Here is a 461373-nt window from a genome sequence, read left to right as displayed (position 1 = left end):
TTTAGCAGATCCGCGGTGAGTTTTCATTTTTGGCATTGGATGTTTCCTCCCTCTGTTACTTTACTTTTCGACTTTTGGTGCAAGCATGAGGAACATGCTGCGTCCGTCCATCTTAGGTTTTGTTTCTACTGTTGCTACTTCAGCGCAAGCTTCAGAGAAACGGTCTAACACGCGCTGTCCGATTTCTTTATGCGTAATCGCACGGCCTTTAAAACGGATAGAAGCTTTCACTTTATCTCCCTTTTCAAGGAATTTGATTGCATTACGGAGCTTCGTGTTAAAATCATGTTCATCGATTGTCGGGCTCAACCGAACTTCTTTTAAGCTAATGATTTTTTGATTCTTACGTGCCTCTTTTTCCTTCTTCTGCTGTTCGAATCGGAACTTACCATAGTCCATGATTCGGCAAACAGGTGGTTTTGCATTTGCAGCAACTAACACAAGGTCAAGATTAGCTTTAGCAGCAATTTCCAGAGCTTCCTGGCGGGTTTTAATCCCAAGCTGATCGCCATTTTGTCCGATCAAACGAACTTCACGCGCACGAATACCTTCATTAACTAATTGATCTTTGCTAATAGTGAGCCACCTCCATGAGATTTTGAATTGAGTTCACAATTCATTTTGACCATTTCGTTGTATGTTTTACAGGCAAACAAAAAGTGTGGGCATATAAAACACCCACACTGCGAACATTTGCATGAAAAAATAAATGTACGGTCAACCTGTCAACTACAAACATGTGTCAATCAGGTGAGAAGCGGGTGCTTCTGCTTGTGATATCTATTCAATTCGTTAACTATTCTACACAATTTTCATTTGTCCGTCAAGTAACCGAACTCTTGAAACAACTTTTTCAGTTTAACATGATGAGACGAATTGGGCAAGACTTTTTCACACCATGACGGCATCAAAGAATCAACTGCATAAAGATTGGGATGACGATAACGGTCACAACTCCTACGACTACAACGGCGATACTTGCCATCGCTGCTTCTACTTCTCCCATCTCAATTCCAACAGAAACCCCAAGCGCATGTCCTGAAGTACCAAGTGCAAGACCTTTTGCCACTGGGTTTTTAATGCGAAACAATTTTAAGAAGAAAGCACCTAGTGCATAGACAATGACTGCGTTAAATATGACCGCAAAGGCTGTGATATCTGCGATTCCGCCAATATCCTTTGCAATTGGAAGAGCAATCGCTGTTGTCGCTGCTTGTGGAAGCATGCTTTTCATCACAGCCGCATCTAAATGAATTCCTTTTGCTACGAGATATACGATCGTAATAGAACAAAGTGAACCTACAAAAATAGCAGATAAAATTTGCCACCAATATTTTTTAAGCAAGGCTCGCTGCTTATAAAGCGGGATAGCGAAAGCAATCGTGGCAGGCTCTAAGAAAAATTTGATAATCTTGCCGCCCTCATTATAATCTGCGTAGGAAAAACCGCCAACTTTCAAAAATAAAATGCCTAGTACCATCGCCACAAACAGCGGGGTGAACAAGAAAAAGCCTTTTGATTTTTTAAATAAGAATGTCCCTATTCCAAAAGCGACCAATGAGACGACAATGCCAAAATAAGGGCTCATCGTACTTGTACCCATTTTGCATCTCTCCTTTAATGCGTACTTGAAGCTGGTTTATTTGAATGAGAAGGAGCAGATTTACTCTCCTTTGTCTCTTTACGTTTCTGCGGTCTTTCTGATAATTGCATGAGAAGCTGCGAAAACAGCCCTGTCGCTGCAAGTAGCATAATGGTTGCAATGATAATGACACCGACGACTTGCACACCTACTTCTTGCATGACACCTAATGATTGAATAACGGAGATCCCAGAGGGAACAAATAGAAAGCTAATGAGTCCTGTCAATGATGTACCTAATTGCTCCACCTGCTCTAGTTTGACGATTTTCGTTGTTAACAAAACAAATAATAGAACCAAACCAATGACGGATGCGGGCATCGGAATCGGTAAATACATTGAAATGAGATTAGAAACGAACATTACGGTTGCAAAAATAAATGCTTGAGATAGAAATCCATATACTTTCGTGGCACTCATGCCCCTTCACCTCTTTCTTCGACTGCCCTCAGTATAGGGCATGAAATAAATGAATGAAGCGTTTACAATAAAACTCGCTGGATTCAATGACTGAAATGCAAAAAACGAGTATTGAAATACAAACAAAAAAAGCCCTCCTACTCTAGCAGGAGCGACTTCTTTAATTCTTTCGCATATGTACGGCTGACAGGAATGATGGAACCGTCTGTCATATGCAGATTATACGTCGAATTAAACCACGGCTGTACTTCTTTCATATGAGAGGTATTCACGATATAGCTGCGATGAACCCTCATAAAGTATGCCTCAGGAAGTTTCTTTTCAATGACCACAAGCGGTTCTGAGACCTCATACATGTGATTCTTTGTTTTCACGACCTTTTTCCCCTCGCTGAGTCCTACATACATGATCTCTTCAACTTGCAGGATCACAATTGAGTCATCGACTGAGATCGCTAATTTTTGCTGGCGGGGCGCTTTCTCATCTGACAGCTGGTGCTCTTGCGTCTCAACAGATTTCCATTTTTTAAACTTCTGGATGGTCTGGAGCAGCCGCTCTTCATCAAATGGTTTTGTTAAGTAATCAAGCGCACTTACCTCAAACGCCTTCAGCGCATATTGATCAAAGGCTGTCGCAAATACAACCGCTGGCGGATCAGACATCCGGTTGAGCCTTTTGGCAATATCAAATCCGTTCTCACCAGATAAATCAATGTCTAAAAAGAGCAGATCCGGCTTATGGTCGACCATCCGGTCAAAAGCAGATTCTATATTTTCTGCTTCCTCTATTTGAACATCCTCTTTCGTTCTTCGTAATAAGTATTTTAATTCATCTCTTGCTAACACTTCATCATCTACGATTAATACTTTCATCAACGAGAATCATCCTTTTTTACATAGTCCATCGGAATGCGAAATGAGATGTCAGTGCCTTGGTCACTATGAATGGATAAAGCGGCTTGTCTGCCAAAAATTCCTCTTAACCGCTGATCTAAATTAAAAAGGGCCGTCCCTGTTCCTTCTAGTGATTTGACAGGCGCTTTTAATAGCTGAGCCATCTTATCATCTTCAATCCCCTGTCCATTATCTGTCACTTTCATATAAACATGCCCATCTTTCATCAAAGCGGATACGATGACTTCACAATTCGTTTGATGTTTAGGAAAAGCATGTCTCACTGCGTTTTCAACAAGCACCTGAAGCACAAAGGGCGGAATCATCACCTGCTCCAGCTCCTTTTCAATTTGAAAGGTCACATGGTACTTATTTGGAAACCTTGCTTGTTCGAGTGATAAATATGCCTCCACATGCTGAATCTCTTTATGCATTGGAATCAGCAGCTGGCGAGCACCTTGCATATTTGAACGAAAATAAATACTTAGCTGCAGCAGCAGCTTCCTTGCCATCTCCACATTGGTTCTGCATAAAACAGAGATGGTATTAATGGCGTTAAATAAAAAGTGCGGGTTCACTTGTGCTTGAAGTGCTTTAATTTCTGCATCTTTTAGCAGGCGGCTTTGAGTTTCCGCCTCCCCAAGCTCAAGCTGTGTGGAAAACAGCATCGCCAAACCTTCTGCAAGCTCCTCTTCCACCCTGCTTAATCCGACCGGAGAATTGAAATACATTTTTAACGTTCCAATCGTTTGACCGTTAGAAGTGAGCGGCAGCACGATTGCGGCTTCAAGAGGGCAATGGGCGACTGAACAATTGATTTCGTCCTTCGAATGTGCCTTCATAATCTTGCCGCTCATCAATACTTGTTTCGACAGCCCCGTAATCAAGCTTTTAGATGGAATATGATGATCTGCTCCATCTCCGACATGCGCTAAAATCTTTTCTGTGTCTGTTAAGGAGACCGCATCTGTTTCAGTCAACCGATGAATGATCTCCGCCACACTTTTACATGACTGTTCATTTAACCCTTGGCGGAAAAAAGGCAGTGTTTGATCGGCGATCGAAAATACTCGATGTGTCTGCATCGCTTTTGCCTGCTCTTCTTGCCGAATGACTGACTGTAAAATAGATAAAAAGATAAAGCTGCCGATTCCATTTACGAAGATCATCGGCAAAGCGATGATACTGACAAGCCCCCATGCATCCGCAAATGGCCTTGCAAACAGAAGGATAATGATCATCTGTAATGATTCCATCGCTACACCAAAAAGAGCTGCTTGGCGAGGTGTGACCATTCGATTTCTCCGCTTAAATCTGCTGCCGACATAGCCTGCAATGACACCCGCTAAAATGGAAGAAATCGCACAGCTGAGCGCGGTGCTTCCTCCTAGGGTATAGCGATGGATTCCAGCTAAAAGCCCTGCACCAATCCCTACAAACGGCCCCCCGATCAAGCCACCCATTTCGATCCCCATAATTCTCGTATTGGCGATAGAGCTGGACGAGCCAAGATGATAAGAAAACTCATGATTCATGACAATTTGCTGCTGGATTTCAATTCCTGTGTAATTGCTGATCATACTAAAAGAAGCAAAAATGAAGACTAGGATTGCCTTTTTCCTAAATCCTTGATTATGTAGCAATAGATTGCGAAAGCCCTTCACATGGGCAAGCACAAATCCTAAAATAACGATGATCCCCACACGCTCGATCATCATGATAATTAAATGAAGCAAACCGGCCACCTCAAATGATGTATGTCATATCTATTGTCTTTCTATTCTATCATGTGCGGTCAATGATCAAATATCTCTCAAATCTTTTCTTTATTGCCCTCTTCTTCTATTGTAAAATGAACATGAGCCTGTCACTTGCAATTGAAGGTAACACATACATAACAAGGGAGAAGATCATGAAAGCCGTATTTTTCGATTTAGATGATACTTTGCTTTGGGATGAAAAAAGCATTCATACAACTTTTCAAGAAACTTGCCGGGAAGCGGAAAAGAAATATGGACTTGATCCAGAATCGTTTGAACAGATTGTACGTGAAGAAGCAAGAAAGCTGTACTCTTCCTATGAAACATATGATTATACTGTCATGATCGGCATTAATCCTTTCGAAGGACTGTGGTCCAATTTTAGTGAACCGATTAGCGAAGGCTTTCAAAAGCTGAACGCCATTGCACCAGAGTATCGTAAAAACGCTTGGACCAACGGCTTAAAGACAGCGGGAATTGACGATGAGGCATTTGGACAATATTTGGCTGATTTCTTTGCAGCAGAACGCAGAAAACGCCCATATGTCTATGAAGAAACATACCCTGTTTTAAACCGCCTGAAAGGCAGCTACGAATTGCTCCTTTTAACAAACGGAGATCCTAGCCTTCAAAAGGAGAAACTGGCAGGTGTTCCTGAGCTTGCACCTTATTTTAACGAAATCGTGATTTCAGGAGATTACGGGAAAGGCAAACCTGACCCGGGTATCTTTGAGCACTGCCTTCAGCTGTTAAACTTAACAAAAGACGAAGTGATCATGGTTGGAGATAATCCGAAAACAGATATTCTCGGCGCATCTCGCGTTGGCATCCAAACCGTTTGGATCAATCGCCATGGCAAGAAAAATGAAACAGATGTGACGCCTGATTATGAAATCAAAGACTTACATGAATTGTTTGATATATTAAAATAGAACAAAAAAACACCCTTCTCCTGGGGACTGACCCCCGTTTTTGAGACAGGGATCAAAACACCTTTATACAGCCAATTGCCGATAGTTGATCGGTGATTGGTTGTTTAGTTTTGTTTGAATACGAATGTTGTTATAATAATAAATGTATTCTTTGACAGTGCGTTCTACGATGGTGGTCGTAGTTCGATCAATGCTGTTAAGATAGAACGTTTCAGACTTTAGCGAGGAATGAAACGATTCGATGGAGGCATTATCAGCGGGCGTCCCTTTACGGGACATGCTCATGGTAATGCCTTTTATATGAACAGCTTTCTGATACTCGTAAGATGTATACACAGAACCTTGGTCGCTATGTAACACACAGTTTTCAGGCAGTGCTGGGAGCTGATCAAGTGTGTTTAAAATAAAGTCTGTGTCCTGCTTATCACCAATCGTAAACGCAATCACTTCTCCATTATATAAATCCAATATACTGGAAAGGTACAATTGTTTCTGTCCATAAGGCAAATACGTGATGTCCGTTACTAGTTTTTCAAGAGGGCGATCAGACTGAAAGTTCCGATCCAGTATATTACCAGCCACAGCATAGGGCTGCCCATTTTTCTTACGCTTTTTCATTTTAACCCGGCACTGCCACTGGTTTTTCTGCATGATACGTTGAACAGTTTTATGGTTAATAAGCATTCTCACTTTTAGTAAGGCTGTGATTTTTCGGTATCCATACCGATACTTGTGCTCTCGGCACAACGTGCCGATTTGTTTCTCTAGTTGTCTTTTAGAATGATTCTGATTCAGATTCTTTTTCCATCTATAGTACGAAGCGCGTGAGACGCCTAAATGGACACAGATGTCCTGTACTGTCATTGTTTTGCACAATTCTTCTACCAGTTTAATTGACGTTTCCTTATCAACTTCCTTTCCAATTCGTTGTACTTTTTTAAAACTTCATTCTGTTGACTCAGATAGCGATTTTCTGCCTGCAGTCTCTCTAATTCGGAAGAGTACTCGGGACCCTTTCTATGGGTATATTGTTTTCCAACAGGCTGTTCGAACCGGTGTGTATCCCCAGCCTTATGCCACCTCACCCATGTCTGAACCTGCGTTTTATTTTTGATATTCAATTCCCGCAAGATCTCTTTCATTGATACGCCTGCCAATCTCATTTCTACAGCCTTCTGTTTGACTTCAACCGGATAACTCACTCTTGTCCCCATAGAAAAAACACCTCCATGTTTTATTTCGGATCACAACGATCCGTTTTCAAACTTGAAGGTGTTTTTTATTTGTCTCATCTTATGGGGTCAGTCCCCCTGACGAGATTGGGTGTTTTTGTATTTTTAGAGCTATATGATTGCCGCTAGACTTTGCGCTTGCCGGTCTAAGCCGCGTGCTGCTTCTCCTACAACGATGAATTCCTCACTTGCCTGCTTTACAAGATCCCGGTTTGTAAACACGGTTGTCTTTGCCCGGCTTGTGCCGCTGCTGACTTTCTCTACTTCTGCATGGATCGCCTTCACATATTGATCTACCTTGACGATCGCTTCTTTTGAATTTGTCGCAAGCTTTCGAATCTCTGCTGCCACTACACTAAAGCCATTTCCATAGGAACCCGCATGTGCCGCTTCTATTGCTGCATTTAAGGCGAGCAGCTGGGTTTGTGAAGAAATGCTGTTGATGGTTGCCGCAATGGAGCTGATGGACTCTACCTGCTCCGTTAATCCTTTTAACAAGCTCATATTTTGATCGGTTTCGTTTGCTATATGATCAAAGGAGGCATTGACACTTTGACTATGCTGAATGCCAATTTCTGCTCGTTCCATTAATTTCGCAGACATCTCCTTTAGGTCTTCTACGACTTGCTTCATTGTATGTTCTCTCTCCGTAATATCTGTTGCCACTTTCACAATACCCACTACAGTTCCTTCTTCATCTTGAACAGGTGAATATGTCGCTTCAAGCCATAAGCTGCTGCCGTTTTTTGTGATCCGCTGCACTTTTTCCTGAAAGACTTGACCTTCTCTCAAACGCTTCCAAAACATGTGATAGCTCGTGTGTTCTATAATATGTGGAGGACAGAACTGTCTATGTTTAAGACCGATCATCTCTTCTTTAGAATATCCCATGGCTTTTGCAAAAATATCGTTCACCCATAGAACTTCACCTGTCACATTAAATTCAATCATTGCCAGCGAGTGCTCTAATGCACGAAGAACAGCTGATTGCTCCAATACATGTGACGATAAATTGTTTGTTGTTTGCATCATCGCTTTCATTCCCCCAATTTGTCTCGAACCAATAGTACATACTTACCCTTACTTTTGTACTATCTAAACGTCTCTTTTTAGGAATTGGATCACTAGTGGAGGTGTTCTCCAAAAAGAAAAAGCCAGTGATCTAAAGAGAATCACTGGCTGTGCTTATTATTTCTTTGCTTCTGCTACTGCATGTTTCACAAAGGCTTCAAGATCCATTGTTTCTGAATCTTGTTCCCCGTATTTTCTTACATTGACAGCGCCATTTTCTGCTTCTTGATCTCCGACGACAAGCATGTACGGAATCTTTTGCATTTGCGCTTCTCTAATTTTGTAACCAATTTTTTCATCGCGGCTGTCAAGCTCTACACGAAGACCTTCAAGCTGCAAACGTTCTTGTACTTTTTTCGCATAGTCTAAATGAACAGACGGTGAAACTGGGATGACTTGGAATTGTACAGGTGCCAGCCATGTTGGAAGGGCTCCTTTGTATTCTTCAATTAAGAAGGCAACGAAGCGTTCCATTGTAGAAACAACGCCTCTATGAATCACGACTGGACGATGGTGCTTTCCATCTTCTCCGATATATGTGAGATCAAAGCGTTCTGGAAGTAAGAAATCAAGCTGTACAGTGGATAATGTCTCTTCTTTTCCAAGAGCTGTCTTCACTTGTACATCAAGCTTCGGCCCATAAAATGCCGCTTCGCCTTCTGCTTCATAGTAGTCGTGACCAAGCTCGTCCATTGCATCTTTCAGCATCGATTGTGCTTTATTCCACATCGCATCGTCATCGAAATACTTCTCAGTATCTTCTGGATCACGATAAGACAAGCGGAATGTGTAGTCATTCAAGCCAAAGTCTTGATACACTTCTTCAATTAAACGAACTGTACGGATGAACTCGTCTTTGATTTGATCTGGACGAACAAAGATGTGTGCATCGTTTAATGTCATACCGCGGACACGCTGAAGGCCGGATAAGGCACCTGACATTTCATAGCGGTGCATTGTACCAAGCTCTGCAATACGAATTGGCAATTCGCGATAGCTGTGCGGCTCGTTTTTGTAAATCATCATATGGTGCGGACAGTTCATCGGACGAAGAACAAGATCTTCGTTGTCCATTTCCATTACTGGGAACATGTCTTCTTGATAATGCGCCCAGTGTCCTGATGTTTTATACAATTCAACACTTGCAAGAACTGGTGTGTACACATGTTCATAGCCAAGACGCACTTCTTTATCGACAATGTAACGCTCAATGACGCGGCGGATTGTAGCGCCTTTTGGCAGCCAAAGCGGAAGTCCTTGACCAACCTTTTGGGAATTCGCAAACAGTTTCAGCTCTTTTCCAAGCTTACGGTGATCGCGTTCTTTCGCTTCTTCCAGCAGACGTAAGTGTTCATTTAAATCTTCTTTGCTGAAGAAAGCTGTTCCGTAAATACGCTGAAGCATTTGGTTGTTACTGTCACCTCTCCAGTATGCACCAGCAAGGCTTAACAGTTTAAACTCTTTGATTTTCCCTGTAGACGGCAAGTGAATCCCGCGGCAGAGGTCAAAGAATTCACCCTGCTCATAAATCGTCACAGCTTCACCTTCTGGAATCGCCTCTAACAGCTCAAGCTTCAATTCATCACCAATTGCTTCAAAGCGCTTTTTCGCTTCTTCTCTTGATACTTCAATTCGCTCAATTGGCAGATTGCTGTTAATGATTTTCTTCATTTCTTTTTCAATCTTTGGTAAGTCTTCAGGTGTGATGGCAACATCGATGTCCACATCGTAGTAGAAGCCATTTTCGATGACAGGACCTACGCCAAACTGAACGTGATGCTCTTTTCCATACAGGCGTTTGATCGCCTGCGCTAGCAAATGTGCTGTGCTGTGGCGCATAATGTCGAGTGCTTCTTCACTTTTATCTGTGATGATCTCGATTGTTCCACTTTCTAATAGCGGCGTACGCAGATCTATTTCTTTACCGTTCAATTTACCGGCAAGTGCTTTTTTCTTTAGGCCCGGGCTAATTGATGCCGCGATGTCTTCTGTTGTAGCTGTTTTGTCAAACTCCTTGACTGCTCCATCTGGAAATGTAAGTTGAATTTGTTCTGACATCTCTGGTCACTCCTTTTTTTGGCAATATAAAAACCCCGCCCCCCTGGAAAGGGACGAGGTTGAATAAACGGAATCGTGGTTCCACCCTTTTTCCCGTATTTGCAGCTTGCTTTTTCATAAGCAAATACGGCTTGCGGTTCGATAACGGGAATTCCCGTCAGCCATTACTAAAAAGTTCACAGCTGATGTTCAAAGGTGGTAAAGCAAATGGTCCTCTGCTAGGAAGCTTTCAGCCGCGGCTTCCCTCTCTTTAAGCGGGTGTTCATTTGTTCATGTCCTTATCAATACGGTCTCTGTATGAAGTTACACCGTATTATAAAACGTTTTTTCGTGAAAATCAAGAAAGCTTTTCACTTTTCTTGTTGAAATGAGCATGTACAAATTGAACATTCTGCTCTTGGAATGAATGAGACGGGAACACCTCGACCCTTTCTTGAAAAATATTTTGAATGGTTTGCACCATCGAGTGACCTGTATCATTTGTAAATAGGTCAATTTTTTGCGGTGCAATGGAGACAAGCGGTGCAATCAGCTGCGAATCAATATACATTGGATGCTCTCTTACAAACTGTCTGTCTATGTATTGTTTTTGATCACGCTCAGAAGCGTAGCGAAATTCCCAAATCACCAGGCGGTCCTGATGCACAACATGTACTTTTTCGAGCCTAGGCTCTCTTGCCATCACATAGTCACGAAGCGATTGAATGAAGTTTTGATACTCCTGCTCCATTTTGTATTCTTCAATGGACACTTCAACATAGTTCTTCAGCCTTCGGTCATACTCTGACAGCCTAAATGTCATAAATGAACCAATTGAAAAAACGCCTTGCTGTAAAGAAATCGCCTCAAGCTCCTTTTTTAAAAGGGCTTCTCTTGACGGGTCTTGCTGAATGCCGGGAATATCATCTAAATCCCCGTTCATGATACTGTGTGCGATGGAAAGAATTTGGTGCTGCTCTTCAGGATCTTTAAACAAATAGGTGTTTTCAAGGATGCTGCGCATGCGCTCATTTTCTTTGCATTCCAAAAAAAAGTGAACCAATAATGGCCGCACAATGTGCTCAAGTGCTTCTTCGGATTCCTTCGCCTCTATGAGAAGCCGGTCTTTCCCTTGTTGAATTGACATGTGATGCCGACTGTCTAAGTGTTCAGCAAGATGTAAAAAAGCGGCGGTATCATATTCATCTTCAAAGATTATTTCAAGCATGTTTGTCCCCCCTAACGACATCTGTTACATATATATGGGGGGAACATAAAAAATAGACGCCTAAAATAAATCAGGCATCTTTCTTTTTAAAATGAGTGGAACAGAGATAAAGATCAAATAAATCAAACAAACAACCACTAAGGCGGCATAATTGCCGCTGACAAAGCTTGAGCCGAGAACATTTAACGCAATTGTCCCCGGTATTAAGCCTAAAAAGGTGGCTGTCACAAATGCACGATAATTTGCACGTGAAGCAGCTGCCGCATAGCTGACAAAATCAAAGTGAATCGGTGCAATACGCAATAACAAAATATAAAGAAAACCATGCTCCTGAATGCGGGACGTCACCGCTTTGAGCTTTCGGCTGTTTGATTCCGTTTCCTTCTTTTTTGCACGAAAGGTTGAAGCAATCATGAAAGAGCCTGTTGCCCCGGCTGTCGCTCCAATGAGGGCATAAATCGTCCCAAGGACACTGCCGAATGCCAAACCTGCCGCCAAAGAAAAGACGGTAATCGGGACGAGAACAAACGGGCGGAAAAGAGATAAGAAAAGAAAAACAAAGGGAGCCAGCATCCCAAATTGAAGCACCCAATTCTTCACATCTTTCGGCGCCAGCTGAAGATGCTGTTTATTCAGCCACCACAGCGCAGCAGCAAGAATGCCAATCACAAGAAAAAGCAGCCATTTTCTTTTGTTCATTTCATTTGCTCCTCCTTCAGGTGACATACGCTTTTATAAATGACGGCGGTTTTCTCCTTCGAGCAACACTGGCTCTGCTAAATAGAGAATCCGTTCCATTAAACGAGCGGCTTTGACCTCTTCTTTTTCTCCCCGCTGTGAGTACGTAAAGTGATGCTTCAGCTCGTTTGGTGAGAAATTAGAAGAGAAAAATGTCGGCAGCTGCTCTGCCATACGGTATTGTAAGATCGTACCGAGCAGTTCATCCCGCACCCAGCTTGTCATCGATTCTGCCCCAATATCATCAAGCATTAAAATAGGAGTGGACTTGACCATATTCAGCTTTTCTTCTAGCGTATGATCGGCTAATGAATTTTTTAACTCTCTTACAAATTCAGGCACGTAAACAAGGAGAGATGGGTATTCTTTCTCCGCTAGCTGCTGCGCAATAGCTGCCAGTATATACGTTTTTCCTACTCCAAACTTTCCGTGTAAATACAAGCCTTTTCCTTTTCCAGTCTCATCATAGCTTTGGAGGAATTGACCTACTTTTTGAATGACCTCTTGTCTCCCCACAACGTTCAGATCAGCGAACGTCGCTTGAAGGACATTTTGCGGAATATACATGCTTTTCATCAGCTCTTGCTGTTTCTTCTGTCTATCGAGCCGCAGCTTGACTGGGCAAGGAGAATATTCAATATCAATACTCTGACCTTTGATCACAAGCTTCGGGTGATACCCATCTAAAATCGCATTAACGTTTTCGTCATCTAAGCAGTAAGAGCAGCCCTTCGACTGCTGCACATATTCAAAGAGCCGGTTCAAGCTGCGATTGATCATGTCTTCATGTATCTCTTCTTGATGCTTCTGTAAAAAAGCCTTCACATCTTCATCAGATAACACACTTTCTTTAATCTGATTGTATCTCACGCGAAAATCTACTCGTCCTTTTAGCTGTTCAAATGAACGACCGATCGGTTTCATCCCATCTCACCTCACCTTAATGTGCATTGTACTTTTTCATATTTTTAAACTGATCTAACAGTTTTTCTTTTTCTCGTTCGAGGTCTTCTGTAGACAGATTGTCCGTTTGCTCTTTTGCCGGCTGTTCTTTTGTTTCGGTTTCTTTCATCCAGTCAGGCAGTTTCTCTTCCCGGACAACTTTTCCTGTACCATATGGGCTGCGCTGCTTTTTCTGCTGCGCCCACTCTGTCATTTGTCTGTTCTCTTCTTTGGCAATTTTCATGGCCGCTGCTACGGTTTTGATTTTCTTCCTCACCCAATGAGCGGCGATTTTTTGCATATATGTTTTTGACAGCTTCATATCTGTTTTGAGTAATGTATAGTAGATGAGAACATTCATGACACCTGGCTCTAGCTGCTGCTCGAGCATGATATCTTCGACAATTCTTAAGTCGGCATACGTTGGCTCAATACCATCTGCCATGTCTTTTAGCAGCTCTCTAGGCGAAATATGATCCAGTTTTTCAATCAATTTTGCATCTGGAGTATCAGCCGCCGGCGTCTTTGAAGCATCTTGGCGCAAGTGTCTTGGCTGTTTTTGATCAATCAGCTTTGGCTGTTCGCCTCTGTATTCAATTTGGTACCAGTCTCTTGCTGCTTTTCTCAGCTCTTCTGTTGAGATCATTTGATCCGAACCGCATGCACCTGCTACAATATTTTGCATTTGAAGCGGGGTGATGCCGTATACAACAGCTAACTTCTTAATTGTTTCTTTTACCTGCTTTGTCAAAGCCTTTCTTGGAATCATCATGTCAGACATACCTGCTAATAATAGATCGAAATCAAAGGATTCGTCTGAGAGCGGTGCCGGCTGACTCGATCCAACGGTCACATATTCATAGCCTTGATCAAGCGATGACGCCTGATGAATTTCTTCTGTCATCTTGCGCTCGCCTGGCTGCAATACGTGAAAGACTTCTTCAAACGACCGTGAAATGTTCTTTGCTTCTGCAGGAACACCTGGATAGGAGAAATAATCACGCAGCTGCATATATTTTGCTTTCTCAACCCGATGGTACAGCAGGACATTCAGCATACCATCTTGGAAAAACTCATCTGGTCTTAGCGGCGGTACAAGCTCATATGTAAACAGTCTGCCTTCTTCCGTTTCCTGTTCATATGTGCGGAGTAAGCCGATCGCTTCAAGCTTTAAACGTTCCTCAAAAATATCATTTAAATTCGTCTGCAGCATGACCATGAGCTGCCGATGAGGTGCAGGTTTCCCCCACATACGATTTTGTTCCAGCTCACCCCACAGCGTCATGTATAAGCTGAAAGCGGACATGCCAATAAGCGGCTGATATAAAAGAGTGATGAGCTGTCTATCGATGTCACCGAGCAATGAAGCGCTTTTGACGACATACGGATCGACGGCTAGCACTTCCTTCCAATGCTCTGTCATATGCTGATCCTCCCCATGAATTGCGATTGTTTCCATTGTACACTCTTTTTACGTTTTACGCTTTACGCAGGAAAAAGAGCATGAAGAATCTCCAGCTCTTTTTAGCGTTCTTTCTTTAATAGATCTTTTAATTCATCAATAAAAACATTGATGTCTTTAAACTGCCGATAAACCGAGGCAAACCTGACGTAAGACACTTCATCAATTTTCGCCAGCTCGTCCATGACCATTTCACCTACAAGCTCGCTTTTCACCTCTGACATGCCTTGATTGCGCAGTTCTTTTTCGATATTAAAGCAGACATCCTCCAGCTGCTTTAAAGCGACAGGACGCTTTTCACACGCTTTGATGAGTCCTCTCAGCATTTTTTCCCGGCTGAATTCTTCTCGAATCCCTTCTTTTTTCACCACAATCAGCGGTAATTCTTCTAATTTTTCAAACGTCGTAAAGCGATATTGGCAGCTTTCGCACTCTCTTCTACGACGGATGGATTTCCCTTCATCTACTGGTCTTGAATCAAGCACCCTTGTGCCAAGGTGCTGACATGTGGGACATTTCATTTCATCAGCTCCGATCTATTCTTGGAAGTTGTTTGTCTAGTTCATCATAAAGGGACAGAACGGTCTTTTGACTATAGCCGAAATCTGTTGGCAGGGCCGTTTCTGTTGTCACATTAAAATCGACAGCTGTTTCAAAAGGACGAATTGAAATGACAGTCGCCACGAGAAAGGCTTTTTTCGGCAATCGTATGTTTGCGCTGATTTCACCTCGTTCTGCTGAAACAGATGTCACTTGATAAGAATCGCTTCGGGAAAGAATGGTTTCCACCGCTTGAAAAACTTGTGCATTCGTCGATTTGTAGTAATGGCTTTTCAGTTCTGACACTGGATGCTCGTCAGATGTTTCTGTATGGTTTGACATGAATCGCTTAAACTTTTGTCTTAAAGTCATACACGTATCCCCTTTGCCATAATGCCTCTTTCTTTATTTTATAAAAAAAACCTTTGTTTTCCTAGAACAAAAGTATAGACAAGCTGGGGAATGTTGGATTTTTTATCAAAAAAATATAAAAAGGAGCATAACACAAAGGCATTCAATGCTTTTGGCCAGCTCCCATTGCAATCTTTTTTATGTTTACAGTGCTTTGGCTTGTGCCTGTTTTACTTGTACAGGTCCCATGCCTCGAGGAATTTCGATGTTTTCTCTTGTTTCAGCACCTAATTCATCTCCGATATGATCTGCTGCAATATTCGGATCTAGGTCACCGCAAGTATAAACATCTATGCTCGCATAACCATGTTCAGGAAAGCTGTGAATTGTCAGATGAGATTCAGAAATAATGACAACTCCACTTACTCCTTGAGGTGCAAATTTGTGAAAAGCAACCTCTCTTACCTCAGCTCCTGATTTCAAAGCTGCATTTACAAACGTTTTTTCAATAAAATCCATGTCGTTCAGTTTATCACAGTCGCATCCCCATAGCTCGGAGATAACGTGACGTCCGATTGTTTCCATCATGGACCCCCCTTTAAACAAGAATGAAAGAGTGAAGTTCTAAGCAGCCGGACCGGACATATACCACGGGGGAAAGTTAGTCCTAAGAGGTCCTAACCCTTTAAGTATACCCGAATGAGTCTGCGAACAAGAAGTTCACGAAAAATAGTATACTTTGTTTAGACCCATTTTGCAAGCTGTGTTTTTAGTGGGATTTTCTCTCATTTCTTGAAAAGGGACGATCGTCTTCTTCATTTCAAACAGCAGACAGCTCTTTCATCTGTGCGCCGACAAACTTTACAAGGTCAACCACTCGGCATGAATAACCCCATTCATTGTCATACCATGCAAGAACTTTCACTTTTCTCCCTTCCATTACCATCGTTGTCAGTCCATCAACGACTGCTGAATAAGGATTTGTGTTAAAGTCCGTAGAAACAAGCGGCTCATCTGTGTAATCTAAAATACCGGCAAGAGATGTTTTAGATGCATTCGAGAAGGCTGCATTGACTTCTTCGGCTGTCACATCTTTTTTCAAGTCAACGACAAGATCAACCATCGACACATTGGAAACTGGTACGCGAAGTGCAAGTCCATGTAATTTCCCTTTCATGTGCGGAAGCACTAAAGAAAGCGCTTTAGCGGCACCCGTCGTAGTTGGAATAATGGACTGAGCACATGCTCTCGCCCGGCGCAGATCCTTATGCGGGTTATCGATATTTTTTTGATCATTTGTATAAGCATGAACCGTTGTCATTAAACCATTGTCGATGCCAAATTCATCATCTAACAGTTTCACAACTGGTGCTAAACAGTTTGTTGTACAAGATGCGTTTGAAATAATGACGTGCTTTTCAGGATCAAGATCATCCTCATTGACACCCATCACAATCGTAATGTCTTCATTTTTGCCTGGAGCTGTTAGAACGACTTTTTTCGCTCCGGCATCTATATGGCCCATCGCTTGATCTTTTGAATTAAATTTACCTGTTGCTTCAATGACGATATCAATCCCAAGCTCTCCCCATGGAAGCTGCTTTGGATCTCTATTATTAAGCAAAAGAACTCTTTTGCCATTCACAATCAAGGCGTCATCTTCTGCTGTCACATCACATTCGTAACGTCCATGATTTGTATCATATTTAATTAAATGTGCTAGCGTTTCGGCAGGATAGCTTGCGTTCACCGCTACAATTTGAATTTGATCATCAAGCATTGCTTTTCTGAAGACCATGCGTCCAATTCTGCCAAACCCATTGATCGCTGCTTTTACCTTCATGAACAGGTCACTCCTCTATTATGTGTTATACTCAATAAATTTATTTATGAAATTAGTATATCACATTAGAATGTAATTGCCAGTATATAAACGTATATTTTCTAAAAAGGGCTGTTCTTTTCAAAGGAAATCAGAATAAAGCATAAAAAAAGAAGAGTACGTGTATGTACTCTTACTTATCTGTATGTTCCCATTCATTTAATATGTTCTGCAATTGCTTTCTAATAAACGCGAGATCTTGTGTGTTCTCTATCACGCGGTCTGCTTTTTTACATTTCTCCTCAAGAGGCTGCTGAGAGTGTATTCGATTCAGCGCTTCTTCCTCGTCGAGGTCATTTCGATTCATGAGCCGCGACAGCTGCAATTCAGGCGTTGTATACACCACAATGATGCGGTCGACGAGACTTTCCAGCTGACTTTCAAATAAAAGCGGGATATCGAGGACAACGAAGGTTTCCTTCTGACTAACCCCTTCATCTCGCTGTTTGAGCATTTCTTTTCTCACTTCAGGATGAACAATCGCATTCAGCTGCTTTCTTTTCTCTTCATCAGAAAAAATGATGGCTCCAAGCTGCTGCCGGTTCAGCTCCCCATTTGGCAGGAGAACATCCTCGCCAAAGGTTTGAACGATTTGTTGAAGAGCTGGTGTACCTTTGGCAACCGCTTCTTTTGCAATGACATCTGCGTCCACGACCCGGATGCCCTGCTCTTTTATCATTTGCGAGACGGTGCTTTTTCCACTAGCAATCCCGCCTGTTAATCCAATGACAAGCGTCAATTGATTTCCTCCTTTACAGCTTCCACACCCCAATTAAAATGAGCAGAAGCCCTGGTAAGCATGCAAGTTTATCGATCCAGCGCCAATTGGCCAAGTAATGCCCGGCACGGAGCCCGATACACACAAAGAGTGAGCTCATCACGGCCACAGTGATACTCATGACAATTGGAGAAAAGCCTAGAATCGCAGCGCCAATCCCTGCGCCAAATGCATCAATGGATAAAGCAATCCCAAGAAGCACCGCTTCTATTCCATTGATCGTCCCAGAACGGTCAATATCAGCACTTGTCGGCTTTCGCAAAATTTGAATAACAAGACCAAGCGATTGCACTTCCACATTGAGCAATGTCTTTTCATGAAGAAGCAAATCGCGCTCTTTCGCTGGTTTGTAAAATTGATAAAGGACCCAAAGTCCAATGGCGATCAAAATGCCTCCACCAAGTTTATCCGTCACTGAGACAGGGAGGAATGTCGTCAGCAGGCTGCCAATCAGCATGGAAATGAGCAGCACAATCCCTGAACAGCATGCAATAATGACAATCGCTTTAAATGGAATCTTCATTTTACGAAGGCCATACGTAAAGCCTACAGAAAAGCTGTCAATACTGACTGCAATAGCTAAAAACAGGAGCGAAATCGAAATCATACCTGAACTCTTCCTTTCTGTTCATGCAACGATGATCAAGAGTCTCTAGGCGTCCTTAGACTCTTCTTCACTATATGAAGAGCAGGTGGGCTGTGTGTCAGTCTACACCTTGCTGAAAAATGAATGTTTTTTATCGTATGCACAGCAAAAAGGAAGCATGCTGATGGCTGATTTTTATTGAGGACGTTTTTGGCAGGTCACACAAAAATGTGTGCCGCGCCCTCCGACTACTGTTTTCTCAATGATGCTTCCGCATGTTTGACAAGGCTCTCCCCGCCGGTCATACACAAGAAGCTGCAGCTGAAATGTACCAATATCACCTTGTGAATTGATATATGAGCGAATCGTGCTGCCTCCTGCATCTACCGCCACTTGTAGTGTATCGATAATATGCCTGTGAAGCACTTTACACGATTCAAGGCTGAGCTGATTCGCTTTTGTTTCTGGATGAATGCCTGCTTTAAACAAAACCTCATCTACATAAATATTACCTAGTCCCACGACAATCTTTTGATCAAGCAGCGCTGTTTTGACCACACGGGATGTTTTTTTCAATTGCTCCCATAAATATTCCGGAGTGAATTGAACATCAAAAGGCTCATATCCCAGCTGTGAGAGCGGGAGTTCCTTTTCTTCTTCACCCGGCTGAAATAAATGCATCGTGCCAAATTTACGCACATCATGATACCGAAGCTCAGTACCGTCTGTAAACGTAAAGACGACGTGGACATGTTTATCGTATGGTTCATGCGCTTCATGTACACGGTATTTCCCTTCCATCCTTAAATGGGAGACCATCACGTAATGGTCTAAATGAAAGAGCAGGAACTTTCCTCTTCTTTCAATGGTTTGTATCGTTTCTCCTACCATCCTTCTTGCGAACTCTTCCGGCTCCCCAGGACGTTTGATGATATTTGGCCATTTAATATCGACCGTTTCAATCGTTTTTCCTTCGACTAACCGCTTGAGTGTGCGCCGGACGGTTTCAACTTCTGGTAATTCCGGCATGCTCCTCGCTCCTTTTTCTCTCTCTATTATTTTGCGTCGTACCAAGATGGGCCTGAAGCAAAATCAACTTTTAGCGGCACATCTAGCTGAAGTGCATTTTCCATGACTTCAGGGACAATTTTTTCAAGTATGGCAATTTCTTCTTTCGGTGCTTCAAAGATCAATTCATCGTGCACCTGTAATAAAAGATTTGCCTGCAAGTTTTCTTCTTTTAACTTTCGCGCCATATCAATCATGGCTTTTTTAATAATATCAGCTGCACTTCCTTGGATCGGTGTGTTCATGGCTGTTCGTTCGGCAAAGCTTTTGATATTAAAATTACGGCTTGTGATATCCGGGATATACCTTCTGCGTTTGAGAAGCGTCGTGACATATCCTTTTTGTTTCGCTTCCTGCACGATCTCTTCCATATAGGTTTTCACGCCTTTAAAGCTTGTTAAATAGCGTTCGATAAAGGCAGCTGCTTCTTTTCTTGTGATCCCAAGGTTTTGAGATAATCCATAGTCACTGATTCCATATACAATTCCGAAGTTGACAGCCTTGGCTTGTCTTCTCATAGAGGAAGTCACTTCTTCTTCTGAGACATGGAACACGTCCATCGCTGTTTTTGTGTGAATATCCATATCTTGCGTAAACGCTTCGATCAAATTCTCATCCTGAGAAATATGAGCGAGTACACGCAGCTCAATTTGAGAATAGTCAGCAGCAAACATGAGCCAGCCTTCTTTTGAAGGGACGAATGCTTGACGAATCTTTCGTCCTTCCTCTAAACGAATCGGGATATTTTGCAGGTTGGGATCTGTTGAGCTTAGTCTTCCTGTTTGCGTGAGCGCTTGATTAAATCGTGTATGCACTTTATGGGTATCCTTGCGCGTTACTTTCATTAAGCCTTCCACATAGGTCGATTGCAGCTTTCCAATTTGGCGGTAATGCAGAATGGACCGAATGATCTCGTGCTTATCTTCAAGCTTTTCAAGAACATCCGCAGATGTCGAGTAGCCCGTCTTTGTCTTTTTAATAATCGGCAGGCCTAATTTTTCAAAAAGAATCACGCCAAGCTGTTTAGGAGAATTGATGTTAAACGTTTCACCTGCTAAGCGGTGAATGGTTTCTTCATATTCTTTCAGCTTTTTCGTTAACTCTTCACCCATCTTCTCTAGGCGCTCAATATCTACCTTTACGCCAAGTGATTCCATTTCACCTAAGATGAGGGCAAGCGGCAGCTCTAAGTCTTCATATAGTTCATGCTGATCATTTTTTTCTAGCGCTTCAAGTGTTAAATCATGCAGAGCAGAGATCGCCGCTGCTTTTCGCCCAAGATGTTCCTTCAGTTCATCTTCAGGTGGAATCGCCTGCTTTGCTCCTTTTCCGTACACTTTTTCATCAGAAAGAGCGATGTTAAGACCGTATTCCTTCGCCACACTTGCGACGTCCTCATACGATTTCTGAGGGTTGACGACATAGGAAGCGAGCAGAACATCGTTATCGACACCTTTTAGATCGACATCATGCCATCTGAGGGCGACAACGGCTCTTTTTGAATCAAAGACCCATTTCTTCTTCGTTTCATCCTGTACCCATTGTTTAAATGCATCTGATTGAAGCGCATCTTCTTTCGTGATAAAAAACGCACCATTTTCATTATGGATCGCAAAACCAATCAAATCTGCTTCATGATAATTATCTCCAAGCTGTTCTACCACAAGAGCAGCATGATCTGTCAGCATCTCATCCGTTACTTCGGTCATTTTTTTCACTTCTAATGCTTCTACTTCGACCTGTTCACCTGTTTCTGGTGCTTCTCCTAGACGTTCTAGCAGCGTTTGAAAGCCTAGTTCTTTATACAGAGAGATCACTTGATCCATATGAGGACCTTCATATGCGAGATCCTTGCTTGATACATCAATTGGCGCTTCTACAAGAATCGTTGCGAGTTTTTTACTCATCACTGCCTGCTCTTTATATTCTTCAAGCTTTTCTTTGAGTTTTTTCCCGCTGACTTCGTCAATATGTTCAAGCAGGTTTTCAACCGTTTCAAACTGCTTTAACAATTTAATCGCTGTTTTTTCACCTACACCTGGCACCCCTGGGATATTATCTGAGGAATCTCCCATCAAACCTTTCATATCGATGATTTGATCTGGGCGCAGGCCATATTTCTCTTCAATATGAGCCGGTGTGTAATATTCTACTTCTGTAATGCCTTTTTTCGTAATTGCTACCGTCGTACGGTCTGTTGAGAGCTGCGTTAAGTCCTTATCTCCTGAGAAAATTTTGACTTCAAAGCCGTCTTTTTCTGCCTCCACAGCCAATGTCCCGATAATATCGTCTGCCTCGTATTGAGGAAGCTCGTACCTTTTCACCTGATAGGCATCTAATAGTTCACGGATAAACGGCATTTGTTCTGATAGCTCTGGCGGCGTTTTTTGTCTTCCGCCTTTATATTCTTTAAATGTCTCGTGGCGGAACGTTGTTTTCCCCGCATCAAATGCGACAAGCATATGGGTTGGCTTCTCATCCTCGAGCATCTTCATTAAGATCATCGCAAAGCCATAAATGGCATTTGTATGGACGCCTTTATCATTTGATAATAGCGGCAAAGCAAAAAAGGCTCGATATGCGAGACTGTTTCCATCCACTAGTACTAATTTCTTTTTGTCTGTCATGTTTTAATCCTCCATCGGCTGAGCCATTTCAGCCGTCTCTTTCAAACATTGTATCATCATTTTATCAAAGTTTATTTTGAAAAGAAAATAGTCGAACCTGCATAAAAAAAGGGACGAAAACAACAAGTGTTTTCGTCCTTACAAAATTGGCTCCTTGGATGAAGGGGTTCCTATTCATCCTACCAATGATTGTTTAACTAAACATGAATCCATTGTAAAGATCATGTAAATTTTAACGTGACTTTCCTTTTTTCCCTATTTTGATTTCAGGCTCACTGTAAAAGTCGTTCCTTTGCCTTGTTTGCTATGGACCGAAATCGTTCCTTCATGCGCCTCCACAAGGTGTTTGACAATGGCAAGACCAAGTCCTGTACCGCCTGAATTTCTACTTCTATCTTTATCAATTCGATAAAATCTCTCAAATATTCTTGGAATCTCGCTTTTCTTCATGCCGATTCCTGTATCTGCTACATCAAATTCATAGGCGCCTTTCCGCGGTCTTGCCGAAATGGTGACACTCCCTCCCTCTGGTGTATAGGTAAGGGCATTGTTCACGAGATTGAGGAAGATTTGCTTTAACCTCAGCGGATCTGCCATCACATAGACAGGCTCTTTCGGGATTCGCACTTGTAATTGAATGCCTTTTTCTGCGGCCTTTTGTTTTAAAAGGACTTCAATCTCTTGAATGATTTCTGTCGCATTGGCGTCTTGAATATTCAGTTTGAAATGCTGCTGCTCGATTTTGGAAAGATCGAGTAAATCTTGAATGAGAGTTTCGAGACGGACACTCTCTTTTAGAATGATGGAAAGGAATTGTGTCAGCGCTTCTTTGTCATCAATCGCTCCATCAAGAAGAGTTTCAGAGAATCCTTTAATCGACGTAATCGGTGTCTTTAATTCGTGAGACACATTGGCGACAAAATCTTTTCGCATCTGCTCCAGCTGCTTTGTTTCTGTCACGTCATGAAATACAAGGACAATTCCTTTCCATTCATCGTCTGTACTTAAAATGGGAACACCATCCACCTGGAAGTAGCGCCGTTCAATGTCAACGGCCAGGCGTAAAAACTTCCGCACCTTCGTTTCTGTCATGAAAATTTCGTCAATCAGCTCAATAATTTCTTCATGAGTAAATGCTTCATGGTACAGCTTGTGCATGTAAATGTGCTTTTGCACTTTAAACTGCTTGCGGAAGGTTCGATTGACTAGGTTGATATACCCCATCTTATCAATCAAAATAATTCCTGCACCGATGTTTTCAATGACTGTTTGCAGACGGTCCCGCTGCATTTCCCCAGTGCTAGTCATTTCTTGAAGGCTTTCTGCCAGGCGCTTCATTGATGTATTAAGCTCACTTGTTTCGATGATGAGCTCTTCATAATGATTGGTATCATAGTTCCCGCGTTCCAGCTGTTTGGCTACCTTTGTGGCATAATCTATCGGTTTTACATATTTCATCGACATGCGGTATCCAAAGAAAATGATAATAATAATCGCCGAGCCAAGACAAACGGCTAATGCGAGCCAAAGCTGGCCGTCAATTTCATTTAAAGGCTGGAATGACGCATGGAGAAATAAATAGCCCACCGGTTTGTTTTGTTTCAGGATAGGGACTGCGTAATGAAACAGCGCATCCTTCTCATCCTCAATGACGACGCCTTTTGTTTGAAGGCGTTCATTGTTTAGTGTGTTTTGAATGATGCCCCTTTGCTCCGCTTGACCCGTTGTATGTATGATATTCCCCTTCAGGTCCACAATTGACGCATTCATATCGAGATGCTGCTTTGCCTGATTGAGGATCTCCTTGTTTTGCTTCGCCTGCAGATCATCACCATCCATGGAAGAAAGAAGAAAGCTCGATTCATTTTCCATTCGTTCCGTTAATTTTGTTTCATAAAAAACATGGAACATGTGATCCAAAAAAAGGCCAAGTGCAACAAACACAATAAAAAGGAGAAAAATAAGGCCCGAAAACAGGCGGGTTCGAATTTTACTCATTTGGCTTTGGCTCCTCCAATTTGTAGCCTAAGCCGCGAATGGTTTTAATGTATGTTGGTTTTTTCGTATTCTTTTCAATTTTGTCCCGCAAGTGGCTGATATGTACATCCACAATACGAGTGTCACCTGCAAAGTCATAATTCCAAACGGCACTTAGCAGCAGATCACGTGTGAGGACACGTCCTTTATGCTTGGCCAAATAAAGCAGCAGTTCAAATTCCTTCGGCGTAAGCTCTAGGCGTTCTTCTTGGAAGTAGACTTCGTAGTGTTCTGGTAAAATGCGCAGTTCACCAATTTTGATTTGGTCTGCAATGACCTCTTCCTTCTCCTCTTGCGCGGGGACAGGCTGAGATTGCTGCGCTCTTCTCAAGATGGCTTTTACCCGAGCACCCACTTCTCTAGGACTAAATGGCTTTGTCATGTAATCATCGGCTCCAAGCTCAAGACCGAGCACCTTATCAAATTCATCGTCCTTTGCTGTCAGCATTAAAATAGGGAACATCATTTTTTGAATTCTCAGTTGTTTACACACTTCAATGCCGTCCATCTTCGGAAGCATTAAATCTAATACAATGAGATCAGGCTGTTCACTTGCTGCTTTTTCAAGCGCTTCTTCCCCATCTCTTGCTGTGACGACATCATAGCCCGCCCTTTCAAGGTTATAGCTTAGAAGTGTTACAATCGATTCTTCATCATCCACAACTAATATTTTTTTATTCATGTTGTGCCTCCAATTAGTGATTTCCCCTGCATCCGTTTTTTTGTATCTTATGTGAAAAGCGAGAAGTCATGCTTTCTCTTTCATTTTAACGAAAGCTTAACAAGAGGACAATTTAAAATTTCGACAAGATTTGTTTTGTAAACAAAAAGAAGGCCCCTCATAAGAGAAGCCTTCTTTTTTTCATATTAAGACAATACTTTCATGACGTTCTTAACAGATTCAACCGAACGGTCAAGCTGACTTCTTTCTTCTTCTGTCAACTCAAGCTCAATGATCTGCTCAAGGCCGTTTCCACCTACGATTGTTGGTACTCCAAGGTAAATGCCTTCGTAGCCATATTCACCTTCAAGGTATGCAATCGTTGGGATGACGCGGCGCTGATCTTTTAGAATCGCCTCAACCATTTCTACTAGTGAAGCAGCAGGTGCATAATAGGCACTACCGTTACCTAATAGGTTTACGATTTCGCCGCCGCCTTTTCTTGTTCTTTCAACAATCGCATCAATTCGATCTTTTGGAATCAATGTTTCAAGCGGGATACCGCCAGCATAAGAGTAACGAACAAGCGGAACCATGTCATCGCCATGTCCACCAAGGACAAAGCCCGTCACATCTTTGACAGATAGGTTTAATTCTTGAGCAACAAATGTACGGAAACGTGCTGTATCAAGAATGCCCGATTGTCCAATGACTTTTTCTTTTGGTAATCCTGATTCTTTATAAACTGCATATGTCATTGCATCAACAGGGTTTGTTAACACAACAATAATGGCTTCTGGAGAATATTTAACGATTTCGCGTGTCACGCTGCGCATGATTTTTTCATTTGTGGACACGAGATCGTCACGGCTCATTCCCGGCTTTCTTGCAATTCCTGCCGTAATGACCACGACATCAGAACCGGCTGTATCTTCGTAGTTAGAAGTGCCTGTAATGTTCGCATCGAAGCCTTGAACAGGGCTTGCTTCCAGCATATCAAGTGCTTTCCCTTTTGTTGGGTTTTCAAGCTGCGGGATATCAACTAATACGACATCCGCTAATTCTTTTTGAGCTGTTAGAAATGCTGTAGTTGCTCCAGTAAAACCTGCTCCGATGACAGATACTTTTTTACGCTTGTTTGCCATTTCCTTTTTCCCCTTTAACTTTAAAGTTTAAGAATCAAGACAAGTTTTTGATGAGCTCGTCAGCAAACTCAGAACATTTTACTTCTGTTGCGCCATCCATTAATCTAGCAAAATCGTACGTGACAACTTTAGATGCAATTGTTTTTTCAACAGATTGAATCACTAGATCAGCTGCTTCCTGCCAGCCAAGGTGCTCAAGTAAAAGCACACCTGATAGAAGAACAGAAGATGGATTCACTTTATCAAGACCAGCATATTTTGGTGCTGTTCCGTGAGTCGCTTCAAAAATAGCGTGTCCTGTTTCGTAGTTGATGTTCGCACCAGGTGCGATACCAATTCCACCAACTTGTGCTGCAAGTGCATCAGAGATGTAATCTCCATTTAAGTTCATTGTAGCCACAACATCGAACTCAGCTGGACGAGTTAGGATTTGTTGAAGGAAAATATCTGCAATGCTGTCTTTGACAATGATTTTGCCAGCAGCTTCTGCTTCACTTTGCGCTTTGTTTGCCGCATCTTTTCCATCTTGTTCTACAATACGATCATATTGTGCCCATGTAAAGACCTTGTCGCCAAACTCTTTTTCAGCCACTTCGTAGCCCCAGTTTTTGAAGGCACCTTCTGTAAATTTCATGATGTTTCCTTTGTGAACAAGCGTCACAGATTTACGGCCTTGGTCAATTGCATATTGGATAGCCGCTCTGACAAGACGGGATGTACCCTCTTCAGAAACTGGCTTGATTCCGATACCTGACGTTTCTGGGAAACGGATTTTGTTCACACCTAATTCGTTTTTCAAGAAGTCAATTAACTTCTTCACTTCGTCTGAACCTTTTGCATACTCGATACCTGCATAGATATCTTCTGTGTTCTCACGGAAGATCACCATATCTGTGTCTTCTGGACGTTTCACAGGAGAAGGTACGCCTTTGAACCATCGAACTGGACGTAAGCATGTGAATAAATCAAGCTCTTGTCTAAGTGCCACGTTTAATGAACGGATTCCTCCGCCAATTGGTGTTGTTAGTGGTCCTTTAATCGCGATTAAGTATTCACGAATGTCTTCAAGCGTTTGCTCAGGAAGCCACTCTCCAGTTTTATTGTAAGCTTTCTCACCTGCATATACTTCTTTCCAAGTGATTTGCTTTTCACCTTTATATGCTTTTTCTACAGCTGCTTCAAGTACTCTTGATGCTGCTTTCCAAATGTCAGGACCGATTCCGTCCCCTTCGATAAACGGGATAATTGGATTATTTGGTACATTCAATACGCCGCCAGTAACTGTAATTTTTTCGCCTTGTGACAATGATATTACCTCCCAGGTTATGTAGTGAATATTTGAAACTTCTTGGCTTGATGTCTGCAAGCAAAAAAGTTTTTCACGTGATTCGTTTTTTTGTTGATATGGAGGCTGATTGGCCTTTTGAAATCAGCCCCCGCTTATTCTATAAACATTAGTCTCTTTCACTGATCGGAACAAAGGTTTGAAGATCAGGTCCAATGTAGTCAGCTCTTGGACGGATGAGACGGTTGTTGTCATATTGCTCTAGAATGTGAGCAATCCATCCAGAGAATCGGCTGATCACGAAAATTGGTGTAAACAAGTCATGATCAATCCCAAGACTGTGATATACAGATGCAGAATAAAAATCAACATTTGGTGGAAGATTTTTCTCTGATGTCACGATTTCCTCTGCGCGAACAGACATTTCATACCATTTCGGCTCGCCAGTGAGGTTTGTTAAACGCTGGCTCATTTCTTTTAGATGCTTTGCACGCGGGTCACCTTGACGGTATACGCGGTGGCCAAAGCCCATAATTTTTTCTTTCTTCTCTAGCTTACCATGAATATAGGAATCTACGTTTTCAACTTCGCCAATTTCTGAAAGCATTTTCATCACGCCTTCATTAGCGCCGCCATGAAGCGGTCCTTTTAGCGCACCGATAGCCGCTGTTACACCAGAGTAGATATCTGATAGTGTAGCAACACATACACGTGCTGTAAATGTCGATGCGTTTAATTCATGATCCGCATGTAGAATAAGTGCCTTATCAATGGCTTCAATTTCTACTGGTGACGGCTCTTCGCCATTTAGCATATACAAGAAGTTTGCAGCATAGCTGTATTCTTCTTTTGGCTGTACAGGCTCAAGTCCCTTGCGAATACGTGAAAATGCAGCGACTAGTCCAGAAATTTTCGCCTGTAAGCGAATCGCCTTTCTGTAATTCGCTTCTTTGTCCATAATCTCTGATTCGTCATCGAGTAAACCTAGTAAGGATACTGCTGTACGAATCGCAGACATTGGATGAACCCCATCGAGCGAATAAGATTTAAAATGCTCAATGATTTCTTGCGGAATCTGAGCATTTTCATTGAGCTGCTGTTTTAATTCACTCAGCTCCTGCTCATTCGGCAGCTTTAAGTGCCATAACAGGTAGACAATTTCTTCGAATGTAGCTTTTTCAGTTAAATCATCGATATTGTACCCTACATAAGTAAGAGTATCATCAATAATTGAGCTTACGGATGAAGTTGTTGCCACGATACCTTCAAGACCTCTTGTTGCTGTCATGTTCAATCTCCCCTTTTTAAAAAGATTCCCCTTCGTTGCAGAATTCTCACTTTTTGAAAGCGCTATCCAATCCGAATAAGATAACAGGCTCAGAAAAGAAAATGCTTACATTTACCTATACGGTTAGAGCGCTTTAAGCCTCATATCTCTTGTATGATCAATGAGTTCAAAATTAAGCCTATTCCCATTATAAACAATAATCAGACATTTGTTAAATGTTTAACTATAATTTTTTTTGATATTTTTTTTTCCAGTCTCCCATATCAGGCATGGAATAAAGGGATTTTGCTTCTTTTAATATATTTAATTATGTTTTTTTGCAAAAGCTCACGCAAGAAAAAATTTAAAAAAGAAAGTGGCAGGAACCACTCTCTTTTCACCCGCTGAAAAATTTCACAGCCTGCATCGCCAAATAAGCGATTCCTGCCCCGATGAGCGGCCCAACAGCCACACCTTTAAATAAGCTGACTGCCAAAATGGTACCAAACACAAGCGCTGCCGTAATATGCGGATCATTTTCGAGTAGCACAATCCCGTTTTTTGCAATTAATGCTACTAATATACCCGCTCCAAGAGCTATCCAAGCATAGGAAGATTTCATCGCTTCTCCAAGCTGCTTAAATCCAATGTCACCTGTTGCAATCGGGACCAGCACAGCAATGGTAATGACAGTGACTCCCCAATTAATGCCTTTAGATTGGAGAACCGGGAAAATTTTTTGATCCAGGCCAATCAGCTTAATCGCGATCAGCACAGAGACCGCTACAATTAACGAATTGTTTTTTGCAATAAGTGCAATAACGAGTAAAAGTACCAAAAATAAATTTGCTTGAGTAAACATACGCCGCTCCTTTCTTTCTTTTTATTGCGACCTTTTCATATTACTAATCTTTTTGAATAAAATGAAGTATCGGACATGCTTGTTTTTTGGAGGGGATTGTGTGAATCACGCCTATGTGGCCATTTTTCTGCGAAGTTTGATGATGATCAGCATTGCTGTTTTTGCGGTTGTCTTTTTATATCAGTCTTTTCCGTTTTTATATCCTTTTTGGATCGCCCTTATTGTGTCTTGTTTGATTCATCCTGCCGTATGCAAAATCGAAGAGATCACCGGAATGCCGAGAGGATTTGTTGTGGTCATTGTGCTCTTGCTCTTTTTAGTTGCAGCTGCCGGCTTAATGACGCTTTTAGTTGCGGAAATCATTTCAGGAAGTGCTTATTTGGCAAAAGTGCTGCCTGGCCATCTTGATCAAATGATTGGTATTGTAGAGCAATTTTTCACAGACAAGATTCTGCCTTTATATCATGATATGACGGCCCAATTTAATACGCTTCAAGCAGGTCAAAAGGAATCGATTTTGGGACAAATTCAAGCACTCGGTGATGAAGCGGCCGCAAAAATCGGGACTTTTCTTTCGAAAACACTCGAGCTTATTCCAGCGTTTTTAGGTCTTTTGCCTGATGCAGCAGCCACTCTGTTATTTTCTGCTCTCGCAACTTTTTTTATCACGAAGGATTGGTTTACGTTAAAAACATATGGCTCACGTATCTTTCCCGCAAAATGGATGCAGCATACACGCGCCATTTTATCTGAAATCAAAAAAGCCATTACTGGCTTTATGAAAGCCCAGCTCCTGCTTGTGGCCATGACGATTGGTATTGTATTGATTGGACTCATCATTTTAAAAGTTGAGCACGCCCTTGTGATTGCTTTATGTATTGGGCTCGTCGATTTACTTCCATATATCGGGAGCGGTACTGTTTTTCTACCGTGGATCATTTATTCTGCTATGACAGGAAATCTTTCCCTCGCCATTGGACTGGGCATTTTGTATATTGTCGTCCTCATTCAAAGACAAATATCAGAGCCAAAAGTCTTAAGCAAATCCATCGGACTTAATCCTTTAGCAACGCTTGTAGCGCTATTTGTCGGGTTAAAATGGTTTGGTTTCTTAGGACTTGTGATTGGCCCTGCCTCACTTGTCGTGTGGCAGGCGTTCCGTAATGCAGGAGTTTTCAGAGATATTTATGAGTACATTCGGTATGGCATGCAAAAATAAAAGAGACCTTCAGCCTGAAGGTCTCTTTAACGAATGATCGTGTAGCGGTTACGATTAGACATGTTTCTAAGCCAGCGTTCAAAGAGCGGCTTGATTCCCTTTCTCGTCACCGGAATGAGCAGCAAAGCCCCAATGAGATCCGATAAGAAGCCTGGTATGAGCAGCAGCAGACCGCCGATTAGAATGCAAAAACCATCGACAATCGCTCCCCCTGGCATCTTTCCATATTGCAAATCTCGCTGCACTTTTTGGAAGGCTTCTATACCTTGTTTTCTTGCAAAATAAGCACCTAAGGCACTTGTCAGCACGATGAGCAGCATCGTTGGCAAAATGCCAATAATTTTACTTGAGATTAAAAATAAACTAATTTCCACCGCAGGGAACAGAATTAATAATAGTAGAAAATATTTCTTCAACCATATCACCTCATGGGGTATCTTTCATCGAAAGCTGTTTACTTTTTTTAGTGTAACATAAAAAAAGAGAGGAGTCAGACAACTCCCCTCTTGGATGATTTAAAGGACGCTCGCACGGCCTTTGTAGATCGCTCCGCGTGCTGGATCTACTGTAATCTCTTCGCCTTCTTTTAAAAGTGTCGTGGCGCTGTCAAGACCAACAATCACTGGAATGCCGAGGCTTAGTCCAACAACTGCTGCATGGCTTGTTAAACCGCCTTCTTCTGTGATAAGGGCAGATGCTTTTTCTAAAGCTCCCATCATATCACGATCTGTGCAGTTTGCAACTAGGATCGCACCATCGTACATTTTTTCTTCTGCTTCTTTTCCGCTTTGTGCAATGACAACCGGTCCAAATGCAGATTTACGGCCAATCCCTTGACCTTTCGCAATAATGTCACCGACAACATATACTTTCATTAAGTTCGTCGTACCTGTTTCACCAACTGGCACACCGGCTGTAATCACAATTAAATCGCCGTGTCTTACATAGCCTGTTTCAATAGACTTCTCTACTGCATTCTCAAGCATTTCATCAGTAGACGTCGTTTTTGAGCCGCTCTTTGCAAATACACCGAATACAAGAGATAGCTTTCTCGCAACTGATTCGTTTGCAGTAACTGCTACGATTGGTGCTTTTGGTCTATATTTTGAAATCATTCTTGCTGTATGTCCGCTTTCCGTCGGTGTCACAATCGCTGCTACATCAAGCTTCATTGCTGTATGTGCAACAGATTGACCGATCGCGTCTGTAATACTGACTTCTACTTCTTCGCTTCTGCGAGAAAGAATGGCTTTATAATTTAGTGCTTCTTCTGAACGTGATGCAATGTTATGCATTGTTTGTACGGCTTCTACTGGATATGTTCCTGCTGCTGTTTCACCAGAAAGCATAATCGCATCTGTACCGTCAAAAATAGCATTTGCCACGTCACTTGCTTCCGCACGAGTTGGACGAGGGTTACGCTGCATGCTGTCCAGCATTTGAGTCGCTGTGATGACAGGCTTGCCTAAGCGATTGCATTTTTTGATCAGCATTTTTTGAACAAGCGGTACTTCTTCTGCCGGGATCTCTACACCAAGATCTCCACGCGCAACCATTAAACCGTCAGATACCTCAAGGATCTCGTCGATGTTATCAACACCCTCTTGGTTTTCAATCTTAGGAATGATTTGAATATCAGTCGCATTGTTCTTTTCAAGAAGCTCACGAATTTCAAGAACATCAGAAGCTCGTCTCACAAAAGAAGCTGCGATGAAATCGACGCCTTGTTCAATTCCAAACAGAATATCATTGGCATCCTTTTCTGTAATACCAGGCAGGTTTACACTGACACCAGGTATGTTGACACCTTTTTTGTTTTTGAGTGTGCCTGTATTCATGACTTTTGTGACGATTTCTTTGCGGTCCTTGTTAATTTCTTTTACTTCTAAACCAATCAGACCATCATCTAATAGAATCGTTGAACCTACTTCTACATCATGAATTAAATCTTCGTATGTCACACTAATTTTTTCCGTATTTCCAACAATGTCTTCCATACTCACGATAAGATCAGCACCAGCGACTAGCTCAATTGAGCCGTTTTCAACTGTACGTGTACGGATCTCTGGACCTTTTGTATCTAGAAGGATCGCAATGTCCTTGCCTAATGTTTTACCTGCTTTACGTATGTTTTCAATGCGTGCACCATGCTCTTCAAAATCTCCATGGGAGAAGTTTAGTCTGGCTACATTCATTCCTGCTTCAATCAATTCAGTCAGCTTTTCAATGCTTTCACTTGCTGGACCGATTGTACAAACGATTTTTGTCTTTCTCATTACTGTTCCTCCTAAGGTCTTCTCGTTTTATATAGAGAGCTCTTGTGAAAGTCGGTACATATTTTTATCGACTGTATGTTTTTTATCTAAGATTTCTAAAATATCGTGATGAACGAGTTCATTGCTTTGAATGCCTACACAGCGTCCGCCTTGTCCTTCAAGAAGAAGCTCGACTGCATATGCTCCTAAACGGCTTGCCAGTACACGGTCAAACGCACTCGGAGAACCTCCGCGCTGAATATGCCCTAAGACAGATACACGTGTTTCAAGGCTTGTCTCCTCTTCAATCCGCTTACCAAATTCAACACCGCTGCCTACGCCTTCTGCAACGATGATGATACTATGCTTCTTGCCGCGTTCGTGACCTCTTCTTAACCTAGCAATAATTTCGTCCATGTCATAGTCTGCTTCAGGAATCAAAATAGATTCGGCTCCGCCCGCAAGACCTGACCAAAGGGCAATATCACCAGCATGTCTTCCCATTACTTCCACTACGTATGTACGTTCATGAGATGTGGCTGTATCACGAATTTTATCAATGGCATCAATGACAGTATTCAGTGCTGTATCAAAGCCAATAGTAAAATCAGTACCTGGAATATCGTTGTCAATCGTGCCTGGAACACCTACACATGGAAAACCGAGCTCTGTTAATTTCTTTGCTCCCATAAATGACCCGTCTCCACCAATGACTACAAGTCCTTCAATACCGAATTTTTTTAAGTTTTCAATTCCCTTTTCACGACCTTCAACTGTCTTGAATTCAGGACATCTTGCCGTGTAAAGTTTTGTTCCTCCACGATGAATGATATCGCCTACTGAACCTATTTCGAGTTTCTCAATTTTACCGTTAATTAGACCTGAGTATCCATTATAAATACCGTAAACTTCAACATTATGGTAAATTGCTTTCCTTACAACTGCGCGCACAGCTGCATTCATTCCTGGGGAATCCCCACCGCTTGTTAAAACTCCTATACGCTTCATCTTTTTCACCTCAGAGACCATATATGAATTAAACATACCATTTCCACTGCTTGAAAACAATCATGAGCAAATTTGGATGTTTTCAATACGAATTTCTAAAACCGTACTTATTATACAATTAAATAAACCGTTTTTAAACAAAAGTTAAGAACGTAATGAAAGCAAATCTCTCTGAAATCTGTAAAGGCAAGTGCTATAAACCTTGTCATGTCAAGGTTTTCAGACGTTTCAAATTTTATGAAAACAAAAGAAAATTATTTTCAAATAGCGCTTACATGAAGACGGTTTTCATGAAAAAAGATGAAAAAAATAAACGCCAGCCAAAAAGGCTGTACGTTTATTTAGTTTACCCCAATATATTGATTTTCAATCGAGACTTTCCCGATTGCTTTGTATTTTTCATATCTTTGTTCGACTAGTTCTTCAGGCGTTAGTTTGAGCAAAGATGTAAGTGACTGTTTTAATGTTTTTTCCATGTAAGCTGCTTGTTGTTTCACGTCTCGATGTGCTCCACCTTGCACTTCTTTAATAACATCATCTATAATATCTAATTCTTTTAGGTCTGGAGCGGTAATTTTCATTGATTCTGCAGCTTTTTTCGCAAGTGATGAGTCCTTCCAGAGCAGTGCTGCTGCACCTTCAGGTGAAATCACTGAATATGTTGAGTTTTCTAGCATGAATAGGTGGTTTCCTACGCCTAAGCCTAGTGCGCCGCCGCTTCCGCCTTCTCCAATGACAATACAGACAACTGGTACACGAAGTCCTGCCATTTCGAATAGGTTTTTCGCAATTGCTTCACTTTGTCCGCGCTCTTCAGCTGCTTTACCAGGATAAGCTCCTTTTGTATCAATAAAGCAAATGATCGGGCGATTAAATTTATCTGCTTGTTTCATCAAGCGCAGCGCTTTACGGTAGCCTTCTGGATGAGGCATTCCGAAATTACGGCGCAAGTTTTCTTTTGTATCTTTACCGCGCTGATGGCCAATAACCGTGACAGGAAGCCCTTTAAACGTGGCAATTCCTCCAACGATCGCTTCATCATCACCATAAAAACGGTCACCGTGACATTCGAAAAAGTTGTCAAACAGCTCTTGAATGTAATCGAGAGTTGTTGGGCGCATCGCATGCCGAGCAATCTGCACTCTGTCCCACGGCTTTAAATTTGTATAAATGTCTGCTTCAAGCTTACTCAGACGTGTTTCAAGGCGCTCAATTTCTGCACTTAAATCCATTTCTGAGTTTTGTGTGAACTTTTTCAGTTCATCAATTTTCGCTCGAAGTTCAATGACAGGTTTTTCAAATTCTAATTCTCCAGCCACTCTCGTTCACCTCCTGTGCTGTGTAGTGCTAAGATTCGGCCTAGTGTTTCTTTCATTTCTGCACGATGAATCACAGCATCAAGCTGTCCATGCTTCATTAAAAATTCAGCCGTCTGGAAGTCCTCTGGCAGGTCTTCACGAATCGTTTGTTCAATGATTCTGCGGCCTGCAAAACCAATTAAAGCACCAGGTTCTGCAAAATTGTAATCACCGAGAGACGCAAAACTAGCTGATACACCGCCAGTTGTTGGGTTCGTCATCACAGAGATAATCAAACCTTGATCCTCGCTGAACAGTTTTAATGCTGAACTTGTTTTTGCCATCTGCATGAGACTGAGAATTCCCTCTTGCATTCTCGCTCCGCCAGAAGCAGTAAAGATAATAAATGGCACCTTGTCCGCTTTTGCTTTCTCGATCGCCAGCGTGATCTTTTCACCAACAACGGATCCCATGCTGCCCATACGGAACGTGGCATCCATGACAGCAATCACAGCACTTTGGCCTTCAATTTCACCTTTACCTGTGACAATGGCTTCATTCAAAGATGTTTTTTCTCTGTCTTTCTCAAGCTTTTCTTCGTAGCCTGGGAAACCGAGCGGGTTTGATGAAATGAGGTGCCCGTTAAATTCTTCAAATGTGCCTTCATCTACAAGGCTTTCAATACGCTGTTTTGCATTCATTTGCAAATGTCTGCCGCAATTCATACAAACACGTAAATTTTTATCTAGTTCTTTGGTGAGCATTATTTTTTTACATTGCGGACATTTGGTCATGATGCCTTCAGGCACATCTTGACTTGCCTGTTCAGAGGGTACAGATGCATATTTTTTCTTTTTACTGAAAATATTCTTGATTGACAAATGACTACCTCCCTTTTTGAAGGGTTTTTTCTTTACACGCACATCCACTATTATAGGACATGTCATAACTGTACCGAAACTATTGTACTTTTTTTGTCAAACGCTGTCATCCTTCATTCAATTTTTTCAGTGGGGAATTGATGAGAAATGAGTATGTGTTTGGGGCGCTGAGCAGTTGATATGTTTGAATTGTGAACGTCTACAAAAAAATCTCATTCCGGATGAAAAAATTTTCGCGTAAGAGAGGAAATGGTGCACGTTTTTCTCCAGTTTCAGAAAGAACGTGCACACTTTTCCAGTTGATTATTCGCCGATAATCGTTAATTTTCTTGTTTTTTCAGCGACAGCTTCTGGGTCGACCTTGATTCTTGCAACGCCAGTTTCCATTGCTGCTTTTGCCACCGCTTTTGCTACCGCTGGTGCTACGCGTGCATCAAATGGTGCAGGGATGACATATTCAGCTGACAATTCTTCATCTGAAACAAGAGACGCAATCGCTTCAACAGCTGCGATTTTCATTTCTTCGTTAATGTGAGTTGCACGTACATCTAATGCTCCGCGGAAAATTCCTGGGAATGCCAGTACGTTGTTCACTTGGTTCGGGAAGTCAGAACGGCCAGTTCCTACAACACTTGCTCCTGCTGCATGTGCATCTTCTGGCATGATCTCTGGATTTGGATTAGCCATAGCAAAGATGACAGGATCTTTTGCCATTTTTCCAACCATTTCTTTTGTTAAAGCGCCTGCTACAGAAACCCCGATAAAGACATCTGCGCCTTCAATGACCTCTTCTAATGAACCTTCTTTGCGGTCTTGGTTCGTGAATTTAGCTACTTCGTTTTTCACTGCATTCATACCGTTCGGGCGGCCTTCGTAAATAGCACCTTTCGTATCACACATAATGATATCACGTACACCGAAATGATAAAGAAGCTTGATAATCGCAATCCCTGCTGCTCCGGCGCCGTTTGCCACTACTTTAATTGAAGACATGGATTTTCCAGATAGCTTCAGTGCATTCACAAGTCCTGCTACTGTCACAATCGCTGTTCCGTGCTGATCATCGTGGAAAACTGGAATGTTTGTCTCTTTTTTCAAGCGCTCTTCGATGATAAAGCAGTTAGGCGCTGCAATATCTTCAAGGTTCACACCGCCAAAAGTCGGCTCAAGAAGCTTCACTGTTTCAACGATTTTGTCTACATCGTTTGTTGCAAGCGCGATTGGGAAGGCATCTACGCCTGCAAAACTTTTGAATAATACAGCTTTCCCTTCCATTACTGGAAGAGATGCTTCTGCACCGATATTTCCAAGTCCTAAAACAGCGCTTCCGTCTGTGACAACAGCGACCATATTGCCTTTCATTGTATAATCATACACTTTGCTTGTGTCGTCATAAATATCTTTACATGGTTCTGCAACACCAGGTGAATAAGCCAAGCTCAAGTCTTTCGCATTTTTCACTTGTACTTTTGATTTTGATTCGAGTTTGCCTTGATTCTCTTTGTGCATATGTAATGCTTCTTCTCTTAATGACATGTGATGAACACTCCTTCAAGTGGAAAATGATTTAATGATTTGCTAAGTTGATAAGCACATACTGGCAGTTTTAAATAAACAGAATCTTTAAAATGATAACACAATAGGTGAATTTGTAAAACATATTCAGGCGATTTGTCATCATTTAATCACAACGTTTTGTTCACCGAGCAGCTCTTTTAACTGGAAAATGACAGCATGATCTGCATGAACTTTGTATGCATCTGGAAGTCTCATCGTCTTTTTTTGCTTCTCATAATACAAATAGACATCTGCTCCTCCGCTGTGCATCGAAAGGATTCGTTTTACTTGCTCTAGCAGCTCCTGCGTATGATTCTCTTCTTTCACACGAATGTAGACAGACTCTTTTCTTTTTGCATCCATCTCTTCCAGTAAAGCAGCTTCTTGCACGATGATTTGACTGCTGTCATTTCTGACCTCTACTCTGCCTTCAACATAAAGCATGTTGCCCTCCTCAAGTAAGGGGGACAGCTTTCTAAATTGCTCTGGAAAGACGACGCCTTCCATTTCTCCCGTTTCATCCCCAAATGTAACAAATGCCATCGATTGTCCATTTTTTGTCCGAATCGATTTCACTTTTGTCAAAAGACCACCCATTGAGATTTTACGCTTAATATAGGAAGAAAGTCTGATGATTTCCACTGCACCATTCTCTCTTAAGCGGTCTCGGTACGCTTGTACTGGATGATTTGATAAATATAACCCGAGTGCCTCTTTTTCAAATTGCAGGAGATCAACAAGCGGCATTTCTTCTATCTCCGCATATTTTGGCTTAATGGAGAAGGTTGTATCCCCAAGAAAGTCCAGCTGATCCTCTGGATTTAAAAATGACACGTGGTCTAACGCAATATCTATCGATGCTAATAACGAAGCACGATTGGGATAAAATTCATCCATCGCCCCTGAAAAAATGAGCGCTTCAATCGTTTTTCGGTTGACACTCTTTGGTGATACTCTTGCGCAAAAATCAAATAAATCTTCAAACGGCTTTTCCTGTCTTGCTCTGTATATATCCTTTACAGCTGACACTCCGACATTTTTGATCGCTCTTAAGCTGTAGCGGATCTCCCCTTTTTCAACCGTAAATGGAAACTCACTCTTATTAATAGAAGGCTTCAACACAGATATCCCTTTTTCCTTCGCCTCATAGAAATATTGAGCAATTTTGTCTTCATTTCCAATTACACTCGTTAAAAGACCGCACATAAAATATAACGGATAATGCGCTTTTAAATAAGCAAGCTGAAAGCCAATCATGCTATATGCAACAGCATGGCTTCTATTAAAACCATAGTTTGCAAATTTGACGATTAAGTCATAAACGTCATTTGCAATGTTAACAGGATACTCCTTTTTTAGGCATCCTTCAACAAAATGGCTTCGCTCTTCATCCAGGACCTTTTTATCCTTCTTTGAAACAGCTCTTCTTAATAGATCTGCCTCGCCCAGCTGAAATCCAGCCATTTTCGCTGCAATCAGCATGATTTGCTCCTGATAGACGATGACCCCATATGTATCCTTTAATATGTCATACAAATCAGGATGAGGATAAGAGACTTTGACTCTGCCATGCTTTCGGTCGATAAAAAGCGGGATATTTTCCATTGGACCTGGACGATAGAGAGCATTGACCGCCACGATATCTTCTAAACTAGACGGCTTCAGGCGCCTCAGCACCTGACGCATCCCCTGTGATTCAAGCTGGAATATTCCAGTTGTATCTCCTGCGGATAACAATTCAAACGTTTTCTGATCCTCATATGAAATGTCACTAAAGTTAATGTGGACGTTTTCCTGTCTTTCAATCTGGTTTTTAATGGATTCAATTAATGTTAAGTTTCTTAGTCCTAAGAAATCCATCTTTAACAGTCCGAGATCTTCTAAATAATTCATCGCATACTGCGTTAAATACACACCTTCATGGCCGTCTTGAATGGGAACGACCTCTGTCAGCGGTTCCTCGCTCAGCACAACGCCAGCTGCATGTGTCGAGGTGTGTCTTGGCAAGCCTTCTACCTTTAAAGCAGTTTGGAAGACCTTTCGAAGCTCATCGGATTGCTGAAGCATCGTTTTTAATTCAGAAGATGCAGTCACCGCTTCTTTCAGCGTCGTTCCTGGCTTTGATGGAATCAGCTTGGCAAGACGGTCCGCTGCCTTTGAATCAATTCCCATCACACGTCCAACATCCCTTAAAGCAGCTTTTGCTGCCAGTGTTCCAAACGTGACAATTTGCGCCACATGCATATCTCCGTATTTGTCTTTTACATAAGAAATGATTTCATCTCTTCTCGTGTCGGGGAAATCAATATCAATATCTGGCATGCTGATTCGCTCTGGATTTAAGAAGCGCTCAAATAAAAGACCGTGACGGATCGGATCGACATCCGTAATAAACAGAACGTATGCAACAAGTGAACCCGCTGCTGATCCCCGCCCAGGGCCTGTGACAATTCCTTTGTCATGCGCATATTTCATAAAATCCCACACAATGAGAAAATAATCACTGAAATTCATTTTTTGGATAATGCTCAGCTCATATTCAAGCCTTTTGACATACATGTCATTTGAAGCAAGCTTTCTTTGCTTCATCCCTTCTGCGCACACTCTGCGTAAAAACTGATCTGCTGTTGATTGATCAGGAGTCGGGTAAGATGGGAGTTTTGTCTGCCCAAGATTTAAATCAACTTCACAGCGGTTTGCAATCTCCACCGTTCTTGTCAGCAGCTCTTGATCATCTCTATACCATTCCAACATTTCTTCAAAGGATCTGAAATGCTTTTCTCCTCGGTCTTCCTCTATCTCTGAAAGCTGCTTACCTGCTTTGATCGCTTTTAAGCACGTATAAGCCATTTTGTCTTCTCGATTGATATAGTGAACATCACCCGTCGCAACAAGAGGAATGTCTGTACTTTGTGAGACGTCCCGCAGTTTGCCGGCGAGCGATTCGTCCTGCTGAAATGGCTGAAGTGCGATATACACATGTCCCTCGCCGAATATATGCTTCAATTGGTTGGCAGCTTCACGTGCTTCTTCTAACTGATCATGCTGCAAAAGCGTTTCAATATACCCAGATGCGCCTGGTGTGATGGCAATGAGCCCGCGGTGATAGCTTTTGAGCCATTTCTCTTTCAATCCGGCTTTTGATTTTGATTTCAGCACACTGCTGATTTTGATTAGGTTTTGATAGCCTTCATTGTTTTTTGCAAGGAGTACCAAGGGATAAGCCTCTGTCTCTTGTTCATCTATGAAGACAGAAGCTGTTAAACCGATAACCGGCTTGATGCCATGTTTTTTACATTCCTTATAAAATTCAACCGTGCCATACATCACATGGTCATCGGTAAGAGCGAGCGCCTTGCAGCCAAGTTCTTTTGCTTTCAGCACAAGCTCCTTTACTTTAGCTGCACTGCTTAATAAGCTGTATCCACTGTGGACCTGAAGATGAACATAAGACATGCTTAATCCACTCCTTTCGTCTAAAGTCATTCTTTCATTATAAAACGCGATGCGATGAGAAACAAATGTTCTTTCTTTTCTGTCCGTTCATACTTGTCCAGCATACGCCATATATTGAATAGAGTGAGGTGGACAAAATGGATGTGAAGGAAGCTTTTATACCGAATTTTATCAGCTGTTATTTTATCGCCCTAGGGGTCATCTTGGGTGGTGCTATCATAGGCGGTGTTGGTGCGTATTTATCTGGTCAGCCGCCTTTATCCATTATTACTAGTCTTGCCAACCGTTTAAAGATTTGGGCGCTTGTCGCCGCTATCGGCGGAACATTTGATGCTGTTTATAGCTTTGAACGAGGCATTTTCGAAGGAAACACGCGTGATATTTTCAAGCAGATTTTATTAATTATCTCTGCCATGGGCGGTGCACAAACGGGGTATCTCATTATTACGTGGCTCACCCAGGAGCATGTGTCATCATGAGGGTGCCGGAGCTGTATAAACGCCCAGGCTGGCAGCGTTTTTTTGCAGGAATGATGTTTGGTGCGATTGTAAGCTGGCTTATTTTTCTCTTTACATACGGAACCTTTCAGGAAAAGCAAGTGACACTGCTGAGAAGCCAGCAGCATCATATGGACAGTCTGAAAGAACAAATCACACTCTATCGGGAAGATTTGCATAAGTTAAATGAGGATAATAAGAAGCGGCTGCTGATCCAAAGCGTAGATGTTCATCTCGTGAATCGTGAGCAATATAAAATCCCAGAGCCAGATACGCTAAAGTTTGAAGATCAGGTCAAGGAGGATATCTCAGAAGTCATTACAAAAGATATTGAAAGTGTCTATAAAACAAAGGAATTACTAAAACGGACAGTGGAAAATAAAGAATATACCATTCGGGAAAAGGCATATCGCGCGAAAGTGACAGAGCTGACAATTTATACGAAGCTTTCACTTGAAGTACGTATTTCATTTGCTGAATAAAGAGGTTGTGGAATTTTTATGAATTTCTGCCCTCAATGATCGCTTTTCACGCTTCATTTTTATACACTAAAAGTAGAACGAGATCTTAAATAGAAAGAGGTGAGGACAATGGAGGTTTACAGCTATCGTCAAATGGCACGAGACAAAGCAAGCCGGATCAAAGACGGCATGTGTGCTTATGCTGAGACAGAAATGATGGCTCATTTAATTAAAAAAGAATTAAAGCATCAAAATCTCCAAGCCTATGAAGATTCAACAGACATCGGCTGCTGGTTTATCCCTGTATGCAAGTAACCCTTTTCTCCATGACAAAAAAAGAGAGAAGGGACTTCACATCCCTCCTCTCTTATGATGATGATTTACATACTTCCTCTAAATCACGCAAAATCTCATCTGCTACTGCCCAATCATAAATGGACGCACCGGCTGCAAGCGGGTGGCCGCCTCCATGATATTTTTTCGCAATGGTGTTAATGACGACGCCTTTAGAGCGGAATCTCACACGAATCTGATCGTTTTCTTCCACAAAAAAGACCCATGCCTTAATGCCTGCAATATTCCCTAGTGTCCCAACAAGCTGTGAGGCCTGCTGCGCTGTTGTTTGGAACGATTCCAAAATTTCACGCTTAATGAAAACAGATGCAACCCCGTTCTCTGACAAAGAAATATGTTGAAAAATATAGCCATTTAATTTCACGACATTCAAATCTGTCTCATACAATTGATTGAAAAGATCTGAAGATGAAAATGGATATTCGATAAGCTCCCCTGCATATTTGAGTGTCTTTTTCGTTGTGTTTGGGAAAAGGAAGCGGCCTGTGTCTCCTACAATGCCGGCATAGATCAATTCAGCTGCCTTTGTATTCAGCTGATATCCTTCTTCTTTCCCCTCTAAGTACAATTCATAAATCATCTCGCTCACAGAGCTTGCCTCTGTATCCACCCAAAGCAAATCACCATAAGGATCTTCATTCGGGTGATGGTCGATTTTCATCAGCTTATCACCCATTAAATAGCGCTGATCATCGATTCTTGCTTGATTGGCCGTATCACAGACAATGACAAGGGCCCCTTTATACACGTCATCTGGTACCTCATCGAGTTCATATAAAAATGAAAGGGATGGCTCAGGCGTTCCTGTCGCATAAATATTTTTTTCTGGATAGGTGGCACGCAAGATTTCCGTAAGGCCGCACTGCGATCCATACGCATCAGGATCTGGTCTTACATGTCTATGGATGATGATGGTGTCATATAATGATATGGTTCTAATCAGTTCTTTTTTCATAAAAACTCCTTCTCATGCGATACTCTTTTTATTATTAAATCATAATCTATCGTGACGGAAAAGTGAGGGATAGACAATTTATTCTAGTAAGCAAGCCTATTTACGTTTAAAATAGGGTTGTAACCACTTACAATGGAGGCTTGGCACATGCTTGTTTTGATTGTGTTTATTATTTGTTCTGCCATGTTTTATTTATACTACAAAGCAAAAAATGTCCGTACGAACCGGCCAGTCGAGAAAAAATTCTGGTCGGCGAAATCCAGTATGGCCCTTGGCTGCTTTGTCCTGCTCTTCGGTGTGAATCAATTATTTTTAAACCGCTCGTCACTCGCATTTGTCATCGGATTTATTTTTGTTGCTGTTGGTATCGGCAGTACGTGGGCTGGGTATAAAGCCTACAAGCATTACCTTCCGCTCTTTTTAAAGGAAGGCGAAAAAGATCATGCGTAATAAGGAAAGGGGCGACATGAGTTCGCCCTTTTTATCATTATCCTCTTTCCATCAGCTGCACCATCAGCATCGCTTTGCCTACGATATTCGATTGGTGATAAACCTCCACTTCCAGCTTTCCAAACTTGCGTCCTACTTCTAAAATATTCGGCTTAATCTGGATGGTGGATTCCATTTGGACCGGCTTTAAGAAATAGACAGAGAGACTCTCGACGATCAGTTCGCCCTTTTTATGAGATTTTAAGAAGCGGTTGGCAGATTCGATTAAAATTTGTGTGAACACCCCATATGAAATATTTCCAAGCTGGTTCGTCATTTGCGGGGTAACCTCGTATTGATAAACCGCATCCGCTTTTGGTTTCTCTGTATCGGCTTCTTTAAATCCTCTTGAGACAACATCATCCAGCTTTTCTCCGACCTGCGGCTGCTTTTGAATCATTTGGAGCGCCTTGAGCACATCCTGACGGCTGATCATACCGATCAGCTTCGCATGATCATCCACAACTGGCAGCACCTCAATGCCTTCCCACACCATCATTTGTGCAGCAGAGGCGACAGATGTCTTGCCAATGACCGTCAGCGGATTTTTCGTCATTACTTTTTCAATCGGTGTGGAGCGGTCATGCCCCGCAATATCCTTTGAGGTGAGGATTCCGTGAATCTTCATTTGATCATCTGCGACCGGGAAACGGCCGTGGCCAGTTTCATAATTCTTTTCATACCATTTTTCAAGCTTATCCTCTGGTGATAAATACACGGTGCGTTCAATCGGCGTTAAAATATCTTCTACAAGCACAATTTCTTTTTTAATTAATTGGTCATAAATGGCTCTGTTAATGAGAGCCGCTACGGTAAATGTATCGTAGCTTGTCGATAAAATCGGCAGCTCCAGCTCATCTGCGAGCTGAATGATTTCATCATCTGTTGAGAATCCGCCTGTGACCAGCACAGCCGCCCCTGCCTCTAATGCCTGCCTATGGGCATTGATCCGGTTTCCGACGATGAGCAGGTTGCCAGCAGCCGTATAGCGCATCATTGCGTCCAGCTCCATCGCTCCGATAACAAATTTATTTAACGTTTTATGTAAGCCGGCGCGTCCTCCAAGGACCTGACCATCAATAACATTGACCACTTCTGCATATGTGAGTTTTTCAATATTTTCTTTTTTCTTTTGTTCAATTCGAATGGTGCCGACTCGTTCAATGGTACTGACGAATCCTTTATTTTCAGCATCTTTGATGGCCCTGTAAGCGGTACCTTCACTCACTTTCATTTCTTTCGCTATGCGCCGGACAGAAATTTTCTCTCCGACATCTAATGAATCAATATACGATAAAATTTGCTCATGCTTTGTCGCCAATCCCGTTCACCCTTTTTGTTTTCAGCGTTTTCATCTATGTTTCATTATAAGGGCAGGAGGCTTTTAATAGCAATTTGTCTTTTCTTTCGGCAGATGAAGGCAAATAAAAAAAGCCGGCATTTGTGTGCCAGCTTTTTTCATATGAGGATTAAATGTCGATTGATTCCCCGCTGTTTAACACATGACCGACGCCGCCATGCAGGCTGTCTGCAAATGCATGCGGGTCCTGTTCAATTGGCGGGAATGTGCTGTAGTGAATCGGAACGACCTGTTTTGCCCGCAGCCATTCTGCTGCGATTCTTGCATCTTCCGGTCCCATTGTGAAGTTATCACCAATTGGAAGGAATGCGAGCTCAATATGATTCAGTTCACCGATCAGTTTCATATCTGAAAAGAGTGCAGTGTCTCCTGCATGATAAATTGTTTTACCCTCTGCGGTAAATAAAATACCTGATGGCATCCCTGTATACGTAATTGTCTGTGCCTCTTCATCAATGACAGCTGAACCATGAAACGCTTGCGTGAGCTTCACTTTACCAAATTCAAACTCACGTCCGCCGCCGATATGAAGCGGGTGCGTTTTCACCCCTTGCCAGCTTAAATAAACGGCAAGCTCATTTGGCGCAACGACGAGAGCGTCATTATTTTTAGCAATTTCAATGGTGTCACCAAGGTGATCTCCATGTCCATGTGTCAGTAAAATGACATCCGCTTTCACATCTTGCGGTTTGATCTCTGTATGCTTATTTCCATTTAAAAATGGGTCAATCCAAATATGATATCCGTTTGTTTCAATGTGTACAACTGAATGTCCATGATATGTAGCTTTCATGTAGTATATCCACCTTTCAATTTTGATCTCATATCATTTATTCCCTCTATAAAAAGCTGAAAAACTTAATGCCTGTGAATGACGTTAAGACCACCTGTTGCTTCAATGACGGTCCCTGTAATGAGATCTGAACGGTCATCGCATAGAAATGAAATGATACGCCCTATATCCTCTCCAGTGCCAGACCTGCCTATCGGCGTTTCATCGTCTTTGATTTGACGGGCTTTCTCTATTGTCGATTCTTTCATGTCTCCAACGATTTTGCCTGGACAAACCATATTAGCAGTGATGCCATTTTCGGCTTCTTCAATCGCAATCGTTTTCGTCAATGACGCAAGGCCCACTTTTGCCGCTCCAAAGGCTGATCTGTGCATCCAGCCTGGCGCATGGTCTGCACCTTGGAAGCCATAAGTGATAATGCGGCCAAAGCCTTGTTTTCTCATCGTTGGGATGACCATTCGGAACAAATGGAATACTGCTGATAGGTTGCCTTCTATCATTTGATACCATTCATCTTCAGAGTAATCCGCCAATTTTTTTCGTTCAAAAATATAAGGACCGGCATTGTTAATCAAGGCATCAATCCGTCCAAATCGCTCTGCTGCCAGCTCTACCATGTTTTTTAAATCTTCTTTTTTTGTCACATCACCTTCGACAAATTGAAGCTTATCTTCGTACTGGTGTAATTCTTCTTTCATCTGCCGGACAGCTTCATCATCACTTCGATAATTCACTGTCACAGAATACCCCATATTCAGTAAAGACTCGGTAACTTTCCGGCCAAGTCCTTTAGAACCCGCTGTTATTAATGCGTGTCGCACACAATCTCCTCCTAAAGCAAAGGTTGCAAGTTCACGTGTTTCTTTTGTTATCTTTACTTTACTATAAACCGGCATCTGGCGCACTTATGAACCCTTTATCGATATGAGTCAAACAATATAGGGTGATTTATCCACTTTTTCAAATCCCATGAGCCATGGATATCGAGCAGCAGAGAAACAAAACGATAGCACTCTCTCACCTCATGAAGATCACGAGGAAGCGGGCAAATCTCTTCATAGCCCAATTGAACATTGCGGGCAGCTTCTTTCGTCAAAAGGTATTCCAATGCAATAAAATCAAACGCAGCTGGTCCATATACGACATATTCTGTATCAACTAAACTCGTCACTTGATCATCTTTTTCAATATATTGAGACGGATCTAAATCAATTAAAATGAGACTTGCTGAATCAGGGGGCTTTAGCTTTTCCATCTTTTGCAGCACAATTTCTGCATAACAGTGAAATTCATGCTGATCAGCGTAATAGCGGCCTATGAGTTTGAATACAGCCTTTTTTAACACAGCATGGAATTCTCTCAAATGCTTCTTTTCAGCTCCGTAGACTGCACCAAAAAAGTCAGTACGATATGAATGAAGATGTGCTAGTTTCCTCCCATAATCCTTATAAAAGTCTGATGAACGTCCCTCAAAAGATGTACAAGGTGTTCCTTCTACTTTTTCCATTACATAAAAATGTCTCCCTGCCTTCTTCACTTTACGAACAACTTTTGGAATATGAAAGGAATTCGTATGAGACAGCTTTTGATTGATTTGATCGATATGCTCTTCTACAGTACGGTCATCTACTCCATAGATCAATTTGATCCCAGAAACAAATTCACTTTCTTCTCTTGCAGTTTTAGGAGATTTGACTACATATTCCGTTTTATCTTGTAAGGAGATCAGCCACACATCATTAGCCCGTCCGTCATATTGTTCTCCTAACGTTTTCACTGATACGATTGGTTGATGAAACAAAGCCTCAAGCGTTTTCTTCATGATCTGCTGTCACTCCCTCTTCTGCTTGACGCAGGTATGCTTTCATTTCTCCAATGATCATCAATCTCCTTTTTCCATGACAAAAAAACCATCCGTATAAACGAATGGTTATGATAAGTTATGCCAGGCAGGCTTTTGCTTTTTCTAAAGCGAGCTGAATTTGTTTGAATCCAGTTCCGCCTGCACTTGTTCTTTTTTCAACCGCAACATATGGATCAAGAACAGTGTAAATGTCTTGTTCAAAAAGATCGCTTGCTTCTGTGAATGTTTCAAAAGAAAGATCACTTAGATAGATGCCTTTTTGAATACATGTATACACAAGCTTTCCAACGATTTCGTGTGCTTCACGGAATGGCATGCCTTTTTTCGCAAGGTAGTCAGCCACTTCTGTCGCATTTGAGAAATCTTCTTTTGTTGCCTTTTTCATGACATCTTCGTTCACTGTCATCGTTTGAATCATGCCTGTGAAGATTTGCAGGCTGCCAGCGATGGTTTTCACTGTATCAAACATACCTTCTTTATCTTCTTGCAGATCTTTGTTATACGTAAGCGGCAAGCCTTTCATAATCGTGAGAAGCCCCATCAGGTTGCCATACACACGGCCTGTTTTCCCGCGGATTAATTCAGCCATATCCGGGTTTTTCTTCTGCGGCATCATGCTGCTGCCTGTTGCATACGTATCATCAAGTTCAATGAATTTGAATTCTTGCGAGCACCATAAAATGATTTCCTCACAAAAACGTGAGAGGTGCATCATCACAAGACTGCTATTAGACAAAAACTCTAAAATGAAGTCCCGGTCACTCACACCATCGAGGCTGTTTTCGTAAATGTGGTCAAAGCCAAGCTGCTCTGCTGTATATTCACGATCAATCGGGAATGTCGTTCCTGCTAACGCTCCGCATCCAAGTGGAGACACGTTAATTCGCTTTAATGAATCTTGGAAACGCGCTTTGTCACGCTCAAGCATCCAGAAATAGGCGAGCATATGATGGGCAAACGAAATAGGCTGTGCACGCTGCAGGTGCGTATATCCTGGAAAAATCGTTTCAACGTGCTGTTCTGCCTTTTCTACAAGCACCGTTTGAAAGGAAGAGATCAGTTCAATGATATGCTCTACTTGGTTATTCAAATACAAGTGCATATCAGTTGCGACCTGATCATTCCGGCTTCTCGCTGTGTGCAATTTGCCGCCAAGCGGACCAATCTCATCAATGAGCATTTTCTCAAGGTTTAAATGAATGTCCTCATAATCGACTGAGAATTCCAGTTCATCCGCCTCTGCCTTTTTCATGAGCGTATTTAGTCCGTCTTTGATGGCAGCGGCCTCCTCATCACCGAGGATACCGCATTTATTCAGCATACTTGCATGAGCAAGGGAGCCGGTCAGATCTTCTTTGACTAATTGTTTGTCGAAATGAATGGACGCGCCAAACTCATCGACCCATTTTTCTGGTGTTTTTTGAAATCGGCCTCCCCAAAGCTTTTTCATGCTTTAACCTGCTCCTTTTTATTCACGATGCTGTTTACTTTTGTCGGTAAGCCCCAAAGATTAATAAATCCTACAGCTGCATCATGATCGAATTCATCTGCTTTTGTATAAGTGGCTAGATTTTCATCATAAAGTGAATATGGTGATTTACGTCCTTCTACAATGGCATGACCTTTAAATAGTTTCACACGTACAACACCTGTTACGTTCTGCTGTGTTTCTTGTAAGAATGCATCTAGTGCTTCTTTAAGCGGTGAGAACCATAAGCCGTTGTATATTAATTCAGCCATTTTTTGTTCAACGATTGGTTTAAAGTGAGCGACTTCTTTGACTAGCGTTAAGTCTTCAAGCTCTTTATGCGCTTTTAGAAGTGTGACAGCACCTGGGCATTCGTACACTTCACGAGATTTGATGCCGACAAGACGGTTTTCAACGTGATCGATTCTGCCAACACCATGCTGTCCAGCGACTTCATTTAAATGAAGGATGAGATCAGATAATGAATACTGGATACCGTCAATGGCTGTCGGTTTTCCTTTTTCAAACGTGATTTCAATGATTTCAGGTGTGTCAGGCGTTTTTTCAAGTGGATTTGTCAGATCGTATGCACCTTCTGGCGGCGCAGCCCAAGGATCTTCTAAAATGCCACATTCGTTACTTCTGCCCCAAAGGTTTTGGTCGATTGAATATGGGCTGTCTAAATTAATCGGAATTGGAATACCGTGTTTTTGTGCATAATCGATTTCTTCATCACGAGACCATTTCCATTCACGCACTGGTGCAAGAACTTCTAGGTCTGGATTCAATGCTTTAATGGATACTTCAAAACGAACTTGGTCGTTCCCTTTTCCAGTACATCCATGAGCAACTGCTACTGCATTTTCTTTTTCTGCTACTTCCACTAATTTTTTTGCAATAAGCGGACGGGATAGTGCAGATACTAGTGGATATTTTCCTTCATACATTGTGTGTGCTTGTAATGCAGTGAGTGCAAACTCTTCAGCAAATTCTTCTTTTGCGTCAATCATGTATGATTGAACAGCTCCGACTTGAAGTGCTTTTTGTTGAACGAATGCTAAATCTTTTCCTTCACCTACGTCCAGGCAGCAAGCAACGACTTCGTATCCTTGCTCTTGTAACCATTTAACTGCAACAGAGGTATCAAGACCTCCGGAATATGCTAATACGACTTTTTTATTTTGTGACATGATTGAAAAGCTCCTCTCGCTTGTTTTGATTCTGTGAATGTTTTTGCATAAAAATAAGTTTTAATTTATAAACATGCATTTAGTATGTATACACTGTAACAAGGAAAAATTGTTTTTTCAACCCCTTTATGAAAAAAACTCTGCCAAATTTTCTTGGCAGAGTCATTTTGGGCTATTTTTGATCCTTTTCAAGCTCTCGTAAGACATGAGGAAGCTCTGGAATCACGAGTTTGGTCATGGCTAAACGAACGGCTCCGGTAGATCCCGGCGTGGCAAAGACAGCCTTTTGATTGACGACCCCTGCCGTTGCCCTGGATAAAATAGCAGCTGAACCTATGTCTTCTGTATAACTGAGCATGCGGAAGATTTCACCAAAGCCAGGCAGTTCCTTGGAAAAAAGAGGAGTGATCGCTTCAATGGTCACATCCCTTGCGGCAATCCCTGTTCCGCCATTTAACAAGACGGCATCTATTTTCGGTTCGCTTGTTCCTTCCAGCACAGCGTCTTGAATCGATCCTATATCATCTTTTACAATATCGTATGCAAGAACAAGATGTCCCTGTTCTTTGAGCAAATCAATCATCAGACGGCCGCTTTTATCTGTATCTTTCGTTCTTGTATCACTGACCGTAATGACTTTCACATAAAGCCTTTCTTTCGCCTCACGTTTATGTTCTGTCACGCTCATCTTTCGCACCGCTCCCTTTTGCTTCATATTGGACAACATTATAGCATGCTGCTTTCAACAGAAAAAAGCTCTTTTCCTTATTGGAAAAGAGCTTTTCAAACTTGATTACGCTAAACGCATTACGTCTCTTGCAATCATTACTTCTTCGTTTGTAGGGATGACAATCACTTTTACAGGAGAGTGCGGGTAGCTGATGAATGCTTCTTCGCCTCTCATGTTGTTTAAAGAAGGATCCCAGTAAACGCCCATGAATTCTAGACCACGAAGTACACGTGCTCTTACTTCTGAACTGTTTTCACCGATTCCAGCTGTGAAGATGATCGCATCTACGCCATTCATTCTTGCTGCATAAGAACCGATATATTTATGAATACGGCTCGCAAAAATATCAAGAGCAACTTCTGCACGGTCGTTTCCTTCTTCTGTTGCTTCTTCGATATCACGAAGGTCACTTGACAGACCAGACACACCTAAAAGACCACTCTTCTTATTCAAAGTAGAAAGCACTTCTTCAGCAGTATGTCCTGTTTTTTCCATAATAAATGGAATAAGGGCAGGGTCAATGTTACCAGAACGTGTACCCATTGCAACACCAGCAAGTGGTGTAAAGCCCATAGATGTATCGATTGATTTTCCGCCTTCAACTGCTGCAATACTCGCACCATTTCCAAGGTGGCAAGAAATCAGACGAAGCTCTTCAAGCGGACGGCCTAATAGCTCTGCTGCACGCTCTGTAACGAACTTGTGGCTTGTCCCGTGGAATCCATATTTACGAATACCAAAGTTTTTGTAGTAGTCGTACGGAAGGCTGTATAGGTAAGACTGCTCTGGCATAGTTTGGTGGAATGCTGTATCGAACACAGCAACCGCTGGTACGTCAGGCAGAATTTGTTTGAATGCTTTGATTCCTACAACGTTTGCAGGATTGTGAAGTGGTGCAAGCTCTGAAAGCTGATCAATGTCATTGATCACTTCATCAGTTAAAAGAACAGAATCGCTGAATTTCTCTCCGCCGTGAACAACGCGGTGTCCTACGCCATCAATTTCATTAAAGTCTTTGATGATGTGAAATTCAGTTAGTTTTTCAAGCAGCATTTTGACCGCTACTGCGTGATCTGGAATATCTGTCACTTCTGTTTTCTTTTCTCCATCTACAGAAATCGTGAAGATACTGTTGTCCATTCCGATTCTTTCAACAAGCCCTTTTGTTAAAACGGTTTCTTCTGGCATGTCGAACAATTGGAATTTAAGAGATGAGCTTCCTGCGTTGATTGCAATAATTTTGGACATTACTGTCGCTCCTTTTACTCAGTTGTTATATAAGGTTTCACGTTTTTTCCGGTGCTATATTCAACCTGTTTGACGGGTCTTTTATAGTTTAACGATAAGTCCGAAAAATATCTGACTTTTTCATTTAAACATTGAAAACTTTGCATTTCAAGTGCACCTTCAAACTGTTATCGCTTACATCAATAAGTCGTTATTTTCTGAATAGTAAAATATCCAGATTATTGACAAAGAGATAAAATGATTTTTATTTTAGCTCTTTGTTTTCTTTTCAGCGTGATAGAAAACCTTTGCAGCTCTAGGAAGGGCGAGCATCGGAGCAGAGCGAATTTGGGATTCGTGAGCACCGGAGCGCAGACCTGCGGGCGAATGCGAGGGTTTGTCTACACGCTGAAATAGCCAGAAATCACTCTGGCTATTCTTTCGTTTCTTTTTCTTCTATAAACCACTGGTCTAATTTTCTCATCACACCGACCATTGCTTCCTTCTGTGAGAAAGATGGAAGATTGGCAAACAGCATTCGTTTTGGGGCTTCCAGCCCTTCTTTTTTCTTTTGCATCACAAATAAGCTTTTGGCGTGTTTTTTATCCTTAAACATGGACACTGGCAGCTGAATTAACGCATTCATATACGCATGATCTTTGATGAAATCCTTTAATTGTACGCTCTCTTTTCCTTCAAATAAATCATTTGGAATGATGAAGAATAAGAAGCCGCCTTCTTTTGTGTAGCGAAGGCTTTGTTCAATGAATAAATAATGGGCAAAGGCATGTCCTTCTTTTGCCTTTAGTTCAAAGTCTGCTGCACGCTCATCATTTGGATAATAGCCCACTGGGAGACTGCATACAGTGACATCTGCCGGTGAGATCAGAAGCGGCTCAAGACTGTCCTGGTGGAAAAGCTCAACTTCTTTCTCCTCTAAATTCGCCTGGGCCCAAGCAATTTTAATGAGCACATCATCAATTTCAGACGCAAAGCCGCGTTTTGTTTCTGCAGTGAGATTATTTAAAACAGCAAGAAGTAAGTTTCCTGTTCCCGCTGCTGGATCAAAGACTACGAGCTCTTTTTGACCGTCTAAAAATTTATTCACCAAATAGCTGACAAACAGTCCAATCGTATCTGGTGTCATCTGGCGATTTGGGTGAGAAATATCCTTTTGACCTTTCAATACGGCGAGCTGAAACGCTTTACGAATCTGCTCATGATCATAAGAAGCAAAATCTGCTTTTTCTATTAAATCCTTTAATAAACCGTTTCGATCATTTGCTTGGAAAAAGGCTTCTCCTGCTTCTGCCAATGCTTCAATATAGGAAATGCCCTGTTCCTTTTTTAATCGAATAGAAGCTGTATCGAGCAGTTCAAAAATAGTACTTACTTGATCTTTCTGCAATGCTTTTCTCTCCTCGCTTTGTTAAAAGCTATATGTTCTCATTGAAAAGAGCCCCAGGATGAAGCCGGAGCTCTTGTCGATGCTGCTTTTATAACAGTGATTTTGCAGCTTCAATGGCTTTTTCATAATTTGGGTGATTCGTTGCTTCACTTACGTATTCAGTGTAAACCACTTTTCCGTTAGGGTCTAATACAAAGACTGCGCGCGCCAATAAACGCAATTCTTTCATATACACTCCGAATGCTTCACCAAATGACATATCTCTGTGATCAGATAATGTTTCGACATTTTCAATTCCGTTTGCTCCGCACCAGCGTGCTTGTGCAAATGGAAGGTCTGCACTAATCGTATAAATATTGACCGGACCTAAACCCGCTGCCTCTTCATTGAAACGTCTTGTTTGTGCGTCACACACACCTGTATCAATAGAAGGAATCACTGAGATGATCGTCACTTTTCCTGCTAAATCAGAAAGTGAAACTTCTCCAAGTGAGTTCGTTAATACCGTAAAATCAGGAGCCTGCTCGCCTACTTTTACTTCATTTCCTACAAGCGTGACAGGACTTCCTTTAAATGTGATCGATGCCAAAACAATTCCTCCCTTTTCAAATGTATGGTTCTATCATAGTAGAGAAAGCAAAAAACTGCAAAGCCTAATCGTCCCTTTTGCAAAAAAAGTTAACTGCAGCGCAGCTAACTTTTTAAAGGTCTATGTCATCTAGTTTTCGTTCTTTGTGACGGTGCTCCCGCTCATCCTTCTTAAACATGTGCTGAAGACGTTCAATTGCTTGAGGAGCAGAATCCAATATTTTATCGAGCAGATGTGTGTGTTCATCCAAATGAAGCATTCGAACTCCGTTTGTTCCTACAATTAAGAAGGCGATTGGTGTAATCGACACCCCGCCGCCGCTTCCGCCGCCAAATGGGAGTCTTGGCTCTTTTCGTTCCTGTTCATCAGAACGTTTTTCTTTCTTTTGGTTCCCGTTAAATTCACTGCCGCCGGCTGCAAATCCAAAACCAACCTTTGACACAGTGAGAATGACACTGCCGTCAGGGGTTTCGACTGGATCGCCGATGATTGTATTCACATCTATCATTTCTTTTAAGTTTTCCATCGCTGTCTTCATGAGACCTTGGATTGGATGATCTGCCATTTTCGGGTTCCTCCTTAAACAGATGATTCATTCTTCGTTGCTTGAAGAGAGGCACTTTTTCTCGCCTTTCTTCCTTTTAACCAATGGACAAGTAAACGAATGGCTGCAAGCATAGCATGTCCAATACGAAAATATGCTATACATGTAAACTGAGTCTGTGACACATTGTGCTGAAAGGCCGGAATGACTTCATACACCGGTTTATGCTTAAAGGTGAGATGCTCCTGCATAAAGGCAAGCAGTGCTCCTTTCACTGACCACACACCGCCGGCTGCTACACCTGTTAAAGCGGCGTCATGAAAGCCGATCCATGTCGACCAGTGAAATGAGACAACCCTTATGTGAATGAAGAATTTGCGCATGATCCGGTTTAAATCGACAATCTCTTTTGTGATGCGCTCCATTTGATGAAGGATTTGCTTCATATCACGCTTTCCTACTTTTTTATGCATCGATTCTTTTTCGTGATCAGGGTTTTTAGCGCTTTCCATTTTCTTTTCACGAATATCAATCGTTTGGTCTTCTGGATTGACCCTCACCATCGGAATATCTTTTTTGAGTCTGACCAATCCATATAAGGTGATGACCTTCAGTGCAATGTGGTCATTGTCGTTTGTATGCGAATAGTCCAGCAAAATGGTTACTTTCATGAAAATCAACAAGATCACAAGAAGCAAAAACGCTGCGATCCAAACGTAAAGCACTGTGCTCACTTCCTCCATAACAAATGATGCTTCCCCTACGATTATGGCTCTCATTCTGGATTTTATACCCAATCAACAAAAAAGAGTTTGACCGGTACCCGGCCAAACTCCTCTGATTATACGTTTGATTCTGTTTTTTCATATAAATGTTCATGGACGACCACCGTATCGGCAAAGTAATCATGAACCCCTTGCTTTTTCGGTGAGAACCCAACGATAGCATAGAGAATAAAGATCGTATTAATGTAGCGCCCCACAATCTCTCTAAAGAAAATAACATCCCATGCCAGCTTCTTCTCAGGCTGAAGTGAGACCACTTTAATTCCAAACACCATCTTGCCAAGTGTTTGTTGAAAGATTTTCGTCATGATGGCGAAATAAAGGAGGAATACAATCGTCGTTGTGACGGAAAATGGAGAAAACCATCCCCCTCCTTTGGACCAGCCAAACAGACTAAAGATTGGAGAAACCGTCAAATGGTTTACACCCCAGACGACGAGCCAATCAAGAATAAATGCCCAAAATCTAATCCAAAAACCTGCAAACGCCTGTGCTTCAATTGAAGCGCGCTTCACAAAGGCCGGCTTCGATTCTTCCTCTTGGCTGCGGCTTTCGCTTACTTCATCGAATGTAGAATCCATCTATGATCCCTCCTTTATTTTGAATAGAGATACATCGGTTTAGACCCATTTGAGCCAGCCAGTGTTTCTTTTAAATTCAGAAAATCAATTTCGCTTTTAAAGAGCTTGCTTGCACTCATGTTGAAGAGAGAGTTCCAGCCAAAGCTTTGAGAATAGCTGACCACTGTTGCTCCTTTTAAGCCTTTTTCATTTTTCTTCATCGCTTTTAATGCATCTTCATAATACCCAAGCTCATCGACTAATCCGTTCGATTTTGCCTGTGTCCCGTCATATACCCGGCCGTCGGCAATTTTCTTGACTTCCTGTTTTGACATGCCGCGTCCTTCAGAGATCACTTTGACAAATCCTTCATAAGAGTTATCGACCATGCTTTGCATGATGTTGCGCTCATCTTTTGTCATATCACGGTTTGGAGACATGATATCTTTGAATTTCCCGCTCTTAATCGTTTCATATTTAATACCTAGATTATCTGCGAGCTTAGAATAATTCAAGCTTTGCATGATGACCCCTAACGACCCTGTTAATGTTTCAGGTGAAGCAAAGATTTTCTTCGCTGGAGTTGACACGTAGTAGCCGCCAGAAGCTGCCATTGAACCCATAGATACGTAAATCGGCTTCTTCGCTTTTTTCACTTCTTCTAATTTTTTATGTATTTCAGCACTTTCATAGACACCGCCGCCAGGAGAGTTTACGCGCAGAAGTACACCTTTTACAGAAGCATCCTCTTTCGCTTTATCTAGTTCCTTGAGGAATGCACGATGATCATAACCTTCTCCGCCTAATAGGCTCGATGCACCGCCATTATCTTGAATGGTTCCATTAATCTCAAGAACAGCAATCTTGCCTGCACCGCTGCCATTCTCTAGTACCTTCTCTTCTATTTCATCCCCGAATTGATAGCTCATTTTATTGTCATTGAAGCTATCGAACAAGGCCATCGTGACACTAATCACAATTGAAAATCCGAAAACACCAAGTGCAATAATTAGCGCTACCCATCTTTTCGCATTCATCTTTTTCTCCTCCTTTTTTTCTCACTTCATTCATACGAATGCCCACATGAAATGTTTCACAGGAATTGTGGTTTTTTTACATTTCATGTAGGCATATGATAGCACCTCTCTTAAATAACGATCAACTTTACATCGTCTACGTAGATATGCGCATGACGAAAAATTGGCTTTTTTATCCTCTCCCTGCACCTAATAGGCTAGATCATCACCGCAACGAAACACCTAAACCATTCTTTCATGAGAAAACGGCTATTCAATTATGCTCAGGATTCAGCCATTTCAAATCACTCACATCGACTCATTTCTCATAAAGGCAATCCGATCATCAGGTGGTTCTTTCTAAAGTTTTTACTTTCATATGAAAAAAGTGTAAAATGTGAGCAAGGGTTTTCATGTAAGCCCTTTATCATTGAAAATTATTTTTGACAGCAAAGGGGAGAACGTCAATGACAGACAATCGTCGCAATGTATTTTTCTTTTACAAAAAAGATCATGAATTGGATGGACACATTTCTTCTCTCGAGAAGCTCGCTACCGATCAGGGCTTTCACGTCGTCAAGCGTGCAGAGGATGCCCATATTATTGCTTCAATTGGCGGGGATGGCACATTTCTTCAAGCAGTACGTAAAACAAACTTCCGGGATGACTGCTTGTATGTAGGGGTATCAAAATCAGAAAATACGCACTTATACTGCGATTTCTCATTAGAGCATTTTGATAAAATGATTGATGCCATGAACACTGAACAGCTTGAAGTGAGAAAATATCCGATCATCGATGTAAGCGTTGACAGCACAAACCAGTTCCATTGCTTAAATGAACTGTCGATCCGCTCCAGCATTATTAAAACATTTGTGATCGATGTGTATATAGATGATTTCCACTTTGAAACATTTAGAGGCGACGGCATGATTATTTCCACTCCGACTGGTTCAACGGCTTACAATAAATCGGTGAGCGGCGCCGTGGTTGATCCGATGCTTCCTTGTATGCAAGTCACAGAGCTTGCATCGCTGAATAACAACTCGTACCGTACATTAGGCGCTCCTTTCATCTTGAGCAGTGACCGCAAGCTGACGCTGAAGGTAGTGCAGGATGGAAACGATCATCCAATTATCGGGCTTGATAACGAAGCGCTCGGCACAAAACACGTCAAACAAATTGACATTGGCCTTTCAGGAAAAGTCATTAAAACGGTGAAATTAAAAGACAACTCTTACTGGGAAAAAGTAAAACGCAGATTCCTTTGAGAATTTGTCTGCACGCTGAAAGCTCCTTTACGGGGCTTTTTTTATGTCTTTTCATTCACGGCCATGGTTATGGTATGATGTCACAAGTATGAATGTACGAAAAGGAGAACACGATGACATTACAACATTTTGATCAATATCCATTAAGTGATGAATTGAAACAAGCGTTAGAAGCGCTTCACTTCCATACACCTACACCCGTTCAGCACGAGACATTATCCGTTGCTTTTTCAAAGCAGGATTTAATCGTCAAATCTCAGACTGGCAGCGGCAAGACTGCAGCCTATGGTCTGCCGATTTGTGAAATGGTTGATTGGGCTGAAAATAAACCTCAAGCCCTCATCCTCGTTCCGACACGAGAACTCGCCATGCAGGTCAAACAAGACCTCACAAGCCTTGGGCGGTTCAAACGAATCAAAGCCGCAGCCATTTATGGAAAAGCCTCTTTTCAAGCGCAGAAAGTAGAGCTTTCACAGAAAAACCATATTGTGTGCGGGACACCAGGCCGCATTTTGGATCACCTTGAGAAAGGCACCCTTTCTTTAGAAAATCTCAAATTTTTCGTGTTAGATGAAGCGGATGAGATGCTGAACATGGGATTTATCGATCAAGTCTCTTCTATTATTCAGTATCTGCCGCCAAAGCGCATGTCGATGCTGTTTTCAGCGACAATGTCTGATGATATGAAAAAATTGAGCGAACAGTTTTTACAATCACCAAAAGTCATTGAGATTGCACGTGAAGAAACGTCTGTACAGCAAATCACCCACACCGTCATTGAAACGGAAGAAGAATCGAAATTCTCCCTTCTTCAGCGTACGATCGTCATTGAAAATCCAGATAGCTGCATTATTTTCTGTAATACACAAGACAGAGTGAATGAACTCACACTGAAGCTGGACGAATGGGATGTGCCCTGTGACAAAATTCATGGCGGCATGAGACAGGAAGACCGCTTTGATGTGATGGATGAATTTAAAAAAGGTGAATTCCGTTATCTGATCGCAACAGATATAGCAGCCCGGGGAATTGATGTCAGTGATATGACACATGTCATTCATTATGATCTCCCTTATGAAAAAGAGCGCTATATTCACCGGACTGGCAGAACAGGCAGAGCGGGAAAAAGCGGGAAAACGATTGCGTTTATGACAAAGAATGCAAAACCGCTTATTGATGAATTAAAGCAGGATGCTGGCATAGACTTTCAAACTCAGCCTTATCCGACAAAGGAAGAAGCAGAGGAGCATGTAGAAAGCTTCGAAGAGAAAATTGAAACGCCTATTCAAAAGGAAAATAAACAGGCAGGCGTTGAGAAGGATATTATGAAGCTTTATTTTAACGGCGGAAAGAAAAAGAAGCTGCGGGCTGTTGATTTCGTTGGGACCATTGCCAAAATAGAAGGCGTTGCATTCGATGACATTGGGATTATTACGATTCAAGACACAAAAACATATGTAGATATTTTAAACGGCAAAGGCCCTCTTGTGCTGAATGCCATGCGCCACACAACCATTAAAGGCAAGCAGTTAAAAGTACATGAAGCACGTTCATAAAAAAAGTGAAGGCCCAGCGCCTTTACTTTTTTTATTTATATTGAAATAAGCTCAAAACCGTATTCCATCAGCCTTTTTGATGACAAACATGACAAATGTCATATTGAATACATGATGGGTGCTACTATGAGCATGACACCTTTCCTTCTATACTTTGAAGTAGAAAGAAACGGAAAGGACTTGAACGTTCATGACGACTTCAACAAACACACAGCAGCAAGCTACTTTAAGAAAACAAGTGGGTCAATTCTCTGGTGCTGATTCGAAAAAAAGTATCATTCAACTCTTTAATACATTCATTCCATTTTTAGGGCTTTGGTTTCTTGCCTATTATAGCCTGAATATCTCCTACCTTTTAACCCTCTTTTTTGCGGTTATTGCAGCTGGGTTTTTAGTACGTGTCTTTATTATTTTTCACGACTGCTGCCATCAATCCTTTTTTAAACAGAAGCCGCTAAATCACCTGTTCGGTTTTTTAACGGGCGTACTCACCCTTTTCCCTTATCTTCAATGGCAACGAGATCATTCCATTCACCATGCCACAAGCAGTAATTTAGACAAACGAGGTACTGGCGACATTTGGCTCCTAACAGTCAAAGAATATCAAGAAGCATCAGCATGGACGAAATTTCGCTACAGATTTTATCGTAACCCTTTTGTGATGTTTATTTTAGGACCGATCTTTGTCTTTCTCTTAAAAAACCGTTTCAACGTCAAAAATGCTCGTAAAAAAGAGCGTTGGAACACGTATTTCACAAACGTGAGCATCATTGCGTTAGCAGCCGCAACATGTCTTCTTTTTGGCTGGCAGGAATTCCTGCTTGTTCAAGGTCCGATCTTCCTGATCTCAGGATCTATCGGTGTATGGTTGTTTTATGTACAGCATACGTTTGAGGACTCTTATTTTGAAGCAGATGAACATTGGAACTATGTGCAGGCAGCTGTTGAAGGAAGCTCCTTTTACAAATTGCCAAAGCTTCTTCAATGGTTAACTGGTAATATCGGCTACCATCATGTCCATCATTTAAGCCCAAGAGTACCGAATTATCTTTTAGAGCATGCCCATGACCAAAGTGAACCGCTGCAAAATGTCCCGACCATCACGTTGAAAACAAGCCTTGAGTCGATGAAATTTAAGCTGTGGGATGAGGAAACGAAAGCATTTGTGACGTTTAGAGAAGCACGGCAATCTAAGAAGATGAACGTTCCAGTTATCAAAGGAGACATTCTCAAGAAAAATGCATAATCGGCGCAGGCTCTTTCTTACACGAGAAGGGGCTTGTTGTCATTTACAGGATGCACCAATAGGCTGAATTTGATAAAGTAAGGAAAAACAATGAAAAACGAAAAAAGGTGGCACACGGATGAAAAAACAGTTTAAACTTCAAAAATTGCATGGGATTTCCCCCTATATATGGGCCATTTTTTTCATCCTGCCCTTCTATTTTATCCTTAAGACACCTTCGACTTTAGGTATTGTGATCGGCATTATTTTGAACGTCGTCTTTTTCGCTGTGTATCGTTTTGCCTTTGTTGCAAAAGGCTGGTCATTATATGTCTTTGGCCTATTATTGATCGGTATTTCAACTGGTTATGTGATGCTCTACAGCTATATTTATTTCGCTTTTTGCATCGCCTATTTTAACGGACATATTAAACGAAAAGTTCCCTTTTATATCTTGTACTATATCCATCTGGCGAGCGCCGCCGTGGCAGTGAACTTTAGTTTGATCTTAAAAAAGGGCTGGTTTCTCACACAAATTCCTTTTGTCGTCATCACCCTGATTAGTGCCATTCTTCTTCCTCTCAGCATTCGGAGCAGGAAGGAACGTGAACGGCTTGAGGAGAAATTAGAATATGCCAATGAACGGATTGCAGATCTTGTGAAGCTTGAAGAAAGGCAGCGCATTGCACGCGACCTGCATGACACCCTTGGACAAAAGCTTTCTTTGATCGGTTTAAAAAGTGATCTTGCCCGTAAACTCGTGTATAAAGACCCTGAACAGGCTCGTGCCGAACTCAAAAGCGTCCAGCAGACCGCCAGAACGTCTCTCAATGAAGTGCGGAAGATTGTTTCCTCCATGAAAGGCATCCGAATCAAAGATGAAATGTCGAACATCGAGCAAATTCTCGAAGCAGCTGGAATTGAATTGATTTATGATGAAAAGGAAGCACCGAAACACATCTCACTTCTGAACGAAAACATTGTGAGCATGTGCATAAAAGAGGCGGTGACGAATGTCGTCAAACATAGTGATGCAACGGTTTGTAAAATTACCATTCACCAAAAGTCAAAGGAAGCCATCATCACCGTTGAGGACGACGGAACATTTAAAGGCGACTATCCATCCTCTCAAACGAAGGGTCACGGCCTTTTAGGAATAAGAGAAAGATTGGAATTTGCAAATGGCCGCCTGCGGATTGAAACAAAAGACGGGACAAAGCTCATTATGAGCATTCCAAATGATTCAGCAGCAAAAGAAAAGGAGGGTATGAAATGATCAACATCTTTATCGCAGAAGATCAGCAAATGCTGCTTGGTGCACTCGGTTCACTTCTCGATTTAGAAGACGATATGACGGTTGTTGGAAAAGGTACAAATGGCCAAGATGCCATCGATTTTGCCAAAACACATCCTGTTGATATTTGCTTAATGGATATTGAAATGCCGGGAAAATCCGGACTTGATGCAGCGGAAGAGCTCAAAGGATCAGATGTGAAAATCATTATTTTAACGACCTTTGCCCGCTCCGGTTATTTCCAAAGGGCGCTAAAAGCGGGCGTCAGCGGCTACATGCTGAAAGACAGTCCAAGCGAGGAGCTGGCAAGTGCGATTCGCAGTGTGATGAAAGGGAAAAAGGTGTATGCCCCTGAATTGATGGAAGACTTATATAGTGATGAAAATCCTTTAACGGAGCGAGAGAAATCGGTCCTTGAACTCGTCGCAGACGGTAAAAACACAAAAGAAATTGCAAAAGAACTCAGCATCAAAAGCGGCACTGTCCGGAACTACATTTCCATTATTTTAGATAAGCTGGAAGTGAAAAACCGCATCGAGGCCATTACACGCTCAAAAGAAAAAGGCTGGTTTAAATAAGAAAAAAGATCAGGACACATGCTGCCTTGATCTTTTTTTATTGAAAATCCCCTTTTATTTTTTATTACCAGCTATCAAAATGTCATTGACAACAGCCTACAGTCCTATGATATGATATCCAAGTGATAATAATTATCATTATCACTAATACAACCAATATCCGGCTTATGCGCCGATTTCAAAGGAGTCTACATTCATGAAGAAAATATTGTTCCCTCTGATGCTCATCTTTGTACTTGCATTGAGCGCATGTGGCAATAGCAGCAGCTCTTCCTCAAATAAAGGAAATCAATCAGCATCATCAGACAAAATTACATATCAATCTGAAAATGGGCCTGTGAAGCTGCCAGCGCATCCAAAACGTGTTGTTGTGCTCGGTTCTTACACAGGGAATGTCATGTCACTTGGTGTGAACCTTGTCGGCGTTGACTCTTGGTCCAAAAAGAATCCGCGCTTCCAAAAGAAATTAAAAAATGTGGAAGAAGTATCTGATGCAAATGTAGAGAAAATCATGAAGCTAAAGCCTGATGTCATCATTGGCTTAAGCAATACTAAAAATGTAGAAAAACTCAAAAAAATCGCACCAACCGTTTTGTTTACGTATAACAAAGTTGATTACCTTCAGCAGCACATTGAAATTGGAAAAGTTTTAAACAAAGAAAAAGAAGCAAAAGCTTGGGTAAAAGATTTCAAAAAACGCGCAGCTGAAGCTGGAAAAGAAATCAAAGCAAAAATCGGTAAAGATGCAACAGTGTCTGTCTTTGAAAGCGGCACAAAAGATCTTTACGTTTTTGGAGATGCATGGGGCCGCGGAACAGAAATTCTCTATCAAGCAATGAAACTGAAAATGCCTGAGAAAGTGAAAGAAAAAGCATTAAAAGCCGGCTACTACGCGGTTTCACAGGAAGTCATTCCTGAATTTGCTGGAGACTATATGATCATTAGTAAAAACAGCGAAATGGACAATTCCTATCAAAACAGTGAAATTTACAAGTCCATCCCAGCTGTCAAAAAACATCGTGTGTATGAAGCCAATGCAGAGGAATTCTATTTTAATGACCCACTCACACTTGAATTCCAACTATCATTCTTTAAAAAGCACTTTTTAGGTAAATAAGCTGAAGCAAGGGACCTCTTCCCTTGCTTTTTTCTTGTCTGGTTCTAGCGGCAGGGCCTTTTTTCCGCTACAATGACAACAAGCGAATACAAAAAGTGTGGTGCTGATTTTGTTTAAGATTTTACTAATTGAAGATGATACAACCCTCTTCCAGGAAATCAAAGAACGTCTAGTTAACTGGTCCTATGATGTCTATGGGATTCAAGATTTCCATCAGGTGCTGCAGGAATTCACGTCTGTCCAGCCTGATCTCGTCATTATAGATATACAGCTGCCAAAATACGATGGCTTTCACTGGTGCCGGATGATTCGGCATCATTCAAATGTTCCAATCATCTTCCTCTCCTCAAGAGACCATCCAGCTGATATGGTCATGTCAATGCAGCTCGGTGCCGATGATTTTGTGCAAAAGCCCTTCCATTTTGACGTGCTCATTGCCAAAATAAGTGCTGTTCTTCGCCGCGTGCATGATTATAATGCAGAACCGGCCAGCCTAAAGGTATGGTGCGGCGCTGCGATTGATCTGGAAAAAAATACCGTAACAAATGATCATGGTGAGGTTGAATTAACAAAAAATGAGTTATTTATTCTCAAGGAATTGATTCAGCATAAAAATCATATCGTCAGCCGTGAATCACTCATTCAAGCATTGTGGGAGGATGAACGGTTTGTCAGTGACAACACACTGACTGTAAACGTCAACCGCCTCAGAAAAAAACTAGACGAGATCTCCCTTGGCGCCTTCATTGAGACAAAAGTGGGTCAAGGCTATCTTGCAAAGGAAAAGGATGATCAATGATGCTGCAAGCATTTTTAAAAGAACGAAGAAGCTGGATTCTTTTCTTTCTTAGTTTGCAGCTCCTCATTCTGTTTGTTGCTTATTTGGATACGACCATTCCAATCGCTTCTCTTTTTTATATTGTGCTATTGTCTACGTTTCTCATGATTGTCTTTCTCTTTTTCCGATACCGAAAAGAAACGGCTTATTATGAGAAGTTGAAAGAATGGGATGATGACATTGAACATCAAATACGGCTAACCCCCTCTTCCCCATTTGAGCAGCTCATCCATGATGCAACGTCAGAGCAAATCGCACGCTACCGGCAGATGGCAGCAGAGCAGAAAATCGCTCTCGAAGAAGAAAAAGATGAATTGCTCTCTTGGATACATGAGGTCAAAACCCCCCTTACAGCGATGCGCTTAATGATTGACCGCTTAACAGATCAGCAGCTGAAATCCAATATGACATACGAGTGGCTCAGAATACATTTATTACTTGATGCCCAGCTGCACCAAAGCAGAGTACGTCATATCGAAAATGATTTATTCATTGAAAAGCTGGACCTGCAAAGCATCATAGCGAAAGAAATCAAAGCGCTCCAATCCTGGTGTATGCAAAAAGGAATCGGCTTTGAGCTAGCGCTGGAGGAACGCACCGTATTAAGTGATATAAAATGGTTATCCTTTATGATCAGACAGGTACTCACAAATGCAGTCAAATACAGCCATTCTTCCGATATTGTCATTGAAAGCAAGCAAATAAATGACCAAGTCATGCTGACGATCACAGATCAAGGCAGAGGAATTGATCCAAGAGACATCTCTCGTATTTTTGAAAAAGGCTTTACCTCAACTAGACATCACAATGACACCGCCTCAACAGGAATGGGGCTCTATTTAACGAAAAAAGGAGCAGACGCTCTTCATATGACGATCGAGGTCAACTCCACGATAGATCAAGGGACAACCTTCACCTTCACCTTTCCGAAAAAGAATGATTTTGTTCATATTGCGAGCATGTGAAAAGCAATCACAATCTCTTCGTGGCTGTCAAAACATGCGCGAAGAGATTGTGGTGGCTTACTTAGGAAATACTCCCTGCTTCTTGGCGAAAAACATCTCCCATCTGTCTCCGTCTATAAATACTTAAGATCAGCCCAACAGCCATCATTTCTAGAAGAATATGTGAACCTCCATAGCTCATAAAAGGCATAGACACTCCAGGTAAAGGCAGAAAGCCAAAGTTTGTGAAAATGCTTAAGAGACATTTTGCTGCAAAAACAGCGGCTAAACCTGTCATGACCATTTTGCCATAAGCCATTTTCACTCGTTTTGCTGTATGAAATACTCTGTAAATAAAGATGACAAATAACAGGAGTGCAATCAGCCCTGCCAACCAGCCAAATGAATAAATGATATATGTAAACATCCAATCCGTGTGAACTTCAGACATGGCATAAGGTGTGATTTGAAGCCCGTTTGAGCTGAATTCATGAATTCTATAAAAGAAAAGGTGCCCATCTGCTTGAAAAAGAGAAAATAATTCAACCATCAGATATAAAATGCTTGCTGCTGTCAGCATAATGATTTGCCATAAACTTGCGTTAGACACATACATCACGGTTAAGCACATGACCAGACAGATAACGGTCGCAGGAAGAAAACCAATCGTACTGATTAAAATAATCGGTAAAGCCATCATCCCTACTCCAAGCCAAGCTCTGTACGCATTCTCCCAATTCCAATTGTGAAAGATACCTGCTAAAGAAATAGCTAGAAGAAAAGGCATAATCTCAGTCAAATTAATAGATACATCATTTATTCTTAAAAAAAGAACACCGTTCACTCTTGCCCCGAACATCATCGAAAAAATCAGCGTTCCGAGTGTCCCAATGTATAAATGCCAAGAGTATTTCAATAAGCGCCGATAATCGAATGAAAACAAACCAAACATAAGCACTAGACCAACTAGATAAAAGGCAAGACTTTTATAAAAAATGTTCATGTTTTGAAAATTTGAAAAATCTGAATGAAACTGCAAAAAGTAAATCACAAGCAGCCCGCAAGAACAAGTGGCTAACACTAAAAGAATCATTTTAAAATCGATTTGGGTTTTATGTGTTTCATGAAGCTGCGTTCCGAGGATTTCCGCATCACCAATTTGGTCCAACGCTTGATCTACCGCCTCTTCTTCAGACTTCCCAGCATTCATCGCTTCCTCTTTTAGTGTGTATAGATGATCCATCAGTTCAAGCTTTACACTCGAATGAACATCTTTATTTTTAATCCGTTTACATACACTTTTGACATACTTCTCGAACTTTTTATCTAATCCCATGCGATTTTCTCTCCGTTCAAAACGCCATCGACTGCATGTTTGAATATGTTCCATTCTTCTTTCTTTTCCTGTATCAATGCTTTCCCTTGTTCATTGATTTTGTAATACTTTCTTTTCCGGTTGCCACTCCCTTCGCCCCAGTAAGAGATAATGAATTCTTTCGCCTCCAAATTGTGCAAAATAGGATAGATTGTCCCTTCTTTAAAACTGAAAATCCCTTCCGACTTCGTCTCTAATTCTTTAATCATTTCATATCCATACATCGGTCTTTCATTTAATAAGCTTAAAATAAGGGTAGCTGTACTTCCCTTTAGAAGCTCTTTACTTACTTTCATTCTTAGTTACCTCCAATACATAGATTTACTATGCATATATTTAATATGCATATCATACATGAATAAAATAGCCATGTAAAGCTTCAAAACACCATCATGACATAAAAAATCAGAGAAGATTGATCCATAAGAGTGAAAAACAGATAAAATAAATGGGGAAAGAAAACTTACCCTGAAAAGAAACTGGTTTACATACAATTTATTTAAAAAACAAGCATGTGACAACAATGTCACATGCTCGTCTGTTTTGTTCGCCAAATCGAAGGACGTTTGGCAGCCTTCTTTTTATACTAGAGGTATCAATTAAAAGAAAAAGGGGTTCAGCAAATGAACATTTTAGAAGCTCGCAAAATTTATAAAAGCTATGGAAATAAATTCAACAAACAAGAGGTGCTCAGCGGCATTGATTTGACCATTGAAGCCGGGGAATTTGTTAGTATCATGGGGCCATCAGGTTCGGGGAAAACAACCCTTCTGAACGTATTGTCTTCTATCGATCATGTATCCAGCGGATCCATTCGTATTGCAGATGCTGAGATGACACAAATGAAGGATCAGCAGCTTGCGGAATTTAGAAAAAAGCAGCTTGGCTTTGTTTTTCAAGATTATAACTTACTTGATACACTCACGGTCAAAGAAAATATTCTTTTGCCTTTATCCATCTCCAAAACGCCAAAAAAAGAAGCTTTTGAACGTTTTCAGCAGCTCGCAGAAGACATGGGCATTTATGAACTAAGAGATAAATATCCGAATGAACTCTCTGGCGGACAAAAGCAGCGGACATCGGCGGTTCGTGCCTTCATTCATGAACCAAGTCTTATTTTCGCTGATGAACCTACAGGGGCACTTGATTCCAAATCGGCATCTGACCTGCTCAACAAGCTGCAAGATTTCAACCGTAAACGAAAAGCGACCATTGTGATGGTAACTCATGATCCTGTCGCAGCCAGCTATTCAAGCCGCGTCATTTTTATCAAGGATGGACAGATTTATACACAGTTGAATAAAGGCGCTTTAGAAAGAAAAATGTTTTTCGAGGATATTATGAAAACGCAAGGTGTCTTAGGCGGTGTGAAGCATGAACATTAATCAGCTCATCTTCCGTAACTTGAAGAAAAATTTGAAGAATTACTATTTATATGTGTTTGCTCTCGTGTTTAGTGTTGCACTCTATTTTTCCTTTGTCACCTTGCAGTATTCGCCAGCACTTGATGGTGTAAAAGGCTCCATTAAAGGCGGCGCTTCAATTAAAGCCGCTTCGGTTCTGCTCATTGCGATCGTCGGTATTTTCCTGCTATATGCGAATAGCATTTTTATTAAACGTAGAGGAAAAGAAATAGGTCTCCTTCAGCTCATCGGCATGACGAAACAAAAAATTGCCAGACTGCTCAACGCAGAAAACTTTATCCTATACGTGACAGCTATGGTTATCGGCATCATTGCCGGCTTTATCGGTTCAAAGCTGATGCTGATGGTGCTATTTAAAGTAACCGGCGTGAACGCCATCGCCAATCTGCATTTTTCAGGCATGGCCCTTCTGCAAACACTTTTTGTCTTTTTCATTATCTATGGATTGATTATGCTGAGAAATAGGCGTTTTATTAAAAAACAGACGATTTTATCTTTGTTTAGAACAACATCTTCGACAGAACAGCGTGTGAAAAAGATCTCTATCTTTGAAATCATCATTGGTGTTTTCGGTATTGTCTTGATCAGCTCAGGCTATTATATTTCTTCTAAGCTTTTTACCGGCTCATATACGTCGATGTTTGAGTTACTTTTAGCCATGATTTATATTCTAGCCTCTGTCATCATAGGTACCTTTCTTTTTTATAAAGGCTCTGTTTCTTTCATTGCCAATATCGTACGTAAAAGAAAAAATGGCTATCTCGCCATTCATGAAGTGTTATCTTTGTCATCCATTATGTTCAGGCTAAAATCAAATGCACTGCTTTTAACAATTATTACAACCGTATCTGCACTGGCCATCGGTTTGCTGGCTCTTAGCTACATTTCCTATTACTCAGCAGAAAAAACCGCTGAGCAGCAAATTCCAGCTCATTTCGTCATGGGCTCAGAAAAAGAAGCAGCCACCTTCACTCGTGCACTTTCTGACAAACATATTGCTTATGATCAAAAGCAGGTCAAAGTGATTCAAGCGAAATTTGATGCGAAAAAAATCATGGATTCAGAGTTGAAAAATATGAATAATGATCCAGGCGTATTGACACTGCCTGTGATCAGTGAGAAAAACGCACCAAATATTCATGTAGAGAACAACGAAGTTATTTTAAGCGGCTACAGTGATCTATTAAAAAAATTCATGCCGATTCAAAGCTCAGGCGATGTGAAGCTTCTCCTCAAGGAGCCTGTTGATTTGAAAGTCATGGATATGAAGAAAGATTATCTCATTTCTTACAACTTCACTTTTGGCGGTCTGCCTGTTGCCGTCGTGAGTCAACATGTTTTTGAGCAGCTCGACAAACAGAAAGATCCAAAGCTGCAGCTTGAGAATAGCCAATATAACGCAGTCAATATAAAAGATGATCAAAATCTTGAACAAGCAAATCGCGTGTTTACATCTTTAAAACTAAGTGACAACAGCATGTCTCAATTAGCTTCAGCTCAGCAGCAAAAACAAACAATAGGACTAATGATGTTTGTGGTCGGATTTTTAGGTCTCAGCTTCCTTGTCACATCAGGCTGTATTTTATACTTTAAACAAATGAATGAAAGTGAAGAGGAACAAAGCTCCTACACGATCTTGCGTAAGCTTGGTTTTACTGAGAAGGATCTATTAAAAGGCATCCGGCTTAAACAGCTGTTTAACTTTGGGATTCCGCTCATCATCGGATTGCTGCACAGCTACTTTGCTGTACAATCAGGCTGGTTTTTGTTCGGCGGAGAATTGTGGACTCCAATGCTTATCGTCATGGCGATTTACACTGCCCTCTATTCTGTCTTCGGATTCCTGTCTGTCCAATATTATAAAAAGGTCATCAAAGAATCCTTGTAAACAATTCCCCATAGGCATCGCCTATGGGGTTATTTTATTTACGAAGGTGTCGATTCAAACTTGTGTGATAAAATATGGTCTCTTGCTGCATAAGCTTTTCGTTTGACCTCTTCTAGGTTCACATCAACAAGCTTTCCGTTTCGTTTCACTGCTTTTCCAGCCACATAAACAGAATCAACATTTGAAGGGTGTGCCGTTTGGACAACCGCGCCAGCCGGATCTGTCATCGGCAGAAGATTCATGCTTGTCCGGTCGATTAGGATGAAATCAGCTTCTTTCCCAGGTGTAAGCGACCCAATTTTATGATCGAGCTGTAATGCACGAGCCCCATTGATCGTCGCAGCCTCAAGCATTTGATGAGCAGACAGCCCAAGTTCAGGCCCCGGCATGATCCCATCCATTAACAACGATTGATTTTGGATCGCGCGCTCTGCTTGAAGCCCGAATTTCATTTGGGCAAACAAATCTCCTCCTGTCGCTGTCACTACGTCTACACCGAGCGTTGGAAGAACACCTTGTTCAATCGCAAGTCCTGTGACAGGATAACCGTGACCCATCATCATTTCAATTTCAGGGGTAATGGATATAGAGCTTCCGCTGTCTGCCAGCATCTTCATTTGATCCGCATCAATTGCATTAATATGCACCATGTTCAAATCCGGTCCGAGTAACCCTGCTTTATGAAGCCGCTCAATCGATCGATCCTCCGCTCCCCAATTCCCAAAGCCGATGTGCATACTACATAGAGCATCTAGAGACCGGGCTGTTTCAATTTCAAATAGCGACGTCTCCCATGAAGAAAACTCTGGACCACGAATCGCAAGTCCCATTGTTAAAAGCTGATCTGATGATTGAAAATGCGCTTTTTTCACACGTGCTGCGTCCTCCATATTAGTGAGCGTACTCTCTCTATCCCAATACTCAGCATCTCCAGAAGAACCAAAAGCAAAAACAGCTCGTATGCCCGCATCTTTTAATCCTCCAATAAGCTCTTCTGTATGATCCAATGAATTGATCATCGTCCAGTCTAAAAACGTGGTCACACCTGCATCTAAAGCTTCTAATGCCCCTAAATAATTGGCGATTCGATCGTCGGATGGGCGTCTCATCGCTCCATAGTTGCCATAATAGATTTTGCTCAAATATGTCTGCAAAGACCAATCTGTTCCTATCCCCCGGATGACAGACTGCCACACATGCCGATGTGTATCTACAAGACCTGGCATGATAACCATATCAGATGCATCAACGATGTCAGCATCACTTACTTCAATTGAAGGTCCTACTTCTAAAATGTATTTCCCTTCAATTAATAAATCTCCCCTTTCAAGAAAACCTAAAGATGGATCCAGTGTTAAGAGAGCTGCATCTTTAAACAATGTTTTCTTCATCCATATCCCCCTTTTCAAATGACGAGGATAAATGACCCCGCCTCAATGACATTTTAAAACAGAACAGGATCAAATTAGAAGAAAAGTGACTTATCTCAATATATGAAGAGCTGGCGTTTCTGAAATAAATGAAAAAAGCATGAGCGTTACGCTCATACTAAGGATTTTTTATCTTATTAGTGAAGGGATGCTAAAAGATACGTTATGAAACCAACAATCGGAATGATCGGGATCATTAATTTCAATGTTTTATTCGTATTCTTATATAAATTCCATAGCAACACTGGTATTCCAAATGTTAACGTATCTAAAACAGCAAGAACTACTCCTTTACGCTGTTCTTTATGAGCCATTCTAAATCCCCCCTATTCACCAAACTTTTTTCACACAATAACCGGCCAATCCCGCTGATATACCTCCATTAATCACTGCGCATGCAATACAGCTAGCAGGTCCCGTAAAACAAATATAATAACACGCTCCTAGAACCATTGAACGTAATGGAAGAGATTCATTCGGACCGCTTTTCTTTTTTAAGCAGTCCCAAAACTTGTTCCAGTTAAAACTCGTTTGAATTTCCGAATCATCTATTTGGACAATTTTTTTATTTAATTCCATCATATCTTGCTTTACAGCATTTTCACCATAGGTAAAAGATCCTTTTAAAAACTCCCCTTTTTGGTTGATATGGAACTTATTTTTCAATTTTCCATTTTGAAAGAAATATGAGTGCAAATTCCCTTTCTCATCGTATTCCGCAAGTTGAATATAGTGAGCTTTTATTTGGCTCAGTGAAACTGAAATGAAGGAAACATTGTTAAGCAGCTGATTATCTGACTTCTTTTTTTTCAGATAAAAATAAACAACATCCATTTTAGCAGCTTTCAAATGAACAGCTGCACTTTCTCCATTTAATAGATATCCTTTCTTTTGGGCTAATTCTTTTGCCTCTAAAAATTGAGAGCTTTTTTTTGCCTTTTTTATGAGTTTTTCTGCTGCTTTATCATTTTGTATCTTTTTAAAAGGCTCGTCCTCCTTTACGGTAACAGCGTTTCCAACCGGATATTGTCCTAATAAAAGTGATATGAACAATAACACACAAAACATTTTTCTTATCTTCATCAATAGACTCCTTTAGTAAATTTAATAAAGATTATAATCTTTCAAGGGAAATAATGTAATAGACTAAATTACCAATAAAACCCACTAGTGATAATGTAGCATAAAGCCTACTCTTTATCATTTCCTCCAGGCAATTGCATCTGATTTACCTCTTAAGATCGTACTGACACTGGCTGGAAAGCCTGTCCAATACACAAAAAAAGCGCTGGATCATTACGTCCAAACGCTTCTTTGTTTCATTCTCTATGTACCTTTACACAATCAATTGATACGCAATGTATAACGCAACCAGCCAGATCATGACCGCCGAAGCCTTATTAATACGGTTCATCCATTTGCCGTTTGTATCTAACTTTCCTAACATCTTCCCTAAAAGGGCGAGCCCCATAAACCATAACCAGGACACGATGATACAGGCAAGTGTGAACGCCAGCTTTTCTGCCCCACTATATTGCAGCGAATTCGTACCAATGACACCAATCGTATCGAGAATCGCATGGGGATTTAAAAGAGAAACTGAACAGGCAAATACAATTTGTTTTCTTGCAGGCATTAATTTCTGCTTCTCTTGATCACCTGATGATGAGCTTGTGTTCCATACAGACCATCCCATATATACTAAAAAACAAAAACCAATGATATAAAGACCGATTTGCAGCACTGGAATGGTAAACACCACAACAGAAACACCTATGACAGCTAAAGCAATTAAAAGTGTGTCACAAAGAGCAGCCGTGATGACGACAGGCATTGCTCGATATAATCGAGGCTGCAGCGCTCCTTGTTGAAATACAAATACATTTTGTGCACCCAAAGGTAAAATGAGACCAAAGGCAAGCACAATTCCATGAATGATCGCAATGGACATTTACTAACATTCTCCTTTTTCAGAAATTCCTACATATTTTAACATAAAGCACCCTGCCTGCTTTCAATGAATTTCAATTTCCGTACAAAAAAAGCGCCGGATGCTTCCATCCGAACGCTTCTCGCTTCTTTATTATTGACCTTTTCGTGCAAGCTCTCTTTCTCTCAGCTCTACACGGCGAATTTTCGCTGACGGTGTTTTTGGCAGTTCGTCAATGAATTCGATTTCTCTTGGGTATTTGTACGGTGCTGTTGTGTTTTTCACATGTGTTTGCAGCTCTTTGATCAGTTCATCACTTTGATCAGTTCCATCACGAAGGACAACGTAAGCTTTGACGATTGATCCTCTGATTTCATCTGGGCTCGCCACAACTGCACATTCCTTCACTGCTGGATGCTTAATCAGCGCATCTTCTACTTCAAACGGTCCAATTGTATAGCCTGAGCTGACAATGATGTCATCTCTGCGGCTTTCAAACCAGAAGTACCCATCTTCGTCTTTTTTCGCGCGGTCACCCGTAATAAAGTAATTGCCACGGCGCTGCGCTTTTGTACGCTCTTCGTCTTTATAGTATTCCTTAAATAAAGCCGGCGTTTCAAGATGGACCGCAATGTCACCAATTTCTCCAGGTGCGCAGACGTTTCCATCCTCATCAATGATATCTACTTCGTTGCCAGGGGTTGGTTTTCCCATACTGCCTGGTTTGATGTCCATTCCTTTTAACACCCCTACGAGCAGTGTGCTTTCAGTTTGGCCATAGCCGTCTCGTACTTCTATATCGAAATGCTTTTTGAATGTATCAATAACTTCACGGTTCAGCGGCTCTCCCGCAGAAACAGCACTATGCAGCTTCGGCAGCTCGTACTGACTTAAATCATCTACTTTTGCCATAAAGCGGTATTCTGTCGGTGTACAGCATAGGACATTGATTTCATTATTTTGAAGCAGCTCTAAGTATGTATTTGGATTGAATTTCCCTCCATATACAAAGCCTTCTGCTCCACTTCCTAACACAGATAAGAGGGGGCTCCACACCCATTTTTGCCAGCCTGGTCCTGCTGTCGCCCATACTTTATCTCCTTCATTAATGGAGAGCCATGCTTTGGCAGCTGTGCGTAAATGTGCATACGCCCATCCGTGTGTATGAACAACCCCTTTAGGGTTCCCTGTTGTACCTGATGTATAGGATAAAAACGCCATGTCTGTGCGCTTTGTCTCTGCCAATTCAAGCTCGTTTGATTGCTCTTCCTTTTGCGCTAGAATGTTTGTCCAGCCATGATCATTTTCGCCGATTGAGAATGTTTTAAAATCGTTTGGTTTTTTGGTTCCGTCGAACGATTGAATGAATGAAGAGTAGACGATCGCTCCTATTGCTTCTGCGTGTTCAATTCGGTAATCTAAATCTTTCGCACGCAGCATTTCAGAACAAGGAATCACGACCATTCCTGTTTTCAAAATTGCTAAATAAATGCTGTATGCCTCGAGCATGCGCGGCACCATCACAATGATTTTATCGCCTTTTTTGAAGCCTGCTTTTAATAAAACATGTCCGATTTTATTTGCCTCTTCCACTAATGCTGCATACGTCACATGTGCTTCGTGGCCATTGCCATCCTGCCAGTGCAGGGCCATTTTCTCCTTGTCATGACTGAACGCTTCAATCTCACTGACTAAGTTATATTGTTCTGGTGCAATTAAGTCTTCTCTTTTCATGGTACAGCTCCTTTTAGCCTCTTTCTTATGAAACGAAACATGTTTCAATTTACCTATTCTAACACTCATAACTGAAAAATGCTTGAATTAGGACCTACTCCTAGTATTATGCCATAATTTTTTAAATCCGTCTTCTTTTTTAAAAATATTCTAACTATTTATATGTACAAAAAGAAAAGAGCGGGAAGGATCCCGCTCATAAGCCATAGCTTTTAAATTGTGTGTCTTAGAAAGATCCGCCACCCATATGTTGTTGAGCGTAAGATACAAGACGCTTAGTAATTTCTCCACCAACTGATCCGTTAGCGCGAGATGTAGTTTCTGCACCAAGGTTTACACCAAATTCAGAAGCGATTTCGTACTTCATTTGGTCGATAGCTTGTGCAGCGCCTGGTACTAGTAATTGGTTAGAACTGCTTTGTCTGTTTTGTTGAGCCATGTGTTCTCACCTCCTTGTGAATATAGAATGTGTAGAAACACATGACTTCATGCGATTGATTTTATGGTAATTATTATGAAATTTTCGTTTTAGAATAAATCAGCGAATTCGTCTGCTGCTTTCTTTTCATTTGTCACAATAATTGTTTCAATTTGCTCTACTGCCTCGTTCAGCATCGGCTCAAAATCAGCAAAGCTTTCGTAGCGTTCTACCTTCTCAAGCTTTGGTTTTGTTTTAGGAGACGGCGGCGTAAAAATCGTACAGCAATCCTCGAAAGGCTGAATGCTTGTATCGTATGTGCCAATTCGTCTCGCTTCATCAATAATGTCATTTTTATCGACAGCAATGAGCGGGCGAATGATTGGTGTATTGGTCACATGGTTAATAGCATACATGCTTTCAAGTGTCTGGCTTGCCACTTGACCAAGGCTTTCTCCGGTAATAATCGCAAGGGCATCGCGCTTTTCTCTTATTTTGTCAGCTATTTTCAGCATCATTCTTCTTGTTGATGTCATCGTATAGTTTTCAGGTACTTGTTTATGAATCAGCTCTTGAATTTTTGTAAAAGGTACGATGTGAAGCTTCACTTTGCCTCCATATGCTGCCAGGCATTCTGCAAGATCAATGACCTTTTGTTTGGCACGTTCACTTGTATACGGCGGGCTAAAGAAATGCACAGCTTCAATTTCAATTCCGCGTTTCATCGCTTGATAGCCGGCAACTGGGCTGTCGAAGCCGCCTGAAAGCATGAGCATCGCTCTTCCGCTAGAACCGACCGGCAGGCCGCCTGCACCTTTGACATCTTTAAATGTAATGTACGTGGCGTGCTCTCTGATTTCAATGCGTAAATGTACATCCGGCTGTTTCACATTGACTGTTAGGTTTTCCGTATTCTTTAGAACATGTCCGCCAATTTCGCGGTTCATTTCATTTGAATCAAGTTCAAATTGTTTATAAGAGCGTTTCGTTGAGACTTTAAATGTATTTCCTTGTTCATATACTTCCTGTACCGCTGTTAGTGCTGCTTCTTTAATCGCATCTAAATTCGTCTCACATTTAACCGCAAGACTAAAGCTCTGAATACCAAATACACTTTTGAGCTGTTCTGAAATCGGTTCAGGGTCTTCTCCGTTTAGCATAATCGTGATGCGGTCTCTATCAGATGCAAGTTTTAATGCTTCAAAATCCTTTAAGACGAACCGAATGTGCTGTCTTAGTTTTTCAATAAATTTCTTTCTATTCTTCCCTTTTGTTGAGATTTCACCAAAACGGACTAAAATATGATCATATTTCATGCTGTTATCTCATTCCTTTTAATTTTTTCACACTTTGTGCGATTGATGTGATGATTTGCGTTGCAAGCTCTGGTCCTTGTCCATACGTCAAGCTGATTCTCATACTGCTTTTGGCTACTTCCTCTGGTTTTCCCATTGCCAGCAGTACACGGCTTGGCTCTTTTTTCTTGGCTGAGCAGGCAGAGGTTGTAGAAACATATATGCCTTCTTTTTCAAGCATATGGAGGAGGACCTCAATTTGAATACCCGGTACTGAAAAATTCACAATGTGCGGCGCACTTTGCGCCCTCGGTGTATTCATCACAATACCTTCTATCTCTCCAAGCTGTTTTTGCAGCTGCGTTTTTAAGTTCAGCATCTCATTATGATACTTGTCAAGCTGTTCAAATGATTGTTTCATGGCTTTTGCTAAGCTGACAGCTCCAGCAGGGTTTTCAGTACCTGAACGAAGCCCTAATTCCTGCTCTCCTCCAGTAATGAAAGGGGCGAGAGTGACATCTTTCTTTAAAAAGAGTGCTCCTGTACCTTTTAATCCATGAATTTTATGGCCTGACATCGTCAAAAGGTCTACATCCAGCTGTTTATTGAGTGCGACCTTGCACATTCCCTGCACCCCGTCGACATGAAAAAGTGCGTTTTCGGCATGCTCACGAATGATGCCAGCGGCTTCTTCAATCGGCTGGATGGCACCGGTTTCGTTATTGACGTGCATCATGCTGACAAGCACTGTATCACGGCGAAGCACTTCTTTTAAATGAGTCATATCTGCATGGCCATGCTCATTTACTTGAATATAGGAGATGTCAAAGCCAAATAACGCCTTCAGCTGTTCAAACGATTCAATAACAGAAGGATGCTCTATTTCTGTGGTCACAATATGCTTGCCCCGGTTCATTTTGGCAAGTGCTGCTCCTTTAATGGCAATGTTATTCGCTTCTGTTGCACCAGAAGTAAAAATAATCTCATATTGTTTCAAGCCCGTGTAGTGAAGCATTTGTTTCCTCGTTTCATTTAACAGCCGGCTTGCATCTATCCCGAGCTGATGAAGTGAAGATGGATTTCCAAAATAACGCTCACTCACTTGCTGATATACTTGTAAAACATCTGGATAAGGTTTAGTTGTTGCACTATTATCAAGATAGATCATATTGTAACTCCTTACAAAAAGCTTAAAAAATAAATGCATTTATATGTTACCATAATGAAGTCAGACAGAGAATTTTCTGAAAATGGCAGTTGACAACTTTTCATTTTCACTATATCATCCATAGTGCAATTGTCACATAAACATTTAAATTGTCAGAATATTTTAATTTGACACACTACACTGATTGAGATTGAGGAGGGACTATTTTGAAAAATAGTTTAAGCATAAAAGAGACACTAGCCATTGGTCTAATGCTTTTTGCATTATTCTTCGGCGCAGGAAATATGATTTTCCCACCTGTTCTTGGACAATATGCTGGTGAGAATGTATGGCTCGCCATTGGTGGATTTTTACTCACAGGAGTAGGTCTTCCGCTTCTAGGGGTAATTGCAGTCGCACTGACAGGTACCGGTGCAAAAGGACTTGCTGATAAAGCTCATCCTAAATTTGGCACCATTTTCACCGTCATCCTGTATTTGTCCATTGGACCATTTTTCGCTATTCCGAGAACAGGTACGGTTTCGTATGAGATAGGATTAGCTCCTTTCCTGTCAAGTGCCCAATCTACTTCATGGGTACCGCTATTCATCTTTACCGTTGTGTTTTTCGCCATTTCATATCTGCTCGCGTTAAATCCTTCAAAGCTGGTTGATCGAATTGGTAAAATTTTAACACCGATCTTATTAACGGTTATTGCCATTATTGTCATTAAAGCCATTGCTACGCCAATGGGAATGATCGGTGCTCCTGATGCAACATATAAAGCAAACCCGCTCTTCACTGGCTTTTTAGAAGGCTATAAAACAATGGATGCTCTTGCTTCTATCGTTTTTGGGATCGTCGTGGTAACAGCTGTTAAAGACAGAGGCATTACGGAGCGTAAATCTCTTGCAGCAGCTTGTATTAAAGCAGGATTCGTGGCTGCTATTGGACTGGCACTCGTGTACATTTCACTTGCTTATGTCGGTGCTTCAAGCCCTGATGCGACGGGCATGGTTGGAGCCAATGAAGGTGGCAAGCTTCTTTCACTTTCTGCCAACTTTTTATTCGGTTCTGCTGGTAACATTGTTCTTGGCGCAGCCATTTTATTTGCTTGTTTAACGACGAGTGTTGGACTTATTTCATCTTGCGGGGAATATTTTTCAAAGCTTTTCCCTAGCTTTTCGTACCGTACAGTCGTTCTAATTGTTTCTTTATTTAGTACACTGGTTGCAAACCTTGGATTGGCACAAATTATTTCTCTATCTGTTCCAGTTCTTGTGACCATCTATCCATTGGCCATTGTCATTATTTTATTGTCATTCCTTGACCGCTGGATTAACGGTAGAAGACTCATTTATATCGTATCTCTCATCTTTACTGGTTTCTTCGCCATCATTGATGGATTATTAGCAGCCGAAGTCAATCTAGGGGGCTTCCCTAAGATTTTAGGTTCAATCGTTCCGTTTTACGATTTAGGGATTGGCTGGATCGTACCAGCTATTCTCGGAGCTGTGATTGGTTTACTTATTTCGATGTTTACCAATCCGCCGAAACAGCTCGCCTCCTAGTTATCGTGAACCAAAACATCCTCTTCTTCTGTGGAAGGGGATGTTTTTTATTGTTCTTCATATACTAAAATAGAAAAATTCATGACTTTTGTACGAAAACACATGTTGACATCAGGCGTACATCCTTTATAATTAGTGAATGTTAATGATGAACGGTTACTTAGCAAGTAATTAACAGAATATTTCAACATAACAATGGAGGCTTTAAATGCAATGAAGGCAACTTTGTCGACGAAAGATACGATTATCATAGGTTTTATGCTGTTTGCTCTATTCTTCGGCGCCGGTAACATGATTTATCCACCAGAACTTGGACAATATGCTGGGCAAAATGTGTGGAAAGCAATGGGCGGATTTTTATTAACAGGCGTCGGTTTACCTCTTCTAGGGATTATTGCGATCGCTTTAACAGGTCGAGATGCGAAAGGATTAGCTGATAAAGCCCACCCGGCTTTTGGAACAGCGTTTACCGTCATTTTATATTTATCTATCGGGCCGCTTTTCGCTATTCCTCGTACAGGAACGGTTTCATATGAAATTGGTGCATTACCCTTTTTAGCAGGTGTACCAGCTTGGCTCTCACTTCTTGTATTCACACTTGTCTTTTTTGGTATTACTTATTATCTTGCTCTAAATCCAACGAAGATTGTGGATCGTGTAGGGAAAGTGTTAACACCGATTAAATTTACAATTATTTTCATTATTATTGTCAAAGCCATTCTAACGCCGATGGGCGTCATTGGCACACCTGATGTCTCTTACAGCAACGGGTCATTTTTCAAAGGATTTCTAGAGGGCTATAAAACGATGGACGCTCTTGCTTCTATTGTGTTTGGGGTCGTTGTCATCAACGCCATTAAAGGACGCGGTGTGACAAGTAAAAAGGCACTGGCTTCTGCTTGTATCAAAGCAGGTTTGATTGCAGCTGCTGGATTAGCCTTCGTTTACCTGTCACTTGCGTATCTAGGTGCTTCTAGTACACATGCCATTGGATTCGTTGGAGATGGAAGCAAAATTTTAGCACAGTCTTCTCAGTTCCTTTTCGGCAGTCTAGGAAATATTGTGTTAGGTGCTGCCATCACAGTCGCTTGTTTAACAACAAGTATCGGTCTTGTCACATCATGCGGAGAGTATTTCTCAAAGTTACTTCCTAAGCTTTCTTATAAAATGGTCGTGACACTTGTTACATTATTTAGTTTCATCATTTCTAACTTTGGACTTGCTCATATTGTTGCTTTCTCTGTTCCAGTCTTAACAGCGATTTATCCGCTTGCGATTGTGATCATCGTTCTATCACTTGCTGATAAATGGCTTGGACATAGAAGACCTGTATATGTCCTCTCATTAATTTTGACAGGGTGCATCAGCTTATTTGACGGCTTAGCAGCAGCAAAACTTCCAATCGGTCCAGTAAAAGACTTCTTCCAAACAGTGCTCCCTTTTTATGACCATGGCATTGGCTGGCTTGTCCCTGCGATACTTGGAGTCGCCATTGGGTTCGTGATCTCCCTTTTCACTTCTTCTGCTTCAGAAGAACGCCAGAAACAGGCGTCATAATACAAAAAAGCTGAAGTCCTATCAATGGACTTCAGCTTTTTTATTGATGTTGATATTCTTTTTCTTGCTGAGCTAATAGCTTCTGAACGGCTCCAGGTGATGCTTTTTCCACAGCAGCTGCTGCTACATCAAATGAACCGCTATAATCGTACGCATAAAATCTTCGCTCTGCCTCTTTTAATTGTTCTGAAAGAATATGATTTTGGCTTCTAAAACGATTGCCGTATTGAATGATTCGTTCAATTTGATCCACTTTAGTGAGCATTTCTTCCGTCTCATCCACAACATGTCTCACTGTGTCAGAGGCTTCTTTTAATTGCTCATTCACGGCTGGCATGTTGAGCGGCAGGTTCTCCAGCTGCTCGTGCACTTGCTGAATCATCTCCTGCGCCTTTTCAGCCTGCTCTTTCATGTCAGCAGGTACACCTGGAATATTGCTTTTTTGCAGCTGACGCACTGTATCTGTCAGCATCGTTTTGAGCTCAGCCAGTGTTTCTCTCGCTTGCAGCTCTTCTTTTCTTAATGATTGAAGATGATCCTTAAATGTATCATGCAATGCTTTTGCATCATCGATAAAGGTCTCAAGCTGATTGATTTCATTCATTAATAGTGAATATGCGACATGATCACGATCAAGCTTCTCGCGAATTTGTTTCATGAGCTTTTCAATTTCTTCTAAGCGTTTTTCGAACGCCTTCTGTTGATCAAGCTCTCCGGCTGTCAGTTTGTAGCTTTCTTTTACAAGAGCTGTTTCTGCCTTTGTTTGGGTGTGATCCTGCTCGAGCTTTTCAAACGCTTCCGTCAGCTCAGGCATTTTGCTTTTGATTTCCTGACCTGCTTCTACTTCCGCTTCCAGCTGATCATACAGCGTCTGAATGGCATCATCAATCATTTGGAGAATGCTTGATGCCTCATCCAGATTGAGTTCATCAATCAGCAGTTTTTCCGCACGGGTCAGCTGTTTGTTTAAATTCTCAAGCTCTTTAGTGATCTGGATGTGCTCGAGCTTGTAGCCTTTGTCTGTCATTTCTTTATATCCGTCTTTCAGCTTCGTCAGCTGGCCTGGTACGGTTTGTTTGCAGTCTGCAATGAGCTTCGGTACATCATTGATATACAGCTGAAGCTGATCGAGTCTGCGGTCTTGCTCAAGCAAAATCTTTCTTGCTTTCATATAGTTGCCGTTTTCTGTCTCTTCCTCGTACTGCTTGATCCCTTCCCAGGCTTCATCTAAATCCTGCTCCATTTTGTCATAAAGGGTGCCATATAAATGGCTGTACGCAAGCAGATTTTTTCGAACTGTTTGATATTGTTCTTTGACCTTTTCAATGTCCTTGCGATTCTGCTCCTCGCTTGTGACAAGGTCTGCAATCTCTTTTAAAATGTCTTCAATGTTCGAATCAGCAGCACTCAGCAAGTCCTCAATGTGCGTAAGAACCTGCTTGGCTTTGGAGAATCGATATTTATCAGAATACTCTTCTGCATCATATAATAGCTCCTCTACCTTTGGAAGATGGGCTGTGACGATATCGTCCCACTCTGCACGCCATCTTTCAAAAAATTGCTCTGTTTCTCCGGTCATTTTTAAATGTTTGATCTTTGAAATTTCTTCTACAATTGATCTGTTTAAAATTTCAATTTTCCATGCTTCCAATCGGTCAATCTCTTTATATATATTTTTTCGCAGGAAATAACCGACTGAAAACAAAGCAAGCAAAATGACAATTAAACCGATGATTAACTCCATAATGAGCCCCCTTGTTGTGATCTAAGTGATGTCAGGGTAAAAGTGTCCCGAGTAGACCTGAGAACCCTTTCGTGTCCGCTTTGCATTTGTTTTTTTATAAGCAGGATCGTATGTTTTCCAATACCATCCATTCACGGTTTTATGTATGTTTTTTCAAGAAAGTATTTGTGCGCTTTCTATCATTTGATCACACGTATCAATGTGACCTGCTTTTATGTATGCGGAAGCTGTCGTTTTCATTGTTATTATGATACCATGTAACCAGCATTTTTGGTCATGATTTTTCATTATTTTCGCTGATAAACATCACGTTTTTCAAAATATCGACAAGAGGTGACGACATGCTGAAACAAGATGCACATCTACATACACCGTTTTGCCCGCACGGCTCGCTTGATCCTTTTCATTCTTATATTGAAAAAGCCATCAAAAAGGGATTTGATTCCATAACCTTTACCGAGCATGCCCCGCTGCCTCCATCGTTTCAAGATCCAACACCTGAGCAGGATAGTGCCATGAAGCTCCAAGACCTTGAAGCGTATATCACGAAACTGGCTCAGCTGAAACAAGAATACAAAGGACAATTAATAGTAAAAACTGGACTTGAGGTTGACTTTATCAAAGAGTATGAAGAGGAAACAAGAACCTTTTTAGACTGCTACGGTCCAGAACTAGACGACGCCATTTTATCTGTTCACTTTCTTCCTGCTGGCGATGATTATATTTGCCTTGATTTTGACGAGCATGCCTTCCAGCAGCTAATAAGCATCTATGGCAGCATCGAACAGGTCTATCAAAGCTACTATGACCAAATTCATTCTTCTATTCTATCATCTTTAGGCCAATATAAGCCAAAGAGAATCGGTCATATCACCCTTGTCCAGAAATTCAAACAGCTTTTTCCATATGAAATGTCACCTGAACTTTGTCAAAAGGTCACCCTTTGCCTTGAAGAAACGGCAAAAAAAGGCATGTCCTTAGATTTTAATACATCAGGTCTTCGTAAAACATATGCCAGAAGTATCTATTTAGATCAATGGATGATTGACCTTGCAAAAAAGAAAAAAATTCCGCTCATATTCGGCTCTGATGCCCATCAAGCGGAAGATCTCGGATATGCGTATGATCAATTCGAGGACATCATGAGGTTTAGATGAGAATCTAGTGCCGGCTCTTTTGGTTCTAACAGATAATGAAGCGAGCGGCTCAGCTCCTTAAAGTACATTTGATAGAAATACGGCTCACTTGGGTTCAAATAAAGCACCTCTGTTAAATATTGCGGCTGTAAATATGGCATCATGAGAAGTGATTTTAGCTGAATCATAAAGGATGCGAGTGACAGCTGCTCACAAATTACATGGGTGCTTTTTCCTTTTTCAATGATAAGCTGAAACAAATACTTTTCTTTTGTTAAATATGTCGACATGATTTCTCTGATGAGTGTCGAATCAATTGTCACCTCCCGATAAACGAAACGGGTTAATTGACGGTGCTTGTGCTGATAAGATAAAATATCAAAAACCACATGTAGTAAGCATTCTTTTGCATGACGGGTTTCCATGTGATGGAGATGTGATTCAATCATGTGAATGTAGCCTTCATAAAAATCGGATACGAGCTGCTCAAGCAGCCCTCCTTTTCCTTGAAAGTAATAAGAAATGTGGGCAACGTTGACGTTTGCTTCCTTCGCAATCTCACGGACAGAGGTTCCAGAAAATCCTTTTTGGTTAAAAAGTCTGATGGCAGCATCCATAATACGATCTTTTGTCTGCACGGTTGTTGATGTTTTCATCCGCTCACCCCTCTTCATGTGTACATACTTCAAGATGAAGGCGGAAGTTCCTTTTACAATTGCTCGACAAATCCCACATGCGAGACGCAAGTTATGTATTTTTAAGATAGAAAGTAGGAGATTTTCATGTTTCATGTCGAAAAACAGTCTGGCGATCCTTCAAAAGACTATCAATTGCTTGTCAAACAGGTTGAAGCCATTACAGATGGTGAACCTGATCTGATTGCCAACTTGGCAAATGCAGCTGCGCTACTCTATCACTCACTTCCTGAAGTCAATTGGGCAGGCTTTTATTTAGCAAAGGGTGGCGAGCTTGTGCTTGGACCATTTAACGGACTGCCTGCATGTGTGCGCATCCCTTCTGGAAAAGGCGTTTGCGGTACAGCCTTTGCGACAGGTGAAGTGCAGCGTATCGCTGATGTCCATGCATTCCCTGGACATATTGCCTGTGATGCCGCATCGCAATCTGAAATAGTCATTCCGCTCAAGGTCAATGGACAGATCATTGGAGTGCTCGATATTGACAGCCCTGTGAAAGACCGCTTCAGTGAAGTAGATGAGACCTATCTTATTCAATTTACAGACATTCTCCAACAGGCGTTATCTGTCTCTACGGATGCGTAATCATTTTGAAAAAGCAGACACATTGTCTGCTTTTTTATGTTTCTTTATATAATGGAGAACGTCACCTCTGCCTCTAAATAGGTTGACTTCTCCTACCCAGCGTCATATAATAGAGTTTGTGTGAAATATGGCAGCCTTTTTGTTCGGCTTTTTTGTATCATTTTGTTCCTTCTATATTATGAAGGTGCATCTTGTAACTCCCTGCTGCTGGAGCGAGGATGCATGAAAACATAATGACGAAAAAGAGGAAGAACAGACGGTTTTTATTTTTCACAAATAAAAACAATAAGGAGGAGTCACATTATGGCTCGCTATACAGGTCCAAGTTGGAAGATTTCCCGCCGTTTAGGCATTTCATTAAGCGGAACAGGTAAGGAACTTGAAAAACGCCCTTACGCTCCAGGCCCACATGGTCCAGGACAACGCAAAAAACTTTCTGAATACGGTTTACAATTACAAGAGAAGCAAAAGCTTCGTCACATGTACGGTGTCAACGAACGTCAATTCCGTACACTATATGACAAAGCTGCTAAACTTCCTGGTAAACAAGGTGAAAACTTCATGATCCTTCTTGAAACTCGCCTTGACAACCTAGTATACCGTCTTGGCCTTGCTCGTACTCGCCGCCAAGCTCGTCAGCTAGTAAACCATGGTCACATCCTTGTTGATGGAAGCCGTGTAGACATCCCATCTTTCTCTGTGAAACCAGGTCAAACGATTGCTCTTCGTGAGAAATCTCAAAACCTTGCAGTAGTGAAAGAATCAGTTGAAGTAAACAACTTCGTTCCTGAATACCTTTCTTTCGATGCTGAAAAGCTTGAAGGAACTTTCACTCGTCTTCCAGAGCGTTCTGAATTAGCGCCTGAAATCAGCGAACAACTAATCGTTGAGTTCTACTCTCGTTAATTTCATTACTTCTCTAAGAGAGAGCAAACAAACCCTAGATCCCTTGATTGTTCAAGGATTTCTAGGGTTTTTTTGTATGTTCTCAATTATACATGAAATCATTTGAAGTCATCTTCCATTTTCAACACTTATTTTCCCCGGCTGCCTGCTCCATTCTTACTTCGATCAAACCTGTCTTGATTTTTAAATACAAATATAGGAAATAATTCATTGAATTGCCTATTTCCTATTGGTACAATAATGATGAATGACATATCAGTCGTATGGTCTTCTATAGTACTTAGATGGAGGAGTTCCATGTTTAGTATCATAATCATTCTATTCTTACTTTTAATCTTATCAGTGATCGCCTATTCTCTTTTAAGAAAAAAACAGGTTATCGATGAGCCGCCCAATAGATTTGCTGCATGTCTGTTTATCTTCCTGCTCTTTTTTTCTATCTGCTTTGTGATCGCGGTTCCAAGTGTATTGCTATACATCACCGTATTAGGCGTGAATTTTCTTTTTGGAGAAACCATCACGTATGATTCGTTTTTTTCTTTGATCTCTTTCTCTTTGTTCGTGAGTGTTATCGTCGTTTTTTGGTCACCTGTCCTTCTATTCATAGGAAAAGGACTGGCTTATCTCCTTAAACTTCCTGTATGGCTCACTTATGCTTTGGAATGGGTGAGTTCTTGGATCGTTTTACATCTCTCCATCAAGTATGTCCTTTACTTAAACTTTATGAATGTATCGATAGGGGATGACGGCGTATTGATTTTATCATTCTTTGTCAGTTTTTTATTTATTGAGATTGATCTTGTTTACTCACGTAAGAAACAACGAAAACAATCGCTGGACACATATACTTAGCATAAAAAAAGCTCCTAGATTTCTTTCTAGGAGCTTTCAAACTTTTATTCTGGACTTGTCCATTTTGCGATGAGCTGCTCTGTTGTCATGACAGTCGCAAATTCATCATGCAGGGTTGCAAGTGAGAGCCGGTGGATCGTATCTGGGTCAAAATATGTACCAGTTTGATCTGTTAGTCCAAAGGCGGCTGTTGCATCTGAGATCAGATACGTATCAAAGCCAAGATTTCCGCTCATTCTTGTGGTTGTTGATACGCAGTGAGGTGTTGTGAGTCCTGCAATTACGACCGTGTCAATCTGATTTGACCTTAGTTGTTCCTCCAGGCTTGTCCCTATAAAGCTGCTGTTGACTTTCTTTTGTATCACTGTTTCTTCCTCTAGCGGTTTAGCCATATCTTTGAAAAGGTGCCCTTCATTTGCTGGATGAAATACAGAGTCCGGATTGTCGGATGTATGCTGAATATGAATCACTTTCCAGCCCTTCTCTCTCCAAAACGTCAATAGCCGGCTAATATTCTCCTCTGCCTCTAGATTATTGCGTTCTCCCCATTTTTCATGCTCGAACGCTTTTTGTACATCTACAATGATGAAAGCCTTTTGATTCGTTTTCACAAACGCCCACCTCCGAATATTCACATTCACTACATGTAGTGTAAGGAATAGCGGACGTTTTGTACATGTTTTTATTAAATTGAAAAAAGAACCTAGAAGTCATTTGCAGACTTACCAGCTTCTTTTTCAATGAATTTAATTTATTCTATTAGCATCTTTAAATTTGGAACGAAGTAAAAAAACAAAAAATACACTGACAATTATATAATATATTCCAATGATTGATGTACTGTTAGAAAAAACATCAAATAGTTTATCTGATTTGACCATAAACATCCATATGAAATAGATGATGAAAAAAGATAAAGGAAAATAAAGGAAATAACCTAAGAAATATAACTTTAGTTTTTGCATCATTGTCTTCCTCCTATTATATTAAGCCGGTTAATTATGCCCATGGACCTCTTCCCTCCATGCATTTAGCTGAATACCAAGTAAGGAAGGCTACTAAACCGATAACATTTCCCCCAATGCCAATCTTCAATAAAAGCTTAGCAGCTTCTTTATAAGCCTTCTTTTCAAGATAGCTCCAAAGACCACCAGTTAAAGCCACTTCTATCATTGCCACCCCAAAATGATCCTTTAATGAATCAATCATACAATCGCCCCAAGTTCCTTTAGCATCCTGAGTTTTTAAATCTGAAGACTTTTCTAATTGAATTCCACTTTGTTTTATTTCATTTTCTAAGATTGTAAATTCTTTTGTATCTCCAAATCTCTCTCTTAATTTTTCAAAATTAAAGCCAACCAACTGATTATTTTGATCATATATACTAGCTGTCTCCATTAAAAATTTTAAATCTTTAGCCAGTAAATTCACACTTTCTTCATTAGAGTTTGATTTGGCAGCTGCGATTGGTGAAGCAATAACGGAAAAACCCAAAAATAATGCTATCATAATAAAAGTTGTTTTTTTAAAGAATAATTTGTTTCTCATTATATCCCCCTTGAAATGCAATATTTAAAAATCTATATGTAATCTAAAGAGTGAACTTCTTAGATGAAACATTCGCTTCCCCCCTAACATCTACATACTATAACATCCTTTTCCATTCATTTATTGAGATAAAAGTTTTATTCTATAATGTATTATTTTCATATTTATATGCTCATACTAAAATTAAACCAATCAGCAAGTATAGAGCACCTCGTACATATTATTTATTAAACATACTAGTTATTAATCACTAGTCAAAACAACTACTATTATAATGATATTGTTATTACAAAGCGGGACTTTAATCTCCCTCTAGATTCATATTAAATATAAAAAACAATCTTTTTTCACCGTTAACAAAAAAAAGACAGCATATGCCGCTGTCTTTTCGTTTTTTTAATTCGTATTCTGTCCTCCGCCGTTCAGTCCTTCTTTAATGTAGCCTTTCACTTGGCTTGAGGTTAATAGACCGATATGGCCAACGCCATGGATCAGAACGTTTCTTGCGCCAATTAAACGAGAGAGGCTGTTGACGACGATGAGATCAGCTGAGCTGTAGACAGATGTGTAAAGAATTTTTTGATTTGGATCTGTGCCTGGTAATGCTCTGCTTGAAACGAGTCCGTTTGCTCCACCAATTGTGACAACGTTTTCAATTTTATCGCCGCCATCTAGATTCTTAATATAGTATAATGTGTTCGCTCCGCCCATACTATGAGCCACAATATCTACTTTTTTGGCACCCGTTTTGTCTAACACATCTTTGACGAATCTGGATAGACGCGGACCATTGTTGCGGTTATTTCCTGTTTTGTCTATGAAATCGATAGCATATAATTGGTTTCGATCCCAGCCTTGTGTGGCCAAATAACTTTTAATAGAAAAAAAGTTATAAGAGGCACCGCCAATGCCGTGTACCATCACAACCGGATTATGCTCAGCCGCCTTCACCTCTTTCGGCTGGATAAAAGCCATTGAACCAATCACCAATGCAAGCGCAATGAGAATTTGCAAACTCCTTTTCTTAACAAACATCACTTTCATTCCCCCTTATTCATCTTATACGACTCTATTTTATACAAGAAAAATATGTCAGAAAAGTGAACAAGGTAATGTTTATGAGATGATTTTACAAAAATATAAATAATCAAAAAGCACCTTGGACTTTTTTAAATTAAAACAAAAAGACTACGAGACCTTCTTTCTTTCATATATAATATCAATAGACTAAGGAGGTTCTACTAGATGCTATTTACTCAAACACCTGCACCACCCTACTATGCCGCGATTTTCACATCAAAACGAACAAATGTCGAGCAGAAAGAATACGATGCAGCTGCTCAAAAAATGAAAGAATTAGCGAAAGATCTAGATGGGTTTCTTGGAATAGAAAGTGTACGAGATGAACATGGTGTTGGAATCACTGTCTCTTACTGGGATTCATTAGAAGCCATCAAAGAATGGAAAGCACATACAGCACATCAGCGTGTTCAAAAAAAGGGGAAAAAAGATTGGTATGAATCCTATACAACCCGAATTTGTAAGGTAGAACATGCTTATACAAACAAAGATTCACTCCTTGAACAAGAAGCAGACGAATGAGCTACTTCTACATAAAAAAGAAAAGCACCTCAATGTATACGAACATTTGGGGTGCTTTTCCATGATGCTTACTGTTTCATAAAGATTTATTTATACGTCACGAGGAAGTATTTCTTTTTCCCTCTTCTTAAAACGGTAAATTGGTTTTCAATTCGGTCGTCAGCGGAAAGAACATAATCTTTATCTGTTTGTCTTTCTCCGTTGATGGAGACAGCACCATTTGTGATATCTTCACGCGCTTGACGCTTTGATGGAGACAGCTTTGATTCCACAAGGATATCGACTAGTGTTAATTCTTCTGCGCTGCTTTTCTCCATTGATGGAACATCCTTAAAGCCTACTTTCACTTCTTCAGCTGTAAGAGATTTGATCTCACCTTTAAATAGCGCATTTGAGATGTTAACAGCCTGTTCTAGTGATTCACGGCCATGTACAAGTGTTGTCACTTCCTCTGCTAGACGGCGCTGCGCTTCACGCTTTTCAGGTGCTGTTTGCACTTTTTCTTCGTACGATGCGATCTCTTCTTTTGATAAGAACGTAAAGTATTTTAAGTATTTCACGACATCACGGTCATCTGTGTTGATCCAGAATTGGTAGAACTCGTATGGAGACGTTTTTTCTTTATCTAACCAGATGGCGCCGCCTTCTGTTTTACCAAACTTTGTGCCGTCTGCTTTTGTGACAAGCGGCATCGTCAGACCAAATGCTTTTGCCCCTTCTGCTTCAGACTTACGGATCAGCTCAAGTCCAGATGTGATATTTCCCCACTGGTCACTTCCGCCGATTTGCAGCTTACAATTTTCATTTCTGTAAAGGTTTAAGAAGTCTAAAGACTGCAGGATAACGTAGCTGAATTCTGTGTAAGAAATCCCTGTTTCGATACGTGAGCTCACGATATCTTTTGCCAGCATGAAGTTTACACCAAAGTTCTTTCCAACATCACGAAGGAACGTGATGACATTCATTTGGCTGATCCAGTCGTAGTTATTCACGATAACGGCTGGATTCTCCCCTGCTTCAAAATCAAGAAATTGAGACAGCTGTCCTTTGATTTTTTCTGACCACTGTTCGACGATTTCTGCTGGGTTGAGTGAACGTTCTGCTTTTTTGAAGCTAGGGTCGCCGATTAGTCCAGTTGCGCCGCCAACAAGAGCAATCGGATGATGACCTGCTTCTTGGAATCTGCGTAATGTTAAAATTGGCAATAGATGACCAATGTGTAAGCTGTCAGCTGTCGGATCAAAGCCGGAGTATAGTTTGATTTTTTCTTCTGCTAATAATTTTGTTAAACCTTCTTCATCTGTTTGCTGCTGAATTAATCCTCTGAACGATAGCTCTTCCATCAATTGACTCATTTCCAAATCTCCTTTTTTTACAATTCAACAAAAAAACGCCCCTTCGAATGAACGAAGGGACGATATATATCGCGGTACCACCCTGCTTAAAAGACAAAAAATCTCGTCTTTTCACTTACACTGATAACGGACAGATCCGTTCTTTCACTAATCAGGGCATGCTCCTTTTCGTAAAAGCGGTTCGTGAGGGTAATTCGAATATCTCTTTGTACTGACTCGCACCAGCCGTCAGCTCTCTTCAACAGGGAAAGATCATTCTACTGAATCTCAGTCAAAACCTTTTCATATTCAACTAATGTCATTTTTAACACACTTTTGATATCAAGTCAACTGATGAAAAAATTTAATCTTCCATTGTCGAAAGGTCGCCAGCAGGTAAATTCAGCTCCCACGCCTTTAGCACACGTCTCATAATTTTTCCGCTTCTCGTTTTCGGCAGTTTGTCTTTGAACTCAATTTCTCGCGGTGCCGCATGTGCTGCGAGTCCTTTTTTCACAAATGTACGAATCTCTTCTTTCAGCTCATCTGTCGGCTCATATCCGCTTCTAAGCGCTATAAATGCTTTAATAATTTCACCGCGGACCGGATCTGGCTTTCCAATGACACCAGCCTCCGCAATAGCTGGATGTTCGACCAGTTTACTTTCCACCTCAAATGGACCGACCCGCTCTCCTGACGTCATGATGACATCATCGACACGTCCCTGGAACCAAAAGTATCCGTCTTCGTCCATATAAGCTGAATCTCCTGAAACATACCAATCTCCCGGCATAAAGTAAGATTCATATTTTTCAGGATTGTTCCAGATCGTATGCATCATAGAAGGCCAGCCTTTTTTAATCGCAAGGTTGCCCATCCGGTATGGCGGAAGTTCATTTCCTGCATTATCGACAATTGCCGCTTCTACGCCTGGAATCGGTTTTCCCATCGAGCCTGGCTTGATGTCCATGCATGGATAATTACAAATCAGCTGTGCACCCGTTTCTGTCATCCACCAAGTGTCGTGAATTCTCTTGCCAAAAACAGCATCTCCCCAGCGGATGACTTCTGGATTAAGCGGCTCTCCCACACTTAAGACATGGCGGAGCGAGCTGAGGTCATATTTTTGAATGAGATCATCCCCTGCCCCCATGAGCATTCTAAAGGCGGTCGGGGCACTGTACCAAACGGTTACACCGAGTGATTCAATGGTTTCATACCACGTATCAGGATTAAACCGGCCGCCTAAAATCACATTCGTCGCCCCATTTAACCACGGTGAAAAAATACCGTACACTGTGCCTGTAACCCAGCCTGGATCAGCTGTACACCAGTAAACGTCATCCTCTTTCAAGTCAAGCACCCATTTACCAGTCTGGCCTTGCTGGACCATTGCACCATGGACATGAAGCACACCTTTTGGCGTACCAGTAGATCCTGATGTGTAATGAAGCAGGAAGCCGTCTTTTTCATCCATCCATTCAATCTCAAGCTCCTTTGCTGACTCCTCAAACGCCTTTTCATAGTGAATTGTCCGCACACCATCGACGTCTTCGTTTTCACCGCCGACAATGATGACAGATTCAAGCTTCGGAAGCTCTGCAAATGGAATTCGCTCAAGCAGATCAGGTGTTGTCACGATCACCTTTGCCTCGCTATTCTCTAAACGGTCTTTGACAGCACCTTCCATAAATGCCTCAAATAACGGGCCAACGATTGCTCCAATTTTAACCGCACCAAGCAGAAGAAAATAGAGCTCAGGTGATCTTGGCATAAAGATAAACACGCGATCCCCTTTTTCTACATGTGCCTTTTCTCTGAATAGATTTCCCGCTTTATTTGTGTTGATTTTCATATCCCTGAACGTATACTTTTCATCCCGCTGTGAATCTTTGTAGTGAAGCGCCACCTTGTTCTGACGAAACGAGTCCGCATGTCTGTCAATCGCTTCATAGGCTGCATTTATTTTTCCTGTTTCATACCAGGAGAAGTTTTTTCTAGCTTCCTCCCATGAAAAATCTTTGTATGCCTGCTCATAATCATTTAAATGATAATCCCCTTTTACTGATGGTAGCGTTTCCAATTTCATCAAACAGTCCCCCTTTGCATACGTTTACAATGACCATTATAGTATAGATGACTTTTTTTCTCAATTTTTAAAAAACTTCTGATGAAACCGTTTTAATTATTGCAAGATTTAAGATAGAATAGAGACGACTCACTAGAATTAGGGGCGGTGGATACGTGGAGCATCCTAAAACTTATTATTCAAAAACCATTGAGCGAGAAACAGGTTCCATCCTGATTGAAGGACCGGTACCTGCATCAGAGCTTGCGAACTATACGTTTCATGAAGGACTAACGGCATTTCGCACGCCTGAGGAACAGAAACAAGCACTTGTTGAAATAGCAGATCTTCCAGAAGGACGTATTATCATTGCAAGAGCGAATGAGCTCGTCGTAGGCTATGTCACGTATTTGTATCCTGATCCACTTGAGCGCTGGTCAGAGGGCAAAATGGATAATTTAATTGAGCTTGGCGCGATTGAGGTCGCTCCTCCATTTAGAGGATGCTCACTTGGCAAGCATTTGCTTGATGTGAGCATGATGGATGAGCAAATGGAGAATTACATCATCATTACAACTGAATATTACTGGCATTGGGATTTAAAGGGGACAAAGAAAAACGTTTGGGAGTACCGCAAAATGATGGAGAAAATGATGAACGCAGGCGGTCTTGTCTGGTTTGCAACAGACGAGCCAGAGATTAGCTCACATCCAGCCAATTGTTTAATGGCCAGAATTGGGAAACATGTGAGTCCTGATTCGATCGAGCGTTTCGATCGTCTTCGCTTCCATCAGCGCTTTATGTATTAACGTTCAATTCGTTTTTTTGGCAAAGGGGATTGGTAAACAATGATGATTGAACAAATTATGGAGCGTGATGTGATCACGCTGCGAAAAACCGATACGATTGAAGAGGCCATTCAAAAAATGAGTGCACACCACATCCGGCATATTCCGATCGTATCTGATCAAGGATCTGTCATTGGGATGGTGACTGATCGGGATATTAAAAATGCCAGTCCAAGTATTTTTGAAACAGAGAAAAGGAAGCTCTTTATTCAGCGGCCGGTAGAAGAGATCATGGTATTAGAGACGATCACGGCTCACCCGCTTGATTTCGTTGAAGAGATATCAAGTGTCTTTTTTGAGCACGGAATTGGCTGTCTTCCAGTGGTGAGACGCGGCAAGCTTGTAGGCATTATCACAAAAACAGATCTGCTTCGTACGTTTGTAAGACTGACAGGTGCAGATCAGCCTGGGTCGCACTTAGAGGTTGAAGTCGAGCAGATGACAGAAGGCCTCGCAGACATTACGGCCATTTTAAAGGAGCAGCATATTCAATTGCTGAGTGTGCTTGTGTACCCGCATGCCAATGAGGCATCTAAAGTGCTCGTCTTCCGCCTTCAAACCATTCATGCAGATCATGTGACGAAGCTGATTCGCGCAAAAGGCTATAAAGTGCTCTGGCCTATGGAGCAGACGATCAAATGAAGGAAGCGACCTTTGTTTTTTCACCATCTTTTCAAACGTACCAATTTAACCAAGATCATCCCTTCAATCAGCTTCGGGTCTACTTAACTTATGATCTTCTTCAAAAAATGAAGGCGTTAACAGAGGATGAAATCGTTGCACCACGTATGGCTACTCTGGAGGAATTAAAGCTCGTCCATACAGCAGATTATATCCAGGCTGTGCAGCGGGCAAGTGAAGGAAAGCTGTCTACAGCAGAGGGTGAACGCTACGGTCTTGGCACTGAGGATACACCAATGTTCGCAGGCATGCATGAGGCGGCATCTCTTCTTGTTGGCGGAACATTAACAGCGGTTGACCAAGTGATGCTCGGGCATTCGCAGCATGCCCTCAATCTTGGCGGCGGGCTTCACCACGGATTCAAAGGGCGTGCATCTGGCTTTTGTATTTATAATGACAGCTCTGTGGCGATTCAATATATTCAAAAGACATATGGCGCTAGAATTTTATATATTGATACGGATGCTCATCACGGCGATGGTGTCCAGTTCAGCTTCTATGACGACCCAGAGGTATGTACAGTCTCCATTCATGAAACGGGACGCTACTTGTTCCCTGGAACCGGACAAGTACAGGAAAGAGGCCACGATAAAGGCTATGGCTACGCCTATAATATTCCGCTAGATGCATTTACGGAAGATGAATCGTTCCTCGAAGCATACCGAACAGCAGTGACTGAGATTGCTGCTTTTTTTAAACCAGATGTGATTTTGACGCAAAATGGGGCAGATGCACACTACTATGACCCGTTAACTCATTTATCTGCCACCATGAAAATATATGAAGAAATTCCTAGACTTGCTCATGAGCTTGCGCATCAATATTGTGACGGCAAGTGGATCGCTGTTGGCGGAGGGGGATATGATATTTGGCGCGTCGTTCCAAGAGCGTGGAGCCGCATTTGGCTTGAGATGAAAGGCATTACACCGCCAGATGAGCTCCCTCAGGACTGGATTCAGGCATGGAATAAGCAATCGCCTGTTACCCTTCCACCTACATGGAAAGATCCTGACGATTTATATCCACCGATCCCAAGAAAAGCAGAAATCACAGAAAAAAATGCTCAAACAGTAGAAAAAGCACTCATGCCTGTTAGAAGAGAAAAGAAAAAGGCATAAGAAAAGCAGGCTTTCCCTCATAAGGTAAGCCTGCTTTTTTTGTTTTATTTTGTTGATTGTCTTTCTTCAATTCTGTGCGGAAGCTCAACAATTTGATCGTCCACTTGTTCTTTGTTCATCAGTTTTGTGAGCAGTCTCATGGCAACAGCACCAATATCATATGTCGGCTGAACAACTGTTGTCAGCTGAGGACGCACCATGAGTGAAAGTCTTGTATTATCAAAGCCAATCACTTCTAAATCTTCAGGAATGGAGACCCCTCTGTCTTGTGCTCCGTGAATGACACCTAGCGCCATTTCATCTGTAGCTGCGATAACAGCTGTCGGTTTGTCAGACTGCTCAAGCAGATGAGCAAGTGCTTCAATTCCAGAGTCATAAGAGTAATCACCTTCAGCGACAAGTGCATCGTCAAACGCGATACCTGCTTCTTCAAGCGCACGCTTATAACCTGCAAGCTTTCTCACGGAATTAATTGGCTCTGACATTGGACCAGAAACAAACGCAATTCGTTTATGTCCTTTTTCAACTAACAGCTGAACGGAATCATAAATCGCCTGCTCATAGTTGATGTTAACCGATGGTGTTTGAGCCTGTTCTTCAACAGATGCTGCAAGCACAATCGGTACAGGAGAGCGCTTAAATTCTTCCACATGCACATCTGTGATGTTTCCGCCCATAAAGACAATTCCGTCTACTTGTTTGCCCAGCATCGTATTTAACAAATGAAGCTCTTTATCCGTATTTTGATCTGAGTTACTTAAAATGATGTTGTATTTATACATCGTGGCGATATCTTCAATACCGCGTGCTAATTCTGAATAGAAGATACTAGAAATATCAGGGATGATGACCCCAACTGTCGTTGTTTTTTTACTTGCAAGGCCTCGTGCCACTGCATTTGGACGATAGCCAAGGCGATCAATCGCTTCAAGCACCTTTTTTCTTGTTGTTGGTTTTACGTTTGGATTACCATTTACTACGCGTGATACCGTTGCCATACTTACATTTGCTTCTCTTGCTACATCATATATTGTAACATTATTCACATAAATCACTCCTTCAAATACACTTCATATCTATAGCATTCACCAATTGGATAGAGACATGTCAGATACGAGGAAAATAATATCCTATTTGTCATTAAAACGATGAAAAGAGACACATAATTTTTCAATCTACATCAAAATGACATTCTTTTATGAAATTATACACGTTTTTTTGTCATATGAAAACGTTCCCTTTCTTTTTATAACTAAATTAAACAAACTTTAATCAGCTTGTTACCTGTAATTTGAATCATATTTCATAAAAAAGCATCGAGAACGCCAGCTATGACAATGATCTTAGCAGATTCTATCGAATTTTAAAAATGAAAACATTGTGAACAAGCACTTTTTGGGCTTGCAATGTGCTTTCTTCCTTTCATTCCCAAACCTCATGGTATTTTTTCCATAAAAAAACCGCCGGGCAGTCATCCGGCGGCTATTTCTATCTATGATTACGCGTGAATGTTGACAAGTGGTCTTAACGCATCTAACCATTTTTCGAATTGTGGAATGTCCATTTGCTGCGCTGAATCAGATAGAGCAACAGATGGATCTGGATGTACTTCTGCCATGACACCGTCTGCTCCAATCGCAAGAGCTGCTTTTGCTGTTGGAAGGAGAAGATCTCTACGTCCAGTTGAATGCGTCACATCAACGAAGACTGGTAAATGTGTCTCTTGTTTCAAGATTGGCACTGCCGAGATATCTAGTGTATTTCTTGTCGCTGTTTCGTATGTGCGGATACCGCGCTCGCAAAGGATGATTTGATCATTTCCTTGGGCGATGATGTATTCAGCTGCATTGATGAATTCTGAAATGGTCGCTGCAAGACCGCGTTTTAAAAGAACTGGTTTCTTCACGGAACCGGCTTCTTTTAATAGCTCGAAGTTTTGCATGTTACGTGCCCCAATTTGGATGACATCGATATGCTCAATCGCTTCTTCAATATGAGCAGGATTGACAATTTCACTAATGACAGCAAGACCGTATTCATCCGCTACACGCTTTAGAATCTTTAGACCATCTACACCAAGTCCTTGGAAATCATATGGACTTGTGCGAGGTTTAAATGCGCCACCGCGAAGTAGTTTTAATCCCTGCTGTTTTGCTGCTGCCGCTACTTCTGCGACTTGCTCGTAGCTTTCAACGGCACATGGTCCAACGATGAAACGCTGCTTTCCATCACCGATCGCTTCCCCATTGATATTCACGATTGTGTTTTCTGGTTTTTTCTTACGAGAAACAAGAAGTGCTTTGCTGTGGTCATCTTCTTGAAGCTCTAGACCTGCTTTGAAAATCTCTTTGAAAATATGTTGAATCGTTGAATTTTCAAATGGCCCATCATTTTCTTCAAGAATTTGGTTCAGCATTGTGCGCTCTCTGACAGGATCATAACGGTTGACACCTTGCGCTTCTTTCGCTTTTCCAATTTCTTTGACAATGTTTCCTCTGTCATTGATCAGTTTTAAGATTTGAAGATTTAGTTCATCTGCTTGCTGCCTCAATTTTTCTAATTCATTGTTGCTCATTTTTGTCATCCTTTCCTCTGCCTGCTCTCGCTTTTTATTTTTTCATTCTTGCATGATAGGGTTTATTATAAACAAAGATTTCGGAATTGTCACGAAAATTTTCTTTATTACCCAAACGCTTTTAAGCGGTAAAGTATCGTATGTAAGATTATAGCATACTTTTTGTTCAAGTAAACCTTTTTTATAAAAAAAAACGTCAGCCGCTGCTGACGTTTCTTTCTTTTACAGATTATGTTCAAGCGCTTCTTTTGTAATGCTTGAGTGAGAAGCATGCCATTTTACTTTTCCACCGCTAAAGATGAGTGCCTGTGGACTTTCATGCTTTACTCCAGACTTTTCCGTCACATAGGATGAAAGCTCTCTCGTGTTTTGAATTTGTAAGAAATACGCAGGTACATCTTCATGTGCAGACGCAAATGCTTCAAACTCTTGAAAAGCCGCTTGGCTGATCGGACATGTCAAACTGTGCTTAAAAAAGACAAAGGTCCCATCTTGATTCGTTAGTTGATCAAACTGTTCTTCTGTTTCAATGAGTTGTTTTGACATGATGTTCTCCTTCTTCACTTCTTAGCAGTGAGCGTTAGCCTTTAGTAGATTGTTCTACTTTTTCTTTGACATCTTTGATGCCGTCTTCAATTTCTGACTTTGCTTCTTGTGCTCGTACTTTTGCTTCATCTGCTGCATCAGATGCTTCGCTTGCCAAATCCGCTGCCGCATCTTCTGCTTCACTTTTCACTTTATTAGCTTTTCCAGCTGCTCGCTCTTTTATGTCTTTCACTTTGTCTAAAATCTGGTTTGACTGCTCTGCTACAAGCTGAGACAATTCAGACGTTTTATCTTTCGCAATCGTCACATATTCAGTGCCTCTTTCTTTTGCATCTGTTGTGAGCCGGTCTGTTTTTTCTTTTAACGCATTCGCTTGGGTGTTCAAATCATCGCGAAGCTCTTTCCCTGACTTCGGTGCTAAAAATAATGCTGTTGTTGCACCAACAATTCCACCAATAAGTGTTCCGATCAAAAAGTCTTTGCTATTGATTCCGTCTTTGCTCATGATTATTCCTCCTATGCGAATATGGTTTATTTTTGGTGTTTACGCTGTTTCCATTTTTTATAAATTTCAAGTGCTGCGTTACTCCAGCTAACCACATCCGTCACTTTTTCTTGATTTCTTTCAACGGATGAAGAAACCGCACCAGCTGCCTGCTTTATGCTTGTATTAAATTGGTTGATCGAGCCGCCAATTCCCTGCACCGCATCCACAACTGTGTTAAGTTTTGCCGATTTGTCTTGAATATCTTCAGCAAGCTGATTCGTCTTATGTAGCAACTGTGCTGTCTCTGTGGTGATGCCTTGCATCTGACCTTCAAGACCTTCTAAAGTTGATGCAACATTCTTTAATGTCAGCTGTAAGGATTTTAATGTTTTGGACAAATAGATGACAAGAATGAGGAAAGCAATTGCGATCAGTGCAACGCTTAGATATAGAATAATAATCATCTGATACCTCCTTTGCTGCGGGCATATTCAATTCATTACCCTCTCGTTGTATCATTCAAACATCGCCTAGAATGACCGATTGAATAATAATTCTACACTTATTCGCTAATTCCTGTCCACAGCGAACGAAAAAAAGCGCCGCATGTTGACACATTTAGCCCTTTTGTCACATTTTATTCAAAATAAAAAAAGTGCCGTGTGAAACGGCACTTTTTTAAGCATTTATACAGCAACTTTTTCATAAGCACGCAAATATTTCTGAATGTCTCCTGCTCCCATAAAGATCAGAATCGCATCTTCGTGCGTTTTCAGCACAGATGTATCTTCTTCCTCAATTAATTGGGCCTGCGGGATTTTTTCTCGTAAATCTTCAATGCTCAGCTTCCCAATGTTTTCACGGGCTGAACCGAAAATATCACAAAGGTAGACATAGTCGGCTTTCTTTAGACTGTCAGCAAATTCACTTAAGAATTGTTGTGTACGTGTGAACGTATGCGGCTGGAAGACAGCTACAATATCACGGTCCGGATATTTTTGGCGAGCTGCTTCAATCGTGACTTCAATTTCAGTTGGATGATGTGCATAATCGTCAATTAAGACCTGCTCACCGACCACTTTTTCATTAAAGCGTCGTTTCACACCGCCAAATGTCATTAATGCGCCTTTGATAAGCTCTACATCAATGGACTCATAGTGACATAATGCAATGACAGCTAACGAGTTGAGGACATTATGATTTCCGTAGGCAGGAATGTAGAAGGTATCATAAAACGTATTGCGTACAAATACATCAAATGTAGTGCCTTCCGTATTTTTCACAACATTGCGAGCTTGGAAATCATTTTCTTCGTTGAAACCGTAGTACACAACAGGTACCTTCGCTTGAATTTTTGGCAAGTGCTCATCATCACCACAGGCAATAATGGCTTTTTTCACTTGAAGCGCCATGTTTTGAAATGCATCAAACACGTCATCAATATCCGAGAAATAATCAGGGTGATCAAAATCAATATTGGTCATGATCGCATAGTCTGGATGATAGCTGAGGAAGTGTCTGCGGTATTCGCATGCTTCAAATACAAAATACTCGCTGTTTTCTTTCCCCATTCCAGATCCATCACCGATTAAGTACGAAGTAGGTTTGGCTGCCTGCATGACGTGAGCAAGCAGTCCTGTTGTCGATGTTTTTCCATGAGCACCAGTAATCGCAACGTTTGTGAATGAATCCATGTATTCTCCAAGGAATTTATGGTAGCGAATGACAGGAATCCCTTCAGAAAGGGCACGTTCAATCTCAGGGTGTGTATCAGGGAATGCATTTCCTGCGATGACCGTCATCCCTGGCTGAATATTGTCTGGGTCAAATGGTAGAATTTTAATATTTCGTTCTTCTAATGCTTTTTGTGTAAAGATATGTTTTTCGATATCCGATCCTTGGACAGTATACCCAGTATCATGAAGAATTTGGGCCAGTGGACTCATACCTGTCCCTTTTATTCCAACAAAATGATAAACAGTCATAATTGTACCTCCAACAAACGTCTATCTGACTTACAGTATATGACGCTCATTTCAATTTGCAACTTGTGATTTTTGCCTCTAGCTGATCACAGATCGCAGCTCCAAATAAAGATTTTTTTCCGATCTTCCTATTCTAATCAATATTAACTATGATTAGTATCCGACAACTTTCCCATTTCTAACACCTGTTTCCGCTTATTTTACATTAAAAAGCGTTCTGGCAGACATGCGAAAAGTGTCCAATTACAAAATTGCACCTATGTGCTATCATACCATGTTTACGAAAAAAATGAAGTGGTTTGTTTAGATCAACTGTTCTAAGTCACTCAGTGTCATGAGTACTTCTCTTGGCTTACTGCCTTTCGCACCAGATATCATGCCCTCGCGTTCCATCATGTCAATCAACCTGGCTGCACGATTGTAGCCAATTCTAAATCTTCGCTGCAAACTTGATGTACTAGCGCTATTCTGCTCGATGGCAAAACGGCAGGCATCCATAAACAATTCATCTTCGTCTGTAATCGCAGAGCCTTGCAGCATTAGTTCCTCCTGTTCAAAAAGGAACACGGGCTTACGCTGCTTTCTCACATGTGCTACCACTTGATCAATCTCGCGGTCTGATACAAAGTTCCCTTGAAGCCTTGTCGGCTTGCCAGAGCCATTTTCTAAGAAGAGCATGTCTCCTTTTCCGAGAAGCTTTTCTGCACCTGCCATGTCAATGATCGTTCTTGAATCCACCTGACTTGAAACAGAAAACGCAATTCTTGTTGGGATATTGGCTTTAATGAGACCTGTAATGACATCAACAGAAGGTCTTTGTGTCGCAATCAATAAGTGAATGCCGCATGCTCTTGCTTTCTGTGCAATTCGGCAGATGCTTTCTTCGACTTCATTTGGTGCGACCATCATTAAATCAGCCAGCTCATCGATCACCACGACGAGATAAGGCAGTTTTTCACCCATTTGTTTTTCTTTCACAAGCTCATTGAATCGTTTAATTTCTCTCACGCCAGAGTGTGCAAATAGTTCATAGCGTCTTTCCATTTCATCCACTACCCATTTCAGAGCAGCTGTTGCTGTCTTGGCATCGGTAATGACGGGACTCACAAGATGCGGAATGTGATTATACGGCGCTAATTCAACCATTTTAGGGTCAATTAAGAGCATTTTCACTTCATCTGGTGATGCTTTAAACATTAAGCTCACTAAAATCGTATTAATGCAGACGCTTTTTCCTGAACCAGTGGCTCCGGCAATTAAGCCATGGGGCATTTTTTGCAGATCAACCACGACAGGCTGGCCTGAAATATCTAATCCGAGTGCCGCTGTTAAAGGAGATGGATTGTCTCTAAACGCACTGCTTCTGATCATTTCTCTTAAGAACACCATTTTACTGTGCAGGTTTGGCACTTCGATCCCGATTGTGTTCTTTCCTGGAATCGGGGCTTCAATTCGAATATCCTTTGCGGACAAACTAAGTTTAATATCATCTGACAGGTTCGTGATTTTGTTCACTTTGACACCTGGTTCTGGATGTACTTCAAACCTTGTTACAGAAGGTCCCTGTGTGACATGAACCACACTTGCTCTTACGTTGAAATTTTTAAGTGTCGCATTGAGCAGCTCAGCCCGCTCTTTCACCCATGTCCCGTCCTCTTCTTTTTGAGCTGGCGGTACGTCTAAAAGGGCGAGACTTGGAAAAACATATCCTTGTGTATCGGCTGCTTTCTTTTGCCCTTGCACGCGCTGGTCGCTTTTTAACATCATGACATTAAAAGGAACCGTGGAGGTTTGACCGCTTGTGCGTTGTGGCTGCGGAGATGTCTGTTTTGGTTCTTCTTTCTTGACTTCCTGCGTTTGTTCTTGCTGCTCTGTCAGTTCTATGACCGTTTCTGCCGGTTCAGATGCAGTTTGTTCCTCTCTTACTTGCTCTACTGGCACCGCTTGATCTTCTTCAATTTCAGCTTCTTGAACCAGCTGATCTTCCGGCAGGTCATGTTTGACTGGCTCAGCTTCTTCAAATGCTGCCGCTGGCGCTTCTTCTTGTTTGTCTTCTATTGGATCAGCTTCTACTTCTTCCACCGGTTCTGCTGAAATGTTTTCTGTTAACGCCGCTTCTTCTGCTGGAATGTCTACTTCCATTTCAATCGCTGGCTGCGAAGGTTCCGGTGTTTCGAAGGTCAACATCTCTATTTCCTCAGTATGCTCTTCAAACTGATTGACAGGCTCGTCTTTTATTTCTTCGTCATTGCTTGAGGCAGCCTGTTCTGGCTCAGACTCTACCGGCTGCTCCTGATAGACTTCGGCTTGCTGCTTATGTAAATCAGCTTCATGATGATCTTCTGGCTCGTTTTCTTCTGGCTCGATGAAAGACTCGTCAGTTAAACGTTCCATCGTCGATTGAACATGATCTTGATAAGCGAGTTCCTCTTGTAATGTATGCGGGGTTACTGCTGGCTCCTTATCTGCTCTCTCTTCTGCTGACGCTGAAACCATTTCCTCGATACGTTTTTCTTTCTGTATTGACGGGATGTTCATTTGCTGTCTGACATTCCGTTCACGCTCTGCCTCTTCTGATAACAGTGTGACACGCTGCGCCGTTTCTTCTGCTGCTTTCCTTTGAACTGAAGCTGTTTCTTCTTTTGCATCTGCCCGTTTTGGACGCATATCCTGATGATAGCCATAGATCGGTGATGGAATTTGCTCTGGTTTGAATGGCTTTTTATTCATATCAGGCTGAAGCGTTTGTTTAGGCTGATAGGTTGTCTGTCTGGTCTTTGACTGGCTTGGTTTGGCGCGTCTTCTCTCCGGCTTCATTCCATCGCGCTGAGGTTCATCTGGAACGAGCGGAAAGCGAAAGTTCCCTTTTGGATATTCATAATACACTTTCGTATCTTCGATTTTTTTATATTCTTTATGCGGTTCAAAAGCTGGCTGCTTTGGTGCAGCTAGATCTTCTTCAGGTCTTGCAGCTTTTTCTTCTTTCTTTTCTTCTCCTAAAAATACACTAAAAAATTTATCTAACCAACTCATCATTTATCACTCACTTTAACTCCCCTTACGTTTTCTTGGGCGATTTTTAGTATACCATTGCTTTTTCATGCAGAAAAGCGAGAAAAGTGCCGCTTTTTGCTGTTCATGCTGTCTGTAGATGAAAAAAAGTCACTAAGTACGTACTTAGTGACTTTTGGTATAACACATTCTTCGCTCCTATGTGTCCGTTTATGGGAGGTTACGCTTTAAAGGGTTCGCCAGCTTGATGGCTTCCATCTAAAACAAGAATCCCTTTTTCAGCAGGTGCGTCTGGAAGATCTAACTCTTTCGCTGAACAGATCATGCCGCTTGATGGAACGCCTCTAAGCTCAGCATCTTTGATGACCATACCGCTTGGCATCACTGCACCGACCTTCGCCACCACGACATATTGGCCTTGGTCAACGTTTGGTGCACCGCACACGATTTGTAAGGTTTCATCGCCCACATCAACTTGGCAAATGTTTAATTTATCTGCGTTCGGATGCTTTTCTTTTTCCTTCACATAGCCGACAACAAATTTTGGTGATAGATCCACAGTCAACGTTTCACTGACACCGTTGCGGTTTAAAATTTCATTGATATCTTGAACAATGGTTTCAGAAAGCGGGACAGATCCGTTTTCTTCAATTTTCATGTATGTGGATGCATTGAAGATATTAAAGCCTGTTGTTTCTTTTGTTTCTTGATTGAAGATTCGTACAACATCTCCAAACGTCTCATGACCTACTTCTTTTCTCGTCACATCTTTCAATGAAATAAGGAGTGTGTCGCCTACACCTTCTGCATTATAAAAAACGTTCATTCTTCAAAATTCCCTTCTACTGCTGTTTTGGTCTGCTTTTTGCAAGTATAAAGATCGGTTCAAGCTTCCCCTCATCATATAAAAATGATAATGCGGTAATCGGAACCGTACCGCTGGCGAAGAAGCTCATCGACATCTGTCCTAAAATATCATAGCCTGAATCATTGCGAACATCAGCAATGATGAATACATCTTGATGGGGAACAGAAATCGCCATTTGTCCTTCTATTTTTTGCGCGTATTCTTGTAATAACGATTCATTTAAAAGTCTGCTGGCGTCATATCCGTCATTTGCACGGAAGAAATAAAACCGGTTGCCTGCCACTTCATCCATTTTCACTACAGTTTCTAGCGAACGGACGTTGAAGCTGGCGGTTTCTCTAATTCGCTCTTTTGTCCAGTTTTCCTTTTGAAGCATCTTTTCATCAATTAATCGGTAGGTGCTTCCAAGATCAAGTGCATAGTAGATTCTCGTTTCTGCTGTATGCTCATCAAACACGAGGGGAATTCCATCACTTGATGCCTCAGGAAAGGAAGTGGAACGAATGACTGGATAGATCTGCTTTTCTTTTCCAGAAATGTGCTGCGCTTCGCCTTTCATCGCACTCAGCGCTTCTTTCACATAATAAACGATCTCATCGATGGTTTCATCAGGCTTTACTTCCCACTTTGCAATAATTGGCGGGAGCTCTAGTGTGATGCCTTTGCCTGTTTGTTTATCTTCAATACGAAGCGTATCTTTTTCCCGGTCAAACTGGTGTGACCAGCTGGCGTTCGTCAGACGGCTTTTGAGTTCATTCGCAAGCTGTCTTGATGTCATTTTTGCCATCGTTTTAGACTCTCCTTTCGTTATTTAGAAAGAGAATCTGTTAAAAATGCTTCAATCTCTTCCTTTGTCTTACGATCTTTGCTGACAAAGCGGTTAATCTCTTGTCCGTTTTTAAAGACTAAAAAGCTTGGAATGCCGTAAATTTCCCACTCTGCACAAGTGTCAATGAACTTGTCTCTATCAACATAGAAGTACTCAAATTCTGGGTAGTTTGCTTCAAGCTCTGGCAAGAATGGCTCAATAAATGTGCAGTCCGGGCACCAGTCAGCTGAAAATAGCAATACTGTTAAGTCTTCTTGAATCACTTTTTGTAATTCTTCGTTTGATTCAATTTTTTTCATGTTTCATTCCTCCAGTTTGTATGGTTAAATCTCCGTATTGTATGTAGCCTTTCTTTCTCATCCATTCTGATACTACCAAACTAATCACTGCCGGGCCAACGATATGCAAGAGAGCTATCGCCAGAAACACAGATGGATGAAACCCCATGACGGTCAGGGTCATGAGCTGTCCAACAAGGCCGCTCGTTCCCATTCCCGCTCCTGCCGCATTATTGACCATCCCAAAGCCAATAATACCAATTGGCGCGAGAATCAGACCAGCAATCGTCGGCGGAATCAGGATGAGGGGATTTTTCACAATGTTCGAAAGCTGCAATTTTGACGTTCCAATGCCGACAGCCGCAAGACCGCCAAAGCGATTTTCTCTAAAGCCTGCAGCAGCAAAGCCAACCATTTGAGCACAGCAGCCAATCGTTGCAGCACCAGCAGCGGTTCCGCTTAAGTCAAGCATAAGCGCAAGTGCAGCACTTGAGATCGGAGAACTGAGGGCAAGTCCAACAATGGTCGCTACCAGCATGCCCATGATCAGCGGGCTTTGGTCTGTCCCCCACATAATGAGCCTGCCGAGCCCTGTCATCATGGCTTCAATCCCAGGTCCGATGAAAGCAGCGGTGAAAAAGCCAGTGATAATGGTGACAAGCGGCGTTAAAATAATATCAATTCTTGTCTCACCACTGACCAGCTTGCCGAGTTCCACACCAATTAATGCTGCGGCAAAGCTTCCAGCAGGACCCCCAAGCTCTGCTCCAGCAGCACCTGAGACAACACTTGCAAAAATGATTAATGGAGAAGCATTTAAGCGATAAGCAACTGCTACGCCAATTGCCGGTCCCATCAGTCCCATAGCAAGCGTACCCATTTTCACAATGAGAGAAAGTGATAACAGACCGCCTGCTGTTTTTAAAATCAGACCTACCACTAATGTAGCAAATAGACCTAAAGCCATATAAGAAAGTGCATCAATGAAATACACCTTTAGTGAAAGGGATATCCCCTTTCTTTTCAAATAAGTCATCAACGTCGTCTTCCTGCTTTCTCATAGGAAAGACGAAGAGGCCTGTCCTTCCCATTATATGTAGTATTCTTACGATGAAAAATAGTCTCTACCATGAATATCATAATCATATTTTTTTTGCTTTATCAAGCACTTCTTGTGTAACATGAAAAGAAACAGGACAAACCTTTACTAAGTTTGTACAAAAGGAGGAGATCGTTATGCAATTAACTGTCTATTTAGCTGGAGAAATTCATAGCCAGTGGCGTGATGAAATCAAGGAGAAAAGCCAATCTTTGAAGCTGCCAGTGACATTTGTCGGTCCAATGGAGAATCATGACCGCTCAGATAACATCGGTGAGGATATTTTAGGTGAGCAGCCGAATGCCATTTTCAAAGATGATGCAGCTTCTGATTTGAACAATTTTCGTACTGAAATTTTATTAAACAAAGCAGATGTCGTCATTGCACGCTTTGGTGAGAAATATAAACAGTGGAACACAGCCATGGATGCATCTGCTGCGATTGCAAAAGGGAAACCTCTTATTTTAATCCGTCCAAAAGAGCTGCACCATCCGTTAAAAGAACTCTCAAACAAAGCAAATATTACTGTGGAAACCGTAAACCAAGCGATCAAGGCGTTATCTTATGTGTTTGAACAGCAATAATAAAGAAGGCTGCTCTCATTGAAGAGGCAGCCTTTCAGATAGTTGACAAAGGGCTAAAATGATGTTTATTTTAGCCCTTTGTCTTCTTTTCAGCGTGATAGAAAACCTTTGCAGTCTAGGAAGGACGAGTACCGGAGCGGAGCGAATTGTACATTCGTGAGCACCGGCACGCAGGACTGACAAAGAATGCGAGGGTTTGTCTACACGCTGAAGCTGCTCTCATTGAAGAAGCAGCCTTTTTCTATTCTATTTATACTTGTTGGTAAATAGTATCCACTGTACTTTGATCACAATTTTTGACAAGGCGGACAATTAACTCTTTAGCCGCTGCGTAATCATCCACATGCAAAACAGAATGACTTGTATGAATGTAGCGTGCGCAAACCCCAATGACGGCAGAAGGCACACCTTGGTTTGAAATATGAACACGTCCAGCGTCCGTACCACCCGGTGATACGAAATATTGATATGGAATGTTGTTTGTCTCAGCAGTATCAAGCACAAAGTCTCTCATTCCGCGGTGCGTAATCATTGTCCGATCAAAAATACGCAGAAGTGCACCTTTTCCAAGCTGGCCGAACTGTGTTTTGTCACCTGTCACATCGTTTGCAGGACTCGCATCTAAAGCGAAGAAAAGATCTGGCTGAATCATATTCGCAGCTACCTCAGCCCCTCTAAGCCCAACTTCCTCTTGAACAGTTGCTCCTGAGTACAGCTGACATGAAAGTGTTTCGTCTTTTAATTCTTTTAATAATTCAATTGCAAGGCCGCAGCCATAGCGGTTATCCCAAGCCTTCGCTAAAATCTTTTTTGGATTCGCCATTGGGGTAAAAACCGTTGCAGGAACGATTTGCTGTCCTGGACGAACGCCAAGCTCTTTTGCCTCTTCTTCACTATCTGCACCAATATCAATGAGCATATCTGACGGCTTCACAGGCTTGCTTTTTTGTTCTGGCGTCAGAAGGTGAGGAGGTGTACTAGAGACGACACCAGGAATCGGCCCGTGATCGGTATGGACGTCCACACGCTGCGCCAGCATGACTTGACTCCACCAGCCGCCAAGTGTTTGAAAACGAATCATCCCGTTTTTCGTAATCGATGAGACCATGAATCCGACTTCATCCATATGACCCGCTACCATAATTTTCGGTGCGTTTTCCTGCCCCTTGCGTACGCCAAACACTCCGCCAAGACGGTCTTGAATGAGTTCATCAGAATATTTCTCAAGTTCCTTTTTCATAAAAGCACGCACATGGTGCTCATTTCCTGGAGTTCCCTGTAATTCTGTTAAATTTCGGAAAAGCGACAATGTTTCTTCGTTCATTCTACAGTTTACCTCGTTTCTATGTAATGACCATATATATTCCTATAAAAATAACACTCACTTTATACTATAAGAATTCTTTCGGTTTTCCAAGTATCTCTCCAGAAATTTTGAATATGCTTTCAAGTATTCGGATTCCTTAACATCAATGGACAAGTTTTGTATAATGGAAAAAACAGCAATACGGAGGTGCAGCACGTTGAAGTTAAAACATGTTCTAATTGGTGCGAGTATTGGCGTAGCCGCTGCAATTGTTGCAAAGAAAGTATTTTTCCCTACGTATATCTCATCTGAAAAAGCATTAAAAATTGTGAAATCTGCTTTTAAACAGCGCGGCCCTATTGATGGCTCTTGGATTTATACTGTACCAGAACCGTATACCGTAAATGGTGAAACGATTGATGTGTACAAATCTGGCATCACCCGCTCTGCCTTTGGCGAGCTTGAACAGTATGAAGTGATGATTGATGCCAAAACTGGCATGATCGTGGATGTCATTGATTCTGTTGCTTGATCAAGAAAGCTTCGCAAAGACGTGTCCTTGCGAAGCTTTTTTTATATGGCTTTGATTTTTTTGTACACAGGATGCCACATAGCGTCCTGCACAGCCTGAATAAGATCATCAGGCGTTTCTTCTGCTATTCCTTCATCAATTGCTGCCTGCGCCACACGGACGGCCACTGTCGCTGAAACGGTTCGAAGCTGATCAACACTTGGCAGCATCGCTGCACCCGGCTTCCCAACATTGACCATGCTTGCAATGGCTTCAGCACTCGCAACAAACATACTGTCTGTCATCAACCTGGCTTTTGACACAATTGTGCCTAGACCAAGTCCTGGGAAGACAAGGGCATTATTCGCTTGTCCAATTTCATATGTGACACCGCCATACTCGACAGGATCAAATGGACTTCCCGTTGTCACAAGGGCACGTCCTTCAGTCCACTCGATCAGATCTTGCGGCTTTGCTTCTGAAAGAGGGGTCGGATTCGACATCGGTAAAATCGCTGGGCGCTCCACGTGTGACGCCATTTCTTTTACAATTTCCTCTGTAAAAGCGCCTCCGACAGTCGAGGTGCCAATTAAGATTGTTGGTTTCGCCTGCTTGACGACCTCTAATAGATCAATCGAATGCTTTGGACCATTACGGGCATAATCCTTTACTTCGTCAGAACGTCTTGCATACGGCTTTTGAAATGGCTGAATGTCAGGTGAATCATCTGTGAGCAGCCCCGTTTTATCAATACACCAGAAATGATCGTAGGACTCCTCTTCTTTGACTCCGTCTCTGACGATCGCATCACGGATTTGCTCGGCTATGCCAATACCTGCCGTACCCGCTCCAAAAATAACAATACGGTGATCTTTCAGCGGAACTTTCGAAGCTTTTGCACATGCTAGCACTGCAGCAAGTGAAACGGCGCCAGTCCCTTGAATGTCATCGTTAAATGTACAAATACGATCCTTATATTTTTCCAATATCGCACGGGCATTCTTTGTCCCAAAGTCTTCCCAGTGAAGGAGGGCGTTTGGGAAAGTAGCGCGGGCAAGCTCGACATATTGATCAATGAACTGATCATAGCGCTCTCCTCGAACGCGGGAGTGCTGATTTCCAACATAAAGCGGATCATTCAAGAGACTTTCCTGGTTCGTTCCGGCATCAAGCACTACTGCCAGCACGCGGCTGGGATCAATGCCTGCTGCAGCTGTATAAACAGCAAGTTTCCCAACTGAAATGGCAATCCCGCCAACGCCCCAGTCTCCAATACCTAAAATGCCTTCTGCATCAGTTGCAACGATTAAGTCGATTGATTCATCGACACCATAAGAGGCAAAAATCTCTTCCATGCCTTCCAGATCATCAATCGATAAATAGAGCCCTCTTGGCTTTCGATACTCATGGCTATAACGCTGAATTGCCGTTCCTACAGTCGGCGTGTAGACAATTGGAAGCATTTCCGCCAAGTGCTCATTAAGTAATTTGTAAAAAAGCACTTCATTTCTATCATGAAGTGATGTTAAATACACATTTTTCCCTAGATCATCCGGCTGTGCCTTGAACTGCTCATATGCACGCTTTGCCTGATCCTCTAAGGTTAAGACCTTAGGCGGAAGAAATCCCTTTAACCCGAGCTCCTCCCGCTCTTCCTTTGTAAATGCAACCCCTTTGTTTAAATAAGGGACTGACATGACTTCCATCCCTCTTAATGGTGTTTCGATCACATCACCATGTACACGATAAAATTGGTTCACCTGCACTCTTCCTTTCACAAGTTCATTTTGTCGTTATTTTGTGTGAAAGGCGAAAAAAACATACAGATGATCTTTTATCTTCCTGTTTCTCTTTTGATTTCGTGTGTGATCTGCCCGTCTTCGTCCCATTTTACAGCACGATAAATGGCATCATGATAAAACAAGTACCACGCATTTTTTTCTTCTGCAAATGCCTGCCACTTTTGCTTGGCTGGAATCGAGGTCATTGGGTAATCATCATATGCCAAAACCCAAAGTGGATTTTTATGAGCATGTGTTGGCATGATATCAGCTAAATGAATCGCTGTTTCACCCTCACTTGTGAGCGCTAAAATGCTATGACCATTGCTGTGGCCGCCTGTATGATGCAGCTCGATGCCTTCTGTCACTTCGATGCTTTCTTCAAATGTGACCACTTGGTCTGCCACAGCCTCCCAGTTTTCTTTCCAATATGTATTTCTTGAGCGAATGTTCGGCGCTCTCATTTCATCCCATTCGATTTTCGATGTGATGATTGTTGCCTGCTGAAAAACAGACACGAGCTTATCGCCTTCACGTTTTGTTAATCCGCTGGCATGATCGAAGTGCAGATGTGTCATTAATACGTAATCAATATCTGATGGGCGCAGGCCAATCGCCGCTAGAGATTCTTCCAATTTGGTTTCCTCTGTCACGCCGTAATTGCGTTTTTGTTTATCTGTCAGCTTCCCTGATCCGATGCCGGAATCCACTAACAGATGAAGACCCTTCCACCGAATAAGAATTGGATCACATCGTAATTCAATTTGATTGCGGTCATTTACCGGGTATTTTTTTGACCATAATGGCTTTGGCACGACACCGAACATCGCACCGCCGTCCATGTGCGTATCTCCCCCGTTTAACCAAAACAGTTCCATTTCACCTATTTTCATTGTCTCCATTGCTGTCATCCCTCCTTTTTCTATCGTAGCAAATACAGCCAAAAATCGCATGCACCAATCTTTTCATAAAAAAGCTGGCTGCCATTTTTCTTTGCAGCCAGCTTGATGTCACTTGTTATTCTGGGAATTTGACTTCTGATCGATAGATCGGTTGTCCCATAGACGAGAATTTCTCTTCATATTCAGTCATCACGTTTCCTTCTAAGCCGTCCTCATGTAAATCTAGGCTGACATACGTTAAAAGAAGACCATATGCAGAAAAACTTTTTAAGGAATATTCAAATAACCCGCGGTTATCTGTTTTGAAATGTAATTCACCGCCTGGACGAAGAATATGTTCATATCGCTCTAAAAAGGTTTTAAACGTCAATCTGCGCTTTTCGTGTCTTGCTTTTGGCCACGGATCAGAGAAATTCAAATATACCCGGTCAATCTCATTTTCCGCAAACACATCTGTCAGCGTCTCAGCATTGATATTCAAAAGCTTTACATTTTCAACATCTGTCTCTTTGATTTTATCTACTGCTGTCACAATAACACTTTTAAATAATTCAATGCCAATATAGTTGATATCAGGATGAAGCTTGCCCATTCCAGCAATAAAGCTCCCTTTTCCTGTCCCAACTTCAATATGGATTGGATGATCATTTCCAAACAGCTCATGCCATTTCCCTTTATATTGCTCGGGACTTGCTAAAGCAATATGAGCATTCTCAGCTAAGTAATCATCAGCCCATGGTTTATGTCGCATTCTCAATTTGATACACCTCTATTTTCTTTACATTTTATCAAGATACCATGAAACATAAAGACCCGCAAGACAGCATCTTCTATGTCCATATAAAAAGACCAGCCCTTCGCTTGAGCTGGTCTGCCGCATGTATAAATTGGGCGCTGAATGCACAGTTTAACCTCATAAATGACACGCAGGAAAGGAGCATTTGTATGGGTTTAAACCGTCAACATCAGCTTCAATTAATCAAAGATATTTTAACCGATCACCAGCTGGATTGCTGCGGGACTGTTGCAGAATATGAACAGGTGGGACGCGTGATTCAATTAATGCTGGCAAAAGAAGATCTGGATGCTGACATTCGTCAGCTGTTAACAGATATTTATGATTACAGCCAAAAGGGCACCTCTGTCAGTTCAATTGATGCACATATTGAGGAGCATCAATCACATCTGTCTGAGTGGGTCGAGAACATTCCACTGTCTTAATGGATGTTTAACCGTTTTAAGAGTGCATTTAGCTCCGCTTGCACCTCTTTTTGCGCCTTTTCATTCCCTTTTCGTTTATGCCAAACGACAAACGATACGGTTTCAGCGAGCACGTACCACGCCATGCGCTTTCGCAAATTGTCCGTCAGCGGGGCGCCGTACATAGAGAGCCAGCTTTCCCAGTTCTCTTCCTCAACATAATGGTATAAAAGCGGTCCAAGATCAATCGCTGGGTCTGCAATCATCGCCCCATCCCAATCGATCAAATAGAGCTGGTTTTCATCTGTCAGCAGCCAATTATTATGATTGAGATCGCAATGACAGACGACCTTGTCCTCAAAATGGACAGCCTCCACATGCTTCTCTAAATACTGGATGGCACGCGAAATGTCTTGTGAATCAATTTGCTCGTTTAATATGGACTGTTTCAGATGCATCAGAATGGATTCTGGGTCTAGAGAGTGCTTCTCTAATCGTTTCAGCATATCGAGCAATTCTTTTGATGTATGAATTTTTCTTAGCTGCTCTGCTACAGGACGATCATTCATGTCCTTTGGCTTCAGCTCTCTGCCGCTCAGCCAGTGCTGTGCAGTAATCACATCTCCATTTTCCATCCGTTTTGTCCAGACAAGCTTCGGCACAATGCCTTCAGCTGACAAAACCGCAAGAAACGGTGACGTATTGCGTTTTAAAAATAGCTTTTGGTCATTGTGTGTTGCGAAGTACGCATCTCCCGTAGCGCCTCCAGCCGGAGAGATGTGCCATTCGCTACCTAATATTTGTCCCAACCAGTTCATATCAATTTTCAACCCATCATTTCTTAAAATATTTTAAATCTTGCTTTTTTAGTCGACAAAATTCAGCCGATTGAGGATCAATTGGCTGTTTCTTTTTTTATTTATATGATCATAAAAACAAAAAGGACAGCTATTGAGAATGAGATGCTAAACAATAGCCGTCCTATAGATTTTATCGTTACCTTCTTATACTCGTCAAGCAAAACTAAAAAATCAGGACAAGAACCTTATGAAAAAGAAGGCTTTTTTCACGGTTCTTTGCCTGCGGATATACCGCAAGTTATTTAAGCACGTAATTTTAAGGATCGTTCACTTGCCTTTACAAAGACAGGCGTTGCGCCGATCACTTCTCCATCTGCGTGAAATAAGATTTTTTCATCTGCTTCTAAAAACGCTTCCTCATGCTGAAAAAGGGTAACCCCCTTCATCCCAAGGTGCTTCCGAAACACCATTGCACTTAGAAACAAGAGGACTTTGAATGGATTCAAATCTTTGACAACCATCGTTTGAAAACCTGGCTGCCTTGCACTCACTTCCGGCGCTGCTTCCAGCCCTCCCCCATAATACGGGTGATTACATACGATCACAAACCACACTTGGCGAAAGACTTTCTTCTCATTTTCAATAAATAGCGCAAGATCAAACGGCTTAAACGACCATAAAGAATGGAGAAATGACAGAGGATAGATGATAAAGCCAAGCCCCAGCCGTTTCAGCCACTTCTTCCCTCTAAAATGCACCGTTTTCCTCAGTACATGTGCGTCAAACCCCACACCGATATGATTGAGAAAGAGAACAGATTGCGGACTTTCGGCATGATCTTGAAAGGAGCCGAGAGAAAATGTTTTGGTGAGCATTCTCTTTTGCTTTCTCACTTCTTTTTGGACATCATGACGATGGATACCGAGACCCTTCGCAGCATCATTCCAATGACCAGCAGGGACAAAACTAAGCTGCACATGATCGACTTCCTTTAAGCCATTCAGTACTTCATGAATGGTGCCGTCACCGCCGATAACAATCAAGCGCTTCAGCCTGTCATCCTGCATGGCACTGATTTGTCTTGCCAAAACTTCGGCATGGCCTTCATGCTGGGTGAGAAATGATCGATAAGAGACCTCCACCTTTTGTAATTCTTTCTCTATGCTCCTCCATGTGCGGAGTCCTTTTCCATGTCCTGCTTCTGGATTAACGATAAAGTACCATTCATTCATATATTAGCTCCACTCAGGTCTCATTTTTCGTGACCTTCCATCATGCCTTTAATCGAGCCATTCCTGTCTTCTTTTGCTGTCTGATTCACCATAAGCAAGCAATGCCTTTGTCGCCTTAAATTGCTGATGCTTTGTCGGCGCCGTATTTTTCCGCTGCTTTTCAAACCACTCTTCTGCCTTCTTCTTATCGATAACCTCCATCCCATATGGAACTTCAGGTAAATCAATATAAGAGGTTCGGCTGATGAGGATTTTTTTCACAGGAAGGTCTACACCACTCTGCTGTAAGATCTTTGACACGACGGTGCCAGAGCGCAAAAGGCTTGCACAAGGATTCAAGACGGACTGAACAGCTTTCCCAGTCGCCCGTTTTTCCCAAAAACGTTCCTTCGTTCCAATATAGACGCTGTCTGGCTCGGCCTCTAAGAAGGATAAACAGATCACTTCGAGCGGCGTGATGAGTATCGGACATAATTCCATCTCAGCTTTTTGAATGAGCAGCACCGGCTTGTACATCACAAAATAAGAATCCGGAAGCTGCCTTGCAAGCATCCGCAGCTTTTCATCATACCGAATATGATGGGAAACGGTTGAAATATGTGAAATCGTCGAACTCGCCCATTTTAATTGCACTTCAAAGAGATGATCCTTAAAAAAGTGAATCAGCTTCGTTTCATCGGTAGGAACGTTTCTGAAAACCCCTTGCTCTATATCTGTCGGCTCGTTAAAAAGACTCAGGTCCCGTTCCTTTTTCATATCGGCTTCTTTTTGCTTTCTCTTTAAGGAGAATTTCTTTCTCTTTTCTTCCTCTTGTTCTGGCGCTTGTTGAGGAATTTGATCAAACGGTTGCTGCGCCTCCTCTTTTGAAGCCTTTTTTAACTCGTCCCATCTTTGTTTTTTCAACCGATTGAATTGATTGATATAGTGATGCGGGTCTTGTTCATATCGTGATATATAATCTTGAATTTTGATAATTTGCGCCATCTGCTGCTCACTCCAACTTCTAGAATCATTTATGTAGTGTAAATTGTTTGATTGCGTGATAACGAGGGGTTTCCTTCGGACGTATTTCAAATAAAGTGATACGAGAAACCTCCATCACATATGGCTCTTTGCGTAAAGGTGCTTGCTTTTCATAAGGGTCATCCGCATTCCATTTGCGCGCAATCGTCATATGCGGATGAAACGGTCTCTTTTCAACAGGGTGTCCGGCTGACAAGACGGCTTCCTTTACCTTTTCTCTTAAATGCATGAGCGGCTCACTTTCATGAGGCTTTGCAAAAAAGACTCTTGGGCGTTCTTTCGCACCAAACTGCCCTACCTCATTCAGCTCTAGTGGAAATGCAGACGCTTCATTTGAAAGGATGTCAAGCAGGTGGATGATCTTTTTTAAACGCTCTTCTGGAATGGCGCCTAAAAAGATAAGGGTCACATGATAATCATGTGGTGCTGTCCATTTTTGAAAGAACAGTCCGCTCCTTTGATCAATGTCTTGTTTGATTTGATGCGCAAGTTGTTCAGGGATGTGAATCCCTATAAAATAATGACGGTTTTCTGACACAATATCACCTGTCCTTTTTTAACAAACTTTACGAATCCCCATTGATGATAGTATAACTAAAGAAATGCGGAATGAGAAGAAAGGGTGTCATCTGATGAAAGTTGCACAAAATATAGCGGAGCTGATTGGCGATACACCGCTTGTTAAATTACAGCGGCTTCAGCCAGAAAATGCGGCGGCTGTTTACTTAAAGCTGGAATCATTTAATCCCAGCGGAAGTGTAAAAGACCGCGCGGCTTACAATATGCTCACCGAAGCAGAAAAACAAGGGAAACTCACAAAAGGAGCAACCATTATTGAGCCTACGAGCGGGAATACAGGGATTGGTTTAGCCATGAATGCTGCCGCAAGAGGCTACAAAGCCATCCTTGTCATGCCTGATACGATGACAAAGGAAAGAATCAATATTTTGAAGGCATACGGGGCGCAGGTCGTCTTAACCCCAGGAGAAGAAAAAATGCCAGGCTGCATCCGAAAGGCTGAGGAACTGGCTGCTCAAATTCCTCATAGCTTTATTCCTATGCAATTTGACAACAGGGCGAACCCAGATGCACATAGAGGAACAACAGCAGTCGAAATCATGGAAGCTGTGAAACAACTTGGACAGCCTCTTGGAGCCTTTGTCGCAACAGCTGGGACTGGAGGTACTATTACTGGAACTGGAGAGGAATTAAAGAAGGCCTTTCCTCATTTGACCATCCGTGTGGCAGAGCCGAAGGGATCTCCTGTCTTATCTGGCGGGAAACCCGGGAAACATAAGCTCGTTGGCACAAGCCCAGGATTTATCCCCCATATTTTAAACGAGCACGTCTATGATGACATCGTGCAAGTAAGTGACGAAGACGCTTATCACATCACACGGCAGCTCGCTAAGCTTGAAGGAATTTTAGTAGGCCCATCCTCTGGGGCGGCTTGCTATGCAGCCATTGAAACAGCCAAGCAATTGCCGGCAGATCAAATCGTGATCTGTATGACAGCAGATACGGGCGAACGTTACTTATCAAGTGATGTTTTTCAAGATTAAAAAAGGAACAGGGCGATGAATCCCTGTTCCTTTTTCTTCGTTTCATGGTTAAGGTGCTTTGACAAATTGCACCTCAGCCTGCTCCCCTGTGACGAGTAAAGCCTGTTCATCAGTAAGCGGGCATAAATCAAGCGTCTGCTGATACTTCTCCATAATTAGCTGCGCAGCCTCGCCTAAATAGGTATTGTGCATATGCGGTACTGGATAGCGGCTTATTTCATTGAAACCTTGAAATGATGAAAGCTCCTGTGCCTTCTTTTGATCATCCATCAGAGAGATATATTCAATGCTTGGCGCCATAATGATACTCCCCGCAGATTCTCCGATGTACAGCTTGCCGTTATTGACTTCTTCTTTCAACACGTTATCGAGACGATGCTTTCTTAATTCCTGCAATAAATAAAAAGTGTTGCCTCCTGAAACGTAGATCACATCATTTTGTTTGATCATCTGCGCGATCTCTTCAGCGGACTGTTCATCTATCTGCACAGTCTCAATTTGCATCCCTAATTGCTGAAAGGCTTCCTTCGCTGCCTCCACATAGTGCGTGACTTCTTCTACAGCACTTGCCGTTGGAATGAAAGTCACGCGCTTCCCTTTTAAAGATTCACCCGCAAAGTCAGATAAGAGAGAATAGCTGTCTTTGAATGAAGAGCATAAGAACATTTTTTTCACTGTGAATCCCCTCTTCTCTTTTCCAATTTCTATTTTGCTAATTCATACATGGCTTGTGCATAAAGAGCTGTTGCTCTCAGTAAGTCATCAATTTCAATATATTCATCCTTTTGATGGGCGCAGTCTGGTCTGCCAGGAAATAAAGGTCCGAAGGCAACGCCTGCTTCTAAAGATCTCGCATACGTTCCTCCCCCAATGGCAATAAGGGTTGCAGGATCTCCCGTTTGTTCCTCATATACCCGCTGCAAGGTTTTCACAAGCGGATGATCTTTTGAGACGTGATGCGGAGGACTGTCTTCGAATTTTAGAAGAGCCGCCCCTTTGATGCTTTCAATTCCTTTTTTGACGTCCTTGCCGTCTGCTGTCACTGGATAGCGGACATTTAACCCTAGCTTTGCTTCCTCATTCTGTTTATAGCGGATTATCCCAACATTCAACGTCAAATCTCCACTAATCTCATCTTTGCAAGCAATTCCCAGCTTTTGCCCTCTTGTATCCTGATCAAATAAAGCGTTGATTTGGGAGGTAAAGGCAAGTCCCTGCTCATCTAATTCGTGTCCGCATAAGAAATTCGCCATATGAATGCCCGCATTTGTCCCATGCGCCGGCTCCATAGCATGAACAGATACCCCTTTTAATGTAAAATGCAGTCCATCCGCTGCGCTTTTTACTTCACCAGATAATTGATGATCAGCAAGATAGGCTTCGAAAGCTGTCTTTATTAATTCAGCATCGTGTTCCTGTGCACAAGTCACAGTAGCAGCTGCCTCATCTGGCACCATATTGAGCCTCATACCCGATGTAAATTGCTTTAGCGTATAGCGCTGATGATTCGCTGTTTGTTGATATGTAAATGACAGGGTGACATCAATAATCCCTTTTTCCGCATGAATAATCGGAAAATCGGCGTCTGGTGCAAATCCGATTTGCGGCATCGCCTCATGCTTGAAATAATGGTCCACACAGCGCCAATCGCTTTCTTCATCTGTTCCAATGATCATTCGAATTTTTTTCGACAGTTGCAGACCAGTATCTTTTAAGATCTTCAGCGCATAAAATGCCGCCATGGTTGGGCCTTTGTCATCAATAGCTCCGCGTGCAAAGATTTTATTTTCTCTGATGTCAGCTGAAAATGGCGGGGTTGTCCAGCCGTCGCCAGCAGGAACGACGTCCACGTGACACAGCACACCTACAATGTCTTCGCCTTCCCCGTATTCAATATGACCTGCATAGCCGTCGACATTCTTGACTGTGAAGCCTTCGTCTTCCCCTTTTTTCAGCATATACTGCAGGGCATCATCGACTTTTTCACCAAATGGCTTTCCTTCTTTGCCGCCTTCTTCATCAAGGACACTTTCAATTTGTAAAAAAGATTGTGTGTCCTGAATTAAGTCGTCTTTTTTTCGTATTACTTCAGCTTCCCAATTCATTTTTCCATTCCTCCTTGAAAAAAGGTTGCAATCCACCCTTAAAACGAATATTATATTAATTGTTTTGTAATAATGTTCGTAAATGGAGGATTTTATGTTTCAGTTAAAAGAAAATCAAACCAACATAAAGAAAGAAATAATCGCTGGTATGACGACATTCTTTACTATGGTCTATATTGTTGCCGTCAACCCGGGAATTCTTTCAAAAGCAGGTATTCCTTTTGACCAAGTCTTTACTGCAACAATCATCGCTGCTGTTGTCGGTACGCTCTGGATGGCACTATTTGCAAATTATCCGATTGCCATTGCACCAGGCATGGGGCTGAATGTCTATTTCACCTTTACCGTTGTCGGCGGTGGCGGCATCAGCTATCAAACAGCGTTTAGTGCGGTATTTGTTGCTGGTATACTCTTTATTATTTTATCGTTAACATCCCTTAGAAAACAACTGATTCAAGCCATTCCAGATAATTTAAAGTACGGTATTACAGCAGGAATCGGGCTTTTCATTGCATTTATCGGCCTCCGTCAGTCTGGGATCATCGCTGCTGATCCAGAAAACCTTGTGAAGCTTGGCAATTTAAGCTCGCCTGTTGTCATTTTAACGCTTGTCGGCTTAATGATTTCGGTTATTTTAATGGTTCTTCAAATAAATGGTGCACTGTTTATCGGCATGTTAGCGACCACATTGATTGCACTCGCAACCGGCCAGCTTCATTTCCCTAAAACACTGATGGACATCCCTGCACTGCCTGAAGGCATGCTGATTACAAATCCAATCGCTGCCTTTGGTGACGTGTTCTCTCATCATTTGTATGCTGTCGTCTTCTCCTTCTTACTGGTGACGATTTTTGATACAACAGGCACGATGATCGGCGTTGCCGAACAAGCGGGATTAATGAAAAATGGCCAGCTGCCAAAAGTGCGCAGAGCCCTGCTCGCTGACTCTGCTGCAACGACGGTTGGTTCTATGTTTGGTACAAGCCCAACCACTGCTTATATTGAATCATCATCAGGAGTAGCTGCTGGCGGAAGAACTGGGCTGACGTCTTTAACGGTCGCTGCACTGTTTATTGTGGCATTATTTTTTGGCCCGCTCGTTCAAGCTATTTCTTCTTTACCATCGATCACATCACCTGTTTTAATCATTGTTGGCTGCTTGATGATGAACTCGGTGTCACGCATTCGCTGGAACGAACTAGACGAGGCATTCCCTGCTTTCCTTGTTATTCTTTCGATGCCGCTGACTTCTAGTATCTCTACAGGAATTTCACTTGGATTTATTTCATATCCGCTTGTGAAATTGGCAAAAGGGAAATGGAGAGAAGTACATGTGCTTGTTCTCATCTTTGCGGTCTTATTTTTCATTCAGCTCTTTTTCTTAGAAGGATAACAGAAACAAAAAAGGCACATCCTCACATGGAATGTGCCTTTTTGCCTTCACTGAATTTTTTATTTTGTAAATTTTCTGTGTTTATTTTTCAGAATTTGAAAATGTCAGCTCCAATCGTATCCCTTATCATTATTGGGTTGTAACCGGATTCAAATCATGATATATACCATATTTTATTTCATGAAGACAAGTTTAAAAACACGTAAAGTTGACTTTTTGGTGGAACTAGATGCATAATAACGTGTATAATAGAATAAAACATTAAGAAACACGAACATTTACCATTGTTGCTTGTCCTTATTTCGCAGTTTTAGTGTAGTAAGTTGTGGTTAGTCAAGTCCATCCGATCTTATTGATAGGGAGTGGTTTTTTGAAACCTTCAACAAACCGTATGATGACTCGAATCAAATCAGTCTATATGTTCATTCAAGAGAAAGGTCTTGTGACGACACAAGAGCTGGTTGATGAATTCGGGATCACACCTAGAACCATTCAAAGAGACTTAAACGTGCTTGCCTATAACGATCTTGTTCATAGTCCAAGCAGAGGCAAATGGGAAACAACGAGAAAAAAAGTAAAAATATCATCTTAAGCGTATAATGAATTGTCCATATAACAAAAAGAACCGGCGATATGCCGGTTCTTTTCTTTTGCAAATTGTTGACGAAGGGCTAAAATGATTTTTATTTTAGCCCTTTGTCTTCTTTACAGCGTGATAGAAAACCTTTGAAGTCTAGGAAGAACGAGCACTGGCGCGGAGCGAATTTAACATTCGTGAGCACCAGCGCACAGGACTGACAAAGAATGCGAGGGTTTGTCTACACGCTGAAGAACCGGCGATATGCCGGTTCTTTTCTTTTATTCTTATGTTATTCACGATTCATTAAGCTGTCTAATTCTTCATCCGTCAATTCACGGTACTCTCCGGGTGCTAGATCTTCATCTAAAGAGACTGCCCCCATCGAGAGCCTTTTTAAAAAGATCACTTCATTTCCCACCGCTTGGGCCATCAGCTTCACTTGATGGTACTTCCCTTCAGTAATCGTCAAACGGATGCGTGTATCTTCCTCTTCATTTGCATCTACTTCCACCTTCGCCGGCTTCGTATGATAATCATCTAAGATGACAACGCCGTCTTCAAGACGCTTAATGTCTTGATCTCCTAAAGGATATTTCAAATGAACCTCATACGTTTTTGGCACATGCTTTTTTGGAGAAAGTAATTGATGAGCAAGCTGTCCATCATTTGTGAGGAGAAGGAGACCGACCGTATCCTTATCCAGTCTCCCCACAGGGAATGGCTCCCTTGCGATATCCTCCGGCTCAAGTAAATCGACAACCGTTTCATCCCGCAGATCTTCAGTCGCCGAGATCACCCCGTCTGGCTTGTTCATCATTAAGTAAATGAATTCTTTATATTCTACACGCTCTCCGTGTACGAGTACTTCATCATTTGATGGATCAACATGATCTTTCACCTGCTTTGCCACTTCTCCATTCACTGTGACCGCCCGGGCTTTGACAAGCTTTTTCACATCTTTTCTTGAACCAAAGCCGCTGTTAGCAAGTAATTTATCAAGCCTCATGAATATCTACCTCTTCTTAACTCTTTTTTCTTAAAAATTTCGGCATACGGCTGCCCAGTACACGCTCTAGTAATCCCACCTTATAAGACAAGTACATATACACACCGCCGCCAGTGATCATGGAAATCAAAATGACGATACCCGCTTGTAAAATTCCGTCTTCATAAGAAATTACTTGGTTCACAAGCTGACTTGTCAAATATGCCACGACAGCCATGATCGCCGTTAAAATACCAATGAGAATAAAACGTTTGAAAATTCTGCGGAACGAATAGCCGGCATGGCGTTTAATCATGATAAACATATACAAGATGGACGCACTGTAGCCTAATGCTGTTGCCAATACAGAACCATTTCCTTGCAGCCAGCTGATCAGCGGGATGTTTAGAACCGTTTTAATAATGATCCCTAACAAAAGACTGACGATCGCAAATTTTTGTTTGTTGATCCCTTGCAGAATCGCTGCATTAATGGTGAATAAAGAAAACAATAATGCAACAGGTGCATACCAGAACAAAATGGAAATCCCAATCTCAGGATGAACAGACGGATAGAAAAACCAATAAGCCGGTCCAGCCAATGCCGAGATACCAAATGAAGCAGGCAGCACGAAAAATAAAATGACTTGCATCGTCTGATCAATTTGTCTATTGAGCAGCTTGTAATTACGTGCTGTAAATAATTCCGTAATCGTCGGAATCAATGTTAAGCCAAACGCTGTGGCAAGTGACACAGGAATCATCACGACCTTCGGTAAATATAACGTCACAATGGACAATACCGCTGTACTAATATCCTGATGTCCGGATGCAATCATGGCTCTGTTAATTGTGTTTGTATCGATATAAGAATAAATTGGAATCGCAAGTCCAACAAACACATACGGCGCCGCATAGCTAAACAGCTCTGTAAACATTTGCTTATAAGATAAATCAGAGTGAGCGCCTGTATTCGGCTGCATGGCTAAGAGCCGGTCCTTCCGCTTCAGCCAATATAAATAAAGCGTGAATAAACCGCCAAATGCACCGATCAGAGCCGCAAATGTTGCATATCCGACAGCAATGACAAGCCCGCCGTCAAGCACCTTTAAAATAATAAACGTCGCCGTTAATAGGAAGATGATTCTGACAAGCTGTTCAATCACTTGGGAAACAGCTGTCGGTCCCATCATGGAGTGTCCTTGGAAGAACCCGCGTACAAGACTCATGATCGGTACAACCAAAAGACCTAAGCTGACCATTCGAATCACATATACTACTTGATCGACAGTCAAACCGCCTGTTTCATTTGATCCGCCAAGCTGAATCTTGGCAAAAATCGGTGCGGACAAATATAAAATAGAAAAGGCGATCATCCCGGTGACAAGCATGACCGACATACCCGCCCTGAACATTTTTCTTGTTGTCTCATAATCGCCGATCGCATTATATTTGGAAACAAATTTTGATACCGCTGTTGGAAAACCAAGCGTAGCGATACTTAAAAAGATCGTATACTGATTGTATCCATATTGGAATAGCGCACCACCAGTAGCTCCAACCATTGCGCTAAATGGAATTAAATAAATCATACCAAGAATACGAGAGAGATACGTCCCTATCGTTAAAACCAACGTACCACGAAGCAGTTTATTAGACATGCGCTTAACCACCATTTTTCTAATGAATATTCAACTTAACTATTTTACCACATCAATTCAATACACAGGTAACAAATCCAATACGGAAGTCACAAAACCAATCAATTCATATTTCAGCCTTCCCTAATCTTCGTTATAATAGAAAAATGACTGAAAGTAGAAAGAGGAATGTAACATGAAACATTATGATGTCATTGTCATTGGCGGCGGACCTTCTGGGCTGATGGCCGCGATTGCATCAGCAGAGCACGGTGCGACTGTTCTGTTAATTGACAAAGGAAACAAACTTGGCAGAAAGCTGGCCATTTCTGGCGGCGGACGCTGTAACGTCACCAATCGCCTTCCAGTAGAAGAAATCATCAAACATATTCCCGGAAACGGCCGTTTTCTATATAGTGCATTTTCTGAGTTCAACAACGAGGATATTATTTCGTTTTTTGAAAACCTTGGCATTGAACTAAAAGAAGAAGACCATGGACGTATGTTCCCTGTCTCAAACAAAGCACAATCTGTTGTGGATGCCCTTCTAGACAGGCTCCGAGCCCTCAATGTCACCATTCGAACGAACGAAAAAATTAAAACAGTTCTGTATCAAGACGGACAAGCAGCTGGAATTGTTACAAATAATGATGAAAAAATTTCAAGTAAGTCTGTCGTCATTGCTGTCGGCGGAAAAAGTGTGCCGCATACCGGCTCTACTGGTGACGGCTATGCATGGGCAGAAGCAGCCGGTCATACCATTACAGAGCTCTTCCCAACAGAGGTACCGGTCACATCCGATGAACGATTTATTAAAGAAAAAGTGCTTCAAGGTCTTTCTTTAAGAAGTGTGGCTGTCAGTGTTTTAAATAAAAAAGGAAAACCCGTCGTCACACATGTCATGGATATGATATTTACTCACTTTGGTTTATCAGGTCCAGCTGTTCTTAGATGCAGCGGATTTGTTGTGAAGGAATTGAAAAAACAGCCGACTGTCCGCCTGCAAATAGACTTATATCCGAAGCTGAATGACGAGGAGCTGTTCCAGAAGCTTCATCGTGACCTTAAAGATGAACCGAAGAAAGCCATTAAAAATGTCCTCAAGTCTTGGATGCAAGAACGCTATTTATTGTTTCTGTTAGAACGGAACGGGATTGATCCACAAGACACATTCTCTGGTCTAGCCAAGGATAAACTGCGTGCATTTGCCCATGATTGTAAACATTTTATTGTGCATGCAAATGGTACGCTATCCTTGGACAAAGCGTTTGTGACAGGAGGCGGCGTTTCTGTGAAGGAAATTGAACCGAAGAAAATGGCGTCTAAAAAAATGCCAGGTCTTTATTTCTGTGGAGAAATTTTAGACATCCATGGCTACACAGGCGGCTACAATATCACTTCAGCACTTGTGACAGGCAGGCTTGCCGGCATGAATGCTGCACTAGAAGCAAAGGAGAGAGTTCAATGATCAGACGTGCATTACCGATTGTTCTTGCGGTCGTTATCAGTTTGACAGCCGCTGTTTTCTTGAAGCTGTCCATTACTCCGTTAAAAGTCGCCATTGTTTTGGCGTTTACTATTTTCGCAGTATGTTTAAAAGAATATGTCTACCGTCTTCGCAAACGAATTGAGGAAAAATCGTCTTCCCATATCGATAGTTGATAAATGGAAGCAAAACATGTTACGGTAAAGTAGAGGTCGAGTGAGAAGCTCGCCTCTTTTTGTTTGAAATAAGTTGAGTTAGGGGATATTAAGCAAAAGTCCTCTGCTTAAACGTGTAGAACAACAGGAGAGTGAGATGGTGTGAAAAACGTATCAAGTGTATTTTGGATTGTGATTGCGATCACATTTGTTGCCGTGATGTGGGGAGCGTTTTCTCCAGAGTCATTGCAAAATGTCACAGATCAAATTCAAACATACATTACAAATGACTTTGGCTGGTATTACTTGTTAGTGGTATCACTGCTTGTCGGCTTTTGTCTATTCTTTATTTTTAGCCCAATCGGTAAAATTACGCTAGGAAAACCGGGGGAAGAGCCTGAATTTGGTTTATTTTCTTGGTTTGCTATGCTATTTAGTGCCGGTATGGGAATTGGTCTTGTTTTTTACGGAGCAGCTGAACCAATCAGCCACTATGCTATTCAGTCTCCAACAGGGGAGACTGAAACTGCGCAGGCCTTCCGTGATTCCCTTCGCTATACATTTTTCCACTGGGGGCTTCATGCATGGGCTATTTATGCCATTGTTGCACTTTGCATTGCTTACTTTAAATTTAGAAAAGACGCACCTGGCTTAATCAGTGCAACGCTGCAGCCCGTTTTAGGAAATAAAATTCACGGATGGATCGGTAAAACCATCGATTGTATTGCGGTATTTGCAACCGTGGTTGGTGTTGCAACAAGCCTAGGATTAGGCGCGGCACAAATAAATGGTGGATTGAATTACCTTTTTCATATTCCAAATACCTTTAGCACACAATTGATCATTATTATCATTGTGACGGTGCTTTTCCTTGCATCTGCTTTAAGAGGGATTGGAAAAGGCATTAAATACTTAAGTAATATCAATATGGTATTAGCAGCTGTTCTGATGTTTTTCTTACTTTTGGCAGGTCCAACTGTTTTTATCTTAAATTCATTTACTGACTCGATTGGACAATACTTATCTAATATTGTTCAAATGAGCTTCCGTCTATCTCCCAATGATCCTGAAAAGAGAGAATGGATTAATGGATGGACGATCTTTTATTGGGCATGGTGGATTTCTTGGGCACCATTTGTCGGGATCTTTATCGCTAGAGTGTCACGCGGGCGAACGATTCGCGAATTTTTAGTGGGTGTCTTAGTCGCTCCTTCCATCCTAGTCTTCCTATGGTTCTCGATTTTCGGTGTATCTGCAATGGACTTACAGCAAAAGAATATTGTCGATGTTGCAGGCCTTTCAACTGAAACGATGCTCTTCGGTGTACTGAATGAATATCCGCTGGCGATGATTACATCGATACTAGCACTCATTTTAATCGCCGTATTCTTTATTACATCGGCTGATTCAGCTACATTTGTGCTTGGAATGCAGACAACCTACGGATCGTTAAACCCTCCTGGCAGTGTCAAAGTCAGCTGGGGCATTATCCAATCGGCTGTTGCTGCTGTGCTTTTATTTTCAGGGGGACTTGAAGCCCTGCAAAATACAGCCAAGCTCGCAGCCTTGCCGTTCTCCGTTGTCATCATATTGATGATTGTTTCGCTGTATAAATCACTAAATGATGAACGAAGAATTATCAAACAAGCCAATAAAGTCAATAAACCAAGAAGTCCAAGAGTAAAAAAAGCATAATCGCAACCGAGAAAAAGCCGTTCCTCATCCGAACGGCTTTTTTCTATATATACAATTTAAGATTGTCTCGAGCTTGAGGATTCCTTTAAAATAGTGATGAATCATCACTTTCTACATAATGGAGGTTTATATGACGTTACCTACGTTCAAGTACAACCCAGATCCAGTTTCGTTAAACGTGATCAAAAAAGAGCATACGACATGTCCTGTTTGTGAGAAAGAAAGAGATTATGTGTACCAAGGCCCTTTTTATACTGTTGAAGATGTGGAGGGAATTTGTCCCTGGTGCATTAAAGATGGATCAGCGGCGAAAAAATACAATGGAACCTTTCAAGACGATGCGAGCTGTGATGACGTCGATCAAGAGGAATATATCGATGAGCTGATCTTCAGAACGCCAGGCTATCGCGGATGGCAGCAGGAATATTGGTTAAGTCATTGCGGAGATTTTTGCGCAATCGTCCAGTATGTCGGCTGGAAAGAGATTGAACATCTAGAGGAAGAACTCACCGAGGATATCGAAGACATTTGCAGCGGCGAAGGATTAACAAAAGAGAACCTAAAGCAATGGCTCGTCAACGGAGGAGACTTACAAGGCTACCTTTTTCAATGTGTTCACTGCAACAAGCACCGGTTATATATTGACGCCAGCTAATCAAAGAAATAGGACCCTTCAAGCAGGTCCTTTTTTGATGCCGTCTATTTTTTATATAAAATGAGTGCAGAAAAACAGTAGAGCTGTTCCCCTCCCTGCTCACAGATCACCGCTACATTGTACTTGATGTCAATGATTTGGTCGTCATCCATTCCTTTTAAAAAATGATTAATTTCGCTCTGCAAATCTTTCTCATGCTCTTCATCAAATACAGCTACCTTTAGCACCTATGCCACTCTCCCTTCTCTCGCTACTCTATCTTTATGCACATAGAGAGAGGCATATGAACAAAAAAACCTTTCATCGTTAAGATGAAAGGCCTTCTATTTACAGCTTCGGTTTTGTTTCTCTTGTCCAAGCAAGCATCCCGCCAACGACATTTGTCGCTTGGTAGCCTTGATCTTCTAGGTAATAGCAGACATTTTCACTACGTTTACCAGAGCGGCAAATAATATAATATTCCTGCGTTTGATCGAATGCATCCAGCTTCTCAGGGATATCGCCCATTCGAATGTGAATAGCTTCCGGGATCATTCCTTCTGCTACCTCTTCATCCTCACGTACATCGACAAGCTGAATGGCATCTTCCTGCTCCAGCTTTTGTTTTAATTCTTCTATTGAAATTTCTTTCACTGACACGACTCTCATCTCTCCTTTTCATTACGGTGACACCATTATAGCAAATGATTCACTTCACTGCGTATTCACCCGCTTCGATTGAAGGAAAGAGGGCTGCCGCTTTTTCACTTCTGCTGTCTCGTGCTCAATATCAAACTCTACCTTTTTAAAGACTTGATAGGCCAGCCACATATGACCGTAGGCGAGTATGCTCACACTAAAAAACGGCACGATTCCCGGTAAATAAGCAAACAGAACAAACAGAACAGCCGAGAAAACAAGCATAGAGAGTGTATATTGCAAGTATGAGATACCAAGCAGAAGAGAGAATTTTAGATAGAGACATTTTTTCCAATCGTAATGAGCAAGCAGCGGAAAAATATAAAATAAGCTCACAATAAACAGAAAACCGAAAATATATATAGCAAAGCGAAGCACATGTAAAAGCCAGCTCGTCGGATAAATATAAGCAAGGTCGACATAAATAATCGTTCCAATGATGAATAGCACCACTCCAATGATGTTAGAGCGTACAAACTCCTCCCTGAATACCTTCCAAAAAGTGCGGAATATATTGACTTGCTCATGACCTTGAATCCACTTTCTCATCACGGAAAATAACGCAGTGGTCGCGGGCATCAAGCCAAAAACGCCAAGCCCTAGAATGGTGAACAAAAGCCATAACAAATTTGTATAGGCGAGTCTCATCACCCACTCACACATCCTCAGCATTCTGCTCATTGAACCATCATGATCCATCTCTTTCCCCTCCTCTCTCTTTACACCGTCTCTTTATGAAACAATTCATCGATTTCAATTGGGCGATTTTCTGTGACAGAGCGCCACATGCCTTCCCCAAGAGCAATCGAATAAGCTCCAGCCTCTGCTCCTGCTAAGATGTCATAGTGAATCAAGGGATCTTTTCCTATAAATAAATCAGCCAATAGCAAAGGATCTCCGCCGCCATGGCCGCCTGGCTGCTTCACGACTTCAATCGTCTCCTTTGATCCAAACATCGGGTAATAAGAAATTGTTTGTTGTGGGAATTGAAAAGGAATTCTTGATGGCACATGAAACTCATTTGTTTCAATACGCCCCTTCGTCCCATTAATAGCCAGACGGTAGCCTTCATATGGGGCTGAGAATTGAATCGAGTAGCTGAGCAGAGCCCCTTGATCATAAGCGACTGACGCCACATATGTATCCTCAATATCAATTTCCTGATCAAAAATGCACGCATCCGGGCGATAGTTTGAGTACTGCTGCGTTTGCTCCTGACCGGATTCAATATGGTCGTCCTCCACCTTCGAGCGCTCAACCCGCGGATTCCACCTTGCTTCATAGTGACATATATCCTTCATATGACATGTTCCACAAAATCTATTTTCCTCCCCCTGCAAGGGATTCCAAGGGCTTTCGCTGCCGTAATAGTTCAGCGCCCCGTAGGCAAATACTTGTTTCGGCTTTTGATCAATCCACCAGTTGACCAGATCAAAATGATGCGTCGACTTATGAATGGACAGTCCGCCAGAAAATTGACGTGTACGGTTCCACCTTTTGAAATAACTAGCACCATGATACGTATCAATAAGCCAGCTCAGTTCAACAGATGTGACCCTTCCAATTTTCCCGTCTAGAATCAGTTCTTTTACCTTTCGATGGAAAGGATTGTAGCGATAATTAAAGGTGACCGTGACCTTCCCTTTACTTTCTGCCTCTTTTTCCATCACTTTTTTGGCGTCTTTTGCTGTTGTCACCATCGGCTTTTCGGTGATGACATCTAGATCATGGTCAAGTGCCTGCATGATATATGTGACATGTGTGTCATCCCTGCCTGCCACAATGACGATATCTGGTTTTGTTTCTTTGACCATCTGATCAAATGCATCTTCATGAAAAAACGAAACGCCCCGGAGTGATGGAAAACGCTCCTGACAAAGTGTATACCGCTGAAGATCTATATCTAGGAGCCCTGTAATCCGATAATGCTCATTGAAATCCTCTGTGAGCGGTTGAATAAACATATTGAACGCACGATGGCTCAGCCCGCAAATCACGACCCGTTTCACATTCCCCACCTCATTTTCTATTGGTTTTCACGAAGCTGTTTCATAAGAGACAGTGCCTCTTCCGTCTTGTCAGCATACACGGGAATGAAAGCGACCATATCTCGGTGTAATTGAAAGGGATAGCCGTTGAGTTTTTTCTTTCCTTTATTGATTTGAACTGCATAATCGACCGTTTTCCCTGTTTTTTTGTCCTCGACCGTATATGGTCCTGCTGCTTGATCGCCTATTTTCATCTCTTCCAGCAGCTGAAAACTTTCAGGATCATCATACGTTCTAAACATTTCTTCTGGAACAAGCATCACGTCCCCCTCTTTTGAGGTAATTTCAACAAGAAGCTTTTCAGGAATCGCCGGAAAGATGTGAACGCTATAAGTCTCTTGTTCCGGCTGAAAAGCCTTCTCCACTAATTGATCTTTCATTCCCTTTGACATATCAGAAAAAATCAGGACATCGATCCCGTTTGTTTTCCCCTGACAAGCAGATAAACAAATGGCAGCGATGAAACTGATGAGCCATACGGCGGCTCTTTTTTGCCTCCTCATGCCTTTTGAAAAACAGACAGCTTTTCTAGCTCAGTTAACGCCATAATAAAAGCGCCTGCCCCGTGCAAGTCATTTGTGCTACGCTCTCTTCCAACGTAGTAATCATAAAATCCCGCAGATGTTCCGATACAAATATCATGGATGGTAAAATCACCATTTTCTTTCTCAGCCGTCTTATGCTGAATCAAGCCTTGATATGCTCTGACCACATGATCAACATAACGGGGGCTCACATACCCTTCATTCATGGCCTTTGCCATGGCGTACATGAATAAACACGACCCCGAGCTTTCAAGCCAATTGTCACTGTGATTTCCTTTATCAATGATTTGATGCCAGAGACCTGTCTTTTGATCCTGGTACTTTGCCACACTTTCCAGCATGTCTGTCAGCGTTTCCTTCCACACCTTCCGCCTTTCATGCTGCCCTGGCAGATCCTCGATCATATCTGCTAATGCAAGGACATACCAGCCAAACGATCTTGCCCAAAACTCTGGGGAACAGCCGGTCTTTTGATCAGCCCATGGCATCGTTTTTCGTTCATCCCACGCGTGATAATACAGACCTGTTTGTTCATCTTTTGTATGTTTTCTCATGAGATGCTCTTGATGGATGACCATATCCACTAGTGACTCTTCACCTTTAAGCTGAGCATACTTTAAGGCAAAAGGACCGCCCATGTAGAGACCATCGAGCCACATTTGATAAGCATAATTGTCTTTATGCCAAAATCCGCCCTCAGACGTGCGGTTTAGCGTACGATAAAGTCCGCGCAGCTTCTCCGCCGCCAGCACATACCGCTTCTCTCTCGTTCGTTCGTAAAGAGGGAATAAAATGAGTCCTGCTTGAATCGCATCAAGCTCATCCCTGCGAAATAATAAATTTCCGTACTCATCAATGAGTGAGTCCGCATAGTTTTTCACATAATCGAAATACGCCTCGTTCCCTGTTGCCTCATATAGCTTCATGACGCCGCAAAGGAAAACCCCTTGATGATAATGCCATCTTCCAGCTGGTGGCAGCTCAATCGGTGTATACGCTTTCATAATGGTTTGTGCTAATTTCTCTGCATGCTCAAGCGGTGATCCCTTTTCAATCGATAAAGTCATTCTTCCTCATCTCCCTTTTTAATAAATACCTTCTTCCCCGAATTTCTTCGCTAAACGGTTTGCCAGCATGACCAAAATAAGTCCAACGGCTGCTTTAAATAAACCAACAGCGGTACTATAGCTGAATTGTCCTTGCTTAAGACCTGCTGTATAAACGTACGTATCAAAAATCTCTGCTACTTCCCGGTTCGTTGCGTTCAGTAATAGATAGACATGCTCAAAGCCAAGCTCAAGCGTATCACCGATTTTTAAAATAAGCAGAACCACAATGACACTTTTAATGGCAGGAAGTGTGATGTGCCACATTTGTCTCAGTCTCCCGGCCCCATCCATTTTTGCTGCTTCATATAGCTGCGGATCTACCGCTGTAATCGCCGCAAGGTAAATGATTGTTGACCATCCTGCTTCCCGCCAGATTACCTGTAAAATGTACATCGGTCTAAACCATTCCTGACTAAGAAGGAAGTTAATCTTTTCTCCTCCAAAGAAAGCAATCAATTCATTCATTAACCCGCCATCTACTGTTAACAAAACAAAAGATAAGGACACGACAATCACCCATGACATGAAGTGAGGGATATAAATCATCGTCTGTACAAATTTCTTAAACAATGCCAATCTCACTTCGTTTAAAAGAAGGGCTAATAAGATCGGAATTGGAAAGAAAATCACGACATTCATGGCAAATAAAATCAGCGTATTTTTTAATAAGATGAAAAATGTTGGTTCTGTAAACAATCGAATAAAGTGTTTGAAGCCAACCCACTCACTGCCAAGAATGCCGAGAAACGGCTGGTAATCTTGAAAGGCAATGATGAGCCCCCACATTGGCACATATTTAAAAACAATAAAATAAATGAGCCCTGGCAAAATCATTAAATACAAAAACTTTTGACTAAGCAATTGATTAAGTAAGCGCTTTCTTTTTTCACTTTTCAAAGCTGCCGCAGGCACACCCTTGGCAGTGACATCCTCTGTTTTCATTAATAAAGCCTCCCCTCATGCTCATGCATGTGTTAACTGTATCTTAAGGATGAAAAATTCGTCTACAATCATATCAACAGATCATATTTTCATAGGTGATGCTACTCAAAACGTTACATAAAACATAAGAAAATGATCCTAATCTCAGAAAATGATTATTGACAAACCTACCAGATTTTTGGATTAATAAATTAAGGGGAAAAGATTGTTTCGTTTGAAATGGGGGGTTTTATGAAAAGAAGGCAGTACAAATTTTATTACAAGCTAGTGACGTTTTTTTTTCATACTTAGTACGATTCCTGTTATCATTGTCGGCATTTTTTCTTATCAGCATTCGCAAAAAACAGCACTTGAAAATATCTCAAATGAAAAGCTCGACAGCGTCAAACAAACGCAATCCAATATTGAGCATATTTTAAAAACTGTTGATCATTCTCTCACTCACTATGTCAGTTCGCCGCCTCTCCTTCAAACACTGGCAGAACCTTTAAATCCAGACCAATTCCAGCTTTATAATCAAGTACAGCAGGAACTGAATTACCTGCAAACCTTTGACACCGATCTTTCCAATATTACACTCGTCAGTAAAATGGAAGACTGGTACATGAACAATTCGGGGCTTTATCATGTCACAAGCGAAGACCAAGAAAAAGCGCTGACCTCTTACCTCAATATACCAAGTCACTCCAGCTGGGCACTTGAAGAGAATAATCCACTTGTTGCGACAAAAGAAGGAAAAGCATCCTTTTGCAAGTACAATGTGAATTTAATCAAACAACTGCCTATGAACAGCGTTCAAAAAAAGGGAATCGCTGTCGCCAGCATTCCAAGCTGCGTCATTGCTGATAACATGCCTGACTTCTCTCAATCGGATAGTATGTTTGTGATCGATACCAACGGAAAAGTGCTGCTACATAATCGCAAAGAACAAATTGGTGAATCGCTGAAACATCAAGATATCGTCAAACATGTGCTCTCACTTGAAAAACGATCAGGCCAATTTGATATGAAGATCGACGAACTCAACTATCAAATCACATTTCAAAAATCTGATTATAATGAATGGACGTACCTATCCTTTGTTTCTATTCCAGAACTTAAGCAGCAAACGAAATCAATCGGGTGGATTACCTTTATTATCTGCACTATTTTGTTAGCGCTTTCATTACTATTTTCATGGTTCGGTTCTAGACACTTTTATAAACCAATCCGCTTATTATACGAGTCATTTGCACGCAATGAATCATTTTTGCAAAAACAGCCTTTTCAAAATGAATTTGAGTTGATTGAATCGAGTATTAAACAAATGAAAGATCAAAACAATGATTTAGAGGAACGGATTGAGCAGCAAGTGACACACTTACAGCAATACTTTATGGTACGGCTGCTGCTTGGAAAGCTGACAGATGAAGAAGTTAACAACCGGTTCCAAAGCTTAGGCTTTCCTCAGGGCTGGTCTCATTTGTCCATGCTTGTGACCCAAATCGATACATTAAAAGGAACACCTTATGAAAAAAAAGATGCTGACTTGCTTTTATTTGCGATCAATGGACTGATCGAGCAGATTATTCCGCAAGAGGAGCACCTTCAGCCAACCGTTGTCAATCAGCATCAAACGACGATTATCCTCAACCACTCAAAGTCAGATGAAGAGTTTACTGAATATTTAAACCAATTAGCAGAAACCATTCAGCAGCGTATCGAGGAAGAGCTTGGTTTATCGATCAGCATCGGAATCAGCCGCCAGTTTAAGGAGCTCACGATGGCAAAACACGCTTATATTGAAGGAAAGGAAGCCTTAAAATACAGACTCAAAGCAGAGAAAAAGTCCATTATCTTATATGAGCATATTCAGCAAGGAAAGACGTTCAAAACCCATTTTCCAAAGCAGCTGCAACATGATTTATTTGATGCGATGAAAGCTGGCGATCAAGGCAAGGCGGATCACTATTTACATGTGCTCCTGCAATCCATTTTTTCTAAAAATGCAGGACCGCACGAATACCATATCGCCCTCGCTCGTTTTTTAAACAATTTAATTGAGCTAATGCATTTGCTGGGCATTGAATTATTTGAGGTTGAAGATAACAAAATGCTCTATGATACGATTTTTGAATTTAAAACCTTTGAAGATACAGAAGCATGGCTGAAACATGAAATCATTCGGCCAATTATTGACCAGCTTGCTGCACGTGAAGACTCACAATACAAAAACATCTCAGAAAAAATCATTCACATTATTCATCAAGAATTCGACTCAGATCTCACATTGGATGAAATCGCCACACGCCTGCATTACAATCCCAATTATTTAAGCAGCATTTTCAGAAAGGAAATGGATATCTCCTTTAGTGAATATCTCTCTTCCTACAGACACCATGTCGCTAAAAACTGGCTAGTAGAAACCGATATGTCCGTCAAAGAAATTTCGGAAAAACTGAAATATAAAAACCCGCAAAATTTCATCCGGTCCTTTAAAAAGCTGGAAGGTACTACTCCTGGGAAATACCGCGACCAGAAAAAAGGCATGTAAGACAAAGAGTCCCGCTCTCACAAGAAAGCGGGACTCTTTTATTTAAACTGTTCATTTAAGATGCTGTCTTCCAGCACAGAAAGCGGCTCTCCATACACACGTTCAATATGAGCTGCCCCCCAATCGCATAGCGCATTGAGAATTCTTTCGAGCGACTGTCCGTATTCACTTAATTCATATTCCACTTTAGGCGGCACCTGTTCATAGACAATCCGATTAATGACCCCGTCACTTTCAAGCTCTCTCAGCTGCTGCGTCAGCATTTTTTGTGTGATGTTTGGCATGAGCCGCTTCAATTCGCTCGTGCGTTTTTTCCCGTGTGTCAAATGACATAAAATCACACACTTCCACTTCCCGCCTATGACCTCAAGCGTTGCTTCCACAGAGATATTATATTTTTTCTTTTCCATCGAATGTTCACTCCTCTTTGTACGAACAGGCACTTTTTAGTACCTATATTACAAAAAAGTACGTACTTTTTTTTTCGTCATCTATGTTAGATAATAACTCTTGCCGATCGGCTTCGTCTATCAAAATGTCATCACAGAAGGATGTGAATTTACTGATGAAGAAAAAGCAAAACCATTTTGCTCTTCTCGCACTAGCGATTAGTGCTTTTGCTATAGGAACAACTGAGTTCATTAGTGTCGGTCTTTTGCCAATGATCTCAGAAGACTTTGGAGTGAGCGTCAGTCAGGCGGGCTGGACTGTCTCTTTATATGCACTTGGTGTGACATTTGGCGCGCCTATATTGACTTCTCTTACTTCCACGATGAAAAGAAAGACATTGCTTTTGCTCATTATGCTCGTCTTTTTGATTGGTAATACACTTGCCACCATTGCCCCGACTTTTTCAGTGCTGTTAATCGGCCGGGTGATTTCAGCCTTGTCCCATGGAATCTTCATGTCCATCGGTTCTACGATTGCTGCAAGCCTTGTCGTGAAAGAAAAACGGGCAAGCGCGATTGCCTTTATGTTCACTGGTTTAACAGTAGCGACTGTGACAGGTGTGCCATTCGGGACATTTCTTGGTCACGAGCTCGGCTGGCGGACATCATTTGGTGTGATTGTGATCATTGGTCTGATCGCACTGATATCCAACTATTTTCTTGTGCCGTCTCAATTAAAGCAGGGTGTGAAAACATCTTTTAAAGATCAAGCTGTCCTATTAAAAACAAAAAGAATTTTGCTTTTATTTGTCATTACAGCCACAGGGTATGGAGGAACCTTTGTCGTCTTCACGTATCTATCTCCTCTCTTGCAGCATGTGACAGGGCTTGCGTCTGGGGCTGTGGCCTTGATCCTGCTTTTATACGGAATCACGATCGCAGCCGGAAATGTCATTGGCGGAAAAGCTGCTAATGAACAGCCAATGAAAGCACTGATCTATATGTTTATTATCCAAAGCATCATCTTGTTTATCCTTAGCTTCACTGCAGGATTCACAGTGTTAGGCATTGGAACCGTCATGCTGATGGGGCTGTTTGCTTTCATGAATGTGCCTGGGCTGCAAGTAGCCGTCGTTGATTTTGCAGAAAGATACACACCTGGAGCGGTCGACGTCGCATCTGCCATGAATATCGCTGCCTTTAATGCCGGTATTGCCATTGGCTCATTTTTAGGAGGCATCGTGACAGATACACTTGGGCTTGTGCATACAGGCTGGGTCGGCGGCATCATGGTCCTCATCGCAGCCATTCTTACGATGATCAGTTATCAAATAGAACAAAAAGAACAAACACAAACCATTTAAAGGAGTTTTTATGATGGAACATTTACAAAGTACAAAAACATTAAACAATGGGGTCCTCATGCCAGGCTTTGGCCTTGGTGTATTCAAGGTGGAAGATGGAGCTGAATTAGTTGATGCTGTCAAAACAGCCATTCAATTAGGCTATCGCAGTATTGATACAGCGGCTATTTACGGAAATGAAGAAGGTGTTGGACGAGGCATACAGCTTGGTTTAGCAGAAACAGGACTGCGCCGTGAGGACATCTTTGTCACCTCAAAAGTGTGGAATGCCGATTTAGGATATGAATCTACTCTAAATGCATACGAAGAAAGCTTAAAAAAGCTTCAGCTTGACTACCTTGATCTGTATTTAATCCATTGGCCGGTTGAAGGAAAATACAAAGAAGCTTGGCGTGCACTGGAAACCTTGTATCGTGAAGGAAAGGTCAGAGCCATCGGAGTTAGCAACTTCCAGCCGCATCACCTAGACGAGCTATTAAAAGATGCAGACATCAAACCAGCGATCAACCAAGTAGAATTTCATCCAAAGCTAACGCAGGAAACACTCTCTACGTATTTGAACTCTCATGGCATTCAAATGGAAGCTTGGTCACCGCTGATGCAGGGTGAACTGCTGCATCACCCGCTGATCACAGAGCTCGCAGACACATACGGTAAAACCCCTGCTCAAATTATTTTGCGCTGGGATGTACAAAAAGGTGTCATCACCATCCCAAAATCAACGAAAGCACATCGTTTAAAGGAAAACGCTGATATATTTGATTTTGTCTTATCTGATGAAGATATGAAACGTCTTTCTGACTTAAATGAAAACAAACGTATCGGTCCAGATCCAGATAACTTCGACTTTTAATGAAAACACCCCCGCTTTTTTACTTTGCGGGGGTGTTCCTATTGATCATTTTGATTTTTTAAACGAAGCTTCATATTCTTCTATGATTTTATTCCCACCATTTGATTTCCACTTCTCTACATCCTTTTGAAATTGATCTTCACTGATGTCACCAAGAATGAACTTATACGTCGCATCATCGATGATTTTCTTCAATTCGTTTCCACGCTCTGATGCTGTTTCTGAATACAGGCTTTCAGCAGGATTGGCAACGATGATGTTTTGATTGTCTTCTTCTAGCTCTTCATATTTAGAACGAACTGCATCCCCTTTATTTTTTAAGTAACGTTTATCAATTCCTACAAGACTGACAAGCGGCTGTACATCTGTCTGCCAGCCTTTCACTTGGCTTTCTTCCCTGACAAATGTATTCCCTTCTTCTTTCTTATAATGCTTGCCATCTATACCGTACGTCATGAGACCATATACATCTTCTTCGGCAATACGGTCAAAGAAGGCCAAAATCCGCTTTAATTCCGCCTCTGATTTCACGCTTGTTTTAGGGAATGCGAAGATGCCATTATGCCCCCCTGATGCCCACACACGTTCTTTGCCATCTGGGCCTTTGATTCGGTTGATAATATCTACTTTCATGTTTTTATCTGTCGCATCATCTCTCAGGTTCACGGCATCTACCATATTTCCAACATAGATACCTGCTTTTCCTTGTGAGAATAATTCCTGCTGCTGTGTTTTGCTTGTCACTGGGAAGTCTTTGTTGATATAGCCATTGTCGCGCAGCTTTTTCATGTATTTCATTGTATTCATGTACTCATCTGTCATAAAGTCAGGCGTGAATTTCCCGTTTTCTTCTTTCCAGTCTGTCGGCATTCCTTCATATGAACCAAGCGTTTTAAATGCGCCATAAATTAAATCGTTCCGATCCGTAAAGCCAATTGTATCGGCTTTTCCGTTTTGATTCGGGTCTTTTTCCGTAAAGGCTTTGGCTACTTCATACAGATCATCCAATGTTTTTGGTGTATCCAAATTTAAATTTTCAAGCCAATCCTTTCGTATGACAATCCCTTGTCTTGAAAGTGGTCTTTCTCTATAGATGCCATAAAGCTTGCCGTCTATAGAAGCGTTTTTATTAATCAGTTCGTTCATCTTACTTAAATTTGGATAATCCTTTAAATACGGACCGACTTCCCAGAACATGCCAGATCTGAACGCATTAATTGCAGACGAATTTTTAATGTCTTGAATCGTCACAATTTGCGGCAAATTCCCTGCTGCAAGAGCGGAATTTAAACGATCTTCCTTCACAGCATCAGGCACCCATGTAATATCAAGCTCTGTATTTGTGAGTTTTTCAATCTCTTTTAAAACGGAATCCTTCGGCGGCTGCTGATGATACAAAATCGCCATCCATGTCAGCTTTACCTTTTTGTCTAAATCAACCTTCTCATCTGATGAGTTTGCCCCTTTACTTGAACATGCTGACAGAATACCGCTTGCTGCAAATAACAGGACAAACACAATCAGCCATAATTTCTTTCTCCCCATATGATCCCTCCGTTGTTCCATCTTTTTAACCCTTTACAGAACCTAGTAATGCCCCTTTGTTGAAATGCTTTTGAATAAATGGATAGACAAGCAGAACCGGAATGGTCGCCACAACAATGACAGCCATTTTAATCGTCTGGTCTGGCGGTGGTGTGGATGAGCCCATATCCGACATATCTCCCTGCATTCCGCTTGAGACAATGACAATCTGTCTCAGCAGCACTTGAATCGGCCACTTCACTGAATCATTTAAATACAGAATAGCAGTCATGTACGTATTCCAATACGTCACAGCATAAAAAAGTGAAATGGTAGCAATGGCTGGCAAAGAAAGTGGGAGCACAATTTTAAAGAAAATCCCTAAATCGTTACAGCCGTCCATCTTCGCTGATTCCTCAAGGCTTGCCGGTATGTTTTGAAAGAAGTTTTTCAAAATGATTAAATTGAACGCATTGATTGCAACCGGGAGAATAAGTGACCAATACGTATCAAGCAGACCAAGTGTTTTCACCACAATAAACGTCGGAATCATACCTCCGCTAAACAGCATCGTGAAAACAACGAGAAACATCAGTGTTCTACGGCCTTTTAGCTCCTGACGAGACAGCCCGTATGCCATAAGCGAGGACAAAAACATGCTGACAGCTGTTCCAACGAGCGTCACAAGAATGGACACAATGAGGCTGCGATACACAATATCTGTAGAAAAAATATATCGATATGCCTCTAAAGAAAATGTCGTCGGGAACAAGATAAATTTCTTGGTGATGACCTCTTCTACTGTTGCAAAAGAGGCGGCAATGACATGGATGAACGGAAGCACACATATTAATGCGAACATGAGTAGAAAAGAGTAATTAAATAAATTGAACAATCGGCCTTTAATAGAACGATCTATGTTCATCACGCCCTTCCTTTGTAAGCGTTATCATTTCATCTGAAACTAAGCTGCAGCCTGTGACGATATCGTGATTAAAATGTAACAAACAGGGGAAGAAAGCGTCTATAATCATTTTGACAGACCAACTGGATAGATCATATCAGCCGTGCTTTTATGCTCATGAAACAAAAGAATAAGATCATTAGCTCATGACATGATTATGCCTTATGCTCGATCATTTTCTTCGAGGATTTCCGTCGTATTGACATCTGGTTCATAGCCTAACTCCAGTTTCGTTTTCTCAGTAGACCACGGCTTTTCTTCATTCTCTGATACTGCATAATAGGTCCCAAAGGGAATATCTGATTCAACCGCTGCCTTTATCATACCTGTAAGATCCTCGTGTGACAGCAGAGTTCTTTTTGTTCTTTGCTTTTTGTGCAATGCCTTCATCTCATCTGTTACAACTGTTCCAATTCTTAAATTGATGACAGACATTCCCGATTGATCGTGGAACAAACGTCCCAGCTGTTCGGAAGCAAACTTTAAAATGCCATAGACATTTTTAGTCGCAGGCACATCGTCAGTTGTAATCTGCCGTCCAAGTAAGGAGCGTCCATCCTCTTCATAACGATCCGTCACATGGTTGCTGCTTGCAAAAATGACTTTTCGTATGCCAAGCCGCGCGGCTGAACGAAACATATAATAGGTACTCCTCCAAAAAATATCAGTCATTTTTGCAAATTCTTCATGATCCATCACATCATGCGTCATGTCCATGTTTAGAAGATGCAAGATCACATCTGTATCCCGCGGAATTGCCTCATATACATTCTGTTCATTCGCTGCATCGGCTAAAATGACTCCTTCTACACAGCTTGTTAAATCAATAATCGTGACGCTGTACTCAGCAGAGAGCGCTTTTGTTAAAAGACGTCCAATCACACCGCATCCGCCAATGATGGTGATTTTTTTCATCTGTCTCCTCCTTTCTTTTGACGTAGTATGTCCAAGCGTTTCTTGATTACAGCCACTTTTTCAAAAATCGTGTCGCCTCGTGACGCATAGCGGCTGTTTCAAAATGACCTGCATGAAGACGGGTAAGCTGATAACGTTCTTTCAATGAAGCAGCTTGATAGGTTTGATTCAATACCTTTTGAATCCTTCCAACGCCTTCAGCAGGCGTGAGCTGATCAAGTTTTCCAACTAAGCTTAAATGCGGTCTCGGAAAAATCATTTCTTGAATGTCCGCTGCTGTAAAATGCTTCGCCAAGCTCGGTACATAGTAATAATAGCCATGTCTGTCCAAATTGTTCGTTTCAATTAATGTATGATGGTCCACCTGGGCACAAAGATCAATACACACACTGATCCTCTCATCAAGTGCAGCCGTCCACCAGGAAAGAAGACCGCCCATTGACATCCCAAAGACAGCTAACCTGTCCGCCAGCACATCAGATCGAGACAGCAAATAATCAATCGCACACATACTTTCATACAGCATCATGCCCCACATCACTTTTCCTGTTAAAAGCATTTCCTTAAAAATTTCACTTTCTGTTCTTCCTCTTCTCTCACCAAACCCTGCATGATCAATGGCCAGTACACTATATCCTTTAGACGTAAACTCTTTTGCATATGAAGGCGTTTGCAAATAATGAGCACCTTTTAACAACTCTTCCTTCCCATTCACGTAATTCCCTCCATGAGAATGCTGGAACAGCACAACGGGTCTTTTTTTCACCGTATCCTTCGGTTTCACGAAATAAGCAGGGACTTCCTCTACACCATTCATCGAGAGAATGAGAGTTTCCACTACATATGATTCACGTTCTTCCATTTTTAACGTATAAGCCTCCACGCGATGACGTTCTGGCATTTCTCCTAACAGACTGAGCAGTTGTTCACGTTTGCTTTCCTTTTCCATTGACGTCACTCCTCATTTTCTTGATCACCTGTTAAAATACGAGACCGATGCGGGAATCACCTTGTTTTCGACAAAATTATGTCCCGGGAAATAAAGAACACCCACCGGTTCATACCGATGGGTGTCATCATTAGTTCGCAACAATATTGACAAGCTTCCCAGGAACTGCAATCACTTTACGAATGGTTTTCCCTTCAAGCTGTTCTTTTACACGTGCATCATTTTTCGCAAGCTCTTCTAACTGCTCCCTTGTTGCATCAGCAGGAACGGTTAATTTTGCTTTTACTTTACCGTTAAGCTGTACAACAATTTCTACTTCATCGTCGACAAGCTTTGACTCATCATATTGAGGCCATGCTTCATAAGAAATAGATCCTTCATGACCAAGTTTATTCCAAAGCTCTTCTGCTAAATGCGGTGCAATTGGAGAAAGAAGCTTTACAAAGCCTTCTGCATATTCTTTCGGCAGTGTATCCGCCTTATAGGCATCGTTGATAAACACCATTAATTGTGAAATTCCTGTATTGAAACGCAAGCCTTCATAATGATCCGTTACCTTCATAACTGTTTCATGATAGCTGCGTTCCAATGCGCCGCCAGATTGCTCTGTCACTTTATCACTGAGTGAACCATCTTCATTTGTAAAGAGACGCCATACACGATCAAGGAAACGACGAGCGCCATCAAGTCCTGTTTCAGACCAAGCAATTGATGCATCTAAAGGTCCCATGAACATTTCATAAAGTCGTAATGTATCCGCACCATGAGATTCTACGATATCATCTGGGTTGACCACATTTCCTTTTGACTTACTCATTTTTTCATTGTTTTCCCCAAGAATCATACCTTGGTTGAACAATTTCATGAAAGGTTCTTTTGTTGGAACAACACCGATATCATACAAGAACTTATGCCAGAAGCGTGCATATAGAAGATGCAGTACAGCGTGTTCTGCTCCGCCGATATACACATCAACTGGAAGCCATTTCTTCAGCTTTTCAGGAGAGGCAAGCTCTTCTGTGTTATGAGGATCAATATAACGTAAGAAATACCAGCAGCTGCCTGCCCATTGCGGCATTGTATTCGTTTCGCGGCGGCCTTTTTTACCTGTAACAGGATCTACAACCTCAACCCAGTCTTTAATATTGGCTAATGGTGATTCACCTGTACCACTTGGCTTAATCTCTGTCGTCTTAGGCAAGATCAGTGGAAGTTCTTCTTCTGAAACAGCTGAAGATGTTCCGTCCTCCCAATGAATGATTGGAATCGGCTCACCCCAGTAGCGCTGACGGCTGAACAGCCAGTCTCTTAAACGATATGTGACTTTCTTTTCACCTTTTTGATGTTCTTCAAGCCATGCTATCGCTTTTTCAATCGCTTCTTCTTTTCCTAAGCCATTTAGGAAATCAGAGTTAATGTGCTTTCCATCACCTGTGTAGGCTTCTTTTTCAATGTCTCCGCCTTCTACAACTTCTTTAATTGGAAGATCAAAGGTTTTGGCGAATTCATAGTCACGTTCATCATGGGCAGGAACCGCCATAATGGCTCCAGTTCCATAAGTCGCCAGCACGTAATCGGCAATCCAGATCGGCATCTTTTCACCATTTAAAGGATTGATGGCATACGCTCCTGTGAAAATACCTGTCTTCGTTTTAGCAAGATCTGTCCGCTCTAAGTCACTCTTTGATTGAATCTCTTTGATATACGCTTTGACAGCTTCTTTTTGAGCATCTGATGTAATTTTTTCAACAAGTGCATGCTCTGGTGCAAGCACTGCATATGTTGCGCCAAATAGTGTATCAGGACGCGTTGTGAAAACCGTAAACTGTTCGTCATGTCCTTCTACTTCAAAATGAACGTGCGCTCCTTCAGAGCGTCCGATCCAGTTACGCTGCATATCTTTAATGCTTTCAGGCCAATCAATGTCCTCTAAATCTTCTAACAGCCTGTCCGCATATGCTGTAATCTTTAGCATCCACTGCTTCATAGGACGTCTTTCAACAGGATGGCCTCCGCGTTCACTTTTTCCATCAATGACTTCTTCATTTGCAAGCACTGTGCCAAGCGCTGGGCACCAGTTCACTGGTACTTCATCGATATAGGCCAATCCTTTTTCGTACAATTTTAAGAAAATCCATTGTGTCCATTTGTAGTAATTCGGATCTGTTGTGTTGATTTCTCGATCCCAATCATACGAGAACCCTAGTGATTGAATTTGGCGGCGGAAGTTATTGATGTTCTCTTCTGTAAAGGCCGCCGGGTCATTTCCTGTATCAAGTGCATACTGTTCTGCCGGGAGACCAAATGCGTCCCATCCCATTGGATGAAGAACATCATATCCCTGCATACGTTTCATGCGTGATAGAATATCCGTTGCTGTATAGCCCTCAGGGTGCCCGACATGAAGCCCTGCTCCTGATGGATATGGAAACATATCAAGTGCATAAAACTTCGGTTTATCTTCCGAGTCAGATGTGGCGAATGTTTTATGTGTCAGCCAATAATCCTGCCACTTCTTTTCAATTTCCCGATGCTGAAAACTCAATGTGAAAACCTCCTTTAATATGTACGGCTTTATCTGCTTAGATGACCACTGCAAGAATTCAGATTTTTCTAAAATCAACAAAAAACCCTCATCCCTGGAAAGGGACGAGAGATTTTTTGGTTCCCGCGGTACCACCCTTGTTAGCGTAACATGCTGTTCATACGCTCACTTAGTATCTTTAACGCAGACATGCGACAGAAGCTTTAACGCAACTGCAACTCTGAGGCGAGTTCAGAAGCAGATTTGATTGACTTTCACCAGCCGTCAATTCTCTAAAGACAAATACTGCTTTCCTACTACTCCTCTTCACTGTTCTTATCGTAACCGTCATCTAAGTAGTATTTTATAGAATTATGATCATAAGTGCAAGCAGGTTTGTATACAATGGGAATGTACCCTAGACTAGGGTAAAGTAGAGGATATTATTCGTGTGGAGATCGGTTATGACGGTTGGAGCCTGCATCCTGTGAACGTTCTTCTCTCACAAAATCGAAGCTTCGCAGAACTGCTTCTCCTCCGTAACCTGAAATAATGGATAAGATGATCAAGTGCAGACTAGATTCGGGATTTGAGGATAAGACAAGCAGTGTAGCGGCAATCATCCCAACGAGCCAATCTTCAATAAACCCTAAGTAAATAAACTTTTTTGTCATTCTGGGCTTCTCTAGCCTGCCTTTTTTCTTTACGTGACCGAGAATGCCCATGACCCCTCCAATGGCGCAAGCAATAATGACTTGTTGCAGCATTTTCATCACCTTCCTAAAGCCCTTAGAATAGTAAAGCGACTTCAGGCTGTCCAGCCCCCTGTAATGCCATTCTGCTGTTCCGTCATAATCCATGTAAAAGGTCTATTCTCTCTAACGAAGAAAAAAAGCTTGTTTCTTCCATTATATGTGAATGACCTAAAAACAATCTTGATGCATTGGAATCATTTTCACCTAATCCATATTAACTATTTTTGTCATTTTATGAATGATGAGTAATTGATTCCTTCTTTTTCTAATGAAAAGTCTCCTTACTTACTCTATTCTAATGGAGGACAAACTATGATGACAAATTTAACAAAGCGTTTGCAATCGTTGAAACAGAACATATGTTATGTTACGTTTAAAAGGATTCATTTGGTTGAAAAGACAACCATTTGATATGTCTTATAGCAGCAAAGGAGGGTAATATGGTCAGCTCGAACATTTTCGGCTTTCAAAAACAGCTTGAACTCATCAAAAAAGCGCTGGATCATGCGCGGATCGGTGTTGTCATTACAGACCCTTCCTTAGAGGATAACCCTATCGTTTATGTGAATCACGGCTTTACACAAATGACTGGATACAAACCAGATGAGATTCTTGGTCGTAATTGTCGATTCCTTCAAGGAAAAGACACGGATCAAAAGCAGCTTGCTTTAATTCGTCATGGAATTCAAAACAAAACACCTATTACCACACAGCTAAAAAATTATAAAAAAGACGGCACTTTTTTTTGGAATGAACTCAATATAGATCCTCTATACATTGAACAAGATGACAAAACATTTTTCATTGGTTTTCAAAAGGATATTACGAAACAGAAAGAATATGAACAGCTCCTAGAAGATTCCTTACAGGAAGTCACCTCTCTTTCGACGCCAATCGTCCCAATCAAAAATGGTGTATCTGCTCTTCCGCTTATCGGAAAATTATCTGAAGAACGCTTTGATGCCATTGTCGCTAAGTTAACCTGTATATTAGATGATTCAAAGGATGATTATTTAATTGTCGACCTTTCTGGTTTAATCGAGGTCGATGATTCCGTCGCAGCACGTATTTTCAAACTGCATCATCTTCTCAATCTAACTGGAACCGAACTGATCATCACTGGGATTAAGCCGCAGCTTGCGCTGAAAATGAAAGACCTGGATACAGATTTCCAGAATACGATCACTTATTTGACAGTAAAAGAAGCCATAAAAGGATTACCATTAGCTGAAAACCCTGTGTAAACAGGGTTTTTTTAATTGAACCGCTCCCCAAAATGGAAAAATGAGGTATGATAGGTGTAAATAGCAATTTAGGGGGGCTGTTAGATATGTTTTTACTCATATTAGGTCTTTTATGTGTTTGTTTTGCCATCGGGTATGCTGTCAATTTCTTCTTACTCAAACGCAAGAACGAGCTGATTTTTTCAAAGAAACTTTTTTATCCTTTTTTGATCATTGGTCTCTTCTTTTCCATTATGTCATTACCGCTTACTGCTGGAAATGCGCCAAAGGCACAAGCCGATCCATCTTCCGAACAGCTGTTAAAGGATCAAAAGGAACTCTCATCTGACATTTCGCGCTTAAAAGCTGATAAAGAGTCGCTTACCTCCTCTTTAGAAGAAACGGAGAAGGAAAAAGAAAAGCTGGAAAAAAAGCTAGAAACCATCACCTCAGAAAAAGAAACGGTCAAGCAGCAAGAGAAGACCATTCAATCGCTTGAAGAGAAAATAGACAAGATCACCTCCAGCAATGAAACACTCAAACAAGAAATCAAGAATAGCAGCAGCGATACGAAGTCTTCCACCGTCCAGCGCTCCGCACCTAAAGATGAAGGAAAAAGCACAGGCGGTCATGAATCACAAAAGGAAACAAAAAAAGAATCGGCTGCCTGTAACATTAAAGGGAGTGTCAATGGTATTTACCACACACCAAGCAGCAGATACTACTCTAGAACAAAGAATGTAACCAAAATGTTCTGCTCAGTAGAAGAAGCAGAGCGTGCCGGATACAGGGCACCTAAGCAATAGCAATGTTTAATTAAGATAAAAAAGAACCTCCTGAGCGCCCAATCGGGTTTACAGGAGGTTCTTTTTTAGATTTCTCTTCTTAAAGCTGCTAATACATTCGTTTTTGTTGCCTTACGTGCCGGGTTAAGCCCTGAAATGATCGCTACCCCTGCGCTGATCACTGTCGCTGTAATGACAAGGCTGAGTGGAATATAGGAAAAAGTAATCGAGAATTGATCGCTTGATCCTCCCTCAGACATGGACGACAAAATGGCTGGGATGATTAAATTAACGGCGAAACTAATCAAATATGAGATGATAATACCGATGATTGATCCGATGACTCCAATATAAGCACTTTCCATTAGGAACATCCGCTTGATAATGGATGGATTCGCGCCAATGGCTTTCATAATCCCAATCTCTTGTGTTCGCTCTGTTACCGCCATGGTCATCGTATTGAAAATTCCGATGGCAGAAATAATGACTGCAATACATCCGACAAAAATGAGTCCAATTTTGAAGACCGTAAAGAACATATCCATTCCTTCAAGCTGGTTCGTCACAGAGATAACTTGATAGCCCTCATCTGTCAGTTTATTCGTGAGCGTACCGACATTGTCGAATTTATCTGCATAAACAGAAGTCATTTTCTCGACATTTCCTGCTTCAGGAGACAGGTCGAGTATTTGACCAAATTCTTTTTCATAAGCATTCGGAATCAGAATTTTATGATCCTCCTGCCACTCCAAATTCGGCTTTTTCAAAACACCTACTACACGGAAATCAAATGTTTTTTCTTTAACGACTTCCCCTTCTTCATTTAGTTTTGGCACTTTGATTTGAATCACTTTATTTAAAATATCCTTCGTGTAGCCTTTTGGCTCCTTCGGTGTTTCTTCCCCATTTGACGTCTGGTTTAATTCTTTTTCATAGGCTTCGCGTTCTTTTTTTGTCCACAGTTGCTGCGCCATATGATACCCAACCACAATTTCGTTCGCTGATGTTGGGACTTTTCCTCGGTCTAGCTCAAGCCCTGCTTCTTTTTCCTCTTTCATATCAGTCAAAGCAGCCTGCGTTTCACTTGAACGGTTATCGAGCTCGACGTTAACCGATGGATTGATTGCCGTTCTTGAGACGACAGATTTCACATGATCATATTTCTTTAAATCATCAATCTTAACGTCTCCTTTTTCTTTTCCTAACACTTTAATTTCAGTGATGATTTGCTGTTTCATAATTTCATCTTGAGCTGATTTTTGCAAACCAAAACCGACAGACGCTAGAACGATTAAGAAAGAGCATGCCATTGTCGTCGCAAGAATGGTCATAAACACACGCAATCTATTTTTCTTCATATTTCTTCTAATGAATTTGACCTGATCTCTAAATTTCAATGGATTGTTCCCCTTTCTTTAATACACCGTCGTGAAGCTGGAACGTTGTGTCTGCGATTGAAGCGACTTCATCGTCATGTGTAATGATGACAAATGTAATTCCTTTTTCGCGATTGAGCTGCTGGATAAAGGCTAAAATTTCTCCTTCAGTTTCTGAATCCAGACTCCCAGTTGGTTCATCCGCTAAAATAATAGATGGATTTAAAATCAAGGCTCTTGCAATACTCACACGCTGCTGCTGTCCGCCTGACAGCTCATTTGGGTAATGTCCTGCGTGATGTTCAAGTCCTACTCGCTTCAGCATTTCTTTTACTTTCGCCTTTCGTTCAGACGGCTTCACACCTTTTAAAGTAAGCGGAAGTTCAACATTCTCATACGTTGTTAAGCTCCCGATCAACTGAAAGCTTTGAAAGATAAAGCCAAAGTGATCTAAGCGAAAGTCTGCCCATTCTTTTTCATTAAAGCCGGTCACATCGGTGCCATCAATGACAATTTTTCCGCTCGTTGGCGTAATATAGCCTGATATTAAGTTTAATAAAGTCGATTTCCCCGAACCACTTCGTCCAACAATACAAGCAATATCGCCTCTTTTGATGGACAGGTCAATCCCTTTCAGTACAGGAATTTCATTTTCCCTGCCCTTTTTACCAATTTTAAATACATGATCTAATGCTTGAATCTGAATCATCTCTACTCCCCTGCTCTCTGTTTATCTTTTTCTATAGATTAAAAAATAACTCGTTAAAGCGCCTACGACTCCACCGATGAGCATACCAACGATATAACCAAATATGGAATTATCTGAAGAAAAACCAAACCATCCAAACCCTAGAACACCGAAGACAATGACCATAATCTGAATAGGTCTATCCATACTTGAGTAAAGGAAGAAGCGGCCATTTCTTTCAATTGGATGTTTTATAAAGCTAAACAAACCAATCAGGTAAAATATGACCATCATGACAAGTGGAATGATGAATGCTTCACCATTAAACCAATGCTGATATTCTTGTTGAAAAATGTCATTTGTAATATAAGTAATTGGTGAAATAGGCGATATCAAATAATTGAGGCTCGTATCTATCCACCTCTCACTTGTTCTAAAGATAAAATCTAAATGAACGATCGGAAGTCCAATTAACAAAAATGGTAGAATGGACGTACTGAATCCAACGATTGTTTGGGATATAGCACTTCCTGTTAATGTACCTGCTGCAAAAAATAAACTGTAGATCATCAAAGCTGACAACAGTGCATAAAAATAACGACTGTTGAACTCAGGTGTTTCTATTGGATGAAGGCCTAATTTGAGTAAATAAATGATAAGATATGAGACAACATGAACGCCTGCGATGATGCCAGCACCTAAGAAAAACTTGGTATGAAAGATAGCACTTCTGCTAAATGGCAAGGATAATGTAAAGTCCATCTGCCCTTTATTTCTCTCAAATCCTAGCTGAACCACAGCAAAAAATATTCCCATTAACCATGATAGTGAGAGAAATGCATCCTTCTTAAACAGATAAGTGAATGTTGTTGAATCCAGTATACAGTCTGGATTTTTCAAACAATCTTGAAAGGTTGAGTAATCCATTAAGAGGGATAATGGCGTCGCAAAGACCGCAACAAGCATCACTAAAATGAATGTCAGCTCAGATTGCTTCCACTCCTTATATAATAATTGCCGCTTTACCATCTGCGTTTCCCTCCAAACTTCGCAATGAATACTTCTTCTAAATTCACAGGCAGTTCATGCCATACTTTTGGCTTCAGTGACTTCAAGTACTCTTTAGCTTCTTCGTCGGTTTTTAGAACAAGCGCTGTATAGAAAACGCCCGCTTGATCCAAAATCGCAACGCCATTTTTTCGAATACTTAAGTTCATATCTTCTTCAAAGGCCATTTGGATTTTGACATAGTCATTCTTTAATTCATCTAAATCCATGACACTTGTGAGTTCATTTCCTTCTAAAAATCCAATTCGATTACACATACGCTCAATGTCCTCTAAGCGGTGAGATGTAATTAAAATCGTTGTTTGTCGTTCTGCCACCTCGTCAATCATCAGCTGAAGAACGTCATTTCTTGTGACGGCATCAATACCATCAGTCGGCTCATCTAATAAAATGACCGCTGGTTTGATGGCAAAGCTTAAAATTAATGACAGCTGTTTCTTTAACCCTGTCGACAATTCACGATACTTCACTTTTTCCGGAATTTCATAGCGGTTCACAAGCTCATTGGCATAGGTCACGTCAAACTTTGGATATATATGCTTTAACAGCTGGACAAGTTGTCCGTAATTGTATCTGTCAAAGTAAGGATTCACGACTGGCATGAATACAATATTTTGCTTTACTAAAGGGTGGTCTTTCACCAGTACGTCTTTAAAATAAATCTCTCCTTCATCCGGAAGAAGAATTTGCTGAATCAATCTGAGAAGTGTTGTTTTCCCAGAGCCATTCCGGCCAAGCAGACCGAAGATCTCACCTTCGCCTATTTTGAAGGAAACGTCGCTGAGTACTTCGCGTCCATTTAATTTCTTCGATACATTTCTGACCTCAATCAACTTGTTTTCCTCCTTTTAGACTTGAGCCGATCTCTTCCAGCCATTCCTTGAGCTGATGAATATCAATACCAGCATGATGAGCTTCTATGATGAGTTGTCTTAACTGTTCTTTCATCTCGAGCACCTTCCCTTCATTCAGCTTTAACTGAGCACCTTCTGTTACATACGTACCGCGGCCCCGCAGAGTTTCAATAATCCCTTCCCGCTCCAGCTCTTTATACGCTTTGCTGACGGTGTTTGGGTTGGCAATAATAATGGTGGCGAGCTCTCTGACAGAGGGCAGTTTGTCACCTGGCTTCATCACGCCTTTTAAACATAAAATTTTGAGCTGCTCAATGATTTGTTCATATATTGGCGCAGCGCTTCTTGGATCTATTTGAATCATGATGACTCCCTCTTTCCTCATTCATGCTTTTGCAGTCCTATCGCTTGATCATGTCCTTGCATTAAAGGAACTGAATTGGGTATCAAATCTTTTTGAACTTCAAAACCAATGAAAACAAGAACGAAAAAAAATGTACATGCTAACGCAACAGCCAGCACCATCCACTTCAAATTGATTGGCTTTTTTTCTTTTTTCATGGTTGAACACCTTTCTTCACTTTTTAAGTGTCTGTAGTGTATTAGTTGATGTAGTACACTTAATACAATAAAGACACCCGGTATAAAAGTCAATAGCTTATTAAAAAATAAAAAACAGACCCTTAAAAGAAGGATCTGTTCATCATTCATTATCGTAGGAAATCCCTAAAATCATTTGATTTTGCAAGCTCTGAATTTGAACACGCGCCCTGTCTAACCGTTCTCTTTGCTGGTCATTGGCGACATCTTTTAATTTTTCTAATTCGTTGACCGTATTCTCAAGCATGAGCTGTGCTTTTGAAAACTCTTCCTCATTATAATGTTCCTGACGTGAGCTCAAATCAAATTGTTCATTTGCAAACTCAAGGGTTTCCGTACTTTTTTGGATAAATTCATCGATCGACTGCCTTGTTGCCATCTTACATTCCCTCCATTTCATCATCGCTCCCGCCTATTTTGCCCATGTAACGCTTTTTCACTAAAGAAAATGTTGGACAGATTCAATTGTCCTCCTTCGTGATTTTTGTTAAACTTTAAGGATGCCTATTATTATGCAAGGAGGTTACTGACTTGGATCAGCATAACCCTTTTTTATATTCAAACAGCGAAAAACGTTATCACACGTGGAACTACCATTTGCGTGAACACTTTGGTCATAAAGTATTTAAAGTAGCCTTAGACGGCGGCTTTGACTGCCCAAACCGGGATGGTACTGTAGCCCACGGCGGCTGTACATTTTGCAGTGCCGCTGGATCTGGTGATTTTGCAGGAAACCGGGCTGATGATCTCATCACACAATTTAACGAAATCAAAGACCGGATGCATACAAAATGGAAAGACGGAAAATACATGGCGTATTTCCAGGCGTATACAAACACACACGCTCCGCTACCTGTCCTAAAAGAAAAATATGAAACCGTCATGAATCTGCATGGTGTCGTAGGTCTATCCATTGCAACAAGACCTGACTGTCTGCCGGATGACGTAGTGGAGTATTTAGCCGAATTAAACGAACGCACTTACCTGTGGGTAGAGCTTGGTCTTCAAACGGTACACGAACGGACAGCTATGCTCATCAACCGTGCTCATGATTATGAATGCTACGTTGAAGGTGTAGAAAAACTGAGAAAACACGGAATTCGTGTCTGCTCACATATCATCAATGGATTGCCTCTTGAAAATCGGGACATGATGATGGAAACAGCAAAAGCTGTTGCGGATTTAGATGTGCAGGGAATTAAAATTCATTTGCTTCACCTTTTAAAAGGGACTCCAATGGTCAAGCAATATGAAAAAGGAAAGCTTGAGTTTTTAAGCCAGGAGGAATATGTTCAGCTTGTTTGTGATCAGCTGGAGATTCTGCCGCCAGAAATGATAATTCACCGTATTACAGGCGACGGCCCAATTGAATTAATGGTTGGTCCAATGTGGAGTGTTAATAAGTGGGAAGTACTCAATGCCATTAATGCCGAGCTCGAAAGACGTAACAGCTACCAAGGGAAACGTTTCGTCAGATTGGAAGAAGCAGCCAAATGATTTTGAAACGCATGCTTCCTTTTAGTAAAGAGCTGTTAGAACGCGCTTGTCAAAAAGGCGACATCGTTATAGATGCAACAATGGGCAACGGCCACGATACACTCTATTTAGCTGACCTTGTAGGAACTGATGGACAAGTGTTTGCATTCGACGTGCAAGAGGAAGCCTTGCAGCAGACAAGCAAAAGGCTTGGCGATCAATATCCTTACGTTCACCTCATCCATGATGGGCATGAAAAACTGGCGGATCATCTTCCGAAGGATGCTTATGGACAAATAGCCGGTGCAGTGTTTAACCTTGGGTATCTGCCCGGAGGCGATAAAGCCGTCACCACTCAGGCTCATACAACCATTGAAGCCATCAAGCAGCTCCTCGAATGGCTCAAACCCGGAGGTCTGATCGTCCTTGTGATCTACCACGGACATCCCGAAGGAAAAAGAGAAAAAGAAGTGCTTCTCGACTATTGCAGATCACTGCCTCATGAAGAAGTACAAGTTTTATCATATCAATACATGAATATTCAAAACGACCCGCCTTTTGTGGTCGCTATTGAAAAAAAGCTAAAATGATGTGCATTTTAGCTTTTTTTCTTCTTTTCAGCGTGATAGAAAACCTTTGCAGCCCTAGGAAGGGCAAGCACCGGAACGGAGCGAATTTGACATTCGTGAGTACCGGCGCGCAGACCTGACACTGAATGCGAGGGTTTGTCTACATGCTAAAGCTCAAATCCTAAAGGATTTGAGCTTTTTTATGATGATTTCATCCAAGGCATTTTCTGATAGGTCCGATAGGCTCTTCCGTTAATATAGAAAAAGAACGATGTTTTCCCGCTTGATTTGATCAGCCGCTTTGCCAGCTTGTTCATCTCTTTTTGGGCTGTCACTTTTTCATCAGACAAATAGACCGCCAGTAATCCTCTGTTAATCAATTTGTGAAAGTTTTCATGCGGAATACCTTTCAGCTGCTCATCCGCTTTTTCGATAAAATGCTGAAGTCTATTCATCATCTCATGATGAGAATCATAGTATGAGCAAAAGTTCAGATCTCCCCCAAGCCGGTCCTCTTCTTGGTCTATTAAATAATCGAGTAAAATGTGCAGACCTTGAATATAAGGGAAATAGCTTTCGTAAATTTGCTTCGCCTGCTTTTCTGTAAAATCAGGCTGCAGCGCATACGCCACAAGACAGAATATTCCTAACGTTGATCCCGCACAAGCTGAAAACTCATACCATTCCATCTTCGGCAAATCCTTTTCATATTGACGGAACCACGACTCTAATCTTGGCACACGTTCATGAGGAACGACGTGCTTATGTACTTGCAGGTCACTATAGTAATCACACAGCGTGTGTAAATATGGCTGAATGATCGAATAATGCCGAACGCGCGTAAGCACGTCTTGACATGTGCGGACAAGCGCATGTAAATATCCATGATCCTCTTGATCATCACGGAATTGATAGTATGGCTTGAGCTCAGCATGAATATCAAGCGCATCTCTCATCGCTTGATGCAGCATATGAAAATCCTTAGGATCAAGCGACGTGCTGCGGTCACATAGGTTATCTAAGTAGTCACTGATGGTTTGATACGCCACAATGAATTCAATGCACGTTTCTTTCTCTTCGCCTGCTAGAAGAGATAAAATGCCTCCGCCTTCACAGTGAAACGTTTTACTCGATATGCTCGCTAGTGCCTGCGTTCTCAGTTCTTCATTTTCAATCATTTCTGCATGAGCCCGCCACTTTTTCAGCTCCTGATGAACAAGCGGAAAAATATCTTTGTACACCTTTGTCATCAGTGCAAAAGGACGCTCTGGTACTGACAAATCACTCCACCCCCAACTTAAAGCTCACAATCAAATATATTGATCTGTAAAGGCTCTTGCCGCCTTAAACACATCTTCTCTTTCTGGTTCATTAAAAATTTCGTGATACAGCTCTTCCCATTCACGGTATGATTTATTGGTTGATTCTATGCCATTGAACCATTTAATCACCCTCGTTTTATCGACGATCTTATCATCTCCCGCCTGCATTAAAAGGAGCGGGATCGATTTAAAGACATTCGTCGGCTGCATCGCCGCATCGATATTTTTGATCAGCTCTCTATACCAGCGAACCGACACCTTTGTCACGTATAGAGAGTCATTTGAGTCTGCCTCAATGACCGCCTGATTTCGTGTCGCTAGTTCAATCGACAGACCTGACTCCACTTTAAAAGACGGTGCCAGCACATTTAGACCTTTTGACGCAAAATCCATCAGCTTCTTCGGTTTAAATTGCAGACCTAAACAAGGTGATGATAAAATAAGGCCATTCAACTTCGTATGGGTATACTGCTTCATCCACTCAATTGAAATGAGTCCACCCATACTGTGTCCAAGTAAAAAAGTAGGAAGTCTGAATGATTTCGCATGTTCGATCCATTCATCGACTGTATCAATGTATTCTTGAAACGAACGAATGTGGCCTCGCGCACGTGTCGATGTGCCTTGTCCAGGCAAGTCACCCATGACGACGTGATAGCCTGCATTCCGCCACATTTCAATCAGCCATTTATATCGGCCGTGATATTCACTCGCACCATGTACAATGACAATTGTACCAACTGGTCTTTCAGCATGCCAAGTCCACAAAGTAAACACCTCACAAATGTTGTATTAAGAAAGGAAGTCGAAAAAGTGATTTATCCATATCATCAGTTTACACCTGAGATTCATGAATCGGTCTTTGTCGCAGATAACGCCACCATTACCGGTGATGTCACAATTGGAGAATATTCGAGCGTGTGGTTTCAAACCGTCATCAGAGGCGATGTTGCACCTGTGAGAATTGGAAAGAACGTCAATATTCAAGATTTATCGTGCCTGCATCAAAGTCCTGGAAAAACACTTCTTATTGAAGATGGTGCTACCATTGGACACCAGGTCACATTACATAGCTCAATCATTCGAAAAAATGCCCTCATTGGCATGGGGTCTATCATTCTCGATGGTGCGGAGATTGGCGAAGGCGCCTTTATCGGTGCAGGAAGTCTTGTCCCTCAAGGAAAGGTCATCCCAAAAGGATCACTCGCTTTTGGCCGTCCAGCCAAAGTCGTTCGGCTGTTAACAGATGAAGATATCCAAGACATGGACCGAATCCGCAGAGAATATGTAGAAAAAGGACAATACTATCGTTCCCTTTTATCTCGTTAACATCATACGTGTATCTTCACTTTATCATGTTTTTTTCAGGATATTAAGCAATAACTATGAACCGCTAGTTATTTTACCCTTTTCCACCCCTTTCTATCATGACAAAAAAGGTTTTCAGCACAAAGCTGAAAACCTTTTTTCATTAACTGAAGATGACTTCTTTCGGTTGATGATTCAATTGCTCTGGATCAATACTGCGCTCGACATAAATGCTGTGCCAAATCATAAAGATCAGGACAGTCCAAATCTTACGGCTATGATCTGCTTTACCAGCACAATGTTCATTTAATAAATCAAGCACATACGCTTTATTAATATATTCGTCAGTTTGACTGTTTTTAATGATGTCTTTCGCCCAAGCGTTCATCTCATTTTTCAGCCAATGACGAATTGGAACAGGGAAGCCCAGCTTCTTGCGGTTTAACACATGGTCAGGCACAATGCCTTCTGCTGCTTTACGCAATAAATATTTCGTTGTGCCATCTTTTGTTTTCAGCTCTTCTGGAATTTTAGAAGCCGCTTCAAATACGACCTTATCAAGGAAAGGAACACGAAGCTCAAGAGAATTCGCCATTGTCATCTTATCTGCTTTTAGTAAGATGTCCCCGCGCATCCACGTATGAATATCAACATATTGCATTTTGTTAATATCACTGTAGCCTGCACTTTCCTCGAAGTATGTCTTCGTCACATCACGATACGTAATGTTCGGATCATACTGCTTTAAGAGGTTTTTCTTTACTGGCTCTTCAAAGATTTTCGCATTACCGATATAACGCTCCTCTAATGGTGTACAGCCGCGGACGATAAAGCTTTTTCCTTTCATTCCTTCTGGCATTAAGCGCGCCAGACGAAGAAGAAGCTTTTTCAGCATAGATGGTACAGATTCAAATGGTTTAAGAGAAAGCGGCTCACGGTAAATATTATATCCACCGAACAGCTCGTCTGCTCCCTCACCAGAAAGAACAACCGTCACTTGTTTCTTCGCTTCCTTTGCCACGAAGTACAATGGAATCGCCGCCGGATCAGCTAAAGGATCATCTAAATGCCAAACAATTTTCGGAAGCTCATTCATATATTCCTCAGGAGAAATCACGGCGCTGAAGTTTTGTAAGCCAAGCTTATCAGCCGTTTCCTTCGCTACATCAACTTCACTAAAGCCATCCTGCTGGAAGCCAACAGAAAACGTCTTCAGCTCAGGATGAAATTCCTTTGCGACAGATACGATGAAAGAAGAATCGATACCACCTGATAGGAATGAACCAACAGGTACATCACTTCTCATATGAATTTTCACAGAATCATAGATTGCATCGCGGACTTCTTCAATCAGTTTTTGTTCTTGTGTTTGCTCAGGCTTGAATTGAACTTTCCAGTAAGTCTTAAATTCAATCTCCTGTCCTGGGCGTAAAGTAAACTGATGGCCCGGCTCTACTTTGTGCACCTTTTGATCAAGTGTATTTGGCTCAGGTACGAACTGGAATGACATATATTGCTGTAAGGATGTCTCATCAAATAAAATGTTCTCGCTTACTGCCATCAAGCTTTTGCGTTCAGACGCAAAGTACACTTGCTCATCCATTTGTGTAAAATAAAGCGGTTTGATGCCAAAAGGATCTCTTGCGCCATATAATAATTGCGCTTCCTTATCCCAAATTAAAAATGCAAACATGCCGCGAAGCTTTGAAGCCGCTTCTTCTTTATAATGACGGTATGTGGCAAGAAGTACTTCCGTATCAGAATCTGTGCTGAACGTATAGCCTTTTTTCACAAGCTCTTCCTTCAGCTCCACATAGTTATAAATTTCTCCGTTGAAAATAATCCAATACTTTTCATCTTCATAAGAAAGCGGCTGCTTTCCGTGCTCAACATCTATAATACTTAAACGTCTAAATCCAAATCCTACATGCTCATCATGAAAGTAACCCTCATCATCCGGACCACGATGAACGATGAGACGGTTCATTTGTTTAATTAGCTCTTCCTGTTCAGTAGTTTCGGACAATGGACGGTGATTAAATACACCAACAAACCCACACATATTATTGCCTCCACGTTATGTTATTTCTTAAAAGTAGACCTATAATTAGACAGTATTTTGTCCGATTTTGTTTCACATTTTTTCGCTTTTTGCAGATTTTTTTTTAATCAAAAGGAAAACCGCTTAAAATAAGCGGTTTTTTATGTTGTTATTGTCCCAATGCTTCTTTGCGAAGTGTATCGGCTTTATCCGTTTTTTCCCACGGAAGATCTAAGTCGTGACGGCCGAAATGCCCGTATGCAGCTGTTTGTTTGTAGATCGGACGGCGCAGGTCAAGCATTTTAATAATGCCAGCTGGACGAAGATCAAAGTTTGCACGAACCACTTCAATTAATTTTTCTTCTGAAGCTTTTCCTGTTCCGAATGTATCAATTGAAATCGATACAGGCTGTGCAACCCCAATTGCATAAGCAAGCTGTACTTCACAAGAATCTGCAAGGCCGGCAGCTACGATGTTTTTCGCTACGTAACGTGCAGCGTATGCCGCAGAACGGTCAACCTTCGTTGCATCCTTACCTGAGAAAGCACCGCCGCCATGACGAGCGTATCCGCCATACGTATCAACGATGATTTTACGTCCAGTTAAACCAGCATCCCCTTGAGGTCCACCGATCACGAAACGGCCAGTTGGGTTAATAAAGTATTTTGTCTGTTCATCAATCAGTTCACTTGGAACGACAGGACTGATGACATGCTCTTTTAAGTCACTTTGAATTTGTTCAAGCGTCACTTCTGGTGCATGCTGCGTAGAAATAACCACTGTGTCAATACGAACTGGTTTGTTTTGCTCATCATATTCAACTGTAACTTGTGTTTTTCCGTCTGGACGAAGGTATGCAAGTGTTTCATTCTTGCGTACTTCTGTTAAACGGCGAGATAATTTATGCGCTAGTGAAATTGGCAGCGGCATGAGCTCTTCGGTTTCGTTATTGGCAAAACCAAACATCAATCCTTGGTCACCTGCACCAATCGCATCAATTTCTTCTTCAGTCATTGTTCCTTCACGTGCTTCAAGCGCTTTGTCTACACCTTGCGCAATATCAGCAGACTGTTCATCAATTGATGTAAGTACCGCACATGTTTCCGCATCAAAACCATATTTCGCACGTGTGTAGCCAATTTCCTTAATTGTGTCACGCACCGTCTTTGGAATATCGACATAAGTAGACGTTGTAATTTCACCGCTTACTAATACGAGACCGGTTGTAACAGAAGTTTCACAGGCAACACGTGCATTTGGATCTTTCTTTAAAATTTCATCCAAAATGCTGTCTGAAATTTGATCACAGATTTTATCCGGATGTCCTTCTGTCACTGATTCTGAAGTAAATAAACGACGATTTTGACTCATAATGGCTATTTCCTCCTGTACAAGACCACATCATCCCAAGATGAGGCCTCCAATATGATACGGAACTCGTTCCCTCTTATATTTGAAAACGTTTATATTAGAGATGTTATTGGCAATTTGTTCATATGATATCCCAAAAATAAAAAAACCATTTCCTTCATTGCGAGGAAAGGGTCTGAGATCGCATGCCTTTCACTCTTATCGCTCAAGGTGTTCTTGTACCTTGCATCAGGTTAGCACCTTGGTTTCTCAGCATTTTCATGCCTTTTTCATAAGAAACCGGTTGCTGGGCTTCATCGGGCCTGTCCCTCCACCAACTCGGGATAAGAGTATCCGTTCAATAAGATATCTTATCTTAAACCCTTGCGTCATGTCAATGCTTCATAAGAATTATCTCCCTCTTTTTTCTCCTCACCATTAGCATCACCAAAAAGCATATTTTCATAGCAGAAATGAAAAAACACACACAAAAATTTTTAAATAGTATAGACTATTATTATCAATGTGTTATACTAATCGAAACAAACAAATTCAACGGTAAAGGAAGGGTTTTTTTATGAACTCAGTGGATTTAAAAGAAGATTTGCAGTCATTGCTCTCATTAGAAAATACGCACCAAAATTTATCTGTTCCGAAACTTGTTGAAAAGATTTTGGCACGTAATGAAGGCGTTTTAACATCAACTGGAGCTGTCCGCGCTACAACTGGAGCCTATACAGGACGTTCGCCTAAAGATAAATTTATCGTCAAAGAAGAAAGCTCTGAACATAAAATCGATTGGGGTCAAGTAAACCAGCCGATCTCCAAAGAAGCATTTGACCGTTTATATACAAAGGTTGTGTCATACTTAAAAGAACGTGATGAACTATTCGTCTTTGAAGGGTTTGCAGGCGCTGATGAAAGATATCGTATGCCGATTACAGTTGTAAACGAATTCGCATGGCACAATCTTTTTGCCAAGCAGCTATTTATCAGACCTGACGGGTCAACACCTTCTTCAAACGAAAAACCTTTCACCATCTTATCTGCACCGCACTTTAAAGCAGATCCTGCAACAGATGGCACAAACTCTGAAACGTTTATCATCGTTTCTTTTGAAAAACGCACGATACTTATCGGTGGAACAGAATATGCAGGAGAAATGAAAAAGTCCATTTTCTCTGTGATGAACTACCTGCTTCCTGAGCAAGACATTTTATCCATGCACTGCTCAGCAAACGTAGGTCAAGAAGGCGATGTGGCCCTATTCTTCGGACTTTCAGGTACGGGGAAAACGACGCTTTCTGCAAGCGCAAGCCGCAAGCTGATCGGAGACGATGAACACGGCTGGTCTGGCACAGGGGTCTTCAATATCGAGGGCGGATGCTATGCGAAATGTGTGAACTTAAGTGAAGAAAAAGAACCGCAGATCTACAAAGCGATCAGCTTCGGATCAGTTCTTGAGAACGTTGTGCTTGATGAAGAAACACGTGAAGCGGATTATGATGATACCTTCTTTACTGAAAATACACGCGCTGCTTACCCAATCGAAATGATTGATAACATCGTGAAACCAAGTATCGCAGGACATCCATCTGCTATTGTCTTCTTAACAGCTGATGCGTTTGGCGTCTTACCTCCAATCAGCCGTTTAACAAAAGAGCAGGCAATGTACCATTTCTTGAGCGGGTACACAAGTAAATTAGCTGGAACTGAGCGAGGTGTCACATCACCAGAAACGACATTCTCTACTTGCTTCGGTTCACCATTCCTTCCGCTTCCAGCTCACGTCTATGCTGAAATGCTTGGCAAAAAGATTGATGAGCACGGTGCAAAAGTATTCCTTGTGAATACAGGCTGGACTGGCGGTGGCTATGGTACAGGCAAACGAATGAATCTCGCTCATACAAGAGCAATGGTGCAGGCAGCAATCGAAGGTGACCTTGACAATGCCGAGATGATCACTGATGACATCTTTGGATTACACATCCCGCTTCATATTCCTGGTGTACCAGATGAAGTGCTTCAACCTGCTAAGACATGGGATGACCAAGAGGCTTATCAAGAAAAAGCACACTTCCTTGCCAATGAATTTAAAAAGAACTTCCAAAAATTCAGCCACGCGGCAAGTGACATTGAAGCCAAAGGCGGACCACTCGTATAACCAAATGAAAAAAGCTGAGGAGATTCAATCCCTCAGCTTTTTTAGTTGGTTGAATGCAATGACACAAGACGGTACGTCACCTTCGTGACATTGTCTGTCAGCTCCAGCTTTTCAACATGTGCTGTCCCAGTTTTTTCTCCGTCTTTCGTTTTGCGCACCTCAAGTGGAATATTTAATGGATAAATGCGGTATCCATCCTTCATGAGTTCAAATACATTTTCTTCAATTCTTGTCTCTTTTCCCTTTGTGACAATCATTGTATTAAATTCAACAGGCATTCCCATAATGAAAATCCCCCTACTTTCTATATTCGTTATACTGCTTATTTTACCACATTTCCGCTTTTTCGGCTGTGCATCCATGTGGTCAGCCTTCTCACAATTTCTCGATTATGCTGCGGCGGGAAATAGTGGTTGTATCCGTGGAAATACCATGTCTCCACGGACTTTCCGTGCTGGCGCAGCGCATCTTCTAACAAATACGCATGCTCAATCGATACATTTTGATCTTCTTCTCCGTGGATGATAAGGACAGGTGCTTCAATTTTGTCCACATCATTTAAAGGGGTTCTGTTCTCATATGCCTCTGGCACCTTATGCGGCGGTCCGCCAATCACACGCTTCATCATCCGTCTCATATCCACACGCTCTTCATAAGTCAGTTTCATGTCACTGACGCCTCCCCATGTGACAAAGGAAGCCGCATCCTGTTTCATTTCAACAGCGGTCCAAATGCCCATAATACCGCCTCGCGAAAAACCAAAGATATGAATGCGGTCCTTCTTCACTTTTTTGTGCTGTTTTAACAGCTGAAAGGCAGCGAACGCATCTTTTCGATCTTCTCCGGCAAAATCTTCGTTCCCTTCGCCTCCTTGGTTTCCTCGGTAAAAGGGAGCAAAGACGACAAAGCCCTGCGCGGCAAATTGCACAATCCGGCCTGGTCTGACCATCCCCACATTTTTAATGCCGCCTCGTAAATACAAAAAGCCGTCGTAGAGACCTTCTCCGGCCGGTTCAGCGAGCAGCCCTTTCATCCGAAGTCCATCTGCCTCATAGGTCACTGTATATAAGTGAATATGCGGATGGGGCGACGGAAACCTTCTTTTTTCCACAATCACTCGATTTCTCTCCTTTTCATCTTTGAATACGTCCATTGCTTCAGCATCGCTTCTGCGACAAGCTGGCCTGATTTTGTCACCATCGGCGTGCCGCCGCCTGGATGACTTGTTCCTCCAACAAACCAAAGTCCTTCAATATCTTTTGACTGATTATTGATGCGAAAGAACGCCTGTTTGAACGAGTTTGAAGACATGCCATAAATGGCTCCGCGATATGCCCCCGTTTTCTGCTGCAGATCGAGCGGGGTTTGAACCGCTTCATATTCAATAAGCTCATCCAAATCAAAAAGACCTTTTTCCATTAATTTGTTTTTTACATGCTGACGATATGTCTCCTTTAGCATGTCCCAATCTTGCTCATTTGTCACATAAGGTGCATTGGCCAGTACAAACAGATTGCTTCTTCCCGGTCCTCCGCTTAAAGCTGGTTCTGAATGACCTGAATAGCATATGTAAAGCGTCGGATCTTGAGGCAGTTGTTTTTTCTGAAAAATATCCTTGAATTCTTGCTCATAATCCTCAGGGAAAAACACATTGTGATGAGCCAGCTGTTCATAGACTTTAGGTACTCCTAATAAGAGAACAAAGCCCGACAACGACGGTTCAATGCCAGACAATTTTTGATTTAAAAAACGAGGACGGTCTTTTTCATCTATGAGATGACGGTATACAGTCAGCGCATCTGCTCCTGCAATGACTTGATCTGCCTCATACATCTGCTGATCCGTCTCCACTCCTTTGATCCGCCGATCCTTCACATGAATCTTGTTCACTTGTTCATTGAGATAAATCTGAACGCCTAATTCTTTTGCCAGCGTCTCAAATGCCTCAACTAAACGATATGTACCGCCCTGTATTCCATAAATCCCTTTCTCTCCTTCTAAATATGCCATCATATTAAAAATAGCCGGCGCCTCGTAGGGAGAAGAGCCAATATAAGTGGCATACCGTCCAAACATCGCCAATGTATGGGGATGACGGAAATATTGACGCAGCAGGCGCTGAACCGATGTGAATGGTTTGACAGCAAGAAGTGCTTTCATCAGCTTTACATCCGCCTTATCCTTCCAGCTCAATAACAAACGATTTAAAAACTGCTCCTCTGCCTTTTGAAAAAGCGTCTTTGATTCCTGTAAAAATGCGCGATATTGCTTCGCATCTTCAGGACTGAATGCAGCAATTTGTGATTCCATTTGCTCAATATTCGGCGTAAACTCGACCGTATGTCCATCTGGAAAAATATTTTTGGTCAGCGGAGAAATCGGATAAAAGGTCACATAATCCTCCATCCGTCTATGACAGGATGTAAACACTTCTTCAAAATAGGCCTTCATTGTAATGGTGCTCGGTCCTAAATCAAAAGAGTAGCCTGCCTCGTGATGGCGTTGCAATTTCCCCCCTAAAGCCGCTTCTTTTTCTAAAATGGTGACCTGAACCCCGCGTGACTGTAGACGGATCGCGGCTGATAATCCGCCAAGTCCGCCGCCGATGATGATCACTTTTTTCATTCGTACCTTCTCCCTTTCCATTCATACCCTTCTTTTTTGAGACCGATTTTCATAGAAGCAAAGCCAATGGCGATCAGGCTTAAAATACTGACCGGCAATAAAAAAGCCATCGCAGATGTCCGCCCATTTTCAGTATCAATTGCTGCTTTAATCGATACACCCAGCCCATAGCAAAGAATGGCTAAGCATATGCTCAAAACATCCAGCTGAAACAATGCGATCATGAAACAAATGACAGGAACCAAATAAAGGAGGGTGTATAAACAAAAGACACTGCTTAACAAAGCAATGCTTCGATTCACGCCCGGGAACAAATTTTTGCGGTAACCTTCCCAAACCTCTTGTCCACTTTCATACATTCTCATATACACAAATGGATGAATGCTTGCAAGTGTGAACGGAAAGCCTTTTTCCTTCACCCTTCTAGCCAAGGCCATATCATCAACGAGTGAATCCTTGATCGCTTCATGCCCGCCGATGTCGTGATAACAATTCTTTTCAATGGCAATAAAACCACCATGTGCTGCGGCAAAAGCGGGGTTCTTAGATTTTCTTACCCATTTCACTGGCAGATGACAGCCAATGGTAAACATCATCATAGGAACGACAAGATGCTCAAAAAATGTACCTGTTTTTTGTTCTGGAAAACCTGACAGCATGCCCGTTTTTTGCATACATAACTGCTTGTATACTGATTCAACTGCCCCTCTTTTTAACCGGACATCCGCATCTAAAAATAGCAGCCAGTCAGAAGCTGCTGCCTCAGCGAGCTGAGAGCAGGCATATGATTTACCAAGCCAGCCCCGCTTTAATGGCTGACCTGACTGGACACGGATCCACTGGTATTTTTCTGCGAACCGCTCCACCATCGCTCTTGTCTGATCTGTCGAATGGTCATCAAGGATGATGAGCTCTTTCGGATAAAAGCGTTGATCAACGATCGACTGAAGACAGGCTTCTATTCGTTTTTCCTCATTTCTCGCTGGAATCAGAATTGATAATGAAATAGGTTCACCCGGCGAAAAGGGTGCTGGCTTTAAAACAGGAAGCTGCTTCATATTCCATATGGTGAAAATAAACTGACAGAGCAAGAGTACACTGATTACGGTTAAGAAGACCGCCATGTTTTCACCCACTTTTTAAAGGAATCAAACGCATCACTTGTTGATTGACTTGTCCTCGTCATCTGTCTAAATTCTTGATTAGTTGAAAAATCAGGATCTGCGATGACCTGTGCTTGATGTGCATTTAGCTGCGTTTCAAGCAGATCTCTAAGCAGATGCGTCACGTCCTTGCTTCGAAGCTCTCCGCCAGATACTAAGGTATCTTCACCAAACACAGCAGATACTGTCGGTTTTTGAAATTGATTAAATGTATAATGCAAGGTCACAGGCTTCACGACAACTTGCTCAAATTGTCTCACTAAAAATGATGCCCCGCCCTCCAATTCAAGCGGCCGCATATCCTGATGCATGATTTTCCCCTGTGGAAAAAGCCATATAGCCCCGCCAGCCTGCATGTTCTCTTTTGCCGTCATTAATGCTTGCTTCACACTTTTCAGATTCTTTTTCTGAACCGGAAAGGCACCAAGCTTTCGGAAAAAGGCATATTGCTTCAGCTGTTTCTCCTCCATCATCATATAATGATCGAGTTCGGACGCTTTTTCTGTTAAAAGAAAGATGATCAGTCCATCCCACCATGAGCTATGATTGGCGAGATAAAGAACAGGCAGCTTCTCGTTTGGGTCCACAGCGCCTTTCATCATCACAGAGCGGAAATGTTTATGAAGTAAATACCGCTCAAGATAAAGAGAAAATATACGTCTAAACGATCGGCTTTTGTCGCTTTCTTTCAAATTGAACCCTTCCTTCACACAAAATAACAATGATCAGTGCTAAATAAAAAATGACATCGAGCCCGCCCTTTAATGCCAACACACCAAAAAAGAACACCATTGCCTGATAAATACGGCTCGTCCAGCTCAGAGCCTTTTGATCAATCTGAACAAGCGGGAAGAGAAAGGAAAGTCCTGCTCCAATCATACCCCAGCTCACAAAATTCTCAAAAGGAATACCATAAAAACCACCGCCGTCATACCACACCCAAAATTTCCGTTCAGCCGCTACTGGGTCTAATATGAGGTCAAGCAAGACAATCCATATCCCCGTTTCGACAGCTCGTTTCCATTTTGACTGCTGATTGGATAAAAAAAGGCTGTTTAAAAACACACCAACCCATGCAAAAGCAATGGTTAAAGGCACCCCTGCCACTAGAAAACCTAACGTCGGATAATAGTCATAGGCCCCGAAAGGAAAACCGGTTGTGATCCCTATCCATTCAACCGTAAATGTCAGCACCCCGACAATAGCTGCCCTTTTGATCACAAACCCCCATGAACCATAAATATTTCGCCCAATTTCTATCACACAGCAGGCATACAGCACAAGGAAAATGCCATTTGCAAACTGAAGCCATGCTGGCACTTCAAAAGAGACCATTAATATGAGTCCTACTAAATACCATCCAAGAAATACCCAACTCACTCTATACACGAAACCGCCCCTTTGTTTCTGCCAAATTCAAGAAAGTATTCATGCTTCTAGTATAGAAAAAAAGACACGTTCTATAAATAAACAATGCGCTTCTTATTTTCATCTAGGCACTCACCAAAAATCCCTTTTGACATACTTTAATTAGTGATCTAGAACAAAGGAGGCGAATTACTCTTGAATCGTTCCATCAAAGTCAGACTGGCATTCATCGTCGTTGTCCTGCTCTTTATTCCATTTGTCGCCTGTAAAAAAGAACAAGAGCAGACCGTACAAGTAGCCGAGGTGACCCATTCGGTTTTTTATGCTCCGCTATATGTTGCCTTATCTGAGGATTTCTTCAAAGAAGAAGGGCTAGAGGTTGAATTAAAAACGACTTGGGGCGGTGATAAAACGATGACAGCTCTCTTATCCGGCGGTGCAGATATCGCCCTGACCGGATCTGAATCCTCTATCTATGTAGAGGCTCAAGACACAAAAGACTCTGTCATCAACTTTGCACAGCTGACACAAACAGACGGTACATTTCTTGTTTCAAGGGAGAAAGTGAGCGAATTCTCTTGGGATCAATTAAAAGGAAAAGACTTTCTTGGACAGCGGAAAGGCGGCATGCCGCAAATGGTCGGTGAATATGTCCTGAAAAAGGAAGGCATTGATGTAAAAAAGGATCTCCGCATGATTCAAAATATTGATTTTGCCAACATTTCAGGTGCTTTCTCCTCTGGAACTGGCGATTTTGTGCAGTTATTCGAACCGACAGCATCCTTAATTGAAAAAGAAGGCAAAGGGTACATTACCGCCTCCTTTGGAGAGGCTTCCGGAAAGGTGCCGTATACCACCTTCATGGCAAAGAAGAGTTACTTAGAGGAAAACAAAGAAACAGCTGAAGCCTTCACTCGCGCCATTTACAAAGCGCAGAAATGGGTAGAAGCCAAGCAGCCGGAGGAGATTGCCAAAACCATTCAATCTCATTTTCCTGACACAGAACTTGATGTTTTATCAACTGCCATTAAACGCTACAAACAGCAGGACTCCTATGCAACAGATCCCCTTCTGAATGAAGAGGAATGGAACAAATTGCAGGAAATCATGAAGGAGAGCGATGAATTGCCGAAATTTATCCCGTACAAACAACTTGTCAATTCATCCATTGCAAAGAAGGTCACAGAACATAAATAGAATAGGAGGTAGCACATGTCTTTCCTTCAAATTGACCATGTGACCCACACGTACTTCTCTTTAAAAGAAAAAACAACGGCCATACAGCATATCAATATGGAGATAGACCAAGGAGAATTTATCTCATTTATTGGTCCCAGCGGCTGCGGAAAAACCACCCTGCTGTCTATCATTGCAGGAATAACGCCGCCCTCTGAAGGCCGAATTTTAATCGAAGGAAAAGAACCGAATCAAAAAGAGCATCAAATCGGATACATGCTCCAGCAAGATTATTTGTTTCCTTGGAAAACCATCAAGGAAAATATCATTCTCGGGTTAAAAATCACCAAGCAAGATTCACATGAAGCCACCTCCGCCGCTCTTGGCTTACTGCCTAAGCTTGGCCTTCATGATGTAGAGGAAAAATACCCGAAGGAGCTGTCAGGCGGTATGAGGCAGCGTGCGGCTCTCGCCCGAACGCTTGCAGTGAATCCCGGTCTGCTTTTACTAGATGAACCCTTTTCAGCTCTAGACTATCAAACCAAACTCACTTTAGAGGATCTCGTCTTTCATACACTCAAAAACTATCAAAAAACAGCGGTCCTTGTGACACATGACATTGGCGAAGCCATTGCGATGAGTGACCGCATTTTCTTATTCTCTAAGCATCCTGGCTCAATCAAGAGAATTTTTACCGTTCCAGATGAACTGAGGACTCTTTCTCCTTTCGATGCAAGACAGACCCAGAGTTTCCAAGAGCTCTTTCAAACGATTTGGAAGGAGCTGAAAACAGTTGAAACACAGTGACCTTTTACATGAAGCCTATCGCAAAAAATACCGAATGGAAAAACGCATGACCCGAATCTATCAGTTCATTATTTTCGCCAGCTTCTTTTCGCTTTGGGAGCTTGCCAGTCATTTTCGTCTTATCGATCCACTGATATTTAGTTCACCATCAGCAGTCTGCCAATTATTTGTACAAAAAATATCCGATGGGTCTTTAATGAATCATATGAGTATTACATTATTTGAAACGGTGCTCGGATTTCTACTTGGTACCTTTTGCGGTATTTTGCTCGCTGCCGCCTTATGGTGGTCTACCCGCCTGGCAAACGTTCTTGATCCTTATTTAGTCATTTTAAATGCCATGCCAAAAGTTGCCCTCGCTCCGATTTTAATTGTTGCCCTTGGGCCTGGCATGATCAGCATCGTTGCCATGGGCGCAATCATTAGTGTGATCATTACGACGATCGTCATATATACAGCCTTTCAAGAGGTCGATGAGAATTATTTAAAGGTGATGAAAACCTTTGGTGCGAAAAAAAGCGTCGTCTTTCGCGAGGTCATTTTGCCAGCTAGTATTCCAACGATGATTTCTGCCATCAAGGTCAATGTCGGCCTTTCTTGGGTTGGGGTTATTGTAGGGGAATTTCTTGTTTCCTCAAAAGGGCTCGGCTACATGATCATTTACGGCTTTCAAGTCTTCAACTTTACACTCGTGTTCTTAAGTCTTTTCATTATTGCCGTGTTTGCGACCATCATGTACCAGCTTGTGGAATGGCTCGAACGCCGTTTTCTTCAAAAATAAAAAGGCACAGGGATTGGGGACTGACCCCCGTTTTTGAGACAGGGATCAAAACACCTTTATACAGCCAATTGCCGATAGTTGATCGGTGATTGGTTGTTTAGTTTTGTTTGAATACGAATGTTGTTATAATAATAAATGTATTCTTTGACAGTGCGTTCTACGATGGTGGTCGTAGTTCGATCAATGCTGTTAAGATAGAACGTTTCAGACTTTAGCGAGGAATGAAACGATTCGATGGAGGCATTATCAGCGGGCGTCCCTTTACGGGACATGCTCATGGTAATGCCTTTTATATGAACAGCTTTCTGATACTCGTAAGATGTATACACAGAACCTTGGTCGCTATGTAACACACAGTTTTCAGGCAGTGCTGGGAGCTGATCAAGTGTGTTTAAAATAAAGTCTGTGTCCTGCTTATCACCAATCGTAAACGCAATCACTTCTCCATTATATAAATCCAATATACTGGAAAGGTACAATTGTTTCTGTCCATAAGGCAAATACGTGATGTCCGTTACTAGTTTTTCAAGAGGACGATCAGACTGAAAGTTCCGATCCAGTATATTACCGGCCACGGCATAGGGCTGCCCATTCTTCTTACGCTTTTTCATTTTAACCCGGCACTGCCACTGGTTTTTCTGCATGATACGTTGAACAGTTTTATGGTTAATACGCATTCTCACTTTTAGTAAGGCTGTGATTTTTCGGTATCCATATCGATACTTGTGCTCTCGGCACAACGTGCCGATTTGCTTCTCTAGTTGTTTTTTAGAATGATTCTGAGTCAGATCTTTTTTCCATCTATAGTACGAAGCGCGAGAGATGCTTAAATGGACACAAATGTCCTGTACTGTCATCATTTTGCACAATTCTTCTACTAGTTTGATTGACGTTTCCTTATCAACTTCCTTTCCAATTCGTTGTACTTTTTTAAAACTTCATTCTGTTGACTCAGATAGCGATTTTCTGCCTGCAGTCTCTCTAATTCGGAAGAGTACTCGGGACCCTTTCCATAGGTATATTGTTTTCCAACAGGCTGTTCGAACCGGTGTGTATCCCCAGCCTTATGCCACCTCACCCATGTCTGAACCTGCGTTTTATTTTTGATATTCAATTCCTGCATGATCTCTTTCATAGATACGCCTGCCAATCTCATGTCTACAGCCTTCTGCTTGACTTCAACCGGATAACTCACTCTTGTCCCCATAGAAAAAACACCTCCATGTTTTATTTCGGATTACAACGATCCGTTTTCAAACTTGAAGGTGTTTTTTATTTGTCTCATCTTATGGGGTCAGTCCCATTGTCACCCCTGCGCTTTTTTTAACGAATCAAACCGTTCTTTTCTAAATAAGCAAGACTTTGTCTTAACACATCATCTTTCATAATAAAACTGAAATTCTTATTTTTGGCGATGGATCTTGGCAAGTCTGCGAAAAGAACGGGTCCTTTCGTTTCAAAATACGTGTCTTGCTTCACTAGCTTTTCAATATCAGCGAAATAAATATTCTTGACAATGACCTTTTCTCTGCCCAGCACCTGATATTGACCAATATACGTTAATTCACGAACAACAGCACCCGTCTCTTCTTGAATCTCCCGTATAGCGGCTTGGTCTGCTTCTTCATCCGGCTCAACTTTCCCTCCTGGAAACTCATAGCCCCGATCCTCATGTTCAGTGAGCAGCCATTTCCCTTGGTAGCGGCAGATGGCCCAAACATGCTTAGGATGACTTGAAAAAGGCTTCTCCTCAAAAGAGAGCTTGACCGTATTATGATAATAGTCTTTAAATACATGCATGTGAAATCCCTCATATCCTGTCCTTGCTTCTTGTAAAACATCATACCACAGATCACATTTATCTGAAGAATTTTTATCAAAAGTGAAACAAACGAGTGGTTCCAACTCGTCTGTATCTAAAATGAGGTATTGTTGCTAAAACCTTTTTATTATCTCCAACTTCACCCAATTTTAATCATGAAACCTTTTATCCCTATATGACGTAAATGAATCAGTGTTTGTCCTATGACAACGAGGAGGAAATCAGCATGAGTATAAAAAATGGGTCAAAACAAAACGCACCCCATGAGGTGATCAAGAAACACCTCATGAAAGGGCAAAAGTTAGATTTAACAAAAGACAATCCAGCGGTCGACCAAATTCATATCGGGCTTGGCTGGGACCTGGCTGGTCAGCCAATTGATTTAGATACGCAAGTCTTTCTTTTAAATGAAGAGGACAAGCTGTTGTCTCCTAAGCATCTGATCTATTATCACCAGCAGCAAAGCTTAGATGGAGCTGTTCGTCATCTTGGTGATCATCAATTTGGCGGAGGGTATCGAGACAATGAAATGATTATTATGCAATTAAGCAGAGTCTCACCTGATATTCATAAAATTGTCGTCACAGCCACGATACATGATGCACACGAACGCCAGCATCATTTTGGACAAGTCACCAATGCCTACGTGCGACTGACGGATCAAATCTCGCAGCAAGAGATTTGTACCTTTCAGTTAACAGAGGATTATTCGTATTGTACATCCATTATATGCGCTGAACTCACGAGAGATCAGGAGGAATGGAAAATCACGGCGACCGGGCAAGGGACTACTCTAGATTTAAATGATTTATGCCGCATCTACGGATTTACATCATGACGCAGGAAAGGAGCCGGCACCTATGGGATTTCATTTCAACACGATAGAAGAACTTACCTTACAAGCAGAAGGCAGCGGAATCTTTTTTGCCAAAAAAGGCGCCATGATTGCTGATCAAGGAAGTTTCCAATACCGCAAGCGATTACTTGGAACGAATAAAGGAAATATGGTCAGCCAAGTATTTAACCATATCAGCAGGAAATTCACAGGTGAAAACCTTGAGATGATGGAAGTGAGTGGACAAGGTACTTGCTACTTGGCGGATGCAAGCGAGCATGTAACAGTAATTAATCTTGAGCCAAGCGGTCCTTGGCAGCATGTAAGTGTAGAAAGTGAAGATTTACTTGCCTTTACTGAGGAATGCCATTACGGCGTCACACCAGTAGGCGTTGGTATTTTATCACAGAAAGGACTGTTTACATCAAAACTCTCTTATCAAGGGCACGGAGCGCAAGTCGCTATTAAAACGAATGGAAATCCGCTCATTTTAAAAGCCCCCTGCCGTGTAGACCCTGACGCAATTGTTGCTTGGACAGGCAAAGCACCGAAGGTCAAACTCGATGTGAACTGGAAAACTTTCATTGGACAAACATCTGGCGAATCCTACTTATTTGAGTTCCAGGAACAAGATCAAATCGTCATTATCCAGCCATCTGAGCGCACATCTGGCTTACGGGTGGGCTTAGATGATAATCGCTACAAACCTCAGAGCCAGAGCTCCTCTCATGAATTCACCAATTCACAGCAAGAAAATAGAGGCGGCGGGATCAGTGATTTGATCGGAGGCATTTTACAACCACGAAAATAAAGCATGTAGAGATTCTCTACATGCTTTTTCAATTCATCAAACCATTTGTCTCAATAAAGCTCCTTGTTTCTTCATTGCCGAGCTCATAAATCATTGTGTAAATCTCTTTTCTTTTTCTATCCATTTCATCATTTGGACTATCATAATGATATTCAAGAAACGGAACATGCGCCCGAAAGAAGCCTTTCCAATCTGTCATATACTGTTCATCGAAGTAGTCTCTCAGCTGCAAAATTTGATCATCATCTGCTTCTATTTGAAATTGCCAAGCCGCTGCATCTCTATGCTGCGATATCGATCCATCTTGTACGGATACATAGTATGTGTGTCTCGCCATCCGAATCATCCTTTTTCCTTTAGTATGACCAGATATGAGGAAATTACGGCTTTTTGCGCAATTTATTTTTCAACATGTCCAATACATCAATAAACAACTGTGGAATGGGAACTCCAAGGGCTCTGGCTGTCGAGACGATTTGGTAAGATTCATAAATAATATAAAAGATGATCGCTAAATCCTTAATCGTCCCATTTGTCTTCAGCATGACATCGAAGAAATGTGCCATAGATATTAAGGAGACGGTCACGACCTTTCGAACAAGCCGCGTTAAAAACCGCTTCATTGTGAGCTGCCCAGTCAAAGATTCTCTTAGGCTTGAACAAATTAATTCAATAGCCATCAACGTCACTAAAATCATCAGTAAATATCCTGCTCCACCAAACAGAAAGCCCATCGCCGACAAACTCACTGTAACCAACGAAAAGATGCCTAAATCCTTGCTCACTTGGCATCAACATCCTTTCAAAGTGGAACTCCTTACCTCAATAGTATATGCCGAATTCTCGCAATAGCTTGGACGACAAAAAATAAAGGCGCTGTTATGTATTCAAGTAGACGAATGAGACCAAAAAAGCCGCCCATGAGGCGACTTCTCTTTTTAGACTCTGACATCAATAAATGAAGCATCTGAATCCTTTGGCTGAACAGCTTGAGGCTGCTGCTGCACTTGATCCAGCATCACCATAGCTTGTGCTGTATTCGTAGCAAGCTGTGAATTCAACAAACTAATATTGAGTGTCTTTTGAATGCTCGCTACTTGCTGACTCATCATTCCTGCAATAGAAGACATCTTCTTCCCTCCCTTCTCTTTTCTCTTCGGCTGAAAGCCCTATGATTTCAATGGGCTGTCTGTCCCGATTCCAATAAAAAAAGAATGTCGGTCTATTGATGACCGACATTCTTTTCACATACGTGTATTATCCTAAATATGCTTTAAGCATCCAGTTGTGTTTTTCAATGGATTGATGAATCGCAAGCAGCATATCACCTGTAGTTTCATCGCCAACCTCTGCAGCCAGCTCCATTCCTTGCTTTAATTCCTCAGCGATATTGGAGAAATCATCATATAGATTTTTCACCATTTGCTCCGCTGATTCTTTGCCTTCTGCTTCTTGAATGCTGGAAATTTCTAAGCACTCTTTCATTGTCGCAACAGGCTGTCCATTTAAAGCAAGCATACGCTCAGCCAAATCATCAATATATGTAGCTGTTTCTGTATATAGTTCCTCAAATTTCTCATGGAGTGTAAAGAAATCTTTCCCCTTTACATACCAATGATAGTTATGTAATTTCACGTAAAGCACAGTCCAATCAGCTACTTGTTTATTGACGACGTTTAATAATTGTTCAGACATATTTATTCCTCCTTATGTAATTGCGTTTAGTATGAGAATACCCTTTTCTTATTATACTGAAACCTGCCGTCAATTTCTTCTATTTTGACTGCATGAAATATATGTTAATATGGAAATAAGGAGGGAGTTAGATGCTGTTACTTGGGATTATCAGTTTTATCATTATCTCAATCGTTGTCTTTTTATCATTGTGGACGACATCGAAAGCTTATGAATATAAGCATAAAGTCGATTCACCACAGGATGCAGAACCAAATCAACGTCCTAATCCAAAATAAATCCGCTTTTAATGATGTGAGGTTTCTTCTTCTGCAGTAGTTGAACTCTCTTTTTTCACCTCACCTACGTGGATGTTCGTTTTCGGCATATTATGCTGCTGTTTAGCTGTCACATGGACTTGTATGATATAAAGGCCATCTTTTTTGAAGGCTGTGTGCAATTCGTATACACCTTTGTTTTCTTTCTTTGGCTGAATCATCTTGCTGTTATCCTTGTCGCCATCTTTCCACACTTCAAATTGAACATCATCTGCATCATCAACAGGCGTATCACCGTATGTGACAGCTGCTTTTACTATAACGCTTTCATTTTTATCCACTTGCTCAGGTCCTGTGAGCTTTACTTCTAATAGCTCAGGTACTTCCCCTTTGCCGCTATTTGCTGCAGAGTTTCCACATGCACTCAATAACGTAAGCATCAGAATCATTCCCAACATTTTTCGCATCCTGCGTTTCCCCCTTCTTTTACTGACATGTCCATTTTAACAAATATCCCCTATTTTGACATCTCTGTTTAAATTCAAATAAAAAACCGGACATCTAAATGTCCGGTTCATCATTCTATTAACCAAATACTTTTAAAAGCTCTTCTTGATCCTGGGAAAGCCAGAAACGCATTAAACGTTTTGCCCCTTCAAGATCATGAAGCTTCGCTTGGCCGCATTGCTCTTCATTTGCAGCAGGAATTTCTGTTACTTCAACCGCATCCTTGAATGTTGCATCAAGAAGTTCTACGATCTCTTTTGGAGTTGGTGCACCACTGACAACTAAATAGTAGCCCGTCTGGCAGCCCATTGGAGAAATATCGATGATATCAAAATGATCATATTTCTCTGAGTGTGTTCTAATATTAAACGCAAGCAAATGCTCTAATGTATGAATCGTATCAGGTTTCATCGCCTGCTTGTTGGGCTGACAAAAACGAATATCGAATTTATTTACTTCCCCATCTGATCCCACTTTATGAACGCCGCAATGACGAACATATGGCGCTTTTACAGCATTATGATCAAGTTCAAAGCTTTCGACTGAAGGCATAATCACCACTCCTATAATTGCAATTTCCTATATTATAACATATTTCTCCGACCAGTTTAGTTTATAAAACTTTCCTTCCTTGTTCTTTTTTCTTATACTGTGGAAGACAGACAAGGAGGAACCTCTATGAAACAAATTTTTATCGGCATGATACGCTTTTATCAAAAATGTATTTCCCCTCTGACACCGCCAAGCTGCCGGTTTTATCCAACATGCTCAAACTATGGACTTGAGGCGATCAAAACGCATGGCGCGGTCAAGGGCGGCTGGCTCACCATAAAACGGATTTTGAAATGTCATCCACTTCACCCTGGCGGCATCGATCCTGTCCCGCCTAAAAAGGAAAAGTAACTTACTTTTCTTCATATCCGTTGACAACTAAGTCAAGCTTCCCTGTTCCAGGGTCAATGACAAGCCCGTGTACAGGTACATCTGATGGAAGAAGCGGGTGATTTTTTACTACAGACACACTGTCCTTCACGCTCTCTTCGACTGAACTAAAGCTTTTGAGCCACTGTTTAAAGTCAATTCCTGAGTATTCCAGTACTTCAATACGTTTTTCTGGAATACCGCGCTCAACGGCTTTATTTAAAAGTGTTTGGCTGTCTATTTTGCTCATCCCGCAATCATGGTGCCCAATGACATATACCTCGTCAGCATTTAATTCGTAAACAGCAACTAAAATGCTTCGCATAATACTTCCAAATGGATGAGAAACAAGCGCCCCAGCACTTTTGACAATCTTAATATCACCATTTTTCATGTTCATGGCACGCGGAAGCAGTTCAACAAGTCTTGTATCCATACATGATAGAATGACAGCTTTTTTCTGTGGAAACTTTGTTGTTGTAAATTCTTCGTATTTCTTTTCTTCAATAAATTGTTGATTATATTCGATGATTTCATCTAAAAGTTTCATACGTTTGTCCATTCCTTTATCTTTTTTTAAAAATAAATATAGCACAATGTAAGAAATTTCGTCACGTGTTGCAGCTTATTTTTTTAAAGGAAACATCTGCTGATGAAAATTTTTTATTTTCCTCTTTTCAAATCGTAATTATTACGATACAATAACTCAGGACATTAAATCGTAATCATTTCTATCTATTAGATTGAGAGGAGACATTTTCTACATGAAAAAAATCTTTTTTATTTTAACAGCTGCTTTATTCGCGATCGGTCTTGCCGCTTGCTCAAGCAGTGCGGGCACTAATGCTTCAAAAGGAAAGGCAGACGGGAAACTAATCATTTACACCACGATCTTCCCAATTCAAGATTTCACTGAAAAAATTGGCGGTTCTCACGTTCATGCTCAAAGCGTGTATCCTGCAAATGCAGATGCACACAGCTTTGAACCAAGTTCAAAAACAATGGTTGAAATGGCTGAAGGTGATGCCTTTATCTACAGCGGCACAGGGGCTGAAGCATTCGCAGACAAAACTGCTGCCACTTTAAAAGACCAAGGTGTGAAAACAGTCAAAGCAGCCGAAGGCATCAAATTGTTATCGACAAATGAAGAACATGCACATGAAGAAGGCGAAGATCATGACCATGAAGGTGAAGACCATGATCATGACGGGCACGATCACGGAGATAAAGACCCTCATGCATGGTTAGACCCGGTTTATGCACAGCAAATGGCGAAAAACATTAAAGACACACTCGTCTCTTTAGATCCAGATCATAAAGACGAATACACAAAAAACTATGAACATCTAAAAAAAGATTTGCAATCGTTAGATCAAGAATTTAAAACAACGTTATCTAAAGCGAAACATAAAGAAATTCTTGTTTCTCACGCAGCTTATGGTTATTGGGAAAAGCGCTATGGCATTGAGCAAATCAGTGTTTTAGGGTTATCCGCTTCTGAGGAGCCATCACAAAAACAGCTCGAAAACATTGTACAAAAAGCGGAAAAGCATCACATTCAATACGTTATTTTTGAAAACAACGTCAGCAGCAAAGTATCAGATACAATCCGCAGTGAAATTGGGGCAAAAAGCTTGACCCTTAAAAATCTAGAATCCATTACTGAGGATGATGTCAAAAATGGCGAAAGCTACGTCAGCTTAATGAAACAAAACTTAAAGACTTTAAAAACTGCATTAAATGATTAATGCTTTGAACCCTGGTTGATCACCCGGGGTTTTTTGCTGTAAAAAAAGCACACCGTTATCAGGCGTGCTTTTTTGATTACATTTGATATTTTTTCTTAAACTGCTCAGCTCTTCCGCCTTTTTCTCCGAATTTTTGACGTCCTGTATAAAAAGGATGCGTATCAGAGCTTGTTTCTACTTTAATGACAGGATACGTTTTCCCATCTTCCCACTCTACTGTCTCGTTTGATGTCTTTGTTGATCTACTCAAGAAGCGGTAACCGCTGTTTACGTCCATAAATACAACTTCATGTGAGGTTGGATGAATATCTCTTTTCAATGTCAAAACTCCTTTCGTTAATAAAACGTAATGATTACGCTTTATATTTATATTCTACTCCCTCTTTTACAACTTGTCAAAAAACAAGCTTTCTTAGTCAGGAAGAATAATCTAAAAATGGTGGAGAATAATAAGCATCATGAAAAAGAGAAGCGATAAGAAAGGCGGAGAAAAAATTGACTGATCTCGTTTTAGCTAGAAGCCTGTTCGGCACAACCATGGGCTTTCATATTATTTATGCCTCGCTTGGCGTTGGCATCCCGCTAATGATTTTGTTAGCTGAACTCATCTATCAAAAAACGAAGGACCCGCATTATGCCATCATGGCCAAGCGGTGGACAAAAGCACAGGCTGTTCTGTTAGGGGTCGCCATTCCAACAGGTACTATTGCTGGTACGCAGCTTGCCCTTTTATGGCCAGGTTTTATGGAGGTCATCGGAAAGGTCATGTCACTGCCATTCCAGATTGAAATCTATGCGTTCTTTATAGAAGCATTATTTATGTCTATTTATGTTTACGCAGCGGATCGCCTATCGAATGCAATGCGCATCATTACGGTTATTTTTATCGTCATTGGTGCAGCTGCATCAGCGATTCTAATTACAAACGTACATGCTTTTGAAGGGACACCTGCTGGCTTTCAGATGGTGAATGGAGAAATCACAAATATCGAGCCTTGGAAGGCCTTTTTCAATCCAAGCTTTGCTGTAACTGCTACACATGTTGTGCTGTCTGCTTTTACAACAGGTGCTTTTGTGATTGCTTCAGTTGCAGCTTTTAAAATGCTCAAAACGAGAAAAAATGAGAAGCTCTATACATTTCATCGAAAAGCCCTTTTTCTTGGACTCATTGTAGGAGGACTTTTCTCTTTTCTAACAGCCTTAAATGGCCACGAATCCGCTCAGCTTCTGTATGAATATCAGCCTGAAAAGCTGGCTGGAGCTGAAGGTTTATTTGAAACGCAATCACATGCGCCTCTTGCAATAGGTGGTTTTACGGATGCTGATTCGCAGGAAATTAAAGGTGCGATCGAAATTCCTTGGGCGCTCAGTTTTCTGGCAGGAAATAGCTTCGATACAGTGGTCAAAGGCTTAAATGATTTTCCTCGTGACGAGTGGCCGCCTTTATTTATACACACATTATTTAACGGCATGGTCATTATTGGATCGGTGCTCATTCTATTTGCGGTATTAGCGCTGCTTTACCGTAAAATTTTAAAACGGGACAAATTTCCGAAGTGGCTTCTTTTTCTTTACTTATTCGGCGGGCCTCTTAGTCTTTTGGCTATTGAATTTGGCTGGATTTTTGCTTGTACAGGCCGCCAGCCATGGGTTATTTATCGAATGCTCAAAACCTCAGAGGTTGTCACATCATCAGGCTCGATCGGGACACTTTTTATCCTTTTTGCCATTGTCTATCTCATCTTAGGCATAGCAACCGTCATAGTGCTGACTTACTACTTTAGGAAACATACGATTGAAGAAGACCTACGGTTAACAGAATCTTAAAAAGGGAGCGATCTTGATGCAAATGGATGTTACAACTGATGCGCTCATTGCAATCACCATCTTATGGGGATTCGTTTTTATCTATGCAGTGATGGCATCAATGGATTTCGGCGCAGGATTTTGGTCGATGATTTATATGAATAGAGAACAAACAAAGGCAGCTAATATCGCGAATAAGTATCTTTCTCCAACATGGGAAGTGACAAACGTCTTTATTGTCGCCATCGTTGTCGCATTGTTCAGCCTGTTTCCAGGTGCGACCTTTGTACTTGGTACCGTTTTATTAATACCCGGCAGCATTATTTTATTGCTTCTTGCACTGCGAAGCGGGTTTCTCGTGTTTTCTCATTCACTGCCTAAGAAATACCGAAAAGCGGTGACTTACATTTCAGGAATCAGTGGCTTTATCATTCCGTCCATCCTGATCATGGTTCTCCCAATCACCCATGGTGGCTTTATCTTTCAGGAGAACAACGTCTACTCATTAGATCTTGGACTGGTCTTTACAAGTGCAAATGTCTATTCTTTTATCGGCTTTGCCATTTTCAGCACCCTTTTTCTTTCGTCCTTGCTTTTAGCTGATTTCTCTAATGTAGCTAATGAAGATGAAGCTTACAGCATTTATAGAAGAGGGGCGCTCATTACAGGTCCACTTTCACTCATGATGGCCTTTTTTATCATGCTGACATTACGAAGCGAGGCCAATTGGCTGTTCACAAAAATGATGCAGAACATTCCTATTCTTCTTGTATCTCTCTTAATGTTTTTGCTCGCAGGACTGGCTCTATTTTTACCAAACAGCCGGTTTAAGCATCGGAAAGGGAGACCACGCCTTGCCGTCATTGCAATTACCATTCAATATTTCTTAGCAAGCTATGTGTATGGGCGTGCCCATTTGCCTTACATGGCTTATCCAGATATTACAATCATGTCTGGATTTACAGACCCTGTCACATTTAGGGCATTATTTATCACCTATATTGTAGGGTTTATCATCTTGTTTCCCGGATTTTATTTCTTCTGGAAATTATTTATGAAGGATAAGCGCTATATTCGTCAGGAAGATTAACATGAATGGACGAGCCCCATTTCGGTTACATTATAGATGAAAGACATACTCAAAAGGAGGTCATCTGTATGAGTCAAAAAATCCTTTGTGAAGTCAATAACTGTTCCTATTGGAATGCTGGAAACCGCTGTGGTGCAGATGCAATCTATGTCGTCAGCCACACAGGAAATACGGCTGAGAAAAGTGAAGAAACGGATTGTAAAACGTTTAAACCACAAGACCTTTAAGTCTCATTAAAGGAGGCGCTTCAATTTGAAACACGATCGGCTGCTTCAAACGTTTTTTGACGAAATTCATGACGCGGATGAAGCCGCATTCCACCAAGCCGCTCACTCCTTTTTAAATCTTTGGGATTATGAATATGGACATGCATCAAACATACCAAGTGAAATTCATCAGTATATCGGACAGCTTGCTTATGACAGCGAGCTGGTTGAAGAGTAAGAAAGAGCGGATCACCGCTCTTTCTTTTTTGTTCAGACAGGAAGGAAAAACTTTCTCTCACTATACCTGTATTCTATTTGGGATGCAAAAGGTGATTCCTTCGTTTTTATTTCACAAAATCATGTTTTGTAAACACGTCGATTTTATCTGAAAACGAACGGAGCGCTTGGTAATCAACTTCCACGCCCATTCCTGGGGAGCGAGGCACCTCAATAAACCCATTTTCAACCTTAATTTCAGGAAAAATGATATCCTGCTCCCAAAATTTTGACGAAGCTGAAATATCACCGGGAATCGTGAATTGAGGAAGCGAAGCAAGTGCTACGTTCTGCGCTCGGGAAATACCTGTTTCAATCATCCCTCCGCACCATAACGGAATTTGATGCTCCTTACTGAACGTATGAATTTTAAGAGCCTCTGTCAATCCGCCAACTCGTGAAGGCTTCACATTAATAATTTGACAGCTGCCAAGCTCTACAGCTTTTCTAGCATCATCTAAAGAACAAATACTTTCATCTAAACAAATCGGCGTTTTTAAATGCTTTTGCAAATGGCGGTGGTCCACAATATCATCTGCAGCTAAAGGCTGTTCAATCATTAATAAACGAATATCGTCGAGCTGCTTAAGCTTGCTAATATCTTTTAATTCATAAGCAGAGTTTGCATCTGCCATTAATGGCAGATCAGGAAAAGACTCTCTGATCTTTTGAAGAAGTCCAATATCTTGTCCTGGTTTAATTTTCACCTTCACCCGCTGATATCCTTGGTCAACAAATTGCTGAATTTGCTCAAGCATATCGTCAATAGGGCCTAACCCCGCCACAACACCAGATGGTATTTTATCTTTTGTACCGCCTAATACATCGCGTAAAGACTTATTCTCACGCTTCGCATAAATATCCCAAACAGCCGCTTCAATGCCTGCTTTCGCCATCCTATTGCCTTTAAAATGATACAGACTGTCAGGGATTTCTGAAGGATGTGTAAAGGTGCGCGTCAGCACGTTCGGGATAAAGAAAGCTCTCAGCATATGATAGCAAGTCTCAATTGTTTCTTCTGTATACCACGGAGAAGAAAAAGCAGAGACTTCTCCCCATCCAGTCAATCCTGTCTGATCTTTGACTTCAACAATAATAAACTCACGCTCTGAAATGGTTCCAAGACTTGTTGTAAATGGCTGTTTAAGCTTCATCGTGACATGATATAAAATTACTCGTTCAATTTGAATCATTTGAAAACCCCTTTGATCTGAGTCTGTGCCTTTGCAATTTATTCGACGCATTTCTTGGCAGCTCGTCCACAAAGTGAAAAGCGGCGGGCCATTTATATTTGGCTAAATGCGAACCACATAAAGCATAGAGCTCATTCTCCGGTATCTTATCATCTGTTACAAGGAAAGCAGCAGGTACCTCTCCCCATCTATCATCATACATACCCGTTACTCCGGCTTCCTTGACATACGGATGTGTTAGCAGAACCGCTTCAATTTCCGCAGGATAAATATTTTCTCCGCCAGAAATAATTAAATCTGAACGGCGGTCAAGCACAAATAAGAACCCTTCCTCATCCACATAGCCAATATCGCCCGTTTTCAGCCAGCCCTCATCAAAAGCAGCCGCGGTCGCCTCTTCACGGTAAAGGTATCCTTTCATCACATTTGCACCTTTCACCATGATTTCACCATGCTCAAAAGGACGGCAAATGCGATCACCATCTTGAATTTTCAGCTCACACCCAAAAAGAGGTTTTCCCGCTGACCCAAGCTTCTCTACACTAAATTCGGGCGCAAGGGTCACAATTTGTGAACAGGTTTCCGTCATCCCGTACGATTGAAAGACAGGAAAGCCCTTCTCTTTGCTTTCTTGAAGCATCGCATAAGGCGCAGGTCCTCCGCCTAATAAAAGACAGCGCAAAGAAGACGGACATTCTGCCAATCTGCTTAACAAACGAGATAACATCGTCTGCACAACAGAAATCATCGTTACACGATGCCGTTCAATAGAATGCTTTACTTCATCGACGTCAAACTTCTGATGAAGCACGACTGTCATTCCATATATCACAGACTTAAATAAAGCAGATAAGCCGCTAATATGAAAAAGAGGCAGGGCAATGAGCCAGCGGTCATCCTCTCTGAGACCCAGATTCAGTGCAGAGGAAACAGCACTATGAAAATGATTGCCAAACGTTTGCTCTACCCCTTTTGGACGTCCTGTTGTCCCAGATGTATACATGATGGTCGCTGTTTCATTCAAATCAAATTCACTCTCGATCTTGTTGACATGGCCTTGCCCTGGTTTAGGTAAAGTTTCCATTGTATAAACGGGTAAATCACCCTCATGGTCGCTTGCATAACTAGATTCTGTTAATAACGCCGCGGCTTTTGCATCTTCTAGCTGATAGCGCCTTTCAGCTTTTGTCAGCTTATTATTCAATAGCACAATTTTTAACCCTAATAAAAAACAGGCATGTACAAGCATCACCATATGAGGATGATTGTTCATCAAAAGCGCAACCGTTTCCCCTTTTTTCAATGATGTCTGAGCAAGTCTATTTGAAAGCTCTTCCGCTTCTTGAGCTAATTCGTGAAATGTCCACTCTTTCTCTTGATAAATGAGTGCGACTCGATCTGGCGTTAAATAGGCACGGTGCAGCAGCCAATTAGGTTGCTTCATCATGACACCTCCTTTTCGTAAAAGAAAACAGCTTAGTCTGATGCACTAAGCTGTTGTTCATTGATATCATTGAATCAAGGGAAACGCGGGAACTGGCCGAAGTCCGGCTTGCGTTTTTCCTTAAAGGAATCGCGTCCTTCTTTTGCTTCATCTGTTGTGTAATAAAGAAGTGTCGCATCTCCTGCAAATTGCTGAATTCCAGCTAATCCATCCGTATCTGCGTTAAATGCAGCCTTCAAGAATCGTAAAGCAGTCGGGCTCTTTTCTAGCATCTCCTCACACCACTTCACCGTTTCTTCTTCAAGCTGATCTAATGGGACAACTGTGTTAACAAGTCCCATATCAAGCGCTTCTTGTGCATTGTATTGACGGCATAAGTACCAGATTTCTCTTGCTTTCTTATGACCAACAATACGTGCAAGGTAGCCTGAACCATAACCAGCATCAAAGCTGCCTACTTTTGGACCTGTTTGTCCAAAAATTGCATTATCTGCTGCAATCGTCAGGTCACACACAACGTGAAGAACGTGGCCTCCGCCAATCGCGTAACCTGCTACCATTGCGATAACTGGTTTTGGAATGACACGAATCAAACGCTGCAAGTCTAATACATTTAGACGTGGAATTTGATCGTCTCCTACATAACCGCCATGGCCGCGAACTTTTTGGTCTCCACCAGAACAGAATGCTTTTCCGCCAGCACCTGCAAGTACGATCACACCAACTTCTGAATTATCACGAGCCCGTGAAAATGCATCAATTAATTCACTAACAGTCTTCGGGGTAAACGCGTTATGTACGTGCGGACGATTAATCGTAATCTTTGCGATCCCATTGTACGTTTCATATAAAATTTCGTCATACTGACGCTCAGTTTGCCATTCAATAGCCATCAATATTTCCTCCTCTAATCTTGCGCTAAAATAAACTCACTTACTATTTTACCAAAAAAATGTGGTTGTTCCACATGAACTGTATGCCCAGCATGCTCAGCCACTATAAATTGACTTCCTTTCAGCTCCTGCTGCATACGTTTGCCGATATGGCAGAACTTTTCATCAAGCGTTCCACAAATGAACAAAGCAGGCAAATGAATATGCTTTAACGCCTTCCAAACAGACGGCTGTGAACCTGTTCCAATTCCTTCTAAGCTGCGAGCCAGTCCAAGAGGATTGGCTTTTAGTCTTCCCTCTCTCAGCTCAGTCTGCCTTTCCGCTGATAAAGTTTTCTGCGACGCAAACAAAGGGATGCTTTCCCAAAAATCAACAAACTTCACTAAGCCTTCATGTCTAATTTTTTGAGCAAGCTGATGATCATGCTTTAGTCTTGCCATCCGCTCTTTAAAAGTGCGAAGCCCAGGAGATGTACTCTCAAGAATCAATTTATTGACACGATCTGGATAACGAGCGGCAAATGATAAAGCAATACGTCCTCCCATAGAATATCCGAGAATATTCACTTTGTGAAGCTTTAATTGGTTTAAAATCTCTACAAGATCTGCCAGCTGCTGAGACATGGCATATCTTCTCACACTTTCTGGCGAGTCCGTACGCCCATGTCCAAGCAAGCTGACCTGAATCAGTCTTGTATTCTCCAAATAAGCATTCAAGAACGTCCAAGACGCTGCACTTCCAGTGAAGCCGTGTAAGCATAATGTGGCATTTGCTGCCGAAGGGTTCTGGTCCACCACTTCGTACGCTACCCCATCACGCATTCTTATGATGAGCGAAGGCATTCTTTTTTCACTTCTTCCAATATGTCATCCATCATTTGACGATGCTTGTCTACACGGGAATGACGATCTGTTTCAATTTCAATTAAATGAAGCCCAGGTTCATCGATATGCGCCATGTACACATCATGTAACTCTTGTTTCGTTGCCGGTTTCGAATAGGTTCCCCCATATAACTTCGATGCATACTCAAAATTCAGTCCTGTCGGCGTACCAAAGAGCTTTTCATAATAAGGTTTATCAGACGCCTGCGGAAGGAAAGAAAAGATACCTCCCCCATCATTGTTTATCAAAACAACTGTCAGCGGAATGTCCATCAGCTTAGCTGCAAGCAGACCGTTCATATCATGGTAAAATGATAAATCTCCAATGACTAAAGTGACTGGCTGCTTCAATGCTGCATACGTGCCAAGTGCTGTGGACACAACGCCGTCAATGCCATTTGCTCCGCGATTCGCCATCATTCGAAAAGGCTTGGACTGAGTTTCAAAAAATGTATCTACATCACGAATCGGCATACTATTTCCGATAAAAAGGACACTCTCCTTTGGCAAGAGGTGCTGAAGCTGACGGTACACATTCCCTTCAAAGGACAAATCCTCATCTGAATAGCGGGCTGCATGCGTTCTGAATGAAGAATTAGCATTCTGCCAGCAGTTTAAGAAACTTGTCTCTTTACGTTGTACTGCTTGATTTAATGCTGCTTCTACAAAAGCAGAGACAGTACTTTCAATGACGTATGAAGCACTTAACCCAGGATCACGAAAACCTCCGGCTGCATCTACAACAATCTGCTTTACTTCCGCATGTTTTTCCAGCCACTTGAATAAGGGCTTAGATACAGGCATCGGTCCAAAGCGAATGACCATATCCGGCAATAGGTGCTGCTGCAATGCTTCATCTTTCAATAAAGAATCATAAGCGTCGATAATTAGCTCTTTATTCTCATGCCCGTTGCGCAAAAGAGAAAGCGGGTCAGCTAAAATAGGTAAATGCAGAGCTTTTGAAAGGCGTAAAACTGCCTCTTTTTCTTCCTGTGTATGAAGTTCACCAGCCACAATCAGTCCCTTTTTTGATTGATTCATGACGGTTACGATTTCAGACATCACTCGATCATTTGGGAAAGCATGACCTGATGCTAATACCTTTTTCGTGTCTGATTCTTCTCGCGCGAAAGGGTCAATAGACAGATCAGGAAGCAATGGTTCTCTCAGAGGTACATTGATCTGAACAGGCCCTTTTGGCTCCTGCATCGACATGTGATTTGCTCTCGCAGCTGCTGTCTGAACATAACGCAGCATCGTTTGACTTTCCTCTGGCAATGCTAAGTCTGTGAACCATTTAACAAACTTACCGAATAAGAATTGCTGATCAATCGCTTGAGGTGCCCCAACTTCCCTCAATTCGTGCGGCCGATCAGCAGTTAAAACAATAAGAGGTACACGAGAATAATGCGCCTCTACAATGGCTGGATAAAAGTTAGCAGCTGCTGTACCTGATGTACAAATAAGCAGCACTGGTGATTGACTTGCTTTTGCAAGACCAAGCGCATAAAAAGCAGCAGACCGTTCGTCCACTAAAACATGGACATGGATGTCTTGATGAGCAAGGGCCAGCATCGCAAGCGGAGTTGAACGAGAACCAGGACAGACAACTGCCTCTTTCACACCACCTTGGACGAATTCATCCATCAATCTGCCTATATATGTTGTCATGATGTGATTATTCAATAGGATGACCTCCAAGAGCAGACAGCATTGGTCTTAACTTCACTTGTGTTTCCTCATACTCCTGCTTTGCAAGGGAATCCTCTACAATTCCGCAGCCGGCGAACAAACGAACACGATCTTCCTCAATAAGACCTGACCGAATGGCTACAGCAAATTCTCCATTATCCTGAGAATCAATCCAGCCTACCGGCGCTGCATACCAGCCGCGCTTAAGCGGTTCGATTTCACGAATCACTTCAACCGCCTTTTCCTTAGGATATCCGCCTAATGCCGGCGTCGGATGAAGCTGCTCAATTAATGAAAAGAGGGAACAGCTGCTTTTGATTTCTCCCACAATCGGTGTAAACAAATGCTGAATGTTTTTTGTTTTATAAAGACTTGGTTGATTTGGTTTATGCACATGAAGGCAATTCGCTTTAAATGCTTGCTCAATCATATTGACGACAATTTGATGTTCAATCAAATTCTTCTCATCATGCAGCAGTTCCTCGCCTAATGCGTGATCCTCCGCTTCATTTTTTCCGCGAACAATGGAACCTGCTAAACAGGATGAAAAGACCTCTCCACCGCTTTTTTTCACTAAGCGTTCCGGCGTGGCTCCGACAAATGCTTGTCTTCCCTGTTCAACCGCAAATACATAACTCGTTGTTTGGTGCTTTAATAATTCTGCTAATAGTGGAGCAAGTTCAATTTGATTTTTATAGTGAAGCAAGACTTCTCTTGCTAAAACAACCTTTTCATATTCGTTTGCACGAATGTGGTCTGTCGCTTCTTGGATCGCCTTCATCCACTCGTTCACATCCAGCTCTTCCATATGAACAAGTTCAGCTTGTCCACCAGTCCGTACTGGCAATGCCTCGAAACGGGAGGCTTTTTGTTCTAATTCTTGAATAAGCTGATGAACATTCCCGTCCACCTGCTTCCACTCATTGATCGTAAGAAAACTGCCTTCTTTTGAGACAGTCAGCATGATCGATGGCACAAAAAAATGAGCCTCGCCAAATGCTTCCCAATGACGCGCCTTCTCTTCGTGCGGATCAAACGAGAATCCTCCAAATAAAAGCGGACCAACAGCCGCTTGCTTTAACTCCTTCTCATCATGAAAATGGAACATGAGCTGCTTTAGCTGTTCCCATTCTTGATGGACTATATCGAATCGTTCCTTGCCTTGCTCAGATGATTTAATGACGGCCGCTCTGCCAAGTCCAGAAAATATCATTTGGCTTTCTGGATCAGACCAAAAAAACCGCTCGCCTAAAAAATCCGCTTCGCCGCTTTGGAAAAAGGCAAGAGGATCCAGATCGTCAACTCTTCTGGAGTAGCTTATCAAAACAGCATGGTTGACGTTATTCGCTTCTTCTAATGTCGCGAGCGCTTCCTGCCGGAAAGTACTTTGCACTGTTGTCACCATGATACATTCCTCCAAAATCCATGAAATAACATAAAAAATAAAACCATAACAAAAAAATACATGAACATTCGAATATGTCGAATGACCTGCTTTTCTATTATAAACCTTAACAGATGAACTTAGTAAAGAAAACAGCTTTTAAAACCTCGAATCCTTATTATATCACGCTTTCAAGATTTTTTCGCTCCTGCTTATTGAAACGAGAGCATCAAAGGTAAAATGGCAGGTCCTGTTCTAAAATCAAGCTTTCCTTCGATATGGCAACGATTAGCAAACATCTTTTTCCCGATTCATCGCATCAATATATTGACACCTTTTTGAACTTTGCTAAACTGGAATTTGGACGTGTACGTATTTTTTTATTTAAAGGAGTATATTTTATGCAGCATCAATCGATATCAGATCAACTTTCACCAATAAAGCCTGATAAAAACTGGCGAATTTGGTGGAATTTACTACGACCGCATACACTAACAGCAGCATTTATTCCCGTTACTTTAGGAACTGTTTTAGCACTTCCAAGTGGTCAAATACATGTTGGGCTATTTTTAGCCATGCTGTTTGCATCTATGTTTATCCAAATCGCAACAAACATGTTTAATGAGTACTTTGATTATGTTCGCGGGCTTGACAACGAGAAATCTGTCGGCATCGGCGGAGCCATTGTAAGAAACGGTGTAAAGCCAAAGACAGTCCTCAGCCTTGCTTATGCACTATTTGCGCTTTCTTTATTACTTGGGGTATATATTTGCATGATGTCTAGCTGGTGGATTGCACTAATAGGACTTATTTGTATGGCAGCAGGCTATTTCTATACTGGCGGCCCTGTACCAATTGCATATACACCGTTTGGAGAACTTGTTTCAGGTGCTTTTATGGGATTAGGAATCATCCTGATTAGTTTCTATATCCAAACAGGCACACTGACGTCTAAAGCGGTTCTCATCTCACTACCAATTTCTATTTTAGTTGGTGCCATCTTACTATCGAACAATATCCGTGATTTAGACGGGGATAAGGAAAATGGACGAAGAACACTTGCCATTCTTGCTGGACGCAAAGCTGCAGTGAACATTTTACTTTCCATGTTTTTGGTATCATATGTACTCATTTTTGTTTATATCTTCACAGATATCGTCGGTCTTTGGAGTCTTCTTGTTTTACTGAGTGTGCCAAAAGCCTATACAGCCATTAAAGAGTTTAAACAAAAAGAAAAGCCGATTGAATTAATGAATGCCATGAAATCTACAGCTCAAACCAATACATTTTTTGGTTTTCTGCTGACGATCGCTTTGATCTTACAATACTATATCGCGTAACAAAGAACGCCTGCAGCCGCAGGCGTTTTTTTAATAAGGAATTGCTTCAAATTGGAACTAGTCTTACATACAAAATTGCTCATACTAACAATATGTTTGATATGAAAGGATGATCGATTTGTTGTCTAAAGACGAATTACATCATTTGAAGCAGCGCCTTCTCGATGAAAAGAAAGAACTTGAAGCCAAAAGCCATGACGATGAACAGAAAGTATCCTTTCCTTACGATTCAATCGGTGAATTGTCTGCCTATGATAACCACCCGGGTGATCAAGGGACAGAGCTGTTCGAGCGTGGGAAAGATATTGCTTTAAACAGCTTGGAACATGAACATATGTTAGACATCAATGAAGCACTCCAAGCCATTGCAGACGGCTCTTATGGTCTGTGCAAGGTCTGTAAAGCCCCTATTCCAAAGGAACGCTTAGAAGCCTTGCCTACTGCCGTCACATGCACAGAGCATTCAAAAGAACAGACCGTTTCACAAAACCGTCCGATTGAAGAGGATTTATTAAGTCCTCCCGCGGGACAATTTGAAAATGAAGAAAGTGCTGCGTACGATGGAGAGGATGCCTACCAAGACGTAGAACGCTACGGAAACTCTGAGACCCCGTCTGATATGGAATTCCCTCCTCTGACATACGATGATGTATATACACAATCAGAAGATGAAGATTATGTAGAGGACTACGAAGGATTCGCAGCTGCTGATATTGAAGGAAAAGCAAGCAAGGTGTATCCGAACAAAGCACACGAGGCCTATGAAGAAGCACTAGACGAAGAAGGTGTCATGACGGTATTTGGTGACTTGAAACCGTACGAGGAAGAACCTTATACAGAAGAAAATCATTAGTCCCCTCATATTGGGGGCTTTATGTTTATATCATGTAATTATTGGGAAATCATTTTAAGAGTGAATTTGATTGGAGGAGATTCTTGATGGCTAGAAAAAGTATCATTTGGGCGATTGTCGTCTTCTTTATTACATACGCACTATTCTCTATTGCCGGATTCTTGTTCCCCGTCGACAGAGAATGGTATGACGCATTGAATAAACCAAAATGGACGCCTGGTGGCGGTGTGATCGGTGCTGTGTGGGCTGTCTTATTTGCACTCATCTCATTGTCCGCAGCGATCATTTATGGAAAATATGGATTCCAAAAAATCACTTTACCATTTTGGATTCTTTTCCTTTTAAATTATGTTTTAAATCAAGCCTTTAGCTTTTTTCAATTTACACAAAAGGATTTGTTTGTAGCTACAATCGACTGCCTTCTCGTCGCACTGACAGCACTTGCACTTGTCATCGTCTCACGTAAACTAAGCAAAGTCGTTCCAATTTTACTGATTCCATATGTCTTATGGGGCTTCTTTGCCACATACTTGTCTTATACGATCTATTCCATGAATATGTAAAAAAAGACCGCCATGATGCGGTCTTTCGTTTTGGAGAAAATAAAAAAGAGATCTTTGACAAGATCTCTTTTAAAAATGACCCGTACGGGATTCGAACCCGTGTTACCGCCGTGAAAGGGCGGTGTCTTAACCGCTTGACCAACGGGCCATATCAATGGCGGAGAAGGAGGGATTTGAACCCTCGCGCCGCTTACGCGACCTACACCCTTAGCAGGGGCGCCTCTTCAGCCACTTGAGTACTTCTCCATTTGGCTCCGCAGGTAGGATTCGAACCTACGACCGATCGGTTAACAGCCGATAGCTCTACCACTGAGCTACTGCGGAAGATCATGGTGGGCCTGAGTGGACTCGAACCACCGACCTCACGCTTATCAGGCGTGCGCTCTAACCAGCTGAGCTACAGGCCCATGAACAGATATACAAATGGAGCGGGTGATGGGAATCGAACCCACGACATCAGCTTGGAAGGCTGAGGTTTTACCACTAAACTACACCCGCAAAAATATGTATGGGGCGATTGATGGGAATCGAACCCACGAGTGCCAGAGCCACAATCTGGTGCGTTAACCACTTCGCCACAACCGCCATACTATGAATATTTTTATAAAAGTGGCTCGGGACGGAATCGAACCGCCGACACACGGATTTTCAGTCCGTTGCTCTACCAACTGAGCTACCGAGCCAAGTATTCTTTTGAAAAATGGCGGTCCGGACGGGACTCGAACCCGCGACCTCCTGCGTGACAGGCAGGCATTCTAACCAACTGAACTACCGGACCATTTTGGTTGCGGGGGCAGGATTTGAACCTGCGACCTTCGGGTTATGAGCCCGACGAGCTACCGAACTGCTCCACCCCGCGATGATATGGGTTTTAAAAAATATGGCGGAGGAAGAGGGATTCGAACCCCCGCGGGCTTTGACACCCCTGTCGGTTTTCAAGACCGATCCCTTCAGCCGGACTTGGGTATTCCTCCGTATAGATGGTGGACCTTGTAGGACTCGAACCTACGACCGGACGGTTATGAGCCGTCTGCTCTAACCAACTGAGCTAAAGGTCCTTTATAGCGGCGGAGGGGATCGAACCCCCGACCTCACGGGTATGAACCGTACGCTCTAGCCAGCTGAGCTACACCGCCATGATCAAATTAATCTTTTAAAAAGTGGAGCCTAGCGGGATCGAACCGCTGACCTCCTGCGTGCAAGGCAGGCGCTCTCCCAGCTGAGCTAAGGCCCCATAAAAGATGGTCGGGAAGACAGGATTCGAACCTGCGACCCCTTGGTCCCAAACCAAGTGCTCTACCAAGCTGAGCTACTTCCCGATCTTAATGGCGCGCCCGAGAGGAGTCGAACCCCTAACCTTTTGATCCGTAGTCAAACGCTCTATCCAATTGAGCTACGGGCGCTTATTTATAATGCCGAGGGCCGGACTTGAACCGGCACGGTAGTCACCTACCGCAGGATTTTAAGTCCTGTGTGTCTGCCAATTCCACCACCCCGGCGTGGATGGTATAAGCGGAAGACGGGATTCGAACCCGCGACCCCCACCTTGGCAAGGTGGTGTTCTACCACTGAACTACTTCCGCATTACAGGATTTCTTTATTTTATTTGGCAATGCGGGTGAAGGGACTTGAACCCCCACGTCATAAAGACACTAGATCCTAAGTCTAGCGCGTCTGCCAATTCCGCCACACCCGCATGAAACATGGTGAGCCATGAAGGACTCGAACCTTCGACCCTCTGATTAAAAGTCAGATGCTCTACCAACTGAGCTAATGGCTCGCTTTAAAAGCGACTTGTCTATCTTACCATATGAAAGTGGTGCCGGCAAGAGGACTTGAACCCCCAACCTACTGATTACAAGTCAGTTGCTCTACCAGTTGAGCTACACCGGCTTTATCTATCCTAACATTATGTAAGAATAAATATGGTGGAGGATGACGGGCTCGAACCGCCGACCCTCTGCTTGTAAGGCAGATGCTCTCCCAGCTGAGCTAATCCTCCACTATGTAGGAATCTCTCGATCCGACAAAGATTATTATATACAGGTTTTAATCATTTGTAAAGGCTATATTAAAAAAATTTTATTTCAATTTTCATTGCGTATTTCTTTTAACAAATGATCGTCATTTCACCTATTCAAACAGCTGCTGTTCCGTTCAGCAGCTGAACTTCTCTCTTCTATATTCTCTTTTAAAACGTTCGATTCCTTCAGAAATATTAGCAGTCCCTCATTTTTATACTTTAATGATATATGTAATCTCTTTAGCCGTAAGCATTTATAAAAATCATATAGGCTTACACATCTTTAATTTCCCTATATAAGCTGATACTCTGTCTCTCTATTGTTTTTATAGCTAATGTTTTATGCGATAGGCTCATTTTCCTCTTTATATCCAAGTATTTCACACGCTGCTTGTGGACATAAAATGAAGCCACGATCTTTTATCAAACAAGTGAATGTATGTACCCTCAACTTGCACAAAAAAGACCAGTTCCGACTGGAACTGATCCTTATAGAAGCTTGGCGGCGTCCTACTCTCACAGGGGGAAACCCCCAACTACCATCGGCGCTGAAGAGCTTAACTTCCGTGTTCGGTATGGGAACGGGTGTGACCTCTTCGCTATCGCCACCAAACCTGATGGAGAGAATGTTCTCTCAAAACTAGATAACAATGTTCATGCTTCACATTAGAATATAGGTTAAGTCCTCGATCTATTAGTATCTGTCAGCTCCACGTGTCACCACGCTTCCACCTCAGACCTATCAACCTGATCATCTTTCAGGGATCTTACTTCCTTGCGGAATGGGAAATCTCATCTTGAGGGGGGCTTCATGCTTAGATGCTTTCAGCACTTATCCCGTCCGCACATAGCTACCCAGCGATGCCCTTGGCAGAACAACTGGTACACCAGCGGTGCGTCCATCCCGGTCCTCTCGTACTAAGGACAGCTCCTCTCAAATTTCCTGCGCCCGCGACGGATAGGGACCGAACTGTCTCACGACGTTCTGAACCCAGCTCGCGTACCGCTTTAATGGGCGAACAGCCCAACCCTTGGGACCGACTACAGCCCCAGGATGCGATGAGCCGACATCGAGGTGCCAAACCTCCCCGTCGATGTGGACTCTTGGGGGAGATAAGCCTGTTATCCCCGGGGTAGCTTTTATCCGTTGAGCGATGGCCCTTCCATGCGGAACCACCGGATCACTAAGCCCGACTTTCGTCCCTGCTCGACTTGTAGGTCTCGCAGTCAAGCTCCCTTGTGCCTTTACACTCTGCGAATGATTTCCAACCATTCTGAGGGAACCTTTGGGCGCCTCCGTTACATTTTAGGAGGCGACCGCCCCAGTCAAACTGCCCACCTGACACTGTCTCCCTGCCCGATAAGGGCAGCGGGTTAGAAGGTCAATACAGCCAGGGTAGTATCCCACCGATGCCTCCACCGAAGCTAGCGCTCCGGTTTCCAAGGCTCCTACCTATCCTGTACAAGCTGTACCAACATTCAATATCAGGCTGCAGTAAAGCTCCACGGGGTCTTTCCGTCCTGTCGCGGGTAACCTGCATCTTCACAGGTACTATAATTTCACCGAGTCTCTCGTTGAGACAGTGCCCAGATCGTTGCGCCTTTCGTGCGGGTCGGAACTTACCCGACAAGGAATTTCGCTACCTTAGGACCGTTATAGTTACGGCCGCCGTTTACTGGGGCTTCAATTCGCACCTTCGCTTACGCTAAGCGCTCCTCTTAACCTTCCAGCACCGGGCAGGCGTCAGCCCCTATACTTCGCCTTACGGCTTCGCAGAGACCTGTGTTTTTGCTAAACAGTCGCCTGGGCCTATTCACTGCGGCTTCTCGGGGCTTTAACACCCTAAGAAGCACCCCTTCTCCCGAAGTTACGGGGTCATTTTGCCGAGTTCCTTAACGAGAGTTCTCTCGATCACCTTAGGATTCTCTCCTCGCCTACCTGTGTCGGTTTGCGGTACGGGCACCTCTCACCTCGCTAGAGGCTTTTCTTGGCAGTGTGGAATCAGGAACTCCGCTACTAAATTTCGCTCGCCATCACAGCTCAGCCTTTACGGGAAACGGATTTGCCTATTTCCCAGCCTAACTGCTTGGACGCGGATATCCAATACCGCGCTTACCCTATCCTCCTGCGTCCCCCCATTGCTCAAATGGTGAGGAGGTGGTACAGGAATATCAACCTGTTGTCCATCGCTTACGCCTTTCGGCCTCGGCTTAGGTCCCGACTAACCCTGAGCGGACGAGCCTTCCTCAGGAAACCTTAGGCATTCGGTGGACGGGATTCTCACCCGTCTTTCGCTACTCATACCGGCATTCTCACTTCTAAGCGCTCCACCAGTCCTTCCGGTCTGGCTTCACAGCCCTTAGAACGCTCTCCTACCACTGTTCGTAAGAACAGTCCGCAGCTTCGGTGATACGTTTAGCCCCGGTACATTTTCGGCGCAGAGTCACTCGACCAGTGAGCTATTACGCACTCTTTAAATGGTGGCTGCTTCTAAGCCAACATCCTGGTTGTCTAAGCAACTCCACATCCTTTTCCACTTAACGTATACTTTGGGACCTTAGCTGGCGGTCTGGGCTGTTTCCCTTTCGACTACGGATCTTATCACTCGCAGTCTGACTCCCAAGGATAAGTCATCGGCATTCGGAGTTTGACTGAATTCGGTAACCCGGTAGGGGCCCCTAGTCCAATCAGTGCTCTACCTCCGAGACTCTTACCTTGAGGCTAGCCCTAAAGCTATTTCGGAGAGAACCAGCTATCTCCAGGTTCGATTGGCATTTCACCCCTACCCACACCTCATCCCCGCACTTTTCAACGTGCGTGGGTTCGGGCCTCCATTCAGTGTTACCTGAACTTCACCCTGGACATGGGTAGATCACCTGGTTTCGGGTCTACGACCACGTACTCATGCGCCCTATTCAGACTCGCTTTCGCTGCGGCTCCGCATCTTCTGCTTAACCTTGCACGGGATCGTAACTCGCCGGTTCATTCTACAAAAGGCACGCCATCACCCGTTAACGGGCTCTGACTACTTGTAGGCACACGGTTTCAGGATCTATTTCACTCCCCTTCCGGGGTGCTTTTCACCTTTCCCTCACGGTACTGGTTCACTATCGGTCACTAGGGAGTATTTAGCCTTGGGAGATGGTCCTCCCGGATTCCGACGGAATTTCACGTGTTCCGCCGTACTCAGGATCCACTCTGGAGAGAACGACATTTCAGTTACAGGGCTGTTACCTTCTTTGGCGGGCCTTTCCAGACCTCTTCGCTTATATCATTCCTTTGTAACTCCGTATAGAGTGTCCTACAACCCCAAGAGGCAAGCCTCTTGGTTTGGGCTGTTCCCGTTTCGCTCGCCGCTACTCAGGGAATCGCATTTGCTTTCTCTTCCTCCGGGTACTTAGATGTTTCAGTTCCCCGGGTATGCCTTCTCATACTCTATGTATTCAAGTATGGATACTACTCCATTACGAGCAGTGGGTTTCCCCATTCGGAAATCTCCGGATCAAAGCTTGCTTACAGCTCCCCGAAGCATATCGGTGTTCGTCCCGTCCTTCATCGGCTCCTAGTGCCAAGGCATCCACCGTGCGCCCTTTCTAACTTAACCATTTCTTACTTTAGAAAGAATCACTATGTGTGATGAACTTTGCATTGCATTCAATGTGAATGTATTACTTATTGTTATCTAGTTTTCAAAGAACAATCCTGTCTCGCTAGAGACATGTTTTGAAGGAATGATCCTTCAAAACTAAACAAGACGAAAACGCACGCTGCTCCATATATCCTTAGAAAGGAGGTGATCCAGCCGCACCTTCCGATACGGCTACCTTGTTACGACTTCACCCCAATCATCTGCCCCACCTTCGGCGGCTGGCTCCATAAAGGTTACCTCACCGACTTCGGGTGTTGCAAACTCTCGTGGTGTGACGGGCGGTGTGTACAAGGCCCGGGAACGTATTCACCGCGGCATGCTGATCCGCGATTACTAGCGATTCCAGCTTCACGCAGTCGAGTTGCAGACTGCGATCCGAACTGAGAACAGATTTATGGGATTGGCTAAACCTTGCGGTCTCGCAGCCCTTTGTTCTGTCCATTGTAGCACGTGTGTAGCCCAGGTCATAAGGGGCATGATGATTTGACGTCATCCCCACCTTCCTCCGGTTTGTCACCGGCAGTCACCTTAGAGTGCCCAACTAAATGCTGGCAACTAAGATCAAGGGTTGCGCTCGTTGCGGGACTTAACCCAACATCTCACGACACGAGCTGACGACAACCATGCACCACCTGTCACTCTGTCCCCAAAGGGAAAGCCCTATCTCTAAGGTTGTCAGAGGATGTCAAGACCTGGTAAGGTTCTTCGCGTTGCTTCGAATTAAACCACATGCTCCACCGCTTGTGCGGGCCCCCGTCAATTCCTTTGAGTTTCAGTCTTGCGACCGTACTCCCCAGGCGGAGTGCTTAATGCGTTAGCTGCAGCACTAAGGGGCGGAAACCCCCTAACACTTAGCACTCATCGTTTACGGCGTGGACTACCAGGGTATCTAATCCTGTTCGCTCCCCACGCTTTCGCTCCTCAGCGTCAGTTACAGACCAGAGAGTCGCCTTCGCCACTGGTGTTCCTCCACATCTCTACGCATTTCACCGCTACACGTGGAATTCCACTCTCCTCTTCTGCACTCAAGTTTCCCAGTTTCCAATGACCCTCCCCGGTTGAGCCGGGGGCTTTCACATCAGACTTAAGAAACCGCCTGCGAGCCCTTTACGCCCAATAATTCCGGACAACGCTTGCCACCTACGTATTACCGCGGCTGCTGGCACGTAGTTAGCCGTGGCTTTCTGGTTAGGTACCGTCAAGGTGCGAGCAGTTACTCTCGCACTTGTTCTTCCCTAACAACAGAGCTTTACGATCCGAAAACCTTCATCACTCACGCGGCGTTGCTCCGTCAGACTTTCGTCCATTGCGGAAGATTCCCTACTGCTGCCTCCCGTAGGAGTCTGGGCCGTGTCTCAGTCCCAGTGTGGCCGATCACCCTCTCAGGTCGGCTACGCATCGTCGCCTTGGTGAGCCATTACCCCACCAACTAGCTAATGCGCCGCGGGTCCATCTGTAAGTGACAGCCGAAACCGTCTTTCATCCTTGAACCATGCGGTTCAAGGAACTATCCGGTATTAGCTCCGGTTTCCCGGAGTTATCCCAGTCTTACAGGCAGGTTACCCACGTGTTACTCACCCGTCCGCCGCTAACATCCGGGAGCAAGCTCCCTTCCGTCCGCTCGACTTGCATGTATTAGGCACGCCGCCAGCGTTCGTCCTGAGCCAGGATCAAACTCTCCGAGGTATGCAGGATGCATATCACACATGCGCTGCTACACGATGTAGCGAACTTAGCATGTGATCACTTCCTGCCTCGCCAGTTTGACTGACTACCTATGAAGTATCATAGGATTTTTTTATAAAAACTCGAATTAACAGGTACGTTTTGTCTTGTTTAGTTTTCAAAGATCATCTTCGTCGTCTCTCAGAGGCGACTTTATTAATATAACATTCTATCAAGATAAAGTCAACAACTTTTTTCTTAATGTTATTTATCAACCGCGCTGTTTCAGCGGCGAATACAAATATAACACCTTTTGAAAGAAGAAACAAGTATTTTTTCTAAATAATTTATTTTTCCTTATCTCTTCCTATATATTGATACAAATGCTACTTATCTCGGGAATTATCTATTGTTGATCCTGCGGGTCTTTAGTATATTTATAATAGATTGAAACTAAATAACCGCAGGGGGAGCTTTGTGCTGAGAGTGAACATTCGTTGTTCTGACCCTTTGAACCTGTCAGTTAATACTGAAGTAGGAATGTGGAATCACTTGAATACATACGGTGTATTCAAATCGATATGTTTTTCTATGAATAACATACTCATCCTTACACGGTCTCTCCTTGCTCAATTCATGAAAAAGGAGATTTTTTTATGCAGCAATCAAATCAATTGGTCCGACTGATGGAAATCGCAATTATGACTTCACTTGCACTTGTATTAGATTACTTATCAGGTCTCTTTTTAAGAATGCCTAATGGCGGTTCTCTTGCGCTGATTATGATTCCCGTCATTCTCATGTCTATTAGATGGGGAATATCTACCGGATTTATCATCGGTGTGTTAATCGCAGGTCTTCAGCTGATGAATAGCCCGATCATCGCTACACCTGTTCAAGGATTCCTCGATTACTTCGTTGCATCTGTTGTCATTTCTTTAAGCGGCCTGTTTTCTGGACTGATCAAAAAAGCCATTCAGGATCAAAAGCGAAAACAGCAATTCTTCTATATTACCCTAGCTGTTTTTATTGCTAGTTTCTTCAGGCTGCTGACGTTCTTTATTTCTGGCGTCGTTTTCTTTTCTCAATATGCACCGAAAGGAACACCAGGATGGGTCTACTCTTTAATTTATAACAGCACATATATGGTTCCTTCATTTATTATTTGCAGTATCGTTCTTTGCATACTCATCCCAAGTGCATCTCGTTTGGTTTTTCCTCATCAAAAATAACCGGCTGATTTCAGCTGGTTATTTTTTTATGCATAATTTGCTGCTCCATGGAATCTATTAATAATAGAAGATTTCATGCTGGAGGTACGACAATGAGCCCTTACTCCATTATGCTGTGCTGTTATATTCTCAGTCTTGCTTATTTTTTGGCAAGTTTCTATGAAGCTTTAAAAATAGCAGGCGTGAAAGGAAAAGTAGAAGCTTCACCGTTTATTTCTTACATGCTGCTTGCTGTGCTCTTCACTTTTTTCTCTCATTATTACTGGAAGCTGACGATTTAATTCGCTGTACATGGTTATTCAATATAGACAGCTCCCATCCATACCCTATTTCATTATGGTTCTCGCCAGCCAGCTCGAACTGGCTGGTAACGACAAAACTAGGTTGAAGTTTTTGATAAAATTGTTTTGCCGAATTTTGTTCAAACACCCATAGCATCAACTTCTGATACCCTTTTTCTATTAAATAATCGACACCTTTAGCAATTAAGGCAATACCCGCACCTGATTTCTGTTTCTGTTGTAATAAATAGATGGCATACAGCTCTCCATCATATGTAGAATAACGTTCGTCACGTTGTTTTCCGAAAGAAGCAAAACCAAATACGCCTTCCGCATCTTCTGCGACAAACGTCCCTTCAAGTGACCTTCTTCTCCAGCTCTCTTTCCGATCTTCAATGTTTAAACCATCTAAATACTCCTGCGAAATAATCCCCTGATAAGTCGTCTGCCAGCTTTTCACATGAATCTCAGCGATTTTTGGAATATCTTGATGTACCGCATGTCTCACCTTCATCCGCGCCACTCCTACTCACTGTTTTTATCCTATTTATATTATGATAAATTCTTATTTTTTAAAATTCAATCAATAAAGGATATCCGTTGACATTTTGTCAACACACCTTTATATTGGGGACGACTTCTTCTATAGAAGAGTTGATACATAATGAAAAGGATGGCGTAGAAAATGGATATTAAGACAACAGAGCTTGGCCAAATTTTAAAGGAAAAATTGCAGCAACGCTCTTTATCTTTAAGAGAGCTCAGCACATACACAGGAATCGATAAGGCGACACTGTCCAGAATCATGAATGGAAAAAGAAAACCCACTTTGAATCATCTGCAGCGGCTTTCAGAATCTCTGAACATATCATTAGATCAACTATTGACTGCTTCAGGGTATCCAATTAAAAACGAAAAGGCGCACGGTGATACGTTCATTCAAGCGGTAGAAGAGATTGAAAAAACCCTAAAAGATCAAGAGGTCTACGACGGTACGTTTAGTCAGACCAAATTGGAACAAAAGTTAAACGAATACGAAGCCTACAGCCAAACAGCTGAAGGAAAAGAAACGATTACGGCAAAGTTTGAAAAAAAGATGAAGACGCTAAGCGGCGTCGGACCATTTCTTGAGCAGTTGAAAAACATGTACAGTTTATTCATAAATGGACGGGGGACTCCTCGAGAATTGATGCTGATGGGAGGCGCACTCCTTTATTTCATTATGCCTGTTGATTTAATACCAGATTATATTTTTCCGATCGGCTATATTGATGACGCTGCCGCGGTGCAAGTCATATTAAACCAACTGACAAATAGGGCATAGCAGGAAAAGAAGCCATGAAAAAACAGTACAGCATTGACTTCGCACTTTTACTCACTGTTATTTGTTTATTTGTCATCAGCCTACTAGCTGTTTATAGCGGATCGGGACAGTATGAAACGCAAGATATGCTTTATTTCGTCAAAAGGCAAATTTTCTGGTATATCGTCGGTTTCGGTCTCATGGCAGCAGTTGCTTACTTTGATTATGAGCTGCTTGAGCGTTTATCTTTTCGGTTATTTGCAGGTGGTATTTTTCTCATTATTCTTGTGCATTTTTTCGGAACGAGTCAAAATGGTTCCCAAAGGTGGATCAGCTTCGGTTCAATCAAAATTCAGCCATCAGAGTTTATGAAAATTTTTGTGATCCTGCTGCTTGCGGCTGTCTTGAACCAATACAAGCATCAGCGATTTTCTTTTCAAGAAAGCATCATTCCTACAACTAAAGTCATTTGCTGGACGATCGTCCCTTTTTTCCTCATCTTAATTCAGCCTGATTTAGGAACAGCGCTCGTGATCTTATCCATTGCCTTTACACTGATGCTTGTATCAGGGATTTCGAGCAAGATGACGGCTGCATTAATGGCTGCTTTTCTTGCACTTCTTGCCTTTTTGATCTATCTGCACAATCATCATTTTGAGCATTTCACGAAAATCATTAAGCCTCATCAGCTTGATCGCATTTATGGGTGGCTCTCTCCTGATGAATTTGATTCAACATACGGGTATCAGCTGAAACAATCGATACTCGGCATTGGATCAGGTCAATTATCAGGAAGCGGTTTTACAAAGGGGCAACAAGTACAAGGTGGCAATATCCCTGAAGCCCATACGGATTTTATATTTGCCGTCATTGGTGAGGAGTTTGGTTTTATTGGCGCCTCTCTTTTGATGTGTCTGTACTTAATGATGATTTACCGAATCATTCACGTGGCTATGCACGCTAATACACTCTATGGATTATACATATGTGCAGGTGTCGTTGGGCTGATCATGTTTCAAGTTTTCCAAAACGTAGGGATGACAATCGGTTTAATGCCTGTGACGGGACTTGCACTTCCTTTTATCAGCTATGGAGGCAGTGCGCTATTGACCAACATGATCGCCATTGGTCTCGTGTTTAGTGTCAATCTTAGATCATCATCCTATATGTTTGGTCGCAATTGGGGTTGAAGATGATGCCATTCCTTTTATCCCATCTCAAAAGAATCGACCGCATTCTTGTTGGTACGATTGTGTTTCTCTGCTTATTTGGTTTACTGATGGTCTACAGTGCAAGTTATCCTTTAGGAGAAGTGAAGTATGAACAGGGCAGCTATTTCTTTATCAAACAATGGCAATGGCTCGTGATGGGGGGATTCTTTTTCTTCATTGCCGCTCTTCTCCCTTATCAGATTTATCGCAAATGGATGAAGTGGCTTGTCTTACTGTCATTGCTATGTCTCATCCTTGTCCTGCTTCCTGGAATTGGTGTTGTCAAAAATAATTCACAGCGGTGGATTCATCTAGGTTCTCTCATGCTCCAGCCTTCAGAAGCTGTGAAACTAGTGATGGTGATCTATTTTGCCTATGTGTATGCGAAAAAACAAGCGTACATTACATCTTTTAAAAAAGGTGTAATGCCGCCACTCATTCTTTTAGGGATTGTTTTTTTATTGATCTTAAAGCAGCCGGATTTAGGCACAGCTGTGTCTATTTTATTAAGCTGCGGCATTATTTTATTATGCGCTGGACTGAAAACGCGCCATCTTATTTTGCTGGGATGGACTGCCGCAGCGGGAATCACTTTTTTTGCTGTGACAGCTCCTTACCGTTTAAAACGGCTGACTTCTTTTCGTAATCCTTTTCAGTATGAAAATGGGGATGGATATCAGCTGATTCATTCGTATTTCGCGATGAATTCAGGCGGGCTGACGGGAAATGGCTTAGGCGGAAGCATTCAAAAACTGGGCTTTCTTCCTGAAGCCCATACGGATTTTATCATGGCCATCATCAGTGAAGAACTGGGAATCATGGGGATTTTGCTTGTGATTGGTGCATATCTCATCATCATGTATCGAGCCATGCGAATTGTGCAAGCTTTACACGACCCATTTGGAAAACTGTTAACGATCGGGCTCACGTTTCAAATCATGATCCAAGCAGTCTTTAATCTAGGAGCTGTCTTCGGGCTTCTCCCCATTACAGGCATACCTCTTCCCTTTATTAGCTACGGCGGGTCTTCATTGGTGTTCATGATGATATCAGCAGGTATTCTCGTGAATCTTTCTTCATATGTAAAAAAGAATCCATATCGGGCGCATGCCAAATAGACACCTTCTGATGGAAGGTGTCTATTGATTTTATTCTTCTATTTGAGTATCAGCGATCTCTTTTTTTCTTGGTTGTTTGATTTCATTTGTCAGCTCTTGAATGCTTTGCTTCACATTGCCTTTGCCAGAAAAGTTCTCAATAATTTCTTTCACATCTATTCCAGAGGATGCTTTCAGGCTTTCTTGCAGACTGGACATGAGGTTTGTGGCATAGCCAGTGACTTTATTAGCACCGCTGCCTTCCCCGTTACCGCCCGTATCCACAACAGTAATTTTATCAATGTTAGAAAGTGGTGCAGATACTTGCTTCGCATATTCAGGTAGCATTTTCACAATCATATCAAGAATGGCTGCCTGACCATACTGTTCGAACGCTTCCGCAATTTTCTCTTTCGCTTCCGCTTCCGCAAGTCCTTTTAGTCTAATGACTTCTGCTTCTGTTTCCCCTTTTGCACGATCCGCTTCCGCTTTGGCAAGCCCGTCAATACGGACTTTCTCAGCTTCTGCTTTGGCCATTGCTTCGATGCTGTATTTCTTCGCATCTGCTTCAGCGAGGCGTTTCGCTTTTTCCGCCGCAGCTGACTGCTCAACAGCATAACGGTCCGCATCTGCTTTCTTTTTCACTTCAGAATCGTATTGACGTTCACGACGCTGAATCTCTTTTTCTTCTAATTCAATTTGTTTCTGACGCTCAATGATTTTGACTTGCATTTCTTGTTCAGTTACGTGCTGTCGGTTACGAGCTGTTTCTAGATCGTACGCTTGGTCAGCACTTGCTTTTGCCGTATCCTGTTCACGTCTGAATTCTGCTCTTTTCAGCTCATTGATCTTTTCTGCTTCAGCGATTTCAGTAGCACGCTCAAGCTCAGATTTCTTCGCATCTTTATCTGCTTCCGCACGTTTGATACGTGTTTCTTTATCTGCTTCAGCTGTTGCAATATCTGCATCGCGTTTTACTTGGGCAATTCTTGGTTTACCTAGAGATTCTAAATAGCCATTTTTATCACGAACATCTTTGATCGTAAACGATACAATGACAAGACCCATTTTCGCTAAATCTTGAGAAGCGACACGTTGTACTTCTTGAGAGAATTTCTCTCTATTTTTATAAATCTCTTCAACTGTCATTGATCCTAAGATGGATCGAAGGTGGCCTTCTAATACTTCTCTCGCTTCGTTTTCGCGGTCTTCTTTTGTTTTCCCTAAAAATTGCTCTGCAGCAGTCGCGATTTCTTCAATCGATCCGCCAATTTTAATGATGGCTGTTCCATCCGCCATGACTGGTACACCTTGTTCGGTATAGACTTCAGGTGTTGAAACGTCTAGCTTGCTAGATAGTAAGCTGAGCGGCTCTGCTTGTTGAAAGACTGGAAGTACAAAGGTACCGCCGCCTCTCACAATCTTAATCTTGTTTCCACCTTCATCCACGTGGACATTTTTACTTCCTAGGTAACTTCCTGTGACGATTAATGCTTCATCTGGACCTGCTGTCCGGTATTTAGAAACAAATACACCAATAAGTGCAATAAGAATCACAAGCACAATTCCAATGATCACTAAAATCGTTGTTCCTGGCATAGCATTCCCTCCTAGATTTCTTCATTTGGTATAACAGATAAGACGCCTTTGTTCACTTCGACAACTAGCACACGGGTTCCATATGGAATCTCCTCTTGGTCGAAACTGACAGCTGGCTTTGAGATTTTCCCGCTATTACTGATTAACAGCACTTCTCCAAATCCGTCTTTTGGAACAGATACAATGATCTCCCCAGTTCTTCCTTTTAAATCGGCCTCCGTATAAGAGAGAGATTCTTCAGCAGAGGAAAGCGGGACTAATACAAATACATTCAAACAGGTCACAAGGATCACTGCGAGGATGGCAGATAATACTGCGCCAAGTCCACTTCCTACAATTGCCGTTTTTTCAGAGATAAACCCTCCAGCCGAGAAAAAGGTAAGAAATGCGAGGATCAATGTTGGTTGAAGGAATGGAACAGGGATCGCTTCAAATAATCCATCAAATACATCGCCGAAAAAGACGAAAACAAGTGTCAGGATTCCTGATATCATTAATATGTATAAATACAGCGTCTGAAGAGGCAGCCCGAACACATCCATCTTCCTCATCCTTTCTTCATGAAATGAACATCTTTTGTTTCATTTAGACCTCACCCACCTCCAATGTATTCCTTCTAACAGGTAATACGAACCACTTTTGTAAAGGTTTCATATTTCATCACAATTCTTCAAAGGGATTTTCGGATAGCTCAAGAATGATTGTCATGTACCATTATGTTAAAATTTGATCTTGAGGTGATGAAGAAAATGAGTTTATTACATGAAGCAAGACAAGAATTGTGGCACGAGCTGCAAGGTTTGAGCGAAGAACAATTGAACCAAAAATTATCTGATGATACTTGGAGTATTCAAGAGGTAGCAGATCATTTAAAGAAAATGGACCTAGTTGCAGCAAAACATCTAGCTGCTGAGGGTAAAAAAGCACCAATTAAAGAATATGAACCAAAGCCGGTAGAAATGGCAGAGGACCGTTCGAAAAAAGCCACTGCGCCTAGTATTGTTGCGCCTGAGCGCAAGCATGTCACACCTACACATTTAAAGGATGAGCTCGATACTGCACGTGAGCAGCTCAATCAAATTTTATCAACATTTACTGAGGAAGATTTCAAACGTGTCATTGCACACCCTGTGTTTAAAGAGCTATCCCTTAAGCAATACCTTGATTTTATCGGTGCACACGAAAAACGCCATATTCATCAAATCAAAGAAATTAAAGAACAACTATAGACATAAAAAAGACTCCCTTTTGGGAGCCTTTTTTCATTGTTACACCGTTTTAGGTGTTAACTCAAAGCAGCGAGCATAAATCCATTTGTACGCTTTTTCGTTTAAATCTCTTGGGTTTCCAACTGTTTGCGGATCTTTCATCGCTTCTTTAGATAAACGATCAATCATATCTTTTGATACACCTTGTTCTTCTAATGAAGGAACTTCTAAATCCTCCACTAAATCATACATCCAGTTCACAGCTGCTTTGGCTGCTTCCTCTGTTGTCATTCTGCTTGTATCAATCCCAAACGCTTGCGCAATTCGAGCGAATTTTTCCGGATACCCTTTCCAGTTATACTCCATCACTGGTCCCATCATCGCTGCAACACACTGACCGTGCGCTACAGGAATAATACCTCCGAGTGTTTGACTCATCGCATGTGCAGCTCCAGCTGATTCACTTCCATAAGAAAGCCCGGCAAGCATCGCAGCTTGTGCCATTCCATATCTGGCTTCTAAGTCCTCGCCATCAGCAAAGGCACGGCGAATATAATGAGCAGCATATTCAATTGCCATGAGCGCTACCGCATCTGTAATCGGCTGAGCAAATTTCATCGTATAGCATTCAATCGCGTGAGCAAGCGCGTCAATTCCAGTCATTGCTGTCACATGAGGCGGCATGGATACATGAAGCTCTGGATCAATTACTGTTAGATGAGCTGCAATGAGAGGTCCACCAGTATTGAATTTGAATTCTCTTTCTTCATCAGTAATGACCGCCCACTGCGTTACCTCTGAACCTGTACCAGCTGTTGTCGGAATAGTGGTTAAAGGAGGGATTCTGTTTTCTAGCGGTTTTTTTCCCTCTGCCGCTTCGTAATCAAGGACTGAGCCTTCATGAGTCGCCTCTACTCCGATTGCCTTTGCTGTATCCATTGAACTGCCGCCGCCTACTGCGACTAATCCATTACAGCCTTCTTTTTCATATAAAGCAGATCCTTCGTTCACTAGACGGACTGGCGGATTTGGCTCTACTTTATCAAATAGAACGACATCGATTTGTGCTTCTTTTAATGAAGCAATTACTGGGTCCACCACGCCGGCTTGATAAATACCAGGGTCTGTTACAAGCAATACTTTTGAAACGCCGTATGCTTTTACTTCTTCCCCAACATGTTTCACTGCACCAATGCCATGTTTGATGACAGTCGGAATTTCAAATGTATGGAATTTCTGCATGCTTTCAATTTTCATATTTAGTGTCATATAGAATCTCCTCCAAATGCGTAATTTTTATTTAAACCAATGAACTGCTTCAGGTTTTGTATTTCGATATAAATGCTTCAGCTCGGTATATTCTTCAAGTCCCGTGCGTCCTAATTCGCGCCCAATGCCTGATTGCTTGTAGCCACCCCAAGGTGCTTGAGCAAAATAAGGATGGAAGTCATTGATCCAAACCGTGCCCAATCTTAATTGCCGAGCCACTCTTTCGGCCTTGCTGATATCAGAAGACCACACAGCTCCTGCTAATCCATAAATCGTATCATTTGCCAGCTTGATGACTTCTTCCTCTGTATGGAAGGTTTCGACTGTCAGGACAGGTCCAAAGACTTCTTCCTGCACAATCCGCATATCTGACGTGCAGCCTGAGAATATGGTCGGCAAGTAGAAGAACCCATTTTGCAGCTCCTCTGCGTCAGGTCTTTTTCCGCCTGTCTCTAACTTAGCGCCTTCTTCTAAACCGATGCTGACGTATTTTTCTACTTTTTCTCGATGCTCAGCTGAGATGAGCGGCCCGCTCTGGGTGTCTTCATCAAAGCCGTTGCCTAGCTTGATTTTTTTCGTACGCTTCACCAGTTCTTCTAAAAATTCATCATGAATAGATTCTTCCACCAGCAAACGTGAACCTGCTGAACACACTTGCCCTGCATGGAAAAATACAGCATTCATTGCCTGGTCAACCGCTACGTCTAAATCAGCATCTTGAAACACAATATTCGGATTCTTTCCGCCAAGTTCAAGGGCTATTTTTTTCACATTCCCGCTGGCTCCCTGCATAATTTTCTTCCCTGTTTCAATACCGCCTGTAAATGAAATCAGATCTACTTGATCATTTACAGCAAGCTCATCACCAACGGTTGCCCCAGGTCCAAGCACTAGGTTTGCAACGCCTGCTGGAACGCCCGCTTCTTCCATGAGTTTAAATATTTTTATTGTGGTGAGTGGTGTGATTTCACTTGGCTTTAGAACGATTGTATTTCCCGCCGCAAGTGCAGGAGCGATTTTCCAGCTTGCTTGAAGCAATGGATAGTTCCAAGGAGTGATTTGTCCGCATACACCGACAGGCTCTCTGACTAATTCACTTTTCGAGTTTGAAATTGGTGATGCAATGATTTCCCCGCCATCTTTATCAGCCAGACCTGCGTAATATTGGAACACGTTCGCAATATCGTCCATATCTGCCTTGCTTTCCTCTAATGTTTTGCCTGTATCAAGCGATTCCAATTTGGCTAGTTCATCAAGATCACGTCTAATCAATTCAGCTATCTTAAACACAATATTTCCTCTTTCAAGTCCAGGCAGGTTTGCCCAGTCCCCTTGATCGAAGGCTTTTCTCGCTGCTTTAATGGCTAGCTGCGCGTCATTTCTAGATCCTTCGCTGACTGTCGCGATCACTTCTTGATTGAACGGATTGATGATATCCCGTGTGTCGCTACTTTTAGCGCCAACCCATTGTCCGTCTATAAATAGCGTTTGACTCATAGAAGGAACCTCCTCTGATTCTCTTTGGTAAGTTTGTTAAATAAAAATTTAACGTTTTGAACATAATTAACTTATCATGTTCAAATTTTTCTGTCAAAGGGAGATATGCTTCATTTATTTTGACATTTTGTATTCTTTCGTTAACATATAGTCCATAAAGATTTTTTTGAACGGATTGAATTTTCTTAATAGAAAGCAGGGACAAAATGAAAAAGCAGGAAAAACCGCAAGCAGAAGATCGTATTTTAGCTGCTAAAGATCTAGTCATTGATTCCATAGCTGAAACGATGGATCTCTACGGCATTACACGAAGTGCAGGTATTCTATATGGAACGATGTATTTAAATGAGGAAATGACACTGGATGAAATGCGTGAAGAGCTGCAAATGAGTAAGCCGAGTATGAGCACGGGTGTGAAAAAGCTGCAAGACATGAATATTGTCAAAAAGACGTTTCACCGTGGCCGAAGAAAACACAGCTTTGTTGCGGAAAAAGACTTTTTTAAGTTTTTCACGAATTTCTTTCCGCAAAAATGGGAACGTGAGGTCGAGGTCAATTTAGCGGCAATTGAAGAAGCGCAAGAGCGGCTTCAAGAGGTGTCGCGTGATGATCAGCTGGAGGAGCATTTAAGAGAAGAAGCGCAGCAGCTCATTGAGCAGCTTGAAAGCTCAAAAGCCTATTATGACTGGCTGAGACGATTAGCCCATTCTGTTCATTCTGGTGAAATTTTTGACTATATTCCGATTGAACAGAAAGAAAAATAGACGATGTGATTACGTTTTACAGCTTGAATTCCACAGGAGGATTGATTATAATAAATTATGTCGTCATACCTCGGGGCGTTAGTTCAGTGGGAGAATATTTCGCTGGCAGCGAAAGGGTCAGGGGTTCGAATCCCCTACGCTCCATACGAAAACCCATTCTTGAGAAATCAAGGATGGGTTTTTTATGTACATATCTCTTACAGTTCTGTTTGTTCTTTGTTTTTTCTTAATACCTTTATGATGCGGTATGTAATCACAGAAAGATAAGTTAGGATGAGAATGATTGTGTAGGACACAGGGAAATCGCTCGTCATTCCGTGATAAATGAAATAGATGAGCAGCACTGACAGCATGATGATCTGGAACAGTTCCTTTTTCATTTTTCTCTCCTCTCATGATAGTGATTTGGTTGATTATATCACACATGATGTCATTTTTTGTTAGCTATCAGCAAGGAGGTATTTCCTCACTTGCTGATAGCTTTTTTTATAGATCATCACTTCTTCTGTAGTTGTTCGATTTTGTTCTTCGTCTTCGGTCCGTAAATTCCGTCTGCAGCTAAGCCGTTCATGAGCTGGAACCGCTTGACCGCATTCGCTGTTTTCGGTCCATAATAGCCGTCAATCCCGTTATTTTTTGCCCCTTTGTCTGGGTAAAAATAGAGAGAAGATAAGGCTTTTTGCACGGCTGTGACTTGAGGGCCTTTTGTTAAGGGCTTGGTGACTTTTAAAATGCCAGATGGCAGATTTGACGATTTCTTTTTGGAAATGGGTGCTTTGTGGCTCAAGCTTTCTGCCTGAACTGGTTTTCTTGTGCTTTTGCTGCCGGTATGCGCTGTGGCTATGCCAGCTTTAAACTGATCCCACCGTCCGAGAAGTTTCCTTGGACATTCTTTCCCGCTCCAATGTTTATGAGGCACTACATTTGATAAAGGAATCCCCAAATCTTCTATCAGCTTTCGAATGAGCCATTGGGCATTTTCAACTGCTTGTTCAAAATTGCCGTCTGCATTTTCACAAATTTCAATTCCAATTGATTTCATATTGCCGGTGCCTCTGCCATCCCCTGCGTGCCAACCGTTTTCGTTTAACGGTAAATGCTGATAAATCACCTGATCATCAACAGTGTAATGCCAGCTGACACCGGTACTTGAACGTGCAACAAACGCTGCATGACTGGCCGCATTAGCACCTTTTGCACTGTTTGAAGTATTATGCACCGTAATATAGAGCGGCTTCATCGTGTTTCCTGGTCTGTTGCGATGTTGTTTTGGGATCAATGCTTGAATGATTTTCACCATGTCGTTTCTCCTTCAAGTATTATTTTGTTAGCCCTCTTTGTTTCAGAGCATCTTTTTGTAATTGGCCTTTGTAGGTCACATAATTGTTTTTAAACCAAGCGATAACTGCTGTGACCATAGTAAAAATCGTAGAACCTGCCACATAAAGTGCTTCACCTGCGGTTTGTACTTGCTCCTCACTAATCGGCAGCACCGTCTGTCCAAACATGACAAGCGTTTGATTGATCAGAGCAATAAAAAGAAGCACTGTGCGAATCACAGTGCCTTTGTCGAATGTTTTCATGAGTTTTCCTCCTATTTTAAATTTCGTTCTATTTTGTCGAGTTTGTCGATCACGACGTCATACTTTTCACTAAACTTGGCTAGCACATCATTTTGCGCCTCGATTTGCTCATTGAGTTTGTTTTCTCGTTCCTTTGTGGTGTTGAGAACATAGAACAGAATCCAGCAAAAGAGAACGGCAAATGGGCCTTGGGTCATTAAGTTTTGAACAACATCTACTTCCATTGGAATCACCTTCTTTCCGACAAAAAAATAAAGCCATTAGGCTTCGTATTTGTCTCCTGTTATGTCTTGGTAGTGATCTGTGAGTATCCATATTAACTACACAAAAAAGCTTTAGTAGTTTCATTATATGATGACTACCATAGTGGAATTTCCTCATTAATTTCAATACGCGTTACCTTTGACGGATCGTTTGCAATTAATCCATCAAATTTTAGACTACCATCTTTAGATAAAGACATCCTTGCAGACCCGTATGAACCAACCGTCGCACAAGTGAAAACAGTTAAAGAGGAAGGTTCATGCGTTAAACGTGCAATTTCTGTTTCATTAGCCGAAACTATTTCAAATGATCCTCTCAAATATAAAATATTTTGTCTGACAGAATATTTCAATGGATTGGCTGAATATTGTTTTATATTACTATTGAGATTTACATTATACCAGGCAGCATTTAAATCAGAAGACGTGAGATGTTTTTCCCATTCAGTCCATGTATAGTCAGTCTTCCTAATTCTATAAAAAGAGTTCAGACCATTCACTGCATCATATATAGTTTGTAACAGGGTATTCCCATAACTGATAACAATCATAAATGCCCTTTTGATCTCTTTTGGACCATTAAGGCCCGCATTATAAATGAGATACATTCCTGTTTCTGTCATTTCGTTATAGTCGGTGGTTTCACTTATGCTTTTGTAAAAGGGTTGACCGTTATCTCTTGTTATTTTATGGAGCTGACTGTTGTTCCATTTATCTTTTTCAGCTGCTGTCGGAATCTGAGTCCAAGTGATAGATAAGTGGCTAGAATTATAGTAGAAGTAATATGCATTACCTGAAGTATCTATCGCAAAACCTGTTCCAATGTTATTTTGTCCCACTGTCTGTATCCCTCTAATGGCAAATTGTGAAGGGCTATCCTCTATTCCACTGGGCGCATAAAATGTACATGTCCCTTTGTCTTTAATTGAGTCATAAATTTTTGAACCGACAGGAATATTTATAAGATGTACTCCGTCATCACCTGTAATTTTATACAGCTGCGACTCATTCCATTTCTTTTTTTCTACTTCTGAAGAGTGCTGTCTCGAATCATCGATATGATTAGTTAATTGTTCTGATATATCAGTGTCGTTATGAATCAGTATTTTCAACATATCGTTGAATAGATCAGCATGAGCTTTATCACTCGTTTCAAAAGAACGAGGAGTTTTTATATCCAATGTGTTCTCTCCTTTCTACAACTCCATAAATTGTTTCAATGAGATTGAGGATAAGTTATGATTTAATGGTTGATTAACCTAAGCCGCCGGAATCACCTTTTTACGGTAAAAAAAATAAAGCCATTAGGCTTCGTATTTGTCTCCTGTTATGTCTTGATAGTCATCCGCCGAGATCCAGCCGATGCTTACATAAAATGCAATGTCCTCTGGGCCGTAACATTGCCAGTCCCAAAATTGTTTGATATCTGCTACAGTTGGAAACATCATTCTGAAGTCCCCCCTGTCTGCATAGCCAATAGCTGCGTTAATTGTTTAGATAATAAAGCATTTTGTTTCTTTAAAAGTTCTATATCACTTGGCGGGAAAGGGGCTGGTTTTAAGCTATCTATATACTCCTGTGTTGCAGATTCATACCATTGCTGTTTTTCCACATCAAAAGCTGCTTTATAAAAAGAAGGATTATTGGGTGGAGCAATTGTTGTGCATTGATCTGGAATGATATAATTTCCTTCATCATCCCTCTCAAACACTACTATAGGTCTGACCAATTCATTTTGATGATTGTACTCATAAACTTGTATCATACTATCACTTCCTTAATTTAATGGGACGACTGTGTCTAAATAGTAGCCAGTTACTGCACTTTCATTCGCTGCCAGTAAACCAGTTAGCTTTAGCTCTCCTGTCTTATATATAAGTAATTTACTATGACCGGTTGTACCTGATACGGGAACTGATACTACTAGGCCTTTATCTGGTAAGCCCGTACTTGGAATACTTCCACAGATAACTTCTCTATTTGCTTTTAGGTGACCTCTCAACAATAATAAATTTCCCCATCTAGTATATTCAACTGGTCTATCTCCAATAGAAGAACCGCTGCCTAAGGTAACATTTAGCCACTTGACATTTTCAAAATCAGCATCAGTTACTAATTTTTTCCACCCTTTAAAGACACCATCAGTATGAACAGTCCCGAACCAATGAGTGTTGTCGAAACTTCTGATGACATGAATGCTCTTTCTACCATTTACAGTTTCTAAAATATCGATATTAAACCAAGAAGAATCATTATCGACAGGCATATTTAAAACATTAGATCCAACAGCAAAGTAAAATCCGGATGGCAGCGTTAAAATATCAGTACCTATTGGCATTGAAAGTCTTAATCCCTTTGAGTTTAATAGGTTATGGTCATTGAGACGTTTCCAACCGCTCCACTCTTGTTGGGTACCTGTTACATCAGTTGTTGAACGGTTAATATAGACATCTCCTGTATTGTTTGCACCGATGACCCAGCCGTAGGTATTTTCACTAAAAACAGACAAAGCCCTCATGGAACTTCTTGTCGGAAGATCTGGATGTGCTTCATGGATGTACCATGAGTGAACTCCTGGCAATTTTATCAGCTTATCTAAAATGCTAGGATCATCTGCATTAATTCTTTCAAAAGCTTTTCCATCATCAGCAGTGATTTTAGACAATTGTCCTGCATCCCATTTATTTTTTTCATTTTGAGTCGGCATCTGCACCCAGTTGATTCCAATGTCTTTTACATAATAGGAAAAATAAAATGCATTGCCTAATGTGTCAATTGCGATTCCTACACCAATATTGTTTTGGCCTACAAGCTGGAAGCCTCTTAATGCAGCGTTCCCAATAGCAGGAGAATCAACTACTCCAGAACCTCCTGGGGCATAGAATGAGCAGGCACCTAGCTCTTTAATTCCTTCATAAATACTGCCGCCGGCAGGGATATTGATCAAATGGGACCCGGTATCATTTGTCAGTTTATATAGCTGTGATTCATTCCATTTCTTCTTTTCTGAATCAGAGACGTGAGGGTTTGTATCTTCTGCATGATGATGAATTTGAGCTAATAGGTCTGTATCATTTTCAATCAAGATCTGTATCATCTTATTAAATAAATCTGCATGCGCTTTGTCACTTATCTCAAAAGAACGCGGTGTTTTTAAAACCATCTTTCTCCCCCTTATAAAGTTTTAAAGTGATTTCAACTCTTTTATATCACGTAATATCTGTGTCATTTGTTTGGTTAAAAAGGCATTTTGCTCCTTTAATATTTCAAGGTCATTAGGTAATGGTTTTGTTTTTAGGCTATTTATATACTCTTGCGTAGCTGTTTCCTCCCATTTCCGTCTTTTGGGGTCAAATTTTGCAATATACGATTCAACAGGAGGGGGTACATCGGTAAAACCTTCAGGAATTTTTTCATGTTCATTGATGAGTTTCTCTTCACCAGGCACATAAATTAATTGATCATTATATTTATAAATCCACATTTTAGTTCCTCCTATAATGTACTGAATCTGATTAAAAACGTAATGAATTCTGTAGGATTGGCAGAGTTAGAGGATAATTGTACACATACTCTTCCGTCGTTTGTAATAAATGTCCGATGATATTGTGGTATCCCAGATGTACCAAGACTAGAAGCAACCCCCACATAATAAACAGACTGTTTCGGGCGGTATCCCTCTGGAAGGACAAAAACAGGGACTTCACCTAAGGCACCATCTCTAACAGCACCGTTTATCTCCACTTCTCCCAAAGCATTTTTACCGAAACGTATAGGCAGCGCACTTGAACTATATTGTTTCCATCCATTTAACAGTCTAGGTGTGATCCATGTAATTTGTTGATCAGCTTCACTCAAATTACGTCTCCAACCTTGCCAGCCTAAATTTAGATCGAGATAATTCGTAAACATGTTGTTTTTGTTATCAATGGCAATAACCCATCCATAAGTTCCTTTATTATTACTATCAGACGAAGTGAAATGATAAAACCCTCTGGCAGATGACTCAGAGGGATTATCTTTTGCACCAGCCACAGAATAAAAGGTGCCGAATGTTTTACCAGTTTCAGATATTTTATCTAGAAGACTATCTGCAGCATCTACAGATACACGAACACCACCCGTGTCATTAGTAATTTTAATTAATTGACTTCCATTCCATTTATTTAAATCGTTTATACTCGGAAGAGGTGTCCAAGTAATAGTTGTATGACCATTATTGTAGTAAAAGCTGTATGCCTTCCCTGCTATATCTACCGCAAAGCCTGCCCCTATGTTATTTTGGCCTACTATTTGCATACCTCTTAGTGATATATTTGACGATGATGGAGAATCTTCAACTCCAGGAGCTGCGTAAAATGTACATGTTCCTTTATCCTTAATTGCATCAAATATTTTTGAATCAGCTGAGACATTGATAAGCTGCATACCGTTATCAGCAGTTATTTTATACATCTGCGAATCATTCCATTTTTTCTTTTCTTCTTCAGATGCATGTGAGTTCATATCTTGTGTATGGTTGGTAAGCTGTTCTAACAGTCCATTGTCGTTTTCAAGCAAGGTTTGAACCATTTCATTGAATAAATCAGCATGAGCTTTGTCACTAGTTTCAAATGTTTTCGGTGAATTTATTTCCATTTAAATCCCTCCATTAATAAATATCATCAATCTCAAAAACAAATTCGATGTCGCCATCTTTTTGTTTGTCTGTCATGGTGCGGATGGCGGTGAATTTACCGTCTTCGTCGACAAGTGCTAGTTCGTTGATCACTTCTCCTGCCAGTTCTCCTTCCGCGATCGTGCAGGTGTAGCGGATTTTTGCTGGTTCCATAAAAGTAAACGAATCAATATTTTTTTGAACTAGTTCTTTTTTGAGTTTTTGTTCAGTGCCGTCTAGAGAGATCGGTTTTCCATCCTTCGTTCCCCCATTTCCAAAGGCCATTTTGACGACTTTTGTGAGTTTTGTTCCTTCGGCTCTTGCCTTTGCCATTTGTTGACGTGCATACAGTGTTGTTACGGTTAATTGATCAGCCATTGTGATCCTCCTTATAAATCTATTTTTTTAGAAGTTGCTGCTAGCATTTTTGATCCGTCCAGTGGAACAGATCCATCGAGAATCCAGTAATGATCCTTGATCAGTAAGCTTCCATCCTGCTCAGTTTGGACATGTACTGGCAGACGGAACGTCATCTTCTTCTTGGTTTGATGCTGGAGATGATTTTTTGTGCGTAAAGTCAATGCCGCTCCTTGCTTCGTTTCATGTACCGCTCCATTCATGACATAGTTCATGCGATATGCTGTGTCTGACTGATGTTGAAGCGGCATTCTCATGTTTAATGAGTGCTGAAAACGAGCAGGCACATCCGTTGTCCCTCTTGTTCCGCTGAGATAAAACGTCCCATTTAAGACAAATTCACCATTGAGTAAAATGGGGATATGATCGAAAAAACCCACTCTGCTGCGCAGTGTGAGCCTCCCGTGATGATCATTTTTTTCATGTACATCAGTATGATGAAAAGCCGTGAACGTATAAGCCAAGTGTGCGGGTTTTAACGTTTCAAGTATTTCTACAATATATCTCGTGTTTTGCAAATCATCTAGGTTCACACGTAAAGCGAAGTGATAGCGATTGGTTGTGAGACGGATGACAGCACTTGGATTCTTGAGAAAGCGATTGACTGATTTCTCTAATGAAAGGTACGTGATTGGGGGAATATTTGACATCATATTGAGTAAGCGTGCCCTGCGCAGTTCAATTGAATCATCTGATTCCCGCTGCACCTTCAGCATTCTTTCCCATCTATTCAATCCCCATGTCGCTGTTAGAGGAAAGAACTGATCCGTTAAGTCGAAAATAGATTCGTCCAATCCCTCAAATTCCGGTGCCTCTGTCTTGAGCAGGTGATCAACTTCATAAATCTCTGTAAAATATGGCGGCAGGTAGTTTTTCATTTCATCCTGTTTGCTCAATAACCTTCACCTGCCTAAGACGCGGAATCTCAATGTCCTGTAATACTAAGTTTTTCGACTCTCCATTCAATAACACATCTGCATAATCTGACACACTTTCTGAATGGTACAGAATATCATTTAAGGCGGACATTCGAATGGTACTCTTTTCAAATGCGATTGATTTCAACAGTGTCTTGACCTTTTCTTCTATTTCTTTCTGAGCGCCTTCAAGGGTCCAGTCCATTTGAAGTTCGACAGCCACTTCAATGTCGATATCCAGCCATTTGGCGCTTTCAACGGTTGCTTTCGAGCCTATAGGCGCTTGTCCTTCTCCTTCACCTGGCACTGGGTCGATATATTCCTGTACCCTTTTGACAAGAAGGTCTGATGCAACATCTAGATTGCCATCTGTGATGACAATTTTGACTGTCCCTTCTCCGTTCCAAAGCGGGAACACTTTCGCTCTGCCAACACCGGGCACTTCCTCAGCCCATTTTTTATAATGCGCCCTGTTGGCACTGACAGCCTCCCGCCTCGCACGTATTAAATATCGATCATATAAAGAAGCGTCATCTTCCTCCTCTTGACCTGGTATCACCAGTTCTTTCATCTTAATCGATTCAAGTCCTGGAATTGTATCAAGTGACAGCAGCGGCTGATCTGTTAATTGAACATTGCCAGCTTTACCAGGTGTCTCGCATTCTAGCGTACCATCCTTCGAATACTGGAAATAAACGTCTTCAATAAAAAAACGTGAGCCAGCTGGTATGTTGATATTGTTTGGCTGAATGACCGCTGACCAAACCGCTTTAGTGGCTGATTTTCTTTCGATCCCTACTTCAGCAGCCCGCCGATCTAGAAACTCTCCTTGTGCTGTGTCTGCAAAGACCAGCTCAAACACTTGGTCAAGCCAAATATAGGACTGGGCCAGTTCAGCGGCAGCAGGTGCCAAGGCATTCCAAATGACGCTGTTTTCTCTTTTATCTATATCATCTGGCAGTCTATCCAGCATTCTTTCCATTAATGCTTCGTACGTCTGTTCCTCAAACATCGCCCTCCATCACCTCCTCTATTTCTAATGTGCCCTCATCTGTGACAATCGCTAGTTTGACATGAAACGAGTCATTTTGTTTTGTGACCTCTAACTCTTCAATATGATCAATCCGTTCGTCAACGAGCAGTGCTTCCTCTATCAGCCTTGGAATCTCCATTTCTTTGTATTCATCCGTAGCTTCTGTATCCGTCAACAGCTCCTGAATTTCAGATCCAATGTCGTGGCTGTAGATAGGATGTGCATACCGCTCTGTCCTAAGTGTCATATAAATAAATTGCCGGATTGCCTCAATACCTGAAATGGTTTCGCCTGTCAGTCTGCCAGTTTCAAAATCTATTCGATACGTCGTTGAGGTTTCGACCTCTTCATCTTCTTCTATTTCCTCGATTTCTTCCTCTGGTGAAAGTGCCACGTTCATCACCTCCCTTACAATTTGTCGATGATGTAAAAGGACTGGCCTCCTGCCATTGCAAGCACCATAATACTGTCTCCCCTTTTCAGCTCATCATCCTCACCCTTATTTAAGCGCTTCGGCCAAATCAGTAATTCTTCTGGAATGATCAGCTTATGATTTTCATTTAATCGGATGCTCAGAGGGGAAACTGCCGTGACTTCTCCGATAACAAGATCAATTGGCGATTCTGCGTCTACTGCATTTACTGCTAATCGTTTAATCGCTTCACTTAATCTCACGCTTGATCACCCTTTGGCATGGAATTTTTCTCAACAACATCAATGGTCATGGTGTGTTTCACCCCACTGAATTCATGTTTGTCTTGATCGATCCAGTAAGTTTTTTTTACGTTGATTTCAGGAATTTTCAAATAGATTGGGAGACCGCTTTGCAGCTCAGGAATTCCTAGGGCTTGTATACTTTTGACTTCTTGTTTGACGCCTTTTTTCTCTGCCAGCCGTACTTTGGCTCTTTTTTGCAGCTGCGGCTGGTTGATTTGCCCAGTGACTGTCTCAACATGCTGTAAAATACCGTATTTATTCTGACCGGCTTTATCCTGTTCAATCACCACAATCTCGGATTTACTGCCTTTTTTCTTATTCTTCCCCTGTTCATCAGCTGACGTACGCATCTTGACACGAGTGGCTGTCTCTTCGATCGAGGTGCTGTATTGATAGCTGATGAGATTGACGCCTGATTCAATGACCCAGACGTCCTCTGGATCAGGCCAGGCTCTCAGCCCCATCTTGCCTTTAGCAGAATAGATTTGATAGTTTCTTCCTGTTTGCCGCTTCGTTTCTTTCAATGCTTTCAATATCATGTCATACAAGCTCGTATCATTTTTAAACACTAGTGATTTTATGACATGTCCTGTATTGGCGATGGAGGTCATTGGAATTTGAAAGTCAGCTCCAATCCGCCTTAAGATTTGATCTGCTCTTTGATTTGAAAAAACATAGACATCTTGGTTTTTTACCAAATATTGAAGCATATCGTATGCGGTAAACATCAGCTTTCCTTCAACAGGCGTCCGGGAAAAAACAATGCCTCTAAACAGCTCTTTTCCTTTCCATTTAAAAAGAACCGTGTCCCCTTCCGAGACACGGTAATATGTTTGACTGCCTTGCTTTGTGATAATATTTGCCTGAATTGAGCGAGGGGCTTGATACCTTTGCCCCTGAAGTGTCACACTCTCTGTGACAAGCTCATACATGGTGCCGCTTCTGATGGCAAAAAGCTCGATCAATGCCAGCCCCCCTATTGTGGTATTTTTAACCTTTGTCCAGGGAAAATCCAATGCCCCGGCTGCTTAATATTGCGTCTGCTACGTTTAATCATCGCTGCTTTATTGGCATTCCAAATACGCCGCCATTTTGTACTGTCGCCATAAAACCTGCCAGAAATGGCCCATAGCGTATCCCCTTTTTTGACGGTGTACATTTTTGGTGGTGTTTTTGAAGGCCGTTTCTTTTTGGTTTGTTTTGCTTTTTTCTTCCGTTTGATTTTCCTAGGCGATGCAGTTTTGTATTCCTTTAACTCGATCGTAAATTCACGATCTCCAATATCATATGACCCTTCCTTGTGGGTGAAGCTTTCAATGCTGCACGTCATATTGATTTTTGTTCCAGTTACAATCAACCGCACGGATTTCTTTGAACGCATCATTCGTTCAATTTTCGCGATCGCATTCTCTGGTGATGGAATGCTTTTATATTCAGCAATCGGCGAATATTTCTTAGGAAATAATGAGGTGAATGATACTTGTTTCGCCGATGGTACGTCAATAAAGGTCAGTTCTCCAAAAGAGGCGACCTTTACTGTTTCATTTTGTACGTTATTTGTGATTTCGAGTTCGGATGGAAGGACAGGGAATCGCAACTTGTCCTTTCCTTGGGAAATCCACAATTGATACACTGATTTACCCATCAATTACGACCCCCTTCGTTCCTGTATGAATCTCTACTTCTAGTTCATCTACAAGCATTTGTTTGATTTTTTCGACTAGCGATTGCTGATCTTGTCCATTATGGAAATGCTGATCTCCATTGAATTGAATCGTGATTTGTTTATTACCTGGCGATGTTGTACTGCCAGTAGGCTGAGCTGAGGTAACTTGCTGCATCTGTGCTTCTGGTAAAGGAGCAGATGCATTTGATGGATCATAAACTTGCATCCCAAGTGCCTTGGCTGCCTGCGTCAATAAATACCTTCCGCGAATGCCTCTTTCCTCAGGAATAATCCATTCGCGCTTGTTTCCTTCACCGACTCTAGCAACCTGCTCTTGAGTAATCAATCCGCCATTTGCGTAGCCTTTATAAGGGCCGCCTCTTCTCATACTTCGTAATCCCGGTGTGTTGAAGACTGTTCCATATCTTCCCTTAATGTAGTTAATGGCTGCTACGGCATTATGAATTGGGTTCCAAATGTCATTCATGCCCTTGCCTTTATTGGAATTAAAAGTCGGTCCAATGGTTTGCATTAATCCTTTAGAAGGTGTTCCCTTTTTGGCGTTAGAGTCCCATAAGTTGATTGCTCTCGGATTTCCATTTGATTCATGCTGCGCGATGGTCATCAGACCTGGAAGCCAGTTCATAGATGTGCCAGTTGCCATCAGAGCTGCCATCAGCCATTGCTGAACACTAAGACCTGAAGCCCCCATCCCGCTGAAGGCACCAATCAATGAACCAGCCTGATTTTCAGCAAATTTTTTCACATCAACTGAGTCAAGCCCTTTGACGACACCGATCGATGCAAATTTCCCAAGACTCATCATGACGCGTGAAGGGGAATGAATGTCTAATTCCTCTCTAAACGCCTGCTCTACTTTCATCGCCATTTCTTTGGCCGCTTGCGTGACTTCGCTTCCTTTGGAACGCATGCCGCTGTTAAAGGCGTCAATCATTCCTGAGCCCCAGCCTGGTGATTCTTGTTTCGCTTGCAGGAATGGTTGTTTAATGTTTTGATCTACGTATTGGCTCGTGCCAATTGATGTAGCATTTTGACCTGCTGCAAAACCACTAACCGTTCCAGAACCCCAAGTGGGTGATGCTGTCATGACTTGTTGGTAGGGTGCTTTTACACGACTTTGTAAAAAGCTATCTGTTCCTGTTGGTGTCATCTGCTGGCCATTTGCAAAGGCAGAAACCGTTTGCTGACCATACTTTCCTGAGTCTGATGTCAATTGACCAAAAGGCTGCTGAATATTCTTTTGTTTCCATTGATCAAGAGAGATGACTTTACGATTTAATCCTTGTTCAAAATCGCTATTAAATTGCTCGCCAATGCTAGAGGCTTGAATGTTCGCATTCAATGAGACTGATCCGCCTCCGCTCATTGAACCTACAGAAGATGATGGAGTTGTAGGAGCTGGGGAGCTTGTCACTTGAGTTCCTGCCGCTCCGCTCGGTACAACAGACATTCCAAGTTGAGAAGCGGCCTGTGCAAGAAGCATCTTTCCGCGTCCTCGGTTATTTTGAGTTGGAATAACAAATTCGTTACCTGCTTCACCGACCCATGATAAGGTTGGTTGGGTGATATAACCGCCTGTGGCGTTATTATCAGCACCTCCAAAGACATGTTTCAATACAAAATCAACCCCACCGCCAGCCTTATCAAAAATCTTTTTGACCCAGCCAAACGCTTTAGAAAACCCATCACCAATAGCTTCTGCTACTTTTACAATTGGCTTTTGAATGTTGTCCTCAAACCATTTGGATAATCCATCCCATATATCTGTCACAACTTTATACGCTTCTTCAAACTTTTTACCGAAACTGTCTTTAATGGTTCCTACCGTATCTACAAGTGGATTCCACACATTTTCCATAAACCATGTCGATACAACTCCAAAGATTGATTGTATCTTTTTCCATGCATTTGATAATGCTGTCCAAATTCCTGTAGCGACTGTAACAACTGTGCTGCTTAGTGGCGTCCAGACGTTCTCGATAAACCAGCCTGCGACTGCACTGAACGTTTCTTGAATCCATGTCCATGCATTGACTAGACTTGACCAAATGGTCGTGGCTACTGTAACGACTGTACCGCTTAACGGCGTCCAGACGTTCTCGATAAACCAGCCTGCGACTGTACTGAATGTTTCTTGGATCCATGTCCAGGCGTTGACTAGGCTTGACCAGATGGTCGTGGCTACCGTAACGACTGTACCGCTTAACGGTGTCCAGACGTTTTCGATAAACCAGCCTGCAACTGTACTGAATGTTTCTTGGATCCATGTCCAGGCATTGACTAGATTTGACCAGATGGATGATGCTACTGTGACAACCGTACTGCTTAATGGTGTCCAGACATTTTCTGTGAACCAAGTCGCAACTGTTGACCAAACTTCAACAATTTGGTCTTTGATTTCAATGGCTTTTTGACCAATCTTTTCAAATCCGCCGCCATCAAACCATTTTCCGATCGTTTCACCGATAGATTCGCCGCCCATACTTCCAGCGATGCCGCCTACTAGACCACCGATGGCTGTACCTACTCCTGGAACTACGCTTCCAATAGCTGCACCTGCTGCTGCACCTGCCATTCCGCCGGCAATACCGCCTCCAGTCGTACCGATCTTTTCACCAGCATTCTCTTTTTTCATACCGATTAAATTTGTTGCGCTAAGTAAACCACCTAGAATAGGTACTTTCTTTAATAATTTACCGCTCCCTTTACCGATATTTTTCACCGCATCTCCTAGTCCACTTAACCCCTTGCCACCTTTCATTAGACCCGTAAGTCCGCCAACTGAAGCTGCGATACCCGCACCTTTCTTTAGACCACTAGGGATTTTTCCAAATAATTTACCTGCATTTGATTTCAGTTTCCCTAATTTACTTGGAGGCCTTCTATTCATTTCGGTTCTTGATGTGGCATTTGGATTTGTTGATCGTCTCGGTGAACGGCCATTTTTCGCTTTAGTAGATCCTCGGCTGCTTATACCTCTTGCACAACAAGGGCAACAACTACTGCGAAACAAACCTTTTCCACCTCGCGGCTTAGGCTGCGTTTTAGGAGCCGAATTAGATGGTGTTGATGTTGGTGCCGTCGTTGGAACTGTTGTTGGTGCCGTCGTTGGTGCTGTTGTTGGCGCCGGAGTCGTACTGTTGTTTTCACTTGATTGATCACTTGTACCAAAGAGGCGATCTAATCCAGTCTTCACCAATTGATCTAGTTTTTTTTCAGGATTAAATTTAATCTTCTCTTTAATTCTTCCGATCACATCTTGTTTGTACTCTTCCATTTTATTTTCAACCCAAGGAAGTGCTTTTTCATCCCAAAACTTTCTAGGACTCAATTTTTCCTTCACTTTGTCTGCAACGTCACCTGCATATTTTTGAATTTCATTTAATCCTTTATTGGCAAAGTTTTGGAGCCAACTCTGTTTAGGTTCATCCGTTTTAACTGACGGACTAGCAGTCTCAGGCTCTTTTTTTATGGTTTTTTCTTTCACAACAGACTCTGCCTGATCTCGTTTTTTCAACTTACTTTTTGCATTGTCTTGAACAGACACTCTGATTTCGTGTTTGGACATTGTCAAGCTTTTGAGTGTCTTTTTGATTCGTTGAATTGCAGCGGTGGCTTGGTCAACCATGTTTAATCTCATATAGTACGTTCTGTTGATGAGCTGAAGGATTGATTTTTTGATCGATGACATTTTCGCTGACAATTGATCGTTTAGTTTAAACGTCAGCATAATGGGACTTGTCCCCATTTGTTTCAAACGATCTATGTTGGATTTAATGACATTCAGCCCCTTCGCTTGAAAGGATATGACCAGATGATTTGGAATCATATTTAACTGATTGTTCAATGCTTTTAGATCCCGATAGATTCCTTGATCCAGCCTCATAGAAAATACTGAAACTTTCCGCAGTGATAAAGTGAGGTTTCTTAATTTCTTTTCATCCATTTCCAGACTTATTTTCACTGGTTTTCTAAATGGTTTGAGCTGCTTCTCAAACGTTTGAAATCGTTTTTGAATGCGTAATAACTTCTTCGACACCCGGTCTTCTAATTCAAATCGTGCTGTAAGTTTCGCCAATTATTTACCTCCTTTCTTTGCTTCTTTTTCTAGCATGTCTAGCTTGTAGCTGATGAGTCCGAAAAGGAATGCTTTGAACGGTCTTGGTGATTCGTATAATTCCAGGAGTTCAGATGGGGAGTAGTGAAGCTCGTGCATCGCGTAATATAAAAACACCGCTTCTTTATCCCCATCTTTTATTAGTTTTTTGCTGCTTCTTCTAAATCTTCAATTTCATCTTCGAATCCGTTGATTTCGATCGCTTTGTTTAACCAGTTCGCATATTCACCGCCTACTGACAGGACACGTTTTGCTACTTCAACTGGATCTTGTGTGCTGTAGGCTTCTCTTAATTCCTTTGAGCGGAAATCTGGATAAATCGTCGATTCAATCGCAATACGTGCGTAGAAGCGCTGGCTGTCTAAGTCTTTCACGCGTCCTCTGCCTTTGACATTTTTGAAGGTTGTGTTTTCTTTTTCCAATTCATCAATACGTTCAGTTGTAATAGCTTTAAAGACAAAAGGAATGACATTTCCTTTTTTATCAACAAAACGCTTAGAAATCGGTACTTTGACTTCTTCCGCTTCTACTGTTTGTCCTGGCATAAAAAATGAAAGATCAAATGTTTGTTTTTCACTCATGTTTAAAAACTCCCTTTGTTATGTTTTTTTGAATGCAAAAAAGCACATCCATTTTTGAATGTGCTTTCCAATCTTTTCATGTATCATTTAAATTGTACAAGTGAACGGCTTGCTCAAGGGCGTCTGGCTCATCCCCGATAGGAAGGGGGTGATGCATATGTCAACATTTGAAGCGATTTCCCTTATGCTTTTATTCGGGATGTTTATCTTTACTTTGTTGACGTATATAGACAAAAAATAGACTCCCCTTGAGCTGTGGAAGGTTAAAGGGAAGTCTACCTAAAGAACCTATTCGATAAGCCAGCCCCTTGAAGGGCCTCATTGTACATTGCCGGGATGTTAGAGCATCCTGGCTTCTTTTTATTTTATGCAAATTGCTTTGCAAGTAAACATATTTTAATGAATCGAATACAAGACGTTACCAGACGAAATGAAGACGGCATCAAGACGGTTGTATTACAACTGCATTATAGCATATTCAGCTGTTATTTAGCTAATTAATTAGCTAATTTCCTCCACTTTTCTTAGAATGTATTCTTCAGTTTTTCAGGCAGGTCAAAGTCCTCGAATGTGAAAGGAACTTCTTCTTCAAGTGCCTCTGAATCAACATCCAATCCAGCGATTTTAGCAGAATCAAAGTTGACATCAAATAATGTCACACGCTCAGTGCCACGGCCTGATGATTTATCGTCAATTACCGCTTGAAGAGTGAAATATGGATCTTCTCCTTTTTTCACATAATTGAGCATTAATTGAACGAAACGGGACGTAACTTTATAGAATGTTGCCGTTCCTGTTCCATTTGCTCCCGTTGTTTTATGGCCAGTCATTCGGCGGCCCATGACGTTGACTTCTGATTTGTTTTTCTCCACGTTTGCTTCGAAGGTTTTGATAAATGCAAGTTCCTCACCTTCTAAGAAAAGACGACCTTCTTTACCTGAAATTGTATTTTGCGCTTTAAAAGCCATCTTACTTCACCTCCACATTGAAATAGAATTTTTCTGCTGCATCTACTGGCTGAACCGCTAAATCGATGATAAATCCATCACGATCTTCATTGAGACCGATCACGATATCTGTTTCTGAATTAAAGCCTGTAATACCGCTGCCATCTTGAAGCTGTGTGAGATACTGGGTAATCAGTGTTTTCACAAGCTGCACACCATCATCTGATGCTGGAATGTCATTGCCATTGGCTTTACGTAATTTAATCAGATTTTTTAATTCGAATGTTAAATCATTGTTGATCGCATCAAGCACACGAATGATTTTGTTTTTCGCCATTTGCTGGTTCTTTTCAGCTGTGAAGCTTGTCAAGGAGTTAATATCTTTTTCAACACTCACCGTGCGATCTCGCGCATCAAAGGTGAAAAGGAACTCCCCTTGAGATAATCGGTATTCGACTTGATCATTGTCAAGGCGTTCTAATGTATCGACTGCTCCTTCGTATTCAACAAAGGTCAGTGACTGATTGAAATTTGCTCCGGCACTTGCACCTGCGACCCATGCTGTTGTTTGAGCAGGTGTTAGTTCGGTTCCATCTTCGAGTACAACACCGCTTGTCACATTGATGATTCCTTCTTGGTCAGCTGCATAATTCGCCACAACCCCTTGCACCTTACGTCCTTGCTTATCACGCAAACGCTCGATAAATGAAGCGAAGGTTGCTTTTAATTGCTCACTATTATCGACTGGAAGGGCAATGACATCGAAGTATTCTGTTTCTGCTGCTTCTAGGAAAGCTGTATAATCTGCGACACTTGCCACCCCGTTTTTACCGCCGCTTAGTGCCACACCAGCTGTGATAACAGCTTCACCTTCACCAGAAAATTGAACGTATTTGTTTTTCACAAGATCTTTGACATCAGTGACAACCTGTTTATCCACAATGTCTGTTCCAAGATAAGTGATCACATCGCGTTTTGTGCTATCAAGTACATTTTCGGCGACTTGTACTGTGATCTCATTTCCTTTTTGGCCGCCATAATTTGCTGTGACGACAAAATTTTCAGCAATTTCGGCTTTGGCCGGCTCTCCTTCATTGAGACGGTAAAGCAAGACCGTTTGCGCTTTTTTCTTTGCTTCACGGAAAAGAAGAAGTGACTTATCATCAATGTTGAGTCCAACCTTTTTATTTAAATCTTCCATATTTGAAACGGAAATAAAGGTTTTTGGTTCTCCCCAGCTCATCACAAGGGGAAGTGCCACCGAACCTCGATCGCCTAAAGTAATTCGCTGCTCTGCTGTTGTTTTAAAATTAAAGTAAATGCCAGGACGCTTTTTCTCTGTACCTGGTGTAAAAGTGCCTCCGTTCATCCTTTAAACCTCCTTGGACAAAAAAGCATCAATGTGCTTTTTCGCTTCTGTTTTTGTAATTGGTTGATGTTTGATATAAAAAAGAGCCCCTTCAAGGATTTCTGGTTTGACCCCAAAAAGATCCTTACTGTGCTCCTTCAAGGCTTCAAATGAAAAGCCAAATTCTTTTTCTTCGCCGGCTGTTTGAGCAGGCTGAGCATGTTTAGTCTTGCTCACGTTTGATCACCCCATCTGAAAAGTTGATGTCTTCAAGGCTTGCCTCTTTGTCGCGGTTATACCAATAGCTGCTATCCCACGTCAGGACAATCGCTGCTACGCCTTGATCTATCATTCTTGTTTCCACTCTTTTTATGCGGACATAATCATCAAGCACCTCTCCGTCTTCACTCATCATCTGAATGATTTGACGATCAGCAAGCAATGCATCAACAATTGTTTCTGCCGCATCATGTGCTTTTTCTGTATCAATATGAAAGACTTTCACTTGCAGCGAATAAGATTTCATAAAGGTAGAGACCGTATCTGGACCACTGATCACTGTTACAGGCGGCACATAAACGGATGGCACTTGAAAGCGTTCTGGCAAAAGACGATCATACATTGTCACAGGAAAGTGTGTGTAGATATAATGCATGATTGCCCCGACTTCTTGATTCATTCCATCACCTCCCAAAATGTCGATCGAACCAGCTTTGCAGCTTTCGATCCAGCGACTGTTCAAACATTTGCTCATAGAGCATGACAGCATGATCCCAGTAGCCATTGCCATCAATCCATTGAGAGGCAAGCATCATTCCGGTACTTGCATTCGGATCATATTCAAATCGGCTGCCAGTCCATCTGCCAGGCACCCATCTTCGCTCTCCACTTGAAGAAGTGGCATGTCCGTCATTGACATAGGAGGCATATTCAAGCTGCGTTCCCACTTCAAGTGTGAGACCGCCTTTTGAAATGAGAAAATGATTCTCCTTATCGCCTTGTGTAAAGGAACTAAGAAGCCGGCCTGTATCGACAGCATTCTCCTTGATTAATTCATCCTGAATGATGTCTAAAAACTGCAGGCCCATGTCCTCCAGCCAATCTTGATATTCTGCCTTTAAGCCGCCATCACCCGCTGTCTGCAACTGTGAAATCAGCCGGTCAAGTCCAGCAATTTTCATAGATTTTCCTTCCTGACTGCTATCACTTCGATGTGATGATTTTTCACTTTTTTAGGCTGCTGTAATTTGAGTGACACGCCATTCCACACCATTTTGTCATGCAAGCGAATATCACTTGCTAAAGGAAAATGGACAAGATAGGATTGATAAATGACTGTATTCGGCTCTTCTTGCACAAGTGACTGGTTTTTTTCTATGACATAACAAGCAAGATCGGTCAGGCTGGGAGCATCGGGATAGGAAAGTGTTATTTGTAAATCATCAGCTGGAATTCCAAATTTCCCGCGGGCGGAATCCTGCTGTTCAAGGTGAAAAAGATCACAGCGGTCTGTTAATAGAGATTGATAGCTCATAATGACCTCACCTTTAACTTGGCACTGCCGCCGGTCAATGTTGGTTCAATGTAATCTACAAGCAGGGCATATACATAGGGTCTGCCTTTGACTTGATCAGCTGCCTTCGCATATGAATAATCGCCCATTTTCTCTGACGTAAAGCCTTTCATCATAGATTCATCATCATTCAGCATGGCAAAATATTGGGCCATTTTTAATAATGCGATTCTTGCTTTTTCAGGGAGGGGCTGATATTTTTCGCTTGAGAAATCGTGACCTACGATCTGAAATACCGCAGCTTCTGCTTCGATAATATCTGCTGTCAGTCTTTCCACAGATCGATTTTTCACACGATCAAAGACAGAATAGGCTTGCAGTTCTTCAGCAGAAATGATCATGGCCTGCCGTCACCTACTCTTTCACTTTCATCACTTTTGCTACAGCATCCTCTTCCTCAAATTTGCTGTCTAGCTTCGCTGTGAGGACAATAATAAATTTACGGCTGCGAATATCTTTTTCTACTTCAATTCGAATATGACGAGAGAAACCTACGATAATATTTTTAGGGTGTGTCAGCAAAATATCTGATACGTCTGTTCCCGCTTCGTCATATGGCTGCATATTGGCAAGACCTTTGACCGGCACACCAAATGCAGAAGAAAGTCCGCCTTGAATGGCCGCATCTCCAAGGCCTGTCTGGCGGTTTGCTACTTGATCCTTCCATTCAACTTCTAAGCTTGGGGATGTGTAGAAACGGAAATCCTGAGGTACACGTAAATATTTTGACGGCATCGCTTTATAGGCTTGCTTAAACATTTGGCGGCTGATTTCCGCTCCGTTTGCATCTACGATATGAGAAACTGCTTGTTTTCTCACGCCATCCATTTGAGCTAAAAATGGATCTGCTGAAGTCGTATCGCCATTGACGATGAGCTCTTCAATGTCAACGGCTGCTCGTTCAGCGAGCATTTGCATAATCGTCTGCTGAATTCCGTCTTTCTCAATATTGTTTTCAATGCTGTCATAGGTCATATGAATCTCTGCGATGACCTCTTTCGCATTTAGCTGGACAGTGCTTGTCGCTGGGACAACACGGTCTTTCGCATCAAGTGCTTTGCCTTCTTCTGCTGGGCGCAAAATACGCTGGCCAAAGCCGATTTTTTCGATTTTTTGTGAATCACTTTCCATTGGAATGATACGTGCATCATTTAAAACGGTTGGTGTATTTTGCATCATTCTAATGAATGTGTTGGATTGGGTTGCGTTCATGAGACCGCCGGTTTTTAAGCTGGCAAGTGTCATTTCGGCCTTGCGAATCAACTCTTGATTTCTCACACTGTTTCCTCCTTATTTAGGCTTATAGTAAGCCATCCCATATGGGCTTTGTACTGTCGTTTTGTGTATCGTGGATTGTTTGTTTTGACATACCGCGCGCTTTTTCAAGCATGTGAATCCGCTCTGAAATAGGCAAAAGCTGCTGCTGAAGCACTTGCTCAAGCGCTGCTTTTTCTCTGCTGGCTGATTTCTCTAAGGAAGAAAGCTGATGACGAATCGGTGCAACGACTTGCTCAAGCACCTTTTGGACAGGTTCTTCCTCTGTTTGATCTGTTTCCTGCTGTTCTGCCTGCTGTAAGACGTGTTCAATGGCCATTTTTGCTTTTTCAAGCTCTTGTACTTGCTCCGTTGTCAGAGCGGCATCTTGTTTTTGTACGGAGGCTGGCCTTTCACCAATCGTTTGAAGCACATCCTCTGTCTTCAAAATGTCCTGCACGATTGGCAGCAATTGCTCAAGCGCTGATCTTACACCCGCCTCATCACCATCACTTGACTGTAAGGCTTCCAGCAGATGATCTAAAACGCTCCAAAATTGTTGTGACATGTTTGCACCTTCCTCTTTCAAAAAGAAATTTTTCAGCAAAGAAAAAAGCCCTCTCTCATTTGTGCTTTGAGATAGGAGCTGATCTTGTTCTTCTATTGCTACGATGTCCGCCGTTCCAGCCATTGAATACCCTGTAATGTGGCCTTTCTGAATTTGATCCCAAATCTCTTGGGAAGCCTTTGTTACAAGTACCCAAGATCCTTTTCGAATCAGCTCACCGCCTACCTCAAAATCAGCGGGGGCAATGTATGATTCAACAACCTCGCCCACACCATGTTGAAAATCATGCTGCTTGTCAATGTGGCGGGCATCCTTCATAAAACCATGTGCCGCTCTTTCAATTTCTTTGGCAGACATAAAGTCTTGATGTGCATCAGGTGTATTCGGTTCATACACGACACCATACACAAGGCGATGAGCATCTTCTGCCTTTGTCAGCACACTAACCTCCTTTTGAAAGTCAGGCTGGCTTTTCTTTGCCTTCATCAAAAAGAATTTCTTTTTGTTTGCGGCTCTGTCCACATAGGAAACATGCGTAATTTTTGCGTTTTTTAATTCTCTTGGCATATGTTCACCCCCTTTCAAAAAAGCGCATGCGCTTCGGTTTATTTCTTCAGCTGATTCGCCTCTCGTTGAGGCTCTTGTTCGGCTGATGTCATGCGGCTTTCTAAAGGTCTGTGATAAAGATCCTCCGGCCATTCCTCTAACGTTTTCCCAAGGATACGTCCCGCTAGATCTCGCAAATCGTTTGGTGACACTGCCCCAGCCTGAATAAACGGTGTCAGAACCTTGGCAATCTCTAATGGATCTCTAAAGTCAGGACCATTTAATAGGAAACGAACATGCCAAATATCAAGATCCGGCAAGAAAAGGGTATTGAGCTTTCCTGTGATGAGATGCCGTTCAGGCTGAAATACCTGTTCTTCTGTTGTTTTTCGCGCCGTATCGGCTGTCGCTTTGTTATAGTCTTGAGACTCACCTGTGTAAATAGGCGGCAGGCGAAAAGCAGAGCGGATTTTGTTTCTTGTTTTTTCATCGTATTCTAAAAAGAGTGCATCTTCTTGCAAGATCTCTGCTAGGGATTTGAAGTTCACTTTGACATTTGAGACATCTTCTTCTCCAGTTAACCCTTTTTCCGTCGGGAGACCTTCGACTTCAAGCAATAGAAACTTATGTGCATGATCAGAGCCTTCAATATCGTCCATATAATCCTGAAGCTGCTGATAGGAAGATTCAGACAGCATTCCATTTTCGACAATGATGGCACCAGGTACATGCCGCCCTTGTTTAAAATAAAGATAGTTCAATTCTTCTGCCTTGCGTGCCCCATACATATTGACGATGTTGCCAATCCAGCGGGGAATTCCATACGTTCCACTGCCGATTTTAAAATGAATCACTTCTGTTGCGCGCAGCGGCTCTGGGGTGGTGTCATCGTATTTGCCTGTTTCACAATGTAAAATGCGCGGATCACCATACTCCTTGAAGAAGACTTTCTTTTCATTGATCACCTGCACATATTTACGGAATCGTTTCTTTCGATTCATTGTTTTCAATTCGCCGTTTTCTGTATACCGGAATTCAACGTCAACTGGCTCACTAAGCTTGCAAATACGGATATGGAGCGCATCTAAATACTCGATTCCTGCCGGCTTTCCCTGACCATCTCGGAGAACCTCTAAAAAACCATTCCCCGTTTTCTCCCGGTCTTCGATGACATAGCCAAGCACCACATCAGCAGACTCATCATAGTTCATGTATTTCGTAAACTCTTCAAGCCTTGTCCATTCCTTCTCTGCTGCTTTCTTTTTTGCCGGTTTCACACCTTCTGCATTAAAGTCAAAGGCATATTCTACACCAAAACCAAAGCCTAAAATATTGGTCTTATACGCATCAATACATTGCTGAAGAATGGTTGAATATTCTGCCATGCTTTTTAATTCATTGATATTGTAAGGCGGGGGAACAATGTCATCTTTTTCGTAGGAAAATTCATCTGCATACATTTGTTTTGTATGATCAGACATGTTTGCCTTCATAATGGTTGCTTTCAATTGTTTCATTGTATGGACCTCCTCTCTCTGTTTGGACGGACACGCTCTGAGGCGGTCTGCTTCAAATCTGTCACTTCATAATCATCCAGCGCATACCAGATGGCTGATAAAGTGTGCGGATCGATTTGAAATTCATCTTCCTCTAAGCGTCCATCCTTATCTGACTTATAGGTTAGTGATTGAAGTTCATAGATGGTATATGGACAAGCATCAGAACAAATAATTTTCTTAAAACGTTTGATCTTTTTTGTATACTGCAAACGTGAGCCTTGAAACTTATGTGCGGCTACCATTTGAAAGCCGCGCTGCCGAAAATAGTGAATGGTTTTAGGTTCGGCTGCGTCGGCTTTAATCAGTTCCTTTGATTCAATGAACTCTTTCAAGTCAATAGCTGTTTCATCATCTGTTTTCCCGCGGTCGTAATATTCCCAATAAATATATAAGTACTTTTTTTCATGATCGACAGCTAACCGAATGAGCGCATTGTATGATTCAACAAATCCAAAATCCATGCCTGCTCGTTTCAGCGGTCTGTCAATCTGCTGAATGGCTTCTAATACATCAGAATGGCTTCTCACCTCAAATTGAGGAAAAACCTTTGTGCCATTAATGCCGAAATACCCCTTCCTCGCAATACGATAGAGATCTGGATCATACTCTTTCAGCTCATCCAGCTGCTTCACGTAGCTTTTAGGAAGGAATAGGTTATCTTCCGCCGTGGAGTGATGGTAATACGTATCCTTGATGACAACGGTTCGCTTTTTGTATAAGGTTTCGTCATCTAAAACAAATCGCTTCAGCTGTTCATCTCTAAAAAAATGTCTGTACGTCCAATTATCCTGACCAACAGGATTCGTCGATAACATCATATAAAGCGGTAAGGATGGATGCCTCAGCCTTCCAAGCAGCTCTTTAAAGCCTTCATAAGAAACCTCTGAACATTCCTCAATCCAAATGATCGAAATGTTGTTGATCGATTTCAATTTTTCAGGCTTGTCCAGTCCTTTAAATAGGATGCTGCTGCCGTTTCGAAATGTTAGTGCAAGCGGCGAACTTCGGCACTTCACCACGTGGTCGATGCCGAGGTCGCTGACGATTTCTTGTAATAAAGAAAAGGTTGATTCGCGGTGCGTATCATACACTTCCCGAATGACAAGTGCTGTCCGCTTTTCTTCCAGCAGCTTTAAGACGAGCTTTAAAGCAATGTGATAGCTTTTAGAGGAGCCGTAGCCCCCTACTAAAAATTGAAACTTTTGATTCCAATCGAATAGAAAATGTTCAAAATGAGGATTGACTTCTTTTTCAATCAATGGCGTCATGAGTCGTCCTCTTTTCGCTTGATCATAATTTGAAGATCTTCCTCTTTTTCTTCACGCACTGCTTTTTTCGTTTTTTCGATCGTCAGTTCAATTTGCTTCAGCCTTAATCTTCGTTCATCCTTCGCATGTGCGAGCTCTTCAAACTGTTTTATTAGACGTCTGAGTTCACCCATTGCACGGGATTGTGCATTTAAAAACGTGGCATGCCGATCCCATGAAAATTGAAACGAGTATTCTTCTGAGGTCATGTCTAGTTCTGTCTGAATGCCTTCGCCTGTTTCTTCTAATGAAGAAGGCATGTATGCCGCCTTTTTCAGCTCTTTGATCATGTCCTCTTGATCTGCTACATACATGATTCGCTGCGCACGAATAATGGCTGCATATTGAATTTGAATTTGGTCCCAGATTAAATCAAGCGATGTGCGTCCATCCATTTTCTCCATGATTTCAATCGTTTCATCTGAAAGAAATTGATTGAAAATCGAGTGTGCTTGCTTTGACGAAGTTTTTTGTCTTTGCCATCCGTATCGCCTTTTCCACGATTTGACGGTATGGATCGAGACATTGTAATGATCAGCAATTTGCTGGTACGTCATCCCCTTCATATAATCCTGCTTGGCCTCTATCCGTTTATCTTTCATTTACATTCACCTGCCGCCTCCTTTTAATTCGAATGATTCCCTCTGAAGGAATCATTTGTGTAGGGCTAGCAAACTTCGTTTGGTCTTTCTAACTATAGGTGGCAACTGTAAGACAAGCTTTCACTGATTTATTTTTGAATAGAAAAAACACCTATTCAGCAGCTCTGAATAGGCGTTCTTGTACTTTTTTGGACATCTTCGTCCGCGCTCTTTCCATATGTTTTTGGACAGTTCCTTTTTTGACATCCAGCATAACTGCAATCTCGCTAAACGATAACCCTTGTGTTGTGTGCATAAAGAATACGTCCTTTTCTCGATCTGTTAAAACAGACAAAGCTTCATCAATTCGTCTTTTGTCTCTCTCACTGACTTCTCTTTCTTTCTCTTGAATAAGGGTATATTCATGTGATAACGCCTCTAACACTTCTGGATTTGCGAGAATGGTACGCTGATAGACTGAACGTCTGTCTAATCCTCTGCGCGCACCTGGCTCTCTTCCGATTTGAAGCCATTCTACTACATATTCCAGATCGCTTACCATACTGGCGATCATTTTTTTATCATGCTTGTCTTGAACGGACAGCTGATGTTCTTCTTTTTCTTTAAATGGTTCATATTGTTTTCTAGCATTCTTTAAAGCTCTTTTATATTCAATGAGTAAATCTTGCATATTGGCTCTCTCCCTTTTTTTAAGAAAATAAAAAACGGACACCAATCAAGCCCCCTTTTAGCAGGGTCTTGATCAGTGTCCGCAGGCTTTCCGTCTTGGACATAATATTGTGATTTGATGTGTTCAATCAGTTAACTGATTTTAAAACCAATCTCGTGATCTACTCTTGCAAAATGACCTTTTGCCGTTTGAATAATGGTTTTTCCATGTTCAGGTACATCCATTTTATAAGCCGTTCCTACATTCCCATCTAACACGATGACTTGAATTTTTCCTTTTTCCATCTCACCGACAAATGTTTGGTTTTCTTGAATGAATAGTTGTTTTGGCTCGTTCATATGCTTGTCTCCTTTTTTGGTGATGGCCTCGTGCCACCACCTACCGTATTGATAATGATTTCAACTCTTGGACACATACTATAAAACTGGGAAACTCTTAAATCGACCATCTGCAGAGGGACTTCATCAGCTATAGAATGAAGTGCTTCTTGAATATGCTGTAGATTCGGCTGAAAGATGCTGACGTGTACTGGGCGTATCAACCCTTTTTCTGCGTATGTACGCTTTTTTTGGCAGTCAGCTATGTCAAACGGCATGTGATCAAATAAACGAATTTCAAGTGATAGTGCGCCTTTTAATTTTTGCGGGCATTGCCCTTTTGCAGCTGATCGTATTCTTTTCATCAATGTCTCTTTTGTTAACAAATGCTCATGTTCAATAATTAAATGGATGACCATGTTATGATCTCCCGTCATCCTTTGACCACTGGCGGATGTCTTGTTCGTTTTTACTCGCTTTGAGCAAGCATTTCAAAAATGTCATGATTTGCTTCCATCGTTTCACGTTGCCCTGATTCCTCCTTTTTTGTATCATCGACCTTAGCCTCCAGGAGGGTCATATATGTCTCTTTCTCTTCTGCTGTGGCAAAAACAAACATCGGTTTCTGACGATGAAAGGCGATCCAGCCGCCAGCTTGGTCTAAACAAAGCTGCGCTTCTTTTCTAGCATCAAACATCAGCTGATGTCTCATCTTCTTCAGCTCCCTCCAAGCTGTCCTCAATTTCTGTTTGGTATCCATATCGTTTCATGTCATATAACCAATAGCTTTTTGGATAACCAAAGTCACTCATCTGAGTCACCATTGGATGTTCAATATTCATTCTGCTCGTCTCCCCTTTTCTAAGAACCGATCTTCTCTTAAAGAATTACTCTTTTCGTGTAACTTTTGGCCAAAAAAAAGCTCTTGAACCCCGGTATTCAGCAGATCTGCAATATGCTTTGCTATTTCTAAGCTAGGCTTCGTTCTGCCCATTTCGATATTCGCATAGCCGCTTGTGTACTTATATCCCAATTTTTTCGCCATATAGGTTTGTGTTTTACCTTGCAATATGCGCTCTTCTCGTAAATTTTCAAGTTTCATCTGTCCACCTCTTACTCAATATGTGTAAGTTATATTCATTATGATAATATACACGTAACGAGTAAGTCAATCACATTTTTATTCTTTTTGTGTATTTATTTATCTTTTCCGTGTAATTCATGATAAAATTTACTCATAACATGAAAAAAGGTGTTTCTGATGGATAATTTGACTGGGAAGATTCTAACTGAATTAAGAGAGAAGCATGGATGGAGCAAGTCAACAGTTGCTAAAAAACTCGGATTAAAGGCAATGTCCACTTATGCAAACTGGGAATACGGCTTGAGAAAACCCGACGGTGAAATGATTGTGAAAATTGCCGAGTTATATGGGGTCTCAACCGATTATCTTCTCACAGGTAAGGACAAAGGCAGGCCCGATGACGATCTTGCAGACGATCCTGATTTGCAAATTGCGTTTAAAGCAGCCTCAGATTTTTCCGAAGAAGCACGAAGACAAACCATCGATTTTATTAACTACATTAGAGAAAAAGAGAAGCAAAAAGGTCGTCAGCCAAAAAAGCGTGACGACCATTGATCATCTCTTTTCATCTGCTTTACGCTGGGACGCACCCAGCTTTTTTTTATACCTCTTTTTCCCTTAAAAAAGAAATAGCATATGAATAAAAAATCATATTTTTTCCAACAAATATGTGACAATTTTCGCCATAATTACTCTTTTTTTCATATATTTTAATTGACAAATAATTCTATTATTATTAATATATGTATATACCAAAAAAAAGGAGTGTTACCGATGAAAAAATTCATGAAAGCTTGTATATTGTCTTTAGCTGCTGTTGGTGCTCTTACGTTCTTCCAAACTGAAGGTGCCCATGCAGCTGCACAACCTAAAGAACCAGTTATAGAAAAAGCTCCTATTATGAATAAAGTAATTACGATCGACCGTAAAGTTAAGGTAGGATGGTCTGGTGCTTTTTCAATTCCAATCAGTAAAATAACTTTGTCCGGTAGTACAGATGCTGTTGAACTGAAACAAACTGCTCCAAATTTCACTTGGATTTACTTTTTAAAACCTGGCTTTGTTAAAGTATCTTATCTAAATTCAGATGGTGAACTTGTGATTAACAATTATACAATTACCTACTAAAACTCTTTTAAATTTATTAAGCTTAAGGCGATGACATCATATCATCGCCTTTAATAATGCGACAATTCTCTAAAACGAACTAGACAATCAATTCTTGCTATAGACTAACCAATATGTTAACTTTTATTTATAATAAGTTGACATATTAAGGGGCTGATGATGATAAAACACATATCTTTGTCTTGGGAAGCAATAGTGGAGAAGGCGATGAAAAATGAACCGATCACGGTGCAAGAGGGTCTAGACATTCTTGAAGCTGACGATAGAGAATTGTTACCTATTATGCATGCAGCCTATCAAGTGCGATTTCATTTTTTTCAAAAAAAGGTGAAATTAAATATGATTTTTAACGCGAAAAGTGGATATTGCCCTGAGAACTGTGGATATTGTTCACAGTCGATGATTTCAAAAGCACCAGTTGAAAGATATACAATGCTTGATCAAAACACCATTGTAGCTGGTGCGCGTGAAGCTCTCAAAAGAAAAGCCGGGACTTATTGTATTGTGGCAAGCGGGAGAGCGCCTTCTCATAGGGAATTAGATGAAGTCACAGCAGCAGTCAAGGAGATCACTGAAACGATGCCTTTGAAGGTGTGTGCCTGTCTTGGGTTATTAAATGAAGAAAAAGCGAAGCGGCTGAAGGAAGCGGGTGTTCATCGGTATAATCACAATATCAATACACATCATGATCATCATGCTCATATTACGACAACTCATACATACGATGACCGCGTATCGACCATTGAGCAGGTCAAACAGTCTGGCATGTCACCTTGCTCAGGGGTCATTATTGGAATGGGTGAAACCAATCAGCAAATTGTTGAAATGGCTTTTGCGCTCAGAGCACTTGATGCGGATTCAATTCCAGTCAACTTTCTTCATGCCATCGAAGGAACACCGCTTGAGCATCAAAAACGAACACACCCAATCAAAGCATTGAAAGTGCTGGCAATGATGAGATTTGTCAACCCAACAAAAGAAATTCGGGTATCCGGAGGCAGAGAGTTTAATTTACGGACACTCCAGCCGCTCGCACTTTATGCCGCAAATTCCATTTTTGTTGGTGATTATTTAACAACTAAAGGCCAGCAAGTCCAAACGGATCATCACATCATTGAAGATTTAGGGTTTGAAATAGAAGAATGTGCGTTATAAAAAAAGTCTGCCGATTCACCGGCAGACTTTTAAGATTAGAATCTTTTATGAAAATCGACAGTTCCGCTTCCATCTTCTCGGTCAAAGCTGCCAACAAACGTCCAGTTAATATATCCACCGTCGCCATTATTGACAAACGTACCATCTTCAAATACCCAAATACCAAACGTAATACCGTCATATTCAACACTATCATAGTAAACAACATTGTTCAGACCGCTAAAGTCGTGGTCTTGGCTTAAGTTTTGGACAACTACGTTGTAGTTTTGACCTGCTTCATAGAACGCACTGTATGCTGCATTTTTTACGAATCCATCACGATTTTGAGATGACTTTACTGCTTGTTCAATTTTATCGGCAATGGCTACTGGATCAATTGAGACACTTCCATCAACACCTGTTGTTGTAGCAGCTTCAGCCGTTTGACCAAAAGTCGTAAGAGATAGAGGGGCAGCAATCATTGACGTAGCGATGACAGAACCAACAAACAATTTGCTTGTTTTTCTCATTATTTCTAACTCCTCCTTTAATTGGTATGTTTATGTACTACCCCTTTATCTGTCTCTTAAACACTAATTTATGAAAAAAATTCTTATTCTACCAATTAAGAGGGTGTTTTTACTGTTTAATTAGGCGAAATAACAAAAAAACTACTCTTATAAAAGAGTAGTTTACAGTATTACATGAACAGGATAAATAAAATCACACCTAGGATAATTCGGTATATCGCAAAAGGCACCAGTTTGATTTTATTGATCAGTTTTAGGAAGAATCGAACAACAAAGAGAGCCACAACAAACGCACTCACAAAGCCGACGATAAAGAATGGCAGCATGTCTGGTGTTAAATATTCGGCATTTTTCACAAGGGTTAACAAGCTTGCTCCTGCCATAATCGGCATCGCCATGATAAATGTAAAGTCTGCCGCAGCACGGTGATTCAAACCAAGAATAACCCCGCCCGCGATCGTCGAACCTGAGCGCGAAAAGCCTGGCCATAATGCTAAACATTGAAACAGTCCAATATAAAGCGCTTGTCTGTACGTCATGTTATCGACAGAGCTTGTTTCTGTTTTTCGTTTATTGATCCAGTCAGCGACAAGCATCAGCACTGCCCCTAAAATCAAACCGACAGCGACCGTTCTGACGTCAAATAAGTATTTATCAATATAATCTTCAAATAAGAATCCTAAAATGACGGCTGGAACAAGTCCAACTGCAATTTGGGCGATGGTCAGTTTATGCCCGCTGCGCTTTTGCTCTTCGGTGATATTTTTCTTTAAGCCCAATAAGTTTAAAATACGATCTTTAAACACGATCATAACAGCTAAAATTGAGCCTAACTGAATCACGACTTTAAATGTGTTAGCCGCTTCTGGCGTAATAATTTCCTTTGATTTTAGCCAAAGATCATCGACAATAATCATGTGACCTGTAGATGAAACAGGTGCGTACTCTGTTAATCCTTCGACAATTCCTAAAACCAGTGCCACGAATAAATCCCATAGATTCATGATTTTCTTTCCTTTCAATTCTGATCTTTTGAACACGCCAAACATCTATGTCCACATAAAGACAAGCTTCCTTCATCGAAAGCTCGTCTTTATGATACTATATTTTTTTCAAAAAAAGATTATGACATCAAACCTTTTCTTCTTTATACAAATTGGACCGCATTTTGAACCAATCAAATAAGTGAGTCGTGATGACCTTCAGAACAGCATACGTCGGAATAGCGACAATGATGCCGACCACGTTGAACAATTTACCAGCTGTTAATATAACAAAAATAATCGTAATGGGATGAATATGAAGGTTTTTCCCCATCACCTGAGGAGAAATGAATTTCCCTTCAACTAGCTGAACCACTGTCCAGACTATAATGAGTTTTAACAGCATTACTGGTGACGTCACAAGTGCAATCACAATTGCTGGTGTAATCGCAATTGTTGGACCAAGGTAAGGCACTATGCTTGTACATGCAGCAATGATAGCGAGCAGCAGCGCATAGTCAAGTCCAATGATCATATAACCGATTAACAGAAGAACACCGATACAGAAGCTGACAATGATCTGTCCGCGAATATACGAGCTCAGACGGTGGTTCATTTCGTGAAGCATGATATGTGTATGTTCCCTCATTTTACTTGGGAAAAATTTCAATAGATAGTCAGGGAGCTTTTTGCCGTCTTTTAAGAGATAAAACAGAATAAACGGCACAGTCACGATCGAGATGATGACTTCTGTGAGCGCCCCTAAGAATGTTCCTACACCGGTAAAGGTGCTTTCCAAAATCTTCGTCGCTTGACTAGATGCTTTACTTACCAATTCAGACACGTTAAAGTTCATCGAGTTTTGCACTTGATTAATAAAGTTACTTCCTGTTAATTGTCTAATTTGATCTTCTACCGTATCGACGTATTTCGGAAGATTATGAAATAGGCTCATGGTTTGAGCTTGTAAAAAAGGAATAATGGACACGATGGTCACTGTAATAATCCCAATAATGACAATATATAAAAGCAAAATGGAATAGATCCGCTTGATTCTTGCTTTCTCTAACAAGTTGACAATTGGATTTAATAAATAATACACGACCCCCGTTAAAATAATCGGTAAGGCAATGGTTTTGACGAGTACAATGAGCGGTGTGAAAATAAATGATGTTTTCATGAAAACAAGGATATTCAATCCAATTAATAACAGAACGAGTAAAAAGAGAACAAACTTGTTATCAAGAAAAATTTTTTTAAATCGACTGCTCCACATTTGCATAGAATTCATATCGTTCCTCCAAACACGGGCTATTTTATGAGTAAATTGTACACTACTTGATCATGATATGGTGGTCATTGTTTCAGCTTTTTTTCCCATTTTGCAATGGACATTGCCCATACAATGAGAATCGGCTGTCCAATAAGCCTTATCCATAGCAAGGCTTGTTCTGTATTTTCTTGACCTGGAAATGGTATTCCCTCACGTGCAGCAAATAAGTTTGCGGGGAAAATGAGTACAAGATAGACTGCAATGAATTTTGCCGCTGCAATCCTGACATTCGGCAAAAGCAGCAGCACGGCCAGCAGCCATTCAAGACAGGCAGTCGCATAGACCATTACATATGGAAATGGCCAGCCTGGCATCATGCGGGCAAAGCCGCTCGGCTCTATCACATGAAAAATACCAGCTGCTATGAATAAAAGCGCAAAAGTGTATGTACTTCCTATATGCAGGACGCGCTTCATGTTTCCTCCTCTCCCTTCTATCCTGAGTATTACCCGAAGAAGGAAGAAACTACCCACTTTTCGTACATTTATATCCTTTATGTAAGACGCATCAGCCTATATAAAGGTTTCATCGGCTTTTCAATAAAAAGAATATTCTTTCATACAAACGCTTTCAAAGCATGTATAATCAGAGAAAAGCAGAAGGAGGGAATGACATGATTCGATTTGCTGTCATCGGAACGAACTGGATTACAGATCGATTCTTACAGGCTGGTGAAGGAATTGCTGATTTTACATGTACAGCCGTCTATTCACGGTCCGCTGAAAAAGGGCAGGCCTTTGCCGAAAAATATGGGATTGATACGGTTTTTACGAACTTACAACAAATGGCGGAAAGTGATACGTTTGATGCCGTGTATATTGCGAGTCCAAATGCCCTTCATAAAGAGCAAGCCATGTTGATGATGGAGAATCAAAAGCATGTTTTATGCGAAAAACCGTTCGCCTCTCATCGAAAAGAAGTGGAAGAAATGATTGCTGCAGCGAAAAAACATAACGTTTGTTTGATGGAAGCGATGAAAACGACATTTCTGCCTAATTTCCTTCAAATCAAACAGCATCTTGATCAGCTTGGACCTATCAGGCAAGTGGTCGCGCATTACTGTAAATATTCTTCAAGATACGATGCCTATCGAAGCGGCGTGCTTCCAAATGCCTTTAAGCCTGAGCTATCCAATGGTTCTTTAATGGATATCGGGGTGTACCTCGTTTACCCAGTCATATCCTTATTTGGTCTGCCGAATCAAATCACCGCGAGAGGCTATAAGCTTTCTTCTGGTGTGGATGGGAACGGTTCAGTCCTTTTACAGTATGACGGGCATCAAGCACTTCTTTTTCATTCTAAAATTTCAACGTCTCATTTATCGGCTGAAATTCAAGGCGAGGATGCCACGATGGTGATTGATCAATTCCACCGTCCTTCACAAATTACGATACATGACCGTGACGGACATCAAACTGACATCTCGCTCAAAGATGATCAGCCAGCTATGTCTTATGAGATTAATCATTTTATTGAGTGTATTCAGCAGGGAATGGGGCAGTCTCCGGTCAATACATTTGCCTTATCTGTTCAAACCATGTCCGTCATGGACGAAGCGAGAAGACAAATGGGCGTGATGTATCCTGCCGACAGACAAAATGTATAGGGCATGAAATGAGGAACAAAGGGCGAATGATTGATTTGTTCGCCCTTTGTTTTTTACGTTTCGTGTCGGTCATTTATTTTGCCGCTAACACATCCGCAAATGCTTTCACATACGGCGGAAGGTCAGGCGGGCGTCTGCTGGAGATGAGGTGGCCATCTGTGACGACTGCCTCATCGAACCAGTCCGCACCAGCATTTGTCATATCATCTTTAATACCAGGTGTACTTGTCACTTGTCTGCCTTTCAGGATTCCTGCTGATATCAGCACCCAGCCAGCATGACAAATCTGACCGATTGGTTTTGCCTTCGCATCAAATGTACGAACGATGTCTAATACTTCTGGATAACGGCGCAGTTTATCAGGCGCCCATCCACCAGGGACAAGCACAGCATCATAATCATCAGCTTGAATGGAATAAAAATCTGCATCGGATACCGCCGGCACACCATACTTCCCAATGTACTCATGATTTGCTTTTTCACCTACAAGATGGACAGTTGCTCCCTCTTCTCTTAATCGCAGAACCGGATACCACAGCTCTAAATCTTCAAAATCATCGCTGACAAACGCAATGACCTTCTTATCTGATAAACGCATACTATCTCTCCTCTTCTTTCGATTTCCTCTATTGTACGAGATGTCCTGTTAAAAAGAAAAGCGGTTCCCCTTGAGGAGAACCACTTAACCTTATTCACTAATCTTGAATTTTTTAATTAAATCACGTAATTCTTCCGCCATTTGGGAAAGAGTTGTGGATGAAGAACTAATCTCTTCCATAGAAGCAAGCTGCTCTTCAGCAGATGCTGCGATATCTTGGATACTTGCTGAACTCTCTCTTGATACATCTGCAATTTCATTCACTGCTTTAGAAATTTGCTCAGACCCTTTCGACAGCTCGCGCACCGTTGTATTCATTTCGTTAATTCTTGCTGCGATTTCCGCTGTTTGTTCATTTATTTGTGAGAAGCTTTCTTTCGTTTGATCTGTAATTGTAAGACCATTCTTCACTTCTTCATTCACTGCTTTGAACATATTTTGAGATGTTTCAATTTCAGTGACGATTTCATTTACAAGCTTTTCAATCTCTTTTGCTGAATCCGATGATTGAACCGCTAGTTTACGCACTTCTTCAGCAACAACAGAGAATCCTCTGCCTGACTCGCCTGCGCGTGCTGCTTCAATGGCGGCATTTAGTGCAAGTAAATTCGTTTGATCCGCAATACCGTTAATCACGCCTAAGATGTTTGTGATATCTTTTGATTTATGCTCTAGCCCGTTGATCACGCCTTCAGCTTCTTTCACTGAATGGTCAATCGTCTTCATTTGGCCAACAGTTTGCTCCACAAGCTGTCCGCCTGTTTCCGCAACTGTTTTTGATTGAATAGATGACGCTGTGATGACATCAGACGTTTCGGCAACTTCGTTCAGACCCTCATTCATTTGTTTTAAATGAGCCGCGCTTTGCTCCACCATTTCGCTTTGATTTTCGTTGCCGTTTGAAAATGTTTCAATAGATGATGTAATATGTTCGGTTGCTTTTGTTGTTTGACCTGCGCTCGCCGTCAGTTCTTCAGATGATGAAGCGACATTCTCAACAGATGTTTGTACAGCTTGAATGACATCTCTTAGGGACTCACTCATTTCATTAAAGCTTGTGCCAAGCTGTCCAATTTCATCTTTTGAGCGAACATCAATTTTTTCTGTCAAATCTCCCTGACTGATCTTCTTCGAAGAAGAGACAAGAGTGGAAAGTGGTTTTGTAATGGAACGGATGATAAAGAAGATTAGAATCCCGCCAATGATAAGCGCGCCTGTTAAAATAATAGCGGCCATGTTAAAGACTGGCTGTGCTGCTTCTTCTACTTCACTGACAAACATCGTCCCGACAATCTTCCAGCCAGTCGCCTTGTTTGTGGTGAACTCCATTTGCTTTTCTTTTCCTTCAAACATATAACTCGTAGATCCTTGATCTTGTGAATACAGCTTTTCTAACCATTCACCACCAGATAATGTTGTTCCAGCTTTTTTCTTTGGATGTGCCACATATTTGCGATCTGGACTTGAAATAAAGGCATAGCCTTGTTTTCCAATATTAATACTATTTGATTCTTTTACTAGATTCGCAATGTCTAGGTTCATCGCAATAACGCCTGATCCATCCTCTAGTTTTTTAGAGATTGTGATTACAAGCGTACCAGTTGATGCCGTTGGATATGGTGCTGAAACAGACAGCTCACCGTTTTTCGCCCAGCCGTCTTTATACCAATCCCGCTCAGTTGCGACATAATCGGCAGGCATTTTTTGATTAGGATATCTTGAAAACACTTTACCGTCACTTGAAGCGACAAAAATGCCTTCTGTGTCATCATTCATACTCATGAACTGCTCAAAGCGTCCTTGAATATCGGTCGTTCCTTTTTGCTTGAGCTTTTTCTCCGTGATCCATTTGCTAAAGAAATCGGCTGCGTCTGTTTTCACTTTTACAACCTTCGTTATATTTTTATCTAGCTGCTCTACGTTTTCCTTAGCACTTTGCATAATTTGATCATTTAAGGAAGTGCTTGCCGTATGGTATGAAGAGAATGCCAATACGATGATTGGGCATAAAAGAATAAATAAGAAAGAGAATACGAGCTTTTTTGAAATAGATGGCTTTCTGAAATACTGTATGAATTTCATAAAAAAGAAAACTCCTTTTAGTAAGATAGTATATATATCGGAAGTACTACTAGGTTCTTTACTTTTTTAACTTATTAAAGTCTAAATAAGTCCAAATTACCCAATTTATATGCATCGAATGGAAAAACACCTGACGTTTTGGCGTCAGGTGTTTAAGATTGTTGACAAAGGGCTAAAATGTTCTTGATTTTAGCCCTTTGTCTTCTTTTCAGTGTGATAGAAAACCTTTGCAGTCCTAGGAAGGACGAGCACAGGAGCGGAGCGAATTTGACATTCGTGAGCACCGGAGCGCAGACCTGACACCGAATGCGAGGGTTTGTCTACACGCTGAAACACCTGACGTTTTGGCGTCAGGTGTTTCGCTACTCTCTTACATTTTAAATTGTTTAATGAGCTCCCTTAGTTCTTCTGCCATCTGAGATAAAGTGGCAGATGATGAACTGATCTCTTCCATAGATGCAAGCTGTTCTTCTGCTGATGCTGCGATATCTTGGAAGCCTGCTGAGCTTTCTCTTGAGAGCTCTTTGATTTGATTCACCGCATGAGAAATATCATTTGAGCCATGCGATAACTCTTTGGCTGATCCGTTCATTTGTTTCATTTGTTCTGTCATTTCTGATGTTTTATCAGTGATTTTCTCAAAACTCACTTTCGTTTCATCTGTAATGTTTAATCCAGATTGTACTTCACCTGCTACTTGTTTAAACATTTTCTGCGATTTTTCTATTTCCTCCACAATTTCGTTCGTCAGGCTTTCAATTTCTTTTGAAGAGCTTCCTGACTGCTCTGCCAATTTGCGAACTTCTTCTGCGACAACAGAGAAGCCTCTGCCTGCTTCACCTGCTCGTGCGGCTTCGATCGCAGCGTTTAAAGCAAGGAGATTCGTTTGATCCGCAATACCGTTGATGACCCCAAGAATGTTTGTAATATCCTTTGATTTCTGCTCCAAGCCTGCAATGACAAGCTCTGCTTCTTTTACTGCCTGCTCAATCGTTTGCATTTGACCTGCTGTTTTTTGAACGAGTTCTCCTCCAGCCTGAGCGGTTTTGCTCGATTCGATCGACGATTCCATCATATGAGAGGTTGTGTCGACCATATGCGATAAGCTCCGATCCATTTCGTTTAACTGGACTGAGCTTTTTTCGATCATATCATTTTGATGTTCAGTGCTGTTTGAGAACTGTTCAATAGATGATGTGATATGCTCAGTCGCTTGAGCTGTCTGTCCTGCACTTGCCGTTAACTCTTCAGACGAGGCAGCCACATTCTCAATGGAATTTTGGACAGCTTGAATGACTTGTTTCAGCTTAGCTGACATGTCGTTAAAGCTTTGCGCAAGTTTACCGATTTCATCGTGTGTACGAACTTCAATATGCTGGGTCAAATCACCTTGACTGATTTTCTCAGCCGATTCTGAGAGCTCTATCAGTGGCTTACGAATCGATTTAATAATAAAATAAATCGCGATTCCACCAATGGCAATTGCAGCCGCAAGGATGATCATTGTTAAGTCGAGCACTGGCTGTGCGGCTTCTTTTACTTCATTCACATACATCGTTCCAGCTAGCTTCCAGCCGGTTGCTTCATTTGTGTCAAAAAACATTTGCTTCGGCTGGCCATTGTATTCATATTCAAAGCTGCCTTCTTTTTTATCATATAGTTTTGAGATGAAGTCACCAGTCAGCTTTGTCCCAGCCTTTTCGGTTTTATGGGCCACATAACGCTGATCTGATGTGGCGATAAACGCATAGCCTTCTTGGCCAATTTTGATGCTGTTTGTATCTTTTACAACCGTATTTAATCGTACATTCACCCCAATCACACCAGATCCATCTGCTAACTGTTCTGATATTGTGATGAGCAGGTCATCTGATGACTTGTCGGTGAAAGGATCTGAAATGATGAGTTTCTTCTCTCCCATCGATTGCTGAAACCATGGTTCATTTTTTACGCTCTTTGCATTACCTTTGTGAATCTCGGAATATTCAGTTAGTTTACCATTTTGATCTGCAACAAATACTTCTACTACATCGTCATCTGTTTCCGATAATTGCTCTAATTTCACTTTGAGTAAATCTTTGTTTTTAGCAGTCAATTCTTCCTTTTTGACCGATCTGGATAAATATGAAACAATGTCAATTTTAGGCTGTATATCTTTATTAATGAGTTCGTCTAATTGTTGAACACCATTTGCAGCACTAGACATAATCTCATCATTGAGAGACTTTGATGCCACTTCATAAGAAAATGCGGCCAATACGAGAATTGGCACTAGGAGAATCGCTAAGAATGCAGTAATTAATTTCTTCGACATCGTAAAGTGCTTAAAAAAGTTGATTTTTTTCATGACTCTACTCCTTTTGATTTATGATTTGTGGTCTTCCTCTTCTATTCTTAGGTAATATGAATTATTTTTCAAGGAATAATGTTCAAGAAAAACAAAAAATAAGTATAATTACCCACTTCTTTTGGTTTATCCAATAAAAAAGAGCCTCTAGCTGGAGGCTCTTTTCTTCATGTCTATTCAACTTTAAATTTACTAATTAAATCGCGTAATTCTTCTGCCATCGAAGAGAGAGTGGCAGAGGACGAGCTGATCTCTTCCATTGATGCCAGCTGTTCTTCTGCTGAAGCCGCAATGTCTTGAATATTTGCCGAGCTTTCACGTGATACGTCTGCAATCTCACGAACAGCCTCTGACACATGTGCAGAGCCTTTTGAAAGCTGGACAACGGTTTGATTCATTGCTTGGAGCTGGTTAGAAATTTCTTTTGTCATGTCGAAAATATTGTGGAAGCTTACTTTCGTTTGTTCAGTGAAGCTTAAGCCTGATTGAACTTCTCGATTCACCGCAGTGAATACTTCCTGTGATACATCGATGTCTTGCACGATTTCTTTGATCAAATTCTCAATTTCTTTTGCTGAGTTGGCAGATTGAACCGCCAGTTTTCTTACTTCTTCTGCTACAACGGAGAAGCCTCTGCCAGATTCACCAGCTCTTGCTGCTTCGATTGCTGCATTTAGCGCAAGTAAATTCGTTTGATCGGCAATTCCATTGATGACACCGAGAATTTGGGTAATGTCTTTCGATTTACTTTCAAGTGCACTGATGACATTCTCTGCTTTTTTCACGGACTGATCAATGACATTCATTTGAGAAGCGGTTTTTTCAACAAGCTGCCCGCCTTCCCCTGCGATATCTGTTGATTTGATCGATGAAGCCGTAATAGATTCAGCCGATTCATTCATATTCTGAAGGCCTCGGTTCATTTCCTCTAACTCTTCTGAGCTCAATTCCACTTTATCATTTTGGCTTTCATTTCCGCTGGAGAATTGTTCAATGGCTAGTGTAATATGCTCTGTTGCTTTACTTGTTTGTCCTGCGCTGGCAGTCAGTTCTTCTGATGAAGATGCGACATTCTCGACTGAAGTTTGAACAGCTCCAATGAGGGATCGCAATGAATCAATCATCGTATTAAAGCCTTTACCAACTTGTCCAATTTCGTCATCTGACTGAATCTGAAGCTTATCGCGTAAATCACCTTCGCTGACTTTTTTCGAGAAGCGGGCAAGATTGGATAACCTTTTTGAAATAGAGCGGACGATAAAGAAAATGAGGGTTCCTGCTACAATGAGTGTGACACTGAATACGATAATGGCAGTATTGAAAACGGGCTTTGCCGCTTCTTCTACTTCAGATACGAGCATCGTTCCACCAATTTTCCAGCCGGTTAATTCATTGGTGACATATGCAACCTTTTTATCTGTTCCTTTGAGGGTATAGCTGCCGCTTCCTTCTTTGTTTTTATAAATAATACTGGCCAGATTTTCATTGACCTGACTTCCTGACTTTTGGGTTGGATCTGCTAAAACCGTTTTATCTTTCTCCATCATGAAAGCATAGCCTTTTTGCCCAATTTTGATTTCTTTTAGTTTTTGGAGCAGGCTGTCAATTTCCATATCAAGACCAATGACACCAGAACCATCTTTCGTTTTTTGGGCAATTGTGATAACCATTTTGCCTGTAGATGCTGCTACATATGGTTTTGTGATGACTTGTTTGCCGTTTTCTGCTTTCAATGCCTCTTGATACCATGGACGTTCTCTTGGATCGTAGCCATCTGGCATCTTTTGAACTGGGTATTGCATAAATAATCCCTTTTCAGAGCCTGCATAGATCGCAGAAACATCCTTTTCATTAATTTTACCAAATTGCTGTAATTCTTTAATGGTCGCATTTCTATTTTTTTCTTGAAGATTAGACGCTTTGAGTGAATCTGAGAACAGTGTCACAGCATCTGATTTGTTGCCAATATTCTCATTGATTAAGGTATCAAATGCATTGACCTGACTCATCGCACTGCGCATAATCTGTTTGTCTAGTTCTGTCTTTGATGTAAAAAACGCACTAATTGTCAGTGCCACAGTCGGCAGGATAAGAACTACCAAGAAGGCAATGATTAATTTTTTTGAAATGGATGGTTTTTTGAACCATTGGATCATTTTTCCCATTTTAACTTTCCCCCTTTACTTCTCTAAAGTTAATATCGGATGAAAGGTGTATTTTTAGAGACTGGAAATGAGGTTTAAAAATAAAAAAAATACCCAGACAATTCTGGATACTTTTTCATCATTATTTAATTAATTTTAAATTGACTTGTGAGCTCTTTTAGTTCCTCCGCCATGTTGGCAAGTGTCACAGAAGAAGATGTGATTTCTTCCATAGATGCTAGCTGCTCTTCTGCAGAAGCCGCAATGTCCTGAATGTTTGCTGCGCTTTCTCTTGAGACTTGGCGCATCTCCTGCATCGCTTGTGAAACAAGCTTTGAACCGCTCGATAGGTCAATAGCTGTATCGTTTAATTGCGACAGTTTTTTCGACATTCCTTCTGCCGCCTCATAAATGTGCTGGAAGCTTTCTTTTGCTTCTTCTGTCATACCAAGTCCTGCATTTACTTCTCGATTGACTGCTTTGAACATATCTTGAGATTTAGCAATTTCTAACACAATTTCTTGGATAAGCTTCTCAATTTCTTTCGCTGAATCTGCGGATTGGACAGCTAGTTTTCTCACTTCTTCTGCAACGACGGAGAAGCCGCGTCCTGATTCACCTGCTCTTGCTGCTTCAATTGCTGCATTAAGCGCAAGTAAGTTTGTTTGATCCGCGATGCCGTTAATGACATTTAAAATACTCGTAATATCTTTAGACTTGTATTCTAATTCTTTCATGACCTGTTCTGCTTCTTGTACAGATGTATCAATATGTTTCATTTGGTTCGCTGTGCTTTCAACAATGCGTCCGCCTTGACCAGCCGCCTCTGTTGATTGAAGTGAGACAGCAGCCACTTCAGATGAGGTTTGTGACATATCTTGTAATCCTTCGTTCATTGCCACAAGCTGATTCGTACTGGATTCGACTTTCTCGTTTTGTGCTTCATTTCCATTTGAAAATTGTTCAATTGACATCGTGATATGCTCTGTTGCTTGACTCGTTTGGCTGGCACTTGCCGTCAGCTCCTCTGAAGCCGAAGCCACGTTGTCGACAGATTGCTGTACAGCGCGAATGACGTCACGAAGAGATTCACTCATCTTGCTGAAGCTTCTTGTGAGATCTCCTATTTCATCCTTCGATTTGGTTTCAAGGGTTTCTGTTAAATCCCCTTCACTCACCTTTTCTGAGAAATCAACAAGCCTTCTCAGTCCAATGGTGATCGAGCGAACGATGAAGAAGATAGCGACACCGCCAAGGATAAATGAAGTAATTAAAAGAATAATGGCAGAATTCCAAACTGGCTGTGCTGCTTCTTCTGTTTCTGATACAAACATCGTTCCAGCAATTTTCCAACCTGTTAAATCATTTGTGACAAAAACGATCCGTTTTTGTTCTCCTTTATTCTCATAAGTTGATGTTCCTTCTTTGCCGCTATAAAGGATTGATGAAATATTTCCTGTGACCTCAGATCCTGATTTTTCTTCTGGATGGGCTACAATTTGTTTGCTTTTATTTGCAATAATTGGATATCCTTCTCGTCCAATTTTAATTTCTTTGATTTTATCAACAATGTCTTGCACATCAATGTCGATTCCGATCGCTCCCGACCCGTCCTTCAGTCGCTGGGCAATCGTAACCACCATGCCGTTTGTTGTAGCAGAAATGTATGGATTGGTGACAACTGGCTCACCTTTTTCATCCTGCATCGCTTGCTGATACCAATCGCGTGTTGTTGGGTCATAGCCTTTTGGCATGTCTACTTTAGGAAACTGAATGAAATCACGATTTTTACTTGCTGCATAAAATCCAACTACATCATCTTCGTTGATTTTGCTGTATATTTCAAAATGCTCATACAGTTCGTCCTGGTTTTTCTTTTTAAAGTCTGCAGCAGTAGTTGTTTGAGTAAAAAGTTTCACCGCGTTTTCTTTATTCAAAAGCTTTTGCTCGATCATGTCATTCATATCATTGACTCTTGCTTTTGCTCCGTACATGATTTCATGATCTAATTCTTCTTTGGCAATCTGATATGAAATCGTACTAAGTGTAATGATTGGCAAGACAAGAACAAGTGTGAATGAAATAATCAGTCTTTTGGAAATCGATGGTTTTTTCAACCATTTTATTGCACTTTTCATGTTTTTCCTCCTTTTAAACGATATGTTTTATATCGGACATCTTCATAGTATTTTCATGTTTTTCAAATAAAAAGGATGCTATTTTGTTTATTTTCACAAATTGATTCCTTGCCCAAGCACCCTGCATACGCTAATACAAAAGGGGGCGCTTTTCATATGATTATCCTTTCAGGACAGCCAGTGACAAATGAACAGCTGGCATCGTTTCAGCTAGAGGGACAAAAGCGGAGCATTTTGATGCAGTTACAGGCCTCGAATGATACGTTCCGCTATAGGCAAGCATCTGATTTGCTATTTGAGGTCACTTTAAGATCAAACATTATGAATGCTGCAAGAGATTTGAATAAAAGCGGTGCCTCATTTGCCATCTTTCAAAGATCGCGTGCAAATGATGCGTTTTGGCGAGTATCGGAAGCAGGAGCACTAGAGCTGCGCTATCAAGTGGAGCCATCTAGAGGCATTAAAGACATTTTTGAAAATGGTTCAAAATATGCATTTGAATGTGCAACCGCAATTGTCATTGTGTTTTATATGGGGGTCTTGCAAACAGTAGGAGAGGAGAAGTTTAATCGAAGACTTCGCAGTTTAACATTGTATGACTGGCACTATGATACTTTGTCGATTTATACAGAGCGCGGGAATGATTTTATCTATGGGGATTGTCTATATTTCGAAAATCCAGAGTTTAGCTATCAGCAGTCGCAATGGCGCGGAGAAAATGTGATTTACTTAGGAGAAGATCAATATTACGGTCATGGGCTTGGAATTTTAACAGCGGCAGAAATTATCGACAAACTAAATAAGAGAAGACGGCCAGGTGCGGTTCAATCCGCTTATTTATTACCGCAGACTACCCGGATGGATGTCATTTATCTCAGGCAAATGTTTGGCAGCTAAAAAAAGCCTCTTGTCTCTTGGTTATGACAAGGGGCTTTTGTATGCCTTGCGTTTACGATAATTTTGGAGTGTGCCAAGCATCGTGTTCGCAAGGACCTCCATTTCTTCTAAATCTTTTCTTGTAACCGGCGAGTCGTGCCGGCTCCATTTCACGTAGCGAACAAAATAGTAATGACGAATGGGCGTAAGGACAGCAGGAGAATGAGGGAAATCATCAAACCAAAATTCAATCTGGCCTTTTTTTCGGTAGGAATGTTTTAAGATGTCCATCCTGTCACACCACCCATCATGATTTTATGTCTGCGTCAGTTCGTGCATGATGTCTTCAACGCTTAAAATCGAGTGAATACGTCCAACCCCCTGTCCTGCCCACAGAGCCATTTGATCAGGGTTACCGCCGGCAGCAGCTGCTTTTCGCATCGGTGTTGTGCATACATGCTGAACTGGATAAGGAAGAACCCGATCTTCATGCAGGCTTTCATCCTCCATCCACTGATTCACAATACCTCTCGCTCTTTTCCCAGAAAAAAGTCTGGTCACCCTTGTTTCACTGCCTTCTGCCTGTAAAATAGCCTTCTTATATACTTCTGCCGCAGCACTTTCCTTGCTGGCTAAAAACCGTGTACCGATTTGGACCGCATCCGCTCCAAGCGCCAGCGCTGCTTTGACACCTGATCGGTCCGTGATGCCTCCTGCGGCAATCAAAGGCACACGGCAGAGCGGTTTGACATCAGAGATCAGGCTGATGAGTCCCAGAAGAGCGTCTCCTTTTGCACGTAAAAATGTGCCGCGGTGCCCTCCTGCTTCACTTCCTTGCAGAACAATGGCATCCATTCCTTTTTCCTCTAAAAACAGTGCTTCCTCTTTTGTTGTGGCCGTTCCGATTAAAAAGATTCCCTTTTGTTTTAGGCGGTGAATCGTTTGTTCTTTAGGACAGGCAAATGTAAAGGAAACAATCGGAACGTCTTCTTCCAGAAGAATGTTGATTTTCTGTTCAAAATCATCCCACAATTCTTCTTCGCTTGGCATCCTATGAGCTTCGGGCCATACAGGCAGTTTCCTCTCCCAAAATGCCACATCCTCTTTTTTCACATCAGGAATTGGCTCTGGTACAAACACATTGACCTGAAACAGGCGAGATGTCAGCTGTTTGACCTGTCTAATCTGCTGTCTCAAATCGTCAGGCTGCACATATCCACTTGCCAGGCTGCCAAGCCCTCCGTAATTTGAAACAGCGGCTGCCAGCTGCGGTGTCACAGCTCCTCCTGCCATTGGCGCTTGGATGATTCCATGTTCGATTTGCAACTTTTTGATATCCCCCATTTATTTCCCCCATCTCTTACTCGTTTGACATCACTTGTACATAAAAATGACGATGCCTCGGCCCGTCAAACTCACAGAAATAGATTCCCTGCCACGTGCCAAGCACAAGATCCCCATCATGAATGAGAACATGCTGAGACGCCCCCATATAACTCGCTTTCATATGCGCTGCCGTATTTCCTTCCATATGGCGATCCTTTGGATGTTTCCACGGAAAGACTTCATCCAGCCGGCGAAGCATATCCCGTTTCACATCTGGATCCGCATTTTCATTAATGGTGATCCCAGCTGTCGTATGTGGACAATAGACGATGACAGTTCCGTTTTGTATGCCTGTTTCCCTGACATATTGGAGAACCTCGTGTGTGACGTCGAGCATGTCATCGCGTCTGTCTGTTTGTACATTGATTTTTTTCATATGAGCTGCTCCTTTTTGACGTTTCTATAAAAACCATACCCTTTTTATGTGAAACAAATCTTCTTATCTAAAGTTTACCAAGCAAAAAAACCTCGTCAAGCAATGCGAGGTTTTTAAGAAAAGTGAACCTTTTTGACTTCAATGGTTCGAATATGGTGGTCTTCAGCATCAATGATCGTAAATTCACAGCCTTCTGCTTCAATCGTATCTCCAATGTCAAAATCAAATTTATGTGTCATCATCCAGCCTGCAATTGTATCAACATCATCATTCTCAATGGCTAAATCCAATAAATCATTTACTTCATCAATCAATGCTTTCCCATCCATCACATAATGAAAATCACCTTTTTTAACGATATGAGGTGTTTCATCCTGATCATATTCATCTCGAATCTCTCCGACAATTTCCTCTAATATGTCCTCTACTGTGACAAGTCCCGCTGTACCTCCGTATTCGTCTACAAGCACTGACATATGGATTCGTTCCTTTTGCATCAAAATGAGCAATTCTTGAACAGGGGTGCTTTCAATCACTCGGATCACCGGACGCATTAAGTCTTCAATCGATACATCTTGATTTAGGAAGCTGGCCTTAAATACATCTTTGCTATTGATAACACCAATCACATGATCTTTGTCTTCTTTAATAACAGGGTAGCGTGTGTACCTTTCGTTCAGCATATAATGGGTCACGTCTTCTAAGGTCTGTTCAATCTCTATGGCTGAAATTTCTGTACGCGGGATCATGATCTCTCTCGCCACTCGGTTATCAAATTCAAAGATTTTATTCACATATTTGTACTCAGATTGGTTAATCTCACCCTTCTCATAGCTTTCAGATAAAATGAGTCGCAATTCTTCCTCACTGATCGCCACTTCATGTTCTTTGACAGAATGATAACCAAATAATTTCACGATGCTTCGTGCAGCCCCATTTAATGCTTTAATAAACGGGTACATGACTTTATAGAAAAAGATGAGTGGTTTTGCTGTCACAAGGCTGACGGCCTCTGCCTTTTGAATGGCAATTGTTTTAGGCGCGAGTTCTCCCACCACGACATGTAAAAACGTAATGATCACAAATGCGATGATAAACGAAAGGATGTCAGTCAATGCAGAATGAAGCCCGATTTTTTCAAACAGCGGATGCAGAAAATGCTCCACCGTCGGTTCACCAAGCCACCCTAGGCCTAAGGCCGTGATGGTAATGCCAAGTTGGCAGGCGGATAAATATTCGTCGAGATTTGATATCAGCTTTTGAACATGGATGGCTCTCTTATCACCGCTTTCGATCAGCTGGTTGATTTTAGAGCCTCTAATTTTCACAATCGCAAATTCAGTGACAACAAAAAATGCTGTCGCAGCAATGAGTAATATGACTAAAAATACGTTTAAAATATACAAAAAAACCCTTACCTAACACTGGTAAGGGCTCACCTCCTCTGGCATCAATTAATCATTACGGCCATTTAGGAAGATCATTACAAAACGGAGCAATTCAAACAGGGAGACAAGGGCCGCTGCTACGTACGTCAGAGCTGCAGCATTTAACACCTTGTTCACGCCTCTTTCTTCACTGCTTCTAATGATTCCTTCTGAAACAATGATATCTTTTGCACGAGAACTTGCATTAAACTCGACAGGCAATGTCACAAGCTGAAAGAATACAGCTGCTGAGAACAAAATAATCCCAAGCCCGATTAAGTTAAGGCTGCTGAGCAAAATTCCACCAAGGAAAAGAAGCGGAGCAACACCAGATGCAAAGTTCACGACAGGAAAGATCTTATGTCTCAAAACAAGCGCACCATAGGATTCCTGATGCTGCAAGGCATGTCCAACCTCGTGTGATGCGACTGAAATGGCCGAAATGGAATGGCCGTAGTACACAGGTTCAGATAAACGAACCACACGCTGCGTCGGGTCGTAATGATCAGTCAAAGTTCCTCTTACCGGTTCAACAGGCACGTCGTATAACCCGTTGCGATCTAAAATATATCGAGCGGTTTCAGCACCTGTTTTCATACTGGATGCTTCAACCTTTGAATACTTTTCAAAATTATTCTTCACTTTAAATTGTGCCCAAAATGATAATCCCAATGCGGCAAATGTTAAAAAATAAAAAAACAGCATGCTCATCAGCTTCCTTTTATTTTATATATTTATTTACAATTTTAATGACTTTTATGTACCATGTACAGCAAAAAGCACTAGGTCTTTTTCAGGGGGATAACCGCACCAATGAAAAAGAAGAACACACCTAAGCAAGCTGTATAAAAGGTTCCCGTACCATAAAGGTCTTGAAAAAAGTGCAGCCATGAAAAATCATTCATAAAATGATTCACAGCATTTAAATCAAACACGAGTAAGATGACAGCTGATGATAAAAAGTGCACACCAATAAAAAGAAGTACGGTCTTTTGAACAAACGACATTCGAATTCCCTCCTTCTTCTCCCTTATTTTAAGATATGGGTTCTATTTCAATACATGACAAAGATGAAAAAATGTGTTCCCAATCGGGCATACTGACATTAGCAGTCTCCTGAAAGGAAGAGTCCGATGAAATCAAACCGTATCTTTATTGCTTGGCTAAGGTGGCCGCTTTATCTTCGAATTGCCATCATCATCTGTTTCTTGCTTCTCTTTTTTGGACAATTAATCGTTTTACTTGAACCGAAGCAGTATCATACGATCTTTGATGGGATCTGGTGGGCGCTTATTACAGTCTCTACGGTTGGTTACGGAGATTTTGTGCCGCAAACCACGCCAGGGCAGGTGGCAGGTATGGCGCTCATTTTTATCGGAGCCAGCTTTGTCACCGCTTATTTTGCCACACTTGCCGCCGCTGTGTTCAGTAAGCAGCACCATTATGTGGAGGGCAAGGTAGCCTTTAAGGGAAAAGGACATCTCATTATCGTCGGCTGGAATGAGAAAACGAACAAACTGCTTCAGTCATTTCAAACGATTGATCCAGCTATGCCGATTGTGCTGATTGATGATTCCTTGAAAGAGGGGCCTCTTTTAGAGAATGTTCATTTTATTAAAGGACACGGGACCGAAGACGTCACACTGCGCAAAGCCAACATTACCAGTGCAGATGCACTCATGATTACCGCAGATCAGCATGAAAATGAAGTGACAGCCGATATGCAGAGTGTTTTAACCTTGCTTGCAGCAAAAGGATTAAATCCTTCGCTATATTGTTTAATTGAAATTTTAACAGATCGTTACGTGAAAAATGCCGAGCGTGCTGGTGCCAACCAAGTCATTCATACCTCTGATGCTGTCAATCATTTAATGGTTGAACATTTTCTAATAAAGGAACAACTCACGGCATTAACAAAAAAACGACAAATGACCTTGCATAAAAACGTTACCATCATACCTGTACCGGCTTCATTGGCTGGAGAAACCTTTTTAACAGCGCTCCATCATTTTTTAGAGCATCATGTGATCATCGTCGGCGTACAAAAAAAAGAAGGACCCATGATGAATCCTCCCTTTGGCTATGAGCTTCATCCAGAGGATGAACTGATCAGCCTTTAAAGCAGTGCGTCTTCTAATTCCTTGACGAGCGAAAAGCCAATCTCAGCATAAGCCTTTGATACATCCCCATCTTTCTCTTTTGGTTCTTGGAATTGGTTAAAGGATGCGCCCACATTTCCAACCATCGCATGATCATCTAACTTGTCTTGATATACATGCTTTAAGAGAAATGGATGTCCCATTTTCACCACAACACCAGGCTGATCGAGCTGGCCTTTCTCGGCTGTAAAAGGAACTCTGAGAAAGGTATAGCCATCACGGTTATCAATTTTATAATCAAAATACCCGTGATCATAATCCCAGTTCCCATTAATGACATAACCGAGCGGCTTCATCGTTTCTTCTAAATGGTAAAGTGAAAAGCTTTCACCAGGCAGCCTGGATGGTACATGAATCATACGAAACCCTCCTTTTTGTATTAGGGTTCGTTAAAGAGAGGAATTCATACATTTGCCTCTCGTGATTTGTACATTGTTTGTAAACGCGGCATCAAATAAGCTTTGATTGGTTGATTGATTCGTCTCGTTATCACTGCCGGAACCTGCTGTTTCCTTCGTAGCACTCTTAGAACAAATGCGTCCGACATTGCCAAAGTTCACGATCGCCTGACCAGAAATATCATGAATATAAATATGGTTCGTCCTCATTTTTCACCCTCCTCCATTCATTATTCTATGTACAGAACATAGGAAAGCTTGCACAGGAATCTGAAGAAAACAAAAAAGGCACACCTTTATGGGAAGGTGTGCTTTTTGTTCTTATGATTGTTTTAAACGGCTTTCAAGCTCTGCTTTTTTCTCTTCGAAGCCTGGTTTTCCTAGTAAAGCAAACATATTCACTTTATAAGCTTCTACTCCAGGCTGATCAAATGGATTGACGCCTAGTAAATATCCAGACATCGCACATGCTTTCTCAAAGAAGTACACGAGGTATCCGAATGTATAAGCATCCATCTCAGGAATTGTCACGATAAGGTTCGGTACTTTTCCATCTGTATGGGCAAGCATCGTTCCTTCAAATGCTTTTTTATTGACGAAATCAACCGTTTTTCCTGCTAGATAGTTCAAGCCATCAAGGTCTTGTTCTTCTGCTTCAATTACAAGCTCATGTCGAGGCTTCTCTACATTGACGATTGTTTCAAACAAGTCTCTTCTTCCTTCTTGAACATATTGGCCAAGTGAATGAAGATCTGTTGAGAAGTTAGCAGATGAAGGATAGATTCCTTTTTCATCTTTCCCTTCACTTTCACCAAATAATTGCTTCCACCATTCTGCGAAATATTGCAGGCCTGGCTCATAGTTAATCAGCATTTCAATCGTTCTGCCTTTATTGTAAAGGACATTGCGGACGACAGCATATTGATAAGCCGCATTTTCAGAAAGCTCAGATGAAGCGAAGTCTTCGCTTGCTTTTGCCGCACCTTCCATCATCTGATCAATGTCTGCACCGCTCACAGCGATTGGCAAAAGACCGACTGCTGTTAATACAGAATAGCGTCCACCAACATCATCAGGGATGATAAATGATTCGTAGCCTTCTTCAGTTGCTAATGTTTTTAATGCACCGCGTGCCTTGTCAGTTGTCGCATAAATACGTTTTTTCGCTTCTTCAGCACCGTATTTTTCAATGAGGAGCTTTTTAAAGATGCGGAACGCAATGGCTGGCTCTGTTGTTGTACCAGATTTTGAAATCACATTAATGGAGAAATCTGCATCTTCCAATAGATCCATCACATCTGTTAAATAAGAAGAACTGATGTTGTTTCCAATAAAAATGATTTGCGGTGTCTTGCGCTTGCCTTTTGGCAAAGTGTTATAGAAAGAATGGTTCAAAAATTCAATCGCCGCACGTGCACCTAGATATGACCCGCCGATTCCCACGACGAGCAGGACGTCAGAGTCAGACTTAATTTTGTCTGCACTTTTTTTAATGCGGGCAAACTCTTCGCGGTCATATTGCTTCGGCAAGTCCACCCAGCCTAAATAGTCACTGCCTGCACCCGTTTGTTCATGAATATTATGATGGGCTACCTTCACAAAATCTTTTAAATATGTAAGCTCATGTTCTTGAAAGAAAGGTAACGCTTTCGAGTAGTCAAATTGAATATGTGTCATCGCTTGTAAGCCCTCCATTACGTTAGTTCTGTCCCTTTCACTTTAGCGGAACTAGCTATTGAAATCAAGTGATCGTCACTGGCATAGCAAAAAGCCGCTTCTCTGGATGAAAAGCGGCAATCTGGATTATAAAGAAGCTTTCAAAATCGCTAGAATATCATCACGGTTAAGTTTCATAAAGTTTCCAAAACCACCGTATTCCATTTCTTTTGCTGCAATGTCGGCAATTTTGTCCAGCTGATCCTCACCAATGTCATAATCAGCTAAACGGCTTGGTGCACCAAGGCTAGTCCAGAAAGCTGACAGTTTGTCGATTCCTTCTAATGCGATGTCACGATCTGATTTTCCTTCTGTTTCGATGTCAAACATGTTCAGCATAAGGTTTTTAAAGCGTTCCACATTATGATCGAGCGTGTGGCGCATCCAGTTTGGGAAGAGAATAGCAAGCCCACCTGCATGCGGAATGTCATAGACAGCCGATACAGCATGCTCAATCGTATGGGACGCCCAGTCGCCAAAGTAACCCATTTGCAGCGTGCCATTTAAAGCAATCGTTCCTGCATAGAGAATCGTTTCACGATGCTCATAGTTTTGTAAGTCTTCCAGCAGTTTTGGTGCTGTCTCGATGACCGTTTGAAGAACAGCAAAACACATCCGGTCCTGTAAAGGCGTGTTTTTCACATTATGGAAGTATTGCTCAAAAACGTGGCTCATCATATCGACCATACCATACACCGTCTGGTTTTCTGGCACAGAATACGTATGCTCAGGGTCTAGAATTGAAAAAGCAGGGTGAGTGACAGAGCTGCCCCACACATATTTTTCATTCGTTTCCCAGTTTGTGATGACTGAATCCGGGTTCATTTCTGAACCAGTTGCTGCAAGTGTCAGCACTGTGCCAAACGGCAGCGCTTTTTGAGCGGTTGTTTTCTTTGAAATAATATCCCACACATCACCGTCATACTCTGCTCCGGCTGCTATCGCTTTTGTACAGTCGATCACACTGCCGCCGCCAACGGCTAATAAGAAATCAATGTTCTCCTTTTGGCAGATATCAATTCCCTTTTTCACTGTTGTGAGGCGCGGGTTTGGTTCAACGCCAGACAGCTCAAATACTTCAGCATCTGCTTCTTTTAACGCACTGATGACTTTGTCATAAAGACCATTTTTCTTAATGCTGCCGCCACCATATACAAGTAACACTCGTTTTCCATAACGAGCGAGTTCGCTTTTGAGTCCTTCTAACTGTCCTTTTCCAAACATCAATTTTGTTGGATTATAGTAAATAAAATTCTCCATCTGTTGAAACATCTCCTTACAACGAATATATCCAAAAACATGAAAGACTACTGTAACATATGTACACGATGAACTCAAAAAAAGATAACTGCCCGCAAGCAGCTATCCCTTTGTTGTTCAATTATAAAGAAGCGTTCAAAATGGCTAAAACATCTTCTTTGTTCAGCTTTTTAAATTGACCAAATTCACCGCGTGCCATTGCACGGTCTGCAATTAAATCAATTTTCTCATCGTTGATGTCATAATCCGCCAAACGGCTTGGTGCACCAAGACTTGTCCAGAAAGCTGACAGCTTGTCGATTCCTTCTAAGCCAACTTCTTCGTCTGTTTTGCCCGCAGGATCTACATCGAATACACGCACCGCTAATTGTTTAAAACGGCCTGGGTTTTCTTGAATCACATGTTTCATCCAGTTCGGGAACAAGATCGCAAGACCGCCTGCATGAGGAATATCATAGACAGCAGATACTGCATGCTCAATGTTATGAGATGCCCAGTCACCACGTGCCCCCATTGAAAGCATGCCATTAAGTGCAATTGTGCCAGTGAATAAAATCGTTTCACGCAGCTCGTAGTTCTCTAGATCGTTGATCAACTTCGGTGCCGTTTCAATGACAGTGCGAAGAAGTCCTTCACACATACGATCTTGATAAGGTGTATTTTCTGTGTGATGGAAATATTGTTCGAACACATGTGACATCATGTCAACCATGCCATAAATCGTATGGTTTTTAGGCACAGTGAATGTGTTAACTGGATCAAGAATAGAGAATTTCGGGAAAACTGCTGGACTTCCCCAGCCATACTTCTCATTTGTTTCCCAGTTTGTGATAACTGATCCTGAGTTCATTTCAGAGCCTGTTGCCGCAAGTGTTAACACTGTACCGAACGGAATAGCTTCCATTGGGACGTGTTTGCGTGTCACGATATCCCAAGCATCTCCATCGTACTTCGCACCAGCTGCGATTGCTTTTGTGGCATCAATGACACTGCCGCCGCCAACTGCCAAAATAAAATCAATGTTGTTCTCTTTGCAAAGCTCTACCCCTTTTCTTACTGTTGTTAAGCGCGGGTTAGGCTCTACACCAGCAAGTTCAGTGATTGCAGCTCCTGATTCTTTTAGGATGCTGACAACTTGGTCATAAAGGCCGTTTCGTTTAATACTGCCTCCACCATATACAAGTAATACGTTTTTTCCGTAGTGTTTGAGTTCATCTGAAAGGGCTGATACTTCTCCCTTTCCAAAAATTAATTTCGTTGGGTTCCAATAAGTAAATCGATCCATGTGATCTCCTCCTCGCGCTACATTATGCGCCTCATTCATTCCAAAAGTAAAGTAATTTGCTTTCATCCATTTTCTTACGCATAGTTTGGCTAAAAATCTGCAAAATATAAATGTATTGATGCTGTAGCGAAAGGAGGAATCACGATGAGTGCTATTCAGCGTATTGCCCTCGTGCTCACGATTATCGGTGCTATTAACTGGGGACTAATCGGCTTTTTTCAATTTGACTTAGTAGCAGCGATCTTTGGCGGACAAGGTTCTGCATTATCACGTATTATTTATGGTCTTGTTGGAATTGCAGGTCTTGTCAACCTTGGTCTGTTGTTCAAACCAAGCGAAGAAGCTGTTCGCCGTGACGAGCCGAACCCAGAAGTTCGTTAAATAAAAGGACATAAAAAAGGCTGCCTACATGAGGCAGCCTCAGCGTGTAGACAAACCCTCGCATTCTTTGTCAGGTCTGCGCGCTGGTGCTCACGAATTCTAAATTCGCTCCAGTGCCCGCCATTCCTAGACTTCAAAGGTTTTCTATCACGCTGAAAAAAAAGACAAAGGGCTAAAATCAAGATCATTTTAGCCCTTTGTCTACAATCTAAGGCACCGTTTGAAGCGGTGCTTTTTTATTATTTCTTGATAAGGTCTTTACGGTTTGATTGCTCAATCCACTCTTCAAGTTTATCTTTAAGCGTATTGAAACCTTGTGGTGCAGCAGCTTCTTCTTTCACTTGCTGTGGTCTTTGTTTCTTTGGTTTGCTTTCTTTTCTTTCAGGTGCTTCTTGTGTCGCACGGATAGAAAGGCTGATTTTACCTGCATTTTCATCAACAGAAAGAACTTTTACTTGTACTTCGTCACCAATTGAAAGGTGCTCGTTGATGTCTTTTACAAAGCCATGTGTTACTTCAGAAATATGCACAAGTCCTTGAGTTTCTTCATCTAATGCAACAAACGCACCATACGCTTGTAATCCTGTTACTTTACCAGTGTAAACACTGCCTACTTCAAACTTTGTCGCCATGATAACAACTCCTAAATAAATGTTTTAATATTCGTTTATACGCAATTAAAAACTATATCACAGAACGGGCAGTTACGCAAAATATTTTTTAAATGGGTTTAGATGAGAACAAAAGGGGGAATACCTGAAAACAAGAATGCTTTCTAGTATTCCCCCCTAATTTGTGAGGCATGAGTCCATTTGGATTGATGCCTTTTTTTATTTTAATATGGCTGATGCTTCTTCCTTCACTTGTCGAGCCTGCAAAAAGCGCTGAATTCTTGAAAGTGATTCCTGAAGATGATCAAGTGACGAAGCATATGAACAGCGGATATGACCCTCACCGCTCGGTCCGAATACATTCCCAGGAACAACAGCGACTTTTTCACTTAGGAGCAGCTCCTCAGCAAATTGTTCTGATGTCATGCCTGTGCTTTTAATCGATGGGAACGCGTAAAACGCTCCGTTTGGCTGATGGCATGTGAGTCCTAGTTCATTCAGGGACCCGACAAACAAATTACGGCGTCTTCTGTAGCTTTTCTTCATTTTCTCTACATCTTCAAGCCCATTTTTTAATGCTTCTTCTGCCGCATATTGTGCCATCGCCGGTGCGCACATCATAGAATATTGATGTATTTTCAGCATGGCATCCCGCAGTACAGGTGGTGCGGCCACATATCCTAAACGCCAGCCCGTCATGGCAAACCCTTTGGAAAAGCCTGAAATCAAGATCGTTCTTTCCTTCATATCTTGAATAGCTGCGACGCTTGTAAAAGCTTCATCGTACGTCAGCTCTGCATAAATCTCATCCGTAATAATAAGCAGGTCATGCTCTTTCGCAAATTGAGCAATATCTTCAAGCTCTTCCTTTGAATAAACAGACCCAGTCGGATTTGATGGCGAGCAAAGCAAAATAGCTTTTGTCTTCGGCGTCAGCTTTGTGCGAAGATCAGCAGAATCTGCTTTGAAATCTTTTTCAGCGGTTGTACTTAAATAGACAGGCACTCCGCCTGCTAGTGTCGTAAGTGCCCCGTATGCTACGAAACAAGGCTCTGGAATGATTACTTCATCCCCGCTGTTTAAAATCGCACGAAAGGCCAAATCAAGTGCCTGGCTTCCGCCAACTGTGATAATGAGTTCTTCTTCGGGACTGTAATCAATGTGAAACCGCTTATATAAATAGTGGCTCAATTCTTTTCGCAAAGAAATTAAACCTGCATTCGCCGTATAAGAGGTCAGCCCTTGTTCTAATGACATAATACTTGCCTCTCTGACATTCCAAGCTGTCACGAAATCCGGCTCGCCGACACCAAGGGAGATAACCCCTTCCATTGTGGCTGCCAAATCAAAAAATTTCCGAATACCTGACGGCTGAATGCTTTGTACCGTTTCAGATAAATAAGACTTTTTCATTTAAGGAGACACCACGATTCTTTTGTCATCGTCTCCTGTTTCAAACACTTTCCCATCATGTTTATATCTTTTCAAAATAAAGTGGGTAGTTGTTGAAACAACGGAATCAAGTGTCGATAATTTTTCAGATACGAAGCGGGCAATATCAGACATTGATCTTCCGCGGATCACAACGGAAAGATCGTAAACACCTGACATGAGATAGACAGACTCCACTTCCTGAAACCGATAAATCCGTTCAGCAATTTCATCAAATCCGACGCCTCTTTTTGGTGTCACTTTTACATCAATCATTGCTGTAACGCCTTCATGACCATCCACTTTTCGCCAGTCAATCATGGTTGAATAATCAATAATAACTTTTTGATCTTCAAGTTTTTGAATGATGGCTTCGGCTTCTTCTGTTGTCACGCCTGCCATTTTTGCAATTGTATTTAAATCGGCGCGGCTGTTTTCATCTAAAATCTCTAATATTTCAGTTTCTTTTTCTGTTAGTTTCATTTGATTTTACACCTCAGATTATAAAAGCTAGTTTTAAAAAATCTTCTGAACATTATAGCACGTTTTTCCCATTATGCTAAGCAGGGAAAAGATTCTAATGATAGCTTAAAATCCACTTTTTAGGGTACAATACAGTCACCTAACAGAGAGAGTATCAAGTATCGGAGTGAAGAATGTGGACATTGTTCAGCCAGCTTATATGAAAAGTGCATTCGGTTTAGATATCTATTACGAGCACTATCCAAATGAAGGCAAGAAGACATTGATCTTAATTCACGGTCTCTTCTCTTCTACCTTCAGCTATCGAAAGCTCATCCCGCTTCTGAAACAGGACTTCAATTTAATTGCGATTGATCTGCCGCCATTTGGACAGTCCGAGAAGTCGAATACGTTTATTTACAGCTATCGCAACATGGGGAAAATTATTATAGAGCTAGCTGGTTATTTACAGATTCAGCATGCAATTCTAGTGGGCCATTCAATGGGCGGACAAATCGCCTTATACGCTGCTACTGAACGGCCGGATCTATTTGAAAAGGCGGTTCTATTGTGCAGCTCAGGCTATTTGAATAAGTCAAAAAGATCACTTGTTTACAGCACATATATTCCTTATTTTTATCTGTATCTAAAAAGAAAGCTTTTAAAGCAGGGCATTATGAAAAATTTAACGGCTGTTGTGCATGATCATTCCATCATTGATCAAGAGATGGTCGACGGATATTTAAAGCCATTTTCAGATGATCAAATCTTTCGGGGGATATTTCGTTTGATTCGGCACCGGGAAGGAGATTTAACCTCGGACGTTTTAAAGAAAATGGAAACACCCGTGCTGCTCATTTGGGGCGAGGAAGATCGAATCGTTCCCATTCAAATAGGCGAAAGACTGCACAAAGATCTGCCAAATTCGACCTTACATGCATTAAAAAAAACCGGGCACCTCATTCCTGAGGAAAATCCGGTCTTTGTGTCTGATCAAATCGGACAGTTCAGCCTGTCTTAGCGTGAACAGGAGCTGCTGTCTCGTATGACAAAAAGCTGATTTGCTATATGCTGACAGCTCTCTATCGGAAGAAGCTGTTCAAATGAGTGATGGTAGATGGCTTGAATCTCTTTTGCTAAAGATAACGGGTTTTCTGCGTCGTATAATGCACTGATGACGTCAGCAGGCTCCGTTTCATAAAAATCCTCTCCATAATGAAAAGGGTCCCATGCCTTAATGAATTGAATCATCTCTTCTACAGCTTGACTATCTTTCATCGGTATCACCGCTTATAATAAATTTTGTGATGTTTATTTTAGCACAACCAAGAATGGTTGAAAAACAGCTAGAGGTGGGTTTCATGAATTTCGACGAACAGATCATACGTAAAGGTTCAAAATCAGTGAAATGGGATCAGGCAGAGTCTTTGTTCCTGACAACAGATGCCCTTCCGATGTGGGTGGCCGATATGGATTTTAAAGCACCGCAGGTCGTCCTTGATGCATTGAAAGAGCGATTAGATCACGGTGTATTTGGCTATGCATTTCAGGATCAGGATACGCAGCAGGCAGTCGCTGGCTGGCTCAAAAGAAGACATGGATGGACAATCCAGACAGATGCCGTCACCTTCACACCAGGAATCGTAACGGCACTTAGTTTTGCTGTTCAAGCCTTTACAGCACCGCACGACGAAGTAGTTATACAGTCACCAGTGTATACACCTTTTTATCAAATGATTGAGCGAAATGGACGTACAGTCTCAACCAATCCTTTAAAAATAGAAAACAACCGCTATATGATGGATTTTGATGATTTAGAGAAAAAACTGAGCAGACCACAAGCAAAGCTCATGTTCCTTTGCCATCCGCATAATCCGTCCGGAAGAGCATGGTCAAAAGAGGAATTAAAGCGAGTCGGAGACCTATGTGTAAAGCATGGAGTCACAGTCGTTTCAGATGAGATTCACTCGGATTTGATGCTTTACGGGAAGCAGCATGTGCCCTTCGCCAGCCTTTCTGACGACATTGCACATATCACGGTAACGTGTATTGCGCCGAGTAAAACCTTTAATCTAGCGGGGCTCCAGGCCTCTGCTATTATCATTTCAGATGAAGAAAAAAGAACCCTTTTCAACAATGAAGTGCAAAGAAACGGACTGTCCAAACTGAATGCCTTTGCGATTCCAGCGATGGAAGCTGCATACCGACACGGGGATGAGTGGCTTGATGCCCTTGTTCTTTATCTCGAAGGCAATATGAAGACGGCGATGGACTATATCGACGAAAATCTTCCAAATATGCGTTATATGAAACCAGATGCTTCTTATTTATTGTGGCTGGACATTCGGGATTATCAATTCAGTCAAGCGGAATTGAAACGGAATCTGCTGAAAAAAGGGAAAGTGATCCTAGAGCTTGGCCACGTGTACGGACACGAAGGAGACGGCTTTATTCGGATGAATCTCGGCTGTCCTGCTGCAACAGTCAAAGAAGGACTGAAACGTCTCCACCAAGCGTTCACGCTATCAGCTGAATAAGACCTATACGATAGAAAGAACATCCTAACGGGTGTTCTCAGCGTGTAGACAAACCCTCGCATTCTTTGTCAGTCCTGCGTGCTGGTGCTCACGAATGTCAAATTCGCTCTGCAAAAGTAACTGTCCTTCCTAGACTTCAAAGGTTTTCTATCACGCTGAAAAGAAGACAAAGGGCTAAAATCAAGATCATTTTAGCCCTTTGTCAACAATCTGAGAACATCCTAACGGGTGTTCTTTTTAAAGAAAAAAACCCTCCTTTTATCATATCTACTTTGTACATGAAATGATATAATGAGAGGAATTACAATTATTTACGAGGAGAGCATTTAAATGGAAATGTTCAAGGATTTTCTGCTCCATGTATCTTTTATTCTATTTCCAATCTTTTTATATCATGCGCTATGGTTAAGCCGGACCCCTGCTCATTTCCCAAAAACGAATAAACTGCTCATCACAGTATTCGCATCCATCTCTTCAGCACTATGTATTATGTATCCAGTTGGTTCGATTTTAGATTTGCAGACTGGGCTTCAATCCATTCCCCTTGTGCTTGCTATTTTATACGGAGGATACATGGCGGGGATCGTTGCCATCTTGATAAGCATCATTGTCAAATTCGTGATGTACGGCTCTTTCTTATGGATTGGACTCATCGTTGTCCCAATTTACTTTTTTATCCCATTCCTGTTCTACCGAAAATGGCATCAATATTCGAAGCCAAATAAGCTGTTTTACGGAGTGCTTATCGGTTTATCCAAAGGATTCTTTATTTACATTGGACTGCTTGCGGTCAGCTTAATGGCATACAGCCCAGCTTTTATTATGCAGCAAAAGCTCCTTGAGTTATTTTTCTCAACTCTTTACTACATATTCTTTCTTGTGCTCAGTATCTATTCCATTGAATTCGTTAAGGAAAATGCGGAAATGAGATCACAGCTTGTCCAGTCAGAAAAACTGACCATTGTAAGTGAACTTGCTGCAAGCGTTGCCCATGAAGTACGCAATCCGCTGACAGTTGTGAGAGGCTTTATTCAATTGCTCTTTTCGAGTGATCATACAAAAGAGCCACCTGCCAATAAAGATTATAAAAATCTCGTTCTGTCCGAGTTAGACCGGGCGCAGGACATTATCACGAGCTATCTTGACATTGCAAAACAAAACTATTATCAAATTGAATCTCTTAATCTCTCTAAATTACTTGAGGAATGTGCATCACTGATGACATCCTATGCGAATTTTAAATCGGTCACGATTCATCAATCCATTGAACCTGACTTATACATTCAAGGTGACGTAACGAAGATCAAGCAAGTCATGATTAATTTAATCAAAAATGCAATTGAAGCAGCTCCTGAACATGAAGGGAAAATTGAACTTTTTGCTTCAAAAGAAAATCATAAAATCTGCCTTTATTTCGTTGATAACGGTGTAGGTATGACAGAAAGTCAGATGAAAAAACTCGGCGAACCCTATTACACACTTAAAAATAAAGGAACTGGACTTGGGCTGACAGTGACTTTTTCAATTATTGAAAATCACCATGGAACGATTCGTTTCAAAAGCTCGCTGCAGTCTGGAACAACCGTCACCGTGAAATTTCCTGAAGATACAAGAAGAAAATGATTAATCCATTTTTTTTGTTCTTTTTTCTTCTATCCGCTCCTGCTTCTTAGACGCACGAACGATGAGACGAAAACAAATAAACGCAGCAATAAAGAAAATCACCGTGGTGATAGCCGCTGGGATGTACTCCCTTTTATCTTCAGGAAAATATAGTAGAAAAAGTACGATGAATGACATCTCGCCATTCCCCCTTTTGCTCGTTTACTTCACTATATTGGCTAAAAGAAATGAAATACCTTCCTTTGAGAAGGAAATGGAGGAATTTCACATGACAGACATTCAAATTGGACAAGTTGTGAAAGGTTTTTATAAAACAGGTGTATACGTTGGGGAAGTGACAGCAGTGAAACCATCGACCTATCTCGTTCAAGTAAAAGCCGTTCTGACACATCCCACTCAAGGCGACCTGCATCATCCGAAAGAAGCAGACGTGCCTTTTTTCCAAGAGAGGCGGGCTTTGGCCTATAGAGAACAGACAAATATCCCTCATCATATGGTGAAGCCTTATGATGGCGATATCCCTGATTATGAAGAGTCACTGAAAGAAGCTGTAGATAAATTGAAACAAGCACTCCGTGCGGATGATTCCAAATGGGCTGAAAAATCAAGAGCATGCCTATCTTCTCTTGAGAAAGATTATTTTCCAGAAGACGGCCGCTAATCAGCCGAATCAAAAAAATGTGAGAAATCGATCAGCTCACCAATTTTGGTTGTTTGCGGATTTTCCACATAGGCTCTGTCTTTTTCAAAAAGGGTGAACAGCTGATAAGTCGTCATGGCATCATCGAGTGCTTTATGATGCTTACCAGCTCCTTCACTGCCGTATTCCTTTGCTGCTTTTCGAAGCCCTGTCAGTGTGCGGTCACCAAAAAAGGTTTTATATTCAAAGGCCAGGTCCCTCAGCTTCCCCTTAAAAGGAAAGGCAATGTGATTGAGCATACAATTTTGCTTCAATACCTTCATGTCCATGTTGCCCCACGTAATAATTTCACAATTCTCTCCCCCATCAAGTGACACGAGCTTCTCGATAAATTCCTCAAATGAAATTCCGCTCTCTACATCCTCCTGCGTAATTCCGAGGAAAGATTTACAGCGCTTCGTCAGCTTCGGGAACTTTTTCGGTTTGACGTAGCTAGAGAATGTGTCTATGATCGTTTCATCTGCTGCTTTCACTACCCCAGCTTCAATAATTTCAGGAAAAAAATTTTGCGGATGATATTTTCCATCAGGCATCGTAAATTCAAAATCGACCACAAGCACCGTCTTCTGTTCCACCAGTTTCACCTCACTTTTTCGTCAGCTTTTCATTCTCATACCATTATATTAAGACGGACCTTGAAATCACTTCATTTTTGTGAAAATAATGCAGATTCACTATGCCCAACCTATTCATCTGATGAAAGATCGTTTATTTTCCTTTATAATTATTAAGGAACACGAAATAAATAAAGAAGGTGGTCTCTATCACAAACAGGAAGAAAAACTTGTACATCATGTGGTTTGTGAACTTTTTTGTATCTGCGAGCATTACAATGATCGTCCCTTTTTTATCACTTTACATAGAATCTCTTGATAGCAGCTATTCAAATGAATTTGTTCAAAGATGGAGCGGCTATGTCTTTGGGGTCACGTTTTTAACAGCCTTCCTGATTTCTCCGATTTGGGGGCGGATTGGCGACCGGCATGGCTATAAAAAGATTTTATTAATTAACGGTATTGGCATCGCCACAAGTATTCTATTAATGGGGCTTGTAAACACCGTGTATCAGCTATTCGCATTAAGGCTCTTCATGGGGCTTGTCACAGGCTTTATCTCGACTTCAATGGCACTGATTTCTGCACAAACCGAAAAGGCAACTGCCGGTAAAACCCTTGGAACGATGCAGATGAGTAATGTTGCCGGAGGATTGTTTGGTCCATTAATGGGTGGATTCATGGCAGACAGCGTCGGATTTATTTATACGTTTTTCCTGACAGCGGCTGTCATTTATGTGTCAGCTATTGTGATTATCTTCGGAGTGAAAGAACAGCCGATCCGATCAAAAGAAGCAAAGCGTGTTTCTTACTCACGGAAGGATGTACTCTTTCACATTTTCAAGCAGCCTTTACTTGTGGTCACGATGCTTTTAACGTTTATTACACAAGTAGGGAACTTTAGCATTCAGCCGCTTTTGGCTTTATACATTCATGATTTACATGGTCCTGTCAATCTCGCTTTTTATGCGGGGCTTGCTTTTTCTGCAACTGGACTTGGCAATTTGCTGTTTACGCGAAAATGGGGAGATCTCGGAGATCGAATTGGTCATGACAAGGTGCTGCTTGCCCTTCTCATCCTCTCCTCTATTTTATTCATCCCGCAAGCGATGGCGGATTCGTACGTCATGTTAGTCATTTTCCGTTTCCTATACGGGATGGCACTTGGCGGAATTATTCCGTGTACGACGGCGTATATCCGGATTAAAGCACCTGCTTCTATGCAAGGAGAAGTGCTCGGATACAATGTCAGCTTCCGCTTTCTTGGGAATGTTGTCGGTCCGGTAATCGGCGGCATAGTGGCGAGTCATTACGGGATTCCAGCTGTCTTTTATGTCACTGCCGGCATTTTTCTGTTTGGCGCGTTATTTTTATGGGCGGTCCGCTCGCATGCGAAAACAAAGGAAAGGAGTGTCTGATCATCTTCAGATACTCTTTTTTCTTGCGGAAAAGCCTGATTCACTAGACTTCACGCCCTTTCTTTTCTAAAAATAACCTTCTCGTATCCGCAAAAGAATGGTACGATATGGCTAGAAAATTGAAGAAAGTGAGTGACCTCATGTTTCGTGCAATCATTGGTTGGTTATTACTTGCTGCCCTCATCCCATTATTTGCTCTGACTTTTTATCTATCAAAGGAAGAAGCTGCAAGTGTAAAGCCTGTTAACGAAGTGCTTGATCAAAAAATCAAGCTGGAAAAGATAGATTTTTCCCAAAACAGTTATATGTATGACCGGGATGGTTCTCTTATCTCCGAGATCGTCTCAAACGATGAGAACCGAGTGTTCGTGAAATACGATAACATTCCTGAACCTGTGAAGGAGCTGTTCCTTCGTTCAGAGGACCGCAACTTCTATGACCATAAGGGAATTGACTTTATGGGAGTTGTTCGTGCCCTTGCTGCAAATGTCAAAAACCATGGCATCAGCCAAGGAGCGAGTACGATCACACAGCAGCTGTCCCGCAACTTATATTTAAGCCATGAACGTTCGTTCAGCCGAAAGTTTACGGAGCTGCTCTATTCCTATGAACTTGAGCGGAAATTCTCGAAGGATGAAATTCTCGAAAGCTATTTAAATACGATTTATTTCAGTAATGGTGTTTACGGTGTCGGTTCTGCGGCTAATTACTATTTTGACAAGCCGCTTAGTTCTTTAACACTTGCCCAAATGGCATTTATCTCTGCAATTCCAAACAACCCAACACTGTATGACCCATTAAAACAGTTCAAGCACACAAAGAAACGCCAAGAACGACTGCTTGGTATTTTGAAGAAAGATGGCGTCATCACCAAAAAACAATACAAAAAAGCTGTCAAAGAAAAAATCAGCCTTTCTTTAAGTGAAAAGAAAAACCTATACCCTGACTATGTGACATATGCCAATGAAGAGTTTACCGATCTTGTGTCTGATCAGGAGGGCTTTACAAAACGATTGAAAAAAGCCAAAACAGCTGAAGCGAAAAAGGCGATTCAAAAGGAATTATCTGAAAAGGTCAGTGCCCTGCTCCAGGATGGTGTGAAAATTTATACGGCGCTTGATCCTTCCTTACAGCAAAGAGCCGTCTATCAGCTCAATGCTCAATTGCCTTACCAAGGTGTGGAAGGCGGATCAGCCGTCATTAATCATGAAACGCATCAAATTGTTGCACTTGCTGGCGGAAAAAACTATAAGAAATTTGATTTTAACTACGCTTATCAAGCGCAAAGACAGCCTGGTTCTGCGATTAAGCCGCTTTTAGACTATGCGCCTTATATTGATCAAACCGGCGCAACGGCTTCAAGCACCATCAGTGCCGGAAAGTTTTGCAGCAGCGGATACTGTCCGCAGAACTATAATCATAAAACGTATGGAACAGTCACACTTGAAACAGCCTTTAAAAATTCTTACAATACCCCTGCGATCCGAATGCTGGATACAGTGGGTGTCAAAAAAGGCTTCAGCTATTTAGAGAAGTTCTCATTCCAGCATATCGTAGCGGATGATTACCGCCTTCCTTCTGCACTTGGCGGATTTACGAAAGGCTTCTCACCGCTAGAAATAACAGATGCATATACCGTCTTTGGCAACCAAGGAGCCTACACACAAAGTCATTCGATCACAAAAGTGACAGACTTAAACGGTAAGACCCTTTACAAGTGGAAAGAGTCGCCCAAGCAAGTATATTCTCAGCGTACAAATGAAACGATGCGTAAGCTGCTTACCTCTGTTGTGAAGAGTGGGACAGGGAAAAAAGCGAATTTCAACGCCCCTTACATCGGTGGTAAAACAGGGACATCCAATGACTACAAAGATATTTGGTTTGTGGGACTGACAGATCAGTACACAATGGGTGTATGGGTTGGAAGAGATAGAGGAACGGTGGAATCGATTTATCATTCAAGCCCGCACTTACGTATTTGGAAAAATACGATGCAATACGCCAGATAAACAGGAGGTTTGATTGCGATGCATTCAACACATCCACCCCATTTAATCTTATTTGACGGTGTCTGCAACGTGTGCAGCGGCGCTGTTCAGTTTGTGATTAAGCGCGATCCGAATGAACGGATGATGTTCGCTTCCTTACAATCAGATACAGGACAGCGTATTTTAAAGGAAAACGGTTTGCCTTTAGATGAGTTCAATTCATTCATTTATATCGAAAAAGGGACCCTTTATACGAAGTCGACAGGCATCTTAAAAGCCGCGCGGCATTTAAAAGGGATATACAGATGGAGCTTTTTACTCCTTGCCATACCTCGCCCAATCCGTGATTGGTTTTATCAGTTGATAGCAAAAAATCGCTACAAATGGTTTGGTCAAAAAACATCTTGTATGATGCCTACACCCGATATTCAAAAGCGGTTTCTTTCATAAAAAAAAGCATCCTCCATTATTGGAGGATGCTCAGATTGTTGAAAAAGAGCTAAAATGATCTTTATTTTAGCTCTTTTTCTTCTTTTCAGCGTGACCTGAAAACCTTTGCAGTCTAGGAAGGACGAGCACCGAAGCGGAGCGAATTTAACATTCGTGAGCATCGGCGCGCAGAACTGACAACGAATGCAAGGGTTTGTCTAAACGCTGAAAGCATCCTCCATCATCGGAGGATGCTTTCTTTGTCTGCTTATGAAGGCAGACTTGCCATCACACTGTTATAAAGCTTAATAAATAAGTACAAAATACCGATCAAAAACGTCGCCCAAAACAGCAGAATAAACATCATAAATCCAATCAAATTCAGCATAGAAAGCGATTGATAAATGCGAACCACAACCCAGATAAAATAGACAAGACTTGCTAATGCAAAAAGTCCGACTAGCAGAATGAGCTGCTGCGTCAACAGAAATGCTAGCAAGCTGGCAAATAAATAAACAACGGATGCAATCCGAATTTTCTTTAAGTTCTCCCCTTCAGGGTCCTTAGCGAAAAAGAGTAACGCCAGCTCTAATACCGTATCTGCAATCAGTTTTAAGGCAGATAAGATCATAAAATAAACAAGTGCAAAAGCAGCAAAGAGAGCAAGACGAATGCCCTGTTCTGAGAAAAATTCCAGCATTCCTTTTAAAATGCCTGCTTGAGTCAAGAAATCAGTCGTGATACCTACTGTGAAAATCGAAAAAGCAGAGCTGAATAGTAAAATTGAAATCAGCGGAAAATATCCAGTCAAATATGTATTTTTCATAAATAGATCCTTTCTCATAAGCTCACATTTATTATGGCTCACTTAAAACGGATTGACAAGATGCTTTCAAAGTAAACTGACAGCAAAATCAAATTTATGATTTTGCACGTACATTCCTTCACAAACTTACATTTTCCCGTTAAAGTATTACTGTTACGAAAAAATCGTGCGTTAGGGGTATACTCGTGAAAAAAACTTTAAGACTGCAAACACGGCTGACGATCTTTGTGTGTATCGTTGTCCTGATCTCCCTTTGTATCACATTCTTTACGATATGGTCGGAAACAGCCAAGAACATCCATCAGCAGGAGCGTGACATTGCTCTCTCTACTGCCAAAATGGTCGCAGAGGCACCGATTACAGCACAATCATTAGAAGATCATTCATATTCCGCATTACGAAAATATACAACAAGTGTTCAGCAAATCACCAAAACCGAATTCGTTGTCGTCATGGATATGAACGGTATCCGCAAAACACACCCGAATCCGCAGAAAATTGGAAAGCGGTTTGCCGGCGGTGATGAAAAAGCAGCATTACAGGGAAAAGAACATATTAGTACGGCTTCTGGTACACTCGGCAGATCCATGCGTGCTTTTGTTCCTGTTTATGATCAAAATGGTAAGCAGCTCGGGGCTGTAGCCGTAGGAATTACGTTAAAGGAAATTGACTTGATTATTCATCAAAGCTTACTTCCACTCTACTTCGTCACATCACTCAGCCTTCTATCTGGCATCATCGGAGCACTCATTGTGGCAAGAAAAGTGAAGAAGATTATGTTTGGACTTGAGCCGGATGAGATCGCCACATTGTTAAAAGAACGAAGTGCCATGCTAGAATCAACAAAAGAAGGGATTCTGGCCGTCGATCAGCACGGTAAAATCAAACTGGCCAATGCAGAGGCCAAACGGCTCTTTCATAATATGGGCATTATGGTTGATCCTAGAGAACAAGATGTTCAAACTCTCCTCCCTTCAAGCGGCTTAAAACAGGTCATTGAAACACGCAAGCCGCTGCTTGATCGTGACGTGAGAATGAATGGACTGGAGCTCGTCTTTAATGAAGTGCCAATTACGGTAAAAGGTGAAATTGTCGGAGCCATCGCCACCTTCCGTGACAAAACAGAAGTGAAACATCTGGCTGAGCAGCTTAGCGGGGTCAAAATGTATGCGAATGCGCTCCGTGCCCAGTCCCATGAATTTATGAACAAGCTTCATGTCATTTTAGGTTTGGTCCAGCTCAAAAACTACGATGATCTTGGCACCTACATCAAAGATATTGCAATTTATCAGCAAACGGAAACAAATGAAATCATCAACCATGTGAAAAACTCTGTTTTAGCAGGATTTTTACTAGGAAAACAAAGCTATATCAGGGAACAAGGCGCTGCCTTAGAGGTTATTTGCAGCACACAAGTGCCAAATACGGAGGACCCGGCAGTGACGCATGATCTCATTACCGTGATTGGCAACTTGTTAAATAACGCACTCGATGCTGTTTCACATACTGATACGAAAAACATCTCGATCTCCTTCAGATACGTCCATGAGCAGCTCCACATTGAAATCACGGACACAGGTGTTGGTCTCACGAAAGAAGAACAAGACATCATGTTTGATCAAGGCTTTTCAACTAAAGGAGAAGACCGAGGGTTCGGACTCTACTTCGTTGACCAAAGCATCAAGAAATTGAACGGACATATGATTGTCACGAGTGAAAAAGGAGAAGGAACGACCTTTAGTCTCCGCATTCCGTATAAACAAAAGGAGGATTCACATGATTAATGTGTTAATAGTAGAAGATGATCCAATGGTTGGGGAGCTGAACAAACGCTACCTGACCCAAATCGACGGCTTTGAGTTAAAGGGGATTGCCACCTCCTTTCAGCAGGCACTTGAAGTGTTAAAAACAGAAGTCATTCACCTCGTACTGCTCGATATTTATATGCCTGGACAAAATGGACTGGCATTACTAACAGAAATTCGCCAGCAGAATCATGCCGTTGATGTCATTGTCATTTCGGCTGCAAATGAAGTCGATGTTGTACAGCAAACGATGCGAAACGGAGCAGTTGATTATTTAATTAAGCCGTTTGAGTTCGAACGATTCCAATCAGCACTGGCAGAGTATAAACGGAAACACGCCCTGTATCAATCCATGAACAGCATTTCGCAAAATGATTTAGATGCGAAGCTTTTTCATAAAAAAGCAGAGGCGGAAAAAGTCCTCCTGCCAAAAGGACTGACCAAAAGCACACTTAAACTCATCTGGACAAGCATTCAATCATTTGGCCAGCAGGCTTTCACAACCGAAGACCTAGCCAATCATACAGAAATCTCTCAAGTCTCCATTAGAAAATACTTGAAATTCCTTGAGGATATCGAAGTGGTGGATGTTGAAATGGCATATGGGACAATAGGACGTCCTGTTTTCCAATATAAACTGAACACGAGCAATATGAATTTGATTCAGCAATATCTTTAAAATACTACATCTGACCTTTCACAAAGGCCAGATGTTTTTTTATGGCATACGATGTAACAAACCCCTTGATATCAGTGGTTCTGCTGTAGCGGAGCACATCACAAAAGCGGCATTATATCATATTTCAGCAGATAAAAAGACATCAAATAAAGCCATTTAACATTTTTTTAAAAATAAAACAAATTTCTATTTATTTATTCGATCGGAAATGATAAATTATGATTGATTAGTTCAACGAGATATAAGTCTGATGTCTTACATCTTCTCTCCTGCCCTCCATAAGTTTCATGAGAAAGCAGGATAAAATACCCTCTTCAGAAGGGTGAGAAGAGATAGATCGGTCTTTTTTCGCGAGACTTTTCTGAAACTTTTAAATTTTATAGGGGGTTATGTTTTGAAGAAGCGCAAAATTGGACTAGCATTGTCCTTAGTCGTAGCAGCAGGAACCATCCTTGGAGCATGCGGCAACTCTGGCTCAAACAGCGGTGAAAGCAAAAAAGATAAAGATCAATTCACTGTTGCAATGGTAACTGATGTCGGTGGTGTCGATGACAAATCGTTTAACCAATCAGCTTGGGAAGGTTTACAAGCATTTGGGAAAGACAACAATCTAAAAAAAGGTAAAAACGGCTTTGATTACTTACAATCTAAATCAGATGCTGACTATACAACAAACTTAAATACACTTGCTCGTGAGAAATTCGACCTGATTTACGGAATTGGTTTCTTAATGGAAGATGCAATTTCTGAAATTGCGGATCAACGTAAGAAAAACCACTTTGCGATCGTTGATGCAGTCGTGAAAAAAGACAACGTAGCCAGCATTGTATTTAACGAAAACGAAGGATCATTCCTTGTGGGTGTTGCGGCTGCTCTTTCTACAAAATCAAACAAAATTGGATTCGTCGGCGGCGTTGATTCTGAATTAGTCAGAAAATTCGAAGTTGGCTTCCGCGCAGGTGTTGAAGCAGCTAACCCGAAAGCAAAAGTTGAAGTGAAATATGCCGGTGCATTCGATAAGGCTGACATCGGGAAAGCAACAGCTGAAAGCATGTACAAATCTGGCGTCGACATCATCTATCATGCTGCTGGCGGCACTGGAACTGGTGTGTTCACAGAAGCGAAAAACCTGAAAAAAGCGGATCCTAACCGTAAAGTTTGGGTTATCGGTGTAGATAAAGACCAGTATGACGAAGGAAAAGTACCTGGAACAAAACAAAGTGTCACCCTTACTTCTATGGTTAAGAAAGTAGACACAGCGGTACAAGACTTAACAACGAAAGCAAAAGAAGGTAAGTTCCCTGGCGGCGAAGTGATCACATACGGTCTGAAAGAAGGCGCTCTTGACATCTCTCCATCTAAGGAAAACCTTGATAAAGATGTATTAAAGAAAGTTGAAGAATGGAAACAAAAAATCATCAAGGGTGAAGTGAAAATCCCTGCAACACGTGATGAACTAAAAGATTTTAAAGCTTAATTTGAGCAGCGGGATAAGCGCGCCTTATCCCCTGCCTCTCCTTTACCTCCTCTTTATTCGTAAAAGGTGGTAAAAGAAAAGCTGCAGCCTCGTTTTGCAGCTTTTCTTTTGCTAGTTTTTATCTTCATCAGCACCCTAAAAAAGGAGCGGTTAAACCTGTGGATTATGTCATTGAAATGTTGAATATACGCAAAGAATTCCCTGGCATTGTAGCAAACGACAACATTACGCTGCAGCTAAAAAAGGGCGAAATTCATGCGCTGCTTGGTGAAAACGGCGCTGGAAAATCAACGCTCATGAACGTGCTTTTCGGACTGTACCAGCCTGAAAAAGGTGAAATCAAGGTACACGGAAAACCTGTGACCATCTCTAGTCCAAATGATGCTAGTGATTTAGGCATCGGAATGGTGCATCAGCACTTTATGCTTGTCGATACCTTCACTGTCGCTGAAAACATCATTTTAGGTAAAGAGCCCAAGAAGTTTGGAAAGATTGACAAAGAACAAGCCATACAGCAAGTACAAGAGCTTTCTGACCGCTATGGTTTGAAAATAGATCCTGCCGCAAAAGTATCTGACATCTCTGTCGGCATGCAGCAGCGTGCAGAAATCTTAAAAACACTTTACCGCGGCGCTGACATTTTGATCTTCGACGAACCAACGGCCGTTTTAACACCTCAAGAAATCAAAGAACTCATACAAATTATGAAAAACTTAATCAATGAAGGCAAATCCATTATTTTAATCACCCATAAGCTGAAAGAAATTATGGATGCCTGTCATCGCGTGACCATTATCCGAAAAGGCCAAGGCATTCGTACACTTGATGTGGAAAGCACAAATAAAGACGAACTTGCAAGCCTCATGGTTGGCCGTGAAGTGTCATTTAAAACAGACAAAAAAGCTGCTTCTCCTGCTGAGGAGGTTCTTCAAATTCAAGACCTCACAGTAAAAGACGCCAGAGGAATTGAAGCGGTCAAACAGTTGAACCTCTCAGTGAAGGCTGGCGAAATTGTCGGAATTGCTGGGGTAGATGGCAATGGCCAGTCTGAATTAATTGAAGCCATTACCGGTCTAAAAAAATCAGATTCTGGCACAATCATGCTAAACGGGAAAGCCATTCAAAATCTCCCGCCTCGCAAAGTGACCGAATCTGGGATTGGACATATTCCTCAGGATCGTCATAAACATGGACTTGTACTCGATTTTTCAATTGGAGAAAACATTTCCTTACAATCGTATTATCAGCGTCCTTATTCTAAATTCGGCTTATTGAATATGAAAAATATTTATCAAAAAGCAAAACGAATCATTGCGGAATATGACGTCAGAACACCGAGTGAATATACAGAAGCACGCGCTCTGTCAGGCGGTAACCAGCAAAAAGCCATTATCGGCCGTGAAGTTGACCGCAATCCTGATTTATTAATTGCCGCTCAGCCGACACGAGGACTTGATGTTGGTGCGATTGAATTTGTTCATAAACGTCTAATCGAGCAAAGAGACGCAGGCAAAGCTGTTTTGCTCATCTCCTTTGAGCTTGATGAAATTATCAATGTCAGTGATAAGATCGCTGTTATTTTCGAAGGCAGCATTGTCGCCATTGTTGATCCAAAAGAAACAACAGAGCAAGAGCTTGGTCTATTAATGGCTGGAAGTACGCAACAGGAAGTGGGGAAAGAAGCAAATGTCTAATCGCTTAACAAATCTGCTGATTCCGCTTATAGCCATTGTACTTGGTCTTTTGGTTGGGGCCATTATTATGCTGGCAAGCGGTTATAGTGTCATCGAAGGCTATAGCGCTCTTTGGAATGGCGTTTTCGGTGAAACCTATTATATGGGAGAAACCATCAGGCAAGTGACGCCTTATATATTATCAGGTCTTGCTGTTGCCTTTGCATTTCGGACAGGCCTGTTTAATATCGGTGTAGAAGGTCAAATGCTTGTTGGCTGGGTAGCTGCTGTATGGATTGGAACAACTGTCCATGCACCTATGTATATTCATCTGCCGCTTGCACTCATCACCGCAGCTGCTGCAGGTGCTTTATGGGGCTTTATTCCTGGTTTTTTAAAAGCTCGTTTTTATGTGCATGAGGTCATCGTTACTATCATGATGAACTACATTGCCCTTCATGTCACAAACTATTTAATCTCAAATGTCTTAACAGATAATAAAGATAAAACAGATAAAATCGATGCCACTGCCTCGCTCCGCTCTGGATTTTTTGAGCAGATCACTGATTTTTCCCGAATGCATAACGGTATTTTTGTTGCCATTATTGCTGCGGTCGTGATGTGGATCATTATTCAAAAAACGTCTAAAGGATTTGAATTACGAGCAGTTGGAATGAACCAGCAGGCATCACAGTATGCTGGTATGAACGTTCGCCGCAATATCATTTATGCGATGCTTATTTCAGGTGCTTTTGCAGGTCTTGCAGGCGCTATGGAAGGTCTTGGTACATTTGAATATGCCTCTATTAAAGGCTCATTTACAGGCGTAGGTTTTGATGGAATTGCCGTCGCTTTATTAGGTGGAAATACGGCTGTTGGTGTTGTCCTTGCTGCATTATTGCTTGGTGGATTGAAGGTCGGTGCATTAAATATGCCGCTTGAATCAGGCGTACCGACTGAGGTTGTTGATATTGTCATTGCGATCATCATTCTTTTTGTCGCCTCAAGCTATATTATCCGTCTTGTGATTCAACAAATGAAGAAAAAGGGGGGAAAATAAGTGGGATTTCTGCAAATACTTGAAATCATCGTCCCAGCTACACTTGTTTATGCTGCACCACTTATTTTAACCGCTCTTGGAGGCGTCTTTTCAGAAAGATCAGGTGTTGTCAATATCGGTCTTGAAGGGTTGATGGTCGTCGGAGCATTTTCCAGTATTATCTTTAACTTATTTTTTGCTGATACGTTTGGAGCCTTGACCCCGTGGCTTGGGCTTCTCGTCGGAATGGCCGTTGGCGGATTGTTCTCACTGATTCATGCAGTGGCGACCATTACCTTCCGAGCTGATCAAACGGTCAGTGGTGTGGCGATTAACATGCTGGCACTTGGCGCTACATTGTTTGTCGTCAAACTGATTTATGGGAAAGCACAAACTGATAAAATTACAGAGCCTTTCTATAAAGGAGATATTCCCCTTTTAAGTGACATTCCGATCATTGGTGATATTTTCTTTAAAGATGTTTATTATACGTCTATACTCGCCTTAGCTCTTGCGGTTGTTGCTTGGTTTGTTTTATTTAAAATGCCGTTTGGTCTCCGTCTTCGTGCAGTCGGAGAGCATCCAATGGCAGCTGATACAATGGGTATCAAAGTGTATCGGATGCGTTACATCGCTGTTTTCATTAGTGGACTGTTTGGCGGTCTTGGCGGAGCTGTTTATGCCTCAACGATCGCGCTTGATTTCTCACATGCCACTATTACTGGACAAGGCTTCATCGCACTAGCTGCGCTTGTATTCGGTAAATGGCATCCATTTGGCGCAATGGGCGCTGCTTTATTCTTTGGATTTGCTCAAAGTTTAAGCATCATTGGCTCTCTCCTGCCGCTGTTCCAAGATATACCGAATGTGTATATGCTCATAGCACCATATGTGCTCACCATTTTAGCACTTACTGGCTTCATCGGACGTGCCGATGCACCGAAAGCACTTGGTACGCCTTATCTAAAAGGAAAACGATAAATACGATGTATGATCAATCCCCTGAAGGACAAACTACCTTCAGGGGATTTTTGTATGATAAAAAACTCAAAAACTCCTGTTTATTTTACTTTTATTACACTTATTTTAGTTTAATAAATAGATGAGTGTCACAGAATCTTCTACAATTGAGACAAATAGCATTTGGGGGTGTTTATGTGGCTAATGCACAACAATTGAAATCGATTACAGACGATTCTGACAATAATAAAAGCGTTTTCCGTAAGATCATGTCTTGGAAAATTGGTGTTATTGATCTACCTGTGTATTTAGTACTTGCAGCGATTATTTTAACTGCCGCTTATTTTAATAAAATTCCAGCAAATATGCTTGGTGGTTTCGCTGTTATTATGATTTTGGGGATTTTCCTTGGAGATGTAGGACAACGTATTCCAATCTTAAAAGATATTGGTGGACCGGCGATTCTTTCTTTATTCGTACCATCGTTCCTGGTCTTTTTTAATGTTCTGAATCCGAACTCATTGGAAGCGGTTACGTCTCTTATGAAAACGTCGAACTTCCTTTACTTCTATATCTCTGCTCTTGTAGTAGGTAGTATTCTTGGGATGCAGCGAACTGTTTTAGTACAAGGCCTTATTCGTATGTTTGTTCCTCTCGTTGCAGGTACAATTGCAGCTGTGAGTGCTGGTATCCTTGTTGGCCTTTTAGTTGGTTTCACACCGCATCATTCATTCTTCTTTATTATTGTACCGATTATTGCCGGTGGTGTTGGAGAAGGGATTTTGCCATTATCTATCGCTTATTCACAAATTCTTGATGTATCAGCAGAGTCATTAATTTCTCAATTAATTCCTGCGGCTGTCATTGGGAACGTCATTGCCATTATCTGTGCTGGCGCATTGAAGAAGCTTGGTGAGAAACGTCCTGAACTAAACGGGAATGGCCGTCTTGTGAAATCTAAAGAAGCAAACGAAATTTTCGAGCAGCCAGATTTGGATGCAAAAGTTGATTTCGGGTTAATGGGTGCTGGTGTACTTGTTGCTTGTACAACCTTTATCTTTGGTGGTTTGTTAGAAAGCTTTGTTCATATTCCAGGTCCAATCTTAATGATTGTTCTTGCCGCTTTAATCAAATACTTAAACGTGATGCCTCAACATCTTCAAAACGGCTCACAACAGTTCTACAAGTTTGTATCAAAAAGCTTTACATGGCCGCTGATGGTTGGTCTTGGTATTCTATACATTCCACTTGATGATGTAGCAACTGTCATCTCGATTCCATTCGTATGCGTATGTATCGCTGTTGTACTCGCAATGGTTGGTTCTGGTTACTTCGTTGGAAAACTAATGAACATGTATCCAGTAGAATCTGCTATTGTCACTGGCTGTCACAGCGGACTTGGCGGTACTGGTGACGTTGCAATTCTTTCAGCTTCTGGAAGAATGGGTCTTATGCCTTTCGCACAAGTATCTACACGACTTGGCGGAGCAGCAACTGTTATCTGTGCAACGATCTTACTCAGAGTGTTTAGTTAAACTACCACACATAAAAAGCATGGGCTCTCACATGGGCCCATGCTTTTTTTATATTTCTTTTCTCCTATAGGATCTTATTCATCAGCTAATACAATTCGTAAATATTCCCTGGGCTGAAAAGGATACAGCTTGGTTTCTTGATAGCTCATGTGAAGAAGATGCTCAGAAAACAGCGGCCATTCACTCCCGGCCTGCCACCTTTTTTGATCATTTCGGTCAATCAAGAATGCTCCTCCTAAAATCGTGCAGAATAGGCTTAAGCTGATGGCGATCTTTCGTTTCATTTGATCAGCTCCTTTAAGAAAAGCATGTACGAAAAACAAAACAATATACAATGAGTATCATTTTTGATAAAATTATTTTTGTGGTCAAAAGAACCTAAAACAAATACAGTTTGCTTGAAATCGTTTCAAACCAATGCACTATGGCTGTATTTACGCTATAATTTTAATTACCAGTTCTTTAGAACGTGAATTTATATTGATCAAAGGAGGTTCATTTTCTTGCAGCTTATTCACTTCGCCATCCTATCACCTTTTTTACTCGCTTTTGTTGTACCTTTCCTTTACAAATATGTGAGGCGTATACATACAGGATGGTTTGTTCTCATCTTGCCGATTCTTTTATTTACCTATTTCATCCAAATGTTACACATCACTTCGAATGGACGAACGCTTTTCTCACAGGCTGAATGGATTCCATCTTTAGGGATGAATTTCACTGTGTATGTCGATGGTCTCAGCCTGTTATTTGCTTTATTAATTACAGGTATCGGCTCACTAGTGGTGCTGTACAGTATTTTCTACTTATCAAAGGAAAAAGAACAGCTTGGCTCTTTCTACACGTATTTGCTCATGTTTATGACCGCGATGCTGGGTGTCGTTCTTTCTGACAACATGGTGGTTTTATACTTGTTTTGGGAGTTAACAAGTATCTCTTCCTTCCTCTTAATTGGGTATTGGTATAAGCGGGAGCGCTCTCGGTATGGAGCAACGAAATCACTGCTTATTACTGTTTTTGGCGGATTAGCTATGCTTGGTGGCTTCATCCTCATTTACCTGATTACTGATTCATTCAGTATTCGTGAAGCAGTCAATCAGCTTCAGCTCATTATGGCATCACCTTACTTTATCCCTGCCATGATCCTAATCTTACTAGGTGCCTTTACGAAATCAGCGCAGTTCCCATTCTATATCTGGCTGCCTGATGCAATGGAAGCACCGACCCCTGTGAGCAGTTATCTGCATTCTGCTACGATGGTGAAAGCCGGTATTTATCTTGTTGCCCGCTTCAGTCCAATCTTTGCTATATCAGAGGTATGGTTCTGGACCATTTCCATCGTTGGGCTTGTCACATTATTCTGGGGATCATTCCACGCCGTCCGGCAAAACGATTTGAAAGCCATTCTGGCCTATTCGACAGTGAGCCAGCTCGGCATGATTATGCTCATGCTTGGCGTCGGTGCAGCTGCAATTCATGAAAACAATCCTGCCTTTTTTGGTGCAGCCGTTCTTGCAGCTATTTTTCACCTCATTAACCATGCTACGTTTAAAGGCAGTCTCTTTATGGCAGCTGGTATTATCGATCATGAAACAGGGACTCGTGACATTCGGAAATTAGGCGGATTAATGACGATCATGCCGATTACCTTCACAATTACGTTAATCGGTACATTTTCAATGGCCGGATTACCGCCATTTAACGGTTTCTTAAGTAAAGAGCTATTTTTCACAAGTATGATACGGATTTCTGATATCAGCTTTACAGACGTTTCAATATGGGGTGCCATCTTCCCAGCACTCGCTTGGCTCGCTAGTGTCTTTACGTTCATTTATAGTATGATGCTCCTCTTTAAAACGTTTAGAGGCCGTCTGAATATAGACCAATTGGAGAAAAAACCGCATGAAGCACCGATCGGCATGCTCATTCCGCCCATCATTCTAGCTGCACTTGTGGTCACCTTCTTCTTTTTCCCTAATATTCTTGCCTATTCTGTCATTGAACCTGCAATGGCAGCGATCATTCCTGAAGCGATTGAAACAGGAAGCCGTTTTTCTGTGAAAATTGAAGCATGGCATGGCTTCCAGCCAGAGCTCTATATGACAATAGGTGTTGTTGTACTCGGCACAATCGGCTACTTGACGCTTTCAAAATGGCGTCCAATGTACAACATCTTTAAGGAAAAGTGGTCATTTAACGCTTTATACGACCGCTCTCTTATCGGTTTAGAAAAAGGTTCATACCGCCTGACAAACAGTTATATGACTGGTTTTCTTCGTGACTATCTTGTCTATGTGTTTGGGTTCATGATTATCGTCATTGGCGGCGTGATGTTTTATCAGCAGGCCTTTTCATTTCAAACTGATCAGGCTGCCTCAATTGGCACGTATGAGGTGATTCTTTCACTTGTGATGGTGGCGGCGACGATTGCCACAGTATTCGCAAGTTCACGATTAACAGCTATTATTGCACTAGGTGTCATGGGCTACACGCTGTCATTATTCTTCGTGATTTTCAGAGCACCTGACCTTGCGCTAACGCAGCTGATTATTGAAACGATTTCTGTCGCACTGTTTTTGCTTTGCTTCTATCATTTGCCAAAGCTGAGCTTAAAACAAAAAACAAGAAGATTCAAAATGACCAATTTCATCATTTCATTAGGAGTTGGGGTTGTTGTCACTTGTCTAGCTTTCGCTTCCACAAGTCAGCAGTCACTTGACACCATCTCAACTTACTTTATTGAAAACAGCTACAAACTTGCTGGCGGTGACAATATTGTCAATGTCATTCTTGTAGATTTCAGGGGCTTTGATACCCTTTTTGAAATTACCGTGCTCGCCATTGCGGCACTTGGTATTTATGGGTTATTAAAAACACAAGCAAAACGGAAGAGAGGTGTGCGGCGATGAGAAAGATTGATACGAATGATATGCTTTTGCAAGTCACAACAAAAATCACAGCATTCATCATCTTGCTTTTCTCCCTTCACCTATTTCTTGCGGGGCATAACAATCCTGGCGGCGGATTCATTGGCGGGCTGATGAGTGCTGCGGCTGTCGTTCTTCTGCTTTTAGCCTATGATCTGAAGACAGTAAGACGCATTTTGCCATTTGATTTTATTTATGTAACTGGAGCCGGTTTGCTTGTTGCAATCCTGACCGGTATGGGATCCTTTCTATTCGGTGCACCTTTTCTATCCCATGCATTTGATTATTTTCAATTACCGTTTTTAGGGAAAACAGAACTGGCGACAGCCGTCCTGTTTGATATCGGTGTGTATTTGGTTGTTGTCGGTGTCACCATGACCATTATTCAAATGATTGGAGAGAAGGAATAATGGAATTTCTAATGTCTATTATCGTCGGAATTATTTTTATGGCGGCGACCTATTTGATGCTGTCAAAGAGCCTTCTGCGGGTCATCGTCGGTACTGCTGTTTTGAGTCACGGCGTCCACTTGCTTCTTTTAACAATGGGCGGTTTAAAAAAAGGAGCGCCTCCCGTTCTAAAAGAGGGGCTCACATCCTATGTGGATCCATTGCCACAAGCATTAATTTTAACAGCCATTGTCATTGCTTTTGGTGTGACATCCTTATTACTTGTCATGGCCTTCCGTGCCTTCCAAGAGCTGCGAACAGATGACATGGATCAAATGAGAGGAAATGATCAGCATGAATAATCTCGTGATCCTGCCTATATTAATTCCATTACTAGCTGCTACACTATTGATCTTTATGAATAAAAACATCATGCTGTCAAGAGTCTTTAGTGTCTTGGCATCTCTTTCAGCCATTATATGTAATGCATATTTGGTTCAAACGATTTTCACAAATGGGATACAAACCCTTTATTTGGGCGGCTGGAAAGCGCCATTTGGGATTGCCCTTGTGGCCGATCAATTTGCTGCACTCCTTGTGCTGACCGCTTCCGTTGTCGGGCTTGTGACAGTCCTCTTCTCCTTTCAAACGATTGGGGAAGAAAGAGAGCGGCTCTTCTATTATTCTGGCGTACAGTTTTTGTTAGCTGGCGTGAGCGGAGCCTTTTTAACGGGAGATATTTTCAACCTGTTTGTATTCTTTGAGTTACTGCTGATGGCATCTTATATGCTTATTGTATTAGGCGGATCAAAGCCTCAGCTTCGTGAATCACTCAAATATATTGTGTTTAATATCATCTCGTCGGCCTTATTTATTGTTGGAGTCGCCTGTTTATATGCAGTGACGGGTACGCTCAATATGGCTGATTTAAGTGTGAAAATAGCTGAATCAGGACAAACAGGGCTAATCACTGTTATTTCCATCCTGTTCCTCATTGTATTCGGCTTAAAAGCTGGGATTTTCCCGCTTTATTTCTGGCTGCCAGGATCGTATCACGCGCCTCCAGCAGCGATTTCAGCTCTATTTGGGGCTTTGCTCACTAAGGTTGGCTTATATGCGATCGCAAGAGTCTTTACATTAATTTTTATACACGATACAGGCTTCACCCATACACTCATGGCGTGGCTTGCCGCACTGACGGTGATATTCGGTGTGATAGGCTCGATCGCCTATTCTGATGTGCAAAAGATCGTGATTTATAACATTGTCACAGCTGTTGGGGTCATTTTGTTTGGATTTGCAGCCAACACACCTGCATCACTCCAAGGTGCCATTTATTATCTCATTCACGACATGGTGATCAAAGGGGCATTATTTATGCTGGCAGGTGCCCTCTTTGTGTATGCTGGTACAAATCAACTGAAAAAAATGGGCGGACTGATTCAATCCCAGCCTCTATTAGGATGGATGTTTTTCATATCGGCTTTATCGCTTGCAGGAATTCCGCCGCTGAGTGGCTTTGTTGGAAAACTAAAAATTGTGGAAGGTGGATTTTCTGCTGGATACATGACGTTTTCTATCCTGGTCTTACTGTCCAGTCTCCTTGTTCTCTACTCTATTATGAAGATTTTCATGTCCGCATTTTGGGGCGAGGAACAGGATATGCGAAGAAGAAAGCCGTCAATTAAAGGAATGGTGTATCCTGGCGTACTGCTTGTCGTCTTATCGCTTGCCATTGGGTTAGGGACAGAGTTCATTGCCCCTTATATCAATCAAGCAGCGGAAATGCTCTCAACACCAGAAAAATATATTCAAGCTGTGCTGAAGGAGTAGATGAACATGGCCTTTCAAATATTACTAAACGCTCTCCTCGCCTTTACATGGATGTTTATGAATGATACATACAGAGCCGCAGACTTTGTATCAGGTTTTGCATTAGGAATGATCGCCATTTTTATGCTGCGTCGATTTTTCCCGCAGCGTTTTTACGGCTATGCCCTTTATGCAATTTTCAAGCTGATCATCATTTTCATTCGCGAGCTGCTTCTTGCCAATTTAAGTGTATTAAAGACTGTATTATCTCCAAAGCTCAAGATTAAGCCCGGTATTTTCGCCTTTCGTACGGACTTGAAAACAGATTGGGAAATCACCATACTGTCAAATATGATTACATTGACACCAGGTACACTAGTGATTGATATTTCCGATGATCGGTCCATTTTATACATTCATGCGATGGATATTGAAGATGCTGAAAAAGCCATTCACGATATCCGGGTTTCATTTGAAAAAGCGATTCAGGAGGTGAGCGGTAAGTAATGGAACTCATTTTGCAAATGTCACTTGGCATTCTGGCACTGTCTACTTTGCTTTTTGTGATACGAGTGATCAAAGGTCCCTCTATTCCTGATCGTGTAAGTGCGCTTGATGCGATAGGAATCAATTTAATTGGGATGACAGCCATCGTTTCAATTTTACTGAAAACGACTGCATTCTTTGAAATTATTTTACTGCTCGGCATCCTTGCCTTTATCGGTACTGTCGCTTTTTCCAAATTCCTTGAGAAAGGGGAAGTGATTGAAAATGATCGTCATCGCTAAAGCCATCGTGATTTTCTTTATCCTGCTAGGCGCTATCCTTTGTTTGATTTCAGCCATTGGTGTCCTTCGCCTGCCGGATGTTTACACACGTATGCATGCTGCATCAAAAGCATCGACCCTTGGTGTTGTTCTCATTTTAGTAGGTGTGTTTTTTCACGAATGGTTTCTTGCAGGCGTTATTTCTGCAAAAATCCTACTCGGCATCGTATTTATCTTCCTGACAGCACCAGTCGGCGCACACTTAATCGGAAGAGCCGCCTACAATACTGGTGTTAAGCTCGACAAACGCAGTGTCCAAGATGATTATGGCGGTTTCCGTAACTTTGTGATTAAGCGAAAAGAAGATTCTTATTTATAAAAAGCAAAAAAGAATGGCCTGACATGTTAGGCCATTCTTTTTTTACCTCTCAACAGCATACAAAAAAAGCTTCCGCTGCACCGGGAGCTTTTTTATATGCGATCAATGACAGCAAGTGTGCATCTTGACGTACAGATGTGCCGGTCTCGATCATCTTTTATATCGATTTGAAATACCATTGTACGCCGTCCTACATGTACAGGAACAGCTGTCGCTGTCACAACTCCATCGCGTACAGATTTTAAATGATTGGCATTGATTTCAATACCTGAGCAAACTTGCTGCGTTAAGTCTAAATGAGCCGCAGCCCCCATGCTCGCCACTGTTTCTGCTAGAGCAGCAGATGCTCCTCCGTGCAGCAGTCCAAATGGCTGTTTTGTTCTGTGATCGACTGGCATTGTTGCAACGCATCGTGATTTATTGCACTCTACAATTTCAATGCCTAGTGCCTCAAGCAGTGTATTTGATCCGCTCACATTCATTAAGGCCCTCTCCCTTCACACGTTTACAGCACACTTTCAGACTTGGCAATTAACACCGCTTCTGTACGAGATCCAACATTCAGCTTATTAAAGATGGATGTCAAACTGTACTCAATTGACCGTTTGCTCAAATGAAGCACATCGGCAATCTCCTGGTTCGTGTATCCTTTTTCCACTTCTCTAAGGATCAAACACTCCCGTTCGGTTAAGAGATCGTGATCAGTCTGCTGCGCCTGTTCTGGCTTTTCTTGCTGCTGTGAAATTAATTTCTTTAAATAGGACAGCTGAATGACAACTTCCCCTTGCAATGTCCGGTGTATGTATTCAATAATTTTGTCTTTCGTCTCTGTTTTGCTAATTGCACCGTGTAATCCAGCCCGAATAGCCTCTTCAAAATAATCATCTACTTCATACCCTGTATAAATGATAATTTTCACTTGATGGTTGGTTTCTAAAATTTGTTTCGCAATGTCCATTCCATTGATATCCCCGAGATTTAAATCCATTAAAATCACATCATAGATGGAAAAGTCATGCGTCTTTAAAAAGGCGGCTTCTGCATCAGGACTTAAACAATCGACTGATAGCTGCTGGTCTGATTCTAATATGCTTTTTGTCCCTTCCATGACAGCCGGATGATCATCAATGACCAATATCTTCTTCATGTCTTCCTCCCTTTAAATCACTCACTTCCATTTTATATAAAAGACTTGGCTGATGCCAAGTCTTAATCCTTAATAAATCGTTACAATTCCATTTCAATTTTCACCTTAAGCCCTTTTTCCGGGGCTGTGTGAATTTGAAGCTTTCCATTTAACGCTTTCACTCGTTCTCTAATTCCCGATAGCCCCATGCTCATTGTGTGCTGATCAAGATGACTGGCATCAAAACCGACTCCATCATCCTCATAGTGAAGAACAACCTGATCTTTAATACAAATCAGCATCACTAACACTTGAGTGGCTTTTGAGTGCTTCAGGGCGTTGGATAACAGCTCCTGAACAATTCGGTAAATATTCAGCTGTGAATCAATATCAATGTCCAATTCTTTATCAAAGCGTGTCGTATTCAGCCTAATATGAAACGGCGCTTCCTCCTGAATTTGAGAAGTCAGCTTCGATATCGCCTTTACTAAACCTAAATCATACAGCAGCTGCGGGCGAAGCTCATGACACGTTTCTCTCGTCGTTTGAATCACTTTGGACATTTGATCATTCCATGAGATAAGCGAATTTTCAATAGATGTCGGGCATTGGTTGTTTTGGAAATTCGTTAAAAACATCTCCGACTGCCTTTTTAGTGATATTAAGTCCTGCAGCACGGAATCATGAAGATCTCTCGCTAAATCTGAACGCTGCTTTTCTTCCATAGCAAACATGATTTTCTTCAGCCATGCAGGATTGGCCTCGCGCTGTTTCAAATCATCAAGATGCTCCATCAACTCTTCGATTTTGACGACATTTTCTAAACTGACACTTGTATAAAAGGCTAATGTTTTTAGCCAAGAAATCTCATCACGCGTTAATTTCGGTGTCTGTATATTGGATAAGCAGCAAATGATAAACGAGTGACCGCCCCGTTCGCCAATTTTCATCATAAACCCTTTATCAAGCTCAATAATTTTCCCGACTTCACCTAAAATATCTTGAAATTGATCCACGTATTCTTTCCATAGCTTACTATCATTTGTTGATTCATCAATTTCAATAATTTGTCCGTCAGCTTTCACCTCAAGCACAAAGGCTTTATTCACAACAAGCACTTCTAAAATGGTGTATTTCAAATGATACAGCACTTGATGAAGTGATGACGCCTCACGAATGAGCTGCGTGAATTTAAACACACTGTCCTGGTAATTATGCTTTTCTGAAAAACGCTTCAGACGGAAGCGGAAATCTAGAATTTCTTTGAAATAGAATACAGCCAACATGAGTGTATAGGTGATTAATGCGAGCTTCAGTGTGTACTTCAAATCTTCTGGTTTTTGCAGAATGTAAAACGTGACAACAACAAAAACGGTCGGTGTAATGGCAAGAAACCCATAGTATTTCAGTCTGCCTATCAAAAAATCCATATTGTAAAGCTTGTTCGTCATAAATTGATACACGAGTGAAAAAGGAATGAGCAAGACAAAAGAAGTTAAGAAAAAGGGATCTACCACATAAATACGAAACAAAACATATGGAATTGCAAATAAAAAGATAAATGGACAAAATGCTATGATATTTATCATGACAAAAAACTTTAAAACAGACCCCTGCTCTGTCTCTTTATATTTCCGCATTCCATTGATAATCACTTTGAATGACATGATAATAGAAGCGAAAAAGAATAAAAGATTTAAACTTGGCATGTATCTGGCTATCGCTGAATCAATCGGAACAAATAACTCTATTACTAGATTAATTATAGGAAGACTATATAAAAAGCGAATTGTTTTTTGAGTCGTTATATGCAGGTCAAACTCTTTGAAATACTGATAAATGAAATGAATATAAAAGACAAATACACTTGATAAACAAAATGTAATTACATAATGGCTAAATCTTTCACCAATACCTGAAGTACCTGCACTAAGATATCCGATACAAATCGTTAATAAAAATACAACTAAAAGAAATGCTGATTTTCGTTGGGCCTCTTTGTTAATTCGAATGATAAAGAAGATACAAAATAAACAAATTGAATACAGGATGAGAGGAATTATATAGACAAATAAACTTTCTTGACCAATCAATGTCTTATTTTTTAGGGTGATCATTTGGTTGCCTCTTTGAATATCAATTCTTTGCACATTCCTAAGCTCACCATTGATCAAATGATCTTTGTTGTTAGCAGGTTCCCCATTGATTTTAAGTATAATATCTCCTTCTTCTAATCCTGATGTGTAGGCTAAAGAAAGATACTCAACTTTGACAACTTCTGCTTGACCGTTCTTGTTCTCCGCTACACGTGCTCCATTAAAAATATCAAATACATAAATATATGAAACATAGATCACAAATAAAAAAGACAGAAAAACTAAAAAAGCAGATAGTTTCGTATAAGTTATCTTCATGTAAAAAACATCCTTAACTGGAGAACTTTTAAATCATTTTTAAATGAATAGTATCATTTATAGTACCATATATAATCTGCAGACATTTGCCCTTTTTTAATCCCCTGAATGATTGCTTGCATGGTTTGCTCATCTGTGTGAATTAAACTTGCATTCCCTAAGTCCAATTCATTCACAACACCAGGATTTTTGACTAAATATGCAATAACATTTTGAATGTTCAATCATTGCCCTCCTTTGTCATAAATGCACATAATTGTTCCTTCTTCTTCCCCGGTAAATCAAGTTGTTCAATTCCTTGCTTCATTTTTAACAGCATAATCTCTCTCATCGATACCATGTACTGAGTCAAACCAGCTTCAAGTAACTTCTGCTTCAGTTGAAACGGCTTTTGCTCTGACTCATCCAGCCGCTTAGAAAAAAAGGAAAGAAGCTCTTGACTGGCATCGTTAAAACGTCTTTGTAAATAACTGAATGCCAGCGTTTGTTTTTTTTGAAAATCTCCGTTTGATTTTGAAAATAACGCAAAAAAATCGTTACTGATCTGTTCAGCAACACCATAATATATCGAATAAGATTCCACAGTGGCGTTTATTTTTCCTGTCGCTAAATAAACACCCAATACGCTAGAAATAGCTGTTAAAGATCCTGATTTTTTCTTTAAAACCTCTACACACTCTTCTTCTGTTCCATGCAAATGACGCAAATCCTCGTGCTGCCCTTCCATTGACATTTTAATGAAATGGAACAGTTTCTCTAATAGTTGAGAATTATTTTCACATATTGATGTGATGAATTGGATACTCACCGTATACAAATACGTAGAAGCATTGATGGCCACTCCTTGATCGACGTTCATCCAAGGATACGAATCATTGTCTTGATCTTCAATATCATCTAATATATCGGCAGATAAAATGAGAAGTTCAATCCCTGCTGCCAGTTTTGTAATCGCTTGCTTGTCTTGTCCGCCAAATGCCTCATAATGCTGGTAAGCCAATTGACCAAGAGGAAATTCTTTTTTTCTATCTGTAAATTCAAGAAGCAGCTTTTGTAAATCATTCTGCCTGACTGCATGTTGAATAAAATCAGACATATTCTGCTTGATTTTTGTATTCTCTAGATAGTTTAGCATACTCGATCTTGTACCTCACCCTTTCGTCTTTTATTTTACTAAAAAGACATGAGCAAATGTCCACTGACATCACTATTTAACAATTATATAATAATATATCCTTTTTTTGTATGTATTTGGATAAAAAAAAGACTTGATGATTATCAAGTCTTTAAGAAATTTTCACATATTCATATTTGTCGTATTGATCAATGCTTTTGTTAATGTTATGAAGAGAAGCCGTTGTTTCTCTGATTTCGTTTTCAAGTTTCCATAATAATTGTTTAAGTTCTTCGATTTCATACTTTTCCATCGATTCCACTCTCCTTTTTTGGAAGATCAATGTATTTGTGTATGGTGATTGGGTCATAAGTATTTGATCTGTTACTAACAGTGTAAATGTAATTGAGTATTTTTTCACCGAAAAGTATGCACAAAACGTGTGCGTGATACCGCAAAATTCAATAGGTCTTTTTTCATCATTTTCTGACTTTTCAAATCATACTTTTATCTCAATTTCAAAGGAATTGCGTCATTTTTGCGACAGGAATAGGCATCATTCGTCACACTTCTCTCCCGATAGAACGTACGATCCCCTCTGTATCTTCGGTTTTGCGTGTCATAGGCCAGATGACAGACGCTATTGTGGACACCGCAATTTTTTGGCGACATTCACCGAAATTGACCGCAAAAGTACCTATTTTTATGCTGGAATTACAAAGCTAGAAAGATCATTTTGATTCTTTATTCTGATTTTCTACATACATTTAGAACAGATATCCGTCCAATTTCACGTCAATGAGAGAAGAGGTGACCATGTGTTTTACTATGTTCCTTATCCTGCTTTGCCGGTTCCCGCAATGAGCCACGCATACCCGCCGCGCACGCCAATGACTTTTCCTCCAGTAGATGCCCACTCATTTCAACGAGCCGCAAAGGAATCGGCCCGTCTCGTTGCTGATGCTTCACTCATCACGCAGCAAATTTCAAGCTCCCTTCCGTTTGCGCAGCGCATCATGGAGGCTGCTGAGCGCTCTGATTCCACAAGTGTGAGCCGAATGCTGAAGCAAATTGGTGTGAAAAGCGGCATTGATATCCGCTTTAGTCCAGAAGGGATTCGAATCTACTTGTCTCTTGCCTCCAGCAGACTTTTTCTTCTTTTAAAGTGGGCATGACAAAGAAAAAGCCGCTCTCACACGAGCGGCTTTTCTTAAGATTCAAACATTTTATGGCACCATTCAATGGCTTCTATATAACACCCATAGGCTTCCTGTTTCGGGAGATTTCCATCTAACATTTCATCATCCCATTCATTTCGTTCAATACGTTTGGCCACACCTAGCACAAAAGAATAATCATTTTCATAGCCAAGCAGTGCCTCACCAACTTCATCAGAAAGCGGCAGTTCCTTTACAAGTTCTGTGATATCTGCCCTGACAAGCGTATCAATGAGAGAAAACATACCTGTCAGCATATAAGAGGCGGGGTGCTCTCGTTCAGTACGAGAAGCAATCAGTTCACACGTTTTGGCACGAATGAATGACATTTTGATAATTTCTTTTTGGCTTGAGTTAGCTTGGACATTCAGTTCTTTAAATGAAAGGATAAAGATCCAGCGCCGAATTTCATTAAACCCAAGCAGGATAATCGCCTGCCGGATACTTTTAATTTGATAAAGACGTCTCATGCCGCCTGAATTCAGCATTTTTAATAATTGATATGATAGCGAAAGGTCACTTTCAATAAAATGAGTCACGGTCTGGATATTCGGCTGGTCCTTGCTTAACTCATTTAAAAGCTGATGGTACGCATGGAAGCTGGTCGATAATGCTCGTCCCGATATCACATGCGGCTCACTAAAGAAATACCCTTGAAACAAGTGGAAGCCCGCTTCTAGTGCCTCTTCATATTCTCTTCTCGTTTCTACCTTTTCTGCTAGGAATCGAAGGCGATACTTTTTATACGAATGCAGAATATCTCTTCGTTCTTGCGATGTGGTTTTCAGAAAGTCAATTTTTAAAATATCTATGCAATAGAGGAGTTCCTCAAGCAGCTTGTCACTATAATGTGTTCCGTTTAGGAAGAAATCATCGAGTGCAATCGTATATCCCCATTTTTTTAACTGCTTACATCTCATAATAAGTGCCGGGGTAATCGGTACATTTTCTAATATCTCGATCACAAGCTGATGCGGATCAAAATAGGTGAGCAGATCAGATGAAAGTAAGCTTTCGGTGAAATTAATATAGCATCGTTTTCCTTCTGTCAGTGTTTCGATGCCGATATTTAGAAAACTATTGATAATGAGGTCCGTTGTCGCTTGATCACCGTCTTCAGCGCTATATGTATTGGTTTCACTATCTCTATAAAGCAGCTCATATGATACGACTTGTTCTTTTCTGTTAAAAATAGGCTGTCTCGCAACAAACACCCTCAACTGCTCCAATCCTCCTTTATGCCATGACAAACAAGATGTGCTTTCAGTATACCAAATGATTGCGCTTTTAGTTCAATTTCAATCGGTCAAAATAAAAAAAAGAGACCACCTGGCTTGATGGTCTCCCTTTCTTCAAATCATTCGCTTTCATAAAGCTCTTTTTTGATTTTATTTTTCACATCATGGATAAACTGCATTTTATTATCCCAGCATTTTTGACTCAAATCGACTGGATATTCTTCTGGTTTGCTGATTCGTTTGTATTCCTCCCAGAAGAGTCTAAGACTGTCCTGCACGTAGGCTTGAATCGTTTGAATATCTGGATTGTCATAGACAAGTTTTCCTTGCTCAAAAATCGGGACGTGAAGATCTTTCGCCACAAAGTTTGTCACGAATTTACTAATAAATGTATGCACAGGATGGAACATTTTTAGTTTATCCTCACTATGAACATCTTCCTCTTCAAGCGCAATGTAGTCACCCTCAGAATGATGATTCAATTGATTGATAATGCGGTACACACGTTTACGGCCTGGTGTTGTCACTTTCTCTGGGTTGGATGAAATTTTGATGGTATCATTCATTTTGCCGTTTTCTTCAATGGACACCAGTTTATACACTGCACCGAGGGCTGGCTGATCGAATGCTGTGATCAGTTTTGTTCCAACACCCCACACATCAATTTTGGCGCCCTGTGCCTTTAAGTTCATAATGGTGTGTTCATCAAGATCGCTTGATGCAATGACTTTGGCATCATGGAATCCTGCTTCATCCAGCATTGTTCTAGCTTTTTTAGACAAGTATGCAAGGTCTCCGCTATCAAGTCTGACACCAATGAAGTTGATTTTGTCTCCAAATTCTTTCGCTACCTTAATCGCATTCGGAATACCTGATCTGACAGTATCATACGTATCGACTAAAAAGACACAGTCTGTATGTGTTTCAGCATATTTTTTAAATGCTGTATATTCATCGCGGTATGCTTGTACAAGTGCGTGAGCATGTGTTCCTGATACTGGAATGTTGAAGCGTTTCCCAGCACGAACATTACTTGTCGCCTGAAAGCCGCCGATGAGTGCCGCTCTTGCTCCCCACATCGCCGCATCCATTTCATGCGCACGTCTTGTTCCAAATTCTAATGCTGTCTCATCTTCAATGATTCCTTTAATTCGAGCCGCTTTTGTTGCAATCAGCGTCTGGAAATTCACGATATTGAGCAATGCCGTTTCAATTAACTGAGCTTCAACAAGCGTTGCCTCGATGCGCATAATCGGTTCATTCGCAAAGACAATTTCCCCTTCTCGCATTGAATGAAGTGTACCTGTAAAGGACAATCCGCTTAAATAGTCAATGAAATCGCTTTTATAACCGAGCTCATCTTTTAAATACGCCAGATCGCTTTCGGTGAAGGAAAAGTCCGATAAATATTCAATCGCTTTCTCTAAGCCAGCAAATACAGCGAAGCCATTGTCAAATGGAAGCTTTCTAAAGAAGAGTTCAAAGACTGCCTTCTTCTCATGAATGCCGTCTCTCCAATACGTTTCTGCCATGTTAATTTGATAAAGATCTGTATGTAGTGATAAACTGTCGTCATTAAACCGATGCTCCAACTTCCATTCTCCTTCCCTTACTTAACCACTTTCGCACCAAGCGACTGCTCAAAGTGAGAAAGTGCCCACTCGTGCCCCGCTTCATTAAAACTCGCCACAGCATTTTGGTGAATCACAAGTTCAAAGCCTTTATTGTACGCATCAACAGCTGTATGAAGTACACAAATATCGGTACATACGCCGGCTAAGTGAAGTTCCGTGATGCCGCGCTCGCGCAGTTTCATTTCTAATTGAGTGCCTGCAAAAGCAGAGTATCTTGTTTTTTCCATATAGTAGATATGTTTTAAATGTTTTGACGTGTGAAATAGTGAACTTAGTTGTCCATAAAGTTCAATACCCTCTGTTCCACGAATATTATGGGGCGGAAATAACTTTGTCTCTGGATGAAAAGGGTCCTCTTCTTCATGATGATCGACAGCAAAGACGACAAAGTGGCCTTCATCAATAAATGAAGAAGTGATCTCTGTGATCTTAGACTCAATCGCCTGTCCAGGCTTTCCGCATGTCAGTTTTCCATCGTTTGCAACAAAATCAACTGTATAATCAATACAAATCAACGCTTTGCCCATCCGCATCTCTCCCATATGCTCTTTTGAATCATTATAGCTTATTCATTTCACTAGGGAAACCTATTCAACAGATTCATGAGAAAAAGCTTTTTGAAACAGCTCATCCTCTATATAGATATGCTCCTGATTGACCGCACCAGGCATCTCTATGACAAGACCAAAAGGAGAGTGTGCTTCGTGATGATTCACCACTTTAAAGGAACATCCAGCGGCATTTGCCATTTTCACATATTGAGAATAAGAAGCATAAGACAGTTCACCATTTAAAAGAAGGGAGGCCTGTCGATTGGCCTTCAATACTTGTTCCACCTCTTGATACGGTTTATTTCTTGATACCTGTCCCTTTGTCAGGGCGAGAAGCGCTCGTTCCCTTAATGAACCAAGAAACATCCTTCGTTCATCAGGTTTTGTTTCAGCATGTCCAAATATCCCTTGCTGCAAATAAAAGTCTACGGATTCTTCTTTCATCGCTGTATTCACTCCTGGTTTCTAAATTTACATTTCTGTGACCCAGTGCACAATTTTGAGTGCGAGGTCACGGGCTTCGTCTGTTTCTACTCTTTCCATTAAGGATTGTTCAAGCGTATGGATGAGCTGCTCCTTTTCGTCCTCATACGCAATGGAAATACTCCATTCAATGTCAGGTACGGCTACAAGCGTTTTATATTCTTTTTTATTTTCATGTAAATATACATTGTAGGTCTTTGGTTGTCCGCTTGTGATGTGTGCTTTTCTAATTTTCATTTGACTCAATTCACACCTCTTTTTTCTTCTTACATCCATATCTATTGTACCATAAAAAAAGACAGCTTCTGAAAAGGAATTCCCTTTCAAAGCTGGCTATGCATTAAAGCTCTTTTGCTGGCTGATCAGGTCTATATCCCACATAAACGTAACGTTTGGACTGCTAAAAAATTGGACAAAGTCCCCTGCATTATAGGTACCTGATCCACCGGCGGAGTGATCGACACTTTTTGGCGAAATGGCAAAAACATCACCGAAATGTGCAGAACCATTTCCAATCACACGGTCAATATGAATAGGTCCAACAATCGCTGGCATCTTTCCACCACCTTTTCTCCCCACATCATATGCCCAGCTCAAAAATACGTGTATGAAAAATAAAAAAGACAGCTGATCTGTGAGTATCAGCTGTCTTCCTATGCATTAAATGATTGAGGCTGGCCAAACAAAGTAAAGTCCCAAAGCATCGTGGCATTCGGATCACTTGTAAGTGACATATAATCACCTGAATTAAAGGCTCCCGCACCGCCAGTAGAGTGGTCTACAGCCAAAGGAGCAATGGCCAGGACATCACCGAAAGTAGCTGCACCGTTTCCTCCTAACGACTCGATATGAATAGGTCCAACGATTGCAGGCATCAGAATCTCCCCCTATCTGCTTATCTCAATCATCTTATGCAAGTAGGGAAAAGGTGTGCATCTGTCCTAGACGTTTAAATGCTGTTCTTTGCGAGATCGCTGACGCAGCTGCACCAATCTGACAATATTCAAGGTGATAGCTTTAAGCAGTGCATAGACAGGGACCGCAAAGATCATGCCAAGGATTCCGCCAAAGCTTCCTGCCCCAATTAATAGCAGGATAATGGTCAAAGGATGTGTGTTGAGGCGTTTTCCAATGATCAATGGAGAAATGACATTTCCGTCAATTTGCTGAACGACAAGAATGACAATGACTGTCACCACCGCTTTTCCAGGCGAATCAAGAAACGCAATAAGCACAGCTGGTGCCGCGCCAAGATATGGCCCAAGGTACGGAATCACATTTGTGACCGCAATGATAATGCCGAGAATGAGCGCATATTTCACACCGATTAATAAGTATCCGATAAAACAAGCCACTCCAACAAATAAACAGACAACAATCTGCCCTTGTATGTAAGCCGCAAGTGTATCGTTTAATTCTTTAAAGATTTTCAACCCTTCCTTACGGTAAGGCATTGGCAAAAATTGAACGAGCTTGTCCGGAAACTTATGTCCGTCTTTCAACATATAAAACAAAATGAACGGAACTGTGATCACAGCTAAAGCAATATTGGCAATCACGCCAAACACAGCAGACATGCTTGAAGCAATATTTTCCGGCAAACCTTTTAATGTTGAAACAATTGTCTGTTCAAACTTCGAGACGGAGACATAATCTTGGTTCATCATCCAAGTGAATGTTTTAGAATGCGAGAAGTCGTTGATAAATTTCTGCATATCAGTCACATAACCAGGGAAGCTTTTGACAAGTCCACCGACCTGCGTGACAATAACCGGTCCCGCAGCATTCACAATGAACGTGATGAGTCCGATGAACAAAAGATAAATGATCAGGATAGCAAGTGTCCTAGGAATTTTCTTGGACAAAAATCGAACAATTGGATTAAAGATGAAAAAGAGAATTCCAGCCAGCAAGATGGGAACAAACAAGGTGGATGCAAATAAAATAATCGGCTGAAATAAAAACGAAACCTTTGTTGATACATAAACAATGAGTAAAACAAGTAATATTTGGAATGTCCAAAAATGAACTTTAGATTTTAACAAAGATGCTCCTCCTGTTACGTATTGATCTTATTAAAAAACTACTATTCAACCCACCTTCTGTCAACTGCTTCTTGTTTTAGAACCTTATTTTTTGTAAAAAAAAGAACAATTGGTATATCATGCACTTTTTCCAGATATACATTCTGTAAGCATGAAAAAAGCAGACACCTTTGCGTCTGCTTGTTACACTCTTTCACTGTGATCAGGCATCACCGATACAATTTGCTGGATCCGCACATAAAAAACTGATTTTGCCCCTGCCTCAATGACAATATGATCCGGCATGACTTCTTTCAATTTTCCACGCACCGTATCTTTCACTGTTTGAACAATTAATCTCATACCGATTACTTTCTGCAATGTTTGATAAACATATGGATCAACTAATGAAACAAGCTGTGGACTTCCTTGTTGTGCCATCCTACCTGCCCCTTTACTTGTGTATTTACCCACAGCGTATGCAATGACCCATGTGAATGTCACTCAGGGCAAACCCACAACATAAATACCATATTTTAACATTTTATGTTATTTTACATCTTTTGGAAGTATAATAGATTGGTGCTGCCAACAATTTAAAACATTTGAAGAGGTGAATGATCTTGAAAAAACTCATCTGTCTCGCTGCTGTCATGCTCTTTTTTTCCTTTGCAAGTTATGCGTATGCAGGATCAATTGGGGATGAGCCTGGGACACCAGGGAAGTGGTTTAAAGGAGAAGAGCCGGTTCAAAAAGACGAGTCAAAACCGCCGCTTGTTTTTGTTCACGGCATTAACAGCTCCTCCTCCACATGGTTCGACCGAAACGACATGGCAAAGCAAGCTGTTCTGAACGGATACGAAAGCGCATTCATAGATTTGTATCCAGATCAGGATACGAAAAAGAATGGCAAACTATTAGCAGAAAAGTTAAAAGAAATCTATGATGTGTTCGGTCGAAAACTCATTGTGATTGGTCATAGTAAAGGCGGGGTGGATACACAATCCGCACTCGTGTATCACAATGCCCATCCATATGTAGAGAAGGTCATCACACTCGGCTCCCCTCATTACGGGACGCCGCTGGCAGATTTAGCGTATAGCAAGGGCGGAAGCTGGCTCGCGGAAATTCTTGGACAAAAAAGCGACGCGCTCTATTCTTTGCAAACGGGGCTCATGGCGGCTTTTCGAAGTGAAACCGACAAGCTGGAGAAGTTTCCTCATAAATACATCACGTATTCGGGATCGGAATGGGGAACATTTGGCGGGGTGCTGTACTTAGGAGGCATGTATTTAAAGAGCTTTGGCGCAAACGATGGCGCCGTCACGGTAAGCAGCACAAGACTATCATATGCAAACAATATTTTAACAGGGAAATGGGATCACAACTCAATTAAAAACGGCACAAGCATGTTCCCTGTGTTTCAGCATCAGCTGCTGGCAAATGCCGCAAGCGCTGAAAAAGAAAATATAGAGAGCCCGAACTCTACTGAGCTGAATACAGATATTTATGTGAAAGGCGGTGAAAGTGAAAAGGAGAAAACAGAAGCGTTCTATGTAGAGGAAGGAACGAATGGCTTATCGATTCATTGGTTAAATGAAAGACAGGAGACGCGGCCAGAAATCATCGCCCCAAATGGAGACGTCTTAACAAATCTGAAGACATCGGAAGCATCTTTCCCATATGAAGGCGCATATACGCACCATGTGCAAATCAATAAACCCGTTCCTGGAAAATGGACGATTCGATCAAATTCAGGAAAAAAGGCTCCTTATTTGCTGCTCGTATCCTTTGATTCACCATTAAATGAAGAAATCAAAGCAGAGGCAGCGAAATCAGGGGATGATGCATCGACCCATTCAAGCGGTCTGATTAAACGGTTAAGCAAGAAAGTAGAAACCTTTTACTTTAAGGATGCCCAAAAAGATCATCCTCTCAAGACAACTGCTTCATCAGCTGATCAATTGAAAAAAGAAGGTGCTTATTCTGTCACGGTTCATTACACCGGACTCACTGCATCAGGTACATCTGCATTTAACCGTACCGTTATTCGCACATTGTATGTCGATCAGGATGGAAATATTCATGGAGACGTTCCATACTAAACAGAACGTTTCATGGGCTGAAGTGCCTGCTGCACTTTCTGATCCAATTCCGTGATTTTTTTCATTGCAAGTGATTCGTCTATTTGTCTGTAATGGTGATGTCCGCCAGGCTCTTCATCCATTTCATCTGCTTTCTTGACGATTTGCTGAAGTGTGTCCTTATGAAGGTCGCCCTCTGGCAAATATGAATCTGTATGAAGCAGAATCGCAAGCGCAATATCTTTGGCTGCCTTTGGTTCCTCACCAAGGCGTATGAGCAGTTTGTGAGCCCGCTCTGCGCCTTTAATGGCATGAATATCATTCCGTCTATATGTCTCGTAATCCCATTCTCCGCCAGCTGTATACCATTCATAGTGGCCGATGTCATGCAAGAGAGCTGCTTTCACAGCGAGATCTGGATTAATACCAGCCTGCACCGCCAGTTTGAATGCGTGATAAGCACAAGCAATCGCATGGGCTTTTCCTGAACGATTTAAATATTTTTGAGCGACTGGATGGGTGTAAACATCCATTAATGTAACCTTTCTCATGGAAACCCCTCCTTATCTATATTTTTAGCATCCTAACATATTCTGAAAAGAAACTCAAATGTTCTGTTATATTTTCTATGAGTCTCAAGAATAGCTTATGTCAAATGAGCTGTTTTTGCTTGTACAATACGAAAAAAGCAGTCGCTATGACTGCTTTTTTTCTCCTTTTCAGCGTGATATGAAAACCCTTGAAGTCTAGGAAGGCCGAGTACTGGCGCGGAGCGAATTTGAGATTCGTGAGCACCGGCACGCAGGCCTGACACCGAATGCGAGGGTTTGTCTTCACGCTGCAGCCGTCGTTATGACTGCTATTTCCCATACTCACGTGCATCGTAGACACATCCGCCAGCTGGATCACCCGCTAAAAGATCGAGCAAAATACGTGCGACTTCATCTGGGCTCTTTAACGTGCCTGTTTCATATAATTGCTGAAAACGGTCTATTTGTTCAAAGTCTTGTTTTGATGATTTCCGAATTTCCCCCTGCATATCTGTATCGATCGTGCCGGGTGAAAAGGAAAACGTGTTGATCGGATGCGCCTCGTCCTGTTGTTCCTCATGAAAAGTCCTCATAAACATATCGAGTCCTGCCTTTGAACTGCAATACGCACTCCAGCCTTTGTATGGGTTTTTCGCCGCTCCAGAAGAGAGATGAACGATCGTTTTCTTTCCGTTAAATGATTGAGTCTGCTTGGCAAACACATGGCTGAGCAAAACAGGAATGACAAGATTCAGCTTGTAATGCTGATGAAGTGTATCCTGTCCGCCTTGTCCAACGCGCTTGATAGGTGTGACCATTCCTGCATTGTTGACAAGTAAGATGTCATCAGCATCTGCCAGAGTTTGCGGCGTGAGACTATGTTGAAGCCATTTGGCCGCTGCTTCTTCATCTGTCAGATCAACCTGGGTATGTGTGAGCTTCGGATGGGATATCGGCGATACACTTCTTGCTGCCGTGTACACATGATCCCCGCGTGAAAGCAGCCTGTTCACAAGTGCTAAGCCAAAACCTTTTGATCCGCCTGTAACGATTGAAATTCGAATGACAATCTCCTCCCTTGATATCACTATTTTACGTAGTGAAACGGTATGACAGCAAGCAATCTGCATAAAGAAAAGCCTGCCTCTATTAAAAGAGACAGACTATTTCTTTTCAGCCTTCACATTCACCTTTGGAATCAGAATGATCATCACAACGAGACCAAGGGCTATCAAGAAACCAAAGATCATCGGAAGCAGTGCCGATGTCTGCTTCTCATGTTCATCCTCAGAAGGTGCTGATACAGCCGAATCACTAAAAGAGATATTCATCTCTTTCATCATACGAGCTGGTGTTTTGGGCGGGTTCTCCTTTAGATCACTAAATAACTGCGGAGAAAGAGATCCCCCCCGGGCTTTAGGCGGTTTAGCAAAATGAATGTCTGTTTTGATTGTTGATGTCGTTTTGCTTTGTTCGTATTTCGTTTGATCCCTCAATATACTCGAGTTAATATTGAGTTCCTTTTCCTGATATTCATTCGGCTTGACATTCGTATCCGTATCTTCACCAGCAGCGAAAGCAGCAGGGATGAGGAGAAAAAGGGAAACGGCAGCGAGTGCCGTCCCTTTCACGAATAGATTAAGCTTCATGAGTCACATCACGTTCCTCTGTTTTATCTTTCCATAGCTTTTTCACAAGCGGTACGACCATGAAAAGAACAGTTAAAATCACTAACCCTGTGACGCCCATTCCAAAGGTGTCTCCATTTCCATATTGAATCGACAGGTACACGTCTGTCACTGGATTGGTAAAGTGGAAATTCGGCATCACCAAATCAATTAACGGTGCGACAAAGAAGAAAATCAGCGCTGTTGCTGCCATCCACCCGGCAATAGAACCGAATAGGAAAGCCGTGCGAATAAAGGCAGAGCACGCCACTAATAACAAAATGGTGAAGATCGACCATTGAATGGCTTGATCATCTGCAAGTTTGTAAATGTTCAGTCCAAACAAGCTGATCATGAGTCCGACTAATAGATTCAAGATGCCAAACAGCGCACCTTTGACCAGCATCGGAGCTGACGCATAATACGAGCTGAAAAAGCCAATTAACAAACTGCTGATCATCACAATGACCAAAATGACGACCGGCGGTACGGTCTGCGTTTTTTCTTCCGGCACATCGCCGCTGATTTTCAGCGGATTGGCTAAATGGTTATACACATAGTTACTGTTGCCTTGATCACTTAATGTATTTCCTAAAATACCCTTTAAATCTTGCTGAACAAGCTTTGTAGAGTCGACATTCTTGCTCCAGTTTTCATTCAGCGTATCTGCTTTTTCTTGAACTGTTGTGACACTCTCTTCAATGTTATTCGTATAATCCGCCACCCCTTTTTGGCGGTCGGTTAACGAACTCATATTTTCAGAAAGACGAAGCACTTCCTGACCAATTGAATCCTGTGCACTGACAACAATTGAACTGCCTGCAAGGTCTGCTGTATACACCGCATCTCCTTGATCAGCCATTTGCTCAGCTACATTGTCCGCACTTTCAGAAATTGTCTGTAATTCCTGTTCCATACTTGCCTGCTGAGTCGTAATGTACTCCGCATAACCATCTGAAAACTTCTGCATCTCATCAATAAAAGTAGACACATCATCGTTTGATGTCAGCATCTGGTTTTTGAGCTTATCCCAGTTTTCTGTTTCTTCTTTTTTGATGGAGAGGATGGATTGGATATTCTCTTCTTTTGCGTCATATAGAGAAGAGTTATTAGATGGTTGATAGACATTTGCGATCATCAGCTCTAGCTGAGAGAGTTGATTTGAATAGTCCATTAATTTTTTAGTTCTTGTTGATTTTGTTTCGAACTTTTTCTCAAAAAGATGATCACTAAAGGCATTACTAATCGGTGAGTTCCTGCGCTTCAGCTCTTTTACTTTGCTTACAATGGATGATTCTTGATTTTTGATTTCATTCGGAATGACGTTATATCGATCTTGTAACCGTAGGATAGTCTTTTCAAGCTTTTCTACTTTTTTCGTAAGGGTCTCAAGCTCTTTACTCATCTGACTCACTTTGTCTTTTAATTCGTCGTTATGAGCGTCCGCTTTTTCTTGTATTTTCTTTTTCACTTCATCTAAGCGAGTTGAGAGTGCTTTTAGGTCATCCTGCGATGTATTCGTGCTCCCGGTATCTGGCTGAGCAGGATCATCACCTGTATTATCATCATTGTTATCTCCAGTAGGCGGTGTCTCCTGATCTGCTAATTGATCCGCAAGATCGTTCATTTCTGTTGAAATTTGTGAGAGCTCATTTGTTTCTTCATCTAGGTTAATCCCAATCTCTTCTGGGTTTTCATTATCTTGATCTGATGGTCCGTCTTCATCAGAGTCAGCTGGCGGTTCAGGCTCGTCCATTAACTCTTGCCTTTTTGCCAATAGCTTTGTCTGCAAGTCTGATATTTTATTTCGATAATCTTCTAAGTAACGATCTTCATAGTTTTTAATCAGTTCCTTCTGAGACGCTATTACAAGTTCCGTTAACCCCGTGGATTGCTTAGGAATAACGTCTTCTCTCGCCTTTTGAACAGATTGGATGGCGCTGTCCGTTGTTTTCAGCTGACTTTGTACCCCGTTGATGTCTGTTTTGAGTCCGCCCATTTGATCACTAAAGCTGCGGGCATTTTGGTTTTGAATGTCAGCGAGTTGTTTGAGCCCTTGCTGGATTTGCTTTTGGCTTGCTGATTGCGCTTTGATCAAGAGATCCTTTTGTTTATCTTGATACTGCTGGTATTGATCGACTACTTTCACAAAGTCCTTTAATTGGTTCTTTGCTTCTTCTGTTGTACTCAAGCCGTCTTTATATTGTTTCTGTGAATCGGCCATCGCATTTTTTAATTCTTCTATTTGTTTCTTCTGCTGCTGGACGGCATCTGATAGTTTGTTTGAGTTCGGTTTATAGAAGTTGTACATCGTGTTTTGGAATTCAACTTCTTTGCCGACAATATGCTCAAATTCTTCTCTCACATTGCCAATTTCCTGTGATACAAAACTCCAGTATAGCGTCGACATCTGTTCATTCATTTTCTTTTGCGCATTTTCCAGCTCTCTCTGCACTTTCTCTTTATTGACTGCATTGAGCTGATCTTGAATCGAAAATTGGATGGACGCCTTTTCAGGATGGTCTTTATCATAGCTCAGCACATTTTTAGAGAAATCAGACGGAATATAAAGGACAGCGTCATATTTTCTGTTTTTCAGTCCATTTTCCGCCGCACTGCGATTCACTACAGTCCATGTATAATCAGGACGTTCTGACAATGCTGCCACAACATCCTGTCCGAAACGAGCCGTGTTTTCACTTTCGCTCGCTCCCATATCCTCATTGACCACTGCAATATTTCGCGTGGCATTCTTCTTCTGTTTTGCCGGGTCATCTCCAATCAGGTGGAAAAATAAAACCGGCAGCACAAGAATCAATATCATGGTGGATACGATTTTGATGGAGCTTTTTTGCTGCTCTGTCATTGAACACTCTTCCTTTCTACCGCACATAAAGGAACCTGGATTTTCTTCTCTTTTCCGTTTTCAACCAAATACCCGAAGCCTGGCTGAATCTCTGGTTCTTGTCTTGCATACGGAAGCGGTATGATGTTTTGCTCTGATTTTTTCATGAGTAACATAGCATGACGAACTTGTTTGATTTCGTTTGTGAGTGCATCATAGCCCTTACTAAACTCGGTATGATTCCCTGATGCAATCAGGCTGAAGCCTAAGTGTGCATATGACTTCATGAAATCAGCCAATTGATCTTGAAGACGCGGATCGATCGTCTGCTGAAAACGCGTAATGCCATCAATCACAAGCACAATTTGAGGAAATGACAGCTGATCGGTCTCCCCTTGGCGCACAGCTTCGACATACATTTCTTCCCGCACCTTGAATATGCGGTCCATTTCTTCTGCCCATTCGGTGATATCATCTTTTGTTTCAAGGGAATCAATGTTCTCTTCTTTTGCATAATGGGATAGACCTCGATCAATTGAATCAAAGACAGCCAGCTTTTCAGGCTTTGCCACTAAAAGCTGATCGAGCATCAGTTTTGTCACATTTGTTTTCCCGCGCTGCGTTTGACCGATAATGAGGCAATGTTTATTCTTTTTCAAGTCAAAATAAACAGGTGCCACAGATTCCTCATCTAATCCGACTGGAATGTCATAAGGCGGTTTTTGTTCATCTAAACGACTCTCAAGCTCCCAAACTGTCAGCTTATCAGGAAGCATTGGCACAGGCTTTGGTTTTTCGGATGGTTCAAAGCGGTCATGAAGAATCTGTATCTCTTGTTTCAAATGCTCAAACAATTCGAGATCGTTCTCTCCTTCAACTGGCAGAAACATTTGCGCAAAATAAAGCTCTTCTTTGTTAATAATGACTCGTCCTGGGATCGGCTCTAAGCTGAATTTCGGTCTGCCAATAATCGAGTACGCCTCTCCTTGATCCATTAAGTAATGGACAATCTTTGTTTTCAGATTGTTCATCAGCGATTGACGCACTGCATTTACCCGGGTTGCTGTAATCAAGAAGTATATACCTAGTGATTGTCCGTCACGGCTCAGCTGAATAAATTCAGATTCGAGATCATGCATTTCGTCTTTGACAATGTCAAAGTTGTCAATCACGATAAAAATGAACGGAAGCTTTTTCTCATTTAAGGCGTTGTACATTTTGATATGACTCATTTCTTGCTGTCTGAATAAGCGCTTGCGATATTCAACCTCTTCCCGCAGACGCTTCATTGATTTTTGAATCTTTCTCATCTGATCCATTAAGAAATAATCCGCCGTATGCGGCAGTTTAGCTAACGGAAGCAATGTTCCGTTTCCGAAATCATAAATATATGCGTGCCATTCTTCAGGTGAATACCTCTCCGCAAAGCTCATCAGCAGTGTTGTGGCAGCAAGTGATTTGCCGTAGCCGGAGGAACCGAAGATGCCAATGTTCCCATCTTCCATCATTTGATAAGAAAGTGGATGCTGGCTTTGCTGATCTGGTTCATCGACAAGCGCAAAATGGAAGACATGCTCTTCACTCGACGCATAACGTGTTTTTGGAATACGTTCCTCAAGCGGTGGAAGCCATGGACTTGGCAGCTTCTCAATTCCAAGCTCTTGCTGCATACGTTCAATTTCATCCACAACAGCGGAAATCTCCGTCACTGTCTCTTTTTTCACTGCTGGCTCTGTGCTTACCCCTGATAACGGAATAAGACCAGTATCTGTCACAATGGCAATGTCATCTTCTGAGCCGTAGCCATCTTCCATATATGGTGCACCGCTCCAAGCCGATTGGAACAATTCATAAATTTCATTGTTGCCCACTTGTAAATAACCGCGGCCTGTGACGGTAATGGACGCTGCATCACTATTTTTCAAAATTTCCTTACTGTCTGACGCATCTTGTACTTTTAGTGCGACCTTAAAACGGGAGTTACTCCAAATCTGATCATCAATGACCCCGCCTGGCTTTTGGGTAGCCAAAATGAGATGGACCCCGAGGCTTCGGCCAATACGTGCAGCGCTGACAAGCTCCCTAATAAAGTCTGGCTCTTCACTTTTTAATTCAGCAAACTCATCAGAGATTAAGAACAAGTGAGGCATTGCCTGCTCAGCCTTTTTCTCCTTGTAAAGCTTCGTATAATCATTGATGTGATTCACATGATACTGATCAAACAGCCGCTGTCTTTTCTTCAATTCACTTTTAATTGAGGCAAGCGCTCTTTCACTAAAGTTCTTGCTGCCTTCAATATTGGTGATCGTTCCAAGTAAATGAGGAATATTTCGAAACGGCTGCGCCATTCCGCCGCCTTTATAGTCAATCAACAGAAAAGCAACTTCATGCGGGTGAAAATGTACAGCGAGCGATAAAATATACGTCTGTAAAAATTCACTTTTCCCTGATCCCGTTGTTCCCGCCAACAGTCCGTGCGGGCCATGTGCTTTTTCATGCAGGTTCAGATCGACAATGTCGTTTTTCCCTTTATAACCAATTGGAACTGATAATGATTTGGCCGTTTCTGAAGTCAGCCATTTTTCACGAATGCCAATGTCATCTACCTGTTTGGCATGGAAAAGATCAAGGAATGAGACCGTCTCAGGAATCGAATTGGTCATACCGACTTGATGATCTAATGTTCTCAGTGTTCTGGCAAACAGTTCATTGTCCCCGCGCTGATGTGTATCAAGCTGAAACGGAATTCGTACTGCCTTCTTGTGCTGAATGAGAATATCTCCTTCTTCTTCGTTAATATAACGGACAAGCGTCGAAATATTTTCAGCTAAGCTTTCCTTTGTTTCTGCTGCAAAGATGATGGAGATACCAAGATCTGTCCGGCTGCCTTCTAGGTATTCTAAAATCACATGCTCGGCAATGAGCTCATGATTTGTCACGATGAACACAAAATGAGGCGTAAAATTTTTCTTCTCTTTTTCTTCTTCTAAATCACGCTCGCGTAAAATTTCATAAATAGAGGACAACAGCTGATCGCGTGTTTGTTCGTTGTAAATAAACCCTTTGCCATATGTATGAGGCAGCTGGAAGTGCGGAAGCCATTTCATCCATTCCCAATTCTCATACTCCTGCTCATGAAAGATAAAGACAAATCTCAAATCGTGATAGCTGTGCGAGAAAGCAAGCTGTCCAACTAGCTGATGAAGCTCATTTTTCACAATCGCAGGCTTCCCTATTAATCCTGTTGGACCATCCGCAAGACCGAATGTAATCGGGACATTCTTCACTTCACGATATACTTTTTGCATGTGCTGCGTTTGTTCCATTAAGTCATCAACATCTCGATTGGCCATATCGCCGCCGCTCATCGATAATTCATAGCTTGATGGGACTGCGCCTGTTCCAAGACGCAGGTGCAAGAAGTCGTCACTCACAAGCGTCTTTTCCCAAATGCGTCCGCTGATTTCTGATGTTAAATACTTCATTTGTTCAAATGACGGATAATGATACGTCAAAATATATTGCTGGCGGTCATACAGCTCCTGCAGCTCTTTTCGTTTATTTTCTAAATAAAGAGAATAGACACGCTGCCGCTTCTCTTCTCGTCTTTTGCGCTGTGATTTTTCCTTAAAGTATTGAACGGACGATGTAATTAACGTCATGATAAACATCGCCATTGACACGATAATAAAGATTCCACGCGGCTGGATAAGGGCAACAATCCCCATCACAAGGAGCATCACAAGCGGCGGAAGGACAACAAGCCAAAGCCCTCTGCTATTATTTTCACTCTCCTGCGAAGGAAAGCTAAAGGATACCCGGTCATCTGGCAAATCATAAATCAAACGCGGTGTACGTCTGTATGAAGGGTATTTTTGTTTTGTTTCTGTACTTGGCGGTCTTGTTTTTTCCAAACGTGTATGAAAGGGTTCGTATGCTGTCACCTGTAATAAATCATCATCTTTAAATGTCACCGTCAGAAAGTTCCAGAACAGCTCATCTCCTGCATAAATCTTCTCTGGACCGTGGATTTTCTTTCCGTTCACGTAAATCGTCTCGTCCTGAGGCATGACATACCATGTTCCTTCGATTTTCTCTAAAGTGAACTGGCTGGCATCTTGAAACATGGAATGAGCTTGTTCTTTCCACACATCAATCTCATCTTTCTCTTCACGTGAAAAAGACAGCTCCACTCTATTTCCTAGGTAATAAATATGTTGATCATGATGTGCATCCATTAAAATAAGTGTGAGTGAACCAAGCTGATATGGTTCATGTGGAAGTAATTTGCCTTTCTTCTCATCTCCCTGATAAATAGTAAAACCATCATTCGGTTCATCAGGAGATAAACGAATGACCCCTTCATCAAACGAAAGTGAAGGGATTGTCACTGTATGCTCTATTTCAGGTCCAATCAGAGCTTCTCGATTGAACTGTTCATCTAAACGGACAGTTTGATAATCCTCCTCATAAAAAACCCAAAGAAGACTCAAACGCTCCACCTCCTCATGGGACAGCACCAACTGTCAGTTGTATCGAAAGAATTATTTTTTCTCATCTTTTTTCGTCTGAGAGGTTTTCTTTTTCGCTTCAGATTCTTTCTCTTTTTTCTCTTGATCGGCTTTTGACTGCTCTTTTTGTTCAGCTGTTTCATCTGTTTGGCTTGCGTCTGAGGAGTCACTTGTGCTTGTCTCGGTTGTTTCTTTTTCTTCATATTTCGCCATTTCCTTAATGATCGGATCTAGCTGTTTTTGTTTTTCTTCAGCAGAAAGGCTGTCATCGTTTTGAATTTCATTGCGATAGGCGACGAGTGCCGTAAATATGTACCTGTCGTCTCCAAGCACCCGTGCAATATCAAGTGCTTCCTTGCTATTGCCTTGTCCAATATGAATCCAGAATAGGAAGTATTGCGGATCTGTCTGTAATGTGTACGTTTCTGTGATTTCTTTTTTATGCTGATCAAGCAACAAACTGCCTTGGTTCGTTTGTACATACGAAATGGCCAGTTCATATTGAAGAGAGACTGGCATTTGATTGGCTGGATACTTCTCTAACGTATCCACCACTTGACTGTACTGCTTGTTGAGATAATATTTGTTTGCCTCGACGTATGCTTCTTGTTTTGGCATGGCAAAAAAGAAGGTGTAAATGGTGTACACCAATGCAGGGATTAACAGGACAAGTAGACCTAGTCCAATGTATCGCTCGATCTTCCATTTCTTTTTAGGAATGGTTAAGAGCGTTTTTTCTTTCGCATCGATTGCTTTGATCTTTTGCTCAATCAAAGTTGACAATTCTTCCAGCGACTTCGTTTCACTAATTTCTTTTGCCAGCTCAGATAATTTCAACGTTTCATTGTAAGCCACATATTCTTGAAATTGATATTCATGGTCAACCACTCGAAGAACGACAGCCTTGACCTCTTTTAACAGGCGATGCTCATCGGTTTCATATGGCGGGATGCTTTCTTTGACTCCATAATGCAAAAATGCAGGAGCTAAGCCTTGATGAAAAACAATGTTTTCAGGAGAAACAATAGGATGCAGCCGCTTCACGTCGTGTGTAAGAACTGCATCGACAAGCTGGTATGAAAAAATCCATTTGCTTTTTTCATCCTTTGCATGGATGAAACGAAATTCCTGATAGGCAGGAGGCGGTTGTATAGAAATGATGACCTCATCTTCAGTTAATTGAATCTCTTTCTGAAATGAAGGATTGATGTCTTTGATCGGTGCCGCTTCTAAACCGTCTAAGAGTTTAATCGTCTCTTTTTGAAAAATAAAGGTATAGGTGCCTCCCTCTTTTTTCATGACTGCTTCTAATTGTTCTTCTAAATAGGAACTCTTTTTATCTGCCATTTACAAAAGTCCTTTCATAGTATTTCCAGCCTGTCTCCTGTGGTAATTCCACAGTCTGACAGCTTATATTCGCCTGAAAACACAGCTTTCTTATTGACTACCCGCACCCATCCGCCTTCTCGCTTTGGAAGTGAGATTTGTTTTGCCTGCCAGGCGATATGGATGACTTGTTTAATATGTAAATAATTTGATAGTCTCAAATCAAACACACTGCCATCATAATTTTTTAAGTCGATGGTAATATCGATATACACAAATTTCCACCTCACAAAATAGAAAGAGCGCCGGCATCCATTGACAGACTCGGCGCTGTTTCTGCTTTTCACACTTAGAAAGGAAATCCCTTTGATTAGCCGCGGATTTGGCTTGCGATGTCTTGGTCAGTGCTTTCAAGTGTATTTGCCGTTTGATCAAGCTGATTGCTGACATCTGTTAATAGATCAGACATTTTGATAAATGAAGGCTTAAGCTGTTCGTATTGATCAGCAAATGCTTCACTAGAAGCACCTTCCCACATTCCTTTTAAATCAGAGATCATTCTATTTAGACGATCAACTTGGTTTAACACTTCTTGACTTTCAACACCATATTGCTTAGCGGTCGCTCTTAGTTCTTCTGGGGTTACGCGAATAATTCCTGACATATTCCTCATTACCTCCCGTGCATAGCCGCCATATAATGGGCTAATCCACTTATTTTTTGACGTTATTATTATAAAAACAGAAATGATACACAGTCAAACAAATCTGTTTTTATTTTACAAAATGAGTCTATAGAATTACTGTTTTTTCGCTTTTTATCTAGTATTTAACAGTTTTTTGGTCATATATTCATAATAAGTATCCACCTGCTTCGGTGGATCTTTCCGCCTATTGATTTTTTACTACGTTATTATTGTACTATTTCTTTTTCAACATGCTTCAACATCCATTTGCTTGCTTCTCACACTTTTTGTTTTTTTAAGTTTATGGCAGTTTTTTGTTGATTTACGTACCTCATTCTCTTCATAATGTAAGTACGTGAAATATTCGAAAAAGCAGGGGTTTTTTATGACAAAAAAGACAGATCCGTTTAAGTATAGTCTTGATCGTTTAGAGGATGTGGCAGACCAAATTAGTGATGTGCTCAATTGCCCTATTACTATAGAAGATACTCATCATCGATTATTGGCATATAGCACACACAATGATTTTACTGATCCCGCCAGAACTTCAACCATTATCTCCCGCCGGGTACCGGAAAAAGTCATTAATCGGCTTTGGAAGGACGGCATCATTCCTACACTCCTTAAAACAGACGAACCGCTTCGTGTCCCTCAAATTGCAGAGGTGGGTTTATCTAGCAGGGTCGCCATTTCGATCTGGAAGGACAAAGAAGTGCTCGGATTTATTTGGGCGATTGAATCCGCACAGCCTTTTTCAGAAGAAGAAATGGACCTTCTCAAAATGGCAGCGCATGCCGTGAAAAACAAATTACTCAATTTACAAATTCGAAAAACGAAAACAGAAGAACGTAATCAGGAGCTTTTCTGGAAGATGCTCACAGGTCATATTCATGAAAAGGATGAGATGCTTGACCTATTTTTAAGGCTTGGCATCAGATGTCCAGACACATATGCCATCATCATCTTCCGTCTTCGTGACGAACTCACAGAGGAAACAGAAAAAAAGCTGTCCTATCTGCTTGAAACAACACAGCAAGTACAGGTACTGTTAACGACTGTTGATTTTCACGAATTCATTATTCTTGTCTCACCAAAAACAGAACATCCGCTTCAAGATATTAAGCAATTCACAAGCGGCATGCTGCAGCAGCTTGCGGACCGGTATCATATTCAGCATGTTCAGGCAGCAATTGGAGGAATTTACGATAACATCTCTCAAATTCAGCCTTCCTATAAAGAAGCACTGGCTGTATTAAAGACGAAAGAACGCTTTCCAGTTGAAACAGAACGTTTAAACAGCTTTTCTGAACTAGGCATTTATCAATATCTTGATGTGCTTGCTGAGAAGCGAAAGGGCTCTTCTTACTCCAGTTACTCTTTATCAAAGCTGGAGGATTACGACCTGAGGCATCATTCCAACCTTGTCGAAACCCTTGAGCGGTTTATTGACTGTGACAGCAATGCCAATATTGCCGCAAAGCAATTAAACATCCACATCAATACCTTAAATTATCGATTAAAACGGATTACAGACATCGCAGAAATTGATTTAAAAAACATGAATGAGAAAATGACCATCTACCTTGATATGAAACTAAAAAACGTCCATTTGTGAAATTTCACAAAGAGGCGTTTTTTTATTTTTTATTTCAACCGAAGAATTTTCTAAACTTTCCGGATACACTAGACATACAATATCAATAGATAAGCATAGGAGGAATAAACATGATCATCGGCATTCCGAAAGAAATTAAGAACAATGAAAACCGAGTGGCTTTAACACCAGGAGCAGCTTCTCAATTGCTTTCAGCTGGACATCAGATTTTAATTGAAACAAACGCTGGTTTTGGAAGCGGATTCACTGATGACGATTATGTATCTGTTGGTGCAGAGATTCTTGATCAGGCGAAAGATGTATGGGCATCTTCTGATATGATCATGAAAGTAAAAGAACCATTACCTGAGGAATATCCTTATTTCAGAGAAGGACTCATCTTATTTACGTACCTGCATCTAGCCGCAGAGCCCTCCTTGGCTGAAGCATTAAAACAAAAAGGCGTTACAGCCATTGCTTACGAAACAGTAACGGACGGAAAAACACTCCCTCTTCTCACACCAATGTCTGAAGTAGCAGGCAGAATGGCCGCTCAAATTGGGGCTCAATTTTTAGAAAAGCCAAAAGGCGGAAAGGGTATTTTACTTGCAGGTGTACCAGGGGTATCAAGAGGAAAGGTCACCATTATTGGGGGCGGTGTTGTTGGAACAAACGCAGCGAAAATGGCGATCGGACTTGGCGCAGATGTCACCCTGATTGATGTAAACGCAGAACGCCTGCGTCAGCTGGACGACCAATTTGGCCATCAAATGAAAACGTTAATGTCCAATCCTGTCAACATTGCAGATTCAGTCAGTGAGGCAGACCTTCTTATTTGTGCTGTGCTGATTCCTGGTGCCAAAGCACCAACGCTTGTGACAGAAGAAATGGTGAAACAAATGAAGCCTGGTTCTGTCATTGTGGATGTAGCGATTGATCAAGGCGGCATTGTCGAAACCATTGATCATATCACAACCCATGATCAGCCTACTTATGAAAAACACGGCATTTTACATTATGCTGTCGCCAACATGCCAGGTGCCGTTCCGCGGACATCAACTGTTGCGTTAACGAACGTCACTGTTCCATATGCGCTGCAAATTGCGAATAAAGGTGCTGCAAAAGCTATTAGAGAAAACAATGCCATCGCAGAAGGTGTCAATGTGATGAACGGACATATCACGTACGAAGCGGTCGCTCGTGATCTCGGCTATGATTACGTACCTGTCAGCAAAGCCAGCGATGCCTCTTTTATGACCGAAGCTTAATCAGCTACCCGCCCTATTGATGGGCGGGTTTTATTGTTAACCTAAAATAAAAACAAGTTGACAAAAATCCTTCTTCCCCTTAATCTATTTGTACAGATAAGACAGGGGGAAACATCATGCAAAAGAAGACAAGAACTGCTGACTTTGTGCTAGTGGGAATGTTTGCTGCACTCATGGCTATCGGAGCCAATATCACATCCATTGTGCCATTTTTACAGGTCAGCGGAATTCCACTTACGATGCAGCCGTTTTTTTTGTGTGCTTGCTGGTCTCTTACTCGGCAGACGGCTTGGCGCATTAGCTATGATTGTCTATGCCTTGGTTGGAATTGCTGGTGCACCTGTATTCGCCCAGTTCTCTGCGGGCTTTGGGGTCATTTTAGGGAAAAGCGGCGGCTTTGTACTATCGTACATCCCTGCTGCCTGGCTTGCTGGATTCATTCTAGAGAAAAGAAAAAATCCTGGCTTTGGTCGCTTTTTGCTTGCAGCCATTGCTGGTACGACCGTGATGTATGTGATCGGAACCACCTATACATACCTCGCATTAAATGTATGGCTCAATGCACCGATTTCCTATCAAACCACATGGTTCTTTATGATCTGGTTTATGGTAAAAGACTACGCATTGACTATATTACTTGCGATGCTGGCACCTAAAATTTATCGCTCTGTTTCCAAAGCCACATCCTTTCGAAAACAAGAAGCTGTATCATAGAAAAAAGAGCCTGTCTTCATTCAGGCTCTTTTTTCATCATTACTCAGCGTATTGATCTATGATTTCTTCTAGCATTCCTTCAAGCACTTCTACATCTTCAAGATCTGATGGACTGAAGCGGTAGCGTACAAGCTGTTCTCCATCATTATACATCTCCTCAAGCCAGCCTCTCAGGCCTCTTGCTCTACGGTCGACTTCGAAAACAATGTCTAATCCGCCTTCATCTATCAGAAAAATCAGCTCTAACTCATCAAGCATATAGCGATAGTAGTCTGATGTCGGAATGAACTCGAATTCTTGGACGAATGGCAGGCGCCGCTGAAAGTAAGGTGCTTGCTCACAGTCTGCTTCGTTCAGGTGAAAACCTAGATTTCTAGTGGCTTCCAGCACATTTTTCACCCAAGGATGTGCTTCAACGAAAATACGGTCATAGTCAGATTTATCGATTCCACCTTGGATATCAAGGTCTGTCATTACTGCAATTTCTACTTTTCCGATCGTCATCGGGGTATCGATAGGAAGAATAAATGAAAACGGAAATTCATGCTTTTCTCCAGGCTGGATGGTAAAAGAATCCGTCACCCTTAAAGTATAGATGTTCGCATATTTTCTATGCTCTTCATCATCTTTCACAATCACATACTGTGTTTCAATCTTGACATTGATATAGCGGATGTCCTGAGCGACTTTCCCGCCCTTTACATGAACAGTTCCCGTTACTTCTTGTCCTGGATAATAAGCGTTTTTCTCTAAAATGGTATCTACTTTTGCCGCACCAATTCCTGCACTTGCCGCTAGCTTTTTAAAAAATGACATGTCCCATCTTCCCCTTTTCATTTTTATCAGCATATATACGTAAGATAGAGGAAGAAAGATTCATTTAATTCATACTTTTGTCCTAATTATTTTTTCATCTACGAACAACAAAAAAGCTTATAGAAAAAACATCATGGTTTTCTCTACAAGCTTTTCATTTTACAGAATAATCGCCGCCAGCCAGCCGAACAGAACAAGCGGAATATTATAATAGATAAAAGTCGGGACACAAGTTCCCCAAATGTGGTGATGCTGTCCATCCATATTCAATCCAGATGTTGGTCCAAGCGTACTGTCACTTGCAGGTGAACCTGCATCTCCAACAGCCGCAGCAGAGCCAATAATGGCAATAGTAGCCATTGGACTAAATCCTAAGTGTAAGCAAAGTGGAACAAAAATGGTTGTAATAATTGGAATCGTAGCAAATGATGATCCGATCCCCATTGTCACAACCAGGCCAACGAGCAGCATTAAAATCGCCGCAAGACTCTGGCTGTTTCCGATAAATTGGGAAGATGCTTTGACAAGAGATTCAATGTCTCCTGTTTTTGTTAAAACGTTGGCAAACCCAGCCGCAACAAGCATGACAAAACCGATAAAGGCCATCATATTCATTCCAGATGTAATCAGTTCATCTGCTTCATCGCGTTTCATCATTCCAGTCACAAACAAGACAAGCAGTCCTGAGAGTGCACCGAAGATCATTCCTTCCACACCAAGGCTTTGCGATAAATAAAGCTGGACAATCAACGAAACGAGAATAGCAAGACCGGCAAAGAATAAGCTTTTTTTCGTATAAGCCGATTTTTCTACATCTGTAATTTCACGATCCTCATATACTCTCGGCTTTCGATACACAAAAATGGAAACGATCAATCCAAGAACCATACCCGCAACAGGAATCAGCATGGCATATGGAATATCTGCTAAGTTTACGGTCAGACCCGCTTCCTTCATATTGTCACGAAGCATTCCGTGGAAAATCTGTCCAAAACCGACTGGAAGTAATATATATGGTGCAGTGAGTCCGAAGGTCATGACACACGCTAGCAGTCTGCGGTCAATCTGAAGCTCGTTAAACACCTTTAATAACGGCGGAATTAAGACTGGGATAAAGGCAATATGAACAGGAACGACGTTCTGTGAAAAACAAGACACGATCAAAATGACAAGAACGATGAGCACTTTTGATAGTGTTTTCCGTCTTGAATCGCCTTCTTTTCCTAGAAGCTTCACTGCTCCTTCAACCATAGCATCTGGCAGACCTGTTTTCGTCAGTGCCGCAGCAAATGCTCCTAATAACGCATAACTAATCGCCACTGTTGCATTTCCTCCGAGTCCGTCCGTAAAGGCGTCCACTGTTCCTCCCAAGCCTAATCCACCTGCAAGTCCGCCAGCTAAAGCGCCTATTGCCAGCGCAATCACGACATTGACCCGCAGCAAGCTTAATATCAACATTAAAACAACCGCTAAAACAACTGCATTCATGGTGAAACCCCCGAAATCCTTTAGTTTACTAATGTAGTAGATAATTAAAGTACCAACGTATGTTACCATAGAAAAAAAACTTCGTCAAATGGCGTATGTCCTACATAAAAAAGCTCTGCCACTTGGCAGAGCCCAGCGTGTAGACAAACCCTCGCATTCTTTGTCAGTCCTGCGTGCTGGTGCTCACGAATGTCAAATTCGCTCCGCTCCAGTACTCGTCCTTCCTAGACTTCAAAGGTTTTCTATCACGCTGAAAAGAAAAAGACAAAGAGCTAAAATAAAGTTCATTTTAGCTCTTTGTCAACAATCTGAAGCCCTGCCACTTGGCAGAGCCTTCTCCTTTATTTTGTTCCTTCAAATCGTTCCACAAATGTTGCGAGTGATCTCACCATCACACCTGTTGCCCCTGTTGGTCCAAAGCATGAAGGTTTTTCTGTTGTTGCAGTTCCTGCAATATCTAAGTGAACCCAAGGCGTCTCCTCTGCGAATTCGCCAATGAAAGCACCTGCCATGATCGCATGACCATCACGGCCTGGTGAGTTATTGAGATCCGCCATTTTGCTGTTTCGTACTCGTTTCTTATCTTTTTCCGTGATTGGCAGCTGCCAGATCATTTCACCGCATTCTTCTGATGCTTCTTTAAACTGAGCGTACAGCTCATCGTTATTGGTCATCGCGCCTGTTGTCTCATTTCCAAGCGCCACAATGACACCGCCTGTTAATGTGGCCACATCTACAAGGACAGAGGCACCATGCTGCTTCGCATATGTCACCCCATCTGCTAAAACAAGACGGCCTTCTGCATCCGTATTGAGCACTTCGATTGTTTTACCGCTTAGTGACACAATCACGTCGTCTGGCTTCATAGCGTCTGCCGAGATCATATTATCGGTTGAGGCGATGACCGCAATGACATTTTGCTCTGGGCGAAGTTCGCCGATGATTTCCATTGCGCCTAGAACAGAGGCTGAGCCGCCCATATCTGTTTTCATGCCAACCATACTCGCTCTTGGCTTTAAAGAATAGCCGCCGGTATCATACGTGATGCCTTTACCGACAAGGCCGATGACGTCTGTCCATTCTTCCTTGCCTTGATATTTCAATACGATGAGTTTTGGCGGTTCTGTTGAGCCTCTATTGACGGCTAAAATACCGCCCATTCCGAGCTCTTCCATTTGTTCTTTATCTAAAATTTCAATCTCAAATTCATATTTATATGCAAGCTCTGCCGCATACGAAGCCAGATCAGAGGATGTGAGCATGTTCGGCGGCATATTCACAAGGGTACGGGCCGAATTGACTGACTGTCCGTACACTTCGCCGACTTTCAAACTCGCCTGAATTTCAGCTTGATCATGCTCTGTCGTTGCATAAACAAACTCGATAAAACGATCCGGTTCATTTGTTTTATGTTTAAAATCCTGTAATTCATATGTAGCTAAAAGGCAGCTTTCAGAAAGGGCATGGGCTGCATCTTGAGCAGGCAGATCCTTTCCAATAAACGTATCCAGCAAGACAGAAACCGCTTGCTTTTTATCTTGATGAAGCTTTTTGAATAAATGGGCAAACACTTCTTTTGCCTCTTCAAACGTGTAATCTGATTCCTTCCCAAGCCCGACAAAATAAATGCGTTTGATGCCTGTTTCAGGGGATGGGAAAAATTTCGAAAGCTGATTTCGTTTGGATGAAATGTCGCCTTCTTTTAATAATTCAGTGATTCTTCCTTCGAGTAATTCATCCATTTCTTTTGCTTTTCCTGATAATTGACTCTTTTGAAAAAGTCCGATCGCCAGTGTATCTTTATGCTGCAATTCATTTGTCGAGAAAAACATATTTATCACACGCTCCTTAATGAACTCCATTTTTCACATTGGAACTTCTATTATATCAAAATTTGCGTGCCTATACGATCATTGCCAGTCTGTCTTCACTTGATGAACATTTATATTTTCACACGCGGAAGGGCATCATGAAAAAGCGGCGAAAACCTGAGCAGCCTGTCCTTATTCTCCTCGTTCCACATCTACTTTCTTTAATGTTATAATGAACATGGACTTGGCAGCTTTTTTACTGCTATCATTTTTTCATCATACTAGGATTTTTAGTCCACCATTTCGCACGATATTTTTTCTTAAAGAGAGGATGTTTCTTGTTCATGAGCGTACTGACGAATTTTCCGCTGCTTGCCAGCCTTGCAGCCATCTTTTTTGCTCAATTTGTAAAAGTACCGATTCAATTTATCATTTCTAGACGACTAGATTGGTCGCTCATTACAAGCACAGGCGGAATGCCAAGTTCACACTCCGCAGCAGTAACAGCACTCTCAACAGCAGTGGCTTTAGAGCACGGGCTAGATACATCTATCTTTGCCATTTCCGCCATCTTTGCCATTATTACGATGTTTGATGCGACAGGCGTTCGCAGACAGGCAGGAGAACAGGCGACTGTTCTCAACAAGCTTGTAACAGATTTTAACCGATTTGTTTCCGAAGCAAAGAATTTCCCGAATGCGGAAGAAAAAGAAAAGCAAAAGAAATTAAAAGAGCTTCTTGGTCATAAGCCGATTGAAGTCTTCTTCGGCGGCTTAACAGGGATCTTGCTGACACTCATCTTAGATTATTACTTCATGTAGAAGCGAAAAAGCTTTGGACCTTAAACGGCCCAAAGCTTTTTTATTCTTTATTGGCTTGAAACTGCTGACGGAATACCTGCATCGATTCTGCTTCATTAAGCTGATTTAAGTCTTTTTCCGTTAACGTCCCTTCACCCTTTTTGATGATATACACATCGAGCACTTTTTTACCCCATTCTCTATACACATCATCTACGGTTTCATAGTATAAATCAAGCTTATGACCTTTAATGGCTTTCCCGGTATCTGCAACCACACCGTAGCCATAGTTTGGGATAAACAGCACCGTTCCAATCGGAAAAACAGATGGGTCGGCTGCCACTGTTGAGTATAAATCACGTTTCACTTTGACGCCTGAATATGTAATGCCATATGCATGATGTTCCTTCGTTTTGCCTGTTGATTCCACACCTGCTGTATAGCCGGTTGCCACAACTTTCTGCTTCGGGTAATCGTTCCAATTAAAGGCTTCTTCGAGAGAAACAGCCCGCGAATCTTCACTTTTGAGTGCGATCGTTTCCCTTTTTTGCTGCTGAAAAAAAGAAGATACTTGCTTGCCCGCATCGGTTTTTTTCACCCAAACAGCTAAATCACTTGGTTCGACTCCAGATATGCCCGTAAAGCTTGTCAAAAGTGCAAGCATGAATAGGGCGGTCATGAACAATCGTTTCATCCATGTTTTCATCTCTATTTGTCACTCCTCTACCCATCTATTTGTTTCCAAACAAAATGGAAACTATGCAAAGGAGAAACAAAAAAACCCACTTGCGTGTCCACAAGTGAGTTAAAACATTTGATACCCTCTTTTTCGAAGTGCATTAATGACAAAACCTGATGTGATTGCACCGATCAGGCCGCTTAATAAGATGATGATATCTGCCGCAGCGAGTGAGACAATCCGGTCTCCTATTCCTGAAAAAGCAGTGCCAGGCTCTCTTACATAAGCGATCATCTTTTGATTGTTAATAATGAAAAGGCATACAATTGGATATAAAATAGCCATAATCCATGACATTCTCAGCAGCATATTGAGCAAAAAGCCAATGCCGAAGAATAACACGAAAAATAAAATAACTGAAATGATAACGACTGGTAAACTGATCACTTCATCTCCACCCCCAAATATCCCATCATTAGTTTAACTTGGAAATAGAGATGAAGTCAATCAATGGAAAAAGCAGATCGATTAACGCTTCTTTCCTGTCCCTTTACATTCCTCACACGTTTCAGATCCGCCGAGCAATAGCTGAAAATACCCTTTTCCTGAACAATATTGACAGGTTGATGTTTTTTCCTTTGTTTGTGCATTCATATTGCTCACTCCTTAATCTAAATTTTCTGATAATTTATCATAACATATTTTACTGCCGATGACCAAGTGAGAAAATATACCACCACAACTTATAAAAAAACGTGTATCACGAGGATACACGTTTTTGTCTATGATGGTTTAGAAGAACTTGAATTTTCCTTTTTTCAGAACAAGTCCTGGTCCGCCAACCATGAATAAAGAACGGTTGTCGATGATTTTCTTCATTGCAGAAGCTTTTGTTCCTTGAAGTTTTTTACCAAACGCAACACCTACAGCGTCGTGTTCACCAAGAGAAGCAACTGTTCCTTTGATGTCTGGCTTAAAGCTTTCAAGAGAACCGCCTTTTACTAGTGCTGCAAGGTTTTTCGCCACTGTTTCACCTTGCTGCATAGCGATTTGTGCAGTTGGTGGGTATGGACGGTTGATTTCTTCATTGATAATCAATGAACAGTCACCAATGATGAAGACATCATCATTTTCTGGTACACGAAGATCTGGAGAAACTTTTACGCGGCCGCGCATGTTTTCAAAACCAGCTTCTTCAACGATTGGGTTACCGCGTACACCTGCAGCCCAAACAACAGTTGCAGCTTTGATTTCTTCTGTATCATCGTCTTTTCCAACAATGATCCCCTCAGGCGTACATTCTTTGATCGCTGTACCGATTTTGAACTCAACACCTTTACCTTGAAGGTAGTTCATCGCATAGTCGATCAATTCTGGATCGAATCCAGGAAGAGCTGTTGGCGCAGCTTCTACACAGATGATACGCACGTCTTTTTGATCAATGTCATACTCTTTGCAAAGCTCAGGCACACGGTTTCCAAGCTCACCAAGGAACTCAATACCTGTGAAGCCTGCACCGCCGACAACGATCGTCAAACGCTCTGGACGTTTTTCAGCATCCGTATTATACGTCGCAAATTGAAGCTCAATGTGCTCACGAAGCTGACGAGCAGAGTTGATGTTAGAGATTGAGAATGCGTATTCTTTCAGTCCTGCAATACCAAATGTTTCAGGAACAGCACCAAGTGCAACAACAAGGTAGTCATAAGAAAGTTCGCCATCTGATGTCACAACTTTCTTCGCTTCCTTATCAATGCTTTCAACTGTTGCTTGTACAAAGTTGACACGGGAACTGTTAATCACATCTTTGATTTGATAACGACAGCGGTCATGATGAAGAGTACCTGCACTTGCTTCATGAAGCCATGTTGTTTCGTAATGATAATTATGCTTGTTCACAAGAGTAATGTCCGCATCATTTGTGCCAAGCTGTTTTGTTAATCTTGTTACAGTCATTAATCCGCCATAACCTGCACCTAATACAACGATTTTCGGTTTATTCACTGGAATCACATCCACCTTTTTTAAATTTGCTGTAAAACGGATAAAGAATTACATATCGTTATTCTCAACCGCTTTGCGGCATTTTATGAAATTTAAACAAAAAAATAAGTATGTGAAAATCTGAACTTTCACCTACATAAAACGAAAGCATTTGACCGTATCCGACAAAAATTCATAAAAAATTAATATTTAGTTCCCTTAACAATAATAGCGAGTTCTGCTCCAATTTTCAAGGCTTTAAACTGAAAATCCTTATGATAAACGGTCTTTCTCACTTTTTCCTCCTTTTCAAAGCTTCGGCATCAAAAAACGACAAGTTTTTCAAAACAAGTCAAACGACGATATGTGGTATGATATGATATAGTGATAACAATTTTCATTTGGGAGGATTAAAGGAATGCAAGAAGATTCTAAGGTATATGACATTACCGTTATCGGGGGCGGCCCAGTTGGATTGTTTACTGCGTTTTACGGAGGCATGAGACAGGCAAGTGTGAAAATCATTGAAAGCCTTCCTCAGCTCGGCGGTCAACTATCCGCTCTTTACCCTGAAAAATATATTTATGATGTGGCTGGATTTCCAAAAATCCGCGCACAAGAATTAGTTGATAACTTAAAGGAACAAATGGATAAATTTGATCAAACCATTTGCTTAGAGCAGGCAGTTGAAACGGTTGAAAAGCAAGCAGATGGGATCTTTAAACTTGTGACAAATCAAGAGATTCATTATTCTAAAACAATCATCATCACAGCTGGTAACGGTGCATTCCAACCGAGAAAGCTTGAACTTGATTCAGCAGAATCATTTGAAGGAAGCAACTTGCATTACTTCATTAATGACTTGAACCAATTTGCCGGCAGACGTGTTGCCGTTCTTGGGGGCGGAGACTCTGCGGTGGACTGGGCACTTATGCTTGAACCAATCGCAAAAGAAGTATCCATTATTCACCGCCGCGATAAATTCCGCGCACATGAGCACAGTGTAGAAAACCTGCACAACTCGAAAGTCAATGTACTGACACCATTTGTACCAACTGAGCTCATTGGTGAAGACCGCATTGAACAAATCGTGCTCGAAGAAGTCAAAGGCGACAAAAAACAAGTGCTTGATGTGGACGACGTGATCGTCAACTTCGGTTTTGTTTCCTCCCTTGGACCAATCAAACAATGGGGCCTTGAAATCGAAAAGAACTCCATCGTGGTGAAATCTACAATGGAAACAAACATTGAAGGCTTCTATGCGGCAGGAGACATCTGTACGTATGAAGGAAAAGTCAAATTGATTGCAAGCGGATTTGGTGAAGCACCAACTGCTGTCAACAATGCGAAAGCTTACATGGACCCGAAAGCCCGTGTACAGCCTCTCCATTCCACAAGCTTATTTGAAAACAAATAAGATCGGATCAAAAAAGGAGTTCCCACTCGTGGAACTCCTTTTTCGTTTATTTAAAAACCCCAATATAGGCATTTGCCATTCCAAGCACCATTGCAGCAAGCAGCACCACAACAATTCCTGCCACAACCAAAATCACCCGATCCTTCACACGTTCCTTTTTCGGAAGCGGCTTCTCAATCCCGCAAGATGGACACGTTTTGGAACGATACGGAATCAGTTCATGACAGTTCCTGCAATTGATTTGTTCACTCAAACCTCAGCAACCTCTTTTCTGACTACAGTTTATGTTTGGTTCTCATGATACTCTTTTCGAATGGAAATAGCCAGTTGTTCGGGCCAGCTGTAACAAAATTGAGCGATTTGCGAAAAAAACATAACTCCTTGAATTCGCTGCTTCAAACAAGATCAACAATGATATAAATTTTTAAAAAGATGATTGACCCTAACGCAACGTCATATTTTATAGTGGATATCAAGAGAGGTGAATTGAAATGAAAGTGAAAGAAGTAGCTGAATTATTTGGTATTAGCATTCGTACACTTCATCATTACGACAAGATTGGTTTATTGACCCCAAGTGAAGTCACAGATAATCGTTATCGGCTCTATTCAGAAGAAAACCTTGAAACATTGCAGCAAATATTATTTTTCAGGGAACTTGGATTTCCATTGAAGGAAATCCAAAAGATGATGCACAATCCTTCATTTAATAAGAAAGAAGCATTTATGCTACAAAGAAAAATGTTAGTAGAGAAACGAAATAATCTCGATAAAATGATCGGAAATATTGATAAGACGCTACAGCATTTAACGGGAGAAACTCAATACACCTATAAAGAAAGGTTTGAGAATATGAATATGAATTTTAGCCAATATGAAGAAGAAGCTCGTCACCGTTGGGGAAATCAAGCTGTTGATGAAGTCAGCTCAAAACTAAATCATTTGTCTAAAGATGAACAAATTGAATTATCTGATAGCTGGGATAGCATATTGAATAAACTAGCCTCTCTTCGCAGCCATTCCCCTAAATCCAAAGAGGTGCAAATCGTCATCAAACAATGGTACGACTTTTTAAACGAAAACTTTCGTTATTACTCTCTTGATGCTTTTTACGGTTTAGGCCAACTCTATATTCAAGATGAACGTTTCACAAAGAATATAGATCGTTATGGTGAGGGATTGGCATCATTTATGAGCGAAGCGATGAAAGTCTTTACTACTCTTCATAAAAGAGAGAACAGCTTTGAAAATGATGATTAAGAATACAATCGATTAATACGAAACGTTATTCTCAACGAAACACAACAAAGAACATTTTTTCCGACACACCATGATGAAACCTTTTGAAAAGATGTGGAAGATGAACAGAGGAAATACTAAGAAACTGCGAGCTTTTTTCTAATTAAATATCTTTATAAAGAGGACGTGCTGAGTGATTGAAGTCATGTCCTTTTTATGCATCTTCAAAAACAACACAAAAAACCTCCTCAAGAAAATGATTAATATGAGGAGGTCTTCATTATACAAATGGTTTTACAGAATGAATCGTTTTAACCCTTAACACTCTTCCGGCGTACCGGTATTCGTTGCTGTTCTGAACGAAGAACCGCATCCGCATGACGCGATAGCGTTCGGATTGTCAATCGTGAAACCGCCACCCATTAGTGATTGTTTGAAATCAATGATGGTTCCGTTCATGATATCAAGGCTTTCGGAATCGACAAGGACATTGATGCCGTGCTGCTCGAACTGCGTGTCTTTCTCTGAGACTTCATGGTCAAAGCCCATGCCGTATGAGAGACCGCTGCAGCCGCCGCCTTTTACGCCCACTCGAAGGAACGCATTTTCTTCTTCATGTTCTTTCATCATATCTTTAATCTGCAGTGCAGCAGCTTCTGTAATGGTTACTGGTGTACTCATGATCATCCCTCCTTTTGACTGGATGTTTCTTTTCAATTATAAACGTGATGATGCCTTTTCTCAAATAAATGGTTTAGAGATAAAATGTGCCGTCACAAATCGTTTCAGCAGGTCCTGTCATGAGCACGTGGTCATTGTCTTTCCAACGAATGATGAGGTCTCCGCCTGCTAAATGAACGGTCATGTCTGTTTCTTTTTTTGCCTGACCATTCACAATTGTGGATACAGCCGCAGCACAGGCCCCAGTTCCGCAAGCCTGGGTAATTCCTGAACCTCTTTCCCACACGCGAAAATGAAGTTCTGTTTCACTGACAACTTCAACAAATTCTACATTGACGCCTTCAGGGAACATGTCGTGTTTTTCGATGATCGGCCCAAGTGTATGAAGCGGCGCTTTTTCAATGTCCTCTAAATAAAAAACGATGTGCGGGTTTCCCATCGAAACGGCCGTTCCATTTAATTTCGCAGTACCAAAATCAAGCAGCTCATTAACCGTTGTGCTAGCCGGTTCACCAAGCATCGGCATTGCTTCTTTTTCAAAACGTGGTTTTCCCATATCTACTGTGACTAGCTGAACGTGACCATCCTGAGCGTGAACGGTCGCTTCAACGAGTCCTGACAATGTCTCAATCTGGAACGTTGTGTCCGTTACAATTTGATGCTCATACACATACTTTGCAACGCAGCGCAGCCCATTACCACAGTTTTTGCCCTCTGATCCATCATTGTTGAAAATGCGCATCTTCACAGGTGCAACATCTGATGGGCAAATCAGGATCATCCCGTCAGAACCGATTCCTGTATAAACAGAAGAAACGCGAATCGCTATCTCTGATAGCTGCTCTTCTGGAAGCTGTTCCTTCATCTGATTGACGTAAATATAATTATTTCCTAATCCGTGCATTTTCGTGAATTGAAATGATGTCATGAGCTTCCTCCAAAAATGTTGTTTCTTTATAGTATAAAAGGAGTCGATTCAGGAGACAATCTTATCATCCCCCGTTTTTCATACATAGAAGCTCTTTGCTGCCATGGCAAAGGGCTTTTATTATGCATATGCCTCTTTTTCTCTCGTGTGATATTTCATATTGATGATATTTTATTAGCATAACATATTGGATGCGCTTTCTATTGATTCTCCTTAAAAATGGAAGCTGAAAATGTGAAAAAAATGCACCTCATGACCCATGTGGTGCATTTAAAACATGTCGTTTTCCTCTATAAAAGCATAAATACGCTCGACTAGCTGCTCTGCATTTTCTCCTGAAACAAATTCTCCATTCACAAGTGCAAATGGGGAGTCCATACATTTGCCGCAATAGCTTAAACAGCCGTATTCCATTACGTCTAGGTTTGGGTCTTTTTCAAGCTTCTCTTTTGCTTCTTGAGACCCTTGTGCAAGATTACTTACACAAAATTCGATCAGTGGAAACACTGTGCTTCACCTCACATTGCCTTACCATCCTACCGAAATTCCTTGCATTAGTCAAAATATGAGCTTCATCTGTATCGTTACGCCTATTCCTCATAAAATGTTTTACTATTTAGGACTAACTGATGAATATGTAGGTTATTTTGAAACAATTATTGTGGTTTCACAGTAAATTCGATATAATTTTATTTGGTATTTTAACTTAAAGTTTTTTAGTATAAGTGTTTTTCAATGTCTACGGGGAAAAGGAGAATCGTCATGAAAAATTTAGTCTTGATCGGCGGAGGTTACGGGAATATGCGGGTTCTCCACCGCTTATTGCCAAATCAATTACCTGATGATGTCACTATCACATTAATTGATCGAAATCCTTACCACTGTTTAAAAACAGAATATTATGCACTTGCTGCTGGAACGATCTCTGATCATCACATTCGAGTATCTTTTCCAGAGCATCCGAAGCTGGATATTCAATACGGGGAAGTAGAAAAAATTGATATTGAAAACAAACAGATTTTATTCAGCGACCGTGAACCGATTCCGTATGATGATACGGTGATTGGACTCGGCTGTGAGGACAAGTATCATAATGTCCCTGGTGCGAAAGAACATACATACAGCATTCAAACCATTGATCAGTCAAGACATGCGTATAACAAATTAAACAATTTGAGCGCAGGTGCAACGGTTGGCATCGTCGGTGCTGGACTTAGCGGGGTAGAGCTGGCCAGTGAATTAAGAGAAAGCCGTGCTGATTTAAACATTATTCTTTTTGACCGCGGAGAGCTGATTCTATCAAGCTTCCCAAAAAGATTAAGTTTGTATGTGCAAAAGTGGTTTGAAGAAAATGACGTAAAGATCATTAACTGTGCCAATATTACAAAGGTTGAAGAAGGTCTTGTTTATAACCATGATGACGCGATTGAAGCTGATGTCATCGTGTGGACAGCAGGAATACAGCCAAGTAAAGTGGTACGAGAGATGGATGTTGAAAAAGACGCACAAGGCCGTGTCGTATTAACTCCTCATCACAATCTCCCAGGGGATGAGCATGTATATGTCGTAGGTGACTGCGCAAGTCTGCCGCATGCCCCAAGTGCACAGCTTGCTGAGGCGCAGGCAGAACAAATTGTCCAATCTCTGCAAAAACGCTGGAAAAATGAGCCGCTTCCTGAGGCTTATCCACAGTTTAAGCTAAAAGGTGTTTTAGGTTCTTTAGGGAAAAAAGCCGGATTTGGCTTAGTGGCAGATCGTCCGCTTGTTGGCAGGGTGCCAAGACTTCTGAAATCTGGACTGCTTTGGATGTACAAGCATCACAACGGCTAAAATTATGTGAATTTTTTCTCAAAGCTCCTTCGTGACGAGGGAGCTTTTTTCTATGAAACGGCATGTGCCGATGAGTTGGTCCATTTGATCGGAGCAAGGGCAAGAATGCAGTCTTTACGAAAGGTTCTCATCGTTTTCTTCGATAAACAATACGCTTGGATAAACTGATCCGTCTCACGGTAGACAGTGATTTTTCTCTTCGTGCACTCTCCGTTTTTCTTCATATAAATCATCTCAATAGGTATTTGCTGTTGAAGAGATTGTTTCAGTAAATAATTCATGATGCTCACGCTCCTTTCATTTCATTATAAACGAACAAACGTTCCTTTTCAATACAAAAAAGAACGTTTGTTCGTTTTATTTCTCAAAAAAAAGAACAGCTTATTCACTGCTCTCCTTGTACCCGTATTTCTCCATTTCTTGATAAATGTCTTTTAATTTTGGATTGCCTTCCCCAACGATTTGATCCTCTACTAAGACAAGCGGATAAAAGAATTCATCATCAAGAATTCGTTCAGACAATTCCTTTTGTTGTTCGTTTTCTGGCGGGTGCTCAATATCAATATATGTGATGCGAAATGGCTGATTCGGATATTTTCGTTTTAATGCTGCATCTAACCATTCAAACGTATCTTTTGAAGAAGGCAGATTCACGCAGCTAGCGCACAAGACATCTCTTCCATATACATAAAGATCGACGGTTTTGTTCATTTGACAAGCCCCCTATTCTTTCTTCATTTTAGCTGAATTTTCTGGATGAAAAAAGTCAAAATCACTTTTTGTTTCAAGATGAGATTGTGCTATAATGAGAAGGAAACTTTGAAACCAATCAATAGATTTTTATCGTCTAGATGAATATAATGGTGATATGTTGTGAAAGGAGCGATTATATCTAATGACTGAAGTCGAAATGAAAGACCAAGTACAGGAAGTACTGGACAAACTTCGTCCATTTCTATTACGTGATGGTGGAGACTGTGAGCTTGTAGACATTGAAGATGGCATTGTGAAATTACGTCTTCTTGGTGCATGCGGCAGCTGCCCAAGTTCAACCATTACATTGAAAGCCGGTATTGAGCGCGCATTATTAGAAGAAGTGCCTGGCGTTGTAGAAGTTGAACAGGTTTTCTAATTCATATATGACATGAAAACGACCCAATTAGGGTCGTTTTTTTCATGATTGACAGAGGCTTTAGCCCTTTGTCTTCTTTTCAGCGTGATATGAAAACCCTTGAAGTCTAGGAAGGACGAGTACTGGCGCGGAGCGAATTTTCTATTCGTGAGCACCAGCACGCTGAACTGACACCGAATGCGAGGGTTTGTCAGCACGCTGAAGGGTCGTTTTTTATTAGGCTAGCTTTTCTCTAAACCATTCCTTTATAAAAGTCAGTCTTTGAATACGCTGCCCCGGGTGGCCGCTTCTGGATAAATCATGAGATGCCTTCGGGAATTTGACCAATCTTGTGTCTTTCCCAAGCTCCTTCAAGGCCACAAAAAGCTGCTCTGCTTGATCAACTGGGCAGCGATAATCTTCATCACTGTGCAAGATGAGCAGCGGCGTGTTCATCTGCTTCACATATTTTAGCGGCGAACGATCCCATAGCTTATCGACAGAATCATAAATATCCCCATCAATCTGCCACCTTGTAAAGAAATAACCGATATCACTGATGCCATAAAAGCTAATCCAGTTGGAAATGGAACGCTGTGTGACAGCTGCCCGGAAGCGGTCAGTTTGACCAACAATCCAGTTGGTCATAAAACCGCCATAGCTGCCGCCTGTCACGCCAAGCCTTGTTTCATCAAGGAAATCATAGGCTTTGAGCACATGATCAACAGCCTGCATGACATCGTCATAATCAACGTCACCATAGTTTCCTCTCACACGGTCAGTAAACATCTGTCCATACCCATGACTGCCGTGCGGGTTGATATACACGATGGCGTAGCCTTCAGAAGCGAGCATTTGAAATTCATGAAAATACGTATGACCATACATCGCATGCGGTCCGCCATGAACCTCTAGAATGAGCGGATATTTCTTTCCCTCTTCCATCTTGGAAGGCTTCATAAACCAGCCATGCACCTCGTCACCATCTTTTGACTGAAAAGAAAATGGTTCAGGTTCGGATACGACATGCTCCTTTAGAAAATCATGATGCTCGAATGTGATTTGCTTTAGTTCTGTCTCCCCTAATGTCATCTCATACAGCTCACTTGGTGAGACAGGTGAAAGCCGGCTGAGCAGCAGTTTGGATTCATCTGGATGAAGGCTGAAATTGGTGATATGTTCCGCCTCTAGTCGAACAGGATAGGCTAAACCTTCAATAGAGAAATAATAAATCCCTGTACTGCCTTGATCAGAAACAAGCGCATAAAACCCTTGGCTGTCTTTTGTCCACTGCGGAAGCTGATAGACCTCTCCCATCACGCTATCTCCTGCCATACAGTTCCCAACATACATATCGAGCATTTCTGACAGTTGAACCGTCTTTTCTTCCTTCAGATCATACAGCCATAGTGATGGGAAGGTGGCATTTTGAAATTCGCGCTCATGTCCAATATACAAAAGACTCTCTCCATTTGGAGAAAAAGATACGGTGGAATAAGCGCCGTTTGCTTGTGTGATCTTTTTTGTCTGACCATCTTCTAATGACAGAAGACACACGTCACTTATGTAAGGTATCTGTGGATTTAATTGAATAAAGGCAAGCCATTTGCCGCAAGGAGAAATCGTATGATTCATATGATGAACCTGCTCGCTCGTGACAGGCTCTATTTCTCCTGAATCGATATCTACCTTCACGATCTGCGTGACACGCCCATCTAAAAAGCCTCTTCCATCTGCTTTATAGGTCAAATCATCATATACCGCTGGAGCAAAGTCATCTTGCTCTTCCTTTTTTTCATCATGAACAGATTCTGATTGTTTCAATGACACAGCCGCATAAAGAAAAGCACCATCTGGAGAAAAAACAGGATGAGATACTCCGTAAGGAATCGTCGTTAAGGTTCGCACGCCGCCTCCTTCGCTCTTCATGAGCGCCAGCTGAGGGACTTCCTTTGGCTTTTGTAAAATAAAAGCAAGCTGCCTGCCGTCTTTTGACCAAACTGGCTGATGATGCTTTCCATCCTCAAATGTCCATTGTGCCAGCTCCTCTGTCTCTTCATCTCGAACCCATAAGTGGATGTTGTAATCGTCTTTTTTCTCATTCACAGTGACTTTTGTAAAGACTGCCTTTTGTCCATCTGGTGAATAAACCGGATGGGAAACAGAAACAATCTTTGTTAAATCTTCTGCCGTCATCAATTTCTTCATGAACGTATCTCCCCCTTTTATGCTTAAAAAATAGTTCGATCCTCTAAATAATAATCCCTGCTTCTTCCCATAAAAACAAGCATAAAAAAAGAACGTGCAGATTCACAGCACGTTCTTTACTTGATTAACAGGATGATGCTGCACGACAACCCCTTCTACTGGCACCGTCAGCAAATCAACTTCGCAATGCGGGAAATTTTGGGCTAGCTGCTCTTTCAGCGCTTCTCCCTTCCCTTTTTCCACTAAGGTGAGGATCGTCGGTCCAGCACCGCTCAAAGCCGTTCCATAAGCTCCTTTAAGCGAAGCGACATGCTCTACCTTCGACAGCTCTGGCACGAGCATTGTGCGGTAAGGCTGATGAAATAAATCCTTATTCATCATTTCTCCAACAAGCGGCCAGTTCTGCGTCATTAAGGCGGCTACAAGGACGTTGCTCACAGCACTCGCACTGACAGCATGTTTATAGGAGAAATCCTCTGGCAGGACATCACGGGCATCCTTTGTGAGCACTTCATAAAAAGGAATCACCACGACGACATCTACATCCACATGCTGCACTTTAACGGCATGTGTTTTGTCTTCTTCATGGAGACCAATCAGTAAACCACCAAATAAAGAGGCTCCCGCATTATCTGGATGACCTTCTACCTCACTTGCATAAAAGAGCTTCTGATCATCTGTCATGTTTAATTCAAGAAGCTGATTGGCAAGTTCAATGGCGGCCACGATGGCAGCAGCACTGCTGCCAAGCCCCCGTGCCAATGGAATATCACTCCACACTTTGACATAAACAGGCGGGAGTGTTTTTCCAAAGTCATCTGCGACCTTTTTGGCTGTTTGATAAATCAGGTTGTCGGTGCCTGATGGAATCCCAGACACGACATCTGTTTCTGCTTCAAACAGCCAGCTATCATGGTCATAGACCGATAGCTTTAAATAGCGGCTGAGCGCCATTCCAACTGAATCAAAGCCTGGTCCTAAATTGGCAGTGCTTCCCGGTACTGTGATTGAAAAAAGCATGGAGGCTTCACTCATACGCGTGCGGCCTTTTCTAAGTGTTCAAGAATTTGATCTTCATCTGCATCGAGTGTGACCGGCTTGATTTGTGAAATATCGATAGCCGTATTTGGATCTTTCAGTCCGTTGCCTGTTAGTACCGCAACAACTTTACTGCCTGGCTTGATTTCTCCAGATTTCACCTGCTTTAACACGCCCGCAATCGACGCACATGAGCCCGGTTCTGCAAACACGCCTTCTTCACGTGCAATCAATTGATACGCATGAAGAATTTCCTCATCTGTTACTTCATCAATCTTTCCATTTGATTCCTCTGCGGCTGCCACAGCTTGTTTCCAGCTCGCTGGATTTCCGATACGGATAGCCGTTGCCACTGTTTCTGGCTGCTCAATCACTTCATTTCGAACGATTGCCGCTGCACCTTCTGCTTCAAAACCACGCATGACAGGCAGTCCAGTTCCTTTTTTCTCGTGATATTCCTTGAAGCCTTTCCAGTAGGCCGTGATGTTCCCTGCATTACCAACAGGAATCGCCAGTACGTCCGGGGCAGAGCCTAGCTGCTCACAGATTTCAAATGCTGCTGTCTTTTGTCCTTCAATTCGATAAGGATTGACCGAGTTAACAAGGGCAATCGGTGCTTTTTCACAGATGCTGCGGACAATTTTCAGTGCATCATCAAAGTTGCCGTCAATGGCAATGATCTCTGCTCCGTACATGACGGCCTGTGCAAGCTTACCGAAGGCAATTTTCCCGTCTGGAATGATGACAATACATTTCATATCCGCACGGGCTGCATAAGCCGCTGCTGCTGCAGAGGTATTCCCTGTTGAGGCGCACATGATTGTATCGTTGCCTTCTTCTTTAGCCTTTGCAACAGCCATGACCATTCCTCGATCCTTGAAAGAACCTGTTGGATTGACACCTTCTGTTTTCACATGAAGCTCGATTCCCAGCTTTTCTGAAAGCTTGGCGAGATGGATCAGCGGTGTATTCCCTTCATTTAATGTTAGTTTAGGTGTAGATTCGTTTACTGGTAAGAATTCTTGAAATTCTTCAATGAGTCCATTCCATTTCATCAGCTTAAACCGTTCCCTTCTACTCGGTACGTGCTCTTCACTTGAACCACCACGTCGAGGTCGTTTAATTTTTGCAGGATATTTGAGAAATCTTCTTCTGAGGTCTGATGTGTAATAATCACAATTTCAGCCAGCTCATCATGTCCTTTCACAGGAAGCTGAAGGATCTTTTCAAAGCTGATGCCTCTTTCAGAAAAAATAGATGTAATGCGGGAGAATGCCCCGACTTGATCTCTAACATGAATTCTTAAGAATTGCTGAGCAAATATTTCTGATGACGATTTGATCTTCTTCTCAAACTGCGGTGCGATAAATCCGCTTCCGTTCACGCCAAGGCGCATGTTTTTCATCACTGCGACTAAGTCTGATACAACAGCTGTTGCTGTCGGCAGACTTCCTGCTCCAGGTCCGTAAAACATCGTTTCTCCTACAGCACTTCCGTAGACATACACCGCATTAAATTCATTGTTGACAGATGATAATGGATGATGATCAGGAAGTAAAGTTGGCTGGACGCTGACCTCTACTTTCTCTCCGTCCCTCTGAGCAATGCCGATCAGCTTCATTGTATAGCCAAACCGCTTACTGAAATTAATATCCTCATCAGAGATATCAGAAATACCTTTCACCTTGACGTCCTCTAAATCTACATTCATGGAAAAGCCGAGTCTTGCAAGAATCGCCATTTTCCTTGCTGCATCCAGTCCTTCTACATCAGCTGTCGGGTCTGCTTCTGCAAAGCCTAGATCCTGTGCTTCTTTTAAGACATCCTCATATGCGCTTTTATCGACATTCATTTTCGTTAAAATAAAATTCGTTGTACCGTTCACAATCCCCATCATCTTGGTGATTCGGTCAGAGGCGAGCCCTTCCTCCAGTGTGCGCAGAATCGGAATTCCTCCGGCGACACTTGCTTCATAATAAAGATCACAGCCATTTTCTTTCGCTACATGTAAAAGCTCCGTACCGTAAAGCGCCATTAAATCTTTATTGGCTGTAATGACATGCTTCTTCTCATTTAACGCATCTATTAAATATTGTTTTGTCTCTTCAATGCCGCCCATCACTTCAATGATGACATCGACCTCTGGATCTCTAATCACATCGTATACTTCAGTTGTGAAGACCTCTCTTGCGACATCCACATCTCTTTTTTTATCGGGATTGCTCACAAGCACTTTTTGTATTAATACCGGACAGCCGATTTGGTGCATTAATTTATCCTGATGGTCTTGGATAATTTTTACGACACCGCTTCCCACTGTTCCTAATCCTAATAGCCCAACTCGAATTGCCTTCACCTGAAATTCCACCTTTCTCCGTAAATGTCCTCTCTAAAAAGACATTTGTTAACCTTACACAGACATTCAATGTACACACATTATAAAGGGGTATCCTCATTTTGACAAGGTAATAATATAAGAGAATGTCAGAATGAAACCGCTTAACAGCTATTTATATCAAGATTCTATATTTTCAAAATATTTTTGTTAGAAAAGCTCCCGAACACCGGGAAGCCTTATATTATAAACGAACCGGCGTTTTGGCTGGCTCGTCTTGTAAGACAAGTACAACATTTTCAGCACATAAACGCATCATTGTTTTTCTTGTTTCGACACTAGCACTTCCAATATGAGGGAGGACTGTGACGTTAGGTAATGTCGTTAACGGATGAGACGGGCTGACGGGTTCCTGTCTAAATACATCCAGACCAGCGCCGGCAATTTTTCCTGTTGTGACAGCCTCGTATAAAGCATCCTCATTTACAGTCTGTCCTCTTGATACGTTAATGAAATAAGCAGAGTTCTTCATCAGATCAAATGCTTTTTCATTAAACATGTCTTTCGTTTTCGGGGTTAACGGCGTCAGACAGACGATGAAATCAGACTGCTTGAGCAGTTCCTCAAAAGCCGCATAGGTCACGCCAAGCTGCGCTTCTGCCTCGGGTTTTCTTGAACGATTATGATAAAGGACATTCATATTAAAGCCTTTGGCCCGCTTGGCAAGTGCTGTTCCAATGCTGCCCATTCCGACAATCCCGAGTGTTTTGTGATGAACATCAGCACCGGCAAGAAGAAGCGGCCCCCAGCCTGTCCAGTTTCCATCCTTAATCCAATCACTCGCCTCAACAATGCGTCTAGCTGACGCCATCAGAAGAGCAAAGGCTAAATCCGCCGTCGATTCTGTTAAGACGTCTGGTGTATGACATACGGTGATTCCGTGCTTTTTGGCTGCTTCAAGATCAATATTGTCATAGCCAACAGCAAGGTTTGCAACCACCTTGATATTCGGAGCCTTTGATAAAAGCGGCTCATCTATTTGATCTGACAGCATGGTGAGAAGCGCATCCGCTTTAGCAGCTTGTGTTTCTAACTCTTCTCTTGGACACGGCTCATCCTCGCTTGGCCACATCTCAACATGAGCGACTTCTTTTAATGGTGTAAGTGATGCTTCATCCAGTTTTCTTGTGATATAGACGTAAGGTTTCGTCAAGAAGAACACTCCTTTTATCGATTTCTTTAAGCATAACGAAAAACGCCTCAAGAGAAAAGAGACGTTTCGTCTGTTCACTGAAACTTCAAATCAGCTGCAGGCTGAATCCAGCCAACAGCCGGAATGGGGCTCCCGCCGCTTCGCATGGCACTCATTTCTTGAAAAACCTTCAAAAAGTATTCATAACGATTGGCATCATTTAAGACGTAATCTAACCGCTCTTCATAATATGACTTTTCATTTTCTCCCGACATATAGTAGCCTTCTACAATTTCAAAGTAATGAAGCGGGAACAGCAGGCGGCTGTATAACAAACGCTTTGAAAAGGAGGAAAGAGGTGTCACCTGTTCATATTGCTGTAGAAAGGAAAAACCCTCTTCAATTAAATCCTCCTTATGCTGTACAAAGGTCTCTCTTAAGTATTCGGCAATATCACGAGTTGGATGATCAAAGACCCAATCCACAGGTAAACGAAGCGGCTGCTCATGCGGCCATGTCATACGTGAAAAGCGCTGATGACAGACAGTGCCTGAGTCACCTTCTTTCGGTTCATCATCAAGCTCAGTATCGACTAAATATTGAATGGCATTCTCCGTTAATCCAAGATAATACGGAAACGATTCAATAAATTTTTGTTCAAACCGTTGCAGCGGTTTTTGATGCATTTGCTGCATCCAAAAGCCTTCAAGCTGATCTAATCGTTTTGCCCATAATTCCTTCCAAGCACCGACACGTTTTGTTTCGGATACTTCATATGGAAAGCCTCTTCCCCTGACATGAAAGGCTGCCAGCTCTGACGCTTGCTGAAACGAGCGGCTTGAGATCGGAGGCGCTGCTTTTAATAAAGCATACTGCTCCTTCCCATGAGTAAAGGTGGGCTTTTCTTCATTTGTTAATTCAAACACAGCAACGTATGGGTCTCCAGCATTCAGTAAATACTGACTGATATGATACAACTCTGTGAGTTCTTCTTCTCGCAAATGAGACACAGGAACAATGAGGAAGAGAGCCTCCGCCGTTTGAAAGCTCTGATAACTGCCATATGGCGTAAATTGACGAACATCAATACCAAATGTGTGATAGATGGTTTCTTTCATGTTTTCACCTGCGTTCCTATGATCAATCTCTTATCATATCGTAGTCGCAGGTTGAGGGATTTATGAATACTATTTACTATCCGAAGCTTTTTACACGTTGTGGACAAATTACGAGGATTGGGTGAGGAATACATGCCGCATCATCATGAGATGAACGAAGTAGAAAAAACAGCAAGACGCCGTTTACAAGAACGAGGCGTAACCATTCAAAATATAGCAGACCTTGTCTACTTTTTACAGGAAAAATATCATCCTGGCTTAGACATGACAGAGTGCATCCACAATGTGGAGCGTGTCATCGCAAAACGTGAAGTCCAAAATGCGATACTAACGGGCATCGAATTAGACATACTCGCCGAGCAAAAGAAGCTGACTGAGCCGCTTCAATCAATACTTGAAACGGACGAGAGCCTGTATGGCGTTGATGAAATTTTATCCTTTGCTATCGTCAATATTTATGGTTCAATCGGCTTTACGAATTACGGATATATCGATAAAGAAAAACCAGGAATTCTCGGGAAACTCAACGATAAATCCACGGGCGAATGCCACACCTTTTTAGATGACATTGTCGGCGCTATTGCTGCCGCCGCATCAAGCAGGCTGGCACATAGTGCAAGAAATGCGGAATAAAGAAAAAGAGGACGCGCGCGAACGCTTGTCCTCTTTTTCTATGATAATCGCTCAATCCACTCGGATAAGGATTCAATGACATAGGTTGGCTGCTTTTCATACTGCTGAAGCAGCTCTTTTGTTGTCACACCTGTGTGGACGAGTAATGTGTCCATTCCTGCATTCATTCCTGCCATAATATCCGTATCGTAGTTATCCCCCACCATGAGCGTCTCAGACACATCTGTCCCAAGTACACGCATCGCTTGTTCCATAATAATGGATTCTGGCTTTCCGATAAATGTCGGCTGAACCGTTGTCGTCACGGTTAGTACTGATGTTAACGAGCCGTTCCCTGGCAAAAGCCCTCTTTCTGTTGGAATGGCAATATCTCCATTTGTTGAGACAAATTGTGCGCCTTGACGAATGGCAATCGCACCTACTGCTAATTTTTCATATGTAATGCCGCGATCAATTCCAACAACAACGAAATCAGCGTCTTCCTGACCAAATGTCAGCCCTTTTTCTTCAATGGCCTGCTTGATTCCTTCTTCACCAATCACGTAAACTGATGCATCTTTCTTTTGCTCAGCAATATAATTGGCCGTCGCCATACTTGTTGTAAAAACTTGTTCTTCTGTTGCTGGGATATCAAATGAAACGAGTTTTTCCGCTACCTGCTTTGGCGTGCGTGATGAGTTATTCGTGACAAACAAGTAAGGAATGCTCAACTCATTTAACTTTTGAACAAATTGACCTGCTTCCTCGATCTTTTCTGTTCCTTTATACATTGTCCCGTCTAAATCAATTAAATAGCCTTTGTATTTCATGATGCTCACAACTCCAATGGTTTATTTAAACGCTGATACTGGGCCAAGCTCCTGCTCCAAGTAGGTACGGATGCGGCTTGGAAAGACCTCTAGTGCCTGCTCTACTTCGCTGATCACCTGCAATAAGTCATGATGATTTACTTCCTGATATTGCTGCACAAGTGTTTTGCGGGATGAGACAAGCTTTTTCAGCTGACTTCCTTCTCCTTCTGGTACAACCTTTTCATCAACAAGTATATCCATGATGTCATCATAGCTTCCTGGGTCACGCATAATAAAGCCATCAATCATGTCATTTCCGGTATCAAGAATACATTCGACGAGCAAATGAACAATTCGTTCCAGCGCTTTTTTCTCTAGAGGACTTGTCCATGTTTGATGACTCTGCAACAACTCATATTGCTCCTCGAAAAAACGTAATGTCTCTTCAATCTTTTTTCTGTCTACGAAATACATCATGACGCTCCCCTTTGCGTTATTTTCTGATTCGTTTTAAGACAAAATAGGCACAGCCAAAATTACAGTATTCATAAATGTATTCATCGAGTGTGCTGATTTTAGTATCAAATGTGGCCTTTTGGTTTTGGTCATCAAAGAACCCTTTCAGCCTGAGCTGATTATAGCCCCAGTCCCCCACAATATAATCATACTTATTTAAAATATCTGAGTACCTTGCTTTAAACGCTTCTTCATTAAAGCCGTCTTTGATATCTCTTACAAGATCAAAGGTAGCATTCTGAACGACGATCATCTTCTCACCTCTTTTTAAACGATCCATCTTTAATGATAATTCATTGGAAGAACTCCATCAATTGCTAAAGCATGTTTTTTCCGATTTAGCCGAAGCTAAAGGAAAAAGGAGGTCACATTTATGAAGAAACAACTGACTGCCGCGATTCTCCTCAGCATGCTTTTAGGCGGGTGCGGCTTTCAATCAGGTATGAACCGGCAAGTGGAGGAAGATTCTTCAAGTAAAACCATCCGTCTGTCGGATCGTCATGAAGGAAATAATTCCAATATGCCAGAAGCAGATACAAACAAAGCAGGATATGTTCGTTATCAGCGCCAGCAAGTAACGGATCAGAAAGAAAGAACCCCTGCTTTAAATCGTGAGCATCTTGCCCACGTGATTACAAGTCTAACGGTGCAGCTGCCAAACATCAAAGATGCAGCCACACTTGTGACAGATGAGGATGCACTCATCGTGTATCGAACAGGAAACAAAAACCGTGATGAATCTGCCGATCAAGTAAAGAAAACGGCGGTTTCTGTTCTCCCTCGTTATTATCATGTATACGTCTCTGATAATCCAGAGCACTTTCAATCCATTGCCAATTTTTCACGTCTTCAAACCAATTCACGTGATTTTGACCAAATTTTAACCAAAACGATTCAGCAAATGAAGTATTCCCCTCAAGGCGGGAACATATCGAATCAAGAAGATGCAAATGGGATGACGAATTCAGACCGTACAATGAGAAGAAACGCCCCTTACGGCCAAAATTAATACGAGAAAAAACGCCAGAGAGCTCTGGCGTTTTCTTTGTTACGCTTGCGCCTGACGCTTTTTAGACGCTTCGTTTACTTGTTCATCTGCATGGTAGGAAGAGCGCACAAGCGGCCCAGCTTCACAGTGGCTAAAGCCTTTTGACATCGCAATTTCCTTCAGCTCTGCAAACTCATCCGGATGGTAGTATTTTTGAACTTTCAAATGCTTTTTCGAAGGCTGTAAGTACTGGCCAATCGCCATAATATCCACGTTATTGGCAAGAAGATCATCCATGACTTCAATGATTTCTTCCTTCGTTTCACCAAGTCCAATCATAATGCTTGATTTTGTTGGAATATCGGGCTGCATTTCTTTTGCACGACGCAAGAATTCTAATGAACGATCATATGTAGCACGCGCACGAACTCTTGGCGTTAATCTGCGAACTGTTTCAATGTTGTGATTTAAAATGTCAGGACGCGTGTCCATTAACGTCTTCAAGTTATCATAATTGCCGCCCATGTCTGAAGGGAGAACTTCAATGGTCGTGAATGGGCTTTTTCTTCTAATCGCACGAACGGTTTCAGCGAACACACCTGCGCCGCCATCCTTTTGATCATCCCTTGCAACCGCTGTTATAACAGCGTGCTTTAAGTTCATTAAGGCTACTGAATCTGCCACGCGTTCTGGCTCTTGCAGATCAAGCTCAGTTGGAAGTCCAGTTTTCACCGCACAGAAACGGCATGCGCGCGTACAAACAGATCCAAGGATCATAAATGTAGCGGTTCTTCTCACTGCCCAGCATTCATGAATATTCGGACATTTTGCTTCCTCACAAACGGTATGCAGGTTGTTTTCCCGCATCATTTTCTTTAAACCGGTATAGTTTTCATTCGTATTCAGCTTAATTTTAAGCCAGTCCGGTTTTCTTACGTGCTCTTCCTTCTTTGCCAATTCCATCATCTCCATATGAATTCGTTAAAGGTGCATCTACAAAAATCTTCCTGCTATATACGATGGATGCAGCTAAAGCTGCAAAAAATTGAATCTTCGGCCTAAAGCCTTTTCTTTAGACACTTTAACATAGTACAGATTGAACAACAAGGGAATGAGCTGCAAAAATACCCAAAAGCCTCCTAAAAAAACAGAAGAAAATTACTAACATTTTCTTCTTATGAAATAGAGTGATCTAACCACACTAAACGGTAGAAGATGATGCTCGATGAAAGGAGATGGACGTTTGTGAAAGTGGTTTTAGCCATCATGATTGCTCTTTCAATGCTCCCTTTACCTGTTCATGCAAAAGGGACGGGCAAGCAGCCAGATGAATTGAAACAAAGAATGGCCCTATATGAAAAAGTTTCCATCACAACTCAGGTTCCATGGTATGTACTTGCTGCAGTTGATCAGTATGAACACAATATTCGAAAAAGCAGAAGAGATTTACCGAAACAAAAAGGCGTCATTGGCATCTACATTCCCCGGGAAATGTGGATTGGACCAGAAAACCCGAATAAACAGGATACCTCTCCTTTAAGCATTAAAGTGTTTGACGGAATTGGTCTTGATGGGAATGGGGATGGCAAAGCAAGCAGCGATGACGATGAGGATGTATTATTCACTTTTGCCCAATACTTGCTTCACTACGGCAGCAGCATTGATCAATTAAAAATTGGTTTATGGGACTATTATGGACGTGATCAAACCGTTGGAATCATTTCATCTTTTATGAAGCTATATAAGCACTACGGCCATCTTGATCTTGGAAAGCATGCTTTTCCTCTTCCGGTTGGAGCTGACTACAGCTACCGAAGTACATGGGGAGATGCGAGAGGGTTTGGAGGAAGGAGAATTCATGAGGGAACCGATTTATTTGCCCATTATGGACTTCCCGTTCGTGCGACATCGTATGGCGTGATTGAAATGAAAGGTTGGAACCGCTTTGGCGGCTGGCGGATAGGCATTCGAGATATTCATAATCATTATCATTACTTTGCTCACTTAAATGGCTTTGCGAAAGGACTCAAGACAGGTCAAATTGTTGAACCTGGCCAGGTGATTGGATCTGTCGGAAGCTCCGGTTACGGTCCTCCAGGCACCGCAGGAAAGTTTCCGCCGCATCTTCACTATGGCATGTACAAAGATAACGGCAGAACGGAATGGTCATTTGACCCATACCCTCATTTGAGGGCGTGGGAAAGAGCTGAACGGAAACGAAAGTAAATAACAGCCCAATCATTGTTGGGCTGTTATTCCTTTTTCTTCTTTTTTTCTGGAAGAACAATTGATGGAGCACCTGAGTTTGTTCCGCTGCCATTATAATAATCTGGCACGTCTCCTTGAACGGCTTGTATGGAGACAGGAACAGAGTTTTTCACTACGATTGTTTCAGAAGCAAATGGGATAATGACTCTTACCTTGACCTCGATCAGAACACTAATATCAATCAAGGCATTGTTGATGCCATAAGGCTTAATATTTTTTTCAACGTCCGTATGCGGATCACCAATCACACTAAAGCGTACAGGCACTTTGGGTCCGAGGTTGGCAATGAGTGCATTTCCGGATGCTTGCCCAAGCGGAATGTTATATATAATGCCGTCATGTCCATCTGTTTGATCCTTTAATGCTTCTTTTGCCTCTTTTTGAAAGTTCCCCTTTTCAATGTCCTCTAAATTTTTTTGAAGATGACGCGAGAGGTCAGCCATTGCTTTCGATGTTGCTTGCGCATTAAAATCGATGGTCGTCACTTTTCCGTTCTCACTTGTATTCATGACCACCATATCCTTCATATTCTCCTGATCGTCTGCAAAGTCTTGAACTGAATATTGTATGAGGTGATTGGCGATGCGCTCTGTTTCTAGTTCAGCAATGTGAATAAGGGTTGGTTTAATGGATCGGTTGATAAAAAATAAACTAATTACGGTTGAGAGCACAAAGAATAAGATCGCAAGCAGCATAACGTAACGAAATGGCAAAGGGCCCTTCTTGTAGGGGCGATAACGGCGGTTCATTCTCAATAAAAAATCCCCCCTTCTCCATTACATGTGTATGCAGACAGGCGGGGGGATAGGAATCATCTCTCTATTTTATTTCACCATTTTTAATAATGCATCTCTTCCAATTGTTCCAGCTGAGATGCCCAGCGCTTCTGCGGCGTATGTCACAGATTCTAAAGGAGCATCGAGCAATTGCTCAATGGTTCTTACACCCACTGCTCTTCCTGCAATAATTCCTCTATCTGCAAGCTTTTCATTCAAGAGCCCGACATCCAGTGCACCGCACATGATATACCCATGTTCATTTGTTACTGCCATGAAATTTGTCTTCGGCAGCTTGACGGTGACCGCTGTAAAGGAATGGCCATCAATTGTAATAGGTGTTAAATTCACCAAATCCCTTCACTCCTCTCATCACAATCTATGTGAAAAGAGGGCGCGTGTTGTTAGGCTGAAGCGGATTTCATGTTGCTTCCTTCAAGCGCCATGTCAGAACATCACGTAAAAATTCAGGCATAAAATATTCAATGTGTTCGTGATCACGGATATGAGGAAAAAGAGAGCCTAATGTATACATATCGACTGTGCCAACAGTATAGGAGGCGTCTTTTTTGATCAATTGACCATGTACAAAGACATCCTTCACCCGTTTGGCCTCGCCTTCTTCTAATGTATAGCTGAGGCCGCTATATAGCATTTTCCCCATCAGCTCACCTCTAAAGCCGAAGCCTTTGATGCGCAGCTGTTCCATTTTTTCTTCACAGCCCCGCTGAACTGTTTCGATGAGCTGTTGACCGGTAAGCGTCACCCGAATAGGATTAATGGGATGCGGACATATCCGGTGGATTTCTTCTCTTGTGACGATCCCTGCCTCTAATGAATCAAGCACCATACCTGCATTCATCATGCCAATATCTGCTCCGCACCAATCTTTAATGGCATCTGTTAAGAGCTGCGGAAGCGGAGAATCGTCGAACCACTTTGTTTCTAGCTTCGACTCAATCGTTGTCACTTTTTCCTGCATGAGTGCTTTCGCTCTTCTTTCTGCCTGCTGCAAGGTGGTGATGGCTTCATCTGATTCACTAATGAGCTGATCGACTGACTGTACTGTCGCTTTTTTCTCTATCAGCTCTTTGCGCGCTGTATCGATCGTCAGCTCAACGCAGCCAATATAATGCCCGTACTTTTCAGCGCATGCAAGCAGCACACCATTGTCCATTTCACCTTCTTCTAACAGATGATGCGTGTGTGAACCTAGGATGATGTCGATTTCAGGGAAATCACGGGCGACCTCTCGATCATGGATGATACCGAGATGAGATAAAAGCACAATGACATCTGCCTGTCCCTTTACTTCCTGCAGCATGTCCCGTATGCTGTCAAACGGATCAGTAATGTTCCAGCCCAGCTTTTCATATACAGGTGTATACGCAATGGTCACGCCTAAGAGACAGAGCTTCAGTCCGTTTTCCATTGTGATCATATGATAGGGCTTTGCCCATGATGGCCTTTTGCCTTTCTCAAATAAATTAGACAGGACCACTGGAAATTGTGCATTCTCATACAAGTGATCCAGCTGATCATGGGGCAGCGTAATACCTTCATTATTCCCGATCGTGACTCCATCATAGCCAAGCTGATTGAGGAGCTTGACGTTTACCTTTCCATAATCCGCTTCGGATACGAGGTTCACTCGATCCATATGGTCGCCAATATCAAACAAGAGCATCTGATCGTGAACTTGACGCTTTTCTTCAATATAAGCTGCAATTTTTGGCCAGTTCTCAAAGTGGCTGTGCAAGTCGTTTGTATGATATAACCATAGCTTCTGCAGCATGTTGATCTCTCCCTCAAGTTGTCACTGACCGTCTCATTCAGGTTGAAAGCTTCAGTCAGCTCTCGGTTAACTAAATAAATCTAACTGCTTCGGAGACAGGTTTGAATAGGTGATATCCAGCAAATCAATCATCTGCTGGCCATTTGCCGCTGCATCTCCGCCGGAGTTATTATTAAACACGACATAGACATCTTTCGATTGCTGATGCAGGATGTCGAGATTCTTTTTCCACTCTTTTAATTCAGCTTCATTATATAAATATAAGTATCTCACTTCACGCCAATTCTCATGGTCTGCCGGGTGAAGCCAGCCCTGTTTATTCCTTCCATGAAACCGGACCAATGTTTTATCACGGTGTGTAGCTTGTACGACCGGCGGAATGGAGCCTTCTCCGACTTGCGGTTCATCACAGACGGAATGAATCCATCCTTCCTTTTCCATAAAGGACAAAGTCTGCTCATAAAATTCCTCTGAAAACCATGTACGGTTTCGGAATTCGAGGGCACATGGAATATCGCCCATCTTCTCCTTACACCATCTTAAATAGTGGACGTGCTCTTTTTTGCAATCAAACCATGGGGGAAATTGAAAGAGCACCATGGCTAGTTTCCCTTCACGAATAAGGGGAGTCAGCGAAAGAATAAATGCATCAAACATGTCTTCCTTTGAAGCAAACGGAATCTCGCCCCTTTGATGTCCAGTCATTCCTTGGTATGCTTTCACAACAAATTGAAAGTCATCTGGCGTATCTTTTATCCACTTTTCATGATTACGCTCAGGCTGAACCGCATAAAAGCTGGCATCCAGTTCCACAATCGGAAACGTTGACGCGTAGTGAAACAGCTTTTGCGCGCTGCCGATTCTCGGCGGATAAAGACTGTCATGATCTCCCCAGCCAGTTAATCCGATATAAATCATGTTTCTCACCTCTTGCCACTCTCATGTATAGACGGCTTCCTCCTTCGAAGCCTTTGTTTCTTGTGATACCCATATTTTCTGAAAGAAATTCTTCTGTCTACAACATATCATATTTGCTCGTAATTCTGAATGAAGATGACTGGCGGCACGTGATTTTGTCCTGACGCTCTGTTTGTTTGTTATATTAATTGACAACTTTCTATCTAAAATGATTTTAGCTGATAACATAAAATGCATATCAGAGATGTAGACAGTGATTGTCCATTTTTTTATTCATCTTCACCAATAAAGGAGATTGAGTGGATATGAACATAGACGATAACCAGTTTGAAATTTTACAAAAAATGGCCAAAAAGATTCACAAGCCCATCTATTTGTTTAACCAGCATGGACGTATTCTCTATACCTCGCACCCCATGATCACAAGCTCAGAATGGATGCACATTCTCCCCTTTTTTCAAAGCAGGACAACTCATTCTTTTTCAATGATACATGCAAAACAAACCTTTTCCATCTTTCCAATTGATCTAAACGAACAAACATGTGATTATCTGGTCATCCTTGCTTTCATTCACCCGCAGAATAAAACTTTGCATGGGATCATTGCAAAAGCAGTAAACGAAATGTCGATTGCACGCATGAGACAATATGCCGCCCTGCAAACGGCCAAGCGTGCTAGAAATGAGGGCTTTCGCAAATGGATAGAGAGGGCATCGTCTTCCCAGCAAGATTCCTTACATTTCGCTCAGGCGTTTGGATTAAACGCCGAATGCCGCTATCTATGTATGATCTGTCAGCTTGACGAGCGCAGTGATACCACATGTTTTATGAAGCAGCAAATGGTTTTGGATCAGGTGGTTGATCTGCTCGAAAGTGCACTTCCAAGCTGCCCATTTCCTGCCTTTCTGTTTTTAAAAGGTGATATGGGGGTTGTATTGATGGAGGAGACTGGCAGTTGGCCGGAGGTTAGCGACAGGCTCAGCTCTTTTTTAAAACAGTTGCAGATGCTTGTTAAACTGCAAGTGAATCATACTATTTCTTTTGGGGTGAGCTTGACGGGCTGCCACATCTCCCATCTGTCTGAAGGCTACAATGAAGCATTAGAGGCTCTTCAAACCGGACATCTCTCATCGCGGACTGAATATATTCAATTTTATCAAGCAAAGGATGTGCCAGATTTACTAAGGCTCATTCCAAGAAAGGATATGATCACGTTTCACCAGCTGCACCTTCACCCGTTATCTGAATCATCACAAGTCGATCAAAGCCTTCTTCACACCTTATCTGTTTATTTAGAAACCCATTGCCACATTTCAGAAACAGCCAAACGCTTGTCCATTCATCGCAACACGGTCATTTATCGCCTCGAGAAGTGTGAAGAATTGCTTCGAATCAGCTTAAAAGATCCTGATGCAACATTGCGGCTGCGCTTAGCCTTCCGTATTCAAAGATTTCTCACATCCCATCCTGATTGAATTTTTTCTTCCGAAGCTTCATATAGTTTGGAAGAGAAAAATGAGTCTCGAGGAGGGATGACAAATGGATGATGAGCTCCGTCACATCCCGCAGCCCATTCGAAAGGATGGCGCGGGTGCTACCGACTTAGGCCCGCGTGATGTCCTTCGAGATATAGAGAACCCAGATATGCTCGTTCCCCCTAAAACCGATGCCGGAACAATCCCTAATTTAAAATTTTCATTTTCTGATACACACATGCATTTGAATCACGGCGGCTGGTCGAGGGAAATTACGAAGCGGGAGCTGCCTGTTTCAACAACGATTGCAGGTGTCAACATGCGGCTCACACGCGGAGGTGTTCGTGAGCTTCATTGGCATAAACAGGCGGAATGGGCGTATATGATTTTAGGCAAAGCCCGCATCACATCTGTAGATGCAGAAGGGCGAAATATGATCGCTGATATAGAAGAAGGCGATTTGTGGTATTTTCCACCTGGTATCCCGCACTCCATCCAAGGACTTGAGGATGGATGTGAGTTCCTTCTTGTATTTGATGATGGCGATTTTTCTGAATTTGATACATTCACGATCACAGACTGGTTTGCCCATACACCGAAAGAGATTCTATCCGCCAATTTTGGTGTTCCTAAGAAATTGTTTGACCGTATTCCGAATAAGCAGCGCTATATGTTTCAAGGCTCACCGCCGGCATCCTTAGAAAGCCAAATGGTATCTGATCCATACGGGAGCATCAAGCCGCCATTTACGCACCAGCTTCTTCGGCAAAAGCCGCTAACGACCTCAGGCGGAACCGTTCGAATTGTCGATTCACAAAATTTCCCGATTTCAAAAACAATTGCGGCTGCACTTGTCGAAGTAAAACCTGGCGGCATGAGAGAAATGCACTGGCATCCTAATAATGATGAGTGGCAATACTATTTAACCGGTACGGCCAAAATGACGGTCTTTGGAGCAGGAGGTACTGCCCGCACCTTTAATTACAGAGCAGGTGATGTTGGATATGTTCCTTTTGGTATGGGGCATTACATCCAAAATATCGGCCAAACGAGCCTTTGGTTTTTAGAAATTTTTAAAAGTGACCGGTTTGCAGATATTTCGTTGAATCAGTGGATGGCCTTAACCCCGCCTCAATTAGTGAAAGAGCATTTACACGTAGATGATGCAATGATTCGTGCGCTTCATAAAGAAAAATCACCTGTCGTGAAATATGAGAGATGATGCCCATCATAAAAAACCGATCAATTCGTTCTGATCGGTTTTTTTATCAGCAAATTTTAAGAAGCTGCCGAAGCATGCTGCACTTTTTTCCCCCACACGATGGATGCAGCGAAGCTTACGCAAAGCACCAGTGTTCCAAACATAAAAGGAAACTCAATATTCACATCAAATAATATACCCGCAAGACTCGGTCCGACGATATTGGCAAGGCTCATAAAGGATGTATTGAGACCGCCTGCTACCCCTTGCTGATTGCCTGCCATCTTGGACAGCAATGTATTGAGGGCTGGTCGGACAAATGACGTAGCCGATAAAAATAAAATCGAACCCGTAAAAATCAACCAAAAGGACGGCGCAAAACGGCAGGCGATCAGCATGAAAGCCGCACCTAACAGCGCATAACGCACGACTCTCATCTCTCCAAATCGTTTCACACAGGCATTCACTAACACCCCTTGAACAAGCACCCCGGCAAGACCCGCAACCGTAATCACAAACGCAATATCCTTCGGGGAAAATCCGTGTTTTTGGTCTACATATAAGCCGAAAATCGATTCAAAATGAATGATTCCGAAATTGAGGACAAAGGCCAATATAAACAAAAAGCCGTACGATGTCCTTAGAGCCTCGATCATTTGTACAAAAGGATTGAAATGAATATCCTTGTTAAGCCGCGCCTCTTCCTGTTTTTCCTTTGTTAATGTTTCAGGTAAGAAGAGGATGGATAACAAATTAGAAAGAGCAGCAAAGGAACCGGCAATCAGAAATGGAAATGCGATCCCGTACTCAACCAAATAGCCGCCTACGCCCGGCCCAATGACAAAACCTAGTGTCATCGCTGCACTGAATAGACCCATTCCTTTCCCTCGGTCCTTTTCACTTGTGATATCAGCGATGTATGCAAACATGGCCGGCATAAGCAAAGCTCCGGCAGCACCGCCTAAAAATCGAGACACGAACAGCATCCAAAGCTGATCAGCAAAAGCAAAAATAAACTGAGCAATCGTAAAACCCGCAATCCCGGCAATGATCAATTTTCTTCTTCCAAATCGATCGGTCAGTGCGCCGGCAATCGGCGATAACGCAAATTGTGTTAAACCTGTTGCAGCGACAAGAAAACCGAGTGTTTTTCCTGTTGCACCAAAGGCTTCGATGTAACTCGGCATAACAGGTACAATGAGGCCAAAGCCCAGCATGGCAATAAAAATATTGAGCATCAAAATGTATAATCTTCCCATCTTCTTCATACAAAAAACCTCTTTCTTCAAATAAATGAAAATGATGACAAAAATGATAAGAACTTCTCCAGTATAGCGATAACCTCATCTATAAGTCTAGTTTTTCAAAAATTAGTGTTCTTTTCCAAATAAAAAATACCCGCCAATGGCGAGTATGTTGGAGCTCGTTATTCAGCTTGTTCATAGATAGAAAGAGCCGCCTGAAGCCCTGCTCCGCAATGGATAGCCGCACCGTGTTTGATGAGAATCGCTTCCAGCCCTGCTAACACAAACAGCACATTTTCCTTTCGGCAGCTGTAGCCCATTGTCCCAATTCTCCATATACGGCCGGCAAGCGGTCCAAAGGAGCTTGCAATCTCAATCCCAAAATGATGGAGCAGATCGGCACGGACCGCTTCTCCGTCAATACCACTTGGAATGACAATACAGGTCACAACCGGCATTTTACAATCTGGATCACCAAATAATTCAAGACCCATTGCTTCAAGACCTTTCATCAAGGCTTTCTCATGATACGTGTGCCTTTGAAAACGTTCAGACAGCCCTTCCTCCAGCACAAGACGAACCCCTTCTCGCAGTGCATAAAGCATCGTTGTCGCTTCTGTATGATGATTTAATCGTCTTGGGCTCCAATAATCCTGAAGCTGGCTTAAATCAAAATAATTGCTTTTGATTGGAGAAATGTCCATTTGTTTTTGTAATTCATCCTGTGTCGCAATGCCTTTTTCTACTTTCTTTCTCGATTCAATGACAGCTGCGACTCGGTCATTATACGTAATAGGTGACATACCTGATGGAACAGATAAACATTTCTGCGTGCCGCCAATCGCCGCATCTATTTTCCATTCGTCCACTTTTACCTCGACACCGCCAATGGTCGCCACAGCGTCTACAATAAACAGCACATCAAGAGCCCGGCATGCTTGCCCGATTTGCTTGAGCGGCTGTAATCGTCCGGTGGATGTTTCACCATGAACCATGGCAACGATTTTAGGCTTGACCTGTTTTATTTCTTGAATGATGTCGGCAGGGTCAAAAACCGTCCCCCATTCACATTCCATTGTATGTACCTCAGCACCGTAGCGCTGCCCTATTTCAATGAGCAGGTGACCGAAGCGGCCAAAGACAGGCACAAGCATTGAATCTCCCGGCTCAATCACACTGGCGAGCACAGCTTCAAGCCCTGAACGGGACGTACCGTCAATTGGATAAGCCCATTTGTTTTCTGTTTGAAAAAGTGACCGCAATAAGGTCATTGTTTCATTCATAATGTGTGTAAATGCTGGATCAAATTGACCAAGAATTGGCGTGCTCATCACACGGAGCACTCTCGGGTCTACTTCAACGGGTCCCGGTGTCATAATCGTTCTTGAAGGTGTTTGCAGTTCTTTCACGTGATCCATCCTCTCCCTTGCTGTCCATCCTTATAAGCCCACTTATACAGGAATACGCCTAAAATAGCAATCTCTTTTCCTATAAACTTATTACATAAAATTTACGAGAAATCCATTTATTTCTTCATGGCAATATGATAGAAATAAAGAGAATACATTCCCTTTCAAGGAGGAAATCGAATGAAAAGAACTTTATTTGGAACTGTGGCCGCCGGAATTATGATATTCGGCACATTCGCCGCCCCGCTGCCTCCAGCTGCAAATGCTCAAGGTTTCAATCTGAGTGAACCTAGTCAAACGATCACCTTTTCCCCGTTACAGCTTCAAAACGAAACATCTGCACAACAAACGCAAACTGCCGCCACAAGTCAAATCGATTCCTATTACCAATCTGCTGATAGCAAATCAGGACCCGCTCTTAAGAAGGCCTTACACGATATTATTGATGATCATACGCAGCTAACCTACAGCCAGGTGTGGGATGCCTTAAAGAAAACAGATGAAGACCCCAATAACCCAAACAATGTGCTGCTACTTTATAGTGGTGTCTCCCGCTCAAAACAAGCGAATGGCGGAAATGTGGGTCAGTGGAACCGGGAGCATGTCTGGGCCAAGTCTCACGGCAATTTTGGGACAAGCCAAGGACCTGGGACAGATCTCCACCACCTTCGTGCGGCAGATGTGCAAACGAACAGCACACGTGGAAACTTAGATTTTGACACGGGTGGTAATGAATACAAAGGTGCACCGGGCAATTTCTACGACAGCGACTCATTCGAACCACACAGCCGGGTCAAAGGAGATGTTGCGAGAATGCTCTTTTATATGGCGGTTCGCTACGAAGGTGATGACCGCTTTCCAGATTTAGAATTGAACGACAAAGTAAATAATGGAAGCTCTCCTCTTCACGGCAAAATGTCTGTACTTCTCAAATGGCACAAGCAGGACCCAGTCGATCAAATCGAACGGAACCGCAATGAGATCATATATCAAACGTATCAGCACAACCGCAACCCTTTTATTGATCACCCTGAATGGGCAAGTGAGATTTGGGAATAAAAAAAGGGCACTGCTACGAGCAAGCAGTGCCTTTCTTTTTTTCAAGCGGACAAACAAGACAATAATCGAGACTCTCCGATTTTTTCTCAAGCTTATAATACATACAGCAGGTCTTCCGGTTGGATGTTTCAAGTAAACTGTCGTCTAGGTTTAGGCTGTGCTGAAATGGATTTTGCTGAGCTCCAAAAACATCTCCAGCCGCCTGCTTCAGATACAAATAATCCTCCCGCACGCGCTGCTTCACCGCAGGCTCTTCCGCTTCCCGCATCATGCTTCGATAAAGAGAGTTGATTCGAACCGCTACATTTTCCCATAAAATACGATAAGAGAGTTTTGATGTGCGGTTCAGCACGTCTAAAAGAGGCGTGACACACTCCGTAAACAGCGCACGCACGACCTTCTCTCTCCACTCCTGCCTGTCTCCTTCTAGTGGAACAAACGAACACGCCGCCTCATCCATTTCAATTTTTCGATCCTCTCTAAATGCACATGCTGCTGGTGGAAACTGATAGATACCGTCATACAGCGTCATCAAGTATAAAGAGGAACTGACGGCTAAGTAGGCATACCGCTTTGAAAACATAGAGGCTGCTACCGCAAGATTCGGTGCATGCATCGCTTCCTTTTCAGCTTCTAATAAACGTATGACGGCTGCTTCTGAAAAAAGCGCAGCAAGTGTGCGATCAGATGTCATTGGTTCATTTGTGATGTGTACCCCGAAATCAAGTAATTCTCTCTCAACCCACTCTGGCCTCATATCAAAACCCCCATCTTCTGTTTATCGATTGCGCTGTTGATATAACAAATAAATAAAGAACGGTGCACCAATAGCTGCCGTAAATACACCTGCTGGAACATCTAACGGTAGAAATGCGGTTCTAGCCACAAGATCAGCCAGCATCACGAGAATACTTCCAACTAGCGCAGATGCTGGAACAAGCGCTATGAATGAACGTCCAATAATCATCCGTGCAACGTGCGGCGCCATGAGTCCAACAAATTCAATGCCGCCTGCAAATGCGACTGCAACACCAGCCAATGTCACACTCATCAGGAGAAAGAATAATCGTTTCGCCTGCACTTTTACCCCGAGACCTGTTGCAAGATCATCGCCAAGTTCTTTTACATTCATCGTTCTTGCTAACACCATGACAATCGGTAAAATGATCATCACCCAAGGAAGCATCGCAGTGACGTCTTTCATCGTAGAACCATATAAGCTCCCCGTCAGCCAGATGTAAGACTTGGTCGTTGTCATCGTATCACTTAGAACAAGCGTAAACGTCACACATGCCTTCATAATGGCAGAAATCCCAATTCCCATTAGAACAAGGGTGATCGGCTTGACCCCTTTTTTCCATGAAAGCAAATAGATCAGACTCGATACCGCAAAAGCACCTGCAATCGCCCATAAGGATTGATAAGCAATAGGCACAGTGCCCATCCAAAAAACGATGAACATAATCGCACCAAACGAAGCACCACTTGTAATTCCAATGATATCAGGTGATGCCAGCGGGTTGCGGATCAACCCTTGCAAAATGAGCCCTGATACCGCAAGTGCGGATCCAACTAAGACAGCCAGCAGCGTTCGTGGAATCCTCAGCGTATTTAACACAAAGGAATTCCCCTCTCCCTGACCGATTAAATGAAGCAGCACATCGACCGGCTGAATGAACCGGCTTCCCATACTGAGACTGAGAATAAATAAGCCAAAGGCAATGGCCGTCAATAAAAGTAAAATCAAAAACGTCCGCTTTGAAAATTGAAATGAAATGCGCCCGCCTTTAGAACGCACTGTATATGTTTTAGCCACCTGTCTTCAACCCCTTGCGCACGAGATAAACAAATAGAGGCGCTCCTGCTACCGCAGTCATGACACCAATCGGCACTTCCTGCGGCATGATCAGAAAACGAGCCGCCAGATCCGCGGCAAGTAAAAGCGACGCCCCCACAACGGCACAATACGGCAGTACCCAGCGGTGGTCAGGCCCGACGAGCTTTTTCACAATATGCGGCACAAGAAAACCAACAAAACCAATTGAACCAGCAACAGCGACGGAACCACCTGCTAAAAAGACTACGAGTACACCCATCGTGATTTTCAGCAGCAGTGTACGCTGGCCAAGTCCTTTGGCAATATCATCTCCCGACAAAAGAACATTAATAGAACGTCCAAGAAGCAGCGCCACTACAGTCGCACCTAAAATATAAGGCAAAACAGGGATTAACATATCAATGCTTCTTCCAGACACTGACCCAGCCATCCAGAACAAAATGCTTTGAATCGACTGTTCATTCACGATTAAAAGACCTTGTGTAAAAGACGCAAACAGTGCAGATATCGCCGCACCTGCAAGGACTATTTTGACCGGTGTCAATCCATCTCTTCCAATAGAACCCAATAGAAAAACGAGCATCCCTGCAATCGCTGCGCCTAGAAAGGCTGTCCACATATAGCTTGTTAACGACTCTGTTGAAAAGAAAACAATCGAAATAACGATAAAAAATAGTCCACCTGCATTAATTCCTAATAAATCAGGCGCCGCAAGCGGATTTCTCGTCAATGCCTGCATGAGTGCACCTGAAATCGCCAGGCTTGAGCCAACGACCGTTGCAATTAAAGCTCTTGATAATCTGGATGTCATGACAATGACACTGTTTGGATCCGATTCATCAAATTGAAGAAAAGCATGGATGGTGGCTTTGAGGGAAATTGAGGTTTGCCCAAGGGAAATACTGAGCATAAAAAAGACCAACATCAACACAATGAATCCAGCAAAAAGCAGTGCCTTGCTTGAATCCTTTTTTATTAAACTTCTCATCTGATTCCCGCTTTCAATCTGTTATGGAAAAAAGGAGAAAATGGTATATTCACATTTTCTCCTCTGTTACGACTTATTTATCAATTCCTAAACGATCGTAAATATCATCAAGCATCATGTTTGCAGCGATAATACCGCCGCCCATGTTCCAAGTAATTTCATCTACTTTATGCACCTGTTTCGCTTTCACTGCGTCAAGCTGCTTCCATAAAGGATGACTCGTCCACTCTTTATATGCTTTTTCAACTGCTTTATCCTTTTCATCCATAAAGTAATAGATCACATCTGCATCCATTTGCGGAATGCTCTCTTTGTCTGTCAGTGTAATGATGTCTTGCTTTTTATCTTTGACATTCTTAGGTCCTTCAAAGCCTAGCTCTGTTAAAATGGATCCTGCGAAACCAGTTTGATAGATTCTAGCATGATCTGCACGGAAGTTCACCACAGATACACTCATCGGCCAGTTTTTGATGTCTTTTTTCGCTTTTTCTTTGAAATCAGCGACGCGGTCATCCCACTTTGTCAGCAATTCTTTTGATTTGTCTTCCTGGTTTAACGCTTCACCCATCAACTTCACTGTATCTTTAAATGTGAACACAGTTTCAGTTGCAACAGTTGGAGCGATTTCTTTCAGCTGATCAAAAATTTGCTCGTGACGGATTTTCGATGCAATGATCAAATCAGGCTTGAGCTTTTCAATTTCCTCTAAGTTTGGCTGTGTTTCCTGCCCAACAATTTTAACATCCTTTAAGTCATTTCTTAAATATTTATACGTAGGTGCTTCAAGCCATGATTCAACAACACCTACTGGTTTAATGCCCATAGCGACTGCTGCATCCGTTGCTCCTTGGTACAGTGTCACCACACGTTTAGGCGATCCTTTAATTTCAGTTGAACCGATAGCGCTTTCAACGGTTCTTGTTTTCTCTTTACTATCTGACTTGCCGTTACTGCTATTGCTGCCGCAAGCTGCAAGTAAAACGATGGAGAGCACAACTAATAGCGACCAAAAAGATTTCTTGAACATGTACCTCACCTATCCATTCTATATGTAGTCATATCGTTTGATAACGATTCTCATTATCACATTATGATTTTATCATAGAAAAGGATGGTGTCAATGTAAATTTTTAATTAAATGGGAGAGTATTGACTAATTGTTCATACTAAATAGAAGGATTCCACATCTGGATGGTCCTGCCAATCTGTTTTCCTGCTTCTAGTAAAACTGACAAATGGGTATGGCCACCCAGCACTTGATAGACTGATTGCTGCTTGATCTCTTCATGCGGCAGCTTGATAGGCAGGGAATTTTTCAATATCAAATAGTTCATCCTCGTTGCCTACTAACATCGCATATGGCTGATCTATCTTTGCAAGTTGTTTTTTAGGTGCAGACGGGGTCAAGGCAAGTAATAAATTGACGGTGATGGCTGTCAATAAAAGTGGATCCTGCTCGACTGCCCATGCTGAATAATGAAAACGTACGGCTTCAGAATACCCCATCAGCTTTCCTTTTGTCATGGCAGACAGAACGAATTTTCCATACTTGAACGGTCGTAAAAGGAATTTAATCTGGCCTTTGCAGTGTCTGATTGATAGCCGAATTCAGGTGCAATAAAAAAGTAGCCATCAACTTCTCTTTTTTTGGACCAAGATAGGTCACTCAATAAAAAAAAACAGTTATTCATGAATAAACAACTGTTTCTTTATTGCTACTCATATACTCCTTTTTAGTTGCACGCCAATCCATTGTCTTTCTGATCCTAAACCATTCATTAATAGACAGATAACGACTGAGTGTTCATCTCGCGAACTGGGCAAGTTCGTCTTCTTGGCAGAGAGCGGTTAAGGCTGCAAGCTTAGGATTTTTTGAATCGTATGCATGACCCCGCTCTCTTCATTTGAGAGCGTAATAAAATGCGCAGCATCTTTTACCTCTTGGACGGCATTTCTTACAGCAAAGCTGTATTGAGCGGATTCCATCAGTTCTAGATCATTACGTCCATCACCAAATACCATCGTTTCCTCTTCTGTTACACCCAAAATGTTCTGCAGCTGCTTCACGGTGGTTCCTTTATGAACACCAATATTGGAAATATCAATCCACGTATCTTCTGAAGCGACAACATATACTTGTTCAAAGAATTCACTTAACATTTCTCTCGTCTGTACGCAATTTGCCTCAGGATCATGAACGGTGATTTTCACAAAGTCATCTTGTATGTCTGCAAAGTTTGAAACCTTGAGGACATTTGTATAAGAGCCCGTCACAAATCTCATTTCACTCTCAGATAAATGCTCATTGACCACTGCACCATCTTTCGTACATGCAATGATCGTCTGCACTTTACTTATCTCCTCCAGCTTATGGATGATCGATAAACCCAGACCATTTTTTATTAAAGATTCATAAACAAATTGTCCATTCTTTTTAATCCGCGTTGCGCTATCCCCTAAAATCCAAAAATCCTTTGCATGCTCACCAAACAATGCCTCCACTCGTTCACACTGCTTTCCCGTACAAGGAGCGAACGCTACATTTTTCTCTTCCATTAATGCTTTTATTTTCTGAAATAAAGCTTGATCAAATGATCCTTGGCGATTTAAAAAAGTGCCGTCTAAATCCGTAATAATTAATTTAATCATGTTCTTCCTCCAATTCCTTTGCTGAACAAACACTATGAAAATTGTATATGTGTACGTGCCAGAAAGTAAATAAGCCAGAAACATGTTGTTTGTCATCACACATAAAGGCACTTGTTACAGGTACGTCACAAGGCGTTTCATGAATCAACATATAAAAAAATAGACGAACGGTCATCGTTCGTCTTTTTCCCTCACTTCACTTCTTCATGCTCCTGAACCGCATGTCGTTTACTAGCGATAAAGAGAGCAACGGTCATGGCTAAAATGGTCAGCGCCCACCAGAAGGTCGATACAGCCTCCTTATGATCGATAATAATCAAACGGATGACGGCTGTGATGCCAATATAAATAAAATAGCGAAGTGGAAAATGAAAGTTTGATTTAAAGTACTTAATAATTAAGGCAATAAACTCAAAGTACATAAAGAAGATCAGCAACTCACCAAGCATTTCATAATAACTGTCTTCTTTGCTGAGCAAATTCTTGTAAACGAATTGGACAATATACCAAGTTTCACTAATTAAGAGGACGCTTAAAGCAATGGCCAGAAAGAATAAACAAATATTCAGTAGACCTTGCAAGAGATCCGGTATCTTTTGGAAGTTGTTGAATCGTTTCATTAGATTGTCTCTCCATTCCATGTTATTCATTTGTCAGCTATATTTTAATATGCCAGAAACGCAGCACGATGTAGTAAACGCCGTTCTTTTCCATCCTTTCAAACTGCCCGTGCATGCGGGACATCATTCGTTTTATGCTTCGTTCACCAAGTCCAGTGCTTTCCTGGGTGTCATTTGTCTCGTTTATCGCATTGCTGATATGGATCTCAAAAATTTCTTGATCGGATAGAAACGTGAGATTGATATCTTTTTTCGGGTCAGCGTATTTCAGTATGTTCGACATCAGATTATCAAACACTCGGCCAAGCTCCTCGACATTCACATTGATATAGCTGTCTGGCAGCTCCCCTAAAAGATGAACCTTAAATGTCTCTTGCTGCAAAATCGCCACCTGATCTGATAAGAGATCGTAAATGACCTCTTTGACTGCAACTGTCTCAAGCTCAGGTTCATGTTCTTTATCAAGTAGAAAATAGGCGAACAGATTATCAGATAGATTTTTCAATTGCAGTGCTTTTTCATAAGCACTTGCTATATATTGATCCTTACGGGTATCCGCTCCAGCCTCCTCTTTTTTCGCAAACTCCAAATTCATCATCAGCGACGTCAGCGGTGTCCTCATATCGTGTGACATTTCAGTAACCAAGCTGCGGCTCTCATCTTGCAGCTCATCAATGGCTTGAAGCTTGTCCAAAAAGGCTTTTCGCAGATCCTCAATACTTTTGGCAATCATCGCTAATTCATCATGCCCTTTTACCGTCATCTCATAGTCCAGCTCACCGCCTTCAAGTATATGAATCTCTTGATGAATCGTTTGCAGGTAGCGCAAACTTTTGCGAATACCGAGAAGAACAATGAGAAGAAATATAAGCGTCGCCCCGAGCAGCTCGAGTGTAAACGCAAGATCGTGGTAACGAGACGAATAGAAACCATCCACCATGACCCGACCTTCACCGTCGCTAAACTGAACAGGAAACGAATGTTGCTCAGCGTACTGAGTCATCCTTTCTTTTCCGTACGCCGATTCATCGGCAGCGGAATAAATAGAGTCATATTGCAACACTTGATCCTTGAAGATAGTCAAATTAATGTAATTCTCTTTTTTCACCCACTCGCCAAACGCTTTTCGATCCGTTGAAGACAGCTCATTCTCAGACACATAGCGGCTGAATTTTTGAATGTACTTGGCTGACTCCTGATCGTAATACTCGTCCGAACTCAAATATCCATCGATCAAATCATTGGTGATCTTTTGCAGCGTCAAAAAGACAATACCACTCACAATTGCAGCCGCCAAAATCAGCAGTGCAAGCTTTTTGGCCAGTGTATATTTACGATGTGGATGTGCCAAATCGATATCCTCTTCCCCATTCAGTTTTGATATATATAGGACGCGCAGGATCATCCTCAATTTTGGCACGCAGCTTTCGAATATGCACCATCACCGTATTGTTGGAACAATAGAAATAAGGCTGTCCCCACACGCTTTCATAAATATTTTGGGCTGAAAAGATTTTGTTTCGCCTGCTCATAAGCAGTTTTAACATCCGATATTCTAGATCAGACAGCTTAATTTGCTGGTTTTCTTTCCATACTTCATTAAATTCTTCACTTACCTTCAGTTTGCCCCCAATAAGAAAGGTCTCTTCCTGTTCCTTCTTTTCCTGATAGACAGTATACCTGCGTAATTGTGCAATCACTCTAGCATGAAGCTCCTCTTGTGAAAAAGGTTTTGTCATATAATCATCCCCGCCGGCAAGTAAGCCTTCGGTTTTATCGAATGTACTTGATTTGGCTGTTAGAAATAGAATCGGGACATTAGAAGAGGCTCTTATCTGCTGGCACGTTTCGATGCCTGAGAGCCCCGGCATCATCACATCCAAAATCACCAAATCGAGCGAATCGTCCACAAATTTCAATGCTTGCTCGCCATTCATCGCTCTTAGCACCTCATATCCTGCACGTGAAAGGGATTCCTGCAGAAGGTCACCAATATCCTGATCATCTTCTACGACTAATATTCGATGGGTCATGTCTCTCTCACCTCATGATACGTGATGTACTTTCTTATGTCTTTACTATATATCATCTAGCTATGTGAAAAGATACAGCATAAATCTTAACAGTTTATGAAATTGACAGTTCTCCATCAATTTGTCACATTTATTTTCAAAAAATTGGATCTTCATAAATTGTTAAGAATTGGGCCGTATATTGATTCATTGTAAGGATCGATGAATTGATCCGAATCACATTATCATAACAAGAAAAGGAGCATGGATATGAATGCAAACAAAGTAGCACACGGACAACCGATGAGTCTGCGGGAACGGGTTCATTTCTTGGACATTGTACGAGGGTTCGCCTTAATGGGGATTATTCTAGTCAATTACTTTTTGATCGTGGATTCGGCCAAGGGATTTGACATGCAGTCAAATGATGTCTTTCACAATGTGGTCAATTGGTTTGCCTCGGGGAAATTCATTACGTTGTTCTCCTTCCTATTCGGGGTTGGTTTTATGATTTTTATGGATCGAGCTGCTCAGAAGGTGGACAGTCCGAACAAGCTGTTTGCCCGCAGATTAACCATTCTCTTAGGATTTGGCCTTCTGCATTTAACTTTTGTTTGGATTGGTGATATTTTGGCCTATTATGCAGTCGCTGGCTTTTTATTGCTTTTCTTTTACAAACGCACAGCCAAAACCATCGGATACTGGTTGATCACACTCTTTGTGATTCAATTGCTCACACCTTTTTTCACGATGCTGCTAAGTACTATCAGTTCAGGATCATCAGGCAAGCCGGACTTTGCTGATTTCGAGCTGACCAGCCACAACAGTCTGACTTATTTAGCATCAATTAGTGATCGGTGGACAGATATGGTCACAATGGCTTCCGGTTCTTTTTCTACTGTCTATTCTATGTTTTTCATGTTTTTACTCGGTGTGTATTTTGTGAAAATGGAGTTTTTCAAAAACATGGAGGCGAAAAAAGCGATTTGGAATCGCATTTGGGTCATTTTTGCCATCGCTTTTCTCATCACCCAAGGCAGTACGATCATAACAGCGGTCAATCCTTTTGAAAATACACTGTGGATGAACATAGCCTCTGCCCTTGAACAAAACGGCGGATTAACAGGCAGTATGTTTTATATGAGTACACTTGCGATGCTGTTTCTTCACGTCCCTCAGCTGCGAGGTGCTTTGATGGTCTTTACCAAAGTCGGACGGATGTCACTGACCTGTTATTTGCTTCACTCCATCATTGGCACAATGCTATTTCTGAAATACGGAGCCGGACTTGCCGATCATCTTCAGCCTGCTGGTACGTTCATAATTGGAATCGGGGTTTATGTCTTCCTCGTGCTTTTTAGTACATTATGGTTAAAGCGGTTTAAATATGGTCCGATGGAGTTTATTTGGCGTCAGCTGACATATGGGAAGGTTGATGATCAACCGAAAACAAATACAATGGATGTGGCGAAGTAACTGAAATAATAGGAGTTAAAAAGAGTGGGAAAAGGCGAACTTTAGTGGTTCGCCTTTTCTGTAGTATATTCATTTTTTTGATTCAATACTTGTTAATCACTTCTCGCAATTGATTCAAATAACTTTCTTTCAATTCATCTGGGTATTCAATTTTCACATGTTTCCCAAATGACATCAAATAGTGAGTCATATACGATAATTCTTCTTGGTTGTATCCACCCATAATATAAGGAATCTGATCAATGATCTCCAATCTCATATTTGGGTAATGATGCTTCAAAAACTTTTCTTTTCCTTGTTCCGTTAATCGACATTTAAATGAGATATCATGATAAGTTTTTTCGTATTCGAGCTGCAGTTCTTTTAATTCTTCCTTTGTAAACGTGTCTCTGATTTCTTCTTCAATCACCATGTCCTTCATAAAGTCACATCTATAGATGCCCCACTTTTTATTTTGAACATCATATGCTTGAGAAAACCAAATGCCATTTCGATAAAACAACTCAAGAAATTGCAGCCTGATCCATTTATTTTCATATTGAGTGTACGTCATCTTCACGATTTGATCTTTCATCATTGCCTGTAAAATCAATTCCAAATGATTTTGTTCACTAACTGGTGCGACATTATAGTAATGAATCACATCTAAAGTCTCCGTAATCATTTGCTTTTTCTCATCAGACATTGTGGCAAACAACTTTTGCCGAATTTGTGAGTAAGATTTTTTAAATGGTGTGGCTGACACTATATCTAGAGCTTTAAGAGCGAAAAAAATAGCTTGGACTTCTTCTATATTGAAATAAATAGGAACCAATGGAGATTGATTCACCAGTCGATATCCTCCATGTCTGCCATTTTCAACGTAAAAAGCTAAGCCCATTGACTCAAGCTCTTCTATATCTCTTAAAGCCGTCCTTTTAGAAATGCCAAATTCGGATTGTAAGTCCTTTAACTGAAAAGAGTGTTTATCGCTTAAAAAAATAAGTTCTTGGTTTAATCGTTCTGATTTTTTCATTTGTTTTCCCTCTTAAAAAGGTGACTTATTTTGTCACCTTTATCATTTATACTCAGCTTATCAAAAGAAAAGGAGCATGTATATGCAAACATTAATCATTAACGCGCACCCAGATTTTACTCAACAAGAAAGCTATTCAAACAAACTGCAAACACTATTTTTAACACAATTTAAAGAAAGGTTTCCTCATGAGGAACCAACCATTTTACATTTATATGGAACTGAAATTCCTCGTATCGAAAAAGAACAGCTGCTAGGAATTTGGGATAAGCAAGCATCCGAACAAGCATTAACGGCTGACGAGGAAAAAATCGCTGCTGCTTCATCTGCTTTATTGGCTCAATTCAAAGCACATCATCGAATTGTGATCGTGTCACCTGTTCATAATTTCAATGTGACTTCACGAATGAAAGATTATATAGATAATATCTTTATTGCGAGAGAAACGTTTAAATATACAGAAGTTGGTTCAGTTGGTCTGATGACAGATGATTATCGTGTACTTTTGCTTCAAGCAAGTGGCTCAATTTTCACAAATAACGATCGATATACACCTCTGGAATTTTCACATCATTACCTAAAAGAAATATTTCAAAACTTGATGGGATTTCATCAATTTCATATTGTCCGAGCACAAGGAACAGCGATTTTAGAACAAGATGCGATCTTACAATCTGCATCTGATGATATGACGAAAACCTTAGAGGAGTTTTATGCACCTAATTAACCTCTATTTAATCAAAAAGACCCAAAACGAAAAATCGTGCTTTTTTTAATAAAAATCACCTTTTTCGTTTTAGGGTGCTATAAAATCTTTCAGTTGGTGTGCATCGGCTGGATCACAAGCACTGCGATTTCATTACAATTACGACATTCTTTATTTATCCCACATTCTCAACTGCTAGTAAGACTATTTTTTATAACCAATGCTGCCGTTTCACTCGGATGGCTAAGAGGAAAATGATGGCCGTATGGAACAACATCAACTTTACCTAGATGCGATGGAGCAGAATAGCCTCTGTCAAACTCCCCCCAAATCATATGAAGATTATGCTTTGTTGCTTCATTGAATTCACCGTGATCGTTTTTCAATAGTAAATGGTTAAGCTGAACTGTTGTATTTAAAATTCTAGGAGAAGTAAAGCTGTTTCTGATTTTTTCAATATAATGTTCAGGGATGCTCTCGGTCCTTTCAAACAAACCATTACTTAATAAATAACGCTCTATCATTTTAGGAGTTGCTAATTTTAAAGACCATTTGTTCATCCATTGTGGAACATTTAGCGATTTAGCATTTTTTTTAACAACAGGCGGCTGAAGTAAAGTGATTGAATACTTCTTATCTATGTACCCTTGTCCCAAAGCTTTCAATAGAATAAACGCACCGAATGAATGGCCAATTAGATGTGCACCATGAGCCGCTTTCTCCAATACCTTTTTCACTACATTCAAATAGATATCTAGAAGATGTTTCTCTCGTTTAAATGGAGAACGCCCCAAACCTGGAAGATCCAAGATCCATACAGGCTTACCCGTTTTTTCATGAAGCTCTTGTGCTAAAGGGAATAAATCCTCTCCATCACTCAATAAACCATGTAATAAAATAAACGGTTTCCCTTCTCCTTGTAATTGGTAAAGGGTGTTGTTATCGCATAATGTTCGCTCAAATGCATGATGATGCTCACCATGTTGATCCATCATGCGATAATCCAGATCAGCTACTACAGCAGGGAAAAAGTTCATGACACTCGTCTTCTTAAACCAATCTTCCCCCATCATTTTTTTCACTGAAGCATTTGAAAATGTTCGTTTTGTCATAAAATTGAGTCCATCAGAAGGAATGTTTGTTATTTTACTTACTCCACTTTTCATCATTGCTTTCATAAACGGCATTGGGACAGAGATTTTTGGTGCCCTCATATTCATACTTTCCGACATCACACTTAATAATTCAGCAATGTTCTGATCATGCTCTTTGTCTTCAACAAGTGTATATGTTTGAATAGCCGGCTGCTCCATCCTGAAAACCTGCACAATAAACTTCGCAAACTCATCGTTTGAAATCAGTGGCAGCCTATATCCTTTACCTCCAGGAATCACTGGCATAAGCCCTCTTCGCATACTTGTCACAAGCAATCCTAATCCTGCTATCTGCTCTGTACTCCCTGTTTTACTACTGCCGACCACAGTTGGCGGATTAATGACAGACAGCGGATAACCTACAGCTGATGCTTGTTGACGGATATAAAGATCTGCTAAAAATTTTGTTCTCTCGTAAGGATTCTTTATTTTCAGGTAATCATTTCCTTCTTTAAACACATCAATTGCAATCTTGCTATTTTCATCATCAAAGGGGCTCATATAACCGACAACATGAATAAAATGCTGCAAGCCCTTCAATTGATGAGTATTTTTAGCCAATTCACCAATATATTTGGCGCCATTTAAAAAGACGGAAGCTGCCTCTTTACTTGTCGCTTGAATATCCATAGGGCCTCCTGCGTGAATCATCACATCCGTTTTCAACACCATCTCCATATCTTTAGCACTTAGACCTAAATCTATTTTCGTCAAATCACCTTCAACAAAGTGCATCACTGACTCTTTTAAAATACCTCTTTCTTGAAAAATGCGTGTCGCTTTACTTTTCGACCTCACTAAAAAAAGAATGTTCACATCCTCTTTGGCTAATTCTTCAACTAATTGCTTTCCAATAAAGCCTGTTCCACCTGTTAAAAATACTGTTTTCATATAAAATCTCCTTTTTAGTACTATCTAGTACTAATTTGATGTAAAAAAATTGCTTCTTTATCGAAGCAAGTTAAATAAATGATCTGCTGTTTTTGTGATGACAGTGGCATCCTTCAATGTTTCTGAAATAAATAACGCTCCTTCAAGATTTGTAATAAAAAGTGATGCCACCTCATCAATCTGAATCGTATCTCTGAATTCCCCGTTCTCTACCCCTTGTTTCAGTAATAGAGAAACTTTCTTTTGTAATCCTGTGAAAAAAAGACCTATTTTTTCTTTTATTTGCGTGGCCTGTGCAGGACTTTGAATATAAAGAGTAATAAATGGACAGCCTCCCTGATACTCTCTCGACTGAACGCCTTGTGATAATTGCTTTAAAAACATTTGGATACGATCTTCAACTGAAAATTGGGTCTGAGACATTACGTCGTCTATTGCAGCTTGATACATATCAATCCAATAATCAACGACCCCTTCTAATAATTCCTCCTTATTAGAAAAGTGATAATACACATTCGACTTTGATACTTTGCTTACACGTACCAATTCATCCATACTTGTATAAGCAAACCCTTTTTCCAAAAATAATGTTGCAGCTACTTCAAGTACACGTTTTTGATTCATCAATTTTGCCTTTGTCATAATTAGAACTATACAGTACTAATTTGAATGTTGCAAGTATTTATGTTCGTCGTTTAGAAAAAGTTTGATTAAAGGATTCTCTCTCAAATGAAAATGAGTCCAAAAAAATAAGATGACTTTCATGATAATTATGATGTTATTGGAGGGATAGATTTTTGTAATTCCTTCATTCATGTGAGTAAGAGGCATTTGTTGGATTCACACTGAATACTTTTCTCCATTCACTAAAAAACAACGCCACAAAGGCATTTAATTAACAAGTGGTATCATAACGATATCACTCGAAATTAAATGCCTTCAAAAAGCGTTGTGTATCAATGTTTTTTATTAACCAATAGAGCCTTCCATCTCAAACTTAATCAAGCGGTTCATTTCAACGGCGTATTCCATTGGCAGTTCTTTTGTGAATGGCTCGATGAAGCCCATGACGATCATTTCTGTTGCTTCTTCTTCAGAAATTCCGCGGCTCATCAAGTAGAATAGCTGTTCTTCTGATACTTTTGATACTTTTGCTTCGTGCTCTAATGAAATGTTGTCGTTTAAGATTTCATTGTAAGGGATTGTATCAGATGTTGATTTGTTATCCATGATGAGTGTGTCACACTCGATGTTTGAGCGTGCACCTTCTGCTTTGCGTCCGAAGTGAACGATTCCGCGGTATGTTACTTTACCGCCTTGTTTGGAAATCGATTTCGATACGATCGTTGAAGATGTGTTTGGTGCAAGGTGAATCATTTTCGCACCTGCATCTTGGTGCTGACCTTTACCTGCTAGGGCAATACTTAATGTCATACCACGAGCGCCTTCACCTTTTAGGATGACCGCTGGATATTTCATTGTCAGCTTAGAACCGATGTTTCCATCAATCCATTCCATTGTTGCATTCTCTTCACATACTGTACGTTTTGTCACAAGGTTGAAGACGTTGTTTGCCCAGTTTTGAATCGTTGTATAACGGCAGTAGCCGCCTTTTTTGACGATGATTTCAACTACCGCACTGTGAAGTGAGTTTGTTGTGTAAACTGGAGCTGTACAGCCTTCTACGTAATGCACATGTGCGCCTTCGTCAACGATGATCAGTGTACGTTCGAACTGACCCATGTTTTCAGAGTTGATACGGAAGTATGCTTGCAGTGGAGTATCTACTTTTACGCCTTTTGGTACGTAGATAAATGAACCACCAGACCATACAGCCGAGTTAAGCGCAGCAAATTTGTTGTCAGTCGGAGGAATGACTTTTGCCCAGTGCTCACGGAAGATGTCTTCGTTCTCTTTTAATGCGCTGTCTGTATCTTTAAACACAATTCCTAGATCTTCAAGGTCTTGCTTCATGTTGTGATACACAACTTCAGATTCATACTGAGCAGATACACCAGCTAAATATTTTTGCTCTGCTTCTGGGATACCAAGTTTATCAAAGGTTTGTTTGATTTCTTCTGGTACTTCATCCCAAGAACGCTCAGAGCGCTCAGATGGCTTTACGTAGTACGTAATTTCATCAAAGTTTAATGCATTTAAATCTCCGCCCCATTGTGGCATCGGCATGTTGTAAAAGTGCTCAAGAGATTTCAAACGGAAGTCGAGCATCCACTGAGGCTCTTCTTTCATACGAGAAATTTCTTCAACGATCTCTTTTGTCAGTCCGCGCTCTGAACGGAAAATGGAAACGTCTTTATCAGAAAAGCCGTATTTATATTCACCAACATCTGGCATTTTTTTAGCCATCCATTTTCACTCCAATCTTATGATTTGCCGTTATCTTCGGCAGATGCGCCTTTTTCAAGCGCCTTCCAGGATAATGTTGCACATTTGATGCGGGCTGGGAATTTTGCAACTCCCTGCAGCGCTTCAATGTCACCAAGATCAATGGAATCGTCGTATTCTTTTCCTTGCATCATATCGGAGAAAATCCGAGACATTTTCAAAGCTGTTTCAATATCTTTCCCTTTAATTGCCTGCGTCATCATGGAGGCAGATGCCATCGAAATCGAGCATCCTTCTCCTTCAAATTTCGCATCCGTGACTTTTTCGTCTTCGATTTTCATCGTAAGACGAATACGGTCACCACACGTTGGGTTGTTCATATCGACGACAATGCTGTCGTTTAGTACACCTTTGTTTCTCGGATTTTTATAATGATCCATAATCACTTGTCTGTACAGTGTATCTAAGTTTACATTAAAAGACATTCGTAAAATACTCCTTTGTCTTACGGAGCGCTGCAATGAGTAGATCAATCTCTTCTTCTGTATTATACAGATAGAAGCTTGCTCTTGCAGTCGCTGATACACCAAGCCATTTCATGAGCGGCTGTGCACAGTGGTGTCCAGCACGAATGGCGACACCTTCCGTATCCAGAACAGTTGACGCATCATGCGGATGGACGTCGTCTAAGTTAAACGTCACAAGCCCAGCTCGGTGCTGTGGTCCATAAACAGTCGCACCGTCAAGCTCTTTAAAGCGCTCAAGCGCGTAAGTCGCAAGCTGATGCTCGTAACGGCTGACTTCCTCCATACCAATGTCATTTAAGAAGTCAATTGCTTTTCCTAGTCCAACTGCTCCAGCAATAATCGGTGTTCCCGCTTCAAATTTCCACGGCAGCTCTTTCCATGTAGAATCATATAGATCCACAAAGTCGATCATTTCACCGCCAAACTCAGCAGGCTCCATATTATTCAAAAGGTCCTTCTTCCCGTAAAGCACACCGATGCCAGTCGGTCCACACATTTTATGCCCAGAGAATGCGAAAAAGTCACAATCTAGATCCTGAACATCAATTTGCATGTGTGGGGTGCTTTGCGCACCGTCGACGACAATGATTGCCCCATGATCGTGGGCAATTTTGGCGATCTCTTTAATCGGGTTGATGGTTCCTAATACGTTTGAGACATGTGTGACTGCGACAATTTTCGTTTGATGTGTGATCGTTTGCTTCACATCTTCAAGCGATAGCGTGCCGTCTTCCTGTAACGGAATGTATTTCAATGTGGCGCCAGTTGCTTTTGCTGCTTGCTGCCAAGGGATGATATTCGCATGATGCTCCATATGCGTAATGACAATCTCATCGCCTTCTTTGAGGTTTGCTCTAGCATAGCTGATCGCCACTGTGTTTAGTGCAGTTGTTGTACCTCTAGTAAAAATAATCTCCTGGACAGATGAAGCACGGATGAATGCACGAACTTTCTCTCTCGCACCCTCGTATGCGTCCGTTGCTTTTGTGCCAAGGGTATGAACACCCCGGTGGACGTTCGAGTTGTAAGACCGGTAATACTCATTCATTGCATCAATGACCACTCTTGGTTTTTGAGAAGTCGCTGCACTGTCCAAATACACCAAATCATGTCCGTTCACTTGCTGATGAAGGATTGGAAATTGCTCACGAACGTCTTTGATATTCATTATTTTACTTTCCTTTCAATCACAGAAATCAGCTGCTTTTTAACTCCTTCAATCGGCAGTTCTTTCACAACTGGATTTAAGAAGCCATAAATCACAAGTCTTTCTGCATCTTCTTTGGAAATCCCGCGGCTCATGAGGTAGTACAATTGAATTGGATCAACACGTCCAACAGAAGCGGCGTGCCCTGCTGTCACATCATCTTCATCAATTAAAAGAATTGGGTTTGCGTCACCGCGTGCTTTCTCACTCAGCATGAGGACACGTGATTCCTGTTCTGCATTTGACTTTGTTGCGCCATGCTCGATTTTACCAATTCCGTTAAAGATAGAAGATGCTTGATCCTTCATCACACCATGCTTCAAGATATACCCTTCAGAGTTTTTACCGAAGTGGATGATGCTTGTTGTGAAGTTTTCTGTTTGGTTTCCTCGGCCGACAACAACTGATTTCGTATCACCGAATGTACCGTCGCCCATCAGTTTTGTGATGTTTTCAGATACGACGTCTCCATCATTCATCAGGCCAAGCGCCCATTCGATTTTACTGTCACGGCCATTTGCCATACCGCGTCTGTTTACATATACTGTGACTCCTTCTGCAAGGTTATCTACAGCACCGTATGTGACGCGGGCGTTAGCGCCTGTGAACACTTCAGAAACGATATTGAAGATCGCTTCTTCCGGTTTTGCTGTACTGATGTAGTTTTCTACATATGTCACAGCACTATGATCGTCTGCTACGACGATGACATGGTTGAACAAAGTCGTTTCGTCATTTTCATGAAGATAAACAGCTTGAATTGGTGCTTCAAGCTCTACGTTTTTCGGTACATAGAGGAAAGCTCCGCCATTCACTAAAGCAGCATGTAAAGCTGTAAGTTTATGCTCATCCACTTTCACTGCATCTGTCATGAAGTATTGTTTCACTAAATCTCCATGCTCACGGATCGCTGTATGAAGATCAGTAAAGATCACACCTTTGTCTTTCGCTTCAGCTGAAAGAGACAAATAGGCCGGCGTTTGATCACGCTGAATGTAGACTGTCTTATCTGTGTCCTCTAAATCAATAAGAGATTTCACTTCTTCTGGAAGCTCTTCTAATGATCCAAATGGCGCACTTTCGACTGTATGCTGTTTGAAATTCGTTAAATTCCATTTTGAAATATTCGTTTTGTCAGGCTTTGGCATTGGGAGGTCTTCTGCTTTTTCAAGAGCCTGTAAGCGAAGGGAGCTCATCCATGCCGGTTCCTGATGCTTCTCGGAGAAGCTTTTGACATAATCTTGATCTACTGATAATTTCGTTTCTAATGTCATCAATAATCCTCCTAACGCTTACGCTTCTTGACCAACAGTTTCGTCTTCAATTCCTAACTCTTTTTTAATCCAATCATAGCCTTCTGCTTCTAGACGCTGCGCGAGTTCTGGTCCGCCAGATTTCACGATACGGCCTTGCATCATGACATGAACGTGATCTGGTGTGATGTAGTTCAGTAGACGCTGATAGTGAGTGATCATTAAGCAGCCGAAGCTTTCGCCGCGCATTTTGTTAATTCCTTTAGAAACAACTTTCAAGGCATCGATATCAAGACCAGAATCGATTTCGTCAAGGATGGCGATCTTTGGTTCAATCATCATTAATTGAAGAATTTCGTTGCGTTTTTTCTCCCCGCCTGAGAAACCTTCGTTTAAGTAGCGCTGTGCCATATCTGGGTCCATTTCAAGGAACTCCATGTTTTCGTCCATTTTGCGGATGAATTTCATAAGAGAGATTTCATCGCCTTCTTCTCTGCGTGCGTTAATTGCAGAACGAAGGAAGTCAGCATTTGTAACACCGCTGATTTCAGATGGGTATTGCATCGCAAGGAAAAGACCAGCTTGAGCGCGCTCATCTACTTCCATTTCAAGGACATCTTCGCCATCAAGCAAGATGCTGCCTTTTGTTACTTCATATTTAGGGTGACCCATAATGGCAGCAGATAAAGTAGATTTACCTGTTCCGTTTGGTCCCATTACTGCGTGGAATTCTCCACCTTTTATCTCGAGGTTTACACCCTTTAAGATTTCTTTCCCTTCAATCTCAACGTGCAAGTCCTTAATTGTTAATGTCGAAGCAGTCATATATCGATACCTCCAAAATAATCATTATTCTCAATTTATTCTCATTCTAATTTTATAACAAATTAAAACTGAATACAACACATTCACGATAAGCGTGAGAGGATGCTCTCAAAATTCTAACAAAAAAAGCAGGTAGATAAAAGGATTTATGTCGAAAAGACTGTTTTCATAAAGAAAGGGCGGGAAACTGTTCTCCCCGCCCCTCAGCTATTATTAGCCTCGTATATTCATTTTTGCGAGCTGTCTTTTCTCATCTCGATAGGACTGCTCTCGTTTATATTCCACTTTCATCCTTAAGTCATGGTCTCTTTCGTACTCTGCATAGCTCATGCCATGAGCTTGATGCATGGCCTTTTCCATCTCGGCGGTATAATCCAATCCTAGTGTACTATGGTCCGAAGAAATAATAAACCATTCCCTTCCTTGAGTGTAGCTTTATTGTAGCAAACGTATGCGGCTTCACTCAAAAGGGATATGACACCTTATGCTGGCATATTTTCTCACACAAACGGATGAGAAGCGCTCAACTCCCTGAGATGGAAAAATACCGTGTTTTGCTTCCCTTAATGCGTCTGTCCTCCAAATTCATCAATACATTGCTGAACGACAGTGATTCCTTGGCTTAGTGCTGCTCCGCCGCCAAAAGCTGCCGCCACGCTGACAACCTCCAGCAAATTCTCTTCTGTCGCCCCTTGATCGAGCGCTCCTTTTGTATGATAAATCATGCAGTATTCATCCTGCGCATGAATACTGATACCGAGGGCAATCATTTGTTTTTCCTTTTGCGTTAATGAATCGCTTTGGAAGCACTGCTCCGTAAATTCATTGAATTTCTTTCCAAACACCGGCATTTTCTTCTGGAATTCACCCATTGCGGTTTTATAATCAGTCAGTGATTGCTGCATGGATCCGCTCATATGCTGTTCATTCATCTTGATTCCATCCCTTCAGGTCTTTTGTACGTTTTTATTATGAGCGAGATTTGAAAAAATACACAAAAAACCTCGCTTTGGTAGAAGCGAGGTTGAAATGTTGTTACTCAGATACAGGCAATACTGCACCGTCATATTTTTTGTCGATGAATTCTTTGATTTTATCAGAGTGAAGAACTTCCATTAATGCCTTGATCTTATCTGATTTTTCGTCACCTTTGCGAACCGCAACGATGTTTGCATATGGGTTGTTCTTTGTTTGCTCAAGTTCGATTGAATCTTTTTTCGGATTCAATTTATTTTGGATCGCATAGTTGACGTTGATAAATACAGCATCGCCTTCACTGTTTTCATAAGCTTTCGCAGTTAATTCAGGCGCGATTTTTTTGAATTTTAGATTCTTTGGGTTTTCTTTAATGTTCTTTACTGTTGCGTTAATTGTATCAACCTTTGGATCAAGCTTGATGACACCAGCATTTTGCAGCAGGGCAAGCATACGGCCTTGCTCAGCTACGTTGTTTGTCATGATGATTGTGCCGCCGTTTGGAATATCTTTTACGGATTTGTATTTCTTAGAGTAGATACCGAAAGGCTCAAGGTGAACCGCACCAGCACTCACTAGGTTATAATCTTTGTTTGATTTATTTTCTTCGTTTAAGTAAGGGATATGTTGGAAAAAGTTCGCATCCACTTCTTTTTCAGCTAACGCTTTGTTGTACATTTTATAATCGCTAAGCACTTTCACTTTTAAATCGTAGCCTTTTTCTTTTAGAAGTGGTTTTGCTTCTTCAAGAATTTCGGCATGCGGCGTTTTTGAAGCGGCAACCGTAATGGTTTTGCTTTCACTTGCGTTATTAGATGAACCGCACGCAGCTAAAATACCTGCAAATGCTAGAAATAGTGCACTTAAAATCAATTTCTTCATCAATAAATCCTCCCTTAACGTTTATCAATTTTATTTGTAATCAAATCACCGATTATTTGAATAATAAAGACGATGATCAGAATAAACACAGTAGCTACAAGTGTGACATCTGTATTACCAGATTGGTATCCTTCCACATAGGCGAGGTCACCAAGTCCGCCTGCTCCAATTGCACCTGCAATCGCAGTAGAGCCAATTAGAGCAATCGCTGTTACGGTAATACCTGAAATAAGGGCTGGCAATGATTCTGGCAGCAATACTTTGAAAATGATTGTTGACGTTTTTGCTCCCATTGATCGTGCTGCTTCAATGACCCCTTTGTCTACCTCACGCAGTGCAATTTCGACAAGACGTGCATAGAATGGAGCTGATCCTATGACAAGGGCAGGGAGTGCTGCATTTGGGCCAAGAATCGTATGCATTAAGAATTTCGTGAACCCTAGTAATAGAATAATTAAAATGATAAAAGGAATCGATCTGAAAATGTTGACGACAGCGCCGATGACAGCATTGATCGGTTTATTTTCCCAAAGACCGCCTTTTCCTGTAAGGAAGAGCAGGAGTCCTAGGATAATCCCGATTGCAAAGGCAAATGCCAATGAAATCAGTGTCATATACACCGTTTCACCTGTTGCACTCCAGATGACGTCTAAATCAACGTTCGGAAACCATTTCTCAAACATGTGTCATCACCTCGATTTCAACCTGTTTGCTTTGGATATAGGCGATGGCTTTTTCTACCTCAGTCTCTTCTCCATTAATGTGGATAAAGAGTGTTCCAAACGCGCCTTCCTGCGTTTGAGAAATCTTCCCTTGAAGGATATTCACATCGACATTAAAGGATCGAATGATTTCAGTGATCAGCGGCTGCTCGGCAGAATCTCCGATAAAGGACAACCGTACGACCTGACCTTCTTTTACTCGTTCTAAGACGTGCTCGATTGTTTCTTTCGCTTCCTCTGGTTCTGCAAGCTGTTTCACAAATCGTTTCGTCATTTCTTCCTTCGGTTGTCTGAAGACGCGTAATACTTCGCCTTCTTCGACAATGCGTCCATTTTCCATGACTGCGACGCGATGACAAATTTTGCGAATGACGTGCATTTCGTGTGTAATGAGCACAATCGTGAGCCCTAACCGTTTATTGATATCCGCCAAAAGCTCAAGGATCGAATCAGTCGTTTGCGGATCTAGCGCAGATGTCGCTTCGTCACATAGAAGAACCTTTGGATCATTCGCTAATGCTCTCGCAATGCCGACACGCTGTTTTTGCCCGCCGCTTAGCTGAGACGGGTATGCATTTTCTTTTCCTTCTAAACCGACCAATTTAATCAGTTCATTCGCACGCTCTCTTCGTTTCGATGTCGGTACACCTGCGATCTCAAGCGGGAACATAATGTTTTGTCTCACCGTTCTTGACCAAAGCAAGTTAAAGTGCTGGAAGATCATGCTGATTTCTTGTCTTGCTTTCCGAAGTTTCGCATTCGATACTTCATTGATCCGGTTGCCGGCCACTTCAACAATTCCTTCTGTTGGCAGCTCCAGACCGTTTAATAGGCGAATAAGCGAGCTTTTCCCTGCACCGCTATACCCGATAATTCCGAATATTTCACCTTTATCAATATCCAAGTTGACGTCTTTCACGGCATCAACATTTCCGCTTTTTGAATGATACGTTTTTGATACATTTTGTAAATGGATCACAGTCTGATCACCTGCTTTCTTGCTGAATCTATAGGTTTCCATCACATACGTTATTTATTCTTCTTTCTGTCATGACTCTAGCCTGGCGCCAGGTCAGTAAAAAAGACCTAACTGCAACGCAAGCAGAAAGGCCTTTTATGTCAATTACGCCTTTCTCTCATCTTTCAAAGCGCTGCGGCTTTGAGTGAATTGGCACCAATTTCAGCTATGCTGACGGTTGCCGGGTTTCATAGGGCACGTCCCTCCACCTCTCTTAATAAGAGAAAATATGTTGTTTTATGTGATGTTCATGTTTTTACTAACGTAGAATATCATGCTACCCGAGATATGTCAACGCTGTAAATCGCTAATTTCCAAGTAAACAACTACGTTATCATTTTTCGAAAAAAACCGTTCGTCAGCCAAAGCACTGCCTCTAGTCTAAGGAGCGCACGGAATGACCCTTTCACTTTGACTTGTCCTCTGCTGATTAACTGCTGTAAGGACATATCTCCATCTAATAATTGAAGAATTTCTTTCCTCTCACCATAAAAGATGAGATCCGATAACTCAATTGCAGGTAGTTTCTTCACTTCACCACGTTCATCCACAATCAATGTACAAGAGTCAGTTTCCGCCTCAAATGTAATCTTCAAGGATGATGATGAGAGCAGCGGCTTTAATAATAAACGCTGCCCTGTGTTACCATGGGCTTTCACATTTTCCACATGTATAACCTCCCTGTCATTTGGTTATACATAACATTTCTCTACAAACATCTTCTTGTCCTTTATAAATAACTCGACAAATTTTCAAATGAATTTCTTGAAATATGACAAAAAACCGCTTTATTTAGCGGTTTCGATCATTTCATGAAGATATGGAACTGAATGAAAGGCATAGCCTTTTTGCACCAATTCACCTTTTTTAAACAGGAGAAAGCAAGGAACACTCTCGATTTCAAATGCTTTCGCAAAGCCTGGTGAATAGTTTAAATTGTTTTCGTAAAATGGTACATCCGGCTGCATGGCGTCTACGACTGCCAGCATTTTCTTAGCCAGCTGGCATGTTCCGCAAAACGGTGTATATAAGTATAAAAGAAATAAATCGTCCTCTATCTCCTTGAATTCGTGTTCTTCAATTTCTTTCATATACGTCCACCCTCATAAATATTTCGAATGAACATCAATGTTTGCAGCTAATAGGATAGATGCAATGTGGGCTGACGGTGAAGCGGCCACTTCGCGGTACGTTCTGTCGACAAAAAGATGAAGTGCTTCAGGGAATTCTTTTCGAAATTGCTTCCGCAGTTTGTCGCCTGCATCGTCACTGTCAGCTAATATGTAAACGTCTTTCCCCACTAAATCGTCCACAAGCTGATCCAGCTTCGATGTACTGATCGTGCCATTGGTGCAAATGATGGTAACAGGTTCACTTATGACTTCTTTTAGCTTTTGTTTGTCTGTTTTACCTTCTACAATGATGACCTTTTCTATCTCGACATTCATCACGATCACCCGGCCCTTTTGACGTTGATTCACTTCTTCCTTAGATTACAATCTTTCATTCAGGTTGTAAAGATTGAGCGCCTCGTCATCAAAAAGACTGCAGCTTCTGTTCACTGCAGTCTCATCTGTGATTAGCACCAGCCATTTTCATCGTCACAGTCAACATATTTTTCTGTCCCATCGGTTAATGTGTCCGTTAAACGATAAAAACGATTTTGATCATAGGAATATCCCGATTTCAGCTCATATTGGTTTTCACTAATCATCGTGCCAATCTCTTCATTTTGATGATAAAGCACCATGCCGCTTTCTTTGAATCGTCCAGTGACATGCTCTGTTATATCCACGTGTTCTTTTTGAAAAGACAAATTGGACACCCCCCATAAAGGTAGAGTGTCCAATTTCTCATGAATTAGTCTTCTTTTGTCATTTCTTCATATTGCTCAGCCGTCATTAAGTTCTCAATTTCAGAAGCATCAGCTGGTTCTACAACGATCATCCATGCTTTTTCGTATGGAGAGTCGTTGACGAATTCCGGGCTGTCATCCAGCTCATCGTTCACTTCAACGATTGTGCCATTGATCGGTGCATAAAGTTCAGAAACGGTTTTCACTGATTCTACACTTCCGAAAGGCTCGTCCGCTGTGATTTTGTCTCCTACTTCAGGAAGCTCAACGAACACGATATCGCCCAGCTCAGATTGAGCAAAATGCGTAATACCGATACGCACCTTATCTCCTTCTACTTTGACCCATTCATGTTCTTCTGAATAACGTAAATCTTTTGGTGTGCTCATTCAATACCCCTCCAGTCTTTTCTTACAATCTATATTGAAGATACCACAATCTGAATGAAAGTTACATCATTTCCAGACGCTTTTAAATGTATCTTCATTAAATCCTACCGTGACTCGTTTTCCGTCTGTTGTAATCGGGCGCTTAATCAGCATTCCGTTAGACGCGAGTAATTCTAGCTGCTCGTCCTCTGACATTGCAGGAAGTTGATCTTTTAGCTGCAGCTCCCGGTATTTTTGTCCGCTTGTATTAAAGAATTTCTTCAGCTCTAAACCGCTTTTTTCGTAAAGGGCTTTTAATGTTTCTTTATCAGGCGTCTCTTCGACGATATGTATGCTGTTGATGTCTTTATTGTGTGCTTCCAGCCACTTTTTTGCTTTTCGGCATGTACCGCAAGATGGGTATTCATAAAAATCTAAAGCCACCATTTTCACCTCCTGCAAATAGTGACAACATTTTATCACAAAATATTTTAAAAACCTAAATGTATGCTTACAAAAAGGTGCGGAGTAGTATCCGCACCTTTTAAGCCATCCTTATACGATATATTTCTCTGCTTCAAAGATTCGTTTTGCCACTTCGCGCTTTTTGGCGATGACATTGATCGGCGTAAATCTTGTCAGCTTGCGAAGGGCTGACAGGCTCATGCGGAGTGAATCTCCTTCCTCCATCGCAATCAAGGATTCTTTTGCATGGGCTTCAATCTTTAAGAAAGCTTCCTGCGTGAAAATTTGTGTGTAAGCAAGCTTTTGTTCATTCTTTTCTGCCCCTGTTGCAGCGATTGCCTTTTCTGTACGCAGAATCGCTGATTCAGCAGCAAAAATTTCATTGACGATATCGGCTATGTTCACAAGAATTTCTTGCTCTTTGTCTAAGGCTTTCCCGTATTTCATGGCTGCCATACCAGCCACCATTAAGGCGATCTTTTTCGCATGGGCGAGCAAATATTTTTCTTGATCGAGCGGCTGATCGCCTGGCTCTTCCGGCATCATCATCATTAGCTCTTCCTGTAAGGTTTGCGCTTTTTGAAGCAGCGGAAGCTCTCCTTTCATCGCTTTCTTCAAGAATGTACCTGGTACAAGCAAACGGTTGATTTCGTTTGTCCCTTCAAAAATCCGGTTAATTCGTGAGTCGCGATAGGCTCTTTCGACCTCGTATTCTTGCATGAATCCATATCCGCCGTGAATCTGCACGCCTTCATCCACAATATAATCTAACGTTTCAGAGCCAAGCACTTTACAGAGAGAACATTCAATCGCATATTCCGCAATGGATTGGGCAATTTGTTTGCCGTCTTTTTGCTCTTCATCACTTAAGAGCCCCATTCGCTGTTCAAATAATCCAACCGTACGGTAAACAGCACTTTCCATCGCATAGAGCTTTGCTGACATATTGGCTGCTTTTTCACCAATTAAGCTGAATCGAGAAATTGGTGTTTTGAACTGCTTACGCTGGTTCGCATATTCTGCCGACAATTGAATGACGCGCTTTGATGCACCGATTGTGCCGACTGCCAGCTTATAGCGCCCAATATTCAAAATGTTAAACGCAATCACATGACCTCTGCCAGCTTCACCGAGCAAATTCTCCTTCGGTACTTGGGCATCTTCAAGAATCAATGTTCTTGTCGATGATCCTTTAATACCCATCTTTTTCTCTTCAGGCCCCGTTTTGACACCTGGAAAATCCTTTTCGACGATAAAAGCAGAGAAGTGTTCACCATCAATCTTGGCATACACAACAAAGACATCGGCAAATGCGGAGTTTGTGATCCACTGCTTTTCTCCATTGAGGACATAATGGGTACCTGCTTCATTCAGAACTGCTGTTGTTTTTGCTCCAAGGGCGTCAGAGCCTGATCCTGGCTCAGTGAGTGCGTACGCCGCAATGGTTTCACCAGAGGCGAGTCCAGGCAGGTACGCTTCCTTTTGCGCTTGATTCCCGAAGAGCACGATCGGCAGAGAACCAATACCGACATGAGCACCATAGGAAAGTGAGAAGCTTCCTGCTCTAGCGAATTTTTCAGTAATGATAGCGGAACTGACTTTATCTAATCCAAGCCCGCCGAATTCCTCAGGCACATCAGCTCCAAGCAGCCCAAGCTCACCAGCCTTTTTGAGAAGCCTGACCGAATGCTCGAACTCATGGTTTTCAATTTGATCAATATGCGGAACCACATCTTGTAAAATATAATCCTCTGTTGTTTTTCCAATCATTTGATGTTCATCAGAGAAATCCTCCGGTGTAAAAATATGCTCATAATTCGTCTCATCAATTAAAAAGCTTCCACCCTTTTTTACATCTTCCAATGCTTTCATCCTGATTTCCCCCTTTAGATCAATTCAAAAATGCCTGCTGCTCCCATGCCCCCGCCGATACACATTGTGACAATGCCAAATTGCTCGTTTCGCCGTTTCATTTCATGAATCAGTGACAGCGTTAGTTTCGTTCCTGTACAGCCGAGCGGATGTCCGAGCGCAATTGCCCCGCCATTGACATTCACCTTTTCCTCATCAATTCCTAAATGACGAATGACTTGAATTGCCTGAGAGGCAAACGCTTCGTTTAATTCAAACAGGCCAATATCCTTCAGCTCAAGTCCAGCGATTTTCAGCGCACGCGGAATGGCTTCGACCGGACCGATCCCCATCACTTCAGGCGGTACACCGCCAACAGCAAATGCTCTGAATTTAGCGAGCGGCTGAAGAGAAAGTGAGGATGCTTTCTCGCGGTCCATCATCATCACACACGCGGCACCGTCACTTGTTTGAGACGAGTTCCCTGCGGTCACCGTGCCTTTTGTTGAGAAGGCTGGACGCAATGTGGAAAGAATCTCCTCCGTTGTGCCTGCTCTCACACCTTCATCCTGTGAGAACGTGAATTGATGCTCTTCTAATTGATATTGCTCACCTACCCGTCGCTCTGTTACATCAACAGGCACAATTTCATCTGAAAATTTCCCTTCTTGAAGTGCCTTTGCTGCCTTTTGATGACTCCTCACCGCAAAGGCGTCCTGATCTTGACGTGTGACCTGATACTTTTGCGCCACTTGCTCTGCCGTGTGCCCCATGCTCATGTAGTATTCAGGTGCTTGCTCTGCCAAGAGAGCATTTGGACGAATGGAATGACCCATCATCGGCACCTGCGACATCGATTCGACTCCTCCGGCTAAAATCGTGTCTGCCTGCCCGAGCATAATACGTTCACCCGCATAAGCGATAGATTGAAGACCAGACGAGCAGTAACGGTTTATGGTGATGGCAGGTACCGTATAAGGCAGTCCCGCTAATGCCCCAATATTCCTCGCCACATTTAACCCCTGCTCTGCTTCTGGCGTTGCACAGCCAATGATCAAATCATCTATTTGACCGTCGTATTCACCGGCACGCTTTAACGTTTCTTTTACACATAATGCGCCCATATCATCAGGCCGGACATGTTTTAACGATCCTTTTTTCGCCTTCCCTACTGGTGTTCTTGCGCCAGCGACAATGACTGCTTCTCTCATTTTGACTCCCCCTTAGTTACGTAAAGGTTTTCCTTTGACGAGCATGTGCTGCATACGTGCCTGTGATTTCACTTCTCCTACAAGACTTAAAAAGGCTTCTCTTTCAAGCTCTAATAAGTATTGCTCCTCTACCTCGGTTCCAAATGGCAGTTTCCCGCCGGAAATGACATGAGCTAATTTTTTTACAATGGTCATGTCATGCTCTGAAATGTATCCTGACAGTCTCATATTTTCAGCAGCCAAAATCATCGCTGCATAGCCTGTTTCTCCCATGACCGGCACCTTTTGCTTGAGCGGCGCACGATAACCGGCTTCATCAAGAGAGAGCACCAGTTGTTTTGCATCATAGATCAGGTGATCCCCGTTCATACTAATCCGGTCACTCACGCGGAGCATGTTCATATCCCGCGCATCCTCAGCTGAAGTCGATACTTTTGCCATTGCAATTGTTTCAAATGTTTTCAGCGTAGCATCCTGTATAGCCGTCTGCGACGGCTTCGCTGATCCTTGCAGGTGACGAAGATATAACTCTTTGTTTCCGCCGCCTCCTGGAATCAGTCCAACTCCCGCTTCCACAAGTCCCATGTATGTTTCGCTGGACGCCTGAATAGCTGCTGCCGGCAGACAAACTTCTGTTCCGCCTCCTAATGTCATCCCAAATGGGGCGGCCACGACTGGGCGATTGCTATATTTCACCTTCATCATTGCCTGCTGGAAGCGTCTGATCACAAAGTCAATTTCAAAGAAATTGTCGTCCTGTGCTTCCATTAAAATCAGGGCAAGGTTTGCGCCAACACAGAAGTTCTTCCCTTGGTTTCCGATGACAAGCCCTTTATAATTCTTTTCCGTCTCATCAACAGCGCGATTGATCATATCAATGACATCTAGTCCAATGGCATTGCTTTTAGAGTGAAATTCGAGCAAGGCGACATCATCACCAATATCGATCAGGCTCGCACCAGAATTTTTGAAGATGACGTCGTGTTTCTTTTTCAATCTAGCTAAAGATATATGTTTGTCGTTCCCTTTTTCCTGTTCATAAGCCCCGTTATGATAAAACGCACGCTCTCCATCAGCATTCTCTTGATAGAATGTCTCGTGTCCTTTTGACAGCATGTCTTTTACCCATGCTGGAATACTGTGGCCTTCTGCTTCCATGCGTTCGGCAGCTTTTTTGACACCTATTGCATCCCACAGCTCAAATGGGCCGTGCTGCCAGCCGAATCCCCATTTCATGGCGTTATCGATAGACTGAATATCATCCGCAATTTCACCTTTTAGATGAGCTGAATAAAGAAGTACGGGCGCTGTCATATTCCAAAGTAGTTGCCCTGCACGGCCATCCTGATAAATAAGCGCTTTCAACTTTGCTTTTGCACCCTTTTGCTGTTTCGCCATTTCAATGCCTGGATCTTTTAGCTTTGTGCGTTCACCATATGTGAGCGTCACTGGGTCAAGCTCTAAAATGACCTTCCCATTTTTTTGATAAAAACCTTGGCCTGCCTTGCTGCCAATCCATCCTTTTTCGAGCATTCTTTCAATAAACTCAGGCAGCTGGAAAATCTCTTTTTCCTTTCCTTCTACCTGCTCATATACGTTTCGTGCCACATGTGAAAATGTGTCGAGTCCCACTACATCCAGTGTACGGAATGTCGCACTTTTCGGTCTTCCAATGAGAGGTCCTGTGACAGAATCCACTTCTCCGATGGTGTATTTGTTCTCAAGCATTTCACGCACTGTGACAAGAAGTCCATAAGTGCCAATGCGGTTTGCAATAAAGTTCGGTGTGTCCTTTGCTTCAACCACACCTTTGCCGAGTACATCCTCGCCAAATGTTTTCATAAATGACAGTACTTCTGGATCGGTTTCTTGAATAGGAATGATTTCTAAGAGCTTTAAATAACGAGCTGGGTTAAAAAAATGTGTGCCTAAAAAATGGCGTTTAAAATCATCTGATCGGCCTTCTGCCATTTTTTCAACTGAAATACCGGATGTATTGCTTGATACGATGCTTCCTTCTTTGCGGTGTTCGTCGATGAGAGAGAATACGTGCTTTTTGATGCTGAGCTTTTCAGTGACGACTTCAATGATCCAGTCAGCATCGTGTAATAAGGAAAGGTGGTCTGTGAGATTTCCCGGTGTGATGTATGATAGGTTTTTTGCTGAAGTAAGAGGTGCTGGCTTTTGCTTTAACAATTTTTTCATCGCTTCTTGACTTAATCGATTCCGAACACTAGGGTGATCAAGCGTCCGCTTTTTCGCCGTTTCTTCCTTTGTCAGTTCATTTGGCACAATATCTAGCAGTGTAACTGGTATCCCAATATTGGCTAAATGTGCAGCAATGCCTGAGCCCATGACACCTGAACCAATGACAGCCGCCTTGCGAATATGTTTGCCCATAAATATCCCCCTAAACATTTTGAATGAACAGTCATTCATTTTTTGTCCAAAAAAAAGCAATGCCTCTTTCTTTATCTTAAAAGATTTTCCGAAACAGTTCAATAGCAGATTTCAAAAATTTACACATTCTCGTGTGCCTTATTTTGCGGCGTATGAATTAAAGATGAGAGGGAATTGTAAGAATGGAGGTGATGTCCACATGTCTCGTTTGAAGAAAAACCCATCGAAAGCAGGCGTTAGTGCTGCAAGTGTAAAAGGAAACGCAGGTCCATCACAGGAAGCAGACCTAGGCGGGAAAAAAACCAGTCAAAATCAGCAATATAAAAAGAAACAGTAAGGAAACAAAGGAGGAACACAAGTTGAACAATCAGCAAATGAATATGCCCCCAGAAGTCATATCAGTGAAGGATTCCTTGTACTTAGAGGATATGCTCAACTGGAACTTGATCGCCATGAAAAAGGCTCATTTTATGGCCGAGCATTGCCAGGACCAAACATTGAAACAAGAATTAAACCAAGTTGGGCAAATGCATCATCAGCATTACACACAAATTCTTCAGCATTTAGGCAGCTCAGGGCAAGGCCAGTCTACTGGCTTTATGCAATAGGAGGAAAAAACATGGAACAGCAAAACCAACAAAAAATCGGGAATCCACAAACTCCGGTTCCCACAACAACCAGCATGAACGATCGTGATTTTGTCACAGATCTCTTGTCGACTGAAAAATATATGACAAGTGGATACAACACAGCGCTCAATGAATTCAGTCATGAATCTCTTTATCAGGATATTCAGCGAATTGCACTGGAAACACAGAAAACACAAAGACATTTATATGATGTCATGTTCCGATATGGCTGGTATTCTGTTGAAGCCGCTGATCAGCAAAAGCTCCAGCAGGCACACCAGAAGTTCCAGCAAACACTGACAGATCAATCCCCGTACGGTTCATCACAAATGTCATAAGAAAAAAACTGCCAGTTGGAGCTGGCAGTCAATTGTTGATAAAGGGCTAAAATGATTTTTATTTTAGCCCTTTATCTTCTTTTCAGCGTGATAGAAAACCTTTGCAGTCTAGGAAGGACGGCTACTTTTGCGGAGCGAATTGAACATTCGTGAGCACCAGCGCACAGGACTGACAAAGAATGCGAGGGTTTGTCTACACGCTGCTGGCAGTTTTTTAACGGTCTTTATTGGCGCGATGAGCTTCGTTCAACTGTTTGATTCGTTGAATCGTGTGTTTGATTTCTTCTTTTGCTTCTGGATACGTTTCATTGAAATGCTTTGCTAGCGGCGGCATGCTTTTTGCGATATGGGAGTAGATCACCCATTGTTTCACATCTTGTTTCAGCTCGTCTGTTGATTCACCGAGCAGCAGCTCTGTATATTTATCAAGCAAGCCTTCCAGCTTTTCATCTAATTCATTTCCCATTGATATTCCGCTCCTTTTTCAGAAAAAAGCCTGACTCTGTGAGACACAGATGTCAGGCTTTTGACATACGATTATCTTGCAGCAAGAAACGTTTCAGCTTGCGCTTGCTGCACAATACAGCGTCCTCTACCGTGCGGAATACATAATGGTGTTCCAAATAAAGGATCTGTTGTCACTTGGCAATTCATATCAAAGACATTTTTCACAAGATCACAATTAATCACTGTTTCTGGTCTGCCTTCTGCATAGATTGACTTGTCTTTAATCGCGACAAGATGATGAGCATATCTGCATGCAAGATTGAGGTCATGAAGAACCATCACAATCGTGCGCTGCTCTTTCTCATTTAAATCAAACAGAAGGTCCAAAATTTCGATTTGATGCGTCATGTCTAAATATGTCGTCGGCTCATCTAACAAAATAATATCGGTCTCTTGAGCCAGCGTCATCGCAATCCATGCACGCTGCCTTTGTCCACCTGATAATGAATCAACGGTCCGATCAGCAAGATCTTCCATCTTTGTTGACTTCAATGCGCGGTTCACAGCTTCTTCATCTTGCTTCGACCACTGCTTCAGCCAATTTTGATAAGGATATCTGCCTTGCTTCACTAACTGATGCACAGTTAATCCTTCTGGCGCTTCTGGTCCTTGTGGAAGAATGGCGAGCTGTTTCGCTACTTCTTTTGTTGGTAATTTTGCAATGGAATGACCTTCAAGCAGGACAGAACCACCCATTGGCTTCATGAGACGGGCCAAAGAGCGCAGTAGCGTGGATTTACCACATCCATTACTGCCAATAAATACTGTGATTTCACCCTTAGGGATTGATACATTTAGTTCATCGATGATCATTGTTTCTCCGTAGCCTAAGCTTAAACCTTCAGTAGAAATGGCACTCATTCCGCTCAAACGCTCCTTTTCTCATCCAAATTTTTATATGAAATATCGTCTATGTACAGACGTAAAAGATCACTTATCTCAATTTAGTGTATCAGATTTAAGTGATCTTGAAAATCATTTTCAATTAAAAAATGAGAAAGTCTCGTTTATTTCTTCCTTTGGAATGTACGTTTGGTCCCATCCTCGAGCTTTAAATCGATCTGAATCCGCTGATAATCATCATCTAAATTAAAAGCAGTTAATAGTTCATTTACATACGCTTCATTGATCTTTGCACTAGGAATCGACATATCATTCAGCTTCATCTTCATCTCGCGCAAAGCTTCTTCTCCTTCATAGCGGGCCCCATTCATATGATCACGAATGATTGCTTCCTCTTTGCCTCTTGCCTGACGGTAGGTCGCTTCGTATAATTCGTTTTTCTGTCCATATTGGACAAGCAGATGCACATGCTGAAATGGCAGTTCCTTCATTTGAACAGCTGATAGACTTTCTGCTTCTGCTTCATGTGTTTGTTGTAACGGTTCAACTGATTGACAGCCGGACAGCATAAAGAGCAGCACTCCTATTCGTCCCGCCTTCTTCCAACACATCATGTGTTTCCTCCTATTTCACAGCATCGCTTTTTATTCTTCTCCAGGCTCCTTTTTGTTATTCAATAAAACAGCCCACTATGATAAATTGAAACAAAAAGGAGGACCGGATGATGAAAAGAACAGCCATTGTAACTGGTGCCAATAGCGGCTTTGGCAAGCTCATCACGATGTGTCTCGCAAAGCGGGGCTATACAGTGATTGCCGGCGTCAGACAGGAAACCAATGCCAAAAAGCTCGCTGAAGAAATCGAGGAAGCCTCTTTATCTGGCATGATACATATTGAAGCGTTAGATGTGACCGATACGCAGTCGATTCAAGCATTTCAGAAGAAGCTTCATACCTATGCACCCATTACCCTGCTTGTGAACAATGCGGGAACAGCCTTTGCTGGTTTTGCAGAGGAGGTTCCTGTCGACACATACCGCCAACAATTTGAAGTGAATGTCTTCGGTGTGATGGAAATGACCCAAGCAGTGCTGCCGTTTATGACGAGTGGCGCAAAAATTTTCAATATGAGCAGTATCAGTGGATTAATGGGAATGCCTGCACTTTCTCCATATGTATCGTCTAAGTTTGCGTTGGAAGGCTATACAGAAAGCTTGCGGATTGAACTGGCTTCGTTCGGTATACAGGCGGCCTTGATCGAGCCAGGCTCTTTCCAGACGAATATTTGGAACACCTCCATGAACGAACAAATGATTCAGCCAGCAGAAGGATCGAAATACACAAAACTCTATCAAAAGATGATGGCCCATATTGATGCCCAGAAATCCAACTATGGAGATCCTCGTGAAGTGGCAGAGCTTGTTGTACGATTAGCAGAAAAGAAGCGGCTGAAACGGCTGAGATATCTTGTTGGAAAAGGTGTACGACTTTCATTCACAGCAAAGCAGCTTCTGCCGTGGAACATGTGGGAACACATCATACTACGTACACTCTCTTCAAAAAAATAAGCACAAAAAAACAGGTGGATACGTTGACATCCACCTGTTTTTTTCATTTATTCGCTATCTGACTGTCCAAGGGTAATATCTAGATTTTTGTTCTTTCCTTCACGAATGACAGTCATTGTGGTTTTATCGCCGACTTTTGTTTCTTTGTAAAGAATTTCTTTCAGCTGAGAGCTGTTCACTACGTCTTTCCCTTTGAACTTGATGATGACATCTCCAGATTTCAAGCCTGCTTTTTGTGCAGGTGAACCTTTTGAAACATCCTTTACATAAATGCCTTTGCCGATTTGTTTATCAAATAAGCCGAGCGTATTTTCCTGATACGTCTCAGGCACTTGCTCAAGATCAATCATTTGAACGCCAAGATATGGACGTTCAACTTTTCCATTTTTCAACAGCTCATCTACAATCGGTTTGACATCGTTACTTGGGATCGCGAATCCAAGTGATTCCACACCGCTTTCGCTGATTTTCAAGCTGTTAATGCCAATGACTTGACCATCTGTATTGATCAGTGGCCCCCCGCTGTTTCCTGGGTTAATCGCTGCATCTGTTTGCAGCACATTCATCTCCACCGTACCAGATGACGTATTTGCTTCTACAGTACGATCAAGACCACTAATGATTCCTTCTGTCACAGTACCTGAGAACTGTGCACCGAGCGGATTCCCAATGGCAATGACTTTATCTCCAGCACGAAGCTTAGAAGAATCACCAAAGCTCGCCACTTTATCAATGCCGTCTGCGTTCATTTCAACAACGGCTAAGTCGGTCATGACATCACTGCCGACAAGCTTTGCGTCTTTTGTTTTTCCATCATAAAGGGTGACCTTGATTTTATTGGCCCCTTCGACAACGTGGTTATTTGTAATAATGTACGCTTTTTTGCCATCTTTTTTGAAGATGACACCAGAGCCTGTTCCAGCTTCAGCTTCTGTTCGATCACCGCTCAAGCCAAACGAATTTTGTGTAGATTGATAGTTTGAGACCCCTACAATAGTGGGCTCTAAATCTTCTACCATATCAGCCACATTTGTGGCATTGGTGATTTGTTTTGTCGAGAAATTATCTGAGGCTGCCGGCTCGCTTGATGCGGTCTGCGTTTGCGTGTTGGCAGCTGTATCCTGTGACTGCGGCAAAAGCGGTGTAATGCCAAGTACAAGACCCCCGCCAATAATCCCTCCAAGAATTGGGCTGAGCCATGCCGCCTTCCGCTTTTTCTCTTTTTTCGACGCACGGTCATCCACCATTTGAGGAGAATGATTTGTCACACTCTCCTGCGAGGCAGATGCTTCATTTTCATGCTGGTGAAAAACAAGTTCCTTCTCTTTTTCTGGTGCGTCTATTTGTTTCTCATTCTCTTGATGGGTATCTTTTTGATGATTCATTTCATTGTCTTGATTTTCTGGATGATTCATCTTATTCTCTTCATCTTCTCTTCGGAAATCCATCGCTTGCACTCCTTTACATCATGTTTCATTCATATGTCTAGATAGGACTCAGGTCCTCTTAATGGAAAGATCATTGAAAAATACTTTATGGCAATATGTCAAATTATATAATACTTATTCATAGAAAAAAAGCAAGGTGCGCACATTGATGAAAAGCACCTATTCATCCGCCTTTTGTCTATGCCCTTTTTTCCCTTGACCTTATCATAATCAAACATTATGGGATAATGATGAGAAGAATATGTGAAATTGTGAAAAAAGCGTGTGATTGTTGACATGCCGCCTTCGTATCCCGTTATAATGACGTTGAGAGGATGTGGAAGACTTTGTCGTACACCATTTATTTAGTTGAAGATGAACAAAATTTAAATGAACTGTTAACCAAATATTTAGAGAGTGAGGATTGGAATGTCTCCTCTTTTTTAACCGGAGAAGCGGCACGCGAGGCCATAAACAAGCCGCCGCATCTATGGATTTTAGATATCATGCTGCCTGATACAGACGGCTATACCCTCATAAAAGAAATTAAAGCCGCATCACCTGACGTACCGGTCATTTTCATTTCAGCACGTGATGCAGATATCGACCGTGTCCTCGGTTTAGAGCTGGGAAGCAGTGATTATATTGCGAAGCCGTTTCTTCCTCGTGAGCTGATCATTCGGGTTCAAAAGCTGCTGGAGCTTGTGTATAAAAACAGCGATAGCCCGCAGCAGCAAAGCGTCACTTCAGTTTCTTCTTATGTCATTCATGAGGATGTAAGAGAGGTCTATGAAGAGGGGCAGCTCATTAACTTAACGTCTAAGGAATTTGACTTGCTGCTTTTATTTACACATCACCAGGGACATGCTTTTTCTCGTGAAGATATCCTCGTCAAGATTTGGGGACACGATTACTTCGGGACAGATCGTGTGGTGGATGACCTTGTCAGACGGCTGCGCAAAAAAATGCCCGACTTAAAGGTCGAGACCATCTATGGATTTGGCTATAGGATGCTGAAAGGATGAAGAACAAACCGCTCGCTTTTCAAATTTGGGCTGTGATCTCTGGCATTTTGCTCACCATTTCCATTGTCCTGATTATTCTATTTTCCAATACATTACGTGACTTTTTCACAAATGAAATTTATAAAAATATCGAAAATGAACAGCAAGTGCTGACAGAATATCCATTGAACCGAGACGGCTCGCCAAAATCGACACCGGAAAACCGCTCCGTGCAGCACATTTTGATCCCGTCAGATGAATTAGATCAAATGGCGCAGTTTTTTCCGCATGCTTTTATTGAGAAAATCCAATCGTTTGTGAAAAAACAAAAAAGCGCAACGAAACGGTATTCTGAAGAGGTGAACGGCCAGCATATCTTTTTTGTCATCAAAAAAGTATCATCAGGCAATACACAATATATTCTTCTGTCCTATGCACCAGATTCTTATCGAGATGACCTATCCTTTACGCTGTTTAAACAGCTGATCTTCATCTTAGGCACTGTTATTTTACTAAGCTGGATTCCATCGATTTGGCTTGCCCGCTATCTATCCCGACCAATCGTTGCGTTTGAAAAGCACGTCAAACGGATTGCCCAAGAGGACTGGGACGATCCTGTCATCGTTGACCGGCAAGATGAAATTGGCAAACTTGGTCATACCATTGAAGAAATGAGACAAAAACTCATTCAAAAAGATGAAACAGAACGGACACTTTTGCAGAATATTTCACATGACTTAAAGACACCTGTCATGGTCATCCGCGGCTACACGCAGTCCATTAAAGATGGTATTTTTCCTAAGGGAGATCTTGAACAAACGGTGGAAGTCATTGAAGGTGAAGCGGAAAAGCTTGAGAAGAAAATCAAGGATCTGCTGTACTTAACAAAGCTTGATTATTTATCAAAACAACATCCCGCACATTCTTCCTTCCTACTCAGTAATACGATGCTGGAAGTGGTCGACCGAATACGCTGGTCGAAAAATGAATTGCAGTGGAACGTGGACTTAGATGATGAGGCTGCTCTTGAAGGCGATCCAGAACAATGGAGCAAATTATTTGAGAATGTACTAGAAAATCAACTTCGCTACGCAAAAAGTAAGATTGATATTCAGATGAAACAAGAAGAGGATCAAATCCGCATTGTCATTCGTAATGACGGTCCTCCAATTGAAGAACATATGCTGTCCAACCTATACGAACCTTTTAGTAAGGGAAAAAAGGGCGAATTCGGTATTGGATTAAGCATTGTCAAAAGAATCCTTTCAATGCATCAAGCGTCCATATCTATTGAAAATGATGATCTAGGTGTACGTTATACAATCATGGTTCCAAAGAAGAGACTGTAGGTTTTTGACCGCAGTCTTTTTTAAATGAATGAATACCCATTGAAATCACGGTATGTGGCTTTGATCTTTTTGCCAGCTTGATACATCCATTTCTTTTCAATGGTTGTCTCTTTCGGCATTTTGACTTTTTCTACTTGAATCCCTTTTGTTCGCAAGCGTCTAATCATATCATCGATTTCTCTCATGGAACATCATCCTTTCACATATTTTGACCAGTTGGTCACCTTACTTTATAATATAAAGAATTACACTGTAAAAAACAAGTTACAATCTGATTAATTTTTGAAAACTTTCGTCGTTTATGACCAATAAGTCACATCTCTTTGCGCACGTTTCCTAAGACATTTGTCTCTCGGTAAGAAAGGATGACATTCATATTGAAAAAGAAAGAAAAAATGATCATTGAGGCTGGCATGAAATTATTTGCCAGCAAAGGCTACAACACAACGTCTGTTCAGGAAATTGCGGATGAATGCCACATGTCAAAGGGTGCTTTTTATCTTTATTTTAAATCAAAGGAAGCATTGCTCATTTCGATCCTTCATTACTATTACGATAAGGTATTTACCCGGATTCATGAGGTTCAAACAGAGGGCGGCACACCAAAAGAAGCCTACCGCAAACAGCTCACTGTCTATTACGATAATATTTTGCAGCAAAAGGATTTTATTAAAATGCAGCTGAGCGATCGAGCGCTTCCTATGACTCAAGAAACGCAGCAGCTCGCAAAACAAATTAGGCTTGCGACGATTCAGCTTCATATCGATAATATTAAACAAGTGTATGGAGACGCTGCCATTCCTTATATGGCTGATTTATGTTTGACGATTGAGGGCATGAGCCACGTTTATTTCGAGCTTGCGATTTTATATGATTTTCAGCTGGAAGCAGAAGAGCTTGCCACAACCATGATTCACCGTATCGATGATTTGATGGGCGGTATGATGAAGCGAAATGACCCTCCTCTCATTTCTGTAGATCAAGCGAGCGATTGGTTTGGTCCGATTTATGAACGGTCATTCGATCCGCTCACAGAATCTCTTTTACAGGAATTAAGAGAGATGGCTGAAGCACACTATGAAGTGAAAGACGAGCCTGAATTATTTGAAGCGCTTGGCATTCTGGAAAATGAATTAAACAAACAAAAACCAAGACAAGTCATCGTGAAAGGCATGCTGTACCAATTGAAATTATACGCACCGCTGCAAAGCAACTCTGAGTCACTTTTGCGTATTTTGAAAGAGGATCATTTGTAAACACATATTTTCAATGAAAAAAACCAGGGGCAGCCGCCCCTGGTTTCTTATTTTGCTTTCGGTGTCACCATTTCCTCTGGTTTCACAAATTGCTCGAACTGCTCTTCTGTTAACAGCTCTAATTGAAGTGCTGCTTCTTTTAGTGTTAATCCTTCTTTGTGTGCAAGCTTCGCAATTTTCGCTGCATTTTCATATCCGATGTGCGGGTTCAGTGCCGTCACAAGCATCAATGAATTGTTCAAGTTTTTCTCAATCGTTTCAAGGTTTGGTTCGATTCCAACTGCACACTTGTCATGGAATGAATTCATGCCGTCAGCAAGTAGTTCAACTGATTGCAGGAAGTTATAAATGATGACTGGCTTAAATACGTTCAGCTCAAAGTTTCCTTGGCTTGCCGCAAAACCGATTGTGGCATCATTCCCCATGATTTGTGCTGCAATCATGGTTAAAGCTTCACTTTGGGTTGGATTGACTTTTCCTGGCATAATGGAGCTTCCCGGCTCATTTTCAGGAATGATCAATTCACCAATTCCGCAGCGAGGACCACTTGCAAGCCATCTCACATCATTAGCAATTTTCATTAAATCAGCTGCAAGTGCTTTTAAAGCACCGTGTGCATACGTAATTTCATCATGGCTTGTCAGCGCATGGAATTTGTTTGGTGAAGAATTGAATGTTTGACCTGTCAGCTGGCTGATTTCCTCAGCAACATATTGACCGAACTCAGGATGTGCGTTAATGCCTGTACCAACAGCAGTTCCGCCAATGGCCAATTCTCTCATTTTTTCAGTTGATTCTAGAATCATTTCTTTTGAACGGTCCAGCATGTATACCCAGCCGCTAATCTCTTGGCCAACTGTCAGCGGTGTTGCATCCTGCAAGTGCGTACGGCCGATTTTCACAATCTCTTGATACGCTTTTGCTTTCTCATCAAGAGTTGTTCGTAACTGGTCAATAGCAGGCAATAATTTTTTGTACACAGCTAAAACAGCTGCCACGTGCATAGCCGTTGGGAATGTATCATTTGAGCTTTGGCTGCGGTTAACGTCATCATTCGGATGAATGCTGAACTCGCTATTTTTATCTTTCAAGTAAGCAGTTGCTCTGTTTGCAACGACTTCGTTCATGTTCATGTTACTTTGTGTTCCACTGCCTGTCTGCCAAACAACAAGCGGGAAATGCTCATCATACTTTCCGCTGATGATGTCATCACATACAGCAGCAATTGCTTCTGCTTTTTCGCTTTCAAGGTTGCCAAGACGTTCGTTCGCAATCGCTGTGCTACGTTTCAAAATTGCAAACGCATTCACAACTTCCTTTGGCATTTTCTCAGAACCGATTTTGAAATTTTCTTTGCTTCGTTGTGTTTGTGCACCCCAGAACTTGTCCTTCGGCACTTTGATTTCGCCCATTGTGTCTTTTTCGATTCTAAATTCCGTCATTATGTATCCCTCCATAGCTTCTCATCACTCAACTCTATTCTATACAAAAAACGAAAATCCTTTAAGCGTTTTCAATTAAAATTTTATCTTTATTTTAATTTTAGTTCAATATAAACGCGAACATCCTTCGAATATTTGTATTTTGGGTTCGTTTTTCCGTAATCCTTTGATGTATATGTCACCTCATAATGCTTGTCAAACGACTGTAGAATACGGTCGATCTCCTCTTTTGTTCCTGCTAAACGAATCTGTGCCATCTTGTTTCCTCCAAAACCCTCATTCTTTCTTTTACCACAAAATAATGTAACACAGAATATTGTTTTTTCAAGCAGGTAATGCTAAGAAAAAGATTTGAGGCGGGTGATCCGAATGAATCAGACTCCATTAAAAGAGCACTTATACGATAATCTCTCCGTCATTCTTCCGCAATTAAAGGAAATGGACGATTTGGTCCATGAGAAAAAAACGCTGTCCAATGGACAGGTTGTTTACTATTTATACATAAAAGAAATGAACGAAAAAATGGAGATTCAAACCTTTTTAAAGCTGCTTCTCCAAGATCATACGTCTCTCACAAAAGAGAAGTTAGAATCCAATTTATCGATGATGACCACACGTTCGGTGAAAACCTCTGAGGAATTGGTCGATGCGATTTTTGATGGGCATTGTGTTGTTCTGATTAACGGATTTCAGCATGCGTATATTTTAGAAACGCATGGAACGAAGAAACGCAGTATAGGGGATGCTACCTCTGAAACAGTTGTGAGAGGACCGAAAATTGGCTTTATTGAAGATTTAGATACGAATTTAGCTCTTGTAAGACAGCGCTTGAAAAACCCAGATCTTAAAACCGTCGACATGAAGATTGGTCAAAAAAAGTACACCCAAGTGACTATCATGTACATAGATGGTATGGCTCAATCGTCTGTGTTAAAAGAAGTGAAAAAACGGCTCAAGCAAGTCACCATTGATGATATACAAGATTCCGGTGTTCTTGAGGAACTGATTGAGGACAATGTGTACTCTCCTTTCCCGCAAATACAAAACACAGAACGGCCGGATAAAGTGGCCTCTGCTTTAAATAATGGACGTGTCGCCATTTTTGTTGATCATTCTCCTTTTGTGTTAATTGTACCTGCTTCTCTCGCGACGATTATGCAATCACCTGATGATTATTATGAAAGGTGGATTGCCGCCTCTCTCATTCGGATGCTGCGGTTTACCTCTATCTTTCTGACATTATTTTTATCAGCCATTTATATTGCACTTGTGTCCTTCCACCAAGGACTTTTACCAACAACACTGGCTATTTCGATCTCAAGTACAAGAGAAAATGTCCCCTTTCCGCCTATTGTGGAGGCACTCATCATGGAGATAACGATTGAACTGCTGCGGGAAGCAGGTTTAAGGCTGCCAAATCCGCTCGGTCAAACGATTGGACTTGTAGGCGGAGTTGTCATCGGGCAGGCGGCCGTTCAGGCTCATATTGTGAGCTCGATCATGGTGATTATCGTCAGTGTGATTGCCCTCGCATCATTCACTGTCCCGCAATATGGGATGGGCATGTCGTTCCGCGTGCTCCGGTTTGTGTCCATGTTTACAGCAGCTACCTTTGGTTTATATGGGATTGTGCTGTTCATGCTCGTTCTCCTTACTCATTTAACACGGCAAAAAAGTTTTGGGACGCCTTATTTCTCACCAGATTTTGTGTTCAGCTATAAAAACGAAGACAATTCCATCATTCGATTGCCTTTAAAAAATCAAAAGAAAGGAGAACGATATGGTCAATCATAAAGAGTCGATCACCAGCTATCAGGCAAGTGCCATCATTGCCAATACAACATTAGGTGCAAGTATGATGATTCTGCCAAGAGCAATGGCTCAGGCTGCAGCTACACCTGACGGCTGGATTGCGCTCTTACTCATGAGTGGCATTTACATTGTATTTATTTTTGCGAATGTCCTTATGATGAAAAAAGTCCCCTTCTCCTCTTACTATGATTATACGAACGAGGGGCTTGGCAAGTGGATCGGTGCCCTTGCTAACCTGCTCATTATTATTTATTTTCTCGGCGTTGCCAGCTATGAAGTGCGGGCTATGTCGGAAATGGTGAAGTTCTTTTTGCTTCAAAACACTCCTGTAGCGGTGACAATGATCAGTTTTATTTTGGTCGGTCTTTATCTTGTCGTCGGCGGGATTGGTGATTTTGCCAGACTGTGCCCTTTTTTCCTCATTGTCACCCTGATTATCTTATTTATTGCTTACGGACTCAGTGTTCAAGAGTTTAAGTTAGATAACCTCCGGCCTGTTTTAGGCGAGGGCTTCTCCCCTGTCTTCAAATCCTTTAATGCATCAGCCATTTCGTTTGTTGGTATTGAAATGATGCTGTTTATGCCTGTCTATATGAACACGCAAAAACACACCTTTGCTTATGGCGCAATCGGCTTTTTGATTCCTGCGATCATTTATATATTCACCTATATTCTTGTCGTTGGTGCGTTCACTGTGAAAGAAACTGCGACGTTGACTTGGCCGACGATTGCTTTATTTCAATCGTTCGATATACAGGGGATTTTTATTGAGCGAATTGAATCTTTTTTGCTTATCGTTTGGCTTGTTCAGCTTTATACGAGCTTTGTAGGATATACGTTTTTTGCTGCAATGGGGGTATCCAAACTAACAAAATTACCCAAAAAAGTCGTACTCACGTTGATGGGAATTGTCATCTACTTTGCCGCCGTTTTCCCAAAGGATGTTGATACAGTGCGTGATTATTTAACCTATGTGAACAATTTATTTTTCCTTTTATTCGGCATTCTCCCGTTTCTCTTATTTATCATCGTATTTTTTAAAAGGAGGCGGAAAGCGGCATGAAAAAGAAGGCGGTTTTTGCATTAATGACCCTTGTTCTATTAAGTGGATGCTGGGATAGTACCAATATTGAGGAACTCAACATGGCGATTGGTTATGGCTTAGATAAAGGAGATCACGGTCATAAGCTTAAAATATCAATGCAAGTCCTTGTTCCTCAAAAAATTGAACAAGAATCCAGCGTAAAAGACCCAACAAAGATTATAGAAACGAGTGGTGATTCCGTACATCAAATATTCCGAACAACGACGCTCAAAAGTCACCGGATTTTCGCCCAGCAGCTGAGGGTGTATTTATTTTCTGAGGAACTTATCAATGAGAATAATTTCGACCTCGTCATTAATCAATTTATTCGCGACAATGAAACGCGGAGAGGAAGCCTCGTCTTTATGACCTCAGAAAAGCCTGGGGACTTGCTGAAAATCAATGACGATGGGCAGCCAGCTTCTTCTACATTATATGATATTTCTGGGAATACAAAATCGACCATACGTATGTTCAAGCCCGTTTCATTAGGAGATATTTCTTCTGCTATGCAAAACAACGTATCTTTTGCTGTTCCGAAAGTCGGTGTGGATCAAGGGAAATTAATACTCGATGGAGCCTCTATTATTAAGAACAGACGATTTCTCACCAGCATCTCTCCGTTAGCCGTGCAGTCATACAATCTGTTGACTGGGGACGGAAAAGGCGGAGTGATTGAATTTGAATATGATCACAGCATCTATTCGTTTGAGATTTTTAAACTGAAACACAACATTGAAACGAATAAAACAGCGAGCGGAAAATATCAATTTAATGTGTCAGTGGCGCTTGAAGGAAGGTTGTCTGAGGATTGGAATGAGCGTGAAAACTCATTTAATGAAAAGTATCTTCAAGAGATTGAGGGTGCAGTGGAGCGTCAATTAGAGAAAAACGTAAAAGATTTCATTGGGGAATTACAGCATGAGATCAAAGCAGATATTTGCGGGTTTTCTCAAAAAGCGAGTATTGCGTATCCGAAGGACTTTCGAAAAGAAGCGAAGCATTGGGATGAAATTTTTAGTGAATCAGACATTCGTTACAAGGCAAATGTGAAAATCCGTGACTTCGGGACTAAGGGCGCAACACAATCTTTATAGAGTATGTTAAAATGGTAAGAAAAAAAGGGTGTCAATCATGAAACGAGCTTTACTTTCGGCCGGCATTCTATTTTTGATTCTAGGGATACTTCTGTTAATCGTTGTATTCACGCAATCAAAAGAAGATTTCTTCATTGAAGCCGACAGCTTTTCAAGCACATTTTTGATCGTGGTTTATTATGGACAAACCCCTGCGCTCCTTCTGTTGGGAGGCGGTTTATTCGTCGGACTTTCACAGATCATTGATTTGCAGGAAAAAAAAGCGGCAGCAGCAAAGGAGAGCGTAAAGCTTTTATCCGAAATGAAGAAAACCCTGGAAGAAAAATCGGCCAAGGAGCAGGAGGCTTTTCCAGTTCCTGAGCTCCATCAACTATCCGAACGTCCGATCACAGGACAGAAGGACTAATTTTACGCATGTTCTAGCAGCTTTCACCTGAAAGCTGTTTTTTTATTGAATCAGCTTATGACGGTGCGCATACACAGCCGCTTGCGTTCGATCTTCCACATCAAGTTTGGAAAGAATGTTGGTAATATGGGTCTTCACCGTCTTAATTGTAATAAATAATTCCTCGGCAATGACCTTATTCGATTTCCCATCCGCAATCAGCTTCAAGATCTCCATTTCTCTTGCTGTTAATGAATCGTGAAGGATGGACCCATTTGATGAATGACGGAGTTTATTCATGACCTTTCCAGCCACTTTTGATTCAAGTCTTGGTTCACCGATACTTGCTGATCTGATGGCATCAGCAATTTCTCCTGCCTTGGATGTTTTTAATAAATAGCTTAGAGCACCCGCCTCAATCACCGGATAGACTTTATCATCGTCAATAAAGCTCGTCAGAACGATAATCTTGGCATCTTCAATTTCCTGACAAATTCTTTTCGTTGCTTCGATGCCATCCATCCCTTCCATGACAAGATCCATTAAAATCACATCTGGCTTTAACTCAACGGCTAGCTCTACACCTTTTTGTCCATCTGACGCTTCACCAATGACTTCAATATCAGGCTGCGCCTCTAAAAAGGCCGCAAGACCCATTCTCACCATTTCGTGATCGTCGATTAAAAGCACTCGAATCATCGAACGTTCTCTCCTTTTCCTTCATCAAAAATGGGGACCTTCACATCAATTTGTGTGCCTTTTCCCTCAAATGACATAATCTCTGCGACACCGCCTACTTCACTTGTTCTCTCTCGAATCGATTCAAGTCCGTAGGAGGCTGTCTTCACATGATCTGTTTGAAAGCCGATACCATTATCAATAATCTTTAGCTGCACTTGCCGGTTTCTTATGAGCAGGCGCACAGTTACCTTTGTCGCCTTTGCATGCCTAAATACATTAGACAGGGCTTCTTGCACAATTCGGAAGAGGTGGTCCTCTACTCCTTTAGATAACGGAACATCATCTTCGATTTCCCAATCAATATCAATCGGCTGCTTTGCTTGGAATTCATTTAGCAGCTCAATTAAGCCTTTTTTCAGGTCTTTTCCTTCTAGCGTGATCGGTCTTAGGTGAAGCAGAAGAGCACGCATCTCATTTTGTGCATCGCCAGCCATTCGTTCGACAAGCTGCATTTGCTTTAATATCTTTTCGTCCTTTTCCTTCATGCCTTCAAGAATAGCTGAAGTCATCATTGAAATCGCAAATAACTGCTGACTGACCGCATCATGGAGCTCTCGTGCAAGCCGCTGCCGCTCTTCTGAGACGACCGATTTCTTCATTTGAACCTGCCATTCAGCCCGTTCATTTGAAAGCTTTTGCAAAGAGGCTACTTGCCCTTCGACCCGCTTCGCCATTTCATTTAATTGATCGGCGGCTAAGCCAATTTCATCGTCGCCAAGAGACGGCAGTCTATATGCAAAGTTTCCATTTTCAAATTTCAAAATCGACTCAACAAGCTGATCGAGGCGTTTCTTATGCTGATAGCCAAATACACTCCCGGCAGAAATCCCAATCGCAAGACTAACGATGAGTAAAATACAAAAAAACGGTATGCCAAACCAGCGGGTAGAAAGCAGGATCATCGGATCAAGCTGATAATAAAAAAACATCGGCAGTGTCGTCATCGTCACAACACCGAGCGAGATACCGACGCCAAGACGAACAGATTGCCACTGGAGACCTAAATGCAATTTCCTCATAAGTATCTCACATCCACATCTCCGATCAGCAGAGAGATGGAGATTTTCACTTTTCGTTTGCTCTCATCGTAATCGTTGGTCATCACGTACACTTTACTGCCAAACCCGCTTCTTTTTTCATCTATGATTTTCATATCACCAATCGCGGCGGAAGCACTCACACATACTTCAATATCCTGCGGTACGTAAATATCCACATCTCCGATCAGCCCGCTAATCACGATCGTACTCTCTTCTTCTGCGATGATCGCCTTTGATAAATCGATTTTAACATCGCCAATAAAACCTGAAATCGTCAAATCACTTAATTGAAACGGCTTTTTCATCAGCCTGACTTCACCAATAAAAAAGTCATGCTCTTTGCGCGGCTTTGTCTGGCTTTTTGTTTTCTTCTGATCGCTCTTTTTTTCAAGATTGACTTTCAGTGAAGGCTTCCCGTCTTCTGATGTGTCCTTTTTATCGACATCAAAAACAGGTTTATTTTTCAATAAGCGGTAGCCGGCATAAATCAAAAAGGCCGCAAATAGGTAACCTGTTAAACTAAATGTAATATTGAGCAGAAATTTTAAGAAGAGAAAGCCGGCAAAAATATAGGAAACTGAACCGAGCCAACGTTTGGATCGTGAGTGCAGCCAATAACCCGCCAGCGCAAAAAACACAGGCCAAAACAAATCTGCTCCGATCCCAATAATTTTGAGAAATAAATTAATACCAAATATCACAACAATGATGCCTAAAATTTGATTCCTTGTAAAACGCAGTTGACTCGCCTCCTTCCTTTCTTTCATTCATTACCGCAGCTTGAGGTTACCACTTGTCATTTCAATATCGACTACATGTGTCCCTTTTCCCCGCGTACCTGTAAAGCCTCGACCTTCACTATCCACTTGATCAAAGTCATACGAGTGATCGATGCTTCCACTTGTTTTTTTCACCTGAACGTTGAAATCTCCGTCATCTGGCAAATTAAATTTCGCGCTCCCTGATGTCATATGAAAGGAGACAGGTGACTCAATTGTATCAAAACTTGCTGTCAATCGGCCGCTTGTCATGCCCAATTGCAGCTCGCCTTTGACATCATTAATATCAGCACGCCCTGAAGTTGCCCCAATATCACTATCCTTCGCATCAATGTGCGACACTGCCAGTCTGCCAGAGGTTGCTTTGATTTCTACATTTTTTGCTGAGAAATTCTCAGCTGTAAGGTTTCCGCTCGTTGATTTGAGTATCACATCTTGAAGGGATAGCTTTCCTTCTCCGTCAATCTCACTGACGCCGCTTCCACCCGTAATCTTCACATTTTTATGATAATCTGTTGGAATTTTAACTAAAAGCTCTCCTTTTTCAAATTGAGTAAAAAACAAGAAGCTTTTATTTTCAGCACGAATTTTGAACGTACCGCCTGTTTGCTCCGCATACATTTTCCCTTTTCCATTGACAGCAGTCACCGAGATATCAGAACGATTTTCAGGTTTTACCTTCACGCGAAACCCAGAAAGAGAAATATCTAATTGATCAATCTCCTCTTTTTTCGCTGAAGCTGTTGTCACTGGTTTTTCACGGGAAAAACTTAAATGAAAGAGATTTTCATTTTTGAAAAGCATGCCAATCATTAAAAAGATACCTACAAGTATACAAATTAGACCGATTAATCGCTTCATTTATACCATCCCTTTATCTTCTGACCTTTTCATTATAAGGAAAAGCGAAACAGAAAGAAATCAAATATCGGAAGAAAAAGCCTGCTTTTCTTCCGATTTGACCTCTATACGTTTGCTTGCTGCTGTTCAGGCTTTTTCTCAAGCTTCAGCTTCTGCCATTCTTTTTCAACCTCATCGGCGTAGTCTAAATGAGCATATGCCCCTTGATCTGCAAATTGTGCATAGCTGCCTGCTTTTGTTTCCATTTCTTCAATACGGTTCTCCATTCGAAGAAACTCTTTATATGCACTTTCACTGTCTACTTTATTGATGGAATCATTCATATGCTGCTTTGCCTGTGCGGCATTGGCTCTTGCAATCAGTGCCTGCTTCTTGTCTTTTATATCACGCAGCTTCGTTTCTAAGTGCTGCAATTGCTCCTTCAGCTCTTTCAATTGTTTCACAGATTGCTGGTAGGCTTCCTGATATTCGTTGTGCTTTTCTTCAAAATACTTCATTTCTGTGAGCGCTTTTCGTGCAAGCCCCTCTTCTCCCGCATGATATGCCAGCTCGGCCTGTTTCTTTCGCTTTTCAGCAAATGCTTCCGTCTCTTCTGCTTTTCGCAGGAAGCCTTGCTGAATCGTTTGCTGTTTGATGATGGCATGTTTCGCTTTCGCAACATCATCCTCCATATCACGAACGTATTGATTCAGCATGACACGAGGATTCTCCAATTTATCTAAACCTTCATTGACAGTTGCAACAAACATATCTCTTACTCTTCTTAATACCATTTGATATTCCTCCCTTTATTTTTTCTTTAGAAAGTCTTCCCATTCTTGATCAAAAGACGTATGAATCGGTTCTTCCGTATTAGGTGCCGTGTTTGGCTCCATATAGGCTCTGCTTGATGATTTTTCGGTAGATTCACCATTGATCATCGACCAGCCAAAATAAAGAAGTACCCCTGCAAATGCGATGCCGAGTATAAACGGCAGAAATTGCACGACGATCAGTACACCAATGACTGCTAGAATGACACCTAAGGTTTTACTGCCTTTTTCGTATTTTTTAACACCTACATAGATGAGCCCTGCACCAATCAAAACCGGGATCAGCCCACCTAATGAACCACCAAAGAAGATGGATAAACCGACAAACAATAAAATTGAACCGATAATGGTTTTACTTGTTATTTTCATCTTCATGCCTCCTTTCTTGCTCCTTGCTTTAACTATAGTCAAAAAAGAAAGCCGGCAAAACGTGTCACAGATTGATCTTTGATTGCGACTAGAGTCGTAACAATGCTCAGACTAAGCGGCAGAACCTAATAAAAAAGCACTCTTCTATGAAGAGTGCTTTCCTTATTTAGAACGAAACACATCGGCACTTCGTTCATATTCAACATCAGCTTCACCAAGCCGATAATTCACGATTCGAGCGGCTGCAAATAAATAATCGGATAGACGGTTTACGTATGAGAGCGCAACGGCGGGAATCTCCTCCTGTTTTGCAAGCGTCACAATATGCCTCTCGGCTCTTCTGACGACTGTCCGCGCCACATGTAAGAGAGCAGCGCCTTCCTGACCACCCGGTAAAATAAACTTAGTAAGCGGCGCGGCCTCTTCTACATAGACATCCATTCTTTCCTCAAGGACTGTCACAGAGGCTTCTGTTAATTTGCCTTCTTTACGTGGTTTGACTGCTGCCAAATCACCACCGCAGTCAAACAGCTCATGCTGTATAACGATCAGCTCTGACAAAAGGTCCGGAAACAATTCGCCATGCTGCCGTAATTTTGCATGCGCGAGTCCAATAAAGCTATTCGCCTCATCTAACGTACCATACGCCTCTACTCTCACATCATCTTTATCGGCTCTTCCGCCAATCAAGCCTGTTTGGCCCTGATCCCCGGTTTTCGTATAAAGTTTCAACGGTTTGCCCCCTTTTCTACTGCTTTGTCTCTTTAGTATAACCTGAAGTTGAAAGGAAGTATTTGTTTAATTATGAAACACCTTAACTAAAAGATTCCCCAATCCCCTTATATATGTTGAACGATGAAACATCCCGTTTTATAATGAATGAAAGCGCTTTTAATTATGAGAGATGGGGTGGGATGTACGTGAGTTTACAAAATAAAGTAGCAATCATTACAGGTGCAAGCAGAGGAATTGGCCGCGCCATTGCGGAGGCACTTGCCTGCGAAGGAGCGCGCGTCGTTCTCAATGGAACGAACGACATGCTGCTGCAAGAGGTTTGCTCCTCACTGAATAAAAAAGAGAAACGAGCCGTTTATGTTGCTGGTGATGCTAGTTTACCAGAGACAGCCTCTTCACTCGTGGAGCAAGCGAAAACACATTTTGGACAGATTGATCTGCTGGTCAACAATGCTGGGATCAATTTACGAAAATCAACAGTCGAGACATCCCTTGATGAGTGGAAACGATTGATTGATATTAATTTGACCGGCACGTTCCTCATGTGCCAAGCGGTCATTCCTGACATGATCAAACAACAAGGCGGAAAGATTATTAATATGAGTTCTACAACTGGCAAAACCCCTCATCACAATGCATCACCTGCATACGGTGCATCAAAGGCAGGCATCAATTATTTAACCATGCATCTTGCCAAAGAATTAGCAGAGCACCACATTCATGTGAATGCTGTCTGCCCTGGTCCAATTGAAACAGACATGAGCAAACAGTGGAGCGATGAATACCGGCGTTCGGTTTTAGATAGAATTCCTTTGAAAACGATTGGGACACCAGAACAAGTCGCAAATGTTGTGACATTTTTAGCTTCTGACCAGTCGGATTTTATCACAGGAGAAACCATCAATATGAATGGCGGAACGTATATGAACTAGAAAAAAAGAGCCTCTCTTAAAGGCTCTTTTTCTTTTCATATTGATTTTCTCTCGTACCAGAAAGCATGATGGCCTGTCTAATAGCTTCTTCCATGCTCGCAGAATCAGCTTTTCCTGTTCCTGCGATATCAAATGCCGTCCCATGATCGACACTTGTACGGATAATCGGCAGCCCAACTGTAATGTTTACACCCGACTCTAAACCAAGCACCTTAATCGGTCCGTGCCCTTGATCATGATACATCGCCACAACGATGTCAAAGTCACCTCTTACTGCCCTAAAGAACAAGGTATCAGCAGGCAGCGGCCCAAATACTTGAATCCCTTCTTCCTGCGCTAGTTCAACCGCTGGGATGATCTTCTCCTCTTCTTCTCCGTTCCCAAACAACCCATTCTCTCCAGCATGCGGGTTAATCCCGCATACAGCGATTTTAGGAGCAGAGATCCCAGAACGGACGAGTGTATCATGTGCCAGCTTAATCGTCGTGTATACACGCTCAGGATTAATCTTTAAAATGGCATCCATTAATCCAATATGTGTGGTGACATGAACTACCTTTAAGTTAGGGGCCGCCAGCATCATCGCATAATCTTCTGTACCTGTCAGGTCAGCTAAAATTTCTGTATGTCCTGGATACATATGACCTGCCTTATGAAGTGCTTCTTTGTTTAGCGGCGCTGTGCAAATGCCGTCAATTCTACGGTCATTTGCAAGACTAATGGCTTTTTCAAGATATCGGAAAGCAGCATTTCCTGCTTCTTTTGATATGTCCCCAATTGGAATCTCGTTCGTTAAGAGCTTAAGGTCTAAGCACGGAACTGCTCCGGCTTTCACCTGCTCCGCTTCCTCTGGTTCTTTGATACTTACAATCTCCACATCTGTATTCACAAAGTCTTTTGCCCTATTTAATATACTGGTATCTCCGATCACAAATAGAACGGCTTCTTCATGTAAACGCGTTTGCTGAAAAGCTTTTAAAATAATTTCAGGACCAACACCAGCCGCATCTCCCATCGTTACAGCAATGATTGGTTTTGACATTCGACTTCCCCCTCTATCTTTTTCAGCACTTCTACCGCGTGGAGTACTGAATTTTTTTGACCGTAAGCTCCTGCTTTCGTAACCGCATATAAATTCGTATCAACAAGCTGACCGAGCGGGATGCCAGGTTCAATTTCTTTCAGCAGCCGAATACCTCCTGCTCCAAGCTCCTGGCAAATCGCCCGCGCTGTATCTCCGCCAGTTAGGAAAAGTCGTCTCATTCCTGATAATGTGACAATGTCTTTTGTGATCATTCCAAGAAAGACGGACAAAGCACTTCCAACCTCTTGTCTTGACAGCCCTTTCTTTTCTCCGTAAACCAGCATCTTTTCAACCATCTCTGGCCGTGCATCTGTGTAAAGGAGAATATCTTCGTTCTGACGCTTACGCAGTTGATCGAGAACTGATTTTCGTTCCCATGCTTCACGGCCGTTTAATACATTCAGCGGGTTCACTTTTATCTCAAAACAATCGTGAGTTTCTCTTAAATAAGCAAACTGCTCATTTGTTTTTTGAGAGGCACTTCCAGATACGATGAGGACAGGTCTCTGTTTTTTAAGGCAAGAAGTATTTCTATGTTTAGCGACATATGCCGATAATGCACCAGCTAGTCCCGCTGAACCGACCCATAGTATTCTTTTATCCATCTTCATAAACACTTCCACAATCCGCCCTAAATCATCACTTGTTTCTGCATCACACACAAACCATTGGTGACCATGCTTCAATAAGGATGATACCTCATCATTCATTCCTTTGAGCTCTTCACCGATTGTTTGTTGAGAAAGGTTTTTTGGTCTGACGTTCGTCTGCTCCTCAATTAAATCTGGTATGCTGGATGTCAAAACTGGTGTTTTCGGATCCTTTGCTGCCTCTGACAGATGAACAGGCACTCCTTCCACATAATGTATGCCATTTTTGGTTGCTCTTTGTGCATCTGGGTAGGCAGGTGCGATAACCGCCGCATCAAATGGGCCAATATCCATTAGTGCTTGCAGTTCAATTCCTATATTGCCTCTTAATGTTGAATCTATTTTTTTTAAGAAAAGGTGCGATTCATCTTGGAGAAATGGCTGCACCATTTGGCTGACCTCATGGTAGGCGTTCTCTGAAGACATACTTCGTGAATCGGTATCCACTATCAGCACATCCTCTTTATACCTGTCAATGCCTTCAAATGACGGCTGAAACAGGACAGAGGCTGTGAAGCCCGCTTTGACAAATTGAACACCTGTATCGTTGGCACCTGTCAAATCATCCGCCACAATGATTACCTTTTGCTCTAGTTTCGCTCCTTTTTTTAATAGATCGTTTGTCATTTAGACACCTCGGCCTCATTACATATTATTCCTTTAGCTTTCTCCATAGCGTCGTACGATTGATATTCAACCGCTTTGCCGCCTTTGATTGATTCATATTTTCTTCTTCCAGCACCGTTTTGATAATCCGTCTTTCAATTTCATCAAGCGTTCCATTCAAATAGCTGGACAGCTGTTTTTCTTCATTTTCAAAAGCAAGCTGATCAATTGCTGCCTTTGCCTTATTCAACGTGATATATCCACTTTTTGTCGTCAGCACAAGCTCCTCAATGATCCGCTTGAACTGCCTGACATTTTCTCTGAATTTCTGGTGTTGAAAGGCTTCAATCACATCTGCTGACAGCCCAACCACCTGCGTCCCGTAAAGAGAATTTAGTTCCGCAATAAATAACCTGCTCATGTCCTCAATATCTTCTGGCCGTTCAGATAACGGAGGGACATGAATTGTGAGCTCCTGTAAGCCTGTATATAATTCCTCACAAAACGCTCCAGATTGCATCAATTTGAACAAATCCACTTGAGACGCAGCCATCCAGCGAATATTCTGATGATGATGCATCTGCTCAGCAATGAGCTGCTGTATATCCATTGGAACGCTCTCAATATCCTTTAGAAACATCGTCCCTTTTTGATGCAGAGGGATTGATTTTAAATCTTCCGGTTCTATCAAACGTCTGCAATGTACCGTCGTAAAGCTCTCATCTTTCCTCTCGCTCATTTGATGGATGGCAAATGCAAGGCTTGATTTACCAGTTCCTTGTTCACCATACAGGCAAATCGAGCGCTCCGTTTGGCTAAACGCTTTTGCCCTTTTGATCACATCTTTCATTTTCGGGCTCTGTTCTGTAAAAAGAGCAAATGGATGTTCTGAATGAATAGGCGACGCAAGCGTCCAAATACGATGACCTTCTTGATTCATCACAGCCGAAGGCCTTTCAATCGTGACAAGCAACTCGCCTTTCGATAGCATGCTTCCTTTGACATGCCACACTTGTTGCTGATGAGATATTTGAGAATATCCATTTTGTTTCCCTTCTCGAATCGCCTTTAGTGCCGGTTCAAGTGCTGGACACCATGTAATCACATCGGCATGAGAAGTAGACGGTGCAAATAATCCTTTTTCTGTCCATTGTTTCATTTGTTGATTCATAAAATGAAGTTTGTTGTGTGGATCGACGATCAGCATGCCTTTTGGCTCTTGATCAATCATTTCACGAAAAAGACGCTGTTCAGCTGTCGCCTCTTTATATAAACGATACATTTGTTTTGCTTGATGAAATGCTTCTTTGACCGATTCACGACCTGATGTAATGAGCATACTCTGCATTCCCAGCTCTTTAGCCGCTTTATCTGTAATGACATCTCCAAGCACAACCTGTGTCCCTTGATCTTGTAATTGTTTTAAGAGATCCCATACCTCTTCCTCTTGCTGCACTGTGTAAATATCAATTTTAATTCCGTATAATTCCCCAATGGTGCGGACACCTTGAGTGATATTTTCAAAACCCACGACCGCTTTTTTACCTTGATAATCTTTTATCAGCGTTAAGGCACGAAGCAAGTCGTACCCTGACACAGGGATATCCACTACTGGGATGTTCACATGTTTTTGAATGAGCGCAGCTGTTCCGCCCCGGCTCATAATGATATCCATCCCTTGAGCTTCTGCTTGTTCTGCGAGAGCAACACCAGACCTAAGATCTCCGACTACAAGCTGGAATGTGATATTTTTTTCTTCTTTGGCAAGGTCGATTAACACATCTCCCAACCCTTTATACGGCGCAACACCTAACACTTTGATATTCATGAAAAGGACCCCCATTTTTTATCTCTTCATCATGAGACATACCTTGAGGGAGTCCAGCCGATAGAAAATGGGGACAACCCTCCAAACATCAATTATAAATGAAGCAAATGAGGGTTACAATTCACCAGAAGCAGGGCCCTCTTGCAGTTAAGAAGTGCGATTGACCCATTCTTCTGTCACACACACATATTTGATCGCCTGCCGATAATACGTAAACGCAATATGCAGCTTCCCGTCTTTTCCTTCCGTGATGGATGGATAAGAATACTCTCGATTTAGTTTATCCTTTGAATTGTTTGTCATCGCATATCCATCACCCACTTCAAGGTTACGTCTGATAGGCCATGTATGACCATTATCCTCAGAGAGCGCCAAAGTCATTGGTGCACGCGGTGTTCCCCAAAACGCTGGACGTGCTTCTGTATCAACCGCCGTGCGCGTATCGCCTTCATCCTCAATTTCATCGTATAAAGAAGCTCTTCTTTCTGTTTGCTCATCCGCATTGATATGATTATAGACAAGGGCAAAATGCCCATTTTGGAGCACTGTAAATTGAATGGATGAATTATTATTGGGCAGCTCCGTCGCCTTTGGCTCAGACCATGTCCGTCCATGATCGACGGAACGGCTGATATAAATCGAATCAGCAAACCGGCTTCTAAAGAGGGCTATGAGGGACCCGTCTGCACACTTTCCAATATTCATATGAACACAGCCCGTGCTGTTTGGTACAATGACCTCATCCCATGTCTTTCCTTGGTCGGATGAAATTTTCACAGCACTGACATCCCGGTTCCCTGTCCATTTGACGCCTGGAATGGTCTTACAATAGAAGACGGGCAGCAGCCAATCTTGATTATCCAGTACAACAATCGGCTGCCGTATAAACGTACCCGGCTGTTCAAACAAAGTATCAATCTCACCCCATGTCTCACCTCTATCCTCTGATAGCCGGTATCTCACGATGGCGGTATCTTGATTCCCAGCTAGCTGCGCGGTATACAGCAGCCACAGTCTGCCATTTTCCTCTTGAAACAGAACTGGATTTTGTTCAGAGCGTGCAGGATCGTTAGATAACTTCACTGCCTCTGTCCACTTGTTACTTCCCCGTTTGAGTCTCGACGTATAGATTGAGATATCAGGTATTCCCTCCTGCGTTCCGCCAAACCAAACACATAATACATCTCCATTATCCAGCTCAAGTAAATTGGCCGCATGATTTTGCACACAGTCTGTTGGCAGAAAGGCTTCTTTTCTCTCTGTATCTTGTTCATTTTGTCGCAAAATTCCATCTATTTTCATCACAGTCTCTTCATTTGTCATGACAATTCTCCTTTCAATGATTGATCCTTTTTAGCAGGCGGACTGATAAGTCGATCGATTACCAGCACAAGGAAAGGAATGATAATGGCAATATACATATTATCGATTCCGAACGGATTATCGAGTAAATACCAAACCGTCGTGGTAACACCTGAAGCAGCAAGGCCAATGGTCGCCCCTCTATTTGAATTAAAGTATGGCAAGTAAAAGCCCATTGCTGCTACAACGGCGATCGATGTTCGAAGCGCCCTTGTAAAAAAGGAAAGGGACAGCAGCTCCGGCGCAAGTGCCACTCCGACAAGAGGCACAATTCCAACGAGTACAGCCACATACCTCGTGATTTTCATTCTCTGCTCTGGTGTTGGATTCATTTTCGGTACATAAAAATCATCCATAATTAAGGTTGTCGTCGCAAGCGCGACCGTCGACACACCGACAAAGATGGATGCCACAAGCGATGTTGCCACAATGGCACTCAAAATTGGATTCATATGCTGTAAAAAGACAGGGAAGGCATAAATAGGATCAATGTCTGGATACAAATAATGTGCAGCTACACCGATCACACCAATCGCAACGGCGAGCGGCAAACAAAGCAGAGCTGCATAAAGTGTCGATTTCTTTGCCTCACGCTCACTTTTCGACGAGGTGATTGCTTGAATAATAAACTGCGTAGCAAAGATGGCGCCCATGTTTCCTATAAACCAAGCTCCAATTGTCCCCCAACCAATTGTCCCGTCCCATGTAAAGAAATGATCTGGCATCGTTTGTTTCATCGGTTCAAAGCCTTTTGTTAAATAAAGGGCTACCCCTAGTGTAATTAAAATTCCCGCATACTTCACGATCGAATGAAGGATCGTGACCCATGCTACCCCTTTCATTCCTCCGAATGTAAAATAAAATGTACTCACAACGGCCGTAATGATCGCACAGGTCATTAAAGGAAGCCCTAAAATGGATGCAATAGCAGCTGACCCACTTAAATAGTTTCCTAGATTCACAAGCAGTAATGCAGCAATCATAATAACAGAAACAACTAGCTTCGTTGATTTCCCAAACTTCTGATCGATAATACCTGAAATGGTGTACTGTCCTGTTCGATAAAACTTGCCTACTAAGAAAAAGGAAAAGATAAAAAAGGCGATAGCGACGGTCACAATAGACCATGAAGCAGAAAGCCCATGCGTAAAGGCAGATTCTGCAGTTCCAACAGTGGATTTCGTTCCAATGAATTCACTCATGAGCAAGATACCGACGACAATGGCTGGAAGTGACTTAGCAGCATTGTTAAATTCTGAATTGGATTTACTGCGGAAACGCATCGTCAGCCAAGTCGTAAATAGTATATAGAGAATAATGACGATCAAAATAAATGTGATGACAGAACTGCTTAAGACATTCATTTAAAATCCCCCTTTGTGTGCAAGCCGTGTGAAGCAACTTCTCATGTCCCATCCCAATAAAGCATTAAGCGTCAAGCAGTTTCATGTATACCTGTTCAATTTCGGAAACAGACATTGGCTTTGGATTGTTGTCCATTAATCTCTTCACCTCTGAAGCTGCTTGAGCAAGTGCCGGTACATCCTCCTTCGACACGCCAAAAGCTTTGAGCTGCTGTGGTATGTGTAAATCCGCTGTCCATTCTTCAATTTGATGAATCACACGATCTGCAAGCTCCTGCTTTGTGTGAGCTCCCGCTAGTCCTATTACTCTTGCCACATGTTCAAGCCGATCAATGATATGATCTGCATTAAAAGCAGTGACATGCGGAAGCAGCATGGAATTAGCAACACCATGAGAAATCTTGTATTTCCCCCCTAATGGATAAGCCATGGCGTGAACAGCCGCAGTTCCGGCACTTGTAAGCGCCATTCCCCCATACATAGCACCAACAAGCATATTTTCTCTTGCCTTCATATGATCCCCGTGATGATACGCTTCCTGAATACTTCCTGAAATCAGCCGCATCGATTCCAAGGCAAACATGTCACTGAATGGATTGGCTTTATTTGAAATATAAGATTCAAGCGCATGCGTAAAAGCATCCATACCTGTAGCTGCGGTAATAGATTTCGGCAAGTTGAGAGTAAGTGCAGGATCTAAGATGACAAGGTCTGGCAAAAGATGCGGACTAACCATTCCAATTTTCAGTTCCTTTTCTGGAAAAGTCACAATTGCATTTGGTGTCACCTCAGATCCCGTACCAGAGGTTGTCGGAATTAGAATCGTCGGCACTCCCCTTTTTTCCACAAGGTTTGTGCCAACGAGAGCAGAAATCGGCTGATCGTTTGTCTTAAGAACAGCTAGAATTTTTGCAGCATCAAGGACACTCCCGCCACCAATGCCAATAATGGCGTCATGCTCTCCTTTTAAAAAGGTGTGGAATACGCCCTCGATATTTTCTTCTGTTGGTTCAGGTTTGATTTCTGTACTTATCTCACTTGCTATCCCCTTTTTCGCAAGTTCTCTTTTGATGTGATCTGCATAACCAAGTGATACGATAGATGGCTGTGTTAATATAAAAATGGATGTGAGTCCGCTAAGCCCTAAACTATCTAATTTCTCCCCAAGAAGGTCTAAAGAACCTGCGCCAGATACAATGTGTGATGCCGTCTGAAAGTGATAATGCGTGATCGTCATCTCTTCACTACTCCTTTGCCGCTTTTCCTTGTTTGCGATAGTCTTCAACCATTTGTGCCACAGCTTCCAATGCCTCACCTGACAGCTTTTTTACAGGGCTTCTGGGCGGGCCAACCGGAATTCCATAAAGCTCTGCTGCCTTTTTCAAAGGTGCTGGTAATGTCCCTAAACCGAATGTTGCTCTTAATGGCTGCAGCTGCTTCTGGAAGTGCTCACTTTCGTCAAGCTTTCCATTTTGAAAAGATTCATAGAGTCCAACGACAGTTTCAGGCAGTACATTTGCAGTTGCTGCGACCGCCCCTGCTCCGCCGAGTTTCAAGGTATCTAAAATGAGTGAGTCCGTACCTGCAAGGACAACAAAATCTTCATCTTTTGTGACATCCAGATATGCCTTAATGTTTTCAATGTTTCCACTGCTATCTTTAATGCCTAGCACATTCGGCAGTGCACTGAGCCGCGCAACCGTCTCTGGTGCTAGAGATACGCCTGTTCTCGATGGAATGTTATAAAGCAGAATCGGAATATTCACATTCTCAGATATGTGGCGAAAGTGCTCATACAGCTCTTCTTGGGTTGGTGCAACAAAGTAAGGTGTAATGATAGACAGAACATCTACCCCTCGATCTGCCAGTTTGTTTGACAGTCTGATGGTTGCCTCCGTACTATTCTCACCTGCTCCAATGAATACCGGCACTCGTCTGCCAACAGCCTTCACGACAGTTTCAGCAATTTGAAGCTTTTCTTCCTCTGAAAACAAGTGAAACTCTCCATTTGTGCCTAAAGCAAAGATGCCGTGTACACCTGACTCGATCAAATGATTCACTAATTGCGTTGCCACTTCGGGATGAAAATGTTCTTCCTCAGTAAGCGGTGTCAAAATAGCTGGTATAATCCCTTGAATGTTCAAATGATCCTCCCTTTCTTATATGTTGCATTTTTAAACATATTATAAATTAAGCGCTTTCACATTATTTATTATAAAATTATTTTGATTTATTTAGCAACACTTTTTTGATTTTTCACTATAATCTGTCCATTTCTTATACAGCTGTTGATGTTTTCAACAAAAAAAGTGAACCATTTTGGTTCACTTTTGAATGACATTCAACGTTTGAAGAAGCCCTTGTACCTTTTGTCCTAATCTTTCGTGTAAATGGTCAGCATCTTCCGTTTCTTGCGTATTGGGTGCAGCGATGCACAGATGATGGATCGGATAACTTGTTTCTTGCTTGATGATGTGCATAAGCTGCCCCATGAGCTGAACAGCTGCGCCATCTGCTAAAGATCGTTTTAGGATAAGCCAAATGGTCAACGCTTCCTGCTGAAGCATGCCGTAAAGGATCATATCGTCTTCGGCGTCTTCTGCGGCAAATTGTGCTAATCTGTTAGCTTGCTCAAAAAACAGCATATCTTCAGCTGACTCTAGCTGCTCATGAAGCGTCTTCGTCCCCGTTCCAATAGACCTTTTCCAAAAGAACCCGCCGTTTTTCTTATGTGAGGAAAGGATGCGAAGAGGCTGATTAATGGAAAACGTCATTCCTTCTGAGCCATATGTCCTCCAGCCATCCGCTATGTTTACAATTGATGCTTTAGAAGAGGCTGCAGGCTCAACCATCAGCTGAGGGTTTGCCCTAAATGGATGCTGGAGCGGTGTCACATTTGTTTCATACACACGGTTGATTCGTTCAGTGGTCAAGACGTGATGCGGCATTCCTAACATGTCAGTCTTTCCTTCATGAAGCAGCAGCAGCCGATCACAATATAAACTGGCGATGTTCACATCATGGAATACGCCAATGACTGTTAACCTAGAGGAAGCAGTTTCTTCTTTAATTAAATCAAGCAAATCTTTTTGATAGGCTAAATCAAGAAAGCTGGTTGGTTCATCCAGCAATAAATATTCAGGCTGCTGCGCCAATGCCTGTGCCAAATACACACGCTGCTGTTCTCCTCCGCTTAACTCATGGATGGATTGATTCTTAAACTGTGCAACACCCGTTTGTTCCATGACTTTGCTGACGACCTGCACATCTTCTTGCGTGACAGATTGCAGCCACCCTTTTTGATATGGATAACGACCGAATTGGACGGTTTCTTCCACAGTAAATGAAAAAGCTTGGTCCGTTTTCTGCGGCAGAACTGCCATCTTTTGCGCAAGCGCCTTTGGCTGATAGGATTGAACAAGGTGACCGTCAAGGCGTACTTCACCGCTCTTAGGTGATAAAATTCCTGCCATCATTTTAAGCAGGGTCGTCTTACCGCTCCCGTTTGGGCCGAGTATACCGAGAAATTCTCCTTGCTTTACTTCAAGATTAATGCCACGAATGACCTCTTTCTCTCCATATCCACCTCTGATTTCCTTCACTTGAATCATATGTGCGTCCCCCCTCTATATTTACGAATGAGGATGATGCCAAATACAGGTGCACCAATTAACGCAGTAATGATGCCAATCGGTAATTCAGTCGGCTCGATGATGGTACGGGATAACACATCTGCTAATACAAGAAAGGAAGCACCGTTCAGCATAGACAAAGGCAGCAGATGCCGGTGATCCGTGATAGTTAAGAGGCGGATAAAATGTGGAATCACAAGTCCTACAAAACCGATCGTCCCTGATACCGCAACTGCACTTCCAGTCAGGATCGATCCCGCCAGCAGCACAATATATTTGCTCCTTTTCACATGTACACCTAATAACTTTGCCTTCTCCTCGCCATACGTCATCACATTCAAATCTCGCCCCATCAACATTAACGCAAAGGTCCCAATAAGAAAGAAAGGAAGAAAAAGCACAATATAACGCCAGCCCCTCATGGACACACTGCCAAGTAGCCAATGAATGATCTCTTTTAGATCATCACCTGTTAAAGCAGTCATCAATGAAATGAGCGCACCCAAAAAAGAGCTGAAAATTACTCCTGTTAAAATTAAAGAAGAGATGCTCATCCCCCGATGAACAAGACGCGCAAAAAAGAGAACGAGACAGAGGGTCACAAGCGCTGTTGTCATACTGAATAATGGCAGTGTGAAACTGCCAAAAAGCGGGAGCTGCAAGCTGAAAAACAGGGTCGCTACGGCTCCAACTGATGCCCCTTGAGATACCCCCAGCGTATAAGGGTCAGCAAGAGGATTTTTTAATAAACCTTGAAAAGCTGAACCAGATAACGCAAGTGCTGCTCCGACTAATGCCGCTAATATGACCCTTGGCAGCCGAATGTTCATCATAATATTGCGATCGATAGAATCAATGGTTCCAAACTGCACGCCGAATAGTTCATGAACAAATATACGAAGAATAGAAGGAATGGGAATCCCTAAGCTTCCAAAGGAGATTCCCATTCCAATGCTCATCACAAGAAGTAAAACACTTAGTGTATATGCGATGGTCAATTTATTTGAACGTATCAGGATAGACGTTTTTCGCAAGAGCCTCGACTCCTTCAACCAATCGCGGTCCCGGTCTTGATGCGAGATCCGTATTCAATTGAAAGACTTGTTTTTCTTTCACTGCTTTCATTGCATTCCAGCCGTCTCTTTTCTTCAAGTCAGCTAAGCTGGAACCATCAATTGTCACGATGACATCAGGATTTCGCTTGATGATCGATTCTTCCGTCATTTGCACCCACCCAGTTTGATCGCCTGCAGCATTTTTGGCATGGATAACAGAAAGCATTTCATCCATAAATGTATTTTTACCAGTTGTATAGATTTCAGGTGCACCTGACACTTCGACAAAGACTGTTTTTTGCTTGTCTTTCGAAATCCCCTCTGCTTGTTTCTTGATGTCATTCAGCTTTGTTTTCATTTCGTCTACAAGCTTTGTTGATGCTTCTTTCACGCCAGCTGCTTCACCGATCATATTGATTGATTTGTACACATCCTTAAAGGACGTTGCATCATTTACAGTCAGCACTTGGATCCCTGCATCTTCAAGCTGTTTAAATCCATCTTTTGATCCCATCTGAGATGCATGTGCTAAGACAAGATCTGGTTTTAAGGAAATGACCTTCTCGACATTGAATTCAAGTCCGCCAATCTTCTCTACCTTTTCGACTTCCTTTGGATAATTGTCAAAGTCTGATCGTCCAACCATTTTATCTCCAAGACCGAGTGCATAAGCAACCTCCGTATTACTTGGAATTAACGAAACAATTCGTTTAGGCTGTTCTTTGATTTCAACTGTTTTGCCAGCTGCATCTTTTATCGATACTGGAAATGCCGCAGTGGCTGTTTCTTTATTTTGTGACCCTTTTGCTTTGTGATCTGTCTCAGCGCCTGCACATCCTGCTAAAACACCCATCACAAGCAATAACGATAGCCAAATAGCTGTTAACTTTTTCATGAGTGAACCCCCTGTTTATGTACTGCTTAACGAAATCTCTTTCGTCAATTCTTTTCTAATTTCGGGAATATTATACTACAGTGCAGATAGGTTGTATATGTGATTTCTAAAAGCATCTTTTCTGTTCCTAAAACAAAAAAACAGCCTCTAAAAAGACTGTTTTTCACTCTTCAATGAATTGATTTGTTCTCCATTGATGACGACTTTCTGAAAAGCAGGAGAAACGGCATGCTCTAAAGATAAGGGATACGCCACATCATCTATGACACAATCTTTCATTTTAAAATGTGTCACAGGAGAATGTGCGTATGCGGCTATTTTCACACCATATCGTCCGCCGCTGCTTTTGAGTCCTTCCACTTCAATATGACGTACAACAGGACGGTGCGGACCAGCATCTCCTTCCTCATACATCATGTCGATACAGACCACTTCATGCTTTAGACTTTTCACTGTATTGTTTTTAAAATAAATATGTTCAATGGTGCCGCCTCGGACAGAGTTGGTTTTAATACGCAGTGCCCTGTCAAGGTTCGGACTGTCCATGACATTATCTTCTGCATAAACATACTTTACCCCGCCAGAGATCTCGCTCCCGATCGTCACACCGCCGTGTCCATCCCGCATCTCATTTCTACGAATGACAATGTTTTCAGATGGAATCCCGATTCTCCGTCCATCCTCGTTTCTGCCCGATTTGATGGCAATACAATCATCTCCGTTATCAAAATAACAATCTTCAATGAGCACATTCCGGCATGATTCCGGATTGACACCATCTGTGTTTGGTCCATGCCCAATGATTTTAACGCCGCGGACGATGACGTTATCACTTAACACAGGATGAATTTGCCACATCGGTGAATCCTTCACTGTCACTCCTTCGATTAGCACATGCTGACATTGGTATGGCTGAATAAAGCTTGACCTTAAATAATGACCTTCTCCAAATACCCTTTCTTCTACCGGTATTCTCTTTTCCGCCATTTCAAACAAAAGCTGGCGATCCCGATCCTGAGAGGGCTGGCCATTTGTCCCATACTTCCAAGGCCACCAATGATGCTCATCCCCTCTGCCATCAAGCGTTCCTGCTCCCGTAATAGCGATATTTTCTGCATGGTGTGCATAAATGAGAGGTGAATAATTATAAAGTTCAACCCCTTCATATCTTGTCAGTACAAGAGGCAAGTAATCCTTTGGGTCTTGGCTGAATGTCACATAGGCTTTCTCATGCAGATGAAGTTCTACATTGCTTTTCAATTCTAAAGCACCTGTCATAAATCTCCCTGCTGGGATCAGCACCCGCCCCCCTTTCAACCGGTGCGCATCATCAATGGCAGACTGAATAGCATTTGTTGAAAGCTCTTGCCCTTCCGCATCTGCTCCATAATGCACCACATTCAATTCACGATCTGGGAACTGCGGTGCTTTTATCTGCTTTAGCACTTGATCAATTCCGTTTACTTTTTTATCTTTCTTCCCTTGCTTTGCTAAACGAGCAATTCCAACTCCAGTTAGTACCGTTCCTGCTGTGATATACATCAAATCCCGTTTTTTAGACACGTACTCATCCCCCAGTCGACTTAAAGTGTGACACCTGTTTTGAAAATAGCCAGCTCTCTAAAATTGTTTTTTTCATGATTTAACAGCTTCCCGCTCGCCACATCAATGACAGTTGAAATGAATTTTTCTAATACAATATCTTCTGGTACATCTTCAAGCAGTTCTCCAGCATTAAAGTCAATCCAGTGCTTTTTTGTTTCATATAAGGCTGTGTTTGTTGAGATCTTCATTGTTGGCACAAACGTACCAAATGGTGTCCCCCGGCCTGTTGTAAACAAGACCATTTGACAACCAGAAGCAGCCAGTGCAGATGAAGCAACCAAATCATTACCAGGTGCACTTAATAGGTTCAATCCCTTTTGTTTCAGCAGTTCCCCATATTTCAATACATCTTTAATATCAGAAGTACCTGCTTTTTGTGTACAGCCAAGAGATTTATCCTCTAATGTCGAAATTCCACCTGCTTTATTTCCCGGGGAAGGATTTTCATATACCGGCTGTCGATGATCCATGAAGTATTGTTTAAAGTCATTGATCATTTGCACAATATTGTCGAAAGTCGCTTCTGATTCCGCTCTCTCCATTAAAATCGTTTCTGCTCCAAACATTTCGGGCACTTCTGTTAACACTGTCGTGCCGCCTTGAGCAACAATAAAATCGGACAGTCTGCCTAAAAGCGGATTTGCGGTAATACCAGAGAATCCATCTGATCCTCCGCACTTCAAGCCAATTTTCAGCTCAGATAACGGAATGTCTTCACGATGATCTTCTTTCGCCGCATCATAAATTTCCTTGAGTAAAGCGACTCCCGTTTCTATCTCATCTCCTACCTCTTGGCTTCTTAAAAATTTCACTCTCGTACGGTCATATTCACCTAATGTGGACTGAAAATCCTCAATGTCATTGTTTTCACAGCCAAGTCCAAGAACGAGTACTCCTCCAGCGTTAGGGTGCTTCACCGCATTTTGTAAAATGGTTTTGGTATTTTCATGATCGTCCCCAAGCTGTGAGCAACCATAATTGTGCTTTAATACAAGGGCTGTTTCAAAAGGATGGATGTTTCCACCCATTTCAGCGGTGAATATTTGGATCATTTGATCGGCGATACCATTTACGCATCCAACGGTAGGAACAATCCAAAGCTCATTGCGAATTCCGCTTCCTCCATTTTTTCGTTTATATCCTTTAAATGTAAGATTCGTTTTTTCATAGGGGTTTTCTGATAATGAAGGCTGGTATTCGTATTCTAGCTTGCCAGATAGATTGGTTTTGATATTATGCGTATGCACCCATTCTCCAGCAGAAATGGCAGTCACTGCATGACCAATGGGATAGCCATATTTGATAATATTCTCTCTTTGCTTGATTTCAGCCAATGCAAACTTATGACCTTTGGCGACGGTCTCTTTTAAGATAATCGTATGTCCTTGATGCTGCAGCTCCTCCCCTTGCTCAAGTCCTTTTAAAGCAATACCGACATTATCTGAAGGGTGGATGATAATAAAGTCTTTCATGCTTTCTCCCCCTGACTTTCATATTGATGAAGCATCATTCGATGAACAGCTGCTCTCATCCCATGCGTCTGTATGAGGCTAAGCTGATCAGCTACAGCTTGACTCAATCCATTTATATCTGTTAAATCTCTGCCCCATAATGACTCGCATGAAAGAATTTTCGCTGCAACTCCTTCATTAGAATGGTTTTCCTCTTCCCATGCTTCCTTCATGAGCGTTAGCACAGTTTCATCATCCTTGACCCTTCCTGCATGTGCTCTGTAGAAATAAATGAGACTGCTAAGTGAAAACACAAGTTTCATTGGCAGCTGTTTCTTTCGTTCAACATAATCAAGCAATGACGGAAGATTACGGGTTCGGAATTTGGATACCCCATTCAGTGCAATATCCAGCAATTGATGCTTTACAAATGGATTGCAAAAACGATCCCAAACGGATTGTGTATAAAGAAGAAGCTCATCTTCAGGGAGTTTAAGCCCTGGAAGTACTTCCTCCTCCAGCATACGCCGGACGAACGGACCAACATGCTCATCATCCACAGCTTCTTTTACAGTTTCTAAACCGCATGAATAGGCAATCGGCACCATCGCTGTATGTGCACCATTTAAAATTCGTACCTTGCTCATACGATAAGGCGCAATATCCTCTACAAAAAGTACATTTAATCCTGCTTCTTGAAAGGGGAGCTCCTTTTGTACAAAGGCAGGCGCTTCAATGACAAAAAGATGATAATATTCTGCCGTGACAAGCAATTCGTCGATATACCCTTCCTCCTTTTGTACAATTTCAGCCGCTTCCTTAGAGAATCCAGGGACAATCCGGTCCACAAGTGTATTACAAAACGTGTTGGCTTTCTTAATCCATGTAATAAACGCAGGCGGCAGTTCCCACTCAGTTGCCATACTGATCACGTATTCCTTCAATCGATCACCATTTTGTTCAACCAATTCACAAGGCAGAATGATCAGTCCTTTCTGCTCATCTCCAGCAAATGCTTTAAACCGGTGATACAAGAACGATGTCAGCTTTCCTGGAAAACTGGCTTGCGGCCGATCCTCCAAACGATCCTCTTTTCTAAACACAAGTCCTGCCTCTGTCGTGTTTGAGAAGACAAAGCGAAGATTCGGGTTTTCCGCTACGTGTAAAAACTCCTCGTAATCCGTATACGTACTAATTCCTCTGCTAATCGATTGGATGATCATACGTTCATTCATTTCTTGCTGGTCATGATATCCCTGAATACATAATGTGTACAAGCCATCTTGTTCATTTAAGGCTGCTACCGATCCTTTTCGTGGAGGGACAACAACCGCTCTTCCTTTAAAATCTGTGCAGTCGTTCAGCTTCTGGATGTGCCAATTGATAAATCCTCGCATAAAATTTCCTTCGCCAATCTGCAAAATCGTTTCCGGATACTCAGCCGCCGGGTATATGGCTTTTGATAATCGTTTCAAATGGATTCCCCTCTCCAAAGAAATATGCACACGTGAACATTTTTCTAAGAAGGTGCTGATTACTGCACCTTTTTGACTGAATCTCTAATCATCAGCTCTGTGTGGACATACACTTTTTCCATATGATCCTCTTCTTGCTCTTCACCGTTTATTACTGAAAGGATAGCTTCTGCTCCAAGTGCACACATTTTTTCAATCGGTTTTTTCACCGTTGTCAATGCAGGTGTGGTATAGGACGAAAAAGCAATATCATCAAATCCAATAATAGAAATATCACCTGGACACGTTTTGCCTTTTGCAAATAATGCATTCATTGCACCAATCGCCATGTCATCGTTTGAGCAAAAGAGCGCTGTTGGCGGTTCATCAAGGGCCAGCAGCGATTCCATTGATTCATAGCCGCTTTTCATATGATAATCGCCTTTCATCATATATTCTTTCTTCATAGGTATTTGGTGATCAATTAGCGCTTGCAGGAAACCAGCTTTTCTTTCTTGAGTTGATTTAAAGCCTTCTTTCCCTTCAATGATGGCGATTTGTTCATGACCTTGCTGAATGAAATGGTGTGCAGCCTGGTAAGCTCCTTGACTATCATCTGCTAATATATTCATAACCTCATGACTTTCTACACGGCGATTCAGCACAATGATGGGTATGCCCTGTTTTTTCACATGATGAATAAATGCTTCATCGTGTTCGCTTTGACTCATGAGCAAAATGCCATCGTAGCGTTGTTTATGAATGGTTGTGTAATCGTGAAAGTCGTCAATTCCTCTTACAAAGAGATTATAATGCTCTGTCATGACGCTATTGACACCTTTTAACGCATCCACAAAGAAGCTTGAAGATGTGCCTTCTGTTAAACTCGTAAAAAACAGACCAATTGTGAATGATTTTTGTGATACTAGGCCTCTCGCATGGACATTCGGTGAATAATTCAGCTGTTTTGCAATCGACAAAATCTTTTGTTTTGTCTTCTCTTTAATAAAAGGACTGTTATTCAAAGCCCTTGATACCGTGGTATGAGAGACGTTTGCCAATTTTGCTATGTCTTTAATTGTGACTGTCATGCTATTCCGCCTTTTATGATTTTTTACCATCTTATCATAAAACCGCTTTCATTTTCTTCATGTCATTCAGTTTGGATGCTGGAGCTGCTTTGCCCGGTCAAATTGAAAATACTGCCTGGCATTTTTATAGCTGATTCCTTTCACGATTCCCCCTAACAGTTCAAGATCATAAGGGGCTTCTCCTTTTTCTACCCAATCTCCGATGATATCGCATAGCAGTCTTCGAAAATATTCATGCCTTGTATACGACAAAAAGCTTCGTGAATCTGTCAGCATCCCAATGAAACGGCTGATCAGTCCAATACTGGATAGAGCCATCATCTGCTCTGTCATCCCTTGTTTCGTATCATTAAACCACCAAGCTGTGCCGTGCTGGATCTTCCCAGGTGTCGTCCCGTCTTGAAAACTTCCAGCCAATGTGGAAATCACAACATTGTCCCGAGGATTCAAGGAATAGAGAATGGTTTTTGGCAGTGCCTGTTCTTGATCTAAACGGTCTAATATTCGGCAAAGCGGCTTGGCAATGTCTTCATCATTCATCGCATCATACCCTGTATCTGGCCCAAGCCGCTCAAACATTTTCGTATTGTTGTTCCTAAGCGCATTGATATGCAGCTGCATTGCCCAGCCCCGCTCATAGTAAGCCTGACCTAGCTGAATGAATGTTTGTGTTTTAAATTTGATCTTCTCTTTTTCTGTCAATGAATGACCAGACATTCTTTTATGAAAGATGGCTTCCACTTCTTCTTCCGTCGTTTCTTCAAACGTCATTTCGTTAATAGCATGATCTGAGATCAAGCAGCCTTGTTCATGGAAAAAATCAATTCTTGCGAGGAGAGCTGTCAAAAAGTCTTGATAGGATTGTATTGAAGTAGATGAAGCCTCTGCCAGTTCGTGAACATACACTGTAAATAGGTGATTCGTTATATCTAGAGCCTTGTCAGGCCGAAATCCGGGCAGTACTTGCACAGTGAATCCTTCTTCCCGCAGTTTTTGATGATAACAAAGCGAATCGACTGGATCATCTGTTGTCACGACTGTTTCAACGTTCGATTTCAGAATGAAGTCTCTTGCACCAAAACCCTCTCCCTGCAGCTTTTCATTTACTTTTTGCCAGATGATGTGTGCGGTTTTTTCGTTTAAAAGTTCTTCAACTCCAAAATATCGTCTCAGCTCTAAATGAGTCCAGTGATAGAGCGGGTTTCCAATGGTCATGGGAACAGTCTTCGCCCACGCCAGAAATTTCTCATAGTCTGAGGCATCCCCTGTGACGTGCGATTCGGGTATGCCATTTGCTCTCATGGCACGCCATTTATAATGATCTCCGTAAAGCCATGCTTCGGTGATATTATGGAAGGTTTTATTCTCATAGATTTCTTTGGGGCTTAAATGACAATGGTAATCTATAATTGGAAGGTCCTTTGCAAACTCATGGTATAGCTTTTCCGCCGTTTGACTGTTGAGTAAAAACTGATCATCTAAAAAGGCTTTCATCAAACTCCCCCATCTCTCTTATAGATAAAAATAATTTGTTCACGTTAACAATTTTATTGTAATCGTTTACAAAATTGATTTCAATCCTAAAACAGGAAAAAACGATCTCCTTTAGAAAAGAAAATCGTTTTTTGGCTATTTTACAGGTGATGATTTTTTTAGGATAATCGCAATAGTTGTTCCAATGCCTAGTTCACTTTCAACTTGAATGTCACCGTCATGCAGCAAGACGAGCTCTTTTGCTATCGCAAGCCCGAGACCTGTTCCGTTCGTTGGATCGTTTGTATTTGTCCCTCTGTAATAGCGGTTAAATAGGTGATCCACCGTTTCCTGTGCCATTCCGCGGCCATTGTCTTTCATTTCGATTCGAACTTCTTCATTTGTTTCAGATAAAACAGCTGTAATATGTGTGCCTTTTTCGTTATGCTTCACTGCATTCGCCAGCAGGTTCTCAATCACTCGTCTGAACCATGCTTTATCGATCTCAAATATGACACCATCTGTTTGATCTTCAAAGGAGGATGGATAATCCTCAGAAGAAGAGCTTCTTGAAAACTCGTCCATAATGGAAGCTAAAAATTCACTGAGTTCAACCGGTTTCCGATTAATAGGCAGGGCACCATTCTTCAATCGGTACGTGAGGTTTAAATCCTCAATCAGTGTTGACATGTATTCTGATTTCTCACGAATCACCTGTCCCATTTCCATGACTTCTTCCTTGGACCATTGATATTGATCGGATTCAAGCATGAGTCCATAGCCGTAAATCGTACTTAGAGGCGTTTTCAAATCATGAGACAATCCTGCAATCCATTCTTCCCTTGTGGTTTGAATTTTTCTTCGGTTTGCTTCATTCTCTTTTAATGTAAGTGTAAGCTGCTCCATTGTTTTTAGGATATCCTCAAATAATCGGTATTCCCGCTTAATACGGCCTTTTTTATTTTTGCTGACTGGAATTCCCTTTCTATTTGTTGGTTCCTGCAATTTATTTTTTGATAAGAAAATCAGCCAGCGAATAATGTGATAAATTGGCAGCCCATAACGATACGAATACCATAATGTCATGACAATAATAATAGTGAGTGCAAGACCTGCAATTAAGATGGTTGTATATTGATTTAAAGCGTCTCTCTCTTTATCGTAAAGCTCGTCCGGGCTGTATACTTTATTTGGTACTGAAACGATGATATATAGTTTTTTATTCACTTTTATATAAGTGAGGTCACTTCTAAACTCCCAAGGCTTCGATTGATACTTGAGCAGTTCAACATCTGTTACGTTATGTTTCAAATCGGTGTTGGCTCGAATGCCTTTTAAATATTTTCCTTCGTCATTGAACAAATGAACTGATCCGTTCATTCTCTTCAAGAATTCTTTCGTTTCAACCGAATATTGAGATAATGCAGCCAAATTTTTCTCGTGCTGTTTCAGATAATTGGCTACCTTTGTGCTGTTCGTTTTGAACCCATATAACACAATAAAGCTTTCTTGATCAATCTCAATGGGCCAGAAGTACATCTTGTAATCTTTAAATTCTTTTTTTTCAAAGATCTTGATCATTTCATCCTTTTGATAGGATGTTGGAATGGATTTAGGGCGGTGATAGCTATAAACAGTATTCTTTTTTGAATCAATCACTTGCAGCCAGCCGTCTCGTTTTTTCACTGCTTGCTTGAGCTGATCGTCGGCTTCCATTTTTCCATCCTCGTTAAAATAAAGCCAGCTCATGAGTGTATCTCCATCAGCTTTTGTTAAACCAGTTTCAGCCATGTTCTCGTATTGTTTTGTTATATATAAATTTTCAGAGAACGTCTGCCCGATCGTCAGAATGGCAATCACAATAAACATTTGTCCGACAAAGTGAAAGAAAAGTTTTGATCGTAAATTCATAAATTATTGAAGGACCTTTGCAGGGTGGGGTATAAATTTATATCCCATACCACGGATCGTCACAATATATTCTGGCTGACTCGGATCTAATTCAATCTTTTCTCTCAGCTTTCGAATATGAACCATGACAGTGTTGTTATCACCATATGATGGGACGCCCCATACTTTCTCATAGATTTGATCTTTTGAGAGTACCACATTCGGATGGTCACAAAAGTACTTCAGCAAAGAAAGAAGCTGAGCAGAACATGCCGTCACCTCTCCTCTTACTTTCAATTCGGCTGCATGAGGATGATAGGAGAAATGGGCATAATGATATTGGCTTTGAGTGTCTTCTTGCTCCTCCTGTAAGGAGATATATGTTCGATTTAGGTGAGCCTTAATTCTAGCCACTAGCTCAAGCGGGTTAAATGGCTTCGTGATGTAATCATCTGCCCCCTGTGCAAAGCCCGTCAGTTTATCGACATCAGACGTTCTTGCAGTTAAATAGAAAATAGGCACTTTCGTTAACTTTCTGATTTCAGGCAGAACGTCAAAACCAGACTTACCGGGCATCATTACATCTAGAAGTAAGAGGTGGATGTCCTCGTTTTTGACAATATCTAATGCTTCATCTGCATGGTAGGCTTTATAAATATGCTTGAATCCTTCTTTTTTTAATACGCGTTCAACCATTTTCACAATTGCTTCTTCGTCATCTGCAATCAATATTTTTGCTGTTTCCACGCATCTCTTTCCTTTCTAGCATGATCTCTAACCGTATATTACCATTGTCTAAAGTAAAAAAGTACCTCTTTTCTGCATAAAAGCGAAAAAATATCAACTGGAGAAAATGGAAGGACTAGGAAGTTTCAAACATGCAAAAAAACCCGGTAGCTGCACCGGGTTCCTTTACATCTATTATCCATTCACAGCTTCTAACTTTCGTTCATGATTCATTAAGTCATATGTTAAACAGATCGGCTTATTCGTTCTAGGATCAAGCACAATTTCTGCATCAATATGGAATACCCGACTGAGTACATCTTTGGTCATGACCTCATGAGGCGTACCATCTTTTATGACTTTCCCTTGATTGAGGGCAATCATGTAATGTGAAAAACGCGCCGCATGATTCAAATCATGGATGACCATCAACACAGTTCGGCCCTGCTCCCTATTTAAGCGTTCTAACAGCTGAAGAATCTCGAGCTGATGTGCAAGATCCAAATACGTCGTAGGTTCATCTAATAGGAGCAGCTCTGTTTCTTGGGCAAGTGCCATCGCAATCCATACACGCTGACGCTGTCCGCCGGAAAGTGCTTCAATTGGCCGATCATGAAAAGCAATCATTCCCGTTTCCTCAAGTGCCCACCTAATGATTCGTTTATCTTCATTTGATAAGCGGCCAAACCCATTTTGATGCGGGAAACGTCCATATGACACGAGCTCATACACTGTCAATCCACTTGGTGCTTCGGGCGTTTGCGGTAAGATCGCCATTTGTTTTGAAATTTCTTTTGTCGGCGTCTCATGGATAGCCTTGCCATTTAAGTAAACAGCTCCTCGATTGGATTTCATAATACGAGACATCGTTTTTAAAATGGTTGATTTCCCGCAGCCATTCGGTCCAATCAGTGTTGTCACCTTGCCTTTTGGGATACTGACATTCAAATCTTCTACAATCAAACGGTCTTGATAACCGATACAAAGCTTTTCTGTTTCGAGTGATTTCATATGTTGTCTCTCCTTCCTCATTAGTTCGATTTCATCAATAAGTAAATGAAGTAAGGTGCGCCTAAAGCAGAAACGACAAGGCCAACTGGCACTTCTGATGGTGCAAGGATGACGCGGCCAATTGTATCTGCCAGTAATAATAACAGCGCGCCAATCAGCGCGGAGGCCGGTATCATTCCTTGATGCTTTGGCCCAACAAGCTTTCTAGCTAAGTGCGGTGCGGCTAATCCTAGGAAAGAGATACTTCCTGCAACAGCAACACTCGCACCTGCTAATGCAACGGCAATCAGCATGAGAAGGCTTCTTTCTTTATGAACAGAAATGCCCAATCCATAGGACAGCTGATCACCTAAATTCATAATGTTTAAGTAGCGTGATCTGACAAGCGCTAATATAAGGAAAATCAGCATCCATGGCAGAACAGATAAGACGTACGTCCAGCTCGAGCCATAAATGCTTCCAGATAACCACACGATGGCTTGGTTAAAATCATTTGGGCTCATTTTCAACTGGATGACCACAATTGCTGCTGAAAACGCAGCATTCACACCAATACCAGTTAAAATCAATCGAACAGGTGTGATGCCTTTTTTCCACGCTAACACATAGATGAGAAATGCAGCAAAGCCTGCACCTACGAACGCGAAAAGCGGCAGTACAAAAATCGTAAAATCACCTAAATTTGTCATCGTGCCTTGAAATGCAAAGATAAATAGCACAACGGCAAAACCAGCACCGGCATTGACACCGAGAATACCCGGGTCAGCTAAACCATTTTGAGAAACACCTTGCCAAATCGCTCCTGATACAGCGATAGAAGCGCCGACAAGTAAAGCGATGACCATTCTTGGAAGCCTGAACTCGAATAATACGAGTTCATCCATTTCACTTCCGAATCCAAAAAGTGTTTTTAATGTATCCATCGGAGAGATTCGAATTTCTCCGGTATTTAAACTAATGAGAAACACAGCTACGATCGCGAAAAAGATCATGAGCATCGTTCGTTGATACTTCTTTTTCTTTGCTTGCTGCACCATTTCCATTTAAATCCCGCTCCTTTCACGTCTAGCTAAGTATAAGAAGAAAGGAACGCCTATAATCGCAGTAATGGCACCGACTGGCGTTTCAAACGGAGCGTTGACCAGCCTTGCAGCAATGTCTGCATAAATTAACAAAGTGGCTCCTAAAATAGCAGAGCATGGGATAATCCAGCGGTAGTCCACTCCAACCAAGAATCGAGTGACATGAGGGATCACAAGCCCAATAAAACCAATAGAGCCTGCTACCGACACGGCAGCACCCGTTAAAAGAATAACAACCAATATACCAAGCACCTTGACCGTTTTTGTATATTGTCCAAGTCCTTTCGCCAGTTCTTCACCTAAGCTCAAAACCGTGATCGAACGGGCAAGGATCATTGCAATGATTAGTCCTGCAATGGCAACTGGAATGATGATATGAATGTTACTCCAATTCACACCTGCCACTCCGCCAGCATACCAAAAGCTCATATCTTGAGCGACGTCAAAACGGATGGCAATGGCTGAGGAGATGGAGCTCAAAAGTGCTCCAACCGCTGTACCAGCTAGTGCGAGCTTTACAGGAGTCAGCCCCCCTTTTGACATAGTACCGACACCAAATACAATAGAGGCACCGAGTGCGGCTCCAACAAATGACCAAAGAATTAATGTAAAAGAAGATTGGCCAGGGAAAAATGCTAATGCAATGGCAATCGCAAATGCGGAGCCATTTGTCACGCCCATAATCTCAGGTGACGCAAGCGCGTTTCTTGTCATTCCTTGCATAATGGCACCTGATACGGCTAAAAAGGCACCGACGAGGGCAGCTCCAACTGTACGCGGCAGCCTCAATTCCCGAATGATTTGATGTGAAGTTTGATGTGGATCAAAATGAAAAACGGCTTCCCATACAGTCTGTAGATGAATGTTTGCCGCTCCTAATGATACTGATAAAAAAAGACCAAATGCTAAAGCGATCATTCCTATGATGATAACAGCTGCTGTTCCAAAAGGCTTCGTGACAATATCGATCGTATCATCGCTGGCTGGCAGCTGTTTATTCGATTGTGAGCCCAAAACCAGTCTCTTCCTTTCCGTTCATGTCTATTCTGTATTAGTGATAATGATTATCAATCTCGAAGTCTAGTATATCACTTTCTTTTCTTTTTGAAATCACTGTTCTGATAAATTTCTTTATTTTCGGCAAAAAACTGTGAGAATTTCATCATTTTTCTTTTGGTTCTAAATTAGCCGATGCATTTTTGTTCCTATCATGTTACGATAAAACTGAAAATGAGAATCATTATCAAAGGAAAGTGAATAGGAGAGAACTTTTGTGAAAAAACGAACTGGATTTCTTTTGATTTCTTTATCCATCCTTATGATCTTTACAGCCGCCTGCGGCAGCACTTCAAATAAACAATCTGCAGAGAAAAAGAATGACATGATCACCTATCAGGATGCCAAAGGTGAAGTGAAGCTACCGAAAAATCCGAAACGAATAGTGCTTCTTGCAGAAAGCTATTACGGGGACCTCGTCACACTCGGCAAGACGCCGGTTGCTACAACATCACCCATCTTTAAAAACCCTTTTTATAAAGGGAAAACAGATGGAGTGGAAAATCTCGGAAGGACCCCATCAGTCGAAAAGGTAGCCGCTTTGAAGCCAGATATGATCATTGCATGGGGAGAAGACGAGAAGTTTGATCAATACAAAAAAATCGCCCCAACTGTAGCGGTTAAATACAACCAATATTCCTTCAAAGACCAGCTAAAAGAATTCGGTAAAATGACAGGTACACCAAAAAAAGCAACAGAATGGATCACGAAATGGGATACCAAAATTGCTGAGGTGAAACCAAAGGTAACAAAAGCGGTCGGCAGCAAAACGGTTTCGATCGTATCGCCATTTGATAAAGGTATTTATATTTTTGGAAACACCTTTGGCCGCGGGGGCGAAATCATTTATGACGAGCTGAAATTAAAAGCACCGAAGGCCGTCAAAAAAGAAGCAATCGACAGCGGTGTCGGCTATGCAAACATTTCTCTTGAGAAGCTGCCAGAATTCGCAGGCGACTATATTTTCACAGGTCCATGGAGCGGCTCAAAAAGTAATGGTGACCAAGTGTATCAAAGCAGCATTTGGACATCACTTCCTGCCGTCAAAAATAAACGTGTATTTGAAATAGATCCCGTCGGTTACTTCTTTAATGACCCAGTGTCACTAGAAGGTCAGCTAGAGTTCATTGTGGACCGATTGACATCTGCATCATAAAAAAATGTTTCTCCAGAGATGGAGAAACGTCCAAATTATTGACAAAGGGATAAAATGAGCTTTATTTTAGCCCTTTGTCTTCTTTTCAGCGTGATAGAAAACCTTTGCAGTCTAGGAAGGACGAGTACCGGAGCGGAGCGAATTGAACATTCGTGAGCACCGAAGCGCAGACCTGACAACGAATGCGAGGGTTTGTCTACACGCTGAACGTTTCTCCAGAGATGGAGAAACGTCTTCCTTATCTTATACCGTTTCTTTGGCAAATCCTTTTGACATAAGTGGATAAAGCAAAATACCCACTAAGAATAGACCGATTCCAAGACCAAAAGTTTTCAAGTCGGCTGTTCCTGAAATAATGACCCAAGCTGAATATCCCATCGCAACAAGTGCAATGATACCGTCTCTTGTTCGATTCCCTTTTTGAAGCTCATATGTGTCACCTTGCATGATGACCTTAAAGCTGTAGATGGAAGACACAATATACGGAATAAGATACGCAAGTGTCGCTGATGTGGTTAAAAAGGTAAAAGCTTCATTAATCGTACGTGACATCACAGAGAAGATAAACAGCTGTGACATAATATTTGTAACAGTCAAAGCGAAAGCAGGGCTTCCTTTTTTGTTTGTTTTTGCAAATACTGCTGGAAAATCACCAGCCTTTGCTGCTTGATACGGTACTTCTGAACCAAGTAAAATCCAGCCAAGCATCGAACCAAACAAACAAATAATCGCCAGCAGCGCCATGACAATTCCGCCAGCTGGCCCAATAATAAGCTGAAGCACATCCACGAATGGTTTGTCAGAGCCTTGCAATTGATCATGCGGCAGAACGCCCATTGTAATCAATGTGATAATCATGTAGATCGAAAGTGCGATTAAAAGACCTGTAATCGTCGCACGTTTCACATCACGCTGTGAGGATGCTCTTCCTGATAAAATGACAGCTGATTCAATCCCAATAAATGCCCATAGTGTGGAAATAGCCGCATGATGAATTTGGCCACCAAGTCCGAGCACTCCTTCTCCGCCTGTTTCAACTGGGAAGTAATAATGTTCAAATAATGCCGTTTGAAATGCAAATAATCCAGCTACAATAAAAAGGACGAATCCAAGCACCTTCGAAAAGGTCGTAATAAAATTCAATTTACTTGCAGCACTTAAGCTAGTGATTAAAATGGTATGTGTTCCCCATAGAAGAAGGGTACATACGATAAACGTCATGAGCTGGCCAAGTGTGACCGCTTCTTTTCCAAAGGTAAAAACTTCAGTCTTCACGGTGAGAATAGGGAAAAAAGTCGTCAAATAACCAGCAAGGCTTGTAATAATTGCGACATTACTAATCCAGCTTGCCACCCAATATCCCCAAACCATTGTAAAACCGGCCGCTTTCCCTTTTTTCGGATCTTTAAAAAGCGCCCTTGCATAACTTTGTGGTCCAGCCGTCAGCTGCGGCTTATGAATGGACAAATGCCCAAATACAAGCGCAATCATCAGCACACCGCCGCCTGTGACAAGCCATGCCATCGTCACACCTAAAGGACTGGCGTGCTGGGCAAGCGTACTTGGCAGCATAAAGATGCCTGAACCTACCATATTTCCGACGACAAAAGCCGTCAATAACCAAAAACCCCATTTTTTTGTCTGTTCCATTTCCGTACCTCCGTTTTATTCACTTTGGACCAGACCCGGCAGTATCTTCATTGATATATTTGTGAAGCAATGACTTGCATTCTTTATGTTCATCATGGATTACTTATTCACAGCATACCCTTATTTTTGTTACTCAGAACATAAAAAAAAGCCTGAACAAAAGTCCATGCTTTTCAAAACATACACCTTGATCTCCGGATAGCCCTCCACGCTTCAAAGACGTGGCAGTCCTGCATTTATTCAATGCAGACCCAGCATAAAGAAAGTTGGAGCTCTCTTTACACTTCGGCGCTGATGCCTTTTTTCTCATGATCTACGATTCCATCTCTCCTATGAGTGACTCATCATCCGCGCAACCTCTACCTCACTGAGACATAGCGTGAGGATTTCTATTCATTTTTACTACACGAAGGTTATCAAACATTCTCACATCTGTCAAAGGGAAAAACATAGAAAAAAGGCAGAGAACGGTTTCTCTGCCCTTTACATGCTTATTGTTGGTTGTTTTTCTTCTTTTGTACAGCTTCCTGAAGCGGATCGCCTGCTAGCTCTTTACTTGCTTCCTCTAACAGCTGATCTACCTGCTGATGGTTTTTCTCACTTTTCGCCTTTTTATCCTTTTGGAAAAATGACATCGCTGTTTCCTCCCTTTTCATAAAATGCGGTTGCCTGTTTAATTTGCGCTACAGCGCTCAGCATTATACAAGGGAAGAGGCTCAATCATCATGAAAGGTCTGTCTCATTTTTTGCAAGTACGACAGAAAGGTTTTTAAATCATCCTTTGTGAAGTCTGACATCATATGCTGAATCACTTTTCCGAAAAGACGTGTATGCTTTTCATAAATCGCCATCCCTTTTTCCGTGACTTCTAAACGAACAAGTGATGAATCGTCCTTGTCCCGTTCTCTTTGAATATAACCCTGCTCACATAATTTATTGAGTGCAATAGAGGCTGCACCAGGGTTTAAAGAGAGTCTTTGCTTCAGCTCTTCGGCATGTGATACTTTGCCTTGTATCAAAATAGAAAGAGCATATATCTGCGGGGGTGTGATGTCTTTCTCTAACTCAAGTAACTTGCGGTTTAATTTACGGCTGACTTCATAATGTACAAGAACAATTTCTTTTAAAATGTCTGCATTACCCATCCGAATCGCATCCTTATCGTTAGTATCAACATGACTTCTCCCTTATTATAGAATGTTTTTCCATTCAGCCAACCATTTTGGCCTCTTTTTCTTTAGAAATAAGCCTTGCTGAATGAATCCACCCTTGATATAGTGAGTACTTGAACTAAAGATAGAACAGGAGTACGCATCATGACAGGAAAAACACACATCATGGGCGGAGTTGCCGCCTCTACAGCCGTTGCCTACTATTATGGATTTGACCCAGTGACGATGGCTGCTGCTGGATCAGTTGGTGCCCTGATCCCTGACCTTTGCCATACAAAAAGTAAAATCGGCAGAAAATTCCCGCTGCTCTCGACACTGATCAGCAGTGTGTTCGGTCATCGCACGTTTACACATAGTTTATTATTTTTGCTGATCATTTATTTTCTAGCGACAACATACATTCCAAATGACAGCCTAAGTATCGGTTTACTAGTCGGGATGGCAAGCCATCTCATCCTGGATGCAGGAACAGTGAACGGGATTAAATTTTTATTTCCAGCTTCCATTAAAGTGCGTCTTCCCTTCTATGTCAAAACAGGCAGCACAGGAGAACAAGTCGTACTAGCTGCTCTTACCGTCGTTACCTGCTATTACATCGCCGTCATCTGCGGCATATCCATCCCATTCTAATGAATCAAAAAGAGTTTTTCCGAAAAAACAGGATATGAATTGATCATTCCTCATTTTTTTAGTAGGTTTAAGATAAGTGTTTTTGCCTTGCAGCTGAATACAGAATGGTGAGGAGCTACATAAATGAAAGCGTTCTTCAAAAATCACTGGTTTTTAGTGTATTCCATCCTCTTCATGTGGATGAAAACATACATCATATATCAATTCGGGTTTCACATAAGAACGGCCAATCTGTTTCATGAATGGCTGCTTTTGATCAATCCACTTAGCTTTTTGCTCCCTTTGTTTGGGATTGCTCTTTTTTTAAATGAAAAGAAGCAAAAGATTTTTTTATTGACCGCAAATTTTATTTTGACGGCGATTCTCATAGCGAATACGATCTTTTATGGATTTTATATTGATTTCATTACGATCCCTGTATTATTCCAAGCGAAAAACATGGGGGATATGGGCAGCAGTATGACAGAATTGTTCCAACCGCTGTTTTTGCTGATGCTCATTGATTTCGTGGTACTGGCATGGCTGTTAAAGCGTAAACCTTTAGCACCAAAAGCCTCCTTTAAGACGATCAAAACATATTATGCCGTGTGCTGCAGCTTTCTATTGTTTCATGTCAGTTCAGCCATGATGGATCACCCTCGTTTTCTGACAAGCTCTTATGATCGAGAAGTGATTGTACGAAACCTTGGGCTGTTCCAGTTCCACCTGTATGACGGCGCTGCTCAAACAGCGCGAATTGGACAAAAAGCCTTTGCAGATGAAGATACACTTTCAACCGTAGCAAACTACACAAAGGCTGATTACAGTGCACCAAACGAAGAGTACTTTGGACTTGCTAAAGGCAAGAACGTGGTGTTCATTTCACTCGAATCAACCCAGCAATTTGTCGTTGATCAAAAGGTGAATGGACAATACATCACCCCCTTTTTAAATCAACTCGCTAAAAAGAGTTTTTATTTTGATGAATTTTATCAGCAGACTGAGCAAGGAAAGACGTCGGATTCAGAGTTTATTGTCGCAAATTCCCTCTATCCATCTAGCAGCGGCGCTGTCTTTTTCACAGCGAGTGACAACGAATACGACACGTTATACAAGCAGTTGAAAAAAAAGAACTATCAATCCGTCCAATTTCATGCGAATAATAAAACGTTTTGGAATCGTGATGTGATGTATGAATCGTTTGGGATTGACCGCTTTTATGATGTCGATTCGTATCAAGTCAATGAACAGAATTCAACTGGCTGGGGCTTAAAGGATATCGACTTCTTTGACCAATCCATTGATTATTTAAAAAAGTTGAAGGCACCTTATTACAGCACGTTCATTACCTTGACCAATCACTTTCCATTTGAAATCGATCCAAACGATCAATTGATTGATGAATATGATTCGTCCAGCGCCATTTTAAACCGCTATGTGACGACCGTCCGCTATCAGGATGAAGCCATTAAGACATTTTTTGAACGTATGAAAGAAGAAGGACTGTATGACAATACAATGTTTGTTCTCATGGGGGATCACTATGGCATCTCCGAGGCACATCATCAGGCAATGGCAGAGCTGCTCAATAAAGATGAAATCACACCGTTTGATGCTGTGAAATTGCAGCGGGTTCCCTTTTTGATTTACATTCCGGGAGTCACAGACCAAGCACCGCAGACAATTTCTGAAACAGCTGGGCAAATCGACGTGAAGCCGACACTCCTGCACTTACTCGGTATTGAAACGAAGGATGCCATTCAATTTGGCAATGACTTATTTTCAAACGAACGGACGCCTTTTGCTGTTTTGAGAAACGGAAACTTTATTACAAATGATTATCTCTATACAAAGAACACCTGCTATGATCAAAAAACAAAAGAGCCTGTTGAACAGGATGAGGTGTGTCAGCCTTATATCGAAAAAGCCAATAAAGAGCTTTCCTTATCAGACAAAGTGATCAATGGGAATTTGCTCCGTTTTTATCAGCATTAAAAGTCGCCTTCTGGCGGCTTTTCTTTTCTCTTTTTACTGAAAGCCTATGAATGGTCAAATAAGTTTGCTTATAATAAAGGATACAGATGATATTGAATAATAAGAGGTGTGAACATGAAGTATGCGTTCTTCGCCTTCATCGCCATCTGTTTGCTCCTGAGCGGGTGTCAAACAGAGATGAAGTCATCGGATACAACCAAAAAAACTGAGCTTGTCATTTCAGCTGCGGCAAGTCTTCAGGATGCACTAAAGGAAATTGAATCCACTTATAATGATGAGCATCCGAATGTGACATTAACAAATAATTTCGGGTCATCCGGCGCATTGAAGCAGCAAATTGCGCAAGGGGCAAAGGCCGATCTCTTTTTCTCAGCAGCTGAAGCGCCCTTTGATGAGCTTGTGAAATCTGGAGACATCGATCAACATTTTATCAAGGATGCTATCCAAAATGAGCTTGTACTCATTGTGCCAAAAGATCAATCTTCCTCTATTAAAAGCTTTCAAGACGTCCAGCATATAAAAGGAAAGGTTGCTCTTGGCACACCTGAATCCGTTCCTGCTGGTACATACGGCAAAGAGATTTTCACAAAGCTGAACATCTGGGATCAAGTGAAAAAGAACGCTGTGTACGGCAAGGATGTGCGGCAGGTTTTAAGCTACGTAGAAACAGGAAATGTGGAAGCAGGTGTTGTGTATAAGACAGATGCCCTCGTTTCCAAAAAAGTAAAGATTGCAGCTGAAGCCAATCAGGACATGCATTCCCCGATCATTTACCCAGTAGGGATCGTAAAAGGGACAGAACATTTAGAGGAAGCCAAGTCCTTTTTTCAATTTCTACAATCAAAAGCAGCCAAATCCATTTTTAAAAAGTACGGCTTTCAAGTGACATAATGCCCATGCTCACTGAAGAATTCCTTTCTCCCATCTGGCTGTCCGTGCAAGTTGCCGTTGTGAGCGGGCTGCTGGCAACAGTTTTTGGTACAATGATTGGCTATTGGATGGCGCGAACTTCATTTAAGGGGAAAATGATCGTAGAAACGCTTTTGATGATGCCGCTTGTCCTTCCGCCAACAGTTGTAGGGTTTTTATTGCTCGTCATATTCGGAAGGCATAGCTTGATCGGAGGCGTGATTGAATGGATCTTCCACCAACCTGTCATTTTTACATGGTGGGCGGCGGTAATTGCATCAACGGTTGTGGCATTCCCGCTTATGTATCAATCAGCAAAAGCCGGATTTTCAACCATTGAGTCAGATATTGAAGGGGCTGCAAAAGTAGATGGTGCTCATTCATTCCAAGTCTTTGCCTATATAACAGTACCACTTGCCCTGCCTTCCCTCTTGTCAGGCAGCATCCTCAGCTTTGCCAGAGCCCTTGGAGAATTCGGGGCGACCTTAATGTTTGCCGGCAACATCCCAGGAAAAACGCAAACACTCCCAACCGCTATCTATGTGGCAATTGATTCTGGACGAATGGAGCTTGCTTGGGCTTGGACGATTTGTATTGTGATCCTATCTTTTATCATGCTCTTGGCTGTGCGCCGAAGCAGTACGTAAAAAATCCTCTTTCTCATATAAGAAAGAGGATTTTATTATTTATTCAAACCCAACCGTCATCGTCTCTGGATTTGAGCCGACGCGTTCGTTATTGTTTAATGCATCGATTTTTTCCATGTCTTCTTTGGAAAGCTCGAAGTCAAAGATGTCTGCATTTTGTTTAATGCGTTCTTCATTGATTGATTTTGGAATTGTCACGACACCGCTTTGCAGATCCCAGCGCAAGATGATTTGAGCAACAGATTTGTTGTAGCGTGCAGCAATGTCTTTCAATACGTCATGATCTAATAGCTTCCCTTGCATCAGCGGAGACCATGCCTCAATTTGAATGCCTTTTTCCTTTGCATATTGACGCAGTTCAACAAGTGTCAGTTTCGGATGAAATTCAACTTGGTTCACAGCTGGAACAACCTCAGCATCTTTTAACAGCTCTTCTAAATGCTGAATGTAGAAATTGCTGACTCCAATGGCTCTGACTTTCCCATCTTTATAAAGCTTCTCAAGTGCGCGCCATGTGTCTTTAAATGTATCTGCATTTGGTCCAGGCCAATGAATCAAATAGAGGTCTAAGTAATCAAGACCTAATCGGTTTAAGCTTGCGTCAAACGCTTCAAGCGCTTTTTCATAGCCTTGATCTGTGTTCCATACTTTAGATGTGATAAATAAGTCTTCTCGTTTCACGCCAGATTCTTTAATCGCTTTTCCTACGCCTGTCTCATTTTTATAAACAGCTGCCGTATCAATGCTGCGATATCCGTTTCGTATGGCTGCTTTTACGGCATCTACCACTTGATTGCCGTCCTCCACTTTGAATACACCTAAACCAAACCAAGGCATTTCGACTCCGTTATTCAATGTTACGGTATCATTCAAGCTTTTGACCATTTTAACAACCACCTTTTTTATAGATTCCATCTCTTTCATTATCTCATGTTGTGTTTCAAAACTCTATTATCAGGCGTTTCTCTTCGCTTCGACGGCTAAGAGCAGTGCACCTGTCATGCCAGCCTTGTCCTCAAGCCCGGGGGAGACAATGTATGTATCAAGCGGCGGCATATCCACATAATCATTGACATAAGCAGCCAGCTTCTCTCGAATGAGTGGGAATAGCTGCTTTTGCTTCATGACGCCTCCGCCCATGATGATGCGCTCTGGGCTTAAAATGAGTGAGTACTGCATAAGCGCCTGCGCTAAATAATCCGCTTCAAGTGCCCAAACTGCTTCTTCCTGCGTAAGCTCTTTGGCGGGTTTTCCCCACCTTTTCTCAATCGCTGGTCCAGCTGCCAGCCCTTCTAAGCAATTTCCATGTGCCGGACAGACACCTGCAAACGGATCTGATTCATCCTGTCTGATAAGGATATGTCCCATCTCAGGATGTGAATGGCCGTGTAGAAGCTCATTTTTCACAACAGCTCCCGCACCAATGCCTGTACCGACCGTGATATACAAACAGCTGCTTAGCCCTTTGGCTGCCCCTTTTGTTAATTCACCTAGTGCTGCGGCATTGACATCTGTTGTAAAGGATACTGGGACACCTAATTGCTTCTCAAGCTCAGGAATGAACGGATAATGCTTCCACTCCACTTTCGGCGTGTTCATAATATAACCGTATGAAGGATCATCCTTTTGAACACAAATGGGTCCAAAGGAGCCAACCCCTAATGCTGCAATGTCATGCTGCTTAAAAAATGGAATAAGCTGCTGTATTGTTTTCTCTGGGTGCTCTGTCGGAATCGTCATTTCCTCCAAGATGTCTCCATGCTCATTGCCGATTGCACAACAAAATTTTGTACCCCCAGCTTCAATCGCTCCATAATACGCCATCATTGATCTCCCCTCTGCTCGTTCTCTTTCTTCATCATAAAACACGAGGGAGAAGATGACAACATCACGTATTGGTTAGCAGAACAGCCTCCATGTCATTGATATACTCCCTTAAATGATGGGCAATATCACGATTGATCTCACCATCTTCATATAAGGTTTGAATTTCATTTCGAATCGACTGTACAGCTTGGAAGTTAAGCTCTTTTTTCTTCCGGTCAAATGAACGGTCTTTTTGCTGGAAGAAGCTTGGACCGTGTTCACAGCGGTAAATCACTTGGTTGTAAAAACCAATCACTTGGTGGCACGTTTGCTGGTTTTCATCTGTCATATGCTGTTTGATCGAGTCTACCGCAGCCTCAGCCGTTTTCTTACGGATTTGTTTGTACGCGTCCTCTTTTTCTAAAATACCGCTTGAAATGTGCTGATTCGGCCGCCATAATTGCAGCCATTGAAGCAAGCGGAGAAACTTCACCTTTGAAAAACGGATTTTGAAGGAGTTTGAATACAGCATTTCCAGCTCATGAAATCTCTCTTGCAGCTCATAGGCTTCTTCCTTGTCAATTTTCTCTTCATCAATTAATTGTTGAAGTTTCATCTGTTCTGCTTTGATGCCGTGCAGTCTGATTTTCCGCTCTTGTTTTCTCATCCCGAATTGGTATGGTTCACGCTGGATATTTCTCAGCTTCATTCGGTAATCATTGATGAGTGCAAGGGATACTTCCCTGTTGTCCTCATTCATCCCTTCTTTTAACGTTTTAATCGCGCTTCTCAGCAGCTTCCGTTTCGCATGCTGAATCTTTGTATCCAAGTCCACGTCGACTTGTTTGTCTTTTTTCTCAGATAAAAGAGGCAGTAACACACTGGCTAAAATGAGTGTACATAAGATGACGCCTGCTGCGAGGAAGATAATCAAATGCCGCTCTGGAAATGGTGATCCGTCCGCAAGCGTAAATGGGATAGAGAAGGCACCGGCTAATGTCACAGCCCCGCGGACACCAGAGAATGTCATGAGCATCGAGGCGCGAAACTTCGGCTTTTTCACATTTTGCTTTTTTGTTGCACTCCATTTTCCTGCCCAGAACAGCCATACCCATAAGAACCGCAGCACCATGAGACATAGCGTAATAATTAAGATGTAGCCAATCACCTGCATGTTGTTAAAGGATTCATCTTGGAAAATGACTGTAGAAACATCCGGAATCTGCAATCCAAGTAAAACGAAAACAAGTCCGTTTAAAATAAATAAAATAATATTCCATGTGTTTGATGAAGCAATTTGCAGTTTGGCTAAATTCGCTTCCATTCGGTCTTGTTCAATGGCATGTGTCACACCGCCAGCCACAACGGCTAAAATTCCAGATACACCGATTTCTTCCGCTGCTAAATAAATCACAAATGGTGTAAGGATTTGCAGGATGATATGCATTGTGACATCGTCCATTCCTAAACGGCGGAGAAAATAGCGAAAACGAATGATAAAAAAGGATAGAATAAATCCAGTCAATAACCCGCCTGCTGCAATCAGTACAAAACTAAAGGATGCCTGAGCAATTGAAAATGCTCCCGTCACCGTTGCAGCAATGGCAAATTTAAAGGCGACAAGTCCTGATGCATCGTTCATCAACCCTTCGCCTTCCAGCAGTCTCATGATGCCCTTTGGCATATTCACACGGCTGGATAAAGCACTTACTGCCACCACATCTGTCGGTGATAAAATTGCTGCAAGCGCAAATGCGGCTGGAAGCGGTATGCTTGGAATCATCCAATGAATGGTATATCCCGCTACAATGACGGTCGCAAACACTAACCCAAGCGCTAAAAGAAGAATCGGTGCTCTTAATTTCCATAGCTCATCCCTTGGGGTACGCTTCCCGTCATTAAATAACAGCGGCGCAATAAATAGAACGAAGAAAAGTTCAGGATTTAAAGAAATATGTAAACCTGAAGGAAAAGCTGCCACCAATATTCCTAAGCCCACTTGAATTAACGGAACGGGAATAAAGGGGACAAAACGATTGATAATATTAGATACTGCAATGAGTGCCAGTAGTACGAGCACTGCCAAAAAAATCTCCACTAGTACATGTCCCTCCTATGTATATTTTTCGTCAAGTTTTGCTTACATGCAAAGATGTGTTCATTTCATCCATCCGTCCGCTCAGAAGTGCTTCTTTAGTATTCCGCAAAAAGTGAAACCAACACATAACAATCCATCTAGGCAAAAAAAGGCTGAATCTAGATATTCAGCCAGCTGACAAAATTTTCATCATATGTATTGTTCAAATGATGAACAAAAGACCCTGCTTTTATTTTACACGAAAACTCCATCATCTGCTGATATTCAGCTCTTATTAAACACAAAAAAAGAGCGGAATCGCCCTTTTTTCGTTTTACCCTTTATTTAAAAAATAAGATCTGGCGGGAAGACGCCATTTGAATAAGTAGGAACAAACCCTGCATACGACGAGGATGACAAACAGCAGATATAAAGCAAGCTCTCCTTGCGCTAAGCCGAGTCCGACGAATAAGCCGCCAAGGGCTGCCCATACGGCGTAAATCTCTGCTTTTAGCACAAGCGGCTTCCGCCCTGCTAATAAATCACGCACAATTCCGCCGCCGCTTCCAGTCAAAATGGCTGCCACAATAACTGCACTGAGCGGGAGTTCTCTTTGCACAGCAAATAATGCGCCTTGAATCGCAAACGCTGCTAAACCGATCGCATCCGAGAAATTCCCCCATGTGCTCCAATGCTTGAGCAAAAGCTTTGGAAAAAGAAACACAATCGTAATGGATACAAGGGCAATCGTAAACATTTTGCCCTGTGACCATAAAGCAGACACCGGCAGACCAATTAATAGATTCCGAATCGCTCCACCGCCAAATGCTGTCACAATCCCTAAAATGTACACACCAAGAATATCGTACTCTTCCTCCATTGCCACAATCGCGCCACTAATAGCGAATGCGACAATGCCAATGATACTTAAGACTTCCCATGCCATTTTCCGCTTATCTCCTTACCTTTATCTGATCATCTAACACTACTCCCTTAATGTATATCTGACACAGGTGAAAAGCAATACAAATTTTCTTTAAATTTTATCTTTTTGCAAAAATAAAAAATAACCCGCTTATAAGCAGGCTATCTCTTTCAATCTTCTTTTGCATTTAACAGCAGCATACTAATGATGATGAGAATAAATGCAATAAGGGCTAGCAGTGGAATGGTGATAAAACCAAACCAGTTCAAATAATCAACGGAACAAGGAATACCGCTCAGGCAAGGGCGAATCGATGCAAAGCCAGGTATCTTTTGTTCCATATAATGATAGATAGAAAAACAAGCGCCAATCACAGCCAAAGGCAGAACGTAATATTTCACTTTCACATCGCCTCTGAATGTCGCAATTCCAAGTAAAAGCACGAGCGGGTACATGAAAATGCGCTGAAACCAGCACATATCGCATGGGATAAACTTCTTTACTTCACTTAAATACAGGCTGCTCATCGTCGCAACGATAGAAACGATCCAAGCACTGTATAAGTAAACAAGCTTATTCTTCATGATTTTTTCCCTTTGAGCTCTTGATCAATTAATTCTTTGATTTCATCATAGTCATAAAAGTTTTCAACTTGTTTATTGTTAATGAAAAGAGTTGGTGTTGCATTCACTTTATATTGGTTCACAAGCTGATCGTCTGTGTTCAGCTGCGGCTGATATGTTTTCTTTGATAGGTTATCTTTAAGCTTGTCCGTATCTATTTTTGTTGTCTTTTTCGCTAGCTCTGTCAGCTTAGCAGGCGTGACCCATTCTGCTTCACTATCTGGCTGTGCTTGATAGACAGCTTCATGAAATGCCCAAAAGTTTTTCGGATCTTCTTTCCACACTTCTTCAGAAGCTAGTGCTGCCAGCACTGCGCCATCTCCATGAACAGGAAGTGGCAAGTTAATAAACGAAAATGATACATCGCCTTTATCTATGTAGTCCGCTTTCAGCTTTGGGAAAATGTCTGTTTCAAATGATTTACATGATGGACATTTATAATCCCCAAACTCGACAATTTGTACGGCTGCGTTTTTATCTCCCATGACAGGCTGTCCTTTAATAGAAGGCTTACTGTCAACCGTTTGTGCTTCTTTGCTGTTGTTATTTCCAATGACGACGAATATTCCGATGAGAAGAGCTGCGATAATGGTTAAAATGACAGCAAATTTAATGGATGATGATTGATTATTTTTTTTACTCACATAAGCACCTACCTTATCTTTTTCATTCCTTCAAAAGAAAAAGGATAATAGCTTAGAATAATGCCATTATCCAACTTCTTCTATTTTAACAAGAGGGGATTCATTATGAAAGATGGTATTCATGAATTTTTCCTAACAATTTTATTTCATTACCCTCATGGCATTTAAAACAGCGAGTACAGTCACACCGACATCCGAGAAGACGGCTTCCCACATGGTCGCAATTCCAAATGCTCCGAGTAATAGGAAAACCCCTTTAACCCCAAGAGCAAAAGCAATATTCTGCCATACAATTCTTCTTGTTCGTTTAGCGACAGCGATGGCTTCTGCTACTTTTGACGGCTGGTCTGTCATAATGACGATATCAGCCGCTTCTACCGCTGCATCTGAACCAAGTCCGCCCATCGCAATTCCTATGTCTGCTCTTGCTAATACCGGTGTATCATTAATGCCGTCCCCAACAAATAATAATTTTTCTTGAGGCGCTTTTTTCTGATCAATTTCTTCTAATTTCGTTACTTTATCCTGCGGTAATAATTCGGCATGTACTTCATCAATGCCAATTTGCTGGGCGACCGCTGTTCCAACTTGCTTGGCATCACCAGTCAGCATGACTGTTTGAATGCCAGATGCTTTTAGAGCTGAGACGGCTTCAATTGCATCATCCTTTAATTCATCTGCAATCAAGATCGATCCGGCAAACTCACCGTTAATGGCCATGTACACAACCGTTCCGCTTCGTTTTTCTTTTTCATATGAAATGCCTTCTCGTTCCATCAAGCGATGATTACCCGCTAACACTTGGGAACCACTGATGGTTGCTTTAATTCCATGTCCCGCAATATCTTCATATGCTTCGATCTTGCTTTCATCAAGCGGCGAACCATATGCCGCTTTAATTGATTCAGCAATCGGATGTGAGGAGTGGGCTTCTGCTAAAGCTGCAAAAGAAAGCAGCTCTTCTTCTGACCACTTGTCGCTCGTTGTCACGATATTGGTCACTGTAAAGTTTCCTTTTGTGAGTGTGCCCGTCTTATCAAATACAGCATAGCTCACAGAGTTTAGTGCTTCTAGATAGTTACTGCCTTTTACAAGGATACCTCGTTTAGAAGCTGCCCCAATTCCTCCGAAGAACCCTAATGGGATGGACACGACAAGGGCACAAGGACAAGAAATCACTAGGAAAACGAGTGCCCGGTAAACCCAGTCAGACAATTGAGCTGATGGAATGAGAAGCGGCGGCACAAAGGCAAGCAGCAATGCCAATACAACGACAGCCGGTGTATAGTATTTTGCAAACTTTGTGATAAAGTTTTCTGTCTGTGCTTTTCGGCTGCTCGCATTTTCAACCAAATCTAAAATTTTCGTCACTGCCGATTCGCTTAGCCCTTTTTGCACTTCAATTTCAAGAATACCGTTTTGATTCACAAATCCTGCAAGAACTTCTTTCCCTGCTTCTACATCCCGCGGCACAGACTCACCTGTTAATGCAGAGGTATCCACGAGTGAAAAGCCTTCAATGACGAGACCATCAAGTGGAATTTTTTCGCCCGGTTTTACGACGATACGGTCACCGACTTTTACTTCTTCCGGCTTCACTTTTTTCGTTTCATTTCCTACTTTGAGATTCGCATATTCAGGGCGAATATTCATTAGTTCACTAATGGATCGTCTTGAACGATTCACTGCTGCTCCTTGGAACAGCTCTCCAATTTGGTAAAACAGCATCACTGCCAGTGCCTCTGGATATTGCTGAATCACAAAAGCGCCAGCTGTTGCAATGGTCATTAAGAAGTTTTCATCAAATACTTGGCCGCGCACGATATTTTTCAGCGCTTTAAAAACCACATCGCCCCCGACTAGTAAATACGCTGCGAAAAACGTAATAAATTTCAGTAAGCCATCTTCTGGTATAAAATAAGCTGCTGTTCCAATGACTGCACCGCCAATTAATTTCAGCACAATCGCTTTTAAATTTTTTGTCCCATGATCATGATCGTGGTGATGTCCTTCTTCTTTTGGTGATACACTCACATGAGGTTCGATGGACTGAACCGTTTTTTCAATACGTTTTGACATCGTTTCTTGCTTATCTGCATGTGTGACAGTCAATGTCCCTGTCGCAAAATTAACGGAACAAGCTTCAACGCCATCCATTTTGCTGACACCTGTTTCAATTTTACGTGCACAGTTTCCACAATCAAGACCGCTTAATACGTATTCATCCTTCATTTTTTTCATGTTCTCACCTTTTTTCTATATGATAAGTAACGTTCCCTGGATCGATGAAACCTATTAAAAATCAAAAACTTTATATATGAGCATATATTCATATATTGGATTACCTTTATTATATGAGGAGTTCTCGTCTTCTGTCAATCATTTCTGAAGAAATAATTGGTTTTTTGTGTCCAATTCTGTCACACGGATTTTCAATAAACCAAGCTCATGTCCCCCGCCCCCCGCATAACATAAAAACGATCGTTTGCAGTTTTTCTCTTTACAAAAGAAGGACAGACGCTTAGAATAAAATAAAAGTTTCCCTAAGGAAACAAATTAGCATTAGAGAATCATTTCATCCTTTAGTCAAAATTATTTAATGTATGCATATATCTTTAGGAAGTGCAATGATGATTGAAAGGGGCCGCAAGAGATGTCAAATGCTTTAACAATCGACCGTCTTCATGTCTCATATCACGGACAGGATGCATTAGAGAATGTCTCTCTTTCCATACAGGAAGGGACAATGACAGGAATCATCGGTCCAAATGGTGCTGGTAAATCGACGTTACTCAAGGCATGTTTGGATCTCATTGAAAAAGACCAAGGGGATATTCGTTTTTTTGAACAGCCCTTTAAACACGTCAGAAAACAGATCGCCTATGTACCGCAGAGAAATGATTTAGATTGGACGTTTCCGATTCATGTACTGGATACCGTACTACTTGGAACATATCCGAAGCTCGGACTAATCAAACGTCCAAAAAAAGAAGACCGGGCATATGCGTATCACTGTTTAGAAAAAGTCGGGATGCAGGACTTTGCCAAAAGACAAATCGGTGAGTTATCCGGCGGACAGCAGCAGCGTGTCTTCCTTGCAAGGGCACTTGCTCAAAATGCACAGCTCTTCTGTTTGGATGAACCATTTGTCGGGATTGATATGGCAAGTGAAGAAACGATGGTGCGCATTTTGAAGGAATTACGAGATGAAGGGAAAACCATTTTGGTTGTCCATCATGATTTGAGTAAGGCAGATGATTATTTCAGCCATCTTGTTCTGTTAAATAAAAAGCTCATCAAAGCAGGACCTGTACATGACATCCTTCGCCCAGAGATCATGCTGGAAGCATATGAAACACAGCTGCCATTCTTAAAATCAGCAGGAGGAGACGTGTAATGGAATTTTTAACCGGACTCTTTGAATATGCTTTTTTACAAAAAGCGCTATTTACATCCGTCATGGTAGGCATCATTTGCGGCGTTATCGGCTGCTTTATCATTTTACGCGGCATGGCTCTGATGGGAGACGCCATTTCTCATGCCGTACTGCCAGGGGTCGCCATCTCTTATATGCTTGGAATTAACTTTTTCTTCGGGGCCGTTTTAACTGGCGTGTTAACAGCGATTGGGATCGGTTATGTGAGTCAAAACAGCCGCATAAAAAATGATTCTGCCATCGGCATTGTCTTTACAGCCTTTTTCTCAATCGGAATTATTTTGATCACATTTTTGAAAAGTTCAAGTGATCTATATCATATTCTATTTGGAAACGTTCTAGCTGTTCGATCATCTGATATGTGGATTACACTGGGAATCGGTATTTTTATTTTGCTAGCCGTCATTGTTTTCTACAAGGAACTGCTCATTAGTTCATTTGATCCGGTGATTTCTTCGGTTTACGGTTTGCCGAATCGTATGATTCATTATTTTCTCATGACCTTATTGACCCTTGTGACCGTTGCATCACTGCAAACCGTTGGAATTATTCTTGTCGTTGCCATGCTGATCACACCGGCAGCCACCGCTTATCTCTTAACGGACCGGCTCTGGATCATGATTTATTTATCTGCTTTTTTCGGTGCTGTTTCTGCTGTCGTAGGTCTTGGGCTTAGTTTTACGTATAACTTGTCATCTGGCGCTTCCATCGTGCTGGTCGCGACTATTTTATTCGGCAGTGCCTTTATCTTTTCACCAAAGCAAGGCATTCTATGGAGATCATTAAAATCTAAACGAAAACGAACGCACTTAAAAAAGGAAGCGTCTATGTAAAAGGAGGACATATATGAAGAAGGTATTTGCTATCCGTTTGACCGCAGTATTCATTGCCCTTATGATCATCGCAGGCTGTTCGACCAAGCAAAGTAATTCCGGTAAAGATGACGGCACATTAAAAGTTGTCACGACCTACTCTATTCTTTATGACATTGTGAAGGAAGTAGGCGGGCAGCATGTCTCTATTCACAGCATTGTTCCCATTGGTACAGATCCGCACGAATTTGACCCACTGCCAAAGGATGTTCAGTATACGACGGATGCAGACCTTGTTCTATATAATGGCTTGAACCTTGAAACAGGGAACGGCTGGTTTCAAAAGCTGCTTGAATCGAGCGGCAAGGACGGGGATGATGCACCTGTAGCCGAGCTGAGTAAAGGCGTCAAAGTGAAGCATTTGTCCTCAAAAGGCCTTGAAAGCCAGCAGGACCCTCACGCATGGCTGAATGTTGAGAATGGGATCCTTTATGCCCAAAATGCCCGAGATGCGCTTATTCAAGCGGACCCTGAACATAAAGAGGATTACGAAAAAAATGCAGAAGCCTATATCAAAAAGCTTCAAGCTCTTCACGATGAAGCAAAAGACAAGTTTGATCAGCTGCCAAAAGATAAAAAGCTCCTTGTCACAAGTGAAGGGGCATTCAAATATTTTGCAGAGGCGTATGGATTGAAAGCCGGCTATATTTGGGAGATCAACACAGAAAGTGAAGGAACACCAGGACAAATGAAGCGCATTATTCATTTTGTCAAAGATCATCAAGTTCCTGCGCTCTTTCTTGAAACAAGTGTTGATAAACGCAGCCTTGAAAGCCTCTCTGAGGAAACCGGGGTTCCAATCAAAGGAAAAGTCTTCACTGACTCTATTGGAAAAGAAGGGGAAGATGGAGACAGCTACTATAAGATGATGAAATGGAATATCGACACCATTTACAAAGGGCTGTCATCATAAGAAAAGACAGGTGGAGTGAATCCGCCTGTCTTTTTTGTCAGCCTGTTATATTTTCTGGATGTTTTTTCGGCCAAATGACGTAGCTGATGCTAATGATGAAATCAATCGTTAAGATCATCCCCCATGTATTGACAAGCTGCATCAGCGCTTCCGTCCGCTCTGGTGCTTGGATGAGATAGGTTAATCCATATAACAGCCCCGCTCCAATAACATAAGAAATGAAATGCCGCGCCCAGCCGACCATTTCATACACAGACCGCTCTTTCCCGTACTTTGGTTTTCCCTTTGGC

466 protein-coding genes, 22 tRNA genes, 3 rRNA genes, 5 pseudogenes, 4 riboswitches and 4 other annotated features (2 of these 504 only partly in view) are annotated in these 461373 nt (G+C 41.8%); of the genes and pseudogenes, 135 read left to right on the top strand and 361 right to left on the bottom strand.

Annotation, left to right across the window (positions count from 1 at the left end; translation table 11 throughout):
- From rpmI to M1D84_RS05880, 6 genes are all read right to left on the bottom strand, one after another.
- A protein-coding gene (gene rpmI, locus M1D84_RS05905; RefSeq protein WP_003216324.1) for a 50S ribosomal protein L35 crosses the window boundary here: on the bottom strand, window positions 1-36 show its 5' portion. 165 nt of this gene lie to the left of the window's left edge; 36 of the gene's 201 nt are visible here — the first part of the coding sequence; its start codon is at window positions 34-36; its stop codon lies beyond the left edge, outside the window.
- A 24-nt stretch (window positions 37-60) separates the two neighbouring features.
- Entirely contained in the window at window positions 61-576 is a 516-nt protein-coding gene (infC, locus tag M1D84_RS05900) for a translation initiation factor IF-3 (RefSeq protein WP_024425720.1), read from the bottom strand.
- Between the two features lie 71 nt (window positions 577-647).
- Window positions 648-779, bottom strand: a sequence feature (ribosomal protein L20 leader region).
- A gap of 128 nt (window positions 780-907) precedes the next feature.
- Window positions 908-1603, bottom strand: a complete 696-nt coding sequence (gene lrgB / locus M1D84_RS05895) for an antiholin-like protein LrgB (RefSeq protein ID WP_024425719.1) — start codon at window positions 1601-1603, stop codon at window positions 908-910.
- 14 nt (window positions 1604-1617) lie between these two features.
- A complete protein-coding gene (gene lrgA / locus M1D84_RS05890; RefSeq protein ID WP_024425718.1) occupies window positions 1618-2061 on the bottom strand; it encodes an antiholin-like murein hydrolase modulator LrgA in 444 nt (147 codons plus the stop codon).
- Between the two features lie 137 nt (window positions 2062-2198).
- Window positions 2199-2936: a LytR/AlgR family response regulator transcription factor gene (locus M1D84_RS05885; protein ID WP_024425717.1), complete on the bottom strand. Its 738-nt coding sequence runs from the start codon at window positions 2934-2936 to the stop codon at window positions 2199-2201.
- Window positions 2933-4690 (bottom strand): sensor histidine kinase, encoded by a 1758-nt coding sequence (locus tag M1D84_RS05880; RefSeq protein WP_257803011.1) that lies wholly within the window; start codon window positions 4688-4690, stop codon window positions 2933-2935. Before M1D84_RS05880 ends, M1D84_RS05885 begins: the two co-directional genes overlap by 4 nt.
- 176 nt (window positions 4691-4866) lie before the next feature.
- On the opposite strand from M1D84_RS05880, the gene M1D84_RS05875 reads away from it, so the two are divergent.
- The gene (locus tag M1D84_RS05875; protein ID WP_024426132.1) at window positions 4867-5646 is read left to right on the top strand and encodes an HAD family hydrolase; all 780 of its coding nucleotides are present in this window, start codon (window positions 4867-4869) and stop codon (window positions 5644-5646) included.
- 63 nt (window positions 5647-5709) lie between these two features.
- On the opposite strand, the gene M1D84_RS05870 is transcribed toward M1D84_RS05875, so the two are convergent.
- The 21 genes from M1D84_RS05870 to M1D84_RS05770 all read right to left on the bottom strand — a co-directional run bounded on the left by M1D84_RS05870 (window position 5710) and on the right by M1D84_RS05770 (window position 29445).
- Window positions 5710-6860, bottom strand: a protein-coding gene (locus tag M1D84_RS05870; protein WP_149125941.1) for an IS3 family transposase whose coding sequence is annotated in 2 segments (ribosomal slippage) — window positions 5710-6587 and window positions 6587-6860 — 1152 coding nt in all. Because the reading frame shifts where the segments join, the coding sequence is not laid out codon by codon here.
- A 129-nt stretch (window positions 6861-6989) separates the two neighbouring features.
- A complete protein-coding gene (locus tag M1D84_RS05865; RefSeq protein ID WP_332285441.1) occupies window positions 6990-7910 on the bottom strand; it encodes a methyl-accepting chemotaxis protein in 921 nt (306 codons plus the stop codon).
- A gap of 156 nt (window positions 7911-8066) precedes the next feature.
- Window positions 8067-10007 carry a threonine--tRNA ligase gene (thrS, locus tag M1D84_RS05860; protein WP_024426134.1) on the bottom strand — a complete coding sequence of 647 codons (1941 nt, stop codon included), beginning with the start codon at window positions 10005-10007 and terminating at the stop codon, window positions 8067-8069.
- Between the two features lie 46 nt (window positions 10008-10053).
- Window positions 10054-10301: a binding site (T-box leader), on the bottom strand.
- A gap of 43 nt (window positions 10302-10344) precedes the next feature.
- Window positions 10345-11214, bottom strand: coding sequence for a putative sporulation protein YtxC (gene ytxC / locus M1D84_RS05855; protein WP_024425712.1), 870 nt, complete (start codon window positions 11212-11214; stop codon window positions 10345-10347).
- 60 nt (window positions 11215-11274) lie between these two features.
- A complete protein-coding gene (locus M1D84_RS05850) occupies window positions 11275-11913 on the bottom strand; it encodes a TVP38/TMEM64 family protein (RefSeq protein WP_024426136.1) in 639 nt (212 codons plus the stop codon).
- Window positions 11914-11946: 33 nt separating this feature from the next.
- Window positions 11947-12876 (bottom strand): primosomal protein DnaI, encoded by a 930-nt coding sequence (gene dnaI, locus M1D84_RS05845; protein WP_024425710.1) that lies wholly within the window; start codon window positions 12874-12876, stop codon window positions 11947-11949.
- Window positions 12877-12892: 16 nt separating this feature from the next.
- Entirely contained in the window at window positions 12893-14317 is a 1425-nt protein-coding gene (locus M1D84_RS05840) for a replication initiation and membrane attachment family protein (protein WP_024426137.1), read from the bottom strand.
- Window positions 14318-14418: 101 nt separating this feature from the next.
- Window positions 14419-14877: a transcriptional regulator NrdR gene (gene nrdR / locus M1D84_RS05835; protein ID WP_003216720.1), complete on the bottom strand. Its 459-nt coding sequence runs from the start codon at window positions 14875-14877 to the stop codon at window positions 14419-14421.
- 4 nt (window positions 14878-14881) lie between these two features.
- Entirely contained in the window at window positions 14882-15268 is a 387-nt protein-coding gene (locus M1D84_RS05830) for a hypothetical protein (RefSeq protein ID WP_024425708.1), read from the bottom strand.
- 183 nt (window positions 15269-15451) lie between these two features.
- Window positions 15452-15832 carry an adenosylmethionine decarboxylase gene (speD, locus tag M1D84_RS05825; RefSeq protein WP_003216492.1) on the bottom strand — a complete coding sequence of 127 codons (381 nt, stop codon included), beginning with the start codon at window positions 15830-15832 and terminating at the stop codon, window positions 15452-15454.
- A gap of 235 nt (window positions 15833-16067) precedes the next feature.
- Window positions 16068-17090, bottom strand: a complete 1023-nt coding sequence (locus M1D84_RS05820; protein WP_024425707.1) for a glyceraldehyde-3-phosphate dehydrogenase — start codon at window positions 17088-17090, stop codon at window positions 16068-16070.
- A gap of 172 nt (window positions 17091-17262) precedes the next feature.
- Complete coding sequence (gene coaE, locus M1D84_RS05815) at window positions 17263-17868, bottom strand: dephospho-CoA kinase (protein ID WP_024425706.1); 606 nt, start codon at window positions 17866-17868, stop codon at window positions 17263-17265.
- 13 nt (window positions 17869-17881) lie between these two features.
- Window positions 17882-18514 carry a sporulation membrane protein YtaF gene (gene ytaF, locus M1D84_RS05810; protein WP_024425705.1) on the bottom strand — a complete coding sequence of 211 codons (633 nt, stop codon included), beginning with the start codon at window positions 18512-18514 and terminating at the stop codon, window positions 17882-17884.
- A 174-nt stretch (window positions 18515-18688) separates the two neighbouring features.
- Window positions 18689-19522, bottom strand: a complete 834-nt coding sequence (gene mutM / locus M1D84_RS05805; protein WP_212048599.1) for a DNA-formamidopyrimidine glycosylase — start codon at window positions 19520-19522, stop codon at window positions 18689-18691.
- 26 nt (window positions 19523-19548) lie between these two features.
- A complete protein-coding gene (gene polA / locus M1D84_RS05800) occupies window positions 19549-22188 on the bottom strand; it encodes a DNA polymerase I (protein ID WP_025092257.1) in 2640 nt (879 codons plus the stop codon).
- A 255-nt stretch (window positions 22189-22443) separates the two neighbouring features.
- On the bottom strand, window positions 22444-24186 hold the full coding sequence (gene pnpS / locus M1D84_RS05795; RefSeq protein WP_151862623.1) for a two-component system histidine kinase PnpS: 1743 nt from the start codon (window positions 24184-24186) through the stop codon (window positions 22444-22446).
- Entirely contained in the window at window positions 24179-24907 is a 729-nt protein-coding gene (locus M1D84_RS05790) for a response regulator transcription factor (RefSeq protein ID WP_024426141.1), read from the bottom strand. Before M1D84_RS05790 ends, pnpS begins: the two co-directional genes overlap by 8 nt.
- Before the next feature lie 185 nt (window positions 24908-25092).
- Entirely contained in the window at window positions 25093-26031 is a 939-nt protein-coding gene (gene mdh / locus M1D84_RS05785; RefSeq protein ID WP_008356047.1) for a malate dehydrogenase, read from the bottom strand.
- Between the two features lie 34 nt (window positions 26032-26065).
- Window positions 26066-27337 (bottom strand): NADP-dependent isocitrate dehydrogenase, encoded by a 1272-nt coding sequence (gene icd / locus M1D84_RS05780; protein WP_024424789.1) that lies wholly within the window; start codon window positions 27335-27337, stop codon window positions 26066-26068.
- A gap of 148 nt (window positions 27338-27485) precedes the next feature.
- Window positions 27486-28604 (bottom strand): citrate synthase, encoded by a 1119-nt coding sequence (gene citZ / locus M1D84_RS05775; RefSeq protein ID WP_024424790.1) that lies wholly within the window; start codon window positions 28602-28604, stop codon window positions 27486-27488.
- A gap of 376 nt (window positions 28605-28980) precedes the next feature.
- A complete protein-coding gene (locus tag M1D84_RS05770; RefSeq protein ID WP_024424791.1) occupies window positions 28981-29445 on the bottom strand; it encodes a DUF441 domain-containing protein in 465 nt (154 codons plus the stop codon).
- Window positions 29446-29545: 100 nt separating this feature from the next.
- Between M1D84_RS05770 and ytvI the strand changes: the two genes are divergently transcribed.
- Window positions 29546-30664 carry a sporulation integral membrane protein YtvI gene (ytvI, locus tag M1D84_RS05765; RefSeq protein ID WP_024424792.1) on the top strand — a complete coding sequence of 373 codons (1119 nt, stop codon included), beginning with the start codon at window positions 29546-29548 and terminating at the stop codon, window positions 30662-30664.
- 26 nt (window positions 30665-30690) lie between these two features.
- Here ytvI and M1D84_RS05760 read toward each other — a convergent pair whose 3' ends face one another.
- From M1D84_RS05760 to dnaE, 7 genes are all read right to left on the bottom strand, one after another.
- Window positions 30691-31080 carry an FxsA family protein gene (locus M1D84_RS05760; RefSeq protein WP_024424793.1) on the bottom strand — a complete coding sequence of 130 codons (390 nt, stop codon included), beginning with the start codon at window positions 31078-31080 and terminating at the stop codon, window positions 30691-30693.
- A 99-nt stretch (window positions 31081-31179) separates the two neighbouring features.
- A complete protein-coding gene (gene pyk, locus M1D84_RS05755; protein ID WP_024426143.1) occupies window positions 31180-32940 on the bottom strand; it encodes a pyruvate kinase in 1761 nt (586 codons plus the stop codon).
- Window positions 32941-32967: 27 nt separating this feature from the next.
- Window positions 32968-33927, bottom strand: coding sequence for a 6-phosphofructokinase (gene pfkA, locus M1D84_RS05750; RefSeq protein WP_024424794.1), 960 nt, complete (start codon window positions 33925-33927; stop codon window positions 32968-32970).
- Between the two features lie 341 nt (window positions 33928-34268).
- Window positions 34269-35246, bottom strand: a complete 978-nt coding sequence (accA, locus tag M1D84_RS05745; protein ID WP_024424795.1) for an acetyl-CoA carboxylase carboxyl transferase subunit alpha — start codon at window positions 35244-35246, stop codon at window positions 34269-34271.
- A complete protein-coding gene (gene accD / locus M1D84_RS05740) occupies window positions 35231-36106 on the bottom strand; it encodes an acetyl-CoA carboxylase, carboxyltransferase subunit beta (protein WP_024424796.1) in 876 nt (291 codons plus the stop codon). Before accD ends, accA begins: the two co-directional genes overlap by 16 nt.
- 303 nt (window positions 36107-36409) lie before the next feature.
- Window positions 36410-37642, bottom strand: coding sequence for an NAD(P)-dependent malic enzyme (locus M1D84_RS05735; RefSeq protein WP_025092260.1), 1233 nt, complete (start codon window positions 37640-37642; stop codon window positions 36410-36412).
- A gap of 141 nt (window positions 37643-37783) precedes the next feature.
- A complete protein-coding gene (gene dnaE / locus M1D84_RS05730) occupies window positions 37784-41119 on the bottom strand; it encodes a DNA polymerase III subunit alpha (RefSeq protein ID WP_458106427.1) in 3336 nt (1111 codons plus the stop codon).
- Window positions 41120-41256: 137 nt separating this feature from the next.
- Here dnaE and M1D84_RS05725 point away from each other — a divergent pair, with 137 nt between their 5' ends.
- The 3 genes from M1D84_RS05725 to M1D84_RS05715 all read left to right on the top strand — a co-directional run bounded on the left by M1D84_RS05725 (window position 41257) and on the right by M1D84_RS05715 (window position 42392).
- Complete coding sequence (locus M1D84_RS05725) at window positions 41257-41598, top strand: YtrH family sporulation protein (RefSeq protein ID WP_024424798.1); 342 nt, start codon at window positions 41257-41259, stop codon at window positions 41596-41598.
- On the top strand, window positions 41595-42098 hold the full coding sequence (gene ytrI / locus M1D84_RS05720; RefSeq protein WP_003216226.1) for a sporulation membrane protein YtrI: 504 nt from the start codon (window positions 41595-41597) through the stop codon (window positions 42096-42098). Before M1D84_RS05725 ends, ytrI begins: the two co-directional genes overlap by 4 nt.
- Before the next feature lie 108 nt (window positions 42099-42206).
- On the top strand, window positions 42207-42392 hold the full coding sequence (locus tag M1D84_RS05715; protein ID WP_003216400.1) for a hypothetical protein: 186 nt from the start codon (window positions 42207-42209) through the stop codon (window positions 42390-42392).
- Between the two features lie 52 nt (window positions 42393-42444).
- On the opposite strand, the gene M1D84_RS05710 is transcribed toward M1D84_RS05715, so the two are convergent.
- Complete coding sequence (locus M1D84_RS05710; RefSeq protein ID WP_024424800.1) at window positions 42445-43386, bottom strand: DHH family phosphoesterase; 942 nt, start codon at window positions 43384-43386, stop codon at window positions 42445-42447.
- A 147-nt stretch (window positions 43387-43533) separates the two neighbouring features.
- Between M1D84_RS05710 and M1D84_RS05705 the strand changes: the two genes are divergently transcribed.
- Window positions 43534-43836, top strand: a complete 303-nt coding sequence (locus tag M1D84_RS05705; protein WP_003216665.1) for a YtpI family protein — start codon at window positions 43534-43536, stop codon at window positions 43834-43836.
- A gap of 37 nt (window positions 43837-43873) precedes the next feature.
- Here the strand turns inward: M1D84_RS05705 and M1D84_RS05700 are convergent, their stop codons facing one another.
- The 14 genes from M1D84_RS05700 to sppA form a co-directional block, all read right to left on the bottom strand.
- Complete coding sequence (locus M1D84_RS05700) at window positions 43874-45196, bottom strand: CBS domain-containing protein (RefSeq protein WP_024424801.1); 1323 nt, start codon at window positions 45194-45196, stop codon at window positions 43874-43876.
- Between the two features lie 148 nt (window positions 45197-45344).
- On the bottom strand, window positions 45345-46028 hold the full coding sequence (locus tag M1D84_RS05695) for a metal-dependent hydrolase (RefSeq protein WP_024426146.1): 684 nt from the start codon (window positions 46026-46028) through the stop codon (window positions 45345-45347).
- 65 nt (window positions 46029-46093) lie between these two features.
- Window positions 46094-46849, bottom strand: a complete 756-nt coding sequence (locus M1D84_RS05690) for an SDR family oxidoreductase (protein WP_171464570.1) — start codon at window positions 46847-46849, stop codon at window positions 46094-46096.
- 95 nt (window positions 46850-46944) lie between these two features.
- Window positions 46945-47850 (bottom strand): aminoglycoside phosphotransferase family protein, encoded by a 906-nt coding sequence (locus M1D84_RS05685; RefSeq protein WP_073206957.1) that lies wholly within the window; start codon window positions 47848-47850, stop codon window positions 46945-46947.
- Between the two features lie 118 nt (window positions 47851-47968).
- The gene (argH, locus tag M1D84_RS05680) at window positions 47969-49342 is read right to left on the bottom strand and encodes an argininosuccinate lyase (protein WP_034624205.1); all 1374 of its coding nucleotides are present in this window, start codon (window positions 49340-49342) and stop codon (window positions 47969-47971) included.
- Window positions 49339-50550: an argininosuccinate synthase gene (locus M1D84_RS05675; RefSeq protein WP_024424806.1), complete on the bottom strand. Its 1212-nt coding sequence runs from the start codon at window positions 50548-50550 to the stop codon at window positions 49339-49341. Before M1D84_RS05675 ends, argH begins: the two co-directional genes overlap by 4 nt.
- 172 nt (window positions 50551-50722) lie before the next feature.
- Complete coding sequence (locus M1D84_RS05670) at window positions 50723-51238, bottom strand: MogA/MoaB family molybdenum cofactor biosynthesis protein (protein WP_024426150.1); 516 nt, start codon at window positions 51236-51238, stop codon at window positions 50723-50725.
- Between the two features lie 105 nt (window positions 51239-51343).
- The gene (locus M1D84_RS05665) at window positions 51344-52528 is read right to left on the bottom strand and encodes an acetate kinase (protein ID WP_024424808.1); all 1185 of its coding nucleotides are present in this window, start codon (window positions 52526-52528) and stop codon (window positions 51344-51346) included.
- 412 nt (window positions 52529-52940) lie between these two features.
- Complete coding sequence (locus M1D84_RS05660; protein ID WP_034624206.1) at window positions 52941-53915, bottom strand: class I SAM-dependent methyltransferase; 975 nt, start codon at window positions 53913-53915, stop codon at window positions 52941-52943.
- An 88-nt stretch (window positions 53916-54003) separates the two neighbouring features.
- On the bottom strand, window positions 54004-54504 hold the full coding sequence (gene tpx, locus M1D84_RS05655) for a thiol peroxidase (RefSeq protein ID WP_024424810.1): 501 nt from the start codon (window positions 54502-54504) through the stop codon (window positions 54004-54006).
- A 112-nt stretch (window positions 54505-54616) separates the two neighbouring features.
- Complete coding sequence (ytfJ, locus tag M1D84_RS05650; RefSeq protein ID WP_007501733.1) at window positions 54617-55069, bottom strand: GerW family sporulation protein; 453 nt, start codon at window positions 55067-55069, stop codon at window positions 54617-54619.
- A gap of 14 nt (window positions 55070-55083) precedes the next feature.
- Window positions 55084-55791 carry a DUF2953 domain-containing protein gene (locus M1D84_RS05645; RefSeq protein ID WP_206534388.1) on the bottom strand — a complete coding sequence of 236 codons (708 nt, stop codon included), beginning with the start codon at window positions 55789-55791 and terminating at the stop codon, window positions 55084-55086.
- 98 nt (window positions 55792-55889) lie between these two features.
- Window positions 55890-56414, bottom strand: coding sequence for an RDD family protein (locus tag M1D84_RS05640; RefSeq protein ID WP_024424812.1), 525 nt, complete (start codon window positions 56412-56414; stop codon window positions 55890-55892).
- Window positions 56415-56428: 14 nt separating this feature from the next.
- Window positions 56429-57430 carry a signal peptide peptidase SppA gene (sppA, locus tag M1D84_RS05635; protein WP_024424813.1) on the bottom strand — a complete coding sequence of 334 codons (1002 nt, stop codon included), beginning with the start codon at window positions 57428-57430 and terminating at the stop codon, window positions 56429-56431.
- A 446-nt stretch (window positions 57431-57876) separates the two neighbouring features.
- Between sppA and M1D84_RS05630 the strand changes: the two genes are divergently transcribed.
- From M1D84_RS05630 to M1D84_RS05595, 8 genes are all read left to right on the top strand, one after another.
- Complete coding sequence (locus M1D84_RS05630; RefSeq protein WP_024424814.1) at window positions 57877-58680, top strand: NAD kinase; 804 nt, start codon at window positions 57877-57879, stop codon at window positions 58678-58680.
- Window positions 58681-58793: 113 nt separating this feature from the next.
- A complete protein-coding gene (locus M1D84_RS05625; RefSeq protein WP_185853761.1) occupies window positions 58794-60236 on the top strand; it encodes a DEAD/DEAH box helicase in 1443 nt (480 codons plus the stop codon).
- Window positions 60237-60426: 190 nt separating this feature from the next.
- Window positions 60427-61482: a Delta(5) desaturase DesA gene (gene desA / locus M1D84_RS05620; RefSeq protein ID WP_448816140.1), complete on the top strand. Its 1056-nt coding sequence runs from the start codon at window positions 60427-60429 to the stop codon at window positions 61480-61482.
- A gap of 118 nt (window positions 61483-61600) precedes the next feature.
- The gene (locus M1D84_RS05615; protein ID WP_024424817.1) at window positions 61601-62737 is read left to right on the top strand and encodes a sensor histidine kinase; all 1137 of its coding nucleotides are present in this window, start codon (window positions 61601-61603) and stop codon (window positions 62735-62737) included.
- On the top strand, window positions 62734-63333 hold the full coding sequence (locus M1D84_RS05610) for a response regulator transcription factor (RefSeq protein ID WP_024424818.1): 600 nt from the start codon (window positions 62734-62736) through the stop codon (window positions 63331-63333). Before M1D84_RS05615 ends, M1D84_RS05610 begins: the two co-directional genes overlap by 4 nt.
- A 196-nt stretch (window positions 63334-63529) precedes the next feature.
- Window positions 63530-64450: an iron-hydroxamate ABC transporter substrate-binding protein gene (locus M1D84_RS05605; RefSeq protein WP_024424819.1), complete on the top strand. Its 921-nt coding sequence runs from the start codon at window positions 63530-63532 to the stop codon at window positions 64448-64450.
- A 109-nt stretch (window positions 64451-64559) separates the two neighbouring features.
- On the top strand, window positions 64560-65249 hold the full coding sequence (locus M1D84_RS05600) for a response regulator transcription factor (protein ID WP_025092270.1): 690 nt from the start codon (window positions 64560-64562) through the stop codon (window positions 65247-65249).
- Window positions 65249-66253: a sensor histidine kinase gene (locus tag M1D84_RS05595; protein WP_411263593.1), complete on the top strand. Its 1005-nt coding sequence runs from the start codon at window positions 65249-65251 to the stop codon at window positions 66251-66253. Before M1D84_RS05600 ends, M1D84_RS05595 begins: the two co-directional genes overlap by 1 nt.
- A 61-nt stretch (window positions 66254-66314) precedes the next feature.
- On the opposite strand, the gene M1D84_RS05590 is transcribed toward M1D84_RS05595, so the two are convergent.
- On the bottom strand, window positions 66315-67568 hold the full coding sequence (locus M1D84_RS05590) for an FtsW/RodA/SpoVE family cell cycle protein (protein WP_151040403.1): 1254 nt from the start codon (window positions 67566-67568) through the stop codon (window positions 66315-66317).
- Complete coding sequence (locus M1D84_RS05585) at window positions 67559-67903, bottom strand: PadR family transcriptional regulator (RefSeq protein WP_024424823.1); 345 nt, start codon at window positions 67901-67903, stop codon at window positions 67559-67561. The genes M1D84_RS05590 and M1D84_RS05585 overlap by 10 nt, the downstream gene beginning before the upstream one ends.
- 327 nt (window positions 67904-68230) lie before the next feature.
- Between M1D84_RS05585 and M1D84_RS05580 the strand changes: the two genes are divergently transcribed.
- Together M1D84_RS05580 and M1D84_RS05575 are read left to right on the top strand one after the other, a co-directional pair.
- Window positions 68231-68992 (top strand): ABC transporter ATP-binding protein, encoded by a 762-nt coding sequence (locus M1D84_RS05580; protein WP_024426158.1) that lies wholly within the window; start codon window positions 68231-68233, stop codon window positions 68990-68992.
- Complete coding sequence (locus M1D84_RS05575) at window positions 68982-70919, top strand: ABC transporter permease (protein ID WP_458106479.1); 1938 nt, start codon at window positions 68982-68984, stop codon at window positions 70917-70919. Before M1D84_RS05580 ends, M1D84_RS05575 begins: the two co-directional genes overlap by 11 nt.
- Before the next feature lie 38 nt (window positions 70920-70957).
- On the opposite strand, the gene M1D84_RS05570 is transcribed toward M1D84_RS05575, so the two are convergent.
- The 8 genes from M1D84_RS05570 to M1D84_RS05535 form a co-directional block, all read right to left on the bottom strand.
- A complete protein-coding gene (locus tag M1D84_RS05570; RefSeq protein WP_151040407.1) occupies window positions 70958-72310 on the bottom strand; it encodes an amidohydrolase family protein in 1353 nt (450 codons plus the stop codon).
- 176 nt (window positions 72311-72486) lie between these two features.
- Window positions 72487-72663: a hypothetical protein gene (locus tag M1D84_RS05565; RefSeq protein WP_166644691.1), complete on the bottom strand. Its 177-nt coding sequence runs from the start codon at window positions 72661-72663 to the stop codon at window positions 72487-72489.
- A 16-nt stretch (window positions 72664-72679) separates the two neighbouring features.
- Window positions 72680-73432 (bottom strand): hypothetical protein, encoded by a 753-nt coding sequence (locus tag M1D84_RS05560; protein WP_044334904.1) that lies wholly within the window; start codon window positions 73430-73432, stop codon window positions 72680-72682.
- Window positions 73433-73685: 253 nt separating this feature from the next.
- Window positions 73686-74300: a LysE/ArgO family amino acid transporter gene (locus tag M1D84_RS05555; RefSeq protein ID WP_034624225.1), complete on the bottom strand. Its 615-nt coding sequence runs from the start codon at window positions 74298-74300 to the stop codon at window positions 73686-73688.
- 132 nt (window positions 74301-74432) lie between these two features.
- Window positions 74433-76013 (bottom strand): acyl-CoA synthetase MbcS, encoded by a 1581-nt coding sequence (gene mbcS / locus M1D84_RS05550; protein WP_206534386.1) that lies wholly within the window; start codon window positions 76011-76013, stop codon window positions 74433-74435.
- Between the two features lie 226 nt (window positions 76014-76239).
- On the bottom strand, window positions 76240-76452 hold the full coding sequence (locus tag M1D84_RS05545; protein WP_024424829.1) for an alpha/beta-type small acid-soluble spore protein: 213 nt from the start codon (window positions 76450-76452) through the stop codon (window positions 76240-76242).
- 89 nt (window positions 76453-76541) lie between these two features.
- Window positions 76542-77747, bottom strand: a complete 1206-nt coding sequence (thiI, locus tag M1D84_RS05540; protein ID WP_185853770.1) for a tRNA uracil 4-sulfurtransferase ThiI — start codon at window positions 77745-77747, stop codon at window positions 76542-76544.
- Between the two features lie 4 nt (window positions 77748-77751).
- Entirely contained in the window at window positions 77752-78894 is a 1143-nt protein-coding gene (locus M1D84_RS05535; protein WP_044335693.1) for a cysteine desulfurase family protein, read from the bottom strand.
- Window positions 78895-79100: 206 nt separating this feature from the next.
- Here M1D84_RS05535 and brnQ (M1D84_RS05530) point away from each other — a divergent pair, with 206 nt between their 5' ends.
- Complete coding sequence (brnQ, locus tag M1D84_RS05530; protein WP_024424832.1) at window positions 79101-80444, top strand: branched-chain amino acid transport system II carrier protein; 1344 nt, start codon at window positions 79101-79103, stop codon at window positions 80442-80444.
- A 213-nt stretch (window positions 80445-80657) separates the two neighbouring features.
- Window positions 80658-82001 carry a branched-chain amino acid transport system II carrier protein gene (gene brnQ / locus M1D84_RS05525; protein ID WP_073206996.1) on the top strand — a complete coding sequence of 448 codons (1344 nt, stop codon included), beginning with the start codon at window positions 80658-80660 and terminating at the stop codon, window positions 81999-82001.
- Window positions 82002-82041: 40 nt separating this feature from the next.
- Here brnQ (M1D84_RS05525) and ezrA read toward each other — a convergent pair whose 3' ends face one another.
- Window positions 82042-83745 (bottom strand): septation ring formation regulator EzrA, encoded by a 1704-nt coding sequence (gene ezrA / locus M1D84_RS05520; protein WP_024424834.1) that lies wholly within the window; start codon window positions 83743-83745, stop codon window positions 82042-82044.
- A 341-nt stretch (window positions 83746-84086) separates the two neighbouring features.
- Between ezrA and hisJ the strand changes: the two genes are divergently transcribed.
- A complete protein-coding gene (hisJ, locus tag M1D84_RS05515; RefSeq protein WP_149126379.1) occupies window positions 84087-84902 on the top strand; it encodes a histidinol-phosphatase HisJ in 816 nt (271 codons plus the stop codon).
- On the opposite strand, the gene refZ is transcribed toward hisJ, so the two are convergent.
- On the bottom strand, window positions 84872-85537 hold the full coding sequence (gene refZ, locus M1D84_RS05510; RefSeq protein ID WP_024426169.1) for a forespore capture DNA-binding protein RefZ: 666 nt from the start codon (window positions 85535-85537) through the stop codon (window positions 84872-84874). The two genes, hisJ and refZ, sit on opposite strands and share 31 nt — an antisense overlap.
- A 126-nt stretch (window positions 85538-85663) precedes the next feature.
- Here refZ and M1D84_RS05505 point away from each other — a divergent pair, with 126 nt between their 5' ends.
- The 3 genes from M1D84_RS05505 to M1D84_RS05495 all read left to right on the top strand — a co-directional run bounded on the left by M1D84_RS05505 (window position 85664) and on the right by M1D84_RS05495 (window position 87919).
- A complete protein-coding gene (locus tag M1D84_RS05505) occupies window positions 85664-86161 on the top strand; it encodes a GAF domain-containing protein (protein WP_024424837.1) in 498 nt (165 codons plus the stop codon).
- A gap of 303 nt (window positions 86162-86464) precedes the next feature.
- Entirely contained in the window at window positions 86465-87067 is a 603-nt protein-coding gene (rpsD, locus tag M1D84_RS05500; RefSeq protein ID WP_024424838.1) for a 30S ribosomal protein S4, read from the top strand.
- 297 nt (window positions 87068-87364) lie between these two features.
- Window positions 87365-87919 (top strand): hypothetical protein, encoded by a 555-nt coding sequence (locus M1D84_RS05495; protein WP_024424840.1) that lies wholly within the window; start codon window positions 87365-87367, stop codon window positions 87917-87919.
- Window positions 87920-87963: 44 nt separating this feature from the next.
- On the opposite strand, the gene M1D84_RS05490 is transcribed toward M1D84_RS05495, so the two are convergent.
- The 3 genes from M1D84_RS05490 to M1D84_RS05480 all read right to left on the bottom strand — a co-directional run bounded on the left by M1D84_RS05490 (window position 87964) and on the right by M1D84_RS05480 (window position 90505).
- Complete coding sequence (locus tag M1D84_RS05490; RefSeq protein ID WP_024424841.1) at window positions 87964-88530, bottom strand: cysteine hydrolase family protein; 567 nt, start codon at window positions 88528-88530, stop codon at window positions 87964-87966.
- A gap of 388 nt (window positions 88531-88918) precedes the next feature.
- Window positions 88919-89467 carry a hypothetical protein gene (locus M1D84_RS05485; RefSeq protein ID WP_024424843.1) on the bottom strand — a complete coding sequence of 183 codons (549 nt, stop codon included), beginning with the start codon at window positions 89465-89467 and terminating at the stop codon, window positions 88919-88921.
- A 396-nt stretch (window positions 89468-89863) separates the two neighbouring features.
- A complete protein-coding gene (locus M1D84_RS05480; protein ID WP_024424844.1) occupies window positions 89864-90505 on the bottom strand; it encodes an esterase/lipase family protein in 642 nt (213 codons plus the stop codon).
- Between the two features lie 207 nt (window positions 90506-90712).
- Between M1D84_RS05480 and M1D84_RS05475 the strand changes: the two genes are divergently transcribed.
- Entirely contained in the window at window positions 90713-91069 is a 357-nt protein-coding gene (locus tag M1D84_RS05475; RefSeq protein ID WP_332285458.1) for an antibiotic biosynthesis monooxygenase family protein, read from the top strand.
- Between the two features lie 86 nt (window positions 91070-91155).
- Here M1D84_RS05475 and tyrS read toward each other — a convergent pair whose 3' ends face one another.
- Window positions 91156-92424, bottom strand: a complete 1269-nt coding sequence (gene tyrS / locus M1D84_RS05470; RefSeq protein ID WP_111926295.1) for a tyrosine--tRNA ligase — start codon at window positions 92422-92424, stop codon at window positions 91156-91158.
- A 52-nt stretch (window positions 92425-92476) separates the two neighbouring features.
- Window positions 92477-92708 (bottom strand) — a binding site (T-box leader).
- 59 nt (window positions 92709-92767) lie between these two features.
- Window positions 92768-94492: an acetate--CoA ligase gene (gene acsA, locus M1D84_RS05465; protein ID WP_039180671.1), complete on the bottom strand. Its 1725-nt coding sequence runs from the start codon at window positions 94490-94492 to the stop codon at window positions 92768-92770.
- A gap of 155 nt (window positions 94493-94647) precedes the next feature.
- Here acsA and M1D84_RS05460 point away from each other — a divergent pair, with 155 nt between their 5' ends.
- From M1D84_RS05460 to M1D84_RS05450, 3 genes are read left to right on the top strand one after another with little or no spacing between them, the layout of a single operon-like run.
- Window positions 94648-95280, top strand: a complete 633-nt coding sequence (locus M1D84_RS05460; RefSeq protein ID WP_024424848.1) for a GNAT family N-acetyltransferase — start codon at window positions 94648-94650, stop codon at window positions 95278-95280.
- 39 nt (window positions 95281-95319) lie between these two features.
- On the top strand, window positions 95320-95961 hold the full coding sequence (locus M1D84_RS05455; RefSeq protein WP_024424849.1) for a CBS and ACT domain-containing protein: 642 nt from the start codon (window positions 95320-95322) through the stop codon (window positions 95959-95961).
- Window positions 95958-97118: an acetoin utilization protein AcuC gene (locus M1D84_RS05450; protein ID WP_024424850.1), complete on the top strand. Its 1161-nt coding sequence runs from the start codon at window positions 95958-95960 to the stop codon at window positions 97116-97118. Before M1D84_RS05455 ends, M1D84_RS05450 begins: the two co-directional genes overlap by 4 nt.
- 44 nt (window positions 97119-97162) lie before the next feature.
- Here M1D84_RS05450 and ccpA read toward each other — a convergent pair whose 3' ends face one another.
- From ccpA to M1D84_RS05395, 11 genes are all read right to left on the bottom strand, one after another.
- On the bottom strand, window positions 97163-98164 hold the full coding sequence (gene ccpA, locus M1D84_RS05445) for a catabolite control protein A (RefSeq protein ID WP_024424851.1): 1002 nt from the start codon (window positions 98162-98164) through the stop codon (window positions 97163-97165).
- A gap of 452 nt (window positions 98165-98616) precedes the next feature.
- Window positions 98617-99693, bottom strand: a complete 1077-nt coding sequence (locus tag M1D84_RS05440; RefSeq protein ID WP_056768228.1) for a bifunctional 3-deoxy-7-phosphoheptulonate synthase/chorismate mutase — start codon at window positions 99691-99693, stop codon at window positions 98617-98619.
- A gap of 222 nt (window positions 99694-99915) precedes the next feature.
- Window positions 99916-100239 carry a bacillithiol system redox-active protein YtxJ gene (gene ytxJ / locus M1D84_RS05435; protein WP_024426177.1) on the bottom strand — a complete coding sequence of 108 codons (324 nt, stop codon included), beginning with the start codon at window positions 100237-100239 and terminating at the stop codon, window positions 99916-99918.
- A gap of 34 nt (window positions 100240-100273) precedes the next feature.
- On the bottom strand, window positions 100274-100744 hold the full coding sequence (locus tag M1D84_RS05430) for a YtxH domain-containing protein (RefSeq protein WP_185853773.1): 471 nt from the start codon (window positions 100742-100744) through the stop codon (window positions 100274-100276).
- A gap of 26 nt (window positions 100745-100770) precedes the next feature.
- A complete protein-coding gene (locus M1D84_RS05425) occupies window positions 100771-101190 on the bottom strand; it encodes a DUF948 domain-containing protein (RefSeq protein ID WP_024424855.1) in 420 nt (139 codons plus the stop codon).
- A gap of 222 nt (window positions 101191-101412) precedes the next feature.
- A complete protein-coding gene (murC, locus tag M1D84_RS05420; RefSeq protein WP_332285461.1) occupies window positions 101413-102711 on the bottom strand; it encodes a UDP-N-acetylmuramate--L-alanine ligase in 1299 nt (432 codons plus the stop codon).
- 303 nt (window positions 102712-103014) lie between these two features.
- On the bottom strand, window positions 103015-105747 hold the full coding sequence (locus tag M1D84_RS05415; RefSeq protein ID WP_332285462.1) for a DNA translocase FtsK: 2733 nt from the start codon (window positions 105745-105747) through the stop codon (window positions 103015-103017).
- Window positions 105748-105943: 196 nt separating this feature from the next.
- Window positions 105944-106549: a YtpR family tRNA-binding protein gene (ytpR, locus tag M1D84_RS05410; protein WP_185853774.1), complete on the bottom strand. Its 606-nt coding sequence runs from the start codon at window positions 106547-106549 to the stop codon at window positions 105944-105946.
- A 16-nt stretch (window positions 106550-106565) separates the two neighbouring features.
- A complete protein-coding gene (locus M1D84_RS05405; protein WP_185853775.1) occupies window positions 106566-107378 on the bottom strand; it encodes a DUF1444 domain-containing protein in 813 nt (270 codons plus the stop codon).
- A 20-nt stretch (window positions 107379-107398) separates the two neighbouring features.
- Complete coding sequence (locus M1D84_RS05400) at window positions 107399-107719, bottom strand: thioredoxin family protein (RefSeq protein WP_024424860.1); 321 nt, start codon at window positions 107717-107719, stop codon at window positions 107399-107401.
- Window positions 107706-108734 (bottom strand): PTS transporter subunit IIC, encoded by a 1029-nt coding sequence (locus M1D84_RS05395; RefSeq protein ID WP_044332407.1) that lies wholly within the window; start codon window positions 108732-108734, stop codon window positions 107706-107708. The genes M1D84_RS05400 and M1D84_RS05395 overlap by 14 nt, the downstream gene beginning before the upstream one ends.
- 200 nt (window positions 108735-108934) lie before the next feature.
- On the opposite strand from M1D84_RS05395, the gene M1D84_RS05390 reads away from it, so the two are divergent.
- Window positions 108935-109381 (top strand): YtoQ family protein, encoded by a 447-nt coding sequence (locus tag M1D84_RS05390; RefSeq protein ID WP_024426182.1) that lies wholly within the window; start codon window positions 108935-108937, stop codon window positions 109379-109381.
- A gap of 250 nt (window positions 109382-109631) precedes the next feature.
- Here M1D84_RS05390 and M1D84_RS05385 read toward each other — a convergent pair whose 3' ends face one another.
- A complete protein-coding gene (locus M1D84_RS05385; RefSeq protein ID WP_024426183.1) occupies window positions 109632-110705 on the bottom strand; it encodes a M42 family metallopeptidase in 1074 nt (357 codons plus the stop codon).
- A 199-nt stretch (window positions 110706-110904) separates the two neighbouring features.
- Here M1D84_RS05385 and M1D84_RS05380 point away from each other — a divergent pair, with 199 nt between their 5' ends.
- Window positions 110905-111219: a PepSY domain-containing protein gene (locus M1D84_RS05380; RefSeq protein ID WP_003217759.1), complete on the top strand. Its 315-nt coding sequence runs from the start codon at window positions 110905-110907 to the stop codon at window positions 111217-111219.
- Window positions 111220-111260: 41 nt separating this feature from the next.
- On the opposite strand, the gene M1D84_RS05375 is transcribed toward M1D84_RS05380, so the two are convergent.
- The 3 genes from M1D84_RS05375 to trmB all read right to left on the bottom strand — a co-directional run bounded on the left by M1D84_RS05375 (window position 111261) and on the right by trmB (window position 114638).
- Window positions 111261-112904, bottom strand: coding sequence for an NAD-dependent malic enzyme (locus M1D84_RS05375; protein WP_044332427.1), 1644 nt, complete (start codon window positions 112902-112904; stop codon window positions 111261-111263).
- Between the two features lie 128 nt (window positions 112905-113032).
- On the bottom strand, window positions 113033-113881 hold the full coding sequence (locus tag M1D84_RS05370) for a YtnP family quorum-quenching lactonase (protein ID WP_375851022.1): 849 nt from the start codon (window positions 113879-113881) through the stop codon (window positions 113033-113035).
- Between the two features lie 115 nt (window positions 113882-113996).
- A complete protein-coding gene (gene trmB, locus M1D84_RS05365) occupies window positions 113997-114638 on the bottom strand; it encodes a tRNA (guanosine(46)-N7)-methyltransferase TrmB (protein WP_024424866.1) in 642 nt (213 codons plus the stop codon).
- A gap of 188 nt (window positions 114639-114826) precedes the next feature.
- Here trmB and M1D84_RS05360 point away from each other — a divergent pair, with 188 nt between their 5' ends.
- Entirely contained in the window at window positions 114827-115102 is a 276-nt protein-coding gene (locus tag M1D84_RS05360) for a YtzH-like family protein (protein WP_024424867.1), read from the top strand.
- Here M1D84_RS05360 and M1D84_RS05355 read toward each other — a convergent pair.
- From M1D84_RS05355 to thpR, 4 genes are all read right to left on the bottom strand, one after another.
- Window positions 115099-115899 carry a phosphotransferase family protein gene (locus M1D84_RS05355; protein ID WP_024424868.1) on the bottom strand — a complete coding sequence of 267 codons (801 nt, stop codon included), beginning with the start codon at window positions 115897-115899 and terminating at the stop codon, window positions 115099-115101. The genes M1D84_RS05360 and M1D84_RS05355 overlap by 4 nt on opposite strands.
- A 284-nt stretch (window positions 115900-116183) precedes the next feature.
- Complete coding sequence (locus tag M1D84_RS05350; RefSeq protein ID WP_375851025.1) at window positions 116184-117113, bottom strand: YegS/Rv2252/BmrU family lipid kinase; 930 nt, start codon at window positions 117111-117113, stop codon at window positions 116184-116186.
- Between the two features lie 48 nt (window positions 117114-117161).
- On the bottom strand, window positions 117162-118097 hold the full coding sequence (locus M1D84_RS05345; RefSeq protein WP_024424870.1) for a hypothetical protein: 936 nt from the start codon (window positions 118095-118097) through the stop codon (window positions 117162-117164).
- Between the two features lie 25 nt (window positions 118098-118122).
- Window positions 118123-118674: an RNA 2',3'-cyclic phosphodiesterase gene (gene thpR, locus M1D84_RS05340; protein WP_270127398.1), complete on the bottom strand. Its 552-nt coding sequence runs from the start codon at window positions 118672-118674 to the stop codon at window positions 118123-118125.
- Between the two features lie 94 nt (window positions 118675-118768).
- On the opposite strand from thpR, the gene cysK reads away from it, so the two are divergent.
- Window positions 118769-119698 (top strand): cysteine synthase A, encoded by a 930-nt coding sequence (gene cysK, locus M1D84_RS05335; RefSeq protein ID WP_415475616.1) that lies wholly within the window; start codon window positions 118769-118771, stop codon window positions 119696-119698.
- A 48-nt stretch (window positions 119699-119746) separates the two neighbouring features.
- Here cysK and M1D84_RS05330 read toward each other — a convergent pair whose 3' ends face one another.
- Window positions 119747-120373: a Type 1 glutamine amidotransferase-like domain-containing protein gene (locus M1D84_RS05330; protein WP_332285468.1), complete on the bottom strand. Its 627-nt coding sequence runs from the start codon at window positions 120371-120373 to the stop codon at window positions 119747-119749.
- 29 nt (window positions 120374-120402) lie between these two features.
- Window positions 120403-121803 carry a dipeptidase PepV gene (gene pepV / locus M1D84_RS05325; RefSeq protein WP_332285470.1) on the bottom strand — a complete coding sequence of 467 codons (1401 nt, stop codon included), beginning with the start codon at window positions 121801-121803 and terminating at the stop codon, window positions 120403-120405.
- 94 nt (window positions 121804-121897) lie between these two features.
- Here pepV and M1D84_RS05320 point away from each other — a divergent pair, with 94 nt between their 5' ends.
- Both M1D84_RS05320 and M1D84_RS05315 read left to right on the top strand, forming a co-directional pair.
- On the top strand, window positions 121898-123196 hold the full coding sequence (locus M1D84_RS05320; protein WP_024424875.1) for an NCS2 family permease: 1299 nt from the start codon (window positions 121898-121900) through the stop codon (window positions 123194-123196).
- 370 nt (window positions 123197-123566) lie between these two features.
- Entirely contained in the window at window positions 123567-123788 is a 222-nt protein-coding gene (locus tag M1D84_RS05315) for a DeoR family transcriptional regulator (protein WP_008356419.1), read from the top strand.
- 277 nt (window positions 123789-124065) lie between these two features.
- Here M1D84_RS05315 and M1D84_RS05310 read toward each other — a convergent pair whose 3' ends face one another.
- Both M1D84_RS05310 and M1D84_RS05305 read right to left on the bottom strand, forming a co-directional pair.
- The gene (locus M1D84_RS05310; RefSeq protein WP_025092402.1) at window positions 124066-124782 is read right to left on the bottom strand and encodes a pseudouridine synthase; all 717 of its coding nucleotides are present in this window, start codon (window positions 124780-124782) and stop codon (window positions 124066-124068) included.
- Between the two features lie 16 nt (window positions 124783-124798).
- A complete protein-coding gene (locus tag M1D84_RS05305; RefSeq protein WP_025092401.1) occupies window positions 124799-126421 on the bottom strand; it encodes a putative polysaccharide biosynthesis protein in 1623 nt (540 codons plus the stop codon).
- 175 nt (window positions 126422-126596) lie between these two features.
- Here M1D84_RS05305 and M1D84_RS05300 point away from each other — a divergent pair, with 175 nt between their 5' ends.
- The 4 genes from M1D84_RS05300 (at window position 126597) to M1D84_RS05285 (ending at window position 130391) form a co-directional block, all read left to right on the top strand.
- Window positions 126597-127868 carry a BaiN/RdsA family NAD(P)/FAD-dependent oxidoreductase gene (locus M1D84_RS05300; RefSeq protein ID WP_103132343.1) on the top strand — a complete coding sequence of 424 codons (1272 nt, stop codon included), beginning with the start codon at window positions 126597-126599 and terminating at the stop codon, window positions 127866-127868.
- The gene (locus tag M1D84_RS05295) at window positions 127865-128062 is read left to right on the top strand and encodes a hypothetical protein (protein WP_024424878.1); all 198 of its coding nucleotides are present in this window, start codon (window positions 127865-127867) and stop codon (window positions 128060-128062) included. The genes M1D84_RS05300 and M1D84_RS05295 overlap by 4 nt, the downstream gene beginning before the upstream one ends.
- Before the next feature lie 198 nt (window positions 128063-128260).
- Complete coding sequence (gene opuD / locus M1D84_RS05290; protein ID WP_458106463.1) at window positions 128261-129736, top strand: glycine betaine transporter OpuD; 1476 nt, start codon at window positions 128261-128263, stop codon at window positions 129734-129736.
- A gap of 130 nt (window positions 129737-129866) precedes the next feature.
- Window positions 129867-130391, top strand: a complete 525-nt coding sequence (locus tag M1D84_RS05285; protein WP_185853781.1) for a CbrC family protein — start codon at window positions 129867-129869, stop codon at window positions 130389-130391.
- A gap of 44 nt (window positions 130392-130435) precedes the next feature.
- Here M1D84_RS05285 and M1D84_RS05280 read toward each other — a convergent pair whose 3' ends face one another.
- From M1D84_RS05280 to M1D84_RS05250, 7 genes are all read right to left on the bottom strand, one after another.
- Complete coding sequence (locus M1D84_RS05280) at window positions 130436-130618, bottom strand: sporulation protein Cse60 (protein ID WP_024424881.1); 183 nt, start codon at window positions 130616-130618, stop codon at window positions 130436-130438.
- A gap of 100 nt (window positions 130619-130718) precedes the next feature.
- Window positions 130719-131030 (bottom strand): rhodanese-like domain-containing protein, encoded by a 312-nt coding sequence (locus M1D84_RS05275; RefSeq protein WP_332285480.1) that lies wholly within the window; start codon window positions 131028-131030, stop codon window positions 130719-130721.
- A gap of 54 nt (window positions 131031-131084) precedes the next feature.
- Window positions 131085-131768 (bottom strand): YesL family protein, encoded by a 684-nt coding sequence (locus M1D84_RS05270; protein WP_024424883.1) that lies wholly within the window; start codon window positions 131766-131768, stop codon window positions 131085-131087.
- A 20-nt stretch (window positions 131769-131788) separates the two neighbouring features.
- Window positions 131789-133078, bottom strand: a complete 1290-nt coding sequence (locus M1D84_RS05265; RefSeq protein WP_458106426.1) for a Gfo/Idh/MocA family protein — start codon at window positions 133076-133078, stop codon at window positions 131789-131791.
- Between the two features lie 17 nt (window positions 133079-133095).
- A complete protein-coding gene (locus tag M1D84_RS05260; RefSeq protein ID WP_024424885.1) occupies window positions 133096-133620 on the bottom strand; it encodes a hypothetical protein in 525 nt (174 codons plus the stop codon).
- Complete coding sequence (locus M1D84_RS05255; protein WP_133744326.1) at window positions 133617-134729, bottom strand: glycoside hydrolase family 88/105 protein; 1113 nt, start codon at window positions 134727-134729, stop codon at window positions 133617-133619. The genes M1D84_RS05260 and M1D84_RS05255 overlap by 4 nt, the downstream gene beginning before the upstream one ends.
- 18 nt (window positions 134730-134747) lie before the next feature.
- The gene (locus tag M1D84_RS05250) at window positions 134748-135713 is read right to left on the bottom strand and encodes an ABC transporter permease (RefSeq protein WP_024424886.1); all 966 of its coding nucleotides are present in this window, start codon (window positions 135711-135713) and stop codon (window positions 134748-134750) included.
- Window positions 135714-135932: 219 nt separating this feature from the next.
- Between M1D84_RS05250 and M1D84_RS05245 the strand changes: the two are divergent.
- Window positions 135933-138246 (top strand): annotated as a pseudogene (locus tag M1D84_RS05245) (helix-turn-helix domain-containing protein).
- A gap of 38 nt (window positions 138247-138284) precedes the next feature.
- Here M1D84_RS05245 and M1D84_RS05240 read toward each other — a convergent pair.
- Window positions 138285-138656 carry a winged helix-turn-helix transcriptional regulator gene (locus tag M1D84_RS05240; protein ID WP_003217763.1) on the bottom strand — a complete coding sequence of 124 codons (372 nt, stop codon included), beginning with the start codon at window positions 138654-138656 and terminating at the stop codon, window positions 138285-138287.
- Between the two features lie 155 nt (window positions 138657-138811).
- Here M1D84_RS05240 and M1D84_RS05235 point away from each other — a divergent pair, with 155 nt between their 5' ends.
- Together M1D84_RS05235 and M1D84_RS05230 are read left to right on the top strand one after the other, a co-directional pair.
- Window positions 138812-139999 (top strand): MFS transporter, encoded by a 1188-nt coding sequence (locus M1D84_RS05235; protein WP_326847951.1) that lies wholly within the window; start codon window positions 138812-138814, stop codon window positions 139997-139999.
- A 10-nt stretch (window positions 140000-140009) separates the two neighbouring features.
- Window positions 140010-140852 (top strand): aldo/keto reductase, encoded by an 843-nt coding sequence (locus tag M1D84_RS05230; RefSeq protein ID WP_034279459.1) that lies wholly within the window; start codon window positions 140010-140012, stop codon window positions 140850-140852.
- A gap of 45 nt (window positions 140853-140897) precedes the next feature.
- Here the strand turns inward: M1D84_RS05230 and M1D84_RS05225 are convergent, their stop codons facing one another.
- The 6 genes from M1D84_RS05225 to M1D84_RS05200 all read right to left on the bottom strand — a co-directional run bounded on the left by M1D84_RS05225 (window position 140898) and on the right by M1D84_RS05200 (window position 148501).
- Window positions 140898-142397, bottom strand: a complete 1500-nt coding sequence (locus tag M1D84_RS05225) for an extracellular solute-binding protein (protein WP_103132335.1) — start codon at window positions 142395-142397, stop codon at window positions 140898-140900.
- Between the two features lie 25 nt (window positions 142398-142422).
- Window positions 142423-143283, bottom strand: coding sequence for a carbohydrate ABC transporter permease (locus M1D84_RS05220; RefSeq protein ID WP_087976618.1), 861 nt, complete (start codon window positions 143281-143283; stop codon window positions 142423-142425).
- Between the two features lie 219 nt (window positions 143284-143502).
- Complete coding sequence (locus M1D84_RS05215; protein WP_073207079.1) at window positions 143503-144255, bottom strand: NAD-dependent epimerase/dehydratase family protein; 753 nt, start codon at window positions 144253-144255, stop codon at window positions 143503-143505.
- Between the two features lie 46 nt (window positions 144256-144301).
- On the bottom strand, window positions 144302-145204 hold the full coding sequence (locus tag M1D84_RS05210) for an alpha/beta hydrolase family protein (RefSeq protein WP_198457017.1): 903 nt from the start codon (window positions 145202-145204) through the stop codon (window positions 144302-144304).
- 130 nt (window positions 145205-145334) lie between these two features.
- Window positions 145335-147749, bottom strand: coding sequence for a leucine--tRNA ligase (gene leuS, locus M1D84_RS05205; RefSeq protein ID WP_024424893.1), 2415 nt, complete (start codon window positions 147747-147749; stop codon window positions 145335-145337).
- Between the two features lie 97 nt (window positions 147750-147846).
- Window positions 147847-148068: a binding site (T-box leader), on the bottom strand.
- A 103-nt stretch (window positions 148069-148171) separates the two neighbouring features.
- On the bottom strand, window positions 148172-148501 hold the full coding sequence (locus M1D84_RS05200; RefSeq protein WP_008343006.1) for a DUF4257 domain-containing protein: 330 nt from the start codon (window positions 148499-148501) through the stop codon (window positions 148172-148174).
- A 422-nt stretch (window positions 148502-148923) separates the two neighbouring features.
- On the opposite strand from M1D84_RS05200, the gene M1D84_RS05195 reads away from it, so the two are divergent.
- Both M1D84_RS05195 and M1D84_RS05190 read left to right on the top strand, forming a co-directional pair.
- Window positions 148924-149727 carry a PAS domain-containing protein gene (locus M1D84_RS05195; RefSeq protein ID WP_133744330.1) on the top strand — a complete coding sequence of 268 codons (804 nt, stop codon included), beginning with the start codon at window positions 148924-148926 and terminating at the stop codon, window positions 149725-149727.
- An 86-nt stretch (window positions 149728-149813) separates the two neighbouring features.
- A complete protein-coding gene (locus tag M1D84_RS05190) occupies window positions 149814-150512 on the top strand; it encodes a sunset domain-containing protein (protein WP_024424895.1) in 699 nt (232 codons plus the stop codon).
- 65 nt (window positions 150513-150577) lie between these two features.
- Here M1D84_RS05190 and M1D84_RS05185 read toward each other — a convergent pair whose 3' ends face one another.
- The 7 genes from M1D84_RS05185 to M1D84_RS05155 form a co-directional block, all read right to left on the bottom strand.
- Window positions 150578-151888, bottom strand: coding sequence for an ABC transporter permease (locus M1D84_RS05185; RefSeq protein WP_024424896.1), 1311 nt, complete (start codon window positions 151886-151888; stop codon window positions 150578-150580).
- Window positions 151878-152576: an ABC transporter ATP-binding protein gene (locus M1D84_RS05180; protein WP_024424897.1), complete on the bottom strand. Its 699-nt coding sequence runs from the start codon at window positions 152574-152576 to the stop codon at window positions 151878-151880. The genes M1D84_RS05185 and M1D84_RS05180 overlap by 11 nt, the downstream gene beginning before the upstream one ends.
- A gap of 21 nt (window positions 152577-152597) precedes the next feature.
- A complete protein-coding gene (locus M1D84_RS05175; RefSeq protein ID WP_044332338.1) occupies window positions 152598-153584 on the bottom strand; it encodes an ABC transporter permease subunit in 987 nt (328 codons plus the stop codon).
- The gene (locus M1D84_RS05170) at window positions 153578-154456 is read right to left on the bottom strand and encodes an ATP-binding cassette domain-containing protein (protein ID WP_024424899.1); all 879 of its coding nucleotides are present in this window, start codon (window positions 154454-154456) and stop codon (window positions 153578-153580) included. The genes M1D84_RS05175 and M1D84_RS05170 overlap by 7 nt, the downstream gene beginning before the upstream one ends.
- Window positions 154449-154841: a GntR family transcriptional regulator gene (locus M1D84_RS05165; RefSeq protein WP_024424900.1), complete on the bottom strand. Its 393-nt coding sequence runs from the start codon at window positions 154839-154841 to the stop codon at window positions 154449-154451. The genes M1D84_RS05170 and M1D84_RS05165 overlap by 8 nt, the downstream gene beginning before the upstream one ends.
- A 17-nt stretch (window positions 154842-154858) precedes the next feature.
- Window positions 154859-155038 (bottom strand): hypothetical protein, encoded by a 180-nt coding sequence (locus M1D84_RS05160; RefSeq protein WP_024424901.1) that lies wholly within the window; start codon window positions 155036-155038, stop codon window positions 154859-154861.
- A gap of 142 nt (window positions 155039-155180) precedes the next feature.
- Window positions 155181-155456: a YtzC family protein gene (locus tag M1D84_RS05155; RefSeq protein WP_024424902.1), complete on the bottom strand. Its 276-nt coding sequence runs from the start codon at window positions 155454-155456 to the stop codon at window positions 155181-155183.
- 152 nt (window positions 155457-155608) lie between these two features.
- Here M1D84_RS05155 and M1D84_RS05150 point away from each other — a divergent pair, with 152 nt between their 5' ends.
- Entirely contained in the window at window positions 155609-156574 is a 966-nt protein-coding gene (locus tag M1D84_RS05150) for a TIGR01212 family radical SAM protein (protein WP_024424903.1), read from the top strand.
- Window positions 156571-157143, top strand: a complete 573-nt coding sequence (locus M1D84_RS05145) for a tRNA (mnm(5)s(2)U34)-methyltransferase (RefSeq protein ID WP_024424904.1) — start codon at window positions 156571-156573, stop codon at window positions 157141-157143. The genes M1D84_RS05150 and M1D84_RS05145 overlap by 4 nt, the downstream gene beginning before the upstream one ends.
- 179 nt (window positions 157144-157322) lie before the next feature.
- Here the strand turns inward: M1D84_RS05145 and M1D84_RS05140 are convergent, their stop codons facing one another.
- Both M1D84_RS05140 and M1D84_RS05135 read right to left on the bottom strand, forming a co-directional pair.
- Complete coding sequence (locus M1D84_RS05140) at window positions 157323-158402, bottom strand: tetraprenyl-beta-curcumene synthase family protein (protein WP_332285489.1); 1080 nt, start codon at window positions 158400-158402, stop codon at window positions 157323-157325.
- Window positions 158403-158432: 30 nt separating this feature from the next.
- Window positions 158433-159212 carry an alpha/beta hydrolase gene (locus M1D84_RS05135; RefSeq protein ID WP_024424906.1) on the bottom strand — a complete coding sequence of 260 codons (780 nt, stop codon included), beginning with the start codon at window positions 159210-159212 and terminating at the stop codon, window positions 158433-158435.
- Window positions 159213-159257: 45 nt separating this feature from the next.
- On the opposite strand from M1D84_RS05135, the gene M1D84_RS05130 reads away from it, so the two are divergent.
- A complete protein-coding gene (locus M1D84_RS05130; protein WP_024426216.1) occupies window positions 159258-159773 on the top strand; it encodes a gamma carbonic anhydrase in 516 nt (171 codons plus the stop codon).
- 142 nt (window positions 159774-159915) lie between these two features.
- Here the strand turns inward: M1D84_RS05130 and asnB are convergent, their stop codons facing one another.
- Window positions 159916-161814, bottom strand: coding sequence for an asparagine synthase (glutamine-hydrolyzing) (asnB, locus tag M1D84_RS05125; protein ID WP_024424908.1), 1899 nt, complete (start codon window positions 161812-161814; stop codon window positions 159916-159918).
- A gap of 148 nt (window positions 161815-161962) precedes the next feature.
- Window positions 161963-163165, bottom strand: a complete 1203-nt coding sequence (gene metK, locus M1D84_RS05120) for a methionine adenosyltransferase (protein WP_024424909.1) — start codon at window positions 163163-163165, stop codon at window positions 161963-161965.
- Between the two features lie 195 nt (window positions 163166-163360).
- A riboswitch (SAM riboswitch) is annotated at window positions 163361-163495 on the bottom strand.
- A 226-nt stretch (window positions 163496-163721) separates the two neighbouring features.
- Between metK and pckA the strand changes: the two genes are divergently transcribed.
- Window positions 163722-165308, top strand: coding sequence for a phosphoenolpyruvate carboxykinase (ATP) (gene pckA / locus M1D84_RS05115; protein ID WP_024424910.1), 1587 nt, complete (start codon window positions 163722-163724; stop codon window positions 165306-165308).
- A gap of 41 nt (window positions 165309-165349) precedes the next feature.
- Here pckA and M1D84_RS05110 read toward each other — a convergent pair whose 3' ends face one another.
- From M1D84_RS05110 to M1D84_RS05085, 6 genes are read right to left on the bottom strand one after another with little or no spacing between them, the layout of a single operon-like run.
- Window positions 165350-165592 carry a DUF2584 domain-containing protein gene (locus M1D84_RS05110; RefSeq protein ID WP_025092385.1) on the bottom strand — a complete coding sequence of 81 codons (243 nt, stop codon included), beginning with the start codon at window positions 165590-165592 and terminating at the stop codon, window positions 165350-165352.
- Between the two features lie 38 nt (window positions 165593-165630).
- Window positions 165631-166425 carry an alpha/beta hydrolase family protein gene (locus M1D84_RS05105; RefSeq protein WP_332285493.1) on the bottom strand — a complete coding sequence of 265 codons (795 nt, stop codon included), beginning with the start codon at window positions 166423-166425 and terminating at the stop codon, window positions 165631-165633.
- Window positions 166422-167933, bottom strand: a complete 1512-nt coding sequence (locus M1D84_RS05100) for a phytoene desaturase family protein (protein ID WP_185853786.1) — start codon at window positions 167931-167933, stop codon at window positions 166422-166424. Before M1D84_RS05100 ends, M1D84_RS05105 begins: the two co-directional genes overlap by 4 nt.
- Window positions 167930-169057: a glycosyltransferase family 2 protein gene (locus M1D84_RS05095; protein WP_332285495.1), complete on the bottom strand. Its 1128-nt coding sequence runs from the start codon at window positions 169055-169057 to the stop codon at window positions 167930-167932. The genes M1D84_RS05100 and M1D84_RS05095 overlap by 4 nt, the downstream gene beginning before the upstream one ends.
- Window positions 169042-169788 carry a lysophospholipid acyltransferase family protein gene (locus M1D84_RS05090; RefSeq protein WP_332285496.1) on the bottom strand — a complete coding sequence of 249 codons (747 nt, stop codon included), beginning with the start codon at window positions 169786-169788 and terminating at the stop codon, window positions 169042-169044. The genes M1D84_RS05095 and M1D84_RS05090 overlap by 16 nt, the downstream gene beginning before the upstream one ends.
- Window positions 169757-170485, bottom strand: a complete 729-nt coding sequence (locus M1D84_RS05085; protein ID WP_212051420.1) for a carotenoid biosynthesis protein — start codon at window positions 170483-170485, stop codon at window positions 169757-169759. The genes M1D84_RS05090 and M1D84_RS05085 overlap by 32 nt, the downstream gene beginning before the upstream one ends.
- A 174-nt stretch (window positions 170486-170659) precedes the next feature.
- Here M1D84_RS05085 and M1D84_RS05080 point away from each other — a divergent pair, with 174 nt between their 5' ends.
- From M1D84_RS05080 to M1D84_RS05070, 3 genes are read left to right on the top strand one after another with little or no spacing between them, the layout of a single operon-like run.
- Window positions 170660-171661: an ABC transporter substrate-binding protein gene (locus M1D84_RS05080; protein ID WP_024426224.1), complete on the top strand. Its 1002-nt coding sequence runs from the start codon at window positions 170660-170662 to the stop codon at window positions 171659-171661.
- A 15-nt stretch (window positions 171662-171676) separates the two neighbouring features.
- Window positions 171677-172447, top strand: coding sequence for an ABC transporter ATP-binding protein (locus M1D84_RS05075; protein ID WP_024426225.1), 771 nt, complete (start codon window positions 171677-171679; stop codon window positions 172445-172447).
- A gap of 34 nt (window positions 172448-172481) precedes the next feature.
- Complete coding sequence (locus M1D84_RS05070) at window positions 172482-173228, top strand: ABC transporter permease (RefSeq protein WP_370880888.1); 747 nt, start codon at window positions 172482-172484, stop codon at window positions 173226-173228.
- Window positions 173229-173284: 56 nt separating this feature from the next.
- Here the strand turns inward: M1D84_RS05070 and M1D84_RS05065 are convergent.
- Window positions 173285-174435 (bottom strand): IS3 family transposase gene (locus M1D84_RS05065; protein ID WP_206534229.1). Its coding sequence is split into 2 segments (ribosomal slippage): window positions 173285-174162 and window positions 174162-174435, totalling 1152 coding nucleotides; the frame shifts between segments, so codons are not numbered across the junction.
- Window positions 174436-174551: 116 nt separating this feature from the next.
- Window positions 174552-175028 (bottom strand): RNA deprotection pyrophosphohydrolase, encoded by a 477-nt coding sequence (gene ytkD, locus M1D84_RS05060; RefSeq protein ID WP_025093666.1) that lies wholly within the window; start codon window positions 175026-175028, stop codon window positions 174552-174554.
- Window positions 175029-175276: 248 nt separating this feature from the next.
- Between ytkD and M1D84_RS05055 the strand changes: the two genes are divergently transcribed.
- Complete coding sequence (locus M1D84_RS05055; protein ID WP_232624226.1) at window positions 175277-175888, top strand: TerD family protein; 612 nt, start codon at window positions 175277-175279, stop codon at window positions 175886-175888.
- Window positions 175889-175910: 22 nt separating this feature from the next.
- The gene (locus M1D84_RS05050; protein WP_024424922.1) at window positions 175911-176696 is read left to right on the top strand and encodes an AIM24 family protein; all 786 of its coding nucleotides are present in this window, start codon (window positions 175911-175913) and stop codon (window positions 176694-176696) included.
- Window positions 176697-176724: 28 nt separating this feature from the next.
- Here M1D84_RS05050 and M1D84_RS05045 read toward each other — a convergent pair whose 3' ends face one another.
- The 4 genes from M1D84_RS05045 to M1D84_RS05030 all read right to left on the bottom strand — a co-directional run bounded on the left by M1D84_RS05045 (window position 176725) and on the right by M1D84_RS05030 (window position 178391).
- On the bottom strand, window positions 176725-177033 hold the full coding sequence (locus M1D84_RS05045; protein WP_024425787.1) for a hypothetical protein: 309 nt from the start codon (window positions 177031-177033) through the stop codon (window positions 176725-176727).
- Window positions 177034-177076: 43 nt separating this feature from the next.
- Window positions 177077-177481 carry a phage holin family protein gene (locus M1D84_RS05040; protein ID WP_024424924.1) on the bottom strand — a complete coding sequence of 135 codons (405 nt, stop codon included), beginning with the start codon at window positions 177479-177481 and terminating at the stop codon, window positions 177077-177079.
- 153 nt (window positions 177482-177634) lie between these two features.
- Complete coding sequence (locus tag M1D84_RS05035; RefSeq protein ID WP_024424925.1) at window positions 177635-177826, bottom strand: hypothetical protein; 192 nt, start codon at window positions 177824-177826, stop codon at window positions 177635-177637.
- Between the two features lie 127 nt (window positions 177827-177953).
- Window positions 177954-178391: a Dps family protein gene (locus M1D84_RS05030; RefSeq protein ID WP_024424926.1), complete on the bottom strand. Its 438-nt coding sequence runs from the start codon at window positions 178389-178391 to the stop codon at window positions 177954-177956.
- 131 nt (window positions 178392-178522) lie between these two features.
- On the opposite strand from M1D84_RS05030, the gene ytzI reads away from it, so the two are divergent.
- A complete protein-coding gene (gene ytzI / locus M1D84_RS05025; protein ID WP_003217544.1) occupies window positions 178523-178669 on the top strand; it encodes a YtzI protein in 147 nt (48 codons plus the stop codon).
- 8 nt (window positions 178670-178677) lie between these two features.
- Here ytzI and M1D84_RS05020 read toward each other — a convergent pair whose 3' ends face one another.
- Window positions 178678-179115 (bottom strand): FixH family protein, encoded by a 438-nt coding sequence (locus M1D84_RS05020; RefSeq protein WP_332285503.1) that lies wholly within the window; start codon window positions 179113-179115, stop codon window positions 178678-178680.
- A 118-nt stretch (window positions 179116-179233) separates the two neighbouring features.
- Entirely contained in the window at window positions 179234-179707 is a 474-nt protein-coding gene (locus tag M1D84_RS05015; protein ID WP_003217624.1) for an S-ribosylhomocysteine lyase, read from the bottom strand.
- 126 nt (window positions 179708-179833) lie between these two features.
- Between M1D84_RS05015 and yidD the strand changes: the two genes are divergently transcribed.
- Window positions 179834-180058 (top strand): membrane protein insertion efficiency factor YidD, encoded by a 225-nt coding sequence (gene yidD, locus M1D84_RS05010; protein ID WP_024424928.1) that lies wholly within the window; start codon window positions 179834-179836, stop codon window positions 180056-180058.
- Window position 180059: 1 nt separating this feature from the next.
- Here yidD and M1D84_RS05005 read toward each other — a convergent pair whose 3' ends face one another.
- Window positions 180060-180626 carry a beta-class carbonic anhydrase gene (locus M1D84_RS05005; protein ID WP_024424929.1) on the bottom strand — a complete coding sequence of 189 codons (567 nt, stop codon included), beginning with the start codon at window positions 180624-180626 and terminating at the stop codon, window positions 180060-180062.
- A gap of 214 nt (window positions 180627-180840) precedes the next feature.
- Between M1D84_RS05005 and M1D84_RS05000 the strand changes: the two genes are divergently transcribed.
- On the top strand, window positions 180841-181824 hold the full coding sequence (locus M1D84_RS05000) for a metal ABC transporter solute-binding protein, Zn/Mn family (protein WP_024424930.1): 984 nt from the start codon (window positions 180841-180843) through the stop codon (window positions 181822-181824).
- A 76-nt stretch (window positions 181825-181900) separates the two neighbouring features.
- Here M1D84_RS05000 and M1D84_RS04995 read toward each other — a convergent pair whose 3' ends face one another.
- Window positions 181901-182143, bottom strand: coding sequence for a type B 50S ribosomal protein L31 (locus tag M1D84_RS04995; protein WP_024424931.1), 243 nt, complete (start codon window positions 182141-182143; stop codon window positions 181901-181903).
- A gap of 176 nt (window positions 182144-182319) precedes the next feature.
- Between M1D84_RS04995 and M1D84_RS04990 the strand changes: the two genes are divergently transcribed.
- The 4 genes from M1D84_RS04990 (at window position 182320) to M1D84_RS04975 (ending at window position 185164) form a co-directional block, all read left to right on the top strand.
- The gene (locus M1D84_RS04990) at window positions 182320-183651 is read left to right on the top strand and encodes a cytochrome ubiquinol oxidase subunit I (protein WP_133744338.1); all 1332 of its coding nucleotides are present in this window, start codon (window positions 182320-182322) and stop codon (window positions 183649-183651) included.
- Window positions 183652-183673: 22 nt separating this feature from the next.
- Window positions 183674-184720, top strand: a complete 1047-nt coding sequence (locus M1D84_RS04985) for a cytochrome d ubiquinol oxidase subunit II (protein WP_257803074.1) — start codon at window positions 183674-183676, stop codon at window positions 184718-184720.
- A 68-nt stretch (window positions 184721-184788) separates the two neighbouring features.
- Window positions 184789-184947 (top strand): DUF1540 domain-containing protein, encoded by a 159-nt coding sequence (locus M1D84_RS04980; RefSeq protein ID WP_008360682.1) that lies wholly within the window; start codon window positions 184789-184791, stop codon window positions 184945-184947.
- 25 nt (window positions 184948-184972) lie between these two features.
- A complete protein-coding gene (locus M1D84_RS04975) occupies window positions 184973-185164 on the top strand; it encodes a hypothetical protein (protein ID WP_248351505.1) in 192 nt (63 codons plus the stop codon).
- Window positions 185165-185270: 106 nt separating this feature from the next.
- Here the strand turns inward: M1D84_RS04975 and menC are convergent, their stop codons facing one another.
- The 6 genes from menC to M1D84_RS04945 all read right to left on the bottom strand — a co-directional run bounded on the left by menC (window position 185271) and on the right by M1D84_RS04945 (window position 192712).
- A complete protein-coding gene (gene menC / locus M1D84_RS04970; RefSeq protein ID WP_133744339.1) occupies window positions 185271-186395 on the bottom strand; it encodes an o-succinylbenzoate synthase in 1125 nt (374 codons plus the stop codon).
- Entirely contained in the window at window positions 186382-187842 is a 1461-nt protein-coding gene (locus M1D84_RS04965; protein WP_332285507.1) for an o-succinylbenzoate--CoA ligase, read from the bottom strand. The genes menC and M1D84_RS04965 overlap by 14 nt, the downstream gene beginning before the upstream one ends.
- 71 nt (window positions 187843-187913) lie before the next feature.
- A complete protein-coding gene (gene menB / locus M1D84_RS04960; RefSeq protein WP_024424937.1) occupies window positions 187914-188732 on the bottom strand; it encodes a 1,4-dihydroxy-2-naphthoyl-CoA synthase in 819 nt (272 codons plus the stop codon).
- 14 nt (window positions 188733-188746) lie between these two features.
- Complete coding sequence (gene menH, locus M1D84_RS04955; protein WP_247721595.1) at window positions 188747-189574, bottom strand: 2-succinyl-6-hydroxy-2,4-cyclohexadiene-1-carboxylate synthase; 828 nt, start codon at window positions 189572-189574, stop codon at window positions 188747-188749.
- Complete coding sequence (gene menD / locus M1D84_RS04950; protein ID WP_332285508.1) at window positions 189556-191301, bottom strand: 2-succinyl-5-enolpyruvyl-6-hydroxy-3-cyclohexene-1-carboxylic-acid synthase; 1746 nt, start codon at window positions 191299-191301, stop codon at window positions 189556-189558. The genes menH and menD overlap by 19 nt, the downstream gene beginning before the upstream one ends.
- Window positions 191294-192712 carry an isochorismate synthase gene (locus tag M1D84_RS04945; protein WP_332285509.1) on the bottom strand — a complete coding sequence of 473 codons (1419 nt, stop codon included), beginning with the start codon at window positions 192710-192712 and terminating at the stop codon, window positions 191294-191296. Before M1D84_RS04945 ends, menD begins: the two co-directional genes overlap by 8 nt.
- 380 nt (window positions 192713-193092) lie before the next feature.
- Between M1D84_RS04945 and M1D84_RS04940 the strand changes: the two genes are divergently transcribed.
- From M1D84_RS04940 to M1D84_RS04930, 3 genes are all read left to right on the top strand, one after another.
- The gene (locus M1D84_RS04940) at window positions 193093-194031 is read left to right on the top strand and encodes a 1,4-dihydroxy-2-naphthoate polyprenyltransferase (protein ID WP_024424940.1); all 939 of its coding nucleotides are present in this window, start codon (window positions 193093-193095) and stop codon (window positions 194029-194031) included.
- Window positions 194032-194149: 118 nt separating this feature from the next.
- On the top strand, window positions 194150-194884 hold the full coding sequence (locus M1D84_RS04935) for a TraR/DksA C4-type zinc finger protein (protein ID WP_041107397.1): 735 nt from the start codon (window positions 194150-194152) through the stop codon (window positions 194882-194884).
- A gap of 86 nt (window positions 194885-194970) precedes the next feature.
- Window positions 194971-195447 carry a TspO/MBR family protein gene (locus M1D84_RS04930; RefSeq protein WP_332285511.1) on the top strand — a complete coding sequence of 159 codons (477 nt, stop codon included), beginning with the start codon at window positions 194971-194973 and terminating at the stop codon, window positions 195445-195447.
- Window positions 195448-195523: 76 nt separating this feature from the next.
- Here M1D84_RS04930 and M1D84_RS04925 read toward each other — a convergent pair.
- The 24 genes from M1D84_RS04925 to M1D84_RS04810 form a co-directional block, all read right to left on the bottom strand.
- Window positions 195524-195595 (bottom strand) — tRNA-Glu (locus M1D84_RS04925).
- A gap of 7 nt (window positions 195596-195602) precedes the next feature.
- Window positions 195603-195693 (bottom strand) — tRNA-Ser (locus M1D84_RS04920).
- 3 nt (window positions 195694-195696) lie between these two features.
- Window positions 195697-195771 (bottom strand) — tRNA-Asn (locus tag M1D84_RS04915).
- Window positions 195772-195777: 6 nt separating this feature from the next.
- Window positions 195778-195854 (bottom strand) — tRNA-Ile (locus M1D84_RS04910).
- Window positions 195855-195871: 17 nt separating this feature from the next.
- A tRNA-Gly gene (locus M1D84_RS04905) sits at window positions 195872-195945 on the bottom strand.
- 11 nt (window positions 195946-195956) lie between these two features.
- Window positions 195957-196032: transfer RNA gene (locus M1D84_RS04900), tRNA-His, on the bottom strand.
- A 25-nt stretch (window positions 196033-196057) separates the two neighbouring features.
- Window positions 196058-196130: transfer RNA gene (locus M1D84_RS04895), tRNA-Phe, on the bottom strand.
- An 18-nt stretch (window positions 196131-196148) separates the two neighbouring features.
- Window positions 196149-196225 (bottom strand) — tRNA-Asp (locus M1D84_RS04890).
- A gap of 4 nt (window positions 196226-196229) precedes the next feature.
- A tRNA-Met gene (locus M1D84_RS04885) sits at window positions 196230-196306 on the bottom strand.
- Between the two features lie 22 nt (window positions 196307-196328).
- Window positions 196329-196421: transfer RNA gene (locus tag M1D84_RS04880), tRNA-Ser, on the bottom strand.
- Window positions 196422-196428: 7 nt separating this feature from the next.
- Window positions 196429-196505, bottom strand: a tRNA-Ile gene (locus M1D84_RS04875).
- Between the two features lie 4 nt (window positions 196506-196509).
- Window positions 196510-196583, bottom strand: a tRNA-Met gene (locus tag M1D84_RS04870).
- 25 nt (window positions 196584-196608) lie between these two features.
- Window positions 196609-196681: transfer RNA gene (locus M1D84_RS04865), tRNA-Ala, on the bottom strand.
- An 8-nt stretch (window positions 196682-196689) separates the two neighbouring features.
- Window positions 196690-196766, bottom strand: a tRNA-Pro gene (locus M1D84_RS04860).
- 7 nt (window positions 196767-196773) lie between these two features.
- Window positions 196774-196850 (bottom strand) — tRNA-Arg (locus M1D84_RS04855).
- A 10-nt stretch (window positions 196851-196860) separates the two neighbouring features.
- A tRNA-Leu gene (locus tag M1D84_RS04850) sits at window positions 196861-196946 on the bottom strand.
- Window positions 196947-196958: 12 nt separating this feature from the next.
- A tRNA-Gly gene (locus tag M1D84_RS04845) sits at window positions 196959-197030 on the bottom strand.
- Window positions 197031-197060: 30 nt separating this feature from the next.
- Window positions 197061-197143, bottom strand: a tRNA-Leu gene (locus M1D84_RS04840).
- Between the two features lie 8 nt (window positions 197144-197151).
- Window positions 197152-197227, bottom strand: a tRNA-Lys gene (locus M1D84_RS04835).
- Between the two features lie 37 nt (window positions 197228-197264).
- Window positions 197265-197340, bottom strand: a tRNA-Thr gene (locus M1D84_RS04830).
- A 33-nt stretch (window positions 197341-197373) separates the two neighbouring features.
- Window positions 197374-197449: transfer RNA gene (locus M1D84_RS04825), tRNA-Val, on the bottom strand.
- Window positions 197450-197967: 518 nt separating this feature from the next.
- Window positions 197968-198083, bottom strand: a 5S ribosomal RNA gene (rrf, locus tag M1D84_RS04820).
- Between the two features lie 61 nt (window positions 198084-198144).
- Window positions 198145-201075 (bottom strand): 23S ribosomal RNA (locus M1D84_RS04815).
- A 182-nt stretch (window positions 201076-201257) separates the two neighbouring features.
- Window positions 201258-202806, bottom strand: a 16S ribosomal RNA gene (locus M1D84_RS04810).
- The 16S, 23S and 5S rRNA genes sit together here, the layout of an rRNA operon.
- A 435-nt stretch (window positions 202807-203241) precedes the next feature.
- Window positions 203242-203343, top strand: a riboswitch (TPP riboswitch).
- Window positions 203344-203441: 98 nt separating this feature from the next.
- Here M1D84_RS04810 and thiT point away from each other — a divergent pair.
- Both thiT and M1D84_RS04800 read left to right on the top strand, forming a co-directional pair.
- The gene (thiT, locus tag M1D84_RS04805; protein ID WP_056765981.1) at window positions 203442-204017 is read left to right on the top strand and encodes an energy-coupled thiamine transporter ThiT; all 576 of its coding nucleotides are present in this window, start codon (window positions 203442-203444) and stop codon (window positions 204015-204017) included.
- Between the two features lie 92 nt (window positions 204018-204109).
- Window positions 204110-204298 carry a hypothetical protein gene (locus M1D84_RS04800; protein WP_080780807.1) on the top strand — a complete coding sequence of 63 codons (189 nt, stop codon included), beginning with the start codon at window positions 204110-204112 and terminating at the stop codon, window positions 204296-204298.
- Here M1D84_RS04800 and M1D84_RS04795 read toward each other — a convergent pair.
- Complete coding sequence (locus M1D84_RS04795; RefSeq protein ID WP_332284743.1) at window positions 204258-204812, bottom strand: GNAT family N-acetyltransferase; 555 nt, start codon at window positions 204810-204812, stop codon at window positions 204258-204260. The genes M1D84_RS04800 and M1D84_RS04795 overlap by 41 nt on opposite strands.
- 171 nt (window positions 204813-204983) lie before the next feature.
- Between M1D84_RS04795 and M1D84_RS04790 the strand changes: the two genes are divergently transcribed.
- From M1D84_RS04790 to ftsW, 3 genes are read left to right on the top strand one after another with little or no spacing between them, the layout of a single operon-like run.
- Window positions 204984-205622, top strand: coding sequence for a helix-turn-helix domain-containing protein (locus tag M1D84_RS04790; RefSeq protein ID WP_122632078.1), 639 nt, complete (start codon window positions 204984-204986; stop codon window positions 205620-205622).
- Window positions 205623-205636: 14 nt separating this feature from the next.
- Window positions 205637-206791: a rod shape-determining protein RodA gene (gene rodA / locus M1D84_RS04785; RefSeq protein ID WP_024423232.1), complete on the top strand. Its 1155-nt coding sequence runs from the start codon at window positions 205637-205639 to the stop codon at window positions 206789-206791.
- A gap of 5 nt (window positions 206792-206796) precedes the next feature.
- Complete coding sequence (gene ftsW / locus M1D84_RS04780) at window positions 206797-207930, top strand: putative lipid II flippase FtsW (RefSeq protein ID WP_415475423.1); 1134 nt, start codon at window positions 206797-206799, stop codon at window positions 207928-207930.
- A 30-nt stretch (window positions 207931-207960) separates the two neighbouring features.
- Here the strand turns inward: ftsW and M1D84_RS04775 are convergent, their stop codons facing one another.
- Window positions 207961-209508: a flotillin family protein gene (locus M1D84_RS04775; protein WP_034284308.1), complete on the bottom strand. Its 1548-nt coding sequence runs from the start codon at window positions 209506-209508 to the stop codon at window positions 207961-207963.
- 11 nt (window positions 209509-209519) lie between these two features.
- Entirely contained in the window at window positions 209520-210050 is a 531-nt protein-coding gene (locus tag M1D84_RS04770; RefSeq protein ID WP_034284306.1) for a hypothetical protein, read from the bottom strand.
- A 207-nt stretch (window positions 210051-210257) separates the two neighbouring features.
- On the opposite strand from M1D84_RS04770, the gene M1D84_RS04765 reads away from it, so the two are divergent.
- Entirely contained in the window at window positions 210258-210737 is a 480-nt protein-coding gene (locus M1D84_RS04765; protein WP_041085250.1) for a DinB family protein, read from the top strand.
- A 39-nt stretch (window positions 210738-210776) separates the two neighbouring features.
- On the opposite strand, the gene M1D84_RS04760 is transcribed toward M1D84_RS04765, so the two are convergent.
- On the bottom strand, window positions 210777-211985 hold the full coding sequence (locus M1D84_RS04760; RefSeq protein WP_025094230.1) for an iron-containing alcohol dehydrogenase: 1209 nt from the start codon (window positions 211983-211985) through the stop codon (window positions 210777-210779).
- Window positions 211986-212012: 27 nt separating this feature from the next.
- Window positions 212013-213482: a betaine-aldehyde dehydrogenase gene (gene betB, locus M1D84_RS04755; RefSeq protein ID WP_149126344.1), complete on the bottom strand. Its 1470-nt coding sequence runs from the start codon at window positions 213480-213482 to the stop codon at window positions 212013-212015.
- A gap of 206 nt (window positions 213483-213688) precedes the next feature.
- On the opposite strand from betB, the gene cudC reads away from it, so the two are divergent.
- Window positions 213689-214246: a choline uptake/conversion transcriptional regulator CudC gene (gene cudC, locus M1D84_RS04750; RefSeq protein WP_151039948.1), complete on the top strand. Its 558-nt coding sequence runs from the start codon at window positions 213689-213691 to the stop codon at window positions 214244-214246.
- A gap of 72 nt (window positions 214247-214318) precedes the next feature.
- Window positions 214319-214390: transfer RNA gene (locus M1D84_RS04745), tRNA-Ala, on the top strand.
- Between the two features lie 53 nt (window positions 214391-214443).
- Here M1D84_RS04745 and M1D84_RS04740 read toward each other — a convergent pair.
- From M1D84_RS04740 to M1D84_RS04645, 20 genes are all read right to left on the bottom strand, one after another.
- Complete coding sequence (locus tag M1D84_RS04740; protein ID WP_024423240.1) at window positions 214444-214626, bottom strand: hypothetical protein; 183 nt, start codon at window positions 214624-214626, stop codon at window positions 214444-214446.
- 116 nt (window positions 214627-214742) lie between these two features.
- The gene (locus tag M1D84_RS04735) at window positions 214743-215546 is read right to left on the bottom strand and encodes a peptidoglycan recognition protein family protein (protein ID WP_024423241.1); all 804 of its coding nucleotides are present in this window, start codon (window positions 215544-215546) and stop codon (window positions 214743-214745) included.
- A 19-nt stretch (window positions 215547-215565) separates the two neighbouring features.
- On the bottom strand, window positions 215566-215829 hold the full coding sequence (locus M1D84_RS04730) for a phage holin (protein ID WP_019743388.1): 264 nt from the start codon (window positions 215827-215829) through the stop codon (window positions 215566-215568).
- Between the two features lie 11 nt (window positions 215830-215840).
- Window positions 215841-216053, bottom strand: coding sequence for a BhlA/UviB family holin-like peptide (locus M1D84_RS04725; RefSeq protein WP_017367922.1), 213 nt, complete (start codon window positions 216051-216053; stop codon window positions 215841-215843).
- A 134-nt stretch (window positions 216054-216187) separates the two neighbouring features.
- Window positions 216188-217273, bottom strand: a complete 1086-nt coding sequence (locus tag M1D84_RS04720; RefSeq protein WP_332284754.1) for a pyocin knob domain-containing protein — start codon at window positions 217271-217273, stop codon at window positions 216188-216190.
- A 123-nt stretch (window positions 217274-217396) separates the two neighbouring features.
- On the bottom strand, window positions 217397-217540 hold the full coding sequence (locus M1D84_RS04715; protein WP_034624530.1) for an XkdX family protein: 144 nt from the start codon (window positions 217538-217540) through the stop codon (window positions 217397-217399).
- The gene (locus M1D84_RS04710; protein ID WP_332284755.1) at window positions 217537-217857 is read right to left on the bottom strand and encodes a hypothetical protein; all 321 of its coding nucleotides are present in this window, start codon (window positions 217855-217857) and stop codon (window positions 217537-217539) included. Before M1D84_RS04710 ends, M1D84_RS04715 begins: the two co-directional genes overlap by 4 nt.
- Window positions 217858-217869: 12 nt before the next feature.
- Window positions 217870-219255 (bottom strand): hypothetical protein, encoded by a 1386-nt coding sequence (locus M1D84_RS04705; protein WP_332284756.1) that lies wholly within the window; start codon window positions 219253-219255, stop codon window positions 217870-217872.
- Between the two features lie 21 nt (window positions 219256-219276).
- On the bottom strand, window positions 219277-219576 hold the full coding sequence (locus M1D84_RS04700) for a hypothetical protein (RefSeq protein WP_197202651.1): 300 nt from the start codon (window positions 219574-219576) through the stop codon (window positions 219277-219279).
- Between the two features lie 11 nt (window positions 219577-219587).
- Window positions 219588-220730 carry a hypothetical protein gene (locus tag M1D84_RS04695; protein ID WP_197202652.1) on the bottom strand — a complete coding sequence of 381 codons (1143 nt, stop codon included), beginning with the start codon at window positions 220728-220730 and terminating at the stop codon, window positions 219588-219590.
- Between the two features lie 13 nt (window positions 220731-220743).
- Window positions 220744-221127 (bottom strand): phage tail-collar fiber domain-containing protein, encoded by a 384-nt coding sequence (locus M1D84_RS04690; protein WP_024423249.1) that lies wholly within the window; start codon window positions 221125-221127, stop codon window positions 220744-220746.
- An 11-nt stretch (window positions 221128-221138) separates the two neighbouring features.
- Complete coding sequence (locus M1D84_RS04685) at window positions 221139-222062, bottom strand: YmfQ family protein (RefSeq protein ID WP_332284759.1); 924 nt, start codon at window positions 222060-222062, stop codon at window positions 221139-221141.
- On the bottom strand, window positions 222046-223095 hold the full coding sequence (locus tag M1D84_RS04680) for a baseplate J/gp47 family protein (RefSeq protein WP_332284761.1): 1050 nt from the start codon (window positions 223093-223095) through the stop codon (window positions 222046-222048). Before M1D84_RS04680 ends, M1D84_RS04685 begins: the two co-directional genes overlap by 17 nt.
- Window positions 223088-223510, bottom strand: a complete 423-nt coding sequence (locus M1D84_RS04675) for a DUF2634 domain-containing protein (RefSeq protein ID WP_332284762.1) — start codon at window positions 223508-223510, stop codon at window positions 223088-223090. The genes M1D84_RS04680 and M1D84_RS04675 overlap by 8 nt, the downstream gene beginning before the upstream one ends.
- 14 nt (window positions 223511-223524) lie before the next feature.
- Entirely contained in the window at window positions 223525-223791 is a 267-nt protein-coding gene (locus tag M1D84_RS04670; protein ID WP_024423253.1) for a DUF2577 family protein, read from the bottom strand.
- Window positions 223788-224798 carry an XkdQ/YqbQ family protein gene (locus M1D84_RS04665; protein WP_332284764.1) on the bottom strand — a complete coding sequence of 337 codons (1011 nt, stop codon included), beginning with the start codon at window positions 224796-224798 and terminating at the stop codon, window positions 223788-223790. The genes M1D84_RS04670 and M1D84_RS04665 overlap by 4 nt, the downstream gene beginning before the upstream one ends.
- 11 nt (window positions 224799-224809) lie before the next feature.
- Window positions 224810-225478 (bottom strand): LysM peptidoglycan-binding domain-containing protein, encoded by a 669-nt coding sequence (locus tag M1D84_RS04660; protein WP_149126340.1) that lies wholly within the window; start codon window positions 225476-225478, stop codon window positions 224810-224812.
- Window positions 225471-229598 (bottom strand): transglycosylase SLT domain-containing protein, encoded by a 4128-nt coding sequence (locus tag M1D84_RS04655; protein WP_458106423.1) that lies wholly within the window; start codon window positions 229596-229598, stop codon window positions 225471-225473. Before M1D84_RS04655 ends, M1D84_RS04660 begins: the two co-directional genes overlap by 8 nt.
- Window positions 229599-229736 carry a hypothetical protein gene (locus M1D84_RS04650; protein ID WP_095357030.1) on the bottom strand — a complete coding sequence of 46 codons (138 nt, stop codon included), beginning with the start codon at window positions 229734-229736 and terminating at the stop codon, window positions 229599-229601.
- Between the two features lie 41 nt (window positions 229737-229777).
- Entirely contained in the window at window positions 229778-230218 is a 441-nt protein-coding gene (locus M1D84_RS04645; protein ID WP_012011040.1) for a phage tail assembly chaperone, read from the bottom strand.
- Window positions 230219-230369: 151 nt separating this feature from the next.
- Here M1D84_RS04645 and M1D84_RS04640 point away from each other — a divergent pair, with 151 nt between their 5' ends.
- Window positions 230370-230459 (top strand): putative holin-like toxin, encoded by a 90-nt coding sequence (locus M1D84_RS04640; protein WP_073207186.1) that lies wholly within the window; start codon window positions 230370-230372, stop codon window positions 230457-230459.
- A gap of 283 nt (window positions 230460-230742) precedes the next feature.
- On the opposite strand, the gene M1D84_RS04635 is transcribed toward M1D84_RS04640, so the two are convergent.
- The 18 genes from M1D84_RS04635 to M1D84_RS04550 all read right to left on the bottom strand — a co-directional run bounded on the left by M1D84_RS04635 (window position 230743) and on the right by M1D84_RS04550 (window position 242011).
- Window positions 230743-231186, bottom strand: coding sequence for a phage tail tube protein (locus tag M1D84_RS04635; RefSeq protein ID WP_024423257.1), 444 nt, complete (start codon window positions 231184-231186; stop codon window positions 230743-230745).
- Window position 231187: 1 nt separating this feature from the next.
- Window positions 231188-232534 (bottom strand): phage tail sheath family protein, encoded by a 1347-nt coding sequence (locus tag M1D84_RS04630; RefSeq protein WP_171464632.1) that lies wholly within the window; start codon window positions 232532-232534, stop codon window positions 231188-231190.
- Window positions 232535-232537: 3 nt separating this feature from the next.
- On the bottom strand, window positions 232538-232750 hold the full coding sequence (locus tag M1D84_RS04625) for a hypothetical protein (RefSeq protein ID WP_034282476.1): 213 nt from the start codon (window positions 232748-232750) through the stop codon (window positions 232538-232540).
- Window positions 232737-233192: a phage tail terminator family protein gene (locus M1D84_RS04620; RefSeq protein ID WP_024425901.1), complete on the bottom strand. Its 456-nt coding sequence runs from the start codon at window positions 233190-233192 to the stop codon at window positions 232737-232739. The genes M1D84_RS04625 and M1D84_RS04620 overlap by 14 nt, the downstream gene beginning before the upstream one ends.
- Window positions 233193-233196: 4 nt before the next feature.
- Window positions 233197-233694: an HK97 gp10 family phage protein gene (locus M1D84_RS04615; protein WP_025094219.1), complete on the bottom strand. Its 498-nt coding sequence runs from the start codon at window positions 233692-233694 to the stop codon at window positions 233197-233199.
- On the bottom strand, window positions 233691-234047 hold the full coding sequence (locus tag M1D84_RS04610) for a YqbH/XkdH family protein (RefSeq protein ID WP_025094218.1): 357 nt from the start codon (window positions 234045-234047) through the stop codon (window positions 233691-233693). Before M1D84_RS04610 ends, M1D84_RS04615 begins: the two co-directional genes overlap by 4 nt.
- The gene (yqbG, locus tag M1D84_RS04605; RefSeq protein WP_024423261.1) at window positions 234044-234427 is read right to left on the bottom strand and encodes a protein YqbG; all 384 of its coding nucleotides are present in this window, start codon (window positions 234425-234427) and stop codon (window positions 234044-234046) included. Before yqbG ends, M1D84_RS04610 begins: the two co-directional genes overlap by 4 nt.
- 13 nt (window positions 234428-234440) lie before the next feature.
- Window positions 234441-235364, bottom strand: a complete 924-nt coding sequence (locus M1D84_RS04600; protein WP_024423262.1) for a phage major capsid protein — start codon at window positions 235362-235364, stop codon at window positions 234441-234443.
- Between the two features lie 22 nt (window positions 235365-235386).
- Window positions 235387-236475 (bottom strand): XkdF-like putative serine protease domain-containing protein, encoded by a 1089-nt coding sequence (locus M1D84_RS04595; protein ID WP_034624551.1) that lies wholly within the window; start codon window positions 236473-236475, stop codon window positions 235387-235389.
- A gap of 38 nt (window positions 236476-236513) precedes the next feature.
- Window positions 236514-237971: a phage portal protein gene (locus M1D84_RS04590; protein WP_024425905.1), complete on the bottom strand. Its 1458-nt coding sequence runs from the start codon at window positions 237969-237971 to the stop codon at window positions 236514-236516.
- Window positions 237968-239269, bottom strand: coding sequence for a PBSX family phage terminase large subunit (locus tag M1D84_RS04585; RefSeq protein WP_213404780.1), 1302 nt, complete (start codon window positions 239267-239269; stop codon window positions 237968-237970). The genes M1D84_RS04590 and M1D84_RS04585 overlap by 4 nt, the downstream gene beginning before the upstream one ends.
- 8 nt (window positions 239270-239277) lie before the next feature.
- A complete protein-coding gene (gene terS, locus M1D84_RS04580) occupies window positions 239278-239922 on the bottom strand; it encodes a phage terminase small subunit (RefSeq protein ID WP_076839883.1) in 645 nt (214 codons plus the stop codon).
- A 151-nt stretch (window positions 239923-240073) separates the two neighbouring features.
- On the bottom strand, window positions 240074-240592 hold the full coding sequence (locus tag M1D84_RS04575) for a sigma-70 family RNA polymerase sigma factor (protein ID WP_024423267.1): 519 nt from the start codon (window positions 240590-240592) through the stop codon (window positions 240074-240076).
- A gap of 131 nt (window positions 240593-240723) precedes the next feature.
- Window positions 240724-240876, bottom strand: coding sequence for an XtrA/YqaO family protein (locus M1D84_RS04570; RefSeq protein ID WP_395960789.1), 153 nt, complete (start codon window positions 240874-240876; stop codon window positions 240724-240726).
- A gap of 50 nt (window positions 240877-240926) precedes the next feature.
- Complete coding sequence (locus M1D84_RS04565; protein ID WP_034624557.1) at window positions 240927-241328, bottom strand: RusA family crossover junction endodeoxyribonuclease; 402 nt, start codon at window positions 241326-241328, stop codon at window positions 240927-240929.
- Between the two features lie 50 nt (window positions 241329-241378).
- Window positions 241379-241621 carry a hypothetical protein gene (locus tag M1D84_RS04560; RefSeq protein WP_257802497.1) on the bottom strand — a complete coding sequence of 81 codons (243 nt, stop codon included), beginning with the start codon at window positions 241619-241621 and terminating at the stop codon, window positions 241379-241381.
- Window positions 241599-241751 (bottom strand): hypothetical protein, encoded by a 153-nt coding sequence (locus M1D84_RS04555; protein WP_162860191.1) that lies wholly within the window; start codon window positions 241749-241751, stop codon window positions 241599-241601. Before M1D84_RS04555 ends, M1D84_RS04560 begins: the two co-directional genes overlap by 23 nt.
- A complete protein-coding gene (locus tag M1D84_RS04550) occupies window positions 241748-242011 on the bottom strand; it encodes a helix-turn-helix transcriptional regulator (protein WP_034624558.1) in 264 nt (87 codons plus the stop codon). The genes M1D84_RS04555 and M1D84_RS04550 overlap by 4 nt, the downstream gene beginning before the upstream one ends.
- A 159-nt stretch (window positions 242012-242170) precedes the next feature.
- Here M1D84_RS04550 and M1D84_RS04545 point away from each other — a divergent pair, with 159 nt between their 5' ends.
- The 3 genes from M1D84_RS04545 to bioB all read left to right on the top strand — a co-directional run bounded on the left by M1D84_RS04545 (window position 242171) and on the right by bioB (window position 244276).
- A complete protein-coding gene (locus M1D84_RS04545; RefSeq protein WP_024423272.1) occupies window positions 242171-242548 on the top strand; it encodes a helix-turn-helix domain-containing protein in 378 nt (125 codons plus the stop codon).
- A gap of 219 nt (window positions 242549-242767) precedes the next feature.
- Window positions 242768-243121, top strand: coding sequence for a hypothetical protein (locus M1D84_RS04540; protein WP_024423273.1), 354 nt, complete (start codon window positions 242768-242770; stop codon window positions 243119-243121).
- A 159-nt stretch (window positions 243122-243280) separates the two neighbouring features.
- The gene (bioB, locus tag M1D84_RS04535; RefSeq protein ID WP_342493651.1) at window positions 243281-244276 is read left to right on the top strand and encodes a biotin synthase BioB; all 996 of its coding nucleotides are present in this window, start codon (window positions 243281-243283) and stop codon (window positions 244274-244276) included.
- Between the two features lie 35 nt (window positions 244277-244311).
- Here bioB and M1D84_RS04530 read toward each other — a convergent pair whose 3' ends face one another.
- The 4 genes from M1D84_RS04530 to M1D84_RS04515 form a co-directional block, all read right to left on the bottom strand.
- Window positions 244312-244785, bottom strand: coding sequence for a stress protein (locus tag M1D84_RS04530; RefSeq protein WP_268428856.1), 474 nt, complete (start codon window positions 244783-244785; stop codon window positions 244312-244314).
- Between the two features lie 170 nt (window positions 244786-244955).
- The gene (locus M1D84_RS04525; RefSeq protein ID WP_025094210.1) at window positions 244956-245789 is read right to left on the bottom strand and encodes an undecaprenyl-diphosphate phosphatase; all 834 of its coding nucleotides are present in this window, start codon (window positions 245787-245789) and stop codon (window positions 244956-244958) included.
- Between the two features lie 127 nt (window positions 245790-245916).
- Window positions 245917-247059: an AI-2E family transporter gene (locus M1D84_RS04520; protein WP_048237280.1), complete on the bottom strand. Its 1143-nt coding sequence runs from the start codon at window positions 247057-247059 to the stop codon at window positions 245917-245919.
- Between the two features lie 65 nt (window positions 247060-247124).
- Window positions 247125-247517 carry a DoxX family protein gene (locus tag M1D84_RS04515; protein WP_149126335.1) on the bottom strand — a complete coding sequence of 131 codons (393 nt, stop codon included), beginning with the start codon at window positions 247515-247517 and terminating at the stop codon, window positions 247125-247127.
- A 197-nt stretch (window positions 247518-247714) separates the two neighbouring features.
- Here M1D84_RS04515 and M1D84_RS04510 point away from each other — a divergent pair, with 197 nt between their 5' ends.
- Window positions 247715-248707, top strand: coding sequence for a Gfo/Idh/MocA family protein (locus M1D84_RS04510; protein WP_458106422.1), 993 nt, complete (start codon window positions 247715-247717; stop codon window positions 248705-248707).
- A 73-nt stretch (window positions 248708-248780) separates the two neighbouring features.
- Here the strand turns inward: M1D84_RS04510 and M1D84_RS04505 are convergent, their stop codons facing one another.
- The 7 genes and pseudogenes from M1D84_RS04505 to M1D84_RS04475 form a co-directional block, all read right to left on the bottom strand.
- Window positions 248781-249305 carry a type 1 glutamine amidotransferase domain-containing protein gene (locus tag M1D84_RS04505; protein ID WP_024423278.1) on the bottom strand — a complete coding sequence of 175 codons (525 nt, stop codon included), beginning with the start codon at window positions 249303-249305 and terminating at the stop codon, window positions 248781-248783.
- A gap of 90 nt (window positions 249306-249395) precedes the next feature.
- Window positions 249396-251387: a methyl-accepting chemotaxis protein TlpB gene (tlpB, locus tag M1D84_RS04500; RefSeq protein ID WP_024423279.1), complete on the bottom strand. Its 1992-nt coding sequence runs from the start codon at window positions 251385-251387 to the stop codon at window positions 249396-249398.
- A gap of 370 nt (window positions 251388-251757) precedes the next feature.
- Window positions 251758-253734 (bottom strand): methyl-accepting chemotaxis protein, encoded by a 1977-nt coding sequence (locus M1D84_RS04495; protein WP_332284780.1) that lies wholly within the window; start codon window positions 253732-253734, stop codon window positions 251758-251760.
- 173 nt (window positions 253735-253907) lie between these two features.
- Window positions 253908-254858 carry a methyl-accepting chemotaxis protein gene (locus M1D84_RS04490; protein WP_375850675.1) on the bottom strand — a complete coding sequence of 317 codons (951 nt, stop codon included), beginning with the start codon at window positions 254856-254858 and terminating at the stop codon, window positions 253908-253910.
- A gap of 42 nt (window positions 254859-254900) precedes the next feature.
- Window positions 254901-255743 (bottom strand): annotated as a pseudogene (locus M1D84_RS04485) (HAMP domain-containing protein); the annotation flags it as partial.
- Window positions 255744-256024: 281 nt separating this feature from the next.
- On the bottom strand, window positions 256025-256852 hold the full coding sequence (locus M1D84_RS04480; protein ID WP_372713616.1) for a methyl-accepting chemotaxis protein: 828 nt from the start codon (window positions 256850-256852) through the stop codon (window positions 256025-256027).
- 162 nt (window positions 256853-257014) lie between these two features.
- A pseudogene (locus M1D84_RS04475) lies at window positions 257015-257833 on the bottom strand (cache domain-containing protein); the annotation flags it as partial.
- A gap of 339 nt (window positions 257834-258172) precedes the next feature.
- Between M1D84_RS04475 and M1D84_RS04470 the strand changes: the two are divergent.
- Complete coding sequence (locus M1D84_RS04470; RefSeq protein WP_024423283.1) at window positions 258173-258913, top strand: protein-glutamine gamma-glutamyltransferase; 741 nt, start codon at window positions 258173-258175, stop codon at window positions 258911-258913.
- 21 nt (window positions 258914-258934) lie between these two features.
- Here the strand turns inward: M1D84_RS04470 and M1D84_RS04465 are convergent, their stop codons facing one another.
- From M1D84_RS04465 to M1D84_RS04440, 6 genes are all read right to left on the bottom strand, one after another.
- Window positions 258935-259183 carry a hypothetical protein gene (locus tag M1D84_RS04465; RefSeq protein WP_024423284.1) on the bottom strand — a complete coding sequence of 83 codons (249 nt, stop codon included), beginning with the start codon at window positions 259181-259183 and terminating at the stop codon, window positions 258935-258937.
- Between the two features lie 24 nt (window positions 259184-259207).
- Complete coding sequence (locus tag M1D84_RS04460) at window positions 259208-260236, bottom strand: NAD(P)H-dependent flavin oxidoreductase (RefSeq protein ID WP_103131542.1); 1029 nt, start codon at window positions 260234-260236, stop codon at window positions 259208-259210.
- A gap of 16 nt (window positions 260237-260252) precedes the next feature.
- Window positions 260253-260654, bottom strand: a complete 402-nt coding sequence (locus M1D84_RS04455) for a secondary thiamine-phosphate synthase enzyme YjbQ (protein ID WP_103131543.1) — start codon at window positions 260652-260654, stop codon at window positions 260253-260255.
- Window positions 260655-260767: 113 nt separating this feature from the next.
- Entirely contained in the window at window positions 260768-262060 is a 1293-nt protein-coding gene (locus tag M1D84_RS04450) for a hemolysin family protein (protein WP_024423287.1), read from the bottom strand.
- A gap of 48 nt (window positions 262061-262108) precedes the next feature.
- On the bottom strand, window positions 262109-262783 hold the full coding sequence (locus M1D84_RS04445; RefSeq protein WP_024423288.1) for a zinc metallopeptidase: 675 nt from the start codon (window positions 262781-262783) through the stop codon (window positions 262109-262111).
- Between the two features lie 80 nt (window positions 262784-262863).
- Window positions 262864-263088 carry a hypothetical protein gene (locus tag M1D84_RS04440; protein ID WP_024423289.1) on the bottom strand — a complete coding sequence of 75 codons (225 nt, stop codon included), beginning with the start codon at window positions 263086-263088 and terminating at the stop codon, window positions 262864-262866.
- Between the two features lie 126 nt (window positions 263089-263214).
- Here M1D84_RS04440 and M1D84_RS04435 point away from each other — a divergent pair, with 126 nt between their 5' ends.
- Window positions 263215-264201: a potassium channel family protein gene (locus M1D84_RS04435; protein WP_206534358.1), complete on the top strand. Its 987-nt coding sequence runs from the start codon at window positions 263215-263217 to the stop codon at window positions 264199-264201.
- On the opposite strand, the gene M1D84_RS04430 is transcribed toward M1D84_RS04435, so the two are convergent.
- From M1D84_RS04430 to M1D84_RS04410, 5 genes are all read right to left on the bottom strand, one after another.
- Window positions 264198-264599 (bottom strand): YugN-like family protein, encoded by a 402-nt coding sequence (locus M1D84_RS04430; RefSeq protein WP_024423291.1) that lies wholly within the window; start codon window positions 264597-264599, stop codon window positions 264198-264200. The two genes, M1D84_RS04435 and M1D84_RS04430, sit on opposite strands and share 4 nt — an antisense overlap.
- 30 nt (window positions 264600-264629) lie before the next feature.
- On the bottom strand, window positions 264630-264848 hold the full coding sequence (locus M1D84_RS04425) for a spore germination protein (protein ID WP_024423292.1): 219 nt from the start codon (window positions 264846-264848) through the stop codon (window positions 264630-264632).
- 111 nt (window positions 264849-264959) lie between these two features.
- Window positions 264960-266315: a glucose-6-phosphate isomerase gene (locus tag M1D84_RS04420; protein WP_024425924.1), complete on the bottom strand. Its 1356-nt coding sequence runs from the start codon at window positions 266313-266315 to the stop codon at window positions 264960-264962.
- Window positions 266316-266441: 126 nt separating this feature from the next.
- Window positions 266442-267614, bottom strand: a complete 1173-nt coding sequence (locus M1D84_RS04415) for an iron-containing alcohol dehydrogenase (protein ID WP_024423294.1) — start codon at window positions 267612-267614, stop codon at window positions 266442-266444.
- A gap of 121 nt (window positions 267615-267735) precedes the next feature.
- Entirely contained in the window at window positions 267736-268899 is a 1164-nt protein-coding gene (locus M1D84_RS04410; RefSeq protein ID WP_024423295.1) for an iron-containing alcohol dehydrogenase, read from the bottom strand.
- Between the two features lie 144 nt (window positions 268900-269043).
- On the opposite strand from M1D84_RS04410, the gene M1D84_RS04405 reads away from it, so the two are divergent.
- Window positions 269044-269280 (top strand): DUF378 domain-containing protein, encoded by a 237-nt coding sequence (locus tag M1D84_RS04405; RefSeq protein WP_003212952.1) that lies wholly within the window; start codon window positions 269044-269046, stop codon window positions 269278-269280.
- A gap of 239 nt (window positions 269281-269519) precedes the next feature.
- Here M1D84_RS04405 and yugI read toward each other — a convergent pair whose 3' ends face one another.
- The 3 genes from yugI to M1D84_RS04390 all read right to left on the bottom strand — a co-directional run bounded on the left by yugI (window position 269520) and on the right by M1D84_RS04390 (window position 271805).
- Entirely contained in the window at window positions 269520-269912 is a 393-nt protein-coding gene (gene yugI / locus M1D84_RS04400; protein WP_008345795.1) for a S1 domain-containing post-transcriptional regulator GSP13, read from the bottom strand.
- A gap of 198 nt (window positions 269913-270110) precedes the next feature.
- A complete protein-coding gene (locus tag M1D84_RS04395) occupies window positions 270111-271304 on the bottom strand; it encodes an aminotransferase (RefSeq protein ID WP_024423296.1) in 1194 nt (397 codons plus the stop codon).
- Entirely contained in the window at window positions 271305-271805 is a 501-nt protein-coding gene (locus M1D84_RS04390) for an Lrp/AsnC family transcriptional regulator (protein ID WP_003213765.1), read from the bottom strand.
- Between the two features lie 175 nt (window positions 271806-271980).
- Between M1D84_RS04390 and M1D84_RS04385 the strand changes: the two genes are divergently transcribed.
- Window positions 271981-272805 carry an alpha/beta fold hydrolase gene (locus M1D84_RS04385; protein WP_411209805.1) on the top strand — a complete coding sequence of 275 codons (825 nt, stop codon included), beginning with the start codon at window positions 271981-271983 and terminating at the stop codon, window positions 272803-272805.
- Here the strand turns inward: M1D84_RS04385 and M1D84_RS04380 are convergent.
- Window positions 272802-273062 (bottom strand): YugE family protein, encoded by a 261-nt coding sequence (locus M1D84_RS04380; RefSeq protein WP_332284784.1) that lies wholly within the window; start codon window positions 273060-273062, stop codon window positions 272802-272804. The two genes, M1D84_RS04385 and M1D84_RS04380, sit on opposite strands and share 4 nt — an antisense overlap.
- Window positions 273063-273145: 83 nt before the next feature.
- On the opposite strand from M1D84_RS04380, the gene M1D84_RS04375 reads away from it, so the two are divergent.
- Both M1D84_RS04375 and M1D84_RS04370 read left to right on the top strand, forming a co-directional pair.
- Window positions 273146-274321 (top strand): MalY/PatB family protein, encoded by a 1176-nt coding sequence (locus M1D84_RS04375; RefSeq protein WP_151863254.1) that lies wholly within the window; start codon window positions 273146-273148, stop codon window positions 274319-274321.
- 330 nt (window positions 274322-274651) lie between these two features.
- Window positions 274652-275944, top strand: a complete 1293-nt coding sequence (locus M1D84_RS04370) for a sensor histidine kinase (protein ID WP_075621907.1) — start codon at window positions 274652-274654, stop codon at window positions 275942-275944.
- Here the strand turns inward: M1D84_RS04370 and M1D84_RS04365 are convergent, their stop codons facing one another.
- The gene (locus tag M1D84_RS04365) at window positions 275945-276121 is read right to left on the bottom strand and encodes a hypothetical protein (protein WP_167364633.1); all 177 of its coding nucleotides are present in this window, start codon (window positions 276119-276121) and stop codon (window positions 275945-275947) included.
- 91 nt (window positions 276122-276212) lie between these two features.
- Between M1D84_RS04365 and M1D84_RS04360 the strand changes: the two genes are divergently transcribed.
- On the top strand, window positions 276213-276605 hold the full coding sequence (locus M1D84_RS04360; RefSeq protein ID WP_044332458.1) for a kinase-associated lipoprotein B: 393 nt from the start codon (window positions 276213-276215) through the stop codon (window positions 276603-276605).
- On the opposite strand, the gene kapD is transcribed toward M1D84_RS04360, so the two are convergent.
- A complete protein-coding gene (gene kapD / locus M1D84_RS04355) occupies window positions 276602-277219 on the bottom strand; it encodes a 3'-5' exonuclease KapD (RefSeq protein ID WP_044332456.1) in 618 nt (205 codons plus the stop codon). The genes M1D84_RS04360 and kapD overlap by 4 nt on opposite strands.
- Before the next feature lie 218 nt (window positions 277220-277437).
- Here kapD and M1D84_RS04350 point away from each other — a divergent pair, with 218 nt between their 5' ends.
- From M1D84_RS04350 to M1D84_RS04340, 3 genes are all read left to right on the top strand, one after another.
- On the top strand, window positions 277438-278616 hold the full coding sequence (locus M1D84_RS04350; protein WP_024423302.1) for an MFS transporter: 1179 nt from the start codon (window positions 277438-277440) through the stop codon (window positions 278614-278616).
- 107 nt (window positions 278617-278723) lie between these two features.
- Window positions 278724-280625: a transglycosylase domain-containing protein gene (locus tag M1D84_RS04345; protein WP_051170126.1), complete on the top strand. Its 1902-nt coding sequence runs from the start codon at window positions 278724-278726 to the stop codon at window positions 280623-280625.
- An 18-nt stretch (window positions 280626-280643) separates the two neighbouring features.
- A complete protein-coding gene (locus tag M1D84_RS04340; protein WP_024423304.1) occupies window positions 280644-281054 on the top strand; it encodes a thiol-disulfide oxidoreductase DCC family protein in 411 nt (136 codons plus the stop codon).
- A gap of 247 nt (window positions 281055-281301) precedes the next feature.
- On the opposite strand, the gene M1D84_RS04335 is transcribed toward M1D84_RS04340, so the two are convergent.
- Window positions 281302-281859: a YufK family protein gene (locus M1D84_RS04335; protein ID WP_024423305.1), complete on the bottom strand. Its 558-nt coding sequence runs from the start codon at window positions 281857-281859 to the stop codon at window positions 281302-281304.
- A 185-nt stretch (window positions 281860-282044) separates the two neighbouring features.
- Here M1D84_RS04335 and malK point away from each other — a divergent pair, with 185 nt between their 5' ends.
- The 7 genes from malK (at window position 282045) to M1D84_RS04300 (ending at window position 291027) form a co-directional block, all read left to right on the top strand.
- Window positions 282045-283643 carry a malate sensor histidine kinase MalK gene (malK, locus tag M1D84_RS04330; protein WP_024423306.1) on the top strand — a complete coding sequence of 533 codons (1599 nt, stop codon included), beginning with the start codon at window positions 282045-282047 and terminating at the stop codon, window positions 283641-283643.
- Entirely contained in the window at window positions 283636-284343 is a 708-nt protein-coding gene (locus tag M1D84_RS04325; protein WP_024423307.1) for a response regulator, read from the top strand. The genes malK and M1D84_RS04325 overlap by 8 nt, the downstream gene beginning before the upstream one ends.
- 394 nt (window positions 284344-284737) lie before the next feature.
- Window positions 284738-285820, top strand: coding sequence for a BMP family lipoprotein (locus M1D84_RS04320; RefSeq protein WP_024425935.1), 1083 nt, complete (start codon window positions 284738-284740; stop codon window positions 285818-285820).
- A gap of 158 nt (window positions 285821-285978) precedes the next feature.
- Window positions 285979-287514, top strand: coding sequence for an ABC transporter ATP-binding protein (locus M1D84_RS04315; RefSeq protein WP_024423309.1), 1536 nt, complete (start codon window positions 285979-285981; stop codon window positions 287512-287514).
- Window positions 287507-288553 carry an ABC transporter permease gene (locus tag M1D84_RS04310; protein ID WP_025094189.1) on the top strand — a complete coding sequence of 349 codons (1047 nt, stop codon included), beginning with the start codon at window positions 287507-287509 and terminating at the stop codon, window positions 288551-288553. The genes M1D84_RS04315 and M1D84_RS04310 overlap by 8 nt, the downstream gene beginning before the upstream one ends.
- Complete coding sequence (locus M1D84_RS04305; protein ID WP_024423311.1) at window positions 288554-289513, top strand: ABC transporter permease; 960 nt, start codon at window positions 288554-288556, stop codon at window positions 289511-289513.
- 176 nt (window positions 289514-289689) lie between these two features.
- On the top strand, window positions 289690-291027 hold the full coding sequence (locus tag M1D84_RS04300) for a 2-hydroxycarboxylate transporter family protein (protein ID WP_024425937.1): 1338 nt from the start codon (window positions 289690-289692) through the stop codon (window positions 291025-291027).
- Between the two features lie 74 nt (window positions 291028-291101).
- Here M1D84_RS04300 and M1D84_RS04295 read toward each other — a convergent pair whose 3' ends face one another.
- Complete coding sequence (locus M1D84_RS04295) at window positions 291102-291311, bottom strand: hypothetical protein (RefSeq protein WP_024423313.1); 210 nt, start codon at window positions 291309-291311, stop codon at window positions 291102-291104.
- 219 nt (window positions 291312-291530) lie between these two features.
- Here M1D84_RS04295 and M1D84_RS04290 point away from each other — a divergent pair, with 219 nt between their 5' ends.
- The 7 genes from M1D84_RS04290 to mnhG are packed head-to-tail and all read left to right on the top strand — an operon-like array spanning window position 291531 to window position 297301.
- Complete coding sequence (locus M1D84_RS04290; RefSeq protein WP_151863251.1) at window positions 291531-293936, top strand: Na+/H+ antiporter subunit A; 2406 nt, start codon at window positions 291531-291533, stop codon at window positions 293934-293936.
- Entirely contained in the window at window positions 293933-294364 is a 432-nt protein-coding gene (locus tag M1D84_RS04285) for a Na(+)/H(+) antiporter subunit B (RefSeq protein ID WP_024423315.1), read from the top strand. The genes M1D84_RS04290 and M1D84_RS04285 overlap by 4 nt, the downstream gene beginning before the upstream one ends.
- Window positions 294364-294705, top strand: coding sequence for a Na(+)/H(+) antiporter subunit C (locus M1D84_RS04280; RefSeq protein WP_024423316.1), 342 nt, complete (start codon window positions 294364-294366; stop codon window positions 294703-294705). Before M1D84_RS04285 ends, M1D84_RS04280 begins: the two co-directional genes overlap by 1 nt.
- Entirely contained in the window at window positions 294698-296176 is a 1479-nt protein-coding gene (locus tag M1D84_RS04275; RefSeq protein WP_024423317.1) for a Na+/H+ antiporter subunit D, read from the top strand. The genes M1D84_RS04280 and M1D84_RS04275 overlap by 8 nt, the downstream gene beginning before the upstream one ends.
- A gap of 6 nt (window positions 296177-296182) precedes the next feature.
- Complete coding sequence (locus M1D84_RS04270; RefSeq protein WP_024423318.1) at window positions 296183-296662, top strand: Na+/H+ antiporter subunit E; 480 nt, start codon at window positions 296183-296185, stop codon at window positions 296660-296662.
- Window positions 296662-296943, top strand: a complete 282-nt coding sequence (locus M1D84_RS04265) for a Na(+)/H(+) antiporter subunit F1 (RefSeq protein ID WP_024425942.1) — start codon at window positions 296662-296664, stop codon at window positions 296941-296943. The genes M1D84_RS04270 and M1D84_RS04265 overlap by 1 nt, the downstream gene beginning before the upstream one ends.
- Entirely contained in the window at window positions 296927-297301 is a 375-nt protein-coding gene (gene mnhG / locus M1D84_RS04260) for a monovalent cation/H(+) antiporter subunit G (protein ID WP_024423320.1), read from the top strand. Before M1D84_RS04265 ends, mnhG begins: the two co-directional genes overlap by 17 nt.
- 92 nt (window positions 297302-297393) lie before the next feature.
- On the opposite strand, the gene M1D84_RS04255 is transcribed toward mnhG, so the two are convergent.
- The 6 genes from M1D84_RS04255 to degQ all read right to left on the bottom strand — a co-directional run bounded on the left by M1D84_RS04255 (window position 297394) and on the right by degQ (window position 302268).
- On the bottom strand, window positions 297394-297783 hold the full coding sequence (locus M1D84_RS04255; RefSeq protein ID WP_044332441.1) for a hotdog fold thioesterase: 390 nt from the start codon (window positions 297781-297783) through the stop codon (window positions 297394-297396).
- 23 nt (window positions 297784-297806) lie between these two features.
- Window positions 297807-298448 carry a response regulator transcription factor gene (locus tag M1D84_RS04250; RefSeq protein WP_024423322.1) on the bottom strand — a complete coding sequence of 214 codons (642 nt, stop codon included), beginning with the start codon at window positions 298446-298448 and terminating at the stop codon, window positions 297807-297809.
- An 80-nt stretch (window positions 298449-298528) separates the two neighbouring features.
- Window positions 298529-300841 (bottom strand): ATP-binding protein, encoded by a 2313-nt coding sequence (locus tag M1D84_RS04245; RefSeq protein WP_024423323.1) that lies wholly within the window; start codon window positions 300839-300841, stop codon window positions 298529-298531.
- Between the two features lie 53 nt (window positions 300842-300894).
- Complete coding sequence (gene comX / locus M1D84_RS04240; RefSeq protein WP_073207246.1) at window positions 300895-301065, bottom strand: competence pheromone ComX; 171 nt, start codon at window positions 301063-301065, stop codon at window positions 300895-300897.
- Window positions 301062-301976: a polyprenyl synthetase family protein gene (locus M1D84_RS04235; RefSeq protein ID WP_024423324.1), complete on the bottom strand. Its 915-nt coding sequence runs from the start codon at window positions 301974-301976 to the stop codon at window positions 301062-301064. Before M1D84_RS04235 ends, comX begins: the two co-directional genes overlap by 4 nt.
- 151 nt (window positions 301977-302127) lie before the next feature.
- Entirely contained in the window at window positions 302128-302268 is a 141-nt protein-coding gene (gene degQ, locus M1D84_RS04230; RefSeq protein WP_003213123.1) for a degradation enzyme regulation protein DegQ, read from the bottom strand.
- A gap of 505 nt (window positions 302269-302773) precedes the next feature.
- Here degQ and M1D84_RS04225 point away from each other — a divergent pair.
- On the top strand, window positions 302774-303130 hold the full coding sequence (locus M1D84_RS04225) for a hypothetical protein (RefSeq protein ID WP_024423325.1): 357 nt from the start codon (window positions 302774-302776) through the stop codon (window positions 303128-303130).
- A 35-nt stretch (window positions 303131-303165) separates the two neighbouring features.
- Here M1D84_RS04225 and M1D84_RS04220 read toward each other — a convergent pair whose 3' ends face one another.
- The 9 genes from M1D84_RS04220 to M1D84_RS04180 form a co-directional block, all read right to left on the bottom strand.
- Entirely contained in the window at window positions 303166-304392 is a 1227-nt protein-coding gene (locus M1D84_RS04220) for an EAL and HDOD domain-containing protein (RefSeq protein WP_342493908.1), read from the bottom strand.
- 137 nt (window positions 304393-304529) lie between these two features.
- Entirely contained in the window at window positions 304530-305942 is a 1413-nt protein-coding gene (locus M1D84_RS04215; RefSeq protein WP_458106462.1) for a nicotinate phosphoribosyltransferase, read from the bottom strand.
- Window positions 305943-306019: 77 nt separating this feature from the next.
- Entirely contained in the window at window positions 306020-306571 is a 552-nt protein-coding gene (locus tag M1D84_RS04210) for a cysteine hydrolase family protein (RefSeq protein ID WP_149126319.1), read from the bottom strand.
- A gap of 60 nt (window positions 306572-306631) precedes the next feature.
- On the bottom strand, window positions 306632-307039 hold the full coding sequence (locus M1D84_RS04205) for a YueI family protein (protein ID WP_024423329.1): 408 nt from the start codon (window positions 307037-307039) through the stop codon (window positions 306632-306634).
- A 27-nt stretch (window positions 307040-307066) separates the two neighbouring features.
- Entirely contained in the window at window positions 307067-307315 is a 249-nt protein-coding gene (locus M1D84_RS04200) for a YueH family protein (RefSeq protein ID WP_024423330.1), read from the bottom strand.
- Window positions 307316-307411: 96 nt separating this feature from the next.
- Window positions 307412-307633, bottom strand: a complete 222-nt coding sequence (locus tag M1D84_RS04195) for a spore germination protein (protein WP_024425952.1) — start codon at window positions 307631-307633, stop codon at window positions 307412-307414.
- Between the two features lie 98 nt (window positions 307634-307731).
- Window positions 307732-307953: a spore germination protein gene (locus M1D84_RS04190; RefSeq protein ID WP_003213446.1), complete on the bottom strand. Its 222-nt coding sequence runs from the start codon at window positions 307951-307953 to the stop codon at window positions 307732-307734.
- Between the two features lie 66 nt (window positions 307954-308019).
- The gene (locus M1D84_RS04185; RefSeq protein WP_024423333.1) at window positions 308020-309123 is read right to left on the bottom strand and encodes an AI-2E family transporter; all 1104 of its coding nucleotides are present in this window, start codon (window positions 309121-309123) and stop codon (window positions 308020-308022) included.
- A 183-nt stretch (window positions 309124-309306) separates the two neighbouring features.
- Window positions 309307-309543, bottom strand: coding sequence for a YuzF family protein (locus M1D84_RS04180; RefSeq protein WP_024423334.1), 237 nt, complete (start codon window positions 309541-309543; stop codon window positions 309307-309309).
- 176 nt (window positions 309544-309719) lie between these two features.
- Between M1D84_RS04180 and M1D84_RS04175 the strand changes: the two genes are divergently transcribed.
- Window positions 309720-311207 carry an esterase/lipase family protein gene (locus M1D84_RS04175; protein ID WP_225315509.1) on the top strand — a complete coding sequence of 496 codons (1488 nt, stop codon included), beginning with the start codon at window positions 309720-309722 and terminating at the stop codon, window positions 311205-311207.
- Here M1D84_RS04175 and M1D84_RS04170 read toward each other — a convergent pair.
- The 8 genes from M1D84_RS04170 to M1D84_RS04135 all read right to left on the bottom strand — a co-directional run bounded on the left by M1D84_RS04170 (window position 311204) and on the right by M1D84_RS04135 (window position 322729).
- On the bottom strand, window positions 311204-311737 hold the full coding sequence (locus M1D84_RS04170; protein WP_024423336.1) for an HD domain-containing protein: 534 nt from the start codon (window positions 311735-311737) through the stop codon (window positions 311204-311206). The genes M1D84_RS04175 and M1D84_RS04170 overlap by 4 nt on opposite strands.
- 308 nt (window positions 311738-312045) lie before the next feature.
- On the bottom strand, window positions 312046-312780 hold the full coding sequence (locus M1D84_RS04165) for a (S)-benzoin forming benzil reductase (protein WP_029706264.1): 735 nt from the start codon (window positions 312778-312780) through the stop codon (window positions 312046-312048).
- 99 nt (window positions 312781-312879) lie between these two features.
- Window positions 312880-313365 (bottom strand): type VII secretion protein EssA, encoded by a 486-nt coding sequence (essA, locus tag M1D84_RS04160; RefSeq protein ID WP_411209799.1) that lies wholly within the window; start codon window positions 313363-313365, stop codon window positions 312880-312882.
- Window positions 313355-316249, bottom strand: a complete 2895-nt coding sequence (esaA, locus tag M1D84_RS04155; RefSeq protein WP_332284802.1) for a type VII secretion protein EsaA — start codon at window positions 316247-316249, stop codon at window positions 313355-313357. Before esaA ends, essA begins: the two co-directional genes overlap by 11 nt.
- Window positions 316246-320721 carry a type VII secretion protein EssC gene (gene essC / locus M1D84_RS04150; RefSeq protein ID WP_458106421.1) on the bottom strand — a complete coding sequence of 1492 codons (4476 nt, stop codon included), beginning with the start codon at window positions 320719-320721 and terminating at the stop codon, window positions 316246-316248. The genes esaA and essC overlap by 4 nt, the downstream gene beginning before the upstream one ends.
- A gap of 51 nt (window positions 320722-320772) precedes the next feature.
- Window positions 320773-322086, bottom strand: coding sequence for a type VII secretion protein EssB (essB, locus tag M1D84_RS04145; protein ID WP_185853809.1), 1314 nt, complete (start codon window positions 322084-322086; stop codon window positions 320773-320775).
- Between the two features lie 14 nt (window positions 322087-322100).
- Complete coding sequence (locus M1D84_RS04140) at window positions 322101-322340, bottom strand: EsaB/YukD family protein (RefSeq protein ID WP_003213579.1); 240 nt, start codon at window positions 322338-322340, stop codon at window positions 322101-322103.
- Window positions 322341-322435: 95 nt separating this feature from the next.
- The gene (locus tag M1D84_RS04135; RefSeq protein WP_003213769.1) at window positions 322436-322729 is read right to left on the bottom strand and encodes a WXG100 family type VII secretion target; all 294 of its coding nucleotides are present in this window, start codon (window positions 322727-322729) and stop codon (window positions 322436-322438) included.
- A 406-nt stretch (window positions 322730-323135) separates the two neighbouring features.
- Between M1D84_RS04135 and M1D84_RS04130 the strand changes: the two genes are divergently transcribed.
- The 3 genes and pseudogenes from M1D84_RS04130 (at window position 323136) to M1D84_RS04120 (ending at window position 326326) form a co-directional block, all read left to right on the top strand.
- A complete protein-coding gene (locus tag M1D84_RS04130; RefSeq protein WP_024423341.1) occupies window positions 323136-324365 on the top strand; it encodes a PucR family transcriptional regulator in 1230 nt (409 codons plus the stop codon).
- A 110-nt stretch (window positions 324366-324475) separates the two neighbouring features.
- Window positions 324476-325612 (top strand): alanine dehydrogenase, encoded by a 1137-nt coding sequence (ald, locus tag M1D84_RS04125; RefSeq protein WP_044335655.1) that lies wholly within the window; start codon window positions 324476-324478, stop codon window positions 325610-325612.
- Window positions 325613-325728: 116 nt separating this feature from the next.
- A pseudogene (locus M1D84_RS04120) lies at window positions 325729-326326 on the top strand (biotin transporter BioY).
- Between the two features lie 39 nt (window positions 326327-326365).
- Here M1D84_RS04120 and M1D84_RS04115 read toward each other — a convergent pair.
- The 3 genes from M1D84_RS04115 to M1D84_RS04105 all read right to left on the bottom strand — a co-directional run bounded on the left by M1D84_RS04115 (window position 326366) and on the right by M1D84_RS04105 (window position 330462).
- Window positions 326366-327142, bottom strand: coding sequence for a sporulation protein (locus M1D84_RS04115; RefSeq protein ID WP_103131562.1), 777 nt, complete (start codon window positions 327140-327142; stop codon window positions 326366-326368).
- Window positions 327143-327301: 159 nt separating this feature from the next.
- Window positions 327302-328630, bottom strand: a complete 1329-nt coding sequence (locus M1D84_RS04110; protein ID WP_254965678.1) for a Na+/H+ antiporter family protein — start codon at window positions 328628-328630, stop codon at window positions 327302-327304.
- Window positions 328631-328971: 341 nt separating this feature from the next.
- Window positions 328972-330462 carry a leucyl aminopeptidase gene (locus M1D84_RS04105; protein ID WP_024423346.1) on the bottom strand — a complete coding sequence of 497 codons (1491 nt, stop codon included), beginning with the start codon at window positions 330460-330462 and terminating at the stop codon, window positions 328972-328974.
- Between the two features lie 323 nt (window positions 330463-330785).
- Between M1D84_RS04105 and M1D84_RS04100 the strand changes: the two genes are divergently transcribed.
- Complete coding sequence (locus M1D84_RS04100) at window positions 330786-331262, top strand: divergent PAP2 family protein (protein ID WP_024423347.1); 477 nt, start codon at window positions 330786-330788, stop codon at window positions 331260-331262.
- Between the two features lie 40 nt (window positions 331263-331302).
- On the opposite strand, the gene M1D84_RS04095 is transcribed toward M1D84_RS04100, so the two are convergent.
- From M1D84_RS04095 to M1D84_RS04080, 4 genes are all read right to left on the bottom strand, one after another.
- Window positions 331303-331947, bottom strand: a complete 645-nt coding sequence (locus tag M1D84_RS04095) for a 3D domain-containing protein (RefSeq protein ID WP_024423348.1) — start codon at window positions 331945-331947, stop codon at window positions 331303-331305.
- Window positions 331948-332046: 99 nt separating this feature from the next.
- The gene (locus M1D84_RS04090; protein WP_024423349.1) at window positions 332047-332367 is read right to left on the bottom strand and encodes a YuiB family protein; all 321 of its coding nucleotides are present in this window, start codon (window positions 332365-332367) and stop codon (window positions 332047-332049) included.
- A gap of 81 nt (window positions 332368-332448) precedes the next feature.
- Window positions 332449-332574: a YuiA family protein gene (locus M1D84_RS04085; protein ID WP_157840088.1), complete on the bottom strand. Its 126-nt coding sequence runs from the start codon at window positions 332572-332574 to the stop codon at window positions 332449-332451.
- A gap of 138 nt (window positions 332575-332712) precedes the next feature.
- On the bottom strand, window positions 332713-333930 hold the full coding sequence (locus M1D84_RS04080; RefSeq protein WP_024423350.1) for an NAD(P)/FAD-dependent oxidoreductase: 1218 nt from the start codon (window positions 333928-333930) through the stop codon (window positions 332713-332715).
- Window positions 333931-334321: 391 nt separating this feature from the next.
- On the opposite strand from M1D84_RS04080, the gene yumC reads away from it, so the two are divergent.
- Window positions 334322-335320 (top strand): ferredoxin--NADP reductase 2, encoded by a 999-nt coding sequence (gene yumC / locus M1D84_RS04075; RefSeq protein WP_024423351.1) that lies wholly within the window; start codon window positions 334322-334324, stop codon window positions 335318-335320.
- A gap of 46 nt (window positions 335321-335366) precedes the next feature.
- Here the strand turns inward: yumC and M1D84_RS04070 are convergent, their stop codons facing one another.
- The gene (locus tag M1D84_RS04070; RefSeq protein ID WP_024423352.1) at window positions 335367-335573 is read right to left on the bottom strand and encodes a hypothetical protein; all 207 of its coding nucleotides are present in this window, start codon (window positions 335571-335573) and stop codon (window positions 335367-335369) included.
- 238 nt (window positions 335574-335811) lie between these two features.
- Here M1D84_RS04070 and M1D84_RS04065 point away from each other — a divergent pair, with 238 nt between their 5' ends.
- Window positions 335812-336579 carry a MerR family transcriptional regulator gene (locus M1D84_RS04065; RefSeq protein ID WP_171464652.1) on the top strand — a complete coding sequence of 256 codons (768 nt, stop codon included), beginning with the start codon at window positions 335812-335814 and terminating at the stop codon, window positions 336577-336579.
- 297 nt (window positions 336580-336876) lie between these two features.
- Here the strand turns inward: M1D84_RS04065 and M1D84_RS04060 are convergent, their stop codons facing one another.
- The 3 genes from M1D84_RS04060 to M1D84_RS04050 all read right to left on the bottom strand — a co-directional run bounded on the left by M1D84_RS04060 (window position 336877) and on the right by M1D84_RS04050 (window position 338674).
- Window positions 336877-337239, bottom strand: a complete 363-nt coding sequence (locus M1D84_RS04060; protein WP_024423354.1) for a HesB/IscA family protein — start codon at window positions 337237-337239, stop codon at window positions 336877-336879.
- Between the two features lie 73 nt (window positions 337240-337312).
- Entirely contained in the window at window positions 337313-338167 is an 855-nt protein-coding gene (gene dapF, locus M1D84_RS04055) for a diaminopimelate epimerase (RefSeq protein ID WP_024423355.1), read from the bottom strand.
- 270 nt (window positions 338168-338437) lie between these two features.
- A complete protein-coding gene (locus M1D84_RS04050; protein WP_008346813.1) occupies window positions 338438-338674 on the bottom strand; it encodes a YuzB family protein in 237 nt (78 codons plus the stop codon).
- 255 nt (window positions 338675-338929) lie between these two features.
- Here M1D84_RS04050 and M1D84_RS04045 point away from each other — a divergent pair, with 255 nt between their 5' ends.
- Window positions 338930-339997 carry an NAD(P)/FAD-dependent oxidoreductase gene (locus M1D84_RS04045; protein ID WP_024423356.1) on the top strand — a complete coding sequence of 356 codons (1068 nt, stop codon included), beginning with the start codon at window positions 338930-338932 and terminating at the stop codon, window positions 339995-339997.
- Window positions 339998-340047: 50 nt separating this feature from the next.
- Here the strand turns inward: M1D84_RS04045 and M1D84_RS04040 are convergent, their stop codons facing one another.
- Both M1D84_RS04040 and M1D84_RS04035 read right to left on the bottom strand, forming a co-directional pair.
- Entirely contained in the window at window positions 340048-340278 is a 231-nt protein-coding gene (locus M1D84_RS04040) for a hypothetical protein (RefSeq protein WP_044331179.1), read from the bottom strand.
- Window positions 340279-340378: 100 nt separating this feature from the next.
- Entirely contained in the window at window positions 340379-340708 is a 330-nt protein-coding gene (locus M1D84_RS04035) for a YuzD family protein (protein ID WP_034282615.1), read from the bottom strand.
- A 121-nt stretch (window positions 340709-340829) separates the two neighbouring features.
- Here M1D84_RS04035 and M1D84_RS04030 point away from each other — a divergent pair.
- Window positions 340830-341129: pseudogene (locus M1D84_RS04030) on the top strand (NifU family protein).
- A gap of 216 nt (window positions 341130-341345) precedes the next feature.
- Here the strand turns inward: M1D84_RS04030 and M1D84_RS04025 are convergent.
- The 6 genes from M1D84_RS04025 to yutH form a co-directional block, all read right to left on the bottom strand.
- A complete protein-coding gene (locus M1D84_RS04025; RefSeq protein ID WP_133744618.1) occupies window positions 341346-343316 on the bottom strand; it encodes a S9 family peptidase in 1971 nt (656 codons plus the stop codon).
- 102 nt (window positions 343317-343418) lie between these two features.
- Window positions 343419-344351, bottom strand: a complete 933-nt coding sequence (gene thrB / locus M1D84_RS04020; protein ID WP_103131571.1) for a homoserine kinase — start codon at window positions 344349-344351, stop codon at window positions 343419-343421.
- A complete protein-coding gene (gene thrC / locus M1D84_RS04015) occupies window positions 344348-345409 on the bottom strand; it encodes a threonine synthase (protein WP_103131572.1) in 1062 nt (353 codons plus the stop codon). Before thrC ends, thrB begins: the two co-directional genes overlap by 4 nt.
- Complete coding sequence (locus M1D84_RS04010) at window positions 345409-346710, bottom strand: homoserine dehydrogenase (protein WP_041107666.1); 1302 nt, start codon at window positions 346708-346710, stop codon at window positions 345409-345411. The genes thrC and M1D84_RS04010 overlap by 1 nt, the downstream gene beginning before the upstream one ends.
- A 223-nt stretch (window positions 346711-346933) precedes the next feature.
- Complete coding sequence (locus M1D84_RS04005) at window positions 346934-347902, bottom strand: 2-hydroxyacid dehydrogenase (protein WP_458106420.1); 969 nt, start codon at window positions 347900-347902, stop codon at window positions 346934-346936.
- Between the two features lie 74 nt (window positions 347903-347976).
- Window positions 347977-348999, bottom strand: coding sequence for a spore coat putative kinase YutH (gene yutH, locus M1D84_RS04000; protein WP_122632063.1), 1023 nt, complete (start codon window positions 348997-348999; stop codon window positions 347977-347979).
- 132 nt (window positions 349000-349131) lie between these two features.
- On the opposite strand from yutH, the gene M1D84_RS03995 reads away from it, so the two are divergent.
- Window positions 349132-349632, top strand: coding sequence for a phosphatidylglycerophosphatase A family protein (locus M1D84_RS03995; RefSeq protein ID WP_212048130.1), 501 nt, complete (start codon window positions 349132-349134; stop codon window positions 349630-349632).
- Between the two features lie 38 nt (window positions 349633-349670).
- On the opposite strand, the gene M1D84_RS03990 is transcribed toward M1D84_RS03995, so the two are convergent.
- Genes M1D84_RS03990 through M1D84_RS03980 form a run of 3 tightly spaced genes read right to left on the bottom strand, consistent with a single transcriptional unit; the run spans window position 349671 to window position 351192 of the window.
- Window positions 349671-350444 carry a TIGR01457 family HAD-type hydrolase gene (locus M1D84_RS03990; RefSeq protein WP_095410049.1) on the bottom strand — a complete coding sequence of 258 codons (774 nt, stop codon included), beginning with the start codon at window positions 350442-350444 and terminating at the stop codon, window positions 349671-349673.
- An 18-nt stretch (window positions 350445-350462) separates the two neighbouring features.
- Complete coding sequence (locus tag M1D84_RS03985; protein ID WP_073207287.1) at window positions 350463-350897, bottom strand: DUF86 domain-containing protein; 435 nt, start codon at window positions 350895-350897, stop codon at window positions 350463-350465.
- A 19-nt stretch (window positions 350898-350916) separates the two neighbouring features.
- Window positions 350917-351192 carry a YutD family protein gene (locus M1D84_RS03980; RefSeq protein WP_024423368.1) on the bottom strand — a complete coding sequence of 92 codons (276 nt, stop codon included), beginning with the start codon at window positions 351190-351192 and terminating at the stop codon, window positions 350917-350919.
- Between the two features lie 120 nt (window positions 351193-351312).
- On the opposite strand from M1D84_RS03980, the gene M1D84_RS03975 reads away from it, so the two are divergent.
- Window positions 351313-351948, top strand: a complete 636-nt coding sequence (locus tag M1D84_RS03975; RefSeq protein ID WP_458106419.1) for a YhcN/YlaJ family sporulation lipoprotein — start codon at window positions 351313-351315, stop codon at window positions 351946-351948.
- 39 nt (window positions 351949-351987) lie between these two features.
- On the opposite strand, the gene lipA is transcribed toward M1D84_RS03975, so the two are convergent.
- Window positions 351988-352884, bottom strand: coding sequence for a lipoyl synthase (gene lipA, locus M1D84_RS03970; protein ID WP_008360456.1), 897 nt, complete (start codon window positions 352882-352884; stop codon window positions 351988-351990).
- Between the two features lie 324 nt (window positions 352885-353208).
- Here lipA and M1D84_RS03965 point away from each other — a divergent pair, with 324 nt between their 5' ends.
- The gene (locus tag M1D84_RS03965) at window positions 353209-354153 is read left to right on the top strand and encodes a M23 family metallopeptidase (protein WP_229137106.1); all 945 of its coding nucleotides are present in this window, start codon (window positions 353209-353211) and stop codon (window positions 354151-354153) included.
- Between the two features lie 26 nt (window positions 354154-354179).
- On the opposite strand, the gene yunB is transcribed toward M1D84_RS03965, so the two are convergent.
- From yunB to M1D84_RS03945, 4 genes are all read right to left on the bottom strand, one after another.
- A complete protein-coding gene (gene yunB / locus M1D84_RS03960) occupies window positions 354180-354950 on the bottom strand; it encodes a sporulation protein YunB (protein ID WP_024423371.1) in 771 nt (256 codons plus the stop codon).
- Window positions 354951-355019: 69 nt separating this feature from the next.
- Window positions 355020-355325 (bottom strand): YunC family protein, encoded by a 306-nt coding sequence (locus M1D84_RS03955; RefSeq protein ID WP_024425980.1) that lies wholly within the window; start codon window positions 355323-355325, stop codon window positions 355020-355022.
- A gap of 67 nt (window positions 355326-355392) precedes the next feature.
- Entirely contained in the window at window positions 355393-356766 is a 1374-nt protein-coding gene (locus tag M1D84_RS03950) for a bifunctional metallophosphatase/5'-nucleotidase (RefSeq protein ID WP_024423373.1), read from the bottom strand.
- A 66-nt stretch (window positions 356767-356832) separates the two neighbouring features.
- Window positions 356833-357684 carry a DUF72 domain-containing protein gene (locus M1D84_RS03945; RefSeq protein ID WP_185853816.1) on the bottom strand — a complete coding sequence of 284 codons (852 nt, stop codon included), beginning with the start codon at window positions 357682-357684 and terminating at the stop codon, window positions 356833-356835.
- A gap of 305 nt (window positions 357685-357989) precedes the next feature.
- Between M1D84_RS03945 and M1D84_RS03940 the strand changes: the two genes are divergently transcribed.
- Together M1D84_RS03940 and M1D84_RS03935 are read left to right on the top strand one after the other, a co-directional pair.
- Entirely contained in the window at window positions 357990-359159 is a 1170-nt protein-coding gene (locus M1D84_RS03940) for a PucR family transcriptional regulator (RefSeq protein ID WP_458106418.1), read from the top strand.
- 64 nt (window positions 359160-359223) lie between these two features.
- The gene (locus M1D84_RS03935; RefSeq protein ID WP_039181215.1) at window positions 359224-360381 is read left to right on the top strand and encodes an oxalate decarboxylase family bicupin; all 1158 of its coding nucleotides are present in this window, start codon (window positions 359224-359226) and stop codon (window positions 360379-360381) included.
- 56 nt (window positions 360382-360437) lie between these two features.
- Here M1D84_RS03935 and M1D84_RS03930 read toward each other — a convergent pair whose 3' ends face one another.
- On the bottom strand, window positions 360438-361628 hold the full coding sequence (locus M1D84_RS03930; protein ID WP_458106417.1) for an MFS transporter: 1191 nt from the start codon (window positions 361626-361628) through the stop codon (window positions 360438-360440).
- A 158-nt stretch (window positions 361629-361786) separates the two neighbouring features.
- On the bottom strand, window positions 361787-363022 hold the full coding sequence (locus tag M1D84_RS03925) for a pyridoxal-phosphate-dependent aminotransferase family protein (protein WP_458106416.1): 1236 nt from the start codon (window positions 363020-363022) through the stop codon (window positions 361787-361789).
- Between the two features lie 171 nt (window positions 363023-363193).
- On the opposite strand from M1D84_RS03925, the gene M1D84_RS03920 reads away from it, so the two are divergent.
- Window positions 363194-364072 carry an endonuclease I family protein gene (locus M1D84_RS03920; protein ID WP_172881541.1) on the top strand — a complete coding sequence of 293 codons (879 nt, stop codon included), beginning with the start codon at window positions 363194-363196 and terminating at the stop codon, window positions 364070-364072.
- A gap of 13 nt (window positions 364073-364085) precedes the next feature.
- On the opposite strand, the gene M1D84_RS03915 is transcribed toward M1D84_RS03920, so the two are convergent.
- From M1D84_RS03915 to M1D84_RS03875, 9 genes are all read right to left on the bottom strand, one after another.
- Window positions 364086-364829, bottom strand: coding sequence for an IucA/IucC family C-terminal-domain containing protein (locus M1D84_RS03915; RefSeq protein ID WP_172881540.1), 744 nt, complete (start codon window positions 364827-364829; stop codon window positions 364086-364088).
- A 21-nt stretch (window positions 364830-364850) separates the two neighbouring features.
- Entirely contained in the window at window positions 364851-365888 is a 1038-nt protein-coding gene (locus M1D84_RS03910) for a FecCD family ABC transporter permease (RefSeq protein WP_024425988.1), read from the bottom strand.
- Entirely contained in the window at window positions 365881-366897 is a 1017-nt protein-coding gene (locus M1D84_RS03905) for a FecCD family ABC transporter permease (RefSeq protein WP_024423381.1), read from the bottom strand. The genes M1D84_RS03910 and M1D84_RS03905 overlap by 8 nt, the downstream gene beginning before the upstream one ends.
- A 73-nt stretch (window positions 366898-366970) precedes the next feature.
- A complete protein-coding gene (locus tag M1D84_RS03900) occupies window positions 366971-367924 on the bottom strand; it encodes an ABC transporter substrate-binding protein (RefSeq protein WP_024423382.1) in 954 nt (317 codons plus the stop codon).
- Between the two features lie 257 nt (window positions 367925-368181).
- A complete protein-coding gene (locus M1D84_RS03895; protein WP_249366029.1) occupies window positions 368182-368403 on the bottom strand; it encodes a hypothetical protein in 222 nt (73 codons plus the stop codon).
- Between the two features lie 342 nt (window positions 368404-368745).
- The gene (locus M1D84_RS03890) at window positions 368746-369546 is read right to left on the bottom strand and encodes an HAD family hydrolase (RefSeq protein ID WP_024423384.1); all 801 of its coding nucleotides are present in this window, start codon (window positions 369544-369546) and stop codon (window positions 368746-368748) included.
- Window positions 369547-369737: 191 nt separating this feature from the next.
- Entirely contained in the window at window positions 369738-370166 is a 429-nt protein-coding gene (gene psiE / locus M1D84_RS03885) for a phosphate-starvation-inducible protein PsiE (protein ID WP_458106415.1), read from the bottom strand.
- 37 nt (window positions 370167-370203) lie between these two features.
- Window positions 370204-371517, bottom strand: a complete 1314-nt coding sequence (locus tag M1D84_RS03880) for a HAMP domain-containing sensor histidine kinase (RefSeq protein WP_458106414.1) — start codon at window positions 371515-371517, stop codon at window positions 370204-370206.
- Window positions 371498-372199 (bottom strand): response regulator transcription factor, encoded by a 702-nt coding sequence (locus M1D84_RS03875; RefSeq protein WP_458106413.1) that lies wholly within the window; start codon window positions 372197-372199, stop codon window positions 371498-371500. Before M1D84_RS03875 ends, M1D84_RS03880 begins: the two co-directional genes overlap by 20 nt.
- A gap of 249 nt (window positions 372200-372448) precedes the next feature.
- Here M1D84_RS03875 and M1D84_RS03870 point away from each other — a divergent pair, with 249 nt between their 5' ends.
- Window positions 372449-373654, top strand: a complete 1206-nt coding sequence (locus M1D84_RS03870; RefSeq protein ID WP_458106412.1) for a DUF418 domain-containing protein — start codon at window positions 372449-372451, stop codon at window positions 373652-373654.
- 82 nt (window positions 373655-373736) lie between these two features.
- Here the strand turns inward: M1D84_RS03870 and M1D84_RS03865 are convergent, their stop codons facing one another.
- Window positions 373737-374669 carry a helix-turn-helix transcriptional regulator gene (locus tag M1D84_RS03865; RefSeq protein WP_458106411.1) on the bottom strand — a complete coding sequence of 311 codons (933 nt, stop codon included), beginning with the start codon at window positions 374667-374669 and terminating at the stop codon, window positions 373737-373739.
- An 82-nt stretch (window positions 374670-374751) separates the two neighbouring features.
- On the opposite strand from M1D84_RS03865, the gene M1D84_RS03860 reads away from it, so the two are divergent.
- Window positions 374752-375396, top strand: coding sequence for an FMN-dependent NADH-azoreductase (locus tag M1D84_RS03860; protein WP_458106410.1), 645 nt, complete (start codon window positions 374752-374754; stop codon window positions 375394-375396).
- A 167-nt stretch (window positions 375397-375563) separates the two neighbouring features.
- Here M1D84_RS03860 and M1D84_RS03855 read toward each other — a convergent pair whose 3' ends face one another.
- The 21 genes from M1D84_RS03855 to M1D84_RS03755 form a co-directional block, all read right to left on the bottom strand.
- Window positions 375564-377420 (bottom strand): alpha/beta fold hydrolase, encoded by a 1857-nt coding sequence (locus M1D84_RS03855; RefSeq protein WP_458106409.1) that lies wholly within the window; start codon window positions 377418-377420, stop codon window positions 375564-375566.
- Between the two features lie 57 nt (window positions 377421-377477).
- On the bottom strand, window positions 377478-378044 hold the full coding sequence (locus M1D84_RS03850) for a TetR/AcrR family transcriptional regulator (RefSeq protein ID WP_041115746.1): 567 nt from the start codon (window positions 378042-378044) through the stop codon (window positions 377478-377480).
- 345 nt (window positions 378045-378389) lie between these two features.
- Window positions 378390-379787 carry a Fe-S cluster assembly protein SufB gene (sufB, locus tag M1D84_RS03845; protein ID WP_007500362.1) on the bottom strand — a complete coding sequence of 466 codons (1398 nt, stop codon included), beginning with the start codon at window positions 379785-379787 and terminating at the stop codon, window positions 378390-378392.
- A gap of 17 nt (window positions 379788-379804) precedes the next feature.
- Entirely contained in the window at window positions 379805-380251 is a 447-nt protein-coding gene (gene sufU / locus M1D84_RS03840; protein ID WP_039181277.1) for a Fe-S cluster assembly sulfur transfer protein SufU, read from the bottom strand.
- Complete coding sequence (locus M1D84_RS03835) at window positions 380241-381461, bottom strand: cysteine desulfurase (protein WP_025094139.1); 1221 nt, start codon at window positions 381459-381461, stop codon at window positions 380241-380243. Before M1D84_RS03835 ends, sufU begins: the two co-directional genes overlap by 11 nt.
- Entirely contained in the window at window positions 381461-382774 is a 1314-nt protein-coding gene (gene sufD, locus M1D84_RS03830; RefSeq protein ID WP_024423399.1) for a Fe-S cluster assembly protein SufD, read from the bottom strand. Before sufD ends, M1D84_RS03835 begins: the two co-directional genes overlap by 1 nt.
- 18 nt (window positions 382775-382792) lie before the next feature.
- Window positions 382793-383578: a Fe-S cluster assembly ATPase SufC gene (gene sufC / locus M1D84_RS03825; protein ID WP_007500355.1), complete on the bottom strand. Its 786-nt coding sequence runs from the start codon at window positions 383576-383578 to the stop codon at window positions 382793-382795.
- A gap of 213 nt (window positions 383579-383791) precedes the next feature.
- Window positions 383792-383926, bottom strand: coding sequence for a hypothetical protein (locus M1D84_RS03820; protein ID WP_254965641.1), 135 nt, complete (start codon window positions 383924-383926; stop codon window positions 383792-383794).
- 215 nt (window positions 383927-384141) lie between these two features.
- Window positions 384142-384510 (bottom strand): carboxymuconolactone decarboxylase family protein, encoded by a 369-nt coding sequence (locus tag M1D84_RS03815; RefSeq protein ID WP_003212803.1) that lies wholly within the window; start codon window positions 384508-384510, stop codon window positions 384142-384144.
- Between the two features lie 103 nt (window positions 384511-384613).
- Window positions 384614-385435 carry a methionine ABC transporter substrate-binding lipoprotein MetQ gene (gene metQ / locus M1D84_RS03810; RefSeq protein WP_024423400.1) on the bottom strand — a complete coding sequence of 274 codons (822 nt, stop codon included), beginning with the start codon at window positions 385433-385435 and terminating at the stop codon, window positions 384614-384616.
- A 14-nt stretch (window positions 385436-385449) separates the two neighbouring features.
- Window positions 385450-386118: a methionine ABC transporter permease gene (locus tag M1D84_RS03805; RefSeq protein WP_024423401.1), complete on the bottom strand. Its 669-nt coding sequence runs from the start codon at window positions 386116-386118 to the stop codon at window positions 385450-385452.
- Window positions 386111-387136: a methionine ABC transporter ATP-binding protein gene (locus M1D84_RS03800; RefSeq protein WP_024423402.1), complete on the bottom strand. Its 1026-nt coding sequence runs from the start codon at window positions 387134-387136 to the stop codon at window positions 386111-386113. The genes M1D84_RS03805 and M1D84_RS03800 overlap by 8 nt, the downstream gene beginning before the upstream one ends.
- Window positions 387137-387290: 154 nt before the next feature.
- Window positions 387291-387399: riboswitch (SAM riboswitch) on the bottom strand.
- 102 nt (window positions 387400-387501) lie between these two features.
- A complete protein-coding gene (locus tag M1D84_RS03795) occupies window positions 387502-387843 on the bottom strand; it encodes an SCP2 sterol-binding domain-containing protein (protein ID WP_024423403.1) in 342 nt (113 codons plus the stop codon).
- 120 nt (window positions 387844-387963) lie between these two features.
- A complete protein-coding gene (locus tag M1D84_RS03790) occupies window positions 387964-388266 on the bottom strand; it encodes a thioredoxin family protein (protein WP_024426005.1) in 303 nt (100 codons plus the stop codon).
- Window positions 388267-388278: 12 nt separating this feature from the next.
- Window positions 388279-388623, bottom strand: coding sequence for a toprim domain-containing protein (locus M1D84_RS03785; protein ID WP_024423404.1), 345 nt, complete (start codon window positions 388621-388623; stop codon window positions 388279-388281).
- 131 nt (window positions 388624-388754) lie between these two features.
- The gene (locus M1D84_RS03780) at window positions 388755-388991 is read right to left on the bottom strand and encodes a YusG family protein (RefSeq protein WP_024423405.1); all 237 of its coding nucleotides are present in this window, start codon (window positions 388989-388991) and stop codon (window positions 388755-388757) included.
- A gap of 44 nt (window positions 388992-389035) precedes the next feature.
- Complete coding sequence (gcvH, locus tag M1D84_RS03775) at window positions 389036-389419, bottom strand: glycine cleavage system protein GcvH (RefSeq protein WP_008347039.1); 384 nt, start codon at window positions 389417-389419, stop codon at window positions 389036-389038.
- A gap of 66 nt (window positions 389420-389485) precedes the next feature.
- Complete coding sequence (locus M1D84_RS03770; RefSeq protein ID WP_024423406.1) at window positions 389486-389842, bottom strand: arsenate reductase family protein; 357 nt, start codon at window positions 389840-389842, stop codon at window positions 389486-389488.
- Between the two features lie 111 nt (window positions 389843-389953).
- Complete coding sequence (locus M1D84_RS03765) at window positions 389954-391735, bottom strand: acyl-CoA dehydrogenase family protein (protein WP_213404778.1); 1782 nt, start codon at window positions 391733-391735, stop codon at window positions 389954-389956.
- 14 nt (window positions 391736-391749) lie between these two features.
- On the bottom strand, window positions 391750-392925 hold the full coding sequence (locus M1D84_RS03760) for an acetyl-CoA C-acetyltransferase (protein ID WP_024426007.1): 1176 nt from the start codon (window positions 392923-392925) through the stop codon (window positions 391750-391752).
- Between the two features lie 12 nt (window positions 392926-392937).
- Window positions 392938-395325, bottom strand: coding sequence for a 3-hydroxyacyl-CoA dehydrogenase/enoyl-CoA hydratase family protein (locus tag M1D84_RS03755; RefSeq protein WP_341319690.1), 2388 nt, complete (start codon window positions 395323-395325; stop codon window positions 392938-392940).
- 199 nt (window positions 395326-395524) lie between these two features.
- Between M1D84_RS03755 and M1D84_RS03750 the strand changes: the two genes are divergently transcribed.
- The 3 genes from M1D84_RS03750 to M1D84_RS03740 are packed head-to-tail and all read left to right on the top strand — an operon-like array spanning window position 395525 to window position 396292.
- Window positions 395525-395662 carry a YuzL family protein gene (locus M1D84_RS03750; RefSeq protein ID WP_103131593.1) on the top strand — a complete coding sequence of 46 codons (138 nt, stop codon included), beginning with the start codon at window positions 395525-395527 and terminating at the stop codon, window positions 395660-395662.
- Between the two features lie 37 nt (window positions 395663-395699).
- Window positions 395700-395933, top strand: coding sequence for a hypothetical protein (locus M1D84_RS03745; RefSeq protein WP_224426662.1), 234 nt, complete (start codon window positions 395700-395702; stop codon window positions 395931-395933).
- Window positions 395934-395944: 11 nt separating this feature from the next.
- Complete coding sequence (locus M1D84_RS03740; protein WP_073207344.1) at window positions 395945-396292, top strand: spore coat protein; 348 nt, start codon at window positions 395945-395947, stop codon at window positions 396290-396292.
- Window positions 396293-396506: 214 nt separating this feature from the next.
- Here M1D84_RS03740 and M1D84_RS03735 read toward each other — a convergent pair whose 3' ends face one another.
- The 3 genes from M1D84_RS03735 to M1D84_RS03725 all read right to left on the bottom strand — a co-directional run bounded on the left by M1D84_RS03735 (window position 396507) and on the right by M1D84_RS03725 (window position 398253).
- Window positions 396507-396758 (bottom strand): YusU family protein, encoded by a 252-nt coding sequence (locus M1D84_RS03735; protein WP_024423411.1) that lies wholly within the window; start codon window positions 396756-396758, stop codon window positions 396507-396509.
- Between the two features lie 71 nt (window positions 396759-396829).
- Window positions 396830-397660, bottom strand: a complete 831-nt coding sequence (locus tag M1D84_RS03730; protein ID WP_008347057.1) for an ABC transporter ATP-binding protein — start codon at window positions 397658-397660, stop codon at window positions 396830-396832.
- A gap of 146 nt (window positions 397661-397806) precedes the next feature.
- Window positions 397807-398253, bottom strand: a complete 447-nt coding sequence (locus tag M1D84_RS03725; protein ID WP_025094132.1) for a YusW family protein — start codon at window positions 398251-398253, stop codon at window positions 397807-397809.
- 113 nt (window positions 398254-398366) lie between these two features.
- Here M1D84_RS03725 and M1D84_RS03720 point away from each other — a divergent pair, with 113 nt between their 5' ends.
- The gene (locus M1D84_RS03720) at window positions 398367-399209 is read left to right on the top strand and encodes an oxidoreductase (protein WP_270128170.1); all 843 of its coding nucleotides are present in this window, start codon (window positions 398367-398369) and stop codon (window positions 399207-399209) included.
- 47 nt (window positions 399210-399256) lie between these two features.
- On the opposite strand, the gene M1D84_RS03715 is transcribed toward M1D84_RS03720, so the two are convergent.
- On the bottom strand, window positions 399257-400657 hold the full coding sequence (locus tag M1D84_RS03715; RefSeq protein WP_458106408.1) for a S1C family serine protease: 1401 nt from the start codon (window positions 400655-400657) through the stop codon (window positions 399257-399259).
- Between the two features lie 326 nt (window positions 400658-400983).
- Here M1D84_RS03715 and M1D84_RS03710 point away from each other — a divergent pair, with 326 nt between their 5' ends.
- Both M1D84_RS03710 and M1D84_RS03705 read left to right on the top strand, forming a co-directional pair.
- Window positions 400984-401661 (top strand): response regulator transcription factor, encoded by a 678-nt coding sequence (locus tag M1D84_RS03710; protein WP_122632048.1) that lies wholly within the window; start codon window positions 400984-400986, stop codon window positions 401659-401661.
- Entirely contained in the window at window positions 401658-402989 is a 1332-nt protein-coding gene (locus M1D84_RS03705) for a HAMP domain-containing sensor histidine kinase (RefSeq protein ID WP_024423416.1), read from the top strand. Before M1D84_RS03710 ends, M1D84_RS03705 begins: the two co-directional genes overlap by 4 nt.
- Before the next feature lie 20 nt (window positions 402990-403009).
- Here M1D84_RS03705 and spxO read toward each other — a convergent pair whose 3' ends face one another.
- Window positions 403010-403174, bottom strand: a complete 165-nt coding sequence (gene spxO / locus M1D84_RS03700; protein WP_003212782.1) for an anti-adapter protein SpxO — start codon at window positions 403172-403174, stop codon at window positions 403010-403012.
- 192 nt (window positions 403175-403366) lie between these two features.
- On the opposite strand from spxO, the gene M1D84_RS03695 reads away from it, so the two are divergent.
- Window positions 403367-404245: a TetR/AcrR family transcriptional regulator gene (locus M1D84_RS03695; protein WP_213405038.1), complete on the top strand. Its 879-nt coding sequence runs from the start codon at window positions 403367-403369 to the stop codon at window positions 404243-404245.
- 47 nt (window positions 404246-404292) lie between these two features.
- Here M1D84_RS03695 and fumC read toward each other — a convergent pair whose 3' ends face one another.
- Together fumC and M1D84_RS03685 are read right to left on the bottom strand one after the other, a co-directional pair.
- Complete coding sequence (fumC, locus tag M1D84_RS03690) at window positions 404293-405687, bottom strand: class II fumarate hydratase (RefSeq protein ID WP_024423418.1); 1395 nt, start codon at window positions 405685-405687, stop codon at window positions 404293-404295.
- Between the two features lie 89 nt (window positions 405688-405776).
- Window positions 405777-405944 (bottom strand): YvzF family protein, encoded by a 168-nt coding sequence (locus tag M1D84_RS03685; RefSeq protein WP_003213147.1) that lies wholly within the window; start codon window positions 405942-405944, stop codon window positions 405777-405779.
- Between the two features lie 112 nt (window positions 405945-406056).
- Here M1D84_RS03685 and M1D84_RS03680 point away from each other — a divergent pair, with 112 nt between their 5' ends.
- The 4 genes from M1D84_RS03680 to M1D84_RS03665 are packed head-to-tail and all read left to right on the top strand — an operon-like array spanning window position 406057 to window position 410086.
- Window positions 406057-407481, top strand: coding sequence for a spore germination protein (locus M1D84_RS03680; RefSeq protein WP_213405037.1), 1425 nt, complete (start codon window positions 406057-406059; stop codon window positions 407479-407481).
- On the top strand, window positions 407468-408562 hold the full coding sequence (locus tag M1D84_RS03675) for a GerAB/ArcD/ProY family transporter (protein WP_024423420.1): 1095 nt from the start codon (window positions 407468-407470) through the stop codon (window positions 408560-408562). The genes M1D84_RS03680 and M1D84_RS03675 overlap by 14 nt, the downstream gene beginning before the upstream one ends.
- Window positions 408559-409680 carry a Ger(x)C family spore germination protein gene (locus tag M1D84_RS03670; protein WP_213405036.1) on the top strand — a complete coding sequence of 374 codons (1122 nt, stop codon included), beginning with the start codon at window positions 408559-408561 and terminating at the stop codon, window positions 409678-409680. The genes M1D84_RS03675 and M1D84_RS03670 overlap by 4 nt, the downstream gene beginning before the upstream one ends.
- A 37-nt stretch (window positions 409681-409717) precedes the next feature.
- Window positions 409718-410086: a hypothetical protein gene (locus M1D84_RS03665; protein WP_041107739.1), complete on the top strand. Its 369-nt coding sequence runs from the start codon at window positions 409718-409720 to the stop codon at window positions 410084-410086.
- A 42-nt stretch (window positions 410087-410128) separates the two neighbouring features.
- Here M1D84_RS03665 and M1D84_RS03660 read toward each other — a convergent pair whose 3' ends face one another.
- The 7 genes from M1D84_RS03660 to M1D84_RS03630 form a co-directional block, all read right to left on the bottom strand.
- The gene (locus M1D84_RS03660; protein ID WP_073207381.1) at window positions 410129-410764 is read right to left on the bottom strand and encodes a response regulator; all 636 of its coding nucleotides are present in this window, start codon (window positions 410762-410764) and stop codon (window positions 410129-410131) included.
- Window positions 410761-411825, bottom strand: coding sequence for a two-component system sensor histidine kinase LiaS (gene liaS / locus M1D84_RS03655; RefSeq protein WP_024426016.1), 1065 nt, complete (start codon window positions 411823-411825; stop codon window positions 410761-410763). Before liaS ends, M1D84_RS03660 begins: the two co-directional genes overlap by 4 nt.
- Window positions 411822-412613 carry a cell wall-active antibiotics response protein LiaF gene (liaF, locus tag M1D84_RS03650; RefSeq protein WP_332284874.1) on the bottom strand — a complete coding sequence of 264 codons (792 nt, stop codon included), beginning with the start codon at window positions 412611-412613 and terminating at the stop codon, window positions 411822-411824. The genes liaS and liaF overlap by 4 nt, the downstream gene beginning before the upstream one ends.
- 3 nt (window positions 412614-412616) lie before the next feature.
- Entirely contained in the window at window positions 412617-413486 is an 870-nt protein-coding gene (gene liaG, locus M1D84_RS03645) for a LiaG family protein (protein WP_332284876.1), read from the bottom strand.
- A 104-nt stretch (window positions 413487-413590) separates the two neighbouring features.
- Window positions 413591-414259: a stress responsive protein LiaH gene (gene liaH / locus M1D84_RS03640; protein WP_059375010.1), complete on the bottom strand. Its 669-nt coding sequence runs from the start codon at window positions 414257-414259 to the stop codon at window positions 413591-413593.
- A gap of 15 nt (window positions 414260-414274) precedes the next feature.
- Entirely contained in the window at window positions 414275-414667 is a 393-nt protein-coding gene (locus M1D84_RS03635) for a membrane protein (RefSeq protein WP_025094127.1), read from the bottom strand.
- 162 nt (window positions 414668-414829) lie between these two features.
- Window positions 414830-415399 (bottom strand): cob(I)yrinic acid a,c-diamide adenosyltransferase, encoded by a 570-nt coding sequence (locus M1D84_RS03630; RefSeq protein ID WP_111926699.1) that lies wholly within the window; start codon window positions 415397-415399, stop codon window positions 414830-414832.
- Between the two features lie 188 nt (window positions 415400-415587).
- Here M1D84_RS03630 and M1D84_RS03625 point away from each other — a divergent pair, with 188 nt between their 5' ends.
- Window positions 415588-416334: an SDR family NAD(P)-dependent oxidoreductase gene (locus tag M1D84_RS03625; protein ID WP_133744586.1), complete on the top strand. Its 747-nt coding sequence runs from the start codon at window positions 415588-415590 to the stop codon at window positions 416332-416334.
- A 16-nt stretch (window positions 416335-416350) separates the two neighbouring features.
- On the opposite strand, the gene pdxA is transcribed toward M1D84_RS03625, so the two are convergent.
- The 20 genes from pdxA to M1D84_RS03525 form a co-directional block, all read right to left on the bottom strand.
- Entirely contained in the window at window positions 416351-417376 is a 1026-nt protein-coding gene (pdxA, locus tag M1D84_RS03620; RefSeq protein WP_025094125.1) for a 4-hydroxythreonine-4-phosphate dehydrogenase PdxA, read from the bottom strand.
- Window positions 417352-418695, bottom strand: coding sequence for a four-carbon acid sugar kinase family protein (locus M1D84_RS03615; RefSeq protein WP_133744585.1), 1344 nt, complete (start codon window positions 418693-418695; stop codon window positions 417352-417354). The genes pdxA and M1D84_RS03615 overlap by 25 nt, the downstream gene beginning before the upstream one ends.
- Before the next feature lie 25 nt (window positions 418696-418720).
- On the bottom strand, window positions 418721-420502 hold the full coding sequence (locus tag M1D84_RS03610) for a sigma-54-dependent Fis family transcriptional regulator (protein WP_181950627.1): 1782 nt from the start codon (window positions 420500-420502) through the stop codon (window positions 418721-418723).
- A 147-nt stretch (window positions 420503-420649) separates the two neighbouring features.
- Complete coding sequence (locus tag M1D84_RS03605; RefSeq protein WP_332284885.1) at window positions 420650-421825, bottom strand: sialidase family protein; 1176 nt, start codon at window positions 421823-421825, stop codon at window positions 420650-420652.
- The gene (locus M1D84_RS03600) at window positions 421822-423228 is read right to left on the bottom strand and encodes a sodium:solute symporter family protein (RefSeq protein WP_024426026.1); all 1407 of its coding nucleotides are present in this window, start codon (window positions 423226-423228) and stop codon (window positions 421822-421824) included. Before M1D84_RS03600 ends, M1D84_RS03605 begins: the two co-directional genes overlap by 4 nt.
- A gap of 64 nt (window positions 423229-423292) precedes the next feature.
- Window positions 423293-424465: an iron-containing alcohol dehydrogenase gene (locus M1D84_RS03595; protein ID WP_332284888.1), complete on the bottom strand. Its 1173-nt coding sequence runs from the start codon at window positions 424463-424465 to the stop codon at window positions 423293-423295.
- Between the two features lie 7 nt (window positions 424466-424472).
- Window positions 424473-425372, bottom strand: a complete 900-nt coding sequence (gene dapA, locus M1D84_RS03590; protein ID WP_332284889.1) for a 4-hydroxy-tetrahydrodipicolinate synthase — start codon at window positions 425370-425372, stop codon at window positions 424473-424475.
- A gap of 180 nt (window positions 425373-425552) precedes the next feature.
- Window positions 425553-426839 carry a heme ABC transporter ATP-binding protein gene (locus M1D84_RS03585; RefSeq protein WP_332284890.1) on the bottom strand — a complete coding sequence of 429 codons (1287 nt, stop codon included), beginning with the start codon at window positions 426837-426839 and terminating at the stop codon, window positions 425553-425555.
- On the bottom strand, window positions 426836-427894 hold the full coding sequence (locus M1D84_RS03580; RefSeq protein ID WP_332284891.1) for a FecCD family ABC transporter permease: 1059 nt from the start codon (window positions 427892-427894) through the stop codon (window positions 426836-426838). Before M1D84_RS03580 ends, M1D84_RS03585 begins: the two co-directional genes overlap by 4 nt.
- The gene (locus tag M1D84_RS03575) at window positions 427860-428810 is read right to left on the bottom strand and encodes an ABC transporter substrate-binding protein (RefSeq protein WP_024426031.1); all 951 of its coding nucleotides are present in this window, start codon (window positions 428808-428810) and stop codon (window positions 427860-427862) included. The genes M1D84_RS03580 and M1D84_RS03575 overlap by 35 nt, the downstream gene beginning before the upstream one ends.
- Before the next feature lie 147 nt (window positions 428811-428957).
- Window positions 428958-430373, bottom strand: a complete 1416-nt coding sequence (locus M1D84_RS03570) for a glycoside hydrolase family 28 protein (RefSeq protein ID WP_135031178.1) — start codon at window positions 430371-430373, stop codon at window positions 428958-428960.
- Between the two features lie 20 nt (window positions 430374-430393).
- Window positions 430394-431887, bottom strand: coding sequence for a UxaA family hydrolase (locus M1D84_RS03565; RefSeq protein WP_332284894.1), 1494 nt, complete (start codon window positions 431885-431887; stop codon window positions 430394-430396).
- Window positions 431884-433341, bottom strand: coding sequence for a tagaturonate reductase (locus M1D84_RS03560; RefSeq protein ID WP_332284896.1), 1458 nt, complete (start codon window positions 433339-433341; stop codon window positions 431884-431886). Before M1D84_RS03560 ends, M1D84_RS03565 begins: the two co-directional genes overlap by 4 nt.
- A gap of 59 nt (window positions 433342-433400) precedes the next feature.
- Window positions 433401-434411 (bottom strand): LacI family DNA-binding transcriptional regulator, encoded by a 1011-nt coding sequence (locus M1D84_RS03555; RefSeq protein WP_073207414.1) that lies wholly within the window; start codon window positions 434409-434411, stop codon window positions 433401-433403.
- A gap of 66 nt (window positions 434412-434477) precedes the next feature.
- Window positions 434478-435905: a glucuronate isomerase gene (gene uxaC / locus M1D84_RS03550; protein ID WP_332284897.1), complete on the bottom strand. Its 1428-nt coding sequence runs from the start codon at window positions 435903-435905 to the stop codon at window positions 434478-434480.
- 135 nt (window positions 435906-436040) lie between these two features.
- The gene (locus M1D84_RS03545) at window positions 436041-437795 is read right to left on the bottom strand and encodes a HAMP domain-containing sensor histidine kinase (protein ID WP_268415414.1); all 1755 of its coding nucleotides are present in this window, start codon (window positions 437793-437795) and stop codon (window positions 436041-436043) included.
- A 3-nt stretch (window positions 437796-437798) separates the two neighbouring features.
- Window positions 437799-438521, bottom strand: coding sequence for a response regulator transcription factor (locus tag M1D84_RS03540; RefSeq protein WP_024423448.1), 723 nt, complete (start codon window positions 438519-438521; stop codon window positions 437799-437801).
- A 174-nt stretch (window positions 438522-438695) separates the two neighbouring features.
- Complete coding sequence (locus M1D84_RS03535; RefSeq protein ID WP_024423449.1) at window positions 438696-439511, bottom strand: ABC transporter ATP-binding protein; 816 nt, start codon at window positions 439509-439511, stop codon at window positions 438696-438698.
- 20 nt (window positions 439512-439531) lie between these two features.
- The gene (locus tag M1D84_RS03530; RefSeq protein WP_048237425.1) at window positions 439532-440554 is read right to left on the bottom strand and encodes a FecCD family ABC transporter permease; all 1023 of its coding nucleotides are present in this window, start codon (window positions 440552-440554) and stop codon (window positions 439532-439534) included.
- Entirely contained in the window at window positions 440555-441607 is a 1053-nt protein-coding gene (locus M1D84_RS03525; protein ID WP_024423451.1) for a FecCD family ABC transporter permease, read from the bottom strand.
- Between the two features lie 259 nt (window positions 441608-441866).
- On the opposite strand from M1D84_RS03525, the gene M1D84_RS03520 reads away from it, so the two are divergent.
- Entirely contained in the window at window positions 441867-442805 is a 939-nt protein-coding gene (locus tag M1D84_RS03520) for an iron-hydroxamate ABC transporter substrate-binding protein (protein WP_213405034.1), read from the top strand.
- 243 nt (window positions 442806-443048) lie between these two features.
- Here the strand turns inward: M1D84_RS03520 and M1D84_RS03515 are convergent, their stop codons facing one another.
- The 3 genes from M1D84_RS03515 to M1D84_RS03505 form a co-directional block, all read right to left on the bottom strand.
- On the bottom strand, window positions 443049-444455 hold the full coding sequence (locus M1D84_RS03515; RefSeq protein ID WP_041107769.1) for an amino acid permease: 1407 nt from the start codon (window positions 444453-444455) through the stop codon (window positions 443049-443051).
- A 191-nt stretch (window positions 444456-444646) separates the two neighbouring features.
- A riboswitch (Lysine riboswitch) is annotated at window positions 444647-444825 on the bottom strand.
- Between the two features lie 121 nt (window positions 444826-444946).
- Window positions 444947-445090 (bottom strand): small acid-soluble spore protein SspJ, encoded by a 144-nt coding sequence (sspJ, locus tag M1D84_RS03510; protein ID WP_024423454.1) that lies wholly within the window; start codon window positions 445088-445090, stop codon window positions 444947-444949.
- Between the two features lie 81 nt (window positions 445091-445171).
- The gene (locus tag M1D84_RS03505) at window positions 445172-445600 is read right to left on the bottom strand and encodes a MarR family winged helix-turn-helix transcriptional regulator (protein WP_024423455.1); all 429 of its coding nucleotides are present in this window, start codon (window positions 445598-445600) and stop codon (window positions 445172-445174) included.
- A 171-nt stretch (window positions 445601-445771) separates the two neighbouring features.
- On the opposite strand from M1D84_RS03505, the gene M1D84_RS03500 reads away from it, so the two are divergent.
- From M1D84_RS03500 to modB, 4 genes are all read left to right on the top strand, one after another.
- Complete coding sequence (locus M1D84_RS03500) at window positions 445772-446257, top strand: metal-dependent hydrolase (protein WP_172880319.1); 486 nt, start codon at window positions 445772-445774, stop codon at window positions 446255-446257.
- 123 nt (window positions 446258-446380) lie between these two features.
- Window positions 446381-448231, top strand: a complete 1851-nt coding sequence (locus M1D84_RS03495) for an LTA synthase family protein (protein WP_458106407.1) — start codon at window positions 446381-446383, stop codon at window positions 448229-448231.
- Window positions 448232-448345: 114 nt separating this feature from the next.
- Entirely contained in the window at window positions 448346-449122 is a 777-nt protein-coding gene (gene modA / locus M1D84_RS03490) for a molybdate ABC transporter substrate-binding protein (protein ID WP_103131614.1), read from the top strand.
- Complete coding sequence (gene modB, locus M1D84_RS03485) at window positions 449122-449787, top strand: molybdate ABC transporter permease subunit (RefSeq protein WP_025094109.1); 666 nt, start codon at window positions 449122-449124, stop codon at window positions 449785-449787. The genes modA and modB overlap by 1 nt, the downstream gene beginning before the upstream one ends.
- Window positions 449788-449826: 39 nt before the next feature.
- Here the strand turns inward: modB and M1D84_RS03480 are convergent, their stop codons facing one another.
- The 7 genes from M1D84_RS03480 to M1D84_RS03450 all read right to left on the bottom strand — a co-directional run bounded on the left by M1D84_RS03480 (window position 449827) and on the right by M1D84_RS03450 (window position 458103).
- Window positions 449827-450672: an aldo/keto reductase gene (locus M1D84_RS03480; protein WP_151039898.1), complete on the bottom strand. Its 846-nt coding sequence runs from the start codon at window positions 450670-450672 to the stop codon at window positions 449827-449829.
- Window positions 450673-450741: 69 nt separating this feature from the next.
- Window positions 450742-451611 (bottom strand): ROK family protein, encoded by an 870-nt coding sequence (locus M1D84_RS03475; protein WP_103131839.1) that lies wholly within the window; start codon window positions 451609-451611, stop codon window positions 450742-450744.
- 64 nt (window positions 451612-451675) lie between these two features.
- Complete coding sequence (locus tag M1D84_RS03470) at window positions 451676-453691, bottom strand: Na+/H+ antiporter (RefSeq protein WP_024423462.1); 2016 nt, start codon at window positions 453689-453691, stop codon at window positions 451676-451678.
- Window positions 453692-454004: 313 nt separating this feature from the next.
- Window positions 454005-454616 carry a trimeric intracellular cation channel family protein gene (locus M1D84_RS03465; protein ID WP_024423463.1) on the bottom strand — a complete coding sequence of 204 codons (612 nt, stop codon included), beginning with the start codon at window positions 454614-454616 and terminating at the stop codon, window positions 454005-454007.
- A gap of 149 nt (window positions 454617-454765) precedes the next feature.
- Window positions 454766-455179 (bottom strand): disulfide oxidoreductase, encoded by a 414-nt coding sequence (locus tag M1D84_RS03460; protein ID WP_024423464.1) that lies wholly within the window; start codon window positions 455177-455179, stop codon window positions 454766-454768.
- Complete coding sequence (locus M1D84_RS03455; RefSeq protein WP_024423465.1) at window positions 455176-455862, bottom strand: DsbA family protein; 687 nt, start codon at window positions 455860-455862, stop codon at window positions 455176-455178. The genes M1D84_RS03460 and M1D84_RS03455 overlap by 4 nt, the downstream gene beginning before the upstream one ends.
- A 141-nt stretch (window positions 455863-456003) precedes the next feature.
- Complete coding sequence (locus M1D84_RS03450) at window positions 456004-458103, bottom strand: heavy metal translocating P-type ATPase (RefSeq protein WP_025094106.1); 2100 nt, start codon at window positions 458101-458103, stop codon at window positions 456004-456006.
- Between the two features lie 412 nt (window positions 458104-458515).
- On the opposite strand from M1D84_RS03450, the gene M1D84_RS03445 reads away from it, so the two are divergent.
- The 3 genes from M1D84_RS03445 to M1D84_RS03435 are packed head-to-tail and all read left to right on the top strand — an operon-like array spanning window position 458516 to window position 461083.
- Window positions 458516-459259, top strand: a complete 744-nt coding sequence (locus M1D84_RS03445; protein WP_024426045.1) for a metal ABC transporter ATP-binding protein — start codon at window positions 458516-458518, stop codon at window positions 459257-459259.
- Complete coding sequence (locus tag M1D84_RS03440) at window positions 459259-460131, top strand: metal ABC transporter permease (protein WP_024423468.1); 873 nt, start codon at window positions 459259-459261, stop codon at window positions 460129-460131. Before M1D84_RS03445 ends, M1D84_RS03440 begins: the two co-directional genes overlap by 1 nt.
- A gap of 13 nt (window positions 460132-460144) precedes the next feature.
- Window positions 460145-461083, top strand: coding sequence for a metal ABC transporter substrate-binding protein (locus tag M1D84_RS03435; protein ID WP_024423469.1), 939 nt, complete (start codon window positions 460145-460147; stop codon window positions 461081-461083).
- A gap of 37 nt (window positions 461084-461120) precedes the next feature.
- Here the strand turns inward: M1D84_RS03435 and M1D84_RS03430 are convergent, their stop codons facing one another.
- Window positions 461121-461373 carry the 3' end of a hypothetical protein gene (locus M1D84_RS03430; protein ID WP_041108485.1) on the bottom strand. 296 nt of this gene lie beyond the right edge of the window, so only the last 253 of its 549 coding nucleotides appear in the window; its start codon lies off the right edge, out of view — the gene reads right to left on this strand; its stop codon occupies window positions 461121-461123.

It is taken from the genome of Bacillus sp. PK5-006 (assembly GCF_054161415.1).
This window is presented reverse-complemented; position numbering and strand designations above follow the sequence as displayed.

Bases quoted from the DNA above. Each gene is read 5' to 3' on its own strand.
- lrgB (WP_024425719.1), bottom strand. From the start codon at position 1,603: ATGGGTACAAGTACGATGAGCCCTTATTTTGGCATTGTCGTCTCATTG.
- lrgA (WP_024425718.1), bottom strand. From the start codon at position 2,061: ATGAGTGCCACGAAAGTATATGGATTTCTATCTCAAGCATTTATTTTT.
- M1D84_RS05875 (WP_024426132.1), top strand. From the start codon at position 4,867: ATGAAAGCCGTATTTTTCGATTTAGATGATACTTTGCTTTGGGATGAA.
- M1D84_RS05865 (WP_332285441.1), bottom strand. From the start codon at position 7,910: ATGATGCAAACAACAAACAATTTATCGTCACATGTATTGGAGCAATCA.
- thrS (WP_024426134.1), bottom strand. From the start codon at position 10,007: ATGTCAGAACAAATTCAACTTACATTTCCAGATGGAGCAGTCAAGGAG.
- ytxC (WP_024425712.1), bottom strand. From the start codon at position 11,214: ATGCTTGAAATAATCTTTGAAGATGAATATGATACCGCCGCTTTTTTA.
- M1D84_RS05850 (WP_024426136.1), bottom strand. From the start codon at position 11,913: ATGAACAAAAGAAAATGGCTGCTTTTTCTTGTGATTGGCATTCTTGCT.
- dnaI (WP_024425710.1), bottom strand. From the start codon at position 12,876: ATGAAACCGATCGGTCGTTCATTTGAACAGCTAAAAGGACGAGTAGAT.
- M1D84_RS05840 (WP_024426137.1), bottom strand. From the start codon at position 14,317: ATGACAGAGCATTGGAAGGAAGTGCTAGCCGTCGATCCGTATGTCGTC.
- nrdR (WP_003216720.1), bottom strand. From the start codon at position 14,877: ATGAAATGTCCCACATGTCAGCACCTTGGCACAAGGGTGCTTGATTCA.
- M1D84_RS05830 (WP_024425708.1), bottom strand. From the start codon at position 15,268: ATGACTTTAAGACAAAAGTTTAAGCGATTCATGTCAAACCATACAGAA.
- speD (WP_003216492.1), bottom strand. From the start codon at position 15,832: ATGGAAACAATCGGACGTCACGTTATCTCCGAGCTATGGGGATGCGAC.
- M1D84_RS05820 (WP_024425707.1), bottom strand. From the start codon at position 17,090: ATGAAGGTAAAAGCAGCGATCAATGGGTTTGGCAGAATTGGACGCATG.
- ytaF (WP_024425705.1), bottom strand. From the start codon at position 18,514: ATGATTTCGATTTCGCTCCTGTTTTTAGCTATTGCAGTCAGTATTGAC.
- mutM (WP_212048599.1), bottom strand. From the start codon at position 19,522: ATGCCGGAATTACCAGAAGTTGAAACCGTCCGGCGCACACTCAAGCGG.
- polA (WP_025092257.1), bottom strand. From the start codon at position 22,188: ATGACAGACAAAAAGAAATTAGTACTAGTGGATGGAAACAGTCTCGCA.
- pnpS (WP_151862623.1), bottom strand. From the start codon at position 24,186: ATGAGTAAAATTCGAACCCGCCTGTTTTCGGGCCTTATTTTTCTCCTT.
- M1D84_RS05790 (WP_024426141.1), bottom strand. From the start codon at position 24,907: ATGAATAAAAAAATATTAGTTGTGGATGATGAAGAATCGATTGTAACA.
- mdh (WP_008356047.1), bottom strand. From the start codon at position 26,031: ATGGCAAACAAGCGTAAAAAAGTATCTGTCATCGGAGCAGGTTTTACT.
- citZ (WP_024424790.1), bottom strand. From the start codon at position 28,604: ATGACAGCAACAAGAGGTCTTGAAGGTATCGTGGCAACAACTTCATCC.
- M1D84_RS05770 (WP_024424791.1), bottom strand. From the start codon at position 29,445: ATGTTTACTCAAGCAAATTTATTTTTGGTACTTTTACTCGTTATTGCA.
- pyk (WP_024426143.1), bottom strand. From the start codon at position 32,940: ATGAGAAAGACAAAAATCGTTTGTACAATCGGTCCAGCAAGTGAAAGC.
- pfkA (WP_024424794.1), bottom strand. From the start codon at position 33,927: ATGAAGCGTATAGGAGTTTTAACAAGCGGTGGGGATTCCCCAGGAATG.
- M1D84_RS05735 (WP_025092260.1), bottom strand. From the start codon at position 37,642: ATGTCATTAAGAGAAGAAGCATTACATATGCACAAAGAGAATCAAGGC.
- dnaE (WP_458106427.1), bottom strand. From the start codon at position 41,119: ATGTCTTATGTTCATCTTCAGGTCCACAGTGGATACAGCTTATTAAGC.
- M1D84_RS05725 (WP_024424798.1), top strand. From the start codon at position 41,257: ATGGATGTGAAGGAAGCTTTTATACCGAATTTTATCAGCTGTTATTTT.
- ytrI (WP_003216226.1), top strand. From the start codon at position 41,595: ATGAGGGTGCCGGAGCTGTATAAACGCCCAGGCTGGCAGCGTTTTTTT.
- M1D84_RS05715 (WP_003216400.1), top strand. From the start codon at position 42,207: ATGGAGGTTTACAGCTATCGTCAAATGGCACGAGACAAAGCAAGCCGG.
- M1D84_RS05710 (WP_024424800.1), bottom strand. From the start codon at position 43,386: ATGAAAAAAGAACTGATTAGAACCATATCATTATATGACACCATCATC.
- M1D84_RS05705 (WP_003216665.1), top strand. From the start codon at position 43,534: ATGCTTGTTTTGATTGTGTTTATTATTTGTTCTGCCATGTTTTATTTA.
- M1D84_RS05695 (WP_024426146.1), bottom strand. From the start codon at position 46,028: ATGAAAGCTACATATCATGGACATTCAGTTGTACACATTGAAACAAAC.
- M1D84_RS05685 (WP_073206957.1), bottom strand. From the start codon at position 47,850: ATGAAGAAAACGCTTGAGGCTTTGTTTCATCAACCAATCGTATCAGTG.
- argH (WP_034624205.1), bottom strand. From the start codon at position 49,342: ATGAAAAAGCTTTGGGGAGGCCGATTTCAAAAAACACCAGAAAAATGG.
- M1D84_RS05675 (WP_024424806.1), bottom strand. From the start codon at position 50,550: ATGTCACAAAATAAAAAAGTCGTATTAGCATATTCCGGAGGTCTTGAT.
- M1D84_RS05670 (WP_024426150.1), bottom strand. From the start codon at position 51,238: ATGAGCGTGACAGAACATAAACGTGAGGCGAAAGAAAGGCTTTATGTG.
- M1D84_RS05665 (WP_024424808.1), bottom strand. From the start codon at position 52,528: ATGTCCAAAATTATTGCAATCAACGCAGGAAGCTCATCTCTTAAATTC.
- ytfJ (WP_007501733.1), bottom strand. From the start codon at position 55,069: ATGGCAGATCATCCAATCCAAGGTCTCATGAAGACAGCGATGGAAAAC.
- M1D84_RS05645 (WP_206534388.1), bottom strand. From the start codon at position 55,791: ATGGAGGAAGTGAGCACAGTGCTTTACGTTTGGATCGCAGCGTTTTTG.
- M1D84_RS05640 (WP_024424812.1), bottom strand. From the start codon at position 56,414: ATGGATTCTACATTCGATGAAGTAAGCGAAAGCCGCAGCCAAGAGGAA.
- sppA (WP_024424813.1), bottom strand. From the start codon at position 57,430: ATGAATGCGAAAAGATGGGTAGCGCTAATTATTGCACTTGGTGTTTTC.
- M1D84_RS05630 (WP_024424814.1), top strand. From the start codon at position 57,877: ATGACAGACAATCGTCGCAATGTATTTTTCTTTTACAAAAAAGATCAT.
- M1D84_RS05625 (WP_185853761.1), top strand. From the start codon at position 58,794: ATGACATTACAACATTTTGATCAATATCCATTAAGTGATGAATTGAAA.
- desA (WP_448816140.1), top strand. From the start codon at position 60,427: ATGACGACTTCAACAAACACACAGCAGCAAGCTACTTTAAGAAAACAA.
- M1D84_RS05615 (WP_024424817.1), top strand. From the start codon at position 61,601: ATGAAAAAACAGTTTAAACTTCAAAAATTGCATGGGATTTCCCCCTAT.
- M1D84_RS05610 (WP_024424818.1), top strand. From the start codon at position 62,734: ATGATCAACATCTTTATCGCAGAAGATCAGCAAATGCTGCTTGGTGCA.
- M1D84_RS05605 (WP_024424819.1), top strand. From the start codon at position 63,530: ATGAAGAAAATATTGTTCCCTCTGATGCTCATCTTTGTACTTGCATTG.
- M1D84_RS05595 (WP_411263593.1), top strand. From the start codon at position 65,249: ATGCTGCAAGCATTTTTAAAAGAACGAAGAAGCTGGATTCTTTTCTTT.
- M1D84_RS05590 (WP_151040403.1), bottom strand. From the start codon at position 67,568: ATGGGATTAGATAAAAAGTTCGAGAAGTATGTCAAAAGTGTATGTAAA.
- M1D84_RS05585 (WP_024424823.1), bottom strand. From the start codon at position 67,903: ATGAAAGTAAGTAAAGAGCTTCTAAAGGGAAGTACAGCTACCCTTATT.
- M1D84_RS05580 (WP_024426158.1), top strand. From the start codon at position 68,231: ATGAACATTTTAGAAGCTCGCAAAATTTATAAAAGCTATGGAAATAAA.
- M1D84_RS05575 (WP_458106479.1), top strand. From the start codon at position 68,982: ATGAACATTAATCAGCTCATCTTCCGTAACTTGAAGAAAAATTTGAAG.
- M1D84_RS05570 (WP_151040407.1), bottom strand. From the start codon at position 72,310: ATGAAGAAAACATTGTTTAAAGATGCAGCTCTCTTAACACTGGATCCA.
- M1D84_RS05565 (WP_166644691.1), bottom strand. From the start codon at position 72,663: ATGGCTCATAAAGAACAGCGTAAAGGAGTAGTTCTTGCTGTTTTAGAT.
- M1D84_RS05560 (WP_044334904.1), bottom strand. From the start codon at position 73,432: ATGAAGATAAGAAAAATGTTTTGTGTGTTATTGTTCATATCACTTTTA.
- M1D84_RS05555 (WP_034624225.1), bottom strand. From the start codon at position 74,300: ATGTCCATTGCGATCATTCATGGAATTGTGCTTGCCTTTGGTCTCATT.
- mbcS (WP_206534386.1), bottom strand. From the start codon at position 76,013: ATGAAAAGAGAAGACTTAATTGCACCAGAACAATATAACTTAGTCAGT.
- M1D84_RS05545 (WP_024424829.1), bottom strand. From the start codon at position 76,452: ATGGCTCAACAAAACAGACAAAGCAGTTCTAACCAATTACTAGTACCA.
- thiI (WP_185853770.1), bottom strand. From the start codon at position 77,747: ATGAAATATGATCATATTTTAGTCCGTTTTGGTGAAATCTCAACAAAA.
- M1D84_RS05535 (WP_044335693.1), bottom strand. From the start codon at position 78,894: ATGATCTATCTTGATAATAGTGCAACAACTAAACCTTATCCAGATGTT.
- brnQ (WP_073206996.1), top strand. From the start codon at position 80,658: ATGAAGGCAACTTTGTCGACGAAAGATACGATTATCATAGGTTTTATG.
- ezrA (WP_024424834.1), bottom strand. From the start codon at position 83,745: ATGGAGTTAATCATCGGTTTAATTGTCATTTTGCTTGCTTTGTTTTCA.
- hisJ (WP_149126379.1), top strand. From the start codon at position 84,087: ATGCTGAAACAAGATGCACATCTACATACACCGTTTTGCCCGCACGGC.
- refZ (WP_024426169.1), bottom strand. From the start codon at position 85,537: ATGAAAACATCAACAACCGTGCAGACAAAAGATCGTATTATGGATGCT.
- M1D84_RS05505 (WP_024424837.1), top strand. From the start codon at position 85,664: ATGTTTCATGTCGAAAAACAGTCTGGCGATCCTTCAAAAGACTATCAA.
- rpsD (WP_024424838.1), top strand. From the start codon at position 86,465: ATGGCTCGCTATACAGGTCCAAGTTGGAAGATTTCCCGCCGTTTAGGC.
- M1D84_RS05495 (WP_024424840.1), top strand. From the start codon at position 87,365: ATGTTTAGTATCATAATCATTCTATTCTTACTTTTAATCTTATCAGTG.
- M1D84_RS05485 (WP_024424843.1), bottom strand. From the start codon at position 89,467: ATGAGAAACAAATTATTCTTTAAAAAAACAACTTTTATTATGATAGCA.
- M1D84_RS05475 (WP_332285458.1), top strand. From the start codon at position 90,713: ATGCTATTTACTCAAACACCTGCACCACCCTACTATGCCGCGATTTTC.
- tyrS (WP_111926295.1), bottom strand. From the start codon at position 92,424: ATGAGTCAATTGATGGAAGAGCTATCGTTCAGAGGATTAATTCAGCAG.
- acsA (WP_039180671.1), bottom strand. From the start codon at position 94,492: ATGAAATTGGAAACGCTACCATCAGTAAAAGGGGATTATCATTTAAAT.
- M1D84_RS05455 (WP_024424849.1), top strand. From the start codon at position 95,320: ATGATGATTGAACAAATTATGGAGCGTGATGTGATCACGCTGCGAAAA.
- M1D84_RS05450 (WP_024424850.1), top strand. From the start codon at position 95,958: ATGAAGGAAGCGACCTTTGTTTTTTCACCATCTTTTCAAACGTACCAA.
- M1D84_RS05440 (WP_056768228.1), bottom strand. From the start codon at position 99,693: ATGAGCAACAATGAATTAGAAAAATTGAGGCAGCAAGCAGATGAACTA.
- ytxJ (WP_024426177.1), bottom strand. From the start codon at position 100,239: ATGTCAAAACAACTCATTGAAACAGAAGAACAGTTTGATCAACTAACG.
- M1D84_RS05430 (WP_185853773.1), bottom strand. From the start codon at position 100,744: ATGAGCAAAGACGGAATCAATAGCAAAGACTTTTTGATCGGAACACTT.
- M1D84_RS05425 (WP_024424855.1), bottom strand. From the start codon at position 101,190: ATGATTATTATTCTATATCTAAGCGTTGCACTGATCGCAATTGCTTTC.
- murC (WP_332285461.1), bottom strand. From the start codon at position 102,711: ATGACTGTTTATCATTTTGTTGGAATAAAAGGGACAGGTATGAGTCCA.
- M1D84_RS05415 (WP_332285462.1), bottom strand. From the start codon at position 105,747: ATGATGAGTTGGTTAGATAAATTTTTTAGTGTATTTTTAGGAGAAGAA.
- ytpR (WP_185853774.1), bottom strand. From the start codon at position 106,549: ATGAACGTTTTTTATAATGCAGAAGGTGTAGGCGACACACTCCTTATT.
- M1D84_RS05405 (WP_185853775.1), bottom strand. From the start codon at position 107,378: ATGGCAAAAATGACATCAAGACAGCTTGCGAATGAACTCAAAAGCCGT.
- M1D84_RS05400 (WP_024424860.1), bottom strand. From the start codon at position 107,719: ATGAAAAAAATTGAATCAAACGAAGAATTACAAAAAGTGATTCAAGAA.
- M1D84_RS05395 (WP_044332407.1), bottom strand. From the start codon at position 108,734: ATGACTTATTTGAAAAGAAAGGGGATATCCCTTTCACTAAAGGTGTAT.
- M1D84_RS05390 (WP_024426182.1), top strand. From the start codon at position 108,935: ATGCAATTAACTGTCTATTTAGCTGGAGAAATTCATAGCCAGTGGCGT.
- M1D84_RS05385 (WP_024426183.1), bottom strand. From the start codon at position 110,705: ATGAACGAAGAAACATTGTCGCTTTTCCGAAATTTAACAGAATTACAG.
- M1D84_RS05375 (WP_044332427.1), bottom strand. From the start codon at position 112,904: ATGGAAGTCATGTCAGTCCCTTATTTAAACAAAGGGGTTGCATTTACA.
- M1D84_RS05370 (WP_375851022.1), bottom strand. From the start codon at position 113,881: ATGGAGACAATGAAAATAGGTGAAATGGAACTGTTTTGGTTAAACGGG.
- M1D84_RS05360 (WP_024424867.1), top strand. From the start codon at position 114,827: ATGGGTTTAAACCGTCAACATCAGCTTCAATTAATCAAAGATATTTTA.
- M1D84_RS05355 (WP_024424868.1), bottom strand. From the start codon at position 115,899: ATGAACTGGTTGGGACAAATATTAGGTAGCGAATGGCACATCTCTCCG.
- M1D84_RS05350 (WP_375851025.1), bottom strand. From the start codon at position 117,113: ATGAATGAATGGTACTTTATCGTTAATCCAGAAGCAGGACATGGAAAA.
- M1D84_RS05345 (WP_024424870.1), bottom strand. From the start codon at position 118,097: ATGGCGCAAATTATCAAAATTCAAGATTATATATCACGATATGAACAA.
- cysK (WP_415475616.1), top strand. From the start codon at position 118,769: ATGAAAGTTGCACAAAATATAGCGGAGCTGATTGGCGATACACCGCTT.
- pepV (WP_332285470.1), bottom strand. From the start codon at position 121,803: ATGAATTGGGAAGCTGAAGTAATACGAAAAAAAGACGACTTAATTCAG.
- M1D84_RS05320 (WP_024424875.1), top strand. From the start codon at position 121,898: ATGTTTCAGTTAAAAGAAAATCAAACCAACATAAAGAAAGAAATAATC.
- M1D84_RS05310 (WP_025092402.1), bottom strand. From the start codon at position 124,782: ATGAGGCTTGATAAATTACTTGCTAACAGCGGCTTTGGTTCAAGAAAA.
- M1D84_RS05305 (WP_025092401.1), bottom strand. From the start codon at position 126,421: ATGTCTAATAAACTGCTTCGTGGTACGTTGGTTTTAACGATAGGGACG.
- M1D84_RS05300 (WP_103132343.1), top strand. From the start codon at position 126,597: ATGAAACATTATGATGTCATTGTCATTGGCGGCGGACCTTCTGGGCTG.
- M1D84_RS05295 (WP_024424878.1), top strand. From the start codon at position 127,865: ATGATCAGACGTGCATTACCGATTGTTCTTGCGGTCGTTATCAGTTTG.
- opuD (WP_458106463.1), top strand. From the start codon at position 128,261: ATGTGGGGAGCGTTTTCTCCAGAGTCATTGCAAAATGTCACAGATCAA.
- M1D84_RS05285 (WP_185853781.1), top strand. From the start codon at position 129,867: ATGACGTTACCTACGTTCAAGTACAACCCAGATCCAGTTTCGTTAAAC.
- M1D84_RS05270 (WP_024424883.1), bottom strand. From the start codon at position 131,768: ATGGATCATGATGGTTCAATGAGCAGAATGCTGAGGATGTGTGAGTGG.
- M1D84_RS05260 (WP_024424885.1), bottom strand. From the start codon at position 133,620: ATGAGGAGGCAAAAAAGAGCCGCCGTATGGCTCATCAGTTTCATCGCT.
- M1D84_RS05255 (WP_133744326.1), bottom strand. From the start codon at position 134,729: ATGACTTTATCGATTGAAAAGGGATCACCGCTTGAGCATGCAGAGAAA.
- M1D84_RS05250 (WP_024424886.1), bottom strand. From the start codon at position 135,713: ATGAAAACAGAGGATGTCACTGCCAAGGGTGTGCCTGCGGCAGCTTTG.
- M1D84_RS05240 (WP_003217763.1), bottom strand. From the start codon at position 138,656: ATGGAAAAGAAAAAATATAATATCTCTGTGGAAGCAACGCTTGAGGTC.
- M1D84_RS05235 (WP_326847951.1), top strand. From the start codon at position 138,812: ATGAAGAAAAAGCAAAACCATTTTGCTCTTCTCGCACTAGCGATTAGT.
- M1D84_RS05230 (WP_034279459.1), top strand. From the start codon at position 140,010: ATGATGGAACATTTACAAAGTACAAAAACATTAAACAATGGGGTCCTC.
- M1D84_RS05225 (WP_103132335.1), bottom strand. From the start codon at position 142,397: ATGGGGAGAAAGAAATTATGGCTGATTGTGTTTGTCCTGTTATTTGCA.
- M1D84_RS05215 (WP_073207079.1), bottom strand. From the start codon at position 144,255: ATGAAAAAAATCACCATCATTGGCGGATGCGGTGTGATTGGACGTCTT.
- M1D84_RS05210 (WP_198457017.1), bottom strand. From the start codon at position 145,204: ATGGAAAAGGAAAGCAAACGTGAACAACTGCTCAGTCTGTTAGGAGAA.
- M1D84_RS05200 (WP_008343006.1), bottom strand. From the start codon at position 148,501: ATGAAAATGCTGCAACAAGTCATTATTGCTTGCGCCATTGGAGGGGTC.
- M1D84_RS05195 (WP_133744330.1), top strand. From the start codon at position 148,924: ATGGTCAGCTCGAACATTTTCGGCTTTCAAAAACAGCTTGAACTCATC.
- M1D84_RS05190 (WP_024424895.1), top strand. From the start codon at position 149,814: ATGTTTTTACTCATATTAGGTCTTTTATGTGTTTGTTTTGCCATCGGG.
- M1D84_RS05180 (WP_024424897.1), bottom strand. From the start codon at position 152,576: ATGATTCAGATTCAAGCATTAGATCATGTATTTAAAATTGGTAAAAAG.
- M1D84_RS05175 (WP_044332338.1), bottom strand. From the start codon at position 153,584: ATGGTAAAGCGGCAATTATTATATAAGGAGTGGAAGCAATCTGAGCTG.
- M1D84_RS05165 (WP_024424900.1), bottom strand. From the start codon at position 154,841: ATGATTCAAATAGATCCAAGAAGCGCTGCGCCAATATATGAACAAATC.
- M1D84_RS05160 (WP_024424901.1), bottom strand. From the start codon at position 155,038: ATGAAAAAAGAAAAAAAGCCAATCAATTTGAAGTGGATGGTGCTGGCT.
- M1D84_RS05155 (WP_024424902.1), bottom strand. From the start codon at position 155,456: ATGGCAACAAGGCAGTCGATCGATGAATTTATCCAAAAAAGTACGGAA.
- M1D84_RS05145 (WP_024424904.1), top strand. From the start codon at position 156,571: ATGATTTTGAAACGCATGCTTCCTTTTAGTAAAGAGCTGTTAGAACGC.
- asnB (WP_024424908.1), bottom strand. From the start codon at position 161,814: ATGTGTGGGTTTGTTGGTGTATTTAATCACCGTCCATTGTCCGAAACT.
- metK (WP_024424909.1), bottom strand. From the start codon at position 163,165: ATGAGTCAAAATCGTCGTTTATTTACTTCAGAATCAGTGACAGAAGGA.
- pckA (WP_024424910.1), top strand. From the start codon at position 163,722: ATGAACTCAGTGGATTTAAAAGAAGATTTGCAGTCATTGCTCTCATTA.
- M1D84_RS05110 (WP_025092385.1), bottom strand. From the start codon at position 165,592: ATGGGAATGCCTGTTGAATTTAATACAATGATTGTCACAAAGGGAAAA.
- M1D84_RS05100 (WP_185853786.1), bottom strand. From the start codon at position 167,933: ATGAAAAAAGTGATCATCATCGGCGGCGGACTTGGCGGATTATCAGCC.
- M1D84_RS05095 (WP_332285495.1), bottom strand. From the start codon at position 169,057: ATGGCGGTCTTCTTAACCGTAATCAGTGTACTCTTGCTCTGTCAGTTT.
- M1D84_RS05075 (WP_024426225.1), top strand. From the start codon at position 171,677: ATGTCTTTCCTTCAAATTGACCATGTGACCCACACGTACTTCTCTTTA.
- M1D84_RS05070 (WP_370880888.1), top strand. From the start codon at position 172,482: ATGGAAAAACGCATGACCCGAATCTATCAGTTCATTATTTTCGCCAGC.
- ytkD (WP_025093666.1), bottom strand. From the start codon at position 175,028: ATGCATGTATTTAAAGACTATTATCATAATACGGTCAAGCTCTCTTTT.
- M1D84_RS05055 (WP_232624226.1), top strand. From the start codon at position 175,277: ATGAGTATAAAAAATGGGTCAAAACAAAACGCACCCCATGAGGTGATC.
- M1D84_RS05050 (WP_024424922.1), top strand. From the start codon at position 175,911: ATGGGATTTCATTTCAACACGATAGAAGAACTTACCTTACAAGCAGAA.
- M1D84_RS05045 (WP_024425787.1), bottom strand. From the start codon at position 177,033: ATGGCGAGACACACATACTATGTATCCGTACAAGATGGATCGATATCG.
- M1D84_RS05035 (WP_024424925.1), bottom strand. From the start codon at position 177,826: ATGTCTTCTATTGCAGGAATGATGAGTCAGCAAGTAGCGAGCATTCAA.
- M1D84_RS05030 (WP_024424926.1), bottom strand. From the start codon at position 178,391: ATGTCTGAACAATTATTAAACGTCGTCAATAAACAAGTAGCTGATTGG.
- ytzI (WP_003217544.1), top strand. From the start codon at position 178,523: ATGCTGTTACTTGGGATTATCAGTTTTATCATTATCTCAATCGTTGTC.
- M1D84_RS05020 (WP_332285503.1), bottom strand. From the start codon at position 179,115: ATGCGAAAAATGTTGGGAATGATTCTGATGCTTACGTTATTGAGTGCA.
- M1D84_RS05015 (WP_003217624.1), bottom strand. From the start codon at position 179,707: ATGCCTTCAGTCGAAAGCTTTGAACTTGATCATAATGCTGTAAAAGCG.
- yidD (WP_024424928.1), top strand. From the start codon at position 179,834: ATGAAACAAATTTTTATCGGCATGATACGCTTTTATCAAAAATGTATT.
- M1D84_RS05005 (WP_024424929.1), bottom strand. From the start codon at position 180,626: ATGAAACTTTTAGATGAAATCATCGAATATAATCAACAATTTATTGAA.
- M1D84_RS05000 (WP_024424930.1), top strand. From the start codon at position 180,841: ATGAAAAAAATCTTTTTTATTTTAACAGCTGCTTTATTCGCGATCGGT.
- M1D84_RS04985 (WP_257803074.1), top strand. From the start codon at position 183,674: ATGGATGTTACAACTGATGCGCTCATTGCAATCACCATCTTATGGGGA.
- M1D84_RS04980 (WP_008360682.1), top strand. From the start codon at position 184,789: ATGAGTCAAAAAATCCTTTGTGAAGTCAATAACTGTTCCTATTGGAAT.
- menC (WP_133744339.1), bottom strand. From the start codon at position 186,395: ATGATTCAAATTGAACGAGTAATTTTATATCATGTCACGATGAAGCTT.
- M1D84_RS04965 (WP_332285507.1), bottom strand. From the start codon at position 187,842: ATGATGAAGCAACCTAATTGGCTGCTGCACCGTGCCTATTTAACGCCA.
- menB (WP_024424937.1), bottom strand. From the start codon at position 188,732: ATGGCTATTGAATGGCAAACTGAGCGTCAGTATGACGAAATTTTATAT.
- menH (WP_247721595.1), bottom strand. From the start codon at position 189,574: ATGCCTTCGCTCATCATAAGAATGCGTGATGGGGTAGCGTACGAAGTG.
- M1D84_RS04945 (WP_332285509.1), bottom strand. From the start codon at position 192,712: ATGGTGACAACAGTGCAAAGTACTTTCCGGCAGGAAGCGCTCGCGACA.
- M1D84_RS04940 (WP_024424940.1), top strand. From the start codon at position 193,093: ATGCAGCATCAATCGATATCAGATCAACTTTCACCAATAAAGCCTGAT.
- M1D84_RS04930 (WP_332285511.1), top strand. From the start codon at position 194,971: ATGGCTAGAAAAAGTATCATTTGGGCGATTGTCGTCTTCTTTATTACA.
- thiT (WP_056765981.1), top strand. From the start codon at position 203,442: ATGCAGCAATCAAATCAATTGGTCCGACTGATGGAAATCGCAATTATG.
- M1D84_RS04800 (WP_080780807.1), top strand. From the start codon at position 204,110: ATGAGCCCTTACTCCATTATGCTGTGCTGTTATATTCTCAGTCTTGCT.
- M1D84_RS04795 (WP_332284743.1), bottom strand. From the start codon at position 204,812: ATGAAGGTGAGACATGCGGTACATCAAGATATTCCAAAAATCGCTGAG.
- M1D84_RS04790 (WP_122632078.1), top strand. From the start codon at position 204,984: ATGGATATTAAGACAACAGAGCTTGGCCAAATTTTAAAGGAAAAATTG.
- rodA (WP_024423232.1), top strand. From the start codon at position 205,637: ATGAAAAAACAGTACAGCATTGACTTCGCACTTTTACTCACTGTTATT.
- ftsW (WP_415475423.1), top strand. From the start codon at position 206,797: ATGCCATTCCTTTTATCCCATCTCAAAAGAATCGACCGCATTCTTGTT.
- M1D84_RS04775 (WP_034284308.1), bottom strand. From the start codon at position 209,508: ATGCCAGGAACAACGATTTTAGTGATCATTGGAATTGTGCTTGTGATT.
- M1D84_RS04770 (WP_034284306.1), bottom strand. From the start codon at position 210,050: ATGGATGTGTTCGGGCTGCCTCTTCAGACGCTGTATTTATACATATTA.
- M1D84_RS04765 (WP_041085250.1), top strand. From the start codon at position 210,258: ATGAGTTTATTACATGAAGCAAGACAAGAATTGTGGCACGAGCTGCAA.
- M1D84_RS04760 (WP_025094230.1), bottom strand. From the start codon at position 211,985: ATGACACTAAATATGAAAATTGAAAGCATGCAGAAATTCCATACATTT.
- betB (WP_149126344.1), bottom strand. From the start codon at position 213,482: ATGAGTCAAACGCTATTTATAGACGGACAATGGGTTGGCGCTAAAAGT.
- cudC (WP_151039948.1), top strand. From the start codon at position 213,689: ATGAAAAAGCAGGAAAAACCGCAAGCAGAAGATCGTATTTTAGCTGCT.
- M1D84_RS04740 (WP_024423240.1), bottom strand. From the start codon at position 214,626: ATGAAAAAGGAACTGTTCCAGATCATCATGCTGTCAGTGCTGCTCATC.
- M1D84_RS04735 (WP_024423241.1), bottom strand. From the start codon at position 215,546: ATGGTGAAAATCATTCAAGCATTGATCCCAAAACAACATCGCAACAGA.
- M1D84_RS04730 (WP_019743388.1), bottom strand. From the start codon at position 215,829: ATGAAAACATTCGACAAAGGCACTGTGATTCGCACAGTGCTTCTTTTT.
- M1D84_RS04725 (WP_017367922.1), bottom strand. From the start codon at position 216,053: ATGGAAGTAGATGTTGTTCAAAACTTAATGACCCAAGGCCCATTTGCC.
- M1D84_RS04715 (WP_034624530.1), bottom strand. From the start codon at position 217,540: ATGATGTTTCCAACTGTAGCAGATATCAAACAATTTTGGGACTGGCAA.
- M1D84_RS04710 (WP_332284755.1), bottom strand. From the start codon at position 217,857: ATGATACAAGTTTATGAGTACAATCATCAAAATGAATTGGTCAGACCT.
- M1D84_RS04705 (WP_332284756.1), bottom strand. From the start codon at position 219,255: ATGGTTTTAAAAACACCGCGTTCTTTTGAGATAAGTGACAAAGCGCAT.
- M1D84_RS04700 (WP_197202651.1), bottom strand. From the start codon at position 219,576: ATGTGGATTTATAAATATAATGATCAATTAATTTATGTGCCTGGTGAA.
- M1D84_RS04695 (WP_197202652.1), bottom strand. From the start codon at position 220,730: ATGGAAATAAATTCACCGAAAACATTTGAAACTAGTGACAAAGCTCAT.
- M1D84_RS04690 (WP_024423249.1), bottom strand. From the start codon at position 221,127: ATGGCTGATCAATTAACCGTAACAACACTGTATGCACGTCAACAAATG.
- M1D84_RS04680 (WP_332284761.1), bottom strand. From the start codon at position 223,095: ATGTTTGAGGAACAGACGTACGAAGCATTAATGGAAAGAATGCTGGAT.
- M1D84_RS04660 (WP_149126340.1), bottom strand. From the start codon at position 225,478: ATGGGTAAATCAGTGTATCAATTGTGGATTTCCCAAGGAAAGGACAAG.
- M1D84_RS04650 (WP_095357030.1), bottom strand. From the start codon at position 229,736: ATGCACGAGCTTCACTACTCCCCATCTGAACTCCTGGAATTATACGAA.
- M1D84_RS04645 (WP_012011040.1), bottom strand. From the start codon at position 230,218: ATGAGTGAAAAACAAACATTTGATCTTTCATTTTTTATGCCAGGACAA.
- M1D84_RS04640 (WP_073207186.1), top strand. From the start codon at position 230,370: ATGCATATGTCAACATTTGAAGCGATTTCCCTTATGCTTTTATTCGGG.
- M1D84_RS04635 (WP_024423257.1), bottom strand. From the start codon at position 231,186: ATGGCTTTTAAAGCGCAAAATACAATTTCAGGTAAAGAAGGTCGTCTT.
- M1D84_RS04630 (WP_171464632.1), bottom strand. From the start codon at position 232,534: ATGAACGGAGGCACTTTTACACCAGGTACAGAGAAAAAGCGTCCTGGC.
- M1D84_RS04620 (WP_024425901.1), bottom strand. From the start codon at position 233,192: ATGAATCAAGAAGTCGGGGCAATCATGCATTATATCTACACACACTTT.
- M1D84_RS04615 (WP_025094219.1), bottom strand. From the start codon at position 233,694: ATGAAAATTGCTGGACTTGACCGGCTGATTTCACAGTTGCAGACAGCG.
- M1D84_RS04610 (WP_025094218.1), bottom strand. From the start codon at position 234,047: ATGAGCTATCAATCTCTATTAACAGACCGCTGTGATCTTTTTCACCTT.
- yqbG (WP_024423261.1), bottom strand. From the start codon at position 234,427: ATGATCATTTCTGCTGAAGAACTGCAAGCCTATTCTGTCTTTGATCGT.
- M1D84_RS04595 (WP_034624551.1), bottom strand. From the start codon at position 236,475: ATGCCAAGAGAATTAAAAAACGCAAAAATTACGCATGTTTCCTATGTG.
- M1D84_RS04590 (WP_024425905.1), bottom strand. From the start codon at position 237,971: ATGAAACAATTGAAAGCAACCATTATGAAGGCAAACATGTCTGATCAT.
- terS (WP_076839883.1), bottom strand. From the start codon at position 239,922: ATGAAAGATAAACGGATAGAGGCCAAGCAGGATTATATGAAGGGGATG.
- M1D84_RS04575 (WP_024423267.1), bottom strand. From the start codon at position 240,592: ATGCAAGATTTACTCATTGAATATAAAAGAGCTTTAAAGAATGCTAGA.
- M1D84_RS04570 (WP_395960789.1), bottom strand. From the start codon at position 240,876: ATGGAAAAAGGAAAAATTCAAGTCATCGTGTTAGATGGGAATGTAGGA.
- M1D84_RS04565 (WP_034624557.1), bottom strand. From the start codon at position 241,328: ATGGTCATCCATTTAATTATTGAACATGAGCATTTGTTAACAAAAGAG.
- M1D84_RS04560 (WP_257802497.1), bottom strand. From the start codon at position 241,621: ATGAGACATCAGCTGATGTTTGATGCTAGAAAAGAAGCGCAGCTTTGT.
- M1D84_RS04555 (WP_162860191.1), bottom strand. From the start codon at position 241,751: ATGAATATTGAACATCCAATGGTGACTCAGATGAGTGACTTTGGTTAT.
- M1D84_RS04550 (WP_034624558.1), bottom strand. From the start codon at position 242,011: ATGAAACTTGAAAATTTACGAGAAGAGCGCATATTGCAAGGTAAAACA.
- M1D84_RS04545 (WP_024423272.1), top strand. From the start codon at position 242,171: ATGGATAATTTGACTGGGAAGATTCTAACTGAATTAAGAGAGAAGCAT.
- M1D84_RS04540 (WP_024423273.1), top strand. From the start codon at position 242,768: ATGAAAAAATTCATGAAAGCTTGTATATTGTCTTTAGCTGCTGTTGGT.
- bioB (WP_342493651.1), top strand. From the start codon at position 243,281: ATGATAAAACACATATCTTTGTCTTGGGAAGCAATAGTGGAGAAGGCG.
- M1D84_RS04530 (WP_268428856.1), bottom strand. From the start codon at position 244,785: ATGAGAAAAACAAGCAAATTGTTTGTTGGTTCTGTCATCGCTACGTCA.
- M1D84_RS04525 (WP_025094210.1), bottom strand. From the start codon at position 245,789: ATGAATCTATGGGATTTATTCGTGGCACTGGTTTTAGGAATTGTCGAA.
- M1D84_RS04520 (WP_048237280.1), bottom strand. From the start codon at position 247,059: ATGAATTCTATGCAAATGTGGAGCAGTCGATTTAAAAAAATTTTTCTT.
- M1D84_RS04515 (WP_149126335.1), bottom strand. From the start codon at position 247,517: ATGAAGCGCGTCCTGCATATAGGAAGTACATACACTTTTGCGCTTTTA.
- M1D84_RS04510 (WP_458106422.1), top strand. From the start codon at position 247,715: ATGATTCGATTTGCTGTCATCGGAACGAACTGGATTACAGATCGATTC.
- M1D84_RS04505 (WP_024423278.1), bottom strand. From the start codon at position 249,305: ATGCGTTTATCAGATAAGAAGGTCATTGCGTTTGTCAGCGATGATTTT.
- tlpB (WP_024423279.1), bottom strand. From the start codon at position 251,387: ATGAAATTCATACAGTATTTCAGAAAGCCATCTATTTCAAAAAAGCTC.
- M1D84_RS04495 (WP_332284780.1), bottom strand. From the start codon at position 253,734: ATGAAAAAAATCAACTTTTTTAAGCACTTTACGATGTCGAAGAAATTA.
- M1D84_RS04490 (WP_375850675.1), bottom strand. From the start codon at position 254,858: ATGATTGATTCATTGCGATCCCTCATTGGAGCTGTTCAAACTTCAGTC.
- M1D84_RS04480 (WP_372713616.1), bottom strand. From the start codon at position 256,852: ATGTCAATTGAACAATTTTCAAATGGAAATGAAGCACAAAACGAGAAA.
- M1D84_RS04470 (WP_024423283.1), top strand. From the start codon at position 258,173: ATGATTATCCTTTCAGGACAGCCAGTGACAAATGAACAGCTGGCATCG.
- M1D84_RS04465 (WP_024423284.1), bottom strand. From the start codon at position 259,183: ATGGACATCTTAAAACATTCCTACCGAAAAAAAGGCCAGATTGAATTT.
- M1D84_RS04460 (WP_103131542.1), bottom strand. From the start codon at position 260,236: ATGGGGGATATCAAAAAGTTGCAAATCGAACATGGAATCATCCAAGCG.
- M1D84_RS04455 (WP_103131543.1), bottom strand. From the start codon at position 260,654: ATGAAAAAAATCAATGTACAAACAGACAGACGCGATGACATGCTCGAC.
- M1D84_RS04440 (WP_024423289.1), bottom strand. From the start codon at position 263,088: ATGTCGTTTGTTCAAAAGACCGTACTTCTTTTTATTGGTGTGCACTTT.
- M1D84_RS04435 (WP_206534358.1), top strand. From the start codon at position 263,215: ATGAAATCAAACCGTATCTTTATTGCTTGGCTAAGGTGGCCGCTTTAT.
- M1D84_RS04430 (WP_024423291.1), bottom strand. From the start codon at position 264,599: ATGATTCATGTACCATCCAGGCTGCCTGGTGAAAGCTTTTCACTTTAC.
- M1D84_RS04425 (WP_024423292.1), bottom strand. From the start codon at position 264,848: ATGAGGACGAACCATATTTATATTCATGATATTTCTGGTCAGGCGATC.
- M1D84_RS04420 (WP_024425924.1), bottom strand. From the start codon at position 266,315: ATGACACATATTCAATTTGACTACTCGAAAGCGTTACCTTTCTTTCAA.
- M1D84_RS04415 (WP_024423294.1), bottom strand. From the start codon at position 267,614: ATGGAGAATTTTATTTACTATAATCCAACAAAATTGATGTTTGGAAAA.
- M1D84_RS04410 (WP_024423295.1), bottom strand. From the start codon at position 268,899: ATGGATCGATTTACTTATTGGAACCCAACGAAATTAATTTTTGGAAAG.
- M1D84_RS04405 (WP_003212952.1), top strand. From the start codon at position 269,044: ATGAGTGCTATTCAGCGTATTGCCCTCGTGCTCACGATTATCGGTGCT.
- yugI (WP_008345795.1), bottom strand. From the start codon at position 269,912: ATGGCGACAAAGTTTGAAGTAGGCAGTGTTTACACTGGTAAAGTAACA.
- M1D84_RS04395 (WP_024423296.1), bottom strand. From the start codon at position 271,304: ATGAAAAAGTCTTATTTATCTGAAACGGTACAAAGCATTCAGCCGTCA.
- M1D84_RS04390 (WP_003213765.1), bottom strand. From the start codon at position 271,805: ATGAAACTAACAGAAAAAGAAACTGAAATATTAGAGATTTTAGATGAA.
- M1D84_RS04380 (WP_332284784.1), bottom strand. From the start codon at position 273,062: ATGAAAGATAGTCAAGCTGTAGAAGAGATGATTCAATTCATTAAGGCA.
- M1D84_RS04375 (WP_151863254.1), top strand. From the start codon at position 273,146: ATGAATTTCGACGAACAGATCATACGTAAAGGTTCAAAATCAGTGAAA.
- M1D84_RS04370 (WP_075621907.1), top strand. From the start codon at position 274,652: ATGGAAATGTTCAAGGATTTTCTGCTCCATGTATCTTTTATTCTATTT.
- M1D84_RS04365 (WP_167364633.1), bottom strand. From the start codon at position 276,121: ATGTCATTCATCGTACTTTTTCTACTATATTTTCCTGAAGATAAAAGG.
- M1D84_RS04360 (WP_044332458.1), top strand. From the start codon at position 276,213: ATGACAGACATTCAAATTGGACAAGTTGTGAAAGGTTTTTATAAAACA.
- M1D84_RS04350 (WP_024423302.1), top strand. From the start codon at position 277,438: ATGTGGTTTGTGAACTTTTTTGTATCTGCGAGCATTACAATGATCGTC.
- M1D84_RS04345 (WP_051170126.1), top strand. From the start codon at position 278,724: ATGGCTAGAAAATTGAAGAAAGTGAGTGACCTCATGTTTCGTGCAATC.
- M1D84_RS04340 (WP_024423304.1), top strand. From the start codon at position 280,644: ATGCATTCAACACATCCACCCCATTTAATCTTATTTGACGGTGTCTGC.
- M1D84_RS04335 (WP_024423305.1), bottom strand. From the start codon at position 281,859: ATGAAAAATACATATTTGACTGGATATTTTCCGCTGATTTCAATTTTA.
- M1D84_RS04325 (WP_024423307.1), top strand. From the start codon at position 283,636: ATGATTAATGTGTTAATAGTAGAAGATGATCCAATGGTTGGGGAGCTG.
- M1D84_RS04310 (WP_025094189.1), top strand. From the start codon at position 287,507: ATGTCTAATCGCTTAACAAATCTGCTGATTCCGCTTATAGCCATTGTA.
- M1D84_RS04295 (WP_024423313.1), bottom strand. From the start codon at position 291,311: ATGAAACGAAAGATCGCCATCAGCTTAAGCCTATTCTGCACGATTTTA.
- M1D84_RS04285 (WP_024423315.1), top strand. From the start codon at position 293,933: ATGAGAAAGATTGATACGAATGATATGCTTTTGCAAGTCACAACAAAA.
- M1D84_RS04280 (WP_024423316.1), top strand. From the start codon at position 294,364: ATGGAATTTCTAATGTCTATTATCGTCGGAATTATTTTTATGGCGGCG.
- M1D84_RS04275 (WP_024423317.1), top strand. From the start codon at position 294,698: ATGAATAATCTCGTGATCCTGCCTATATTAATTCCATTACTAGCTGCT.
- M1D84_RS04270 (WP_024423318.1), top strand. From the start codon at position 296,183: ATGGCCTTTCAAATATTACTAAACGCTCTCCTCGCCTTTACATGGATG.
- M1D84_RS04265 (WP_024425942.1), top strand. From the start codon at position 296,662: ATGGAACTCATTTTGCAAATGTCACTTGGCATTCTGGCACTGTCTACT.
- mnhG (WP_024423320.1), top strand. From the start codon at position 296,927: ATGATCGTCATCGCTAAAGCCATCGTGATTTTCTTTATCCTGCTAGGC.
- M1D84_RS04255 (WP_044332441.1), bottom strand. From the start codon at position 297,783: ATGAATGTGAGCGGATCAAATACACTGCTTGAGGCACTAGGCATTGAA.
- M1D84_RS04250 (WP_024423322.1), bottom strand. From the start codon at position 298,448: ATGAAGAAGATATTGGTCATTGATGATCATCCGGCTGTCATGGAAGGG.
- M1D84_RS04245 (WP_024423323.1), bottom strand. From the start codon at position 300,841: ATGAAGATAACTTATACGAAACTATCTGCTTTTTTAGTTTTTCTGTCT.
- M1D84_RS04235 (WP_024423324.1), bottom strand. From the start codon at position 301,976: ATGCTAAACTATCTAGAGAATACAAAAATCAAGCAGAATATGTCTGAT.
- degQ (WP_003213123.1), bottom strand. From the start codon at position 302,268: ATGGAAAAGTATGAAATCGAAGAACTTAAACAATTATTATGGAAACTT.
- M1D84_RS04215 (WP_458106462.1), bottom strand. From the start codon at position 305,942: ATGGCAGAAACGTATTGGAGAGACGGCATTCATGAGAAGAAGGCAGTC.
- M1D84_RS04210 (WP_149126319.1), bottom strand. From the start codon at position 306,571: ATGGGCAAAGCGTTGATTTGTATTGATTATACAGTTGATTTTGTTGCA.
- M1D84_RS04205 (WP_024423329.1), bottom strand. From the start codon at position 307,039: ATGAAAGAAGAATCCGTAGACTTTTATTTGCAGCAAGGGATATTTGGA.
- M1D84_RS04200 (WP_024423330.1), bottom strand. From the start codon at position 307,315: ATGAAAATTAGAAAAGCACACATCACAAGCGGACAACCAAAGACCTAC.
- M1D84_RS04195 (WP_024425952.1), bottom strand. From the start codon at position 307,633: ATGCCAGCGATTGTTGGACCTATTCATATTGACCGTGTGATTGGAAAT.
- M1D84_RS04190 (WP_003213446.1), bottom strand. From the start codon at position 307,953: ATGCCTGCAATCGTTGGACCTATTCATATCGAGTCGTTAGGAGGAAAC.
- M1D84_RS04180 (WP_024423334.1), bottom strand. From the start codon at position 309,543: ATGGCACAACAAGGAAGTCCACAGCTTGTTTCATTAGTTGATCCATAT.
- M1D84_RS04175 (WP_225315509.1), top strand. From the start codon at position 309,720: ATGATCTTGAAAAAACTCATCTGTCTCGCTGCTGTCATGCTCTTTTTT.
- M1D84_RS04170 (WP_024423336.1), bottom strand. From the start codon at position 311,737: ATGAGAAAGGTTACATTAATGGATGTTTACACCCATCCAGTCGCTCAA.
- essA (WP_411209799.1), bottom strand. From the start codon at position 313,365: ATGAAGCTTAATCTATTCGTGAAAGGGACGGCACTCGCTGCCGTTTCC.
- esaA (WP_332284802.1), bottom strand. From the start codon at position 316,249: ATGACAGAGCAGCAAAAAAGCTCCATCAAAATCGTATCCACCATGATA.
- essB (WP_185853809.1), bottom strand. From the start codon at position 322,086: ATGGCAGATAAAAAGAGTTCCTATTTAGAAGAACAATTAGAAGCAGTC.
- M1D84_RS04135 (WP_003213769.1), bottom strand. From the start codon at position 322,729: ATGTCAGGAATTATTCGCGTAACCCCAGAAGAACTAAGAGCGACCGCT.
- M1D84_RS04130 (WP_024423341.1), top strand. From the start codon at position 323,136: ATGACAAAAAAGACAGATCCGTTTAAGTATAGTCTTGATCGTTTAGAG.
- ald (WP_044335655.1), top strand. From the start codon at position 324,476: ATGATCATCGGCATTCCGAAAGAAATTAAGAACAATGAAAACCGAGTG.
- M1D84_RS04115 (WP_103131562.1), bottom strand. From the start codon at position 327,142: ATGTCATTTTTTAAAAAGCTAGCGGCAAGTGCAGGAATTGGTGCGGCA.
- M1D84_RS04110 (WP_254965678.1), bottom strand. From the start codon at position 328,630: ATGAATGCAGTTGTTTTAGCGGTTGTTTTAATGTTGATATTAAGCTTG.
- M1D84_RS04105 (WP_024423346.1), bottom strand. From the start codon at position 330,462: ATGTTTTTCTCGACAAATGAATTGCAGCATAAAGATACACTGGCGATC.
- M1D84_RS04100 (WP_024423347.1), top strand. From the start codon at position 330,786: ATGAGCGTACTGACGAATTTTCCGCTGCTTGCCAGCCTTGCAGCCATC.
- M1D84_RS04095 (WP_024423348.1), bottom strand. From the start codon at position 331,947: ATGAAAACATGGATGAAACGATTGTTCATGACCGCCCTATTCATGCTT.
- M1D84_RS04085 (WP_157840088.1), bottom strand. From the start codon at position 332,574: ATGAATGCACAAACAAAGGAAAAAACATCAACCTGTCAATATTGTTCA.
- yumC (WP_024423351.1), top strand. From the start codon at position 334,322: ATGCAAGAAGATTCTAAGGTATATGACATTACCGTTATCGGGGGCGGC.
- M1D84_RS04065 (WP_171464652.1), top strand. From the start codon at position 335,812: ATGAAAGTGAAAGAAGTAGCTGAATTATTTGGTATTAGCATTCGTACA.
- M1D84_RS04060 (WP_024423354.1), bottom strand. From the start codon at position 337,239: ATGAGTACACCAGTAACCATTACAGAAGCTGCTGCACTGCAGATTAAA.
- dapF (WP_024423355.1), bottom strand. From the start codon at position 338,167: ATGACATCATTTCAATTCACGAAAATGCACGGATTAGGAAATAATTAT.
- M1D84_RS04045 (WP_024423356.1), top strand. From the start codon at position 338,930: ATGAAAAATTTAGTCTTGATCGGCGGAGGTTACGGGAATATGCGGGTT.
- M1D84_RS04040 (WP_044331179.1), bottom strand. From the start codon at position 340,278: ATGAATTATTTACTGAAACAATCTCTTCAACAGCAAATACCTATTGAG.
- M1D84_RS04035 (WP_034282615.1), bottom strand. From the start codon at position 340,708: ATGAACAAAACCGTCGATCTTTATGTATATGGAAGAGATGTCTTGTGC.
- M1D84_RS04025 (WP_133744618.1), bottom strand. From the start codon at position 343,316: ATGAAGAAATTGATGACGGCAGAAGATTTAACAAAGATTGTTTCTGTT.
- thrB (WP_103131571.1), bottom strand. From the start codon at position 344,351: ATGAGTGAAGCCTCCATGCTTTTTTCAATCACAGTACCGGGAAGCACT.
- thrC (WP_103131572.1), bottom strand. From the start codon at position 345,409: ATGAAATGGAATGGACTCATTGAAGAATTTCAAGAATTCTTACCAGTA.
- yutH (WP_122632063.1), bottom strand. From the start codon at position 348,999: ATGAAAGAAACCATCTATCACACATTTGGTATTGATGTTCGTCAATTT.
- M1D84_RS03995 (WP_212048130.1), top strand. From the start codon at position 349,132: ATGCCGCATCATCATGAGATGAACGAAGTAGAAAAAACAGCAAGACGC.
- M1D84_RS03985 (WP_073207287.1), bottom strand. From the start codon at position 350,897: ATGTATTTCGTAGACAGAAAAAAGATTGAAGAGACATTACGTTTTTTC.
- M1D84_RS03980 (WP_024423368.1), bottom strand. From the start codon at position 351,192: ATGATCGTCGTTCAGAATGCTACCTTTGATCTTGTAAGAGATATCAAA.
- M1D84_RS03975 (WP_458106419.1), top strand. From the start codon at position 351,313: ATGAAGAAACAACTGACTGCCGCGATTCTCCTCAGCATGCTTTTAGGC.
- M1D84_RS03965 (WP_229137106.1), top strand. From the start codon at position 353,209: ATGCTCCCTTTACCTGTTCATGCAAAAGGGACGGGCAAGCAGCCAGAT.
- M1D84_RS03950 (WP_024423373.1), bottom strand. From the start codon at position 356,766: ATGCTGCAGAAGCTATGGTTATATCATACAAACGACTTGCACAGCCAC.
- M1D84_RS03945 (WP_185853816.1), bottom strand. From the start codon at position 357,684: ATGATTTATATCGGATTAACTGGCTGGGGAGATCATGACAGTCTTTAT.
- M1D84_RS03940 (WP_458106418.1), top strand. From the start codon at position 357,990: ATGAACATAGACGATAACCAGTTTGAAATTTTACAAAAAATGGCCAAA.
- M1D84_RS03935 (WP_039181215.1), top strand. From the start codon at position 359,224: ATGGATGATGAGCTCCGTCACATCCCGCAGCCCATTCGAAAGGATGGC.
- M1D84_RS03930 (WP_458106417.1), bottom strand. From the start codon at position 361,628: ATGAAGAAGATGGGAAGATTATACATTTTGATGCTCAATATTTTTATT.
- M1D84_RS03925 (WP_458106416.1), bottom strand. From the start codon at position 363,022: ATGGATCACGTGAAAGAACTGCAAACACCTTCAAGAACGATTATGACA.
- M1D84_RS03920 (WP_172881541.1), top strand. From the start codon at position 363,194: ATGAAAAGAACTTTATTTGGAACTGTGGCCGCCGGAATTATGATATTC.
- M1D84_RS03915 (WP_172881540.1), bottom strand. From the start codon at position 364,829: ATGAGGCCAGAGTGGGTTGAGAGAGAATTACTTGATTTCGGGGTACAC.
- M1D84_RS03905 (WP_024423381.1), bottom strand. From the start codon at position 366,897: ATGAGAAGTTTAATAAAAAAGGATTCAAGCAAGGCACTGCTTTTTGCT.
- M1D84_RS03900 (WP_024423382.1), bottom strand. From the start codon at position 367,924: ATGTTCAAGAAATCTTTTTGGTCGCTATTAGTTGTGCTCTCCATCGTT.
- M1D84_RS03895 (WP_249366029.1), bottom strand. From the start codon at position 368,403: ATGGGGTATTCTGAAGCCGTACGTTTTCATTATTCAGCATGGGCAGTC.
- M1D84_RS03890 (WP_024423384.1), bottom strand. From the start codon at position 369,546: ATGATTAAATTAATTATTACGGATTTAGACGGCACTTTTTTAAATCGC.
- psiE (WP_458106415.1), bottom strand. From the start codon at position 370,166: ATGAAACGATTCAACAACTTCCAAAAGATACCGGATCTCTTGCAAGGT.
- M1D84_RS03875 (WP_458106413.1), bottom strand. From the start codon at position 372,199: ATGACCCATCGAATATTAGTCGTAGAAGATGATCAGGATATTGGTGAC.
- M1D84_RS03870 (WP_458106412.1), top strand. From the start codon at position 372,449: ATGAATGCAAACAAAGTAGCACACGGACAACCGATGAGTCTGCGGGAA.
- M1D84_RS03865 (WP_458106411.1), bottom strand. From the start codon at position 374,669: ATGAAAAAATCAGAACGATTAAACCAAGAACTTATTTTTTTAAGCGAT.
- M1D84_RS03860 (WP_458106410.1), top strand. From the start codon at position 374,752: ATGCAAACATTAATCATTAACGCGCACCCAGATTTTACTCAACAAGAA.
- M1D84_RS03855 (WP_458106409.1), bottom strand. From the start codon at position 377,420: ATGAAAACAGTATTTTTAACAGGTGGAACAGGCTTTATTGGAAAGCAA.
- M1D84_RS03850 (WP_041115746.1), bottom strand. From the start codon at position 378,044: ATGAATCAAAAACGTGTACTTGAAGTAGCTGCAACATTATTTTTGGAA.
- sufB (WP_007500362.1), bottom strand. From the start codon at position 379,787: ATGGCTAAAAAAATGCCAGATGTTGGTGAATATAAATACGGCTTTTCT.
- sufU (WP_039181277.1), bottom strand. From the start codon at position 380,251: ATGTCTTTTAATGTAAACTTAGATACACTGTACAGACAAGTGATTATG.
- M1D84_RS03835 (WP_025094139.1), bottom strand. From the start codon at position 381,461: ATGAATATCAAAGACGTTCGTGAGCAATTTCCAATCCTTCATCAGCAA.
- sufD (WP_024423399.1), bottom strand. From the start codon at position 382,774: ATGACATTAGAAACGAAATTATCAGTAGATCAAGATTATGTCAAAAGC.
- sufC (WP_007500355.1), bottom strand. From the start codon at position 383,578: ATGACTGCTTCGACATTAACAATTAAGGACTTGCACGTTGAGATTGAA.
- M1D84_RS03820 (WP_254965641.1), bottom strand. From the start codon at position 383,926: ATGCATCAAGCTCATGGCATGAGCTATGCAGAGTACGAAAGAGACCAT.
- M1D84_RS03815 (WP_003212803.1), bottom strand. From the start codon at position 384,510: ATGAATGAACAGCATATGAGCGGATCCATGCAGCAATCACTGACTGAT.
- metQ (WP_024423400.1), bottom strand. From the start codon at position 385,435: ATGAAGAAATTGATTTTAAGTGCACTATTTCTAGCATTTGCAGGTATT.
- M1D84_RS03805 (WP_024423401.1), bottom strand. From the start codon at position 386,118: ATGTTTGAGAAATGGTTTCCGAACGTTGATTTAGACGTCATCTGGAGT.
- M1D84_RS03790 (WP_024426005.1), bottom strand. From the start codon at position 388,266: ATGAAAGAAATTGAAGAACACGAATTCAAGGAGATAGAGGACGATTTA.
- M1D84_RS03785 (WP_024423404.1), bottom strand. From the start codon at position 388,623: ATGAATGTCGAGATAGAAAAGGTCATCATTGTAGAAGGTAAAACAGAC.
- gcvH (WP_008347039.1), bottom strand. From the start codon at position 389,419: ATGAGCACACCAAAAGATTTACGTTATTCAGAAGAACATGAATGGGTC.
- M1D84_RS03765 (WP_213404778.1), bottom strand. From the start codon at position 391,735: ATGAAAGCATTGGAAGATGTAAAAAAGGGTGGAAGCTTTTTAATTGAT.
- M1D84_RS03760 (WP_024426007.1), bottom strand. From the start codon at position 392,925: ATGAGAGAAGCAGTCATTGTCGCTGGCGCAAGAACACCAGTAGGGAAG.
- M1D84_RS03755 (WP_341319690.1), bottom strand. From the start codon at position 395,325: ATGGGCAAACATATTCGCAAGGCGGCTGTCATTGGTTCAGGTGTCATG.
- M1D84_RS03750 (WP_103131593.1), top strand. From the start codon at position 395,525: ATGTCTCGTTTGAAGAAAAACCCATCGAAAGCAGGCGTTAGTGCTGCA.
- M1D84_RS03745 (WP_224426662.1), top strand. From the start codon at position 395,700: ATGAATATGCCCCCAGAAGTCATATCAGTGAAGGATTCCTTGTACTTA.
- M1D84_RS03740 (WP_073207344.1), top strand. From the start codon at position 395,945: ATGGAACAGCAAAACCAACAAAAAATCGGGAATCCACAAACTCCGGTT.
- M1D84_RS03735 (WP_024423411.1), bottom strand. From the start codon at position 396,758: ATGGGAAATGAATTAGATGAAAAGCTGGAAGGCTTGCTTGATAAATAT.
- M1D84_RS03730 (WP_008347057.1), bottom strand. From the start codon at position 397,660: ATGAGTGCCATTTCTACTGAAGGTTTAAGCTTAGGCTACGGAGAAACA.
- M1D84_RS03725 (WP_025094132.1), bottom strand. From the start codon at position 398,253: ATGTGTTGGAAGAAGGCGGGACGAATAGGAGTGCTGCTCTTTATGCTG.
- M1D84_RS03720 (WP_270128170.1), top strand. From the start codon at position 398,367: ATGAAAAGAACAGCCATTGTAACTGGTGCCAATAGCGGCTTTGGCAAG.
- M1D84_RS03715 (WP_458106408.1), bottom strand. From the start codon at position 400,657: ATGGATTTCCGAAGAGAAGATGAAGAGAATAAGATGAATCATCCAGAA.
- M1D84_RS03705 (WP_024423416.1), top strand. From the start codon at position 401,658: ATGAAGAACAAACCGCTCGCTTTTCAAATTTGGGCTGTGATCTCTGGC.
- spxO (WP_003212782.1), bottom strand. From the start codon at position 403,174: ATGAGAGAAATCGATGATATGATTAGACGCTTGCGAACAAAAGGGATT.
- fumC (WP_024423418.1), bottom strand. From the start codon at position 405,687: ATGACGGAATTTAGAATCGAAAAAGACACAATGGGCGAAATCAAAGTG.
- M1D84_RS03685 (WP_003213147.1), bottom strand. From the start codon at position 405,944: ATGGCACAGATTCGTTTAGCAGGAACAAAAGAGGAGATCGACCGTATT.
- M1D84_RS03680 (WP_213405037.1), top strand. From the start codon at position 406,057: ATGAATCAGACTCCATTAAAAGAGCACTTATACGATAATCTCTCCGTC.
- M1D84_RS03675 (WP_024423420.1), top strand. From the start codon at position 407,468: ATGGTCAATCATAAAGAGTCGATCACCAGCTATCAGGCAAGTGCCATC.
- M1D84_RS03670 (WP_213405036.1), top strand. From the start codon at position 408,559: ATGAAAAAGAAGGCGGTTTTTGCATTAATGACCCTTGTTCTATTAAGT.
- M1D84_RS03665 (WP_041107739.1), top strand. From the start codon at position 409,718: ATGAAACGAGCTTTACTTTCGGCCGGCATTCTATTTTTGATTCTAGGG.
- M1D84_RS03660 (WP_073207381.1), bottom strand. From the start codon at position 410,764: ATGATTCGAGTGCTTTTAATCGACGATCACGAAATGGTGAGAATGGGT.
- liaS (WP_024426016.1), bottom strand. From the start codon at position 411,825: ATGAGGAAATTGCATTTAGGTCTCCAGTGGCAATCTGTTCGTCTTGGC.
- liaF (WP_332284874.1), bottom strand. From the start codon at position 412,613: ATGAAAGAAAGGAAGGAGGCGAGTCAACTGCGTTTTACAAGGAATCAA.
- liaG (WP_332284876.1), bottom strand. From the start codon at position 413,486: ATGAAGCGATTAATCGGTCTAATTTGTATACTTGTAGGTATCTTTTTA.
- liaH (WP_059375010.1), bottom strand. From the start codon at position 414,259: ATGGTATTAAGAAGAGTAAGAGATATGTTTGTTGCAACTGTCAATGAA.
- M1D84_RS03635 (WP_025094127.1), bottom strand. From the start codon at position 414,667: ATGAAAATAACAAGTAAAACCATTATCGGTTCAATTTTATTGTTTGTC.
- pdxA (WP_025094125.1), bottom strand. From the start codon at position 417,376: ATGTCAAAACCAATCATTGCTGTAACGATGGGAGATGCGGCTGGTGTT.
- M1D84_RS03615 (WP_133744585.1), bottom strand. From the start codon at position 418,695: ATGACAAACGATCTATTAAAAAAAGGAGCGAAACTAGAGCAAAAGGTA.
- M1D84_RS03610 (WP_181950627.1), bottom strand. From the start codon at position 420,502: ATGAATATCAAAGTGTTAGGTGTTGCGCCGTATAAAGGGTTGGGAGAT.
- M1D84_RS03605 (WP_332284885.1), bottom strand. From the start codon at position 421,825: ATGACAAATGAAGAGACTGTGATGAAAATAGATGGAATTTTGCGACAA.
- M1D84_RS03600 (WP_024426026.1), bottom strand. From the start codon at position 423,228: ATGAATGTCTTAAGCAGTTCTGTCATCACATTTATTTTGATCGTCATT.
- M1D84_RS03595 (WP_332284888.1), bottom strand. From the start codon at position 424,465: ATGACGATCACGCATTATCACTTTCAGACGGCATCACACATTGTATCT.
- M1D84_RS03585 (WP_332284890.1), bottom strand. From the start codon at position 426,839: ATGATTCAAGTGAAGGAAATCAGAGGTGGATATGGAGAGAAAGAGGTC.
- M1D84_RS03575 (WP_024426031.1), bottom strand. From the start codon at position 428,810: ATGAAAAAGTTAACAGCTATTTGGCTATCGTTATTGCTTGTGATGGGT.
- M1D84_RS03565 (WP_332284894.1), bottom strand. From the start codon at position 431,887: ATGAAAGACTTTATTATCATCCACCCTTCAGATAATGTCGGTATTGCT.
- M1D84_RS03555 (WP_073207414.1), bottom strand. From the start codon at position 434,411: ATGACAGTCACAATTAAAGACATAGCAAAATTGGCAAACGTCTCTCAT.
- uxaC (WP_332284897.1), bottom strand. From the start codon at position 435,905: ATGAAAGCCTTTTTAGATGATCAGTTTTTACTCAACAGTCAAACGGCG.
- M1D84_RS03545 (WP_268415414.1), bottom strand. From the start codon at position 437,795: ATGAATTTACGATCAAAACTTTTCTTTCACTTTGTCGGACAAATGTTT.
- M1D84_RS03535 (WP_024423449.1), bottom strand. From the start codon at position 439,511: ATGAAATCACTCGAAACAGAAAAGCTTTGTATCGGTTATCAAGACCGT.
- M1D84_RS03530 (WP_048237425.1), bottom strand. From the start codon at position 440,554: ATGGAAATGGTGCAGCAAGCAAAGAAAAAGAAGTATCAACGAACGATG.
- M1D84_RS03515 (WP_041107769.1), bottom strand. From the start codon at position 444,455: ATGGAACAGACAAAAAAATGGGGTTTTTGGTTATTGACGGCTTTTGTC.
- sspJ (WP_024423454.1), bottom strand. From the start codon at position 445,090: ATGTCATTTTTCCAAAAGGATAAAAAGGCGAAAAGTGAGAAAAACCAT.
- M1D84_RS03505 (WP_024423455.1), bottom strand. From the start codon at position 445,600: ATGGGTAATGCAGACATTTTAAAAGAAATTGTTCTTGTACATTATGAA.
- M1D84_RS03500 (WP_172880319.1), top strand. From the start codon at position 445,772: ATGACAGGAAAAACACACATCATGGGCGGAGTTGCCGCCTCTACAGCC.
- M1D84_RS03495 (WP_458106407.1), top strand. From the start codon at position 446,381: ATGAAAGCGTTCTTCAAAAATCACTGGTTTTTAGTGTATTCCATCCTC.
- modA (WP_103131614.1), top strand. From the start codon at position 448,346: ATGAAGTATGCGTTCTTCGCCTTCATCGCCATCTGTTTGCTCCTGAGC.
- modB (WP_025094109.1), top strand. From the start codon at position 449,122: ATGCCCATGCTCACTGAAGAATTCCTTTCTCCCATCTGGCTGTCCGTG.
- M1D84_RS03480 (WP_151039898.1), bottom strand. From the start codon at position 450,672: ATGGTCAAAAGCTTGAATGATACCGTAACATTGAATAACGGAGTCGAA.
- M1D84_RS03475 (WP_103131839.1), bottom strand. From the start codon at position 451,611: ATGGCGTATTATGGAGCGATTGAAGCTGGGGGTACAAAATTTTGTTGT.
- M1D84_RS03465 (WP_024423463.1), bottom strand. From the start codon at position 454,616: ATGGCATGGGAAGTCTTAAGTATCATTGGCATTGTCGCATTCGCTATT.
- M1D84_RS03460 (WP_024423464.1), bottom strand. From the start codon at position 455,179: ATGAAGAATAAGCTTGTTTACTTATACAGTGCTTGGATCGTTTCTATC.
- M1D84_RS03450 (WP_025094106.1), bottom strand. From the start codon at position 458,103: ATGAAAAAAATGAAGGATGAATACGTATTAAGCGGTCTTGATTGTGGA.
- M1D84_RS03445 (WP_024426045.1), top strand. From the start codon at position 458,516: ATGTCAAATGCTTTAACAATCGACCGTCTTCATGTCTCATATCACGGA.
- M1D84_RS03440 (WP_024423468.1), top strand. From the start codon at position 459,259: ATGGAATTTTTAACCGGACTCTTTGAATATGCTTTTTTACAAAAAGCG.
- M1D84_RS03435 (WP_024423469.1), top strand. From the start codon at position 460,145: ATGAAGAAGGTATTTGCTATCCGTTTGACCGCAGTATTCATTGCCCTT.